We start from the raw sequence: 461,373 nt of genomic DNA on the forward strand, positions 1-461,373 counted from the left end.
GGGAGGAATACGCCCGCCGGCTATGAGCGGTTTCTAACCTCCCGACATCCCGTCGCCGGCTGGCGACGGTGCCTGTTGTTGGAAGGAGGCGTTGTCATGGCAGATGTATCGATAGTGCAGATGGGTGAGCGTCCTCGCTCCATGGTGCTGGCGGAGGTGAGGCGATGAGCAGGGCGCAGCCAACGACCGCCAAGCGGACCAAACCAAACGCCAAACGCACCGTTACCGCGAAGCGGGCGACCACACAGGTAATAAAAGACACGCAGCCTATGCGGCTGGTGCCTTCGCCCACGTTCGATGTGGACAATCTCGACTTCGACCGTCACACCAGACCTCGCGCGGACGATTTACCGCAGCGCCCACCGCGCAAGGCGCGCACGCCCACGCGCTGCACGGTGGGTTATGCGTTCTACGATGCAGAGCCCGGCCGGCCGCACAGCCAGCGCATTCCCAGCGTGCGCTTGCGCGGGCTGTGGCTGGAGCAGTTGGGGTTTGCCGTTGGCTGCAAGCTGCAGATCACTGCGCGCGAGGGTGAGTTGGTGGTGACGGTAGTAGACGATTTTAGCCAGCTAGGCAGTGAAGCGGATCCATTGTGCGGTTGAAACTGCGCTGGGGCTTCGCCTCCGTACCCTCACCCCAACCCCTCTCCCGGAGGGAGAGAGGCTTTATGCTGGCATGCCTGAGAGTTTGGATGCTCTTGTTGCATTCGCGCTTACGCTCACGCTTTGCAGTCTGCTGTTTGGCCTGCCACCCAATGAAGAGCGCATTACTGATGCTTACATCAATAATGCGCGCGATAGGGTTTTCACGCTCACGCCGACTCCAACACCCAGCACCCGAACGCGGGCCCTGCCGAGTAGCCGGTTTCCGGTTCGATGCGGATCTGTAGGGTGGCGCGGCCTGCCACTGCTGCAGGCAAGGCGTAATCCACGTCGACGAAGTCCAGGCCGCGATTGCCATCCAGGCGTTCGTTGGCAATGAGTTCGCCGTCGGCGAGTATGCGGAAGCGGCGGCGGGTTTCGTCGCCCCAGTAGCGTAGGCGCAGAATGCGGGCCTGGGCGGTGTTGCGCAGGGTGAAGGCGATGAAGCCGCCGGTGCGGGCGTCGCGGCCGGCGCGGCGGCGGTAGCTGAGGGCGTAGGAGCTGTCGCTGGTGAGCGCGTGTGCCTGTTCCGATGCCTCGTCGCCTAGGGCGACACGATCCAGTGCGCGCGCGTCGAGTGCGCGTTGCGTTGCGTCCGCTGCCGTCTGCTCGGCCAGGCGTTGTTGCCAGGCAGCGGTATCGCGATGTTCCAGGTAGACGGCGCTGCGGCGATCGAACTGGGCGTAGAACGGGGAAAAACGCCATTGCTGGGCGCCATCGGCATAGGCGTAGTGGCCATGGGCCGGCAGCGGCTGCAGACGTTGCAGGACGTCATCGCCACCGGCCAGCGCCGGCGTTCTGTTGTTCCATGGTGTTGCGGCATCGCCAAGGTCGGCGGCCAACACCAGCGGGCCGCGCATGACGGCCACCCATGCCGGGTCGTCGGGTGTGGGTTCCAGGCGTAGCGGCGTCTCCAGCTGCAGGGACACGCTGTCGCCGGCCTTCCACAGCCGTTCGATGCGTAGGTAGCCCTCCACTGGCTGCACTGTTTGCAGCTGGCCGTTGACCTGCAGCGTGTGCGCGCCGGCCCAACCGGGCACGCGCAAAGCGAGCATGCGTGCATCTGCCGGCGCGACGTCGATGCGCAGCGTCACCTGGCCTTGCTCGGGAAGCGTGCTGCGCAAGCTCAGTGCGAAGCCCGCTGCGTCGCGCACGCTGGAGGGCACGTACAGATTGACATACACGCCCTGCCCATCTTCCCAGTAAACCGAATCGCCAAACTGCGCGTGCGCCTCCATGCCGCTGCCGACGCAACACCAGAAATCGTCGAACGGTTTGGACCAACCACGCGCTTCGCCAGCCAGCAGCGGTGTCATGTAGGTGAACATGCCGGTGCGCGGGTGTTGCTGCGCCATCACGTGGTTGAGCAGCGTGCGCTCGTAGTAATCGAAATACGCCGCCTGCGGCCCCCATTGATACAGATGCCGGGTGAGCTTGAGCATGTTGTAGCTGGCGCAGTGCTCGCAGGTCTGCTCGGTGAGGAACTTGGAGATGCTATCCGGCTGCTGGAAGTATTCGCGGTCGCCGTTGCCACCGATGACGTAGGTGTGGTGGTCGGTGACCGTGTGCCAGAAGAAACGCGCCGCCGCGCCGGAGGCAGCGTCGCCGGTGACCTCGTACTCGCGGGCAAGGCCAATCAGCTTGGGGATATTGGTATTGGAATGCTGGTGGACCAGTTCATCGCGTTGGGCGACCAGCGGGTCGAGCACGGCGTGATGATGCAGCCGCTGCGCAAGTGCCAGCCACTGCGCATCGCCGGTTTGCACATGCAACTCGACGAACGATTCGTTGAGGCCGCCGAATTCGCAAGACAACACTTTCTGCAGCTGCGCATCGTCCAATGCCGCGAAAATACCTTGCAGATAACCACCCAGCCCCACCGCCACCTGCAGCGCCTGCGCATTGCCGCAATGCGCATGCACATCGAGCAGGCCGGCGAACAGCTTGTGCCAGGTGTACAGCGGTGCCCAGCTGCCGTTGAGATAAAACGGTGCAGGGTCGATCTTGCCGCGCTTGAGCTCATCGAAGACTGCGCGCCCGCTTTCGATCTTTCCTGCCGCGTTCTTGCGGGTGAAGCCGGCCACGTAGCCATCGCCTGCATGCGCCTGGCAACGTGCCAGTTCGCTCACCAGATACGCGGCGCGTGTGGCGCATTGCGCATCGCCGGTTTGCGCATGCATCAACGCCAACGCGCTGAGATAGTGGCCGAGCGTATGGCCTGCAATGGTGTCCGCTTCCCAACCGCCGTAGGCTGGCGCCTTGGGGTCGAGGCCTGCATACAGCACGAAGTTGTGCAATAGCCGATCCGGCTGCAGCCGCATCAGATAGCGTCGATTGGTGTTGAGCGCATCCAGAAACAGCGAGGGCGTCAGGCGGACCTGAGCAAGCGGCACTGCGCGCATGCTTCCCGGCTGCGCGGCGCTGGCGTCGGCAGGGAAGCGCAGGAAGCCCGCAGCCACTGCCAGGCTGCTCCAGGCCAGAAAACGCCGCCGCGACAGGGTCAACGCATGCTCGGTGGTGCGCTCGGTGTTGGATGGCTCGGTCATGAGGTCAGCTTAGCTCCTGCCGCTACTTGCAGACTGCGCGCGCCGTTACAGGCCAGGCCGGCAATCGCGATGTAGAGCATATGGGCAACATGGTCTACCACTGCCCGATCGGATCGGGCAGTGGCACTGCGATCAGACAGCGCAGTCGATAGGGCCGCACTCAAAATTTCACCGTCGCGCGCGCCCAGTAGAACCTGCCAAGCAGGTCGTAGGTGGCCACATCGGTATTGGCGTTGCCGACATTGTTGGAGTAATACAGCGGCGGCTGCTTGTTGGCGATATTGTCCACGCCCACTTCGAAGCGCGTATGCCAGGGCTGCACGTTATAGCCGAGCTGCAGGTTGTTGTAGACGTAGGCGCCGATGTTGCGCACCACTGTCGGCTGGCTGGAATCGGCCGACAGGCTCTGGTCCGGATCGGAATTGCCGATGGCAGTGTTGCCGACATAGCGGATGCGCCAGGTAGCGCTCCAGTCGTCCAACGCCCAACTCACGGTGCCCAGCGCGCGCCAGCGTGGGAAATTGCCGTATGCCTGGGTGTAGCGGCCCACATTATGGATGGTGACCGAGCTGGGGTCGGTGGTATCGGGCAGCACGTCGTAGCGGGTGAGATAGGTGCCGTTGAGGCCGGCGGTGAGGTTGCCCCACGGCGTGGATGGCAGCCGATAGGTCAGATTGAAGTCCATGCCCTTGGCCCACAGCTTGCCCAGGTTGACGGTGGGCTCGGCGATGTAATTGATGGTGCCGTTGCCGTTGCGATGAATCAACGCGCAGAACGCGCTTGCCGAGTTGGCGTAGCACTGGTTGAGCACCGTTTGCGCGGAGACGGTGGTGATGGTGTCTTCCAGATCGATACGCCACCAGTCTGCGCTGATGGACAGGCCATCGATCCACTGCGGGTCGTAGACCAGGCCCACATCGTACGACTTGCCGGTTTCCGGCTTGAGTTGATAGCCGGCCACTGCCGCGCCGGACACCTTGCCCGACACCTGCCCGTCCGATTGCTGGTAGCTGCCGTCGGTGGGCACATTGGCGCAAGCCACGCTATTGCCGCCGGTGTAGCCGTTGCAGGGGTCGTTGACGGTGGCCGCATCGCCTGCCACGCCGGCATACAGCTCGTTGATGTTTGGCGCGCGAAACACCTGCGAGACGGTGCCGCGCACCAGCAGATTCTCGATCGGGCGATACTCCAGCGATACCTTGCTATTGGTCTTGCTACCCACCGAGCTGTAATCGGAAAAACGCGTGCCCAGGGTGATATTGAGCGCGTTGATGCCGGGCAGGTCCTTGAGTAGCGGGAACAACGCTTCGGCATAGGCTTCCTTGACGTCGAAGCTGCCGCTCAATGTGGACGAACAGTATTCGATCACCCCGCACAACCCGTTTTCGTCGCCGGTCCACAGCGCATCGGATGCTGTCGTGGAGCGCTCCTTCCGATACGAAAGCCCGGCCGCCAGGCTGGCCGCGCCGGCCGGTAGGTCGAACAGCGTACCGTTGGCATTGGCTTCGAATTGTTTGACCGTGTAGACGCTGGTCACGATCGGGTTGACCACCATGCCCTGCAAGGTGGCCAGGTTGGAGCTGTCGTTGAGGTTGAAGAAATTCAGCGGCGTGCAGCCAGCGATCGCTGCGCCTGCGCTGCCGCATTTGACTGCGCCGTCGCTGTCCAGAAACGACGGCCCGATGGCTTGATTGAACGCGGTATAGTCCAGAAAGCCATTGTTGATCGACTTCTGCTTGACCTTGCCGTAGTTGAAGTTTGCATCCCACTGCCAGGAACTGTCGCCGAAGCGGCCACGCAAGCCGGGACTGATCTGGAAGTTGTAGGTGTTGTATTGATAACTGCGGTTGCCCAGCACCGTGGCGCGCGTATTGAGGTCGTTGTACGAGGTACCGGTGGTGCGATCGGTACCGAAGTTGACGCCGAACGGGTTGTAGTAACTCTGCGACGACACCAGGATGTTGTCGCCGTTGGAGAAGATCGGAATCGGCGCGATGATCGAGGCCGATTCAGTTTTACTGAACCAGGTGTTGACGTACCCCTCGACGCTGTCGCTGAAGCGAAATGTGCCAAGCAGGAAGGCATTGGTGCGCTTTTGCGGGGTCTGCAACAAATTGAACGGCTGATAGTTGTAGGAATCGGCGCTGGGGTTATAGCAGTGAAAATCGCCTGGACCGGCGCGACCGCTGACGCCGCCATTGAGCGTGACCCGCGCGCAGCCATTGGCCTGCCGAAGCTGATTGGACTGATCCGAGCCATCGTTGAAGTTGACCGTGCCGGTGGGTGTGGCAGAAGACCCCTGCTTCACCGGCACACCATCGGTCAGTGCCAGCGCGTCCTTGGAGTAGTCGCGCGCACCGGCAGAGACAGGGTCGATGTTGTGATACGACAGCCCGCCGATCAGGCTGCCGCGCTCCCAGGTCTTGCCGGCGGTGAGTGCGAAGTTGCGCCGGTTGCCATCGCGCTCGCTGCTGGTACCGAAGTCGCTGCTGAACTGCACGCCGTCGAAGTGCGTGCGCAGGATGAAGTTGACCACACCACCGATGGCGTCGGACCCGTACACCGCAGAAGCACCATCGCTGAGCACCTCGATGCGCTCGATCATGCTGGTCGGAATGGCGTTGACGTCGTTGTACGCAAGCCGGATACCGTTGACCAACACCAAGGTGCGCTTGTCGCCCAGGCCGCGTAGCGAAATCGCCGAGGCACCGGTGCCGCCGCCGTTATTGGTGTACGGGTTGGTGGCGTTGCCGGCGATCGATGGCAGTTCCTGCAGCAGGTCGCCCACTGTGGCCTTGCCGGTTGCGGCAATCTGTTCCTGGCTCACCGTGACTACCGGGTTTGCGGTTTCGGTGTCCACACGGCGTAGCCGCGACCCGGTGACGACCACGCTGTCCAGCGTCTGCGTCGCGTCGCCGTTGCCGGCCTGTTGCGCATGTGCAGGAACCGCCGTGCCTGCGGCAAGCGCCAGCACCAACGCGGTGGCGAGCATGCTGGGCAGCGGGCGCGGCCTGGTCACGGTGCGACGAGGAATGGGCAGCGACGACATCGACATGCAAGGCTCCTGAGTTGAAAAAGTGGCTAAACGACGGGCAATACACGCCCGTACCGGTATGCGCCAGTGCGGGTCAGAACAGATGGAAGACAGGCACCGCGACGAAATCCTTCGCCATGGCCGTACCGCAGACGCAGACATCCATCAACGCGCGCGATCAGGTTCGATCGCGCAACCACGCGTGGTATCCGATGGAGGTTGGTTCGTTCATGGAGTCGCCCATGCGCTCCAGTTTCATCAGCTGGTCACAATGTGCCTGTGCGCAGGCGCTACGTCTTGTCGCATTTGTCGACCGTGCATGCGGAAAACAGCATGGTTGCCATGCGCACCGGTGTGCGTGCAGGCAGCGCTGTGCCAGGTCGGCGTGCTGGTGTCGCCTGCCCCACATCGAGAGCAACCACCGCAACGCCTGGGTCCGCCAGACCAGCGCGACGATGCGCAGTGCTGCATAGCGCGCGTCCAGGGCGGCTTCGCAGCGCCGCCCGCACCCAGCTGACGCGCGATCGCGATAGTTGCTGTGTTGGCATACGCCGACCGCAGATCCAGAGCGTGGACCTGCGGTCGGGGACGCTTATCGCTGCAACATCAGCGCCTCATCTGCATGCCGTCTCATCAATACGATGGCCGTTGGTGTTCCAGTTCTGATCCAGCCCATCGGTCCCTGTATAGGCCGAGCAGGTGCTGGCCGAACCCGACAGCGGCTTGGCCCCGGCGATGCTGACTTCGTACGGAAACTGCACCGGCTTCTTGCCTGCCAACTGTTCGACGATGGTCGGCACGATGCTGTAGCGATACGGCGTGGCCGTGACGACCAGATAGGTCTGTTTGGCGTCCGCCGGCAGCGCCAAGCTCACTGTGCTGCTTGCCGTCGCCTCCACTGCCGCCAGTGCTGCATAGGTCGGGCGGGACTGCGCATCCACACTGACCAGGGTAAAACGCCACGCCGCCTGGTCGGCAGCGGTCTTTCCCTGCAAGCTCACGCTGATTGTTTTTGCTCCGGTCTGCGGTGTCAGCGGAATGACATGGGTGCCGTAGATGTTCAACGGCCGCTCCGGTGAGGAGGCATACCGGCCGCGCGCGGCCAATGCCCTTAACGGCACATAGCGTTTGGCGGCGGCGCGGTCCTTGCTGATGTCGAGCAAGGCCTTCTGGCTGAGGAAGTCGAATGCGGCAAGCCGCGCACCGTAGCGCCCCATGAAATCGGCAAACGAACGAAAACCCTGCGGAAACACGCCCTGTTGCTGACCAAGGCGGACTACGGTCTGCATCGGCAGTTCCACGGTATCGCCAGCGGCATTGCGCTGATTTTTCAGCCACATGTCCCAGACCAGCGAACGGGTTGCATCGGCTTCGGCCAGAAACATCAACAACGGATGCGCGCCGTAGCGGCTCTCCGGAAACAGCGGCCCGTTCTCAAGATTCGACTGGTAGTACGCCACTGCAGAATCGTCCATCCGCCCGGTCTGGAACGCGCTCCAGTTGGCGTGGGTTTCCCAGAACCAACCAGCGGCCTGCAGATCGCGGTAACCGCCGCTGTAGTACTGCAAGGTGTGCACGAACTCATGCGCTACCGAGTGCGAGCCGTATCCAAGCGCCCACGACGAGATCCCGATCGCCTGCCCGGCACTGGCGCCGCATTCGGTGAGATCGCCGCCCTGCGCATAGGGCAGCCCGGTGCCGCACAGGTAGACATTGATGCGTTTGGGCGCCGTTACTCCGGCATAGGGCATCGGTGCGCCCAGCAGATCGGCATTCATTTGCCAGACCTTTTCGAACCAGGCGGCGCTCTGGTTGACGAAGGTCGTCCACGCGATGCCGCGCTTGGCCACATCGCGATAACTCTCCCCAGCCGTCTTCACCCCGTACCAGAAGGCGAAGTGTTGGGTTTCGTATTTTTTCGCAGATCCATTCGCCAGCATCGCAGCGGTGATCGTGTCCGGCTCGGCGGCGGTGACATAGGTGCGCCGATCCACGCGCACCGGATGCGCCTTGGCAACGGTGGCGACGTACTGCCGGTCCGACGCTGCGAAGGACGGCAGCTGATAACGCCGTCGGCAACCATCGGGATATTCCAGTACCACCGATCGCACCGATACCGCCGAATCCTCGCCGAACGCAGTGACCAACCTGGCCTGGAACGGCGGCCCCTCGGCAGCGCCGACCGCGTTCAATGCGGCCGAACCGCCGCTCGGCGTCCATGTGCGTAACGGCTGGGCGGCGCCCCACGGCGCATCGCTGGAACGCGATTGACACCCCACTGTTTCCGCCGCTGCGGCGATGCCAGGTAGCGTTGCCGATAAGGCGGTTGCCAGGATCGCGTTGGCGATGACGCGTGTTCGATGTTGCATGACATTCTCCAACAAGCCGCGCCGGAATGGCGGGCTTTGAGGTAATAGGCGTGCTCGACGCATGCACACGATCCCGCAGACCGCGGCATGCACGTGCGATCACGCGGGTGGCGGCGCGACGGCTGTGTCGGGCGATGTGCGATTCCACTCAGGCGTTGGTGCCTGCTGCATCCAGCGCACGAAAAAATCCAGCAACCGACGGCGGCCGTAACTGCCACCGGCGCCATGGTCGCCGCCCGGCACCACCAGCAGGTCGAAATCCTTGCCCGCCTTGATCAGGCGGTCGGCCACCTGGAAGGTGCTGGCGGGATCGACATTCATATCCATGTCGCCGGTGACCAGCAGCAGATGCCCTTGCAGGCGCGCGGCGTTTTCCACGTTGGACGATTCGGCATACCACGGCCCCACCGGCCAGCCCATCCATTGCTCGTTCCACCAGATCTTGTCCATGCGGTTGTCGTGGCAGCCGGAATTGGCCACGCCCGCCACATAGAACTCGGGATGGAACAACAACGCGCCCAACGCGTTCTGACCACCGGCCGAGGTGCCGTACACGCCGACGCCGCCGCGGATGTCGTACCACGGGTACTGCGCGGCCGCGGCGGTGTGCCAGGCGATGCGATCCGGCAGACCGGCGTCCTTGAGATTGCGCCAGGCCACGTCGTGGAAGGCGCGCGCGCGATTATTGGTGCCCATCCCATCGATCTGCGCCACCGCAAACCCCAGCGCGGTCAGCGGCGGCACCCGGGTGGTGAAGCTTTTCGGCACGAAGGAGCCTTGCGGGCCCGCATAGATGTCTTCGACCACGCGGTAACGCTGCTGCGGATCCAGCTGTTGCGGGCGATGGATCACGCCCCAGATTTCGGTCTTGCCATCGCGCCCGGTGGTATGGAACGGCAACGGCGCCTGCCAGCCGGCCGCCTGCAGACGGCTCAGATCGGTGCGCTCGATGGTACGTGCCACGCTACCGTCGGTGCTGCGCCGCAGCTCCAGCACCGGGCCCAGATCCACGCGCGAGTAAAGATCCAGCAACCACGTTCCATCCGGCGAATACTGCACGGCATGGTCGGCCTGCTGCGGCGTCAACGCGGTCAGCCCGCTGCCATCGATGCCGATACGATAAGCGTGGCGGTAATACGGATCTTCGCCGGGTTGCATGCCGGAGGCGCTGAAATACAGCTGCCCCGCTGCCTCGTCGATGCGATCGAGCTTGCGCACCACCCACTCACCGTGGGTGAGCTGACGGATCACCGCGCCGGTGCGGCCATCGTAGAGATACAGATGCTCCCAGCCATCGCGCTCGGAGGCCCACACGATCTGCGCGCCATCGGCCAGATTGCGGCGCGCATGCTTGCCGCCGTCTTCGTGCTCGCCGCTGAGCTCGGAGTATTCGATGAAGGTGGGCGAGGTTTCTTCGATCAGCGTGCGCGCGGCGGCACTGCGTGCATCCACCTCGATGACGCGATACAGCTGATGCCCGCGTGCGTTGTACTCGAAGGTGAAACCGCGGCTGTCCTTCCACCACACCATCTCGCTCAAGGTGAAGGCGTTGGGCAGCAGCGTCATCGCCACCGGATGCGCCGCGCGCGTGGCGATGTCGAAGAGCACCGGCTGCATCACCGGCAACACATCGCCCGGCTTGGGATAGATCTGCTGGTGCAGTTTGGGCTGCACGCGGTCGGCGGGCGCCGATTCGATGTAATAGACGATGCGCGGCGGCGGCGCTTTGACCCGATACGCCGCCAGATGCTGCGAATCCGGCGACCACACCAGGCTGTCCAGCGCGTAGTAATCGTCGGCACTGCCATCGCGACTAAGCACGCTGCGCTCACCGCCGCTCGCAGGCGCGATCACCACATTGGCCTGTTCGATCCAGGCGCGCCAGCGGCCATCCGGCGACAGCTTGACGTTGCGTTCGCCCTGCACGAGCGGAAGCCGCATGTCCATCGATTCCGGAGGCGCATCGCGGTCGTGCAGATGCACGCAGGCATAGCGCGACAGCGTGCATTGCCAGCCGACGCCAGCGAGCTGGAAGGCCAGACGGTCCTGCTGCAACGTGGGCGCCTGCAGCGTCAGCGCCGCTGCGTCCACAGCGACCGCGCCGGCCTTGGTCAATGCCGCCGCCAGGCGTGCATGGTCGAAGGCCAGCGTGTTGCGGCCGCTGGCGGCATCCACCATGCGGTATTCGATGGCCGGCCGTTGGTTGGCACGCGCGACCCCGCGCCGGTACAGGAATCTCCCGTCATCGATCCAGATCGGTTCGGTGGGTTGATGGTCGACCAGCGCGGCGTAGCGTTCGGCCAGGCCGAGCGCATGCGTGTACTGCGCAGGCGTGGGTGCGATCGATGCAGCCGTTGCGCTTGGCTGCGTCGACCAGAGAAGCATGCCCAGGCAAAGCGCGGCGATGCTGCGTAAACGGACGTGCAATAGGGAATGCAACGGTGGCCTCATCGGTGTGCACTGATCATGCGTGGTGGTGCTCATTGCGTATCGCACTGGCTGCTATCGGCATCGCCGGCGACCGGCAGACGTTGCGGCTGCGGTGCCAGCACTTCCCACTCCTGCACGGCAAGCGCGGCATAACTGTCCGGGCCGCCGGAGGCATCCATCACCAGACGCACGCAGCGCGTGGTGACCGCTGCAAACGACACCGCCTCGTAGCGATCGGTGCGGGTGCCGTAACGATCGCGCGGCTGCACCGGATGCCATTGCGCGTCCTGGCGGTATTCCAGGTGCCAGTGCGCTGGCGGCGCCACACCGATCTGCGCGGCGGGCGGCTGATCGGCCCAGAACACCACGCGGGTACGGTCCAGGGTGACCGGCTGCGCCCAGCTGTATTGAATCCATTGCTGCGGCGGATTGTCTGGCGTCCAGCTGCCCCATAGTTGAGGCGGCAATGGATTGGTTTTGACCACACCATCGTTGAGCGCGGCCATCCAGTACTGCAACGGAATCTGCGGCCCATTGGACGCAGTGGCCACGGCGGACGGCGCCTGATTGCGCTGTGGCGGCAGCGCCGGCTGCGGGCGCCGGGTGGGGACGACGGTGCGGATGCTCGCAGGCTGGGTGCTGTCGTCCCACTGCAGCCGATCGATCGCCACGCTGCGACGGAAATGCCCGCCGCCCTGCGCATCGGCGGTGTGATAGATCAGATACCACTGTCCCTTGAAGGCGACGATGCCCGGATGCGAGGTGGTCGAGGAGACCGGCGGCAGCACGATGCCGCGATAGGTCCACGGCCCCAGCGGCGTCGGCGCGCTCGCATAGGCGATGCACGCGTGATACAGCGTGGGCGTACATGCCGAATCGCGGCCGGCGTTGTTGGCCGCATACGCCAGGTAATAGGTGCCATTGCGCTTGAACAGCCACGGCGCTTCGAAGTAACCGTCGAGCGTCTCCACCGCCACAGGCGTGCCCTTGAAGGTCACCATGTCGCGCTCCAGCTCCACCCCGAACAGCGCGCCGAACGTGCCCCAGTACAGATACACGCGGCCATCGTCGTCGACCAGCACGGTGGGGTCGATGTTCTGGATGGCGTTGCGGTTGGGCACCGACTGCGACACCACCGGCCCTTGTGGATGGGCATCGCTCCACGGACCAAGCGGACTGTCGGCAACCGCCACGCCGATCGCGAACGGATCCGGATTGGGCGCGTTGCGTTGGTGTACCGGCGCATACAGGTAGTAACGGCCATCGGGCCCCTGCACGATCTGCGCGGCGTAGGCATAGCGCTTGTCGGCCCAGGCGAACACCTGTTGCGGACGTAGCAGGTCGCGGTAATGCGTCCACTGCCCGCTGGCCGGGTCGCTGCTGACGAACATCTGCCAACCAGGCATGACGAATTCGTTGCGGTTGGGTGGCGCGGTGTCGCGCCCGGCCAGGATGTACAGCTTGCCGTCGGCCACCAGCGGTGCCGGGTCGGCCGAATAGGTACTGCCGTCGGCGAGGATCGGGTTGCCCGGTGCATGCAGCTGCACGCCCTGCGGTGGCACGGCGGCGCAGGCGGCAACGGCAGCCAGCGACAACGCGCCGGCCAATGCCACGATTCGAGCGAGGCTGCCGGTCATGGGGTCGATCCCTGGCGCTGGGCCGGCGTGCTGGCCGCCTTGATCTGCACGCTGAGCGGAACCGACACCACCCCAGTGGGCGCACGCCCTTGCGCGGTGCCGGTCAGGCCGATCTGCCCTGGTTGCGCGTAATGCGCGGGCGCCAGCGCCGGCCATTTCACCGGCAAGCGCTCGCGCGAGCCGTCGTTGTATTGCACGCTCACAACGCTCGGCAGCGTGGGCGTCTGGCCGACCACGGCGCTCACCTCGGGCAAGGCCTGCACGGTGTTGATCTGCGCTGGCGGCGTGGTGCGTACCCAGACCGTGGCCTTGATCGGAAGCACGCCCTCCACCAGCCCCTGCAACTCCACCGCACCTTCACTATCCAGCCGCTGCAGCGACAGATCCGGCCACTGCACCGCCACCGGCAGCACGCTGCCATCGGCGAAGAAGGCGTCGACCTGCTGCGGCAACACCGGCAGCTGGCCCGGCGCGGTGCGCAGATCGATCGCCTCCACCCGCGTGGGCAACTCTGCGTGCACCTGCCATTCGTCCACGCCGATGGGCATGCGCCCGTCGGCGCCGGGCTGAGTGCTAAGCACCGCACGCACGGCGGTGGTGATGACCGGCGCAAAGCGGGCCGTGCTGGCGGCGCCAATCGCAGCGGTGGCAATCGGGTAGCCGCCATCGGCGACGATGTCGTGCCAGCGGCCGTTTTGCAGTGCCTGCAATGTCCAGCTGGCAGGTGCGGCCACCCCACCACGGGGCTGGTCGTTCCAGAAGTAGAGCGTGCTGGATGACAGACGCACCGGCAGCGGCCACTGGTATTGCAGCCAGAGCGTGGTTGGCTGCTCGCTGCCGTAACTGCCCCAGCGCCGGCTGCCCTTCGGCCTGCTGCCCACTGCGGGAATGACACCGTCGTTGAGCGCCTGTACGCGGTACTGCCCGCCGGTGAGCTGCGCGCTGACCGTGGCCAGTTCGTGCAATGGCACGCGCTGCAGCACCGGCGCGGCGGCCGCGAGCAGCTGCACATCCGCATGACCGTCCAACGCACCGTCGTTGGCCGCCAACCGCACCGTGTAAGCACCCGGGCGCGTAAAGCGCACCGCGGTCTGCAACGCGGCAGGATCGGCGAATACCGCATCGCCACCCTCCGGGCCTTGCAGCATCTGCCAGCGCACCTGCAACGCTGCGTTGGGCAAGCCGTCATCGCCGACCCGGCCGCTCACCATCGCCGCGCCGTCGGCACCCGCACCGGCATCGTCCAGCTGCCACGCTTGCACCTGCGGCGGCGCGTTGCCGGCAAACGCAGGCGCGGCAAGGCCGCTGTCGAACACCTGCAGTTCCTTGATGCCGGTGCGTGCGCCGCCGGCATGGGTCACCAGCACGCGCAGCGCCTGCGTACGCAGCGCCGGAAAGCGCACCCGGTTGCGGTTGCCTACGGCGATTGCCGCATCGCGCACCTGCCCCGGAACGGTCTTCCAGTTGCCGGCACCATCCTGGTACTGCACGACGTAGATCCACGGCGCGGCATAGCCGGGATAGGTGCCGGACGCAAAGCCATGCTGCTGGCCGCCAGGCGAGGAGCTGCGATAGAAATACAGCACCACCTGATCCACTTGCCGGGGCCGGCCCAGGTCCAGGGCGATCCAGTCACTGGCAGACGGCGAGCCGGCAGTGCCCCAGAACGGCGTACTCGCGGTGCTGCCGTCCACCGCCGCAGCGGCGGCAAAGCCTGGCGCAGCAAAACTGGCAGTGACCTGTGCGCCTTGTGCAAGGTTGTGGTTGGCAGTGGCCGGCAGCGTCACATCCACGCCGGCCTTGCTCAGCAGTTCGGCGATGCGCGAATCCGCAGCGATCGGCACCTGCGCCATCGACGCCAGCTGCGCCGGATGCGCCTCCAGCACCTGCACCGCGCCGTTGCGATTAACCGCATCGGGCGCCGCACTGACCTGCCCGCTGGCCGGGTCGTAGATCACATGCGCAAGCCGGTCCACGCGAAACGCCAGCGTGCCATCCAGATAGACGCTGTAGCCCTGCGGTGCCCTGCCCGCGTAATGGCGCCCATCGCGGTCCCAGACGATGCTCAGATTGCGATCGCGGTAGCGCAGGTTGTCGGCGGCAAAATGGTCCCAACCGATGTCGATGGGATACAGCTCGATCTTGTCGTCGTTGCGCGGACGCAGGCCCATCGCATCTTCGATCATGGTGAAATTGGTCGCACCCAGCTGGGTGTGGTGAATCCACGAGCGGTACGCGATCTTGCCGCCATTGCTGGCACTGCCCTTGGCCCAGAATTCGTTCTGATCCGGATAGCGGTTGTCGCCGTCGATGTAGGACGCCCATGCGTTCCAGTACAGCAGCGTGCGGTAGCTCTGCGCGCTCAGAAACGGGCTGGGGTAATCGCGTAGCGCCTCGCCGAGCAGACGGAATGCAACCGTCGCGTTGATGGTGGAAAAATTATTGCTGCCCGCATCGGCGCCACTGCTGCGCGCCTGCAGATCGACCTGATTGGCGGTGTAGAACGGAAACAGCGGGTATTGCGCTGCATCGGCAAACAAGCGCAAGGCACGCGCATATTTGGGGTCGTGATCGGCATCGCCCTGCTTGGGCATCAGTCCCACGCTGAAAGGGTAGTAGTTGTTGGTTTCCTTCCAGTCCACCGGCAGGCGCGGTCCCTTGGCCTGGCGATGTTTGAGCAGCTCTCCGTGCAGGCCCACCGAATCGGCGCTGTCGCTGTGGTCCTGCCACAACACCTCCAGCACCGCTTTGCGAATGCGTTGCGCGGTAGCCTGCATGCGTTGCGCGGTTGCGCTGTCGCCGGCCAGTTGCGCCGCCTGCGCCGCTGCCTGCGCGTTGGCATAGACGTAAGCGCTCTCGGTGCGATCCATGCGGATTTCGCCGTGCTTGGCCGCCCAGTCGAACGACACCGCATCGGCATCGTTACCGGTCATCGCCGCCCAGTCGTATTCGATCAGGCCGTTGTGGTTGAGATCGTAGGCAGCCAGTACGCCGTCCACATCGCCGCTGCCGGAGCGGGCCAGCTTTGCGGCCAGTGCCGGCGGGCCGCCATGCAGCTGCATCGAGCGCCATGCGGCGGCGGTGATGTATTGCGCATACGAGTTGGACCAGTTTTCCGGCGAGCCGGGATTGTCGGTGTACTTGCCGCCGCCCGCGGTCTCGCCTGCGCTGAGCCAGCTGCCGTACGCGTAGCTCGGGTCGCGCAGATATTTCAGATCGTCCAGAAACATGCCGGTGGTCAGCACGATGGCGTTGTTGTAGCCCAGCACGCCCTCAATGGCGACCGGAAACTGGTAATCGTTGCCCGGCACGTTGGCGTCGAGAAAATTGAAGCGCAGCGTCCACCAGCGATAGAAAAGGCTCTTGGTGATGTTCTCATCCGGCGTGTCCAGATACGGCACGTTATCCACCCACCAGCGGTTGTAGCCGGCAACGTGCTCCTGGTAAGCCTGTTGCGGCGACTGCACGGCGATACGGGTGTATTCGGCTTGCGCCTGCGGCAGCTCGTGCGTGAGCAGGCCCAGTTGCAGTTTCAGCGCTGGTGTCTCGCCGCTGGCCGGCACCGCCACTTCGCGCACCAGCTGGTTGCCGTCCACCCGAAAGCCATCGCCGGACAAGCGTGGAAACACTGTCGTGATCGCGTTGTAGGCTTCGAAGGCGCCGGTCAACGCATCGCCATCGGCATGCTGCGCCAACGGCGACAGCGCCTGCAACGACAACGTATGCGCTGCACCGTCCAGGCTAGACATTACGATGCTGGCCACCGCTACATTCTGCTCGGTGATGTACTTGACCAGGCGCATCCGCACGCCCGCGTTGGCATCCTCGAACACGGTACTGAAATAGCTGGGCGTCTGGCGACGCTGTTGCGAGCGCTCGCTCCACTGCACCGCGCGCTCGCCTTGCGTGGACAGGATGCGCAACAGCGCGTCGTAATCGATGGTATGCCAGTACGCCACCTGGCCGACGAAGCCGGGAATTTCGGGGTGATGCGTGGCCATAAACGCCGCACGCCCACGCGTGAACAGCCAGTCGTTCTCGTCATCGAAGCCACCACCGGTGCCTTCGCGCACCAGCATGCGATCGATCCAGAAATCGTTGCCCGCAACCTGCCCTGCCCCGCGCGCGCGATCAGCCGCGTAGATCCGCGCCAGCTGCCCACCAGGTGCGAAGGCCACGCCGCTGTCGGGCAGCGGATGCTCCAGCCCATGAAAACGCGGATCGCCAATCGCCGCGTTGGCCAGTGCCACCGGCGCCTCCTGCATGTCTTTGGCGATGCCCACGGGTATGCAAACGACTGCACCCGCGCAAAACGCGGCGGCTGCACCGGACCGCAGCGCGGCGCGCAACCAGCGTCTATGCCGGCACACGAATGTCATCAAAAAGGAACGACGCATGGAGCGGCTCTCTGCAAGGTGCGGGGCATTGAAATGGTCTGTCTGCGAGCAGCGGCACGCACCACACCGCTGCTGCGACCACCATGCGCTGAAAGAAGAGCGACCAACCCACCGACTGCGCTCACCGCCAGGCAAGCGCGCACGATGCTCGGTGCAGATGAAGCACTTGAACATGCAGGTTCCTCCGCACCGTGCACGCTCCGCTGAAGACCGCTCGCCACATCTCGTTCACCGCTGCACGCCTCGGCAGTGCCTCCACTGCGCGGCTGCTCTCTCGACGCGCCGGCAGCCGGTCAGCATAGGCGCTTACGACAGAGCACGTTGCAAGAATGCGAAGCGTGCCGCGGACATACGAACCTCGCGTGATTAGTGCAGGCGTGCTTAGTGCAGGCGTGCTGCACGGCGCCCGCCTTCGGCGGCGGGAATGCTCCACCGCGATACCGGCGCCGCGTGTCGCGCTCAAAATTCCACACGCAACCGGCTCCAGAAGAAGCGACCCAAGGTGTCGTAGGTGGTCGCGTCGGTATTGGCTGCGTTGGAGTAGCTGTAAAACTGCGGTGGTGTGCGATTGCCCAGATTGTCCACGCCCAAGGCGAGCGTGCTGTGCAAGGACGCCAGCTTGCGGCTCAGCGAAACGTTGTGATAGACCACCGAGCCGATCGGGAAATAGCGGCAGCTGCCATCGGCATTGGTGTCGGCGCAGAAGTTGTCGTACTGGCTGCCGTTGACGGTGCGGCCCAGGTAACGGGTGTTCCAGCTCGCATGCCATGGGCCCTTGTCCCAGGCCAGATTGGCCACGGCGCGCCAGCGCGGCATATTGCCCCAGCTGGAATTTTCGCCGACGTAGTTGTGCGTTTCGCCAGCGAAGCGAAAATCGGAAAAGAAGGTCGCATCCAGACCGGCAGAAAAATTACCCCACGCGGTATCGGCCAGCGTGTAGTGGATGCCCGCATCGTAGCCACGGATATCCACCTTGCCGCTGTTGTAGGCGAACGGTACGGACACGCGCGTCAGCTGCCCGGCTGCGTCGCGCTGGATCAGCGGGCAGAACGCTGCTTCGCTTCCATCGAAGCAATCGTTGACCACTTGCTGCTCGCCAACGCCAGACAGCATGTCATCCAGCACCACGCGCCAGCTGTCCACGTTGAGCGACAGGCCGCGCACCTGGTCGGGGTCGTACACCACGCCGATGTTGTAGGAGCGGCCACGCTCCGGCTTGAGCTGGAAACCGAGATTGTTGGCGCCGGAGGTCACCACGTTGAACTGCGCGGTATTGGTGAAGCTGCCATCGTTGGGTACGTTGGCGCAGGCTGGATTGGGCGCGCCGCCGGCATAGCCATTGCATGGGTCCTCGAAATCGCCGGTGGTGTCGATTACCGCGTTATAGGGCGAGCCATACAGATCGCCCAGCGCAGGCGCGCGGAACACCTGCGAGCCGGTGGCACGCACCAGCAAATTGGCGATCGGCCGCCATTCGATGGCGACCTTGCTGTTGGTCGTGTTGCCCCAGGCATCGTATTTGGAATAGCGCGAACCCAGATTGAGATTCAGGCTGCTGGCAAACGGTACGTCCTTGAGCAACGGCACCAGCAACTCGGCATAGGCCTCGCGCACCGATTCGTCGCGGCCCTGCCGGAGGATGCAGCCGTCGTTGTAATCGCAATTGCCGTCGGCATCGGCGGCGGCCACCTCGCTGGTGGTGCCCTGTGCGAATTTGTTGGTGCGATAGACCAGACCCACCGCTGCCTGCACCGCACCGGCGGGGAGTTTGAACAGATCGCCGTTGGCGCTGATGTCGACAAAACGCATCTGGCTCTCGTCGATCAGATCCACCGGTCGCTGGGTGCCGCGTAGCGCCGCGATGGTCGCCGGATCGCTGGGGTTGAAGATATTGATCGGCGTACAGCCGGCGATCACCGCACCGGGCGCGCCGCACTTGACCACCCCGTCGCTGTCCAGGAACGAGGCACCGGTGGCGTTGTTCAGCGCCGAGGTGATGGAGAAGCCCGTGCGTACCAACGTGTCCTTGTAGCGTGCGTAGCCTGCGGCCGCATCCCATTGCCAACTGGTGCCTTCCACGCGCCCGCGCAGGCCGGCCACGATATTGGTCTGGAACATCGTCGCGGTATAGACGCGCGTATTGGCCTGGGTGGAGCGCAGCAGATAACGGTCCAGCTGATCGCCGAACGGGTTGTAGTAATTGTCGGCCGCATCCTGCATCTCCATGCCGAACGCATCCAGCCGCGAGGTGGTCTTGCTGCGCGTCCAGAACACGTCCATATACCCCTGCACGTTCGGAGTGAATTCAAAACTGCCGTGCAGCGATGCGTTGGTGCGTTCTATCGGGGTGATCAGGTATTGCGCGTCGTAAACGTTGTAGCTGTCTGTCGCAGGCTGGTAAGGACGAAATGCAGTTGCGTCGACCGGTCCGGGCGGCACGCCGTCGGCTGGAGTCAGCCTGCGTCCATCGCTCAGGAATGCGCGCGTGTTGCCGCCACGGATCTCACTGACCTGCCCGTCGAGAAACTCCACCGCCCTGGCGGCATAGCTGCGATCGCGGTTGAACACCGGATTCATCGAATTGCGGCTGAGCCCAAGGATCACCCCACCGCGGTCCCAGGTCTTGCCCCACTCCAGGCCCAGCGTGCGGCTATTGGCATCGCCATGCGTGCTCTGGGCGTAATCGACCGTGGCGGCAAAGCCGTCGTACTTGTCCTTGAGGATGATGTTGACCACCCCGCCGATCGCATCGGAGCCATACACCGACGAGGCACCGTCGGTAAGCACTTCCACCCGCTCCACCATCGAGGCCGGAATGGCGTTGACATCCACGCCCGGTGCCGATGCCACACTACTGGCCGGTCCGGCCATGCGGTGGCCGTTGACCAGCACCAGCGTGCGCTCGGGTCCCAGATTACGCAGCGACACCAGCGCACGGCCATGACTGAAACCAGAGTTGAGCGCAGGGCCCGGCATGAAGCCGGACATGGCCGGGAGTTGTTGCAGCAACTGGCCGAGCGTGCTCTTGCCGCTATCTTCGATGCGCTGCCGGTCGACCACAATGACCGGGCTGGCAGTCTCGGCATCCACGCGGCGCAGATGGGTGCCGGTGACGTTGATCTGATCCAGGGTCTGGGTGACATCGTCGTCGGCGCTGCGCTGCTGTGCGAGCGCCGGCACGGCGACGATGGACAAGCCCAGGACGATCGCCTTGACCAACGGGTGAGGTCTGGAAACGAGGCACTGCGACAGCATGGCGGAGCAGCTGGGCGACATCGGAATTCCTTGTGCTTTCATGGGGACAACGGCCAACCTGCGCGCACGGCCAAGCCGCACTGCAACAGCGCAAGATGAGAGATCGATCACGACAAAGACGACACCAGCGAACTGCCGTACGAAACGGCAACTGGCCAGACAGGACGGCGACGTTGCTGCTCTCCCCCTGAGAGCACGCGACCAAGAATTGCAGGCCACGCAAAAAAAGCTTGCGACAATGCCGCGCTGGCGTCTTGACGAATTTATCCGGCACTCGTGCGGAAATTCACATGCTTTTGCCATAATTTCGACACAAAGCACGGTGACACATGGCAAGCGGTTATCGCGCACACCTGATACATGCCGGATCGCATGCACGCGCCTGATGGCTACGCGGTCGCGGGATTGCTCGCTTCACGCCCAGCGTGATGGCAAGACCACTGCACACGCCCTCAAAAGTAACCTTGTTGCCGCTAGCGTTGTAGACGGCGATCGGTGCCGATCGCCGCGCTCAGATCGCGCCGCGTGTGGATGACGGCATTGCAGCGACGTGCGTCACACGTACCAGGCCTGTACCTGCACCGCTGCGACGCCGTGCGACAGCGCCACCCGATCTGCATGCGGGCCTTGCAGACGCGCCGGTTGTCCATCGACCAGTACGCGTTGCAATCGCGTGCCGGTTGGCGCACGCAGCGTGAGCCAGGTGCGCTTGGGAGCGCGCTCGGGCAGTTGCACCTGTGCATCGATACGGCGTGCAGCGGTGTCGGTCCGCAAGGTCAATGTGACCGTGCCCCAACGTGTCGGCGCCGCAGTAACAGCGACCGCCTCGCCGCTAGCCAGCCATGCACGCGGCACTGCACGCGCAAGAAACAACTGCTCGCCCGCGCTGTCGTCGCTGACCAGCATCCAGCGCAACAACAACGGAATGGTCATTTGCGCCGGCATGCAGAACAACGGCATGCCGCCGGTGATGCCACTGACTTCGCCCGCCGTCCAGCTGCCACGCGTGTGCACCTGATAGCGGTGCGCGTAGACGAACAACAGATACTCTTCAATGCGATCCAGCCGCAGCAGCTGTTGCGCATACCCGTAGGAAATAAACCCCAGCAGATCGCGGCTACCCGGCTCCGGTGCCGCGATATTGGCCACCACGCCGATGCTGGTGCCGCCGTGGCCGCGCAGGCAGTCGATCACCAGATGGGCGAGGTCGTCCGGCAACACATCGGCCTGCAGCAACTCGGCGTAGACGCGATGCGGCCACTGCTGCTCGCTGGGTTTTTCCTGCAGCAACGATTGCCGAAAGGTCAGCGTGGTGCCCGGCAGCGGGCCGACATACGGCGGCGACAGATCGCGGCGCACATTGGCACGCAGGCTGGCTTCCAGCCGTGTGCGCAACTGCTTCGCGCGGCGCTGCCATTGGGCCGCCTGTGCCGCATCGCCACCGAGCGTGCTCCAGACCTGCGCAATGTCCTCCCACCCACGAATGGTCAGCGCGCTGTTGGCGTAATACGGCTTCCACCACAGCGATGGATCGGGAAACAGGCACGCATCCGATTCGTTCCAGCCATGCAGCAGGCCGTGCCCGGACGCATTGCGCGGCAATGCCAATGCCTGATCGTGCAACGCGCACAACACCTGCGCGGTGGCCGCAATCTTGGGCAGCAATCGGCGCAAGCGCAGCGCATCGCCGGTATAGCGCAGATAGCGCGCCAGCAACGACAAGGTCAGACCGAACTGCCCCACCTCCGGTCCGCGCATGTTCGGCAGGCCATCGTCCTGCACGAACGCATCGAAATAGTTGTCGAGTACCGCAGCAGCCTGAGCAAAGCGGCCCCATTCCAGATTGGCATAGAGCGAACTGGTAAAGGTGTCTTGAAAGCCGTCGTACTCGTTACCGTAGTAGTCGCGCTCCACCGCGCCGTACTTCGGATAGTCGCCCCCCGGGCGCACCACCAGCTCGCGTGCGAACGCGAACTGCGCCATGTCATTCCAACTGGCATCGGGCAGTTGCGCCTGCACCGTGCCGTCCAATGCCTGTTGCCAGTACGCCGCGAAATCGATCAGCGCCGCATAAAACTGCTCGGCGGTGGCCGGCGTGCGCAGCGTGCCGAATGCGGGATAGCTGTGCGTGTAGTGCACCGCCACGATCTTCCCGCCGCGGACCTGCATGGTGCGGTGCCAGGTCTGCACCACAAAGCGGTCGGGCGCGCGCACATCTGCGAATACCAGCACGTCGTACCAGGCGTCGGCCTCGCCCTCGCGGCGCATCACCTTGCGCACCGCCGGCATCCAGCCACCGAGCATGCCTTCTTCGCGCCGTTTGATCAGCGCCTCCTCGCCAAGTTCGGTGAAGGCATGTTCCGGCCGCGAGGTGCGGCTGCGGCCGTTGGGCAAGATCGGCATGGTGTCCAATGCTTCGCGCGTGCCAACAAACGTGGTCCACGGCCAGCGCCCACCGTTGTCCTTGGGGTCCAGCAACGACGCCGGCGGTGGCGCGACATCGCGCACCTGCGCCTCGTCCGGGTCGCCCTCACGCAGCAAGCGGTCGGCAAGCAGGTCGGCATCGGCCATGGCGACCTGCGCCAGCGGCATGCCGAAGTACGGCGCCCCTGCCGCCGGGTAGGCAGCTTCGGTGCGTTTGTCCAGGCGCAGCATGCCGCTGTCGGTCCACAGCGTGAGCTGGCCCTGCGAGTCGTCGAGCTGTTCGTAGACAGTCCACTGTTGCTGCAGGTGCTCAAAACTGCACAGCTTGCTGCCCACCTGCGCGACTGAAGGCAGTGCCTCAAGGCGCGGCCGTAATGCTGCAGGCAGCGCCGCCGCGCTGGCCGACACCGCGTGACCCGCCAGCGCAGCGCCGGCCCCCACGGCCGCGGTCGCTGCCATGCCTTGCCGCAGAAAGGTTCTCCGGTCCATCGTCGTGCCCTTGGTGGTCGTAACCGCATCCTGCGCGCATGCACCCGCCACGTCTTGTGGCAGTGATCCGACGCGGGTGCGGAAATCTGCATACAGACCGATTCGCTGGCATGTGCGCGGTGGTGCCTGCTGCGGCCTTACGGCATGCGCGCAACACTGGGCCCTTGCAAGATCTGAGGCATGCAGTGGCGCCGGCGGACTGGCTGCGTTGCTTGGCTCGCTGGCATCTTGCATGCCGCATAGCCGATGCGTTCCGGCTGCGTTACATCGCAATCGATCATGTATGGCGACGATGGATAAACCACATTGATCACCGCAAACTGCCGGTGTTGCGGTGCGGTTCTTGCGCAGGCGATGTGCACGAAGCGCTAGCAGTCGACACGCAGCTTAGGGCAGCTAACAAAACGACGGTGCTCACCGCCAGGCGGGCGCGACCGGTGCTCGGTGCGGCATGTACCACTCCGTACCTTCCGGTTCTGAGCGCGCCGTCCACACCCACCTGACGACTGCTCGCGACGTTTTGGTAGCCACTCTCAGCGCATGTCGTCAAGACTTGCCAGACGTGACCATCGAGTTTTGCAGCGGGCGTTTGAAGCGACCTGCGATCGATGCTCCAGCATCGAGCAAGCATGACGCAGTGCATGCCCGCAGGACCCCCTGCCATTTGGCGGCGTGACTTTCCGGCCGGGTTGGATGCCTGCGGTATCGGCCACACTCGCGGCACGTCCACTGCCGCAGGGTGCGCTTGCGGCAGCGCGGATGCGGTTATGTACAAGGACCGTCATGCAGCCACCAGTACCTTGCACCTCGAACGGCGTCGACGCAGTAGCGTCGCGTTCCGTCGCAGCACCCGTCTTGACCGCCCTGCTGCGCCCCCGCCGGCTGTGCCTCGCGTTGCTGACGCTCATCGCACCGGGCATCGCGCAGGCACAAGTAGACCTGTCGCAACTGGATGCGGACATGGCCGCGCCACGCACCCAGGTACTGGTGCTTGGCAGCGTGCACCTGTCGCAGTTGCCGGAAGGCAGCGACATCAGTGCAGCGCGGCTGCAACCATTGCTGGACCGATTGGCAGCCTATAAGCCGACCATCATCACGACGGAGGATCTGTCGGGCGAAACCTGCGATCTGATGCGGCGGCATCCCACGGTGTATCTGCCGGAAGACAGTGCGGCCTATTGTCCCAAGGTCGACGACGCAGCACGTGCGACCGGCCTGGATGTGGCGGCCGCCATCGGCAAGGTGCGTGCAACGCTCAAGAGCTGGCCCAGCGCGCCGACGCCGGCGCAGCGACGGCAGCTGGCTGCAGTGTTTCTGGCCTCGGGTGACCCGTCGTCTGCCTTGGTGCAGTGGTTGCAACTTGCGCAGGCAGAGCAACGCGCTGGCGATGGGTTGGATACAGCGCTCGTCGCGCGGCTGCGCGCTGCGGAACAGCGCCAGGACGAGAGTAGCCTGATCTCCGTGCCGCTGGCGGTACGGCTGGGACTGCAGCGCGTCTACCCGGTCGACGATCACACCGGCGACAACGTGCAGGTGGACGACCCGGCAGCTTATGGCACTGCCGTCCAGGGGGCCTGGGAAAAAGCCGCACCGCGCGCCAGCACCATGCTCGCGCAGAAAAAACAGCTGGCGCAGCAAGGCAAGCTGTTGGAGCTGTACCGCGCGATCAACCTGCCGGCCAACCAGCAGTTGTCGATCGATGTGGACTTCCGCGCGGCGTTGAGCGAGAAGTCGCCGCAACACTACGGCTATCGCTACGTGTCCGGTTGGGAAATCCGCAACCTGCGCATGGTGTCCAATGTGCGCGCCAGCTTTGCCGACCAACCAGGTGCACGTGTGCTGGCGGTGGTGGGCGCCACGCACAAGCCCTGGTTCGATAATTTCCTGGGACAGCTACAGGGCGTGGAGATCGTCGATGCAGCGCAGGTGTTAGGCAGTGAGTAAAACGACTTCAGCATGAAGCTTCACGTCAGGAGCCTAGTCAGTCGAGGGCGCGTTGCCCTCACCGCTCGCGGGACACGCCGCAAGTACGTCCCTGTAGGCTCGGTGGCCGCATCCATGCCGCCACACGGTCCCGCAATCGGTGAGAACACCGCACCAGAGAGTGAATCGGTTGCTTTCTTGCAAGCAGAGTTAACAGGTTACTTTCTTACAAACGTGGCCGTTGATCTACTTGCGTTGGAAGGATGACAAAACGCGCCGTTATCCGAACGCGGACGTCATGCCTTGCTTGCACCATGCACACCGACACTCTTGATTGGTCCTTGCCCACCCACCGTCGCGGGACCTTACGCGGCATGGATACAGGGACGTACTTGCGGCGTGTCCCGTGATGGTGGGCGGACAAGGGCCCTGCAGCGAAGTGGCCGTTGATCTGCTTGGGTTGGAAGGATGACAAAACGCGCCATTATCCGAACGCGGACGTCATGCCTTGCTTGCACCATGCACACCGACACTCTTGATTGGTCCTTGCCCGCCCACCGTCGCGGGACCTTACGCGGCATGGATGCCGCGTAAGAGCCTACAGGGACGTACTTGCGGCGTGTCCTGCGATGGTGGGTGGGTAAGGGCCCTGCAGCGAAGTGGCAGACAAGTCTCGCCAAGCACGGCATCAAACGGACAGCCGTGCATTAGATCGACAACGGCCGTCGTCCACTCCGAGCTCTCAGCTCAATACGTCCAACAAGCTACCCAGCATCTCGTCGGAGCGACGTAGCGCAGCGGCATTGGCCTGGAAGTCGTTGCGTGCCGATAGCCCGTCGACCAGATCAGTGACCGGAGCCGACGGATCGGACGACGCATCGACCACGCTGGCCGACACTCCACCATTGGCTTGCGTGCTGGCCGCGACAGCCTGACGCGGGCTGCCCTCCACCGGCTGGCGGGCCACATTGCTGGCGGCCACCTGCTGACGCAGCGCGGCGACCTGCATTCCGGAACTGGCGATGCTGCTGATGCTCATGGTGGCTCCGGTGTGGCGGTGAGTGGATGCAAACAAGGCCCCACGCGTTGCAGACAGCATGCGAAGGGCGGCAACGACACGATCAGCAAGACTCAGTAAGAACCGACGCGCACCCGCAGCACGACCGGTTCCTGGCTGGCCGGACCCCCGCGGCCGAAGTTGAGCCCGTAGTCGGTCTGGTCGCCGTTGAGCTGCTTTTCCACCTGCCAGCGCCCGTCGACATACCGCCCCTGCTCCACCCGCAACAGTTGTCCATGACGGTTATCGGCCGCCTCGCGGAAAAATTCAATGCGCGCAGCCATGCCGGTAACCAAGAACTCTTCCGGCCCCAGCTGCGCCACCAGCAGCCGCCCGCCGTGATCGTCGTTGCCCGGCAGGATCGCCGGCGCATCGCCCCACAACGGCGCACCGAACGACACCTTGGCCTGCCAATCGCCAAAGCGCAGGGTACGTTGCGGCATGCCGGGCTGCTCGGCAATGCCTTGCAGCCGTCCGTCGAAGGCGGCCTGCGCCAGCACGCGTTGCAGCGGCGCCAACAGCTTGAAATTGGCCGCATGCGCAGCGATTGCAGCGCGATTGGCGTCGCTATCCGGGTTGCCGTCCATACCGAACACCGAAAACCCGATCCCGCCCTGCCCCAGCACATGGAACAGGTACGGCGCCGTCGCCGCTTCGAAGCCGGTCTCCGACACCCAGGCCGGGTTGTCCGACCGCGCGTACTGGCCGATGACCTTGGTGTATTCGTTGTAATCGCTGGTGTAGATGTCGGTACCGATGAAGTCGATCGACGGCGTGGCCGCGCGCCACAGTGCGAACACATTCACCGTTGCGCCGCCGGACGGGTAATCCATGCCTGGGTAGCGCTTGCCCTTGTAGCGCAACCAGGTGTTGACGTAGAGCGGCAGCGGATATGCACGCTTGCCGGCAGCGGCCACTTGCTCGATGTACGCGGCGGTGGCATGCGCATTGAAGGCTTCCGCTGCATCGGCACCAAACAGTTGTTGCCAGCTGCCTTGCGGCTTGCCCAACGCCTGTGCGATTGCTACAGGCACCGGCTGCGCAAACGCCGCCTCGCCGGCCGGGCCGTGGTCGCGCACCGTGCCGATGGCACCGGGTTCGTTTTCCACCTGCACCAGAATCACCGTGTGGCGGTCGCCATCGACCTTGCGCAGATGCTGCATCAACGCAGTGAACGCACGCGCATCGGCCTGCACGTTGGCAGCCACGTGCGGCGACAACACATCCACCGGCTCGCCATTGGCATCGCGCATGCGCGGATACGTGGTCTCGTCGCGTTTGATCCACTCCGGCACGTAATGCATCTGGCCGTTCTTCCAGCTGCCGAACCACAGCAATGCCACGCGCAGGCCGCGCTTGCGTGCGCCGGCGATCAATGCATCCACATTGGTGGTGTCGAAACGGCCCGGCGCCGGCTCGAACTGCTCCCAATACACCGGCGCTTCCACGGTGTTGGCGTGCAGCGCGACCACGTCGTCCAGTGCCTGCGGCAACACCGCCGGCCACGCGCTGGAATTGTGCAATTGCGCAGCCAACATCGTATACGGCGCACCATCGACAAAGACCGCATGGCGGCCGTTCTGGCTGACAAAGCGTGGCATTTCTTCAGCGCACGCTGCCGGTGTCATCGCACCTGCCAGCAACGACAGCACACACAGGCAGACAACCGCGCGGCCACGCCGGCGCATGGCGGATAGACGGGCAAACAGCATCAGCGAGCCTCCGGGGTGGATGAATTCCAGTGCGGCGTGGGCTGCCCGAGCAGGTGGCGCACGAAGAAGTCGTACTGGCGGCGCTGCACATAATCGATCGGCCCGCTCGAGCGGCCCACCGAATGCTCGCCGCCCGGCATGTTGAGCAGGTCGAAGTCCTTGCCGGCCTTGATCAAGGCATCAGCCACCTGTGCGGTGGAGGCAGGATCTACATTGCTGTCCTGCTCGCCCACGATCAGCAGCAGGTCGCCCTGCAACTTGGCCGCATTGGCCACGCCGGAGGCAGCGGTATAGCTGGCATCCACCGGCCACCCCATCCACTGCTCGTTCCAGCTGATCTTGTCCATGCGGTTGTCGTAGCAACCGGCGAACGCCACGCCCACCTTGTAGAAGTCCGGATGGCGTTCGAGCGCGCCCAAGGTGCTTTGCCCACCGGCAGAAGCGCCGTAAATACCGACGCGACTGATGTCGTAAGAAGGATCTTTGGCCGCCAGTGCACGATGCCAGGCGATGCGATCTGGGAATCCGGAATCGCCCAGATTCTTCCACGCCACATCATGAAATGCCTTGGAGCGGTTGGCGGTGCCCATGCCGTCGATCATCACCACGATGAAGCCCAGATCCGCCTGCGCCTGCATGCCGATCTGCTTGTCGCCGCCGGAGTGATAGCCGAACGGCCAGAACGTCTTGGGCACGAAAGAGTCGTGCGGGCCGGCGTAGATGTTTTCGATCACCGGATACTTTTTGTGCGGGTCGTAATCGCGCGGCCGCACCACCATGCCCCAGATGTCGGTGCGACCGTCGCGGCCCTTGGCGACGAAGGTTTCCGGCGCACGCCAGCCTGCGGCAAGCAACTTTTCGATGTTGCCGTGTTCCACTTGCTGCAACAGCCGGCCATCGATGGCATGCAGCTCCATCACTGGCGGCAGATCCGGGCGCGAGTAGACATCGACGTAGTGCCGGCCATCGTCTGCAATTGCCACGTCGTGATCGGCATCGGCGGTGGTCAATCGCGTCAGGTTGCGCCCATCGAAATCCACGCTGTAGAGCTGGCGGTCATACGGGTCCTTGCCGGCATCCATACCGCTGGCAGTGAACCAGAGACGCCGCTGCGTATCGTCGACCTTCAGTACATCGCGCACCACCCAGGGCCCCTGGGTGACCTGCTCGATGATGGTGCTGTTGTGGCCGTCGTACAGATACAGATGTCGCCAACCGTCGCGCTCGGAGATCCACAGAATCTGGTCGCCATGCGCATCCACGTCATGGCGAAAGCTGCGGTCGGCATAGACGAACGTGCGTGCGTCCTCGCCCACTGCCACATGCGCCTGCCCTGTGGCGGCATCGATCGCAATCACGCGCATACGCTGAAACCCGCGCTGCACGTACTCAAAGCTCACACTGCGCCCATCCGCCCGCCACTGCAGCGGCGACAACGAATACGGTGTGGGGAACAACGCGTTGTCCACCACGCGCCGTGTGCCATCCACCGCCAGCAGCACCGGCCGTTCCACATCCACCGCATCGCCCGGCTTGGGATATAGCTGGGTGTGCACCACCGGCTCAAGACGTCCGGCCGGCGCGGCTTCCACACGGGTGACCCGGCGCGCAGTACCCGGCCGCACCCGATACACCGCCAGCTGCTGCGAATCGGGCGACCAGGCAATGCTTTCCGGATCGAAGTAATCCTCGGCGCGACCATCGTCGGTACGCTGCACGAGGTGACCATCGGCCACCCGACGCACGACCAGATTCCAGCCATCGGCCAGCGCCTCCCACTGCCCGTCGGGCGAGCGGCGCGGCGTGGTATCGGCCGCTACGTCCGGGTCGCGCACCACGCCAAAGCCGCGCGGCCGCTGCTGCAACTGCGGCTGCCGGCCGGGGGCGTCGGGCGCGCACTGATACGTGGTCAAGGTGCAGCGCCACGCAGCGTCCTCAATGGCGAACACGATCGCGCCGTCTGCACGCGTGCCTTCCTGCGAGTACACAAACTGCTCAAACGGCAGCGCCAACGCTGCGTAGGCGTTGCCAGTGGCGGCCTGCAGCGCCTGCGCAACGCGCGCCTGGTCGAAGGCCGGCTGCTTGTGCACCGTGGCAACGTCCACGCGGATGAAAGCGAACCCGCCAGGCACGGTCTTACGGTAATAGAACGTGCCGTCGTCCTGCCACTGCGCTGGCCAGGCGACGTTCTCGGTCAACGTGCTCCAGCGCGCGCGCAAGCCGAGCGAGCGTTGGTAATCGGCCACACTGGGCGCCGCCTGCGCAGTGGCCGCAAGCAACAGCATGCAGGCGGCGATGACGCGCGCCGCCTGCGTTCTCCATGCATGACGCCAGGCGTCATTCGCCATCGTCTTCTTCCAATGCCAGTTCGTCGCTGCGCAGGCCGCTGCGTGCGCCCCAGTGATAGATGAAGAACGCAATCACCGCCACGCTCAGCGTATCGAACGGATGCGCGATCCAGCCGTGGCCGCCAAACGTGCCGGCCCACGACACCGCCATCACCAGCACGAAAAACACGATCAACCACAGCGACGCGCGCACCTGACGCAGCAAGCGCGCCCTGCCCTCGCGCGATGGCAACCGGTACAGCACGTACAGGACAAAGGCGAGCACTTGCAGGCCAAGCAGCCACGACAAGGTGGGCCAGGTGGACCAGTACACGATCAACGCCGCCACCATGAACGACACTGGCCCCAACACCGTCAAACCGCGCACATAGAACGGCCGCGGCAAGTCCGGCGCGCTGCGCCGCAAGGCGGCCACCGTCACCGGCGCCACCGCATAGCTCAGCACCAAGGCCGCCGACACCACGCCGATCAGCGTCTCCCATGACGGAAACGGCAGCGTCCAGAAGATCGACAGGCCCAGGCTCAACCACAACGCCGGACGCGGAATCCCCGAGGCCGGGTCGACCCGCGTCAGCACCGGCAGAAATCCACCGCTACGTGCCCAGCCATACACCACGCGCGGCGTGGCATTCATGTAGATATTGCCGGTACCGCTGGGCGAGACCATCGCATCGCAGATCACCAGCGCCGCCAGCCACGCCATGCCCAAGGCCAGCGCGATGTCGTGATACGGCAACGAAAATGCCTTGTCGATGCCGCTCCAGCCCTGCGCCAGTTGTGCCGCCGGAATACTGCCCAGAAAGGCGAGTTGCAGCAGCACATAGATCACCGTGGACAGCGCCACTGACAGGATCAAGGCAATGGGAATATTGCGCTGCGGGTCGCGCACTTCGCTGGCCACCGACACGATGGGGGTGAGCCCTAGATACGCAAAGATGATGCCGCCGGCCGAGATCGCCGCCTCCACCCCGGCCATGCCCGACGGGGCGAATCCATGCACGCTCAGGTTGTCTGCGTTGAAGCGCTTCATCAGCAGCACGATCACCAGGATCGGCACCAGAAACTTGAAGATGCTGACGATGTTGTTGGCCAGCGCAAAGGTCTTGACGCTGAAGTAGTTGAGCACGAAGAACAGCAGCAGCAAGGCCAGCTGCACCAACCAGCCCCACACGCTGGGATGGCTGCTGCCTGGCTGACTCAGCCAGGGAAACCACGCTGCCGCATATTGCCGCGCGGCCTCCACCTCGATCGCAATCAGGCTGGAAAATGCGATCAAGGTGATGAAGCCGGTCAACGAGCCCAGCAAGGCACCGTGCGAATACTCCGGGTAACGCACCACCCCGCCGGCGCGCGGCAGTGCGGCGCCGAGTTCGCAATACACCAGCCCCAACAGCAACACCGCAATGCCGCCGAGAATCCATGACAGGATGCCGGCCGGCCCGGCGATCGAAGACACATGGCTTGCGGAAAACAACCACCCCGAGCCGAAGATGGAACCCAGGCCGATAAAGGTCAGGTCGGTCAGGCTCAGTCGCTTGTGGAACTTGCCTTGCGTGGTCGCACCGTGTGTTGTCATACGTCGCCCCGAAGAGTGGAAAGCGCAGTTACTGCGGCAATGCCGCACGCGTGGTGGTCATGCATTAATTATCGGCTGCCGCCGAAGCATCGCTTGCCGAGGCCTCGGCTGCGCTGTCGTCCGGATACGGCGACACGCCACCGTCGGCAATGAAACGCGCGATGCGCGCTTCCAGTACCGGCAGCGGCACCGAGCCGGTCTGCAGCACCGCATCATGGAAATGGCGCAGGTCGAATTTTTCGCCCAGTGCGGCTTCGGCCTTGCGGCGCAGCTCCAGGATCTTCAGCTCGCCCAGGTAATACGACAGCGCCTGCCCGGGCCATGCAATGTAGCGATCCACTTCGGTGGTGACTTCGTGCTCGCTCAGCGCGGTGTTGTCGCGCAGGTAGGCCTGCGCCTGTTGCCGCGTCCAGCCCTTGTGGTGGATCCCGGTGTCGATCACCAGCCGGCAAGCGCGCCACATCTGGTAGGTGAGATAGCCGAAGCGGTCATAGGGCGTGTCGTACATGCCCATTTCCTGGCCCATGTACTCCGAATACAGTGCCCAGCCTTCGCCATACGCCGAGATATAGCTATAGCGGCGAAACGCCGGCAGCCCCTGCGCTTCTGCGGCCAGCGGCATTTGCAGCGCGTGGCCGGGCGAGGATTCGTGCAGCGTCAATGCGGTCAGGTTGTACAACGGCCGCGATGGCAGGTTATAGGTATTAACCAGATAAATGCCGGGACCGCCGCGGCCACCGGTGTAGAACGGTGCCAGTTCCGGCGGTACCGGTTCGATCGCGAAGCGGCGGCGCGGCAGCCGGCCGACGTAATCGCCCACTTTGGCATCCACCCGCTTGGCGATCCATGCCGCCTGCTTGAGCAGTTCTTCCGGCGTCTTGGCATAAAACTGCGGGTCGGTGCGCAGAAAGTGCAGAAACGCCGGGAACACCGCCTGCCCTGCCGGTGGCTTGAAGCCGCTCTCGGCAATGGTGGCGTCCATCTGCTTGCGCAGCTTGGCGACTTCCTGCAAACCGATCTGATGGATCTGGTCCGGGCTTAGCTCCAGCGTGGTGAATTCGCGGATCTGCGCGCGGTAGTAGGCTTGGCCATCGGGCAAGGCTTCCCCGGCCAGCGTCGTGCGCGCACGCGGCTGGTACTCGGTGCGGATGAAATCCAGCAACGCTGCATACGCCGGCACCACCTGTGCGTTGATGGTTGCCACTGCCTGCGCACGCAGTTGCGCCTGCACGTCTGCCGACAGCGTGGCCGGCATCGTTTTGAACGGTGCGTAGAACGGATTGGCCTCGCTCCTGGCCTGCACCACATCGGCGATGGACTGGTCGCGCCCGGTCAAGGTGACCTTCGGTTGGCTGAAGCCGCGCGCCAGGCCGGCGCGCATATTGTCGGTGTGCTCGGCGAAATAGCGCGGGATATCGGCCAGCATCTTCAGATAGCGCTGATAGTCATCGCGCGTGCGTAGCGTGGCCTGCGCGCTGAAGCCCAGGTCGCTCCAGAACGCCGAGTCGCTGTTGAATGGCATTTCCCAGGCACGAAACCGTTGCTGGTCCAGCAGCACCTGCAGCTGCTGCCGATACACCTGGTAGCTCACCTGATCTTCAGCCGACAGCTGCGCCTGCGGAATCGCATCCAGCTCTTTCAACGCCTGTTGCCAGTACGCCGTGCGCAGGTTTTGCGTGGTCACATCGACCTTGGGCAGATGATCGGACTGCTTGTCTTGCGTGGCCTGGTTATCTTCATCCACCGCGCCGGACAGCTGCGCCTGGCGCCAGCGCCATTCGCGCGTGTACAGCGCTTTGAAGCGCGCTGCTGCGCTGTCTTGCGTGGTTGATGCGGGTGCTGCCGGTGCTGCGGCCTGCGCCTGCAATGCGGTGCCACCCACACTGGCTGCAATCAAGACACTCAATGCGCTGGCGCGCCACACGTTGCTGGTCGTCATCGGCGTGCCTCCGGCGCTGCCTTGGCCTGCGCAATCCACTGCCGCACGCGTTGCTGCAACATCGCCAACGGCATTGCGCCGCCACCGAGCACCGCATCGTGGAAGGCGCGCACATCGAAGCGGTCGCCGAGTGTTTTCTCCGCTTCGGCACGCAGCGCCAGGATCTGCAGCTGCCCGAGTTTGTAACCCAGCGCCTGCCCCGGCCACACGATGTAGCGGTCGGTTTCAGACTGGATGCTGGGCTCGTCGTCGGACGGATGGGCATGGAAAAAATCCACCATCTGCTGGCGATTCCAGCGCTTGTAATGCACCCCGGTATCCAGCACCAGGCGGTTGGCGCGCAGCAACTCGCCGGACAGGCGGCCGTAGTCGTTGTACGGGTCCTTGAAGAAACCGATCTCCTTGCCCAGGCGCTCGGCATACAGCGCCCAGCCTTCGATATAGGCGTTGTAGCCGGCCTGCTGGCGGAACGGCGGTAATGGCAGTGTCTGCGCAAGCGAAATCTGCAGGTGATGGCCAGGCACGCCTTCGTGATAGGCGGTGGTTTCGATGTTGATCAAGGTGCGGCTGGCGAAGTCGCTGGTGTTGACCTTCACGATGGCCGGCTTGGTGCCTTCCGGATTGCTTTGCCAATATTCGGCGCCCGGCGCAGCGCGGCGGAAGGCTGGCATCGCCTGCACCTCCAGCGCGGTCTTGGGCAGGTGTCCGAACAACTTGGGCAGCTCCGGCTCCATCGCGGCGATGTACTGGCGGTACTGCTGCAGGATCTGCTCGCCGGAGGTGGCGAAGTGCCGCTTGTCGGTCTCCACCGCCTTGCGGAAGCTGGCCAGATCGGCAAAACCCTGCGCCTTGGCGATCACCGCCATGTCGCCTTCGATGCGCGCCACTTCCTTCAACCCGATCTGATGGATCTCCTCCGGCGCCATGTCGGTGGTGGTCTGGGTATGGATGGCGTAGCGATAACGGCGCTCGCCATCGGGCAGCGACCAGATGCCTTCGGAGCTGCGGCCCTGTGCGGCGTATTCGTCGCGCACGAATGCTGCCAGCTTGCCGTAGGCCGGACGCACCTGTTGATCGATCGCCGCAAGCAGTTGCGTGCGCAGCGCAGCGCGTTGATCGGCCGGCACCGCAGCATCGAGCTTTTTCAGCGGCGAGGCGAACGGGCTCTGCTCGCCGGTCAGCGCCGCGATCTTGTCGATCTGCTCGGGCAGGCGCTCCAGCAGATATTTCGGCTGCACCAGGCCCTCTTTGGCGCCCTGCCGCGATACCGCGATGACCTGATCGATCACGGTCGGGATCGCCTGCAGCCGCGTGATGTAATCCTGGTAATCCTTGGCGTTTTCGAACGAAAACGCATCGCCATAGCCGGCCAGCGCCAGCTGGATGCCGCCGATCGGCTCCAGCGGCATCGCATAGGTCTTCAGGTCGATGCCTTCGAGCTTGTCGCGCAACTGGCCGAGCATCATCTGCAGGCTGAGCTGACGTTGCTCATCCAGCGCCTTGGCATCCACCGCTTCGAATTGCGTGAGCAGCGCGGCGGTGGCGCTGCGGTCGGCCTGTACGGCCTCCAGCGAGTAGTCGCTCCAGCGGTCGTTATAGCGTTTGTCGCCGATGATGCTGGCGAACTCGGGGCTGTGCTGCAGCTGGTATTGCCACTGCGTGTCCAGCAGCGCATCGAAGGCCTTGGCTGCCTGTTCGCCAGGTACGGCTGCCGCAGTGGCGGCCGGACGATCCGGCGTGGAAGGCGCCGGTTTGCAGGCGGTAAACAACGCGGCTGCAAGCAGGCCGATGGCGACAGGACGCAGGTGCTTCATGCAGTGACTCCAGAATGCAAAGACGGCGGTAGGAGCGCACCCGGGCGCGACCGGCTCTCTCGGGAATACCCATCGCGCCCGGGTGCGCTCCTACGGTTCGTTTGCTTGTGCGGGCTCAGGCAAACGGTTGATCGATGGCGATCGAGGGCGGCGTAAACCACTGCGCGCCGGCATCGGTGACGTAGAAATGGTCTTCCAGCCGCACGCCGAATTGGCCAGGCACCACAATCATCGGTTCGTTGCTGGCGCACATGCTCGGCTGTAGCGGCAGCGCGTTGCCGCGCACCAGATACGGCGCCTCGTGAATGGCCAGACCGCAGCCATGGCCGGTGCGATGCGGCAACCCCGGCAGCCGGTAATCCGGTCCCAGCCCGGCCGCTTCCAACACGGTGCGCGCAGCCTGATCCACCGCCTCGCAGGCAACGCCCGGGCGGATCGCCGCAAATGCCGCCGCCTGCGCGGCCTGCTCCAGATCCCAGATGCGCCGTTGCGCATCGCCGGGCGTGCCGTAACTCCAGGTGCGGGTGATATCCGAGTGGTAGCCCTGCACGGTGCAACCGGTATCGATCAGCGCCAGTTCGCCTTCGCGTAAGTGCTGCACGCCGGGAATGCCGTGCGGAAACGCCGTGGCATGCCCGAACTGCACGATGCAAAAGGTCGAGCCGTTGTCCGCGCCCAGCGCGCGATGCGCCTCGTCGATGAAGCGCACCAGCTGATCGGTACCGATGCCCTCGTGCGCGATGCCGGCGGCCAGCCGCTGCACCAGCAGCGTCATGTCGCAGGCCTGCTGCATCAGCGCCAGCTCGGCGGGCGACTTGCACATGCGGCAGCCGTCGATGATGGCGCCGGCATCGCGGATGGCCGTGCCCAGATGCGCACGCAAGCCGGTGTGCACGGCGAAGGCGATGCCCGGGTCCAACGCCAGTGCGTGCGCATGGCGGTCGTCCATCGCCTGCACCGCCAGCGCGTACGGATCTTCGTGTTCTTCCCACAGATATTTGGCGACCGGAACCTGCAGCACCGCGTCCAGCGAGCCCTCTTCGAACGCCGGACAGAGCAGCACCGGGTCGCCGTCCAGGGTCAGCAACGCGGCGACCAGCCGCTCGCTGGCGCCCCACGGCACGCCGGTGAAATAGCGCAAGGACGTGCCGGCACCGATCAACAAGGCGTCCACGCCGTGCGCGCGCATCAGCCCGCGTGCGCGTTCGATGCGCTGCGCGTACTCGTCTGCGGCGATCGGCGCGGCGCGCTGCGCCCAGGGCGCCAGTTGTGCGCGCGCCTGTTCCAGGGATAGACCGCCGATCTGCGTGCTCATGTGCCCGCTCCCAGATCGGCGGTGCTCCACTGCCCATCGACCAGCCGCGCGACACCGCCCGGATTGTGCTGGCGCAGTTCCGGCGGCAGCAAGGCATCGGGCACGGCGTCGTAACTATGCAGGGCGGCAAAGCGGCGAATCGCGCCCGGCATGCCCACCGCGGTGAAGCCCGGATGTCCGGTACTCGGGAACGGGCCGCCGTGGTTTTGCGCGGCGCTGACCGCCACGCCGGTTGGCATCTTGCTGTTGATCAACCGGCCAACCCGCGCACGCAGCACCGGTGCGATGGCCTGCCATGCCGCATCGTCGCTGCCATCGACAGCGCGATACAGCGTGCCGGTCAGGTTGCCTTCGAATGCGGCGGCCAGCTGCGCCATTTGCGCACTGTCCTGCGCACGCACCAGCAGACTCACCGGGCCGAATGCCTCCGTCTGCAGCGCATGCGGGTTGGCGAGAAATGCCGATGCCTCCACGCTCAGCAAGGTCGGCGCATAGCGATAGCCGTCCTCACCGGTGTGGCCGCCCGCCAGCACCGCGGCACCGGTAGCGCGCAAGCTCGCTACCCCACGTTGCACGCCATCCACCCCTGCGGCAGAGAACAGCACCATCGGCATGGCCGCGTCGAAATGCGCCTTGGTGGCCGCAACGAATGCATCGCCCGCCGCGCCGTGCGGCACCACCACCACACCGGGATTGGTGCAGAACTGGCCGCTGCCCAAGGTGCACGAGGCAAAAAATTCCTGCGCCAGCGCATCGCCGCGCTCGGCCAGCGCGCCCGGCAACAGAAACACCGGGTTGACGCTGGACAGCTCGGCATAGAACGGCACGCCGGCCGCATCGGCCGCGGCCTTCAACGCCAGCCCGCCCGCGCGGCTACCGGTAAACCCGATCGCGCCCAGGCGCGTATCGCCGGCCAACCGCACACCGACGGTGTTGTCGAAGTGATACAGCAACTGCACCGCTGCCGCCGGCAGACCAGCACCTACCAGTGCCTGATGCGCGAGTTGCGCCATGCGCTGGCTGGTGGCCGGATGCAGCGGGTGCGCCTTGGCGATCACCGGGTTGCGCGCAGCAATGGCGGAGGCGAAATCGCTGCCGGCAATCGCATTGAACGCGAACGGGAAATTGTTGGGGCCAAATACCAGCACCGGCTTGCCCAGGGGCGCCAGATGCGAGCGCAGATCGGCGGCGGTGTCGATGATGGGGTTGGTCCAGCTGTAGCTGCGCACCGCGTTTGCAGCCTGGCGCAACTGGCCGCTGGTGCGCGGCAGCTCATTGCCACGTAAACGCGTGGGCGCCGGCAAGGCGGTTTCTGCATGCGCGAGTGCGACCAGGGTGTCGGCGTCGGCATCCAGCGCAGCGGCGTATGCGTCCAGAAATGCGGCAATCCGCTCGGCCGGCGCGGCGGCCAGCTCGGCGGCGACTGCGTGCGCGGCGCTCAGCGCGGTTTCGATATCGTCGGCACTGCTGACCGGAAACAGCGGCCCGATCGCCTCGCCCGTAGCGGGGTTGGCGGCGCGGAAACTGCCCGTCGCCGCGTGACTGGGCTGCCATTGGCCGGCCAGCAGGATGGGTTGGATCGTCTCGTTCATTGCGGCACCTTCAATTGCATGGAATCGACCTGTGCGCACCGTGCGGCATCGGCCGACCAAGGGGCCGATGCGGATGCCGTATCAAACGCGACATCCGCATCGATCAGCGCACGTCGCTGCGCACACGGCGACGTGATTGCGCAACACGCTGACAGATCGGCGTGTTGCGCAGCGTCACGGTGCCCGCGTCATCAGGACAGCTTAGGTGCGGTGGCAATCGCATGATCGATCACCTTCAACGCCGCTTCGCGCTCGGCGCCGGCTACGACCAGCCGTGGCGCACGCACATGCTCGCTGCCCAGTCCGACCTTTGCCTGCACCAGTTTGATCAGCTGCACGAAGGTGGGCACGGTATCCAGGCGCAGCAGCGGCAGGAACCAGTTGTACAACTCCTTGGCAGCCGGATAACCGCCATCGCGCGCCAGTTCGAACAGGCGCACCGACTCCTTCGGATAGGCATTGACCAGGCCGGCGATCCAGCCCTTGGCGCCCATGCTCAAGCCTTCGACGATGGCATCGTCCATGCCCACGAGCAGCGCCAAGCGATCGCCCAGCAATTCCTGCAGCGCGGCGAAGCGGCGCACATCGCCGGAAGATTCCTTCACTGCCTGCAGGTTGGGGAATTCGGCGGCCAGCTCGGCGATCTGCGCCGGGCCGAAATCGGTCTTGTAGGCCACCGGATTGTTGTACAGGATCACCGGCAGATCGGTCGCGCCAATCACCGCACGCACATGCGCGCCCATCTCGCGCCAGTCAGTGGAATAGACATACGGCGGCAGCACCATCAGGCCGCCACATCCGATCTCCTTGGCAGCCTTGGCCAGCGCCACCGCTTCGCCGGTCGCCAGGCTGGCGATGCCCGGCACCACCGGCACGCGGCCGTTCAAGGCAGTGACCAGGGTGCGCAGAACCGCCAGTTTGTCGTCCACGCTCAAGGTGGCCGCTTCGCCCAACGAGCCCAGCGGCACGATCGCGGTGCAGCCGGCATCCACCAGCTGATTGGCGTGCTTGCCGAGGAAGTCGTGGTCGATCTCACCGGAGGCGGTGAACGGGGTGGTGATGGCCGGCAACACGCCGTGCCAGAACGCAGCAATGCTCATGGATGATTCCCTTGCGAGTCGGAAGTGAACGAGTCGGCCAGCGCCGCGAGGCGGACCGGGAACAACGGCGGCCGGCGGCCGGCGTCGGTGGAAAGATCGGGCGGGCAACGGCCCAGTTCGGCCAGTGCGCTGCCGCAGATGCGGCCCTGGCAGGCGCCCATGCCGCAGCGCGAGGCCAGCTTGGCGTCGCGTGCATCGTCGAAGTCGTCCAGCGCGCCCAGCGGCACGTCTTCGCAGCGGCAGATCAACGTGTCTGGTTGCGCCAGCGTGCGGATGCGCGGATGTAGTGCGAATTGCTGTTGCAACAGCTGCGCAAACGCGCGTGCGGCCCGCCGACGCGGCTGCAGCTGCAGTGCGTGATCGGGTGCGCCGGCGGCCATATGCCCGGCCATCGCACCTTCGACCAACGCACAATCGCGTCCGCCGATGCCGCAGGCTTCGCCGGCCGCGAAGATCTGCACGACGCTGGTGCGCAGCAAGGCATCGACCTGGATCTGTCGATGCGCGCCACAGGGTTCCAGCTGGCAACCCAGCAGCTGCGCCAGTTCGGTATTGGGCACCAGGCCGTAGCCCACGGCGAGTTGGTCGCAAGCCACGCGGGTGCGGCCACGCGGGCCATCGAGCTCCACTTCGCGCAACTGCGTATCGCCATACGCGGCCACGACGACGCTGCCGGCGCGATAGGCGACGCGATGCAATTGCAGCCGCAGCGCCACCGCCTGAGCGGCCTTGCCCGGCCAGCGCCATAACTGCGCGGCGAAGGTGCGCAACGCTGCAGCACTGGTTTGTTCGTGGATGCCGAGAACCTGCGCGCCATGGCGCTGCAAGGTGGCCGCACTGGCCAGCAGCAACGGCCCGCTGCCGGCCACCAGTACGCGCTTGCCGCGCACCGGCCAGCCTTGTTTGGCCAGCGCCTGCGCCGCGCCTGCGCCGGTGACGCCGGGCAAGGTCCAGCCCGGAAACGGCAACAGCAATTCGCGCGCGCCAGTGGCCAGTACCAGCGCGGCGTAATGCAGTTGCAGCGTGCCGTCCGGACCATCGGCCAACAACCAGCCCGGCTGGGCCAGCAAGATCTGCGTGCGCGTCAGCAGGCTGATTGCGGCATTGCCCTGCACCTGCCGCAACAGCGCGCGCGCATCGGCCGGCGCACCGTGGTGCACGTCGCTGCGCCACACTTGCCCGCCCGCACGCGGCTGCATGTCCACCACGCCCACGCGTGCGCCATGGCCAGCGGCCGCCTGCGCGGCAGCCAATCCGGCCGGGCCGGCACCGATCACCAGCACATCGAAATGCAGCACGCGCTCAGCCATCGGTGCGCACCTGCATGCCTTCTTGCGCATCCACCAGGCATGCGCGTTGCTGCGCAATGCCGTCGATGCGCACGCGGCATTCGAAACACACGCCCATGCCGCATAACGGTGCCCGCGGCTGGCCACTGCTGGACTGGCGAAACTGCAGCGTGGCCTGCGCCACCGCTGCCGCCACGCTGGCGCCGGCCGGCACGTCCACCGGTTGCGCATCCACGTACAGGCGGACCGTGGCGCTCATGCGGCGGCGCCCTGCACTGCGCGCGCTGGTGCGTACGGCGCCGGGTCGATGGCCGGCGTGCGCCCGAGCAGGCTGTCCACGATCACCCGTGCGCTCCCCAGCGCCGTGGTGACCCCCAGCCCTTCATGCCCCGCTGCCACCCACACATCGGCTCGGCCGGGCACCGCCCCAAGATACGGGCGCCCGTCCGGGGTGGCCGGACGCAAGCCGGTCCATACCCGGATCGCCTGCAGCTCGCGCAACACCGGCAGATACGCAAACGCCCGCTGCAACATCCGCTGCAGCACCGGCATCGACAGCGCGCGGTCGTTTTCGCCGAACTGCCGCGACGAGCCGATCAGAATCTGCCCGGTCGGCCGCGGCTGCACATTGAAGGCCACGCTGATGTCGTCGGTGCCATGCGCCGAATCGGCATAACCCAACTCCAGCAGTTGATGCCGAATCAAACCAGGGTGTCGGTCGGTGATGACCAGATGGCCCTTGCGCGGGCGCAGCGCCAGCTCGGGCAGCAACCGCGGCAGGGCGACACCACTGGCGACCAGCACCGGCCCGGACAGCAGCTGGCCATCGTCCAGACGCACGCCCTGCGTTTGCAGTTGGGTTACCTGACGGCCGGCAAACAGCTGCGCACCGGCCTTGCAGGCCAGGCTCACCAGGTGCCGCGCCACCCGCGGCGGATACACCACCGCTTCATTAGGCACCCGCATGCCGCCGGCCAGCCCGGGCACCAGTTGCGGTTCCAGGGCATACAGCTGCTGCGCATCGATGGCTTCTGCGTGCAGATCAGCCGCCGCCAGCCGCGCGATCTTGGCCGGCACCGCTGCCAGTTCGCGCGCATCGCGTGCCACCCACAGCGTGCCGCAGCGACTGAACTCGGCATCGCTCAATTGCGCAAAGCGTTCCCACAAGCGCAGCGAATACGCCGATAACGCCAGCTCGGCCGGGTCGTCGTCCATCGCCACCAGGTGCCCCATCGCCGCCGCGGTCGAACCACCGCCGATCGGCCCCGGCTCGATGATCGCCACCCGCAAGCCCTCGGCTGCCGCAGCTTCCGCACAGGCGGCACCGACGATGCCGGCGCCGATCACGATCAGGTCGTAGCTGCGCCGCGTGGAGGCCGCAGATGGGCTGACATCCCCATTGGCATCGCCATGCAGTAACGCTGCAGCCGAACCGCTCGACGGCGCAGCCAACGCAGCATCCGGCGCGGGCGGCGACACCTGCATCAGGCCACGATGCCCCAGGCGAACGGGTCGGCCGGATCGATGATCAACTGCGACCGCGCGGTGATGAACGCCTGCCCGCTGATGCGCGGCGCAATGCCGCGCCCGCTCAGGCGATAACTGCCCTCGAACGCGCTGCCCAGAATGCCTTGCTGCACCCAGCGCTCGCCTTCGCCCAGCTTGCCGTCTGCGGCCAGGCAGGCCAGCTTGGCGCTGGTGCCGGTGCCACAAGGCGAGCGGTCATAGGCAAGCCCGGGGCACAGCACGAAGTTGCGCGCCACGCCGCTGCCGTCGGGGGCGGCGCCATTGACTTCGATATGGTCGATGTCACCACCCGCCTCACCCGTAATCCCGGCCGCTTCCAGCGCCAGCCGGATCGCCTCGGTGTAGGCGGTGAGCTCGCGCTGGTGCGCCAGATCGAGCGCGCACGGCGCCTGCTCGGTGATGAAAAACCAGTTACCGCCCCAGGCCACATCGCCACGCACCCGGCCATGGCCCGGCACGTCCACTTCCACACCGGCGGCGGCGCGATAACTCTCGACGTTGTCCACCGACACCGTGCCGTCTTCGGCCAGTTCCACGCCAACGGTGCCCACCGGGGTTTCGATGCGGTGCTGGCCAGGCGCAATGCGCCCCAGCTCGGCCAGCGTGCGTACCACCCCGATGGTGCCGTGGCCGCACATGCCCAGATAGCCGACGTTGTTGAAGAAGATCACCCCGGTGCAGGCGGCAGGGTCGCGCGCCGGCAACAGCAGCGCGCCCACCATGGTGTCCGAACCGCGCGGCTCGCAAGCGATCGCGCTGCGCCAGTGGTCGAAGTCATGGCGGAAGCGCTCGCGGCACTGCGCCAGGTCGCCATCGCCCAGATCGGGGAAGCCGGCCAGGACCACGCGGGTGGGTTCGCCGGCTGTATGGGAGTCGATGACGTCGATGGTGTGCATGGCTCATGCTCCCATTGCCGGCCTGCGGACGACTAGCGTTCAATGCGAAGTGAAAATGCGGAAATCTGCACAATCGCCAACCTGATTCACAGCCATGCGTTTACGCTAGGATCAAGCCTGGGTTGCACCACCGTGCAGCCGTCAAATCGTGACCGCTATCATGACCCTGATGGACCTCAACCTTCCCGCGCTGGAAATGCAGACGCTGTTCGATGCACTGCCGGACGTGGTGTTCTTCATCAAGGACAGCGAGGGCCGCTACACCCATTGCAACCTCACCCTGGTGCGCCGGCTCGGGCGCAAGCTGCGCAGCGAGATCATCGGCCGTTCGCCGCTGGAAGTGTTTCCGTTGCCGCTGGGCGGCAGTTACATGATGCAGGACCGCCGCGTGCTGCTGGGCGAGCTGATCGACAACCAGCTCGAAGTGCATCTGTATCCCAACCGCTTGCCTGGCTGGTGCCTGACCTTCAAACGCCCGCTGTGCGAGGCGAACGAAGTGATTGGCGTGGTGGGGATTTCGCGCGATCTGGGCCAGCCCGATAGCCGGCATTCGGCCTACGAGCGCCTGAGCCAGGTGATGGAACACATGCAGGCCAACTTCGGCGACAACCTGCGCGTGCAGGCGCTGGCCGATCTGGCCGGGCTCTCGGTGGCGCAGCTGGAGCGGCACTTCCGTCGCGTGTTCCAGGTCACCCCGCAGCAGCTGCTGACCAAGCTGCGCATCGAATCGGCCATGCGCCTGCTGTACGGCGACGACAGCATCGCCAGCATCGGCCAACGCTGCGGATTTGCCGACCAGAGCGCATTCGCCCGCCAGTTCAAGGCAACCGTCGGCATGACCCCGCGCGATTACCGCGCGCTAAAAGGCCAGTTGTAAGAGGGCCTGTTGCGCGCTGCAATCGGGTGCTGACACATAGCTGGCACAAATGCAGAATTCGGCAGGATTGAGCGCCCCGCCGCAGCGCATTTTGGCTCCCTTGAAACAGGGCGGCGCTGAAGGGCGCGTCAAGGTGAGCCGGGACCCGGATGATAGAATTCCGGGTTTCCCCTACTGCGTTGCCAATGGCCAGCTTTTTCCGCCGCAACAAGCCCACCACGCCCGACAGCTCGCGGACCTCGCGCTATAGCCTGGAAGAACTGGCAGCCGCATTCCCCACTGCGCCATCTGCCGCCACGCCCGCATCGCCGGTCGAGGCCATGCCGCCTGCGCAGTCCGGCACAGTGCCTGCCGCCGCGGCGCCTGTCGCGCCTGCACCGATCGCCGAAACCACCACGCCAGCGACACCGACTGAGGCGCTTGCACGCGATATCGCCGCCCGCACCGGCCAGGCGCAGAGCATTGCCGCTGTGCCGAGCGCGCCCGCCGCGCCTACGCCTCCTGCGCCGTCTGCCCTGCGGGCGTTGCCGGACCCGGCACCGGCTGCGGCGCCCGCTGCGCCGATCCCGGTGGTGGTGGTGCCTGTCGTTGTGCCACCGCAGTCTGCACCAACGCCGCCTGTTGCTGCCCCGGCGCAACCTGCTGCGCTGTCGCCGAGTTCCACTCCCTCAGTCTCAGCACCGGTTGTTGCGGCTCCTGTTGTTGCGACACCCGCTGCCGCCCCGCCTGTCGCGGCGCCGCCCGTGGTGGTGCCGCCTGCCGCAACACCCACCGCGTCCACGCCGCCTGCCGCAGCTCCTGCTGCAAGCGCCACACCGCTGGTGACTGCACCGGTCATCGTCAGCAGCCCGGCGCCAGCGACGCAGGACAACGACAGCATCGTCGGCCAGCACGACGCGCTGCCTGCCGCACCGGCTGGCAAGCCGGGTTGGCGCGAGCGGCTGCGCAACAGCACCTTCGCACGCAGCTTCGGCGGCCTGTTTTCGCGCAACCCCAAGCTCGATGACGATCTGCTCGACGAGATCGAAACCGCGCTGATCACCGCCGATGTCGGCATCGGCGCCACCACCGCCTTGATCGAAGGCCTGCGCAAGCGCATGAAGTCGCGCGAATTCGCCGATGCACAGGCCATGTTCAAGGCCCTGCGCGCCGACCTCATCGCGTTGCTGCAGCCGGTTTCCAAACCGCTGGTGATCGACCGTTCGGTCAAACCGTTCGTGGTGCTCACCGTCGGCGTCAACGGCGTTGGCAAGACCACCACCATCGGCAAGCTGGCCAAGCGCTTCAAGGACGAAGGCAACAGCCTGATGCTGGCCGCCGGCGACACCTTTCGCGCTGCCGCCGTGGCGCAGTTGCAGGCCTGGGGCGATCGCAATGGCGTGGCCGTGATTGCGCAGGGGCAAAACGCCGATGCCGCGTCGGTGGCGTTCGACGCCCTGCAGGCCGCCAAGGCACGCGGCACCGATGTCTTGATCGCCGACACTGCCGGCCGCCTGCACACGCAGACCGGCCTGATGAACGAGCTGGGCAAGATCCGCCGCGTCCTCGGCAAGATCGACACCGCCGCGCCGCACGAAGTGCTGATGGTGATCGACGGCACTACCGGCCAGAACGCCATCTCGCAGCTGCGTCAGTTCCACGCGGCAGTCGGCGTCACCGGCCTGGTCGTGACCAAGCTCGATGGCACCGCCAAGGGCGGCGTGGTGTTCGCGCTGGCCCGCGAGTTCAATATTCCGATCCGTTTTGCCGGCATCGGCGAACGCCCGGAAGATCTGCGCGTGTTCGACCCGGTCGCCTTCGTCGACGCCTTACTGCCGGAAGCGCTGGGCAGCTGAGTTGGAAGACCCCTGCCCGCATCTGCAAACACTGTGCGCACAGGCACTGCAGGCAGGTTGCACGGTGCAGCAGGTATCGCACGGCTGGTCGCGCGCCAAACAGGTGCTGGAATTCGCCCAGCCCTTACCTGCGACGTTACGCGCACAGGGCCACGTCGATGCACCGGTGGTTGCTTACCATGCACCAGCAGAATCGCACTGGCCTGGCGATGAAGGCTTCTTCTGCGAGCAATGCCTGGTCGGACTTGCGTTTCCGCTGCAGTGATCGGGCCCCACCACAGCGTACGGTCGTCCCGGTGTCCGTCCTGACACCATTGCCGTTCATCGCCTCCCTTTGCCAGCAGACCTCATGCCCGCAGACCTCGCCGCTTCATCCGCTGACGCTTTCGTCGCCCCGTTGCTGCACTGGTTCGACGGCCACGGGCGCCACGATCTGCCCTGGCAACATCCACGCGCGCCGTATCGCGTGTGGCTGTCGGAAATCATGCTGCAGCAAACCCAGGTTGCGGTGGTCATTCCGTACTTCCAGAAGTTCGTTGCACGTTTCCCGGCACTTGCCGATCTGGCAGCAGCCGACAACGACACGGTCATGGCGCACTGGGCCGGGCTGGGCTACTACGCACGGGCGCGCAATCTGCATGCCGCCGCCAAACAGTGCGTCGCCTTGCACGCTGGCGAGCTGCCGCGCGACTTCGATGCATTGCTCGCGCTGCCCGGCATCGGCCGCAGCACCGCCGGTGCGATCCTGAGTCAGGCGTGGAACGACCGTTTTCCCATCATGGATGGCAACGTCAAACGCGTCATGACGCGCTTCCATGGCATTGCCGGCTACCCCGGCCTGCCGGCGGTCGAAAAGCAGCTATGGCAGCTGGCGACAACGCATGTTGCGCAGGTCCCCGACGGCCGCCTGGCCGACTACACCCAGGCGCAGATGGATTTCGGCGCCACGCTTTGCACGCGTGCCAAACCAGCCTGCGTGTTGTGCCCGTTGCAGGATGCCTGCGTTGCCCGCCGCGAGGGTCTGGTGGAGGCGCTGCCCACGCCCAAACCGGGCAAGGTGCTGCCCGAGCGCGAAGCGACCGCCCTGCTGCTGGAAAACGCGCAGGGCGAGATCCTGCTGCAGCGTCGCCCGCCCACCGGCATCTGGGCCTCGCTGTGGACGCTGCCGCAGGCCGAGACCGACAGCGGCATGCGCGCCTGGTTCGCCACGCATCTGGATGGCGACTACGAACGCGCCGACGAGATGGCGCCAATCGTGCACACCTTCAGCCATTACCGCCTGCATCTGCAGCCATTGCGCTTGCGCAAGGTCGCACTGCGCGCGGCGGTGCGCGACAATGACGATCTGCGTTGGGTCGCCCGCACCGATCTCGGCTCGCTGGGCTTGCCGGCGCCGATCCGCAAGTTGCTCGACACGCTTTAAGCACGCCTCAAAGGAATTCGCATGTCCCGCACCGTGTTCTGCCAGTACCAGCAATGCGACACCGACGGCCTGGATTTTGTGCCGTATCCCGGCGAACTCGGCCAGCGCATCTTCGCGCAGATCGGCAAGACCGCGTGGCAGGCATGGCTGGCGCACCAGACCATGCTGATCAACGAAAACCGGCTCTCGCCGCGCGACCCAAAGCATCGCGCCTTTCTCGAAACCGAGTTGCAGAAGTTCCTGTTCGAGCGCAATGCCGACAAGCCCGAAGGGTATGTGGCGCCGCTTGGCGAGGAATAGTTGGTTCCGAGATTGGGAATTTGGGATTGGAGATTGGCACTGATGTCGGGAGTCGATCGCCGGAATGCGTGATCACGCATCCTGCGGCGATGCTCCGGACATCTACAGCGGTGATTCGCGATGACACGCACTGGCCCATCCAGCATTGAGCTGCACGCAATCGATGCATTTGTCACCGACGCTGTCGACACGCAGTGGCAAAAGGTCGCGATGATCATTGCCAGAGCGCTCACTGACCCGCAGTTGAAGTTGGCCGACGTCGAGAACGCGGCCGACCACGTTGCGCAGCGCATTGCCTACCTTGTTCGCAGCGGTCGGCTTGAGGCTGCGGGCGATATCACCGACTGGCGACAGAGCGAGGTGCGCCTTGCTGCGCATTCGCCGCACGCACGCTGAGGCGTCCGCGTTAGGCAATGCGTCGTGCAGCGCGCTGTTTCAGGTATCCAAAAGTAGCTAGCAGCACGCCTGCGCTCACCGCCAAGCGGGCGCACCCAGTGCGCGATGCGGCATGTCCCACGCGTCCACCGCAGCTCTTGCGCGTCGTCCACACCCACCTGACGACTGCCCGCGACGTTTTGTGAGCCGCTCCAAGTCCCCAAGACGAGGTGCCGCAAAGGTCGTTCGCCCGTTGCGCCGCGCGCGTGCCAACTGGCGGTGTAGGCGCGGCCTGCGTGCATTGCCGACCTCTGCTGGTCCGGTACCACTGGGTTTCGGGACTCTGGAACGCGGCCTGCGACGCAGTTAGACCCTCACACTCTATTGCCAGACATTCTATTTTTACGTAGATTGTTAGACATGCCGACCCACGCCACGCCTGCACTACCACGCTTCCGCGCCGATCCAGACAGCATGCAGCGCCTGCGCGCGTCGGCCGGGCGCGCCTGCACCTTGCTCAAGGCCATGGCCAACGAAGATCGCCTGCTGTTGCTCTGCCAACTGGCCCAGGGCGAACGCAATGTCGGCGAGCTGCACGCGGCCACTGCCATCGTGCAGCCCACGCTTTCGCAGCAATTGGGCGTGTTGCGCGATGAAGGCCTGGTCAGTACCCGTCGCGCCGGCAAATACATCTACTACCACCTCGCCAGCACCGACGTGCTGGCGGTCATGCAGGCCCTGTATGCCAGCGTCTGCGGCGCCGCGGAGCCAAACTGACATGGTCGTCGATTGGAGCAACTTCACCCCGTTGAGCGCATTGGCCGGCGGCGGCTTGATCGGCCTGGCTGCTGCGTGGCTGATGCTATTCGAAGGACGCATCGCCGGGGTCAGCGGCATCGTCGGCGGCCTGCTGCAACGCCAGAACCGCGGCGAACGCAGCTGGCGAGGCGCCTTCGTGGTCGGGTTGCTGAGTGCCGTGCCGCTGTGGGCCATCGTGCGGCCGCTGCCTTCGATGCAGCCGCAGGCGGCATGGTGGCTGTTGCTCGGCGCAGGCCTGCTGGTGGGGTTCGGTGCACGTCTTGGTGGCGGCTGTACCAGCGGGCACGGGGTGTGCGGCATCGCACGTGGCGCCCGCCGCTCGCTGGTCGCCACCGCCGTGTTCATGGGCGTGGCGATCGCCACGCATGCCTTGCTCGCCACGTTGCGGGGCGTTTGGTGAATCGGGTTGTCAGCAGCGCGATCGCCGGGCTGATCTTCGGGATCGGTCTGTTGCTCTCAGGCATGGCCAATCCGGACAAGGTGCTGGGTTTTCTCGATGTCGCCGGTCGTTGGGACCCATCGCTTGCGCTGGTGATGCTCGGCGCCATCGGTGTCGCGGCACCTGCGTTCTGGTGGGCGCGTCGGCGTGGTCGAACACTGCGCGGGGCGTCGCTGCAGTTGCCCGCCCAGCGGCAGATCGACGGCCCACTACTGTGGGGCAGCGCACTGTTTGGCATCGGCTGGGGGCTGGTCGGGCTCTGCCCGGCGCCCGCACTGCTCGGCGCGGCTGCATTACAGCCGTCCAGCCTGGTATTCGTGCTGGCGATGCTGATCGGCATGCGCCTGCACCTGCTCTATCGACGGCACGCCGAGCCTGATCTGCATCGCTGATCGCACCGCTCGCCGCTGCGGCTGTATCGCCGGCCATTCGCGGCGCAAACCACTGCCCACGCTTGCGTGCATTCGCGCCCGCGATCCAAGGCACGCTTAGAGCAGCTAACAAAACTACTGTGCAGCCGCCAGGCGGGCGCGGCCGGTGCTCGGAATCCTCATGTACCACCCGTACACTCCGGTTCCTCCGCGCCGTCCACACCCACCTGACGACTGCTCGCTACGTTTTGTTAGCCGCTCTTATTGACGTCCGCGCAGTTTTCACGGTGGCGCTGCCAGAGCATCGCGGCCTTCAAGCAGCAGCCAGTCGGCAATCCCAATCGCGCATCGGTGACGCCACCGCAGAACGGCAGCGCCACCCGATACGACAACGCGCTCAGCCCACGCCGGTTGGTCCATCCAGCAACATGCGGATGCGCTTGAGCAATTCCTTCTGGGTGTAAGGCTTGTTGACCACGTCGAATTCTGCGCCGCCGACATCGGTGCGCTGAATGCTGGCATCGGCATAGCCGGTGGTGAGCAGCACCTTGATCTTGGGCAACATGCGGCGCGCTTCGCGTGCGAGCACCACACCGTTCATGCCACCGGGCATGATCAGGTCGGTAAACAGCGCATCCACATCCGGGTGCTGTTCCAGCAACTCGATCGCCTCGCGCCCGCTCGAGGCGGACAGAATGCGATAACCGGCATTTTCCAGGAACATTCTGGCCACCACCGCCACGTCCTGCTTGTCTTCCACCACCAGGATGGTCTCGTTGCCGCCTTTGTCGATGGCACGGCTCTTGACTGACTGCAGGTCGTTCTCGAACTCGCTGGATGCCGGGAAATACAGCCGCACCGTGGTGCCTTCGCCGACTTCGCTGTAGATGCGCACCGTGCCGCCGGACTGTTTGACGAAGCCGTACACCGTCGACAACCCCAGCCCCGTGCCCTGCCCCTCTTCCTTGGTGGTGAAAAATGGCTCCATGACGCGACTGGCCACGTCAGGCGGCATGCCCGCACCGGTGTCGCTGACGGCGATGCTCACATAGCGGCCCGGCGCCAACTGGTGATGCATGGCCAGATCGTAGCTGGTGACCTCCACGTTCTGGGTCTGCACGGTCACTTCTTTGCGCTCGGACTGCGCCATCGCATCGCGCGCATTGATCAGCACGTTCAACAACGCCACTTCGGCCTGCGTGGTGTCGATCTGGCAATTCCACAGCCCGTCTTCGAGCGACTGCCGCAGGCTGATGCCGCCACCCAGCGCGCGCTCGGCCATGTTGTTCATGCCCGACACCAGCCCATTGAGATTGACCACCCGGCCGCGCAGTTTCTGCTTGCGCGAAAACGCCAGCAATTGCTGGGTCAACGTGGCTGCCTTGGACGCTGCGGTCGCGGCATGTTCGGCACTGAAGGCGATGCGCTCGGCGTTGGCGCCCGCTTTGGATGCCATCATCTGGATCACTTCCAGATGCCCGGACATCACCTGCAGCAGGTTGTTGAAATCGTGCGCGATGCCGCCGGTCAACTGCCCCAGCGCTTCCATCTTCTGCGCCTGGCGCAAGGCGTCCTCGGCGTCGCGGCGACGGCTCACGTCCAGCTGCGAGCCGAAGAAATACACCAGGTTGCCCTTGTCGTCGAACACCGGCGAGACGAACAACGCGTTCCAGAACGACGAACCATCCTTGCGGTAATTCAGCACCTCGGTGGCGAATTCGCGGCGGTGCTGGATGGATTCGCGCACGTCCTGCACGCTGGCCGGATCGGTCTCCGGGCCCTGCAGAAAACGGCAGTTGCTGCCAATGATCTCCTCGGCCGAATACCCGGTCATTTCCAGGAACGCCCGGTTGGCGAACACGATCGGATTGTCAGGCAAATGCGGGTCGGTGACCGTCATCGGCATCCGCGTGGTTTCCACGGCGGCAAAAAAGATATCCGAGCGATGCTTCTCTACAGGCAGGCTGCGAGATTCGCTGATATGAGGCGCCCGTAGCTCTCCGTGACGGGTATCGTTCAAGTGATGGTCTCCGCGGGGCCATTCCCGGCGCACAGTTTAGTTGGGCGCAGTGAGCTAATCCCTCACATCGATGAGCCTTTCCGGTACGGCTGCGCTCGTCGATGCAACCAAATGCAGTGGCCCTGCGTAGGCGGGCATCACGGGCAACGCAGCCGCTTAACGCAGCACGCCGGTGTCGGCCAGGACGGGCACGCGCCCGCGCTGTTTTGCCGTAGCATGCCCTGGCAGTTTGCAGCTCTTGCGCCGTCGTCCCGCCGTGTCGGTTGCGTCGCGCGCGCCTACTCCCACGCCGGTGCGCACGCCTGGCGATCATGCGACGCCACCATGCCGGGCTATCAGACCCAGATTCACGAGTTGACCTTCGGGCAGCAGACATACGTCATCCGCGCATTGGCGGACAAGCAACAATTTGCCGACCCCGACGACGCTGCCGCCGACGCCGGCATTTCTTCGGCGCAGTGGAGCCTGTTCGGCCAGGTGTGGCCAGCAGGACAGTTGCTGGCCGAAGCGATGGCCACGCGCCCGGTGGAAGGCAAGCGCATTCTGGAACTCGGCTGCGGCCTGGGCCTGGCGAGCCTGGTGTTGCGCAAACGCGGCGCAGACGTGGTGGCCAGCGATCACCACCCACTGGCAGAAGTATTTCTGGCGTACAACGCAGCGCTCAACGCGCTGGAATCGGTGCCCTATCGCCGGCTAGATTGGGACGCGGGCGCAGCGAACATGGGCCAATTCGACATGATCATCGCCAGCGACGTGCTCTACGAAACCCGCCACGCCACCATGCTGGCCAAATTGATCCCGGGGCTGGCCAAGCCGTCCTGCGAGATCGTGATCAGCGACCCTGGCCGCGGCAATGCCAACGCGCTCTCGCGCATGCTGGCAGATATCGGGTTCTCGCTGATCGCCGGCGAACGCCAAGCGTCGGCGCAGGTAGCCAAGGCGCCGCGTCTGTTCGTCTATCGCCGCAATATGGACAACTGGTGGCCGGCAGACGCGTGAGGGCAGCGCACCGTCACGGCGCAGGTGTGTAGTCGGACAACAGCACCGGCTTGCGCGGATCGGCTTTGATCTCCTTGTGCTCGCTCAGGCGCAGCGCATCGGCGTCGGGCGCGTCGTCGGTATTCAATTCCCAGGCTTCGATCACGCGCTTGTGAAACAGAAATGCACGGCGTGTGCGGTCGTAGCGGAAGGTGATGTAGTCGGTCCAATGCTGCCCGCACGACACGCCGTTCTGCACGGTGAAAAATCTGCCGGTCGCCACCAACCCATCTTCCGCATCCAGGAAGGGATCGCACTGCCCGCCCTCGTCGGCCTTGAAAATCACACGCGTGTTGCGCCCGGCCTCCACAAAGCCGCTAGCGGTCGCCACCAGCACCAGCAACGTGCGCGACGGCGCGGCGCGATCGCCAGAGCGCGTTGCATCTTCGGTCGCGGCGCGTAAGGCAACCACGTAGTCCTGTTGCCCATCGCCAGTCAGATCCGCACTGGCCACAGCAATGACCACCTGCCCGGCAGGCACCAATTTGGCAGCACCTGCGGGCAGCGTGGCGGCGCCAGCTGGCATCGCTATTGTCATTGCCATTGCCGCCATCCACCACCAGCATCGGGTTGTCATGGCCGTTCCCTCCTCTGGTCTGCATCGAGCGCGCAAGCATAGCCGGCAATCCTTGCAGCCGCGCGATGGCATACGGTGCGAGCACACGCTCAATGACGATGCCGACCTCGATACCGCGCAGGACCGACAGTCACGCCGACCTACCACGCCACCGAGAGCCACAACTCCCGCACGACAGCGCTCAGCCGCATTATTGCAAGGCTTTGCTGCGTGGATGCCTCCGACATCGCGCGTCAGACGTCACAGTGCCGGACAGCACCCCTCCACCACGCATCAGCGCCTTATCATCGACGCAGGCGAAGCCGGGCTGCAGGCGTGCAAAGCGGGTTTCACCTCCACCGGCAGCAGCCGTGCACCGCACTTCAGGAACTCCATGAAACGACTCATCGCCTGTCTCGCACTCTCGACCTGCTTGCTTTGCGCCGCAGCGTCGGCCGAAGAACTCGATGCGTATCTGCGTGCCCACTACCCGTCGTTGAAGTACGTCGAGCGCTACCGCGCCACGTATCCCGAAGATGTGCAGGGCAGCGCTGACGCATGGGCGGCAAGCGCCAGACTTGCGCCGGAAACGACAGCCAGCGATGTTTCGCGACGGCTTGTCGGCCTCGCGGATCAGCACGTCGCGCTCACCGGGGCGAAGGCCGGTAAGACAGAGACCTTGGGCGTTCTGTTCAGAACCTCAAGCGATGGTCAAATGATCGTGTGGCGCATCCTGGATGCGCGCATCACCGGCCTTGCGCAAGGCGACAAGGTGCTGCAAATCGACGGAACACCCACGTCGGCATGGCTGAAAAACGCAGCAGAGCTGACGTTCGGCGGCAACGCGCGCGCGCGACAAGCGGAAGCTGCGCTGTCGCTCGCACTCGGCACACCGGCGGCGCATCAGGTGGCCGGTGCCGGCAAGACAGTTACCCTGCGCGTGCAGAGGTCCGCGCAGGCGCCGCGCCAGGTCGCACTGCCCTATCAGCCCATGACCCAGGAGCTGGCGCGCACGCTGGCATCCGCAGTCGATGCGCCTGATCTGCCCGAGGTTGCGCAGGTCGGAAGCACCCGGGTGGGAAGCATTCGTCTGGGTGCGTTTGCGCCGCAGTACAACGCTACGTTCACTGCGGCGGCAGAAGCCAGGGAGGCTGCAACTGCAGAGACAAACGACCCGGACGCGCCCATGTTGGCGGGGTTTTGTGCGGTGACCCGGGAGTTGATCGGTCGCTACGATGCCATTGCAGCGCGCTCGGATGTCATGCTCATCGACTTGCGCGGCAACATGGGCGGATTCGCACGCGAAGTGCGCGGATTCGCCTGGGCACTCACCGGACGCAAGCCAGTGAAGACCTACGAGATGAGCGCGTCGGGAACGCCGGAAATCGTGCGTCTTGAAGCGCTGCAGGACGATGCCAGCTGCGGCAGCGTCGCGTCGCACAAGCCGCTCCTTGTACTGGTGGATGCAGGCACCCGATCGGCCGGCGAATTGCTGGCCACATACATGTGGGCCAGCGGCGCCAGGATCATGGGCGAGCGCACCATCGGCGCCGGCGGTGGCCGGGATTCGCAGAGTGAGGGTGTTGCGTTGGGCGATTCCGGATATCGCGCGCTTGTCAGCGAAAATTTCTACATCTTCGATCCGACGGAAACCCTGCGCGCTGGCGAGATGGACGAAGCGACGCTTGTCGATCGCGTGGCGGCAGACGGTTTTCACCCAAGCCGAACACATCCCTTCGCAACCCAGTCCATCGGCGTGGTGCCAGATGTGCCGCTTGTAATCGATGCGGCGGACTTGAGCGATGGCGGCCATGGTCTATTGCGGCGTGGCCTGGTGGCCGCCGGAGTCACCAAGTGATTTCCCGCCTCTTCCATACACGCCGGTAAGCACATAACCGCTGATGGCGATGATGCGGCGTTGAATCGATCGCGGGAGGCAGCCAGTGAAGTGGCTCCAGCAACGCAAACCCTGATGCTCCACCGGCGGCTACGATGCCCAACGACTGCCAACGCTTCCCTGCCTGCGTTCTTGACGACGTCCTGGCGACACTGGGATCGCGTACAAGCAAGCGGGTGTGTTGCAAGGGAGACAGGCATAAGCGCACGCACCCATCAATCGGCGGCCACATAACTTGAAGCCGAATGCATGCCGTCGCCATCACGAAGAACGTCAGCGCGCGGCACTTCAGTATCTCGAACAGGCGGCGTGGCCACTCCCGAGACGGTTGTACTGAAGCAACACGCCGCGCACCTGACCCAGTTTCATCTACTGCGGCAGTGGCATTACCCGGGCAGCACCGCCTAACTGGAGGCCGCACGAACCTGTAAGGCGGCGCCCGGCGAATTCGACCACGATCGCTACCTGGTTCTGCGCAAAGGGCTGAAAACGCATCTTCGTTGCGTTGCGTGGCGCTGCTCTAGCTGGCAGCCACACGACGGGGCACTACAGGTATTGGGCAGGATCAACCCGCGCCGGTTGACGGCGCGTTGGTGAGCTCCACTTCGCAGGCGCGGTACTCCTTCGGATCGAGAAAATCCGCCAGACAGGACCCCACCCGCAACGCCTGCTCGCGCGCATCGCCGCGATAGTCGCCCTCGCCCGCCGCTTCGATGGTGGCGATCGGTGCCGCACGGTCGCGGTGATAGACGAATGCAGTCGACCGCCACAGCGTCTCACCGGGCGCCTGACTTTCCATCGTCTCCACGCGGAATTCACCGCAATACCCATGGATCAAGGTGCGTCGAAGTGTCTTGTGCGTCATGCGCGAAGTATCGCCACACCGAGTTGAAGATGACGTGGAAAAGATCCGCCGACAGCCGGTAAGAGGCCAACGCAACACCGCTGCACTAAGCGCAGAAAGAGGTCAGCAACGCATGCCAATACTCGCTCGCAAAGCGCCGGAGCAGTTGGCGACCGACACAGCAACACGGCAGGCCATTGGCGCGCGGTGCACACTGGATAACATCGAAGAGAAGGCGTTTGAGCCGCCAGCAGCGCGAAGGAACAACCCACTTGCGCTGCGAGACTGAAGAAATGGTGGCCGAGGACGGAATCGAACCGCCGACACGGGGATTTTCAATCCCCTGCTCTACCAACTGAGCTACTCGGCCACTAACCCAACACTGCTGCCAGCGTTGCGAGGACGCGCATCATAGCGAGCAGCCGCAGTTTGGGCAAGCGTTGTGACGAACTTTGTTGCAGCGCTGCGTGGGGCGCTACGTTTCTTGCGCCGGTTCACGCCGCGCGGCGGGGGCGATGGCCTAGCCTGCGCGCGTCAACCGGAGATCGTCATGCGCCTGCCCCGCCTGCTGTTGTCGTTGCTCGTCCTGCTGCCACTGACTGCGGTTGCGCAGCAACCGGTGCGTGCAGTGGCGCAGCTGGATATCTCGCGCTATGCCGGGCAATGGCATGAAATCGCACACCTGCCGGTGTCGTTCCAGAAGAAGTGCCGCAGCGACATCACCGCCAGCTACACCTTGCGCGACGACGGCCTGATCGGCGTGCGCAATGGCTGCCGCACCGCCGATGGCAGCCTGACCCAGGCCGACGGCGTAGCCAAGCCGGTCGACGGCCACGCCGGACAATTGCAGGTGCGCTTTGCGCCCGAATGGCTGAGCTGGTTGCCGCTGGTATGGGCGGACTATTGGGTGATCGCGCTCGACCCGGACTATCAATGGGCGGTGGTCGGCGAGCCGGATCGCAAATACCTGTGGATCCTGTCGCGCTCGCCACAGATGCCGCGCGCGCAGTTCGAGCAGCTCAAGGTGCAGGCCACGCAGATGGGCTACGACCTGTCGCAACTGATCGTTGCCGCGCCATTGCTGTGAGCTGGCTTGCTGTGAGCTGGCGCGCCGGCTGACCAGCAGCGCAGCGTCCACGCCGGCCGCAAGGCAGCGTCCGTACTGCGTAGTATTCTTGGCGCCGCCTTACACCCGCCAAGGACCCACTTACATGCGTGCCTATCGCCTTCTGATCGTGTCGCTGGCCTGCGGCCTGCTACTGAGCGCCTGCGGTGGCGCGGTCCGCCGCGTGTCCGAGCCGGCGGCCAGCATCCAGCAGCTGACCGTGCGTGCCGACGGCTCCTGGTCGGTGGATCTGCGCCTGCAGAACTACAGCAGCATCCCGATGCAGTTCGAGCGCGTGGCACTGGAAATTTCCGCCGGTGACCAGGTCGCCGGCAAGCTCGACCAAGCCGTGGGGATCTCGATCGGTCCGGAGACCGCCGACGTGGTGACCGTCACCCTGCAGCCAACGTCATTGGGCCGCATCACCGTGGCCGATGTGCTCGCCGGCGGCCGCTCGCTGCCGTACTCGCTCAAGGGCACGGTGTGGGCCACCCCGCAGGACAAGAAACAACGCGAGTTCGCGGTCGAATCGCGCAACACGCTCAGCCCGGCCCCCGGCCTCAACGGCGTGCTGCGCTGACGCGCACGCCTCCCGCATCCGCTTCGAAGGATCCCGCATGAGCAGCTATAACGCCCCACTGACCGATTTCCGCTTCGCCCTGCACGACGTGCTAGGTGCGGAAGCCTTGTTCGCCCGGCTCGGCTATGGCGACGCCAGCGCCGACATCATCGACGCAGTGCTCGAAGAAGCCGGCCGCTTCACCACCCAGGTGCTGGCGCCGCTCAACAGCGTCGGCGATGAAATCGGCTGCGCGTTCGACAAGAGCACCCACGCGGTCACCACCCCGCCCGGCTTTCGCGCGGCCTACGACCAGTTCGTGGCAGGCGGCTGGAACGGCCTGACTGCCGAGCCGGAGTTCGGTGGCCAGGGCATGCCGCACACCCTGGGCGTGCCGCTGAGCGAAATGATCAACGCTGCCAACCTGGCCTGGGGCAACTTCCCGCTGCTCTCGCACGGCGCCACCGAGGCGCTGCGCCAGCATGGCGAAGCGTGGCAGCAGGAGGTGTTCCTCAAGCCGCTGATCGATGGCCGCTGGACCGGCACCATGTGCCTGACCGAGCCGCATTGCGGCACCGACCTGGGCCTGCTCAAGACCCGCGCCGAGCCCAATGCCGACGGCAGCTACGCCATCACCGGCACCAAGATCTTCATCACCGCCGGCGAGCACGACCTCACCGACAACATCGTGCACTTGGTGCTGGCCAAACTGCCCGACGCCCCGCCCGGTGCCAAGGGCATCTCGCTGTTCGTCACCCCCAAGTTCAAGGTAGACCGCGACGGCACCGTGGGCGAGCGTAATGCGCTGCATTGCGGCTCGATCGAACACAAGATGGGCATCAAGGGGTCGGTGACCTGCGTGATGAACTTCGAAGGCGCGCAGGGCTATCTGGTCGGCCAGCCGCACAAAGGCCTGCAGGCCATGTTTACGATGATGAACACCGCGCGCCTGAGCGTGGGCCTGCAGGGCATCGGCCTGTCCGAGCGCGCCTATCAGAACGCCCTGCGCTACACCCGCGAGCGCCTGCAGTCGCGCGCGCTCAGTGGCGCCAAATTCCCCGACAAGCCGGCCGACCCGATCATCGTGCACCCGGACGTGCGGCGCATGCTGCTGACCATCAAGTCGCTGACCGAAGGCAGCCGCCTGCTGGCGCTGCATGCGGCCAGCCTGGTCGATGTGTCGCACCGCGGCGGCAGCGAACAGGAACGCGCCGATGCCGAGACCCTGGTGAGCTTCCTCACCCCGATCTCCAAGGCCTGCCAGACCGAATGGTCGATCGAAAATACTTACCACGCGCTGCAGTGCTTCGGCGGCCACGGCTATATCCGCGAATACGGCATGGAACAGCTGGCCCGCGACGCCCGCATCACCACCATCTACGAAGGCACCACCGGCATCCAGGCGCTGGATCTGATCGGCCGCAAGACCGCCGCCAGCCAGGCCGCCGGGCTCAAGCTGTTCCTGGCCGATGTGGAAACCTTCGCCAATGCGCAGGAAGGCAATGCCGCACTGGCCGAGTTCATCAAGCCCTTGCGCGACAAATGCAGCGAATGGGCCATGCTGACCCGCGATGTGCTGGACCGCGCCGCGCGTGATCCGGACGAACTGGGCGCCGCCAGCTACGACTATCTGTTCTATTCCGGCTACGTGGTGCTGGCGTACTGGTGGGCCCGCAGCGTTGCGGCGGCCGATGCATCCGCACACAGCGACGCTTTCAAGCGTGCCAAGCGCGAGACTGCGCGGTTCTACTTCGCCCGCATCCTGCCGCGCACATTGACCCACGCCGCCACCATTCGCAGCGGTGCCGCCCCGCTGATGACGCTGGAAGCGGAGCTGTTCGGCGAAGCCTGAGCCACGCCACATCGCGGGCTGCAGCCGTCGTAGGAGCGGCCCTGGCCGCGACGAGGCGGTACCGATCGACAAGACGTCGCGCCCAGGCGCGCTCCTACGGGCAACCATCGCAAGATTCTGCCGCTGTCGTAGGAGCGGACCTGGCCGCGATGAGGCGATACCGATCGACAAGACGTCGCGCCCAGGTGCGCTCCTACGGGCAAACATCGCGGGATTCTGCCGCTGTCGTAGGAGCGGACCTGGCCGCGATGAGGCGGTACCGATCGGCAAGACGTCGCGCCCAGGTGCGCTCCTACGGGTAACCATCGCGAGATTCCGTCGCTGTCGTAGGAGCGGACCTGGCCGCGACGAGGCGATACCGACCGACAAGGCCTCGCGCCCAGGTGCGTTCCTACAGGTAAACATCGCAGGATTCTGCCGCTGTCGTAGGAGCGGACCTGGCCGCGATGAGGTGGTACCGATCGGCAAGACGTCGCGCCCGGGTGCGCTCCTACGGGTAAACAGCGCAGGATTCCGTCGCTGTCGTAGGAGCGGACCTGGCCGCGATGAGGTAGTACCGATTGATTTCAGGTCGGCTCCGCCGCGAGAGAGCGTTGCAGACACGCCGGCACACCCTGAGTCATTCGTTGCAAGACACGCGCCAAGGCCGTTCGCTGCGATACACAAACTGTCAACGATCGGGTATAAGCTGTTTTCCCGATGGAGACAGACACGCACGTTCGTGATGTGATCGTCCCCGGAGGCATCCTTGCCCCGGTCGCGGGCAGCGCTGTCGCTGCGATCCAGCAACTTCCCACCTTGCGCCTGCTTTCCCTCGATGCACACGGCCGCGTGCTGGACTGGATCAACTGGCAAGATGCGGCCTGCCTGTATGCCCGCCGGGCGGTGTCCTGGACGCTGGGCGAGCCCTGCATGCAGATCCACGGTGGTATTTCGCGGCTGACCGGCGAGCGCAGCACGCTGGAGCTGCACCCGATCATCGCTGCGCGCGGCCACGCCCGTTCGCGCGCGCTGGACCCCACCCCGACCTTGAGCAACACCGCGTTGTTCGCACGCGATTCGCAGCTGTGCATGTACTGCGGCCAGCACTTCAGCCGCCCGCATCTGACTCGCGATCACGTCATGCCGGTTTCCAAGGGCGGGCGCGACAGCTGGGAGAACGTGGTCACCGCCTGCTTCCAGTGCAACTCGCGCAAGGCCAACCGCACGCCACAGCAGGCGCACATGCCGCTGCTGGCAGTGCCGTATCGGCCGAGTTGGATCGAGCATCTGATCCTGTCCAACCGCAACATCCTGTCCGATCAGATGGCCTTCCTGCGCGCGCAATTGCCCAAGCGTTCGAAGCTGTCGCTTTAGGGCTGCTGGGTGCGAGCACCCGCGACGACGCGCTGAACGACGCCCGCAATGCCAGCCACTGCAGCTGATGGCTGCGTGATCGGGAAAGCGGCTTGCGTGCCGGTAACGACGGTGGTCCTCCAGCAAAGGCTCGCCTGACCCTGCTTGCTTTTCACTCCACGCTGCGTTGCCTTCGCGGATTACGGCACACGGCTGGAGCCGCAACTCCGACCGACAGCATGCGCCCGCAACTGCCCACCCAAACTGCGCGCGACACACCAACAGCGACACCCACAAAGGCCGCGGTGCGCCGCCTGTAGTGATTGGTGCGAGGTGCGGTAAACACCACGACGCCCCGCCTCCCGGGTGCGGCAGATTGCCGCAGGCGCAAGCAAGGACCGCACACACCAGCAGCGACGGCGCGCCGGACCATCACCACCCGCTGACAGCTGAACCGGTTTGCTTGCCGGGCCTTCGCATGGGGAGGACAATATGGCTTCAGAACATTGACACGACGATGATCGATTCAACCCGCTATCCGCGCCTGTCGCGCATCCAGACCCCCGACGATCTGCGTAGCTTCGACGAGACCGAGCTCACGGCGATCGCGGAAGAACTGCGTTCCTACCTCATCGAGTCGGTGGGCAAGAGCGGCGGGCACTTCGCGGCCGGCCTGGGCGTGATCGAACTCACCGTCGCCCTGCACTACCTGTATCAGACCCCGGTCGATCAGCTGGTGTGGGACGTGGGGCATCAGACCTACCCGCACAAGATCCTCACCGGCCGTCGCGACCAGATCCATACGGTCAAGCAGAAGGACGGCGTGGCGCCGTTTCCCAAGCGCGAAGAAAGCATCTACGACACCTTCGGTGTGGGCCATTCGTCCACCTCGATCTCGGCCGCGCTCGGCATGGCGATCGCGGCGCAGCGCAATGGCGACGACCGCAAAGTCGTGGCGGTGATCGGCGATGGCGCGATGACGGCCGGCATGGTCTACGAGGCGCTCAACCACGCCGGTGGCATGAACCCGGAACCAAACCTGCTGGTGATCCTCAACGACAACCGCATGTCGATCTCCGAAGCGGTGGGCGGGTTGACCAAGATGCTGGGCCGCGCCAGCGGCAGCCGCACGCTCAACGCCATCCGCGAAGGCGGCAAGAAGATCCTCGGCGACAAGAAGAACAACCCGACTGCGCGCTTCGTGCGGCGCTGGGAAGAACACTGGAAAGGCATGTTCGTGCCGTCCACGCTGTTCGAGGAAATGGGCTTCCACTACACCGGCCCGATCGATGGCCACGACCTGCCCAGCCTGGTCGGCGCGCTGAAGACCCTGAAGACACTCAAGGGCCCGCAGCTGCTGCATGTCATCACCACCAAGGGCAAGGGCTACGAGCTGGCCGAAGGCGACCAGATCGGCTATCACGCGGTCGGCCCATTCGATCCGAGCAAGGGGCTGGTGGCCAAGACCGGCGCCAAGAAGCCCACCTACACCGATGTCTTCAGCGACTGGGTCTGCGACATGGCCGCCGCCGAGCCCAAGCTGCTGGTGATCACCCCGGCGATGCGCGAAGGCTCGGGCCTGGTGCGTTTCAGCAAGGAATATCCGCAGCGCTACTTCGATGTCGCGATTGCCGAGCAGCACGCGGTGACGCTGGCCGCCGGCATGGCGACTCAGGGCGCCAAGCCCGTGGTGGCGATCTACTCCACCTTCCTGCAGCGCGGTTACGACCAATTGGTGCACGACGTGGCGGTCCAGCAGCTGGATGTGCTGTTCGCAATCGACCGCGGCGGCGTGGTAGGCCCCGATGGCGCCACGCATGCCGGAAACCTGGATCTGAGTTTCCTGCGCTGCGTGCCGTACATGGTGGTGATGGCACCGGCCGACGAAGCCGAGTGCCGCCAGATGCTGAGTACCGGTGTGCGTTACGAAGGCCCGGCGGCGGTGCGCTACCCGCGCGGCACCGGCCCGGGCGTGGCATTGGACGCATCGCTGGCTACGTTGCCGATCGGCAAGGCGCAGTTGCGACACAGCGGCACGCGCATCGCGCTGCTGGGCTTCGGCGTGACCGTGGAAGCAGCAGAAGCAGTCGGCCGCGAACTGGGGCTGACCGTGGTCAACATGCGCTTCGTCAAACCGCTCGACAAGGCCATGCTGCTGGAGCTGGCCAAGACCCACGACGGCTTCGTCACCATCGAAGACAACGTCGTTGCCGGTGGCGCCGGCTCGGGCGTGGCCGAACTGCTCAATGCCGAAGCCATCACCATGCCCATGCTGCACCTGGGCCTGCCGGACAGCTTCCAGCACCACGCCAGCCGCGAAGACCTGCTGGCCGAAGCCTGCATCGACCAGACCGGCATCCGCGCCGCGGTGCTCAAGCGTTGGCCGCAGCTGATGGCCAGCAGCACACCACCGCGAAACGCCGCGGCGGGTTAAGCGCTGCGCTGCGCTATCCACACGACTGGGCTCGCCGGTCGTGTGGACACGTTGATAGGTGCGATTTCAGGTGACCCGTTTGTGCGCGACTTGCTCGCGTTGATTTTGGTCGAACGACGATTGCTCGCATCAGTGTGTTAGCCACGCCAAGGCGCGCGATGCGTTCTGCGTGTGACGTTTCCTGCGTGCCATGGATGATCTCGATGCGACGCCTGCGCGGCGACGGATACATCGCACCGGTTCGCTATGCAGGCGCAAGGCCGCTTGCAGACCCTGCGCGACTCGGTCACCGGCATCCGCAGCGACAGCGCTGAGGCTTACGCACTAAAGAAAGCATCACTTTCATCAGCAGCTGCACCACTGCGCATTGCACCTGCAAGATCAACGCACGCGATGCATCACGCCTGGGCTGCAATGCCGTCGATTCCGTCGTCGCTCGGCACAGTTCCCGTCTGCGCGAAGGCCTCCACCAGCCGCACGATGCGCGCTTGCGCCGCGATCTGCTGCAACTCCGTCTGCAAACGCAGCACGCCCGAGCGTGGACCAGCAGCCGCCAGCGCCGCGCCCAGCACCTGCGGCAATGCACTCAGCTCGCGCAGCCACGTTGCGGCACCTGCCACCTGCAGACGCGCAGCGTGATCGAACTGGTCGTAGTCCAGCGGATACACGATCGACGGCAATCCCGCGGCCAGGCAGGCATACAGAATGCCGGCACCGCCGTGGTGGATGACCAGATCGTAGCGATGCAGATGCTGCGCGTAATCCACATACGGCAGGCGCCGATAATTGCCCTGCCCATGCTGGTACGGCGCGGTCGTATCGCCATCGCTGAAGTGAAAGATCACCTCGGGAAACTGCGGCGCCAGCGCGCGCAGCACGCCATCCATGCGCTGCTTGACCCATTGCAGATGCGTGCCCAACGTAATCAGCACATGGCGATGACCAGGGACGAATTCGGGAGCCGCCACGGTCGATGGCGGCGTGCACAACTGCGGCCCGACAAAGCGCAGCGCCGCCGGCCAGCGCTGTGCGAATTCGAACGACGGCAGCCCCAACGCCAGAATGCACTGCGGCGAATACACCGCCTCGCTGCGATCGCTGCGGTAGAGCGCCGGCAAGCCGCAGGCACGCATCTGGTGCCGATAGCAGGCATGCAAGCTGCGTTTGAATCCGCGCGTAAGCCGCCTTGCCACCCCATGCCAGACACGCTGACGCATGCTGGTTGCAGGCAGCAACCCACCGAAATAGGCGGGCGGGCCGTCATGGGTTTCGATCACGCAGGGCGACGGCATGCTGGTCCACCACGCAATCCCCATGGCCTGCGCTGTCAGCCCGGCGCTGGGCAGGGTGAAATCGACGATGACCAGATCCGGCCGTCGCTCGCTCCAGCGCTGCTGCAATGCAGTGCCCACACGTGCCATCAGGCCGAGCGCATCGTGAAGCTGTCGGCGTAGACGCAACGGGTGATGGCCCACGGCGTGTGGCGGGTTGGCGATCTGCATCAAGATTCGATCGGCCTGCGCGTCCAGCACGCTTGCCGCGTACACCCCGCAGGCAGCGATACGCGCCTGCGCCGCCGGCGTGCTGATGACGTGGACGTCATGCCGGGCCGCGAGCTGGCGCGCAATGGCCAGAATCGGATGCAGATGGCCGCTGTACGGCGGCGCGATCAGATCAATCCGCATCTGCACCGCTCTGCACATGCTGCTCGACCTCCGCAACAAAGGCCTGGCAGCTGGCAAGCACCGCTGCATCGCGCAAATACTCCATATGACCGCAGGCCGGCGTCAGCTCAACCGCACCATCGAACAGCGCACGCGAGATCCGATCGCCCTGCCCTTGCACTACGCGCACGTGACCGAATGCAGCAGGCGTCCGACAGACCGGGCCGTACGCAAACACGGCCAGCCGCGCGCGTAGTGCCTGCGGCAACTGCAGTGCGGTCAGCAACTGCAGTCCGCAACTTCCGGCCAGCAGCACCGTCATCGGCGTCTGCTGCAGCAGTGCACTGACCCGCGCGCGATCAGCCTCTGCAACGCGACCGGCACGCGCCTGCAGATAGTGACGCGCATTGGACAGACTCGCGCGCCATAGCGGCATGCGCCGATGTGGAGCACTGTCCGGCCAGTACGGGTAATTGCACGCGATCAGTCGTCGGCGCGCGCCTTGCAGCGCGTGCAGAAATTCGTGTTGTTCTGCACTCAAGGCGCAACGTGCCGGGTCGCTTTGCCCGGTCAGGAAGGCGATCTGCAACAACGCGGCGTCACTGCGCACGGAAGCACCCGTTCGACAACACGCGGTAACGGCGGGTGCGCCAGCGAATGGTGCGCACCAACGCGGCATGCAGCAGATGCAGCGGTTGCAGACACTCGGCGCAGAGCGATAACAGCGGGCGATGGCGCACCGCACCGGTTGCACGCCATTGCACAGCGCAGAGCAGCACTGCGCGCAGCAATAACGTGACGACCACGCCTGCCCCCACCGGCCACGAAGGCCACACGCAGGCGCCGATCAACATGGCAACCAGCAACAACGGCGGCAAGCCCTGCAAGATGCCGATGGCGCTACGCGTGCGCAGACGTTGCTGCCGAAGCAGGATCAAGGCGAACAACATCCAGCGATGCATCTGCCGCGCGTAGCTGTGCAGATCCGGCATCGCGGTGCGCATCGCCACCGGCGCAGTGGATTGCCACAGCCGCCCACCGCGTGCGCGGACCAGCGTGGCAACCGCCAGATCGTCGGTCAGTTGCTCCAGCAACGTGGCAAAACCGCCCCAGGCACGCAGTTGCGCCGTGCGCGCGGCGTAGCACATGCCGTTGATGGTCAACGGCGCCGCGAACGGCAGCCAGCCCAGATAGGTGAGCGCGGCATTGTTGTTGACGAACTGCGACAGCAGGCGGCCTGCCAAGGTGTCGCTGTCGCAGTAATACGGCAACGCAGTCACCACGTCGGCGTCGCTTAGATCCTGCAATAGCTGCGACAGCGCGGCTTCGCTCAGCTGCGCATCGTCGTCCAGGATCAGGCAGATCGGCGTCTGCACCTGGGCAAGCACATATTCGAGCTTCCACGCCTTGGGATTGATGCTGGCCGGCGCCGCGGGCACCAGCATCCGGGTAATGCGCACCTGCGGGTACTGCATGATCAGCGCATCTGCGACCGTGTTTCCGGCCGCATCGTCCGCGTCCATCAGCCAAAAAAAATGCGCGGCTGGCAGCGCCTGCAGATTGGCCGCCAGCACACTCTGCAAATGCGCGTCACCGCCCAGAATCGGCTGCAGGATCGCCACCTCTGCCTGGGTACCGGCAAGACCGCGTGCTGGCCGTGCGCGCGCGTCACGCATGACCCACAGCGCCGCGCCCGTCTTCACCACCAGCAGGCTCAGATACAGCGCGGCCAATGCGAGCACGGCTACACCCACTGCGCCGCCTGCCAACGCACGAACGCCTCGATGCCCTCTTCCACGCCCACGCTGGGCGCCCCCAGATCGGCAAGCGTGCGTTGCGGATTGAAGGTCTTGGAGTAGGCAAACGCACCGACGCCAAACCGCGTGATCGGCGGCTCGCCGCGCAACCGCAGCACGCGATAAAGACCTTCCACCACGCTGGCCATGCGCAGCGCGGTGCCGATGCGCACTTCGCGGTGCGGCAACGGCAGTTGCAGGCGCGCCAGCACATCCAGCACCGTTTGCTGCAGATCCACCGGCTGTGCGTTGGTAAGGTTGTAGGCGCTCTGCAGCTGCGGTGCCGTGGCCGCGCGGTAGAGGTAGTCGCAGAGCGTATCGATATAGATCAGATCGCCGATCACCGGTTGGGTCTGGCCGACAAAGCGCGGCAACGCACCTTTGCGCGCAGCGGCGATCACACGCGGGAACAACACCGTGTCGCCCGGTCCGAATACCGCGCGCGGGCGCAACACCGATGCCTGCCCCGGATAGCGCTCCAGCAAGGTTTCGCCGAGGTATTTGGTGTGGGCGTACGTGTTGACGAAGTGCGGGCCGATGGGGCTGTTTTCATCCAGATCGTATTGATGCGCCTCGCGGTAAAACACCGAGCTGGAGGACACGTACAGCAAGCGTGGACAGCCGTTGCGCATGCAGAAATCGATGACATTGGCGGTGGCCTGCACGTTGTGCAGTTGGAACTGCGCGCGAGTCCCCCACGGGGATGCCAGTGCCGCGGCGTGGATCACCACGTCCGGCTGCCAGTCCAGCGAGAACGGTTGGCTCAGATCGATGCGGTGATAGTTGGGTAATTCGCTGGCACGACGCCCGATGCCGTGAATCTCCACACCGGGTTGTCCCTGGAAACGGCGCATGAAGGAGCCGCCGACAAAACCGGATGCGCCGGTCACGAGAATACGCAGGCTCATCGCCACTCCGGTTGGTAACGGTCAAGACTGGGTTGGCAATGCGAGGGCAGGATCGCCAACTCCGGATGCGCCTGCGACAACCCATGCAACTGCTGTACGGTGCGCTGGAAAGCGCTCCAGTCGTGCATCAGCAAACGGGTGGGCCACGCCGGCCACTGCAATGTTGCCCAGGTGGCCGACGACCACACCGCATCTGCGCAGAGCAGCACCTCGCGATCATGCTGGTCTCGTAGCCACAGGCCCATTTGTCCGGGTACGTGGCCGGGCAGCGGCACGGCAAGCACGCTACCGTCTTCGAACAGATCGTATGCGGTGCCCAGGCCCTTCCAGGCGCCGCTCAGCTCGCGCTGCGGCGCCTGCTCGGCAAACTGCAAGCGTTGATCGAAATCCGACGGCAGTAGCTGCGGCAGCAAGGCACGGCGCAATCCCCCCAGGCGCGAGCAACTGCGCAGCTGCTGGTAGTCCGCACGCAGACAGAGGAAGCGTGCGTTCGGCAGATCGCGCAAACCGCCTACGTGGTCGGCATGAAAATGCGAAATCAGGCACCAGGCAATGTCGTCCAGCTGCACGTCGCGCCGTGCCAGCTGCGCGCGCAGGGTTTCGTGCGTGGGCAGGGTCACCGGGGTGGTCCAGCGATACAGGCGCTCCGGCCAGGGATCGGTGGCCTGGAAAAAATGCGTGGCGTAGCCGGTGTCGTAGAGCAGCGCCCCACGCTGCGGGTGCCGGATCAACACACTCAACGCGGGAAATTCCACCGCATGCCAATGGCCGTCTGCACGCACCATGCGCTCGCAATGCCGGCAGTGGCCGACGCGCAAGAGTTCGAGAGAAACGCGCACGCGCATCAGTAGCGCAACACCATGCCGCCGATCGCCAGACCGGCGCCGGTGCCGAGCAGCGCAAACACGTCGCCGCGCTGCAGTTGCCCATCGACGCAGGCGTGATGCAAGGCATGCGGGAGCGAAGCGGCCACCTGGTTGCCGGTGGCGTGCAGGATGCGCACGACCTGATCGCTGCGTAGCCCCAGCGCGCGCACCACGTGATCCAGGCCGCCACCGGAGGCCTGATGCGGCACCAGGTAGCGCAGTTGCGCCGCGGTGATGCCGGCATCGTGCAGCAACTGTTCCCAGAATGCCGGCAGATGGCGCGCAGCAAAGCGGTAGGCACTACGACCATCCATCCAGAATGCGCGCGACGTATCCGGCGCGCTGTCCTGCTCATGCGCTGCGCGGGTACCGCCACCGCGAATGCGGCACACATCTGCGCCGCTGCCATAACTGGACAGGCGACTGGACAGCAAGGCCGAGCCGTCATCGGTGCTGCTACGCCCGACCACCACGGCCGCAGCGCCATCGCCGAACAGACCGGCGGTGGCGGGTATTGCCTCATCCAGACCGGCCGATGCCACTTCGCTGGAGACGATCAGCACGCGTTGGTAACGGCCTAGCGCCAGCGCATTGGCGGCCATGTCCAGCGCAACCACAAAGCTCAGGCAGGTTGCATTGACGTCGAAGGCAGGAATGCCGGAATCGCCCAGCCCCAATGCGCGCTGGATCAACACCGCCTGGCAGGGGATGGGCTGCTCCATCACGCTGCAGGCAGAGATCAGGCAATCGATCTGGCTGCTGTCGATGCCCGCGTTGGCCAATGCCTGCTGCGCGGCGGCGGCCCCCATCGACGATGCGGTCTCGCCCTCGCCGACGTAATGGCGCGTGGCAACTCCCAGGCGCGCAAAGGTGGTACCGGCCGGCAACTGCCAGCGCGCGTCCAGCGCGTGCGAAGTGACTTCCCTGGCCGGGAGGTGGCGCCCGGTACCGAGGATGCGCAGCGGCAGTGCGTTCAACGCGGAGCTCTCAGTGAACAAGGCGCGCAGCATACCGTGGCTGGCTAGGCTGGCCTAACCCGAGGTGACAGCGACAACGTGGCGGTGCGCACGAACGAACGATGACCGAAACAGCGGCCACTCAACTGCCGCCCGGCTGCAGCTGACGAGCCGGTGCACTGCGACCAGCGCCGCACGTCGCGATCCTGATTGCCCCCTCGCCCCGCCGGCAGCTCTACGACGAGCTCATGCGCGAGGGCGATCGCTCAAGGCGCTTCTACCTCGTACCCCAGCGCCTGCAAGCGCGCCAGATAGCCATCCGGCGTGGTCATGCGGCTGATCGGCAGTACCGCGAAGGTGCTGCGATTGCGTTGCAGCGCGGTGGTGGCGATGCCTAGCCAATGTTCGCGCATGCGCCGCTCCAGATCGTCGATGCCGCGTTTTCTGGCGGCGCCGGAGCTGGCCATCGCGCTCATACACGCCGCTTGCGGATCTTCGCGCGGCAATTGACGCAAGGCCTCGATATCGCCCACCGACCAGGCGTTGGCGCGCTCGACCATGGTCGGCAGATCGCGCTCCACCGTCACCAGGATGCTGCGAAAGCAGGCGGTGTCGTCCATGCCGCCGGCACGGAACTCCTTGAGCGCCTGACGCGGGTCCTTGATCTTGTAGTCCAGCGCGGTTGGCGTGGGCTTGATGCCTGCGCGCTTGGCCGCACGTTCCACCACCGACCAGATCACCGGCGAACGGGCCAGGCCGGAGCGCTTGATCGCCGCCTGATACAACTCGCCGGCCGCCAGCATCGGGCGTTTGCGCTCCACGCCACGATCGCTGCCGATGTAGCGCGCCTTGGCCACAGTCCACCGCGCATATAGATCGGCAGGCAACACATCGCGCAGTTCGCGGTCGTCTTCGTTCTTCATCGCCTTCATCGCCGATGGCAGCAAGGTCAGCTTGCCGAAGAAGCCCATGTCTGCATCGACCTGCACGGTTGGCGCCATCAGTACCTGCTGGGACTGGCCGATGATGGTTTCCACCTCGGCCGACTGCCATTGCAGCCGTTTCGGCAATGGCGACAAGGTGCCCAGGATCCACAACACGTGATCGCCCTTGCTGACCTTCCACAAGCCCGGGCCGGGCTGCACGCCGCGCACCACCATCGCCTCCAGGTCGACCACCGGCGGTGGCGCGGCCGCTGTTTGCGCCGCGGTCTCGCTGGCCGTCGCCAGCATCGATGCCAGCATCACGCCGGCGCCCCATAACGTTGCCCTGTATCGCATCACATGTCGCCCCTGTTTGAGGCGGACAGTACGCCAAGCCCGAGCGCGCCGCGTTAGGGAAGCGTTCGGCCGCACGCGGCACCGTGATCGATCAGCGTGGGGTGAGTGTGGCCAGGTGGGTGGCCAATGGCGAAGTGGCGTCGAGCAGCGCAAATCCCTCCCACACGAATCCCGGCGACACCGTGCAACCCACCAGGGTGAAGTCGCCCAGCGAACGTGCCGCCTGCCACTGCCCTGCGGGAACCACCTGCATCGGTTCGCCACGGTCGGCGGCGTCCAGAATCAAGCGCTGCAGCTGCCCGCTGGCTTCGTCGTAAATCAGCAATTCCAGCGCATCGCCTTGTTGCCAATGCCAGCTTTCCTCAGCATCTACACGGTGCCAGGCGCTGCATTCGCCGGCAGCGAGCAAAAAACGGATCGCGGTCAGCGCGGGGCGGAGCCGGCCGTTGTCGCTGACCTGACGCTCGGACGCATACACACGGCGAAAGTGCCCGCCTTCCGGATGCGGCGACAGGTCGAGCGAGCGGATCAGGGCGGCGGCAGTCGGATGCATGCGTGCATGCTAAGCCCAGACGCAGCCGCCATGCATCAGGGCAGGTGCTTGCCCGCGCGCAGACAGGTGCGGAAGAACACCAGCAGGTCCCAGCTATAGCGCTTGAGCAGACGGCGCGGCTCGTGGAGCAACCGGTACATCCATTCCAGATGCAGACGCTGCACCCAGTCCGGCGCGCGCTTGGCGGTGCCGGATAAAAAGTCGAGTAGCGCACCGACGCCGAACACCAGCGGCACATGCAGCGCCTGGCTGTGATCGAGAATCCAGCGCTCCTGCAGCGGATTTCCGAACGCCACCAGCAGCACATCGGCACCGGAACGGTTGATGCGCTCGGCCAGACCTTCGCCCGCCGCGGCAAATTCGCCGTAGCCATCGCACATGCCGACCACCTGCTGACCCAACCTATCGGTCAAGGTCGCCGCCGCAGTCTTGCCCACGCCAGGGCGTCCACCCAACAGGAAAAACTTGAGCGGTTGCGCAGCCTCGCGGCACAGATACGGAATCAGATCGGTGCCATTGAGGTTGCCGGCAAAGCGGCGGCCATGAATCAGCCGCGCCGCCAGATCCATCCCGATGCCGTCGTTGACGATCCGCACGCTGGGCTCACGCATGCGCATCCGTAGCGCCTGGCACTGCACCACAAAATTGGTGTTGGCGAAGAACACACGGCGTGGCTGTTGCGCGGCCACTGCATGGAACAGATCCAGCGCGAATGCCTCCTGCGTGGTGGACAACACCGGAAACCCGCCCAGCGGAATCACCACGCCTGGCGGCGTGGTGACGGCCGCAACAGTCGTTGTGTCACTGTCCACACGCTGGCCCTGCATCATCGAATCACCAAAGGTCGTAGGGGAATGCAGCCAGCAAACCGGCCTGCAGTTTTTCCAGATCGAACGCGCCGTTGCCGCCCAGTTTCAGACACTCTTCGACGTTGTTGCCCGAGTGCCACTGCGTGCGTCCGGTGCCGTAGTAGTAATCGTCGTACTTGAAGCGGTCTTCGCCATTGCCCCAGTCCAGATACACCGCCGGAATGCCATAGGCTTCAGCAAGAATCAGTCCGTGCAGCGAACTGCTGACCACCAGTTCGGCACCCAGCAGCTGGCTCATGAACGTTGCCGGCTTGACGTTGGGGAACACCAGGTGGTCTGCGTACGCGCTGTACTTTTCGACCGGCTCGTTGAAATGCGGAACGATCGCAAACGGACGCTTTTCCACCGCGCCCAATGCCTCGGCCGGGAAGAACATCGGGGTCAGCAAACCCGGGTCGCCATAAACTTCCGGCACCGCGATGCCACGGTCCAGCAGAAATTGACGGGTCTTGGGCCCGCGCACCGCACGCACGTCGAGCGTGCTGAAGGTATTGCGCTCGGCCGGAATCTTGCCGTTGATGCCGCTGCCCCAGACGGTGTCGCCGTCTTTGGCAAAATGCAGCACCGACCCGATCGCGATGAGCTTCTTGCTGAGATCGCGCTTCTCGATCAGGGTCTTGTCCTGCAAGGAGAGCGCGCAGGACACGATCACCTTGGACAGGTGATCCCCCATGTTGACGCCAGCGTTTTTCGGCTGCCACCAGAACAATGCGCGACGTTCTGCGTGTTCTATCCACTTCTGCAGCAAAGCGTTGGCCATAAAGAGAGGTCTCCTGTCTCAAACGGTTGAGGTGCGCTGCATCAATGCGAGAGCGCGGCCTCCGAGGAAGCACGCGCGGCGGCGCCGGTGTGCTGCGGATACAAACGGGTTTCCGGATACGCGGCTGGATCCAGCACGCGGTCGGTGGTGTCGGACCAGTTCAAACATTGGCGATAACGCACATGCGGCGCTTCCAGCGCCTGCCCGATTGCAGCGACGATCGATTCGGCGTTGCCGGGCGTGTAACCAAAGCGCGACTGCTGGTACGGCCCGACCACCGCATTCGGACACACCGCAGGCAAGCCGAAAAAGTCGTACTGCAACAGCTTCATCGAACTATCGGCCAGATACACCGGCACCTGCTCCGACGCATACGGCGCGATGCCGAACCGCGCGTGCTTGATGTAGCCGATCGTCTCGACGTGCTTCATTTCACCATAAACGACGACGTTATCGCCATAGCCTGGGTGGCGGCCCATGCCCGACCCGATCACATGAAACGTGACTTGCGGAAACGCCTTGCTGGCAACGACGAAGAATTCCGGGTCGAACAACATCGACCCTACCGCCACCGCATGGATACCTTCGCCGTACGGCGATGGGTCGCCCAGCTGATCCAGGTTGTGATCCACACCATGCCCGACGTGATAGACGTTATCGCGGCTTGCAACTTCTTCGGCCATGGCCGGCGACACCAGCGCGATGACGTCCAGGGTGGGCGCAACCCGGTCGAACTCGCGCTCGATATAGGAGGCGACGTTGATGGTGCTCAATCCATCGGAGGCGCGATACACCAGCTTGGCGGTCGGATTGATGCGCTTGGCGAGCTCGATAAAGGCCACGGCAATGCCGCTTTCGAACACGATGACATCTGCCTCGCGCATCCAGTCCAGCAACTGTTTCGGCGGATGTGCGGCATACCAGCGGAACATCGCATCTTCCACAGACTGCAGCCATGCCCGGCGCGTATTGAACGGATGCACCGTGGTGCGCCAGAGATAGCACTCCACACCCTTGTGCGACACCACGGTATTGGCAGTGTCGTCCAGCGGCAGCCGCATATCGCCCTTCATCCGCGACAGCCGGCTGTAACGCAGCGAGAAAAATCGCGTCGTCCCGCGTAGCGCAAGCTGATCGGTGATGAAGTGGATGTTGGCGCGGCGCGGTGTGCGGTAATCGTGTGCGGACAAGACCAGATAGCAAGGCCGGCGAATGCCGGAAGCGGCGGCGGCGGGTGTGTCGCTCATGGGCCGTGTCCTATGAATGAGTGGGAGAAAGCATGCCCGAATGCAGGCGAAGACGATGTCGATCTCATCGACGCGCCTTGGCCTGACTCAGCAACTTGCGGATGTTGACGATGGAGATCACATCGCGACGGAACGACGGCCAGATGCCCAGCATCAGCAGGCACACTGCAGCCATCGCCGCTGCGCCTGCGGCCAATTGCTGCCACAGCGGGCCGCCGACGGTGATCGAGGCGTAATACGCGCAGCCGCCGGCAACGCCATACGCCACCATCGCGCGTACCGCGTTGGTGAACAGCACGCCCACCGGCGTATCGGAAATCTTGCCGACCCAGATCAGCGACATCGGCCAGGTCACCAGCAGTCCGAACGAGTAGCCGACCGCGACCCCCATTGCGCCCCAACGCGAACCGACGAAGATGCAGGCAATCAGTACAACGCGACTGACCAGCGAGAACAGCAACTGCTCGCGCATCAAACCGCGCGCCAGGAACACCCAATATGTGGCGTAGGACGCGGTCTGGAAAATACCGCCTAGTGCGAGCACCTGGAACAACGGCACTGCCTCGCGCCATTGTTCGCCAAGCACCAGCACGATCAACGGCATCGCCACCGCACAGGCGAACGAGAACAGCGCCACGATCAGGTGCACCATCACCGTCTGCCCACGCAGCAGAAACGCGCTGAAACGCTCGCGGTCGTCCTGCAACTGCGACAGCACCGGCAACGCCACGCTGGTCGCCGGTGCATTGATCTGGTTCAACGGCATCATCAACAGCTGGAACGCGCGGTTGTACAGACCCAACGCATCGGGCCCGGTGCGCCAGCCGATGATCACCTGCCCCACATTGCGGCTGGCGTAGCCCAGCAACTGCGCGGCCATCAGGTTCCAGCCGAAATTCATGAAATCGCGCATCGGCGCGTCGCGCCGATAGCCACCGGGCAGCCAACGTGCGCAGCTGCCCGCGATCACCAGGTTGACCACCGCCTGCACCACCTGCTGTACCACCAATGCCCAATAGCCCCAGCCCAGCAGCGCAGCGGCAACGGCCGCGCCCAACCCCAGCACTTGCGAGCCCACATCGCTCAGCGCCACCTGCCCGAAGCGCAACCCACGGCTCAGATGCGCGCGGTATTGCGTGGTCATGCCGTTGATCAGGAACGTCACCGCAAGCGCTTGCGAGATCGTGACCAGCGCCGGCTCTTTGTAGAAGTTGGCGATCACATGCGCCGAGGCGAACACCACCACCGACAGCACCAGACCGATACCGCTATTGATCCAGAACAGGTTGTCGCGTTGTTCGCGGCTGACGTGTTTGGCCTGCACTGCGGCCGCCGACAAGCCGAAATCGCGCAGGATCTCGGCTGCACCGACAATCGCGGTGACCATCGCCATCAACCCATAGTCGTAGGGTGTCAGCAACCGCGCCAGCAGGATGATGCCGCCGAACTGCACGACCATCTTGGCCGACTGGCCCAGCATTGTCACCGCTGCTCCGCCGGCAGCGCGCGAACCCAGGCTGCGTTGCGGCGGTGGTGTGGGAGAAGACGTCGTGGGGGTTTCTGCGGTCACAGCGCGGCGTCTCCATCCTTGCCCAGCGCTTCAAGGTAGGTGCGGTAATGCAGCTGCCCGATGCGCGGCCAATCGCGTTGCGATAGATCCGGTGCCGGCCCGCGCGGTGCAGCGCGCACCGTGTCGAGCATGCCGGTCAACAGCGCCGCGTCGAACTCGCCTTCGTACAGAAACACCCAGCCCGGCCCCACTTCTTCGGCAATCGCCGCATTGGATTCGCTCCACGGCGCCAGCACCGGGCGCGCCAACGACAATGCGAGCAGCAACGTGCCGGAGTTATGCATCTGTCGGTACGGCAACACCACCAGCTCGGCCTCGCTGACCTCGCGTGCCAGCACCGGCTCTTCGACATAGGCGAGCAATGCGCTGATGCGCGGATCCTGCGCACTGGCCTCTTCCACCAGCGTGCGCATCTGCGGCGTGGCCGGGTTACCGACGATGCGTAGATTCACGCGTGGGTCGCTGACCTCGCGCATGACCTCCAGCAGCGTTTCCACGCCCTTGTACGGACGAATCAGACCGAAGTGCAGCAACCGCCCTGGCACCGTGGTGCCTTGCGGCATCGTCGCAAACCAGTCGCGGTAGTGGCCATGCAGGATGGTGTCGGTAAACGGCGGGCGCACCGGCGTGGTGGCATTGATGCGGATCCAGCGGCGCGTCAGACGATCGGTCCAGCGCAACAAGCTACGTTCGCGCCAACCGCGATCTTCGTGCGGGGCGAGGTTGTGCAAGGTGCGCACCACCGGCGTACCGGTGACCTGCAACTTCAGCAGCAACAGCGCCGCGCAAAGCTGCTTGGCCAACGTACCCACGGCGCTGGGATGGCGCAGCAGGTATTCGGGCCAATGCAGATGCAGCACGTCGTAGTGCGACAGCAGGGCATCGCGCATCGAAAAGAAGCGCGGCTGCACTGCATCGGGCAACGCGTCGTAGAGCTGGGTCAGATACGGGTTGGTGCTGGCATTGGGTTTTTCGGTGGAGAACAGCACCGTGACCTGCGGCTTGGCCGCCGCACGTGTCATTGATGCAGATGCAAGCGCGCTCATCGCGGTGTCTCCTGCGGGCGCGGCGTGCCCAGCGCACTGTGGTACTCGTCGATGTAGCGCCCCACCACATGCTTCCAGTCGTAGCGGCTGACATAGGCCATCGATGCCGCACGACGCGTTGCGAAGTCGCCATCGGCCGTCAGTGCGAGCGCCTGCACCTGGTCGGCCGCCGCTTCGATCCTGTCGCGGTTGACGATCACGCCCTGCCCCGACTCGCTGGCCAGCCGCACAAACGGCGGAATATCGCTGAGGATGGGAATCAGGCCCGCGCTCATCGCTTCCACCGCGGCAATGCCAAACCCTTCGTGGCGCGACAGGCAGACGAAGAACTGCGCCTGCTGCATCAATGCGCGCAGCTGTTCCTGCGACGGCGACATGCTCAGCTGCACCTTATCCTGCAACCCGCGCTCGGCAATCGCCTTGCGCAAGTCGGCTTCATTCAGATCGTATTCGCGGCCGGCGATGATCAGCTGCCAGTGCGGATCGCGCGCAAGCATCGCCTTCAGCAGCTCCAGCGTTTCGATCAGCCCCTTGTTGACCGACCAGCGCCCGAAATACAGCATCGTCCGACCCGGAGTGGCCGCACCCTGCCCCGCATATTTCTCCACGTCCACGCCGTTTTCGATCACCCGCAAGCGTGCCGGCGACACCACCTTGGCAAATAGATCGCCATCGTTTTCGCTGGTTGCGATCACCCGCGAATACGCCAACGCCGAGGTGCGCGTGAGTGTCTGGAACCACAGCTGCTTCATCCGCGACGCATACGCGGTATGGAAGAACCCACCGTGTGTGGACACCACCATCGGCTTGCCGTGCAGCAGTTTGGTCACTGCCAGATAGTCGTAGAAAAAATCGATTCCGTGCAGATGCACCACATCGGCGGACCCAATCGCACCAAGTACCGATGGCGCCAACGGATAGCGCGACGAACCACGATAGCCAATCCGGCGGATCGGCAAACCTTGATAGGTTTCCTGTGGCGCAAGCTGCGCACCTGGGTCGGTGAACACGCGATCCAGTGTCACTACTTCCACCGTGTCGGCGCTGTTGGCCTGATGCTGGCGGGCAACATTGAGAACGACTTCTTCCATGCCCCCGATCGAGGGGTGGAATTGGCGGACGACATGCACCACTTTCATTACGCCAATCTCCTGTGCCAGTGACGCGCACGCATGTGCCGCGACAACTGATGATTCTTGAAATTCGTCATTGACTCTTCAACCCCAACATCCATGGCGCAGCACGCACCAGCACCGCGCGCATCGGCACCGCGCACGCGATCGCAAATGCGCTGAGCCCCATCGCCCACGTCGGCGTACCAATGAGGCCGCGATCGATGATCCCGGTGCGCGCAACCACACTGGTGACCACCAGGAACACCAGCGTATGCGTGCACAGAATCAGCAAGGTGTTGGTGCCGATCCACTGCACCCACTGCCAGTGCCGGACGAAATACGCGACGCATAGCGTCATCGCGGTCCCCAACAGACTCACCAGCAGGAACAGCGCAGCCGATTGCCCGAACAGCAGGTTGTTCACGTCCACCTGCCCGTTCGCTCCGGCCAGCAGCCACCATGCCGTTGCGACGACCGGCAGCGCCAACGCCCACACCCATGCCGGAAGCGCGCGCAGCACATCGGCAAAACGCGATAGCCACCCACCCACAGCGATGAAGAACAAGGCGATCGGCAACACGTCCAACGCGAGTGGCAAGCGCAGCTGCAACGAGGGAAACCATCCCGCCCATGCCAGTGCAATCGGCAAGCTGAGCGCCGCTACCACCGTCGTGCTCAAACGTGCACGCAATGCAATGTAGGTCAGCGTTGTGACAAACAACGCCGGCAAAAACCACAACGCCGGCAGCACGTAGAGGCGCGTGCCGTTGGCCCAGAACACGCCAAGGAAAGGGTCCCACCACGCCCGTGCGCCCGGCTGCTGGAACGCATGATTGAGCACGCCCGTCAGCAACCACAAGCCGTATGCCACCAGGAAGAACGCCAGGTACGGGATCAACAACGTCCGCGCCAGCTTTTTCACCGTCGACACATTCAACCCGCGACGTCCGAAGCGCTCGCCGACCCAGCCGGAAAGCACAAAAAACAACGGCACATGGAAGCTGTAGGCGAACAGTTTGTAGGCATGCGGCATGCCGCTCGCGTGCCCCAGCACCACCAGCAAGATGGCTAGCGCCTTTGCCGCATCGATCTGCCAATCGCGGGCCAGCGCCGGCGCGCGACCGGGCATTGGCACGGTTTTGTCGTGTGCGGCTTGCGGGGAATACGGAGCAGTCGTCATGCCGCGGCGCCGGTCATGCCGCCACCGTGCGCGCACCCAAAGCCCAGGGAGCAAAACGCATCAACAGCCAGCGCATGGGTACGCACGCGACCAGCGCAAACACCGTCACGAAGACCGCCCAACCCAGGCCCGGCCGCCCTGCACCGAATCCACCCGCCACCGCAGCAGCGCCGGACAGCACGAAGAACACCAGCATATGCGTGCACAGGATCAGCAAGGTATTGCGGCCGATCCACTGTACCCAGCCCCAGCTCTGCACCAGCCGCGCCGCGCAGATCACCATCAACGACCCCAGCACCGCACTGAGCAGAAACACGGCGTGGTCGCGGCCGAAGCCGAGCATGTTGACGTCGATACGCCCATTACGTTGCGCCAACCACGCCACCACAACCGCCAATGCAACGGTCACCAGCGCACTGACCGGCAACGAGGTCGGCAGACGCGGCGACACGTAAATCAACAGCGCGCCCAGCGCGTAGAAGCACAACGACACCGGTAGCACATCGAGCCCGAAAAAAAGCCGCACTCCCTGCACAGGGAACCAGTTCATCCAGAACCACGCCAGCACCAATCCCGCCGCCGCAATCGCCAGCGGCGGCAGTACGCGCCGCAGCAAAACATAGCTCACCACGGTCACCAGCATCACCGGCAAAAACCACAGCGGCGGCTGCACATACAGGTCCGGACCGATCCCGGTAAACAGCGACACGATCGGCTCCCACCACGGGTGACTTCCCCAGCGCGCTGCCTTCTCGCCGATATTGCGGGTCAGCAGCCAGTACGCGTAGCCCAACAGATAGAAGGTGACATACGGCAGCAGCAGACTGCGCGCCTGCTTGGTGATCGTCTGCGCCATGCTGGTGGTACGCGACGCATAACCAGCGGCCAACCAGCCAGACACCAAAAAGAACAGAGGCACGTGGAAGCTGTAGGCAAACAAGGTCATGTCATTCGGCACGCCCTTGGCATGGCAGAACACCACCAGCAAGATCGCGATGGCCTTGGCCGCATCGATCCTCGGATCGCGCGCCTTCCCGCCGGCCGCAATCCGCACGCCGGAATCAGACGCGACCGACGACGACGCTGCCGCCGCCGAGCTCATCGCCCCGCTCCCGCAGGCAATGGCAACTGCGCGCCATCAACCGTTGGATCATCCTTGATCGAAGCAGCGGAGACCGCCGACGCAGACCAGGTCGGACGCATATGCCACAGGCAGCCGCACACGAACCACCACAGCGCCGAGGTCTTGATCGAAAAGTAGCCGTTGGACACCAGCAGACTCAGCGCAAACGCGAAGATGGCCAGGTTCTTGAACAGCTGGCCTTCCTTGCTCGGCATCAGCAGCAGGAACGAATACGACAACAGGAATGCCAGCACCCCGACGATCGACTGCGACGCGATGAAGTACGAAATGCCGCTGTCGAAGTAACGGTAGGCCTGTGCAAAATCCAGCCCCAGCCAGGACTCGAACGACAGGTTGTCCATCGAGTAAACGGTGAAAAATATCCGGCCCATGGTGGTGTCCTGGTAGGCCGTGATCCCGGTGATCCACACCAGCAGCCACGCACTCATGATCACCAACAAGAACACCAGAAACGCCAATCGCTGATCCAGGCGTTTCAATAGCGGCGTCAGCAACACCATCAGCACGCAGGTGCCCGCCGCCAATCGTCCATCCGAGGCAACGATCATGAAACCGATCAACCCCACCGACAAGACCAGCGCCGCCGGCCGCATCCAACGCCAGAACACCAGCACGATGGCGGTAAAGAAGCAGATGTAATTGCCCATCGTCACCGGCTCGATAAACATCGAGGAGGCGCGCGGAAGATTGGAACCTGGCAGGAAGTTGCGTTCGCCCGGCCGCGTGGCGCTGACGAACAGGTTGCTGTCTTCGTTCCAGAACCCTTCGGCGCTCATGCCACGCGCGTTGACGAAGAAGCTCTTCGGGTTAACCAGGTCGCCGTAGGCGCTCGGCATTGCCAGCTCGAACGCAGCAACCAGCGAGACGATGATGGTCATGCGGATGAACAACTTGGGCACCGAGCCGGTATAGGCAGACCCCAGCACCACAAACGCGAACACCACCAGGGCATCGCGAAAGAATTTCGGATCGATCTGCCAGTTCACCAGGAACCGCACGAACATCAGCAGGACGATCAATCCAAGCCCGCTAATGATCAGCGCAATGCGTTTACGGCTCAGCGAGCCCAGGCCCAGCAGGAAGCAGGCCGCGTAGACGATGAATTCGACGGCGTAGGTGATCACCGGACGCACGGTGAACACGTTTGCGTTGATCAGCGCCAGCACCAGGTTGTAGCCCACGCCGACCAGCAGCGTCAGTTCGATCAGCAGGTTATGCCAGCGAACGCGGGTTTCCTCGCTCATTCGGATCAGCATGCACACGCCTGCTTGAGAGGGGCGGCTGCACTGCAGCCGCCCGCGACGCCTGACGCGCCAGGTCGCACGCTCCCCGCCATCATCAGTACGCGGTCTTCTGTCCGAACACGCGCACTGCAGTCAGCACGATGATGCGGATATCCAGCCACAGCGACCAACGACGGATGTAGTCCAGGTCGTACTGGATACGCTTCTTCATCGTCCGCAGCTCCGGGGTTTCGCCACGGAAGCCATTGACCTGCGCCCAACCGGTGATGCCCGGCTTGACGTAGTGGCGCTGCATGTAATGGTTGATCAGCTTTTCGTAGTGCGTGTTGTGCTGCGCGGCGTGCGGGCGCGGGCCCACGATCGACATGCTGCCACCCAGCACATTGAAGATCTGCGGCAACTCATCCAGGCTGCTGCGCCGCAGGAACGCACCGAAACGGGTGATGCGGGTGTCGTTCTTGGTCGCCTGCTGAATGGTGGTGCCATGATCGTCATGCACGCGCATCGAGCGGAACTTGAACATGTAGAACTCGCGACCGCCCAGGCCGTGACGACGCTGGCGGAAGAACACCGGACCCGGCGAGCTCATCTTGACGCCGACCGCAATCGCAGCCATCAGCGGCCACAGGCCCATCAGCGCGATCACAGCCAGGATCTTGTCCTGCAGCGCCTTGGCAACCACGAAGTAATTGTCGCGATCCACACCACCCTGGCGCAGGTTGATCACCGGCGTGTTGCCGATCTGCTCACCGGACTGGTTCAACAGACCGAAGTCGAACAGATCGGGCACCAGCTTCACGTTGATCGGATAACGGTCCAGACGCTGCAGCAGCTGCTTGATATGGTCGCGCTCGCCCAGCGGCAGCGAAATCCACACCTGCTCGACCTGATTTTCCTTCAGGTAATCGATCAGCGCATCCGGTTCGCCCAGGCACGGCAGCGACTGGCGCTGTTCGGTCACGGCGATGTCGTACGGCGTACGGAAGTAACCGACCAGGTTCATCCCGACCCACGGATTGCGGCTCAGGTAATGATTGATCTTCATCACCGGATGGCGCAGACCGACGACCACCACGCGCTGGACGTCAACGCCCTGCGCACGCAGGTGGTTCAGGAAGCCGCGCAACAAGGTACGTGCCGCCACCAGCGACGCCAGGCCGCCAACGAACCACAGACCGATCCAGCCGCGCGAGACCTGCTCTCCAACCTGCACGATCAGCGCATGCACCGCAAACAGCGCAAACACGCCGCCGAAGGCACCGCCCAGCACCATCAGCTCGCTCAACAATCCGCGACCGCGCCAGCTGCGATACAGCGGAAACAGCGCAAAGCAGATCACCGAATACAACAGCGTGGTGGCGATTGCGACCCGATACGGCGCTGCCGGGACCCAGGAGCCGAACACGATGCGGTATGCGATCAGGCCCGACACGACCACCATGGTCAGGTCGAACACGCGCAGCACCAGATCGGCTGCCGCCGAGTACTTGGATAACAATCGCGGCGAGGATGTCGTGTACGTCGCGCTACTCAAGTCTGCCAAAAGCATGGGGATGTCCTCCAAACTCGATACGGCGCATGCGGGGGAACATACGAATCGCACGCGAGCTTTCAATCATCTCCGTCGAGCGATCACCGCGGTAATACCTACCGACCCCAGATCACTCGACAGCCCTTTGTTTCAACAGAGACAAACTTTCAAAACGAGGGAGCCCGAAACATACGGGATCCGACTTTTTCTACGCTGAATCGGTTGTCACTTTAATTAACCACTGTTTTGCAACATCACGATGTCAGTTCAATCGTGTTTCCGGCCCGGTGCCCCGCAGGAAGTAACGCACAAGCGCCACAGCCAACCCAAGGAATACGCCAAAGATGAAGCCTAACGCGAGGTTCAATTTGAGTTTCGGCGAAGTCTTCGACGTAGGCACATCTGCAGTGTCGACGATGGTCACGTTGTTGGCGCCGACATTGCTCGCCACACCGATTTCCTTGTAGCGCTGCAGGAGCGCATCGTAGAGCTGACGGTTGGTATCGACGTCGCGCTTGAGCATGTTGTAGCGGATGCTGCGGCTCTGCAGGTCGAGTTCGTTGGTGCGCAGACCGGCAATGCGTTCGTTGAACAATTGCTCCTGATGCACGGACGCGTCATAGTTCGCCTTGAGCGACTGGCGAACGTTGATGACCTCACCATTGATCTGACGGCGCGACTCTTCGATCTGCGCTTTGAGGCGCTGCATTTCCGGGTAATCCGGCTTGAAGGTCGACAGCTTCTGCTGATACTCGCTGGTCAAGCGCACCTGCTCGCCGCGCAAGGTCTGGATCAGCGGGCTGCTCAACACCTGCGGCAACGACATCGCATCGCCGGTGGCGGCCTGACGCCAGGCGGCCTCGGCCTTGATGCGCGCATCCTGCGCCGACGCCAGCAGCGCATTGAGGTCGGTCAGGTTCTGCGCCGGCAACGACGGCTTGTCGTCGCCTACGGAGACAATCTGCTCATCGGTCGAGTACGCAACCAGCGTTTTTTCCGAGTCTTCCACCTTGTCGCGCAACTGCTCCAGACGCTCGGCAAGAAACTTGGTCGCAAACGAAGACGCCTTCATGCGGCGCTCCTGCGTGCTCACGATGAACACTTTCGGATAGGTGTTGGCAATCTTCGCCGCAAGCACCGGGTCCGGCGAATCGTAATTGACGTAGACCAGGCGCGAATTGAGGATCGGCTCGACAACCAGACCTGCCAGCAAGGTGTCGGTGAGGCTGCGCTCGATGATCGCCTGACGCGAGTCCACCGACTTGCCCGCTTCCGGATTCTTGGCGGCTGCCTTTTCCAACGCATCTTCGACTTGCTGCTTGAACGCCGGCTCCTGATCGAGCTTGGCTTCGCGAATCACCGCACGTGCGAGCGAACGGCTCTGCAGCAGCTGGTACTGGGTCTGGTAGAAGTCGCGATCCTGCGGCGACTCGACCGGCATCAGGTTGTCGACGTTCACCACGTTGAGCGAATCGCGCTCGATCTGCAGCGTGCTGGTGGCGCGATACTTTTCCGGCATCAGGAAGGTGATCACCAGCGCCAGCAGCACGGCGGCGATCGTGATCAGGATGATCAGCCAGCGCTGCGACACCAGGGCACGCCAGTAGTCGAGCAAGCTGACGTCGGCGAGTTCGAGATGCCCATGACGCTGCGACGGCGAGGAACGATTGTCGGAATTCATACTCATCGGTAAGCGCGCCACACCATCACTAAGGGGGTCAGTTCCAGCATGGTGCGCAACCAGACGCGCGCATCCGAGCGATACACCACGACGATGTCGCCACCGTAGATTTCAGGGTCCGGATTGGCACCCTTCTCGATCTCGGTCAGGTCGAAGCGCGCGATCATTTTCTGCCCGTTGACCATGCGGAACACGATGACATTGCCGCGGCTTGCCACAGTGCTGACGCCCTTGGCCTGCGCCACGGCCTGTTGCAGCGTCAGATTGGCACCGATCACCGGGTAGATGCCGGGCTCGGTGACGGCGCCGGTCACGGTCACGCGACGGCCATTGGATTCCTGCACGAACACCGACACCTGCGGATTCTGCAGATAGCCGCCGCGGTAGCGATCGGCAACCAGCTTTTCCAGCTCGCCGACACCCATGCCCGCGGCGTTGACGTCGCCGATCAGCGGCAGCGAGATGTGGCCGTTCTGATCGATGCGGACCTGCCGTTCCAGATCGTCGACCTGAAACACCTTGACCAGCAACAGGTCGCCTGGGGAGAGTCGATACTCGGGCTGCACCGCGGACATTGCCAACGGATCGGGAAGCGGCAATGACGACGCCATGTTCTTCCCGGTGCTGCAAGCACCCAGGGCCATCGAGCAGATCAACGCCAGGCTGAGGCCTTGGCAGAATCGTCCGATCAGTTTCTTCATGCGTATGGCTGGCTGCCTCGGTTGGGTGGGACAGGAGCTCGCGCAGCATTCAACCGGCCAACGCGCCAGCACGAACGTACGACAGAGAAATTCATCCCAGAAACATCGGGATCACGAAAAGGTACAGCGTGTTGCACTGCACTATGGCACAGAACGATCGCATCGCAAGGCATGACACGCCATTTTTTTGACGGCGTTGGCCTATTGATTCAAGTTCGTCGTTGTCGCGTTAAAAAACCGTGATCCACGTTCTAATCTCAAGCTAATGATTTGGAACGTTTCCGGACACTTAGCATCGTTCCGTGACCCAAGTCCATAGCGAACTGGACCGAAATAAACGGGCACTCGTGCACGGTTCATGCTGCACTGCGATATGCCGATCTACATAGTGAGCGACCGCTGCAGGGACACAAAAATGCAATGTTGCGACGCAACAAAAAAGCCCATATCGGAAGGACATGGGCTCGATGTTTGGTCGGGGTAGCCGGATTTGAACCGACGACCACTAGTCCCCCAGACTAGTGCGCTACCAGGCTGCGCTATACCCCGAAGATGCTGCATCCCGTCGCGAGGACGGCCTGCGATTATAGCGGCTTTGCGACACGTTTTCCTAGCGGCGAAGCAGCTGCAGGACTTCTTCCAATTCCATGCGCACCTGCTTGATGATCTGGTTGCTCAGCGCCGACTCGCTTTTGGCGCCATCGCCTTCCAGCCGCAGACGCGCGCCGCCGATGGTGTAGCCCTGCTCGTAGAGCAGGCCGCGGATCTGCCGGACCATCAGCACATCGTGGCGCTGGTAGTAACGGCGGTTGCCGCGTCGCTTGACCGGCTCCAGGCTCGGAAACTCCGTTTCCCAATACCGCAACACATGCGGCTTGACGTCGCACAGCTCGCTGACCTCACCAATGGTGAAATAGCGCTTGGCCGGAATCGGCGGTAGCTCGCGATTACTGCCCGGATCCAGCATAAGCCTCCACCCGTTCCTTGAGCTTTTGGCCAGGGCGGAAGGTCACCACCGTCCGGGCCGAGATCGGAATTTCCTCACCGGTCTTTGGATTGCGACCGGGCCGTTGATTCTTGCGCCGCAAATCGAAGTTGCCGAACCCCGACAGCTTCACCTGACGACCCTGCTCCAGCGCATCGCGTAGCACGTCGAAAAACGCGTCGACAAATTCCTTCGCCTCGCGCTTGTTCAGACCAACCTCGTCGAACAGACGTTCGGCCATCTCCGCTTTCGTCAATGCCATGCCAATCCCCTGGTTACCGCCTCAACTCCGGATCCGGGCGCGGTGCTCGCGCTCGATCACGGCCACCACATCGGTAACGACCGCATCCACGTCCCGGTCGGTGAGAGTGCGCGAGTTATCCTGCAAAATCAAGCCCATAGCCAGACTCTTGAAACCTGGCTCGACCCCCTGCCCGACGTACCGGTCGAACAGCTGCACCTCGCGCAGCAACGGGCCGACCGTGGTCTGCACGCTGGCCGACAACGCCGCCCAACTCACCTCGTCCGGCACCAGGAAGGCCAGATCGCGGCGCACCGACGGGAACCTCGACAGCTCGCCGGCGCGCGGCAGGGCGCGCTGCACCAGCGGCGCCAGCTGCAGTTCGAACGCGATCACATCGACGTCGATTTCCAGCGCCTTGGTCAGGCGCGGATGCACCTGGCCGATCCAGCCGATGCACACGCCATCGCGATAGATATCGGCCGACCGACCCGGATGCCCGAACGGCTGGGCGGAGGGCTGAAACTCCAGCACCGCACCGCTGGCCGCCGCCAGAGCGATCAGGTCGCCCTTCACATCGTGAAAATCCACCTTGCGTGCGGGCTCGCCCCATTGCAACGCAAGCGCATCGCCACACACCGCGGCGGCGACATGCTGGGATTCCTGCGGGGCAGCGCCCGCCTGCGCGGAAGCCGCAAACACCTTACCCAGCTCGAACAGCCGCACCCGCCCGGCCTGACGGGCAGCATTGCGGCCCAGTGTCGCGACCAGGCCCGGCAGCAAGCGCGGACGCATGATGGCCAGCTCTGCACTGAGCGGATTGGCCAGCGGCACCAGGCCGTCGGTCAACTGCCAACGCTGCAGCAACGCCGCATCGACGAACGCGTAATTGATGGTCTCCTGCAGCTCGCGCGCCACCAGCTGGCGGCGCACCGTCAGCTCGTCCAGCTGGGTTTCGCTGGGCATCGCGATCCGGCTCGCACCGCCCGGCAGCGTGGTCGGCACGCGATCGTAGCCGTGGATGCGCGCCAGCTCTTCGATCAGGTCTTCTTCGATGGAGATATCGAACCGACGGCTCGGCGCAACGACCTGCCAGCCTTCGGAAACCGCATCGAGCTGCATGCCGAGCGCACTCAGAATGCGCACGACATCGGCGTCGTCGATGTGGATGCCGAGCACCCGCGCGATGCGTGCGCGACGCAGCAGAATGCGCGCGGGTTGCGGCAGATGCTCCGGCAGTTGCGCGTGCACCACCGGGCCCGGCGTACCGCCGGCCAGTTCCAGCACCAGACGCGTGGCCACCTCGATCGCCTGCGGCGGCAACGCCGGATCCACGCCGCGCTCGAAGCGATGGCCCGCATCGGTATGCAGGCCGAACTTGCGGCCACGGCCCATGATCGCGGCCGGATCGAAATACGCCGACTCCAGGAATACGTTGTGCGTTTTGTCGGTGACGCGCGTGTCCAGCCCGCCCATCAACCCGGCCAGCGCCACCGGGCGGCCGGCATCGGTGATGGTCAGGAAGCTGTCGTCCAACGTGACCTCACGCCCATCCAGCAGCGCCAGCTGTTCGCCACTGCGCGAGCGACGCACCCCGATCGGCCCCTGCAAGGTATCCAGATCGAAGGCATGCATCGGCTGACCGAGCTCCAGCATCACGTACTGGGTGATATCCACCAGCAGCGAGACCGGACGCACGCCGCTGCGACGCAGACGCTCGGCCAGCCACACCGGCGTCTTCGCCAGCGGGTCGATGCCTTCGATCACCCGCCCGCAATAGCGCGGCGCCTCCTTGCCGGCCTCCAGCTCGACCGCCAGAGTCCGCGTGGACACCGGCGCAACCGCACCGGCGTCGAAGGCCACCACTTCGCTGGCGCATGCTGCAGCCACGTCGAACGCAATGCCACGCACGCTGAAACAGTCGGCGCGATTGGGGGTGAGCTTGATTTCGATGCTGGCATCCGGCAAGCCCAGATACTCCGCAAGCGCTTGACCCACCGGCGCGTCGTCCGGCAACTCGAACAGGCCGGACGCATCGCTATCCAGGCCCAGCTCTTTGGCCGAGCACAACATGCCGTTGGACGGTACGCCGCGCAGCTTGGCGGCCTTGATGGTCAGCTCGCCGATCTGCGCGCCGACCAGCGCCAACGGCGCCACCAGACCCACACGCGCATTGGGCGCACCACACACGATTTGCAGCAACTCGCCCTGCCCCGCATCGACACTGCACACCTGCAGGCGATCGGCTTCCGGATGACGCACAGCCTCGACGATGCGCGCCACCACCACCTGGCCAAGCGCCTCACCCAACGGCGTGACGTCTTCGACTTCCAGACCGATCGCCGTCAGCGTGGCGGCCAATTCCTCGCGTGAGGCCTGGATCGGAACGTGGCTACGCAGCCAATTTTCAGAGAATTTCATGGAGAGCCGGGAATGGAGAATAGGGAATCGGGAATCGCAACAGCGGGAGGTCTTCGGAGATTTGGAAGGTGGGCTAGGAGCGCGCTTGGCTGCTCCGATTCTCCACTCCCGATTCCCGATTCCCCGCCGTCAAGCAAACTGCCTGAGAAAGCGCACATCGTTTTCGAAGAACGCGCGCAGGTCGTTGACGCCGTAGCGCAGCATCGCAAAACGCTCCACGCCCAGACCGAACGCAAAGCCGGTGTAGCGCTCCGGGTCGATGCCGACGCTGCGCAACACATTCGGGTGCACCATGCCGCAGCCCAGTACTTCCAGCCAACGCGTGCTGCCGTCGGGCTGCTGCCAGGCGATATCCACTTCGGCACCCGGCTCCACGAACGGGAAATAGCTGGGGCGAAAACGCATTTCGAAATCGCGCTCGAAGAACGCACGCACGAACTCGGACAACGTGCCCTTGAGATCGGCGAAATTCGAATGCTCGTCCACCAGCAGGCCTTCGACCTGATGGAACATCGGCGAGTGGGTCTGATCCGAATCGGAGCGATACACCTTGCCGGCCGCAATCATGCGCAGCGGCGGTTTGTGTGCATCCATGTAGCGCACCTGCACACCGGAGGTATGCGTGCGCAGCAGGCGACCGTCGCCGAAATAGAACGTGTCGTGCATCGCGCGCGCTGGATGGTGCGGCGGAAAATTCAGTGCTTCGAAGTTGTGCCAGTCGTCCTCGATTTCCGGACCATCTGACAACTCATAACCCAGCCGCGCAAAAATCTCGACAATGCGCTCGAGCGTGCGCGTCACCGGATGCAGGCCGCCGCGCTCGCCACGGCGGCCCGGCAAAGTGACATCGATGCGCTCGCCGGCAAGACGTGCGTCCAGTGCAGCGGTTTCCAGGGTCGTTTTGCGCTCCGACAACGCTGCGCTCAGCGTATCTCGGGTCTGGTTGATCGCCTCGCCCGCGGCCTTGCGTTGCTCGGCCGGCAGCGTGCCGAGCTGCTTGAGCTGGGCGGTGATGCTGCCACTCTTGCCCAACAAGGCAACCCGCAAGGCTTCCAGTTGGTCCGGTGTCTGCGCGGCGGCGACATCGGCCAGCGCGCGCTCGGTCAGGGATTGAATCTCACTCATTGCACTCGCGCCTCAACTGCTCAGCCGAACGGTGTTTCCGGATGCACCGGAATGCATGACCACTCACTTGCTGCCAGCCCTTGCATCACTCCAAGCCGGCAGCCCAAAACGCAAAAGGGGAAGGACTCGCGCCCTTCCCCCTGCATATCTGCGTTCCCTCGTCGACATCTGCACACGCATGTGCCGATGTCGCGATGACCTACCCCTTCAAAAGTCCGCACATGGATGTGCGGGCTCTTGCGAGGGACTCGCACCTACGCTGTGCGGGCTCTCGCGAGGGACTCGCACTTATGCCGCCAGCGCGCCCTTTGCCTTCTCGGCCAGCGCGGCAAAGCCGGCGGCGTCGTGCACGGCGATATCAGCCAGCACCTTGCGGTCCAGAGTGATGCCAGCCTTGAGCATGCCATTCATGAAACGGCTGTAGCTCAGACCATTGATGCGGGCAGCCGCATTGATGCGGGTGATCCAAAGCGCACGGAACACGCGCTTCTTCTGCTTACGGCCAATGTAGGCGTACTGCTGTGCCTTGATGACCGCCTGCTTTGCAACGCGGAAAACCTTACGACGGGCGTTGTAGTAGCCCTTCGCCAGATTCAGAATTTTCTTGTGGCGGCGGCGCGCCTGCACACCACGCTTTACTCGTGCCATGGTTCAGTCCTCAGAGATAGGGAAGCATACGATCGAGACGGCCTGCGTCCTCGGGACGGACGTGGTTCGTCTGCCGCAAGTTGCGCTTCCGCTTGGTCGCTTTCTTCGTGAGGATGTGGCTACGGTTTGCGTGGCCGCACTTGTACTTGCCGGAGGCGGTCTTGCGGAAACGCTTGGCCGCCGCCCGGTTGGTCTTGATCTTGGGCATTGCAATGTCCTTGATGGTGTTTTGTCACCGACACGGGCGGCAGTCTTGCGACCACGCTTTCCATCCTTGCCCTTGCCTGCTTGTAAGTCCTTGATCGAACACGATCGGGACAGGTCCTGTGCCGCTTGCGCGGCTCCCGGCAAAACCGGGCCGCGCAGTCTACCCGTTGCCGGGAATTCTTGCAAATCGACGGATTCGCCACCCTGACGGACCCGCTCGGGGGCCGCCATGGTGCGGAATCAGATTTTCTTCTTAGGCGCGATCATCATGACCATCTGACGCCCTTCCAGGCGCGGACGGGACTCGATGACGATGTCTTCGCCAAGGTCGGCCTCGATCCGTGCCGCCATCTCGCGACCCAGTTCCTGGTGGCTCATTTCGCGGCCACGGAAACGGATGTTGACCTTGACCTTGTCACCCTCTTCCAGGAAGCGACGCATGTTGCGCAGCTTGATCTGGTAGTCGCCCTCGTCCGTGACCGGACGGAACTTGAGTTCCTTGATCTCGACCTGCTTGGTCTTCTTCTTGGCCTCGTTGGCCTTTTTCTGCTGCTCGAACTTGAACTTGCCGAAATCCATGATCTTGCAGACCGGCGGATCGGCCTGCGGCTGGATTTCGACCAGATCCAGGCCTTCTTCCTCGGCCTTGGCGAGCGCTTCGTCGCGCGACAACACGCCGACCATCTCACCGTCACTGCCGATCACGCGGACGCGCGGCACACGGATTTCTTGGTTCTTGCGGTTCTGTTTGTTGTCAGGGGTACTGATATTGCAATCTCCCAGGGGAATCGAACCGGCGCATCCGGATCATCCAGACCGGCCGGGGTTGGCTCACGCTGCCTGCTCTGCCTGCAGGCGTTCGATGAAGGCAGAGACCGTCATGGTCCCGAGGTCCTCCCCCGAACGCGTCCGCACGGCGACTGCGCCATTTTCCTTCTCGCGGTCACCGACGACGAGCAGGTACGGCACGCGTTGCAGCGTATGCTCGCGAATCTTATAACCGATCTTCTCATTGCGCAAATCGGCGTTGACACGGAAGCCTTGATTTGCAAGGGTTTTCCGAACCGAGTCCACATATTCGGCCTGAGCATCGGTGATATTGGCGACAACGACCTGGACCGGGGCGAGCCAGGAGGGGAACGCGCCGGCGTGATGCTCGATCAAAATGCCGATAAAACGCTCCATCGAACCGACGATGGCCCGGTGCAGCATCACCGGATGCTTTTTCTGGCTGTGCTCGTCCACGTACTCGGCGCCGAGGCGGCCCGGCATCATGAAGTCGACCTGCATCGTGCCCAGCTGCCAGGTGCGGCCGATGGCGTCCTTGAGGTGGTATTCGATCTTGGGGCCGTAGAAGGCGCCCTCGCCCGGCAGTTCCTGCCACTCCACTCCGCACACGCCCAGCGCGCTGCGTAGCGCGGCTTCGGCCTTGTCCCAGGTGATGTCGTCGCCCAGGCGCTTTTCCGGGCGCAATGCGATTTTGATCTCGATGTCGTCGAAGCCGAACGCGGTGTAGACCGCCAGTGCCTGCTGGTGGAAGGCGGTGACTTCGGCTTCGATCTGCGATTCCAGGCAGAACACGTGGCCGTCGTCCTGGGTGAAACCGCGCACGCGCAGGATGCCGTGCAGCGCGCCGGAGGGCTCGTTGCGGTGGCAGGCGCCGAATTCGCCGTAACGGATCGGCAGGTCGCGGTAGCTGTGCAGGCCCTGGTTGAACACCTGCACGTGGCCGGGACAGTTCATCGGCTTGACCGCGTAGGTGCGCTTCTCCGACTCGGTGAAGAACATCGCGTCCTGGTAGTTGTCCCAGTGGCCGGACTTCTGCCATAGCGATACGTCCAGGATCTGCGGGCAGCGCACTTCGCCGTAGCCGCTGTCGCGGTAGACCTTGCGCATGTATTGCTCGACCACCTGCCACAGCGACCAGCCCTTGGGGTGCCAGAACACCAGGCCGGGGGCCTCTTCCTGCAGATGGAACAGATCCTGCGCCTTGCCGATGCGGCGATGGTCGCGCTTATCGGCTTCTTCCATGCGCAGGATGTAGGCATCGAGCTGCTTCTTGTCGGCCCAGGCGGTGCCGTAGATGCGCTGCAACTGCTCGTTCTTGGCATCGCCGCGCCAGTAGGCGCCGGAAATGCGGGTCAGCTTGAAGGCCTTGAGAAAGCGCGTATTGGGCACATGCGGGCCGCGGCACATGTCCACGTATTCCTGGTGGTAGTACAGACCCATCGCGGTGATGTCGTCGGACATGTCCTCGATCAAGCGCAGCTTGTACTCCTCGCCGCGCTGGACGAACACCTCGATCACTTCCGCGCGCGGGGTGACCTTCTTGATCACCTCGTAATCCTGCGCGATCAGTTCCTGCATACGCTGCTCGATCGCCGCCATGTCGTCCGGCGTGAACGGGCGCTCGCTGTAGATGTCGTAGTAGAAGCCTTCGGCGATGACCGGGCCGATCACCATCTTGACGTCCGGGTACAGCTGCTTGACCGCATGCCCCACCAGATGCGCGCACGAGTGGCGGATGATCTCCACGCCTTCGGCATCCTTGGCGGTGATGATGCGCAGGCTGGCGTCATGGTCGATGACGTCGCTGGCATCGACCAGCTGGCCGTCCACCTGACCGGCGATGGTGGCCTTGGCCAGCCCGGCGCCGATCGACTGGGCGACCTGCATCACCGAGACGGGGGATTCGAATTCGCGGCGGCTGCCGTCGGGGAGCGTGATGTTGATCATGGGCAAGAATGAGGTCTGGGCTGGCTGCAGCGGTGAGCTGCCATGAGAGATCTGCCCACTGCTGGACAGGCTCGGAAAGAACGTACGAAAAGTGCTGCGCGGGACAACGGCACGCGGGCGCTGGCTGCGCTGGGGCCGGTCCGGATCAACGGTGGGCGGTGATAGTGCTCATGTCGCACGCTGGGCCGGCGCGGAGCGCGGGCCACCTTCTCGCAAGGGGTCTTGGACGTGAATGGTAAACCAATCAGGCGGCCACTGGGCAGTGCGGCACGCCGCCGCCGGGCGCGTGGCATGATGCCGGCCACTTGTCCTGTCCGTTGCCGACCATGACCATCAAGGGTAAAGCCACCTCGCTGGATATCGCCTACCTGGCCGGTGTGTCGCAGCCGACCGTCTCGCGCGCGTTGCGCGGCAGCCCGATGGTCAACGAGGAAACGCGCAAGCGGATTCTGCGTATCGCGCATGAGCTGAACTACAAGGTCGACAAGAACGCTTCCTCGCTACGGCTGCGCAACGCCGGCACGCTGGCGCTGCTGTTTTTCGAAGACCCCACCGCCGACGATTCGCTGATCAACCCGTTCTTCCACTCGATGCTGGGCTCGATCACGCGCGCCTGCGCGCTGCAGGGCTACGACCTGCTGGTGTCGTTCCAGCAGCTGTCCAAGGACTGGCAGGCCGATTACGAAGACAGCAACAAGGCCGACGGCATTATTTTGCTGGGCTATGGCGATTATCAGGAATCGCGCCAGCGGCTGCAGTTGCTGGTGGAGCAAGGCACGCACTTCGTGCGCTGGGGCGCGGCATTGCCGGGCCAGCCGGGCATTTCCATCGGCAGCGACAATTATCAGGGCGGGCTGGACATCACCGAGCACCTGTTGGCGCAGGGGTGCCGACGCATTGCGTTTCTTGGCCACGCGTCCAATCACTACCCCGAATTCGAAGAGCGCTACCGGGGCCACGTGGCGGCGCTGGCGCAGCAGGATCTGGTCGCCGATGCCGCGCTGCAGTTCGATGCGATCACCACCGAATCGTCCGGGCATGCGGCATGCCTGGCGCTGCTGGAGAGCGGCAAGGCCTTCGATGCGGTGTGTGCGGCCAGCGACCTGATTGCGATCGGTGCGATGCGCGCGTTGCGCGAACGCGGCCTGCGCGTGCCGCAGGACGTGGCGATCAGCGGCTTTGACGATATTGCGTTGGCCGCATCGGTTGCGCCGGCTCTGTCTACCGTGCAACAGGACACCAAGCAGGCCGGCGCGTTGTTGGTGGAAAGCCTGGTCGCGCTGATCCGTGGCGAAGCGGCGCAGAGCCGCACGATCCCGGTGCGGCTGGCATTACGCGATTCCTCGCGCAGCAGCGGGTTGCAGCCACCGCTGGGCTGGTCGCCGGCCGCGGCAGCGGAAACCGGCGATGGCGGGCGTGGGCGAGCCGCTGATGTGCCTGGGACGCGTTGAGGATTCGGGAATCGGGAATCGGGAATCGGGAATCGGGAATCGGGAATCGGGAATCGTTAGAGCATGCACGACGGGCTGCAATAGTGGCTGCAGACCATTGATGCCTCGTAGGAGCGCACCCGGGCGCGACGAGGCGTTACCGATCAGGTCCCATCGCGCCCGCGTGCGCTCCTATCTGTTGCGGGCGTCGCGGACGGCTTGATCGGCCATCTGGGCGTCGAGTTGCTTGCGTAGTGCAGGGTCGGTGATCGGCGCATCCGACAGCAAGACGCGCACACCATGCGCTGGCACCTGCATCGCCAACTGACCTTGCACCTCTAGCGTTTCAGCACTCATCGCATCACGCCACGTGCCCGGTTGCAGAAAGCGCGTCACTTCGATGTTTGCAGCCGCATCGCCCTTGTTGAGCAACACCAGGGCAGTCTGGCTGGTTCCTGCATGCTGATAGACGCGAAAGAATGCCGCCTGGTTGCCGCGCAACATTACGTCGACCTGCACGCCGCGCTGCAGCGCGGGCGTCTCACGGCGCACGCGGGCGATCTGTTTCAGCGGGCCGAAGATCGGGCTTTGCGGTGCGGCCTTGATGCGCTCGACGCCGAAGTAATTGCGATTGCCCGCATGCTCCGCCCGCCCACGCATGAAGCCGATTTCCGAGCCGTAATAGATCACCGGGATGCCGCGCGCGGTGAACAGCCAGTTGTGCGCATCGATAAAGCCGGTGTCGCTGGCATCCAGACGCGCCATGTCGTGGTTGTCGTAAAAGCTCATCAGCTCGTACGGGTTCGCATACGGCCCCTGACGCAGAAACAACGGTTTGGCGAGCTGTTCGAAACCCTCTTGCGCGTGGCCGAAGACTGCCGAAAGCTGCTGCTTCAATGGGAAATCCAGCACGCTCACACCGGCGTTGCGTGCCCAGGTGTGGCCGGCAATCTTGTCGGCGTTGTAATCGAACGCCTCGCCAAACATGAAAAATCCCGGCCGTTTTTCGCGGATGCGCGCAACGAAGGCATGCCAGAAGCGGTCCGGCATCCAGCCGATGGTGTCGATACGGAATGCATCGGCACCCTGCTCCATCCACTGCAGATACGCATCCGTCAGGTAATCGAGTACCGCCGGGTTGTTCTCGTTGAGGTCGGACAATTCCGCCAGACCGCCACCGGTGTTGTAGAAGGCGTGCAATGGGTTGTGCTGCGGATCCAGCTGCGCCGGCGGCAGATTCTGGTGATCGGCAACCAAGCGACCACTGGCATCGTAGAGCTTGCCGAACCCGGGCTGCGCCACCGGCATGGTGTAGGCCGGCGAGCCGTGATTGCCCACGATATCCAGCACCACCTTCAGCTTGTTGGCGTGCATGGCGCGGGTGAAGCCGGCAAAGTCCAGTCCCGGGCTGGGGAGATGCTCGTCCAGCCTGTAGAAGTTGACGCCCCAGTAACCGTGATAGCCGGTCTTGCCGTGGTCGCTGAGCGTGCTGCCGCAGGTGATCGGCTTGCCGCCGGTAAATGCCTGGTCCGGGTTGTCGACGATCGGCGTGATCCATACCGCGCCGAAACCCAGGTCGCGAATGTAGTCGGCCTGTTCGACGATGCCTTTGAAATCGCCGCCGAGGTAGCCGATGTTGTCGTCGCTGCCATCGGCGCACGGGGTGGGCACATCGAAGGTGCGCTGCGCACCGCCCTGCTCGCGCTGATCGTTGCCAGTATCGCCGTTGACGAAGCGGTCGGTGACCACGAAATACACCGCATCGGCGGCCAACGGCTCCAGGGTGCCGTAATACTCCTTGGAAGCAGGCGCGGCGAGCGCCACGCCCGCATACATCGTCAACGCCAGATAGATCGCACTACGCATCACTGCCCTCCCGAGGCGACGGGGACCCGCACCACGCATACGCCTGCAATCAACAGGCTGAGCCCGCCAATGGCCAATGCATAGATGGGCTGGCCACCCAGCCAGACGCGGAGCACAAAGCCCAGCGCGCTGGCAGCGACCAACTGCGGAATCACGATAAAGAAATTGAAGATGCCCATGTACACGCCCATCTTGGCGGCGGGCACGCTGTCGGACAGCAAGGCGTACGGCAGCGAGAGAATCGATGCCCAGGCAAAACCGACGCCCAGCATGGACAGCAGCAACCATTGCGGGTCACGAATCACCAACATCGACAGCAAGCCCGCAGCACCCAACCACAGGTTGCACAGGTGGCTCCAGCGCAGGCCAATCGCACGCACCAGCAAAGGAATGATCAACGCTGCCAGCGCTGCAAATCCATTGTAGGCGCCGAACAGCACACCCACCCAGTTCGCACCATCGTTATAGGCTGCCGAGACCGTATCGGTTGCGCCGAAGTGCACCTGCGTCACCGCTGCGGTGGTGTAGATCCACATCGCAAACAGCGCAAACCAGGAGAAAAACTGCACCCAGGCCAGGCGTCGCATGGTCATCGGCATGCTGCGCAAGTCCTGCACAATGACGACCAGCATGCTGGTGCCCGGCAGTACACGCGTCAACGCGAGCAACGCGCCATAGGCGATGCACAGGCCGGCCAGCACATACAGCATGCGATCACCGTGCTGCCAGGCGATGGCCGCAGCAAGCACGACGCCAGCAACGCACCACGCTGCGCTTGATGCCTGCGACGGCAGCGCACCGCTGCCCATTTGCGTTGCAGCGGGCGGGTGCGCATCGTCGAAGCTCGCCAGCTGCGCGGGACTGTATTCGCGGGTGCGTAGCACGGTCCATGCGATCGACAGGAACAACACCGCCGCACCCAGGTAGAACGCGTAGCGCACGCTGTCGGGCAATTGCCCTGGCGGTGCGGTATTGGCAACGCCCCAGCGCGTGAGCAGCCACGGCAGAAAGCTCGCCACGATCGCACCAACACCGATGAAGAAGCTTTGCATCGCATAGCCGGTGGGCCGCTGGGAGGGTGGCAGCTGGTCGCCCACCAGTGCGCGGAATGGCTCCATCGAAATATTGATCGATGCATCCAGCACCCACAGCGTGCCGGCAGCAATCCACAGCACTGGCGCGTTCGGCATCACCAGCAGCGCCAGCGTGGTAAACACCGCGCCGACCATGAAATACGGGCGCCGACGGCCCCAGGGCGTCCAGGTGCGATCGGACAGATAGCCGATGATGGGCTGCACGATCAGCCCGGTGAGCGGTGCAGCGATCCACAACCCCGGTACATCGTCGACCTGCGCGCCCAGGGTCTGGAAGATGCGGCTGGCATTGGCGTTCTGCAGCGCGAACCCGAACTGGATGCCGAGAAAGCCGAAGCACATGTTCCAGATCTGCCAGAAGCTCAGGCGTGGTTTGGCGGTCATTGCGCTGTCTCCATGATGGCTGCCGGCCCGACGATCAACGCGCTGATCTGCGCCGTATTGACCACTCCATCGCGACCACCACGGCCGCCGTTGTACTGCGCAAAGTGCGTCAACGCGCTCATATTGAGACCATCGTCCAGCCGAAACGCACAGGCCTGACCCGCTACCACATCGAAGCTCGCCTGCGTGGAGACCTGCTCGCCCACGCTATGCGTCATCACGATGACATGCGATTGCGCGCCTTTTCCTGGGCATTCCAGCACCAGCTGCTTCACTGCGGCAGTGACGCCGGTGTTGATCGGGCCATTGTCGTTGCGATAGCGCAGCGACACGCGATGCGGGCCGCTGAGCGACGGCTGCCATGCCCAGGCTTGGCTGCCGCGTAGTTCCTGCGCCGGACCAAGCGTCAACGAAGGACTGTGCAGCGATTCGAGACCCTCCACACGCCGGGTCAGGCTGAGCACATGCAACACCCCGTCATCGGCAAGATCCCAATGTTCACTGGCGTCCAACGCACGGCCATCCATGTACAGCGTCGCGCCAGCGGGAATGGCGATGCGGTGAGCGCTGCCCCGCCGTTGCGCGACCGGCATCGCTGGCGTTTGCGGTGCAAACACCTGCACCGGCTGCGGCGGCGCGGCCAGATCGGCCTTGCGACCGACCAACTGCACCTGCGTGGTCTGGCCCTGCTGGGTGACACGGCCGGCCACCAGCAAGTCGCCTTCTTCGTTTGTCGGGCGAAGCAACTCGTACCGACGTGTGCCCTGCTCCAGCACGATCCGCTCGCGGTCGCCGAACAGCAGCGGCAGCAGGCTGCGCGGTAATTTCGGGGCAACGCTGCCATCGGCAGACACGCCGAAGACGCCGTCCAGCACCGCCGAAAGATAGCCGGCAACCGACCACAGCTGACGCGGCGAATTCACCACCGGGCCACTGCGCACGCCATCTTCCACATGCACGGCCAGGCTCTGCATCTCGTAGTTTTCCATGTTGGAGCCGGCCAGCGCGCTACCGCGCATCAGCGATTGCAGCTCCAATGCAATGCGCGGCGCATCGTCCAGCGCACGTGCAGCGCGCAAGGCATAGGCACTGACGAATGGCCAGATAGCGCGATTGTGATAAATCGGCTGCGCCGCTTCCTGCGGCCACACCACCGGGCTGCCTCCGGCAACCACCGGATAGTTTCGCAGCGCGATGCGTGCGCGCCCTGCGGGGAACACATCGGCCAGCACGCCCAACGACAAGCCCAGCAGATCGACCTTGGCATAGCGCACCGGATGCGCCGCCGTGCCGAGATAACTCACATACTGGCTACTGCCCGCATCCCAGAAGCGTGCATCGATGGTCTGGCGCAATACATCGGCCCACTGTGCGTAGTCGGCAGCGCGTGCGTCGCCATGCTGGCGTGCCAGCTGCTCGGCCAGGCGTAGCGCCTGGTAATGCAACACGTTGGTCGATAGCGCGAACGACTCGGCGATGAAGGCAACGTTCTCCCGCGTCCAGTCCGGATAGGTTTGCTCGCGCCAATCCAGAAACGAGGTTTCGCCACGGTAGAGGCCGATCTGCGCATCGAATACCGCATCGCGATCCTGCGCGATCGTCGCCTGCAGCGCCTGCCAGACGTCTTCAGCAAACTGTGTGTCGTCCAGCAATCCACGTGCGGCCAGAAACCACACCACCCGGTCGCTGCTGATCGGCCAGCTGCCACCGGAGCCGGTGTCCTGCGCCACAAACACACCAGGGGTCTTCTCGTCGCGTGCGGCCGACAGCTTGAAGCGCAAGGCATTGCGGGTGCGCTGCGGTTCCAGTCGCGCCAACGCCAGATCGGCGGCAAAACTGACATCGCGCGTCCACACGTACGGCCAGCGTTCGCCGGTCTCGAAGCAGTTGCACGGCACCGGCTTACCGGCGTTGAAGGCCGGATCGCGGATCGCATCGACACGGTCGTCGGCCATCTCCTGCTGCGCTAACGCAAACAAGGCGTCGAACATCGGGCTGGCGGTGTGCGTGCGCATCGGCTGTGCGGCAATGCGGCGCTCGCCCTGCGGCCAGCGCAACACAAAGCTTCCATCGTCCAGCGCCTGCGCGTGTGCACGGCGCCCCTGAAATTCCAACTCGTCGGCCAATACCGGCGAGCTTGCCGCAACGCCGAGCGTTGCAGCCATGCAGATCATCTTCAGCATCGAAGCGGCGAGACGGCTGGTGCCGTCGGCCTTCCTCCCTCGTTGCACGCGTTGTGGTGCGCGGCACAGGCGTGCCACGGTCGCGGACCCTCCCAGGTGCCGTACGCCATGGTAGACGCGCACCCTGCCCTGACGCATCACTGCATACGTATTCATGGCGGCAACGAGCGCACAGCACGGCGCTTGCACGGTGTGCCGCTGCATAGTCGCCGCTTCTGCAACGGTCGCCTTGGGAGGGGATATGCCGCTGTCTTTACGTCGAGCACGCTCGACATTCGGCGCCGCCTGGATCGCGCGGCTGCTGATTCTGACCTGCTTCGGCAGCCTTGCCTCGCTAGCGCACGCCGAGGTCACCACCATCGACGTGGCGTCGCCCGGCAAGGTCTTGCAAGTGAGTCTGGACCTGGACGGCGGCACGCCTTACTACCGTGTGCAGCGACTGGGCCAGCCGGTCGTACAGCGCTCACGGCTGGGCTTTACCTTGCGCGATGGCCGTCTGGACCGCGGATTGGTGGTGCGTTCGCAATCACGCCAGAGCCATGACGACACCTGGGAGCAACCCTGGGGCGAAACACGCCTGGTGCGCAATCACTACAACGAACTGCGCGTCAGCCTGGGCGAACGCGATGGTATGCAGCGCAGCTTCGAGGTGATCTTTCGCGTCTACGACGACGGCGTGGGATTTCGCTATCACTTCCCGCAGCAAGCCGGATTGCGTGAAGCGATCATCGACGAGGAAGTCACTGAGTTCGCCATCGCACAACCGGCTGAAGCATGGTGGATTCCCGCAGGCGAGCCGATCCACTACGAGTATCTGTATCGGCGCACGCCGTTGAATCAGGTCGCACTGGCACACACGCCACTGACGCTGCGTACCGACAGCGGGCTGCACATTGCGCTGCACGAAGCGGCGTTGGTGGACTATGCCGGCATGTGGCTACGTCGCACCGACGACCAGCGTCTGCGCGCGCAGTTGTCGCCGGCCGCCGAAGGCTGGAAAGTGCGCCGCAGCCTGCCGTTCGATACGCCGTGGCGCACGCTGCAGATCGCCGATCAGGCCACCGGCCTGGTGGAATCCAACCTGATCCTCAACCTCAACGAACCCAATGCGCTGGGCGCGGTGGACTGGGTCAAGCCGTCCAAATATGTCGGTGTGTGGTGGTCGATGCATCTCAACCAACAGACCTGGGCCACCGGACCCAAACATGCGGCCACCACCGCCACGACCAAGCGCTATATCGACTTCGCCGCCGCACATGGATTTCGCGGCGTGCTGGTCGAAGGCTGGAACCCGGGCTGGGACGGCGAATGGTTCGGCAACGGCGGTAGCTTCGATTTCACAAAATCCACGCCGGATTTCGACCTACCCGCACTGAGCACGTACGCCGCAGCCAAAGGCGTGCATTTGATCGGCCATCATGAAACGGGATGCGCAGTGGACCATTACGAAGACCAGATCGCCGAGGCGATGGACCTGTACGCACGCTTCGGCGTGGACTCGGTGAAGACCGGCTATGTCTGCGACGACGGCCAGGTGGAGCGACGCAACCCTGCGGGCGGCGCACCGTTGCGCGAGTGGCACGATGGCCAATGGATGGCGCGCCATCATCTGCGTGTGGTGCGCGAGGCGGCCGAGCGGCATATCGCAGTCAATGCGCACGAGCCGATCAAGGACACCGGGCTGCGCCGCACCTATCCCAACTGGATCTCGCGCGAAGGCGCGCGCGGCATGGAATACAACGCCTGGGGCCAGCCACCCAATCCGCCGGAACACGAGGTCAACCTGGTGTTTACGCGCCTGCTCGCCGGGCCGATGGACTACACGCCGGGCATCGTCAGCCTGAAGGGTCGCAACGGCCAGGCCATTCCCAGCACGTTGGCGCGGCAGCTCGCGCTGTATGTGACGCTGTATAGCCCGATCCAGATGGCCGCCGATCTGCCTGAGCATTATCTGCAACATCGCGACGCGTTCCGCTTCATCGAAGACGTGGCGGTGGACTGGGACCAGACCCGCGCATTGAATGGCGAAGTGGGCGATTACGTGACCATCGCGCGCAAGGATCGGCACAGCCGCGAATGGTTCCTGGGCAGCATCACCGACGAGCACGGCCGCCTGCTGCAGGTGCCGCTGAGTTTTCTCGAACCCAACGTGCGCTACACCGCGCAGATCTATCGCGATGGCGACGGCGCCGATTACCTGAGCAACCCGTTCGCCTTTGTGCGCGAAGAGCGCCAGGTCGGCAGCAGCGACACCCTCGAACTGCGCCTGGCACCCGGTGGCGGGCAGGCGATTCGCTTCGTCCCGCTGGATGGCAAGCGTTGAGTGATGCATCGCAGCACGCTGCGGTGCCGCCGACGCCAGTGAGTGCATCTCACCACCGCGCCCCATCGCCACAGATCGTGCATCGCGCCCATGCGCGATCTGCAGCAGCAGCTTCGTGCGCTGGATGCCTTGCGTGGAATCGATTTCATTGCGGTTGTGCGGGTTGAATACGTATGCAGCACCCGTTTGCATGCGGGTGCGGTGTCTACCATACGTTGCAGTCGTGACGTCCGTCCGGGCGTGCGACGCATGACATCCAGGCGTCTGCCGGATCAAAAAATCAAAGAACAACATGTACCTGGGAGGGGAAAATGTTGAAGCACAAGCGCTCTGCGCTGAGTATCGCCCTGGCCGTTGCCATGGCACCGACGCTGGCTGCCGCGCAGTCGGCAACGCCTGCACAAGCCACCGCCACCGAACAAACCGCATCCAATCAACAGAACGGCGCAGTCACCGAGTTGGACAAGGTCCAGGTCACCGGCCTGCGGCGCGCGATCGAAGGTGCCATCTCGGTCAAACGCGACTCCACCTCGATCGTGGAAGCCATTTCGGCCGAAGACATCGGCCGTCTGCCCGACGTCAGCATCGCCGAATCGCTCGCGCGCCTGCCTGGCCTGGCCGCGCAGCGTGTGGCCGGTCGCGCGCAAGTCATCAGCGTACGCGGCCTGTCGCCGGACTTCTCCACCACCCTGCTCAATGGCCGCGAAGTGGTCAGCACCGGCGATAACCGCAGCGTGGAATTCGACCAGTATCCGTCCGAGCTGGTCAGCGGCGTCACCGTCTACAAGACCCCTGACGCAGGTTTGGTTGGCCAGGGCCTGTCGGGCACCGTCGACATGCAGACCGCGCGTCCGCTGAGCTACAACGAGCGGGTGATTGCCATCGGTGGCCGCTATCAGCGCAACTCGCTGGGCAAGGCTGCCAACGTCGACCCTTACGGCAACCGCTTCAACGTCAGCTACATCGATCAGTTCGCCGATCGCACCATCGGCCTGACCATCGGCTACGCCCACACCGACATGCCGATCCAGGAAAACCAGGTGGGCTTGTACGAGCCGTGGCAGCAGGTCGACGCACAGCGTCAACGCCCTGGCGTGGCCGACGGCGTGTATTTCTCCGACGGCATCAAGGCACTGCGCCGCACCGGCAACCAAAAGCGCGATGGCGTCATGGCCACGCTGCAATATCGCCCGTCCAACGCCTGGACCAGCACGCTCGACGCCTTCCACACCAAAGCCGAGCAGATCGACACGGCCAACCAGTTCGAGCTCAACCTGAGCAACTACAACGGCGGCTACACGCCGGGCCTGAACATCACCGACGTGCGCGTCAACGACAACAACAGCTTCATCGGCGGCACCGCCAGCGGCGTCTACCCGCTGGTGCGCGGCATGTACAACAAGCGCGAAGACAAGATCGAAGCGTTCGGCTGGAACAACGAAATCACCGCCGGCGCGGTCAAGATCATCGCCGACCTGAACTACTCCAAGGCCACTCGCGACGAATTGAACCTGGAGAACAATCTCCAGCGTGCCCCCATGCCACAGTTGGACACCGTTGGCGTGTCGGTCGTCGGCAACGGCTTCTCGCAGCTGGCGCCCGGTATGAATTATTCCGATCCAGGTGAGCTGTTCCTCACCAACACCATTTACGGCTCCGGTTACGGCAAGGTGCCGCGTGTGGAAGACGTGCTAAAGGGCGCACGCCTGCAGGCCAGCTTCCCGATGCCCGAAGCGCTGAGCTGGTTCTCGGATCTGGATGTCGGCGTCAACTACGCCAACCGCGAAAAGCAGAAGACCCAGCCAGAAGGCAACATCACGCTGGGCGCGCAGGGCGAGGCCACGGTGGCCGCGGATCTCCAATACGCACCGGTCAACCTCGGCTTTGCCGGTCTCGGCTCCCTGCCCGCGTGGAATGTGCCGGCCGCGGTCTCGCGCTACATGCTGTTCAACCCCAGCGACGATGCCTCGTTCCTGGTGTCCAAGGCCTGGACGGTCGAAGAGAAGATCACCACCGCCTGGCTGCGCGCCAACATCGATACCGAATGGGGCGAGGTCGGTGTGCGCGGCAATATCGGCGTGCAGTTGCAGAGCGCCGATCAATCCTCGCAGGCCAATTACTGGGATGCCTCGCAGCCGCCTGGCAGCGAAGTGCGGCCCATCGACGATGGCAAGAAGTATCGCGACTGGCTGCCCAGCTTGAACCTGGCTTTCCAGTTCCCGTACGAGCAGACACTGCGCTTTGCGATGGCCAAGCAGGTCGCGCGCCCACGCGTGGACCAACTGCGTGCTTCGCTGGAGTTTGGCGTGGACACATCGACCGGCCGGCCCGGCGCTAGCGGCGGCAACCCGATGCTCGACCCATGGCGCGCCAACGCCATCGACCTCTCGTACGAAAAATATTTCGCCGAGCGCGCGTATGTCGCGGCTGCCTTCTTCTACAAGGACCTGAAGAGCTACATCTACACCCAGAGCCGCGACAACTACGATTTCTCAGCACTGGTCGCCGGTTACGTGCCGCCACCGGGCTCGGCCCCGGTGCTCACCACAGGTACCTTCAGTGCACCGTTCAACGGCAAGGGCGGCACGCTGCGCGGCGTCGAGCTCACTGCATCGCTGCCGCTGGATCTGCTGTTCGCCCCGCTGGAGGGCTTCGGCATCCAGGCCAGCGCCACCTTCAACGACAGCGACGTCAAGATCCGCGACCCGGAAAGCGCCTCCAGCGTCGGTGATGGTGAAATCAGCCTGCCCGGCTTGTCCGAGCGCGTCTACAACCTCACCGCGTATTACGAGCACAAGGGCTTCGAAGCACGCGTCAGCCAGCGTCGCCGCTCCGACTTCATCGGTGAGATCGGCAACTTCAACGGCAACCGCACCCTGCGCTACGTCGTCGGCGAAAACATCACCGACGCGCAGATCAGCTACAACTTCGCCGAAGGCAGCACCCTCGATGGCCTCACCCTGCTACTGCAAGCCAGCAACCTCAGCAACTCCCCGTACCGCACCTATGCAGAAACCAAGGACCGCCCGCTCGAATACATCGAATGGGGCCGCACCTTTGTGCTGGGCGTGAACTACAAGTTCTGAGTGGCTGGTATCACCACGTTCTGGAGACAAGACGCCTGAGTCGCTTACGAAACGTTGGGGAGCGTCATATCCCAAGTTCGCCTTCCACATCGGAAGGCGAACGAGACGCTCGATACCACAGCGACCAAGCGTTGCAGGAAGATAAGCCCCTCTCCCACCGGGAGAGGGGTTGGGGTGAGGGTACGGCTCCCTCCCTTCCCTAAAGCCCAGGCATCAATGCTACAAAATTGATATTATTTCCGACAAAGTAAGCTCCGATCAAAGCAAGAAGCGCATAGCGTCAAACGACATTTCCGTTGCGCCTCAGCATAAAAAAAGACCCGCCGATATCAAGCCGGCGGGTCTTTATTTTTGAGATCTTCACCACGAAGTCCAACCTAACGAGATCGCGCAAGACAACTTGCAGCACATCCTTTCCTGCCACAGGCCACAGGCCACAGGCCACAGGCCACAGGCCACAGGTCCTAAGTTACGCGGTATAAGACCGACTTTCGAGCTGCACGCCTCGCATATGCACTCAGCGACGCACTCGCAAAGGCAGCAAGCGGTTTAAAGAAGCCTTGCAGCGAGTCACCGCTAGCTATAACACCGCATGCTAGCCAAGCCAGCTAACAGATCGGAAGACGCATCAAAATTTATGCGCTCCTGATGACACGCTGCCACTCACTAGTCAGAAAGCCTGCAATGCTAGGGCTTATCAACGCTCTAGTACGCGAGACGATCAGCCGGCTAAAAAGAACGGAGCGACATCGCAAAGAATGCCGCACCGTCTTTCAAAGCCATCTCAAGCTCACGCGTGGAAGTTGCAGCTAGTCGTACTCAGCCACGACCTACCGCAGCAACAACCGCATGCCCGGCCAACCTGATGTGTCCGCCCTCGATCGCCCCACGTTCAACACCAGGTACATCGATCTGCTCCCACTCGCCGGCAGGTAATGCGATGTCAGCAGGATCGGCGGACAGATTGAATGCCAACAGCATGACCTGACCCGCACGCTCGCGCCGAAACATCAGCACAGGCTCGGCCGTGTCGTAAAAAGCGATAGATCCCTCACGCAACGCCGGTATTTCCTTGCGCCAAGCAAGAAACGCACGTACTGCGCTCAATACAGAATGCGCATCGTCCTGCTGCACACTCACCGCAGCGGTACGATGCGGCTCCGCCAGCGGCAACCACGGCTTGCCACTGGTGAATCCAGCAGATGGCGCGTCGGTCCATGGCATCGGCGTACGGCAGCCATCGCGGCCCTTGAAGGTCGGCCAGAACGTAATGCCATACGGGTCCTGCAGGTCCTCGAATGCCACGTCCGCTTCGCCCAGGCCTAGCTCCTCGCCCTGATACAGGCAGATCGACCCACGCAGCGAACACAGCAGCGCCACCACCATCCGCGCAAACGCCGGTGACGCATGCTCGCCGCCCCAACGCGTTACCGCACGCACCACATCGTGGTTGGAAATCGCCCAGCACGGCCACCCCTCCAACATGGTGGCCTCGAGCCGGCTCACCGTCTCGCGGATATACGCGGCGCTATAGTCCTGCACCAAGAGCTCGAAGCTGTAGCCCATATGTAAGCGGCCCTGGGCGGTGTACTCGGCGGTGGTCGCCAGCGAATCCTCCGACGAAATCTCGCCCAGGCTCACCGCGTTCGGATAACGGTCCAACAGCCCACGCAAGCGCTCCAGGAAAGGCAGGTTCTCCGGCTGCGTATTGTTGAAGTAGTGGTACTGATACGCGTACGGATTGTCCGCACTGAATCCCCGCCCCACCCGCTTGTCCGCCGGCTTGGCAGGATTGTCGCGCAGCTGCGCATCATGGAAACAGAAGTTGATCGCATCCAGCCGGAAGCCATCCACGCCCCGATCCAGCCAGAAACGGACGTTGTCCAAGGTCGCCTGCTGCACCTCCGCACTGTGGAAATTCAGGTCGGGCTGGTCCACCAGGAAGTTGTGCAAGTAGTACTGCTCGCGCCGTGGCTCCCACTGCCACGCCACGCCACCGAACAACGACAACCAGTTATTCGGCGGCGTTCCATCCTCGCGCGGGTCGGCCCACACGTACCAATCGGCCTTCGGATTGGTCCTGTCCTGACGGCTCTCCTGGAACCACGCATGCGCGATCGACGTATGGCTCAGCACCTGGTCGATCATCACCTTCAAGCCAAGCCCATGTGCCTTGTCGAGCAAGCGATCAAAATCGTCCAGCGTCCCGAACAAGGGATCCACCGCGCGATAGTCCGCGATGTCGTAACCAAAATCGGCCATCGGCGACTTGAAGAACGGCGAGATCCAGATCGCATCCACCCCCAACCCGGCGATGTAGTCCAGCTTGGCGATGATGCCGGGCAAATCACCGACCCCATCGCCATTGGAATCGAGAAAACTGCGCGGATAGATCTGATAGATGACGGCCCCGCGCCACCATGGTGTCTGCGACATGTACGCCCCTCCCGGGCCAATGCGAGCGCCAGAATGAGCGCCCAGCTAAGGCTGGTAGCGTAGCCGCGTAACACCTTGTGGACGTGCAGGTGCATACGTATTCATCTCATGTCGAGCTGAAAGTTCCTAAACCAACTCTACGGATTCTTAGTTGGTCGATACATCAGGCACGAACAGCATCGGGAGGTAAATCAAATAATCACTACTGGAAATTCTCGGAAAAGACAATTAAATCTATCGAAGTTCGCATAGAACCTTGTGTAGGAAGCGATACTCTTACGCAATAACCCCGTGCCCATACCACTGCACCCACACACCGAGACCGCCAAACAACCGCTCGTTCAATCCTGCCTAGAGCTCAAAGGAATGACTCAGGCAACTAATAAGCCTTCAGCGAACCAAGGACTAATATCAGCGCGCACACTGGATGAGTAATAAAAATCCATTTCCATAGTGACTGATTGAGTCGAAATCATGCATCTTCAATCTCCGACTTCGCAGACTTACGCTTTCCAGAGCCTTTTCGATTGGCATAGAAATCCTCCAACCATTGCTCCGGGGTAAGCTGATCGACAGTAACTCCCAGTTGCCCAGCCTTGCGTGACAAAATCTGATGCATGATTTCAATATTGTCGGTCGACGATGAGATCACCGACAACGCGTCATCCATGCCACGCAGGTTGAGTTGGCACACTGCCGAGGCATGACCCTGCTTGACAAGGAAGCAGCGCGAACGCTCATCCAGTGAAACCACAACCTGGTACTCGGCGTCTGTGAGCTTGAGTCCTTCCATGTAGTCGTCGCGGCTGGCACTTGGATTAGGAAGCAGGATCATGGTAGCGGTCTGCTCGATCAGCGCTGCAGCAATGTCGCTGGCCAGAGCATCTTCAGGGCTTTGCGTGGCGAAGATACCCAGACCATTCTGCTTACGGATGGTCTTCTGTTTATTCTTGGCAAATTCCTTCAGCCCCCCTTTTCCGTCCAGTATCTTCCAGAACTCATCCATCACGTAGATCAACGGACGTCCGTCGATCAGCGCTTCCAACCGGTGCAATAAATAGTTGATCACCGGAACGCGCACTTCGGCATTGTCGATCACGTCTGTATAGTCGAAACCGATAATTGAGGCGCGCGTCAGATCGATGGTGTCCACCGGGTTGTCGAACACCCACCCCAGCGAGTTGCCGGCCGTCCAGCGACGCAGACGAGCATAGAGCCCGTCGTCGCCCATGTTAGGCAAGCTCTTACGGAAGTTGCTCATACTACGCAGATGTATCGGAGTATCCAGCATGCCTTCAACGGCGCGATAGATATCCTCTTCTTCGCGTGAGCTGTATTCGGCCTTTCCGCCCAGAACCTTGATCAATTCAGCCAGAAACTGCGTATTCGCCTCATTGCGCTCGCACTGGAAGGGGTTGAAACCGGTCGGCGCACCGTTTTCTAATGCCAGATAGTTGCCGCCGCAAGCGCGCACAAAGATTTCAGCCCCACGATCTTTGTCGAAAAAGAAGATTGTCGGAATCGGATCGAACTTTTGCACCTGGCTCAACAGAAAGTTAATCAGCGCTGTCTTACCGGTACCGGACTTACCGATTACCATCGTATTGGCGATCGCCTTCTCTCCCAACGAATTCTCGGCCGGGTGAGTGGCATGGAAATTGAAGTAATACGGCTGCCCGTTGGTGGTCTGCAGCGTGGTGACACAGTCGCCCCAGGGATTGTTGTGCTGTTTGCCTTGGGCGAAGTTGTGCAGCGGAGACAGGCCCAAAAAATTGAGCGAGCTCAGATTCGCGATACGGGTACGGAAGCGCCAGTTGCCGGGGAGCTGTGCATAAAAGGACGAAGCAATTGCCAGGTCCTCCTTGGCAGAAACGAATCCTGCGTTGGAAAGCTCCGCACGGGTCGTCGCGATCTGCCGAGCTAGTTTTTCCTGACTGTCAGCGTAGACAGCCATGGTGAAATGATACTCACCCAACACGAAGTTGCCCGACGCTACATCGTCCATGGCGACATCCAGATCGCGAATCTGGCTAGAAGACTTGTCGCCTGATGACACCATCATGCCCTTGGTCCGCTCCAGCACCTTCAACGCGTCATGACGACCGACCGGACTGAATGAGTGGGTAACAACATACTCGAAATCCAGATACTTCAATCCATTAAGGATGCCCGGATAGGTTCCGTCCGCGTACTCCTTAATATTAAGGATAGCACCGAAGTGATTAATACCGTCCGGTGTACGAATGATAAAGTCACCAGTTTTATTGGCAAACATGTGTTTGCTAACCGGAAGGTAAGCGTGTGCCGGCGCCTGCAGAACCGGCACCGGCTCATCGATCCGATTGAGTAGATAACCCAAGAATTCAAGCGTTTCCGAGAAGATAATGCCATTTTTGGCTTCGTACATCCCCAGCCTATAAGGCGAGTAATCTTTCAACACAGCTTCGACATTCGTAGCGAGCTCGATCACCTTTGCGACCGACTGTTCTTCTTCGGCACGAATCTTATCTGGGTCGGAAGACTTCTCTACCAAACGTCGCCCTGTGACAACCGGGCGATATAGCATGGAGAAGTACAACTCGTTTTGCATGATCTTCTGCGCCGACAGCGCGGCATAATAATCGTCAGACAGACCTTGATTAAATGCCTGTTTGAAACGAGTGTCCGTCCGGATCTTGCGACGACGCCGGACGTCGTGGACCCAAAAAGCGACATTGGCAAAGTCTGGCGCACGCAAGGTCTGCAGTAGACGATTGAAGGTGTTGTGGCGTTGGGAAAGTTCGAACTCGTCCCGGCCAACAAACGGCAACCCAGCCAGATGCCAGATCAACAGGTAATCGCCCCCCGTGGTCTTGAGAACCGACGGAGCCACATGGCTCGAAACGGAAACGAACTCGCTAATCGGCGTATCTGGGTTAAACATGGTCTTACCAAGGTAGAAGGGCTGTGCCCCGGTGATCGTAATAAGCACCTACCCCATGCACGGGTGCATGGGGTAGGCGTGGAGTATCGCTACACACTATTAACGCTTACCCGGAGGAGATTTCCGATACTCGTTTGGCGTAAACACCCACATCCCGGCATAGCGCTGAAGATTACGAGCACGCATCCTGAACATCCAGCGCAAGCCCAATAACCTGAAAATCATCTCGTCCCGCTTCGCCATCTGCTGCATGCCGAAAATGATGACGGGAATGCTGAGCAGGTACCAAAGGTCGAAGTACATTCCCATCAATAGCCCACTACCGGCACCGATGAAAAAGGGAATATAAGGCACACCCAGAAACATCGCTGGCCTGGTACACCCACGGAAGAGCACGTCTTTATGCATAGTGCTGAAGCATCTGAACCAACGCCATCGCTGTGTCGCCATCGCATTTCTGGTTACGGTCGCCAATGACCATGTTCGCGATCTGTCCGGCAGCGCCGATCAATACGCCACCAATAAGAATCGGCGAAACTTCAGAAATGCGCTTGTGCGCAAATGCGATCTGGTAGCCCGCGACGATGACCGCAATCGTGACGACAGCGACAGAGCCCATCGTAAGCAGTGAATTCACGTTTCCGAGAAAACCGCAGACTTTGGTATCTGTATCGGCCAAACCACCCGGAGTTGCGCCGGCGCCGCTCGCAACCAGCAACAGCGAGGTGAAGACCAATGCTTTCAATGCTTGAGTGCCGACCATCTTGGCATTAGCAGCCAACTGCTTATTGTTCATTTCAAATTTCATTTTGTATCTCCTTTTGGAACAGGGGGGGTCTTGTAGCAATCCGATTGCAGAACAACATCCTTGCTAGAACACGAAAGCGCTGTCCACTGGCCGACTTGGCGGCTGCGTGGCAACTGAGGGAGAACTTTGACCAGTAGGCGCTGCAGTAGCTGGTTGAGCCCCTACTGGCAATGCCACACCGCGTCCTTGGCCGGTCGCTTGAATGACATACAGATCGCTGGACGCCGGAGCCGATTTAGCCTGCACACTTGGTTGGGCAACTGGAGCCGGCGATATAGCAGACGTGTTCGCTTGGCCTGACATTTCGTCCGGAGATGCACGCATCAGACCTTGTACCCGACGCGCGACAATCGCGTCCGCCAACACTGCAGCGGCCTGACTGGCCGTACTTTCGGTGCGTATCCTGATCTGCCGGTTGTTGGAGACCACGGGGATTGGCTGAACGCCGGAAGCAGCAACCGACTGACGGATGGATGCGTAGATCTTCTGGACATATCCGTGCTTAAAGCCAGTTTCGAAGTTACCAGAGTAGTAGCAGCTGAAAGACTTGCCCCAGTTGGCCCCGGAACGTGAATGACATTCAGCTAGAATCTTTGAGGCTGCCACCAGATTGGGGCACTTGGCGAATGCCATCTCGTAACTGGTCAATCCATACTTTTCAAGGTTGTAGCGATTAACCTGGCCTAGGCCTAGAGAAAAGTTGTAGCCCTTCTGCTCCAGCATCTTTGCGGTCGCCACTGCTTCCTCTAGGCCACGTGGCTCACGGACCAAACGTCCGCCGACGACGCCTATGGCGTATGGATTACGCGACGACTCCACGCGCACGACATGCTGCATCACCTCGCCTGGGACGGCAAGTCCAGAACAGCCCATCAATTCCATACCAGGCAACATGTCGAAGTCTCCTAGAACTCGATCGCAAACCTTGTTGACAGCATTTCAGCCGCCACGCAAGGTTCGCGCAGGATCAAAATCGATCCCGGTGATAAAGCGTTGGCCAGCATGCGCCTTAATGTGCACGACGATGTCGATGGTCATGCGCAACAGACGCTTGATGACCTCGAATTCTAAACCAGACCCCTCGTTGGAGGCCTTCACCATCAGTGCCAGCTGGTCCCAGGTTTGCTCGACGCTGCCAGCGTGGCAGCTGGTGATCGAACCCGGATGGCCGGATGCACAGTTACGAATGAAATAAAACGATTCATCACCGCGAAGCTCGGCCAGAATGATGCGATCCGGCTTCATACGCAGGCATGCCTCCATGCAACTCTTGGCAGTCACGTTACTTGCGCTCTGCCCGCCTTTTGAGTAAAGCAGGTGCACTGAATTTGGCTGACTGATGAATAGCTCACGCGCATCTTCGATCGTGACAAGCCGCTCTTCATTGGGTATATGGTTCACAAGTGCTTTCATGAACGTTGTCTTTCCACTACCGGTAGCACCAGCGACAACGACATTTTTTTTATAAAGCACACACTTCTTGAAAAATTCCGAGTATTCCTTGTTACGACGCAGTTCCAGTAATTCACGGTCCTGATCGCTGACATCGGACGCCTGCTCGAGCACCTGATCGAAGAAGCCATCGTGCTTGTACTGCTCAAGGGTCTTGGTGTGCTTGGAAGGTAGACGTATCGTAATCGACACCTTGCCGGCATCACAGGCAGGAGGGATCACAAACTGAGCACGCTGACCCGTTGGAAACGTCAGCGATACGACCGGATCTGCATCGGTGATGCGCTGACCGGTATTACTTTCGTTGACAACTGCAGTGCAGAACTGGCGAGCACGATCAAAGGTAAGCGATGGAACCTCCATCCGCTGCCACCCGTGTATCGTTTCAAGATACAGCTCGCCCGGCCGATTGATACAGATCTCCGTGACATCCGGGGAGTTCAGATAATCGAGGATCCCCAACACCGAATACTGATAATCCAAAAAATCATTGGAAATCCGAGCAGTCGGAGAGTCCTCGATCGTCACGGCACCCGTCGCGCTCATTTCGGCAACACCGCCGTGAAATCGACGTCCTTCGCCACATAGACGAATACGACAGTCCCTTGATTGATGGTCACGGTTGCCGGACGACGCCCAGACTTCTGAATAGCTTGACGAGCGACCTGTTGAATACTGTCGGCTGTATTGCTCTCAAACGGCTGGTCGGTGATCGTACCGCTACCCAAACCGACCGTGGTCGTCCGCGGACCATACTCCGCGGCTGCATACTTGAACGCATCGCTCAGCATGCTTATAAAAAGAGCCGATGCGATTTTATTGCCCCAATGCGCATCGTACTGACCCGGATGCCCTGCGCTACCAAGGTTATCGATACCAGGACCGGCTAACGTCACATCGATGCCGGTCGGCGTGGTGACACGATCCCATACGACCTCCATCCGAGCAGAGCTTGGCTCGTCGGCTTTGTACTGCCCCAAGACCTTGGAACCCTTAGGCAACAGCAACTTGTGACCGTTGATCGAATATACCGGCTCAGTGATGATGCACGATGCGAAGCCGTCAAAATCCGAGATAATCCGCGTCTCAAGCACACAGCGAATGTAGGTACCACGCACCAGCAGCCCATCAGGATTACTGATTGGCTTGGCCATCATGATTTGGTCGTCCTTGGTCAGCGGGGACTGCTGCATTCCAAGCGGATCATTCGCATCTGATTGATTTTGGGCTCCCTGAGCGGCACCTTGCTCTGCAAGAATACGACGCTCTAGCAAGGTGGGACCACGCTCACGCTGGATCGGAATGTTAACTTCTTCTTCATCGTTGGACACAGGCGGCATCGGCGGCAGGCTCAATTGCTGCTGGGCCAGCGGAACGGGGGCCGTATCAACAGGGGCCGTCATGTTTTGAGGCAATGCTGGTGCTACCACTGTTTCGGTGCGAGGTTTCTTTACCTCGTCCTTATCAGAACCTCGCGATACCAGCCAAAAAATAGCCACAATTAGCAGCGCGGCGATACCTGCCAAGAACAGCAACGCTTTACGATTAAGGCGCTTAATGTCATTTGATCGGAGAACCGGTTCATTTGCGTCCAGATCCGGCGCGCCCTCAACGTTTTGACGCGCAAAATACGGATTGCTGCTGTGCTCATCTTGAGCAGCATGCGACTGTTCGTCGCGATTGCCGCTTGCCCGCTCGTCGGAGTTATTTGGCGTGTTCGGATTCACTTTTGCTTATTCCTTCGCAGACCTATGACATTATCGCCATGGCGCACCACCAGGAATGGATAGGTGCCATGGACAATCAACGTATTCCCCTCAACGGTCGTATTAACCAGAAAATCTTCGCTATGTTCTTTTTCGCGAGCAAAGACTGCTGGGAAATTTCCGGTGGGAAAGCGCGTTAAATCCATATTTATATAGGTGAATTTACCGTCATCATAAACACGACTGGGAATCAACCAGGATTTTTTCGTTCGTGTAGAATAATCGTAATCATAATAATAGCGGCGATCCTTGAGGATTTTCGCATTAAGCTGGGGCCCGTCTTTTGCGACAGCGGCATCTACTGGACCATTGAAGCTGGTATCTGTCGGATAGGTAAAAAGAATCTTGTATTGTACGCCCGCTTGCTTGGCCTGCTCTAAGCGCTGCCAATCGGTCGCCACAACCTTAAGTTCCAAAATGTAAGAATGCGTGGCTGTACGAATCATCATATTCGTATCGACATCGACGTTTTTTGGCTTCAAGTAGAAGACATTTTCGCGACGCGTCAGCTCCCATCCACCCGTGAAGCCAGTGCTGTAATCCAAAATCTTCTCATTTGGACTAAGCTCAATCTGGGTAGTAATTCCTAAGCCTGTGCGAACTTGATAAATACTGTCAGGCGCATATTCATACTCCTGAACTACCTGAGCAGCAGCTGGGAATGCACATAAAGCGAGTGGCAGCGCTAAAGCCAATGCCGCCCTGTAGGGGTTAAAGGGTTTCATCGACCACTTGCTCCATTGACATTGTTCGGCATCCCTTGAGGTTGCGTGGGCTGAACTTGAGGCTGGCTCGCAGGCTGTGCCTGCACAGGATATCCGGACTGCTGTACTGGCACGCCACCCGGAGCCGACGGCATGACCTGCTGCATCGGAACACCTGTTTGTGGAACGACGCCAGCGGCATTTTGATCAACCGCGCCTGGATTCACTTGCTGCTGATATGCAGCCTGGGGGACGGCTTGCGCCTGCGTACTGATAGCTGACGGCGCTGCGGGCAAGGCAGAATAATCATTATCCACGCGATAATCGGTGACACGAAAACCAAGAGGATTTTCCACTCGAAGAGCATCACTCATCTGAAGATTGTCCTGATAAACAAATCCCATGGTGGCAATTTTATTATCCAGTAACGTTGTCATCGTAGAAGCCTTGTCGTAGACATTTCGCTGAAACCGCACTGTCGCACCAGTGTATGGCCGCCCCTTGCCGCCGATCAGGGTAATACTGAGGATATTGATGCGAATTGCACGCAGCCTTCCATAAGTATTGAAAGGCCTCTGCGGATTATTTCCAGCGTGCAGCGAGCGATATTCGCCGAGCACATTCGTAGCAGCCATCGCAGCTACTGTATTCCAATCACGATCACCGATGGTTGATGCATCGAATGACTCGCGCGCGAGGATGAATCGCGCGATATTGCTGCGCGCAAGCGCTTCACTGGTGCTGATCGTGCGACCACCGTAGTTAGCCTCGAGCTTGGCGATAGTGCTGGTGCCCGAATAAGCATCCGCCATTACTAGATAAGGAACCTTTTCCTTCAGCGGCAGCATGTAGTAGTAACCGCCCGCTGTCATCACCGTCACCACCATCGACAAGGTCGCCACAATCCATGCACGCTTTTCACTGCGGCGGGCGAGATCAGCGATGCTCACCTCGTAATTGACCGCCTTCTGGACGGCCGCGCCTACCTGGGCAGATCCGTCCTTTTCATTAACCTTCTTACGCAACATGTCTAGATCCGTCACCGTGGGGCCTTGTCAGGCCTGAAACTGTTGCCGCGATGGGTTGCGGGCACTTTGGAAGCATGGACGTTCCTGCAAATGCAATGCCACATGTGCATCACATCGGTCGACGCACCCTCAGAGTTTGGAACCCGCTGACACCGGCACAGGCTGCACGAGCAGCTTGTTGGCTGAGACTGACACCGAGACACCTTGCGCGGCATACACCGCGCTGAGCTCAGTTGCGGCCTGCTGCACGCTGGTGGTGCTGATATTAGAAACCGGTGCGATAAGCGTGTAGTCCGACGGCAAGTTGTAAGACAACTGCATATTGGAGTCCGCCGCCCAACGTTCCAGCATCGTCTTCAGCGTGCCGTCCATCGGCGTCGCCTGATACGTGTAGGAGGTGTAAAGAGGAATTTCGGTCGGAGCCTCGTCAAAGTGATTGACGTGCTTCCAGCGCCCACCAAAGTCAGGAGCAGGCTTGGTCGCGCAAGCGCCAGCCAACATGGCGGCCGCCAACACCAATGACAGCTTGGACACATACATCGGATTCACTCTGACTTCTCCAACTCAGGAAATTTCGGGCTTAACGAAGGACAGCACTGCGGCCCCGCACACCTAGAGGTGGCGAAGCGATGACGAACCTGTAGAAATGTTTGGACACACGAGGCGCACCTGGCCGCCCAGACAGCAGGGGCAGCGCAGCGCATACGCGCGAACGAGGAAGATGAACACAACGAAGAACCATCCATAGCCTTACTCCTATACGACCCCGTCCGGCGCCGCCCCCTTAACAAAAAATCAACAATGCAAGAATTCTGGGTAACTTTGCCCTTAACGAGCACATGAGTCAAGAATTACCAGCACGTGCACACCGTTAATTTGCGACAACCATCACACTCTGATGGAAAGCGTTTTCACATCTGTTTTGGGCAACAGCCGCGCCGTGAAGTACCGATCTTCGTAGTAGCGGATCTTGTCGCACTTCACAGGATGCGGGATGCCCTCGTACAGGAACACTTCCTTCTCGTTGCCCATCGCCTTGAGTTCCTGGGGAAGCATCAATGCCCGCCGCTCTTCCGACACGCTGCGGGTCGTCTCCCTGCCCCGGGTGATGTTTTTCTTCTTGATCGTCGTGTAGCCCAACATCTCCGAGTAGTCATTCGCGTCCTGCTGTTCGCGCGGCGCGTACAGAATCTGCAAGGCGTGGTTGGTGATGATGGTGCGCGACAGGTCCTTGCCATAGGTCGCATCCAGCTGCGCCATGCTCTGGATGATGGGCAACAGACGGATGTTGTAGCCGGCCATATAGGCGACCGCCGTCGCGATGATGTCGACTTTGCCGATCGAGGTGAATTCGTCCATGAGCAGCAAGCACTGGTACTTGAGTTCTGGGTTGGACTTCGGCAACTCGCGGGTGTTGAGGTTGATAATCTGACTGAACAGCAGATTGATGATCAGACGGCTTTCGGCCAGCTTGTTGGGCTGGATGCCGATGTAGATCGTCATCTTCTTCTTGCGTAGATCCGTGAGCAGGAAGTCGTCGGCACTGGTGGCCGCATCCAGCACAGGGTTGATCCATGCGTTGAGCGGTTCTTTCAGGGTGCCCATGATGGACGCGAAGGTCTCATCCGCCTGGGACAGCATATTGGAAAAGGCCGACTTGGCATTGCTGCTGAGGAACCGTCGCTCTGACAATGACTTCAAGTACTTCTTGAGGTCGCTACCGTCGCCCGACGACAGGCGGTAGATTCCACCCAGCGTGGGAGCGCCTGCCCCGCCCGGAAAGCCGAGAGCAAGCTCTTCGTCCTGATTCTCGAACAAGTACAGGGCAAAGGCCAAGAACGCGTTGCGCGCCTGGCTGACCCAGAATTTTTGGTCGTCCGATCCATCCGGGTACAGCATGGCAGCAATGCTCATCAGGTCCGAGACGCGAAACGCGGGATCGTTCGACACGTACGTCAGCGGATTCCAGCGATGCGTGCGCCGGTCTTCGGCAAACGGGTTAAACAGAAAGACCTCTTGCCCCTGGCTGGCACGCCAGCCGCTGGTCAGATCGAAGTTTTCCTGCTTGATGTCCAGCACAACGATCGATTCCTGGTACTCAAGCAGGTTCGGGATGACCACACCCACACCCTTGCCCGAGCGCGTTGGCGCGGCGAGGATCACGAATTGCTGCCCGCTCAGACGCACCAGCTTGCCGTTGAATTTGCCGACGACGATGCCGTTCCCACTCGGCTTGAAGAGCCCGTGCTTGGCAAGATCGGCAGCCCCGGCGAAGCGCGCATCGCCGTGCAGCGCGGGCGTCTTGGGCTTGAGAATCAGGGCAATGCCGATGATCCAAACGAGCGCCGGAAAACCGAAGCCGATGACACCAGACATCTTGATCTTGGTGGCATAGGCAGCAACTTGCGGCAACCCCAACGCGCTGTAGTAGCGGTAATAGGTGTCCCAGCTGTACAGGCTTGTATCGAGCCGCAGCAGTAGCAGGGTCACATAGCCGGACAGCAGATATCCGGCGAGCACTGCCACCGCAGTGGCAATCGCGATTATGTTGACTTTGGACATGCGCCCTTCTCCCTAGGCTTGTATCTGGACGGCGTTCTAGCGACGGACGACAGGCTTGTGGTCGATCAGGTCCGTCTTGCGGCCCCCGCTCTCACTTTCGACGAGCGAGTCGATCCATACATTGGCTTGATCCAAAGAAAGATCCGGCGTTATTCGCGTTCCCGAATCGGTCACGACCGCATACGCCACCACCGCATCGGGTGCATACACCTCGTCGCGCGTAATCGCCACGATACGGTAACCACCCCTGGTCAGCACGGTGTGCTGATACTCGTCCATCGCCAGCCTTCCTTTCCGTCAGCGCGGAGGCGATGCTAAAGCAAGACGTGTGACGGAGAAAGCGGTTTCGGCGACACGCGTGACCGCACAAGCCAACCTGCCTCGCTTCAGGACCTGAGCTGTCGAACCTGGCTCGACCTCTCTGCCGGTTTGGCCGAAGCCAAACAAGCATCGGCCGGCCGTTTCAGCGCTATCAGCAGTGGACGCCCACCTCATGCGCGACACGCGATCGAGCTAGATCGCGAGCTGGCAGGTTGCACGGCGGCAATCGAATGGGGGCGCTCGGCGAAGATTACGCCGCACTGGCAACGGCATGGTTCATACCAGATGCTTTCCGCCCCACCATCGCGATACGGTTGCGCCATGCGGTGCACCTGCGCGGGAAATGTCGGACTTGCCAAGTCGTCGCGCAGCTGGCAACACCCACAGTTACACGCGTTCGATTCGACGTAATTGAACGAGGCGAAGAATGGAGTCGGATGAGTGTCGAGGACTTGGCAAAAGGCCTGCCTAAGCTGTACCAGCCTCTGAGTCGCTCACGCCCAGGTCAATGGCAGCTGCTGCTACCAGTCTCTTACCCACTCAAGCCCTTGCTTTCTGGACTTGAAGTGGTGGGCGGTACAGGGTTCGAACCTGTGACCCCTACCATGTCAAGGTAGTGCTCTACCGCTGAGCTAACCGCCCGAATCCTGCGTCAGCATTGCGCTGTGCAGGGCGCGCATTCTAGCGCAGGGTTTTGCCGACCACAAGCCCTCCCTGCGCTTCGTGTGCCACTCCGCCCTACCCCAGGCTTGCCGCCTTCAATTTCTGGATCTGGTCGCGAATCTGCGCCGCTGCCTCGAACTCCAGATCCTTGGCGTGCTGATACATCTTTTGCTCCAGGCTCTTGAGCTTGCCGGCAATTTCCGCAGGCTTCATCGCACGATAGTCGGGCGTCTCTTCGGCAACCTGGCGCGACTTCGACCGCCCCTTGCCGGCACGTTTTTCGGCCGCATCCTCGCGCGCGCCCTCCATGATGTCGGAGATCGGGCGCGCCACCGACTTCGGCGTGATGCCGTGTTCGAGGTTGTACTCCACTTGTTTCTCGCGGCGACGGTCGGTCTCGTCGATCGCGGCCTTCATCGAGCGCGTCATCTTGTCGGCATACAAAATCGCCTTGCCGCGCAGATTACGTGCGGCACGACCGATGGTCTGGATCAACGAGCCGGTCGACCGCAGGAAGCCTTCCTTGTCCGCATCCAGAATCGCCACCAATGACACTTCCGGCATATCCAGACCTTCGCGCAGAAGATTGATGCCGACCAGCACATCGAACTTGCCCAGACGCAGATCGCGAATGATCTCCACGCGCTCGACCGTATCGATGTCCGAGTGCAGATAGCGCACGCGAATGCCGTGCTCACTCAGGTACTCGGTCAGGTTCTCAGCCATGCGCTTGGTCAGCGTTGTGACCAACACGCGATCGCCAAGCTTGATGCGCTCGTGCACTTCGGACATCAAGTCGTCGACCTGCGTGCCGACCGGGCGTATCTCCACGATCGGATCGATCAACCCCGTGGGACGCACCACCAGCTCGGTGATTTCACCGGCAGACTCGCGCAACTCGTACGGACCAGGCGTCGCGGACACATAGATGCTGCGCGGCGAACGCGCCTCCCACTCTTCGAAGCGCAGCGGCCGGTTGTCGAGCGCCGACGGCAGGCGGAAGCCGAACTCCACCAACGTTCCCTTACGCGAACGGTCGCCCTTGTACATCGCACCGATCTGCGGAATGGTCACGTGCGACTCATCGATCACCAGTAGCGCATCCGGTGGCAGGTAGTCGAATAGCGTCGGCGGCGGCTCGCCTGGCGCCTTGCCGGTGAGATGCCGCGAGTAGTTCTCGATGCCGTTGCAGAAGCCCACTTCGGCCATCATTTCCAGATCGAACTGGGTGCGTTGCGCCAGACGCTGCGCTTCGACCAATTTGTTCTGCGAATACAACTGCTCCAGCCGCTCCTTCAGTTCGTCCTTGATCGTGTCGACCGCACTGAGCGTGCGCTCACGCGTGGTGGCGTAATGCGTTTTGGGATACACGGTGTAACGCTGCAGCTTGCGCAGGGTTTCGCCGGTCAAGGGGTCGAACAAGGCCAGCTGCTCGATGTCGCCGTCGAACAATTCGATGCGCAAGGCTTCGGTGTCCGACTCCGCAGGGAACACATCCAGCACCTCGCCACGCACACGGAACGCGCCGCGTGTGAGCTCGAATTCGTTGCGGGTGTACTGCAGATCGGTGAGATGGCGGATCAACTGACGCTGATCGATATGCTCGCCCACCGACAGGATCAGACGCAGCGACAAATAGTCCTCTGGCGCGCCCAGGCCGTAGATCGCCGATACCGTGGCAACCACCAGCGAATCGCGCCGCGACAGCAAGGTCTTCGTCGCCGATAGACGCATCTGCTCGATGTGCTCGTTGATCGAACTGTCCTTCTCGATGAAGGTATCCGAGGACGGCACGTAGGCTTCGGGCTGGTAGTAGTCGTAATAGCTGACGAAGTATTCGACGGCATTGTTCGGGAAGAACGACTTGAACTCGCCATACAGCTGCGCCGCCAACGTCTTGTTCGGCGCCATCACCAAGGTGGGCTTTTGCACCTGCTGCACGACATTGGCGATGGTGTAGGTCTTGCCCGAACCGGTCACCCCCAGCAGGGTCTGCTTGGCCAGGCCAGCCTCAAAGTTGGCCACCAGCTTGTCGATGGCCGCCGGCTGGTCGCCGGCTGGGGAGTACGGGGATACGAGCTCAAAACGGTCGGTCATGGAGCGAATCTCGGGGGAAGGCTGCACGAAATATCGGAGGTCAGTGTCAGGAAAAGTCTGACGCCTGCATGAGTGAAGCAGGCGTTACCTGGCCGCCGGTCAACGTTGAGACTGCTCGCTCGACCCTAAGGAGAGGCGCGATGCGGGCAGTGACTCATTCGAGCGCGAGAGGGTACACCGCAGTCCAGTTGCTGATCGTGATGGCGGTCATCGGCATTCTGGCGACCATCGGCTTGCCTAGCTTTCAGCATGTTTTAGAGTGGCAGCAGGCAACAACACGCGTTCACCTACTGACATCACACCTTGCCATGGCTAGAAGCATGGCAGTGACACAGCGGGCGCCTGTAAGTGTGTGCCCATCTGCGGAAGGAGCAACTTGCCGGAGTGATCGCATTTGGAGCCAAGGCTGGATCCTGTTCAAGGACCCGAATCGCCAAGGACAACCAGCAGATACAGCTTCAATTCTGAGGGCCACTCATTACCAGGAGAACAGTGGCATCGACGTCACTGCGTCACTCGGCCGCCCTATTGTGCGCTTCCTACCAAGCGGCAGGAGCAGCGGCAGCAACATCACTCTTAGCGTCTGCAGAAACGCCACCAAACTAGTCGACGTCATCGTGAACAACGCGGGAAGAACGCGCGCCGTACGCTACACGACACCTGCCCCCTGCCGGCCGCGCTGAGAATCAAAAACGAGAAGGCCGCGACAAGTCGCGGCCTTCTCAACATCTTGGCGCCCGAAGTTGGACTCGAACCAACGACCCCCTGATTAACAGTCAAGTGCTCTAACCGGCTGAGCTATTCGGGCGGGGTCGGCATTGTAGCAAGATCCGACCGCAATGCAACACCCCCCAAGCGAAAAAATCTTCATCCCTACCAGCAGTCGGACTTGTTGCCTTTTGAATTCGTCTTGCGACTTGCCTGGTCGATGCTCAAGGTACCGCACTTGTCGGCAGATTGGACAGCACTCGGCGTTGCAGTGATGATGTAGCCAGACTGCGTCTGTTGAGACAGGTTAAGCGCGTATGCCGCCGTTCCTCCTTCTCGTGGTGAAACCGCTGTTGGTAGGCTGAAACCAACGTACGTGTTTTGCACCGTGTGAAATCGCTCTGCCAACTGCCCGTATTCAACGAGATCGACCTTGGCTTGAGCGCGTCTTGACTTTCGAACATGCTCGGAGTAGCTGGGATATGCAATCGCTGACAGGATCGCAACCACAGCAACAACAATCATCAGCTCGATAAGCGTAAAACCATGCTCTTGCCTCGAAGAATACTTCAACATTTGGACACGAGAGCGCTTGTGTAGTCCGATCACTGAATTTGCCTCCACGATTGCCTTCCGCATGGATAAGGAACGTACATCGGCTGCGCGCCCGCCACGTTGATCACCATCCAACATGAGCTACCACCAGGAGCCGTATCAGCTGGCGTCAAGCGAGGGATCGCTGAGACACCCACGTCTTTTACAGGCGTTGTTCCCTGAGTAGTCAAGGAAGTTGCAGCCGTCCCAGAAGCAAATGCGGCACCAGTAGGAGAGCCGTTTCGAGCAACATCCAAGGCTGCACCGCCTGTCCGGGTATCCAATCCAAAGAGCCAATTACTACCCTGCGCAGCACAGCCAACGCTGTTGGGATTGGGAACGTACGTCGGTATAAAAACGATACCAGACGCAACATTAGGATTGCCGACCATGCGCTCCCCGGCAGGCAGATCCACATACCAACCTTGCCCGCCTGTCACATTAGAGCCCATCACAAGACTACGGGAAGTACCAGATGTCGCGACTGAGTTCGCCTGCAAGTTAGAGCGCGTGAGTGTAGTTGTAATAACCCCAGCACTAACATCGTTGATGCCGTAAAGCGACTGAACCGCCGTGTCAAACGGATCATTCTGGAACGAGAAACTACCCGTACCAAAGAACAATGTTACGCCTCCATTTTCACCCGCAGTCGCTACTAAGCCCCCAGTAATAGGCTGACGATATGTCGCTCCGTTCTCCACTGATGTACGACCAGTGAATAGAGGCACAGTAAGCGCAGTTGTTGTATTACGCAAATCAAATTTCCAAACAGCACCTTTTTGATCTGCAGCGTAGACCGTATCGGCGTAGCCGTCACGTAACCTATCCAGTTGGTTGGCACCACCCCACCGGTCGACAACAACAATGTTCCCCAAGCCATTACTGCCGGAAATGCTGTTGCCCGGCTCAGCAGCTTCGATCATGGTGATCGTCGGCGCCCCAGTCTTTATGTCGACAAGAAAAAGTACGGCTTTCCCACTGGCGCTATTGTAGCCATTTCCGAAAATGGCCTTCCAGGTTACGGCACCAGCCGAATTCAGGATCGGAACGATAACAGGCTTACCCAGAACGAAACCGATGTTATTGCGAACCGTCGCGGCCAAAGAGTTATCAAGATCGCTAATTTCCCAAAGGCGACTAGTTGCAGTAACACTCGTGGGCGTCGTCACGTCAAATGCGAACACACCGCGCCCGCCCGCACCAGAGGTGCCAACCAAGCTTGTCTTCCAAGCCCCCCCATAATAAGTGTCCGATACAGCCAGTGGCCCATCAACGTAATAACGGTGACTAAACTTCTGGTCATTTTGATTTGCTGGGTCGTAGGGCAACAGTAAGTTACCCATGTGTCCAAGTGCCGTCGATGGTATATAAGCGAAACGCTCAACCCCACCGTTCGAGGCCATGACCCCCTCGCCATTCATGCCGCCGTCAAAACCATGCAGCATTCCATCATTGGCCCCGACGTAGACCATGTAATTCCGACCCGCTTTCTTGGCATTTAGATAAGCCTGGTAAGTACTTCCCGGAGCGCCAGGTAAACTGCGATAGCCATAATCATCTAACGGAGAGCTTATGACCGGGGCGGAATTAACAATATCTCCCAGGACAGTAGTGCGATCGCGCAAGCGACCACCGCTACGCACTTCGCCAGACCCATCGCCACGCAAGTAAGCGCTCGCTGTCGCAGCAGTAGCCCCAAGGTTAGAAAGGTCTGAACCGGTGCAAAGAGACATGCCCGGATAGAGTGCTGTCGATTTAGTGCAGAGATCGGCAAGCGAAACGTTAGCGTCATTAAACGCTGAGACCACGCCGGCCTTGCTAACTAACACATTACGAGCCGTAGCTGATGGCATGCGTGCGCTAGCCTCCCAAGCGGCGGTACTGACTGCCTCACGTGTTTGCTGGTTGACCGTCACTGTGTACCCTGTTAGCCGACCAAACCAGTCTGTCCCTTCATTGGCAATCTCATAACTGGGGGCGACCGAGAAAGATCCAGTGCCAATACGCGCCCCACTCTGGGCCAGAGTCCCGGACGGGGATGAACCTGATGTCACAGAAGAAAGCACTCGCCGCATGGCTTGAGTGATCTCAGCTGGAGTCCGGGCGTTAATATATTGACCACGAGTATTGGTTGCTGCGTGCCAAATATCGTCAACAGTGCTTCGCTCGTCATTCTCGCGAAATGGCCAGTTTTGATAGACCGCTGGTGTGGTATACGCATCCTGCACTACATTTGGATTGAAAAGATTGCCGCGCGCCCCTAACGTAATGCCGTAGAAATTGACGTGCAGATTCTTTTGACAATCCAGACGCACGCTCGCATTTGCGGTATTGCATGAGCTCGGGACTGGAACTAGCCCAGCAGGTAGATCTGCTCGAATAGGAGATCCACCATTAATATTCTTGTAATACCTGGCAGCGATATCGCCCATAGTGTTGTCGTACCCATCACTAAACGGGATTCCCATATCACCATCACCGCTTGCATTACTAATAGATGGACCATCCTGGTTACTATATCCATCCGTAAACAGCATGACCGCATTCTTCTGGCACGCCAATTGAACTGGTGCTGCGCTATCAGTACGCCGAAACTGGATCCCCGCCGCATTAACTGCTTGCCGATTTGGCGTGCCGCCACTCGCAGGCAGCGCAAGAATTGAATTATAGAGTGCCACCTTCTCGCTGGGGGTACCCATGTTGCGCATAGGCAACAGCTCACTTACAGCATCGTAACTGGCATTTTGATTGATTCTAAAGAAACCTACCCGCATATTATTGACATCCGCCAATGATCGCGTCATGCCAGCGATAATTGCTCGATTTCGATTTCCATAAAATGAAAACCAATTAGCAAAGTTTTGGAGAGCGTCTGCGTCACTAGCACGGATAGTATACTTCCAGAGATCACAGCCGGCGCCACACGCATCGCGCACACGCTCACGCAACGCAGAGTCGTATGCACCGACACTGCCCTGTAGCACTGGTCGTGCATCGTTTGCTCCAGTATAAGGAACAAAAAAAGTAGCAGGCCAAAAACGGATTAGAAGCGTCTGCGCTCCTGCGTTCCAAGTCACATCAGAAGTGGTGATTTGCTCCGCACCGAAGAAGAGAGCGTTATTGTTGTCGCGGAAACGCTGCCTATAACCAGTCCCTCTAGGAAGCACCATTCCATTCTGTATACGAAAACTGCCACTAAAATCTTCGCCCATATAGTTCGACGAGAGTGCAACCGTAGCAGTCTGTAACGGATTGATACGCGTATTGACTACATTAGCCTGAGGAAAAATATTGCGGTCGCTATTCACCCATGGATCGTACTTCACAGCAGGATCATAATAAGTTGGGTTGTAAGTCGCCGAACGCGCAAAGCCCAAACCATCCAACGGAGGAACACCTAGGCGATTCTCATCAATGCGGACACCCGGCAGAACATGGTTGTAACCGCAGACTACGCTTGGAGAGTCTTCCGTATTTAGGACTCCAGCGCTGCTGAAGAAGCTTTGCCTAGTCGTACTCCAGCAGCCTTGTCCATCTTGCCCGGGGAATTGGGTTTGAAATGTCATGGAGCCGGAGTCATCAACCGCCATCACGAATGCTGGGGGGGTCTGCACCTCATCATTCATAGGTGCTTGGGCCAGTACTCCTTGCCCTTGTGCTGCCACCAAAGCGTAGATGAAGAAACCCAATCCAATGGCACCGGATACCGTAGAAGCAAGAATGACTTTCGTTCTGCGAGATGTCATATACGTTTCTTCAAAGTTTGAAGACGGTGTCGATCGCCGCCTCAGAGGTGGGATTATTAGCGTCATCGGCGGCAACACCGGTGATCTGGAATACCGGAGATGCTGGATCTACAGGCTGCCCCATGCCGATATTTGCCTCACCTTGAATGCACTGGTCTATTTGACGGACATTGACGGCACGATTGGAGGTTTGCGACTGTGCCCATTGCATTGGATCGAATCCATCATCACAAACACGCTTAATGTCACCAGAACCCACCAAACTAGTTACGTCGCTAGATGACGTGGTCCGGTTAGAAATCTTCTCCACCGAATTCTCTGCATTTCTCACCGTACCTTCGGCCTCTTCGAATGCGCGGTTTACGGCACGATAATTCGATGCCATTTTTTCCTGCATGCCAGATACTTGGATGCCAGCAATACCGATCAGCGCCAGAAGCACTAGGATGATAAGCGCCACGTATAAGACGGCGCCTCGCTGCCGATTGCCGCCAACCAAATCCAACTTGCGATCTTCATTGAAACCTGTCGTTGGCATAATCAGTTCCCGAACAAGCGGTTGCGCAGCGCTACTGAAAGTTCGTAGCTAGCGCGATAGCGTCCATCACTAACACTAGGCGGAACTACCGTGACTCCGATTACGCCTTGGCGGCTGTTTTGGACCGGCGCAGCTGCTGACGCAGCGGTCGGACTTCGCGCGAGAACACCTACCTGAACCTGACCAACCCTACGCCACTGATTGGACGCTACTGCGTCGGTCGCGACAGCGACACCGCTTGCCACGCGCTGGGCGGTGATATTTCCTGCGGGCGGAGTCTGTGTAGAAATAGTTTCAGTGCTATCCAATCCATAAAGGAATTGCAGACTTTCGATTCCCTCCACCAATTCTTCACTGGTGTACTGACCATTGCTTCCAGCCCGGGCGCGCCGCAAAGCTGGCTCACCCGTGTCGGGATTGTTGGCGACGTAGTAAACCAATGACTCAGCTCGGTAAACCATCGTCTGTCCCGTAGGTTGCACGACATAGCGACCGGACAGATTGACGCCTGATGCAACCACGGTTCCCGCCGTAGTTGTACCGGCAAAAACATCCGCATGTGCGCAATCGGCGATTCCAAACAACGTCGGTGCCGCGACGCCATCATCGGTAAGGCGTGCCCAACGGCTCGCATCCATCGTCAGCGTTGTGTTGGAACCCGCTGCCGCAATACCGGTCGCTGGGACCCCCTCTGCCGATAGAAACCGTAAGACAATGATGTCGCTACCAGCTCGTGGAGCCGGGCTGAGATTTTGAATGGCTGCTGGCAGTCCACTGATGGCGCCCGCACTGGCTCCGATCGTTAGAGCATCGCCAGGCGCTGTTCCTGGTGCCTCGTACCCCTGGATCGACACGGAAAAATCCAGCGGACTTCCGCTTCCAGTAGCGGCAGAAAGATTCACTCGCGGATCTCCCTGTGCCCTCACAAACTGAGCTTGGTCATTGACGCAACCGAAATGTCCGGCCATGCGGATATCCCGCGCCAAGTAGTCCAATGCGAATCGTCCATTTTCCTGCACACGCGACGCACCTTCAGAAAGCTGGGCAGCCGTGCGCGAAGCTGAAAAGATCTGGATGATGCCCAACAACAGCACCAGCCCGATTACCATCGCAATCATCAGCTCGATTAGAGAAAGACCGGCACTTCGTCTGTAAAGACTCATTTTGGTCAAATCTCCGTGCGCAACGCAAAGCTGGTTAACGTATCGGGGTTGTCCTTGTCCCAACGCTGGTCGCCCCAGCTAATCGATACAGTTGCAACTCCATTTGTGTATGTAACCGTAGCAGCTGCCTTATCTCCCAGCGCCTTCGCAACTTGGCACTGCCAACGGGCAATATTTTGTGCAACGGCTACCGTCGCACCAGTCGGATAACCACAGGCGCCACCAATTGTCACAGACCCTGCGGCAAAGGTAGCAGCAGTGTATTGGGTAACCAGGTACCTGTTCGATCGCATCTGATCGATGAGGTCGTACGCCAGGTTTGTTGCCTGAGTGCGGTAGTTCGCACTCTGGACGAAGCGGACATTCATAGTCTGCAGAAGTGCAAATCCAAGCAGCCCGAAAGCCAGCACCAAAATGGCAATCAATACTTCGATAAGAGTGAAACCACTCCGTGCGCGCGCGCCAGCACATCCATTACGTCTCATGAGCAAGCTTCCTTTTTGCTACGGATCTGGCCGGACGCATTGACGGTCAGTGATCTTTTGAGAGCCTGACCCCCGCATTGATCAGGTCGAAGTCCGAGTTGCTGGTCGGCGACCGCCCGGCGGCGGCCGCGCGCATCGAACCCTATCACCGTCCCAGTGGTAGGCCCTTGGACGATGAGACGGGGATTTCCAGTAGAAAAACGTAGGACAGCCTCGCCTGCGTCAAAGCCACCGTTCCCATTAGTATCGCCCCAGGCCATGACCCCAGCGCTCCAACTACCGTCGCATGCGGTGCCGTTGGAACTGCCGCATACTCCCCCACCCTGACCGTTACGGATGGCTTCGCTTCGGGCCAAATTCAAAAGAGCCATCAACTCATTATTTGCTGCAGCGACGCGGTTAGAACGCAATACACCTTGAAAACTCGGATAAGCGATGGCAGACATGATCGCAAGCACGGCCACGGTTACCATAAGCTCAATCAAGGTGAATCCGCGCGGACGGATAACAGACATTCAGACGCTCCCCTGCGTTGACCCCCACAGCATTGGCAACAACGCCGCCGAAAGCAATCAGGCGCAGATAAGCGGCGTATTGGCCCGATGAACGCCTGAATCGGCCCCTGAAATCCTCAACAGATTTAAGTCACCACCCGATAACAAGGCCGGTAGTCTCCCGAGATCTTCATCCGGCGCTGCTCGACGAAACCGCGCAGCAGTTCGTCCAGGGCCTGCATGATGTCCGGGTCGCCGTGGATCTCGAAGGGGCCGAACTCTTCGATGCGGCGCATGCCGTCTTCCTTGACGTTGCCGGCGACGATGCCGGAGAAGGCGCGGCGCAGGTCGGCAGCCAGTTCGGGTGCCGGGCGGCCGTGATGCAGGTCAAGGGCGGCCATGGCTTCGTGGCTGGGGACGAAGGGCTGCTGGTACTCGAGCGGAATGTGCACCGACCAGCTGAAGTAGTACGAGTCCTTCTGGTCCTTGCGATGCGCGCGCACCTCGTGGATGCCTTCGGCCATGCGGCGCGCAACGGCGACCGGGTCGCCGACGATGATCTCGTAGCGTGACGCTGCCGCGTCGCCGAGGGTGAGGCGGATGAAGCGGTCGATCTGTTCGAAATACGGCGCGGCGATGGTCGGCCCGGTCAGGATCAGCGGGAACGGTAGGTCCGCGTTTTCTTCGCGCAGCAGAATGCCGAGCAGATACAGGATCTCTTCGGCAGTGCCGACGCCGCCCGGAAACACCAGAATGCCGTGACCGATACGGACGAAGGCCTCGAGGCGCTTCTCGATGTCCGGCATGATCACCAGGTGGTTGACGATCGGGTTCGGCGATTCGGCCGCGATGATGCCTGGCTCGGTCACGCCGATGTAGCGCGTGTGGTGCTTGCGCTGTTTGGCATGTGCGATGGTGGCACCCTTCATCGGGCCCTTCATTGCGCCCGGGCCGCAGCCGGTGCAGATGTCCAGCCCGCGTAGGCCTAACTCGTAGCCCACCTGCTTGGTATACAGATATTCGTCGCGCGAGATGGAATGCCCGCCCCAGCAAACGACCAGATTCGGGTCGGACGGCTGCAGGATGCGCGCGTTGCGCAACTGGCCGAACACTGCGTTGGTGATGCCCTCGCTGGTGTCCAGATCGGCGCGCTGCGCTTCCAGCTCGATGGCCATGTAGGCCAGATCGCGTACGACGGCAAACAGCAGCTCGGCGACGCCGCGGATGATCTCGCCATCGACGAACGCCATTGCCGGCGCATTATTCAGGTCGATGCGGATACCGCGATCCTGCTGGTTCACCTGGATGTCGAAATCCGGGTACAGATCGCGCGCGGCGCGCGGGTCGTCGGAAGCGCTGCCGCTGGTCAGCACCGCCAGCGCGCAACGGCGCAGCAATTCGTGCATGCCGCCGCTGGATGCATCGCGCAACCGGGCCACTTCCGCCTTGGACAACACGTCCAGGCCACCACGCGGGTAGATCCGCGCATCCACCACCGGCAGCGCCCGTGCCGCCGTACTGCTGAGTTCCATAGCTTGCTCCTGTCGTCTCTCAAGGACTTTAACGTACTCACCCGCCCAAAAGAAAACGGCCGGGAAGACCCGGCCGTTTTCGCAACACATGACACGCTAAACGCGATCAGAACTGGTAGCGGAAGCCCAGCTGCAGTGCCCAGCGGGAGATGCCGCGGTCGTCGTACACGGTGGACTGGTCCGGCGTATTGAAGCGATATACGTACTTGCCGCTGGCCGCATCGATACCGCCGTATTCCACGACACCACGCATACCCGGGAAGCCATATTCCTCGACACGGCCCCACTTCTTGTTGAGCAGGTTGCCCACGTTCATGACGTCAAGCCAGAGGGAGGCCTTGTTGTCCTTGAAGAAGCCCGGAATCTCCTGCTCGATGTGCAGGTCGAACTGGTTGATCCAGGAGTTACGTGCGCCATTACGTTCGGCGACCTGACCACGACGGGCGGCCAGATACTCGTTGCCTTCGATGTAGTTCCAGAACGCCTGTTCTTCTCGCGCGGTACCGAACAGCACGTCGCCACGGCCGGCCGGGATATACAACAGGTCGTTCAAGCGACCATCGCCATTGGCGTCGTTGTCGAACGCATAGCTATACGGGCGACCATTGCGGCCTTGGTAGATCAGGCCCAACTTGGTCTCGTAATCGCCGAAGAACGCATGCTTCCAGTTCAACGTACCGAGGATGCTGTTCTTCACTTCGTACGCGGCGGTCGAAGCGACGTTTTCGTTGGCCTGGAATACCGCGTTATTGCCCAGCTGCGAACCCGAGGTCGAACTGGTCAGACCACTGACTTCATCTGCATCTGTGTAGGTGTAGTACAGACCCCAGGACCAGTCGCCGCCGTTGAAGGGCTTGTTCAGACCGACGGTAAAGCTCTCGCTGCCGCCCTTGTCGGTTGGACGCGCGATCAGCGCATCGTTGTATCGGCGATCACGATTGCCGCGTGCATCTACTGAAACACCAGTTGGCTGCAGGCCGTTGACGTTCCAACTGGAAGGACGAAGACCGTTCGCGTTCCAGTAAATGTTGCGGCCATCCTGACCCACTGCACTCGCCGCACCCAGGTTCAGCTGCTGATAGTAGATGGCTTCGTTGACCTTCGTAACTACCGCTTCAGCAGATGCAACGATTCCGTTCCACGGCAATTCCGTATCGAAGGCGAGGTTCGCCTTCCACACTGAGGGCTGCCCCAGCTTGCCATCGACGAAATCGACAGATTGCGTGCTTCCGGCGACAGTCGTGCCCCGCGGCTGATTGTTGATATCCGGAGTGAAGCGGATGCCATTGTCACGTACCAGTGCCGGGCTAGAGAAGTTGTAATCCGTATAAGCCAGGCCGGTGTTGGAGTATGGGTTCGACAACCAAACCGTTGCCGCTGCGCCCTGGAAGAGGCCTACGCCACCACGCACCTGAGTCGGGCGATCACTGTCAAACGTATAATTGAAACCAAAACGCGGCTCGAACAGGCCATTCCCGTCGATGGTCTGGTCGTTGCGGAAACCGAACACCGAGGATGCCGTCGCATTGTAGGCAGGACTGTTTTTCACCATCGGCTCGTCGTAACGCAGACCGAAGGTTAGCGTCAGGTTGTTATTGACTGCCCAAGTGTCCTGCACAAATACGCCCACGTTGCGCATTCCCCACTTCGCAGCGATATCGTCGATATTTCCGCTGTTGGACTGCGAGTAACGATAGTTCTGGGCAATATTGTTGCGGTAGTCCGAAATCGAGTTGAACGTGTAAGAACCAAAGACGCGCTGCCCAAACAGATTGAAAAGATCGTTGTCTTCGTAGTCAAAGCCGAACTTGACGGTGTGGTCGTTCAAGAACAACGTACCCGCGAAAAAGACGTTCCACGTTTCGGTACGCAGCTCGTTAGCCTGGGTGCTCTGCTCGGTGCCCAGGTTGACGGTGTTGTTGCCGATACGCACAGCTACGGCCGGCAATTGCGAAGCAGCCGTACGCGCGGCCGAGTAATCGCGATAGGAAACCTTGGCTTCGGTCGAAAAGGTATCGGTCCAATCGCTGAACAACTGAGCGGTATAGGTTTTGAGACTGAAATCGCGAACGTAGTGATACGAATTTAGCGAAAGCGCCTGATTGCCAAACCCGTTAAGGTTCGCGGTGCTCTGCTCGGTCTCGCCGTAGCGGAAGGAAGCGCGGTGCTTGTCGGAAATATTCCAGTCAAGCTTAAAGCCCTTTTCTTCCGAATCCGAATCCAGTGCCGGTAATGCCAGAGTACCCGGATCGAATCCGTAGACATTGCGCGAAATGTCGATAATTTCATCGACCTGCGCCTGCGAGATCGGAACGATATTGCTCTCGCCCGAGCCAGTCGGACCGTAGCCAGAGGCTCCGGTGAACACGCCTTTGCCCTTGTACTTTTCGTAGTTGGCGAAGAAGAACAGCTTGTCCTTGATGATCGGGCCGCCCAGGGTCAGGCCGTAGGTGGTCTCGTTATCGAACAGCTGCGGGCGGATATCGTTCTGGTTCTTGCCCGACCAATCGTTCTCGCGATAGGTGCCGTAGACCGAACCGTGAAATTCGTTGGTACCGGATTTGGTGACCGCATTGATCACGCCGCCCGTGGCGCCGGTGATGGTGACGTCGTAGTTCGCAACGTCTACCGAGATTTCGTCGATGACATCCATCGAGAAAGGCTGGCGGGGAGTCGGCAGGCCATTGGACTCGAGACCGAACGCGTCGTTGGTGCTGATACCGTCAACGCGGATCAGATTGAAGCGCGGATTCTGGCCGCCCACCGAGATCTCGTTGCGCGCCTTGTCGGTCTGCGCCACGCGCGGGTCGAGGCGCACATAGTCCTGCAGGTTGCGGTTGATCGACGGCAGCGATTCGATCTGCTCACGGGTCACGTTGGTGCCGGTGCCCATCTTGTTGGCACTGAACAGAGCGGAGCCGTAGTCGCCACCAATGGCCTGCACAGCACCCAGCGTGGTGACGTCACCGCCCAGAGAAGCGTCGACGCTATTGACCTGGTTGAGGTTGAGGTACACGCCCTCTTCGGTCTTGGTGCCTTCACCCGACTTGGTGATGGTGATCGTGTACGGCCCACCCACACGCAGGCCGCGCGCGTTGTAGCGTCCGCTGGCATCGGTGGTGGCGCGGCTGACGGTACCCGATTCGACGTGGGTGATCGTGACTTCGGCATTCGGCACCGGCTGACCGCCGCTGCTGGTGACCAGGCCAGCGACGCCGGCGGAGGTGCTCTGGGCAAATACGGGCGCAGCGGCGAGTGCGGCAACGAGACCAAGGGTGAGCTTGGACATGCGGAGACAACGGGGGTGGGTCATTTCGGTAGCCTCGATACAGGTTGGGCAGTGACAAAAAGGCGCAGTCAGCCCAACCGTTCCCGGGGGTGGGCTGCCGATGATCTGGGGGTCCCTTGCCGCGCGGCTGGTTGCTGCCGCAACGGTTAACAACAGATTAACACGCTAAGGCCTGATTGTGACGGCGGCGTGACAAAGTTCGCGCACTGCAACATGAACTTCGCATGTGACGGCGCAACCGCCAGACTGCGCAAGGTCGCAGCGGGAGCGAGACGTGCGTCTCGACAGGGAGTTTCTTACGCGCGGAAAGCCGGCGGGAATGCCGTTCGCCCACTCTGCGCAACCGCGCGCGCAAGACGCGGCGCGCGGCCCGGGTCGTTCCCGAATATGACAATCGCCTTAGATGGACACCGGCAGCTTGAAGTACGTCCCCAACCCGTCCAGGAACATCTGCACCGAAATCGCGACCAGCAGCATGCCCATTAGCCGCTCGATTGCGGTCAGTGCACGGTGGCCGAGCAATTTGTACAGCAATGGTGCCGATGCCAGGATCGTGGAAGCGCCGATCCAGGCGATCATCAGCGCCAGGCTCCAGTCCCAAAGACGCGTGGGTTCGTTGCTACCCATCAGCATCACCGCGGCCATACCGGACGGGCCGGCCACCAGCGGGATGGCCAACGGCACAATGAAGGGCTCGCCATCGGGGATCTCGCCCATCAGGCCTTCCGGGCGCGGGAAGATCATGCGGATGCCGATCAAAAACAGCACGATGCCGCCGGCGATCGCTACCGATTCCTGACGTAGATGCATCAGTTCCAGCGCGTATTTGCCGCCCCACAAGAACGCCATCAGGACACACAGCGCGATCAGCAGCTCGCGTGCGAGCACGAAGCGCTGACGCTTCGGCGGCAACGGCTTGAGCACGCTGAGAAAGACCGGGATGTTGCCCAGCGGGTCCAGGATCAGGAACAGCAGCAACGCTGCCGACAGAATGGTCATGTGGAAGGGCTCCAGATCGCACCGCGGTGCGGGACACCTGCCATGGACAACAGGGTGACGCAGGCGGACGCGTAACGGGCAGGATCGGCCGCCTCGCTGTCTTCCTGATGGGTAAAGGCGCGCGCGCGCAACGCGGTACGCATCGGGCCAGGTTGCAAGCCGTGGACACGCACCGGACCGGCTGCAGTTTCATGATGCAGGCTGGCGATCACGCCGAGCTGTGCGTGCTGGGCGGCGCCGTATGCGCCCCAGTACGCCTGACCGACGCGTACGGCATCGTCGACGACGAAGACCACGGCCGCGTCGTCCTGCTGCCGCATCAATGGCAGGCAGGCCTGAGTCAACCAGGCGCGTGCGGTGAGGTTGACGTGGATGCTGCGTGCGAAGTCCGCAGGTGCCGCAAGTTCGGCGGGCGTCAGCCCAACGAACTCTGCCGCGCAATGCAGCAAGCCGTGGACGCCACCCAATTCGGACTGCAGCCGCTGCGCCAATGCTGCGTAATCCTCCGCGGTCGCCCCGGCCAGGTCGAGCGGATACAGCAACGGCTCCGGCCCTAGCGCGGCGACGGCATCGTAGACGCGCTCCAGCGGGCGCAGCTTGCGGCCCAGCAGCACCACGGTCGCCCCTGCGGATGCGCATGCCTGTGCAGCAGCGGTGCCCAGCCCGCCGGCCGCGCCGGTGATCAGCACGACCCGCCCGGTCAGTGATGGCGAGAGCGGCTGGCCCTGCACTGCAGTCACGGCTGGTACGCTTCGGTGACGATGCGCTTGAGCTCGCCGGCTTCAAACAGTTCCAGCGTGATGTCGCACCCGCCGATCAACTCGCCATGAATGAACAACTGCGGGAAGGTCGGCCAGTTGGAATAGCGCGGCAGATTGGCGCGCACTTCGGGTTCTTCCAGCACGTTGACCGTGCGCACCTGGTCTGCGCCAGCGGCGATCAACGCCTGCACTGCGCGACTGGAAAACCCGCACATCGGAAACTGCGGGGTGCCTTTCATGAACAACACGATCGGGTGTTGTTCGACTTCGGCCTGGATCCGTTCCATCACCGGCATTGGACTCTCCTGACTGGGAGCGGCAGGCCCGACCGCCGGGTCGGATAGACTTCCGCAAAGGCGCGCATTGTAAGCCTTCAGCGCGACCTGTCGCCGCACTCCCTTCGCTGCCATTGCCATCATGCCGATCGAACACGTTGCACTGCCCTACTCCCGCGCCGCTCTGGAGCCGCATCTCTCGTCCGCGACCCTGGAGGCGCACCACGGCGTCTGTCATCGCGGCGAGGTCGAACGGCTCAATACGCGCATCGAAGGCAGCGAGTTTGCCGAGCTGACGCTGGAAGAGATCATCGCGCAGGCGCAGGGCACGCTGTTTCATCTGGCCGCGCAGGTGTGGAACCACAATTTCTATTGGCAATGCCTGCGGCCACGCGGCGGCGGCGAACCGCTCGGTAAGCTGGCCGACAGCATCGGCACATCCTTCGGCGATTTCGTGCACTTCAAGCAGGAATTCAATCGCGTCGCCTTGAGCAGCTTCGGCTCGGGCTGGGTATGGCTGGTGCAGCGTCCAGACGGCGCATTGGCCGTTGTCGCAACGCCCAATGCATCCACCCCGCAGACCGGGCCGGATACGCCGCTGCTGGCGTGCGATCTTTGGGAACACGCGTACTACCTGGATTACCAGCAAGACCGTGCGCAGTACCTGGAGGCATTCTGGAAGCTGATCAACTGGGATTTTGTCGCCAGCCGGTTGGGCTAGCAGGCGCGTCTCGTTAGCAACGGATCGCTCGCCGATGCACCCACCTGCGCGCACTCAATCGAAGCGCACGCAGTCGCACCACAACCCGCGCGACGCCGCACTGCTGCGTCGCGATCTCTCGGGATTGACACTCAGCCTTTGCGCAGGCGCGCAATCACCGGTTCAACGTGCGCATTGCGCTGCAACGCTATGCCGACCTCGACGAGCGCCTGTGCCAGCATCTGCGGGGTATCGGCACGCAGCGTTGCGTGGCCCACCTTGCGACCATCGCGCGCCTGCTTGCCGTAGTCGTGCCAATGCCCGCCGGGTACAGCCAGAAATGCCACAGCGTCGGGCATCGCACCCAACCAATTAAGCATGCAGGCATGGCCGCGCATCGCGGTGCTGCCCAACGGCAACCCGAGCACAGCGCGCAGGTGATTTTCGAACTGCGAGGTTTCCGCGCCTTCGATGGTCCAGTGGCCGGAATTGTGCACGCGCGGGGCGATTTCGTTGGCGAGCAGTGCGCCATCGCGCACGAATAGTTCGAGGGCAAACACGCCCACGTAGTCCAGCGTGTCGGCAATGGCGCGCGCGTGTGCTTCGGCGACCTCCTGCAACGTTGCGTCCACATTGGCAGGCGCGAGACTGGCCGACAGCACGCCATCGACATGCCAGTTTTCGGTCAGCGGCCACGCACGGAATTCACCATCGCGGCCCCGCACCGCCACCACGCTGACTTCGCGTTGAAATGGCACGAATGCCTCAAGAATCAACCCGACCTTGGCCGCCTGTGCACCCAGCGCAGTCCATGCCGCATCGGCATCGGCAAGCGTCTTGATGCGGAACTGGCCCTTGCCGTCATAACCGAAGCGGCGCGTCTTGAGGACGCACGGCGTGCCGATACGCGCCAATGCAGCGTCAAGCCCGGCGCGGTCGTCGATGGCAGCAAACTCCGGCACCGGAATACCGAGTTCGCGGAACAAGGTTTTTTCGCTCAGCCGGTCCTGCGCCACCGCCAAGGCATCCGGGCGCGGAAACACCGGCACCTGCGCGGCAAGTTGCTGCGCGCTGGCCGCGGGCACGTTCTCGAAATCGAAGGTGATCACATCCACCTGCGCGGCGAACGCAGCGAGCGCGACAGCATCGTCGAACGCGCCCACCTGCAGCGGCGCCACCTGCCCTGCGCAGGCATCGGCTGCCGGGTCGAACACTGCAAACCGCAGCCCAAGCGGCGAGCCGGCCAGCACCAGCATGCGCGCCAACTGGCCGCCTCCCAGAATTCCAACTGTGGTCATTGGCGCGGGTCGTCGCTGGCCATCACATCATCGGTCTGCTTGGCACGGAACTGCGCCAGTGCCTGGCCGATCTGCGGCTGCTCCGGCGCCAACATCGCAGCGGCGAACAATGCCGCATTGGCAGCGCCGGCATTGCCGATCGCAAACGTAGCCACCGGGATACCCGCCGGCATCTGCACGATCGACAGCAGTGAATCCATGCCGTTGAGCGCCTTGGACTGCACTGGCACGCCCAGGACCGGCACCGCCGTCTTGGCCGCCAGCATGCCCGGCAGGTGCGCCGCACCGCCGGCACCGGCAATGATGGCGCGCAACCCACGCGCGCTCGCCTGCTCGGCGTAGGTGAACAGCACATCGGGCGTGCGGTGCGCCGACACTACCTTGACTTCGTACGGCACGCCCAGCGCATCGAGCTTCTGAGCTGCGTGTTGCATGGTCTCCCAATCCGAACGGGAGCCCATCACGATGCCGACCAGCGGCGCGGAGTGGTTGGAGGTCATGGCCCTGCCCTGCGGTAAAGACGTATTCTAGCCAATCTCCACGCAAGACAAGACTTCGATGGATCGCAAACTGCTCGACCTGCTGTGCTCGCCCGACACCCGCCAGCCACTCTCGCTGCTGGACGGCAAAGGCCTGGAAGCACTCAACACCGCCATCGCCGCCGGAAACCTGCAGCGCGCCGACGGTACCGCGCAAAGCCAGCCGCTGCGCGAGGCCCTGATCACCCGCGACCGCAAGCAGATCTTCCGCGTCGACGACGGCATTCCGGTACTGCTGGCCGAAGAAGCCATCGGCACCGCCCAGATCACCGACTTTCCCGACAAGTGAATTCGTCCGTGCGCACCGTGCCGGAGGCGCCGCCCGCCGCGTTGGTCGACGCCGATGTGGCGCGCGCGCTGGCCGAAGACATCGGTACTGGCGATGTAACTGCGGCATTGCTTCCCGATCAAGCCGACAGTGCGTATCTGTTGTGCAAGCAGGATGCGGTGATTGCCGGCCGGCCCTGGTTCGATGCCACGCATCGCGCGCTCGACCCGCAGGTACGCATCGACTGGCACGTGCACGAAGGCCAGCACGTCAGCGCCGGCACGGTGCTGGCCACCCTGCAAGGTCGCAGCCGCAGCCTGGTCAGTGCCGAACGTACCTCGCTCAACTTTCTGCAGACGCTTTCGGCCACGGCTACCACCACCGCGGCGTATGTGGCCGCAGTCGCCGGCACCGGAGCCCGCATCCTGGACACGCGCAAGACGCTGCCGGGCCTGCGCATGGCGCAGAAATACGCAGTGCGCTGCGGCGGCGGCGACAATCACCGCATCGGCCTGTTCGACACGGTGATGCTCAAGGAAAATCACATCCGCGCCGCCGGCTCGTTGAGCGCAGCCGTGCAGGCCGCACGTGCCCAGCAACCGCAGCTACCGCTGGTGGTCGAGGTGGAAACGCTGGCGCAGTTGCGCGAGGCATTGCAGGTGGGCTGCACGCGTATCCTCATCGACGACTTCGATCCGGCGATGCGTCGCGATGCCGTGCGTATCGTCGCCGCGTTGCCGGTGGATCAGCGTATCCCGCTGGAAGTCTCCGGCAGCGTCGACCTGGCCGGCATCCGCGCAGTTGCGCAGGACGGCGTGGATTGCATTTCCATCGGCGGGCTGACCAAACATGTGCAGGCGGTGGATCTGTCGCTCAAACTCGGCCCGGCCCCGCGCTGATTTCACGCGTGCGCGCAGGCTGCTCTGTCAGCCTGCTGCGATTGATTTCGTGCAGGATGTTCGATGACCGTAAGACCCTGGCCGTGGATGTGCCTGCTGCTTGCAGGATTGGGTGGCAGCGCTGCGGCTGCGGAAGTGTGCGATATGCCACCGCGCTTCGGCACCAGCCCTGCAGCCATCGCCATCGTGCGCACGGCCTGCAATGAGCATCGCCTATGGCAGCACCCGTTTATCGACGCCAAAGGCCGCCTTGCCAGCCTGGGCGTGACCGAGGCCGAATCCGGCTATCTCGCCGACCATGGCGTCGTGGCCTGGCAACGCGTCGCAGGCTATTGGCGCGATAGCGGCACGCTTGCCTCGATGGGCGGACGTCCCGGCGCATCGAGCTGCGCCGCACTGGATGGCACCCGCTACACCGCCAGCGACTGTCGCGCGTTCCTGATCGACAACCCGTGGTCGGCCGCCTTCATTTCATGGGTGATGACGCAAGCGAGACTGAGCGGATTCCATCGCTCCGCACGCCATCTGGATTACATCCGCAGCGCGTACAACGACGGCGCCACCGGCCCGTACCAGTTCACCGACCCTGCGGTGGAAAAACCCGCACCCGGCGATCTGCTATGCCTGCTGCGTGGGCGCAACGTTGCACTCGGCTACGCGGGTTTGAAGGCCGCGCTGGGCGGTAGCGCACCGATGCCATGGCAATCGCATTGCGATGTGGTGGTGGCCGCTAACGTCGGTGGCGATCGCACGCTGTATCTGATTGGCGGCAACGTGTTCAACACCGTCATGATGCGCAAGATGCCGCTGGACCGCGCAGGCCGCGTGGTATTGCCGACGCCGCAGTCCGACAGCGCGCAGGATCAGAATGAAGACAGCCTTGGCGTCGCCAGCGAATGCACGCCGGCACACGAAGAATTGTGCGACTTCAACCGACGCGACTGGGCGGCGCTACTGAAGCTGCGTCCTGACGCGGCAATGCTGGCGCCGCCACCAACCGAGCCACTGCCTGCGCCCACCGCACCACCTGCCGAGCAGACGATGCCTCCAGGTTTCCCACGCGTGGTGCCGCCGCGCCCGGAAACGCAGCCGGCGCCGACGCAGCAGCCTGGGTGAGGAAAGATTTAAAGCCCCTCTCCCGGCAGGCTGGTTGAGGTGAGGATGTGGGGCGAAGCCCTAGTGCCGCCTCAACTGCACCGGGCTGCGCACGTACCCTCATCCGCCCCTTCGGGGCACCTTCTCCCGAGGGGAGAATTATCTGACGCATGGCGCCACGCTCTAGCCCCTCTCCCTGCGGGAGAGAGGTTGGCGTGAGGGTACGGGGCGAAGCCATGGCGCCGCCTCAACCGTACCGGGCTGCGCACGTACCCTCATCCGTCCCTTCGGGGCACCTTCTCCCAAGGGGAGAAGTATCAGACGCATGGCGCCACGCTCTAGCCCCTCTCCCTGCGGGAGAGAGGTTGGCGTGAGAGTACGAAGCGAAGCCATGGTGCTGTCTCAACTACACCGGGCTTCGCACGCTCCCTCATCCGCCCCTTCGGGGCACTTTCTCCCGTTAGGAAAAGGAACAAGGCACGGCCTATTCCGAACCGACAACGAAAAAGCGGGCCGAAGCCCGCTTTTCGTGACGCATCAACCAGCGGCGATTACTCGGCCGACGGCGGAACGCCCTCGCCCTCTTCCACTGCCTTGATCGACAGACGGATACGGCCCTGCTTGTCCACTTCCAGCACCTTGACGCGGACCAGATCGCCTTCCTTCAGCTTGTCGCCGACCTTCTCCACGCGCTCGCTGGAAATCTGCGAGACGTGCACCAGGCCGTCCTTGCCCGGCAGGATGGTGACGAACGCACCGAAGTCCATGATCTTGGCGACCTTGCCTTCGTAGATGCGGCCCGGCTCCACGTCCGAGGTGATCTGCTCGATGCGCGACTTCGCAGCTTGCGCGGCGATGGCGTTGACCGAGGCAATGATGATCGTGCCATCGTCCTGGATGTCGATCTGCGTACCGGTTTCCTTGGTGATCGCCTGGATGGTCGAGCCGCCCTTGCCGATCACTTCGCGGATCTTGTCCGGGTGGATCTTGATGGTCAGCAGACGCGGCGCGTAGTCGCTCAGTTCCAGACGCGGGGTGGTCAGTGCATGCGCCATCTCGCCGAGGATGTGCAGACGGCCAGCCTTGGCCTGCTGCAATGCCTGCTTCATGATTTCTTCGGTGATGCCTTCGATCTTGATGTCCATCTGCAGCGCGGACACGCCTTCGGCAGTACCGGCCACCTTGAAGTCCATGTCGCCCAGGTGATCTTCGTCACCCAGGATGTCCGACAGCACTACGAAGCGGTCGTTTTCCTTGACCAGGCCCATGGCGATACCTGCGACCGGCGCCTTGATCGGCACACCGGCGTCCATCAGCGCCAGCGAGCTGCCGCAGACCGATGCCATCGACGAGGAACCATTGGACTCGGTGATTTCCGAGACCACGCGGATGGTGTACGGGAATTCTTCCAGGCTCGGCATCACGGCGAGCACGCCGCGCTTGGCCAGACGGCCGTGACCGATTTCGCGACGCTTCGGCGCACCGAAACGACCGCACTCGCCCACCGAATACGGAGGGAAGTTGTAATGGAACAGGAAGTTTTCCTTGTACTCGCCGCTGACCGCGTCGATCACCTGGCCATCGCGGGCAGTGCCCAGCGTGGTGACCACGATCGCCTGCGTCTCGCCGCGGGTGAACAGCGCCGAGCCGTGGGTACGCGGCAACACGCCGGCCTGCACAGCGATCGGACGCACGGTATCCAGCGCACGACCATCGATACGCACCTTGGTGTCGAGCACCGAGTCGCGCATGGTGTGGTATTCCAGCTCGCCGAATTCCTTCGACAGTTCGGCGGTGTTCCAGCCCTCGGAGGTGACGCGACCGGCCAGCGATTCCATCACGTCTTTCTTGATCGCCGAGATGGCGTCGCGACGCTGCAACTTGTCGCGCACCTGGAAGGCGCTCGCCAGCTGCGTGCCGACGGCTTCCTTCAGCGCGTTGATCAGCGCGGTGTTCTTGGCAGGCGCAACCCAGGTGCTGGGCTTGGTGCCGGCTTCGACGGTCAGCTCGTTGATCGCGTTGATGACTTTCTGCAGTTCGCGATGACCGAAGGTCACTGCGCCCAGCATCACTTCTTCGGACAGCAGCTCCGCTTCCGACTCGACCATCAGCACCGCATTGGCGGTACCGGCAACCACCAGCTCCAGCTGCGAATCCTTCAGCTCGGCGATGGTCGGGTTGAGGATGTACTCACCGTTCTTGTAGCCCACCTTGGCGGCGCCGATCGGGCCGTTGAAGGGGGTACCGGCCAGCGACAGTGCAGCCGATGCGCCGATCAGCGCGGCGATGTCGCCGTCGATGTCCGGGTTCATCGACATCACGGTCGCGATGATCTGTACTTCGTTCTTGTAGTCCTCCGGGAACAGCGGACGGATCGGACGGTCGATCAGGCGCGAGATCAACGTTTCCTTCTCGGTCGCACGTCCTTCGCGCTTGAAGAAGCCGCCCGGGATGCGGCCGCCGGCATAGAACTTCTCCTGATAATCGACCGTCAGGGGGAAGAAGTCCTGCCCTTCGCGCGCGGTTTTTGCGGCGACGGCGGTGACCAGCAGTACGGTGTCGTCCATCTTGACGATGACGGCACCGCTCGCCTGGCGAGCGACTTCGCCCGTCTCCAGGGTGACGGTGTGCTTGCCGTACTGGAAGGTTTTGGTGATTTTTGCCACGGAGGTTTTTTCCTTAGGTGTAACTGTCTTCGTTGGACCGTCGTCGACCCATGCCGAGAACGGGCGGCCGGGAGGCTCCGGCCCATAAACTTGATGGTGCGATGACGCGTTTGCGAACGACCAAAACAAAACCGCGGCGCATCGCTGCACCGCGGTGGTAGGACTCGATTAGCGGCGCAGGCCGAGCTTCTCGATCAACGACTTATAACGCTCGTTGTCCTTCTTCTTCAGGTAGTCGAGCAGGCTGCGGCGACGGTTGACCATCTGCAGCAGACCGCGACGGCTGTGGTGATCCTTCTTGTGGGTCTTGAAGTGACCGCTCAGCAGCTCGATGCGTGCGGTCAGCAGAGCGACCTGCACTTCCGGCGAACCGGTGTCCTGGGCGCTGCGCTTGTTGTCTTCAATAACTTTCTGGGTGTCAACAGACATGATGTTTTCTCGATAGATGCGTGGTCGACAGAAACGTGCATGACGCACCGTCGGACTCGCCGTTTGCTAGGGATAAGCGCGCTTGGCGCTGAGGTGCCCCGATCGGGGCCGCGAAATTGTACCGTTGCACGGCGCCGGGAACAAGTTGACTAAACCTTAACAACCCGGACTTCCGTTCAGTCCATTGAACAGGCGCTGCGGCGACAGCCTGCCGTCAGCGTCAACAACACCAAGGCCTGACGGGCTTCCATCCGGGTCAAATACCGCGACCTGGCCGGTCGGAAATGCAGGATCGCGCAGCCGCTGCCCCATCCGGAAGCGGGTCGCATGGGCCTGGTCGAGGGTGATCTGCGCAAAATCGGCCAACCCGGCCTGGATCGGCAGCAGCAGATCTTCGGCCTGCGTGCCCGATTCCAATGCCGCACTCAACGCCTCCAGCGTCATCATCTGTGGCGACCGGAACGGCTCGACCCAGAGCCGGCGCAGCGAGGCGATATGCGCCCCGCAACCGAGCGCTTCGCCCAGATCGCGGGCCAGGCTGCGGATGTAAGTGCCGGAGCCACAGGTCACGCGCAACTGCAGACGCGGCGCGTGGTAACTGATCAGTTCAATCGCATGCACCTCGACCTCGCGCACCGGCGCCTCGATCACGTCGCCCCGGCGTGCCTTGGCATACAGCGGCTCGCCGCCCTGCTTCAGCGCGGAATAGATCGGAGCCTGCTGCTGGATGCGGCCAATCAACGGCGCCAAGGCTGCGCGTAACGCGTCTTCGGTCAGCGCAGGCACCGCACGCTCGCGCAGCGGTTCACCGTCGGCATCGTCGGTATCGGTGGTGATGCCCAGCACCACCTCGGCGTCGTACGCCTTGGCCGAGCCGAGCAGCAAGCCGGCGATCTTGGTCGCCTCGCCCAGGCACAACGGCAGCAAGCCGGTGGCCAGGGGATCCAGGCTGCCGGTGTGGCCACCTTTTTCGGCCCGCAACAGACGGCGCGCAGCCTGCAGTGCGTTGTTGGAACTGAGCCCGGCCGGTTTATCCAGCAACAGGATGCCGTGCAGCGGGCGATAGACGATGCGGGGTTTCAAAAGATCGGTGCTCGAATCGGGCGCTGTGCGCGTCCGCGGGAATTCAGGGGGGCGGCAATCTTGCCCCGCCGACACAGCGCTTAGCGCTGCTCAGCGTCTTCATCGCTGGACGTGGCCTGCGGACCGACATCGTCCAGGTCACGCAGCAGGTTATCGATACGTTCGCCACGGTCGACCGAGTCGTCGTAGTGAAAGTGCAGCTCGGGCACGTGACGCAGCTTCATCGCGCGCGCCAGCTGCGTGCGCAGCTGCCCGGCGATTTCCTTGAGTCCCTTGACCGCTTCAGCCGAACGCTCCTGCTGCAACGCGGTGACGAATACCTTGGCGTGCGCCAGATCGCGGCTGATTTCGACATCGGAAACGCTGACCGACGGCAAGCCGTGGTCGCGCACGGCCGCGTGCACGATCGTGCCGAGGTCGCGACGCACCTGCGCAGAAACGCGATCGGTGCGATGGAATGATTTGGTTGGCATGGTCGTGGACCTGGTTGATTCGGAGGGCCAGATGGCACCGAAGCCAAAAACGAACGCGGGCGGCCATGCCGCCCTCGCCTTGCAGAACTTGCGTACACCATCGCCTGTGTGGAAGACCGGGGCTCGCAGGCCCCGGCAGCCATTACAGCGTGCGGGCAACCTCGATACGCTCGAAGCACTCGATCTGATCGCCAGGCTTGACGTCGTTGTAAGCCTTCACGCCGATACCGCACTCGGTACCGTTGCGCACTTCGTCGACGTTTTCCTTGAAGCGACGCAGCGATTCCAGCTCGCCCTCGAACACCACGACGCTGTCGCGGAGCACGCGGATCGGCTTGCTGCGCTTCACCACGCCTTCGATGATCATGCAGCCTGCAACCGCACCGAACTTCGAGCTGCGGAACACGTCGCGCACCTGCGCAATACCGATGATCTCTTCGCGGATTTCCACGCCGAGCAGACCGGACGCCACCTGCTTCACCTGATCGATCACGTCATAGATGATCGAGAAGTAACGCAGATCGATGCCATTGGACTCGACGATCTTGCGTGCCGATGCATCCGCACGCACGTTGAAGCCGATCATCGTGGCCTTGGACGCCGCTGCCGAATTCGCATCCGACTCGGTGATGCCGCCCACGCCGGAATGGATCACATTGATGCGGATGTCGTCGTTGGACAACGCCACCAGCGACTGCTTGAGCGCTTCCACCGAACCCTGCACGTCGGCCTTGATCACCAGGTTCAACACCTGCTGGCCTTCGCCCTTGCCCATCTGTGCCAGGATGTCTTCCATGCGGTTGGTTGCCGAGGCGACCAGACGCGATTCGCGGCGCTTGGTTTCGCGCTGCTGTGCCACGTCCTTGGCCAGACGCTCGTCGTCGACGACCACGAAGTCATCGCCAGCTTCCGGCACGCCGGACAGGCCGAGCACCTGCACCGGAATCGACGGGCCTGCCGACGCTGGCTGATGGCCAGTTTCGTCGAACAGCGCACGCACGCGGCCGTACTGAATACCGCACACCAGGTAGTCGCCACGCTTCAGCGCGCCCTGCTGCACCAGCACCGTTGCGACCGGGCCACGACCCTTGTCCAGCGAGGATTCGATCACGGTACCGCTGGCGCGGCCATCGGCCACTGCCTTGAGTTCCAGCACTTCGGCCTGCAGCGAAATCGCATCCAGCAGCGTATCCACACCGGTACCGACCTTGGCCGACACTTCGATGAACTGGGTGTCGCCGCCGAAATCTTCGGCAACCACGTTTTCGGCCAGCAATTCGTTCTTGACCCGCAGCGGATCCGCGCCGGCCTTGTCGATCTTGTTGACCGCCACGATCAACGGAACGCCTGCCGCCCTGGCATGCGCAACCGCTTCCTTGGTCTGCGGCATGACGCCGTCGTCGGCCGCAACCACCAGCACCACGATGTCGGTGATCTTGGCGCCGCGCGCACGCATCGAGGTAAACGCGGCATGGCCGGGCGTATCCAGGAAGCTGATGACGCCACGACCGGTTTCGACGTGGTACGCACCGATGTGCTGAGTGATGCCGCCAGCTTCGCCGGAAGCGATCTTGGTGCGACGGATGTAGTCCAGCAGCGAGGTCTTGCCGTGATCGACGTGACCCATGATGGTCACGACCGGCGGACGCGAGGTGGTTTCGCCCTGCGCGTCTTCGGAATGCGCCAGCAGCGCATCTTCGAAGTCGGCATTGTCCGCACGCACCGCCTTGTGGCCGAGTTCTTCGGTCACCAGTGCAGCGGTGTCGTGATCGATGCTCTGGGTAATGGTCGCCATGACGCCCATCTTGAACAGCGCCTTGACCACGTCGCCGCCCTTGAGCGCGAGCTTCTGTGCCAGATCGGCCACGGTGATGGTCTCGCCGATCGCCACTTCACGCACCACCGGTGCAGTCGGACGCTCGAACCCGTGCGGGCCGCTGTTGCTCTGGTTGCTGCCACGACCGCCATCATTGCCGCGACGCGACGACGACGAACCCGGACGACCGGTCGGCTTGCCACGCACATTGGAACGACGCGCGCGATCGGCGGCCGACAGATGCAGCTGACCAGCAAAGCGCTTGGTCGCATCATCGTCTTCGACGCCAGCCACCATGACGTGCGAACCGCGCGTCTTGTGCTTGGCTGCGTTATTGCGATCATCCGGACGTGCCGGCGTCGCCGGACGCGAAGCGGGCGACGCACCAGCCGGACGGGCCGGACGCGGTGCCGAAGACGGCGAAGATGGTGCACGCGCAGCAGGCGCCGAAGACGGCGTCGGCGCAGCGGCAACCGGGGCCGGCGCACTGGCAGCCGCAGCGGCTTCCTCGGCAGCCTTGCGCTCGGCTTCTACACGGTCTTTTGCGGCCTGCTCTTCGTCGCGCTTGCGCTGAATCGCTTCATCGCGCACACGGTCGCTTTCGGCCAGGGCCTGCTGCTCGTCGAGATTGCGCTGACGCGATGCAGCGAGCTTGGCCAGGATGTCGGCACGCTCTTCGTCCGGCGTCATCGGCACGGCACGGCCGCCGACTTCGTTCTCGGATTTGACGTACGTCCGCTTCTGGCGCACTTCCACGTTGACCGTGGTCTTGGTGCGGCCGGCGCTGACCGTGACTTCCTGCAGCTTGCGCCGATTCAGCGTGATCTTCTTGGCTGCTTCGCTTGCCGCTTCGGCAGGTGCATCGGACTTGCCATGCGTGCGACGCAGGAAGCCAAGCAGTTTCATCTTCTCGGTGCTGGTCACGACCTGGTCGGGACCGCTGAACTTCATTCCGGCCTCGGCCAGTTGAACCAGCAGTTTATCGACCGGCGTGTTGACCAGTTCGGCAAGCTTGCGGATGGTGGTTTGCTGCGACATTCGGATCCTATGATCTGGTTGGCGCCCCCTCGCCCAGAGCAAGGGAAACGCTGATTCTAAGCCCTGATGGGGTCAGGGCGCGGTTCATTGCCGGCTCATTCGCCGCGCTCCAAACGGGCGATCTCCTCGGCGCGGGCCGCCAGGATCAGCGCCGAGGCGCGCTCCTGGGTCATGCCCTCGATGCCGAAGTCGACGATCTCGTCCGCTGCCAGGTCGGACAAGTCCTCGCTGGTACGCACGCCGTGCTCGGCCAGAGCAAAGGCCGTTTCCTCGTCCATCCCCTCCAGCGCCAGCAGGTCCTCGGTGGGCTGAGTTCCTTCCAGGCCTTCTTCCTCGGCCAGCGCGGCGTTGAGCAGCGCATCGCGGGCACGGGCACGCAGTTCTTCGACGATGTCTTCGTCGAAGCCTTCCACCGCCAGCAGTTCGCCGACTGGCACGTAGGCGATTTCTTCGACCGTGTTGAAGCCTTCGGACACCAGGATCGCGGAGATTTCTTCGTCCACTTCCAGGCGATCCATGAACAGCTGGCGCGCCGATGCCTGTTCAGCTTCGGACTTTGCAGCCACCTGGTCGGCAGTCATCACGTTGAGCTGCCAACCGGTCAGGCGGCTGGCCAGACGCACGTTCTGGCCGCCCTTGCCGATTGCCTGCGCCAGGCGGTCTTCCGCCACGGCCAGGTCCATCGAGTGCTTGTCTTCATCGACGATGATCGACTGCACTTCAGCAGGCGCCATCGCGTTGATCACGAAGTTGGCCGGGTTCTCGTTCCACAACACGATGTCCACGCGCTCGCCATTGAGCTCGTTGGACACTGCCTGCACGCGCGAGCCGCGCATACCGATACAAGCACCGATCGGATCGGTACGCGTGTCGTGCGCAATCACCGCAATCTTGGCGCGGTCGCCAGGATCACGTGCGCAGGCCTTGATCTCGACCAGACCCTGACCGACTTCCGGCACTTCGAGCTTGAACAGCTCAATCATGAATTCCGGCGCAGCGCGGCTGATGAACAGCTGCGGGCCACGCGGTTCGGAACGCACTTCGGCCAGATAGCCGCGTACGCGGTCGCCCGGGCGCAGCACGTCGCGCGGAATGCCCTTGTCCTTCGGAATGAAGGCCTCAGCATTGCCGCCCAGATCGACAAAGATATTGCCGCGCTCGGCACGCTTGACCACACCGGTGATCAACTCGCCGACGCGATCCTTCCATGCGTCCACAACCTGCTGACGCTCGGCTTCGCGCACACGCTGCACGATTACCTGCTTGGCAGCCTGCGCGGCGATGCGGCCGAAATCCGGGTTTTCGATCTGTTCTTCGATGTAGTCGCCCACATCCACGCCGTCGGCTTCGTCGATGGCATCCATCAGACGCACCTGGCGATCCGGCGACTCCATCACCACATCGTCGGCGACCACTTCCCAACGACGGTAGGTTTCGTAGTTACCGTCCTTGTGGTCGATGGTCACGCGTGCCAGCACGTCCTGGTCGGGATAGCGCTTCTTCGCTGCGGAAGCCAACGCGGCCTCGATCGCATCGAAGATCACTTCGCGCGGCACGCCCTTTTCGTTGGCCACCGCATCCACTACCAGCAAAAGTTCCTTGCTCATTTAGTCACTCCGCGCGCGGCTTGCCAGCCGCCGACTCGTTGGATGGTTTCTTCTTGTCGTGCCCGGGTTTTTTCGGGCCGGGCTTATTCGGTTTTTGCGGCGCCAGGCCCAAGGCAACCCAATCCGGCAGGATGCGCGCCTTGTCGATGTTGTCGAAGCCGATCTGGACGTCCTTGCCATCGACCGAAAACACTACGGCCTCGGACTCAGACTCGGTACGCAGGATCTGACCCTGAAAACGGCGCCGACCATCCTGCGCAAGCTTCAATACGATCTTTGCGGACTCGCCGGCATGGCGCGCGAACTGTTCGAGGGTGAACAAGGGACGGTCCACACCCGGCGATGACACTTCCAGGGTGTAGTTGCCACTGATCGGGTCTTCGACGTCGAGCTGGGCCGACACTTCACGGCTCACGCGCTCGCAGTCGTCGACGTTGATCACACGCTCGGGCTGTTCGGCCGACGGCACATCGATGTAAAGGCGCAACGTGGCGCCACCTGGCGCGGGGAGATACTCCACGCCCAGCAGTTCCAAGCCCAGGGACTCAACCGTTGGACTCAGCAGATTCGCGATTTCGGTCGCTTTTTCGCTCACAGACTGCCCTGATCAAATGATTGCCAGTAGAACCCCGGCAACCGGCAGCAAACTTTCCGGTTCCGGAAAAAACAAGGGGCCCGATGGGCCCCTTGCGTGAAAAAAACCCGACCTCTCAGGGTCGGCGCAAAGACGGGAACATGCGTCTTTGCGATCCAAGAACATGAACTGCTGCCCTAAGGCAAACTGCATTAAAGCAGCAATTCAAACTTGGTAGCGGGGGCAGGATTTGAACCTGCGACCTTCGGGTTATGAGCCCGACGAGCTGCCAGACTGCTCCACCCCGCAGCAGAAGCGGAATTATGAAGAACTTGAGCGGCAATTGCAAGCCCTAAGTTTTTCATCTGTTGAACACTTTGGCGAGTGTCCAACGTCGCGGCGAATGATAACCGCAATGCAACAAAAACGAAACACCAATCACAACTTTATTTCAGATCCGCGCCATACACCTGCGGCAAACGCCGCTGCGTCAGCATCGCGCGCATCTGCCCGCTTACGCGAGACCGGCAAACGCGCGCTGGCACCACACCATGATCGGGCTCCAGGCCAGACCCAGCGCAAGCAACGCGAGTGCATTGACGCCCAGCACCGTGCCCAGGACGCGATCGTTGTTGGCGGGCAACGGCTCACCGACCGGTTCGTCGAAGTACATGACCTTGATGACACGCAGGTAGTAGTAAGCACCGATCACCGCGCACAGCACACCTACCAGCGCCAGCCACAGCATGTCGCCCTTCACCGCCGCGCCCAGCACGGCGAGCTTGGTCCAGAAGCCGAGGAACGGCGGAATGCCCGCGAGCGAAGCCATGATGCACAGCACCAGACCGGCCATCCACGGGTTACGCGCATTGAGCCCCTTGAAGTCGTCGATGTTCTCCGCTTCAAAGCCATTGCGCGACAACGCGATGATCGCGCCGAACGAAGCGGTCGACATGATGGTGTAGCTCACTGCGTAGAACATCGCAGCCGCATACCCTTCTTCCCCGCCACCGGCCACGCCCATCAGCAGGAAGCCGATGTGCGACACCGTCGAATACGCAAGCATGCGCTTGAGATTGGTCTGCGCGATGGCCATCAGGTTGCCGATGACCAACGACAGTGCCGACAGCCCTCCAATCAGCAGATGCCACTGCGGCGACAACGGACCCATACCCACTTCCAGCAGGCGGTAGGCCATGCCGAATGCAGCCAGCTTCGGTGCCGAGCTGATAAACAACGCGATCGGTGCCGGTGCGCCCTGATAGACGTCGGGCAGCCACATATGGAACGGCGCGGCGCCCAGCTTGAATGCAACGCCGGCGATCATGAAGATGGTGCCGGTCAGCAGCAGTGTGCGTTCGCCCGAGCCGTCGATCGCGTCATGGATGCCCGCCAGGCTCAGTGTGCCGGTAGCGCCATAGACCAGCGACATGCCGTACAGCAGCAGACCCGACGCCAACGAACCCAGCACGAAATACTTCATCGCCGCTTCGGTGGCCAGGCCGTTGTCGCGATTGGATGCGACCAGCGCGTACGAACATAGCGCCAGCAGTTCCAGTCCCAGATAGACCATCAGCAGACTGCCGGCCGAGGCCAGCAGCATCATGCCGGCGGTGGCGAACAACACCAACACCGGGATTTCGCCCTGATAGAGATTGCGCTCGCGCAGGTAGGTCCAGCCATACACCAGGCTCAACCCGCTGACGAGCACGATCACCGTCTTCATGACATCCGCAGCGGTATCACGCACGAACATGCCATTGAAAATGTCGCCCTGCCCGCCCGTGCCGGTTGCCAACAACGCAAACACCACGGCCAGAACAGCGATAGAGAACAAGTGGGTCCAGACCTTGTTCCGCTGGCTCATGAACAGGTCGAGCATCAGCAGTGCGAAGGCGCCGCCGATCAGCACCAGCTCCGGAACAAGCGGAGCCAGGTCAGCGGTGGTCAACGGCGCGAGCGTTGGCGTGGTCATCATCAAATCCTGAAAATCGGTACGTACGGCAAGCAGTTACAGCTTGGTCGCGGCAATCTGGGTAGCCAGCTTGGCGATCGATGGTTCCATCAGATCGGTCAGCGGCTTCGGATACAGGCCCAGGGCCAGCACGCCAGCAGCGAACACCCCCAGCACGAAGGCCTCGCGGCCATTGATGTCCTTCAGCTCGGCCACGTGCGCGTTGGCCACTTCGCCGAAGAACACGCGCTTGTAGAGCCACAGCGTGTAGGCCGCAGTGATCACCAGCGTGGTGGCGGCAGCGAAGGCAACCAACGGATGCTTCTGGAAGCTGGCCAGGATCACCATGAACTCGCCGACGAAACCGCTGGTACCCGGCAGACCGGCATTGGCCATGAAGAACAACATCGCAAAGGTGGCGAACCACGGCATCACATTGACCACGCCGCCGTAATCGGCGATGCGACGCGTGTGCATGCGGTCGTACAACACCCCGATGCAGGAGAACATGGCGCCGGACACGAAGCCGTGCGAAATCATCTGCACCATCGCGCCTTGCAAGCCGAGACGCGCAGCGTCGGTGCTGCCGTACTCACGCACCAGCGTGAAGGCAATGAAGGTACCCAGGGTGACGAAGCCCATATGCGCGATGGACGAGTACGCCACCAGCTTCTTCATGTCTTCCTGCACCAATGCCACCAGACCGACGTAGACCACCGCGATCAGCGACAACGCAATGACCAACCAGGCGAACTCGTGACTGGCGTCAGGCACGATCGGCAGGTTGAAGCGCAGGAAACCGTAGCCGCCGATCTTCAGGGCGATCGCTGCCAGGATCACCGAACCGGCGGTCGGCGCTTCGACGTGTGCATCCGGCAGCCAGGTGTGCACCGGGAACATCGGCACCTTGACCGCAAAGGCGATCAAGAACGCGAAGAAGATCCAGGTCTGTTCCTTGGCGGTCAGCTGCAGCGCGTACAGGTCGGCGAGTTGGAAACTGCCGCCCTTCAGATACAGGTAGACCAGACCCACCAGCATCAGCACCGAGCCGAGGAAGGTGTAGAGGAAGAACTTCATCGCCGCATAGATACGCCGCGGACCACCCCAGACACCGATGATCAGGAACATCGGGATCAGCATGGCTTCGAAGAAGACATAGAACAGCATCGCGTCGGTGGCAGCGAAGATACCGACGGTGACGCCTTCCAGAATCAGGAACGCGGCGACGTACTGATTGACGCGCTTGTCGATCGAGCGCCAGGCGCCGATCAGCGCCAGCACCGTTACCAATGTGGTGAGCACGATCAACGCGACCGCGATGCCATCCACGCCCAGGTTGTAGCCGATGTTGTAAGCCGGAATCCAGGCATGCAGTTCGATGAACTGCATCGCGTCATTGGCGGTGTCATAGCCCAACAGCGGCAGACTCAGCACAAAGGTCGCCACAGCCACCGCCAAGGACGCCCAGCGGGCAGTCTCGGCGTTGCGCAACGCAAGGATCAGGGCGCCACCGATAATCGGCAGCCAGATCAAGATAGACAGTAAAGGCCAGTTCGACACGTTTTCTTATTCCGTACAGGTCAACGCCAGAAATGCATCAGTACCGCCAACAAGGCGATCAAACCGATGATCATTGCGAAGGCGTAGTGATAGAGGAAACCGGATTGCGTGCGACGCAGCAAATTTGCAGCCAGGTCGATCAGTCGGGCAGAACCATTGACGACCACACCGTCGACCACATGGGTGTCGATTGCGCGTGACGCCTTGCCAAGGACAACACCGCCACCGGCGAAGCCATTGATCCACAGCTTGTCGAAGCCGTATTTATTTTCCAGCAGCCACACGATCGGCGCGAACGCCTTGCGCGACTTGGTCGCCAGGTCGGGCTTCCACAGATAGAACAGCGCGGCCAGCAACAGACCGGCGACCGTCAGGAAGAACGGCGCCGCCATCATGCCGTGCAACGCGAACGCGACCGGGCCATGGAATTCTTCTGCGAGCGCACCAACGGTGTCGCGCGCCGGATCGTAGAAGTCCACGATGCCGGTGAAGAACGACACGGCCTGCCCCTTGAGCGCGTGCGCCGCGTGGTGGCCCTGCCAATCGGTACCGAACAACATCGGGCCGATGGTGAAGAAACCGATCGCCACCGACGGAATCGCCAGCAGGATCAGCGGCAACGTCACCACCCACTTGGACTCGTGCGGCTCGTGAACACCGTGGTGACCATGGCCGTGATCGTCGTGGCCATGACTGTCATGCGCATGTGCATCATGCGCGTGGCTGTCGTGGGCATGCACCTGTGCTTCTGCATCGGTGCGCGCACTGTCGTGATGTGCATGCGCATCATGCGCATGAGCATCGCGAAAACGCTCCTTGCCGTGGAAGGTCAGGAACAGCAGCCGGAAGCTGTAGAAGCTGGTGACCAGCACGCCGCCGAGCACGGACCAGTAGCCGTAAGTCGCGATCCAGCTATGCGATTCGTGCGCGTGGTGCGCAGCGGCTTCGATGATGGTGTCCTTCGAGTAGAAGCCCGAGAAGAACGGCGTACCGACCAGTGCCAGCGTACCGATCACGCTGGTCCAGTAGGTCACCTTCATGTACTTGCGCAGGCCGCCCATCTTGCGCATGTCCTGCTCGTGGTGCATGCCGATGATGACCGAGCCCGCCGCCAGGAACAGCAGCGCCTTGAAGAAGGCATGCGTCATCAGGTGGAAAACGGCGGCCGAATAGGCCGACACGCCCAGCGCCACGGTCATATAGCCGAGCTGGGACAGCGTCGAGTAAGCGACCACGCGCTTGATGTCGTTCTGCACGATGCCGATCAGGCCGGTGAAGAAGGCCGTGGTCGCACCGATGAACAGGATGAAGTTGAGCGCGGTTTCCGACAGCTCGAACAGTGGCGACATGCGTGCCACCATGAAGATGCCAGCGGTGACCATGGTCGCAGCATGGATCAGTGCCGAGATCGGGGTCGGGCCTTCCATCGAGTCAGGCAGCCACACATGCAGCGGCACCTGCGCCGACTTGCCCATCGCGCCGATGAAAAGGCAGATGCAGATCAGCGTCATCACACTCCATTCGTGGCCCGCGAACAACTGCACCTTGGCGTTGGCCATGGTGGTCGCGTTGGCAAACACGGTGGAGTAATCCAACGAGCCGAACCACAACAGCACGCCGGCGATTCCGAGAATGAAGCCGAAGTCGCCCACGCGGTTGACCAGGAACGCCTTCATGTTGGCGAACACGGCAGTCGGGCGCTTGAACCAGAAACCGATCAGCAGGTACGACACCAGACCCACCGCTTCCCAGCCGAAGAACAGCTGCAGGAAGTTATTGCTCATCACCAGCGTCAGCATGGAGAAGGTGAACAACGAGATGTAGCTGAAGAAGCGCTGGTAGCCGGGATCTTCTTCCATGTAGCCGATGGTGTAGATGTGCACCAGCAGCGACACGAAGGTCACCACAACCATCATCATCGCGGTCAGGCGGTCGACCATGAAGCCGACATGCGCGGAGTAATTACCGACGTCGAAGAAGGTGTACAGGTTTTGGTTGAACGGGCTGGCGCCCTGCTCCACCAATTGGTACAGCGTCAGGCACGACAGCACGCAGCTGACAGCCACACCGAGGATGGTGACGTATTGCGCGCCCTTGCGCCCTACCTGGCGACCGAACAGGCCGGCGATGATGCTGCCGATCAGCGGTGCAAGCACCACCGCAATCAACAGACTCTTGGAGAGAGTGATTTCCATCTACAGGTCAGCCCTTCAACGTATCGACTTCGGCCACATTGATCGTGCGGCGCGTGCGGAACAGAGTCACCAGGATCGCAAGGCCGATGGCGGCCTCCGCGGCGGCAACGGTCAGGATGAAGAACACGAACAACTGACCGGCGGGGTCGCCCAGCTCGCGCGAAAATGCAATGAAGTTGACGTTGACCGACAGCAGCATCAACTCGATCGACATCAGCAACACGATGACGTTCTTGCGGTTGAGGAAGATGCCGGCCAGGGAGATGCAGAACAGCACCGCGCCCAGTCCAAGCAGGTGGCCCAAGGTAATCAAGACTTCGCCTCCTGTCCGTCGGCCGCATCGACGCGCGGCGCAACCTGTGCTGGCTTTTCGACTGCCATCTTGACGATGCGCAGACGGTCGCCCGCCTTCACGCGGGATTGCTCGCTGGCGTTCTGGAGCTTGATGCCGGTGCGCTTACGCAAGGTCAGCATCACTGCAGCCACCACGGCCACGGTCAGAATCACGGCGGCAAATTCGAACGGCAGCAGGAACTCGGTGTACAGGCTCTTGGCCAGCCAGGTCAGGTTAGAACTGTCGGCGGCTTGCGCTGCCGCGTTGTCGGCCGGGAACGGCGTGGCAGTGCGGGCCTTGACCCCGATCAAGGTGACCATCTGCGCCAGCATCGCCACCGCAACGATCACGCCAAGCGGCATGTATTTGACCCAGCCCTCGCGCAACCGGCTGGTGTCGATGTCCAGCATCATCACCACGAACAGGAACAGCACCATCACTGCGCCGACGTAGACCAGCACCAGCGTGACGCCGAGGAACTCAGCACCGACCAGCAACCAGATACACGCCATCGAGAAGAAGGTGAGGATCAGGCACAACACGGCATACACCGGGTTACGCACGCTGATCACCGCACCGGCGGACACCACCGCGACTGCGGAGAAGGCGTAAAAAGCAATAGAGACCCAGTCCATCATGACCTCAACGGAAGGCGGCATCGGCAGCGCGACGCTCGGCGATCTCGGCTTCTAGCCGGTCTCCGATCGCCAGCAACTGCGGCTTGTTGACAATATTCTCGCCACGCTTCTCGAAGTGGTACTCGAGGATGTGCGTCTCGACGATCGAGTCCACCGGGCAGCTTTCTTCACAGAAGCCGCAGAAGATGCACTTGAACAAGTCGATGTCGTAACGCGTGGTACGGCGCGAGCCGTCCTCGCGCTTGGCCGAGTCGATGGTGATCGCCAGCGCCGGGCACACCGCTTCGCACAGCTTGCAGGCGATGCAGCGTTCTTCGCCATTGGGATAGCGACGCAGCGCGTGCAGGCCACGGAAACGCGGCGACTGCGGAAACTTCTCCATCGGATACAGCACGGTGTACTTGGGCTTGAACGTGTACTTAAACGTCAGCCACAAGCCTGCGAGCAGTTCGAGCAGCAGCAGGCTCTTGAAGTAATGGGTGATCTTGTTCATCGGTTACACGCCCTTCTGGATCACGCCGTAAAACACCATCAACGCCGTCACTGCGATCCACACGATCGTGAGCGGAATGAACACCTTCCAACCCAGACGCATGATCTGGTCGTAGCGGTAGCGCGGGAAGCTGGCACGGAACCAGATGTAAGCGCTGGCGAAGAAGAACACCTTCATCAGCAGCCACGGCCAACCGCCCTTCCACACCCAGTCGATCCACGGCGAGATATCCGCAGTGACCCAACCCTGGATCGGGCTCAGCCAGCCGCCGAGGAAGAAGATCGAGATCAAGAAGCTGACCAGGATCATGTTGGCGTATTCGGCCAGGAAGAACAGTGCGAACGCACCGCCCGAGTATTCCACCATGTGGCCGGCGACGATTTCCGATTCGCCTTCCACCACGTCGAACGGCGCGCGGTTGGTTTCGGCAACGCCGGAGACCCAGTACACGATGAACAACGGGAACAGCGGAATCAGGAACCAGTCGAAGAAACCCGAATTACCGCCCTGCGCCAACACGATCTGGCTCAAATTGACGCTGCCCGAAGCGATCATGACGCCGACCAGGGCAAAACCCATCGCGATTTCGTAGCTGACCACCTGCGCCGCCGAGCGCATTGCACCCAGAAACGCGTACTTGGAGTTGGAAGCCCAGCCCGCGAGGATGATGCCGTACACGCCCAGCGAGGTCATCGCCAGCAAATACAGCAAACCGACATTGGCGTTGGACAGCACCAGCTGCGCATCGAACGGCACCACCGACCACGCCGCGAATGCAGGCGCCAGCGTCAGCAGCGGCGCGATGATGAACATCGCCTTGTGCGAGCTGCTGGGCTGCAGGATCTCCTTGAACAGGAGTTTGAACACGTCGGCGAAGGCCTGGAAGATGCCCATACCCACGTACATCGGCCCGTGACGCACGTGCATCCAGCCGATCAGCTTGCGCTCCCACACCACGTAGAAGGCCACCGAGACGATCACCGGCACGGCGATCAACAGGATCTTCAACACGGTCCACAGCAGGATGCCGCCATCGCCCAGTCCGAGAAACCACTGGTGCAGAGGGTCGACCACGTTCAACAGCAATTCGTTCATGCAGCCACCACCGTTACGCGACCGGCACCAAGCGGCGCGGTTGCGCCATGGCCGGATTCGATCCACACCGTGCCAGGTGCAACACGCTTGTCCAGCACCACCGGCAACGTCGCCTTACCCGCGTCGGTGCCGACCTTGACCATCTGCCCATCGGCGATCTGCAGCTGCGCAGCCTGCTCGGGGTGCATCGCCACGCACGGTGCAATATTGAGCGGATGCGATTGCAGCGCAGCGGCGCGACGCACTACCGCATCGGTGCGGTAGATCGCAGCAGTCGCCGCGACTTCCAGCCCGTCGCTTGCCACCTGCGGCTGTGCCGAGGCCACCGGACGCACGCTGCGGTTCTGCATCTCTGCACGCAAGCCGACCAGATCGATGAACTCGAAACCAGCCAGACCCAGCTCACCACCCAGCGCACGCAGCACACGCCAGCCTTCGCGCGCTTCGACCGGCAAGCGGCCTGCGGCACGCGCCGTCTGCACGCGACCGTCGAGATTGGTCAACGAGGCATCGATTTCCGGCAATGCACCGATCGGCAGGATCACGTCAGCCACATCGCGCGTTGAAGCGCAGGCGAACTGACTGAAAGCAACGACCTTGGCACCGGCCAGCGCGCTGCGTGCAGCAGCGGCGTCGGCAAAATCCAGACCGGGCTCGATGCCGTAAAGCACGTACGCCTGACGCGGCTGCGCCAGCATGCCGGCCACATCACGTGCGGTGGGCAACACACCTTGCGACACTAAACCCACCGCGTTCGCGCCCTGCGGGATACGGCACAACGATGCGCCCGTTGCGGCAGCAAAGTCGCGTGCAGCAGCACGCAGTGCCGCAGCCTGCGGATGATTTTCAGCCAGTGCACCGACCACGATCACGGCGCGCGTTGCGCCCTTGACCGCATCGCGTAGCGCGGCGTCGTCAAGTGCGCTTGCCAGCTGCGACGGCGCGACCACGGCGCGGCTCGCCTGCGTGAATGCGAAATCGAAATCGACCGGGTTGACCGAATGGATCTGCGTGCGGTTCTGGATGTGCGCCTTGCGCAGACGTGCATGCAGCAACGGCAGCTCGTGACGCACGTTGGTGCCGAACAGCACCACCACATCGGCCTGCTCGATCTCGGCCAACGGCGTTGCAAAGGCTTCGGCAACCGCAGCGTCTGAGAAATCCCGATTGAGCAGACGGTGATCCAGATTGCCGCTGCCGAGGCCTTCGGCCAGACGTGCCAGCAGCGCACCTTCCTCGTTCGAGGTGGACGGATGCACCAGCACGCCAAGCTGATCGCCGGCGTTGTCACGCAGGATCTGGGTCGCAGCGGCCAGACCTTCGGTCCAGCTCACTTCGGTCCACTCGCCGTTGACCTTCTTCAGCGGCTTGCCCGCGCGGTCTTCGGCGTACAGGCCCTGATGCGAATAACGGTCGCGATCGGACAGCCAGCATTCGTTGACTGCTTCGTTCTCGCGCGGCACGGTGCGCAGCACTTCGCCACGACGCACATGCAGGAACAGGTTCGAGCCCATCGCATCGTGGTAACCCAGCGATTCGCGCGCCATCAATTCCCACGGACGTGCGCGGAACTGGAACACCTTGTTGGTCAGCGCGCCCACCGGGCAGACGTCGATGACGTTGCCGGAAATCTCGGTGGTCAGCGGCTTGCCATCGTAGGTGCCGATCTGCAGGTTTTCACCGCGGTACATGCCACCCAGCTCGTAGGTGCCGGCGATGTCTGCAGTGAAGCGCACGCAGCGGGTGCACTGGATGCAGCGGGTCATTTCGGTGGCGACCAGCGGACCGATATCCTCGTCCGGCACCACGCGCTTGCGCTCGTTGAAGCGGCTCACCGACCGGCCGTAGCCGAGCGAGACGTCCTGCAACTCGCACTCGCCGCCCTGATCGCAGATCGGGCAGTCCAGCGGGTGATTGATCAGCAAAAATTCCATCACGCTGCGCTGGTACTTCAGCGCCTTTTCGCTACGCGTGGCGATCTTCATGCCATCCATCACCGGCGTGGCGCAGGCAGGCGACGGCTTAGGCGACTTTTCGACATCCACCAGACACATGCGGCAGTTGGCGGCGATCGGCAACTTCTCGTGATAGCAGAAGCGCGGGATCGGAATGCCGGCCTTGTCGGCGGCCTGGATGATCATCGAGCCCTTCGGCACGACCAGACTCTGCCCGTCGATTTCGACGGTGACATGATCCGGCGGCACGTTCGGGTTCACTGGTTGGGCGCTCATGCGGCCACTCCGACGTGCGTGTCGACGATCGAACGACCGTTGACGATGTAGTACTCGAACTCGTCCCAGAACTGGCGCAGGAAGCCTTGAATCGGCCACGCTGCCGCTTCACCGAACGCGCAGATGGTGTGTCCTTCGATCTGACCGGCCACGGTACGCAGCTGGTGCAGGTCTTCCATAGTGGCCTTGCCGGCGACGATGCGCTCCAGCACGCGGTGCATCCAGCCGGTGCCTTCACGGCACGGGGTGCACTGGCCACACGATTCCTTGTGGAAGAACTGCGAGATGCGGCAGGCAAAACGCACGCAGCACACGCTGTCGTCCAGCACCACGATGGCGCCCGATCCCAGACCGGTGCCCAGCGCACGCAAGGTGTCGTAATCCATCTGCAGACCGGCAACCTGATCGGCCTTCAGCACCGGCATCGACACGCCGCCAGGCACCACGCCCTTGAGGGTGCGGCCCGGACGCAGGCCACCGGCCATTTCCAGTAGTTCGTCGAAGGTGGTGCCGAGCGGCACTTCAAAGTTGCCGCCCTTCTGCACGCAGCCGGACACCGAGAAAATCTTCGGGCCGCCGTTCTTGGTCTTGCTCAACCCGAGGAACCACTCCGGGCCGTTGCGAATGATCGCCGGCACCGACGCATAGGTCTCGGTGTTGTTGATGGTGGTCGGCTTGCCGTACAGGCCGAAGTTCGCCGGGAACGGCGGCTTGTAACGCGGCTGGCCCTTCTTGCCTTCCAGCGATTCCATCAATGCGGTCTCTTCGCCGCAGATGTACGCGCCAGCACCCAGCGCACCGTAGATATCGATATCCACGCCGCTGCCGAGAATGTTCTTGCCCAGCCAGCCGTTCGCATACGCATCGGCCAGCGCCAGTTCGAAGTTTTCGAACGGCTCGTGGTGGAACTCGCCACGCAGGTAGTTGTAGCCCACCGTCGAGCCGGTGGCGTAGCAGGCGATCGCCATGCCCTCCACCACCGAATGCGGGTTGTAACGCAGGATGTCGCGGTCTTTGCAGGTTCCCGGCTCGGATTCGTCCGAGTTGCACAGGATGTACTTCTGCATCGTGCCCTTGGGCATGAACGACCACTTCAGACCGGTCGGGAAACCGGCGCCGCCGCGGCCACGCAGATTGGACGCCTTGACCATTTCGATGACGTCGGCCGGCGCGATCTTTTCTTCCAGGATCTTGCGCAACGCTGCGTAGCCACCGGTCTTGAGGTAGCTCTCGTACGACCACGGAGTGTCGTAATGCAGGGTCGTGTAAACGACCTGATGCGGCAACGGCGCCGGACCGACCGGACCTGTAGGTGCGTGATGATGTGCCATGTCTTATTCCAGCCCGTCCAGCAGCGCGTCGACCTTCTCTTTCGTCAGGTGCTCATGGTAGTGGCCGTTGATGACCATCATCGGCGCTGCCGAGCAGGCCGCCAGGCACTCTTCTTCGCGCTTGAGGTAGACGCGGCCATCTGCCGTCGACTGCCCCAGCTTGCAACCCAGTTTCTTCTCGGCGTGCGCCAGCAGATCTTCGGCGCCGTTGAGCCAGCAGCTGATATTGGTGCAGAACGCCACGTTGTGGCGGCCGACCTTCTCGGTCTCGAACATCGAGTAGAAGCTGGCGACCTCATAGGCCCACACCGGCGGCAATTCCAGATACTTGGCCACGCCAACGATCAATTCGTCGGTCAACCAGCCCTGGTTCTGCTCCTGCGCCGCGTGCAAGCCCTGCAGCACCGCCGAACGCTTGCGATCGGGCGGAAACTTGGCCAGCCAATGATCGATGTGCGCGCGCGTTTTATCGCTCAGCACAACCTGCGGATCGACGTCGCGCGCCGCTTCGAAATTACCCGTCGCCTTCATCGGTCAACCTCACCGAAAACCAAATCGTAAGTACCGATCATCGCCACGACGTCGGCCAGCAAATAACCACGCACTACCGCATCCATCGACGACAAATGCGCAAAGCCCGGCGCGCGCAGATGCAGGCGGAACGGCTTGTTGGCGCCATCGGACATCAGGTAGCAACCGAACTCGCCCTTGGGCGCTTCGACCGCGCAATAGGTCTCGCCGGCCGGCACGCAATAGCCTTCACTGAACAGCTTGAAGTGATGGATCAGCGCTTCCATGTCGTCTTTCATGCCTTCGCGGCTTGGCGGAGCGACCTTGAAGTTGGTGACCATGACCGGGCCGGGATTGGCCTTCAGCCACTTCACGCACTGCTTGATGATGCGGTTGGATTCGCGCATCTCGGCGACACGGACCAGATAGCGGTCGTAGCAGTCGCCGTTGGTGCCCACCGGGATATCGAAATCCACCGCGTCGTACTTGGCATACGGCTGCTTCTTGCGCAGATCCCACTCGATCCCCGAGCCACGCAGCATCGGACCGGTCATGCCCCAGGCACGCGCCAGATCCGGGCTGATGATGCCGACATCGACAGTACGCTGCTTCCAGATGCGGTTATCGGTCAGCAGCGTTTCGTATTCGTCCACGCGCGACGGGAAGGTGTTGGTGAAATCCTCGAGGAAATCCAGCATCGTGCCTTCGCGAGCAGCGTTGCGCTTCTTCAGCGCCCCACCCTTGTGCCAGCGCGATTCCTTGTACTTGGGCATGAAATCGGGCAGATCGCGGTACACGCCACCCGGGCGGTAGTAGGCCGCGTGCATGCGCGCGCCGCTGACCGCCTCGTACACGTCCATCAATTCTTCGCGCTCGCGGAACGCATACAACATCACCGCCATCGCACCCAGATCGAGTGCGTTGGAGCCGACCCACATCAAGTGGTTCTTGATGCGGGTGATCTCGTCGAACATGGTGCGGATGTACTGCGCACGCTCCGGCGCTTCGATTCCCATCAGGGACTCGATCGCGCGCACGTAGGCGTGCTCGTTGCACATCATCGACACATAATCCAGGCGATCCATGTACGGAACCGACTGGTTGAACGGCTTGGACTCGGCCAGCTTCTCGGTGCCACGGTGCAGCAGGCCGATATGCGGATCGGCACGCACCACGGTCTCGCCGTCCATTTCCAGGATCAGACGCAGCACGCCGTGCGCCGCAGGATGCTGCGGGCCGAAGTTCATCGTGTAATTGCGGATTTCCTGCTTGCTTTCGACAGGATTGCTCGCGAAGGCATCGGTTGCCTGGCGGAACTCACTCACTTGGCGGTCTCCGACTTGCCCACTTCACCGGCGGCAGTCTCATAACGGGCATCGTCGCGAATCACGCGCGGCACACCAACGCGCGGCTCGACCGAGGTAACCGGTTCGTACACCACGCGCTTGCGCTCTTCGTCGTAACGCACTTCGACGTTACCGATCAGCGGGAAATCCTTGCGGAACGGATGGCCGACGAATCCATAGTCGGTCAGGATGCGGCGCAGGTCCGGGTGACCATCGAACACGATGCCGAACAGGTCGAATGCTTCGCGCTCGAACCAGTTCACGCCCGGCCAGATATCGGTCACCGACGCCACCACCGGCACCTGCTCGTCGGGCGCGTAGCAACGCACGCGCAAACGCTGGTTGTGCTGGTAGGAAATCAGCTGGGCAACGACCGCAAAACGCTGCTTGGGCATGTGCTGCGCATGCGCACCGGTGGAGCCTTCCTGGCTGGGAAACTCACCCCAACCGAAACGCCCGATGCCCTTGCCTTCGACACCACGACTGAAGCCCTGCGAGGACACGTCAGCGGTATCCCACTCGTCGCTGCCATAACCCAGGTAGTCGACGCCGCACAGGTCGCTGAGCTGCTCGAAAGCGAGCTCGTCGCGCAGCGCCAGACAGGTAGCGTGCCAATCGGCCGCGGCGACTTCCAGCGTGACTTCGCCGCGCGGCAATGCCACGGTGATCTGCGCACCGGCGAAACGTACCGCAAGTCGGTCAGTGAAGGAGGATGCTTGCTCTGCCATGGGGGCTTGGCTGCTCTCGGTAGGAGAAGACGGGTATCAGCGCGCGATCGTCTGGGTACGCCAGATCTTCTTCTGCAGCTGCAAGATGCCGTAGACCAGCGCCTCGGCGGTCGGCGGGCAGCCCGGGACATAGATGTCCACCGGCACGATGCGATCGCAACCGCGCACCACCGAATACGAATAGTGATAGTAGCCGCCGCCGTTGGCGCAGCTACCCATCGAGATGACCCACTTCGGGTCCGGCATCTGGTCGTAGACCTTGCGCAGCGCCGGGGCCATCTTGTTGACCAAAGTACCGGCGACGATCATCACGTCGGACTGGCGCGGCGACGGGCGGAACACCACGCCGTACCGATCCAGGTCCAGACGCGAGGCGCCAGCGTGCATCATTTCGACCGCACAGCAAGCCAGGCCGAAGGTCATCGGCCACATCGAGCCGGTCCGCGCCCAGTTCAACAGCGCGTCGACGCTGGTGGTCACGTAGCCCTTCTCGAGCAGCGGGTTTTCGCCGTCCGGGCGCAGGATGTCTTCCACCCGGCCTTCCGGCATCGGGTTGGTCATCAGACGATCCAGGGTCTGAATCACTCCCATTCCAGCGCTCCCTTCTTCCACACGTAGATAAAGCCGAGGAACAACATGCCGACGAACAGCCCCATGGTGACCAGCGAACGTGCGCCGATCTCCATGAACACCTGCGTCCACGGCACGATGAAGATGATTTCCAGGTCAAACACGATGAACTGGATCGCGATGAGGTAGTAGCGCACATCGAACTTCATGCGCGCGTCTTCGAATGCCTCGAAGCCACACTCGTACGGCGAAAGCTTGCGCGCGTCCGGGCTGCGCGGAGCGAGGAACCGACCAATCAGCATCAGCACGATGCCGATGCCAGTGGCGACGATCAGAAACAGCAGACTCGGCAAATATTCGGCCAGCACAGCGATTCTCTCTTGCCTCTGCCCGCACGCGCCGCGTGCCGGCATGGGGTATAGGCAGACCCTGCGCGCGACGTGTCGCAATGCACAGGAACTGCAGCCAAACAATGGTGCCCAAGAGGGGACTCGAACCCCTACGACCTAAGTCGCTACCACCTCAAGGTAGTGCGTCTACCAATTCCGCCACCTGGGCATACGTTGCGCCGCTGGGCATCCCAGTGCGCAGCGTATTGTAACCGGCTTCAGCGTTTTTGTGCTGGTTCTGAAGCGTTTTCTTCGCTGGCCGCTGGCGCCGACGGCGCAGGTGCGGACTGCACTGGCGCAGCAGCGGGTGCGGCGGCAGGAGCAGGCTGCGACGGAGCGGTCGGTACCGCACCGGCGGCAGGCACCTGCGGCAACGGCTGGGTCAACTCACCGGCTGCAGCCGGTGCCGCGGTGGCGGACTGCGACATCACACCCAGGTTCTGATCAGTCGGACGGGCACCGTGGGTGGCGTACCACGCCATGAACAGACTGATGCTGAAAAACACCACAGCCAGCCACTTGGTCGACTTGGACAGGAAGTTCGACGCACCCTGCGAACCGAACACCGTGCCCGAGGCACCGGCACCGAAGCCGGAACCGGCTGCCGCACCCGCACCACGCTGCATCAGGATCAGCGCAATCATCGCCAGCGCGACCAGCACGTAGACCACATTGAGGATCAACATCAGCATTTCGAAATCCGTCCCCGGACAAAACTTAATGGGTTAACAAGCGGCCGCCGCACGCGCAATGGCCAGGAAATCTTCGGCCACCAAGGAGGCGCCTCCGACAAGCCCACCATCGACATCGGGCTGCGCGAACAGCTCGCCGGCGTTGTCGGGCTTGACACTGCCCCCGTACAGGATGGGCAGAGAGTCGGCAATTCTAGCATCCGCCTTCGCGACTTCGCCACGCAGGAAGGCGTGCACGGCCTGCGCCTGCTCCGGGCTGGCAGTCCGTCCGGTCCCAATGGCCCAGATCGGTTCATAGGCCAGCACCGCGCGGGCAAAGCCCTCGCTGCCGACCAATGCCAGTACCGGCTCGAGCTGGGCACGTAGGATTTCCTCAGTCTGACCGGCTTCACGCTGTTCCAGCGACTCGCCCACGCACAGCACCGGGATCAAGCCGGCGTGGATGGCGGCGGCAAACTTATGCGCCACCAGCTCACTACTCTCCTGGTGGTACTGGCGGCGCTCGGAGTGACCGACCAGTCCGTAGCCGGCCCCGACATCCACCAGCATCGTGGCCGAGACCTCGCCGGTGTAGGCGCCCTTCTCGTTACTACTGACGTCCTGGGCTCCAAAGGACAGGTGATGCGCCTCGAAATCCTCGATCAGGTCGCCGAGGTAAGGCAGTGGCGGCAGGATGACGACATCGACACCCTCCAGGGGCATGTGCGCAGCGACCTGGGCCACCAATTCGGTGGCGAAGGCGCGGCTGCCATGCAGCTTCCAATTTCCGGCAACGATCTTTCGACGCATCAGGCGCAGGTTCCTGAGTGGAAGACAGGCGACAGAATAGCCCATGCCCTGTCGGCAACCGGCACACTTCTGTCCGCCGCATGTCCCACCCCTCGTTCAACAGGAACCTGCCATGTCCGTTTCACCTGTCTTTGCGCTGGTCACCGGCGCCTCCAGCGGGATCGGCCGCGAGATTGCGCGGGCGTACGCCAAACGGGGCGTGCCGTTGATCCTGACCGCACGCCGGGTGGACCGACTACAGGCGCTGGCCGCCGAACTGGGCACGCAGGTACGTGTAGAGGTATTGCCGGCCGACCTGGCCGACCCTGCGGCGGCCGAGGCGCTGGTGACGCAGATCCAGCGCAATGGCTGGACGGTAGGCACGCTGGTCAACAATGCCGGCTACGGCGTGCCGGGCCGCTACCTGCACAACGACTGGGCCACGCATGCGCGCTTTCTGCAGGTGATGATCGGCGCGGTGTGCGAGCTGACCTGGCGGCTGTTGCCGATGATCCGCGCCAGTGGCCAGGGCCGCATTCTTAACGTCGCATCGTTTGCCGCACTCACGCCCAGTGCCGATGGGCAGACGCTGTATGCGGCCAGCAAGAGCTTCATGTTGCGCTTCAGCGAGTCGCTGGCGCTGGAAAACGCCGATTGCGCGGTCAAGGTGTGTGCGCTGTGCCCGGGCTTTGCGTGGTCGGAATTCCACGATGTCACCGGCACCCGCGAGGCGATGTCCACCCTGCCCGGCTGGGCCTGGCTGCAGGCCGATGCAGTTGCCGAGTACGGCATCGCCGCCTTGGAGCGTGGCCAGGTGCTGGCAGTGCCGGGCTGGCGCTATCGGCTGGTCAATGCCGCACTGCGCCTGCTGCCGCATTCGGTTGCGCTGCGCCTGATGGCGCGCGGCTCGCATCGGGTAAGACCGCTAGACTGAGAACAGGCAAGTCTTCAACTAACAGACACTAAAATGCATTGGGGTCGGCACACGTCACGACCATCAAGGATGCGGACAAGATAATGACCAAGCTGGAAACAAGACCCGTGCTTACACCACCGGCGCTCAACGACGATGCAAGGCTGCTTCCATTTCTTGCTGCTGTCGCTATCTTCCTCACAATCCAACTGGTCATCAATGCCAAGGACTTTACAGGTGACGCTGGCGCTTACTGGGCAATAAGCTCAGCCATTCTTGAGGGCACCTTCCCGCAAACAATCCGGGGTTATGCGTATCCACTTCTATTGACTCCCTTCAGGCTTGTCTTTGACCACTCACAGACTGCCGGGCTTTTTTTTCTAAAAGTAGGGCAATCCATCGGATACGGCTACGCATTCTCCATTCTGATTCCAAACCTTTACCGATCGATGTTCGGCGGAAAATTAACGACAGTCAGACGAATCATCCCGTCGCTTTTGACGGCAGTCGTTTTTCCAGGCCTTGTTTCTTACCCCCTGAGTGATGCGCCATCCCTCGGCTTGATGGCACTTTCTTTACACTTGGCGATCAGTTCAATCAGATCGAAATCGTTCGCAGGACTCCTGCTTACCGGAACAATCTGCTACTTCACATATAATGTGAGAACCATCTACCTATTTTCATTCATCAGCCTAGCCATCGTTATTGCATGTTTTTTTGCCAAAGATATTCAACGCAAGGCTCTTGCACTAACCTTCTTTCTGCTGGGCTCGCTAATCGGCGCGCTGCCACAGATGGCGATCAACTACAAACACCATGCAATCGCATCGCCATTGGTGGTAACCGATGTCCGTGGCGCATCGCTTTTTGCCAGGCAGCTGACATGGGGCATGGTCGTCGATAGATACGAAACGTTCATTGACCCTGACACACAACAAGCAATACCAACCTTCTACGCAAACGATCGCGGCGCCGCAGTACTCGAGAAAAACGGCGGGTTCGCTGAAAATCAATCTTTCACGAAAATCTTCGCGATGATGACGGATAACCCCATCACTTTCGCTGAAATCTATTTGCGCCACACAGCATCAGCACTGGATGCAAGAGATGGCGAGATTTATACAAGACAACCTTCTTCCGAAAAAAATGTTAAGTCACTCATTTTTCTAGTTATCGTCACCTTCGGAATTACTCAACTGGGAAAGGCTATCCTCTCCACATCCCAGGAGCCCAGACGTACCAAAGCCTTATACGCACTGACTTTGATAGCACCATGCATCGCCATCGTCCCCGGCGCAATTGAAACGCGATTCTTTCTGCCCTTGTATTGCATGTCTTATTGCGCACTAGCATTTCAAAGAATCAACAGCAAAACGCTCGCCCTCCAAATGGTCTTGACTGCGACACTGACGGCAGGCATCTATTGCTTTGTTGCCGATTCAGTAGAAAATCCGATTCACGCCCGACCGGAGTCATACATCCCAGCCACACCAAATTAGATTCCTTAAAGTCAATGCCCGCCGCAGCATTCAGTCGCGAGTTCAACAAGCGAGGCTTAGTGATTGACTATCTCGCCGTGCATGGCGGCCAGCCGTGCCAGCAGGCGATTCTGGGTGCGGCGCGGGATCTTTTGTTGATCCATTGCCCAGTTGAGATCTTCGACCAAGGCGTTGAAATCGCCCTCGCGAATGGCCAGATGCGCATGCGCCTGTTGCATCGATTTGGCGGTATCCGGGCACGGGCCATCGGCGACATGGCAGAACTTCTGCACCAGGCGCGCGTTGAGCATGACGATATTGACCCGCGCGAATTTGTCGACGATGCGTTGATCGTCAGCAATGCGCGACAACATGGTTTCCACCAGCGCCTCGATGCCGGCCTGGCCACCAAGTTCGTCGTACAGCGTTTGAGGCGGCTGCGTGGTGGCGCAGGCACTCAGGCTCAGCACACATAGCAGGGACCACCGCAGCCATCGATTCATCAGAACGCTACCTGCAAGGAGAGATACGGGCCGCGCTGGTTGGTCAGCGTGGCGATGTCGCCAAGATCGGCCCAGGCTGCGGTCAACGACACATGCTTGCTGGGGAACCAGGCAACAAAACCGTCGGCCCAGGCCTGTTCGCGCGCAAAGCCCAGATTGTCCGGTTTGCCGCGATATTCCACACCAACCACCCACGACGGCGACAGCACGACCGCAGCACTGGCCTCAGCGACCAGTCGATAGCTGTTGCGACGATCGCCACCGAAGCCGAGCAAACCGGTCTGATTGGCGCGGGTCGCGCGCAGCGTACCGTTGAGCAGTAATTGATAGCCGCCAGCGCCCTGCAACAGCAGCCTGCTGGCGCTGACATAGACATCGGTGCCGTGGTCGTCACGTGCACCGATAGCCAATGGCAGCGTGCCGTCGCGCAGACGCTTGTACTGCACGCCGACGCTGACTTGCGGGGCGCGCCCGTAGACCAGATCGCCGTACACGCGCAGCTTGGCGCCGAAGACATCCTGGCCGAGCGCGTTCCACGGCAGCGCCAGGCGATCCTGCAAGGTGCCCAGGTCCAGGCGCTGGCGCGCAAGCGACAGTTCCAGGCGGTTGCCGACCGTCAGCGCGGCGCCTTGTACATCGAGTCGATAATCGCCGCTGTCCACATGCGTGGCGAACAGCACGGTACCGAGCTCGTCGCGCGTGCCATACCCCGACAACGTGGCCCATGGCACGATGCCGCCACCGCTACTGCCTTCGATCATCGACACGCCACCGGTAGCGAGCAGGCGCCCGTCGCCGGCGACCGCAAACGCTGGCATGAGCGCAACACCGCACACTGCAGAGGCGAGCGCAGCGCGGAGACGATGCTTCATCGTTGCGCTCCCATCTGCGAGGGCGAGGTCATTCCAAGTTGGCGCATGCACCACGCCACGAAGGGGGCTTGCTCCAGCGGCGGTGCGTAGAGATAGCCCTGCACCATGTCGCAGCCATAGCCGCGCAACAGACCGAGCGCAGTGGCGTTTTCGACACCTTCGGCGATCACGCTCAGGCCCAGGTTATGCCCCAGATCGATCGTGCTGCGCACGATGAACGCATCGTCGGTGCCTTCGGCCAGCTGCATGACGAAGCTCTTGTCGATCTTCAATTCATTCACCGGCATGCGCTTGAGTTGGGCCAACGAGGAATAGCCGGTGCCGAAGTCGTCGATGGACAGACGTACGCCGACGCTACGCAGTTGATGCAGCATGTGCAGCGCGGATTCGACATCGCGCATCAAGGCGCTTTCGGTCAGTTCCAGCGTGACCGACTGCGCCGGCACCGCATGCTGTTCCAGCCGCGCACGCACGTAATCGGGCAACCCCGGATCGGAGAGATCCAGTGCCGACAGATTGATCGCCATGCCCAGCTCCAGCCCTTGCGTGCGCCAGTGCGCCTGGCAGCGCAGCGCCTCGTCCAACACGAAGCGGGTCAATGGATGGATGACACCCGAATGCTCGGCCAGCGGAATGAACTCGTCGGGCCCGATCGGACCCAGCGTCGGGTGATGCCAACGCACCAGCACTTCGACCTGTTCGACGCGATCGCTGCGCAGGCAAATCTTGGGTTGGAAGCGCAAGGTCAACTCGTTACCGCCGATAGCCTGGCGCAGATCGCCGGTGAGGCGCAGCCGCCGCAGATGCTGTTCGTCCTGCCCCATGCGATAGACGCTGGCACCGATGGTGGCGGCATCGTCCACCTGCCGACGCGCGATGTCGGCACGGCGTAACAAGGTGTCCGGGTCTGCGCCATGCTCGGGAATCAGGGCGATGCCGATGCTGGCTTCGAGCTGGATGCGTGCCTGCGGCAACACCAATGGGCGACGCAGTTGCAGCAGCAGGCGTTGTGCGTCCTGCTGCACGGTGGTCGCATCGGCGTGCGCCACGATCACCATGAACTCATCGCTGCCCAACCGCCCGACCAGGTTCGGTTCCTGCACCACCTCTGCAAGCCTGCGGCCGGCCTCGACCAGCACTTGGTCGGCGAAATCATGACCAAGGCTGTCGTTGAGTTCTTTGAAACGCTCCAGATCCAGAATCAGCACCGCCGCCGTTCCGCCGGAGGCGACTGTCTGCGCGGTCACGTCTTTCAGGCGTTCGAGCAACCAAACCCGATTGGGCAGCCCGGTCAATGCGTCGTGCCGCGCCTGATGCAGAATGTGTTGCTCGCGGCTGGCGATCTGATGTTGCATGCGCCCAAAACTATCGGCCAGTTCGGCGAGCTCGCGACCCGGCGGAACCTCCACCGCCGTCTGATAATCGCCGCGCTGGATGCGTCGCGCTGCCTGCACCAGTTGCGCGACCGGTTTGCTGACGCTGCGTGCCAGAAAGATCGCCACGCACAGGGCTGCAGCGGTTGCCAAACCTGCCAGCAGCAGGATGCGCAACTTGAGCGTGCGATAGGGCGCGACCGCGCGATCGAGCGAGGCCTGCAAGGCCACCCGCACGTGGCTGTCGCCCTGAAGCGATTGCAGTTTGACCAGGTAGCGTGATTCGCCCAGGTTGAGCGGAATCGCTTCCGCCTGCGTGTGCTCGGCGGCAGGTAACTGTTGCGCAAACTCGCGACGCGCTGCCGGCTCCAGGGTGGATGCCAGCACGCGCACCGGTGGGCCATCGGTAAAGAACGTGGCATCCAGTCCAGTCGTGCTGCGGAAGTCCTGCGCCAGGCCGTCGCCGGATTCGTTGCCGATCGCGATCCAGCCAACGCGACTGGGCGCCAGCACCTGCACCACGGCCAGGCGCACGATATGTTGATCCAGGGCAACCACGCCGACTGCGCGTCCATCGCGCTGCGCCTGCTGCAACAACGCCTGCACCGCACGCAATTGTTCGGCCTGCGGAAGGTCGGCCAACCCGGTCAAAAATTCGCCATCCGGCGAAAGCAGCACTGCGGTCTGCGCAGACATGCGCGCGGCATGGTTGCGCAGCGCCGATTGCATGGTGGGCACATCGCCGCTGGCCACCGCGGCACGAAAACCGAAGTCGTCTGCCAGCACCGACGCCGATTGCAGCAATTGCTCATCACGGCGCAGATTGATGCGCTGCCACACGCGTTCGCCGATCTGCAGTTCTTCGCCCAATTGCGCCTTGACGCTGCGCTCGGTGGCCAGCTGCACGGCGATGAAGGTCAACGCCTGCGTGGCCAGCACGACCAGCACCAGCAGAGCCGCGATGCGCGTGTGCAGGCGCATCGCCCTCATGGGTGCGGCTTCTTGGGATCGGCGCTGCGGAACTTGTCCTGCAGCGCACGCACGCGCTCGTCCGGTGGCGCCACCGCCGGAGCGGCGCCAGTGGTCTGCAAGGTGACCTTGCGTTGCAAGGCATCACGCGCAATCACCAGCGGCTCGCCCACCGCAGCGCCCTTGATGCGTGGATGCCACACGCGCAGCGTGTACGTTCCTGCCGGGGCATCGAGTTGTACGCGACCATCGCTCCCGGTCTTGCCGAAATACGGCGTCTCCAGCACCACGATATAGCCCAGCATCCAGTCATGGATGTTGCAGCCCACCGTGACCAGACCGGCCTGATCGAACCGCACCGGTGCAGCGGTAGTGCCCTGAAACAGCGGCAATTCGAAGCGTTTGGCGGGCGAGAACGAATACACCTGGTGACGGATCTGATCGTTGTTCGGAAACCGTACCGAGGTGCCGGTGCGCACCGCCAAGACCGCCGGCACGAATTGCGAATTGACCTGATCCATCTCCAGCATCTTGCCCGCGCTGGCTGCAGCGGGCCGCGGCAGTTCCAGACTGACCACCGCATCGACCAGGACACCGTTGGCATCGGTCACGGTGACGCTCACCGGCGTTGCTGCAGCCGGTGTCATCGCGCCAGACAGCGCAAGCAACGACATCGCACCTAATTGTTTAAACCACGGCATCCGCATGCGCCCCTACCTCGTGCAATCGGCAGCGGGCGCCAGGCGAATCCGACGTCGCGCTAGCGATCAGACTGAGTTATCGGCGCGGGTGAACGCAAGCTTTAACCAGACACGAGCGGAATTTTATGAATAGAAGTGTGGCACCTGTCATGCCGCATGTTGCGGACGCGGCCATGCGCTGTTTGAGCGATCGGCCACGCATTGCGCACCTGGCGCCGAAAAAACCAACAGCGCCAACAGTCGACCTCTCTGTCGAGTTACTTCAGCTTGATCTCGCGCAGGCGCTCTTCCAGAAACCCGTGTGCGGTGATCGGCTCGAGGTAGCGGCTCGGGTTGTCGGCACTGATGCATGAGGGCAGCACGTCGATCAAAAAGTCCGGATTTGGATGCAGGAAGAACGGCACCGAGTAGCGCGGCTTGCGCGCCGCTTCGCCCGGCGGGTTCACCACGCGGTGAATCGTGGACGGATAAACATGGTTGGTCAGACGCTGCAGCATGTCGCCGATATTGACCACGATGGTGTCGGCGTCAGCGGTGAACGGCACCCACTCGCCGTCGTTGGAACGCACTTCCAGACCGGCCGCGCTCGCACCGACCAGCAAGGTGATGAAGTTGATGTCGCCATGCGCCCCGGCGCGCACATTGGGAATGTCGTCGCTGGTGATCGGCGGATAATGGATCGGGCGCAGGATCGAATTGCCGTTGTTGGTCTTGTCGACAAAATAGTCCTGCGGCAGGCCGATGTGCAGCGCCAGTGCTGCGAGCACGCGCGAGCCCAGCTGGTCGAGCTGCTGATACAGCTGGTAGCCGCGCTCACGGAATCCGGGCACTTCTTCCGGCCACAGGTTCGGCGCCATCACCTCGCGGTACGGCGAATCGTCCGGAATCTCGCGGCCGATGTGCCAGAACTCCTTCAGATCGAAATGCTTGGAGTCCTTGGCGGTTTCCACACCAAAGGCGGTATAGCCACGTGCGCCGCCACTGCCCGGCACGTGGTAGCGGCGCTTGACCTCTTCCGGCAACGCGAAGAATGCCTTGAACACGTCGTAGGCCGCGTCGATCTCGGTCTGCGCGATGCCGTGATTGCGGATGCCGGCAAAGCCCCATTGGCGATAGGCCGCACCGAGCTCGGCGACGAAAGCGTCGCGATCGGTATCGAAACGGGTGATGTCCAGGGTGGGGATGCGCGCGCTCATACGGATATCTGCAGTCGAAGTCGAAAAGTCGGGAGGACGCCTGCCGCTCAGGACAGCAGGCGATACAACACATAGAACGTTGCGGCCTTGGCGAGGACCACGCAAACGCCAATGATCAGCGACTCACGCCGCGTCACGCACCGCTCCGGAGAGCCGGTCGAGCGTGTCCTGCATCAGGCCGGCGTCGTCGGCTTCCACGGTCACGCGCACCACAGGCTCGGTGCCGGACGGACGCAGGAACGCACGTCCGCGGCCTTGCACGGCGGCTTGCGCCTGCTGCAGCGCCTGCTGCACGCCGGGCGCTTCGACGATGGCCTTGGCCGCGCCGCCCTCCAGACGCACATTCACGGTCTTTTGCGGCACCTTGGCCAGGCCGCTCAGCGCTTCGCGAAGGCTGTGCCCATCGCGGCCCAGCGCTTCGAGCACCTGCAGTGCGCTGACGATGCCGTCGCCGGTGCTGGCGCGGTCCAGACACAGCAAATGGCCGGAGGTCTCTCCACCCAGCGTGCCGCCGCCTTCGACCAGCGCCTGATGCACGTAGCGGTCGCCCACCTTTGCGCGCTGGAACGGAATCCGCAGCGCGGCCAGTGCCGGCTCCAGGCCGTAATTGGTCATCAAGGTGCCGACCACGGTGCCGGTGAGCCGGCCGCTGGCCTGCCACGAGCGGGCCAGGAGATACAGCAGATCGTCGCCATCGACCGGGTTGCCCTGGTCGTCGGCCATCAGCACGCGATCGCCATCGCCATCGAAGGCGATGCCCAGATGCGCGCCGCTCTCGCGCACCTTGGCGGCAAGGTTGTCGATATGCGTCGAGCCAACGCCATCGTTGATGTTAAGCCCGTCCGGCGCCGCACCGATCACCACCACATCGGCACCCAGCTCACGGAACAGCATCGGCGCGATGTGATACGTGGCGCCGTGCGCGCAATCCAGCACCATTTTCAGGCCGTGCAGGGTGAAGCCGCGTGCCACGCTGGCCTTGCAGAATTCGATGTAACGGCCGATCGCATCGCGGGTGCGGATCGCCTTGCCCAGGCGCTCGGATTCCACGGTATGGAACGGCTCGTCCAACGCGGCTTCGATCGCCGCTTCGGTGGCGTCATCGAGCTTTTCGCCCTCGGCGGAGAAGAACTTGATGCCGTTGTCGTAATGCGGGTTGTGCGAGGCGCTGATGACCACGCCGGCATCGGCGCGCAAGGTGCTGGTCAAGAACGCGATGGCGGGCGTCGGCATCGGGCCAATCATCTGCACATCGGCGCCTGCAGCGACCAGGCCGGCTTCCAACGCGGCTTCGAACATGTAGCCGGAAATACGGGTGTCCTTGCCGATCAACACCAGCGGACGCTTGCTGCGCCCTTGCGTGAGCACGCGGCCGAGCGCATTGCCCAGGCGCAGTACGAAGTCGGCAGAAATGACGCCCTGCCCGACCCGACCGCGGATGCCGTCGGTGCCGAAGTATTTACGGGCGCTCACAGGGTCTGGACCTTGAGGACCGAGACCAGGGACCGTGGCCCTGAGACCTGGCAAGAACCGTTGCAATCGCAAAATGCCATGCGAGCGAGCACAGCGTTTTCGAGTCCCCGGCCCTGGGTCCCGGGCCCGGTGTTCATCAGTGCCATCCTCACGCCACCGCCTCCTGCGGACGCGCCTGACGCATCATCATCGCGGTCAGGTCGGCAATGCGGTCGCGCATCTCGCGACGGTCGCAGATCTGGTCGATGGCGCCGTGATCGAGCAGGAATTCCGAACGCTGAAAGCCTTCCGGCAAGGTTTCGCGCACAGTCTGTTCGATCACACGCGGGCCGGCGAAGCCGATCAATGCGTGCGGTTCTGCGATGTTGATATCGCCGAGCATCGCGAACGACGCCGACACGCCACCGGTGGTGGGATGGGTCAGCACCGAGATGTACGGCAAGCCGGCTTCGCGCAGGCGACCGAGCGCTGCGGAGGTCTTGGCCATCTGCATCAGCGAAAACAGACCTTCCTGCATGCGCGCCCCGCCACTGGCGGAGAAGCACACGAACGGGCAGCCCACTTCCAGCGCTACTTCGGCCGCACGCGCAAAGCGCTCGCCGACCACCGAGCCCATCGAGCCGCCCATGAAGGGAAAATCGAAGGCGGCTGCGACCAGCGGGTTGCCCTTGAGCGTGCCGCGCATGGCGATGAGCGCGTCGTACTCGCCGCTGGCCTTTTGACTGGCCTTGATGCGTTCGCCGTAGCGCTTCTGGTCCTTGAACTTGAGCACGTCGACCGGACTCAGCTGGGCGGCGATTTCGGTAGTCGCGGTTTCCGGGTCGAACAGCGAGTTCAGGCGCGCGCGGGCGCGAATGGCCATGTGGTGGTCACACTTCGGACACACCTCCAGGTTCTCCTCAAGCTCCGGGCCGTACAGCGCGCTGCCGCAGTTGCTGCACTTTTCCCACAGACCCTCGGGGACGCTGCGCTTCTTGGCTGGGGTGTTCTCGGTGCGGATGCCGGAGGGCATCAATTTGCTGAGCCAACTCATGCGTTTATGACAATCCATGCAGGGCGGCGATGCGGGCCGCAGAGGGGCGACAGTCTAACGCAGCGCCCCAGGCTGGTGCAGCGCGTGGGGCAGCGGCGGATGGCCGGGGTTCTGGCGGGGCTTGCTTGAGATGGCTGTTTGGCGCTGCGGGCTGGTATTTGACGCAACGTCCGCTAACGGCCTTGCGCAGCCTCGCACCGCTTGACGTCCCCCCTCCCCTTGCCGCAAGAGAGGGACTAACGCCGCGCCGCCTTTCCCACGCAGCGAGCGCTAACCGGGCCTGCTGCGCAGATGTCTCACTGCGTCTGATCCAGCGCCTGCCGCAGCGGGGCCAGGAAGGCTTCAGCGCATTCGCGGGCGCTGCGCACATCTTCGGCTTCGGCCAGGGCCGCGACCAGGGCGCTGCCGACCACGACACCGTCTGCATCGACCGCCATCGCGGCGGCACTGGCAGCATCCTTGATGCCGAATCCTGCCACCACCGGTGCGCCGGCGCGCTGGCGCAACTGGCGCAAGCGATCACTGGCGGCATGGGTATCGAGCAGGTTGGAGGCGCCGGTCACGCCAGCAAAGCTGACGTAGTACAGATAGCCCTGCGCGGTGCTGCACAGCATGTCCAGGCGCTGCTCGCTGGTGGTCGGCGAGGCCAGCGCGATCAGCGCCAGCCCGACCTCGGTGAAGATTTCGCGGGTTTCTGCTGCTTCTTCGGGAGGCAGATCGACCAGCAGCACGCCGTCCACACCTGCAGCGACGGCGGCTTCGGCGAAGCGGCGCGTGCCGTGGATTTCGATCGGGTTGAGGTAGCCCATCAGCACCACCGGGGTGGTGGCGTCTTCGCGGCGGAATTCGTGCACCGCTTCCAGCACGTAGGCCAGGCCAGCGCCACGCCCCAGCGCGCGCTCGGAACTGCGCTGGATGGTGGGGCCGTCGGCCATCGGATCGGAGAACGGAACGCCCAATTCGATCACGTCGGCACCGGCGCGCACCAGCGCATGCATCACCGGCACGGTGGCTTCCAGCGATGGGTCGCCGGCGGTAATGAAGGGAATCAGTGCCTTGCGGCCGGCCTGACGCAGGGCGTCAAAACGCGCAGCGATACGGTCTGGCGCACGGCTCATGCGCAGCCCTCCACCAGTTGCACGGCGTCCCAGCTTCCCCAATACATCGATGTCACAGTGCCTTCTCCGGTTTCATAGCGAACGGCGAACTCGCCTTGCGGGTCGCGCCACGTCAAATAAAGAGCGTTGCCGCCATCGCGGCCATATTTATGCGGTTGGACGCTGTAGCCCGATGGCAGGCGCGCACGCGCCTCCGCCTCGCTGTCGCCAACGCGGATACCGAACGGGCCCACCGGGCCGGAGTCGGTAACGTCGAAACGGACGATGCGATCGGCTTCGACCATCATCGCCACGCCGCTGGGTAACAACCCGGCTTCCACATAGCCGCAATGTCCCAGCGGCCCCGCGTTGAGCGGTGCCCAGCGCGCACGTGGCTCCAGCTCACTGAAGCGCTGGCCAACACGTACCTCACCGCTGCGGTCCAGCACGGGGGCAGTTGCCGCAGCACAGGCCAGCGCAGACATGCACAGCAGCGACACACCACCGCCCAGCGTGCGCATCTGCGCTGCGATCACAGCACCATGCCTTCGCGCGCGGCGATGGTGTGCACGTCCTTGTCGCCACGCCCGGACAGGTTGCACAGGATCAGCGCGTCCTTGGGCATCTCGCGCGCCAGCTTGATCGACTGCGCCACTGCGTGGCTGGATTCCAGCGCGGCAAGAATGCCCTCGGTGTGCGCCAGCAGATGGAAGGCCGCCATCGCCTCGTCGTCGGTGATGCCCTGATACACGGCGCGACCACTGTCGGACAGGAATGCGTGCTCGGGCCCGACGCCGGGGTAATCAAGGCCCGCGGAGATCGAATGGGTTTCAGTGATCTGGCCGTCGTCGTCGCAGATCACGTAGGTGCGGTTGCCGTGCAGCACGCCGGGGCGTCCAGCAGCGATGGACGCGGCATGGCGGCCGGTGGCGATGCCGTCGCCGGCGGCTTCGGCGCCGTAGATCTTGACGCCCGGATCGTTGAGAAAGGCGTGGAACAGGCCGATGGCATTGCTGCCGCCACCGACGCAGGCGCTGATCGCATCCGGCAGGCGGCCGTAGTCCTGCAGCATCTGCTCACGTGCTTCGCGGCCCACGATTGCGTTGAAGTCACGCACCATGCGCGGATACGGGTCCGGGCCGGCCACCGTGCCGATGATGTAGAAGGTGTCGCGCACATTGGTGACCCAGTCGCGCATCGCTTCGTTGAGCGCATCCTTGAGCGTGGCCGAGCCGGAGGTCACCGGAACCACCTTCGCGCCCAGCAGCTGCATCCGGTAGACGTTGATCTTCTGCCGTTCGATGTCGGTGGCGCCCATGTAGACCACGCACTCCAGGCCCAGCCGTGCCGCCACCGTGGCACTGGCCACGCCATGCTGGCCGGCGCCGGTCTCGGCGATGATCCGGGTCTTGCCCATGCGGCTGGCCAACAGGGCCTGGCCGATGGTGTTGTTGATCTTGTGCGCGCCGGTATGGTTCAGGTCTTCGCGCTTGAGCAGGATTTGCGCCCCGCCCACTTCGCGACTGAGCCGCTCGGCGTGATAGATCGGGCTGGGCCGGCCGACGTAGTGCTTGAGGTCCTTGTCGTATTCGGCGATGAACGCCGGGTCCTGACGCGCCTGATCGTAGGCGGCAGACAGTTCCTGCAGCGGGCCGATCAAGGTTTCGGCGACAAACCGGCCACCGAACTTGCCGAAGTGGCCGGCAGCGTCGGGATAGGCGTAAAAGTCACTGATGGGCTGGGCCGACATGGAGATCCTCTGCAGCGATGCGGTCATACGCGAAGCCGTCACCTTACCGCAGCCAGGCAATGCGATAAATCGATAAGATTGCCGCAACCTGTGATCTGGACTCACACATGAGCACCGTGCTTCCACCGCTGGCGGCGTTGCGCGCCTTCGAGGCCGCCGCACGCCTGCAAAGCGTCAGCCGCGCCGCGCAGGAACTGCACGTCACCCATGGCGCAATCAGCCGCCACGTCCGTTCGCTGGAACAGGCGCTGGGCGCGGCGTTGTTCGCCCGCCAGGGCCGCGGCCTGGTGCTGACGGCTGCCGGCGCCCGCCTGCGCGATGCCACCGGCGAAGGCTTCGCGCTGATCGCCGATACCTGGGCCGCATTGCAACGCCCGGCGAGCGAGGCACCGCTGGTGCTGGGCTGCTCCGGCAGCCTGCTGGCGCGCTGGGTGATTCCGCGGCTCGGCCTGCTGCAGCGCGACCTGCCCGACCTGCGCCTGCACCTGTCGGCCAACGAACAACCGCCCGGCCCGGATCTGGACGGCCTGGACGCCGCCTTGCTGCTGGACACCCCGCCGTGGCCCGGCGAATGGCAGGTGCACGAGCTGGGCGTGGAATGGATCGGCCCAGTGCTGAGTCCCCAGCTGGCAAGTGCGTTGCAGATCGACGGAAAACGCCCAGACGCCCTGCGCGACCACCGCCTGCTTCATACACGCTCGCGGCCGCAAGCCTGGCCGGAATGGGCACAGGCGCATGGCGTGGCGCCCGACGCGCTGCGCTTCGGCACCGAGTTCGAGCATCTGGTGTATCTACTGGAAGCTGCCGCCGCCGGCCTGGGCATCGCCATCGCCCCGCACCCGCTGGTTGCCGCAGATCTGGCGGCCGGGCGCCTGTTGGCACCGTGGGGATTCACCGCCACGCGCGGGCGCTGGGTGCTGTGCGCCGCCAGGCGCAATCCGGACCCACGCATCGAACGCCTTGCCGGCTGGTTAGGCGAGGCATTGGCCAAGGATCAGTTCACGCCAACGACGCCGAGTACGGGAGCAGCCTGAGCTTCCATCGCGAAATCGCCTCGCCAAGCAATGCGCAAGCGCGGCTAACGAACCGTAACGAGTAGTCGTGGGAATGGGTGTGGACGGCACGCTTGGAACCGTAGGGCATGCGTACTCGATGCCACAACGAGCAGCGGCCGCGCCCGCCGACGGTGAGCGCAGCAGCTTTGTCAGCAGCACTGAAGTCGACTGCGCGCGTTACAAGACAAGCGCAGCGGCTCAAGGAATTTGCAGGGATCAAAGAGTCTGAGCAGACGGCCAGATGGCGAATGAACGAATGACTGGGTGCGACCGCTAGCCATTAACAAAACACGAGCCACCAGCAGCCGTCCACAACCAATCACGCCACCGCAGCGAACCCGCTCTTACCAATCCCCAATCCCAACTCACCAATCCCGAAACCTACGACATCTCGTGGCAATCGGCCCGCCGCACTTCTTCCACGAACTTGCGCATCTTGTGGCCGTCCTTGATGCCGGGCGCCAGCTCCACGCCGCTGGACACATCCACGCCCCACGGCAACGTCGCAACGATCGCGTCGAACACATTGTCGGCCGTGATGCCGCCGGCGAGCAGAAACGGGCGATGCAGCCCGGTGGGTAGGCGCGACCAGTCGAAGGTCTTGCCGGTACCGCCGCCTGCGCCAGGCGCATGGCTGTCGAACAGGAAACCGGCCGAATTGGGAAAGGCCAACTGCAAGGTACGCGCGTTGGCGTCTTCGCCGTTCACCCCGGCGCTGCCCATCGGCACGGCCTTGAGGTACGGCAGATTGAAGCTGCGGCAGAACGCGTCGTCTTCCTCGCCGTGGAACTGCAGCAGGGTCGGCCGCACGGTGCGCACCACTTCGCGCACTTCTTCCTTGGAGTTGTTGCGGAACAGGGCCACCACATCGACCATCGGCGCGGTGGCCTGGCGCATCGCGCGCGCCTCGGCCGGCGCCACGCGGCGCGGGCTGCCGTGCGCGAAGATGAAACCCACCGCGTCCACACCCAGCTCCCCGGCCAGTCGGATGTCTCCGGCGCGGGTCATGCCACAGAACTTGATACGGGTGCGGTACAGCGATCGATTCATTGGGTCACCTCGGCAGGCAGATGCCACTCTGCAGGATACAGAGGCCCGATAAACACCAGGCCTTGTGGCGGCGCTGTTGGCCCGGCAACCGTGCGGTCGCGCCCGGCGAGCAACGTCGCGATCCAGTCGGTCGGTTGCTCGCCGGTTCCGATCAAAATCAGCGAGCCAACAATATTCCGCACCATGTGATGAAGGAATGCATTGGCCTGGACCTGCACCTCCACCACCTCGCCGATGCGCTGCACGGTAATGGCCTGCAGGTTGCGGCGCGCATGCAGGGCCTGACATTGCACGCTGCGGAACGCGCTGAAGTCGTTTTCGCCCAACAGCGCCTGCGCGGCGGCATGCATGGCATCGGCATCAAGCGGCCGACGCTCCCAGCTCAGCGTCTGTCGATACAGCGCCGGACGGATCTGACGGTTCAGCAGGCGGTAGCGATAACGGCGCGCACGCGCGGAAAAACGCGCATGAAAATCGTCGGCGGCCGGCACGCACCAGCGCACCGCGATCGACGGCGGCAGCCGCGCGGTGGTGCCCAGCATCCAGCCACGCAGTTCGCGCCGCGCGTCGCTGTCGAAATGCACCACCTGGCATTCGCCATGGACGCCGGCATCGGTGCGACCCGCGCACACCACCTGGATCGGCGCGTCGGCGACCGACGACAACGCCGCCTGCACGCTGGCCTGCACACTCGGCCCACCGTGCTCGCCCAACTGCTGCCAGCCCTGGAACTCGCTGCCGTCGTACTCCACGCCCAGCGCGTAACGCATCGGTACCTGCCTATTGATTGAATCGGTGAGGCGTCTGCATCACATGTTGGGAACCGCTAAGCGCGCAGTCGAGCAGTGACGCCGACAGCGCGCGACGGATGCCGCCGGTGCATGGTACAGCCGGCCACTCGCCAACAGCGTTTGCCGGCGACCCGCCGTCATCGACGGCTTGCGTCAAGCTGCGGCGCGCTCGGACCACACCGCCAGCGTGCTGCCGCCGGGCTCGCGGAAATGAAACCGGCTGCCACCGGGAAAGCCGAACACCGGCTTGACGATCTCGCCGCCTGCCGCGCGCACGCGCTCCAGCATCGGTGCCAGGTCGTCGGCATACAGCACCACCAACGGGCCACCTTCTGCCGGGGCGGGCACCGTGGTGCGATAAAAGCCCCCGTCCAGACGGCCGTCGTTGAAGGCCAGGTAGTCCGGGCCATAGGCCTGAAACTGCCAGCCGAACACGGTCTCGAAGAAGGCCCGGCTGGCGTCGGGATCGATGGAAGCGAACTCCACGTAATCGATCCGCCGCTCGCGCACCGTGACGCTATCCATGGCCGGACTCACGTCAGCCGCTCCAGCAACTGGGCCGCTTCGGCGCGGGTGGCGTCGTCGCCGGTGGCGGCGACTTCGAGCAACAGACCGCGTGCAGTGTCCTTGTCGCCCAGGTCCATGTAGGCCACCGCCAATTCCAGGCGATCGCGCCCGGCCGAGGCGAATTCCCTGTTGCTCACCGCATTGGGCGCCCCCACCGGGACGGCCGGGGTCTGCTCGACATCGTCGGGATGTTGCAGCATGTGATTGAAGTCGAAGCCATCCTGGACAGAGGCAGCCGCTGGCGCCGGTGGGCGCTCGCCAAGGGCGTACTCCGGTTCGATCTGTGGCGACGACACATCAGAGTCCTGAGCAACCTCAGGTTCCTGATAGGTCGCTTCGGGCTCCGCCACCGGCGCCGGCGGGGATGCGCGCAGCGCACGCCATTCGTCGCTGTTGATCACTGGAGCCACAGCCACCGGTTCGGTCAGCAGCGGTTCGCGACGCAACACGTCCGACAGCGGCGTTTGCGTGTCATGGACGCGCTCGTCCTCGCGCAGGTTGGCCTGTTCGAATTCGGTTTCATGCAGCACATCGTGCTCGCTGGGCTCGGTGGCCTGCGGGTCGTCCTGCTGCTCGTTGGTCTCCACTGGAGCCAGGGGCGGTGCGAAGTCGAACTGGCGGCGCGGCAACGGCGGCAGCGGCGAGGGTTTGCGGCGACGCGCCGCCAGCCATGCGACCACGGCCGCCACGATCAACACCAGAGATCCGATCAACCACAGCGGAAAGCCGCCGCCTTGCGGGGTGGCCTGCGGCGCATCGGCCAGACGCTTCTGCGCGGCCGCCAGGTCGGTGTCCTTCATGGCGATCAAGGCTTGCTGTTGCTGCTTGAGCTTTTCCAGATCGGCCACGCGCGAGCGCAGGTCCTGCAATTCCGCATCGCGGGTAGCGATGTCTTCCTTGGCCTGTTGCAACTGTTGGTTGGCCGCCATCTCGCCCTCGCCTTCGGCACTGGTGCCGGACGTGGCGCCGGCGGTGTTGGTCTGACTCGCCACTGCCGGGGCGATTTCGAGCCGCGCGCCGGCACCGGCCGCGGTGGATGCCGCCGGTGCGGCGGGGGCAGGCGTCGCTGCAGCAGCGGCACCGGCATCGGCCGGTTGCGGAATGGCCGAGCGCGCCTGCCGCCACTGGGCGGCCTGCTCGCGCACCATCACCGCCGCTTCGGCCGCACCGACCTGCGCCAGCGCGTCTTCTTGCGGCGTGCGCAACACGGCGCCCTGTTTCAAGCGATTGATGTTGCCGTTGACGAAAGCGTCCGGATTGGTCCGCAGCAACGCCAGCATGGTCTGATCCAGCGAATGTCCGCTGGAGCGTGCCAGGCCCGCTGCAATTTCCGACAAGGTCTGGCCCGAGCGCACAGCCGGCAATGCATCGCCGGTCTGCGTGGCGGCGGGAGCGGTTGCGGCTGCGCGCGCTGGCGCAGCTGCAGCGCCAGCGTCCCGGTCAGTGCGCTCCACCGCCGGAGCCGCCGCCGGCTCGCGTGCAATCGTGTTGCTGGCGCCGGCACGCGGCGCGTCGATGGCCGGTTCGGCAATCGCGGCAGCGGTGTTGGGCGCATCGACCAACGCGGCATATTCGCGCACCAGACGGCCCTGGCTCCACTCCACTTCGATCAAAAAATTGATCACTGGCTGGTCCACCGGCTGACTGCTGGTCACGCGGATCACCGCACGCCCGCGCGCGTCCTGCGCGAATTGGAACTGCAGGCTGCTGACCAGACCCTGCGGCCGCTCCAGACCGACGCGCGCAAAGGTGGTTGCCGATGCCAGCGCCACACGTGCGTTGTCGAGCTCGCCCGGCTCGTTGGAAATGACCGGAATCTCGGCCACCAACGGTTGCCCGGGTTTGGACAGCACCCGGATATCGCCCAAGCCCAACGCCATGGCGGCGCCGCTGCATGCCATCAGCAACAACGCACCTATCCCTTGTATCGGACGCATCGCGCCCCTGCCCCTATGTTTCATGGGCATCAATATAGCCGCTGAATGAGCGAAAAAGTCGTTCGTGCCTCGCGCATGCGCCGCACTTGCGATGCCGCAATGCGACATCGGTGCAGATGCGCAGCTGCCGATCGTGAATCGGTAGGCCGATCAACCCATCACATAAGAAGGTAGAAGACCTGCTGCGGCTGCTGCGGGGGGTGCGTAGAGCGCAGCAGCTTCTACTGCTGCCTTGATCGATATCTGCTTGTGCAGAGATCGATCGGGGCAGGACCTTCACGAGTTGGACCAACCTCGGGCTCGTTCGAAGGCGCAGTGCAGTGCAGTGCAGTGCGATCAGTCTTCGCCGCCAATGCATGTCACATGCGAGCGCCTTCTTACGACAGGCACTGTCTTACCCTGACACCAGGTCGTCAAAAGCCTCAACCCACCAGCTCGTGTAGGAGCGTACCTGGGCGCGATGAACCGTCACAGGGACAGCCCTCGCGCCCAGGTGCGCTCCTACAAGGCAGGTGGATCGGTTTTCCTGTGTGACCAGACCGGTCAAGTGCATTGTTTCGAAGGTAGCTGCAAGGAATGCATGCCCCATACAAGTGCCCCTGTACGCAGGACACTTCGTTACCAACCCACTAGATCATTGACGGCCAAAACCCACCGGCTCGTGTAGGAGCGCACCTGGGCGCGATGAGCCGTCACCGGGACAGCCCTCGCGCTCAGGCGCGCTCCTACACGGCAGGTGGATCGGCTTTTCTGTGTGACCAGACCGGTCAAGTGCTTTGCTTCGAAGGTAGCTGCAGGGAATGCATGCCCCATACAAGTGCCCCTCTACGCAGGACACTTCGTTACCGCCGCGCTAGATCATTGACGGCCAAAACCACCCAGCTCGTGTAGGAGCGCACCTGGGCGCGATGACCCGTCACGGGGACAGCCCTCGCGCTCAGGCGCGCTCCTACATGGCAATGGATCAACCTTCCTGTGCGACCAGTTCGGCCAGCTGCACGGCGTTGAGTGCGGCGCCCTTGCGGATATTGTCGGAGACGATCCACAGATTGAGACCACGCGGGTGCGATAAGTCCTCACGAATACGGCCGACGAACACTGCATCCTTGCCCGAGGCATGGGTCACCGGCGTCGGGTAGCCGCCCGCCTTGTGCTCGTCCACGACTTCCACGCCTGGCGAGGCTTCCAGCAGCGCGCGCGCGGCTTCGACGGTGATTTTCTCGCGGGTTTCGATGGCGACCGCTTCGGAGTGGCCGAAGAACACCGGCACGCGCACCGCGGTGGGATTCACCTGGATGCTCTCGTCGCCCAGGATCTTGCGGGTCTCCCAGACCAGCTTCATCTCTTCCTTGGTGTAACCGTTGTCCTGGAAGTCGTCGATGTGCGGGATCAGATTAAAAGCGATCTGCACCGGGAAGCGCTGCGGGTCGATTTGCTGGAAGCTCAACAGCTCGCTGGTCTGCTTGCCCAGTTCTTCCATCGCCGAGCGGCCGCCGCCGGACACCGACTGGTAGGTCGCCACGTTGATGCGCTCGATGCCGTACTTGCGGTGAATCGGGCCCAGCGCCACCAGCATCTGCATGGTCGAGCAATTGGGATTGGCGATGATGCCGCGCGGGCGCTGCTTGAGCGCTTCGGGATTGACTTCCGACACCACCAGCGGCACGTCGTCGTCGTAGCGGAACGCGGAGGAATTATCGATCACCACCGCGCCGGCAGCGGCGAACTTGGGGCCGTATTCCTTGGACACGCTACCGCCTGCGGAGAACAGCGCGATGTCCACGCCGGTCGGGTCGAAGTCGGCCAGATCCAGCACGTCGACCTTGCCGCCATTGAACTCGACCTGCCCACCGGCCGAGCGCGCCGAGGCCAGCGCGTACAAGTTGGCGACCGGAAAGTTGCGCTCGGCCAGGATGCTCAGCATGGTTTCGCCGACAGCGCCGGTGGCGCCCACGACCGCGACATTGAAACGACGGTTTTCGTTGCTCATGAGAATGTCTTTATCGAAAGAGTGAAGAGGGGAACGCGCTGCGCGTGGGTTCGGGGAACCTCCAACGCTGGCTGTGGAGGTTCCCTATCGTTTGGTCGCGCCGGTTTTGCTGGCGTCCACGATCGTACCGCCGCGTTTGGCGGCTGCGATCGCATCAGCATTGAGCGCGCTCGGCGGATGCCCGGCGTTGGGGCCATGGCCAAGCGCGGCAATCAGGTTGTCCACCGCCAGCTGCACCATGGCACGGCGCGTGGCCAGGCTGGCGCTGCCGATATGCGGGGTGAGCACCACGTTGTGGAGCGCCAGCAGTTCCGGGCGCACCGCCGGCTCGCCTTCGTAGACATCCAGGCCGGCACCGGCAAGACGCCCATTGGCCAACGCATCGGCCAGCGCGAGCTCATCGACGATACCGCCGCGCGCGATGTTCACCAGCGTGGCGGTGGGCCGCATCTTGGCCAGCGCGGCAGCGTCGATGATGTGGTGCGACTGTTTGCCGTAGGGCAGCACCAGCACCAGGTGATCGGACTGCGCCAGCAAGCTGTCGAGATCGACGTACTGCGCGCTGAGCTCCTGCTCGGTCTGCGCCGGCAACCGGCTGCGGTTGTGATACAGCACGCGCATGCCGAAGCCGTGCGCGCCGCGGCGTGCAATGCCCTGCCCGATCCGGCCCATGCCCAGGATACCGAGCGTGCTGCCGTGGATATCGGCGCCGAGCATGGTCTTGAACGACCACTGCCCCCACTGCCCGTCGCGCAACCAGCGCTCGGCCTCGGTGATACGGCGCGCGGTGGCCATCAACAACGCAAAGCCCAGGTCGGCGGTGGTTTCGGTCAACACGTCGGGCGTATTGCTGGCCAGGATGCCGGCCGCGCTCAGCGCGTCGATATCCAGATTGTTGTAGCCCACACCGACATTGGCGATGGCGCGCAGCTGCGGGGCCGATGCGATTTCGGCCGCGCCCACGCGCTCGTTGAGCGTGATCAGTGCGCCATCGACGCCGGCCAGGTGCGCGGCCAGCTGCTGCGACGAATACGCGGTGACGCCCGCAGTGGTGGTCAGCGCAAAATGCGCGCTCAGTTGTTCGACAACGTCGTCGAACAGCGGCTGGCTGACCCAGACCTTGGGGCGCGTCGTTTCAGACATCGATCTGACCGGGGATGCGCGGCGAGATCTCGCCGACATCACCGCATTGCGCGCGATGACGCAGCGCCTGATCCATCAGCACCAAGGCCATCATCGCTTCGGCGATCGGAGTGGCGCGGATGCCCACGCATGGGTCGTGCCGACCGGTGGTGATCACATCCACGACCGTGCCGTCTGCGTCCACGGTCGCACCGGGCAGGCGCAGGCTGGACGTCGGCTTGAGCACCATCGACGCGGTCACCGCCTGGCCGGTGGAAATGCCGCCCAGAATGCCGCCGGCGTGATTGCTGAGAAAGCCTTCCGGGGTGATCAGGTCGCGGTGTTCGGTGCCCTTTTGCGCGGCACTGGCAAACCCGTCGCCGATCTCCACGCCCTTGACTGCATTGATGCTCATCATCGCGGCAGCCAGCTCGGCATCGAGCTTGCCGTAGATCGGCTCGCCCCAGCCTGGAGGCACGCCGCCGGCCACCACGTCCACGCGCGCACCGACCGAATCGCCGGACTTGCGCAACGCATCCATATAGGTTTCCAGCTCTGGCACCTGCTCGGCGTGTGGCCAGAAGAACGGGTTGTCTTCGACCGCATTCCAGTCGAAACCGGTCGGACGGATCTCGCCCAGCTGCGACAGATACCCGCGCACCAGCACGCCGTAACGCTGCTTGAGCCACTTCTTGGCGATGACGCCCGCAGCCACGCGCATGGTGGTTTCGCGCGCAGACGAGCGCCCGCCGCCGCGTGGGTCGCGGATGCCGTATTTCTGCCAGTAGCTGTAGTCCGCATGGCCGGGACGGAACTGCTGGGCGATGTTGCTGTAGTCCTTGCTGCGCTGATCGGTGTTGCGGATCAGCAGCCCGATCGGCGTGCCGGTGGTGCGGCCTTCGTACACGCCGGACAGGATCTCGATCTCGTCGGCTTCGCGGCGTGCCGAGGTATGCCGGCTCTTGCCGCTGGCACGGCGTTGCAGGTCCAGGGTGAACTCTTCCGGCGCGAGTTCCAAGCCCGGAGGGCAGCCATCGACAACGCAGCCGATCGCCGGCCCATGCGATTCGCCGAAGGTAGTGACCGTCAACAGGCGGCCGAAACTGTTACTGCCCATAACGGCATCCTCTCAACATTGCAGCAGGTGGCAGCGCGCGCACGATGCGCGGCAGGTGCCGTGCCGCCACCAGCATCGGTGCCACGGCCAACACACTGCCGACCACCACCAGAAACAGGTCCAGCGCGAACCGCTCACTGAGCAGCCACTCGGCGAGCAGATACAGCGCCGTGCCGACCCCACCCAGCAAACCAAGCGCCACGCCCACGCTGCGGCGCCTATGCGCACGCAATGCCGCATCCGAGCTGGCCGCCACGATCCAGGCCGATACCAGGCCGAAGAACGCGATCGACCCGAAGCCGATCTGCGCTGCGACGCTCCACCAGCCCTGCGCGGTCGGACCACCGTACATCGGGTCAAACAGCTGCAATACCACGTCGACCAAAGCGAACGGAATGGCCGCCCCGAAGACGGACACCGGCACCAGCAGCACGATATCGATCAGCTGCGGACGGGATACGGGCGCCTTAGCGCGCACCGGCCAACTCGGTGATGCGCGCGCTGTGCGCAATCAACTCGCGGCATTCCACCGCAAAGATGCCCATCTGCCCAACCTTGAACTCGACCCAGGCCAGGTCCACTTCCGGCAGCAGCTTGATCAGGTGCTGCTCGGACTCGCCCACTTCGCAGATCAACAGGCCGTCTTCGCTCAGGTGCTGCGGCGCATCGCGCAGGATCTTCAGCACCAGGTCCAGGCCATCGTCGCCGGCACGCAAACCCAGCTCCGGCTCGTAGGAATACTCCTGCGGCAGCGCGTCGGTCTCGTCGTTGGTGACGTACGGCGGATTGGTGACGATCAGATCGTACTGACGGCCCGCCAGCCCGGTGAACAGGTCGGACGTGAGCAAGCTGACGTTGTCGGCATGCAGGCGCGCCTTGTTTTCGGCAGCCAGCGCCAGCGCGTCGTCGCTGATGTCCACGCCATCCACCTCCCAATGCGGGTTGTAGTGGCCCATGGCGATGGCGATGCAGCCCGAGCCGGTGCACAGGTCCAGCGCGCGGGTGACTTCGCGGCCGCCCAGCCAGGGCTCGAAGCCGGCTTCGATCAATTCGGCGATCGGCGAGCGTGGCACCAGGGCGCGTGCGTCGCTCTTGAAACTCAGGCCGGCAAACCAGGCTTCACCGGTCAGATAGGCCGCCGGCACGCGTTCAGTGATGCGGCGCTCGAACAGGCCCAGCACGCGTTCTTTTTCGTCGCGCAGCAGGCGCGCCTGGCCATACGCCGGGCCCAGGTCGTGCGGCAGATGCAGGCTGTGCAGTACCAGTTGGGTGGCTTCGTCCAGCGCGTTGTCGTAGCTGTGACCGAAGGTGAGACCGGCTTCGTTGAAACGGCTGGTGCCGTAGCGGATCAGGTCGATGATGGTGTGCAGTTCGTCGGCCGCGGCGGCAGTCATGGCAACAACTAAAAAGGAATCGGCCCACGATTATAGAGGTCGGATCGGTATCATGAGCGTCCGTTGCACTGGAAACCGCCATGTTCAATCGCAATACCGGCATCGTGCTACTGGTGGCGCTGGCCTCCGGTCTTGGGTTGTTGCTGGGCCAGAAGTTCTTCGGCGGGACGCCCCGCTCGCCCTGGCCGCCCACCCAGACCATCACGTTTTACCCGCAGCCGCGCCCCTTGCCGCAGTTCAGCCTGCGCCAGTCCGATGGCACCCAGCTGGTGTCTGGCGAACTGAAAGGGCATTGGACGCTGGTGTTCTTGGGTTTCACCTTCTGCCCGGATGTCTGCCCGACCACACTGACCGATCTGGCGGTGGCGCAGCAGCAGTGGGAAAGCATCCCCGACGGGCTGCGCCCGCGCGTGTTGTTCGTGTCGGTGGATCCGCAGCGCGACCCGCCTGCGCGGCTGGGTGAGTACGCCCACGCCTTCCACAAGGACACGCTTGCGGCCACCGCAGACGTGCCGGCGCTGGAACGCTTTGCCACCGCGCTGGGCTTGGTATTCCAGAAGGTGCCGGGCAAGAACTTCGATCAGAACCCCAACGACTACAGCATGGATCACTCGGCCGGCATCGCCGTGCTCGACCCGCAAGGCCGCCTGACCGGCCTGATCCGTCCGCCGCTCGACCCCAAGGCGATTGCCGCCGACCTCCAACAGCTGACCAAGGTAACCGCTCCGTGAGTTTCGTCACTTCCCTGACCTACGTGCTGCCGCATCGGTTGCTGTCCTCCATGGCGCGCGCGCTGGCGTACTCGGACACGCCTTCGACCAAGCAATGGTTGATCGACACGGTGACGCGCAAGTTCGGGGTGGACCTGAGCGAAGCGCAGGAGCCTGACCCGCGCGCGTACCCCACCTTCAATGCGTTCTTTACCCGCGCATTGAAGCCGGGCGCACGTGTGCCCGATGCCGACCCGGCAACCGTATTGATGCCGGCCGATGGCCGTATCAGCCAGCTCGGCCCGATCGAGAATGGGCGTATTTTCCAGGCCAAGGGCCAGTCGTTCACCGCCGCCGAATTGCTCGGCGACGCGGCAGCGGCCGCGCCGTTCAACGACGGCCTGTTCGCGACAGTGTATCTGTCGCCCAAGGACTACCATCGCGTCCACATGCCGTGGACCGGCACGCTGCGCGAAACCGTGCATGTGCCCGGCCGCCTGTTCAGCGTGGGCCCGGATGCGGTGCGCAATGTGCCGCGGTTGTTTGCCCGCAACGAGCGCCTGGTGTGCCACTTCGACACCGAGTTCGGCCCGATGGCCTCGGTGATGGTGGGTGCGCTGCTGGTGTCCGGCGTGGAAACGGTCTGGAGCGGCGTGGAGATCCCACGCTACGGCGATCGCATCACGCGCAAGGATTACCGTGGCAAGGGAATCGTCTTGGAGCGCTTTGCTGAGATGGCGCGCTTCAATTACGGCTCGACGGTGATCGTGCTGCTGCCACCGGGCGTGGCCAAGCTCGATGGCTCACTTGCCGCAGAGACGGCGGTGCGTCTTGGGCAGGCCCTGGCACGTCGCCAGGTGGGCTGACGTGGGGCGAAGCGGCCAGTATTCGGATGCTGCATTTGATTGAGGCGCGGCTCGACGCTGATCGTGTTGCTGCCCCTTGGTGTGGCTACGCTTGCCGGTGGATTGGCTGTAGAAACGTCGGTGCGGCTGGGGGCAGGCGCTAGTGGCCTGGGCCGCAGCGACGCGGCCGGTCGCGTTGTTGTTGGTTGTCGTTACTCGTCACCGCATTCTTTACAAAGCACGTTGCATCGCTGGAAACAGCCAACGCACGCTGCACCCGCTCCTTCACCTGCACTTCCAGCCGCCGGATATCGGCGGTTTTCAGGATCTTCGATGACAACACGGATGTTGCGCTGGCCGCTGGCGATTGTGCTGCTTACGGCAGTGACCGGCTGCGGCCACAAGAGCGAGCAACAACAGTTGGACGATCTGCGCGGTAGCCTGCAATACCGTGGCTACCGGCACTTCAGCGAACAGGGCTTACCGATCGCATTTGCGGCGTATCAACGCGGCGGTGCCCTGCTGGAGACCCCACCCGCCCCGTTGACCGCCGACGACATCTGCATGCTGCACGCGATGCTGTCCTACACGGCGCTATCGGCGAACAAATTGCTGCCGGCAATCGCCGAGGCCGACCTGCTGGAGCGCGATTGCGCCCCCCAGGGGCGAATAATCGCCACCGCATTGCGCTCGGTGGCCTACGAACGTAAGCAATGGCCACAACTGGCGCAGCAGTCCAGCGACAGCCTGTGGAAAAACAGCACCGATCCGGAAGGCGACTTCGCCACGTTGGTGATGCTGCACGTGGTGATGGCCTATGCCGCGATGCAGGACAAGCGCTGGGAAAACGTGGTGCTGCATGTCGATGCGATTGCGCTGGCGGTGCGTGCACCGTGGCTGGGCGAACTGGCACGCGCCGGGCTGGACCTGGCCGAGCACCGTTATCTGGCTGGCTTACGCCGTCTGAAACGGCTCAGCGAAAATCCCGGCGTACCGCCGGAGGTGCGCGCCGAACTGCAGACCTTGATCCTGCATGTGGAAGCAGAGAGCGGCGACCTGGATTCCAATCTGGTCATCGCCCGCATCCTCAGCCGTTTCATGTGGCAGGCGATCAAGCAGAACGGCTCGCCGGTGATGCAGCAGGCGATGCAGTTTGCAGAGCAGCAGGCGCAGCGTTTTGGTCCCGAGGCGTTGCGCCAGAGCTGGCGTGCGCGGTGGACGCAATGGTGGGACGGCCTCAAGGCACGCTGGAGCGAGGACAGCGACTCGCCGCCCTCCTCGCAGGCAGGTACGGCACCAGCTGCGCCGCCGGCTTAAACGCCGCTGACAAACGACTGCGCTCGCTGCTAGGCGGGCGCAGCCGATGCTCGGTGCGGCATGGACCACGCGTACACGTCGTTCCTAAGCGCCCCGTCGACACCCAACTGACGACTGCTCACTACATTTTTTCAACCGCTCCAAGTGAGGTGCTGCAATCTGCGATCGCAGCACCTCACACTCAGCGGTCGCAGCCCGCCAGCTTGATGCTCTGCCCCGGCTTGAGTGCGTAGCTCGGTGCCTTCAGGCCATTGGCCTTGGCCAGTTCCTTGATCTCGCACTGGTACTTCTGCGCCACGCGGCCGAGCGTGTCGCCCTTGGCGATGGTGTAGCTGCGCGCCTGCTTTGCCTTCGGTTTGGTGACTGCCGGCTGGCCGGTGGCCACGGTGGTCGGCACGCCAGCCATCGGGCTGACATCGCCCACCGCCACGGTCGGCGTGTACTCGGTTGCGCTGCTGCGCACGATGGCGCTGTTGAGATCGGCCGTGATCAAGGTGCGCGCCAGGTCCGCACGCGGACCGTTCACGCAGTAACGCGTGTACAGGCTGGCGATGCGGTTGGTGGCGTTGATGACGGTGCCGGCCGGAATCCAGCCATCGGGTTCATAGCGCGGGTTGAGGTTGCGCAGTGCGCGCATATAGCCCTCGCGGGCGCCCATGCCGCCCAGGCAGATGGTCAGCTCATAGATTGTGGTGGACTTGGCGAGCTTGAGCGTGGCCGGCTGCGCGTCGAGCTTGGGGAAATCGACGCCGTACTGGCGCGGGTGCAGGAAGATCCACGCCGCCGCGATCACCATCGGCACGTAGTCCTTGGTTTCGGCCGGGAACTGGTTGTAGACGTCCTGCTCCCAGAATCCGCGCCCGCCGGTCTGCGAAAACACCCGTGCAGCACGCCCTTCGCCACCGTTATAGGCGGCCAGCGCCAGCTCGATACTGCGGTTGAGGCCGGCCATGCGCTCGTTGAGATAGGCGGCGCTGGCTTCGGCGGCGCTGCGTGCATCGAAGCGCGTGTCGAAGCCGCTGCCGTCCGGGCCCAGCCCGAAACGCCGCCCGGTGGCCGGCATGAACTGCATCAGCCCGGCCGCACCCGCGCGCGAATTGGCGTGCACCTTGCCGTTGGATTCCTTGGCCATGATGCCGAACAGCAGCGCCTCGGGCAGGCCGCGTTTCTGCCATTCCGGCCACATCACGCCGCGCAGGTTGCTGTAGTTGTCGTAGCTGGTCATCAACGCCGGGCGCATATCGGTCAGCCAGCGACGGATGCCGGCCTGCACGGCCGGGTTGTACTGCACCATCTTGTCGAACTCGTGGCGCTGGTCGTTGAGCAGGGTGGCCGCACGCGCCGCCTCGGGCACGCCATTGGCGGCCGGGCCGAGATGATCCGGGTCGGCCTGCAGCAAGGTGTCGTCGTCTTCCGGGTCTTCGGCAGCCGGCGCTTCGGCATCAGCACGCGCCTTGAGCAGACGCTTGTAGGTAGCCAGCTGATTGGCAACCAGACAGCCGCGTTGCTTGATGCAGGCGTCGATGACGTCCTCCATGTCCTCCAGTGCGGCGTCGCCTTCGGCGGTGCCCTTCGGGTCGGAGTTGTTCACCAGCACCAGCGCATCGCGGTAGCGCTTTTCGGCCGCAGCCATGCGTGTATCGAGCACGGCAGCCTTCTCCGTGTCGCGCTTGGAGATGGCGTGGGCGGCGGGGACAACAGACATCAGCGCCACCACAGCCAGGACAGGCCATGGGCGCAAACCAAAATGAGCGAGCGGCATCGGAGACAGTGCAGCGGAAAGGCAGGCAGGGTAGCCGCCGGGACGACACCGGGGCAAGGCGATGCCGCCGGCAGGTCAGTGGCGCGTTAGCTTGGCGCGCCTGCCCGATCCATTGAAAACTGGCGGAGCCGGTTGTCTGGCAGCGGCGAGCACGGTGTCGACCTTGCTGGAGACAGGCGCCGGCTCGCCGCACAGCCTGACTGTCAGAACCCATACGTCGCCCGCCGATTTGTGCGGCAACGTTGCCCGCTAGAATCCGGTCTTTCCTCACCGGATCTGCCCAATGGCCTCGTTCCTGCTCGGCAAAGGCGTCACCGACGATATCCCGGTCGTGCTCGAAGGCCGCTTCGGCAACCGCCATGGTCTGGTGGCCGGCGCCACCGGGACCGGCAAGACCGTGACCCTGATGACCCTGGCCGAAGGCTTCTCGCGCTTGGGGGTACCGGTGTTCCTGGCCGATGTGAAAGGCGACGTGGCCGGCCTGGCCGTGGCCGGCGACGGCGCGCCCGGCGTGCTGCAGCGCGCCACGGATGTAGGCATCGCCGATTACGAGCCGGCCGCCAGCCCGGTGGTGTTCTGGGACCTGTACGGGCAGCTCGGCCACCCGGTGCGCACCACGGTGAGCGAAATGGGCCCCACCCTGCTCGCCCGCATCCTGGAACTCAACGACACCCAATCCGGCGTGCTGGACATCGTGTTCAAGCTGGCCGACGACCGCGGCCTGTTGCTGCTGGATCTGGACGATCTGCGTGCCCTGCTCGCGCTGGTGGTGGAAGAACGCAAGGAGCTATCCACCAGTTACGGGTTGGTATCCAGCCAGTCGGTGGCCGCGATCCAGCGCGCGCTGCTGCGGCTGTCGCAGGACGGCGGCGAGCAGTTCTTTGGCGAACCGGCGCTTGAGCTGGCCGAGCTGATGCGCGTTTCGCCAGACGGACGCGGCGTGATCGGCATCCTGGCGGCCAACCAGTTGGTGCTCAAGCCGCGGCTGTATTCGACCTTCCTGCTATGGCTGCTGTCGGAATTGTTCGAAGGCCTGCCGGAAGTGGGCGATCTGGACCAGCCCAAGCTGGTGTTCGTCTTCGACGAGGCGCATTTGCTGTTCGAGGACGCGCCTGCGGCGCTGGTGCAGCGCATCGAGCAGGTGGTGCGATTGATCCGCTCCAAGGGCGTGGGCATCTATTTCTGCTCGCAGTTTCCCGATGATATTCCAGACAACATTCTTGGCCAGCTCGGCAACCGTGTGCAGCATGCGCTGCGTGCCTACACGCCACGCGACCAGAAAGCGGTCAAGACCGCGGCGCAGACCTTCGTGGCAAATCCCAAGCTCGACGTGGCCACCGCCATCTCCAGCCTGGGCACCGGCGAGGCGCTGGTGTCGCCACTGCAGGGCAAGGGCGTGCCCGCGCCGGTGCAGCAAACCCTGATCGCCCCGCCGCGCTGCCGCATGGGCGCCATCAGCGCACCCGAACGCGCGCAGGTACGCGCGGCCAGCCCGGTGGGCACGCGCTACGACACCGCGATCAACCGCGAATCGGCAGCCGAGCTGTTGGCACGCCGCGTGGAACAGGTTGCCGCGCAGACCGCCGCCCCGCCCGCCCGCACCCGCGAGCAAGAGGAAACCCAGGACAGCGGTTTCGGAAAAGCGGTCAAGGACGCGGTGTTCGGCACCGGTCGCCGCCAGGGCATGCTGGAAACGATGGCCAAACAAACATCGCGCACCATCGGCAGCAAGATCGGGCAGCAGATCGTGCGCGGGATTTTCGGCAGTATTTTTGGTGGGAAGCGTTGAGGGCTTTCGAACATGACAAGGACGTAAATCATGCGACGCATCTACCGGTATCGTCTGGGATTTGGCCTATTGCTGCTCATCGCAGCAACCTGCTCTGCACAGCAGTTACACAATCCCGATTACGACGACACGCCTGGCTACTATGGCTCGATCGAATGGCCATTACGCAGACAGCATCTGCTGGCCGGACATTACAACGGAAAAATCCAGGTAGCGGTAGATCGAACAGACTGCGCTGCAGCCACTGCAGATTTGCGCCTTGACGCGATCAAAGGACGCCCAGAGAGTCGTCACTACACATTGAGTTACACATGTTTATCGGGACAGGATCCGGACTACCGCAAACGAACCGTGACGTTGCGTAGCACCTGGTGGATAGATGAGATCGCAGGTAGCTGCCTGATACTCGAACGGGAGCCAGACGCAGCGCGAAACCCTCCCCTCGCCTATCCGTTATATGGCTTCCGTATCAGCGAAAACATACATCCCAAAGCCGTCACGGGCATCCTGCTCTCGCAGGATGGCTCGGACTGCCAGAGTGGCGGCGCGTCCGAATACGTCGACAAAACACTCACACGTGTGCGCTGAGCTCAGCGCCACTATTGACTGGCTCCGGCAACCCGCAAGTTGCCGGACGATACGGTTGACCGAACTCTGATTACTCCAGCACGCCATGCAATTTGGCGTACTGCAGCAACATGATGGTCTTGGCGTCGGCGATCTCGCCGGACGCGATCATCGACAGCGCAGCGTCGAGCGACAGTTCCAGCACCTCGATCTCTTCGCCGTCTTCTTCGACCCCGCCACCGTCGCTCACCTTGTCGCCATCGAAGTATTCGCCGACGAAGAAGTACAGGCGTTCGGTGACCGAGCCCGGGCTCATGAAGGCCTCGAATACCTTGCGCACGTTGTCGATGCGGTAGCCGGTTTCTTCTTCGGTTTCTTTGCGGATGCAGGTCAGCGCATCGTCATGGTCGAGCAAGCCGGCGCAGGCTTCGATCAGCATGCCATCCGGGTTGCCATTGAGCAGCGTCGGCAGGCGGAATTGCCGGGTCAGCATCACCGTCTGCCTGGCGCGGCTGTAGAGCAAGATGGTGGCGCCATTGCCACGGTCATACGCCTCGCGCGACACCGTCTGCCAGCGGCCGTCCTTGCGCTGGAAGTCGAAGGTGACCTTGCGCAGCACATACCAGTTGTCGGACAACACATCGATGCTGCGAATGCGAACCTGCGGGGTGTCGGCGACAGATGGATTCAAGCAGAACTCCTTGCGATAGGGGGAATGACTGCGCCACCGCGATTACACGTCAGCGCGTGCCGCCTGCAGCAACGTCGCCACATGGCCGGCAGCCGACCGGTAGCGAACCATAGGTTCTACGCAGAAGTCCATTGCGCGGCCGATGGTTCCTGATGTTCGATGGCTCGCCCGTCGCAATGCGTTCAATCGTTGTAAGCCAGCTACGTGCCGGCGGCACCATCGGCGCTTTTTTGCAGCTGACCATGCAGGACCCACCTACGCTGCCTGCCCACGCCACGATATCCACGGCGCTAGGCAGTGCAGCCGCAGGATTGCATGCGGCAGGCAGCGGATCCCACATAGCTTGACGTCACCGGGCAGTCGCGCTATCCCAATTGCACCCAGCCGCGCATCGCCGCACAATCCCGGCACATCACACGCTTGGGGAGCGTCATGGAAGACCGTTTTCGCGCGCACAGGGTTGCCGCGCAGGCTGCACCTGCACCGTTCTGGACCCGCATCCCGGCGATCGCCACTTATCCGCTGCGCGGCTCGGCGCTGTATGCGTTGATCGCACTGACGCTGTGCAGCGCGCTGCTGGTCCTGCCGGGCATCCTTAAACTGTTGGTCATGGGCGTGCTGGGCATGGCGACCTACACCTATGCCTTCGATATCCTGCGCCACACCGCAGATGGCCAGCCCGATGCGCCGAAGCTCGGCTACAACAGCTTCGACAGTGCGGTACTGCGTCTGATCCTGCTGGCCTTTGCACTGGGCATCGTGATCGGCGTCGCCGCCGCGCTTGCCGGTAAATTCGGGCTGACCATCGCCTATCTGGGCACCATGCTGTTGTTGCCCGGCATGCTGATCTCGCTCGCCATCGATGGCAGCCTGCGCCGCGCGCTCAACCCGGCGGTGTCGATCGACATGGCGCTGCGGATCGGCTGGCCGTATCTGGCCGCCTACGGCCTGCTTTATGTGATCCAGGGCAGCGGTACGGCAGCGGTCTTCGTCGCACTGAAATATCTGCCGCCGCTGGTACGCGAGGCGACGGTGATGATGACCTCGATCTGGACTCTGTTCGCCAGTTTTCATCTGCTGGGGTATCTGGTGTACCAGTACCACGAAGCGCTGGGCTACGTCCCCAGCGGCGGGGATGTGCACGAACGCGCCGACCCGGATCAGCGCCTGCTCGACGAGGCCGAACAGTACGTGCGCGACGGGCATTCCGACGAGGCGTTCCAAGCCTTGCGTGGCGCCGTACGCTCGCGCGCAGTGAGCCTGGCAGTGCACGAGCTGTATCAACGCCTGCTGCGTCAGCACCATCGCAACGACGAGCTGCGCGAGCACACCCGGCAGTACATCAACCGCTTGCTGCAGGAGAAGCAGGAGCGCCGCGCGCTTGCGTTGCAGCGCGAAGCCCTGGACAGCGACGCCGCGTTTACCCCGCTGCTCCCGGAACAGGCCACGTTGCTGGCCGAGCGCGCCAAGATGGCCGGGCAGTTTCAGCTTGCGACCGATGGGCTGCTGGCCGCCATCGCAGGCTGGCCACGCGATCCGATGCTGCCGAGCTGGTCGCTGGATGCCGGGCTGATGCTGGCCGAGCGTTTCGGCCGCGACGAGCAGGCGCGCGTCATCCTGCAAAGCGCCTTGGAGCATTGCGACGATGCCGCACAACGCGCAAAGCTGGACGCAGCGTTACGGGCAGTTGCGATCCAACCGGCGTAGCGCATCTAACAAAACGGCTGCGCTCACCGCCAGGCGCGCGCGGCCAATGCGCGGTGCGGCATGGACCACTCGTACGCTCTGTCCGCGCCGTCCACACCCACCTGACGACTACTGGATACGTTCTGTTAGCCGCTCTTGGCAGTCCAACACACATCGCCGCAGCCGGACGGTGGCGGCCCGCCCTCAAAACCGGTTTGACGCACCTCATAAGCGGCTGCATAGCCGCAAGTGCGCGCGCTCGGCTCTCAGAACGGCATGTAGTGAGTACTAAGCGCACCATCCAATCGCACCGACGACCGCTCGCTGGGCTCGGCTAGCCGCTGCTGATACGACTTTAAAACGCCTGCCGCCGATACCTCCGAAATCCACTCGAACACGCAGCTGCGTCAACCGTTCTCAAGCAGAAAACGCGCCTTGACCGCCTGCCCCTGCTCCGGAAATTGATCGCGCACCAGCTGCAATACCCGTGTGCGCTGTTCGCCGGCCTGCAGTTCGCCGTGCCGCAACGCCAGCACAAACCACTGCTGGGCCAGTTCGGCGCGTGGCGCCTCGATGTCGCACTCCTTCAACAAACGCTCGGCATCGGCCAGCAACCCGGTACGCAGGCACGCGCCGACCAGGGCCATGCGTGCCGGTAGCGCAAGGGCGATCGTGTCCTTGCTCAGTTCTGCTGCCACGCCTAGCTGGACGCGCGTCTGCTGTGCGTTATGGCTGGGCAGGTGCAACAGCGTCTGTGCATGGCGCACGGCGTCCTGCGTGCGGCCGGCGTTGCGGGCCACGCGGTAACGGGCCAGCGCAACGTCCGGGCTGTGTGGCGTCTCGCTGGCAAGCTCGGCGAGCAGCCGCTCGGCTTCAAGGTTCTCCATGCGGCCCAGATGGCGCTGCGCACGCTCCCAGCGGTCGTCCACCTGTGCGGCGGCGTCCTCGTCCATGAAGGCCGGGCGGGTTTGCCGCACCGCCACCAGCAACGCACCGAGCAGCGCACCGCTGACCAAGCCGCCGGCATGTGCCTCGAAGGCGACACCGCCGTTATCGCTGCCCAGCAGGCTGTACAACTCCCAGCCCAGCCACAGTGGCAGCAGCAGAATCGCCGGCCCACGCACGTAGTTGAAGACCACAAAAAACCAGTAGAAAAACCGCACCCGACGGCGGCCCCACACCACGCAGAACGCCCCCATCAATGCGGCGATCGCACCGGACGCGCCCAGCCCGCCGCCAGGCTCGCCCCAGCGCCACCACAGGCTGGCCGCGCTGGCGCCAAACCCGCCCAGCAGATACAGCAGCAGAAACCAGCCGCTGCCGATCGCCCCTTCCAGCAAGGTGCCCAGCGCCAGTAGAAACACCATGTTGCCGAGCAAATGATCGAAGTCGCCATGCAGGAACGTGGCGGTGAGCATGCGCGCCGGCGACCACTCCGAACTGCGTTGCAGATGACGCAGCGTGAACACCCTGGACAGGCGGGCATCGTAAGGCGCACGTAGACCGCGCCATTCGCGCATCTGCTCCTCGTCCTTAAATAACGCGCCGCCGCGCAACGCCTGCGCAAAGGCGACATCGTGCAGTGTCAAATGCGCCAGATATGCGAGGCGCTGCGGCGCCGGCACGCTGTCCAGTTTGCCCTGCCGCGCGGTGCGCAGTTTGGCGTCGGTGGTCTGCGCCAGGTAGCGTGCGTGGGCCTGCGCTTCCAGTGTGCCCAGCCCGGACGCGACGTAGTAATGCACGGCGTTTTCGACCAGCGCATCGTCCTTGCGCTGATAGCCTACATAGACAACGACATTGATCAGCACCAGCAGCAGCGTCACCCACGGAATGTTCTGGCGCGACCAGGGTTTGTGCAGCGGCATGAGCAACATGACAACGTCCGTGTCCGAGAATGGCGCAAAGCTTCGCCGGGCGGCGGCAGATGCGCAAGCCGTCCATGCGCGCTAGCATCGCGCCCCCGCTGTCCGACACCCCAAGCCCGACATGAGCCGCTGGCGCCCGCCCGCAGAAAAGAGCACTGCGTTGATCACGCCCGAAGGTCACACCCGTCTGAAGGTCGAACTGGAAGATCTGTGGCGGGTGCGGCGTCCCGAGGTGGTGCGCGCACTGGCCGCGGCTGCCGCCGAGGGCGATCGATCGGAAAATGCCGAGTACACCTATCGCAAGAAGCAACTGGGCGAGATCGACCGCCGTGTGCGCTATCTCAGCAAGCGCCTGGAAGCGTTGCGCGTGGTGGATACCGCGCCCACCGACCCGCACGCGGTGTTTTTTGGCGCGCAGGTGGAGCTGGAAGATGCCGATAGCGGCGAGCTGTTGCGCTATCGCATCGTCGGTCCGGACGAAACCGATGCCGGCCTGGGCTGGATCAGCATCGATTCGCCGCTGGCGCGCGCATTGCTGAAAAAACGCGTGGACGATGAGTTCGAAGCGCAGCTGCCGGCCGGAAAGCACACCTTTGTGGTGGTGTCAGTGGATTACGGCAGTCAGTGAGCAGGTGACGCAGGCGGCTGAGCTGTAGAGGCGCCTTTGCGCGATAGTGTTATCGGCAAGAAGCAGCGCGCGCTGACATGAGCGACACCCTGTTGGGCGATGCGCTCGGCGCGGAGCAACGCGCAGGCAACTGAAGCGATCGGCTGCGCTATAGGGGCGCAGCGTGCGCGGTTGGCTTGATCGGGAACAGCCCTGTCGCGCTCTGGCGCCCCCCTACGATAGGCCTGTGGCGGCTTGGTGTCGCACGTTGCTGTTGCGCAACGTGCGCCGGCTTGCGGCCGGTTACACCATCTGCAGGTTCAGCGCGCGCCCCTGCTGGGCAGCGCCGGTAGGCGGCAATGCGTCGCCGAACAAATCGTGTTCATCGCTGTCGGTGATTTCCACATCGATCAGGTCGCCGACCTTCAGCCCAAGCTCGCCGCCGTTCTGGATATGCACCAGGCCGTCGATCTCGGGCGCGTCCGCGCGCGAACGGGCCACGGCGATGTCGTCTTCGATCAGATCGACCAGGCATTGCTGCACGCTGCCGATCTTGGCTCCCAGCCGCATGGCGGAAATCTCCGCCTGCTTGGCCATGAAGCGCGCCAGCCGCTCCTGCTTCACTTCTTCCGGCACCGGGTCGGGCAGTGCATTGGCACTGGCGCCGTCCACCGGCGAGTAGGCGAATGCACCGACACGGTCCAGCTGCGCCTGATCCAGAAACTCCAGCAGCGATTCGAACTCGGCCTCGGTCTCGCCGGGGAAGCCGACGATGAAGGTCGAGCGTACCGTGATCTCCGGGCACATCGCCTTCCAGCGCTGCACGCGCTCGAGGGTTTTTTCCACCGCACCGGGCCGCTTCATCAGCTTGAGGATGCGCGGGCTGGCGTGCTGGAACGGGATGTCCAGATACGGCAGCAGCTTGCCTTCGGCCATCAGCGGAATCACATCGTCCACGTGCGGATACGGATACACGTAATGCAGGCGCGTCCACACGCCAAGCTCCGACAAGCCTTCGCATAGCGCCTTCATGCGGGTCTGGTACATGCGGTCGCGCCACGGGCGCTCGGCGTATTTCAGGTCCACGCCATAGGCCGAGGTGTCCTGCGACACCACCAGCAACTCTTTGACCCCGCCACGCACCAGCCGCTCGGCTTCGCGCAGCACCTCGTCCACCGGACGCGAGGCCAGATCGCCACGCATCGAAGGAATGATGCAGAAGCTGCAACGGTGGTTGCAGCCTTCGGAAATTTTCAAGTACGCGTAATGGCGCGGGGTCAGCTTGATGCCGTAGTCCGGCACCAGATCCACAAACGGGTCGTGGCGCGGCGGCAAGGCCGCATGCACCGCTTCCATTACGCTTTGGTAGTCCTGCGGGCCGGACACCGCCAGCACCTGCGGGTAGGCCGCACGGATCTGCTCGGGGCGCTTGCCTAGGCAGCCGGTGACGATCACCTTGCCATTGGCATTCATCGCCTCACCGATCGCATCCAGCGATTCGGTCACCGCCGAATCGATGAAGCCGCAGGTGTTGACCACCACCACGTCGGCCGCGTCGTAGCTGGGCACGATGTCGTAGCCCTCCACGCGCAGCTGGGTGAGGATGCGTTCGGAATCGACGAGCGCCTTCGGGCAGCCAAGGCTGACGAAGCCGACTTTAGGGTTCAGCTGGGACATGGAAGCAGGAGCCTGGGAAGTGGAGCGGCCTGGGGCCTGGGCAAGGCCAATTATAGCGGCGTGCGGGCAACGCTCTGAACCGCAAAGACGCGCCAGCCCGGCCGGCTTTGCGAAACCCTCACTTTTCACCATGCCGGTCCGGTCGATAATGCGCGCCTCCCTCGCTGCACATCAGGAATTCCCATGGGTCACTGGACCACGCTCGACACCCCCGACGGCCAGGTTGCCGCCTGGCACGCCACCCCCGCCTCCAGCCCGCGCGGCGGCCTGGTGGTGATCCAGGAAATCTTCGGCGTCAACGAACATATCCGCGCGGTCGCCGACGACTACGCCGCACGCGGCTACGAAGTGCTGGCGCCGGCCTTCTTCGATCTGGAAGAAAAGGACGTGCAACTGCCGTACGACCAGCCCAGCGTGCAACGCGGCCTGGCCCTGGCCAACGCGGTGGGCCTGGAACGCGCAGTGGAGGTGGTCAAATCCGCCGCCACCTTGCTGACCCGCGCCGGCAAGGTGGGCACGGTGGGGTATTGCTGGGGCGGCTCGGTGGCGCTGCTGTCGGCCATCCGCCTGGGCCTGCCGTCGGTGAGCTATTACGGCGGCCGCAACACCCAGCTGCTGGACGAAACGCCCAAGGCGCCGGTGATGTTCCACTTCGGCGAACAGGACGCCAGCATCCCGCCGGAAGCGATCCAGGCGCACCGCGAAAAACTGCCGCAGATGGAAACCTTCGTGTATCCCACCGGCCACGCCTTCAACCGCAGCATCGACCCCAACCACTACGACGCCGACAGCGCCGAGCGTGCGCTCGAACGCACCCTGGGCTTCTTCGAGGCGCATCTGAGATGAGCGCACCGGCATCGAGCGCCCCTGCGGCAAGCGACTTCCAGCTGGATGCGCGGCTGGCGGACGACAGCGTGTTCGTCGCCGACGGGCCGCTGTCGCAGGTGCGCTTGATGGACGACACCCGCTTCCCCTGGCTGGTGCTGGTGCCGCGGGTGGCCGATGTCAGCGAGTGGATCGATCTGGATGGCGGCCAGCAGCGCCTGTTGCTGGCCGAGATCAACCAGCTCTCGCAGTTGCTGCGCGTGGAGCCTGCCGTGACCAAGCTCAACATCGGGGCGCTGGGCAATATCGTGCGGCAGCTGCACGTGCACCTGGTCGGCCGTCATCCCGGCGATGCGGCCTGGCCGGGGCCGGTCTGGGGCAGCGGCCAGACACAGCGGTTTGCCGCCGACGCCTTACAGGAGCGTGTCGCGGCATGGGCGCAGCGGCTACGATAGGCGCCCGTTCGCCAAGCTGCCCTCTCGCATGAAATCCAATGTCGTCGCCGCGCTGATCCTGATCCTTGTGGGCCTGCTGTTTCTGGCCAACAACCTGGGCTGGACCAATCTCAGTCTGGGCAAGCTGATCGCTACCTGGTGGCCGGCCGCGCTGGTGGCCTGCGGCATCGGCATGTTGTTCGGGCGTGGCAAGTAGGTGGGGCTGGGATTGGGGCGTCGGGATTGGGGAGTCGTCACAGCGGTGTCTCGGCGCCGCTAGCTCGCGTAGCAGTTCAGCCGCAATACCTCCTTCTCCCCTCGGGAGAAGGTGCCCCGAAGGGGCGGATGAGGGTACGCGCGAAGCCTAGTGCATTCGATGAAGCGTTCTGATCCAGCACCATTTTCTGATCCAACACCATTTCCGATGTTGCAGCGACCATGACCATCGCGCCCGTCGTCGTTACCGCGTGCGCCCTGATGACAACTCACGATCAATGCGCACCCGGCAGCAGCGCGACATGACGACTGTCACCCGCAACTGTTGACTTCCGGCACCTGATTGGCGGGGCCATCGCGCGCAGCATGGCCTCACACCCAACGAGGACGCCGCCATGCATTACCGACTGACTTCCGGCCTGTTTTTGATCGTCATGGGCGGGATGTTCCTGCTCAACAATCTTGGCCTGAGCCGCATCGACCTGGGCGACGTGATTGCGGCGTGGTGGCCCTTGATGATTATCTGGGCCGGCGTCCACCAGCTGATGCGTCGCCGCAAACCGGTGCTGGCAACCGACTGAGCTGCGGGCCAGAAGCGCTGGCGATAGCGACCTCGCATGCTGTGTGCCATGCAGGCACGCGACGCATCCCGTGCACCGCACACCCTTGACATGGCCTCAGCGCGTCACGGCCCTGCTGCCGCCGGCTGCCGACGCGCTTGCGTCGACACCCATGCAGTGCATCACGTACGCGGCAAGGTCACGCCGGTCTGGCCCTGGTACTTGCCACCGCGGTCCTTGTACGAGGTTTCGCATACTTCGTCGGACTGGAAAAACAGCATCTGCGCCACACCTTCGTTGGCATAGATGCGCGCCGGCAGCGGCGTGGTGTTGCTGAATTCCAGCGTCACGTGGCCTTCCCACTCCGGCTCCAGCGGGGTGACGTTGACGATGATGCCGCAGCGCGCGTAGGTGCTCTTGCCCAGGCACACCACCAACGTATCGCGCGGGATGCGGAAATATTCCACCGTGCGTGCCAGCGCAAAACTGTTCGGCGGGATGATGCAGACATCCGATTCGACATCGACAAAGCTGCCTGGGTCGAAATGCTTGGGGTCGACAATGGTCGAGTTGATGTTGGTAAAAATCTTGAACTCGCGCGAGCAACGCACGTCGTAGCCGTAGCTGGAAGTGCCGAAGCTGACGATGCGCTGGCCTGCGGCGTCGTGCTTGATCTGGCCGGGCTCGAACGGCTCGATCATCGCGTGCTGCTCGGCCATGCGCTTGATCCAGCGGTCGCTCTTGATGCTCATGCGGTGTTCCTTGAAGACGGTAGGCGGCAGGCCGGTCGGCCCGCGCGAAAGACGGCAAAGTCTAGCAGCGGCCGGCACCAGAGGCCGGCCGGCGGATTACAGCAGCGAGGCGGAAATCGGAATACTGGCGCGCGGACGCTTGCCCAACTCTTCCGACAGCCGCCTGGCTGCCGCCAGGTAGGCCTGCGCGGCAGCAGAGTCCGGCGCGGCGATCACGATTGGCTGGCCGGCATCGCCCTGCTCGCGGATCGCAATCGCCAACGGCAACGACCCCAGCAACGGCACGCCGTACTGCGCCGCCATGCGCTCGCCGCCGCCTTCGCCGAACAGATGCTCGCGATGGCCGCAGTTGCTGCAGGTATGCACCGCCATGTTCTCGATGATGCCCAACACCGGCACCTCGACCTTTTCGAACATCTTCAGCGCCTTGCGCGCATCCAGCGTGGCGATGTCCTGCGGCGTGGTCACGATCACCGCGCCGGCCACCGGAATCTTCTGCGACAGGGTCAGCTGGATATCGCCGGTGCCGGGCGGCAGATCGATCAGCAAATAGTCCAGGTCGTCCCACAGCGTGTCGTTGAACAGCTGGGTGAGGGCCGAGGTAGCCATCGGCCCGCGCCAGATCATCGGCGTGTCCTGATCGACCAACAGGCCGATCGACATCGCTTCGATCCCGAACGCGCGCAATGGCTCGATCGACTTGTTGTCCGGGCTGTCGGGCTTGCCGCTCAATCCCAGCATCGCCGGCACGCTCGGCCCATAGATATCCGCGTCCAGCACGCCGACGCGCGCGCCCTGCTGCCGCAGTGCCAACGCCAGATTCACTGCAGTGGTGGACTTGCCCACCCCGCCCTTGCCCGACCCCACCGCAATGACATTGCGGATGCGTGGATGCGGAGCAAGCGCGCCCTGCACCGCGTGCGCGGCGATCCTGCGTTCGCCGCTCATGCCTGGCTGCCTGCTGCGTCGCCGGTCACTGCGCGCGCATTGTTGTCCAACATCGTTGCCATTACCTGTCCCGTTTCGTCGTGTGCGGTCGCGAGGACCAACGCCCAGCGCGCGCCGCGAATGGCGCTCAGTTTACCGGCTCGTGCCGGTTGCCCCCGATATCGCCCTCTCTCCGAGGCACACGACGGCGCCGGGGGCGCGCGTGCCAATCCTCGACATATTTCACAATTGTGGACACATGGTGAAGGACTTGTTACGTTCGGGGATCAATTCAGCCCGCGCTCAGTCAGCACAGCTGTTGGACTCATCCCAGCAAGGAATCCGCACGTTCATGTCGAGTCGTCTCCCCCAATCTACCCGCCGTCATCGCTTGAGCGCCGCCCTGTTGGTCGCGCTGGTCGCCCCCGCCGGCCACGTCGCCGCACAATCCGAAAATGGTGTAGCTCCCGGCACCACCGATCTGGACAAGGTGACCGTCACCGGCTCGCGCATTGCGCGTACCGGCTTTGTCACGCCGTCGCCGGTCACCGCGATCACCGCCGAAGAGATCCGCGCCACCGGCGCGACCACCATCAGCGACCTGATGGCGCGCATGCCAGCCCTGGCACCGAGCTACACGCTGGGCAACTCCACCCGCTTCATCGGCACCGCCGGCCTGGGTCTGCTCGACCTGCGCGGGATGGGCACCGACCGCACCCTGGTGCTGGTCAACGGTCGCCGCCATGTGGGCTCCAGCCCCGGCTCGACCGCGGTGGACGTCAACACGATTCCGGTGGAATGGGTCGAACGCGTGGAGGTCATCACCGGCGGCGCGTCGGCGGTGTATGGCGCCGATGCGGTGGCCGGCGTGGTCAACTTCATCCTCAAGAAGAACTTCACTGGCTTCGAGACCCGGGCGCAAACCGGCCTGGCCGATGAGGGCAACTACAACCGCTCGTTCGCCAGCTTTTCTGCCGGCACCGACTTTGCCGAAGGCCGCGGCAACATTGCGATCTCGGGCGAGTACAGCAAGCAGGATCGCTTCGGTCGCGGCAACCGCGCCATTGGCCGCGAATATCTGGTCAGCGTGCAGAACCCCAGCTTCGATCCGACCCGCCCACCGAGCGAAAGCAACCCGCAAACCGTGCTCAGCGGCCCAGGCGGCAACCACAGCACCTCTTACGGCGGCACCTTCAACCTGGGCACGTTCGATTTCCGCAACCCGGCCACCTACGGCAACCGCTATCTGTTCGGTGAAGATGGCAGCTTCCGCCGCAACCGCTACAACGGCACGGTGGTCAGCAATACCTCATGCGTGGATTGCGATTTTGTCGATCTCAATGCGGTCGCCGACCTGCAGCCGGGCTTCGATCGCAAGAGCATCAACACGATGGTGAACTTCGAACTGAGCGAAAACCATCGCCTGTTCTTCGAAGGCAAGTACAGCGAGACCGATTCGGAATTCTTCGGCCAGCCCGCATTCGATAGCTCGCTGCGCGTGCGCCGGCAGAACCCGTATGTCAGCCCGCAGCTCGGCGCGCTGATGGACTCGCGCGGCGCCACCCAGATCCTGATGAACCGTTTCAACGTCGATGCCGGCCGTCGCGGCGAAAACATCGAGCGCAAAACCTACCGCGCCGTGCTCGGTGCCGAAGGCAACTTCACCGACAACTGGACCTACGACGTGTCTGCCAACTATGGCAAGACCACGGTGGACCGCCTCAACCTCAACAACCGCATCAACGAGCGCTGGCAGGCCGGCATCGACGCTGCGCGCGATGCCAGCGGCAATATCGTCTGCCGCACCACGCTGGACCCGAACGCGATCAACCCCAACACCAATCGTGTGTATTCGGCACTGGCGCGCGAAGGCTGCGTGCCTTTCAGCGTCTTCGGCAATGGCGCGGTCACGCCGGAAGCTGCCGCCTGGTTCAACACCACCGCGCGCGCGCAGGCCAAGATCCAGCAGACCGTGTTCAGTGCGTCGGTGGCCAACAGCAACCTGCTGTCGCTGCCGGCCGGCGACATCGGCATTGCCGGCGGCGTGGAATACCGCAAGGAACAAAGCGAGGAAATCACCGATCCGTTGGCAGCCTCGGGCGTGACCTTCCTCAACGCCATCCCCAACAGTGGCGGCGAGTACACCGTCAAGGAAATCTTCGTCGAAAGCACCATTCCGTTGCTCGCCGGCCTGCCCGGTGTAGATCGGTTGGCGCTGGATGTGGCCGGGCGCTATTCGGACTACGACAGCATCGGCTCGACCAAGACCTGGAACATCGGTCTGGACTGGACCATCATCCCGTCGCTGCGGTTGCGCGGCACGCTGGCGCAGGCGGTACGCGCGCCCAGCATCGGCGAGCTGTACGACTCGCAGAGCGAGAACTTCGCCACCATCAACGACCCCTGCAACTACCTGCCGACCAATTCCAATCGCCCCGGCACCGCAGGCGATGTGGGATTGCGCCAGTCCAACTGCAGCGCGTTGGGCGTGCCGGTCGGCTGGATCGACACCTTTACCTCGACCCGTCCCGGCGTGAGCGGCGGCAATCCGGAGTTGAAGCCGGAGCGCGCGCGCAGCCTGTCGTACGGACTGGTGTGGCAGCCGGAGTTCTTCGAAGGCTTCGGCATGTCGATCGACTACTGGCGCATCGATCTGCGCGATGCCATCGGTACGGTGACCGCCGAGACCAATGCCACGCGCTGCGTGGACAACCCGGGCGGCGTCAACAACAGCTTTTGCGGCTTCGTACAGCGCGCCCCGCTGGGCGGCTTTACCGACCCACAGGGCCGCATCTACCCCGAGCACAGCATCATCGGTTGGCAGGCTTTGAACGAAAACCTGGCACGCTCGCGCCGCGTCGGCGTGGATCTGGAAATGGATTACCGCTTCCAGATCGGCGAAGGCAACACGGTGCTGCGTCTGGTCGGTACCCGGCTGATCCAGTCGCGCGAATGGGTCTTTCAGGATTTCCCGCAGGAATACGACGAATACGTGACCTACGTGACCGACCCGCGCTGGCGCGCGCAGTTCCAGACCAAGTACAACTGGAACGAATGGCGCGCCTCGTGGGACATGAACTATGTGGACGGCAACCTGCGTGTGACCCCGGAGAGCTACAACAGCAACCCGGGTTCGGCCAGCCCGATCAAGAACGGCTCGTACACGTATCACAACTTCCAGTTCGGCTATCAATTCCCCGGCTCGAAGATCGACGTCTACCTCGGCATCGACAATGCCTTCGACAAGGATCCGCCGCGCAACTACTTCGGCTCGGATTTCAACTCGGCGCTGTATGACAACGTCGGCCGGTTCTTCTACCTGGGGACGACGGTGCGGTTTTGACAGGAAGTGACATGTAGGAAAAAGCCCCGCTTGTCGGGGCTTTTTTTTGGCGGCGACGTGGCGAGCTGGAGCGCGACGTGTCTCCCAAGGGACCGATTCCCACGCTGTGGTCGCGCTTGCTTCGCGCCACCCAGCTTGTCTGTATCGAATGTAACTACCGAATCCCGCTTGTTGTTGAGGTTGTTTCTTTGCATGTGTCGCACGGCTTGAATATGTGCCGAATTCCTCACTTCGGATGCGGATCCCACCTATTTCATTAATAAATCGTTTCAACTGCTTGCGCTGCAAAGCAGACATTCATTACGTTCGGGTTAAGGCCATCTGACTCCCCGATGACCGTCACCTTATCCGTACTCCAGTTGAAAGGTCAGGAATGAGCAATCAGTTTCGTCGCCAAGTCCTCAAGCGCACCGCTCTCGCCGTCGTGCTCGGTGCTTGCCTAACCAACGGCGCGGTCTACGCGCAGAGCACCACCGGCAGCATCTACGGCAGCGCCCCCTCCGAAGCCGGCAGCACGATCGTCGTGCAGAGCGACACCGGCCTGAGCCGCACCATCACCATCGACGCAAACGGCCGCTACAACCTCGGCTCGCTGCCGGTTGGCGCCTACACCGTCACCCTGAAGCGCGGCGACCAGGTCGTCGATACCCGCAAGAATGTGCAGCTGCGCGTCGGCTCGGGCACCGAAGTGTCGTTTGCAGGCGCCAGCGCCGCGAGCAACGCCGATGCGACCACGCTTGGCGCGATCACGGTCACTGCCGCCAACGCACCGAAGATCGATGTGAGTTCGACCAGTTCGCGTTCGGTGATCACCTCCGAGCAGCTGGCCACTCTGCCGCTGGGACGCAGTGCAGAAGCGATTGCGTTGTTGGCGCCGGGTGCAGTGTCCGGCGCTGGTGCATTCAATAACGGCTCGCGTTCTGTCGTGTCGTTCGGCGGCTCCGGCGTCACCGAAAATGCGTACTACATCAACGGCTTCAATGTCAGCAATCCACTCAGCAACTTGGGTGGCGTCAGCCTTCCCTATGGCGCCATCGACCAGCAGGAAACCTACACCGGCGGCTACAGCGCAAAGTACGGTCGCTCGACTGGCGGTGTGATCAATCAGTTGGGCAAGCGCGGTACCAACGAGTGGCACTTCGGCGCTCAGGCGGTGTGGGAGCCCGACTCACTGGCAAGTTCGACTGGTGACGTTTGGTTTCCGAACAAGACATTGCCGGCGGGCTATGGCTACACCAACCGCACCCAGCCTGGCACGCTCTACCGCAGCGGCAAGGACAACAATCAGACGCGTACTGTTTATAGCGCCTACGCGGGTGGCCCTCTGATTGAAGACAAGCTCTTCATCTTCGTTGCTGGCGAGACCGACAAGACCGACGGCGTCACAACCAACGCACGTACAAACTCCATCCAGGGGCAGAACAATTATGGGTACAGCTCGCCCAAGTTTTACGGAAAGCTGGACTGGAACATCAATGATTCCAATATCTTGGAATACACGCGCATTCAGAACACCGACCGACGTGGCGGCTACTACACGGCATTCGATTACAACGATCTGAGCACCGGGGGCGCCACTGGCACCTTCCCGGACACTTTCAAGATCACCGATAAGTACGACATTTTCAAATACACCGGTTATCTCACCGATGATTTGACTTTGAATGCCACCTGGGGCCGCAGCACCCAACACAACCGTCAATTCAACCCAAATATTTCGGCTTTGCCGTTTCTCGATGGTGTCACCGAGCAAGACCCAGCGATTGTGGGCAACACGCCCATTCGCAATGGTCAAGCAACCAATCGAGCAAAGGCCGATGACCCGATCAGCAAGTCGCGCAGCCTGCGTCTGGAGTTGGAATACCGCCTCGGCGATCACGACCTGACCGCAGGCGTGGACAACATGTACTTCAATGCGTACAACGAGGGCGTTCGCACTACCGGTCCCGGCTATCAGTGGATTTATGGCCGCCAGGACAATCCCATCGAAGGCATTAACCCCGAACTTGGCGTTGGTGCACCTGGCGGTCAGGGCTATTACGCGCAACGGCGGATTTTCACCACAACAACAAGCATGGCGGTCGAACAGAAAGCCTATTACTTGGAAGACCGCTGGCAGGTCAGCGATAACTGGCTGCTGACGCTTGGCATTCGCAACGATAAGTTCACCAACTACAATAGCGACCACGTTGCCTATGTCGACAGCGGTGACCAGTGGGCGCCGCGCATAGGCGCAAGTTGGGATGTGTTCGGCGATTCGTCACTGAAGGTATTTGCCAACCTTGGACGCTACTACCTGGCATTACCCAATAGCGTCGCCATTCGCGGCGCATCGGCCTCGACCTATACCGACGAATACTTTACATACAGCGGCATTGATGCGAATGGCGAGCCCACCGGTCTTGGGGCGATTGGTCCTGGCCCGGTATCGAGTAATGGCGAGTACGGCCAGGCCCCGGACCCCAATGCGTTCGCGCCAAGTGATCTGAAGTCACAATACCAGGACGAAATCATCCTCGGCTTTGAGAAAACCCTTGGAGAAAGCTGGAACTCCGGCGCAAAGGTGACTTATCGCAAGTTGCAAAGCGCGATCGACGACGTCTGCGATCCTGGCAAGATGTCTGCGAAATTGGCTGCAACGGGTGGAGATGTCAGCAGCGTGAGTATCCCAGGATGCGTCATGTTCAATCCTGGACAGACCAACACCTACAACCTCGCCAACGTCGATGGCTCCGGCTATACGCAACTGCGTATGAGCCAGTCGGATTGGGGCTTTACCGACAAGGCCCGTCGCAACTACGTCGCCGTGGACTTATTCCTGGAACATCCGTTCAACGAGAAGTGGTACGGCCGTGTGGATTACACCTGGTCGCACAGCTACGGAAATACGGAAGGTCAGGTGAAGTCGGACATTGGTCAGTCCGATGTTTCCAAGACGCAGGACTGGGATGCGGCTGAGCTGATGTATTACGCAGGCGGCAGTTTGGCAAATGACCGCAGGCATCAGCTCAAGGCATTCGGTGCGTACCAGATCGCGCCGGAATGGATGGCGTCGGCAACGGTACGTGTAATGTCGGGCACGCCGATTTCCTGCCTTGGCTACTTCGGATCGAATGAAGGCAACCCGATCGGATATGGCTCTGCGTATCACTACTGCGGTGGCCAGGCTTCACCTCCGGGCGATGCTGGACGTACCCCCTGGATCAAGAACCTCGATCTTGGCATCACTTATCGGCCGTCCTTCGCCGACCATAAGTTGGCGCTGGGACTCCAGGTCTTCAATGTCCTGAACGACCGTTCGGTAAATCGTGTCGAAAGTCGCTACAACACGGCGCCATTCACTGTTCGCAATACCTATGGTGTTGGAACAGAGCCGTATAACTACAACACGCCGCGATATGTCCGTCTAACCGCAGCCTACGATTTCTGATCGGAGGAACCGGAGTGCCGTCAAGGCACTTCCGGAGCAGCAAGCACCTGAAAAGGCCCTGGTTTCCAGGGCCTTTTTTATCTATCGCAGAAGAATCAGGGCAAGCACCCTGCGCGCTGATCACCCCGCCAAAATCACCCGCGCCGCATTATGTCCAGGTGCCCCTGTTACCCCGCCACCAGGGTGTGTTCCCGCGCCGCAGAGATATAAACCCGGAACCGCACCGCGATAGGCACCCTGCCCCAGCATCGGGCGTGCGCTGAACAGTTGGTTGAGGCTGAGTGCGCCGTGGAAGATGTCGCCGCCGACCAGGCCAAAGATACGTTCCAGGTCCAGTGGACTCAGTACCTGGCGGCCCAGGACCGATGCAGTGAATCCCGGTGCGTAGCGCTCCACGGTGGCGATCATCAGATCGGCGACTTCGTCACGATGGTCGTCCCAGTGGCGGCCATCTGGCAATGTGGGTGCAACGTGCTGACAGAACAGGCTGGCCACATGCTGGCCAGGCGGCGCCAGTGAGTCGTCCAGCGTGCTGGGTATCAGCAATTCGACCACCGGTTCGCGCGACCATCCCAAGGCGCGTGCATCCTGCCAGGCGCGGTCCATGTAATCGAGATTCGGCGCCAGGATGATGCCCGCAGTGAGATGATCGCCGGCACCGGGCAATGCGGTGAAATCGGGAAGACGCGACAGTGCAACATTCATGCGGAACGTGCCGGATCCGCAGCGATAATGGACGATGCGTTCGCGTGTGGCTTCCGGCACGTCCTCGGCTCGCATCAAACGCTGATAGAGCAACTTCGGGTTGACGTTCGCAACCACGGCACGCGCGCGGAGCATTTCGCCATCGGCCGTCACCACGCCCACCGCATGCCCCTGCTCCACCAACACCCGATTCACCGCACAGCCGGTGCGAATTTGCGCGCCGTATTCGCGCGCACTGGCGGCCATCGCCTGGGTGATGGCGCCCATGCCGCCGATCGCGTGGCCCCAGGCGCCTTTGACGCCATTGCTTTGCCCGAACACGTGATGCAACAACACGTAGGCCGTGCCCGGTGTGTACGGGCTGGCGTAATTGCCGACAATGCCGTCGAAGCCGAATAACGCCTTGATCGGTGCGCTTTCGAACCAGCGATCCAGATACTCGGCGGCCGAAATGGTAAATAGATCAAGCAGGTCTTGTCGCAACGCAAGCGTTAAGTCCTGCAGCTGTAGCCCCACTTTGCCCGCGCGCCACAGCTGCGGCAACGCCTGCAACCATCCGCCCTCGGTCACATTCGGCGGCGCCTGCAATGCCAATGCCCGCAACACGTCGGCCAATCGTTCCAGGTGCGCTTCGTACGCTGGCAATGCAGCTGCATCGCGCACAGAGAACTTGGCGATTTCTTCAGCGGTACGCCCCGCGCCAGCCAGCAGATACTCGCCATTGGGCTGCGGCAAAAAATTATTGATGCGGCGCGCAACCACGCGCAACCCATGCCGTTCCAACGCGAGATCGGCAATGACCTTGGGCTGCAACAACGACACGGTGTAGGACGCGACCGAGTTGCGGAACCCAGGGTGGAACTCTTCGGTAACAGCTGCGCCGCCAACGACATCGCGCGCTTCAAGTACCAGCACCCGTTTGCCGGCCCGGGCCAGATACGCGGCGCATACCAGGCCATTATGGCCGGCGCCGATGATCAAAGTGTCCAACGGTTGGGAAGCGGTAGGCATGCAGCCGTATATAGCACCGCTTGCGCAGCCGGACCATTCGAGCAATAGCAGCCGCCTCGATCGCGATGCGCTGTCCGACGCGATGCGCTGCCCGCTCACCTACCTAGACATCGACGACCAGGCCAAGCGACCACGAGTGTGGTCCGGAGCCGCGGCGCGTGGAACGCGCCAGCACCGGACTGCCGCTAGGTGCAGTCCCATGCGCGCGCAGCGGCACGCAAGCGCACCCCGAACCCGCGTTTCTACACACCCCGCATCCATGACCTTCGACACCATGCCTGTCGGCTGGCGAGGCGTAGAGTGCCGGCCACGGCCCCGTGACGGGGCTTCCCAATCGACTGTCGCTCCTGGAGCCTTTGTGATTCGAACACCTCATCTATTGACGCTGACCCTGGCCGTAGCGGCCGCGCTGAGCGGTTGCAAGAAGTCCGACGACGCCGCGCCTGCGGCCCCGGCTGGCGATACTGCAGCGGCCGCGCCCGCCGCGCCCAAGACGCTGACCCTGGACCAGAGCAAGCTGCCGGCGGTGAACCAATTCACCGCGGCCGATCTGGATGCCAATGGCAACGCCTGTACCGATCTGAACGCCTACGCAAACGCCAAGTTCCTGGCCGCCAACCCGGTGCCGAGCGACCGCACCAGCTGGGGCGCGTTCGAAATGCTTGACGAGCGCTCCAATGCAATCCAGCAGCAGCTGGCCGAACAGGCCGCAGCCGACACCGGCGCCACCGGTGTGGAAAAGATCGTCGGCGACCTGTGGTCGACCGGTATGGACGAAGCCAAGATCAACGCCCAGGGCATCGAGCCACTGAAGCCGCAGCTAGGCGCCATCGACGCCATCAGTGACCAGGCCAAGCTGGTCGACTATCTGCGCAGCAGCGCCGCGAAGGGCGACAACGCGCTCTTCAGCTTCGGCGCCGAAGCCGATTTCAAGAAGTCCAGCCAGAACATCGCCTACGCCATGCAGGGCGGCCTGGGCCTGCCGGACCCGGAGTACTACACCAGCGCCGGCAACAAGGCCAAGCTAGAGGCATACCAGGCGCACATCGCCAAGGTGCTGGAGCTGTCTGGCGTCGCGGCAGCCGACGCCACCGCGCAGGCCAAACAGGTGGTCGCGTTCGAAACCCGCCTGGCCAAGGTCTCCAAGACCAGCACGCAGATGTCGCGCGACGCCTCGCTGGCCTATAACCCGATCTCCCCGGCCGATGCCGACAAGCTGACCCCGAACTGGTCGTGGACCGAGTTCTTCAAGTCGCAGGGCGTGGCCACGCCGGAGATGTTCTCGCTGGCGATCCCGGCCTTCCATCAGGAAGTGAGCAAGATGATCGCCGACACCGACCCGGCGATCTGGCGCGCTTACTTGCGCTTCCACACCGTCGATGGCGCCTCGCCGTTCCTGAGCCAGCCGTTCGTCGATGAGAACTTCGCGTTCTACAACAAGACCCTGCGCGGCCAAAAGGAAATCAAGCCACGCTGGAAGCGCGTACTGGCCACCATCAACGGCCAGGCCGGCGAAACGCTGGGCCAGATGTACGTCAAGGTCGCCTTCCCGGCCGATTCCAAGGCCAAGATGGAAACCCTGGTGACCAACCTGCGCACCGCATTGAAGGCGCGCATCGAGAAGCTGGACTGGATGAGTCCGGAGACCAAGGCCAAGGCGATCGCCAAGTGGGAAAGCTTCACGCCCAAGATCGGCTTTCCGGACAAGTGGCGCGAGTGGAACGGCCTTGCTACCAGTCGCGATAGCTACCTGGGCAACGTGCTGGCCGCGCAGGAATTCAACTACAAGTGGAACCTGTCCAAGGTCGGCAAGCCGGTGGACAAGACCGAATGGGGCATGAGCCCGCAGACGGTCAACGCTTATTACAACCCGCTGCAGAACGAGATCGTGTTCCCGGCCGCCATCCTGCAGCCGCCGTTCTTCGACCCGAATGCGCCGGAGGAAATGAACTACGGTGGTATCGGCGCGGTGATCGGGCATGAAATGACGCACGGTTACGACGACCAGGGCAGCCGCTTCGGTGCCGATGGCAACTTCATCCCCGATCCGGGTTGGTGGACGCAAAAGGATCTGGATGCGTTCAAGGGCCGCACCGGCAAGCTCGTCGCGCAGTTCGACGGCTACCGCACGCCGGCTGGCGACAAGGTCAAGGGCGACCTGACCCTGGGCGAAAACATCGCCGACCTGGGCGGCCTCAACACCGCTTACGACGCCATGAAGACCGCCACCGCCGACAAGGACGACCCCAAGACCGACGGCATCACCCGCGACCAGCGCTTCTTCCTCAACTGGGCCACGGTGTGGCGTCGCAACTTCACCCCGGAAGAACTGGTGGTGCGGTTGAAGACCGACCCGCACGCGCCGGCCAACTTCCGCGCCATCGGTGCACCGTCGAACATGCCGGCATTTGCCGCCGCGTTCTCGTGTAAGGCCGGCGATGCGATGGTGCGTCAGGGCGATCAGCAGGTCGTGATCTGGTAATTGCGCACGCGTAGTAAATCAGGCGGGCGGCGATCGAAAGATCGTCGCCCGTTTTTTTTGATTTTGTCGCTTTTTCTTTTGCCTGGTAGGTGAATCACGCCGGCCAGCCACATGCATTGCGACCGACAACAATTCAACCAACCGCTTCAAGCATCCGACCGCCGCCCTCGCGGCACACTGCACGCGGTTGGACCTGCATCCATTACGGTATCGGCGCATAAGCCTCAACAAAGCTCAACGTGTACGCAGGCAGGGCCGCGCCCGCTTATGCTCGGCGTTCCTCGTTCCTTACACGGCTGACGTTTATGCCACTGTTCAAGACTTCCACGCTCGCCGTTGCACTGGTTGTGGCCCTGGCAGGCTGCAAGCGCAACGCCGAAGACATCGGCACGCCGGCAAACACCGCACCCCAGACATCTGCGACTGCCCCTGCTACCCCGGCAACGCCTGCGTTCGACATCAGCGAACTCGGCCCAGCAGCCAGCGCCTGTCAGAACCTTGACGAATTCGTCAACGGCAGCTGGGCAAGCACCAATCCGATTCCGCCCGATCACACCAGCTGGGGCGTGGACGAAATCCTGTCCGAAAAAAGCAAAGCCATTCAGCGCAACATTGTTGAAACTGCCGCCGCCCAGCCGGGCGAACATCCGACGTCGCTGGAGCAGAAAATCGGCACGCTCTATGCCGCCGGCATGGACGAAGCCGCCATCGAAGCAGCTGGCGCCCAGCCGATCCAGCCACAACTGGACGCCATTGCCGCATTGACGTCCGGCAAGGATGTCGCCGCTTACATCATCAGCCGTCATGGCGAAGGCGATGCGCAGGTGTTCGCATTCGCTGCGGGTGCGGACTTCCACAACGCCGCGATCCAAATCGCCTTTACGCAGGAAGGCGGTCTTGGCCTGCCGACCAAGGACTATTACACCGACGCAGAACACGCGCCCATCCGCGCAGCCTATCTTGCCTATATCGCTAAGTCGTTCGAGCTCACCGGCAGCACCGCCGATGCCGCCAGGACGCAGGCAAAGGATGTCTTGGCACTTGAAACGCGCCTGGCCGCCGCATCGCTGGCACCGGTGGACGCACGCGAACCCAAGAACCAGTACCACCTGCTCAGCATCGCCGAGGCTGACAAGCTCACACCGCATTTTTCCTGGAAGGATTTCTTCGCCGCCCAGGGTGTGGACGCCGGTAGCGGATTCTCGCTGGCACAGCCACGCTTTTTTGCGGCGTTCGACCACGAGCTGGCCAGCGCACCCGTTGCGCAGTGGCAAGCCTACCTGCGCTTCCACGCCATCGATGGCGCCTCTTCGCGACTCAGCAAGGTTTTTGTCGACAACCAGTTTGCCTTCTACGACGAGACCCTGTCCGGGCAGCCGGAACAGCCGCCGCGCTGGAAGCAAGTCCTGCACGCGGTCAATGGCGCAATGGGCGAAGGCGTGGGTCAGCTCTACGTCGCCAAGGTGTTTACGCCCGAGGCCAAACAGCGCGCCGGCGAGCTGGTGGACAACGTCCGCGCCGCGCTCAAGACGCGCATCGAGAACGTCGACTGGATGAGCGCGGAGACCAAGGCCAAGGCCATCGCCAAGTGGAACACCTTCCTGCCCAAGATCGGCTATCCGGATACCTGGCGTGATTGGTCCGGGTTGGAGATCGTCCCCGGCGCGTATTACCGCAATCTGCAGGCAGCGGCCAAGTTCAACTATCGCTACGACATCGCGCAGATCGGTAAACCGACTGACCGCACACGTTGGCAGATGACCCCGCAGACGGTCAACGCGTACTACGACCCTGGCACCAATTCGATCAATTTCCCTGCGGGAATCCTGCAGCCACCGTATTTCGACGCCGCCGCAGACGATGCATTGAACTATGGCGGCATTGGCGCGGTGATCGGTCACGAGGCCAGCCATGGGTTCGACGACGAGGGCAGCCAGTTCGATGGTGCAGGCAACAACGTCAACTGGTGGACGGCCGAGGATCGACGCAAGTTCGAGCAGCGCAGCGCGCAGTTGGTCAAACAGTTCGATGCCTATACCCCACTGCCGAAACACCCGACGCTGCACGTCAACGGCAAGCTCACCCTTGGCGAAAACATCGCCGACCTGGGCGGCACCAACGTGGCCTACGACGCGCTGCAGACCGCCCTGCATCAGCATCCCGAGCGGGCAAAGGCGATCGACGGCTACAGTCCCGAGCAACGTTTCTTTCTGGCTTTTGCGCGCAGCTGGCGTCAACGCGTGCGCGAGCAACAGCAGATGGTCGCCCTGGCCTCGGATCCGCACGCGCCAAGCATGCTGCGCGCCATCGCCTCTCCCGCCAACATGCCGCAATTCGCCACTGCCTTCGCCTGCAAGCCGGGCGATGCGATGGTGCGGCCCGACAAGGACCGCGTGGTGATCTGGTAAGCGCGGCTGCAAGCGCTCCGTTGCTGGACCCACTGCATAGGCCCGCTCACGCGGGCCTATCGCATTCGTTGCAAACGGCCGGTACCGATGACAGACGACAGCGCGTACGTGTCTGTGCAGCAAGCTGCCTTGATCACCCGGCACCTTGGGTTGGCCACTCTTGTTCTCGATGCCGCCATCGGCACGCTGACCTTCGCTCCTCGTTGGGTCGCCGTTTTCTTGCGGGTATCGGCCATTGCCGCCAGGTACCGCCAGCCCTGCACTCCTCCCACCAGGTACGCTGCAGCCGCTGCGTGAACCGCGGCTGCCAGCAAAGCCTCAACAAAGCTCACCGCATGCGCTCGCAAGGCCGTGCCCGCTTACGCTGGGTGCTCTTTCACCCGACTGAGCTTCCATGTCACCGATCAAGACCTCTACGCTCGCTCTGGCACTGGTTGTGGCCTTGGCGGGCTGCAAGCGCGAAGCCGACGACAGCAGCAAGCCGGCGCAACCGGCTGCGCCGACGCGCGCATCGGCAACCGCCGCCACAACGAAACCCTCGTTCGACATCAACGAGCTGGACACGGCAACAAGCGCTTGCCAGAACCTGGATACGTTCGTCAACGCCAAATGGGCCAAAGCCAATCCGATTCCAGCCGACCGCACCAGTTGGGGCATGTTCGACGCACTAACGGAAAAGAGCCTGGTCACGCAGCGAGAGATCGTTGAAAGCGCCGCGAAGCAGGCAGAAACGCAAACCGACCCGCTTGCACGCAAACTTGGTCTGCTTTACGCCACGGGGATGGACGAAGCCGCCATCGAGGCGGCGGGAGACCTGCCGATCCGTCCGCAGCTGAAAGCCATTGAAGCACTGAAATCCGCCAAGGATGTCGCCACCTACATCACCAGCCGCTATGCGGAGGGCGATGGCAATGTCTTCGAGTTCGGCGCGAGCGCGGACTTCCACAAGGCAGACCAGCAAATCGCCTTTGCCAGCGAAGGTGGCCTGGGCCTGCCGACCAAGGACTACTACACCTCCGCCGAATACGCTCCCATCCGTGCGGCCTATCTGGCCTACATCGCCAAGTCGTTCGAACTCACCGGCAGCGATGCCGACGCGGCCAAGGCGCAAGCCAAGGACGTGATGGCACTGGAATCGCGACTGGCTGCCGCCTCGCTTACCCCAACCGATGCACGCCAACCCAAGAACCAATACAACTTCGTCAGCGTTGCCGAGGCGAACAAGCTCACCCCGCACTTTTCATGGAAAGACTTCTTCGCCGCGCAAGGCGTGGATGTCGGTGCAGGCTTCTCGCTATCGCAACCGCGCTTCTTCGCGACGTTCGACCAGCAATTGGCCAGTGCGCCGATCGCACAGTGGCAGGCCTACCTGCGCTTCCATACCATCGACGCGGCATCCAGACAGCTCAGCAAGGCATTCGTCGACAACAACTTCGCCTTCTATGGCAAGGCCCTGTCCGGACAACTGGAGCAACGCCCACGTTGGAAACGCGTGCTGCGCGCAGTCGACGGAGCCATGGGCGAAGGCCTTGGCCAACTCTACGTCGCCAAAGTCTTCACGCCCGAAGCCAAGCAACGCGCAACCGAATTGGTCGACAACGTGCGTGCAGCGCTCAAGACGCGCATCGAAAACGTCGACTGGATGAGCAACGAAACCAAAACAAAGGCGCTTGCAAAGTGGGAGGCCTTCCTGCCCAAGATCGGCTATCCGGACACCTGGCGTGACTGGTCGGGGCTGGAGTTCGTTCCCGGTGCCTACTACCGCAATCTTCAAGCCGCTGCCAAGTTCAATTATCACTACGATATCGCCCAGATCGGCAAACCCACCGATCGCAAGCGTTGGTCGATGCCTCCGCAGACGGTCAATGCGTACTACAGCCCAAGTACCAACACCATCAATTTCCCGGCCGGCATCCTGCAACCGCCGTTCTTCGATGCCAACGCCGACGACGCCCTGAACTATGGCGCCATCGGCGCGATCATCGGACACGAAGCCACGCATGGCTTCGACGATCAAGGCAGCCAGTTCGATGGCGCCGGCAACAACGTCAATTGGTGGACTGCGCAGGATCGCAAGGCATTTGAGCAACGTGCAGACGGCTTGGTGAAGCAGTTCGATGCCTATGTTCCCTTGCCCAGCCACCCCAACATGCATGTCAACGGCAGACTCACCCTGGGCGAAAATATCGCCGACCTGGGCGGTATCAACATTGCCTACGACGCGCTGCAGACCGCACTGCGTCAGCACCCCGAGGGCGTTGCGACTATTGACGGGTACAGCCCCGAGCAGCGGTTTTTCCTGGGCTTTGCGCGTAACTGGCGTGGACTCACACGCGAGCAGCAACAGCTGGTCTACCTCGCGAGCGACCCCCACTCACCCGACAATCTGCGGGCCATCGCCGCACCTTCGAACATGCCGCAGTTCGCCGCCGCGTTTGCGTGCAAACCTGGCGACGCGATGGTGCGGGCTGAGAAAGACCGCGTGGTGATCTGGTAGGCGCTGCGCCAGGCACTACCTGCAAACGCTTCCAACACGATAGCTACACGCACAGGCCCGCACTCGCGGGCCTGTCGCATTCATGCAAACGGCCGGTACCGATGACGAACGGCGGCGGGCGCCCGCCTGTGCGAGGCGCAGCCTTGCTAAACTTCGCCGACTTTACTCTGGCCACCCTTCTTCTCGATGCCCACCATTCGCCCGCTTGCCCTCGCTCTTGGCTTCAGCCTGATCACGCTGCTGTCCGCCCCCGACGCCGACGCCGCTCGCAAGAAGAAGGCAGCTCCCAAGGCCCCGGCCGTGTCTGCGGCCTGCACCAATTTCTACGACTACGCCAACGCCAGCTGGCTCAAGGCCAACCCGGTGCCGCAGGCCGGCGCCGTGACCGCGCTGGGCCAGCTGTCCGAGCGTGCCCTGCAGCAGCAGCGCGAGCTGCTGGACGCGTCGATGAAGACGCCGCAGGGCAACGTGCAGAAGCTGCTGGGCGACTTCTGGGCCAGTGGCCTGGATGAGGCGGCGGTGGAGAAGGATGGCTCCAATCCGATCGCTCCCTTGCTGTCGCGCATCGACGCAATCAAGAAGGCCAAGGATGTGCCCGCTTCGATCGCCGCACTGCATCAGGTCGGCATCCCGGTCGGCTTCAACTTCGGTCCGGACGTGGACCTGAAGGCGCTCGACCGCCACATCGGCTACTTCATGCAAGGCGGCATGGGCCTGCCGGACCCGGCGTTCTACACCCGCACCGATGCCGATACCCAGGCGCTGATGGGCCGCTACCGCGCCTACGTCAAGCAGATCCTGGCGCTGACCGGTACCCCGGCCGACAAGCTCGACGCCGATGCCGCCTCCGTGCTGCAGATCGAAACCGCGCTGGCGCGTAGCGCGCAGTCGGTACAGGGCATCAACAACCCGTTCAACAACTATGCGCCGATCGCCACCAAGGAACTGACCAAGCAGTACAAGAACCTGCGCCTGGCCGACTTCCTGGAAGCGCAGGGCGTCAAGGACGACCTGGTGTCGATGGCCGACCCGGCGATGTTCAAGCAGCTCGACAGCATGATCGTCAGCATCAAGCCGGAGCAGTGGAAGGCCTACCTGCGCTGGCGCGTGGGCGATGCGATGGCGCCGTACCTGTCCAAGAGCTTCCACGATGCCGAATACCAGTTCCGCGGCCGTCTGCTGCGCGGTGATGCGATGCCGCCGCAGCGCTGGCAGCAGGTGCTGGACGCCATCAACGTGGCCGCCGGCCCGATGCTGGGTCGCGAATACGTCGCGCGCTACCTGAGCAGCGACACCCGCCGCCAGGCCGAGGCCATTGCCGACCAGGTGCGCGATGCGCAGCTGGCCGCGCTGGAGCGTACCGGCTGGGGCAATGGCGAAGCCGTCGCCGAAGCCAAAGCCAAGCTGGCCGCGATGAAGATCGAAGTCGGCGCACCGCGACGCGATCTGGACTACACCGTGCAACCGATGGGCCGCGGCAGCTTCGGCGGCAACATGCTGATCGCCTCGACCTGGCGTCACCGCGAGGAAATGAAGCGCATCGGCAAGGGCAACGCAGACCGTCGCTGGGACGTGCTGCCGCAGCAGCCGGCAGTGGCCTACGACATCGCGCAAAACCGCCTGATCGTCACCGCTGCGGTGTTGCAGGCACCGGTGCTGACCACCGGCGGCACACCGGCGGCCCAGTACGGCGCTTACGGTGCGCTGGTCGCGCACGAACTCACCCGTGCGATCGATGCCAAGGGCTCGCTGGTCGACGCCAAGGGCGAGCTGCGTAGCTGGTGGACACCTGCCGAAAAGAGCAGCTGGACCGAGCTGACCGGCAAGGTGGCCAACCAGTTCGCCGCCTACCCGTACCCGGGCGTGCCCAACGTCAAGGTCAATGGCGCGCAGACCGCCGAAGAGAACCTGGCCGATCTGGCCGGCGTCGAACTGGCCTGGCAGGCCTTCAGCAAGGCGCAACCGGCAGCCACCGAAGCCGACAAGCAGGCGTTCTTCACTGCCTGGGCCGGCCTGTGGGCACAGCAGTTGTCGCCGAACGAAGCGGTGCAGCGCGCAAGCGCCGACATCCGCGCACCGGGCCAGTGGCGCACCAACGGCCCGCTGTCCAACCTGCCGGAGTTCGGTGCAGCCTTCACCTGTAAGGCAGGCCAGCCGATGCAGCGCGTGGACGCAGAGCAGATCAAGATCTGGCGCTGAGTCCCGATACGATCGGCAATACAGATCGGCAATAAAAAAGAGCGCGGATTCCGCGCTCTTTTTTTGTCCCAGATATCCGTGACGGAAAATGCTTGCTCTGCTTTTCCTGCTTGCTCTGCTTTTCCTGCTTGCTCTGTTTTTCCTGCTTGCTCTGCTTTTCCGCTTGCTCTGCTTTTCCGCTTGATCCGTTTTGGGTTGATTTGCGTTTTGCTCAAACCGTCGTTGCTTGATCTGCCTTTCGCCTGATCTGCCTTTCGCCTGATCCGCTTTTAGCTCGATTCGCCTTCTGCTAGACCCGCTTTCTACCTAGCCAAGCCTCTCTCCGGACCTGCATTTCAGCCAACTCGTTGCCTAATCCGCTGGTCGCTAGATCCACGATTGCCTTATCTGCTGCGGCCGCGACAAGCCGTCCGCCACCCTGCTCTCGTAGGAGCGGCCCTGGCCGCGATGCGGCCTTACCGGCCACCTTTAATCGGGCCTAGGGTCACTCCTACAACTCATGCCGACCCGGCAAACCGTCGCCCGACTCAGCGCACCACGCGCAGCGGCGGCTTGCGTCCCTTTCCGCCGCCACCCTTACGACCACCACTACCACCAAACGGCGACTGACCGCGCCAGTAGCGGATCATCAACCAGCCGAACAGCATGCCGCCCAGGTGCGCAAAGTGCGCCACGCCCGGCTGCCAGCCGGTGGCGCCGAGAAACAGTTCGATCGCGCCGAACACGATCACGAACGTGCGCGCCTTCATCGGGATCGGCGGAAATAGCAGCATCACGCGCTGCGTCGGGAACAGCATGCCGTAAGCCAACAAAAGTCCGAACACGCCACCGGAAGCGCCCACCACCGGTGCACCACTCTGGGTAAACCACGCCATCAGCAGCTGACAGAGACCAGCGCCAGCCACGCACACCAGGTAGTAGGTCAGAAAACGTTTCTGCCCCCAGGTCTGTTCCAGCGGCGCGCCGAACATGAAAAGCGCCAGCATGTTGAAGAACAGATGGTTGAAACCACCGTGCAGAAACGCGTAAGTCAGCAACTGCCACGGCATGAAGCTGGCGCCGGGCGAGAACGCATCGAACCCGTTCGAAATTGGCCACAGCATGAGCCACGACAAGGTGGAGTCGGATGGCAACACCCCCGCCCCCAGATCGCCCAAGGCCCACTGCAGCAAGAACAAACCGATATTGGCGATCAACAGTGCTTTGGTGACAGGCGGCAATTGAGGCATGGCGGCATTCCTTCTGAATGCTGTCGATGATAACGGCAGCGTTATGAAGGACCCCACACGGCCGCATCCAGCCGCTGCGCGGCCGTGGCGCGGCGTACCCGCCCCTGCACCACCGGCACCCCCTCGGAACGCAGCCGCTGGCACTGCTCGTCGTAACCGGGCGATCCCGGCGGCAAGGCAATCCGGCCATCGCTACGAAGCACGCGATGCCAGGGTAGATCCGGGTCGTCATTGCCACTGAGCACACGCGCCACCATGCGCGCACGCCCAGGCAACCCGGCACGCGTAGCGACCTCACCGTAGCCGGCAACCTGACCGGCAGGAATGGCGCGAATGACGTCAAGAATGCGCAGCCGTGCCTGCTCGCCTGAGAGCGCTACTGGCTTTTGAGAGGCAGGCGCTGCGAAGTTGGCAGATGCAAATGGACGCAACGCGGGCTGGCGAGGTTTGGACATCCGGCAAGAATGCCAGCTGACGTGACTAAGGACAGCTAACAGCACGACTGTGCTCACCGCCAGGCGGGCGCGGCCGGTGCTCAGTGCGGCATGTGCCACTCCGTACACTCCGGTTCTAAACGCGCCGTCCGCACCCACCTGACGACGGCTCGCGACGTTCTTTGAGCCGCCCTAAATGACAGCAGGGCCACGGGGCTTCTGCGACCAAGCGCGTTGCCCGATGCTTTCACGACGTAAGAATTCAAAAGCCCCTCTCCCGCTGGGAGACCGGTTGGAGTGAGGGTACGGGCGACGCCACGCAGAGCCGAGCAAACAAGGCATCAAGCAATGCGCAACATTGAAAGCTGCGGCATAACAACCCATCTCTTCGGAAAAAACTCAAAAGTGCCTCTTCCGCTGCGAGAGCGGTTGGAGTGAGGGTCGGTGCGAAGCCCTGGACATCCAAACAGCAAAACGCCCCAAACCCGGCGCTACGTCGCATGAGCACATGGTCGGTATCGCCAAGCGCAGCGTCAGCGTTGCCTAAGCACACTTACTGACCAACCGTGCCCCCCAATCGCACTTCCCGCCGGAGGGGGCCTAATTGCGTTTCACGCTTCGCCTTCCGCTTCCACGTAGCGCTCCGCCTGACTTCCCTGCGCCGCTTCCATCCCTTCCCGCACGCCACTGCAGACGCTGTCGTTCATTGCGCAACACACGCCCACACATCAATGCATCAACACGATCTCTTCCGACGACGTGGGATGGATCGCCACCGTCTCGTCGAAGTCGCGCTTGGTCGCGCCCATCTTCACTGCCACGGCAAAGCCCTGCAGTATTTCGTCGGCGCTTTCGCCCAGCAGGTGCACGCCGACCACGCGCTCTTCCTCGCCCACGCAGATCAGCTTGAACAGGCTGCGTTGCGGCGCGTCGGCCAGGGCATGCAACATCGGCCGGAAGTTGCTGCGATACACGCGTACCGTGCCGTCGTAACGCGCGCGTGCCTGCTCTTCAGTGAGTCCGACATGGCCGAGCGGCGGATGCGAGAACACCACGCTCGGCACGCTGTCGTAGTCCATGCGCGCATCCGGTTGATTGCCGAATAGCCGATCCATCAATTTACGTCCGGCGGCAATCGCCACCGGCGTCAGCCCGACCTTGCCGCCAACATCGCCGATTGCATGGATGTTCGGCACACTGGTGGTCTGAGCATCGTCCACCACTACTTCGCCCTTCTCGCCCAGCGCCACACCCACCGTATCCAGACCCAGGCCTGCGGTATTGGCGCGTCGGCCAATGGCGAAGAACACCTTGTCGAACACGTCGTTGCCCTGCTCGCGCGGGTGCGCCGGATGGCCATGCACGCGCAGCCCGCCCTGCGCATCGCGTTCCAGGCCGGTGGTGGTGAAACCGAAATGCAGGCGCACTCCCAAATGGCGCAGGTTGTCGGCCAATTGCAGCGTCAGTTCCGCATCGAAACGTTCCAGCAACCGGTCGCCCTGCACATAGAGATGCACGCGACTACCCAGTGCCTGCAGCAGGCCAGCGATTTCCACCGCGATATAGCCACCGCCGATAATCGCCACGTGCGCAGGTGCATGACAGAGATTGAAAAAGTCGTCCGAGACTTCGCCGTGTTCGGCGCCTTCCACGTTCGGGCGTAGCGGATGCGCACCGGTTGCGATCACGATGTGCTCGGCCGTCACCGGCACCCCATCCTCCCCCATGAGCGTATGGCGGTCCTGCAACACGCCACGTTGCGGAATCAGCACCACGCCGTCTTCATCGAGTCGACGCCGATAACTGGCGTGGATGTTGGCGATATAGCCCTGCCGATGGGTGACCAGTTCCTGCCATGCCAGCGTCGGTCGCGGCACATCGAAACCGAGCGCACTGGCGAGCTCGATCTTGCCAGCCAGATCGGCCGCCAACCACATCGCTTTTTTCGGCACACAACCAAGATTGACGCAGGTACCGCCCAATTCATTAGGTTCCATGATCGCCACGCGTGCGCCGTACTTTGCCGCGCGAAATCCGGCCGCCAGGCCGCCGGAACCGCCACCCAGAATCACCACGTCGTAGTCGTAGCGCGCACTCATGCAAGACGCTCCGAGTGGCAAAGGTGGAGCTCGCGCGCAGGCAGGCGGCGCGTCATCGGGTTAGTCATTGGTTGTTTGCTTTCAGTCCTGACACACAATCAGCTTAGCGTGAGGCAGCGGATCATTCGGTGAATATGCTGCCGAACTCCTCTTCGATCTTGTCTGGATCTCCGCCAATCTTCCGGAATGGGTCCTTGCTCCGGTAGGTGTTGACGACAGTGTTCTCGATGTTTGGGAAATTTTTTTCGAGGAATTCGCACGGCAGATGCGTCGCCCAGAAATTCCGCAGCGTTTCGCTCCTGAGGCCGTCCCAACCTTCCAGCTTGTTTTTGCCTTCGAAGCGCACCGAACGTAGCGTTGCGAGCTGCGAAAGTGATGAAACGTCGCCCGCAATACGACAGGAGACGAACTGCAAGACTTCAAGTGACTTGTAACGTGCAATCTCAGCGATATTCTTGATCGTTGACGCGATCAGGAAAAGCTTTCGGATAGGCCGGTCGTCGAACACGTGAAGCGACCCACTCAACCCGTGGATGGACAGACGCGAAAGCCTGGCCCAACTGCCGTTGAGCGAATGAAGCGTATTGCTTTTCCACGCAAGGTTTTCCCATGCTTCCAGCTTGGGAAAAAGCATTGGCAGCACAGGTCCAAACGATACCCCATGCGTCGTCAGCGCCTTGACATTCTTAAAGGTTTTGAACACGTCATAATCGAAGTCGTCGGCAAAGGCGCCTTCGCCCTGTATGCCGATCTCGACAATCGCGTCGCGTTTTTTCACCTTGCCAAAATCCGGGGAAAAATGCGCTTTCAGCTCGCCCTGCACGACGTCCTCAGGCGCGATCGAAAATCCGTCGCACGCATACGTATCGATGAGTTGGCTGTATTTTTCGAAGCCGCTCTTGTTGAACAACGCAATCCTGCGCGACGGTCCGTAGGATTTTTCCTGGATGATGACCCAAGGGCCCTCCATCAGGTTCTCCATCGTGCGCTCATCGGCCTCGAATAGAATTTCCACCATCCAGCTTTCTCCTTTCATCGAACCCAGCATGCGCACAACATACGCGCATCAGCGTGTGCGCTATTGCGCGCGCGTGTCGCCGCGCCACATCGGCGGCACCCGCAGATAGGTCACGCTACGCCACAGCCATTCAATCGGCCCGAAGCGGAACCAGCGCAGCCACAGCTGGCTCATCACCACTTGCAAGGCGAACAGCCCTACCGCGAATGGCAGTTGCCACACCCGCGGCAGCTGCTCGAAATATCCCAGCCCGTAGCCGTAAAACATCCAGGTACACAGCAACGACTGCAGCAGGTAGTTGCTCAACGCCATGCGACCGGCCGGCGCAAGCCAGGCCAGACGCGCAGCAAAGCGGACCACCCATGCGGCGTAGCCCAGGCTCATCAGCGGACCGGCCACCAACGCCAGCGCAAACGCGCCGGACAGGCGCATGCTCAACCGCGCCGGGTCCATCCAGGGTTCCATGGCATAGCTCAGCAACATCACGCCCAACCCAAGCGGCAAGGCGCCGTAACGCAGCACACGGAACAGCCGCGGGAAGCGTTCGGGCGCGGCAATCGCGCCGCTGCGCACGAACCAGCTGCCCAGCAAAAACATGCCGAGCATGGCCGGGCCGTTGATGCTCAGCCCGCTCATCGCTTCGCGCAGGTCATGCCAGCGCTGCGTGGTGGCCTGCAGATAGGTGCCGTGCCCAAGTGCGGCGCGCTGCGCCTGCACGTTGGCCACAGCCTGCTGCGCAACATCGGCCATGGCCGTTTTCCACTCCACTGCCGAAGCCGGGTCGGCCTGCATCAGCGCACCCGCAGCGCCGTACAACAGCACCAGGGCCGGCGCGCACAGGTAGACCAACGTGGCAAGCCACGGCAGCGTCACCGTCGGCGCATTGCGGGCGCCCAGCAGCAACACTGCCAGCATTGCGTACGTCACCAGAATGTCGCCGGACCACAGCAGCAGCGCGTGCGCCAGACCGATGACCAGCAAGCCGGCCGTGCGGCGCAGATACATGCCAAAAAACCCGCGTCCGGTGCGTTCGGCGCGTTGGGCCATCACCGCAAACCCCATGCCGAACAGCATCGAAAATAGCGTGTAGAACTTGCCCTGCACAAAGATGTAGACCAGCGCATCGGCAACGCGATCGGCGCCGTGCCAATGCGGCTCCACGCCGCTGAGCGCCAGATCCAGCGGGCCGACGAAGGCCTCGATGTTCATCAGCAAGATGCCGAGCAACGCAAAGCCGCGCAGGACGTCCAGCACGACGATGCGCTCGCTCGCGGCAGTGGGAAACAGCAGATCGCGGTGTGTCATCGCAGCTCAGGCAACCGGATGCGGCGTGGCGCGCCGCAGAAAGCAGACGGCCCGCCGAAGGGGCGGGCCGTCAGGAAGACAGACATCACTGGCTGCGGCCAACACCAGGTTACGCATCATCGCCAACCCGCTGTGGGTGGCATGCCGCCCTCAGCGTGCACGCGCGGTGTGCGCTGGTTGCCACGGCTGGGCGTACCCGGCCAGTGGCCACGCAGCGGTGCTGATCGTCGCGCTTAGTGGTGATGACCGCCGTCGCCGTGCACGTGCCCGTGATCGCGCTCTTCCTGCGAGGCTTCGCGCACTTCGATGATTTCCACATCGAAATGCAGGTCCTTGCCGGCCATCGGGTGATTGAGGTCGACGTCGACCACGCTCATGCCGACCTTCTGCACGGTGACCGCGCGCGGGCCGAAGTTGGTCTGCAGCACCACCTGGGTACCCGGAATCAGCTTGGTCGCGCCGAAGTGCTTCTTGGGCACGCGCTGACTCAGGCCTTCGCGGTATTCGCCGTAGGCCTCGGTGGCCTTGACGTCCACGCCGAAGCTCTCGCCGGCTTCCTTGTCCATCATGGCCGCTTCCAGGCCCGGAATGATGTTGCCGTGGCCGATCATGATCGCCAACGGGTCACGCTCCTTGGAGCTCTCGATCGGCTCCTGGCCAATCTCCGAAACGGTGTAGTGGAAGCGGACGACGCTGTCTTTTTCGATCTTCATGCCTGACTCTGAATGGGCTGCCCGGTGGCAGACGGTGGAAGACGGCTTGTCGGCCGCCGGGTGCGCCGCCATCATGGCGACCTTTCGAACCGCCCATTATCCCGGCTCCATGCATATCACGCCAGTTTTCGCCGCCCGCGCACATCGCGCCGCGGCCTGTTTGTTGCTGGGCCTGCTCCTGCTGGGCGGTTGCGCGCAGGCACCGGTTAAACGTCCGGCCGCTTCGCCGCCGTCGTCACGCGTGTGGCCGCAGGTACCGCCTGCAGATCCGGCTGCTGCCAACAACATCCTGATGCGCGCCCTGGGCCTGGTCGGCACGCCGTACCGGTTCGGCGGCAACACGCCGGAAACCGGTTTCGACTGCAGCGGCCTGGTCACTTATGTCTACAAGGATGTGCTGGCGCTGTCGTTGCCGCGCACCTCGCGCGACCTGGCCGCAATTCAGGGCCCGCGGATCGCGCCCGAGAAGCTGGCGACCGGGGATCTGGTGTTCTTTGGCGCCGGCGGGAGCGTGAGCCACGTCGGTATTTATGTCGGTGAAGGCCGCTTTGTGCATGCCCCGACCACCGGCGGTACGGTCCGCTTGGATTTCCTCGATGGCGCGTACTGGCGTGACCATTATTCAGGTTCAAAGCGGGTTTTACACTAAAATGTGACGTGCATCACAAGTAATAAAACGGAAATTTAACTTTTTTTGAACGTAACGATTCGTTCACCAAGGCATCATCCCGCATCGACAGCAGAATTGTGATTCCCGCGTGACGAACGACGAACAGATCAAAACTGGCGCCGCACCGCTTCCGCTCCGGAAACCGCTCCGCCTGCTATGCGCTACCGCTCTCTGGATTGCCGCACTGCCCGCTCTGGCGCAGACCGCCAATACCCCCCCATCCGCTGCACAGACGACCACGCCAGACAGCGCCGTCGCCGCCGAGAAAGCCGCAACCCGCAGCCGTGCTGACGCCGCTGCCACCGCTACGCTGGCCGCCCTGCTTCCGCATCTGGCCGCCAATGATGCCATTCCGCTGATGGACCGCTCGGCGATGTTCGCCGGAGACCTCAGCCGCCTGCTCGCCAATTACGATGTCTCGCAGAGCGCGGCCAATGCTGCGCAGAACGCAGTTGCCGACAGCCGCGTGCAGGTGATCCTGCAGCGTGCCATGGCCCTGCTCGGCACCCCGTACGTCTGGGGCGGCGAGTCCACCGAGGGCTTCGATTGCAGCGGCCTGGTCGGCTACGTCTTCAAGACCGCACTCGGCATCGACCTGCCGCGCGTCTCGCGCGACATCGCCCGTGACGAATCGGCCGAACTGATCAAGGACCCGAACGCGTTGAAGGCCGGCGATCTGGTGTTCTTCGGCAAGCGTGGCCGCATCGATCATGTCGGCCTGGTGGTCGGCGACGGCAAGTTCCTGCACGCGCCCAGCCGCGGCAAGGACGTGCGCGTGGATTCGCTGGCCAGTGGTTACTGGAGCGAGAAGTTCATCCAGGCGCGCCGGGTGCTGTAAGCCTGAGTGCCTCAAACGATTAAAAGAAAGCCGCGGCGAACCCGCGGCTTTCTTTGTACGTCGTCATCGAAACGGTCATGTGACTGCCCTGTGGCAGCCGCTACTGCCAACGCTTCGGCAACTGGGCCTGATAAGCGCTCGCATGACAGCGCGCGCTGTCCGCGGCACTGCGCGAATGGGTCCGGACACCCGCCTGCGCTTAGCCCGACGTATCGGCCCTGTAGTGCGCCATGGTGTCCTCGATGCCCTTGCTCAGCTCCATCACCTTGAGTGCGTACTCGGCCAGGCGCTGATCTTCGGGCGTGTCCGGCCGCCAGGAGGGGACTTCCACCGGCGTGACGCCGTCCGGATCCATCGCCACGAACACGATGATGCAATGGGTACACAGGCGCGAATCGCCGCCCATCGGGCTGCGCGCACGCACATCGATGGCGAAATGCATGCTGCTGCGCCCGGTGTAGACCAGCTTGGCCGACACCGCAACCAGATCGCCGATCCGTACCGGCGCCACAAAGCGGATGCCGCCTACCGCCACCGTCACGCAGTAATGCCCGCTCCAGCCACTGGCCGCAGCAAAACCGACCTGGTCGATCCACTTCATCACCACGCCGCCATGCACCTTGCCACCGAAGTTGACGTCGCTGGGCTCGGCCAGAAAACGAAATGTCAGATCACGCTGTTGGCCAATCACTGCACGCTCTCACCAGGGGATAGGCTGAAAGTGTGCCATGCGCGCGCGTTGAAGGGATTGGCCCCGCGCACGCGGATGCGCTGACGGAAAGCGCGGCCCTGCGGCTGCCTTGCAGGTCTCACACCCGCCGCACGTGATGACGAGACTCATACACACCGTAGGCGCGTCCCCCCAGGACTTCGCGCGTGCTCGCTTACGCGCTCCGGAGCGGCCAGATCCTGGCCGACCACCGGTGCCTGGACAAATCGCACATCTGCAGCAAAGCGCGTGCAAGCCTGATCGAAAGTCACTTACTCTCGGCATCCGGGCAAGGCTGCCCGCAGCAGGAGGCAACGCGTCATGTCGGACCGAAGACGATTCACCATCGAGCATGCAAGGCAGCATCTGGAACGCGACGGTTGGCCGCGCTTGCAGATGAGCGCCATCGTGTTGACCACGGCAACAGGCGGGCTGCTGGCCTCGTTCCTGCTGCGCAATGCCGGCGTCGATGCGATGGTGGTGCGTTACCCGATGGCGACGCTGGTCGCCTATGGCCTGTTTCTGCTGCTGATGTGGGCATGGCTACGCTGGCGCAACGACCTAGACGATGAATTGGCGGGCGACTGCGTCGACCTCGCCAGCAGCGAGACGCAGGACGCCTCGGGATGGGCCGGCCACGGCGGCAGCTCCAGCGGCGCGGGTAGGTCCGGCACATGGAGCACGCCATCCCGATCCAACTCGAATGTTTCGGGGGACGGCGCACTGCCGGACTTCGTCGATGGCGAAGCCGGACTGCCGATCTTGGCGATAGTGGCTGTGCTGGCCGCCGCCGCAGTCGCAATCGTTGCTGCCGCCTGGGTGGTGTGGTCGGCGCCGGTGTTGATGGCTGAGCTTCTGGTGGACGCGGCGCTCGCAGGTGGGCTGTATCGACGCATGCGCGGCGTGCAGGCGCAAGGCTGGTGGTGGTTATGCGTTCGCCACACGCTGTGGCCGCTGATCGGCGTGCTGACGTTTTTTATCGTGGTCGGCGCGGTCGCGCAGCACAAGGCGCCGCAAGCGACGACGTTGATGGAGGCCCTACAAGGGCGATGACGCCAGCGAGCTACCGCCCCTGGTTGTCCTGCTTGCGAAGACACAACCACGGAAAATGCGGTTGCCGCAGTTTGAGCAGGCGGCGCACACGCGCACGCAGATGGCGCGGATCGAACAGCCATTGCACTGCGAACGTGTCGAAGGCGGCATAGGTGTGCTGGTGGTATTGCTCGGCCAATGCAGGAACACCAAGGCCGGTGAAATAACGCAGGCTGCGTGCAGCGCTTTGGTCGGCACGCTGCCGATCTGGATACAGGGGGCTGTCGAGGATGTGCAACTCGCCGCCGTCGCGCAGTTGCGCAAGCAGGTGACGCACCAAGGCCGCAGGATCGGCAAAATACTGGATGCATGCCGGCACCACGATGACATCGAAGACATCGTGTGGCAGCGCCAGGGTCTGGATATCGGCAGCGACAAAACTCAGCCGTTGGTCGTGGCCGAACACGCGCGCGGCCTGCATGAGCTCGGTGCGATTGACGTCGATACCGCACACGTCACGCTGTAGGGACTGCGCCAACAGTTGGGATAACCAGCCATTGCCACACCCCAGTTCGAGAATGGCACCCTCGCCTGCACCCTCGCTTGCGCGTGCTTGCAGATGCTGCACCAGCAACCTGCTGGACAGCGCGCGCACCTGCCATTCGAGGCTGGCACCAAGCTTGCCGCTGGGGCGCGGCAGGCTGCGGACCTGCGCATCGGTATATAGCCGGCCTTCCTTGCGCCGCACCTCCAGATAGCGATCCTCGAACGGATCCTCGGCAAGCGTGCGTTGAACGAACACGCCGGCCACGCTGTCCAGCGCGGGCAGTTGCGCCAGGCGCTCACGCAACACGGGAAATGCAACCGTCATGCGTGCAGCTCAGCGCAGCGGCTTGGCGCTGTCGGCGGGCGGATCTTCCAGCCCCACGTTGGTGGATGCCGACTCATAGACCGTTTTATCCAACAAACCGGTTTCCTTGGCTACCAGCACCGGCACCAGCATCTGCCCGGTAACGTTGGTCATCGTGCGCATCATGTCGAGGATGCGGTCGATGGCATACAGATACCCGATCACTTCCAGCGGCAGGTTGGCCGCGCTGAGCACCACGGTGGCCATGATCACTGCGGTGCCCGGCACACCGGCGGTGCCGAAGCTGCCCAGCACCGAGGCGATCAGCACCACGAAGTATTGATTGGCCGTCAACGGCACGCCGGTGTATTGGGCGATAAACACCGCACACAGCGCCGGATAGATCGCGCCGCAGCCGTCCATCTTGATGCTGGCGCCCAGCGGCACCGCAAACGCGGCGTAGTCCTTGCTGACGCCCAGGTTGTGGGTGATCGAACGCATCGCCACCGGCATCGCGGCAAAGCTCGACGAACTGACGAAGGCCACCTGCATACCAGGCGCTGCACCACGGAAGAACTTCCACGGGTTGAGCCCGTGCACCAGCAACAGGCTGCTGTAGACCACCAGGATATGGATGGCGCAGGCCACATACAGCGCGAGCACGAAACTGCCGAACGGCAGCAACTTTGCGAAGCCATAGCTGCCGACCAGGCCGGCAATCAGGCCGAAGGTGCCGAGCGGAGTCATCTCCAGCACGAAGCGCGTCACCTGGATCATGATGTCGCTCAGTTGCCCGGTGAGCTTGCGCGCCTCGGCCACCCGCTCGCCAAGCTTGACCATCGCAAAGCCGAGCAACGCGGCAAAGAAGATCACCGGCAGGATCGACCCGCGCCCGGCCGCCAGCACGGTTTCGCCGGCCGCGTTGGTCTTGGTTCCGATGCCGGTCAGTGCGTAGAACGGGTTGGACGGCACCACGTCCAGCAACACCTGGATCGGGCTGGGCACATCGCGCGGCTTCCACGCCGAGTCCACACTCAGGCTGAAATGCCCGGCGCCCGGCTGCATGAGCGTGCCCACCGCAAGGCCGACGCCGACCGCCAGCGCGGCGGTGATCACGAACCACAGGAAGGTGCGCCCGCCGAGCGCAGCCACCGACTTTTGCCCGTGCAACGACGAGATCGCATTGATCACCGCGAAGAACACCAGCGGGATCGCAATCATCTTGATCAGGGTGACGTACAGATCGCCGAGCGGGCCAAACCACACCTCGGCCGCCGGGCCCATCGCCGCACCGGCAATCGCGCCGAGAACGAAGCCGGCCACCACGCGCTGCCAGAACGGAATGCGCAACCAGGCCGCAACCAGTCTCATGTCGTCGAATCATCCGGGGGGAGAGTGCATGCACCTTAGCGCAGGCCTGGCTTGCCCGCGAGGCCACGACTGGAACAGCAGCGTGTCATCTGTGCGACGGACACAGGCCGGCATAATGGGCGCTGATTCAGTCACGAGTTCGAACCCGATGCGTTACCGCCTGCCTGCTCTCGCCGCCCTGACCACACTGTGCGTGGCCGCCTGCGCCTCCACTGCCGGAACCACCGCGTCCGCACCCGCCGCCATCCGCGTGGACGTGCCGCCGGTGACGCACCCGGCCGGCGAGACCCCGCAGTGGTGGTACCGCTCCGGCGCCGCACGTGCGGCCGGCAACGGCGCCATGGCCGGCAAGGCACGCAACGTGATCCTGTTCCTGGGCGACGGCATGAGCCTGACCACGGTGGCAGCCGCGCGCATCCTGGACGGCCAGCGCAAGGGCGGGCCGGGCGAAGAGAACCTGCTGTCGTGGGAGCAGTTCCCGGCCACCGCCTTCAGCAAGACCTACAACACCGATTCGCAGACGCCGGATTCGGCCGGCACCATGACCGCGATCACCACCGGCGTGAAGTCGCACATGGGTGCGATCGGCGTCAGCAGCGGCAACCGCAGCGACTGCGCCGACAGTTTGAACAAGGGGCTGTTGAGCTGGTTGCAGTTGGCCGACAGCGCCGGCATGGCGACCGGTGTGGTCACCACCACCCGTCTCACCCATGCCACCCCGGCAGCGACCTACGCGCATTCGCCGGACCGCAACTGGGAAAACGATACCGACCTGCCCGAGGCGGCGCGCGCGGCCGGCTGCCAGGACATCGCCCAGCAGCTGTTGTCCACCGCACGCTACGGGCGCGGCCCGCAGGTGGTGCTCGGCGGCGGCCGCAGCCAGTTCCAGACCGTGCAGGAGCGCGACCCGGAATACGACGACAAGGTCGGCCTGCGCCTGGACGGCCGCGACCTGGTCGCCGAATGGAAGCAGGCGCATCCGCAAGGTGCGTACGTCTGGAACGAGCAACAGCTGCAGGCCGCTGCCGGCGCCCCCGCGCTGTTGGGCCTGTTCGAGCCGGACCACATGCAGTTCGACCACGACCGCAATCGCGGCCCGCAGGGCGAGCCCAGCCTGACCGAGATGACCCGCACCGCGATCCAGTCGCTGTCGCGCGACCCGAATGGTTTCGTGCTGATGGTCGAAGGCGGCCGCATCGACCACGCCAACCACGCCGGCAATGCCTACCGCGCGCTCGACGAAACCGTCTCGCTATCCGACGCGGTGCGCGCCGCCGTGCAGACCGCACCGGCCGACACCCTGATTATCGTCACCGCCGACCATTCGCACACGCTCAACTTCGTCGGCTACCCGGTGCGCGGCAACCCGATCCTGGGCAAGGTGCGCGGCACCGGCGGCGAAGAAGGCGACCGCAGCCAGTTGGCCACCGACCTGGCCGGCCAGCCCTACACCACCCTCAGCTACGCCAACGGCCCCGGCCACACCGGCGCGACCAACGCACAGCCGGCCGGCCCGAAGAAGTACCCGCACGAGCCCAGCAGCAGCGAGCCGGCCCACGGCCGCCCCGACCTCACCCATGTCGATACCGAAGCGCCCAGCTACATGCAGGAATCGCTGGTACCGACCAAGTCCGAAAGCCATGGCGGCGAAGACGTCGGCATCTGGGCCACCGGCCCGGGCAGCGCGGCATTCCGCGGCACGCTGGAAGAGAACGTGATCTACCACGTCATCGTGCAGGCCACCCCGCGTCTGCGCGAGCGCCTGTGCAAGGCCGGCACCTGCGACAACGCCGGCGTCCCGGTGCAGTTGCCCACGCCGACCACGTTCGAGGCGGCGGCGAAGCGTTGATGTGCAGATGGCGGCGCAGTGGCGGCTGGGGGGCATGCGATCAGCGCCACCGTGCCGGACACGTCTGCCGCATGGGCGGACCGCGTCTCGCATGACGTACGGCGATGTGATCTTTTCGCGGCATCGGCACGTGGTTGCCAATGCGCCACGTGCTGCGATGAGCATGACATGGACATGGACATGGACGTGGATGTGGACGTGGATGTGGACGTGGATGTGGACGTGGATGGAGCGTCGATGTTCCCAAGCCGCGCGGTGCGGTCCACGGTTCGCAACTGTTCGCGTACATCGGTGGTTTGCCCATCCAGCACTGTTCCGCATCGATTGAGCACCCGGTGACCGACACACCGCCCCTGCTGCCCGCTATCCCACCCGGCCCGGTGCTGATCGCCTACAGCGGTGGCATGGATTCGGGCGTGTTGCTGCACGCGCTGGCGGCCACGCCGGCGTACCGCGATCGCGGCGTGCATGCGCTGCACGTGCATCACGGCCTGCATGCCGATGCCGATGCCTGGGCCGCACATTGCCAGCGCACCTGCGAGGCGCTACAGGTGCCGCTGCACATCGTGCAGGTGCAGGTCGCGCGCGATAGCGGTCTGGGGCTGGAAGCAGCCGCACGCCAGGCGCGCCACGCCGCCTTTGCCGACCTGCTCGCACCCGGCGAGTGGCTGGCGCTGGCCCACCATCGCGACGATCAGGCCGAAACGTTTTTGCTGCGCGCACTGCGTGCATCAGGCCCGGACGGCTTGGCGGCCATGCGTGCGCAGCGCCCGTTTGCCGCCGGCACGTTATGGCGCCCATTGCTGGCCCATCCGCGCGCCGACCTGCACGCCTATGCACGCCTGCATGGCTTGCACTGGATCGACGATCCCAGCAACGCCGATGCCCGCTACGACCGTAATTTCTTGCGCACGCAGGTGCTGCCGTTGCTGCAGCAACGCTGGCCGCAGGCTGCCGCTGCGCTGGCACGCAGCGCGCAGCTGAGCGTCGACGCCAGCGATCTGCTGCAGCATGACGATCAGGCCATGCTGCCCGGTCTGATGACCGCAAGCGGCGCACTGGACCTGCACCTGCTGCGTGCACAGCCGGTCACACGCCGGCCGCGCTTGCTGCGTGCGTGGTCCACCGCGGCCGGTGCACCGCCGCTGCCCGCGCAGGGCGTGGTTGCGCTGGAACGGGAAATCGACATCCACGCACCGGATCGCCAAGCCTGCTTTGCCTGGCAGCAGGTCGAAGTGCGGCGCTGGCGGCATTGCCTGTACCTGCTTCGTCCAACACCGGCATGGCCGGCGCAGTGGTCCGCGCAGTGGGATGGCGCGCAGCCCTTGCTGTTGCCCGATGGCGCACAGCTGTACTTGCATGGCCGCTCAGGGCTGCGCTTCGCGCACCCGCTGCTGGTGCGTGCCCGACACGGTGGGGAGCGCATCGCGCTACCGCAACGCACGCATTCGCATCGGCTCAAGCATGTGCTGCAAACGGTCGATCTGCCGCCGTGGCACCGCGATCGCCTGCCGATTCTGTGGGCCGACGACCAGGTGCTCGCCGCCGGCGATCGCATCGTCTCCGCTGCATTGACGGACTGGCTGCTGGCCAATGGCGCACGTCTGCAGTGGCGCGTCGACGCCGACGCGAATTGACCCGCCTGCGCGCGCGCCGCACACTTTAGCGATGGCCAAGAAGTCCTTGAACGAAACATCCCCGGTTGCCCGCTTCGAACAGTCGCTGGAAGAACTCGAGCAACTGGTGCAGAAAATGGAAGTCGGCGACCTGAGCCTTGAACAATCGCTCAGCGCCTACGAACGCGGCATCGGCCTGTACCGCGATTGCCAGCAGGCGCTGGAACAGGCCGAACTGCGCGTCCGTCTGCTGACCGACCCGGCCCGTCCCGAGCTTGCCGAAGCCTTCGAGCCGCCGTCGCTGGACGGCGGCTGAGGTGAGTCCCGCGCTGTTCGAACACTGGATCGCTCGCACCGAACGCAGCCTCGACGCAGGCTTGCCAAGCGCCACGCTGGCACCGCAGCGTCTGCACGCAGCGATGCGGCACGCGGTGCTGGGCGGTGGCAAACGCATGCGGCCGCTGCTGGTGTATGCCACCGGTGCGCTGTTTGGCGCCGGTGAAGACACGCTGGACACCCCCGCCGTAGCGGTCGAACTGATCCACGCCTATTCGCTGGTGCACGACGATCTGCCGGCGATGGACGACGACGCGCTGCGACGCGGCCAGCCCACCGTGCACATCGCCTTCGACGAGGCCACCGCCATCCTGGCCGGCGATGCACTGCAGACCCGCGCCTTCGAACTGCTGGCCACCGCGCCAGTCAGCGCCGAGCTGCGCGTGGGCTGGTTGCAGAGCCTGGCCACTGCGGCCGGTGCGGCGGGCATGTGCGGCGGCCAGGCCCTGGATATCGATGCCACCGGTCAGTTGCAACCGCTGGATGCGCTGCAACGCATGCATGCGCTCAAGACCGGCGCACTGATTCGCGCCGCAGTGCGCATGGGCGCGTTGACCGGCAGCGCCGCGCCGGCCGACCAGCAGCGCGTGGACGACTTTGCCGATGCGCTGGGCCTGGCCTTCCAGGTGCGCGACGACATCCTGGATGTGGAATCGAGCTCGGCGCAGCTGGGCAAGACCGCCGGCAAGGACGCCGCGCAATCCAAATCCACCTACCCGGCCTTGCTCGGCATGGACGGCGCCAAAGCCAAGCTGGCCGAGCTGGCGACCCGCATGCACGACGTGCTGCAGCCTTATGGCCCACCGGGTGAAACCCTGGCGACCCTGGGCCGGTTTGCGGTGGACCGCGCCCACTAGGCGTGGCTAACCACGCTTAGCGAGCCGCCGCCGCCAGGGTGCGATCGGCGCGCGGGCAGTGGAGAACGCACAACGCCGTGCCAGATCACGGCACTGCAAGACGGCAACGCATTCAGAGCGGATGCCGCACGCACCAACCCCACCCTCAACTTCGCCTCGCGCAACAGGTTTGCGCATTCCGTGCGCCACCGCACGGTCGAGTGCCTGGGTCCATTCAGGCAACAGGGGAGCCTGATCACAGAACGACACATTGGTCAGTAGCGTTTGTGTCAGTCGGCGACACACAACTAGCGTCGTTTTATAACCAACCACACACTTTATTGCTGAATTATCTACACCAGTGATGTATTTGGATGAATAACAGATGCGCGACATCCAGAAATATCGCTAATTGAACAACTTGTCGCGCCCGCTCGCTCTACCTAGGTTTGGGCTGCCCGCGCTTGCGGGCATCCCCCGACCAAGGAGAGTCACTGGTGAAGAATGTTTTTCTCGCATCGTTTGCAGCAGGTACGCTCGCCGTCGTCGGCGTGCTCGGTTCGGCGCAGGCGCAGTCTGTACGCGGCCCGGTTCCGTTGACCATCGAACTGGCGCCAGTGGCCGACCAGGCCGGGCGACATCAAGGCAAGATCGCCGTGACGGTCACCAATAACGGCAGCCAGGTTGCCCGCGTACCCACCTATCAGCTTCCGCTCAAGTCGCTGGACAACGGCATCCTGGCCGTGAGCCGCGATGGCAAGCCGGTGGATTACACCGGGCGCCTGGTCAAGCGCGGCCTGCCCAAGGCAGCCGACTTCACCATTCTGCAGCCGGGTCAGAGCGTCAAGGGCGAGGTGGATCTGGCCGGTGCCTATGACCTGTCCACCAGCGGCAACTACACCATCCAGGTGCGCTCGTCGCTGCAATACGCGTCGTTGTCCGACGGCAGCCTGATGAAGGCCGCCAACGGCTTGCCTGCAGTCGCCACCAGCACCCCGCTCACCGTCTGGCTGGACGGCGCCAACCGCGGCGTGCAGCGGCAGCTGACCATTGGCCCGACCGCCGTGGTCAACGGCATCAACTATCTCAACTGCAGCACCACGCGCACCAACCAAGCCGCCAGTGGCGTCACTGCCGCGCGTAATTACTCGCAGAACGCGCGCAACTACCTCAACGCCGGCAGCACCGGTGCGCGCTACACCACCTGGTTTGGCGCCTACAACGCCTCGCGCTACAGCCGGGTCAGCTCGAACTTCGTCAACATCGACAACGCGCTGGACCAGAACAACGGCCAGCTCACCATCAACTGCAGCTGCGAAGCGGATCTGGCCGACGCATTCGCCTACGTCTATCCGAACCAGCCGTACGAGATCCATGTCTGCAATGCGTTCTGGAGTGCGTCGACAACCGGCACCGACTCCAAGGCCGGCACGCTGGTGCACGAAACCAGCCACTTCACCGTGGTGGCGGGCACCGACGATGTGGTCTACGGCCAGAGCGGAGCACGCAGCCTGGCACGCAGCAACCCGGCGCAGGCCATCACCAACGCCGACAGCCACGAGTACTTTGCCGAGAACACCCCGGCGCAGAACTGATCGCGTCAACGTCTGAAACGACAAAGGCCCGGCAGCGATGCCGGGCCTTTGCGTTACGCGGGCCGGATTACTTGATCAGGCGCAGCGTGAACGGGTAGCGGTAATGCTCGCCGTTATTGGCCTTGACCGCGGCCAGGATGCAGAACACTAGGTTGGCGACCCACACCAGCGTCGGCACGAAGAACAGGATGCCGAACGACACCACGGTCAGGATCACGGCCAGCACATAGGCAATGATCACGGTGATCTGGAAGTTCAGCGCTTCCTTTGACTGATCGGTGGCAAACGGCTTGGACGGACTGGCGTCCTTGCTGATCAGCCAGATCACCAACGCGCCGATGAAGGACGTCAGGATGCCCAGCAGATGTGCGGCGAGCGCGAGGGTGCGCTCCTCCGACGGCGTGCTGGTGCCGACCGGCGGCGGTGGCGGCGCGGCGTGTGTCTCGAATTCGCTCATAGATCTCCCCGAACATGATTGTGGTGCGGCGGACTATAACAACGATTCAGTCAGCCACCAGTGCGGGAAGACATGGTCTGGTTTGCCTCACCCACTAGAGGCGATGGCGCACACCCTTCGTCGAGGCGATGACGCTAGTGATCGCGCTGCAGAATGCCGCAGCGGCGTTGGGGTCGACTCTTTGTTTCTAAGTACCGGATAGGCCCACACCATGCACCTATGGCAGGGAGCCCGGACAGCACGCGCGCATGGCCGGCCGGAGGCAAAACGCTGCATGGTCGGCGCGGACCAGTCCGCCGACCATGCCCGTCAGGCATGGCCAGACCTCAGCCCAAGCGACGGCTCAGCTATCGCCCGCCACGGTCATCCGATTGACCAGCACCGAGCCGATCTTGACGTGCGAGCGCGGGTCGACGTCGCTACCGACCGCTTCGATGCCGGCAAACATGTCGCGCAGATTGCCGGCGATGGTCAGGCCATCCACCGGATAAGCAATCGCGCCGTTCTCGATCCAGAAGCCGCCGGCACCGCGCGAGTAATCGCCGGTCACCGGGTTGACGCCGTTGCCCATCAGTTCGGTGACAAGCAGGCCGCGCGACATGCCGCCGATCATTGCGGCCAGGTCGCCCGCGTTGGCGGTGACCTGCAGGTTGTGCACGCCGCCGGCATTGGCGGTGGTCTGCAGGCCGAGCTTGCGTGCCGAGTAGCTGCCCAGCACATAGCGCTGCAGCACGCCGTCGGTGATCAGCGCCGACTGCCGGGTAGCGACACCTTCGCCATCGAAGGCGGCCGAGCGCAGCCCGCGGCGCAGATGCGGCAGCTCTTCGATGTTGAACCAGTCCGGGAACAGCTTGGTGCCGACGCTGTCGAGCAGGAAGCTGGCGCGGCGATACAGCGCGCCACCGGAGACTGCGCCCAGCAGATGGCCGACCAGCGAGCGTGCCACCTCCGGCGCGAACAGCACCGGCAGCTGGCCGGTGGGCAACGAACGTGGCGCCAGGCGCGCCAGGGTGCGCTCGGCGGCATGCCGGCCGATGGCATCCGGCGCTTCCAGGTCTTCGCGCGCCAGGGCGCTGCTGTACCAGCCATCGCGCTGCATGCCGTCGCCCTGCCCGGCGATCAGCGCGCAGCTGATCGAATGGTGGGTGCCGCGCTCGCGCCCGATGAATCCGTGCGAATTGGCATACACCGACAGGCTGAGCCCGGTGCTGGCCGAGGCACCATCGGAATTACTGATGCGTGCGTCCGCATCGCGGCCGGCGGCCTCGCAGGCCAGCGCCAGGTCCACCGCAGTGTCGGCATCCAGCGCCCACGGGTGCCAGCTGTCCAGGTCGGGGAAATCGTGCGCCATCAGCGCCGGGTCGGCCAGGCCGGACGCCGGGTCGTCTTCGGTGTAACGCGCAATCGCGCAGGCCTGGGCCACGGTGGACTCCAGGCTGGCATCCTGCAGGTCGGCGGTGCTGGCACTGCCCTTGCGCTTGCCGAAGTAGACCGTCACCGCAATGCCGCGATCGCGGGTGGATTCGACCGTTTCCACATCGCCCAGGCGCACGTTGACGTCCAGGCCGCGCTCTTCGCTGCAGCTCACTTCGGCCTGGGTGGCGCCGGCCGCACGGGCGCGCTCGAGCAGGCGTTGCGAGATATCGGTCAGTGCGTCCAGACGCTGCAGGCTGTCGTCAGCGACACGGGTTTCGGAGGAGAGTGCGTTCAATGCTTTATCCTTTGGATGCGGATCCGTCCGCGAAAGCCCGGCCATCATGGCCGGACTGTCTGAATGTGGATGCGGATCCGTCCGCAGAAAGCTCGGCTATCCATGGCCGCAGTGTCTGAATGTGGTGCGGAGTCTTCCGCCGGAGTCCGGCCGTTCGTGGCCGGAAATTTAACTAACCAAGTTTCGGGATGTAGTGGCAATGCGCGGACGCGATGAAGATACCGGTGAATTTCGTGGCACCAGCCGCAGCCAGCAACGGCGCGAGGCGCTGGAAATTTTCGACCTGGGCGAAAAGCTGGTGGCGCTCACCCCGGCGCAGCTGGCCAAGTTGCCGGTGCCCGAGTCGCTGATCCCGCATATCGAAGAGAGCAAGCGCATCACCTCGCATATCGCGCACAAGCGGCAGCTGGCGTTTCTGGCCAAGCACATGCGCCGCGAGGACGACGAGACGCTGGCCGCCATCCGCGATGCGCTGGATGCCAACAGCGACACCGCGCGCCGTGAAGTGGCGGCGATCCATCGCGTCGAGCGCTGGCGCGAGCGCCTGCTGGCCGAGAACGACGTGGCGCTGGCCGAGCTGCTGGAAGCCTACCCGGCTGCCGATCGCCAACAGCTGCGCCAACTGGTGCGCAACGCGATCCACGAACGCGCCAAGAACAAGCCCCCGCGCGCCTACCGCGAACTGTTCCAGGTGCTGCGCGACCTGTCGCAGGAGCAGGGAATCGAGAGCGAGGAGCCGGACCTGGAAGACGATCTGGATCCGGAAGACGACACCTAGGCATCGACCGGCGCAAAGGCGGAGCCGCGCAGCACGCGCCTCCGCCCAGCCCGACGCACGGCTCTCAACAGCCTGCGTCCGAACCGAAGACCCGCAAACACCCGACACGCGACGCCGCGCACCCGCCGTCGCAACGGTCCAACCTCGCTTACCGAATCGCCTCCCAAGAACCGACGAATCGCAACCGCCAGACGCACTGCTTAGCGCCCCCGCCGTTGCGAATCCCCCATCCCGACGCACCAATCCACGCCACCTCCGAACCGGAGCTCCGCAAACGCCAGACCCGCGGACAGCCGCTCCTGCCGTTGCGATTCCCGATTCCCGATTCCCGATTCCCAGCATCTCAGGCCTGCGTTCCGCCGACCGTAATGCCGTCGATCAACAGCGATGGCTGGCCGACGCCGACCGGCACGCTCTGCCCGTCCTTGCCGCACACGCCCACGCCTTCGTCCAGGGCCAGATCGTTGCCGATCATGCGCACCTTCTGCATGGTTTCCGGGCCGTTGCCGATCAGCGTGGCGCCCTTCACCGGCGCGGTGACCTTGCCGTCTTCGATCAGGTAGGCCTCGGTGGCCGAGAACACGTATTTGCCGCTGGTGATGTCGACCTGGCCGCCGCCGAAGTTCACCGCGTAAATGCCCTTCTTGACCGAGCGGATCATTTCTTCCGGGTCGTGCTGCCCCGCGCGCATGTAGGTGTTGGTCATGCGCGGCATGGTCAAGTGCGCGAACGATTCGCGGCGGCCGTTGCCGGTGGGCGCCACGCCCATCAGGCGCGCGTTGTGGGTGTCCTGCATGTAGCCCACCAGCACACCGTCTTCGATCAGCGTGGTGCACTGCGTCGGCGTGCCCTCGTCGTCGATATTGAGCGAGCCACGGCGCCCGTCCAAGGTGCCGTCATCGACGATGGTCACGCCCGGCGAGGCAACGCGCTCGCCCATGCGCCCGGCGTAGACGCTGGTGCCCTTGCGATTGAAGTCGCCTTCCAGCCCGTGGCCAACCGCCTCGTGCAGCAGCACGCCCGGCCAGCCGGGGCCGAGCACCACCGGCATCACGCCGGCCGGCGCGGGGATGGCATCCAGATTGACCAGCGCCTGGCGCAGCGCTTCGCGCGCAAAGCCTTCCGGGCGGCCATCGGCAAACAGTTCGGCGTAGCCATAACGACCGCCACCGCCGGAATAGCCGGACTCGCGACGCCCGCCGTGTTCGACAATCACCTGCACGTTCAACCGCACCAGCGGGCGCACGTCGGCCGCCAGCACGCCATCGCTGCGGGCGATCAGCACCGTGTCCACACCACCGGACAGGCTCACCATCACCTGTTTGACGCGCGGATCGGCGGCGCGCACGTACTGGTCGATGCGGCGCAGCAGGTCCACCTTGGTGGCACTGTCCATGTCGTCGATCGGGTCGGTGGCCGGATATAACGCGCGGCCATTGCCACGCACCAGTGCGCGGGTGGATTGCGCGCCGCCGTCGCGCGAGATCGCACGTGCCGACTGCGCCGCTTCCAGCAAGGTCTCGCGCTGGATGTCGTCGGAATACGCAAAGCCGGTTTTTTCGCCGGCAATTGCGCGCACGCCCACGCCTTGTTCGATGGAGTGCGCGCCGTCCTTGACGATGCCGTCTTCCACGCTCCAGCTCTCGCGTCGCGAATGCTGGAAGTACAGATCGCCGAAGTCGATGCCCGGGCCCAGCAGGGCGCCGAAGGTGCGGTCCAGATGGCCGGCATCCAGGCCGGAAGGAAGCAGCAGCCGGGTTTCGGCCAGAGTGAGAGCGTTATCGGTCATGCAGTCAGGATGGGGCCCGCGCGCCGGGGAGACAAGTCGTCCGGCTGAACATGTGGCGCGGCTATCATCGCCGGCTCGCCCTGCAACCATCGCCTGCGCATGAAGCTCATCGCCCACGTTCTGGATGGCCACACCCTGGACATCCGCCCTGCCCCGCATGCGCGCGACTGGATGGACGCCACCGATCAACGCTATGCGTACCGCTGCCTGCCGCTGGCGATTGCGAACGCGCATGGTTGGGAGCTGTTGTGCCAGTCCGGCTTCCAGGCCAGTTGGGATGGCCGCGACGGGCTGGACGCGATCCGGATCGTGACCGATGCCGGCAACGCAGCGCCGGCGATCAGCCACTTCGGCTACGGCGTGCTGACCTTCCATGTGCCCTGCCTGTTTCGCACCGACGAAGGCGTCGACCTGTTCGTCACCGGCCCGTTGAACCGGCCCAAGGACGGCATCGGCGCGTTGAGCGGCCTGGTGGAAACCGACTGGAGCCCGTACACCTTCACCATGAACTGGCGCTTCACCCGGCCCGGCCAGGTGCGCTTCGAGGCAGGTGAGCCGTTCTGCCATCTGTTCCCGCTGCAGCGGCAGGTGATCGAACAGGTGCAGCCGCAGTGGATGCCGCTTTCCGAAGCACCGGAACTGGCGCAGCAACATGCCGACTGGACGCACAGCCGCACGCGCTTTCTCGATGAATTACCCGATACGCAATCGGCCGCGGCGCGCGAGAAGTGGCAGCGCGGGTATTTCCGCGGCGTCGCGGGGCCGGAGCAGCCGGTGGTGCCGGGCCACCGCGCGCGACTGCGCCTGCCGATGTTCACGCGTGCCGGCAGCGACGATGACGCTGCCGCCGACTGAGTGCGTCAGCGCGGCGGTGCGGCGGGCTTGCTGGCGGGCGCAGGTTTGCTCGGTGCACGCTCGCGCGTTTCGCGCTCGACCACGTCCACCTGCGGGTCTTTCCACGGCCCGGTGACGTGGTAGGTCTTGGCGCCGATCGCGCCCAGCGGCTTGCCGAGCACCGCGTTGGCGGCCGCGCCCACTGCAGCGCCCACCGGCCCGCCGGCCACCGCACCGACCACGGTCAGCAGGTTGCCGGCCTTGGGATTGACGTCCACGGTCTGGTCGAAGGTCTGCGCACGCAGATCGGTCTGGCCGCGGATGGCGATCTCGGCAGCGGGGCCTGCGATGCGGATGGCGTCGGTGCGCGCGAAGCCGTCGCCGAAGCGCACCTCGCCGTCCAACGTGTTGAAGGCTAGACCCTTGGAGAAGAAATCGCGGAAGTCGAACATCAACCGGCGCGGCAACTGCGCCACGCTGAGCAGGCCCAGCACGCGGCCGGCGCCCGGATCCACTTCCAATAGCTGGCCATTGCGGACATCCACCTTCAGGTTGCCGTCCAGCGAGCCAAGCGCAAAACCGGTCGGCGAGCCCTGCCAGCCAGCGTTGAGTTCCAGTTGGCCTTCGCCGCCGCGCAGCTGGCCGCCCAGGGTGAGGTTCTGCAACAGGTTGCCGAGGTTGCGGCTGTCCACCCGCGCCGACAGCCGCGTGCTGGCGGCATCGCCCTTGCCGCGCCAAGCGCCGGTCAGGCCGATGCTCTGGTCGTCCGAGCGCAGTTGCAGCTGATCCACCTGCATGCCGTCGGTGAGCCGGCTGCTACGCAGGATGGCCGCGCCCAGGGTCATCTTGCCCACGCGCAGGTCGTCGATATCCAGCGCCAGCGGCGGGATGGAGACCGGGTCGAACTCGGCGACCGCGCGGCGTGCCGGTTCCGGCAGGGCACCGGCCAGCGGGTCGCCGGGCTCCGGGGCCGCAGGCTCGGGCGCGTCGGCCACCGGCTGCCAGCGCACAGTGTTGAGCTTGCCCTGCACGATGCCGCCGTCGGCGTTGGGCACGGTGAGTTGGCCGGCCAGCGAAGGGCCATCCAGGGTCACCGCCACCGCATCGCGGGTCGGCCGCAGCCGCAGCCGCGTCTGCGGAAACACCCCGCCGATCATCAGCAGTTTGTCCGCCTGCACGTCCACCTGTTGCAGCGGCACGGCATCTTTCTTGGGCGTTGCCGGCTGGCCAGGCAGTGGTGGCATGTCCTGATCGCTGCTGCCGCGCGCCAGGCTGATCCAGTCGATCGCATCCAGCGAGGCGGTTCGTCCGGTTACCACCAGCCCATTGGCGGGCGGGCGCTCGGTCACCGTGTCGGTGCCCATGACCACGCGCACGCCGGTCTGCTCGCCATGGCTGCTGGCCTTGAGCGCCACCAGCTTGCCGAAGGCGACGTCGATATCGCCATCGCCAACCGGCAGGGCCACCTTGACCTGCGTGTCCAGCGCCTGGGTGGCCGGTTTATCCAGCGGCGCGGGCAGGTCCAACGTGGTGCCCACCAAGTCCGAGCGCAGCGTCAGCAGCGCCTGCGCATCCGCTTGACCCGGCGTCGGCAGCGGCACATTCACCCCCACCTGCCACGGCGCGCTGCCATGCACATACGGGCGCAACCATTCCATCTGCGGGGCGCGGTCGAACAATTCCCTGGCATCCAGGGTGGCGTCAAGGCGCGCTTCGAAGGCCTGCCTGGGGTCCTGCACAAAGCCACCGGCGCGCAGTGCCAGCTCGCCGCTGCGGCCCTGGTGCTGCACGCTCAGATGCTCGGCCGCAAACCCGGTATCGCGATACTCGGCCTGTCCGCTGACCTGGTCGAAGGCCAGATTCCAGCGCGCGTCCGCCAACTTGGCGCCCTGCAAGGCCACCGTGCCCTGCAGATGCCCGCCCACGCCCTTGGTGCGCAACGGGCGCAGCAGGTCGAAGTTCACCGCCGCCGGGCCGGACACGGTGAGGTTACGCAAGGTATCGCCGTAGCGGCGCTCCAGCGGACTCTTGCGCAGCATGCCCAGCAGCTGCGCCGCGTCGGCCTGGGTGGAGGCGCGCACGTAGAGCTCGGACGTCTTGAAGCTGGGGATGCCCGCGTCCAGTTGCGCGATCGGGGTACCGGCAAGATCGCCACTGCCCTGCAACGAAAACCCATTGCCGATGAAGCGCAGATCGGCCTGCACCTGCTCCATCGCCGGCCACTCCGGATTGAAGCGAATTACGCCGTCGCGGATCTGCCCGAACGCTTCGAAGCGCCCGTCGTTGTCGTCGAACGGCCATTGGTCCAGATCGCCACTGACCAGGCCGGTGCCACCGGTGATCACGCCGCCGGCCACGGCCATGTCCAGCCAGTCGATGGCAGCCTTGCTCATCTTCGAGCGGATCCAGAACTTGCGTGCCACCGGCAGCGCCACATCGTCCAGTTGCGCGGCAAGTTGCAGGCGCGGGCGGGTGCCGTCGTTCTGGAACCACAGCCCGCCGCGCACATTGGCGCCGTAGTCCTTGGCCTGCACACGCAGCGCCGGGGTGGCGACCTGCCAACCCGCTCCTTCGCGCCAGCCGACGATCTTGCCGGCCAGTTGAATCTCATGCACCACGCCAAAGCCGGTGGGCCAGTCGAAGCGCACCGTGGCGTCCGGCGCGGTTTCCAACTCGCCGCCCTGTGCGTCGCCGTCGACGCGGCCGCGCAAACCGCTGATCCCCGGCGAGTTGCCCACCGGCAGGAAACCAAGGTCTTCGATCTGCCCCTGCGCACGCACGGCGCCGCCCTGCTCGCCGGCGATCTGCAGATCGGCCACACGCAGCTGCGGTTTGGACAGGATCAGCCAACGGCGCAGCGCAGGCGACAGCTGATCGCTCAATGCGGCGGCTGCGATCAGGCCGGAGACATCGCCCTGTCTGGCGACCACCGCATAGCGACGCCCGCCGGCAATGCGCAGCCCGTCCAGATGCTGCAACGTGGCCGCCTGCCCCAGCCGCAGCAACGGCGCGTCCAGCCGCCAACCGCCATCGATGGTCTGCCAGCGCGCACGTGCCTGCAGACGCTCCCAGCGCAGCGTGCGGCGGGCGGTCTCGTCCACCAGCGGCGCTCCGGACAAGGCGACCTGGGTGAGGTCGGCATCGACGGTGACGCCGGTAATGCGGCGTGCATGCAGCTGCGCCCAGGCCTGCAAACGCCCACCGCCGCCTTCCACACGCATGCCGCCGACCTGCAGCAGCGATGCCCACGCCGCCAGATCGACCGGCTCGGCCTGCACATACGCGCTGCCGTCGCCGCTGTCACGGTCGAACTCCAGCACCGCGGTCAGCGGCGCACGCGTGAGATCGATCCAGCTACGGCTGCCCACCCTGACCGTCGAACCGCTCACGCGCAGGCGCAGGTCGATCCGCGGTAAGGCGGTGTCCAGGCCGATCGATGGCGCGTTCACCTTCAGGCGTGCCTCGGCCAACTGGATCTCGCCAAGCCGACGCAGTGCATCCAGCGGGTCGGCGCCCTTCCCGCTCGGCAGGCCCTGCACCGACCACACGCCGTCGTCGCTGCGTTGCAAAGTCAGCGCCAACCCACGCAGGCGTACTTCGGTCAACGAGTGCCCCGGCAACAACCCGGCGTACATCGCCAGCAGGATCTCCGCCTGGCCCACGCGCACCTCGCCCTGCGGGCCGATCCGCAGGCCATCCAGCCGCAGCAGCGGGCCGCGCCGGGTCCACTCGGTCTCCAGATGATCGAACGCGATCTGCTGCCCCGCGCGCTGGCTCAACCAGTCGGCGATCTGCTGCGGATGCTCCTCGGCCAACGGCAACGCCTGGCTGGCCGCGCCCACCAGCAACGCGACCGCCACCAGCGCAAGCGCGCAGGCAGTGATCGCATAGCGGCGGAAAAGACGCAGACGGCGGCGCAGCGGGGTGGGCATTAGACGCGGGGAGTGGGGAATCGGGAATCGGGAATCGTAAGAGCGCGCATCGCGCCGAGCGCACGATCATCTGTTCGCGCGCGGCACCATTCTAAAAAAGATGTCAGTCGCGTCCCGAACAGTGGCTTTCGCTCCACATCCATTCCCGATTCCCGACTCTCCATTCCCCGCCTCACAGCAACACCACGTCGAACTGCTCCTGCAGATACTGGTCGTCTGACTGGAAGCGGATGCTCTTGCCCAGGAATTCTTCCAACTCGGCCACCGCTGCGGATTCCTCGTCGGTGATGCGCGCGACCACCTTCGAGGAGGCGATCACCAGCAGCCGCGCGGCATCGAACTGGCGCACCGCACGGGTGATCTCGCGGAAGATCTCGTAAGTCACCGTTTCGGCGGTCTTGATGGTGCCGCGCCCGCCGCACTGGCCGCAGGTTTCCGACAACTGCCGCTCCAGGCTTTCGACGGTGCGCTTGCGGGTCATTTCCACCAGACCCAGCGGCGAGAACTCGTACACCGTGGTCTTGGCGTGGTCGCGGGCCAACGCCTTTTCCAGCGTACGCAGCACCTGGCGACGGTGCTCGGGATCGTCCATATCGATGAAGTCGATGATGATGATGCCGCCCAGGTTGCGCAGCCGCAGCTGCCGCGCCACCGCCTGCGCCGCCTCCAGATTGGTGCGGAACACGGTTTCTTCGAGATTGCGCTGCCCTACGAACGAACCGGTGTTCACGTCGATGGTAGTCATCGCTTCGGTCTGGTCGATCACCAGATAGCCACCGGATTTGAGCGGCACCTGCTTGTTCAACGCGCGCCCGATCTCGTCCTCGACCCCGTACAGATCGAAGATCGGCCGGTCACCGGTATACAGCTCCAGCCGCTCGGCCAGCACCGGCATGTACTTGGCCACGAACGCCTGCAATTGCACGAAGGTCTCGTTGGAATCGACCTTGACCTTTTCCACATCCTTGCGGATCAGGTCGCGCACCGCACGCAGCGGCAGACTCAGGTCTTCATAGATGATGCTGCACGGCGGCGCTTCGCGGCCGCGCCGCTCGACCACGTTCCAGACCCGCGACAGGTAGGCGATGTCCTCGGCCAGGGCTTCGGCCGGCTGGCCTTCGGCATTGGTGCGGATGATGTAGCCAAAGCCACCGTGCTGGGCCGAGACCTCGCTGACGATGGTCTTCAGACGCAGGCGCTCGGCCTCGTCCTCGATCCGCGCCGACACCCCGACGATCTTGGACTGCGGCAGCAGCACCAGGTAGCGCGAGGGAATGCTGATCTGTGTGGTCAGCCGGGCGCCCTTGGTGCCGATCGGGTCCTTGACCACCTGCACCACGATGTCCTGACCGTCGCGCAGCAGCTCGACAATCGGAACGGACGCTGCCGGCGGTGGCGGGATCGGGGTTTCTTCGGTATCGACCACGCTGGCCGGAGCCGGTGCCGGGCGCACCACGTCGTTGGCGTGCAGAAACGCCGCGCGCTCCAGCCCGACTTCGACGAACGCCGCCTGCATGCCGGGCATCACCCGCTGCACCTTGCCCTTGTAGATGTTGCCGACCACGCCCCGGCGCCAACCGCGCTCGATATGCAGCTCCTGCAGCATGCCGTTCTCGATCACCGCCACGCGGGTTTCGCGCGGAGTGACGTTGACCAAAATCTCTTCCGACATCAATGTGCTCCGAAGGCTGTGAGCAACTGCGAGGTGTGATGCAGCGGCAATCCCATCACGCCGGAATAGCTACCGGACAAATGGCTGATAAAACGTTCTGCGCGCCCCTGGATCGCATAGGCACCGGCCTTGCCCATGGGCTCGCCACAGGCGGCATAGGCAGCGATCTGCGCGTCATCGAGCGTGTCGAAGGTCACCTCCGACACCACCAATGCCTGCGCCGGAGCGCGCTGTGCACAGACTAGAACCACCGCCGTGAGTACCTGGTGGGTGCGACCGGACAACACACGCAGCATCGCGATCGCATCGTCGACATCGACCGGTTTGCCGAATACGCGCTCGCCCAGCACCACTTCGGTATCCGAGCCCAGCACGATCGCATCGGGGTCGCGTGCCTGCACCTGCACAAGGCCGGCGCGCGCCTTGTCCAGCGCAACCCGCTGCACATACTGTTCGGGGGATTCGGCGCGCGCGCGCAGCTCGGGCACGTCCAGTTCCAGGGTCTGGAACGGCACATCCAGGCGTTGCAGCAGTTCTTGTCGGCGTGGCGAACGGGAGGCGAGATAGAGCATCCGCCCAGCATACCTGCTGGCCGTGCTCGCCCGCTGACTTCGCACCCGCGCGGCGGTTGCGCGGCGGCGTTCGACTCACAACATATTCATCGACCTCCCAACACGCTCGCACCACAGACAAGGAGATCTCATGCGTACCACCCTCAAGCCGTTGTTGCTGGCCCTGTCCATCGCTGCCGGAACCGCCATGACCGCACACGCTCAATCCGCGTCGAACTACACCATCCCCAACGACGGCACCCTGCTCAACGTGTCGGCCGAAGCGGAAGCCAAGCGCGTGCCGGATATCGCCACCCTGTCTGCAGGCGTGGTCACCCAGGCTGCTGACAGCAACGCCGCCATGCGCCAGAACGCCGAACAAATGAGCAAGGTCATGGCTGCCGTGAAAGCCGCCGGCATCGCCGACAAGGACGTGCAGACCAGCGGCATCAACCTGAGCCCGCAATACGCCTACAAGGAAAACGAAGCGCCGAAGATCATCGGCTATCAGGCCAGCAACACCGTCAGCCTGAAGGTGCGCGACATCTCCAAGCTCGGCAAGGTGCTTGACACGCTGGTCGCCCAGGGTGCCAACGACATCAACGGCCCCAGCTTCTCCGTCGACCAGCCCGAAGCGGCCTACGACGAAGCCCGCGTGGCCGCACTCAAAAAAGCCCAAGCCCGCGCAGAGACCTACGCAAAATCGCTGGGACTGAAGGTGCGCCGCATCGTCAGCATCTCCGAAGGCCGCAGCGGCGGCGGCGTGGTGCGTCCGATGATGATGGCCGCCTCGATGCGTTCGGCCAAGGCCGAGATGGATACCCAGGTGGCGCCCGGCGAAAGCACGCTGTCGATCACGCTGGAGGCGACATTCGAATTGGGGCGCTGAAGAAGCGTCGCATGCTGAATTGCGCTTTTAGTTTCACCAAAGAATCGGCGACCTAACTGGTCGCCGATTCCACGCAAATACCAGCGTCAAATCAATTGACTCGCTGAACAGCGAAGTCCTAGTTATCCATCAGGACGAGATCGTCAAAACCACATGCACCAGAGATTGTGCAAGCATCTTGCAGGGTCGCTCCAGGATGGCTTCCTCCAAGAGACGAACTAAGGCTGTAATTATTGCTGTAGCGACACACTACCGCAGCGCTACCGTCGCTGCAGGTAGTCAGGATGTTTCCATACCCGCCGCGAACCATGAGTTGATACTGCCCCGATTGGCTGTCTCCACGCCAATGAATATTGGTGCAGGTGTAAACGTTCTGACCAACCACGTTATTTTGCAAATCGCAATAAATGGTATTGAGGGAAGCACTGCGTGCAGCAACTGTTCCCACAGAAAAGCCAAGGTATATAGCCGCTAAAATCTAATGACGGAATTTTTCAAAAAATATCATATACACCCTCCTGCCGGACGAAAATAGCGGCAGAAGCAACACCCTCGACAAACGTTATAATAAATACGAACCCATTAAAAATAACAAAATATATTGCAAATATTATTTTAATTTTTAAAAAATAAACCATCAATTGTTCGGACTTGAATACGGAGAGACTAGGCTTCCAAATTCTAAAGCTCTCCTGATACAAACTGAAGCTCGCTAAGTCTTGTACTCCTGCGGTAGCTGCGGTAAACCTACGCTACCGGATGGTGTAGTGCGTCCGGGCCGCGCAGGTCCTTTCCGCAGTTCCGTTTTGGAGGTGGATGATGGTTCGCACGCAATCGCAAGTTTCTTCCCGTCCCCTTGGCATCGACACCTCGCGCGTCCTGGCGATGAGCACCGCCGTGGCGCTGCATCTGCTGGCCGGTGGCTTGTTGCTGATCCCGCTGTCGCATCGGGCGGTTCCGCAAGCGCCCCCCGAGCCGCGTTGGGTCATGCCGATCACGATACCGACCGCCCCACCACCGCCGCTGGTAATCCCGGTCACTGTGAATTTCACACCGAAGACGCATACACCACCCAAGACCGTGCCAGTCCCGGTGCAGGTGCCGACTCCTCTCATCGACCAGACATCCGTGGTCGACACCGCGTCAGTTACCCTCCCGGCGACCGGCACCGCGATGGACAGCGCGCCCACCATCGCTGCACCGAGCGGGCCGATCGAGGCGGGGCAGTTGCAGTATCTGAGTTCGCCCGCACCGAGTTACCCGGTGGCTGCATTGCGTGCGGGGCAGCAAGGCACAGTGCTGCTGCGCGTGCTGGTGGGTACCGATGGACGCCCGGCCGAAGTGAGTGTGCAAACCAGCAGCGGTCATCGCGCGCTCGATCTGGCCGCGCGTAGCCAGGTGCTGCGCAGCTGGCGCTTCCAGCCGGCGATGCAAAACGGTCAGGCCGTGCAGGCCTACGGATTGGTGCCGGTGAGTTTTTCGTTGAATTGAAGCTTCGTTGAATTGAAGCGTGGACCGACGCGGCGGCCCGCAACTGCGGCCGCCGCACCACTGCGAACCTCCACGCACCCGCTGGCGCCAACTATCCCGCTACGAATGCACGCGCCAGACAGCAAGCGTAGCGGCCACGCCGCAGTGTCCTTCGCCTGCCGCATGACCACTGGGAGCGCCAGTGACCACCCGACGCATCAATGAGCTGGGGGCGGCCAACAGAAGGAAGCGAGCGAGCGGCACGACAGATCCCGCCGACGCGATCAAAACCGGCAACAGCGCGTGACACAGCTCGGCCATCGCTTCGGACCGCATTCGTCCGGAAGCTGAGCAGATGTTGCGCAGTCGCGCTATCGAGCAAGCCGTTGCGTGCTGACGCAGATGCCGACCAACGCGCTGAATCGAGTGATTGGCCAGCATCGCCGCAGTGCGATGCAACTGCTCGGCGACACTCAAATGCACCGGCATGTGCGGCAACGTGAGCGGGCCGATCTCGGGGGTTTGGGTGATCAGCCGCTCCGATGACGCCAGCTGCACCCCGCGCGGCATCACGTCACGACGCCATTACGCCCGGTGATACGGATGATTGGCCAGCATCGCCGCAGCGCGGTACAGCTGCTCGGCCACGATCAGGCGCACCAGCATGTGCGGCAAGGTGAGCGGGCCGATCGACCAGCTTTCGTTGGCATTTTTCAGTACGTCGGCCGCGTGACCTTCCGGGCCGCCGATCAGGAAGGCCAGGTCGCGCCCCTGTCCGCGCCAGTGTTCCATGCGCTGGGCGAGTTGCTCCGAACTCAGCGGGCGACCGGGCACATCCAGCGCCACGACATGCGCGTTCTTGGGCAGCGCGGCGATGACGCGACGACCTTCGTCGTCGATGGCGCGTTGCCCATCGCGTCCCTTGCCACGCAGACCGGGTTCGATCTCGACCAGCTCCAGCGGCATCCAGTGCGACAGACGTTTTTGATATTCGGCAAAACCTTGCGCCACCCAGGCCGGTGCGCGTTCGCCGGTGGCGATGAGTCGGCATTTCATCCGTACATGATATCCGCGTCACAGCCTGGGCAGTCCGTGGCGATTTGTCGTTGCGTGTCATGGCGTGGTTACAGCCGGCAATTAGTGTCGCCCGACCACCCAGCCACGCAGGAGTCGTTCGATGCCGATTTTCGATCCCGCCCGCCGCCAGGTTCTCAAGGGCAGCGCCGCCGTCATGGCCGCCGGTGCCCTTGGCAGCTTGGGCGCATTGCAATCGCGCCAGGCCCAGGCCGCCACGTCCCCGTCGGTGCGGCTCGCACCGGTCCCCAGCCGTTACGGCCCGCTCGCCCCGGTCGCCGACCAGAGCACCGGCCTGCCGCTGCTGCAGCTGCCGCGCAGTTTCAGCTACCGCTCGTTCGGCTGGAGCGGCGACCGCATGGACGATGGCCAGCCCTGCCCCGACCGCCACGACGGCATGGCCGTGGTCGGCCTGCGCCGGCCGGATTGGCGCCCGGGCAGCGACCCGCTGCGCGGCCTGGAATACGTGTTGATCCGCAACCACGAACGCGGCGCCGGCAGCCCGTTCCGCGCACCGGCCATGTACGACACCGGCATCGTCAGCGGCACCCAACAGGCCGGCGGCGGCACCACCACGCTGAGTTACGGCCGCCGTGGCTGGGGCAGCCTGGAGCCGAGCCTGGGCGGCACCCTGGTCAACTGCGCCGGCGGGCCGACCCCGTGGGGCACCTGGCTGAGCTGCGAAGAGATCAAGACCAACGCGGTCTCCAGCACCGGCCGCAAGCACGGCTATGTGTTCGAAGTGGACCCGGACAGCCACCGCACCACCGGCCGCCCACTGGTAGGGCTGGGCCGTTTCAGCCATGAGGCGGTGGCGATCGACCCGCGCACCGGCACCGTCTATCTCACTGAGGACGACCGCAACAAGGCCGGCCTGTACCGCTTCATTCCCAATGACCGCCGCGGCCGCAATGGCTCGCTGGAAAACGGCGGCCGGCTGCAGGCCGCGCGCGTGCGCGGACGTCGCAATGCCGACCTCACCGTGGCCAGCATCGGCCAGCAGTTCCAGCTGGAGTGGGTGGATATCAGCGAGCCCGATCTGGACAGCATCGCCGCACCGGCGGGCTTTGCCGACATCGGCGCCAACGACACCTTGAGCGGGCCATTTGCACAAGCCTGGGCCGACGGCGCGCTACGCATGAGCCGCGGCGAAGGTATCTGGTACAGCTACGGCAAGATGTTCATCGTCGACACCAGTACCGGTGTGGATGCGCAGGGCCGGCGCGGTTACGGCAATGGCGCGGTGTGGGTGCTGGACCTGTTCACCCAGCGCCTGAGCGCGCTGTTTGTCAGCGGCAATCAGCTGGCGGCGCATAACCCGGACAACGTCACCGTCAGTGCGCGCGGCGGCGTGGTGCTGTGCGAAGACGGCGGCGAAAGCCCGGACGAATACGGCCCCGGCGCGCGCTTGCTGGGCCTGACCCGCAACGGCGAATCGTTCTATCTGGCCAAGAACAACGTGCAGCTCACCTCGCAGCAGATCGCCGATGCCGGCAAGACCATTGCAGAAGGCGACTACCGCGACACCGAGTTCTGCGGCGCCTGTTGGGACCCGTTGGCACGCACCTTGTTCGTCAACATCCAGACACCGGGGATTACCCTGGCCATCACCGGGCCATGGGAACGCGGGCCGTTGTAAGCCTGTTCTCTGCACGACGCGACACATGCCGGAGGGCGTATCACCGCTCATCCGGCAGGTTTCAAGCGTGCCGAAAGACCCGCAACAGCAAGACCGTGGCGCATGCAGGCGCACAGTCGATGCACCAACTCCGAATGTCGCACGTGGCGGCAGGCTGGTCGCACGGTCAGTGTGGTCGGTCGCTGCAGCTAAGAGCGGCTGACAACGCGTAGCGAGTAGTCGTCAGGCGGGTGTGGACGGCGCGTAGGAACCGGAGTGTCCGAGTGGTACATGCCGCACCGAGCACCGGCCGCGCCCGCCTGGCGGATGCGCAGTCGCTGTGCTGGCCGCTCTAAAGCCTCGCCGCCGGCGCCCGGTTGGCATCACCTGTTGGCATCACCGGCTGTTGGGAACCGCGCATGGGCAGACACGTTCGGTCGCGCAGCGCAGCCCCTCGCGTCGTTGCCGCGCGTGGTCAGAACCAGGGCGCTTCGGGCACGCTCGACATGACGCGCTGCATCTTCAACCAGCGCTTGAACGATTGCGGATCGCCCAGTTCGCGCAGGCCCTGGCGTGCCTCCATCAACTCGTCTTCGACCTCACGCTTGAGTTGCGCCATCAACCTGCCCAGCCGCTCCGGCTTCGGACGCGACGGCAGGTCCAATCCATACTCGGCGCAGAAGTCACCCGCTTGCTGCTGCACCTGCTGCTGCAGGTCCTTGCACTGGCGATCCAGTTCGCGGTTGTACTCCTGCAACCGCGTCGGGTTCATCGCGTCCACGCCTTGCGCGTCCATCAGGCCGATCTCGGCCTGCAGTTCGAGCAAACCCAGCAGATCGCCGGCCTTGTAGGCGGCATTGAGCCGCTGCATCAGGATGGTGCGCGAGGCATGGTCATCGTCGTTCTTGGCGCGGTCCGGATGCAGATTGCCGGCCAGCTTGCGATACAGCTCGCGCAACGGCGGGGGTTCGGCAGTGGCTGCAGTGGCCTTCTGCTCGGCGCGTTTGCGGCGCTGCGTCTGGCGTTGCTGCTGCTGGGCGTGCTCTTGCTCCAGGCGCTCGCTCACGCGCTCGAAGAGTTCTTCTGGCGAGTCGATCGCATCCAGTTCGTCGGCATCCAGTCCGTAGGCCTGGCCGAGAATCTGCTTCATCAGCGCATCGGATTCGGAGACGTCCTGGTCATAGCCGACGACACTGTGGCGATCGTAGATCGGCCGCAGCGCCTCGTGGCCGGCTTCGATCAGCGGACCGGCGATGGTGCACAGCAGATCCGACAAAAATTCTCGATCGGCCTTTCCCAGCTTGTAGGAAGCGTGTGCGCGATCGAGTTCCTCGACCAGGGCGATATCGGCATCGCGGCGACGGTCGAGCAAGGGCTGCAGCTCGCTGTTGTAGCGCTCGCGCCATTGCGCAAGCGCCACTTGCCAGGCCTGCAATTGGGCGCGATGCAGTTCCAGGTCGCGCAGCAGCCGGTCAAAGCGCTTACGGGCCGGCGACGCCGCCACATCGGACGCCTGCGCAGCGCCACTGTGCAACCGCTGCAGCGCGTGCGACGCAGCGGCATCCGGGGTGGCTTGCAGTTTTCTCGCCATGCCGGGGCCAGTTACTCCTCGGAATCGGCAACCACATCGTCCGGACGCTGGTCGCCCACTGTCCACAAACGCTCCAGCGCGTAGAACTCGCGGACGCGCGGCAGCATCACGTGCACCACGACATCGCCCAGGTCGACCAGCACCCACTCGGCTTCGCGCTCGCCTTCCACACCCAACGGCATCACGTCCAGGCGCTTGGCGAACTTGACCACTTCTTCGGCGATCGATTTGACGTGGCGGGTCGAGGTGCCCGAGGCAACCACCATGTAATCGCAGACGCTGGACTTGCCGCGCACGTCGATCTCGACCACGTCCTTGGCTTTCAGCTCCTCCACGGCCTCGCGCACGGTGGCCAGCAGGGCCGGCACGGACGGCGGCGGATTCGGGATGGAGGTCTTGATGACTTGGGCTTGACTGGTCAAAGCGGGCAACTCGATGGAATTAGCGTGAATTATAGGCCGGTCCGGGCGGATGCGTGTTCAGCTAGCCGCGCGGGGGCAGCCGTACAGGCCTTCCCGGGCGATAAAGCCGGCCACCGCAGCCGGCACCAGCGCCTGCCAGGGCACGCCGGCAGCGATCTGCGCGCGCACCGCGCTGGCCGATTCGCCGCGCAACGGGTGGTGCAATTGCCACAACCGGCCGGCCGGCGCAGCGAGCAGTGCATCGGTGCCGGCGGCCCAACGCCCCTGCACCGCGGCGGCCAGGTGCGGCGCATCGCTCAGGTCCAGGGATGTGCCGGGCCGCGCGGCGATGACGAAGTGCGCCAGCTCAAACAGCGCCTCCCAGTGGTGCCAGCGGTGCAGTCCAACGAAGGCGTCGGCACCCAATAACCAGGCAATGGGCGTGGTCGGCCCGAGTGCCTCGCGCAGCTCGCGCAAGGTCTCCACGGTGTAGGACGGCGCCAGCTGTTGGCTGGCACGCTGCAGCTCGCGGCTGTCCAGCTGCAGCCCGGGCTGGTCGGCAAGCGCCAGTTCCAGCATCTGCGCGCGCTGCGCGGCCGTGGCACCGGGTGCGGCGCGATGCGGCGGATCGGCGGCCGGCACCAGGTGCACGAGCGCACCCAGTTCGTCGCGTGCCGCGCAGGCGATGGCCAGGTGACCCAGGTGGATCGGGTCGAAGGTGCCACCGTAGTAGAGGTGGAGCCGTGAATCGGGAATCGGGAATCGGGAATCGGAAGGGCCAGGAGCCGGTGCGGCCGGCTGGGGGCCGGAAACTGACGCGCTGGTCGCAGTGCTGGTGGGAGCGACAACCTGCGCGCCTTGGCTCGGCGGTGCAGTGGTTCGGGTTTCGGACCCCGTGTCCGGGATCGCGGACGCGCGGTTTCCAGGCCCGGCCTGCCCCGCTGTCACGCCAGCAATCTCACCGCACGCGCTTCGGCCACCGCAACCAGGAGGCGTTCCAGGCCAACCCAGGCATCGCCGTCGGCGCGGCCCTTGGCCATGCGGTCGACCAGGCCGGCCTCGGCGACGAAGCGCTCCCAGCGGCGCGCCTCGGGATGACGCTGCAGCGCGCGCTTGAACGGGGCCTGGCGGGATTCCCAGATGCCCTGCGATTTCATTTCCGCGGCCAGGTTGCCGCCGTTGGCCTGCACCTTTGCCAGTGCAGCGGTGCGCAGCAGTTCCTTGATCAGGATCGGCATCAGCGCGGCGACGGCTTCGCCTTCGGCGCGCAGCCCGGCGAGCATGCGGATCACCGCGGCGGGCTGGCCGGAGAAGGTGGTTTCGGCCAGGCGAAACACGTCGTAACGCGCGGCATCGGCCACCAGCGATTCCATCGCTTCCAGATCCAGCGTCTTGCCGTCGGCCAGCAAGGCCAGCTTGTCGATCTCCTGCGCGGCGGCCAGCAGGTTGCCTTCCACCCGCTCGGCCAGGCGCTGCACCGCGGCTGCGTCGGCGCGCAGGCCCTGGGCGCGCAGGCGGCGCTCGATCCAGTCGGACAATTCATGCGGCTTGATCGCCCAGGCCACGGCAATGGTGCCGATGCGGCCGATCGCCTCGGCCCACTTGCCCTGGTGCGCCTTACTCCAGTCGTTGGCGGTGATCAGCAGCACCACGTCCGGCGGCGGGTTGGCACAGAAGCGAGTGATGACTTCGGCGCCGTCCTTGCCCGGCTTGCCGCTGGGCAGGCGCACTTCCACCAGCCGGCGCGGGCTGAACAGGCTGGGCGCGTTGAAGCTGGCGTCGAGCTGGTTCCAGTCGAACTCGCGGCCGTCGGCATCGAACACCTCGCGCTCGCCGATGCCTTCAGCGCGCGCACGTGCGCGCACCGCATCGGCTGCTTCGAGCACGCGCAAGGTTTCCGGACCGGCGATCAGATAGGCCGGCTGCAACGGCTGATTGGACTGACCGGCCAGCTGCTCTGGGCGAAGTTCCATGACTACAACCGCGCGCCAGGTCGCAGGCTGACCGACACGCCGTCACGCGCCGCCGGCAGGCGAGCGCCGACGGGATGCTGGTCACGCCCAGCACGCGCCGCGCCTGTCAGTTCCGGACAGCCGCTGCGCCCGCCTGACACAGAAGCGGGAGATGCCATCGCCACGCTCAGTTGTTCGACGACGGCTGCGGCGCTGGCGGTAGCGAGGCCGGCACGCTGGATTCGGGCGTCGACGGCTGCACCGGCGGCGTGGTGGCCTGCGGCAGCGGCGCGGTCGGCGTGCTTTCCAGGCTCTCGCCACGCTGCACGCGGGCGCGCACCACGCTGTCGATACGGCGCAGGATCGAGGCCGACATGTCCTTGCGCAACTCGTCGGCCAGGATCTCGCGCTCGGTGGCGGTACCGGTGGCGTCCACTGGCGGCGACACGTAGTCGCGCGACAGCTCGATCACCTGCTGCGGCACCAGCACCGCACCGTTGGCGGTGGTGACGGTAAAGATGGCGGCATAGCGCAGGCTGTATTCCTGTGCACGGCCCTGACTGTCGATGGCGATCGGCAAATCGCCCCAGCGCTCGGACAACACCTGCACCTGCGCAAAGCCGGTCTTGGCGTCTTCGTCCGCCAGCGTGGCGCCGGCAGCCTTGAGGCCACGCCGCAACAATTTGGCCAGTTCGCTGTACTGCACTGCGGACTGCACCTTCACGGCCGGGGTATCGGGCGGCAACGCAAGCGAATTGCGCAGGTGGAAGCCGCAGGCGGTGAGGCTGGAGACCAGCACGAGGGACGCAGCGAAAGCAGTAGGAAATCGAATCATGGGCACAGTCTGGATGAGCGCCCCGGCGGCGGCAACAGGCGGCTAGCCTGACGCAGCCCGCGTGAACGGGGCTTGATAGGGCGCCGCGGAACAACGCGGCGCCCAGGAATGACAAACGCGTCGCCACGCGCCGGTGAAACGAATGACCAGAAGCCACCCCAACAATCTCACCTGCACGTCGCCGAGCGCGACTGAAATGACGTACCTGAAACCATCGCGGTAACTTTAACCATGCGTCGCGACGCACCAGCGCAGTTAATCGCAGACAACCACTGCAGCGCGCGGACCTGCGCAGCACCACGCGCCAGCGCAATACATTGCCGACACCGCCGCAGCAACCTGGCACCGCGTCGCCACGCCGCTCCGGGGAACTACCCGGATCGGCAATGGCAACCGGACCGATCAGCCGCCATCACCCCGCCACGATGTTCACGATCTTGCCCGGCACGATGATGATCTTGCGGATCGTCAGCCCATCCAGGAATTTCGCGGCATTGGGTTCGGCCTGGGCCAGCGCTTCGATGTGTTCGCGCGCGGCGTCCGCCGTCACCTCGATGGTGCCGCGCAGCTTGCCGTTGATCTGCACCGCCAGGGTCAACGCATCGCGCACCAAGGCGCTGGCATCGACCTGCGGAAACGCCACGTCTTCCAGCAGCGTTTCGCCACGGCCCAGCACCTGCCACAACGCGTGGCTGGCATGCGGGGTGATCGGGTTGAGCAGCAGCACCATCGCTTCCAGTGCTTCCTGCCGCACCGCCCTGCCCTGGTCGCTGGCGTCGTCGAACTTGGCCAGCGCGTTGGACAACTCCATCACCGCGGCAATGGCGGTATTGAAGCTGTGGCGGCGGCCGTAGTCGTCGCTGACCTTGCCGATGGTTTCGTGAATCTTGCGGCGGATCGCCTTCTGCTCGGCACTCAGGCTGGCGGCGTCGAGCGCAGCGGCCGCGCCTTCGCCCACATGCTTGTGCACCTGCACCCACAACCGGCGCATGAAACGCGCCATGCCGTCGACGCCGGCTTCGTTCCACTCCAGCGATTGCTCCGGCGGCGCGGCAAACATCGAGAACAACCGCACGGTGTCGGCGCCGTACTTGGCCACCATCGACTGCGGGTCCACGCCGTTGTTCTTGGACTTGGACATCTTCTCGGTGCCGCCGATATGCACCGGCTGACCGTCGGCGACCAGCACTGCGCCGGTGACGCGGCCGCGCTCATCGCGCTGGACCTCGACATCGGCCGGGTTGATCCAGTCCTTGCCGCCGTTGTCGGCGTCGCGATAGAACGTGTCGGCAATAACCATGCCCTGGGTAAGCAGGTTGGTCACCGGCTCGTCGCTGTCCACCAGCCGCGCGTCGCGCATGAGCTTGTGATAGAAGCGGAAGTACATCAGGTGCAGGATCGCGTGCTCGATGCCGCCCACGTACAGATCGGCCGGCATCCAGTAATTGGCGCGGCGGTCGACCATGTCGCGTGCGTTGGGGCTGGTGTAGCGCGCCACATACCAGCTCGATTCCATGAAGGTATCGAAGGTGTCGGTCTCGCGCTCTGCCGGGCCACCACAGTCCGGGCAGGTGGTCTGGCGCCAGGTCGGATCGGTCTTGATCGGCGAACCGGTGCCGGCAAATTCCACGTTTTCCGGCAACACCACTGGCAACTGGTCTTCCGGCACCGGCACCGCGCCGCACTTGGCGCAGTAGATCACCGGAATCGGGCAGCCCCAGTAACGCTGACGGCTGACGCCCCAGTCGCGCAGGCGGTAGTTGATGCGGCGCTGGCCCTGGCCCTTGCGCTCGAAACGCTCGGCCAAGGCTTCGAAGGCGCCGCCGAAATCCAGGCCATCGAACTCGGCCGAATTGATCAGCTCCAGCTCGCGGCTTTTTTCGGTGTACCAGTCGCGCCACTGGGTGGCGTCCCAGGTCTGTTCGTCTTCATTGCGCGGCTCGCGCAGCTTGACCACCTGCACGATCGGCAGGGCGTACTTGTTGGCGAACTCAAAATCGCGCTGGTCGTGGCCAGGCACCGCCATCACCGCACCGGTGCCGTAGCCCATCAGCACGAAGTTGGCCACCCACACCGGCACCTGCTCGCCGCTGATCGGATGCACTGCGGTCAGGCCGGTGGCCATGCCGCGTTTTTCCTGGGTTTCCAGCTCGGCTTCGGAGACACCGCCGTGCTTGAGCGTTTCCAGCAGCGCGGCCAGTTCCGGATTGGATTTGGCCGCATGCAGCGCCAGCGGGTGCTCGGCGGCGATCGACACGAAGGTCACGCCCATCAGCGTGTCCGGGCGGGTGGTGAACACGCGTAACGGGTCCAGCGGCGCGCCATCGGTGTCGCGCACGTCGAACTGGATTTCCAGCCCTTCCGAGCGGCCGATCCAGTTGCGCTGCATGGTCTTGACCGAGTCCGGCCAGCCGTCCAGCTGGTCCAGGCCGTCGAGCAGTTCCTGTGCGTAATCGGTGATGCGCAGGAACCACTGCGGAATTTCACGTTTTTCGACCAAGGCACCGGAGCGCCAGCCGCGGCCGTCGATCACCTGCTCGTTGGCCAGCACGGTCTGATCGATCGGGTCCCAGTTCACCACCGCGTTGCGGCGGTATGCCAGACCTTTGCGCATCAGCCGGGTGAACATGCGCTGCTCGTGCACGTAATAGTCCGGCGTGCAGGTGGCGAACTCGCGCGACCAGTCGATCGCATAGCCCAGCGATTTAAGCTGGCCGCGCATGTGCTCGATGTTGGCGTAAGTCCACTTGGCCGGCGCGGTCTTGTTCTTGATCGCGGCGTTTTCCGCCGGCAACCCGAACGCATCCCAGCCCATCGGCTGCATCACGTTGTGGCCGGTCATGCGCTTGTAGCGGCTGACCACATCGGAGATGGTGTAGTTGCGCACATGGCCCATATGCAGCGCACCGGACGGGTACGGCAGCATCGACAGGCAATAGAACTTGGGTTTATCCGAGTTCTCGTCGACCTGGAAGGCGCGGGTGGCGTCCCAGAACTGCTGGGCGGAGGATTCGACCTGCTGCGGGTCGTAGGCGTTGGGTTCGACGGTGGACATTGGGAGCGGATGCTCGGGCGGTGCAAAGCGGGACAGGGTACCGCAGTGCAGCAGGTGCTCCAAACCGCTCGCTCAGATCGCAGGCTTTGCCGGCCAGATCCAGGCGGCCACAGCCAGCCAGCCGACCCAAGCCAGAAACGCCAGGCGTTGTGCGATGGCCTGCCGCAGCAGGCCAGGCGGGCCAAATGCCAACACCGCCACCAGTAGCCCGGCCGCCAGGCTGAGCCAGGCCAACGCGCGGGTCTCGGGGGCATTGAGCAGCGCTGCGGCAATCAACAGCATGCCCGGCACAAACGCCACCGCCCACAGCAACCAGGCCGTGGCATGCGCCTGACTGGCGCGGCCGTCCAGATCGGTGGGATCCAGCGGCAGCATGCCCATGCCGACAAAGGCCAGCCCGGCCAGCACGATGAGCTGCCCGCCCACACGCAGGCTCCAGCCGGCCTTGGGCGGCATGCGCGCCAGCAAGCTGACGCCGGTGATCATGCCGAGCGCACCGACCAGCACGAACGCCAGCAGATTGAAGCCCAGCGCATGTGGCACACCCTGCGCGCCCAGCAACGCGACCGGGTGGCTGGCCTGCAGATAGCCCGGCAGCGTGGCCCCGAACCCGGCCAGCGCCAGCACGAACACGGTTGCCGCGATCAGGCCCAGGTAGCGCTGCGCGCTGTCGGTACTTCCCATTGTGGTGCTCCGCTGCGGGGCGCGTTGGCGCCACCAGGACGCGGCATTGTCGTGCCGGGCGCGCATTGCGTGAACCCCCCTTCGGCGTCCCGGACTGGCCTTGTGTCGGCCGGGTTTGCCACCATTACCAGCCATTGTTGCCGTCACCTCATACAGGAAGCCCATGTCCGACAAGCCGCATGTATTCGATGCCACCACCGACACCTTCGAGACCGATGTCCTGCAGAAATCGTTGACGACACCGGTACTGGTGGATTTCTGGGCCACCTGGTGCGGGCCGTGCAAGTCGCTTACGCCGATCCTGGAAAAGCTGGCAGGCGAGTACAACGGCGCATTTGAGCTGGGCAAGGTCGATGTGGACAAAGAACAGCAGATCGCTGCGGCGTTCCAGATCCGCTCGGTGCCGACGGTGTTCCTGGTCAAAGGTGGCGAGATCGTCGACGGCTTCCCCGGCGCGATGCCGGAAGGCCAGGTGCGCGAATTTCTGACCCAGCACGGCGTGCTGCCGGCCGAGCCGCAGATCGCCGAAGAGCTGCTGCCCGAGGCGCCGCTGGACCCGCAGGCACAGGCCGCCGCGTTGCGCGAGGCGATCGCTGTCGAACCGGACAAGGACGAGCTCAAGCTGGATCTGGCGCTGGCGCTGCTCAAAACCGGCGACACCGCCGAGGCCGAGCAGTTGATCGACGCCCTGCCCGCCAACCTGGCCACCGACGACCGCGCAGTGCGTGCCAAGGCGCGCCTGAGTTTTGCCAACGTGCTCAAGGACGCCCCGGACGCCAGCGCGCTGCAGGCCACCGTGGACACCAATGGCGCCGACTTGCGCGCGCGTCACCTGCTCGGCGTGCGCCATCTGCTCGACGGCAACGACGAAGCGGCGCTGGAACAGTTCCTGGAAATGCTGCGGCAGGATCGCGCCTTCGACGAGAACCTGCCGCGCCGCAGCCTGATCGATGCGTTCCGCGTGATCGAAGACGAAGACCTGGTCGGCCGCTACCGCCGCAAGATGTCGGCGCTGGTGTTCTGATAGCGACGGGCACTGTGGCGCGAGCCTGTGGCGTGAGCCGCGGCTTCGCACGCCTGAGAGCAGTTGCATGCGCTGAGATCGGTTGCATGCAGCGTGTCGATTGCACGCATTGCACGCGGCGTGTCGGTCACAGGGTCCGGCACGCCGCGGTGCGATGCGGTGCGAGGCCTGCATCCTGCCGCTACCAAGGCGCGCAGACCTGCCTATCCAAACAGGTCCCCCGCCCACAGTTCCGGCATCCTGAAGACCGACCCGACGAAGACGGCCGACCCCATGAACGCGTAGGAGCGGACCTGGCCGCGATGAAGCATTCCCGCGGTCGCGATGAATCGTTCCTCCGATAACGGTGACGCACCGTCGCGGCCAGGTCCCCTCCTACGAGAGAATGCGGGTGGTCGAGCCTTCTGCGCGAGGCGGCGCGACTTGCGCGGCCGGAGATGACGCAATGCCTGGACAGACTCACATGACGGGCAAAGCAGCTTCCCTGGACGGCCATCGCCAACCATACGCATGCGAATGTTATGCTGCAGGCCCGACCCGCCATGGAACCCGGCCCGCATGCGCGCTTCACTGTTCAAGCTCGGCATCAACCTGTGGCCGCCGTATCTGTTTTCAGGCATCCACGTCACCGTGTTGTCGGCCGACTATCGCTTCGCGCGTGTGGAACTGCGGCAGCGCCCATGGAATCGCAATTACGTCGGCACCCATTTCGGCGGCAGCCTGTTCGCGATGACCGATCCGTTCTGGATGCTGCTGGTGATGCAGAACCTGGGCCGCGACTACTACGTGTGGGACAAGGCCGGCAGCATCGACTTCGTCAAACCCGGGCGCGGCACGGTGAGCGCGGACTTTGTGATCGACAACGCCATGCTCGCCGAACTGCGCGACGCCACCGCCAGCGGAGAGAAGCATCTGCGCTGGTTCGAAAACACGATACACAACCGCGATGGCGAGGTCGTTGCGCACGTGCGCAAGCAACTCTACGTCAAGCGCAAACCGGCACGGTAACTGCAGCACTGTCGCTCTGCCGCAAAGCAGGAGAGCGATAAATCCATGCGCCAATCGGACAAGACGCGCCCGCTCGATGCGGGCACGTCATGTCCGCGCCAGGTGTGAAGCAATGGCATGCAATCATCATTGCCACGACGCTGGCGTAGCGCGTCGGCGCCGTGGCGTGCGCATCACCGCTTTGCGTCCTTGCGCGCATTGGTCAAGAATCAACCACCTTTCCTTCGCTGGTTGCCTTCATGCTGCTGCGCACTGTTGTTTCTGCCTGCCTGCTCGCGCTGGTATTGCCCGCTGCCGCGCATGCGGCCTACCGCAGCCCGCAACAGATCCTGGACAGCTCGCCGGCCAACGCCTGGCGCGTGCTCGATCCCGATCGCACGCTGTACCTGGAACTGGATACCGGCCGGGTGATCATCGAGTTGGCGCCGCAATTTGCGCCCGAGCACGTGGGCAACATCCGCACGCTCGCCCACGAGCGCTTCTGGGATGGGCTCAGCATCTATCGCTCGCAGGATAATTTCGTGGTGCAGTTCGGCGACCCCGATGGCGAGACGCCGGACAAGGCCAAATCACTGGGCTCGGCCAAGACCCATCTGCCTGCCGAGTTCGAACGCGCCGCGCAAGGTCTGGATTTTCAGCGTCTGCCCGATAGCGATGGCTGGGCGCCACAGGTCGGCTTTGTCGACGGCTTCCCGGCGGGCCGCGACAGCGCCACCGGCAAAGCCTGGCTGGCGCATTGCTACGGCACGCTGGGCGCAGGGCGCAACAATGACGAAGACAGCAGCATCGGCGCCGAATTGTATGTGGTCACCGGGCAGTCGCCACGGCAGTTAGACCGCAACATCACCGTGGTCGGCCGCGTGGTCAAGGGCATGGAGTTGCTAAGCGTGATCCCCCGTGGGCCGGACCCGATGGGCTTCTACGAAGACACCACGCAACGCTCTCCGATCCGCGCGATACGCCTGGCCAGCGAAGTGCCGGTGCCGGAGCGCACGCCGTTGCAACTGTTGCGCACCGACAGCCAGAGCTTCCGCGATGTGGCCGAAGCACGCCGCAATCGCAAGGACGACTTCTACAAGCGTCCGGCCGGACATATCGATCTGTGCAACGTGCCGCTGCCGGTGCGGACCCCGCCCGCGGGCTGAGTCGGGAATCGGGAATCGGGAATCGCAAAAGCGGGGCGCGCGTGCTTAACGCGCGCGCTGGCTGAAAGCGACGCTGCCCAGAATCAGCACCGCGGCCAGCAACATGGTCCAGGTCAGCGGTTCGCCCAGCAGCGACCACGCCAGCAGCGCACCGAATACCGGCACCAGGTAGGTCACGGTGGATGCACGCGCCGGGCCGATGCGCTGGATCAACCGGTAATACATCAAGAATGCCAACCCGGTGCAGACCACGCCCAATGCGGTCGCACACGCCCAGGCCACTGCCGGCACCGGCGTGGTCGGCCATTGCAGCCAGGCCAACGGTGCCAGCAGCAACGCACTGCACCCCAGCGTGGACGCCGCCGATGCAGCCGGTGGCAGGTCGCCCATATGGCGCTTCACCAGGTTGTAGCCGATGCCGTACAGCAACGAAGCGGTGGCGCCGGCCAATGCCGCCGGGCCCACGCTCAACCCGGCCGACTTGCCGGTCGCCAGCACCAGCACGCCGATGAATCCGACCAGCAAGGCCAGCGCGCGCCGCGTCCCGATACGCTCGCCAAAGAACAAGAACGCGATCAACGCAGTGAACAACACCGTCATCGCATTGCAGATCGCACCGACGGCGGCCGGCGCATGTTGCGCGCCCCAGGCAAACAACAGAAACGGCAACGCGGAGTTCAACACGCCGATCGCCGCCAGCATCGGCCAACGGTGCAAGGGGAACCGATCGCGCGCCAACCACAGAAACGGCAGCAGGACCGCTGCACCCAGCGCCAGGCGAATTTCCACCAACGCCACCGTGCCGAACTTGGGCGCCGCCACGCGCATGAACAGGAACGAGCACCCCCACACGATGCCGAGAAACCCCAGCTCGAGCGGGGTCCGCCATTCGCGCGTTGCAACGACCGGCTGCGTCGACGAGTGCGCGCTCATGGCTGTGCTCCCGCGGCATGCCGTGCGGCGCTGAGACGGCAGAAGACAAGCTCGGGCGGACAGCTGGACATGGCACGATCATCGCGACGGGATGACGCAGCATCGGCTGCTGCCGCAGGCCCGACAAGCGCGTAATATCGCGGTCAGCCACAAATCTGACTCATGTCTCGATGAATCTGCGCCCGACCCTGCTGCCCGCATTGGGCGTGTTCGCCGCCGCCGCGCGCCATCAAAATTTCGCGCATGCGGCCGAAGAACTGCATCTCACCGCCAGCGCGGTCAGCCACCATGTGCGCAAGCTCGAAGCGCTGCTCGGGGTCACTTTGTTCCAGCGGCTGCCGCGCGGGGTCAAGCTCACCGCCGAAGGCCGTCAGCTGGCCGATGCCGCCACCGCCGCACTGGCCGAGATCGCCGCGGTGGCCGGCAACCTGCATCCGCGCGAAGACGCCATCCCGCTGCGGGTGACCACGCTGCGCTCGCTGTCGTACTGCTGGCTATTACCGCGCCTGCCGCGCTTTTGCCGCGCCCATCCGCATGTCCGCCTGGACCTGCAATCGGACCCGGCGTTCTCGCGTTTCGAAGAAGGCGGCCCGGAACTGGGCATCCGTTATGGGCAAGGCGCATGGCCGGGACTGACCTCGCACCATTTGATGGACGATGAGCTGTTCCCGGTGGCCTCGCCCTCGTTGCCGGAAGTGGCGGCACTGCGCACACCGGCGCAGATTGCCCAGTTGCCGCTGCTGAGCGATATGTCGCCACAAGGCTGGCGCGACTGGTTTCGTGCCGCCCAGGTGCGCGGCACCACGCTGCCGCCGATGCATACCTTCAACGACAGCACCGATGCGATGCGCGCGGCGGTGTACGGCCTGGGCGCGGTGCTGGCACGCAAGCACATCGCCCAGCCCTATCTGCAACGCTACGAACTGGTGCGGCTACCCGGGCCCACGCTCAAAGCCCGCTACGCGTATTACATCGTGCACCCCAGCCACCGCGAGCCCAGCCCGGCGGCGGCGCTGTTCATCGACTGGCTCAAACGCGAGGCGCTGGACGAACGCACCCCGATGCCCGCGTTGCCGGCAGAACTGTTGGCACTGCCGGCGGCGTGAGAGTGGCCGCTTGAACCGCTGCGGTCTCGCCGGCCAGGTGTCGCGTCATTGGATCACCTGAGCGTGACGTTCTCGAAACGCGCGCGGTTGTTCCTGGACTGAGGTGGCCCGCCAGTCGTGCAGGCCACTGACGACAAACGCACTCATCGCCAATCGGCCGCACCCTGCGCCACAGCGTCGGTAGATCCCGTGCGCTCCCGCCGTGAGCCGCCGCGGCATCGTCCATCGCAGCAATGCTTGCGGCATTCGCCAGATGCACCCGGCCGTGGCCCGGGAGCACCACCCCAAAAAAACGCTTGACATCGGCCGCCATAAAATCAATTAATTAGCTAATTCGTTAATTACTTAAACCCTTATGTCCATCGACCGCGTCTTCGAAGCTCTCGCTTCCCAACCCCGCCGCAAGATGCTGGCGTGCCTGGCAGACCAGGAACTCACCGCCGGGCAGATCGGGCAGCTGTTCGAAATGAGTGCGCCGGCGATCTCGCGGCATCTATCGGTGCTGGAAACCGCCGGGCTGGTGTCCAGCGAGCGTCGCGGCCAGTTCGTGATTTACCGGCTCACCCCGGACAACCTGGTCAACACCCTCAGCAGCTTTGCCTTCGAAGTCTGCCCGGCCTCGGCACCGATCAAACGCAAAGCGCGTGCCTTGACCAAGAAGACCTCCTGACCCACCTCCGGCCGCAAAGGACTCATGCCGATGTTCAGCACACCCCAGCACCGCCCTGCCGACGCACACGCAGGTTTTCCGTCCGTCCGTCTGGAGTCCTACAGCGGCGGCCTGCCGGTGGAGGTCACGCTGATCGCACAGCTGGGCGTGGGCGCCGGCAACCCGTTGATCGACCAGGCATGCCGCCGCCAGCGCGCGCATCCCAGCTTTCACGATGCGCTGGACGAGCCATCGGCACGCCTGGCGGCCACCGATTTTGCGCACGGCGAATCGACCGCGTTGTTCTCGTTTGCAGTGGGCGCCAACGGCCACCCGTTCCATCGCCACGCCGGGCATCGCATGTTCACCGCCATCACCGGCAGCAGTGGCGCGCAACTGCGCTTTTGCACCGCCTCGATGGAGCAGATTGAACAGGACCCGCAGCACTTTCTGGCGGCGCTGCGGCATATCGATCTTCCGGCCGATTGCCTGTTTACCGTGCGCTTTGGCGGCGGCACCTGGCATCAGTTCGCACCGCTGAAAGCGCAGGCCGCACACCCGGCGTTTTTTGCACTGTCCTGCCACAGCGATGAGGCCGGCGGCGAGTTGAGCGATGCGGTACGCGCACGCGTGCTGGCCGGTACCGCCGATATCGCAACGCTCACCGAAACGCTGCCCGAGGCGGTGATTGCACTGCTGGCCTCGGCGCAGGCGCGTGCGCTGCAGATTCCCACCGTGGGTCTGTCGCTGGCCGCATCGCCGGGCAGCAGCCGGTTTGCCTGGTGCGGCCGGCTGCGCTCCTTCAGCGGCAGGCTGCGCCAGGCAGTGAGCCGGCTGCGGCGGCCGATGGGGTTCGTTGCGCTGGCACCGCAGCGGGCGCAGGTCAGCGTGCATGCCGAGCCCAAGCCCGGCTCGCTGCTGACCAGGCATCTGCAACGCTTCGATCATCAGGACAGCGTGCGTCTGCGCCTGCAGGCGCATCAGTTGCGTCAGCACGGTGCGCACACCTTGATGGCGTTGCTGCTGGAAGGATTCACCGAGCGCGCGCCGCCGGGCGTGACCTGGCTGATGCGGCTGCGCAATGCGCTGGTGGCACCGTTGCAGTTGCGGACCTCGCCGCTGGGCTGCCCGGTGTCTTCGTTGCTGTCGGCGCAGCGCGACTGTCTGTTCGCGGGCCGGTTCCCGGTGCTTGCGCAAGACACCGCGCCACTGGGCCGACGCGTGCAGGTTTTGCTGGGCGCCGACGACCGCCACCTGGTCTTCCGCAGCAGCGTGGGCGTGGAGGTACTGGAGGATGGCAGCGTGGAGCTGAGCCTGGAGACGCGGGTGGCCTGCCGTAATACGTTTGGCCGCGTCTACATGGCCTTGGTAGACGGCGTGCACCATCGCTACATCGCGCCGGCACTGCTGCGCACTGCCGCGCAGGCGCTGCTGGTGCCGGTGCTGGATACCGCCCCGGTACAGGCGACAGCCAAGCGCGCGTGAGCAGCCGGCGCACGCAGCCATCACCCGATCTTGCCTGACCGCTGCCTAGGCTTTGGGTCCCCAATCCAAGGAAGCTTTCCCATGCCGACTCTTCGCATGCGTATCACCGGCACCGACGACGACGCACGTGCCATCGCCAACCTGCTGCAGAGCATCGAAGGTATCGAGCACGTCGAAGAAGTGGACGACCTGATGCCGCATCTGGACGACGACGATTCCAGCTCGGCCGGCCTGTCCGACGACGAAGGTCCGGGCAGCCACGAATTCGAAGTGGAAGCCGGCAACGAAGCCACCGCGCAGAAGGTGCGCGACGCGGTGCAGGAACTGGCCTTGCAGCTGGACGTGTTTGTCGAATACGAAGTCGACGAAGGCTGAGCCCGCGTTGGGCGCGACTGCAGCATCGGTGGATGTCTGCAGTCGGCCTGCCTTTTCCCCGACGAAGCCTACGGCCCGCTGGCGCCTTGTTTCAGCGAGCGGTGCTCGCACCGGAGGCTTACAGCACGCTGGAAGCGACCTGGTCGAACAGCCCTGTTAACACGCGGCCATGTCGATGCACATACCAGATTGCATGCGCTTTGCAATTGCATGCGCTGTGCACCTGTGCCCTGCACTACTTCCCCAGCGCGGCTTTCAACATCGTACGACGGCGCCAATCACGCGCGGCTGGTGCGGCAGTGCCGCCCAGCCGCGCGCAGGTCAGGACATCCGGCGACGCCGCGCGCGCCAGCGCCACGCCTGCAACAGCAGCCAGCCGACGATCGCCGCCACCAGTGCCACTGGCAGCAATGCCGCAACCGCACGGATCACGAACGCCACGCTGGACGAAAACACCTGCCCGAACTCGGCAGCTGCCTGCGCAATCTCGCTTCTGCCCTGCTCCCCGCCGGTACTGCGGAAGTTGAGCGTCAGTAACTGGGTGCGGATACGGCGTTGCTGCTGCGCCGCTTCTTGCTGGGTTTGCTGCGCTTCGGCCTCGATCTCGGCCAGGCGCTTGGACAATGCAAGCAGATCGCTCACCGCCAGATCGCGACGTTGCTGCAATTCCAGCAGACGCGCGTGTTCTTTCTGCAGCCGCGCCTGTGCCAGACCGGTATCGGCAATCTGCTGGGCCAGATCCTCGGCGTGCGTGCTGCGTGCCGCCACATCGCCATGCTGGCCGGCCAGTTGCACCAGTGGCTCGATGCCCTCGGGCACCGTGCGTACGCGAACGCTGCCGCTGGGCTCGCGCCCACCATCCTGTTCCACCGCCAACAGCGCGCAGGTGCCGAACTGTGCGCTCTGGCAGGCTGCACGGACCGCCGCGATGCGCTCGCCGATCTGATCGGCCGGCAACTCGATCCGCACATCGTGTTCGTAAGCCAGCGCATTGCCCTGCGCAGCTGGCGGCGCCGGCGCCGGCGCACCGCCGTCTGCGGCCATCTCTCCCTGAGGCCGCGCGCATCCGCACAGGGCCCAGCCGACCAGCAGCGCGATGCCGGGCCAGCGCACGCCGCGCCTCATCGGCTGGCTCCATCGACCTGTTGCACGCGCAAGGTAGTCAGATCCAGCGCGGGCAGGCAGCGCACGTTGACCACGACGCTGGCTTCGCCGGTCTTGGGGTTGGCCCCCTCGCTGAAGGGCGCGATGCCGCACTGCGGGCAATGATGATGCTCGATATGGTGGTGATTGAAGCGGTAGGTGCCAACCGCCTCCGCGGCCGCCTGCAGGCGCAGCTGGGTGCGTGTGCCGAACCAGAGCAGACCACCGCGGCGACGGCAAAGCGAGCAATTGCAGTCGTAGACCTCGGTGATCGGCGCATCGGTCTCCAGTTCGAACGCGATGCTTCCGCAATGACAACTACCGGCATACAGCATGGGTCTTCCTCCTTGGAAAGCGCCACCTGACTGTGGCGTACAACGGGCAAACGGTGGGACGCGACAGCGGACATGGCAGCGGCGAGGGTTCACTCGCTACCGGCCGATGCCGGACAACGGCTGCGGCCGCCTTGGTGGGCGGCGCGTCGATTCGATCGCCACTCTAAACCAATGGTGGATGCGGACAACCGCACAGTTGCCTATGCTGGCGGATTGATTCCATCAGGACCCACCATGCGTCAACGCCTGCTTGTCCTCGCCCTGATCGCCGGCCTGAGTGCCTGCCAACAGCAGCCCGCATCGCCGAGCGCCGGCACCACGCCGCCCGCCGGCGCGCACGACGCGCACGACGCGCAGACCGCGGATGCGCGCTTTGCCGCGCTCTCCAAGCAGGCCCTGGACACCTGGATGCAGCTGTCGCCGGTCACCGCCACCCAGACCGGCGATCACCGCTTCGATACGCAGATCGACGATCTCAGCACCGCCGGGCGCCAGCGCAGCCTGGATGCCGGCAAGAAGCTGCTGACCGAGCTGGAGGCGATCGACATCGCCAAGCTGTCGCGCGAAAACCAGGTCGATGCAGCGATCTTGCGTAATCAGCTGCAATCGGAAATCTGGAATACCGAGGTCCTGCAGAGCTGGGCCTGGGACCCGCAGGTCTACAACGGCCTGGCCGGTAGCGCGTTGTACGGCCTGATGGCGCGCGAGTTCGCACCGCTGCCCGAGCGCCTGGCGTCGGCCACGCAGCGCATGGAAAAAATCCCGAGCATCTTTGCGCAGGCGCGCGAGAACCTGGACCCGGCGCGCGTGCCCAAGATCCACGCCGAGACGGTGGCCAAGCAGAACAAGGGCATCTTGAGCATTGTCGATACCTTGATCGCGCCCAACATCGGCCAGCTTGGCCCGATCGAAGCGGCGCGTGCGCAGGCGGCCATCGACAACCTGCGCAAGGCCGTGACCGAGCAGCAGACCTGGCTGGACACCGTGCTGGTGCCCAATGCCAAGGGGGACTTCCGTGTCGGTGCGGAAAAGTACGATCAAAAGCTGAAATTCGCGCTGCTGTCTTCGCTGTCGCGCGCCGATATCAAACAACGTGCGGAGTCCGAACTCAAGCGCGTGCGCAGCGAGATGTACGGCATTGCGCGCACCGTGCTCAAGGACAAACCGGGCGCACCGAAGCTGCCCGCCTCGCCGACCGACGATCAGCAACAGGCTGCAATCGAAGCCGCGCTGGAACTGGCGTATGCCGACAAGCCCGCGCGCGACAAGGTGGTGGACGAAGCCAAGGCAGCGCTGACGCAGTCCACCAACTTCGTGCGTCAGAAAGATTTGATGACGCTGCCGGATTCGCCGGTGGACATCATCCTGATGCCGGAATTCCAGCGTGGCGTGGCGGTGGCGTATTGCGATTCGCCCGGTCCGCTCGACAAGAATCTCAAGACCTTCTACGCGGTGTCGCCGATTCCCGATGACTGGAACGACAAGCAGGTCGATTCGTTCCTGCGCGAATACAACACCCGCATGATCCATCTGCTCAGCATCCACGAGGGCACGCCAGGCCATTACCTGGAAGGCTGGCACTCGGCCAAGTTCCCCTCCACGCTGCGCGCGGTGCTGCGCTCGGGCATGTTCGCCGAAGGCTGGGCGGTGTACACCGAGCGCATGATGCAGGAACAGGGCTACCTGGATAACGACCCGCTGTTCCACCTGGTGCAGCTCAAGTTCTACCTGCGCACCATTGCCAACGCCATCCTCGACCAGGGAGTGCATGTGGACGGCTGGGATCGCGACAAGGCGATGCACCTGATGACGCACGATACCTTCCAGCAGGAAAGCGAAGCCTCGGGCAAATGGGTGCGTGCGCAGCTGTCGTCGGCGCAACTGCCAACCTACTTCGTCGGCGTGCAGGAACATCTGGACACGCGCAAGGCGGTGCAAGAGAAGCTGGGCAAAGACTTCAACCTGAAGGCGTACCACGACAAGCTGCTGTCCTACGGCGCCCCGCCGGTGCGCTTTGCACGCGAGCTGATGCTGGATCAGCCGATTAAGTAAGCACTTCCTTCTCCTCGCGGGAGAGAGGCTTGCTCCAACAGACGGCTGAAGCGCTGACTCTCTCCCTTCTCCCGCATGCGGGAGAAGGTGCCCCGCAGGGGCGGATGAGGGTACGGGCGAAGCCTGGTGTGGCCGAACTAGCGAGTGGCTCCGCCCCGCACCCTCATCCCAACCCCTCTCCCGCTGGCAGAGCGGCTTACTCCAACAGACGGATGAGTCGCTGACTATCTCTCTTCTCCCGCACGCGGGAGAAGGTGCCCCGCAGGGGCGGATGAGGGCGCGAGCGAAGCCTGGTGTCGCCGAACTACCGAGTGGCTCCGCCCCGTACCCTCACCCCAACCCCTCTCCCGCTGGGAGAGGGGCTTGCTCCAACAAACGGGTGAAGCGCTGACTATCTCCCTTCTCCCGCATGCGGGAGAAGGTGCCCCGCAGGGGCGGATGAGGGCGCGAGCGAAGCCTGGTGTCGCCGAACTAGCGAGTGGCTCCGCCCCGTACCCTCACCCCACCCCCTCTCCCGCGGGGAGAGCGGCTTGCTCCAGCAGACGGATGAAGTGCTGACTCTCTCCCTTCTCCCGCACGCGGGAGAAGGTGCCCTGCAGGGGCGGATGAGGGCGCGAGCGAAGCCTGGTGTCGCCGAACTACCGAGTGGCTCCGCCCCGTACCCTCACCCCAACCCCTCTCCCGCTGGGAGAGGGGCTTGCTCCAACAGACGGACGAAGCGCTGACTCTCTCCCTTCTCCCGCACGCGGGAGAAGGTGCCCCGCAGGGGCGGATGAGGGCGCGAGCGAAGCCTGGTGTCGCCGAACTAGCGAGTGGCTCCGCCCCGTACCCTCACCCCAACCCCTCTCCCGCTGGGAGAGGGGCTAGATCTCGACGTTACGACTCCGGCGTGCGACCTCACTTCTCTCGCATCGAGCAATTGAGCACTTGAGCACTTGAGCACTTGAGCACTTGAGCACTCAAGCATCGTTCCCCTCACCCATCCGCCGCAACAAACCCGCCGGTCTGCCGCGCCCACAGGCGTGCATACAGCCCGCCCTGCGCGATCAGCTGCGCATGTGTGCCGGTTTCGACGATGCGGCCGGCGTCCATCACCACCAGGCGGTCCATGCGCGCAATGGTGGACAGCCGGTGCGCGATCGCGATGACGGTCTTGTTGCCCATCAATGCGTCGAGGCTGTCCTGGATCGCCGCTTCCACTTCCGAATCCAGCGCCGAAGTGGCTTCGTCCAGAATCAGGATCGGCGCATCTTTCAACAGCACGCGCGCAATGGCGATGCGCTGGCGCTGACCGCCGGAGAGTTTGACGCCACGCTCGCCCACATGCGCATCGAAACCCTGACGTCCTTCGCCATCGACCAAGGCATCGATGAAGCTCTCCGCGCGCGCCTTGCGCACGGCTTCGAGAATCTGCGCGTCGCTGGCCTGCGGCCGGCCATACAGCAGGTTGTCGCGGATCGAACGATGCAGCAGCGAGGTGTCCTGGGTGACCAGACCGATCTGCCCGCGCAGGCTTTCCTGCGTGACCTGCGCGATGTCCTGCCCGTCGATCAAAATACGCCCCTGCTCCAGGTCGTACAGCCGCAGCAGCACGTTGACCAACGTCGATTTACCCGCGCCGGAAGGGCCTACCAGGCCGATCTTTTCGCCTGCGCGCACCTGCAGATCCAGCCCGGCGATCACGCCGCCGCGCTTGCCGTAGTGGAAATGGACCTGGTCGAAGTGCACCTGACCCTGGGTGACCCGCAGCGGCACCGCATCCGGCGCGTCCTGCACGGTCAGCGGCTGCGCGATGGTCTGCATGCCGTCCTGCACGCTGCCGATGTCTTCGAAGATGCCGTTGACCGTCCACATGATCCAACCGGACATGTTGTGGATGCGAATCACCAGTCCAGTCGCCAGCGTGATCGCACCGACGCTGATCTGCCCACGGTTCCACAGCCACAGCGACAATGCGCAGGTGCCCACGATCAGGAACCCGTTGGCCACCGCGATGGCCGTATCCATGGCGGTGGTCACCCGTGTCTGCCGGCGATGCTTGACCGCAAGCTCATCGAGCGCGTCGTGCACATAGGCTTCTTCGCGGCCTGCATGGGCGAATAACTTGAGCGTGGAAATATTGGTATAGCCATCGACGATGCGCCCGGTGGCCTTGGAACGCGCGTCAGATGCCACCCAGGCACGCGCCTTCATGCGCGGCACGAAGAACGCCATCAACCCGACATACACCACCAGCCAGATCAGCAGCGGCGCCATCAGCCACGGGTCGGCCTGCGCAAACAACCACAGGGCACTGCCGGTATAGACCACGATGTACCAGAGCGCATCGACCATCTGCACCGCCGATTCGCGCAACGAGGTGCCCGTCTGCATCACCCGGTTGGCGATGCGGCCGGCAAAATCGTTGTTGAAAAAGCCCAGGCTCTGGCGCACCACGTAGTTGTGCATCAACCAGCGCGAGCGGTTGCTCAGGCCCGGGACGATCGCCTGATTGACCAGCAGATTGTGCAGGCCGGTGAACAAGGGCCGCGCCACCAGCGTGATCGCTGCCATCCATAGCAACTCGCCCGCATGACGACGGAAGAAGTCCGGTCCCGGTCGCTCGGCCAGCATGTCCACGATGCGAGCGAGGAAGTCGAACATCGCCACTTCCACCAGCGCCAGCAGCAGCCCTGCGACCAGCGTGGCCAACAGAATCGGCCACAACGGACGCAAGTAATGCAGATAAAACCGCCACACGCTGCGGGGCGGCATCTCCCGCTCGATGGGCGGAAAGATATCGATCAGGGACTCGAACCAGCGGAACATTGCACGCACTTCGCTAACACCGGGCGGTCAGGCTAGCCGATTGGGCGTCAAACCGCAGGCAAGTTCCGCCCGGGAGGTCGCGCTGCGGGTGCCCAGTGCTGCTGTGGATGCCGCGGCGCCGGCACTCCATGGCGCAGCCGTATCAGCATCCGCCTTTAGAGCGGCCAACACAGCTAGCGAGCAATCGTCAGGTGGGTGCGGGCGGCGCGCACAAAATCGGAGTGGACACGTGGTCCATGCCGCACCGAGCACCGAGCACCGAGCACCAGCCGCGCCCTCCTGACGGTGAGCACAGTCGGTCTGTTCGCTGCTCTTAGTCGCGAACGCGCGCGAGCAGCCGGTTGATCTCGACCAGATCGAAGTGACCCGGATCGAAACGCCCACCGAGCGTGGCAAGTTCCTGCACATGCTGCGGGTGATCCGGGTTGGCGATGATCTGCAGAAATTCCTGGTAGTCATCGATCCCGCCGCGGCTTTCCGGCGGGCAGGCATTGGCCCCGTCGATGCAGCGTGCCACGCGCAGCGCTGCATCCGGCGGCAAGACGGCCTGCACCTGCACCGTATGCTGCCAGCCGGCGCCGGCCCCATAGAAATAGCCAAATGCATTGAGCTCGCCCAGCGCGCTTTCCAACGTGACCCGCGCGGCATGCTTGAGCCGGGAGCGATCCGGCACATCCAGCCCGGACTCGCCATAGCGCCCGCCGCCAACGTCGAATTCGTACGGGTGCGCACCGCTCCAGCCCATCACCGGCTGCAGCACGCGATGCAAGGTCGCCAGCCGCACTGCACCGGACACCAGCACACTGCGCCACACCAGCGGTGCACTGCCCGCCAATGCGATCTGCAACTGATAGATCGGCACAGGAACCTGCACCGCCTGCTGGGCGGCCTTCTTTTTTGCCTTGGTCATGACGACTCGATGACTGATATCTGACGCCAGTATGGCGGCGGTGGCATGCTCGCCTCAATGCGCATGCACTGCGACCGCGACAGCAACCAAGCCGACATCGCTCCATCCTGGTCAAGCAGGTGCGTTCATTCCGAGCACGCAGCGCACAGCGCGGTGCGCTCGCGCGCGCTGTGCAGCAGACAATGCACAGCCTTCAAACGTCAGGCTTGCCCGCACGGCCAAGCAACCGACAAGCGATGCCTCTCACCAGCGACGCAGCTGCCGCGCCATCGCAAGCAGCTGCCGGCGCTCAGCGCTGTTGCAGGCTCGGCACCGCGTCGGTCACGTTGGCGTGGCGACGCATGATCCAGTTGAACAGCGGCGTGGCCATCAGCGTGGACAGGATCGCCATCAACACCAGCACCGAGAACAGGCCCTGCTCGATCACCCCGGCCTGCAAACCGATATTGATGATGATCAGCTCCATCAGGCCGCGTGCATTCATCAGCGAGCCGATCGCCATTGCATCGCGGTTATTTTCGCCGGTGGCGCGCGCCGCAGCCCAGCAGGCCACGCCCTTGCCGATGAACGATGCCGCCAGGATGGCGACACCGGCCAGCATGATCTGCGGCTGCAGCAACACGCTGAGCTGGGTTTTCAGGCCCGAATAGGTGAAGAACAACGGCAGCAGCAACACCACCACAAACGGCTGCATCATCTCGCGCAGCTTCTCGGTCAATGCGCCCTTGGGCAGGCAGACGCCCAGCAGGAAGCCACCGAACACGGCATGGATACCGATCGCATCCATCGCCCAGGCGCTGAGGCAGAACAGCATCAGCACGATCGCCAGCATGCTGTTGCTGAGCGGCTGATCCGGCACGACATGATCGGCCAGGCGACGCAGCAGATGCCGGCCGACAAACAGCATGAACAGCGCATAGGCAACGCCGCCACCGATGGCCAGGTAGGCACTACCCCAGCTGCCGCCAAAGCTGGCCAGCACCACCGCCAGAATGCACCACGCCGCCGCATCGTCGAACGCGCCGGCGGTCAGCGCCAACGTGCCCAACGGGCTATTGGTCAGGCCACGCTCGTGGATGATGCGCGCCAGCATCGGGAATGCGGTGATCGCAATGGCCGCGCCCAGGAACAGCGAGGCTTCCATGAGCTTGGCCTTTTCCGAGAACAGGCCTTCCACATTGAGCAACCACGGGCACATCGCAAATGCCAGCGCAAACGGCACTGCGATACCGGCCAGCGACACGCTCATCGCGCTGCGATAGCGCGCACGGAAGTGATCGCCGCGGAAGTCGGTACCGACCAGAAACATGTACAAGCCCACGCCAAACTGCGCGAACACGTACAGCACATCCATGGTCTGCTTGGGGAACAACGCTGCCTGCGCACCCGGTGCCAACAGGCCGAACAACGATGGCCCCAGCATCACGCCGGCGATCATCTCGCCCACCACCTGAGGCTGCCCGAGGCGCTTGGCCAGCATGCCGACCAACCGGCATACCAGCAGGATCGCTGCAGCCTGCAGAAAAAAATACACCGACATCTGCGGAGTGGTCATGCGTATGGGGACATCCCTGAGAAGTGCGCGGATCATAGCGAGCCGCGCCGGTGGACGGTAGCCGTATGGCCACCGAGCGCGGTATTTCCGCGCCAGCAGGCCAATTCAGCTGTTCTGGATGGACACGGCACCCCTCCGCTTGGCGGTGAGCGCACCGCACAGCAGATGCGCTGGCGCCGCACTCAGACGCGTATCACTGCGATGAGGGCGATGCCGCCGGCACCGGGGTCAGCACCAGATCCTGAAAATCGAAACTGAAATCGGTCAACGGCGAGATCGCCTCCATGCGCATTTCGCGCACTGCGCCGTCCGCAGTGAGTGCGAAGTTGACGAAGGCATCGGCGTTCAAGGAACGGTCGTCCCAGCGCACGATAAAGCTGTCGTGCTGCCAGTGCTCCAGCGTGCCGATCAGCTGCGCCGTCTTGGCAAACTGCAGCCGCAACCGCTTGCCGTCCTTGCGGATCACCACGTCGCCATACCACGGGTCGCGATAGGTGGCCGCATAACCGCGCAGCGGCAACGACGGCGTCGAGCGTGCGGTGCGTGCATCCTGATGCTTCTTCCAGCTGGTGTCGGCATCGCTGTCGGCCTTGGCCACGGCCTTGGCGTACGCGTCGGTCCAGTCGGTGGACGGCACCTGCAAGAACGCATCCAGCACCTGCAGCGTCACCGCGTTGAACGCCGCACCCACTTCCTGATTGGTCAGCACCACTACACCCAATTTCTGGTCGGGTACCAGGGTCAGGCGCGACACCATGCCGGGCCAGCCGCCGGTGTGCCACACCAGCCGATGGCCACGATAGTCGCTCAGGCTCCAGCCTTCGCCGTAACCGGCAAAGTTGGGGCGTGCCGCCGCCAGCTCCGGCACCGCCGGGTCGGCGATCGCGATCGGTGTGATCATCGACCACATCTCCTGCTGCCGTTTGGCGCTGAACAACGCTTTCCCATCGGGCAATACCCCACCGGCCAATTGCACGTTCATCCACAACGCCATGTCGTGCGCACTGGAATAGATGCCGCCGGCACCGGAATTGTTCGACCAGGTCAGCGGTGCGGCCGTGCGCAGCTCGGTGAAGTCGTACTTGGCATGGCCTACCGCCGCGGTGTCGCCGGGCTGCAAATGGTCGGCATTGAAGCGCGTCCCACGCATGCCCACCGGAGCGAAGATCCGCTGCTGCAAAAACGCGGCATAGGACTGCCCGGAGACCTGTTCGATCACCTTCTGCGCGACGGCGTACAAGATATTGTCGTACGCGTAGCGGTCACGAAACCCGCCTTTCAACGGCACCTTGGCCAGGCGCTGCACGACCTCTTCGGTGCTGTAGCTGGTGGTCGGCCAGAACAACAGATCGCCGGCACCCAGGCTCAGCCCGCTGCGGTGCGCAAGCAGGTCGCGCACGCGCATTTCACCGCTGACATAAGGGTCGGACATCCGAAACCACGGCAGGTGGTCGATGACCTTGTCGTCTAGCGACAGCTTGCCCTCGTCGGCCAGAATCGACAGCGACGCGGCAGTAAACGCCTTGGTGTTGGAGGCGATCGCAAACAATGTGTCTGCATGCACTGGCTCGGGTTTGCCGATCTCGCGCACGCCGTAGCCGCGCTCCAGCACTACCTGACCATCCTTGACGATGGCCACCGCAATGCCGGGCACATCGAACTGCTTGCGCACCCGTTCCATCTGCGTATCGAACTGCTGCATGCCGGCCGGTAGCTCGGCCGCGTGCGTTGTTGTCACCAGGGTTGCCAGCATCAGCACGCCTCCCGTCAGCCATCCGTTCAAGGTCATTCTCACGCTCTCTTAGTGTCGATCAGATTGCGACGCTGGCACTGTCCAACAACAGCGGCAGCGGCGTTACCAGCACGCCGTTGGCATCGGCGTACAACCAATGACCGGGCACGAACGGGACACCGGCAAAGTTCACCGGCACATCCACATCGCCCAGATCGCGTCGCTCGGTGCGCCGTGGGCAGGCAGCCAGTGCCAGCACGCCCAGCGGCAGCGTGGCCAGGATCTCGACATCGCGCACACAGCCATGGACCAACACGCCGGCCCAGCCATTGGCCACCGCCTGCGCCGCGATCTGGTCGCCCAGCAGCGCGTGCTTCAACGAGCCCTGGCCGTCCACCACCAGTACCCGCCCATCGCCCGGCGTGGCGGCCAGCTCGCGCACGCGTGAGTTGTCTTCGAAACAGCGCACCGTCGCGATCGGCCCGGAGAACACGCTGCGCCCGCCAAAGTGGCGGAACAACGGCTCGGCAACGGTCACCTCGGGAAAGCGGTCACACAGATCGGGCGTGGTCCAGGTCATCGGTGCGGTCTCAAGCGGCTGAGCAGGCATGGTAGCCGGCTGCGGTGGGGTCCGGGTGTCGGTTGATGTCGTCTCGGCGCTGACTGCTCGGCAGCCTCCTGCTGCGCTGGCATCGCGTAGAACGACCGACAGACGACTGCGGCCACCGGTAGGCGCGCGTGGATCGGGCTTGATCGGGATATCGGGCTTTGCGGTAAAGATTCGCTGGCGCTACCGTCCTCGCTTGGTGCCGCGCCAACGGTGCAATGCCGGTCGCACGTCATCGCGACCTGCGTCATGGGAACGCTAGCGAAGATGCCGCTTGGCTGTGCGTCGTCGCGCAGACTGGCACGGCGAGCGCTGCCGTTGGCCGCATCGCCAGCCGGCGGCTTCGCTGTCACACGTCATCCAATCCGGCTACGCCACGCGATAGGCTGTGACTGCCACTCCGCGCCGCACCACTGCGCCACCTCATCGTGCACACCTTTGCCAGCGAGTTTCTCTGCGATGTCTGATCTGTTCGCTTCCGCACCGCCCGTCCTGGACGGCATCCATGTCGGTATCGGCGGCTGGGTGTATGCGCCATGGCGCGCAGGAATGTTCTATCCCGAAGGCCTGGTGCAGCGGCGCGAGCTGGAATACGCCAGCCGCCAGGTCACTGCCATCGAAATCAACGGCACCTACTACGGCGCGCAGAAACCGGCAACCTATGCGAAATGGCGCGATGACGTGCCGCCCGGCTTCGTGTTTTCTGCCAAGGCGCCGCGGCACATTACCCAGTCACGCACACTGGCGGGCACCAAGGCGCAGGTGGACGACTTCGTCGGCGGCATTGTCGAGCTCGGCGATACCCTGGGGCCGCTGGTGTGGCAATTCGAGCAAGGACATCGGCTGCAGGCCGACGACCTGGAAGCCTTTCTGGCGTTGCTGCCTCAACGCGCAGGCGGTCGCACGCTGCGGCATGTGCTCGAAATTCGCGACCCTGCGGCGGTGAATGCGTCACTACTTGCGCAGGTGCGCCGCCACGGCGTGGCCACCGTATTCACCGATTCGGACGAACATCCCTCCTTCGCCGATCTCTCCACCGATTTCGTTTACGCGCGTCTGATGCGTAGCCAGGCACGTCTGCATGCCGGTTATCCGGCGCCGGCATTGAAGCGCTGGGCCGAGCGGATCCAGGCCTGGCGACGCGGCGACGACCCGGCCGACCTGCCGCATATCGACTCCACGCCACAGGCCACAAATACGCCGCGCGAAGTGTTCGTGTTCTTCATCAGTGCGGCGAAGGAGCGCAATCCGGCTGCGGCGATGGCGCTATTGAAAGAACTGTCTGCTGGATGACGTGTTGCTGGCAGCGATATCCCCTGGCCGGCTGGCGTGTGTGGCGAACACGTTTTTGAGCAGCCAACAAAACGACTGCGCTCACCACCAGGCGGGCGCGGCCGGTGTGGCATGGACCAGGCGTACACGCGGTTCTGAGAACGCCGTCCGCACCCACCTGACGACTGCACGCTGCGTTTCGTTCGCTGCTTGTGGTCAGGCCACGAGTGATTGCGCGGATGCTTGGTCGACTGATGTTCGGCAGCGCATGATCCAGCGGCTATCTGCATGGTCTTGAGCAATGTGGTCGTTGGGCGCCAACGTCGTGAAAACATTACAACGTGCGTTCGGTGGGACGCGGCCTTCTTTGAGTTGCCAAGCGGCCTGCGCACGATTGAGTCAATCGCAGGAGTAGACCGTACCCTCACCCCTACCCCTCTCCCGCAGGAGAGGGGCTTAGAGCAGCTGAGCAAGATGACTTTGCAGCCGCTCGACGACCACGGTTGATGCTTGGTGCGGCATGTACCACGCATACACTCCGGGTCTGACCGCGCCGTCCCTACCCACCTGACGACTACTCGCCAGGTGTTGTCAGCCGCTCCAATAAGGCTCATTGCACGGCGCCGATCTGCGGCTTTTCGGCGACAATGGCGCATGCCCACGACCGACCTGCGCAAGGCGCAACTGCAAATTCATTTCTGCGTGCTGCTTTGGGGCATCACCGCGATCCTGGGCAAGTTGATCACGCTGCAGGCATTGCCGCTGGTGTGGTGGCGCATGTTGATCGTGGTGGTGGCCTTGGCCTTGTGGCCGCGGGTGTGGCGCGGCTTGCGCGGCTTGTCTGGCCGTGTGGTGCTGGGCTATTGCGGCATCGGCGCGTTGGTGGCGCTGCACTGGCTGACCTTCTATGGCGCGATCAAGCTGGCTAACGCTTCGGTGGCGGCCACCTGCATCGCCTTGGCGCCGGTGTTCACTGCCGTGATCGAGCCCTGGGTGACGCAGCGGCCGTTCCGCCCGCGCGAGTTGCTGTTCGGCCTTGCGGTGTTGCCGGGAGTGGCGCTGGTGGTCGGCGGCGTGCCCGATGGTATGCGTGCAGGGGTGATGGTCGGCGCGATTTCGGCCGTGTTCGTCGGGCTGTTCGGCTCTCTCAACAAGCGCATGGTCGCGCATGCAGACCCGCTCACCGTCACTGCATTGGAGCTGGGCGCCGGCACGCTGACCCTGACCGTGCTGGCACCGGCCATGCCGCTGCTGCTGCCATCGCTGCATGGCGATCTGTTGATGCTTCCCAGCCTGCACGATGGCGTGTTGCTGCTCGTCCTGTCGCTGGCCTGCACCCTGCTGCCGTTTGCGCTGGCGCTGGTCGCGTTGCGCCATCTCAGCGCGTATTCGGTGCAGCTGGTGACCAATCTTGAACCGGTCTACGCCATCGTGCTGGCCATCGCCCTGCTGGGCGAACAGCGCGAGCTGACCCTGCAGTTCTATCTTGGCGTGGCGATCATTCTGGGCGCGGTGTTTCTGCATCCGGTGCTGGAACGCCGGCGCAAGGTGGTGCACCCGGAGTTACTGGGCACCGCAGAAGCCAAGAACATCGTCGACTGAGCGAATGACACCACATCCCGCGACACTACTTTGGCCGACAGCGACCGCAGTGTCGCGTAACACCCGAGACCGACGCGTCGCAGCGAACGCCTGAGCGCTTCAGCGACCGGCGCTTACCGACGATGACGATGACCAAGCCGGCGCCCACAAGGTGCCAAGCGCAGCGTCTGGTCCGCTATTCGCACCCGGCGGGCCGCACGCGAACGCCCATACCGACTGCAGCGGAAGCACCCGATGGCGACCACTGCGCCTGCCATCCGGCAGCGCATCCGGCCGGCCGATTTACCAGTCGGTGCGCTGCGGCAGCAGACCGCGCAGTTCTGCATCACTCAGGTTGCGCCATTGCCCAGGCTTGAGCGCGGCAAGCTTGATGTTGTCGATGCGCACCCGCCGCAGTTGGGTGACCCGGTAGCCGAATTCGGACGCCATCAGGCGGATCTGCCGGTTCAACCCCTGCTCCAGCACGATGCGGAAGCCGAACTTGGCGATACGCGCGGTGCGGCACGGCAACGTGGTTTCGTTATGGATGCGCACGCCGCGTGCCATACCACGCAAGAATTCGTCGGTGACCGCCTTGTTGACCGCCACCAGATACTCTTTTTGGTGGCGGTTTTCCGCACGCAGGATCTCGTTGACGATGTTGCCGTTGCTGGTCATCAAAATCAGCCCTTCGGACTCCTTGTCCAACCGGCCGATCGGGAAGATGCGCTGCTCGTGGCCGACGAATTCGACGATATTGCCCTTGACCGAACTCTCGGTGGTGCAGGTGATGCCCACCGGCTTGTTGAGCACGATATAGACGTGCTTGCGGCCGCCGGGCTTTTTGGCCTCGCGCGCGCGCAGCGGTTGGCCATCCACCAGCACGGTGTCTTCGTCGCCCACCACCGCGCCGGTGCCGGCCACCACACCGTTGACGGTGACACGGCGTTCGCCAATCAGGCGGTCGGCCTCGCGGCGCGAGCAGAAGCCGGTGTCGGCGATATGTTTGTTGAGTCGGATTGTCATCGTTCGATTATCGGCGATTTACAGCCGGCAACGCACTTTTGTGCAGTCACAGCGTGGCGCGCGGCTCTGCCGACTGGCCCTATCCGGTCACGGCCAGCAACGGCTGTGGTGCGATCAGGTCTTCCAGCGGGCACGGACGGTGCAGGCTGAAGCCCTGCACCTGGCCCACGCCGGCATCGCGCAGGCCGGGGATATCCGCCTCCGACTCCACCCCTTCGGCCACCACTTCGATGCCCAGTGCCAGGCCGACCTGGGCAATGGAATGCACCGCGGCGCGGTCCACCGCGTCATGCGCGTAATTGCGCACGAAGCCGCAATCGATCTTCAGCACATCCACCGTGAATTGCTTGAGGTAGCCGAACGAGGCCAGGCCGCTGCCGAAATCGTCCAGCGCCACGTGGCAGCCCCGCGCACGCACGCTCTGCACGAAGCGCTGCGCATGTTCCAGATCGCCGATGACCGCAGTTTCGGTGATCTCCATGCACAGCTTGGGCACCAGCGTGGGATAGCGCTCGAACAAGGCGCAGACAAAATCGAGAAAGTCCGGCTGCGCGATCGATTGCGCAGACAGATTGACATGGCACAGATCCAGCGTCGCCACATGCATCGGGTTGTCGGCCAGTTGCGCGCACAAGGTTTCCAGCACATAGGCATCGACCATGCGCCCAAGCCCGTAACGCTCCACCGCAGGCAGAAATTCGCCAGGGCTCAGCACACGCCCATCGCGCGCGCGCATGCGCACCAACACTTCGTACTGCAGACGACCGGGGTCGCTCAGCACCTGGATTTTCTGTGCGTACAGCAGCAGCCGCTGTTCGGCGATGGCCTGCTGCACGGCGCTGATCCAGCCACCGTCATGCCGACGACGCGCCAATGCCAGATCGTTCTCGCCAAAACACCGAATCCGGTTGCGCCCTTCTTCCTTGGCCGCGTGACAGGCCAGATCGGCCGCAGTCATCAAGGCATTGACGTCGCTGGCGCCCTTGCGGATTTCCACCACACCAAAGCTGCAACTCGGCGTCAGCGGCCGGCCGCCCTGATGACTCCATGGCTGCCCGAGCACGCCATGCATGCGTTCCAGCAGGGTTTGCGCCTGCACCAGATCGGTATTGGCCAGCAGAATCGCGAACTCGTCGCCACCCAGCCGCCCCAGCCAGTCACCCGGACGCAGCTGCATGGTGATCACGTCGGCGAAGTGGCACAGGAACTTGTCGCCGACCGCATGTCCGAAGGTGTCGTTGACCAGCTTGAAATGGTCCAGATCCACGAAGCACAACGCATGGCACAGCTGCGGCGATTGCGGCGGCTCGATCAGACGCAGCAGTCGGCGCTCGATCTCGCGCCGGTTGATCAGGCCGGTCAAGGCATCGTGACGCGCGTGGAAGGCGACCTCGTCGGCCAGCTCGTGCGCGTGCGAGACATCTTCGATCACCGCCAGCACCAGCGTGGGTTCCTCCGGACCCGGCTCCACCAGCGAGGCGCTCCAGCGGCCCCACATCACTTCGCCATCGGCACGCAGGAAGCGCAGCTCGCCGGACTGCATCAGCCGTGGCCAGTCGATCATGCCGCGACTGTCCAGCACGATGTCGTCCGGATGCACCACCTCGGCCAGCGTGCGGGCCTGCAGTTCCTCCGGGCGGTAGCGCAGGATATTGGCCATCGAGGCGTTGGCATCCAGCACGTGGCCACGCAGATCGAACTTGACCATGCCCAGTGCGGCTTGTTGAAACGCCGTGCGAAAACGGCCCTCGTGCGACAGCAGATAGTCGCGGATACGGCGCATCGCCAGCACGCAGGTGGTCAGCACCAACAACAAGGTGGCAAGGCTGCAGGCCGCCATCACGTCGTGCAGCAGCCGCGCGCAGCGGATCAGCAGCGCCTGGAATTGCGCCGCATCGCCGCGCATGCGGCCATCGAGCAGATGCAGATCATCGCGCAAGGCCTGCAGCGCGCGCGGATCCGGCGTACTGGCGGCCTGCACGGAGGCGGCACGGTCGGCCAATGCACTCAGCTTCAACAGGTCGGCGTCGGTGTGCTTCCACATCGCGATGGCGTCGCTCAGATACGGAAAGACATGGCCGTAGCGGTACAGACGCACCATTTGCGGCATGTCCTCAGGGGCATTGCGGCCGGCCGCCAGTCCGGCATAGACCGCCGTCCAGGCGATCACCGGCTGTTCGACCGCCTCGCGTGCCGCGCGGTCGCCCAGCGGCACTTCCAGCGCGCGGCAGGCGGCCTGCAGATCAGCCGGATCGCCGCTCACCAGATAGCGTTCCAGCCAGTACACCGACTCCTGCTGGGCGTTGGACCAGTGGCTCTGGCCGACGATCCAGGCGGTGGCACCGGACTGGATTTCGATCGCCAGTGCCGAGAGCACGGCCATGCCGACAGCCACGGCAATCAGCAGTGCCAGAGGGAGCGTCAGCCAACCGCGCACCATGTGCATGGTCCGGTCACTGCGTGTGCTGCGTGCTGCCTGCGCCATTGCCCGTCCTCGTCCACCGCCGCCCGATGCGATTCAGGCGCCCAGTGGGCGCCTGAAGGCAGTAGCGGCCGTCATGGCCGAGTCTGTATGGCGGCGTCCGTTTGCCGGACGGCCGGCGGAAAAGGTCAGCCTGGCTGACCATCCGCCCTCTGCGGTCCCTGTCGGGACACGCTTGCTTACATTGCTAGGCTATGCCTGGAAAGGAATAGCGGCATTGACACCGGCTACGTGCGCGCTTCGCCGCGCAGCCGATTGTCAGCGGGGCTTACTCGCCGCGCGGCTTGGGCGGACCCTTACGGTGTGGCGCGCCGGCGCGATCCATCGGACGCCCCGGGCCGTTCGGACGACCGGACGGCTTGCCACCACGCGGGAAGCGCGGCTTGGACGGCGACGACGCCGCCTCGCCTTCTTCCAGCTTGCGCATGTTGAGCTGCTGGCCGGAGACCCAAACCTTCTTCAGGTGCGTCAGCAACTCGCGCGGCATGTCGGCCGGCAGATCCAGGATGGAGTAATCGTCCTGGATATCGATGCGGCCGATGTAGCGACTTTCAAGACCGGCTTCGTTGGCGATGGCGCCGACGATGTTGGCCGGCTTCACGCCGTGGGTGTGACCCACTTCGATGCGATAGCTCTCCATGCCGAACTCCGGCTCGCCACGCGGGGCCGGGTCACGACGCGGACGCTCGCTGCCGGCATCCTCGCTACGCGGCGGACGCGGTGCGCGCTCGCCGTCGTTGGCACGCGGGCCACGCTCGAACTTCGGCTCGAAACGCGGACGCTCGCCGCGGTCGCTGCGATCCCCACGGTCGGCACGCTCGGTGCGCTGCGGGGTGAACTCTTCGCGCGCGCCACGCACCGGCGGGGTCAGCAGGAACGGCGCATCGCCCTGCAGCAACTTGGCCATCGCCGCGGCGATCTCGATCGCCGGCACGTTGTTTTCGGCCTCGTAGCGCTGCAGCAGATCGCGGTACATATCGATCTGGCCACTGGCCAGCGTCTCGGTGATGCGGGTCATGAAGCGCGCCACGCGGGTGTCGTTGACGGCATCCACGCTCGGCAGCTGCATTTCTTCGATCGGCTGGCGGGTCGCGCGTTCGATCGAGCGCAGCATGCCCTTCTCGCGCGGGGTGACGAACAGAATGGCGTCGCCATTGCGGCCGGCACGACCGGTACGGCCGATGCGGTGCACATAGCTTTCGGTGTCGTACGGGATGTCGTAATTGAGCACGTGGCTGACGCGCTCCACGTCCAGGCCGCGAGCGGCCACGTCGGTGGCGACCAGGATGTCCAGCTTGCCGTCCTTGAGCTGGGCAATGGTCTTTTCACGCGCAGCCTGCTGCATGTCGCCGTTGATGGCAGCCGCGGCCAGGCCACGGGCCTGCAGCTTCTGCGCCAGCTCTTCGGTACCGGCCTTGGTGCGCGCGAAGATGATCATGCCGTCGAACGGCTCGACCTCGAGGATGCGGGTCAGCGCGTCCAGCTTGTGCAGCCCGCTCACCCACCAATAACGCTGGCGGATGTTGGCCGAAGTGGTGGTCTTGGCCGCGATGGTGACTTCGGCCGGGTCTTTCAGATAGGTCTGCGCGATGCGGCGGATAGCCGGCGGCATGGTGGCCGAGAACAACGCCACCTGGCGCTTTTCCGGCAGCTTCTTCAGCACCGCTTCGACGTCGTCGATAAAGCCCATGCGCAGCATTTCGTCGGCTTCGTCCAGCACCAGCGTCTTGAGCTGGGACAGATCCAGGGTGCCGCGATCCAGGTGATCGATCACCCGGCCCGGGGTACCCACCACCACATGCACGCCGCGCTTGAGCGCGCTCAGCTGCTGGGCATACGGCTGGCCACCGTACACGGGCAGCACGCGGAAACCGGGAATGGCTTCGGCATACTTCTGGAAGGCTTCGGCAACCTGGATGGCCAGTTCGCGGGTCGGGGCCAACACCAACGCCTGCGGCTTGAGTTGGTTCAGATCGGCGTTGGACAGCACCGGCAGCGCGAACGCGGCGGTCTTGCCGGTACCGGTCTGCGCCTGGCCGAGGACGTCGCGGCCGGCAAGCAGCGCGGGAATGGTGGCAGCCTGGATCGGCGACGGCGACTCGTAGCCAACGTTGGCAACGGCTTTCATCACAGCGTCCGAGAGGCCGAGGTCTGCAAACAGCAGCGGCGCGGAAGATTCTTGGGTCATGGGTAACTCCGGAGGCGCCGCACGGAGCCGGCAGGCGCAAAGCAGGGTATTGTGCGCCCTTACCCCCCTTCGTGTCGAAGGGTCGTGACGTTTTGTTCAGGTTGTGAGGATTCGCCCGCCCCGGCGAAGCATCCTGGCGCGCACTTCCCCGCCTTGCCCGGCACCTGAGCCAAGCCCGTGGATACAGACCTGCAAACCGACGACGCCCAGGCCGGCCGCAGCATGACCGGGGCCGCGAGCTTGCTGGAGGAGATTGCGCGGTTTCGCCGCCAATAGGCGGCCACTCGGCCGACGCGGGCATCGCCCGCAAGGTGGCAGCGCGCTACGGCTGCCTGCGCCCAACCATGTGTCTGGTGCGGGCTTGCGCATGGTGGTGCCGGTGGCGGCTCCGGGCGGATAATCGGTTTCTTTTTCGACCGAGCGCAGCATGCAATTCCTGGAATTCGACCTGGATGGCGAGTACATCGAACTCAACCAGTTGCTCAAGCTGGCCGGCATTGCCGATAGCGGCGGCCAGGGCAAGGCCATCGTCGCCAGCGGCGCGGTCAGCGTCGATGGCGTGCAGGAGCTGCGCAAGACCGCGAAGATCCGCCCCGGTCAACTCGTGCAACTGGATGACGTGGAAATTCGCGTCATGGCCATGGACCCCGAGTCCGAGTCCGAGTCCGAGTCCGGCGAATGAGGGTGATCGAGATCGGCCAGCGCAATATCGCGCCGTCGGCCGAAGATCCGAAGCACGACGTCTACGTCTTTTCGATCGAACTCGGCGCGGCGCGCCCGTTCTGGCTGGAGCAATCCATCCATGGCGGCCATGCCGACCGTGGCGGCTGCATCATGCTGGCGTTGCATGAGCTGGACGGCTGGCGAGGCGACTGGCGCGTGCATCTGACGCATGCAGGGTGCGCCTGGACGATCCCGCTGCTGGAAGAGGCCATGCGCAGCGGCGATACGCAGGCGGCGATCGATGCGATCGTGGCGCGGGTGCCGAGCTGATGCAATCCAGTACGGCGGAATGCTCGTAGCGCCTGCCTGCTTGCACGCCCATGCCCGTCTAAAAACGGCGGATAACGCTATCCACCGATTGCATGCTGCGTACTGGCTACCGCCGATGCACCCAGTCTGGAGCCAACGCGCGACGCGGCGCTTGATCGGGGTCAAGCGCGATGCACGGCAAGCGTGCACGCGCCAGAACCGTAATGCCTTACCAACCCAGCAGCGCGCGTACCAGCTTGACGATGCCCCAGAACGACACCACCCAGATTGCGCTGCGCAGATAGGGGATACCGGCCGCATAAACCGGCACGTACGCCACTCGCGCCCACAGATACAGCTGCACGCCCAAGGCAGTTTCCGCATTGGTGCGACCGGCTACGGTCACCGCCAGCACCGCTGCGGCAAAGATCGGAAAGGTTTCCAGATAGTTGCGAAACGCGCGATCCAGCCGTGCGGCGACGCCGGTCAACGGCTTGGCATCGCCATCGCGCGGACTGGCATTCCATTTGGTGCCGCGCTGCGCGGTCATGCTGACCGATGCAGCCAGCAGCTGCACCAGCCCGAGCACCATGGCCCAGCCCAGCATCTGCAGTTCGATGGTCAGTTGCATGTCGGTCTCCTGGCGGGCTGCCGCATCACTTGGCCGCCGTGCGCAGGCTGTAGCCCGCAACGCGCCAGGTCTTGTCTTCGTCCAGACGGAAGGACACCAGCTCGCGCACCGGTTGCGGCGCGTTGGCAAACCGGGTCGGGAAGCTGACGTTGACGTACAACCCTTCGGGCACCTGCGCGCCGGGGCCGTACTTCACCCGCGTCACCGAGCCCTGACCACGCCCGACCATCGCACCCAGACGCGCACGCTCGCCGGCGAGCTGGGCGACGAAGGCATCGCGCTTGACTGCAGTCTTGGCCACGCTGGACGCACCGTCCCACAGTGAGGCGGCCTTGTTGGCATCGACCATCTGCGCCACGCGCAAGGCGGCCTGGGTCATCTCCACGTCCTGCTTGGCGACCTGCGCCTGCTGGGCCGCGCTGGGCGCTGCTGCAGGCTGCCCCGCCGCCGGTTTTTGTGCCGCGGGCGCCGGCTGGGCAGTGGCCGCGCGGGAAGGCTGCGGTTGTTGAGCAAACGCCAGCGCTGGAGCCAACACCAACGCGACAAGCAAACGAGGACGGAGCATGGGACAGCACCTTGAACGGGTTGGAAAGCGATGGACCGCACACATTGCGGTGGGTAGCGCAGTCTATGGCCGGACCTGCGCAACACAAGCGGCGCGCGATCCGGGTGGGAGCGGCTGACTGCATGATCGGCAGGGCACCGTCGCGTTGGCGTGTAACAAGCCGCCTGATCCGCCGGTAGAGCGCAGGCGGCAGGCCGGATCTGCGCAGCCAGTGCGAACCGCGCGTTCAACGCAGCCCTAACCCAGACCAGGTTCGTTCGGCCTGGATCGAATCGCTACAGCTCTCCGCCTGGAGCAGGCGGCACGGCAGCCACGCCGCGCGGGCGCCACAGGCGCCAGCTGACCCAGAACGCGCGTGCGACGGCCGCAACCAGCGCCGCCAGGCTCAGCCACATCCCCAGCGTGGCCGGCCATTGCGCATGCAGTGCGGTGGCGGCAACGCGCAGCAGTTCGGCCACGCCGAAACCCACCAGCACCAGCAACGCCGATGGCAGATACGCCAGTACAACGCCCTTGGTCTTGCCTCGCATAGTGCCCCCCGGCCCGGTTGTGATGGGGCGACGATAGGCAGCGCGCAGTGCGATACGCGTGAAACTTGCCGCCGCCCTCAGCCCTCGGCGTGCGCGGGCGTCGAAGGCTCCGTCTCTGCGGCATCCGGCGCCGCGGCGGCGCTCGGTTCTGCCTTTGGTCGCTCATCCGCTGCGGAACCGGTCTGCGTCTCGGCCGCCGGGGTTGCCGGCAAGGCGGCGGCATCGGTCTCGGCCAGCGGGCTTTCCTCCGGGCAGGCCGCATCCGGAAAACCGAAGCGCTGCTTCAGGGCCAGCCCACAGGCGTTGACCGCATCTAGATCTGCGCCCTCGCCTTTGCACTTTTGATCGAACGCCACCAGAAACGCATCTTTGCGGCGCACAAACGCATCGCCGCATTTGCGCATCTGCCGGATGCGCTCCAGGTCGTCCTGCACGGCATTGGTGCCGTCCAAACCGTACTCCCGCAGTTCTTCCATCGTCAGCAGCCGCAGGCTGCGGTTAGGCACAGTCATCATCAGATCGGCAACCGCCACTGCCACACCGTTGCGCTCCAGATAATCCTTGACGTTGCCGTAGACCTCGCGCAATTCGCGATTGAGCTCTGCGCGCGACGTCGCCTTGGAGCTGATCCGCATCATCCGGTGGATACCGACCTTGCCGGCCACCAGGCGGTTATCGCCGGCCGCCAGCACGAACACGCAGGCGCTGTGGCAGACCGACCCTTCGCGCACCCAGATGGTCCAGTTGGATTCGCCGATGGTGTCGCCGGCGCGGATCGCCGCCTCCACCTGACCGCCGCTGGAATCCAGATCCACGATGCGATGCGGCAACCGTAGTTGCTCGGCCACCGCCGCCAGGCGCCAGACCAGCGCAGCGAAGCCGGCATTGATCTTGCCCGCATACCGCACCCGCACCAGCCCGGTCTCGCGGCACGGCGCCAGCGCCGCTTCCACGCTGGCCCGATCCAGCGCCGGCAGCAGCGTGCCGTCGCCGGCCTCCTTGCTGTAATCGGTCGCGCAACTGATCCACGCCTGGCCCGATTCCAGCTGTGCCTGCGGCCAACCTACCTCGCCCGCCTGCGCGCGCGGACGTGGCGGCGGCGCCACCGGCTCGGGCGTATCCACCGACACCATGTGGTCGCCATCGCCCGCCTGCCCGGCATTGTTTTGTTGCGCCGCCCCGGCATCGGCAGACGTCGCGCTGCGTTCGCACGCCACCAGCAAGAGCAGACACGCAACGGACAGGCAAAGCGATTTGAGCATGATGGGGATTGTGAGCGCGACGGATTCACCTTCAGTCTATGGCTGAATGGGCCACAGGTTTGACCCGGCCGTGAACACGCCGCGCTGCGGCAACCCTGTCCGAAAACGGCCAGCCTCGGCGGAAGCCAGGGCATAGACTGGCGCCATGCAGACGTTGACGCCCGATCGAATCCAATGCGACCGCGCCCGGTTGGCGCGCGATGCGCGCTTCGACGGGCTGTTTTTCACTGCAGTGCGCAGCACCGGCATTTACTGCCGGCCAGTGTGTCCGGCGCCGGCGCCCAGGCCAGGCAATGTCAGTTATTACCCGAGCGCGGCGGCGGCCAGTGCGGCCGGCTACCGGCCGTGTCTGCGCTGTCGTCCGGAGCTGTCGCCGCAGGCGCAGCAGCATCTGGGCGAAGAAAGCGTGCAGCGTGCGCTGGCGATGATTGCCGAAGGCGTCCTGCAGGAGCAGCCGGTGCAGACGCTGGCCGATGCGGTGGGGGTGAGTGCGCGGCAGCTGCAACGGCAGTTCGTGCAGCGGCTTGGCGCCACCCCGATCCAGGTGCACGGCACGCGCCGGTTACTGCTGGCCAAGCAGTTGCTCACCGAAACCGCCTTACCGGTTACCGAGGTCGCACTCGCTGCCGGCTTCAACAGCCTGCGGCGTTTCAACGCGGCCTTTCTGCAGGGCTGCGGCATGCCGCCGTCGGCGCTACGCAAGCAGCGCACCGAAGTGCCAGGCGGCCAATTGCGTCTGCGTTTGGGGTATCGCCCGCCGCTGGATTGGGCTGCGATGCTGGGCTTTTTGCAGCGCCGCGCGATTCCGGGGATCGAGCAGGTCGATGCCAGCGGCTACCGGCGCGTGATCGGCACGCCTGGAAACGCCAGCTTGATCGAGGTCGTCGCCGCGCCGCAGCGGGCGGAACTGCTGCTGCGCATCGATGCCACCGACCCGCGCCAGATTCCGCAGATCGTGCGTCGCGTGCGTCGGCTGTTCGATCTGGATGCGGACCTGCAGGCCGTCCATGCCACGCTTGAATCCGAGCCGCTGTTGGCCGAGGCGATCGCGCGCCGGCCCGGCCTGCGCGTACCGGGGGGATGGGATGGTTTTGAAGTGGCGGTGCGCGCGGTGTTGGGCCAGCAGATCAGTGTGGCCGGCGCCGCAACGCTGGCGGCGCGGCTGGTCGACCGCCACGGCGGCCATCATGCCGACATGCCGCCTGGGCTGGACCGCAGTTTTCCCACGCCCGAACAACTGGCCGATGCGCCACTGGAACAGCTCGGGTTGCCACGCGCACGCGCGGCCACGTTGCGCGCACTGGCATTGGCCTGCGCACAAGGCCGGCTGCATTTCGGCGCCGGGCAGCGCCTGTCCGACTTCGTTGCCGCCTGCACCGCGCTGCCCGGGATCGGCCCGTGGACCGCGCATTACATCGCGATGCGCGCGCTCTCGCATCCGGATGCGTTTCCGGCCGGCGACCTGATCCTGCAGCAGGTTCTCGGCGCGCCGGAACGTTTAAGCGAACGGGCCACCGAGGCACGTTCGCAGGCATGGCGCCCATGGCGCGCCTATGCCGTGTTGCACCTGTGGCATCTCGCCGTCGATCGCAAGGACACCCGCCCATGACCACGCTGTACTACGACACCTTTCCCTCGCCGATCGGCGCGCTCACCGTGGCCGCCGATTCCACCGCCGTGCACCATATCCTGTTCGCGCAGAACCGCTACGACGCGCCCGGACGTGCGCGCTGGACGCATGCCCCCGATACCGCACTGGTGCGCGAAGCGCGCGAGCAGCTGCTGGATTATCTGCATGGCGGGCGACGCAGTTTCGACCTGCCGCTGGCACCGGCCGGCACGCCCTTTCAGCTGCAGGTCTGGCACACGTTGGCGCAGATTCCGTTCGGCCAGACCTGGAGTTACGCGCAGCTCGCGCAGGCGGTAGGCCGCCCCGCCGCCAGCCGCGCGGTGGGTGCCGCCAACGGCCGCAATCCGTTACCGATCGTGCTGCCCTGCCACCGTGTGATCGGCGCCAATGGCACCCTGACCGGCTTCGGCGGCGGCTTGCCGACCAAGCAGGCGTTGTTGCAATTGGAAGGCTGGTCGCCGCGCCAGATCGCGCGTGCTGACGATCTGTTCGGCGATCAGCGCGCACCCCAGGCACCCTGACTTCGCGAGGTCATCGCTGCGCCGTAAACTGGCGACATGATCGACCGACGTCTTGTAGTTGCCACGATAGCCACCGCGTTGCTGGCGGCCTGCTCCACCCAGCCCGGTATGCGCAGCGCCTCGACGCCGCCCACCGCATCGCCGCCAGCATCGGCCGCCGCAATATCCGACGACACGCCGCACACCTTGCTGCTGATCTCCATCGATGGCCTGCGCGCAGACATGCTCGATCGCGACATCACGCCGACGCTGTCCCAACTTGCGCGCGATGGCGTGCGTGCGCGCTGGATGACGCCGTCGTATCCGTCGCTGACCTTTCCCAACCACTACACCTTGGTCACCGGTCTGCGCCCGGACCACCACGGCATCGTGCACAACAGCATGCGCGACCCCGCGTTGGGCAGCTTCTGGCTGAGCAAGCAGGACGCGGTGGGCGACGCGCGTTGGTGGGGTGGCCAGCCGCTGTGGGTGGGCGCAGAACAGGCCGGCCTGCATGCGGCAACCTGGTCGTGGCCGGGCAGCGAGGCGGCCATCCAGGGCGTGCGCCCCACGCAATGGCGTCACTACGAAGAAGGTGTCGGCCTGGACGCCCGTGTGGACGAAACGCTGGGCTGGCTCGCGCGCTCCGGTGCGCAGCGCAATCGTCTGGTTACGCTGTACTTCGAACACGTGGATGAAGCCGGCCACGATCACGGCCCTGAATCGCGCGAATACGCCGACAGCGTGCGCGCGGTAGATACCGCCATCGGCCGACTGCTGGCCGGCATGCAGCGCGACGGCACCCGTGCGCGCACCAACATCGTCGTGGTGTCCGACCACGGCATGGCCGAAGTGGCGCCGGGGCATGCGATCAGCGTGGAAGCGATCGCACCGCCCGCGATTGCCACCGCGGTCACCGATGGTCAGGTGATCGGTTTCGATCCGCAGCCCGGGCAACAGGCCAGCGCCGAGGCCATGCTGCTCGGCACGCATGCGCAGTACGACTGCTGGCGTAAAACCGAACTACTGGCGCGCTGGCATTACGGCACGCATCCGCGCATTCCGCCGATCGTGTGCCAGATGCACGAAGGCTGGGATGCACTGTTCCCCGACAAGTTGGCCAAGCGCGCGCAACAAGGCATGCGCGGCTCGCACGGGTTCGATCCTGCACTGCCCTCGATGCGTGCGGTGTTCGTGGCGCAAGGCCCGGATCTGGCGCAGGGCAAGACTTTGCCGGGGTTCGACAACGTCGATGTGTATACCTTGATGACGCGCCTGCTCGGCATCACCGCAGCGCCCAACGACGGTAACCCGGCCACCCTGCTGCCGGCCTTGCGCGTGCCGCCGGACGCTGCGCACTGAGCACTGCGCACATCCGCGGCGGCGAGCGGATGCGACAATAGGGCGATGTCTGCTTCTGATCCCTCGCCGCGCCGCTTGCGGCCGCTGTTATCCAGCGAAGGCTGGCGTCGTCGCGCTGCACTCTGGGGTGGCGCCATTGCGGTAGCCCTGGTGTCCATCGTGTTCGCCAAGGCCAGCGATGCCGCCTTCCAGTTGTTTCAACGCATCACCGCGCATTCGATCTGGTGGGCGCTGCTGCTGACGCCGGGCATCTTCGCCCTGCTCGCCTGGCTCACCTCCGGGGCGATGCGCCCCACCCGCGGCAGCGGCATTCCGCAGGTCATCGCCGCGCTGGAGCATCCGGACCCAGCATTTCGCGATACCAATCTGTCGCTGCGTGTGTCGCTGGGCAAACTTGCGTTGACCACGCTGTCGCTGCTCGGCGGCGCATCGGTCGGACGCGAAGGCCCCACTGTGCATGTCGGCGCCAGCCTGATGCACGTGTTCGGGCGCTGGTTCGGCTTTCACGATCCGCGCGAGCTCTCGCATTTTCTGCTTGCCGGCGGCGCGGCCGGTATTGCCGCAGCCTTCAATACGCCGCTCGCCGGCGTGGTCTTTGCGATCGAAGAATTGAGCGGGCGCTTCGAGCACCGCTTCTCCGGCACCTTGCTCACTGCGGTGATCGTCGGCGGCGTGGTGTCGCTGGGGTTGCTGGGCAACTACACCTACTTCGGCAAGGTGGCGGTGGCCTTGCCGCTGGGCCAGGCATGGCTGGCGATCGCGCTGTGCGGCAGCGTGGCCGGGCTGCTCGGCGGGATCTTCGCGCGGCTGGTGCTGGCCAGCGTCAGCGGCAAACCGCGCTGGCTGGGCGCGCTGCGCCAGCGGCACCCGGTGCTGCTGGCCGCGTTATGCGGCGTGGCGCTGGTCGGGCTGGCACTGGTGTTCGGGCAAGGCGCCTTCGGCACCGGTTACGAGCAGGCCCGCAGCCTGGTGCAGGGGCATGCCGTGGTCGGCCATGAGTTCGGCTTGATGAAGCTCATCGCCAACCTGGTCTCATACCTGGCCGGCATCCCGGGCGGCCTGTTCTCACCCGCCCTCGCCGTCGGTGCCGGCATCGGCCACAACCTGTCGGTGCTGATGCCGAGCGTGGACCCGCGTACTTTCGTGCTGCTGGGCATGTGCGCCTACCTGACCGGCGTCACGCAGGCACCGCTGACCTCGGCAGTGATTTCGCTGGAGCTCACCGACACCAGCCAGATGCTGCTGCCAATCCTGGCTACCGTGTTGATTGCACGCGCGGTGTCCGGGCTGGTGTGCAAGACGCCGATCTATCGCGGCCTGGCCGAGCAGTTGCTGACGCCAGCGGCGAAGAACCCAGCACCGGCTGCGGACACAGCGCATTAGCGACGCGGCGTTATCGATGCGCGCAGCGCTTTATCGGACTGCATCAAGAACGGCGCCGATTGATGACATGGCGCGAGCCACTGCTCGGATGCGTTGCGCGTCATCGCAACGGATGCCGACGCTGGTGAAGCGCTACCGCAGCCACCGCTCAGGCCCGCATCAGCACGGGCACGTTGGCAAGCATTCGATCAGCGTTTTGCGCTGACATCGGACATAAAAAAACGCGGCGCAAGCGCCGCGTTTTCAGATCGCAAAGCGGGCTGGGGTCAGCTGGCCTTGGCGACGGTCTTCTTGGCAACAGCCTTCTTGGCCGGCGCCTTGACCACGCCCTTCTTGGCAACCGGGGAAGCTGCACCCACGACAACCTTGCTCACCGCGTGCGAACGCGAATTGCCGTAGCTGGCGTTGTAGCGCTTGCCCTTGGCGGTCTTACGGTCACCCTTACCCATTTCGTCGACTCCTGAATGTGAATACAAATTCCCGTGCTGGCACGGGTTTGGCGAGGTTTGCACCGGCGGTGCCCTCGCGCAAGGCCGATAAGCCTATCACGTCGGCCCGGGGCCGCGCAGCCCGGACGGCCTGCAGGCCTGTGAGCCAGCCGGTCGTGAAGCGGATACACCATCGGCAGGCGCCTGGCTGTCACCTCCCGGCAGCGGCCTGGCAACAGCGTCAAAACGATCGTCCTCACCACCGACTGCAACCATCGCGCAGTCGCGAGTCAGCGCATATCAGTGCGCACAGCTCGCATCATGGACATGCGCATGACCGTGATTCAGCCGCAGATTGACCAGATGGGCAATGCCGACCAAGGCGCCGCCCAGCGTCATCACCACTGCGTGTGGCACCACCGAATGGTGCAGCGGGTCGTACAACAGACCCACCCAAAGCAGCGCCAGGCCAGGCAGCAGCAGCGCCAGCGCATGCAGCGCCTTGTGGCGGCGATACCCCAGGACCAGGCTGAAAAGACCCAGCAAGGTCACGAACATCACGATCGCCAGTTCGACGCCGTCGCCCAGCCAGAACGACAACCCGAGCGACGGCGCCAGGGCCAGCACCAGCGGCAGCACCGCGCAGTGCACGGCGCACAGCAGCGACCCGGTCGCACCGAAGCGGTCTAGCAGATGGCGAAGTGTGGGCAGAGGCATGACTTCCAGCAGGTGCTCGCGGCGACGTGGAATAATATAACATCTTCCTTGTTCCAGGCCCGCACCACTGCATCGCGCAGAGCAGGTCTTGCCGTCGGCGCAGCAGGCAAACTGCGCCATCCTATTGATATATAGTAACAATTAGAGAGTCCGATCCACATGGCCCCCACGCTCATCCCTTCGCTGCGCCGCTCCGCTCTATCACTTGCACTGACCAGTCTGTTGACTCCTGCCCTGGCCATGGCCGAAGACGCACCGGACGTTGCCGACCCGCAGACGCCGCCGACATCGGACACCCGACATGACGCCACCCATTCCAGCGGCCGGCACATCAAGGACCTGGACAAGGTGGTTGTCACCGCCAGCCCGCTGCGCGATGCGGCCGGCGAGCTGAGCCGCCCGGTCGAGGTGCTGGCCGGCGAGCGCCTGGATGAGGTGCGCAGTTCGAGCCTGGGCGAGACCGTGGCCAGCCTGCCGGGCGTGCAGAGCTCCAACTTCGGTCCCGGCGTCGGCCGGCCGATCATTCGCGGCCTGGACGGCCCGCGCGTGGCGGTGCTGCGCGATGGCCTGTCCACCCAGGACGTGTCCACCGTCAGCCAGGACCATTCGCCGGCCATCGAGCCGTTTCTGGCCAACCAGATCGAAGTGTTGAAGGGACCGTCCACGCTGCTGTATGGCTCCGGCGCGATCGGCGGCGTGGTCAACGTGGTCGATGGCCGCATTGCCGAAACCCCGGTGGACGGCTTCAGCGGCCGCGCCGAAGTGCGCTTCGATGGCGGCGACAAGGACGGCAACACCGACATGTTCCGTGTCGATGCCGGCAACGGCAGCGGCCTGTCGATCCACGCCGATGGCGTGTACCGCAACCAGAACGATTACGACACCCCGCAAGGCCGCCAGCGCAATAGCTGGATCGACTCCAAGGTGGGCTCGATCGGCGCCTCGCTCTCCGGCGATTGGGGCTTTGTCGGCCTGTCGGCCTCGCGCTTCCGCGACAACTATGGCAACCCCGGTGAGCCGGGCGACCCGTCCCTCGGCGAGCGTGGCGTGTCGTTGAAGCTGCAGCAGGACCGCTACGACCTCAAGGGCGGGTTGACCGATCCGTGGGGCGAAGGCAGCGCGCTGCGTTACAGCTTCGGCCATACCGACTACGCACACACCGAGTTCGAAGGCACCGAAGTCGGCACCGTGTTCACCAAGCGCGCCAACGAAGGACGCGTGGAAGCCTCGTTCACCTTTGGTGGCGGCTGGCAGACCGCGTTCGGCCTGCAAGGCAGCGATACCACCTTCCAGGCGGTGGGCGAAGAATCCTTCGTCCCCAAGACCGATACCCGTTCGCTCGGCGCATTCGCCGTGGCGCGCAATAGCTGGGAGCGTGTCACCGCTGAAGTCGGTGCGCGCGTGGACAAGGTCAAGTACCAGACCGACATCGGCGTGGACCGCGATTTCACCCCAAGCAGCTTCTCGGCCAGCGGCGGTTTCCGCTTCAACGAGCAGTGGCGCCTGACCGCCAACCTGGATCACGCCGAGCGCGCACCGGCCGAAGAAGAACTGTTCGCCAACGGCCCGCATATCGCCACGCTCGCTTTCGAGATCGGCGATGCGAATCTGAAGACCGAAAAGGCCAACCAGGCCGAGCTGGGGCTCAACTTCCAGAACGAATGGGTGGATGCCAAGGTGGCGGCGTACTACAACCGCTACAACGACTTCGTCTACATCGTCGACACCGGCAATCAGTGGTTCAATGCAGAAGACAACGACTTCCTGCCGATCCGCCAGTGGACGCAAGCCGATGCGATCTTCCACGGCTTCGAAGGCGAAGCGACGTTCCACCTGGCCAACAACGACACCGGCGCGTGGGACCTGCGCGTGTTCGGCGATACCGTGCGTGCACGCCTGAAGGACGGCGACAATCTGCCGCGCATCGCGCCGGGCCGCTTCGGTGCGCAGATGCGCTGGAATGCCGACGCATGGCGCGCCTCGATTGGCGCCACCCGCACCATGAAGCAGGACAAGGTGGCGGTGAACGAAACCCCGACCGATGGCTACACCTTCGTGGATGCGCATCTGGCGTATCACGTGGACCGCGGCAGCAATGCGTGGGAAGTGTTTCTGGACGGCAACAACCTGACCAATCAGGACGCACGCGTGCACACCTCCTTCCTCAAGGACGATGTGATGTTGCCTGGCCGCAGCGCCTCGTTCGGCGTGCGGATGTTCTTCTGACAGCGGTCTCTCTCCCCCGCTGAGTAGAAGCGAGGCCGCCTTCGGGCGGCCTTTTTTGTTTGGGGTTTTCGATGAGTCGCCGATCGGATTGCCGCGCTTGGGATGTAGTGCTTGTCGCAACCCGAATCGCACGGACGGACCGGCACAGGGACAACGCGGACGCGTTGTGCAGCCTTCATTGCACAGCGGTAGTCCCTGTGTAACAGCGCTGGCTGTTTCGCAACACCGGTGAATCTCGCCCGCGGGCTTCATGCGGCAGGTCACGCTCTACTGCGCGATAACCCATGCGTGGTCGCGCCCGGGTGCGCTCCTACGTGGTTGGTTGGTTGGGGGACTACGGCATTTATGAAAAGGCGCGGTTGCTTGGGAAGCTGCAGCACGGCTGGCCACTTGTAGATAAGTGCATATACACGCAATATGCGCGCATCCTGCGGAGCGCGCTCATGTCCAGCACTTCCAACTGCACCTGCTTTCATTTGCGCCGGGCGGCGCGTCGGATGTCGCAGCTGTACGACCATGCGCTGGCACCGGTAGGGCTGAGCCTCAACGCGTATTCGATACTGCGCCGGCTCAATACGGCGCAGTCGCTGGGCACACTGGCACAGGCCTTGGGCATGGACCGCACCACCCTCACCCGCAATCTCAAGCCCTTGCTTGCTGCTGGATGGATCACCACTCAGCGCGGCGAGGATGCCCGGCAAACGTGGCTGATCCTGAGCCGCAGCGGCCGTGGATTGCTGCGGCGCGCACAACCGCACTGGCTTGCCGCACAGCAGCGCATCGAGACGCTGTTCGGTGCAGCGCCCACCGCGCAGCTGCATGCCACGCTGGACCGCCTGGACGCCGTGCTGGATACCGCCGCATGAGCGCGCCGGCGACAGCGCGCGCCAGTGCGCAATGGGGCCTGCTGCTCACCGCCTCGGCGATGCTGATGCTGACCATGGGCGCGCGCCAGACCACCGGGCTGTTCGTCGAGCCGATCCATCGGCAGACCGGCATCGGTATCGCCTCGATCAGCTTCGCACTGGCGATCGGGCAATTGGTCTGGGGCGCGGTGCAGCCGGTGTTCGGTGCAATCGCCGATCAGCGCGGCCCGCTGCCGGTGCTGCTATTCGGCGGCGTGTTGCTGTCGTTGGGATTGGCGCTGACGCCGTGGCTGGCCAGCGAATGGGGCTTGATCGTGTCGCTGGGTGTGCTGGCGGCAGCCGGTGCCGGCGCCGGCAGTTTTTCAGTATTGATCGGCGCCACCGCGAGTCGCATCGCGCCGGAACGGCGTTCGTTTGCGGCCGGATTGATCAATGCCGGCGGCTCGCTGGGCCAGTTCGTCTTCGCCCCGTTGGTGCAGGTGATGATCGGCGCGGCCGGCTGGGCCAAGGCGATGCTCGGCTTGGCACTGGTGTCGCTGCTGACCTTGCCGCTGGCCTGGCCGCTACGCCGCGTGCCATCCGCAGCGGGCAGCGCATCTGTGCGTGCCGCCGATGACATCGGCCTGCGCGCGCAACTGCGGCTGGCGGCACGCGACCGCAGTTATTGGTGCCTGCATCTGGGCTTTTTCACCTGCGGGGTGCATATCGCCTTCCTGGTCACGCATCTGCCCGGCGAGGTAGCGCTGTGCGGGTTGCCGGCCAGCGTGTCGGCAGTGTCGATCGCGCTGATCGGCCTGTTCAATGTGGCCGGCAGTCTGGTCGCCGGCAAGCTGGGCGAACGCGTGCGCATGAAGTGGTTGCTATGCGCGATGTATGCCAGCCGCGCGGTGCTGATCGGCGTGTACCTGCTCGCACCGCCCACACCGCTGACGTTCTACCTGTTCGCTGCGGCGCTAGGCTTCACCTGGCTGGCCACGGTGCCACCGACTGCGGGATTAATCGGCAAGCTGTTCGGCCCGCGCTATATGGGCACACTGTTCGGCCTGACCTTGCTCTCGCACCAGCTCGGCGGTTTCTTCGGCGCCTGGCTGGGCGGAGTGGTGCTGGAACACAGCGGCGACTACAGCTGGATGTGGTACGGCGACATGGTGCTTGCGGTTGCCGCCGCGCTGATCAACCTGCCGATTCGCGAAGCGGCGCCGCTGCGCACTGTTGCCGCGACATAAGACGCGCGTAGAACAACGCAATCATCTTCGCCACGCTGCGCGCAGCAGCGATCGCACGTGGTTGCCACTGCATGCGTTCGAGTCAACATGCGCGCCAAGAACCGCTACCAAAACGTAGCGAGCCGTCGTCAGTTTGGTGCGGCGACGCGGAGGAATCAGGATGTATGCGTGGCACACGCCGCAGCGAGCATCAGCTGCGTCCGCCTGGCAGCTGCACACCCGTTTCCCGAGCTGCCCTACAGCCGCTCAATCCATGCGTACGCTCGCGCATCACGCACACGTCGATCGCTGCATGCGTTGACGCGGCGCACAACAGCTTTTATGCGCGACTCCGTTAGAACAGCAACACGCGCTGTGCAGGCTTGTTGCACCATCGATGCATTCCTGTGCGGCAAGTCACTTTTTCAGGCAGCACGCCGTCCACTGCGACGGGATCTACCGGTTGCTGCGACAGAAGGAAATCATCATGACTTCATCCATGCCCAGCTACGCGTTATCGCTGACCATCGCCACCTTGCTTGCGCCGATGGCGCACGCGCAGACCGCACCGCAAGAGACAACCAAGCAGGACGCCACCACGCTGGATGCGGTGATCGTCAGCGGTACCGCGCGCTTCAAGGGATTGGCCAAGCGCGATGCCAGCTTTTCGATCACCACCGCCAGCCCCGAACAGATCCAGCAAGCGGTGCCGCAGAGCACTGCCGACCTGTTGAAGATCGTGCCGGGCGTGTGGGCCGAGCCCAGCGGCGGCGGCACCGGTGCCAACATCTTCGTGCGTGGCATGCCCTCCGAAGGCGACGCGCCGTTTGTGACCATGCAGTTGGATGGCTCACCGCTGTTTCCACCGCCGACGCTGTCGTTTCTGGAGAACTCCACGCTGTTCCGCGTCGACGACACCGTCGAGCGCATGGAAGTGCTGCGTGGCGGCTCCAGCCCGATCTTTTCCAACGGCCAGCCCGGGCTGACGGTCAATTTCATCCAGAAAAAAGGCCAGGACGAGCCGGAGGGCAGCGTGCGCCTGACCGGCGGCAACAATGATTTGCGCCGCATCGATGTGTTCAACAGCGGGCCGATGGGCAACGGCTGGTACTACAGCGTGGGCGGCTTCTTTCGCGAAACCGATGGCGTGCGCGACCCGCAGTTTTCTGCAGACAAGGGTGGCCAGTTCAGCGCCACCTTGAGCAAGCGCTGGGACAGCGGCGAGCTGTCGTTCTATGCGCGGCATACCGACGACAACAATGCCTTCTATACCGCCATTCCGCTGCTCTCGCGCAATAACGGCAACGACCTGTCCAGCTTCCCCGGCTTGAATGCGCAGACCGGCACCTTGCTCGGTCGCGATTTCCGCAACGTGGATCTGCTGGTCGGGCCGAACGGTGAGACCGTGCAACGCGACCTGGCCGATGGGCGCGGCGTCAACATCGATGTATTCGGCGGCGAACTGAACTGGGAAATCGGCGACTGGACCATTGCCGACCGCTTCAACGTGATGAGCGGCAGCGCGCCGACCTATGCATTGTTCACCGGCGATGCGCCGCTGCGGTTGAGCGATTTCATTGCCGGCTATGGCAGCAGCGGTAGCGCGACCTATACCAATGGCGGCGGCGCAGTGGACCCGAATCAACAGGTGCTCGAAGCCGGCTGGTGGTCGGTGGACAAGCGCCTGAATTCCTTTACCAACGATCTGCGCTTGAGCCGCGAGCTGTTTACCGGCAATACCTTGACCGTGGGCGCGTACTACGCCAAGTATTCCTCGGCCGATACCTGGTACCTGGGCAACACCATGTTGCTCACCGCACAGAACAACGCACGTCGCATCGACGTGGCATTGGACGATGGACGCCAGGCCACGCGTCAGGGCTTCACCAGCACCGCGTTCTTGAATCTGCGCGCCAACTACGACGGCGAAAACATCGCCGCCTTCGTGGCCGACGAGTGGGAACTCAACGACCGGCTGCGATTGGACCTGGGCGCACGCTACGAGCGCCAGAGCGTGACCGGCAATGTGCACGACACCAGCACGGTGGACCTGGATGGCAACCCCGCCACCTTGTACGACAACGCCACCTCGCTGGCCTTGGCGACCACACGCCGCATCGATCAGGACGACGAGGCGTTCTCGTGGACGGCCGGCTTGAACTTCAAACTCAATGACAGCAACAGCCTGTTCGCACGCGTCAACTCGGGTGTGAAGTTTCCCGGCTTCGATAACCTGCGCGATGGTCAGAACCGCGTCCAGGAAGTGGACCAGTACGAGCTTGGCCTCAAGTCCGGTACCAGCGCCTACGACCTGTATCTCACCGGGTTCTACAACACGTTCAAGAATTCGCCGTTCCAGGCATTCCTGGCCAATGGCGATAACTTCACCGCCGTTGGCGATTCGCGCGCGCGCGGCCTGGAGGTGGAAGGCGCGATCCGCCCGTTCGGCGGCTTTGAGCTGGCCGGCACCGGGGTATGGCTGGATGCGAAATACCGCAACTATCGCGAGTTCACCGGCAACCAGGTAATGCGCCAACCCAAGCGGCAGTTCCGGCTCACGCCGAGTTATTACTGGATGCTGCCGTTCGGCGATCTGAAGGTATTTGCCACGTACTCCTACATCGGCGATCGCTTTGCCGACCTGGCCAACAGCCAACGCCTGCCCTCCTACGACATGGTCGATATCGGCGCCAATCTGCATGTGGGCGAGCATTGGGAAGTGACCGCCAGCGGCAGCAACGTTACCGATACGCTGGGGCTCACCGAAGGCAACGTGCGCGTGCCGGGTGCGGCGACCGGCGGTGTGTTCATGGGCCGGCCGATTGCCGGGCGGCAGTACCAGATGTCGGTGGCGTATCGCTGGTAGCTGACAGGTTCAAGACATCGCGGCATCAAGGCGTCGATCCCGGGCCACGCGCGGGATCGACGCCTTTTCTATTGCGACAGCCCATGCTGTCACCGGGCCGGCACGTCCCTACGCTGCATTGAACGATGCGGGTGACATGGATGTCGGCCCAGGCGCCGTTGGCCGCGCGCCCTCATAAAGCATCTCAGTCCTGAATCGTATGGCATCGCATCACTGCGACAGATGCGCATGAACGTCGCAATCTGCGCAGTGCGCCGACCCGGATGCGAAGCGGACCCACGCATCGCGATGCGTTGTGCCTATGGGCACGCAATACATTTCACACTATTGCGGCCAATTCCGCGGCCGAAAACTTCGCTTTGCGCGCGTGAATACGCATGCCTGGCATAAATTGCGCAACCAGTCACGCGACTGTCTTCTGGCGCTCAGCTTGCGAGCGCGGGATGGGCCCTCTTTAATCGAATCGCTGCCACTGCATTCGCATTGCCAGCGTCGGCTGCGCGGACGCGCTCAGGGGAGCCGACTGATGACCCGGTCGCATCCATCCAGCGTTTCGGATCGATGCGTTTCACTGGCTCTTTCGGGATACATGGACATGGACTCTGTTGCTGCTTCTTCGCGTTGTTCTCCTGCACGTCTCATCCGATCCCACCTGACCCTGACTGCGTGCTGGCAATGCCAGGCGCATCTGTTCGGCGCTGCCTGATCGGTTTTGCTCGCCGCGGCCGCTGCCGCGTGGATTCACTTAGACGTCCCCTGATGCTTCTGATTCGGGCTCGATAGGCACCGCCCGAATCTGTTGAAGCCGTTGCACTGGCCGATTGTCTGATCGGCCGGAGGGGAATTGTGTCGCGTCGATCGTGCCTACCCTTGACTGGACTAAAACGGAATGAACTCTTATCGCAGGCGCCCTCTCGCGCTGTTGATCGGTGCCTTACTGATCACAGGCGCGTCACTCCCCGCACTGGCCGATACGCCAGTGACCGCGGCCACCATCACTGCCAGCTCCACTGCCACCACCACTGCCAGCTCCAAGGGCAACGATCCACTGCTGCGCTACCAATGGCACATTTCCAATCAGGGACAGGCCGTGATCGCCGACAGCCGCCCGGTGCCCGGCGTCGATATGGATGTGGACATCCTGCATTCGCTGAACATCCGCGGCCGTGGCGTACGCGTCGGTGTGGTGGATGACGGACTGGAATTGGCGCATGAAGACATGTCCGAAAACATTCTGCCCAACGGGTCCTACAACTTTGGCGACGGCTCGCACGACCCCACGCCGATCGATCCGGGTAGCGGCCACGGTACCTCCGTGGCCGGCATCATCGGCGCGGTCGGCTGGAACGGCCGCGGCGGGCGCGGGGTGGCGCCGGACGTGCTGCTGGCAGGATTCGACTTCCTGGCACGCGATTCGTCCAGAAACTACGCAGCCGTCCTTTACGCATGGGGTGAGGGACCGGAGGGGCGCAATATCGATGTATTCAACAACAGCTGGGGAACGAATGCATCGTTCTACCTCGATTTTACTCGGGCAGAGCAACGCTCCTGGGAAACATTGATGCGCTCGACCCGCAGCGGTCTTGGCGGCATCTACGTCAAGTCGTCAGGCAACAACTTCCAAGATTTCCTGATCGACGATGCGGAAGGCAATACCATCGATCTGTGCCCTGACACGACACGCGCATTGAATGTCGGTTGTACGCTGAACAACATCGAGGCGATCAACAGTCTGGTTGGCACCATCGTGGTCGGCAGCGTTAACGCGAAGGGAGTGCGTTCGTCGTACTCCACGCCCGGCTCAGCGCTCTGGATCTCCGGAATTGGCGGCGAATACGGATATCAGCGCAAGTTCGCTCCAGACATCGACCTTCGGACTATTTACGACCCGGCGATTGTCACCACCGACCTGAGCGGTTGCTCTGCAGGTTCCAACTTCGACGGCCTCACACCCATCAATGCCTTGGACACCAGTGCCTCCAAGATCGAGGGATCGTGCAACTACAACGCCATCATGAACGGTACTTCCGCAGCGGCTCCTACCGTTTCCGGCGTCGCGGCGCTGATATTGAGTGCCAACCCCAGACTGAGCGCACGCGATGTCAAGTACATCCTGGCCACCACTGCACGCCAGATCGACCCCTGGCAGCCGCGTGCGGTCTACCAGGGCAGCGTGATCGACCCGGGCTGGATCACCAATGCCGCCGGACACCGCTTCAGCAATTGGTACGGGTTCGGCTTGGCCGATGGCGCGGCAGCCGTCTACAAGGCGAGCTACTTCACGCCACTGCCACCCATGCGCGATACGCAATGGGTCGCGTCCACCAATCCGCCCAGCCAAATCGGCGGGCCGGCACGGCCGGGCACGCTGCGCATCCGCATCACCCAGGCGATGAAGATCGAAGCAGTGCAGTTGTCGTTGCGGTCTGCGCATCTGACGCCGAGCAATCTGCGCGTGGTGCTCATCTCGCCCAGCGGCACCCGCAGCGTGGTGGCCACGCCGTTCTCGGTCCTGGACCCTGCGGCCTATGCCAAGACCGGCTTCTACATCGACCTCACCTCCAGCAATGCGTTTCTGGACGAGTCCTCGCTCGGCACCTGGACACTGGAAGTCACCGACATGAGCGAACCCACCAAGACCGCCGCGCTCAAGTCCTTCAACCTTCGCATCGTGGGGCACTGACATGAAGATCGCGCTTATTGTTTCCTTGTTGATGGGCTGCAGCGTTGCAAGCGGCGTTGCGCATGCAGCGCAATCGACCGATCCACAGGCCCTGCTGGCGGCGGCTACCGGTACACGCTTCCGCTCCGGAACCGACACGTTCCGCATGTTGACTGCCACGGTCATCGAGCAGAAGACATCCGCTGTCGGTGCCAAGCGGAGAGTGGGGCCTGGCAGCGTTGCGCCTGCGGGATCTGCCGCGCCGCCGCCGGGCAGCAAGGTGATCGCACGCATCGGCAGCTTCCTGGTGGTGCTTGATCCACCTGCCGGCGCGGCGCGCAATCAACCCGGCTCGTCCACGCACACGCTCGCCGCCGCAGTGAACGAGCGGACCGACCGGGTGGTGCTGGTCAGGCCGCAGGTGAAGCTGACCGGCACCACACCTGCCACAGCGACCACGGCGGCCAGAGGGACCGGCGGCAACATCGTCTACGCCTCCCAGGTGAATGGTGATGCGGTGATCGCCTATGCCTCGATCGAGCAGGCACAACGCGCAGCGACCCAGCTGCAGGCCAGTCGCGGTATTGCGCAGGCATCGCTGGTAGTGACGCAGGCGATCATGCAACCGATGTGAGTTTCCAGGGCGCAGGCAGACACCTGCGCCCCTTCTCACAGGCGTGCTGTCACCGGCGCCATCTCCGCAGTTCCCCTTTACTGATGAGACGTCATGATGATTCTTTCTTCGCGGCGCTGTGCGCTGCCGTCTGCGCTGCTGCTGGCACTGTGCCTGTGCAGCGGTGCTGCCACTGCAGATGAGGTCGTCGCGCAGAACGCCGCACAGGCAGCGGCCAGGCCGAAAATGCAAGGCGACGACCCGCTGTTCCGCTACCAATGGCATCTACTCAATCAAGGCCAGCCGGTGTTCGGCGATGGACGCCCGCTGCCCGGCGTGGACCTGGACGTGGAGATCCTGCACGCGCAGGGCATCCGCGGTGCGGGCGTCAACGTGGCGGTGATCGATAACGGCCTGGAGATTGCGCACCCGGACCTGGTCGACAACATCCTGCCCAACGGTTCGCACAATTTCTTGAACGGTTCCAACGACCCTACGCCGCGTGCGGATGACATCGATGGCGATCACGGCACCGCAGTGGCAGGCATCATCGCTGCGCGGGGTTGGAACGGCATCGGCGGGCGCGGCGTTGCTCCGGAAGCCAAGCTGGCCGGCTTCAACGCCGGTGACACCACTGATGGCAGTACCCAGTACGTCAACAACCGCTACTCCTGGGGCGACGGGCCCGAAGCGCAGGTCATGGATGTCTTCAACAACAGCTTCGGGGTCTCGGCCGCGGTCTATCAATACAGCGACCTAGACGAACAACGCTCCCTGGAGAAGCTGATGCGGGCCCAGCGCGGCGGCAAAGGCGGCATCTACGTCAAATCGTCGGGCAACTCGTTCAATACGCTGATCGATACGGATGCACAGGGCAAACTGTTCGATCGTTGCAGCGACCAGACCCGGCAGCTTGGCGTTGCCTGCAGCATTGCCAACATCGACAACATCAACAGCCTGACGACCATGATCGTGGTCGGTGCAGTCAATGCCAACGGCGTGCGTGCCAGTTACTCCTCTCCCGGGTCTGCATTGTGGGTGTCCGGGCTCTCTGGCGAGTATGGCTTTCAGCGTCGCTTCGACCCGCATCCGGAGACCTTCAAGGAGCTCTATGGCATCGTCAATGCGCAGGGTCCGCAGCCATTCTTCTCGCCTGCGATCGTCACTACCGATTTGAGCGGCTGCAGCGCCGGCAACAATCGCGACCGCACACGCGCGATGCAGAATGCCTTGGATACCAGCAAGTCCAAGATCGATGCATCGTGCAATTACACCGCACGCATGAACGGCACCTCGGCCTCCGCACCCACCGTCGCAGGCGTTGCCGCCTTGATGCTGAGCGCCAACCCGCAACTGACGCTGCGCGACGTCAAGTACCTCCTGGCGACCACCGCAGTGCAGGTCGATCCACAACAACCCAAGGTGCTCTACAACGGCAGTGTGATCGAGCCTGGCTGGATCACCAATGCGGCCGGCCACCGTTTCAGCAACTGGTATGGATTCGGCCTGGTGGATGCGGCCGCGGCAGTGGAACGCGCCGTGCATTTCACCTCGCTGCCGGCGATGAAAGACACCGAGTGGATGGCCTACGACGGCAAAAGCAGCACCATCGGCGGTGCCGGCTCACCTGCAAAACTGGCGATCGACATCAGTCAATCCTTCAAGGTGGAAGGCGTGCAGCTGTACTTCCTGGGCACGCATAAGGACCCGCGCAACCTGCGCGTGGTGCTGGTGTCGCCCAGCGGCACCCGCAGCACCGTGATGACGCCATTTTCCACGCTCGACAAGAGCGACGAAGGCGTGGTGGTGTTCCTGACCTCAAGCAATGCCTTCCTGGACGAGCCCTCTGCCGGGCGCTGGACCCTGGAGGTGGCCGACATGCTCGCCGACAACGGCAAGCAACAATTGAAGGAATTCGAAATGCGCGTGGTGGGCCACTGACATGAAGACAGCTCTGATTGCCCTACTCGGTCTTGTTGCAGCCAGCATTTGCGCGCCCGCGTCGGCACAAGTGAACGAGCGTGCACGCCTGCGCGCTGCGGCGACCGGGCAAACCATTGTGGTGGGCCATGCCAGTTTTCGCTTGATTCCTGGCGCGGTGGTGCGGGTTGCCGACGCGGCGCGCGCCACTGCAAGCACGCAGCCGCTGCAGAGCGCGCAAACCAGCGCGGATGCGCCAGTTGCACGCTTCGATCGCTACGCGATCTATCTCGACAGCACGGGTCACGCACGCACCGCAGATGCACAACAACCGGCAACCATCGCAGCAGCGCTGGAAACGCGGAGCGGCCAGCTGGCATTGCTGGGCGCTTCGATCAAGTTGTTCGACACCACGCCTGCCATCGCGCGTGCCTTGGCAACGCGCACGGGCGGCAAGGTGATCTATGCCTCGGCCATCGATGGCAGCGCGATGATCGGCTACGACTCGGTAGCAGCTGCATTGGACAACTGCGCACAATTGCAGGGCAGCAAGGGCGTGGGCGCGATCAAGCCTGAGGTGATTCCGCGCGCGGCACGGCCGTTGTGATGCGGCCACGGTAATGCACGCCACGCTGTCGCCAGCGGGCGGCAGCGTCGCGCGATGGCGCAGCCCGCGTTACACCTGCAGCGGGTTGCGTTCGGCAAAGTGGCCACGCCAGTACGGGTAATACGGATACGGCGGCTCCACCGCACTCACCGCATCCAGGCGCGTGCGCTGCTCGGGCGTGAGTTGCCAACCCACCGCTCCCAGGTTCTGCCGCAGCTGTGCTTCGTCGCGCGCACCGATCAGCACCGTGCTCACGGTGGGCCGTTGCAGCAGCCAGTTGATGGCGATCTGCGGCACGCTGCGGCCGGTGTCTGCGGCAATGCCGTCGAGCACATCGACGATATCGAACAGCCGTGCATCGTCGATCGCCGGGCCGGCGGTGGCGGTGACATGCAGGCGGCTGTTGTCCGGCAGCGGTTGGCCGCGACGCAGCTTGCCGGTCAGCCGGCCCCAGCCAAGCGGGCTCCACACCACTGCGCCGATGCCCTGGTCGATGCCGAGCGGCATCAACTCCCATTCGTAGTCGCGCCCGGCCAGCGAGTAATAGGTCTGGTTGGCAACGAAGCGGCTCCAGCCCTGAGCGTCGGCCACGGCCAACGATTTCATCAGCTGCCAACCGGCGTAATTGGAGGCGCCCAGATAACGCACCTTGCCTACGCGCACCAACTCATCGAGCGTGGAGAGGGTTTCTTCCACCGGCGTCATCGCATCGAATGCATGCAGTTGCAGCAGGTCGATGTAGTCGGTGCGCAAACGGCGCAGCGACGCATCCACCGCACGCAGCAAACGGAAGCGCGATGCACCGGCATCGTTGGGCCCATCGCCCAGGCGCAAACCAGTCTTGGTCGAGACAATCACCTGATCGCGGCGGCCCTGCAGCGCCTGGCCAAGAATCTCTTCAGAGGCGCCGTCGGAATACACATCAGCGGTGTCGAACAGGTTCAGGCCCGCCTCAAGGCACAGATCGATCATGCGCCGCGCCTGTGCCACATCGGTATCGCCCCACGCAGAAAACAGCGGCCCCTTGCCGCCGAAGGTACCGGTGCCCAGACCGAGCACCGGCACCTTGAAGCCGGAACGGCCGAGAAAACGTGTGTCCATTGCAATGCTCCTTGGAACCGAAAGAAAACCCGCGCGCAGGGCCGGTCGATCCGACACCACGCGGTGCCAGGCACGACGCTCTGCTCACCGATCACACGCACCTATCGCGCACGTCTGCGGTTACGCGGTCTGCGCGCTACGCCTGAAGAATCGAATCAACCCACCTGCGCGCATGCGTCCGGCGCAGCGGTGCGACGGCGTTGCAGCTGCACGCTCCACAACGCGATGACCAGGCCAACGGCGCTCAACAGCGCGGCGACCCACGGGGTAGCGACCAGGCCGGCGTGCGTAGCGATCGCCACACCGCCCAGCCAGGCGCCCAGGGCATTGCCCAGGTTGAATGCGGCGATATTGAGACTGGAGGCCAGGTTCTGGCCGGCACCGCGTGCATGTTCGAGCACACGCAATTGCAGCGGCGCCACGGTGGCGAAGGCGGCCACGCCCAGCAGCCCGACAACCACCACCATCGCGGTCTTGTTGTGCAGGGCCAGACCCATCGTAGCGAGCACCGCCACCAGCGTGGCCAATGTGCCCAGCAACGCGGCAGTGGCGCGCCGGTCGGCAAGGCGCCCGCCCAGCAGATTGCCCACGATCATGCCGACACCGAAGACCAGCAAGACCGGCGACACCGCCGCCTGCGCGAACCCGGTCACCTGCACCAGCAGCGGCTGGATGTAGGTGAACACCGCGAACACGCCGGCATAGCCCAGCACCGTCATCGCCAGCGCCAGCAACACCTGCCCGCGCCGCAACACCGCCACTTCCTGTCGCCATGACACCGGCGCGGCCGCACCTGCGGCGGCCGGCACCCACAGCGCCACCGCAGCCGTGGCCAGCACCCCGATCACCGTCACCGCCCAGAAGGTGGCCCGCCAGCCCAGTTGCAGGCCCAGCCATGCACCGGCCGGCACGCCCAGCAGGGTGGCCACGGTGAGGCCGGCAAACATCAACGAGATGGCCGAGGCACGCCGCTCGGGCGGCACCAGAGAGGTGGCCACCACCGCGCCGACGCCGAAGAACGTGCCATGCGCCAGCGAGGTCAGCACCCGCGCGACCATCAGGCTGGCGTAATCCGGCGCCAGGGCACAGGCGAGATTGCCGAGGGTGAAGACGACCATCAGGCTCACCAGCACGGCCTTGCGCGGCCAGCGAGCGCTGAGCAACGTGAGCACCGGCGCGCCGATGCTCACGCCCAGCGCATAGCCGCTGATCAACAGGCCGGCCGCGGTGAGCGAAACGTCCAGGTCGGTGGCGACCTGCTGCAACAGGCCCATGATGACGAATTCGGTTGTTCCGATGCCAAAGGCACCGATGGTCAACGCCAGCAGGGCTGGCGGTAGACGGGACGCAACAGCAGAAGACATGACAGAAACCCTGGAGAACTGCGCACAGCCTGCGCCGCGCGATCCTCTTCAAGAAGCCTTGTTATGCTGATTCACTTTCAATGCCACGTTGACAATGCATGGACCGTCTCGGTGATATCGCGCTGTTCCTGCGCGTGCTGGACCTGGGCTCGATCACCGCCGCCGCCAACACCCTGGACCTGTCGGTGGCGGTCGCCAGCCAGCGCCTGAAGCGGCTGGAACGCGACCTCGGCGTGCGCCTGCTGCACCGGACCACCCGCCGCCTGCATCCCACACCGGAAGGGCAGCAACTGGCGGCGCGCGGCCGGGTGCTGGTGGACGACCTGGAAGCGCTGGCCGACGACCTGCGCGAGAGCGCCCACGATGTCGGCGGTACCTTGCGGGTCACGCTGTCGGCCTCGTTCGGGCGTCAGTACATCTCCCCGCTGCTGCCCGCCTTCCAGGCCCGCCACCCGCGCCTGCGCATCAGCGCGCATCTGAGCGACGATTTGGTGGACCTGATCCAGCAGGGCTTCGACCTGGCCATTCGCATCGGCGCGCTGGACGACTCCGGCCTGGTGGCCAGGCGCATCGCCGACAACCGCCGCACGCTCGCCGCCTCGCCCGCGTATCTGCAGCGGCACGGCACACCGCGCACTCCCGAAGAATTGATGCAGCATCCAGGCGTACTGCTGATGGGCCGCACTGGCCGCCAGGACCTGTGGACCCTGCAGACACCGGAAGGCGGCGAGGTACGGGTGCGCATGCAGAGCCGCTTCGAGAGCAACTTCGGCGAACTGGTGCGCGATGCGGTGCTCGCCGGGCAAGGCATCGGGATCTATTCCTACTGGCATATCGCCGACGACCTGCGCGCCGGCCGCCTGGTCGAAGTGATGACCGACTATCCGCCTCCCACCTCGCAGATCAGCGCCGTGATGCCCGCACGCCAGCTGCAGCCGCCGCGGGTGCGTGCGTTTGTGGAGTTCTTGCTCGAACACTTCGGCCAGACGCCGCCGTGGGAATCATCGTCGGGAGAATGAGAGCCGGCATGACGGCCCGCTAAAGATCGTGTGCGTCGTCGTTCAGCGCGGCGATGATCGCCGAGGTCTGGTCCAGCGCCCCGCCGCAGCGCGGCCTCTGCCCCTTGGCCGCGACGCCGCGCAGCGGCGTGGCGTTGGGGCGCTACGGAGTGTTACGCGCATGCCGCACGCTACGTTTTCCGTCTGCAGACTCAGGCCAACTGTGTGCGCAACGCGGCCAGGGTGCCGGCGGTGCGAACGCCTTATTTCCCGCTGCGCTGCAGGCGTTTGCCAAGCGCGCGGCGCTGGGCGTCGCTGAGTAGATGTCCGTGCGTGCGCAAGAGGCCGATGATCTGCTGGTGCGCCAGCTGCGTGCGCCTGGCAAGCTCGGCGGTCGCCGCCTGCTCGATCGCCTTCCAGTCGGCAGGGGTGGAGGGAGCAGCTAGGGATCGGGGTTTTGCAGGCATGACGATCGGGGCACCGGAGACAGGTCGCAAGAATACGGAATGTGCGTGAGTGATCGATCAGCGGCAGCGGCTTGATGGCTGCGGCCTCACCGCCACGCGCAAGGATCCGCGGCATTGTCGAGTCTGCCATTGATGGGCGCACCACGGCGTCCCTTGTAGGATCGCGCTACCGCGGCTGTGCCGCACAGCGCCAGCGCACGAGCGTTCCGCATGCCATCCGCCACCGCCGACCTGACCGACATCCTGCTGCGCCACGCGCCGGCCGACGGCATGCACGCCACGCCGATCGCCGGGCTGCATGTGATGCGCAGCGCCGTCGCCACCGACGCCATCCCCACCGTCTACACGCCGATGCTTTGCCTGGTGGCGCAGGGCCGCAAGCGCGCGATGCTGGGCGCGCAGGCCTATCACTATCATCCGCAGATGTACCTGGTGGCGTCGGTCGATCTGCCCATCGTCGGTTCGGTGATCGAGGCCAGCGCCACGCATCCGTACCTGTGCTTCTGCCTGGACCTGGACACTGCCGTGCTCAGCGAGCTGGCGATCCACCATGCGGAACTCGCCGAGCCGCAACGCGATACCGCAAGCGCAGGTCTATTGCTCAACCGCAGCACACCACAGCTGTACGACACCGCGGTGCGGCTGGCAGGCCTGCTCGACCGACCGCAAGAGATCGCCGCGCTGGCACCGCTGGTGACACGCGAACTGCTGTATCGCCTGATGGCAGACCCCGCCAATGCGGTAGTGCGCCAGATGGCCATTGCCGATAGCCGCCTCAACCAGATTTCCAAGGCCATCGTGTGGTTGCGCGAGCACTACGCACAGCGTTTCAGCATCGAACAGATCGCCGATCTGTCGGCGATGAGTCGCTCCACCTTCCATGCACACTTCAAGACGGTGACCTCGATGACACCGCTGGAGTACCGCTCGCATCTGCGCGTGCACGAGGCGCGCCGGCTGATGGTGGCCGACGCGCTCACCGCTGCCGACGCGGGGTTTCGGGTCGGCTATGAAAGCGCATCGCAATTCAGCCGCGACTACGCACGCATTCTCGGCGAGCCGCCCGCGCGCGATGCACAACGCTTACGCGCAAGCACGCCCGACGCGACCGAAGCGGCGTGAGACTGCTGGACTGACCTCGCTGCAGCCTTCTGCACGCAGACATCGCGCTGTGCGCGACATCTGCGCCGCCCACGCAGCGATGCTGACGCAATAGATAGGTGCCGTCGAAAACGGTAGACCCAGCACAGCAGCGTGATTACTTACTCAATCGGCCTTGTACTGCGCCTCTGTCACCTGCTCGAGCCAGGTCACTGGCGAACCATCCACCGATTCTGCGATGGCAATGTGCGACATCGCCACCGTCGCGTTTGCGCCGTGCCAATGCTTGACGCCCGGCGGAATCCACACGATGTCGCCGGGGCGGATCTCCTGCGCCGGCTTGCCCCATTCCTGCACCCGCCCCGCACCGGCGGTGACGATGAGCGTCTGACCCAGCGGATGGGTATGCCACGCAGTGCGCGCGCCCGGCTCGAAGGTCACCGTGGCGCCGCCCACGCGTGCCGGCGCATCGGCCTGAAACGGCGCATCGATACGCACCTTGCCGGTGAAGTAATCGGCCGGGCCCACGGCCGACGCCGCGCCGCCGGCACGGCTTACCTTGATCGGTGCCTGCGTCTGCCCCGCATGCTCCTCGCCACCCTGCCCCTCACCACCCGGAGCGGTGGTAGCGGCCATCATCGACAACGACATTGCAGTTGCGAACAGATTCATTGCAGTACTCCTTGAACATAGTGAAACAACGTAGCGGTCGCTTGCCAGTCGACGCGCAGGACACGTCTCGGGTCGAAGCGAACCAGCTGCTGCGCGATCGAGCAGCAACCGCATCGGTAGGGCAGTCGGCAGCAGAGCATCGCCCTGCCCCGCATCCGGTTGCCTGCACTGTAGCGCGCATGCGCGCCTGCACTCCCCCTGCAAATCTGCATGCAGCTAGAAACGCAGCGCATCAATGCGCCTGCGCTGCGGGCCGCCACGACATTGAGGCCATCACACACCATCGCGCATGATGCTGGCCGCATGAATCGCATGCCTGGAGCGGGCACTGGCAGCAATGGCTCGGGAAAACCTCAACGACCTGCAGGTCTTCGTCACCGTCGCGCGCGAAGGCAGCTTCACCCGCGCTGCCGCGCAACTGGGCGTCTCGCAATCGGCGTTGAGCCATACCGTGCGTGCCCTGGAAACGCGCTTGGGCATCCGCTTGCTGACCCGCACCACGCGTAGCGTCTCAATGACCGAAGCCGGTGCGCGCCTGTTCGAAACGGTGGCGCCGCGGCTGCAGGAGATCGACGATGAGCTGTCTGCGCTGACCGACTTCCGCGACAAGCCGGCCGGCACCATCCGCATCACCAGCGCCGGCCACGCCGCCGATGCCTACGTGTGGCCGGCACTTTCCAAAGTGTTGCCCGACTACCCGGACCTCAAGATCGAAGTCACCGTGGATTACGGTCTGGCCGATATCGTGGCCGAGCGCTACGACATCGGTATCCGCTTGGGCGACCAGGTGGCCAAGGACATGATTGCAGTGCCGATCAGCCCGCCGCAGCGCATGGCGGTGGTCGCGGTGCCGGGCTACTTCGTGCATCACACCATCCCGGCCGTTCCGGCCGATCTAGCGCAGCACAACTGCATCGGCCTACGCCTGCCCACACACGGTGGGTTGCTGGCCTGGGAGTTCGACAACGCCGGGCGCGAGGTCAAAGTGCGCGTGGACGGGCAATGGACCTTCAACAGCAGCAGTGCGATGTTGCGCGCCGCGCTGGCCGGCGCGGGTATCGCGTATCTGCCGGAATCCATGGTGCTGGACCACATCGCCGCCGGCCAGCTGCGCCGCGTGCTGGAGGACTGGTGCGAGCCATTCGAGGGCTATTACGCCTACTACCCCAGCCGCCGCCAATCCTCCGCCGCACTGCGCGTGGTGATCGATGCGCTACGGCAAGGTCTGACGCGCGAATAAGCACGTTTCGTAGGGGCATGCGTGCGCGCGACGAAGCCTTCCCGCAACCGCCCATCGCGCCCAGGCATGCTGCTACGCGGGATCGCCGCTAAAACCCGCTGGGCGTCTCGCGTTTATGTGCCACCACCGGGTGTGCCGCCAGCGGACGATAGGCACGCAAGAACAGCGCCACCGCGCCGCTGACATAGGCCGCCTGCTGTAAGGCGGGGTCATGCGATGCCGTCTCGCGTGCCGCCGCATTGGCCGGCAGCCCTGTCATCAGCCCGAAGAAATGCACCGATGCATCCGGCAGGTTGTCGATCGCCAACGCAGCTTTGTCCACCTCACGCGCCAACAGCGAGCGCATCATGCGGTCGTAGCGCTCGAAGCACAGCATCCACATCTCCTCGCGCATCTGGCTGGGCACTAGCGGCGGTCGCACCAGCCCGTAGGCGGTATCGTCCGGCGCACTGCGGCTTGCAACGTTTAGCAGCGCATTGGCAACGGCAATCAGGCGCTGATCCAATGGACCACGCGCCTGCAGCAGCACGTCCCAATGACTGCGCGGGGCATGCGCCAATGCTTCGAGCGTTGTGCGGAACAACACCTCCTTGAAAGCGAAATACGCGTACACCGTGGCCTTGGACACCAGCGCATGGCGGGCAATGCTGTCCATGCTGGTGCGGTCGAAGCCGTCTTGTTGAAACAGCGCACGCGCCGCCGCCAGGATCGCGCCACGTTTGCCGGATGGCGAACGTGCACGTGGCGGCGTATCACTGGCCAAGCTTTCGTCACCCACGGGGCTGCGCTGTCGCGACGCTGGCCATCTCCGGTTCTGCGGTCTGCAACCAGCCGCCGCCCATCGCCTTGTAGAACGTCACCAGATTGGTGAAACGCGACAACTGCGTGCCGATCAAGGTCTGCTGTGCGCTGTACAGCGAGCGCTGCGCATCCAGCGCCTGCAGATAACTATCGATACCGCGCTCGAAACGCGCCTGCGACAACCGATAGCTATCGGCAGTTGCATCGACCAATGCCTGCTGGGCCTGCAATTGCCGGCCCAGCGTGTCGCGTTGCGCAAGCGCGTCGGACACTTCGCGGAACGCGCTCTGGATGGATTTTTCGTAGCGGGCCACTTCGATATCGCGATTGGCCTTGGCCATGTCCAGATTGGCGCGATTGCGCCCGGCGTTGAAGATCGGCAAGGTCAGCGACGGCACGAAGCTCCAGGCGCGGGTGCCCGAATCGAACAGGTTCGACAGGCTGCTGCTGGATGAGCCCAACGAGCCGGTCAGGCTGATGCTGGGGAAGAACGCCGCACGCGCTGCACCGATGTTGGCATTGGCCGCACGCAGGTTGCGCTCGGCCTCCAGGATGTCCGGGCGACGTTGCAACAACTGCGAGGACACCCCTGCCGGCACGCTGGCCAGCACGTTGCCGTCCACACTGGCACCATCGGGTAACGCGCGCGGCAACAAGGCGTCCGGTAACTGCGTGCCGACCAGCAGCACCAGGGCATTGCGATCCTGCGCCACCTGCGCGGTATAGCGCTCCACATCCACGCGTGCGGTTTCCACCGTGGTTTGCGCCTGGCGCAAGGTGAGCTGCGAGGCCACACCCAGCTCAAAACTGCGTTGCTGCAGGCGATAGCTATCGCTTTGGCTGCTCAAGGTGGACTGCGCCAGCTGCAGCGATGCCTGATCGGCGGCCAGGGTCAGATAGGCGGTGGCGACTTCGGCGACCAGGCTGATATGCGTGCTGCGGCGCGCTTCGGCGGTGGACAGAAATTGTTGCAGCGCCTGCTCCTTGAGGCTGCGCACGCGCCCGAACAGATCCAGTTCGTAGGCGCTGATGCCAACGTTACCGCTGTAGGTGCGGAACACCGCCGGCTGCCCGGGGATGGCCAGCTCCGCCGGCGTGCGCGCATTGTTGGAGGTGCCGGTGCCATCGATGGCCGGTACCAATGCAGCGCGCTGCACCCGGTATTGCGCACGCGCCACTTCGATATTGAGTGCGGCCACACGCAGGTCGCGGTTGTTTTGCAACGCCAGCGCGATCACCTGCTGTAACGCGGGGTCGGTGAAGACCTCGCGCCAGCCGATATCGGCCACGTTGCGCGCCTGTTCGGTTTCGGCGGCATCGGGCGTTGTGGTGGAACCGGTGCCGGCACCGGCGAAGTGGTCCGGCACCGGCGCGTCTGGGCGGGTGTAGCGCGGCATCATCGTGCAGCCAGACAGCACGCTGGCCACCGCGATCGCGGCAAGTGTCATGCGAATCGGTGTCATGTCAGTGTCCTGTCGGTTGCGGAGTAGCGGGTGAAGCAGGTTGCGCGCGGCGCTTAAATAACCCGCTGACCAGTACGAAGAATAGCGGTACGAAAAAGATCGCCAGCACCGTGCCGGACAACATGCCGCCGATCACCGCCGTGCCCAGCGCATGCTGCGCACCGGCACCGGCACCGCTGCCGAGCACCAACGGCACCACGCCCAGGATGAAGGCCAGCGATGTCATCAGGATCGGCCGCAAACGCATGCGCGCCGCTTCCAGTGCCGACTCGATCAGGCTCTTGCCGCTCTCGTGCAGCTCCTTGGCAAACTCCACGATCAGGATCGCGTTTTTCGATGCCAGGCCAATGGTGGTCAACAACCCCACCTGGAAGTACACGTCATTCATTTTCCAGGTCAGTATCGCGCCCAGCAGCGTGCCGAACACGCCCAGCGGCACCACCAGAATCACCGAGAACGGAATCGCCCAGCTTTCGTACAACGCGGCCAGACACAGGAACACGATCAGGATCGACAGGCCGTACAACAGGCCGGTCTGGCCGGTGGAGGATTTTTCCTGCCGCGACAAGCCGGTCCACTCGAAGCCGATGCCCGGCGGCAATTTGGCCGCCGCAGCTTCCACGATCTGCATCGCTTCGCCACTGGATGCCGCGCCGGGCAGCGCCATGCCCAGGATCTCCACCGACGGCACGCTGTTGTAACGCTCCAGCCGCGGCGAACCCGATTGCCAGCTGGCAGTCGCGAAGGCATTGAACGGCACCATGGTGCCGGCGCTGTTGCGCACGAACCAGCGGTCGACGTCCTGCGGGTTCATGCGGTAAGGCGCGTCGGCCTGCAGCATCACCTTCTTGACCCGTCCCTTGTCGATGAAATCGTTGACGTACACGCTGCCCCACGCACTGGCGAAGGTGTTGTTGATGTCGGCGATCGACACGCCCATCGCCTGCGCACGGTGCGGGTCGATCTCCAGCTTGAACTCGGGCGTGTCTTCCTGCCCGTTCGGGCGCACCGCCACCAGGCGCTTGTCCTGCGACAGCTCGGCCAGCAACTGATTGCGCGCCTGCATCAAGGCGTCATGGCCCAGATTTGCGCGGTCCTGCAACATCAGATCGAAGCCGGTGGCATTGCCCAACTCCGATACCGCCGGCGGCGCAAACGTAAACACCCTGGCATCGCGGATGCTGGCGAAAAAAGCGCCAGCCTTGCCGGCCACGTCGGTGACGCTCTGGCCCTTGCCGGTACGCTCGTCCCATGGACGCAGTTTGACGAAGGCAAACCCCACGTTCTGCCCGGTGCCGGCAAAGCTGAAACCGGACACCGCAAACACGCCTGACACCGAATCCTTCTGATCGACCAGGAAGTGATGCTCCACCTGTTTGAGCACCTCGTTGGTTCGCGTATCGGTAGCACCGGGCGGCAACTGCACCAGCACGAACAACGTGCCCTGGTCCTCGTCCGGCAAAAAGCCCACCGGCAACTTCATGAAACCGAACACCACCAGCGCCAGCAACACCGCATAGGCCAGCATGTAACGCCAGCCCTTGCCAAGCATGTGCCGCACCACGCCTTGATAGCGGTGATTGCCGCGATCGAATACGCGGTTGAACCAGCCGAAAAAGCCGGTAGTGGCCATGCCATGGCCTTTGTGCACCGGCTTGAGCAAGGTGGCGCACAAGGCCGGGGTCAGGATCATCGCCACCAGCACCGACAAGGTCATCGCCGAGACAATCGTGATCGAGAACTGGCGGTAGATCACACCTGTGGAGCCGCCGAAGAACGCCATCGGCACGAACACCGCCGCCAGCACCAGCGCAACGCCAACCAGCGCACCGGAAATCTGGTCCATCGATTTGCGTGTGGCGTCCTTGGGCGACAACTGCTCCTCACCCATCACGCGCTCGACGTTTTCCACCACCACGATGGCATCGTCCACCAGCAGGCCGATCGCCAGCACCATCGCGAACATGGTCAGCGTATTGATGGTGAAACCGAAGACGGCGAGCACGCCGAAGGTGCCCAGCAACACCACCGGCACCGCAATGGTCGGAATCAAGGTGGCACGGAAATTCTGCAAGAACAGATACATCACCAGGAACACCAGCACTACCGCTTCGATCAAGGTGCGCACCACCTGCTCGATGGAGATGCGCACGAACGGCGTGGTGTCGTACGGCTTTTGCACCTTCATGCCCGGCGGGAAGAATTTCTCCTGTTCTTCCAGGCTTTTGTCGATGGCGCGCACCGTATCCAGCGCATTAGCACCGGTGGCCAGCTTGATCGCCAGACCTGCGGCCGGCTTGCCGTTATAACGACCTACCGTGTTGTAGCTTTCGCTACCCAGTTCGATACGTGCCACATCGCGCAGTCGCACCTGCGCGCCATCGGCCTGCGTGCGCAGCAGGATGTTTTCGAATTGCTCGGCGGTCTTGAGCCGGGTCTGCGCGGTGATGGTGGCATTGAGTTGCTGGTTGGCCACCGCCGGCAACGCGCCGAGCTGGCCGGCCGACACCTGCGCGTTCTGCGCCTGGATGGCGGTGCGCACATCCACCGGGGTGAGATTGAAATTGCTCAGCTTGTCCGGGTCCAGCCAGACGCGCATGGCGTATTGCGAACCGAACAACGTAGTGTCGCCCACGCCTTCGACGCGGCTGATGGTTTCCTGCACGTTGGCCGCTACGTAGTCGGACAGGTCCGAGTCGCTCATGCTGCCGTCTTCGGAGGTGAAGGCCAGCACGTTGAGGAAATTGGTGGCCGACTTGGTCACCGTCACACCCTGCTGCTGCACTTCCTGCGGCAGCAATGGCGTGGCCAGCGACAACTTGTTTTGCACCTGCACCTGCGCAGTATCCGGGTCGGTGCCGTTGTCGAAGGTCAGCGTAATGGTCACCGCACCGCTGGATTCGCTGGTGGAGGCCATGTAGCTGAGATGGTCCAGCCCCTTCATCTTCTGCTCGATGACCTGGGTGACGGTGTCTTCCAGCGTCTGCGCCGAGGCGCCCGGATAATTGGCGGTAATGGCGACGGCGGGCGGCGCGATGCTGGGGTATTGCGCGATCGGCAAGGTGGCGATGGACAGGATGCCGGCCAGCATCACGATGATGGCCAACACCCACGCGAAAATCGGACGGTCGATGAAAAAGCGTGCCATGTCGTGTGATCCGCCTTAATTTGCCGCACGCGGCGTGCTGGGCGCAGATGGCGCGGCCGCAGCGTCGCTGCGCTTTGGTTGCCATGGCACGGTCTTGACCTGAATGCCGTCGCGCGCACGCGAAGCGCCTTCGACCACCACCTGTTCGCCGGGCTTCAGGCCGCTGCGCACCAGCCACTGGTCGCCGACTTCGCGGTCGGTGTCCAGCACGCGTAACTGCAGTTTTTGGTCGGCGCCGACCACGAAGACGGTCGGCTTGCCGGCACCATTGCGCGACACCGCCTGCTGCGGCACCAGCACGCCCTGTTGCTTGACGCCTTCCTGCAGCACTGCGCGCACGTACATGCCCGGCAGCAGATCTGCGTTGGGGTTGGGGAACACCGCGCGCAGGGTGATCGAGCCGGTGTTCTGGTCCACGGTGACATCGGAGAACGCCAGCTGGCCCTGCAAGGGATAGCGGCTGCCGTCTTCCAGTAGCAGCGACACTTTGGCCGCGCCCTCGCCGGCCTTTTCCAGGTCGCCGCGCGCCATCGCCTGCTTCAGCCGCAACACCGCCACGCTGGGCTGGGTGACGTCGATATAGATCGGGTCCAGCTGCTGGATGGTGGTCAGCGCGGTGGCCTGGTTGGCGGTCACCAACGCGCCCGGCGTGACGCTGGAGCGGCCGATGCGGCCGGAGATCGGGGCGTCCAGACGGGCGAACGCCAGGTTGATACGCGCGGTCTCCACGCTGGCCTTGCCCGCGGCCACGTCGGCCTCGGCCTGGCCCAGCGCCGCGTCGGTGTCGTCGCCTTCCTGCTGGCTGATCGCCTTGATCTGCGCCAGCTCGGTGTAGCGCTCGGCCTTGAGCCTGGCGGTGCGCAGATTGGCCTGCGCCCTGGCCAGGGTGGCCTGGGCGCTGGCGTAACTGGCGCGGTAGGTCGCCGGATCGATCTGGTACAGCGTCTGCCCGGCCTTGACGTCGCCGCCTTCGGTGAACTGGCGCGACTGCACGATGCCGCCTACCTGCGGCCGGATTTCGGCGATCAGGTACGGCACGGTGCGCCCCGGCAGCGCGGTGGTCAGCGGTACCGGCTGCTGCTTGACGGTCAGCACCGCCATCTCGGGAGTGCCCTCTTCTGGCGGTGGTCCGCCCGGCGGGCTGCCGCAGGCGCTGAGCAGGACGGTGGCGGCAACAGCAAACAACGGCAGGCGGTAAGAGGCTTGAGAACGCACGAGAAGGTCTCCGAAGACGCGCGATTAAAAATATAAACGGTACGGTTCGGTATCCTAATAAGCTCAACCGTGGGCGTCAAGCATTTCTGCCCAGTTGGTATACTTATGAATTAGCAGGAGGACAGAATGCGGGTCAGAACCGAAGCAAAACGCGACGCCATCATTCAGGCTGCCAGCGAGGTATTCCTCGAACTGGGCTTCGAAGGAGCGTCGATGTCGCAGATCGCGGCCCGGGTCGGCGGCTCCAAGCGCACGCTGTACGGCTATTTCCCGTCCAAGGAAGAGCTGTTCGTTGCGTTTGCCAAAGACATGTCCGACAGCTACATCGACCCCTTGCTGGATGCGCTGTCGCAGAGCAGCGGCCCCATTGCCGTGGCCTTGCAGCGTTTTGGCGAGGACATCCTCACCTTCCTGTGCGCCCCCTCCTCGATCACCATCTGGCAGACCATCATCGGCGTCTCCGGCCGCTCGGAAGTCGGCGCACTGTTCTTCAATGCCGGTCCGGAAGAAGGCATGCAGCGCGTCGCCGACTTTCTGCAACTGCAAATCGACCGTGGCCTGATGCGGCGTACCGACGCGTCGTTGGCCGCACGCCAACTGGGCGCCCTGTTTGAAGCGGAAACGCTGATGCCCTGCCTGTTCGGCGCGCTGAAAGATCCGTCGCCCGAGTATCTGCGCAACGCCACGCAACGCGCGGTGGAGATGTTTCTGGCGGCGTATGGCTGCGAGGCGGGCAAGACGGCCTAAAGCGCTGCGTCCGCGCCGTTGCGGTTTGTGCTGCGCGTACCATCACCTGCGCAGGCGGGCGCACCACGCGTGCATCGGCTTGCGTGGTGGTTGAACGGTGAAATGACCGCGCCGTCAGCGCGATCAGGCATGGAACCGGCGCAACGAACGCGCTGTTTCAACCCGGCCTGGAGGCGCCGCGTGAACTCCATGCGCCATAGCGGGATTGAAATGTCGGTGACGTTGCGTGCAGGTCGGGCATAGGGAAAGCGAGCGCTCGCTGACCGATGACCCGTTGGCTTGAACGCGGCGGGCCGTCAGCGCGTTGCTGTACCACGCAACGACACCCATGGTGCCGCCACTTGGCGGCATCGGAACCGGTGATCTGCCGCATTCAACCGGCTGCGCGCTACCGCCGCCTCACTGCACCACTACGCACACTACTGCCCTGGCATCGCGCCGCGGGCGTGCCGAAGCCGCGCGTTGCGCGACCTGGCGGGAGGCTTACTCCGCCACTGCGCACTTGGCGCACAGGCCATGCACTTCCAGCGTCTGCGCCTGCGGCTGGAATCCCAGCGCCTTGGCGCGGGCTTCCAGTTGCGCCACCACCTCGCGGTCTTCCAGTTCCACGGCGCTATGGCAGCGGTCGCAGATCAGGAACGGCACCGAATGCTGGGCGCTGTTGGGGTGATGGCAGGCGACGAAGGCGTTGACCGATTCGAGCTTGTGCACAAAGCCATTGGCCATCAAGAAATCCAGCGCGCGGTACACCGTGGGCGGGGCATCGGCGCCCACGCCCTTGCCTTCGCGCACCCAGTCCAGCAGTTCGTACGCCTTGACCGGTTTGCCGGCATCGGCGATCAGCCGCAGGACGTTGGCGCGGATCGGCGTCAGCCGCAGGCCGCGCTCGCTGCAGGCGCGCTCCACCGCGCGCACGAAGCTGTTGGCATCGTCCACGTGATGATGCGGGGCCGTGCAGGCATGGTCCTGGTCGTGCGGTTGGGTGTGCGTGTGCTTGGTCATACAGGCTCCGGCGTCAGGCCGCTCCAATCTTGATGAGTGCCGCATCGATGCGTTTCAAGGCACCCTCGCGGCCGGCCAGGTACACCGTCTGCGAAATGTCCGGGCTGACCTGGGTGCCAGTGATGGCCACCCGCAGCGGCTGGGCGACCTTGCCCATGCCCAGTTCCAGCGCCGCGGCGGCCTCGTGCAGCGCCGCCGACACGCTCTCCACGCTCCACTCGCTCAGCGCCGCCAGCATCGCGCGCGCCTTGCCCAGCGGCACTTCGGCGCCGAGCTTCAGGTGCTTGATCACCGCTGCTTCGTCGTAGGTTTCCAGCGGCTGGTACCAGACCACGGCCTTTTCGGCCATTTCCTTCAGCGTCTGCACGCGCTCGCGCAGCGCCACCACCACATCGGCAGCGGCCGGGCCGGCGGCGATGTCCAGACCAAGCTTGGCGAGCTGATACTCCAGCTGCGGCGCGATGCTGGCCGGGTCGTCGGTCTTCAGATAATGCTGGTTGACCCAACCGAGCTTGGCCATGTCCAGGCGCGCAGCCTTGGAATTGACGTCCTTGACGTCGAACAGGTCCAGCAGTTCCTGCTGGCTGAACAACTCCTGGTCGCCATGCGACCAGCCCAGACGGGCCAGGTAATTGATCAGCGCATGCGGCAGGTAGCCGGCGTCCTTGTACTGCATGACATCGGCCGCGCCGGTGCGCTTGGACAACTTGGCGCCCTGCTCGTCCAGGATCATCGGCATGTGCGCGAACTTGGGCACCGGCGCGCCCAGTGCTTCATAAATGTTGATCTGGCGCGGGGTGTTGTTGATGTGGTCGTCGCCGCGGATCACCTCGGTGATGCCCATGTCCCAATCGTCCACCACCACCGCAAAGTTGTAGGTGGGGAAGCCGTCCGGGCGGAAGATCACCATGTCGTCGAGCTCGCTGTTGGCGATCTCGATACGGCCCTTGATCAGGTCGTCGAACACCACCGTGCCGCCGACCGGGTTCTTGAAGCGGATCACCCGGTTGGGGTCGTCGCGGTACGGCAGCTGCTGCTCGCGCGCGGCGCCGTTGTAGCGCGGTTTTTCCTGCTTGGCCATCGCGGCCTCGCGCATGGCGTCGAGCTCTTCGCGGCTTTCGTAGGCGTAATAGGCCTTGCCCTGCGCCAGCAGCTGCTCGGCCACCTCTTGATAGCGGGCGATGCGCTGGGTCTGGTAGATCGGGCCTTCGTCGTAACCCAGGCCCAACCAGTCCATCGCCTCCAGGATGGCGTCGATGGCCGCCTGGGTGCTGCGTTCGCGGTCGGTGTCTTCGATGCGCAGCACGAACTCGCCGCCGCGGTGGCGCGCCTCCAACCAGCAATACAGGGCGGTGCGGGCGCCGCCGATGTGCAGGTAACCGGTGGGGCTGGGAGCAAAGCGGGTGCGGCAGGTCATGGAACGCTCGGCGAAACGGGAGTGCGCCGATTTTACCTTGCGCAGCGTGGCCCTGCCCGGCTAGGTGCTGCGGCGGTGATGTCGGGGGCCGCAGCGGCGCCGCGTCGCGTATCAACGGCGGTGCCGGCACGCCCGTGCCCTTGCCGCGCAACGCCTTCAGCCGCTCGCATCTGCGCCGCGATCAGAACCTTGAAGCTCGACCGCCGGCTGCGCACTGCACGCTGCGGCCGGGGTCGGGCCTGGCTCAGCGATTGCGCAACAAGTCGCCGTACACCACGCATTCGCCATCGCTGCGCGCCGGGCCCGGCGCGTCGTACAGCACCAGCCAGCTGGGAACCTTGCCGGCCAGCTGCGGCGGCAGGTCGCAGATGGCTTCGGCGCGGTCGCTGTCCTTGCCATGCGGCAGCACCGCCGATTCCATCAAGGCATGCTGAAAGCGCACCGGCTCGCGGTTGGCGGCCAGCACGGCGCGTGCGTCCGGCCATTTGAACAGGCGGATCTCGCCGTTCAACACCATCGTGGGGCCGGCCAGCAGATACAGATCGTCGCCGGAATAATGCAGATCGCGGATGCCCAGCCCGCCCAGTTGCAAGAAGTGCTTGCGCAGCAGCGTGCCGTCGTCGTCCAGCGGCGCCAGGCGCAGATGGTCGCCATGCGCTTCCACCTGGATTTCCAGCAGCGCCGACCAGCCGCGCAGCACCGGCCCGCGCAGCCCAAGCAGCAGGCGCTTGCCGTCGGCCACAATGCCTTCGATATCGAAGCCATTGTCCTTGCCGGGAATCTTCAAAAACGGGCCAAAATGCGCGTCGTCGGCCAGCAGCTCGGTGAGCTGGTTGTGCTTGGCGTCGCCCTTGAGCCGCAGCGCGCGGCGGCCATCGGCAGCCTCGCGCACCAGCCGTGGCGTGCCATCGGCATCGGACTCGATCGGCAGACAGGCCAGCAGGCGGCGGTTGGCGTCGAGCTTGAGTTTGGTCAGGCGCTTGGCGTTGTCGGCATCGTCGCGGCCGGGCTTGGCGTTCTTGCGCTTCAAGCCATGCGAGCCGATCACCCAGAGATAGCCGTCCGACAGGCCCATGCCTTCCAGGTCGGCTTCTTCTGCGTCCTCCCCCGGAAGATCCAGCAGCTCGGCCAGTGGGAAACTCTGGCCTTCGCCGAAGCGCAGCGTCTCGCGCTGGGTGGGCTGCAGCTTGCGCAGGCGATCCACCGCGCAGGCTTCGTCGCCGGCCACCCAAAGCCAGTCGTCGGTAAACGCCGCGCCGGACAGATTGCTGTGCACCAGCGCGCCGGGTGCGAACTCCAGCCGGACGCTGTGCGGAATCAGGGTTTTCTTGGCCATGGGAACCTGGTGGGTGGTGTTACGAAGTTGGGCGATTGAAGGCCTGCGCACGTAGCTGCGCAGTCGCTGCATGCGGCTGCAGGTGCTGAGCGCACCTGCCGCGTTTGCAACCTCCGCGCCTGCGCACGATGCGAGCAGGGGATCAATCGTTCTTGGTCAATCGAACGCGGCCAGCTTGGCACGCGCCACTTCCGGCGCCAACTGCCCCGACCAATCGCGGTCGTTGGCCACCTGCGCGTGGGCGCGGCTGGCTTCGAACGCATCGAAGTCCAGCGCGGCATACGCCCAGACGGTGTCTGCATCGGTTTGCGCCAGCACGCCGTCGGCGGGAAAGCCCACATCCATCGGTGCAAACACCGCCGCCTCGCCGGTATTGATGTCCAGCGCGGGGCTCCAGGGCGCCTCGCCGGCGGTGACCGATTGCGCGACGAACATGCGGTTTTCCAGTGCGCGCGCCAGACAACCGACCCGCACGCGGGTGGCGCCGGCGGCAGTGTCGGTACAACTGGGCACGATCAACAGGCGCGCGCCGGCTTCGTACTGCGCGCGCACCGGCAACGGGAACTCGCTGTCGTAGCAGATCGCAATCGCCGCACGCACGCCGTCCAGCTCAAACACCTTCAATGCATCGCCAGGCTCGATCAGCCCGGTGGCTTTTTCAAACCCGGTCAGTTGCAGCTTGTCCTGCCAACCATGGCCGCCGTCGGGCGTGAACCAGTCGCTGCGATTGCGATAGCGGCCATGGTCCAGATCCAGCAGAAAACTCCCGGCAATCAGATGCAACCGGTGCTGCCGCGCCAGGCCGGCAAACAGCTCCAGCCACGACGTTCGCAGCGCCTGGATGGCCGCCAACGATTCGGGCAGGCCGGCCGACACCTGCGTGCCGAACGTGGCAGCCAGCTCCAACGACAGATATTCCGGCAGCACCGCCACCCGCGCGCCGGCAGCCGCAGCCTCGCCGATCAGTGCCGACATGCGCGCGGCGAAGGCAGCGAAATCCACGGGTTTGCCGATCGGATATTTGGCAACGGCAATGGTGAGCGGAGCATTCATCGGCAAGCTTCCTTTAACGGCTCTATAGCGACGTAAAACGTGCGCAGCAACGCAATCGACTTCACCACGCTCAAGGTTTCAGCGCGCGCGTCCACACACTCAAGCTGTGGTCGATCTGCCCATGTTGCAACTCCGCCCACTCCAGCCGCACCTGCATGCCCGGCTGCGGCGCGTAACCGCGCTTGCGCCAAAACACATCGTTGGGGCGATAGTCGGCAGGTTTGCGCGGGTCGTCCGCTGCACGTTCCACCGAGCAGAACGCGGCGAGCGTAAAGCGCCCCAATGCGCGGGCATGCGCCTCGCGCCTGTCGAAGAAGGCATGGCCGATGCCCTGCCCGCGATACGCCGGCAACAACACCGATTCGCCGAAATAAAACACGCTGGCGGGGTCGATGCCGGCGGCGCTGAATGGCGCGTGGAAAGCGGCGCTGTCGTCGAGTAACGGCAAACCGGTAGACGCGCCGATGACCGCATCGCCATCGCGCGCCAGGACGAACACGCTATCGGACGAGGCAGCATAGGCGGCCAGATAGTCGCGTTCGTAGCCGGCATCGCCGTCGTACAGATACGGCCATGCGCGGAACACTGCGATGCGCAACTGCGCTACCGCATCCAGATACGGCAACACCGCGTTGCCGTGGACTGTTTCAACGATCAGGGAGGTGCCGGTCATGCGGCCATGGTAAGCGAGCCTGGCCGCGTTGCGCTGCTGCACTGCCCCGTCTCAACGCAGCCAACCGTCATGGCGTTGGGCCGCGTTGCCGGGCTGTTGCCACATCAACCACACCGCCGCTTCTTCCTGGGCCACCAGCACCCCAAGCAGCGCATCGGTACTGCGCGCCCAGTAACTGCCGTTACTCAAGCGCTGCCACGGCCCGTAGCCGCGCACACGTGCGTCCGGTGCCGGCGCCTGCTGCTGCCGCGACGCCTGCAAGAAACTGCATCCATCCACACGCAAGGCCTGTGCCGTGCGCGCATGCAGGCGCAGACCGATCACCCCACGGCGGCCCTCGCGCGCCAGCGGCAATGCCGATAGCGGCGAGCCTTCCCATTGCGACAGTGGCGCTGCGGGAAGCAGCGCCACCGTGTCGATTCCGGCGGGCAGCAAACGCTGCGCCCGCCGGTACACCTGTGCATGCACGCGCATGTCGACCTCAGCGCAAGCTGTTGCCAAGCTCGTACCAATCGACCTTACGCGTCACCCACATGATGCTGGCCAGGATGCCGAACAGCAGCAGCGACCCCATCAGCAGCGAATTGTCTTCCGAGACCAGCAGGCTATAGAGCACGCCATACAACGCCGTCAGCATCACCGAGAACCCGGCAGCGCGTACCCAGCTCCGCAACACCCCGGACAGATAGAAGAACTGCAGGCCGATACACGCCGCCGCCGACACCAGATACGCCTGCCAGAACGCGATGTGCTCGGAAAGGCTCAGCAGCAACAGGAAGAAGATCGCCAGCGCCAGGCCGACCAGCAGGTATTGCAACGGATGGATCGGCAAGCGCTTGATCAGCTCGAACAACACGAACGCCACAAAGGTCAGCACCACGAACAGGATGCCGTATTTGCTGGCGCGATCGGCCTGGGTGTACACATCCACCGGGTCGACCAGACGCACTTCCAGCGTATCCAGCGACGACTGCGACGACTGCAACTGCGTCTGCGCACCGGTTGCCAGCGACGACAGCGACCAGCTCGCATCGAAGCCACGCTCGCTGATGGTCGGCGCATTCGGCAGAAAGCGCCCACCGAACAACGGATGCGGCCAGGCCGAACGCAGCGCGATGTCGTTATTGTCGGCAATCGGCGCGATGGTCAGACTGCGCGTGCCATCCAGCACGAATGCCATGTCCACTGCATTGCCGTCGACCAGCTTGCCGGCCAGCGGATCGCCCAAGGGCTGCAGATCGGCGTGAATGCCGGCCGAGCGCGATGCCAGGCCGCCAGCGCCGCTTTCCAGCGTCAGGGTGCGGCCGTCTACCCGCAGCGTTGGCGTGCCGACCAAGCCGCGCACGTCCGAAATGCCCACAGCCAGATGCGGCTGGCCATAGCTGCGCCCGGCCACAGCCGGATACTCGAGCGGGTCGAATTCGGCCTTGAGCTTGGCCTTCCACGAATACACCTGCACGCGGAACAGGCCGATCTTGCGCTCGGAGGGCATCAACTCGCCGCTCAGGTTGAGCGTGCGCGGGGTCTGCAGCAGCTGCCCATCGCGCTTGCGCCAGACCTTGTGCGACTTGCCCTCCTCGTCCGGCTCGGTGACCTGCACATCTTCGGTGTATGGCAACACCCGCACCGGTGCGATGAACTGCTGCTCGCCGGCCTTGCTCTGCGCCACCCGCTCCACCGCCTGGTCGCGGTACTGCGCACGGTCCTGCACGGTGCCGCGAATCAGCAACAAGGGAATCAGCAACAACAGGATCAGTCCGCCGATGGTGGCGAACCGCAACAACAGTTTCAGGGATTTCATCGACCATCCTCATTCTGGGAGGTGGTCAGGGTGCAAGGCGACGGTGTCCAGGGTTTGAGGTGAATTTGAAGCGAATGTGAAGTGCCGCCTCTGCACGCGCGGCGGCCGGCACTGTGACCCAGTCAGGAAATCGCGTTTTCACGCTTTAAAAGTGCAACGCAGGCCCAGTGCACGCTTCCGTTTCAGTGATGACACTTCGCATCACCGCCGCGCTCTTTCGCGCCAGGCGCAAGGATGAGCACGCAGCTACGCACTTCAGGGCCATCCCTTCTTTTCCTGAGTTATTCCGCTTACGGCTTTCTGGTTTTGTCGGTCTTCGGCGTCTCTTTCTTTTTTTGCCCGCACCGCATCGGTGTCGTCTCACCCGTGTGTCCGCTTGCTGGCTGTGGTTCCAACAGTGCGCACGACTGCATCCCTCTACTCCCTGGAGTCTGCCTTCCATGAACAAGCAATGTTCACTTGCGCTTTGCGTGCTCGCCGCCCTGAGCCTGTCCTCCGCCGCAGCGCAGGCGGCAACGCACGGAATGGGTTTGAAGCCATCGTCGTTGATGCAGCCGGTCACCCCGCTATTCGGAACCGCGAGCGCGGCCAAATCCCTTCCCGCCTCGGTGGACCTGACCGCCTGGGCGATCACGCCGGGCGATCAGGGCCAGGTGGGATCGTGTGCGTCGTGGGCCACCGCGCACACCTTGACCGGCTGGTACGCCAATGCCAGCAAACAGGCGCAAACCCGCTTTGCCCCGATGTATCTCTATAGCCAGGTCAACGGTGGCGTCGATGACGGCTCCACGCTGGAAGCCCCGCTGGAAGTTGCGCTAGCGCAAGGCATCGCTACCGAGCAGCAGTATTCGTGGGGCAACTACAACTGGAAGAACCCACCCACCGCCGCCGACCGCGCCAACGCCGCCAAAAACCCCACGCCCTACCGGAAGTACACCGTGCTGTATGCGGGCAACGGCGATGGCGGGCGCGCCCTGATCGAGCAGATCAAACTGGCGCTGGCCTCGTCCACGCCGGTCGCCATCGGCTTCTATGTGCGGCAGGGTTTTGAGGACCTCACGCCCAAGAATCAGGTCGACTACGACATCAAGACCCCGATTCTGGGCGGGCATGCGGTGATCGCGCTGGGTTACGACAGCGAAGGGCTGATCGTCGAAAACAGCTGGGGCACCGAGTGGGGTAACAAAGGCTTTGGCAAGCTGTCCTGGTCGGTGGTGGCCAAGGACGTCACCGCCGCCGACGTGGTGCACTAGCGCACCGCGGATGCGCACTGTGATGTGCGGCTGATACGGATACGGCATGTGCGCTGGTGCATGCCGTATTCCGTGTTCCGTATTCCGCATTTCGTGCAGCGATGGTGCGTTCTCGGCGTCCTACTGCTGCACAAGCTCTACTTAACACCAAGAGCGGCCAACAACATGCCGGCGTCATCGCCAGGCGGGCGTGGCCGATGCGACATGGCCCTCTCTCCGGATCTGAGCGCGCCGTCCACACTCATCTGACGACTGCTCGCGACGTTGTGTAAGCCGCGCTTAGCCGATCGGCAGCCGCAAGGTCGCAATCGCACCGCCACCGTCGCGATTACCCAGCGCCACGTCGCCACCGTGCAGGCGTGCCACCTCGCGCACGAACGGCAAGCCAAGGCCGGAGCTGCGTTGCCCGGTCTGCGGCCGCGCCAACGAGTAAAAGCGCTCGAAAACGCGTTCGATGGCGTAGTCCGGCACCCCACTGCCCCGGTCTTCGACCGACAGCTGCCAGTGCCCTGCATGTACGTGCGCACGCAACTGCACACTGCTGCCCTGCGGCGAAAACGCAATCGCATTTTCCAGCAGATTGATCAGCGCCTGACGCAACAGAAATCCATCGCCAGACACGTGCTGCTCGCCGCTCGAATCGGGCGGCGCGGCACTCTCCAGCTGCACACCCGCCGCAGCGGCACGCGGCGCAACCGCCTCCAACGCCGCTTGCAGCACGCTGCTCACAGCGATGCGCGCGCGCGTCTGCAGCCGACCGTGTTGTTCCACCTCAGCCAGCGCGAGCAGCTTGTCGATGGTTTCGGTGAGCCGTTGTTCCTGCGCGCGGATGCTGGCGACAAAATGCTGGCGATCGGCTTCCGGCAACGGCTCGGTCAACAACTCCGACGCGCCACGGATCGCCGCCAACGGGCTTTTCATTTCATGCGTCAGCGACTGTACGTAATGCTCGACGTAGGCCTTGCCTTCCAGCTTGCGGCGCATGGTTTCCAGCGCCTGGCCGAGGTCGCCGATTTCATCGCCGCGCGGTTTGGGTGGCGGCACCGGGATGCCGGCGCTCACAGCCTGCGCATAGCGGTTGAGCCGGCCGATGCCGCGCATCAGCCACCAGGTCATCAGGATGCCGATCAACGCGGAAATACCGATCAACCAGGCCCCGCGCTGCAGGATGTTGCGTTGGCTGGCTTCGATAAACGGGTCGATGCTGCGATTGGGCTGGGCCAGGGTGAGCACGCCGATCAACTTGCCGGGTTGGTCGGGCGCGTAGATCGGTGCGGCCACATGCATGACGGTGGCTTTAGGGTCGCCATCGAGTTCCGGGCTGGAACGCGCGCCGTATTCGCCACGCAAGGTGCGGTAGACATCGTTCCAACGCGAGTTGTCGCGGCCCACGTCGCGGCCCAGCGAATCGAACACCACCACCCCGCGCGCATCGGTCACGGTGACGCGGTAATCCACATTGTTCTTGCGGAAGCGCCACACCCAGGCCTTGGGGTCGCGCTGCTGCGCCTGCGCCAGGTTGTGCGCAAAGCGGCCGTCGACGATGTGCCCGGCGGCCAGGTCGCTGCTGGCCATTTCTGCCAGCACGTTGGCCGCATCCACCAGCGTGGATTCCATCGCTTGACGCACGCCGGGTTTGACCTCGTTGACGAACACCCGCATCACGAAGAACGCGGCCAGGCCCACGATCAGGAAGAAGCCCAGAAACAGCTTGAGACCAAGCCGCATGTCAGCACCCCACTCGGTTCAACGCACCACACACACGCCCATCCATCGGCTACAGCTCCAGGGCGTAGCCAAGGCCACGATGGGTGCGAATCGGGTCGGCCGGCACGCCGGCCAGGCGCAGCTTGCCGCGTAGCGTCTTGATATGGGTGTCGACGGTGCGATCGGCGCTGTCGGCGCTGGCATCCCAGCCGCGATCCATCAACTGCGCACGGCTCAGGATCGCACCCGGGCGTTGCAGCAACGCAGCCAGCAACGCGTATTCGTAACGGGTCAGCGGCAACAAGGCATCGCCGTAGCGGATGCGGCTGCCGTCGCGGTCGATCGCGAACGCGCCATGCGGCTGCCAACCCGGTTCGGCCACTGCTGCCACGCTGCGGCGGCGCAGACGTGCGCGCACCCGCGCCACCAGCTCGCGCGGGGAGAACGGCTTGGCCATGTAATCGTCGGCGCCCAGCTCCAGGCCGAGCACGCGGTCGATCTCGTCGTTGCGCGCGGTCAGGAAGATCACCGGCACCTCGCTGAAACTGCGCAGGCTGCGGCACACCTCGAAGCCGTTGATGTCCGGCAGGCCCACGTCCAGCACCACCACATCGGCCGGGTCGGCACGCAGCCGCGCCAGCGCGTCGCGGCCCAGCAGGCAATGTTCCGCCGCATAGCCTTCGCTACGCAGCGCGTAGAGCACGGTATCGGCGATGGCGGCTTCGTCTTCGACGACGAGCACGCGGGCGGGAGAGTCGGACATGGCGCGCAGCATAGCCGCATGCCGGCGCGGCCCATAGCGCGCACGCTGCCAGGCCGTGGCACGCAGGCAAGCGTCGGCAAAAGACGTTGGCAACAGATGGCCGGGGTAGCTGCGCGCTCCCGGCGCCACGCCCTCAGGTCCACGCCGCTGGTGCATCCCGCCACGCCGCGCACCCGCGCGCAGCGCAAAGGGCCGCGCACGCTCTACACTTCCCCGATGAACTATCGCCACGCCTTCCATGCCGGCAACCATGCCGACGTGCTCAAGCACATCGCCTTGCTGGCGCTGATCGACACCCTCAAGCGCAAGGACACCCCGTTCTTCGTGCTCGACACCCACGCCGGGCGCGGCCGCTACCAGCTCGGTGGCGAAGAAAGCCGCAAGACCAACGAAGCCGATGCCGGCGTGATGCGGCTGATGGCCGAGTCCACTTTGCCGGAGGTGGTCGAGCGCTATCTGCGTGCGGTGCAGGCCGACAACCAGACCGTCGCCCGCCCCGCCGTACCTGGGCAAAAGCCGGCCCGCCCCACCGCCGGCATCCAGCTCAACCATTACCCCGGCTCGCCGCTGCTGGCCGCCCAGGCCCTGCGCGAGCAGGACCGCATGGCGTTCTGCGAATTGCAGCCGGACGAGGCGGAGGCGCTCAAGACCCTGTTCGCCAAGGACAGCCGCGTGCGCGTGCATGCCGGCGACGGCTATGCGGCCATCCGCGCATTTTTGCCGCCGCGCGCCGGCGACACCAAGATCGGCCGCGGGCTGGTGCTGATCGACCCGCCGTACGAGTCGCAGGACGCCGAATACCAGCAGATCATCCACAGCGTGCGCGAGACGTTGGCGCGCTGGCCGCAGGCGATCTGCATGGTGTGGTACCCGATCAAGCTGCGTCGCAGCCTGCAGCCGTTCATGCGCAAAGCGGCCACGTTGCCGGCCAAGTCGGTGCTGGTGGCCGAGCTGCAGGTGCGCCCGGACGACTCGCCGCTGCGCCTGACCGGCAGCGGGCTGTTGATCGTCAACGCGCCCTGGCAATTCGACAAGGTGCTGGCACCGGCATTGCCGGTGCTCAAGAAGCATCTTGGCGAACTTGGCGCTTCCACGCGGCTGGAATGGCTGCGCCAGGACGCCTGATACACCCGTAATCCGTGCAGCATTCGCCTGGCCGCTGTGCGGCGATTGCACACCTCGCACGGTGTGCCTTGCAGCGGCGTCAGTGCGCATCGGCTGCTGGCTGGCTGACGGCCGCAGCAGCCTGGTATTGGCATTGGCATGAGGCAGGGCCTTGGCGCGACCGCCGGGCCTGGTCTCAAACAGTCGCGATCGATCCAGCAGGCCGCCATCCAGCCCCGCCAACAGGCGGCAACGGCGGGGGTGATCGCGTGCGGGCAAGCTCACGACCGGCTCACGGCTCCGCTCGTTACAGTTGTCTGGGAAGCACTGCCACCCCTTGATGGCCCTCAGCGGCGCACCGGATTCATTCATGGTTGCGCGCCGGGCTGGTGCCAGAATCTTCCGATCTTTAAGGAACACCGGTCATGGCCATTCGCAATCGCATGCCTCCCTGGCATGAAAACTTCAGCCTGCCCAATGGCCGCACCCTGTTGCTCCGCCCGATCCGTCCCGAGGACGGCCCGCCGCTGCAAGGGGCATTCAGCCTGCTGGGACCGGAGGAAATCCGCGCGCGCTTCGTACGCTCCTCCGCCGAAATCACCCCGGAGATGGTGCAGCGCCTGACCCATCCCAACCCCAAGACCGAGATCGTGCTGGTCGCCGCCGAGCAGTTGCCCCCGGGCGAAGCCCTGGTCGGCGCGGTGGCGCGCGCAGCATTGGTGCCGGGCACCCGCCAGGCCGAATACACCATCCTGGTCAGCAGCTTCGTCGCCGGCCAGGGCCTGGGCCGGCAATTGATGCGCAAGCTGGTGAAGTGGGCGCGCCGCAAGTATCTGGATTGCCTGTTCGGCGACGTGCTGCAGAGCAACGTCCCGATGCTGCAGCTGGCCGAATCGCTGGGCTTCAAGCCGCAGGCGCATCCGGATTCGCCGGAGCTGGTGCGGATGGTGCTGGAGCTGGATGCCTGAGGGGCTGGGATTGGGAAGTCGGGATTGAGGATTCGCTAAAGGCCGTTGTGGTGTTTGCTGGTTGCAGGGTCCTTGCCCGCCTACCAGCGCGGGACACGCCGTGAATCCGTCCCTGGAGGCTCTTACGCGGCATCCATGCCGCGTAAGGTCCCGCGCCGGCAGGCGGGCAAGGACCAGTCGAGATCGTCGGTGTGCATGGTTCAAGCCAGGCGCGGTGAGTGGTCCTATTGGCGGCATACCGAACCAATACAGGGCCCAAAAAAGCCGGCTGCGGTCTGATGACCATCCTAAGACGACCGACCAACGTGCTGGCGCGGTGTCCTCACCGATTGCGGGACCGTGTGGCGGCATGGATGCCGCCACCGAGCCTCCATGGACGGATTCACGGCGTGTCCCGCAAACGATGAGGGCACCGTGCCTTCGACCCGCTCAGCGGTTGCTCCTGCAGTAGGCCGGTCACCAGAACGGCAACGACAGCGACAGCGACAGCGACAAGCCCAGCAGAACTTGGCGAGTTCGTCGCGCACGAGCCAACACCAGCTTTCACGCCAGATGGACCGGGCACTGCGGGCGCTCTGATAAAATCGCGGACTGATGCCGCAGCCTACCTATCCCTCGCCGCCGCTGCCCAAGTCTGGCCAGCTCCGCGCCTACTGGCGCTCTCCGTCTTCCCCGACTGCACTGGCCTGGTCGATCGCCCGCGCCGCCGAAGCGCATGCCGGCCCGCTGCTGGTGATCGCCCGCGACAACCAGAGCGCGCACCAGATCGAGGCCGACCTGCACGCCTTGCTCGGTGAGCACGCGACGCTGCCGGTGGTGCCGTTTCCCGATTGGGAAACCCTGCCCTACGACCAGTTCAGCCCGCACCCGGAAATCATCAGCCAGCGCCTGGCTGCCCTGCATCGCCTGCCCGGCCTGAGCAAGGGCGTGGTGATCGTGCCGGTGCAGACCCTGATGCAGCAGCTGGCACCGCTGAGCTACATCGTCGGCGGCAGTTTCGATCTCAAGGTCGGCCAGCGGTTGGATCTGGATGCGGAAAAACGCCGCCTGGAAAGCGCTGGTTACCGCAACGTGCCGCAGGTGATGGACCCAGGCGATTTTGCGGTGCGCGGCGGGTTGCTCGACGTGTTTCCGATGGGCGAAACCACGCCGCTGCGCGTGGAGTTGCTGGATGAGGACATCGACTCGATCCGCGTGTTCGACCCGGAATCGCAGCGTTCGCTGGACAAGGTGGACGCGGTCAAGATGTTGCCCGGCCGCGAAGTCCCGATGGACGATGCCAGCGTCGAACGCGTGCTGGCCTGCCTGCGCGAACGCTTCGATGTGGATACCCGGCGCAGCGCCTTGTACCAGGATCTCAAATCGGGTCTGGCGCCGTCAGGGGTCGAGTACTACCTGCCGATGTTCTTCGCCAAGACCGCCACGCTGTTCGATTATCTGGACAAGCGCGCGCTACCGTTGATCGCCACTGGCGTGTCCAACGCCGCCGATACGTTCTGGGCGCAGGCGCAGAATCGCTACGAACAGCGCCGCCACGATGTGGAACGCCCGCTGCTGCCGCCGGAGGAGTTGTATCAATCGCCGGATGCGCTGCGCGAGCGGCTCAACAAGCTGGCGCGTATCGAGGTGTGGGCCAGCGACCATGCGCGCATCGACGAGGCCGCCGCGCTCGGCGACCAACCGCTGCCGCCGTTGCCGGTTGCCGCAAAAGACGCGCCGGCTGGCCAGGCACTGGCTTCGTTTCTGAGCAACTACCCGGGCCGTGTGCTGGTCGCCGCCGATTCGGCCGGCCGCCGCGAAGCCTTGATGGAAGTGCTGGCCGCCGCCCAGCTCAAGCCGGATGTCGTTGCCGATGTGCCGGCCTTCCTGGCGGCGAGCAAGCTGCGTTTCGGCATCACGGTGGCAGCGCTGGAAGACGGGTTTGCGCTGGATGAGCCGCAGATTGCGTTGCTGACCGAGCGTCAGCTGTTTCCCGAGCGGGCCAACCAGCCGCGCCGCACGCGCCGGGTCGGGCGTGAGCCGGAAGCGATCATTCGCGACCTGGGCGAGCTGTCCGAAGGCGCCCCGATCGTGCACGAGGATCACGGTGTGGGCCGCTACCGCGGGCTGATCGTGCTCGATGCCGGCGGCATGCCCGGCGAGTTCCTGGAAATCGAGTACGCCAAGGGCGACCGGCTGTATGTGCCGGTGGCCCAGTTGCATCTGATCAGCCGTTACTCCGGTGCATCGGCCGAGACCGCGCCGCTGCATTCGCTGGGCGGCGAGCAATGGACCAAGGCCAAGCGCAGAGCCGCCGAGAAGGTGCGCGACGTGGCTGCCGAACTGCTGGAAATCCAGGCCCGCCGCCGCGCGCGCGCCGGCCTGGCGCTGCAGGTGGACCGTGCGATGTACGAGCCGTTTGCAGCCGGGTTCCCGTTCGAAGAAACCACCGACCAGCTCGCCGCCATCGACGCCACGCTGCGCGATCTGGGCAGCAGCCAGCCGATGGACCGCGTGGTCTGCGGCGATGTCGGTTTCGGCAAGACCGAGGTCGCGGTGCGCGCGGCATTTGCTGCGGCCAGTGCCGGCAAACAGGTCGCCGTGCTGGTGCCGACCACCCTGTTGGCCGAACAGCATTACCGCAATTTCCGCGACCGCTTCGCCGATTACCCGATGAAGGTGGAAGTGCTGTCGCGCTTCAAGAGCACCAAGGAAATCAAGGCCGAGCTGGAGAAGGTCGCCAGTGGCGATATCGACGTCATCATCGGCACGCACCGCTTGTTGCAGCCGGATGTGAAGTTCAAGGATCTGGGCCTGGTCGTGGTCGACGAGGAACAACGGTTCGGCGTGCGGCAAAAAGAAGCGCTCAAGGCGATGCGCGCCAATGTGCATCTGCTCACGCTCACCGCCACGCCGATCCCGCGCACGCTCAATATGGCCATGGCCGGGTTGCGCGATCTATCCATCATCGCCACCCCGCCGCCCAACCGGCTGGCGGTGCAGACCTTCATCACCGCCTGGGACAACACGCTGCTGCGCGAAGCATTCCAGCGCGAGCTCAGCCGTGGTGGCCAGCTGTACTTCCTGCACAACGATGTGGAAAGCATCGTGCGCATGCAACGCGATCTGTCCGAGCTGGTGCCGGAAGCGCGTATCGGCATCGCGCACGGGCAAATGCCCGAGCGCGAGCTGGAACGGGTGATGCTGGATTTCCAGAAGCAGCGCTTCAACGTGCTGTTGTCGACCACGATCATCGAATCGGGCATCGACATTCCCAACGCCAACACCATCATCATCAACCGCGCCGATCGCTTCGGTCTTGCGCAGTTGCATCAGCTGCGCGGCCGCGTGGGCCGTTCGCATCACCGCGCTTACGCGTATCTGGTGGTGCCGGACCGGCGCTCGATGACCTCCGATGCAGAAAAGCGCCTGGAAGCCATCGCCTCGATGGACGAGCTGGGTGCAGGCTTTACGCTGGCCACGCACGATCTTGAGATTCGCGGCGCCGGCGAATTGCTCGGCGAAGACCAGAGCGGCCAGATGGCCGAGGTCGGTTTCAGCCTGTACACCGAGCTGCTGGAACGCGCGGTGCGCAGTATTCGCCAAGGCAAACTGCCCGATCTGGATGCCGGCGAAGAAGCGCGCGGCGCCGAAGTGGAGTTGCACGTGGCCTCGCTGATTCCCGAGGATTACCTGCCCGATGTGCATACGCGCCTGACGCTGTACAAGCGCATTTCCAGTGCACGCGACACCGATGCCTTGCGCGAATTGCAGGTGGAGATGATCGACCGCTTCGGCTTGCTGCCGGATCCGGTCAAGCACCTGTTCGCGATTGCCGAGCTCAAGCTGCAGGCCAATGCGTTGGGGATCCGCAAGCTGGATCTGGGCGAAAACGGCGGGCGTCTGGTGTTCGAAGCCAAGCCGTCGATCGACCCGATGACCGTCATCCAGATGATCCAGAAGCAGCCGAAGATCTACACCATGGATGGCCCGGACAAACTGCGCATCAAGTTGCCGATGCCCGAAGGCGCAGACCGCTTCAACGCCGCACGCGGTTTGCTGGCCGCACTGACACCGGGCTGAAGCGCAACGCCGCGTTTGACGGCGTCGCAACAGACTCGACAGCACCACACGCCATGCACGCAGGTGAGCACCACCTGTGTGCATGGCGTGCGCGCGAGACATCTTCGATATCGCGCCAATCTGCGTCACACGCAACGGGCTCGCAGCCCTTGCCCTTGCTCGATGCGCACTGCTCCGCCGTGTTTGAAACACGCGCACGTTGTCCCGGGACTGTCCAGGACAAACGCCTTATGAGCCTGCTTGCGACAAACCTGAGCAGTTAATTTCAGAACTGCTAGAAGATTTCACATTTACGTCATTCGACTGAATTTGGCCTAAATATTCCAGCTAGGCGCCGATACCTGCATAGACCGGCATGACCCTGTGTGCAGAGCACGCCACGCAGATCCATGTCACCGCGACCTTCTCCCCGCGTCATCGCACCCAACGTGCGCCATCGCTTGAGGCACCCATGAACACTCCATCTCCCGATCTGCCCGCGCCGTTGACGCTTGCCCTTGAGGGCGAGATGACGATTCGTCGCGCCGCCGAACTCAAGCCGCTGTTGCAGCCGGCGTTGGCGCATCCGGGTGGAGTGCATCTGGATCTGGCGGCAGTGAGCGAAATCGACACTACCGGCCTGCAATTGCTGCTGGCCACCAAGCAGGCGATCCAGGCCGATGGACGGCCGTTTTCGCTGACCGATTCCAGCCGTGCGGTGGTCGATGTGATCGAACTGCTCGGCCTGCTCGAAGCGCTGTACCCGCACGCGGTTGCCGGCCTCGGCGAACAGATTCACTAACGGACGGGTGAAGCGCGCATGGACATGAACCAGCTGATGCAGACCTTCCTGGCCGAGAGCCGGGACCTGCTCGAAGACATGGAACGGCATCTACTCGAAGCCGAGCGTGGCGAGTCGTCGCCGGATGCGGTCAATGCGATCTTCCGTGCCGCGCATACCATCAAGGGCTCGGGCGGATTATTCGATCTGCCGCAGCTGGTCGGCTTCACCCATGTGGTGGAAAGCGTGCTCGATCTGGTGCGCGATGAAGCGCTGACGTTGAGCTCGGAACTGATCGGGCTGCTGCTGGTGTGTTGCGATCATATCCATGCATTGGTGGAGACTGCCGCCGACCCCAGTCATGCCGATGCGGATGCGCTGGCTGCCGAAGCCGAACCGTTATTGGCGCAGCTGCAGACCTATCTGCAAAGCAGCGCCTGCGGCGTCACCGCCGCCGCCATCCAGTACAGCACGCCTGAAAAACAGAGCGGTTACTGGCGTATTTCGCTCAAACTCTTCGCCGACGCACTGCGCTTCGGCAACTCGCCGCTCAAGCTGATCCGCAATCTGCGCGGCCTGGGTTCGGTGGAATCGATCGGCACCGACTACAGCCAATTGCCAAAGTTCGAAGACCTCGACCCGGAAGCCAATTACCTCGGCTTCCAGATCCTGCTACGCAGCGATGCCGACCGCGCCGCGATCGAAGAAGTGTTCGAATTCGTCCGCGACGATTGCGATCTGGATATCGCCGCAGTACCTGCGCCAGCCGATACAGCCACGCTGCTGATCAGCGAGCCGGTGGTTGTCGCGCTGCCGGTCAGCGTACTTGCCGACGTGCCAAATGGCGCAAACGCCGCATCGGCGCCGGCCCGCACCGCGCCCGACGCCGGCGGACGCAACAACGATGCGCGTTCGATCCGCGTGGATGCCGACAAGCTCGATCGCATGATCGATCTGGTCGGCGAACTCATCATTGCGGTCAGCAGCACCAATGCCAATGCGCAGCGCACCGGCGATGCGCAACTGCTGGAATCGGTCTCTATTCTGGCCGGCCTGGTGGAAGACGTGCGCGAAAGCGCTCTGCAGCTGCGCATGGTCAAGATCGGCGGCACCTTCAGCCGCTTCCAGCGCGTGGTGCACGATGTGGCGCGCGAGCTGGGCAAGGACATTGCGCTGGTGGTGGCAGGCGAAGACACCGAACTGGACAAGTCGGTGGTGGAAAAGATCGGCGACCCACTGACGCATCTGGTGCGCAACGCGATGGACCACGGCATCGAGCCGGCGGACGTGCGCGTGGCACACGGCAAACCCGCACGCGGCACCGTGGGCCTCAACGCGTATCACGACTCCGGCAGCATCGTCATCCAGATCACCGACGACGGCGGCGGCTTGAACCGCGACCGCATCCTGGCCAAGGCGCTCGAGCGCGGCCTGATCGAACCCGGCCGCCAGCTCAGCGACCGCGAAGTATTCGCGATGATCTTCGAACCGGGCTTTTCCACCGCAGAAAAGGTCACCAACCTGTCCGGCCGCGGCGTCGGCATGGATGTGGTCAAACGCAACATCACCGCCCTGCGCGGCACGGTCGAAATCGACAGCGCTGCCGGGCTGGGCACCACCATCTCGGTGCGCCTGCCGCTGACGCTGGCCATCATCAACGGCTTCCAGGTGGGCGTGGGCAAATCCGTGTTCGTGGTGCCGCTGGATGTGGTGGAGGAATGCGTGGAGTTCACGCCCGACTACGCCAGCGACTACATCGACCTGCGCGGCAGCGTGCTGCCGTATGTGCGCCTGCGTGAACTGTTCGCCCTCGGCGGCAGAACGCCGGCACGCGAAAGCATCGTGGTGATCCGCCAGGGCGCACAACGCTTCGGCCTGGTCGTGGACACCTTGCTGGGCGAATGGCAGACCGTGATCAAGCCGTTGTCCAAGGTGTTCGCACAGGTCAAAGGCATCAGTGGCTCCAGCATCCTGGGCAGCGGCGATGTCGCGCTGATTCTGGATGTGCCCAGCCTGATTCAGCAGTTGCATCCCAACCAGGACGCGCTGGCGGCCTGAGCATTCGCAGTTTCGCTCCTTACAACCCGCCTCGTTCGTTGTTACCTGACCCCAGGAACTCTCGCCATGTCACACCGTCTTCCGATCGCCACCCAGTTATGGTTCACCGCCGCTCTTGCGGTGGCCCTGCCCGTCCTCGTGATCGTCGCCGGCTTTGCGCTGACGCTGTCGCATGCAGCCCTGCTCGGCGCCAGCATCGTTGCAGCACTCATCAGCGGTGCACTGCTGATGTGGGCGATCCGCATCGCCAGTGGCGCGCTGGACCTGGCCACCACCACGCTGGACGCCTTCTCGCGTGGCAACTTCGATGTCGCCCTGCCGCAGACACGCGACGAGCATGCCGGCGATGTGCTGCGCGGCTTGCGTAAAGTGCAAAGCGGCATCCGCCACGTCAACGACGAGATCAATCGCGTCTCGCGCGAACACGATGCCGGCGAAATCGACGCACGCATCGATGTGGCACGCTTCGACGGCGACTTCCGCACCATGGGCGATGGCATCAACCGCATGGTTGCCAGCCATATCACGGTGAAAAAGCAGGCGATGGCCTGCGTGGCCGAATTCGGCCGCGGCAATTTCGCCGCCGAGCTGGAACGCCTGCCAGGCAAGAAAGCCTTCATCAACGAGGTGGTGGACCAGATCCGCGGCAACCTCACCGGCATGGTCGCCGAGGTCAACCGCATGTCGGTGGAACACGATGCCGGCGATATCGACGTGGTGATCGACACGCAGCGCTTCACCGGCGACTTCCGTCGCATGGCCGAAGGCATCAATGCGATGGTGGCTGGCCACATCGCCGTCAAGAAGCAGGCCATCGCCTGCGTCGGCGAGTTCGGCCGCGGCAACTTCACCGCACAACTGCCGTTGCTGCCGGGCAAGAAGCGCTTCATCAACGACACCATCGATCAGGTGCGCGGCAACCTGACCGGACTGATCGCCGAGATCAACCACATGTCAGCCGAACACGAAGCCGGCGATATCGACGTGGTCATCGACAGCACCCGCTTCGATGGCGATTTCCGCAGCATGGCCACCGGCATCAACGAGATGGTTGGCGCACATATCGCGGTCAAGAAGTTGGCGATGGGAGTGGTGGCCGAATTCGGCCGCGGCAACTTCGATGCGCCGCTGGCGCAACTGCCGGGCAAGAAGGCCTTCATCAACGACACCGTGGAGCGCGCACGCAGCAATCTGCGCAGCATTTCCGAAGTCATCCAGGTCATGGGCGCGATGGCCGACGGCGACCTCACCCACACCGTGGAAGGTCGCTACGAAGGCGCATTCGCCGACATGCAGCGCTACGTCAACACCACCATGACCCGCTTGACCGAGATCGTCGATGAGGTCAACCGCAACGCCGAAAATCTGGCCAGCGCGTCCGAACAGGTGAGCGCCACCGCGCAAGCGCTTGCACAGGCCGCCAGCGAACAGGCCGCAGGTGTGGAAGAGACCAGCGCCTCGCTGGAGCAGATGACCGCTTCAATCGCGCAGAACACCGAAAACGCCCGTGTCACCGACAGCATGGCCGCCAAGGCCGCCAGCGAAGCGGCCGACGGTGGCGACACCGTGCGCGCCACCGTGGTAGCGATGAAGGACATCGCCAAGAAGATCGGCATCATCGACGACATCGCCTATCAAACCAATCTGCTCGCGCTCAACGCGGCCATCGAAGCGGCGCGTGCCGGCGAGCATGGCAAGGGCTTTGCGGTGGTGGCTGCGGAAGTGCGCAAGCTGGCTGAGCGTAGCCAGATCGCCGCGCACGAGATCGGCGAAGTGGCCGGCTCCAGCGTGGAACTGGCCGAAAGCGCCGGCCGCGTGCTGGGTGAGATGGTGCCCTCGATCCGCCGCACCTCCGACTTGGTGCAGGAAATCGCTGCAGCCTCCGAAGAACAGACCGCCGGCGTCAGCCAGATCAACACCGCGGTGGGTCAGTTGAATCAGACCACACAGTCGGCCGCCGCCAATGCCGAAGAACTGGCCGCCACCTCCGAGGAAATGAGCGCGCAGGCCGAGCAGCTGCAGCAGCTGATGGGCTTCTTCCGGCTGGGCACGGGTGGCCGCAGCGCTGGCTCAGGCAGCAAGAGCGGCCCGCGCCGCGTGGTGCAGGCCAGCCACTCCACGGCGCTCAGCGCACCGGCACGACGGACCAACGTGCGTCAGATCGGCATGGTGGCGGCAACTGCCGATGCCATCGACGAGTCGCAGTTCGCCAGCTTCTGAGGTGTACACCATGCAAGCGCACAACACCGCCAGCAGCACCGCACCGTCGCCGACGGCACCGCAGCAATACCTGACCTTTTTATTGGGCGGGGACATGTTCGGCCTGGGCATCCTCGGGATCAAGGAGATCATCGAATACCGCACGCCCACCGACGTACCGATGATGCCGCCGGCGCTGCGCGGGGTGATCAATCTGCGCGGCGCAGTCGTGCCGGTGGTGGATCTGCAGCAGCGCTTCGGCCGCGACGCCAGTGCGATCACCAAACGCAGCTGCATCGTGATCGTGGAGATTGCGCAGGGCGATGCGCATCTGGTGCTCGGGTTGCTGGTGGATGCGGTCAGCGAAGTGTTGGAGATCGCACCGGGCGATATCGTCGAGCCGCCCAGTTTCGGTGCCGGCATCGCACGCGATTTCATCCAGGCCATGGGCAAGATCGGTGAGCGTTTCGTGATCCTGCTCGATGCCGATGCCGTGCTGGGCCGCGATGCGCTCGCCCAGCTCCCCGCCGCCCCGCTGGCGGCCTGACTTCCGCATGCACGCAAGGATTCCCATGCGCCCCGCCCTTCTCTCCTGCAACTGCACGCTCACCGGCCCGGTGCTGGTGGTCGACGACAGCGTGGTGCAACGCGAACACGCCATGGCCTTGTGCCGCCAGCTCGGCGCCAGCACGGTCGATGGTGCCGTCGATGGCCACGCTGCGTTGGCCTGGCTAGTCCACGCCAACGCGCCCTCGCTGTTGTTGATCGACCTGGAAATGCCGGGCATGGACGGTGTGCAACTGCTCGATGCGCTGGCGCGCGGCCAGCACAACGTGCCGGTGGTGGTGGTATCGCAACGCGGCGGTGCCCTGATCGATGCGGTGATGCAGCTCAGCCGTAGCGCCGGCGTGCGTGTGTTGGGCGGCATCGAAAAACCGATGAACCTGCAGGACCTGGCCACCGTGCTGGAATGCGAACCCGAATCCAGCGCCAGTGTGCCGACCTTCGTGCAAGCGGCAGTTTCGCCGTTGATGTCCAGCGGCGGCGCGGCGGCCTCGCGGCTGGATCGCGCGATGCGGCGCGGCGAAATCCGCGTGGCGTATCAACCCAAACTCGATCTGAAAGACGGCCGCTTGCGCGGGGTCGAAGCACTGGCGCGCTGGCGTCGCCCGCAAGGCGACATGATTGGGCCGGACCGCTTCATTCCACTGGCAGAGCGCGAAGGCTTGATCCACGCCCTGACCCAACAGGTGATCGACAAGGCGATTGCGCAGCTGGTGGATTGGCGCAGCGAAGGCTTTCAGTTGACCCTGGCATTGAACCTGTCGCCCCGGCTTCTCGGCGAAAAGGATTTTCTCGAACAACTGTGCGCCAAGCTGAGCGACAACGGCTTGCGTCCGGCGGACCTGGTGCTGGAACTCACCGAAAGCGCCATCGTGGAACCGGCCAATGCGTTGAGCATGCTCGCGCGTCTGCGCCTGCATGGCTTCGGGTTGTCCATCGACGATTACGGCACCGGCTTCTCGTCGCTGCAACGTCTGGCCAGCATCCCGTTCACCGAACTCAAACTGGACCGCAGCTTTGTGCAGGCCGCGCATCGTAGCCGCAGCCAGCGCACCGTGCTCGAATCCACGCTGGAACTGGCCCACCGCCTGGACCTGACCGCCGTGGCCGAAGGCGTGGAAACGCCGGACGACTGGCGCCTGCTGCGCGAGCTGGGCTGCGACCTGGCGCAAGGCTATCTGATGGGGTCGCCGATGCCTGGGCCGATGCTGTCGGACTGGTGGCGCGAACATGCCGTGCGCATCGCCCGATTGAGCGACAACATGCTCCCCAGCGATGCGGATGTGGCCTGAGCCGATGAATACCGCCACCGCCATCACCGAACAAGAGTTCGGGCGCTTCCAGCGTTTCATCTTCGAAGCCGCCGGCATCAGCATCTCGTCGGGCAAAAAAGCCATGTTGTGCGGCCGCCTGGGCAAGCGTCTGCGCGAACATCAGTTCAGTAACTACACGCAGTATCTGCAGTTGCTGGAAAGCCGCCAGGACCGCGAGGAAATCCAGACCGCGATCGATCTGCTGACCACCAACGAAACCTATTTCTTCCGCGAGCCCAAGCACTTCGATCTGCTGCACAAACTGGCCGGCGAGCATCGCGGCGGGCTGCCGTTCCGCTGCTGGAGCGCGGCCAGCTCAAGCGGCGAAGAGGCCTACAGCATGGCGATGGTGCTGGACGATACGCTGCAAGGCCGCCCGTTCGAAGTGGTCGGCACCGACATCAGCACGCGCGTGCTGGCCAAGGCGCGCACCGGGCATTACGCATTGCAACGCATCGACGGCATTCCGCAGTCGTATCTCAAGCGCTACTGCCTGCGCGGCCAGGGCGAGTATGCCGGCACCCTGCTGGTAGAACGCCGCCTGCGCGACCGCGTGCAGTTCGTGCATGCCAACCTCAACACTGCACTGCCGGCATTGGGGAGCTTCGATGCGATCTTCCTGCGCAATGTCATGATCTATTTCAATGGGCAAACCAAGCGCGAAGTCATCTTGCGCGTACTTGCCACCCTCAAATCGGGCGGGCATTTCTGCATTGGGCATTCCGAAAGCCTGAGCGAACTGGACATCGATCTGGTCCAGGTGGCACCTTCGATTTTCCGCAAGGCATGAACCAAGGATCCACCGTGTCCACAGCGTTCAATCGCCCCGTCACCAATCCCAACACCATCAAGGCCATGGTGGTCGACGATTCGGCGGTGGTGCGCCAGGTCCTGGTGGGCGTGCTCAACGACGCCCCCGGCATCGAGGTGATCGCCACTGCCGCAGACCCGTTGCTGGCCATCGAAAAGATGCGCCAGCAATGGCCCGACGTGATCGTGCTGGACGTGGAAATGCCACGCATGGACGGCATCACCTTCCTGCGCAAGATCATGAGCGAGCGCCCCACTCCGGTGGTGATCTGCTCCACGCTCACCGAAAAAGGCGCGCGCGTGACCATGGATGCGCTGGCCGCCGGCGCGGTGGCGGTGGTGACCAAACCGCGCCTGGGCTTGAAGCAATTCCTCACCGATTCGGCCGACGAGCTGGTCGCCACCGTGCGCAGCGCCGCACGCGCCAACGTCAAGCGCCTGGCCGCACGCGTCACTGCCGTCCCGCTGGAAGCAGAGGTCAAACACACCGCCGACGTGATCCTGCCGGCGCAAAGCGGGCGCGCGCTATCGCAAACCACCGAGCGCATCGTCGCCATCGGCACCTCCACCGGCGGCACCCAGGCGCTGGAAGAAGTGCTCACGGCCCTGCCGCGCGTGTGCCCGGGCATCGTGATCGTGCAGCACATGCCGGAGAAATTCACCGCCGCCTTCGCCGCACGCCTCAACGGTCTGTGCCAGATCGCAGTGAAAGAGGCCGCCAACAACGATCGCGTGATGCCGGGGCGCGCGTTGATCGCACCGGGCGGCAAACATCTGCTATTGCGCCGCAGTGGCGCGCAATATTTCGTCGAAGTACTGGAAGGCCCGCCAGTCAACCGGCACCGCCCGTCGGTGGATGTGCTGTTCCGCTCCGCCGCGCGTGCGGCCGGCAGCAATGCGCTCGGCATCATCATGACCGGCATGGGTGACGACGGCGCCGCCGGCTTGCTGGAAATGCGCCAGGCCGGCGCGCGCACGGTGGCGCAGGACGAACACACCAGCATCGTGTTCGGCATGCCCAAGGAAGCGATCAAGCGCGGCGGTGCGGACCGCATCCTGCCGCTGGGCGCGATGGCGCGGGAGATCGTGACGCAGCTACAGTAGGCGCGACCCCGCAAGAGTACCGGCACCGCCGGCAGCCCGCGGGCATCGACGTGGCAGACGAACGTGCGCAAGCGCCACCCCACAGCGCACGGAGACTGCGGCAAGCGCGGTATCCCGGCGCCCGCCACGCAGGCCGTGTCTTCCAACCACAGGCCACACCGCCGCTGTATTGGCATGCAGGGCAACCTAAAGATCCGCCGTCGCTGCCGCTAACCTGATTGAAGACCCAGCATTGCGCGGGTCACCCGAGGCAGCGGTATCGCCGTCCCGGGACCGGAGGTGCAACATGACGACGCGCGATCTCAACGACGGTCTGTTTATCGATCCGGTCAGTGTGGACTCGGTCATTGTCGACCCCGTGATCGAAGCAGGCGCCAACATCCGCTGTGCTGGATTGGTAGCACCCGCTGCCTATGGCATCGACGACGCGCGCTGCGACCAGCCACATCTGCAACAAGTGCCGGCCATGCACTGCCCACAAGCAGAGCTTCGCCCCGACTGGGCACAGGCGCGTGCAGCCTTGCTCGCGCCGCCCGATGCGCATCGCGCCGCTGGCGATGCGCAGGCGAGTGTGGAATACAACGCTCTCCGTCACCGCCTGCACTAACAGCGGCAACACCACGTAGCGAGCCATCGTCAGCTGCGTGTGGAAAGCGCGCTCATGACCTGCATGTACGCGTGGTACATGCCGCAGCGAGCGCCGGACGCGCCTGTCTGGCGGTGAGCGGAATCGTTTGTCAGCCGCAACACATCACCGTAAGCGTTCGACATGCGCTACTCGCGCATGCGCCGGCAAGTCTTACAGCTGCGAATCCAATGGCAGCCACCCAAGCATCTTCGCCGCACTCCGGCGCCAGACACTGGCCTCCGGCTCGCGTGTCCAGATGCGCGGCGGCTGCGCGGCATCGTCGTGCCAGCGCAGCGCGCCCTGCTCCAGGGTGACCCGGTAACTCACCGGCGCACTGACCTTGTGGTTGTACAGGCGCTCGAGCTCGGCGGTGACGGTGCGATCTTCGAACAGCAAGCCCATCTCGGTATTGAGATTCATCGAGCGCGGGTCGAGGTTGAACGAGCCGATGAAACCGCTGGTGTCGTCCACTACAAACGCCTTGGTGTGCAGGCTGGCGCCGCTGGACCCGAACAGACTCCCGTCCGGCTTGCCCATCGGCTTGAGCTCATGCAGGCGCACGCCCTGCTGCAGCAGCGGTACGCGGTAATCGGCATAGCCGCTGTGCACGGCCACCACATCGTTTGCCGCCAGCGAATTGGTCAGGATGTTCACGCGTACCTGGTGCCGACGCAGATCGCCGATCCAACGCATGCCCTCATCGCCCGGCACGAAGTACGGCGAGATCACCTTCAACTCGCGCTGCGCATGCGCCATCTCACCGATCAATATCGGCGTCATCCAGTCCGCTTGCGGCTGGGCGCCATCGGCTTTTTCCGGAGGATCGGACACGATGCGCGCATGGGCGAGCCAATGCACCGGGCGGTCGCCCTGCATCAAGGCCTGCACGCTGGGCGACCGGCGCAGGCGCTCCACATACGGATGCGCGCGTGCCGAGGCCATGCCGGCATCCAGGCTGCCGCGCAGCGCTTCCAGCGCCTGTGGCGTTGCGTTCACCAGCGCGGCCAGCGGCAAGGCGTTCGGGCTGTTCCAATAGGCATCGAAGTTACGTTCGGCCTGCTGCACCGTCGGCCCCATCACGGCCGCGTCCATGTCCATGAAATTGGTATCGCGCGCGGCATCGAAATATTCGTCGCCCACATTGCGCCCACCCACCACCGCAATGCGTCCATCGGCAATCCAGGCCTTGTTGTGCATGCGTCGGTTGATGCTGAACATGCGCAGCACCATCTCTACGCCGCGCATCAGCGTGCCTTCGCGCGCGCGGGTGGGATTGAACAGGCGGATCTCGATCATCGGGTGGCTGTCGAGCGCCGCCAATACCGAATCGCTGCCGTGGATATTCATGTCGTCCAGCAGCAACCGCACGCGCACACCGCGGTCGGCCGCGCGCAGCAACTCGTTGTGCAACAGGTTGCCGGTGAAATCGGCATGCCAGATGTAGTACTGCAGGTCCAGGCTGCGCCCGGCCGCACGCGCGGTGAGCGCACGCACCGCAAACGCATCGATATTGTCGGACAGGATCACCATGCCGGTCTGTTTGGCATGCGCCTGCTGCAATGGCGCAACCACCCGGTCGATCGGTGTCGCCACGGCAGTCGCCGGTAACGCGTGACTCACCGGGCCGCGTTGGCGATCGGCAAAACGGCCGTAGCCATACAACGACAGCGCGCTGGCCAGTACAAACACCAGCATGCCGATGCCGGTCCATTTGAAGACGTTACGCTTGGTCACTGCCGGGCCCGGGATTGCCAGCGCGGCAGTGTAGATGCTGCACAGCGAGCTGCGTGTGCAGAGGCTGCCACGCAAGCGAACTCAACAACCCTGCAAAACAAGCGGTTTTGCGTTGGGGGCCATCGCTGCGACTGCTGCCAGGCCACCTCTGCGCCGACTAGCAAGCACCGATTCCGCCGACATATTCTGTGGCCCACCTTGACGGTTGATGTCGGCACGGCAAACAAGCGGCCGCTTGACCACTGCCGCGATCAGGAAACGCTTGCGCCCACACAGGCGGGCGCAATCGTTCAAACACCTGCGCTTACCAGATCGCCACGCGATCCTTGTCCGCACGCACCATCGCATCGCCGGGCCTGCACTTGAACGCCTGCGCAAACGCCGGCATGTTCGACGGCGCGCCATTGGCACGGAAATTCGCCGGCGCATGCGGGTCGGTGTTCAAGCGCACACGCAGTTCGCCATCGGTGAAGTTGCGACGCCACACCGTTGCCCAGTTCATGAAAAAGCGCTGATCCTGGGTATGGCCATCGACGTCCTTGTTGGCTTCCGGCTGCGCCTTCAGCGCCATCTGCAAGGCATCGTAGGCGACGGTCAGGCCGCCCAGGTCGCCGATGTTTTCACCAAGCGTCAGCTTGCCTTTGACGTGCTCACCGGGAATCGCTTCATAGCCATCGAACTGCGCCACCAACTGATCGGTGCGCTGGGTAAACAGCTTGCGGTCCGCGTCGGTCCACCAGGTGTCGAAGTTGCCTTTGGCATCGAACTGGCTACCGGAGTCGTCGTAGCCGTGCATCATCTCGTGGCCGATCACCGCGCCGATGCCGCCGTAATTGAGCGCCGGGTCGGCCTTGGGATCGAAGAATGGCGGCTGCAGGATCGCCGCCGGGAACACGATCTCGTTGCGGGTGGCGTTGTAGTACGCGTTGACCGTCTGCGGAGTCATATGCCACTCGCGCTTGTCGACCGGCTTGCCGATCTTGTCCAGCATGTAGCGATAGTTGAATGCCTGCGCAGCCTGCATGTTGGCCAGGAATCCATCGCCGCGGGTCTCCAGGCCCGACCAGTCGCGCCATTGATCCGGATAGCCGATCTTGGGCGTGAAGCTGGCCCATTTTTCCAGCGCGCGTTGCTTGGTGTCCGCGCTCATCCAGTCGAGCTTTTCCAGCCGTGCCTTCAAGGCGGCCGACAGGTTTTGCACCAGCTGCTGCATCTGCTCCTTCGATTCGGCGGGGAATGCGGACTGCACATACAGCTGGCCCAGCGCCTCGCCCATCGCGTCGTTGACCGCATTCAAGGTGCGCTTCCAGCGCGGCAGCATGTCCTGCTGGCCACGCAGCGTTTTCGAATAGAAATCGAAGTTGGCCTGCTCGAACGGCTTGGCCAGATACGGCGCCGCCTCGTCGATGCTGTGGAAACGCAGGTACGCCTTCCAGGTCTCTACCGGTGTGTCTGCAAACATCGCATCGAGCTCGGCGAAGTAGCCCGGCTGGCTCAGCGAGAAGGTGCCGGCCGGCACCTTGAGCGCCTTGAAGAACGCCTGCCAGTCGAAGTGCGGCGTCACTGCGTTGGCGCCAGCCACGTCGACCGGGTTGTAGCGCTTGGCCGGGTCGCGCAACTCGATGCGCGACAGCGATGCAGCGGCCAGCCGGGTCTCGAATGCCATCACCGCCTTGGCCTGCGTGGCCGCCTGCGCGGCGGGAATGCCGGACAACTCCAGCACGCGCGCGATGTAGGCCACGTACTGCTCGCGGATCTTGGCCTGCGCCGGATCGGTGTAATAGCCCTTCTCGGGCAGGCCCAGACCTCCCTGGCCTGCATAAGCGATCATCTGTTCGGAATTCTTGTAGTCGGCATTGGCACCGAACGAGAACATGAAGCCCTGGCCCTGCGCGTAGCTGTCGCGCAGCCACGCCGCGATGGCAGGCGCATCGGTCAACGCATCGATAGCCTTCAATTGCGGCTGCAACGGCGTGATGCCGGCCTTATCGATGGCCGCCTCGTCCGAGCCGGTCCGCCACAGGTCGGCGATCTTGGCATCCACCGAGCCAGCCGACAGATTGCCGCGCGCCAACTGCTCCACCAGCGCGTGCTGGATGGTCAACGATCGCTCGGCGAGCACTTCGAAGCTGCCCCAGCTGCTGCGATCGGACGGCACCGGATTAGCCTTGAGCCACTTCGCGTTAACGAACCCGTTGAGGTCCTGGCATGCGTTGATAGCCGGATCCAGATCGTTGATGCCGAACGCCACGATCGGCGCGTCGAGTTTGGAGACATCCACACGCGCCGGCGCGGTCCGGTTGGTCTCGGGCGCTGCCTTGGCGGTGTCCTCGGAGGCACCACAGGCCGACAGCGTGACCGCAATGGTCACCGCAAGCGACAGCGGTGCGAACTTGCTCAACTTCATTCAATTCTCCAAGGCATGACCGCGCATGCGCGGTCGAAAAAAGTCGGCAGCCCGCCAGGAATCGCTGGCGAAAGGCGGCGCATCAAACAGCGCTCGCATCATCGTCAGTGACTCCGTAACCGGCCGCACCAGATCACTGCAGCGGCACCGCAACGCCCTAACGTCCGCTGCCGCGCTTTATCGAAAGTCATTGCAACCACACACTGCGTGCGCGTCCGTCACCGACGCCGCAACACGCTGCTTCGAGCACCAAGCACCATCGCATGCAGTCAACGCCGCGCGTAGAACGGCGCCATCAACAGGTACACCGGATACGCCAACAGCATGAGTACGAGCGCTACCTCATGCCCGGATGCCGCATCGGCCCACGCCTCCATCTGCGGCGATGGCCCGAACAACCCGAACGCCAGCAACACCACACCAATCACACAGATCAGCAGCGCCACCAGCAAGGCGTTGCTGGAGACGCTACCAGCGGCCAACGTCCCGAATGCAGCGCTGGCGCCTGCCAGCAATATCCCCACCGTGACCAGATAGGCGCGGCAGTAAGTGGCGCTCATTTGCTGGTGCTTACGTCTGGCGGACATCCTGTCGTCCCTGCATACGTGATACGCCGGGCGCTGATCCACGCAGCACCCGGCGTACCGGATCGAATCACCGCAGCGCGCTAGCCGCGCTGTGGACACTCCACGCCGCGCATGCATGCACGCGCGGCATTAGCGACAGGCCTACTTCGCCTTGCCCTGATTGGCCACCGCTTCGGCAGCGCGCTTGGCTGCTTCCGGGTCGCCCAGGTAACGGAAACTCTGCACCTGCAGCTCGTCGTCCAGCTCGAACAGCAACGGAATGCCGGTGGGGATGTTGAGCTCCAGGATCTGCTCGTTGGAGACAGCGTTGAGGTATTTGTACAGCGCGCGCAGCGAGTTGCCGTGCGCGGTCACCAGCACGGTCTGCCCGGCCTTCAACTGCGGCGCGATCGCGTCGTGCCAGTACGGCAACACGCGCACCAGCGTGGTCGCCAGCGACTCGGTACCCGGCAATGCATTGCGATCCAGCGTGGCATAGCGACGGTCGTGGCACGGGTGCCCCGGATCGTTGACGTCCATCGCCGGCGGCGGGATGTCATACGAGCGGCGCCAGATCTTGACCTGCTCTTCGCCGTGCTTGGCCGCGGTTTCGGCCTTGTCCAGCCCCTGCAGGCCGCCGTAATGGCGCTCGTTGAGGCGCCAGCTCTTGGACACCGGCAGCCAGTCCTGATCGAGCTCCTTCAACGCGCCCTGCAGCGTGTGGATGGCGCGCTTGAGCACCGAGGTGTGGGCGACATCGAACTGCAGCCCTTCGTCCTTCATCAGCTTGCCGGCCGTCGTGGCTTCCTGGCGGCCCTGCTCGGTGAGTTCCACATCCACCCAGCCGGTGAAACGGTTGTCCAGGTTCCATTGGCTCTGGCCATGGCGCAGCAGTACGAGTTTGCGGGTCACTACGGTTCTCCGATTGGGGCCGATCAACCTGCGATTGTAGCGGCAGCCAGCGCATCGCTGGCGTGCACGACCCGCCTACGTGCGGCGCGCGATGCTGCGGCCATGTCGAACATCGCTCCCGTATTCGCCGATTGGGACGGCAGCGCCGCACAGGCGCGACAGTTGCAGCAGCAACTGGCACACCGCGTGGTGTTGCAGGACGAGGTCGTCGCAACACCGCAGCTGCTGGCCGGCTTTGACGTCGGCTTTGAAGACGACGGGCAGACCACGCGTGCCGCCGCCGTGCTGCTGGATGCGCAGACTCTGCTTCCGTTGGAAACGCATGTAGCGCGCGTGCCCACCTCGATGCCGTATGTGCCTGGCCTGCTCAGCTTCCGCGAATTGCCGGCATTGCTGCAGGCGCTGGCACTGCTGTCGCGCATGCCGGATCTGGTGTTCGTCGATGGCCAGGGCATCGCGCATCCGCGCAAGCTCGGCATTGCCGCGCACTTCGGCGTGGTGACCGGCTTGCCGAGCATCGGCGTGGCCAAGCAGCGGCTGGCCGGCAGCTCTGTCGACCCCGGCCCGGAGCGCGGCGAACATAGCCGCATCCTGCTCGGCGGCCTGCAGATCGGCTGGGCATTGCGCAGCAAGCCACGCTGCAATCCGTTGATCGTCTCGCCCGGGCATCGCGTCTCGATGCAGGGCGCGCTCGACTGGACCCTGCGCACGCTGCGCGGCTATCGCCTGCCCGAACCCACGCGTCTGGCCGATCGGCTGGCATCGCGGCGTGGCGAGATCGATCTGCCTGTACAGGCGAGCCTGCTGTAACAACGATCCAGCGCGTCAGCACCGTGCGGTCGACCTCGCCACCGCTGCACTATCGCGGCGGCGCATGCAGAACATTCCGTCTTGATCGACGGCACTGCGACGCCGTCGCGTGCATGCGAAGCTTTGGCTCCCATTCGTCACGAGCCACCGCCATGACCACTCTGATCGCCCCACGCGTCCACGACATCGGCGGGCTGCAAGTGCGTCGCGCCGTGCCTACCTTGCAGGCGCGCAGCGTGGGCCCGTTCGTGTTCGTCGACCATATGGGCCCGGCGGTGCTGGAGCCGGACCATGGCATCGACGTGCGCCCGCATCCGCATATCGGCCTGGCCACCGTGACCTTCCTGTGGGCGGGCGAGATCGGCCACCGCGACACGCTCGGCTCGGATCAGGTGATCCGCCCCGGCGACGTCAACTGGATGACCGCCGGCCGCGGTATCGCCCACTCCGAACGCACGCCCGGCCCCGAGCGCGCGCGCGAACACGCGCTGCATGGCATGCAGACCTGGATCGCTCTGCCGCGCTCGGCCGAAGAAACTGCACCGGCCTTCCACCACCATGCCGCCGCCAGCCTGCCGCAGCAGCGCCGCGATGGCGTGTGGCTACGAGTGATCGCCGGCCGCGCCTATGGCGAAGAATCGCCGGTGCAGGTGTTCAGCGGCACCCTCAATGTGGCGCTGGATCTGGCCCCGGATGCCGAAATCGACCTGGACACCGGCCACGCCGAACGCGCGTTGTACATCCTGGAAGGCGAGGCGCAGCTGGATGGTGCCGACGTACCGGCGCGCCACCTGATCGTGCCCTCGCCCGGCGCGCGTGGGCGCCTGCGCGCCAAGACCCCGCTCAAGGCCATGCTGCTCGGCGGCGAGCCGCTGGATGGCCCGCGTCATCTGTGGTGGAACTTCGTGTCCAGCTCCAAGGAGCGCATCGAACAGGCCAAGGACGACTGGCAGGCCGGGCGCTTCGGCAGCATTCCCGGCGACGACAAGGAATTCATTCCGCTGCCCGAAACGCCGGCACCCAACCCGGTCAATTACCCCTGAAACCATGCGCGGATTCGGCGTGGCGAACACAACCGCACCAGGTCTCGCATCGGAGGTGCCCCGCTACACAAGCGATGCCAGCCAGGGATGCGACCCATCTTGAGAACGCCCACAAAACTGTGATAGTGATATCTCCGTAGTCGGAGCACGTCGCGTGGACGGCACGCTCGAGCGGGGAGCTTGAGACGGTGCAGCGGCACGAAAAGACGACGTCGCCCCGCATTGTCATCCATCGCCGGGGAACACTTGAATGAAGTTCGCATCCTGCCTGTTCGGCCTGTCATTGCTGTTGGCCGCTGCAACCGCCCACGCCCAAACCTCGCCGGTCTGCCCGCCCTTGCCGCCCGCGTCGGGACTGCAGTGGAACGAGCTGGCCGGTGCCGACTATTTGGTCTGCAAGGCGGTCACCGCCGACGGCCGCCAGGTGGTTGGCGTGATGCTCACCACCCGCGACCCCGCAATGACCCTGGCCCGCGACCGCCGTGCCGAAAAAGGCCAGCTCCAGCAGGAAGACTTCTACTGGTACAAGCTCGATCTGGGCGGCCGCGAGATTCCGGGCATGGAATCGCGCCGCGTCACCGTGGTGGAGCTGGGCAAGAAGCGCTACGCGCAACTCTGGATCGACGGCGCCAGCAGCGAAGAACTCGCCTCGATGCAATCGCTGGTGCAGGCGATGGACCTGCAGCCGGCCAGTCTTGCGTTGCAGCGCTGAGGCAACGCGGGTCGCTGCGTGGCGTGATGCCGCGCGTGCATCGCGCAGTAGCTGCGCGGCAGTTTAGCGCCTGCCGTGCTGATGGCCTGACTAATGGCCGCGAGTCACCGCATCCAGACGAGATGCGGTGACGCTCGACACACTCAGGCCGCGGGGTTGCCGGCAGCTTCCGCCGCCTGCAAGCGACTGGAAATACGCACCTCGCCAGTCAAGAGCCGATGGATCGGGCATTTATCGGCCACTTCCATCAAGCGCGCGCGTTGCGCGTCATCCAGTGCGCCTTCGAGCACGATCTCACGGCTGATGTCGGTGCCTGCTGCACCACGTTGGGTGTAATGCAGATGCACGTGCACCGCCGTCAACGGCCACTGTTTGCGTGCCGCCACCATCGACACCGTGATGGCGGTGCACGCACCCAACGCCCCGAGCACTTGCGACTCCGGATCCGGCCCGGCATCGGCACCGCCGTTTGCCGGCTGGGTATCGCCGACCCAACGGTGCTGCCCATCGTGGATGGTGACGGTGTACGGCACCGCTTCGGTACTGACATGGACGGGGCGGTCACTCATGACGCTCTCCTGCGCTGTATGAGGTGGACACGGTTAGAACCGCCCTTCCTGGAAATCGACGAATGCCTGCATCAGTTCCTGCTTGGTGTTCATCACGAACGGGCCATGCCGCATCACCGGCTCGTTGAGCGGGCGGCCCGCCACCAGGATCAGCTGTGCGCCCTGCGCACCTGCACGCAGCGTTAGCCGCTCGCCACCGCCCAGCACTGCCAGTTCCTGCGCAGGCAGCGTGCGCGAAGCATCGCCTTCGCCCACTGCAACCTCGCCTTCAAACGCATACGCAAACGCGTTGTGACCGCCGGGCAGCAGGTAATGCCACACCGCATCCGGTGCCAGGGCGATATCCAGATACACCGGGCTGGTCGCAGGTTGCACGATCGGGCCGATCACCTCGCCCACCGTGCCGGCAATCACCTTGACCGTCACGCCTGGCGCCGGCTGCGCCACCGGGATGTGGTCGGGCGCGTATTCCTGGTACTTGGGCTCGATCATCTTGTCGCGCGCAGGCAGGTTCACCCATAGCTGAAAGCCGCGCATACGCCCGGATTCCTGCTCCGGCATTTCCGAATGGATCAGCCCGCGACCAGCGGTCATCCACTGCACGCTGCCCGGTGTCAGCAGGCCTTCGTTGCCGTGGTTGTCCTTGTGCCGCATGCGCCCGTCGAGCATGTAGGTCACCGTCTCGAAGCCGCGATGCGGATGGCTTGGAAAACCGCCGATATAGTCCTCGGCCTTTTCGGTGCCGAACTCGTCGAGCATCAGAAAGGGGTCCAGATCCGGCAGCTGCTGGGTGCCGATGACGCGGGTCAGCTTGACGCCGGCGCCGTCGGAGGTCGGCATACCGCGGATGGTGCGCAGCACATGCGCCGCGGTCGTGGTGGTGGTGCTCATTGCGTTATCCCTGTGCAGTGTGTCGGTGCGCCAATGATGGGTGCGCGTGCTGCAGCGCCCAACCACGACGGTTGCAACCGATCGTTCCAAACATCGGCCCCGTGCGGCGGGCGCTAGCGCACCGTGTGCCCGGACACTCTACGACCAAAGTTTTACCCCGCTACAGAACGCTGCCATTGACCGCAGCCGGGCACGGGGGGACCCTTGGGCGAATCGTTGCTGAAGGGGCATGCATGAAAGGGTTCTCGAAGCTGGCCTGGGGCGCGCTCGCGCTGCTGGCCGCGTTCTGTCTGGGTACCGTGGCGCTGCGGCGTGGCGAGCACATCAATGCGCTATGGATCGTGGTGGCGGCGGTGTCGATCTATCTGATCGCCTACCGGTTCTATAGCTTGTTCATCGCCGACAAGGTGATGCAGCTGGACATCACCCGCGCCACCCCGGCGGTGAGCAACAACGACGGCCTGGACTACGTGCCCACCAACAAGCATGTGCTGTTCGGCCACCACTTTGCCGCGATTGCCGGTGCCGGGCCACTGGTCGGCCCGGTGCTCGCCGCGCAGATGGGCTACCTGCCCGGCCTGCTGTGGCTGGTGGTCGGCGTGGTGTTTGCCGGCGCGGTGCAGGACTTTGTGGTGCTGTTTCTGTCCAGTCGCCGCAACGGCCGCTCGCTGGGCGATCTGGTGCGCGAAGAGATGGGCCAGGTACCCGGCACCATCGCCCTGTTCGGCGCCTTCCTGATCATGATCATCATCCTGGCGGTGCTGGCGATGGTGGTGGTCAAGGCGCTGGCGGAAAGCCCGTGGGGCATGTTCACGGTGATCGCCACCATGCCGATCGCGCTGATGATGGGCGTGTACATGCGCTACATCCGCGTCGGCAAGATCGGCGAGATTTCGGTGGTCGGGCTGATCCTGTTGCTGGGCGCAATCTGGCTGGGCGGCAAGGTCGCCGCCGACCCGACCTGGGGGCCGGCCTTCACCTTCACCGCCAAGCAGATCACCTGGATGCTGATCGGCTACGGTTTCGTCGCCTCGGTGCTGCCGGTGTGGCTGCTGCTGGCACCGCGCGATTACCTGTCCACCTTCCTCAAGATCGGCACGATTCTGGCGCTGGCCATCGGCATCCTGGTGGTCATGCCCGATCTCAAGATGCCGGCCCTGACCCAGTTCGCCTCCACCGGCGACGGCCCGGTCTGGAAAGGCGGCATCTTCCCGTTCCTGTTCATCACCATCGCCTGCGGTGCGGTGTCCGGCTTCCATGCGTTGATCGCCTCCGGCACCACGCCCAAGCTGCTCGCCAACGAAGGCCACATGCGCTACATCGGCTACGGCGGCATGCTGATGGAATCGTTCGTGGCAGTGATGGCGCTGGTGGCGGCCTCAATCATCGAGCCCGGCATCTACTTCGCCATGAACAGCCCCGCTTCGCTGGTCGGTACCGACACCATTGCGGTTGCGGCCAAGGTCTCCGAATGGGGCTTTGCGATCACCCCGGAGGTGCTGGAAGCCACCGCCAGGGACATCGGCGAGCACAGCATCCTGGCCCGCGCCGGCGGTGCGCCCACGTTGGCGGTGGGCATCGCGCAGATCCTGCACCAGCTATTGCCGGGCGAAGACACCATGGCGTTCTGGTACCACTTCGCCATCCTGTTCGAAGCCTTGTTCATCCTGACCGCGGTGGATGCCGGCACGCGCGCGGGCCGCTTCATGCTGCAGGACCTGCTGGGCAACTTCATCCCGGCGCTGAAGAAGACCGAATCGTGGACCGCCAACATCATCGCCACCGCTGGCTGCGTGGCGCTGTGGGGCTATCTGCTCTACACCGGCGTGATCGATCCGTTCGGCGGCATCCAGACGCTGTGGCCGTTGTTCGGCATCTCCAACCAGATGCTGGCGGGAATCGCGTTGATGCTCGGCACGGTGGTGCTGTTCAAGATGAAACGCGACCGCTATGCATGGGTCACCATCGTGCCGGCGCTGTGGCTGTTGCTGTGCACGACCTACGCCGGGCTGATCAAGATCTTCGACAGCAACCCGGCGCAGGGTTTCCTGGCACAGGCGCACAAGTACCAGGCCGCCATCGCCAGCAACACCATCACCGCACCGGCCAAGACCGTGCCGCAGATGCAGCAGATCGTCACCAATGCCTACGTCAACACCGGGCTGACCGTGCTGTTTCTGTTCGTGGTGGGCTCGATCCTGATCTATGCGGTCAAGACGATCGTGATTGCGCGCCGCAACCCGCAGCGCAGCGACCGCGAAACTCCGTACGTGGCATTACAGCCACATCAGATGGCGGATCTGTAATGGGCACCCAACTCGTTCTGGCCAGCCAATATCAGGTGCATCGCCGCATCTGGCGGCGGCTCATCCAAACCGCGCGCCTGTGCTGCGGCATTCCCGACTACGACAACTACGTGCGGCACATGCTGGAAAAACACCCCGACAAACCGGTGATGGATTACCCCGCGTTCTTCCGCGAGCGGCAGGACGCACGCTACGGCGGCAAGAGCGGGTTTCGCTGCTGCTGATCGGTTGATCGGTTGATCGGTTGATCGACCGATGCAAATGCAACAGGGCGCGATGCGAATCGCGCCCTGTTGCGTTGATGGCTTGAGTTTTCGGTCGGCGGATCTGCGGCTTGGCTGCAGGGTCCCTGCCCGCCCATCGTCGCGGGACACGCCACAAAGTAGAGCGTCTGAGTAGAGCGGCTGATCTGCGGCTTGGCTGCAAGGCCCCTTGCCCGCTCACCATCGCGGGACACGCTGCAAGTACGTCCTTGTAAGCTCTTACGCGGCATCCATGCCGCATAAGGTCCCGCGACGGTGAGCGGGCAAGGACCAGTCGAGATGCTCGGTGTGCAAGATGCAAGCAATGCATGAGGTGCTTCTGATTCGCTAACTCTCAATGGAGTTGCGACCCGCAGCAGCAAGCCAATGCAACTAGCGAGATGGCCCGCTTTTCACCTAGCGACCGACCAACTCTCTGGTGCGGTGTCCTCACCGGTTGCGGGACCGTGTGGCGGCATGGATGCCGCCACCGAGCCCCCAAGGACGGGTTCACGGCGTGTCCCGCAAGCGATGAGGGCATCGCACGCTCGGCCAACTAGGCGTTCGATCCAAGCATTTGACCGCAGCCGAACGATGCTGCGACTCGACATCCTCAACCAGCGCGCTTTTGCGCGAGCCGCGCGAACAACGCGGGCAAATCGCGCATATCGTCGAACACCTCCAGCACGCCGATCCGACGCAAGGTGTCGCCGTGCCCCTGCGGAATATGGCTGGCACCGGTAAAACCCAGCACCTGCATGCCTGCCGCCAGCGCAGCGGTCGCGCCGGTGGGGCTGTCTTCGATCACCAGGCACCGCTCCGGCGCCACACCGGCCGTGCGGGCGGCCAGCAGATACACGTCCGGTGCCGGCTTGGGTCGCTCCACCATGTCGGCACTGAAGACTCGCCCTGCTGCACGCGCTGTGAGCCCGGCCCGCTCCACCGATGCGATCACGTTGTGGCGGCGGCTGTTGGAGGCCACTGCCAGCGGCAGCGGAATCTGCTCCAGCGCCTCGCGCACGCCGGGAATCGGCTGCACTTCGGCGCTGATCAAGGCCTCGCTGCGTGCCTGGATCTGCGCCAGCAAGGTCTCGGGCAACTGCAGCGCAAAGTGCTCTTCCACCCGCCGCAACACCTCACGCGTGGTCTGCCCGAAGGTGGTTTCCAGTAGATGTTCCAACGGTTCGGCCGGCACGAACGCCGCCAGCGCCTCGCGCATCACCCGGTCGGCCAGTATCTCGCTGTCGACAAGAACCCCATCGCAGTCACTGATCAGTAGCTCGTACGCCATTGCACCCATCTGCTCGCAAAGCACCATTATGCCGGCCATGTCGTGACCGTCGGCTGTGGCGCACTGCACCTGCAGGTGACGAATACGCCCGTACGTTCGCACCACACCGGCCGTCATCAAGCAGACCCGACAGCCCAACCATCCTCCGCGCCATGTCACGAAATCTTACCGCTTGCGATTTTTACAGCTGGTAGGATCGGCCCCGCCGCGGCCGGACTTGCCGCAGCGCCATCAGGAATGCGATCAGGAGAAGGAGATTTCGATGCAGACGCGATTCCCCACCCTGCTCGTTCTTGCGACCTCGTTTTTCGCGGTCTCATGCACCGCCTCGCCGGGTGCCAAGGAGCAAACCACCATGTCAGCTACGCTGCAGGACCACACCGTCGCTTTCCGCGACCCCGGTCTGACCGACATCGCCAACGCCATCGCGCACGGCGACGTTGCACGGATCAAAACACTCGCCCCCACCGTCGATCTGGCCGCACATGGCGATCAGAACGTGACCTTGCTGGAATGGGCGATCTGGAACGAACAACCACGCGCATTGGACGCCCTGCTCGACGCAGGCGCGGACCCATCGTTGCCGGGCATGGACCAGGAAACGGTCGTGCACATGGCCGCAATGGCGCAGGACCCGGAGTATCTGAAGATTCTGCTGCAGCACAAGGCGCCGATCGATGTGGTCAGCACGCGTGCCGGCTGGACTCCGCTGTTTCGCGCCGTACAGAGCAAGCGCGATGCGCAGATCGGCCTGTTGCTCGACGCGGGTGCCGACGTAAAGCGTGTCGACCACACCGGTAACAGCCTGCTGCATCTGGCAGCACAGAGCGGCGCCGCTAGCCCTGCAGTGCTGCAATTGCTCAAGGCCGGCGTAGACCCCACGGTGCGCAATGCACAGCAGAAAACCTTCCAGGCGTATTTCTTCACCACGCCGGATCGGCTGCTCAATGCCACCGGACAACAGGTCAGATCGGATGTGCGCGCGTGGTTGAGCGCCCACAACATTCCCGTGGAAAGCAGCCGCTAAGCGCGCTTTCCATACGACGCACGCAAGGAGCCGCGCATGCCCCCGTCAGAGTCCACATCATCCACTGCCGCATCCACTCCGTTCGCAGAGTCGATGCGCGGACAACAACCGCAACCGCAGGACCGGCAGTTTCCGGAGCTGCTGCAAGATCTCTACGCCACTGCCAATCAACGCCGCGAAGGTGGCGCTGAAACCTTTGCGCCGCTGGCCAACGGCTGGTCGCGCATGGACGACAGCGCGCTGCAGCAGGCCGGTATCAATCCGGCACTGCTGCACGACGCCAAAAGCGGCTTCGATGCCGCGTTTTATCGCAACGATCAAGGCCAGGTGGTGCTCGGTTTTTGCGGCACCGACGAAGGCAAGGACTGGAAGCACAACATCGGCCAGGGCTTGGGCTTCGACGATGCGCAATATGCATCGGCCATCCAGCTCGGCAGCCAGGCCAAGCAGGCGTTCGGCGACCAAGTGGTGATTTCCGGCCATTCATTGGGCGGTGGTCTGGCGTCGGCGTCGGCCATGATCAACGACATTCCCGCAGTGACGTACAACGCCGCCGGCGTCAACGACCGCACCCTTGAACGCCAGGGCCTGGATGCGTCGGCAGCCAAGCAGTACGCCAGCGAGGAGCTGATTCGCGGCTACCACGTCAAGAACGAGATCCTCACCCACTTGCAGGAAGACAGCATTCCGCTGAAGTGGACCATGCCCAACGCGGCCGGTCATCAGATCGAATTGCCAGAGCCGGACCCGCTGTCGTTCGGGCAACGCCTGGTGCCCGGCATGATGCTGAAGCATCGTCTGGACCTGCACGGAATGGACTCGGTGATCAAGGCGCAGGACATGCAATCGCCCGATCAGGCACGCGGCGCGTCGCTACAGCCGGGCAGCCAGTTGTTCAACGACGCCGTGGTGCAACTGGACAGCCAACGCGAGCGGCTGGGGTTGCACGATGACACCGCGTTTATCAACACCGCCGCCAGCGTGGCCGCGCGTGCAGGCAACGACGGCCTGCAGCGGATCAATCATCTGGTGCCCAACCGCGATGGCGACAGCCTGATTGCGGTGCAAGGCCGCATGGACGACCCGGCGCATCTGCGCAGCCATGTGCAGACCGCGTCCGCTGCCAATGAGCCAGCGCAAGGCAATGTCAGTCAGCTGCAGCAGCAGAACCAGCAGCACACCCATCAGCCTGCCCAGCAGCAGGAAGAGCAGCGCCGCGTGATCCAGCAATAACGCACGCGGCAAACCGTGCCGCACGCCGTCTTCGTCAGGTAGACGCGTGCGGTGCGGGAGGGTCGCGCAAGTGACAATCTCGTTGTTGCAGTAAACCGACCGGAGCGGTCATGGAGCTGTTCCAAGCAGCAGCTCCATGACGCCGGCCAGCATGGCGCAACGCGTCACTAGCCTGCGCCGGCCATCGCCCGCAAGGTGATGCCGACCAGATACGCCAGATAGGTGCCGGTGGCGTAGCCCATCGTGCCCAGCAACACGCCCACCGGGGCCAACGCCGGGTGGAACGCCGCAGCGACGACCGGCGCGGACGCCGGGCCGCCGATGTTGGACTGCGAGCCGATCGCAAAGTAAAAGAACGGCACCCGCAACCAGCGGCCCAGCGCCCACAGCAAGCCGATGTGCACGGCGATCCAGATCAGCCCGAGCAGGAATAGCCACGGCCGGTCCAGCAGCGCCAGCAGGTCCATCTGCATGCCAATGCAGGCGATCAGGAAATACAGCAGCAGCGAGCCGATCTTGGATGCGCCCGCGCCTTCCAGGGTCCGTGCACGGGTGAAGCTCAGCAGCAAGCCCAGGCTGGTCGCCAGCACCACCACCCACACGAACGGCGCATCCAGACTGAACTGGCCGGCCCAGTGCAGGTGCGCCTTGCACCAGGCCGCCAACGGGCTGGCGAGCGCATGGGCAAGGCCGACGCCGCCGAATGCCACTGCCACGATCACCATCAGGTCGGCCAGGCTGGGGATGCGCGCATGTTCGGCCTGGAAACGCGCCATGCGTTCCTGCAAGGCGTCCAGCGCACGGGTGTCTGCACCGCTGCGCTCATCGATCTTGCGCGCGCGTCCGGCCAGGAAGATCAGCGCCGCCATCCACACGTAGCCGACGCCCACATCGACCACCGCAAACTGCCCGAACGTGGTCGCATCGACATTGAACACTTCGCGCATCGCCAGCATGTTGGCGCCGCCGCCGATCCAGCTGCCGGCCAATGCCGCCATGCCTGCCCAGGTGTCGCCCGCGACGGTGGCCGGGTGCAGCCATCGCATGACCCAGAAGGCGACCACCGCGCCCAGCATGATGCTCACCGATGCGCCCAGATACATGGCGACCAGCTTGGGTCCCAGCCCAAGGATCGCGCGCAGATCGATACTCAGGGTGAGCAGGATCAATGCGGCCGGCAACAGCACGTCGCGCGCGATAGGGTTGTACAGCCGCGTGTTGGCGCCGTCGATCAGCCCGACGGTGTTGTAGATGCCGGGCAGCAGATAGCACAGCAACAAGACCGGTACCACGGCATAGAAGCGCCGCCACGGGCCTTGCTCGCGCGATGAAGTCCAGAACACCGCACCCAGCGTGGCGGCGATCAGGCCGAAGACGACGATATCGTTTTGAATCAGTGCAGACGCAGGTGCATTCACCGCAGGCGGTCATCCGGACAGAGGGCCGCCAACGCGGATCGAACCAGGAGCGGCCGATGACAGCGAATCTAGCCGACCGCGTCGGTGGCGCAAACCCCACCGACGCATCCGACAACGGCCTTGGTAGGCGATCGAGACCGGTCCATGCGCAACCGCGCTGCCTGGCTAGGCCAGGGCGACATGGGGATGTTGCACGCTCGTTCGAGCACGACGCTCGTCACGATGCTCCGGCTTCAGGCCGCAAAGCGGCAGCCGCTTGAACTCAGCACAGCGTCGTCAGCATGCGGCTCCATCCACACCGATCAGGCAGCCCCTGCCGGCCTGGTCCTGACAATCGATGCTGGACGCAAGACCAACCCTCAGCCGTAGCGCCGCACCACGCGCTCGCCGTCGGCGGTATCCAGCACCACACCGCTGGGCTGACCGGTGGTCAGGCAGTGCAGTTTGGCCATGAGTTCGGCATTTTCCAGGGCGCCCTGCTCGCGCAGGTAGCGCAGCGGCGACCATTCCGGACGGGTCACCCACCAGCCACCTTGTTCGGGATGAATGCGTACGACGTAGCGGGACTGGTCCATGTGGCCTCCGGCCGGTGGGTACAGCGGTCAAGCACAGGTGCGAGCGCGCCGAACAGGCGCATCACGCGAGGGATTGGGGCAAGCCATGCCGATTCGTAAGCCAACAGACCCTTACTCAAGGGGCCGCGGGAGAGTGGCCGGTGGCCCCGCGTTTGGCATAGCCAGCATGCGGTTTTACGCATTTCCCGACTGTCGGGCGGACCCTGGCATCCGGGTAAGAAAATTCTTACGTGACACAGTTCACGTCGAGCGCTACATTCGGCTGCAAGGGTGAAGAAATCTTCACAAGCGGCCGTCACAAGAGCGCAGACGGCTTGCAGGGGATCACGGCGCGCTCGGACGAGACCTTGGGGAGGGTTGGCATGTATCTGCTCAGAAAGTTCCAGTTTCCGGTCAAGACCGCGATGGTGGTGGGCTACGTTCTGGTCGTCAGGGAAGCCTTGGTGCTCTGGTCCTGATCGGCGTCGGCGGTTTGCCTAATAGGCTGTCCGGGATCGCTGGCCGATACCCGTCATCGCGTCTCAATCTTGGTCCACCCACCCACGTTGTTGCGCTGCCGCCAGATCGGCAGGCGTGTCCACATCCAGCGCCAGCGCCGGTGCGCTGACGCAGCCCAGCGTTTGGACATCCAGGCTGGCAAAGAGCGCGCGCAAGCCGTTATCGCCCTGCAGCGCAACGTCTGCCCAGGCAGTGTGCGTCACCACCGCGGGGATACCGCGCACGCCGGCGTAGCCGCTGGTGGCGCACCCCGACGCGGCACGGTCGGCTTCGTCCAGCAAGCCACGCAAGTGCGGCGCCTCCAGTGCCGGTTGGTCGCACCCCAGAATCAGGCTACGTCGCAACGTCGCATCGTCCTGCACATGCCGGCGCAGCGCTGCCAGGCTGGAGCCCATCCCGGCAGACCAGTCGGCGTGCCGCAGCACTTCCACGTCCAGCCCCTGCAGCACATCGGCCAGCCTGTCGGCATCGGCGCCGAGTACGACGACGCAGCGGCGTGGTGCGGTTTGCAGTGCGATACGTGCAGCGCGACGCAGCAACGGTTCGCCGTCGCGCATCAGCAATTGCTTGGAGCGGCCGAGCCGGCTCCCCGTACCTGCGGCCAACACCAGTGCGGCGTGGTCGCTGCTCATATGCAAGGCCTGGTCAGCGCGTGACAACTGCCGCATGTACCACCGTGACTGCGCGTGGGATGCAACCTGCGTGCGTCGCTAAGCATTGCGTGCGGAAAGCCACAAATACATGGCGATTCGACAATGGGCATGTCGCAAAACACGGCGTCATCAGAGAAGAAATCAGGATACATAGCGACGTCGTGCGTAATGGAGACCGCCTCAGCGTAGAGGCCGCGCTGTGCGTGCGGAGTGACTGCGCGACGCATCGACTGCGTGAAGCGCACGCGCCATGCGTTCATGCGTCGCAAGCAGCAACGCGCGACAGATGCATCACCGGGATTTTATCGACGTTGTCGAAATGACCGATGCGCTATGCGTAGTGCAGATTCCTATGAATCGCGCGCACGCGCATGGCTTTTTCCAGAAGCATCGCTTGCACGAAGCACAACTGCTGGCGAAAACCAAAGGCGCACAAAGCGCGACGCAACAAACCAGACAGCAGACCCACAACGGCCTAAGAGCGGCTAAAAAAACAGAGCGAGCAGTCGTCAGGTGGGTGCGGACGGCGCGAAGAAACCGGAGTGTACAAGTGGTACATGCGGATTCCGAGCACCGGCGGCGCCCGCTAGCGGCTGCACAGTGGTTTTGTAAGCTGCTCTAAGCCGTAGCCGCAACGATCTGCAGATCCGCTACAGCCTGCGTCGCTTCGGCGATGATGCCCAGTGCGATGGTGTGCGGCGATGAGCGACCCATCCGCCAACCCGCAGGCAAACGCAGACGCGCAAGCGCGGCATCGTCATGCCCCAGCGCGCGCAATGCCTGCAGACGGGTGTCGCGCTTGTTCCGGCTGCCAAGGATGCCAATGCATGCCGCATCGGATGCCAGGCCGCGACACGCGACCTGCAGATCGATCTCGCTGTCGTGCGCCAGGCTGTACAAGGCAGTGCCGGCATCCAGCTGCACATCGTGCAACGCATCGCGTAAAGCACGGCGATCGTAGTGTTCCGGCGCAAGACCGGGCGGCGGCTCGCTGGGGCCGTGTGGACGCAGCACGCGCGTTTCGATGCCCATTTGATTGGCCAACGCCAGCAGCACCAGCAATGCCGGGTCCGCGCCGACCAGGACCAGCTGCAGTGGCGGGCGATGGACGCGCAGAAATTCGCCTGGACGTGCGTCGTGCACAGTCGATAGGTAGCGCACGCTTCCGGTACTGCGATCCAGCGCCACATGAAACGCGCGGCGGTGCTGGCGCGCATTGCGCCAGCGCGCCAGGTATTCGGACAGATCCGGCACCGGCCAGACCAGCACACCGATGCGACCGCCGCAGCTGAGCTGGATGTCCAGCACCTCGCTGCCTTCACCGTAGTCCAGCCACCGCGGCTGCCCGTCGCGCAACGTGGCCATGGCTTCATGCGCCACGGCCGCTTCGACGCAGCCGCCGGACACATAACCGGCAACCCGGCCATCTGCCCCGATCGCCATTTCGCTGCCCAGCGGGCGCGGCGAGGAGCCCTGCACCTCCATCAATGTCGCAATCGCAACCCGCTGACCGGCGCGGTGCCACGCCGTCAGCACCGGCAGCAGATCGTCATGCAATGCGTAGCTCGGCCATGCCGGCCACGCCGGCTCGGCCGGCGCTGCATGCGTGGCCGGAGCGACGACCGCGCTCACGCGCGCAACTGCTCGGGCAGATGCGGCAGCAGTTTTTCCAATGTCACCGGGTAATCGCGCACGCGCACACCGGTGGCGTTGTAGACCGCGTTGGCAATCGCCGCCGCCACGCCGCAAATCCCCAATTCGCCCACGCCCTTGGCCTTCATCGGCGAGGACATCGGGTCGCTTTCTTCCAGGAATATCACTTCCTGGTGCGGGATATCCGCATGCACCGGCACTTCGTAACCGGCCAAGTCGTGATTGACGAAGAAGCCGAAGCGCTTGTCCACCGCCAGTTCTTCCATCAACGCTGCGCCCGCGCCCATGGTCATGCCGCCGATCACCTGGCTGCGTGCCGATTTGGGATTGAGGATGCGTCCGGCCGCGCAGACCGCGAGCATGCGGCGGATGCGCACCTCGGCCGTGGTGATATCCACGCCGACTTCGACAAAGTGCGCGCCGAAGGTCGACAGCTGATGGGTCTTGGACAGGTCACCGAATTCGATCTTGTCCTCCACCACCAAGGCGCCGTTCGCTGCGGCATCGCCGAGTGGGATGCGCTTGCCGCCGGCACGCACGTGGCCGTCGGCAAACTCGGCCTTGGCCGGGTCCAGCCCCAGTCGACCGGCGATCGCTTCGCGCAGCTTGACCGATGCCGCGTACACGCCGGCGGTGGAACTGTTGGCGCCCCACTGTCCACCGGAACCGGACGATGCGGGGAAGCTCGAATCGCCCAGCCGCACGTCTACCCAGTTCAGCGGAACACCGAGCATCTCGGCAGCGGTCTGCGCAATGATGGTGTAAGAGCCGGTACCGATGTCGGTCATGTCGGTTTCCACCACCACGCGGCCGCCCTGCTCCAGGCGCATGCGCGCCCCGGAAGTCATGGCGATGGCGTTGCGGAATGCAGCGGCCACGCCCATGCCGACCAGCCAACGTCCATCGCGGGTACTGCCAGGCGTGCGCTTGCGCTTGGACCAACCAAACTGCTTTGCCCCATCTTCCAGACACTTGACCAGCTGCCGCTGCGAAAACGGCCGCTGCGGATTTTCCGGGTCCACCTGGGTGTCGTTGACGATGCGGAATTTGACCGGGTCCATCTCCAGCTTCTCGGCCATTTCGTCCATCGCCACTTCCAGCGCCATCAACCCCGGCGCCTCGCCGGGCGCACGCATGGCGTTGCCCTCGGGAAGATCCATTACCGCCAAACGCGTTGCGATCAGGCGGTTGGCTCCGGCATACAACAATTGGGTTTGCGAAGCAGCGATTTCCGGCGCACCGCCGGCGAGATCGCCCGACCAGCTTTCGTGTGCGATCGCGGTGATCTTGCCATCGCGCTCGGCACCGATGCGGATGCGCTGCACGGTGGCCGGACGATGAGTGGTGTTGTTGGCGATCAGCGGGCGCGGCAGCATCACCTTGACCGGCCGTTTGACTTCGCGCGCAGCCAGCGCGGCCAGCACCGCATCGGCACGCAAAAACAGCTTGCTGCCAAAACCGCCACCGACATATGGCGACATGATCCGCACGTTTTCGCGCGGAATGCCCAACGTCACCGCCAGGTCGCGCGCGCCCCAGTTGATCATCTGGTTGGATGTCCACACGCTGAGCTTGTCGCCGTCCCACATCGCAGTGGACGCGTGCGGCTCCATCATGGCGTGCGAGTGATCGGGTGTGGTGTATTCGGCATCCAGCTGCACCGGCGCTGCGGCGAAGGCGCCATCGAAGTCGCCGACGGCGCTATTGGGTGCGCCGCCTTCCTTGGTGACCTTGGCGCCATCGCGCGCTTTTTTCAGATCGTATACGCCGACCTGGCGGCCGTAATCGACCTTGATCAACTGGCCCGCTGCGCGTGCCTGCTCGAAGGTCTCTGCAACCACCACCGCAATCGCCTGGTGGTAGTGCTGGATCTCCGGGCCGCCCAGCAATTTGGCGGTATTGAGCTTGCCCTTGTGCAGCTTGCCGGCATTCTGCGCAGAGACGATACCGAGCACGCCGGGCGCATTGCGCGCCGCGCTCAGGTCGATGCTGCGGATCGTGCCCTTGGCGATCCCCGCACCCACGACGTGGCCGTAGGCAGCGCGGCCTGGCAGATCGTGATGTTCGTAGGCATACGGCGCTTGGCCGGTGGTCTTGAGCGGCCCGTCGATGCGATCGACGGGCTTGCCGACGACCTTGCGTTGATCGATGGGATTGGTACCGGCAGGAGTGTCGAATTTCATATCAGGCCCTCACGTCGGCCAGGATCGCGGTCAACGTGCGTTCCACCAGCGGCACTTTGAATGCGTTGTGTTCGGTGGGCTGTGCCCCGTCCAGCAGCACAGAAGCGATGGCGCGTGCACCCTGGCGCGACTGCGCTTCGGCAGCTTCGCTGCGCCACGGCTTGTGCGCCACGCCACCGACGCCGATGCGCGCGGTGCCGTCACGCTGCACAACAGCGGCAACCGAAACCAAGGCAAACGCGTAAGACGCACGGTCGCGCACCTTGCGGTAGACATGCGTTCCGCCAAGCGGCTTGGGCAAGGTGACGGCAGTGATCAGCTCACCACGTTCCAGCGCGGTCTCCAGATGCGGGGTCGTACCTGGCGCGCGATAGAAGTCGGCCAGCGGCAGCGCGCGCGTCTGTCCATCCGGCCGCACCGTTTCCACCGTGGCATCGAGCACACGCATGGCGATAGCCATATCGCTGGGATGGGTGGCGATGCAGGCTTCGCTGGTGCCAATGATGGCCAGCTGACGGTTGAAGCCGCCGATCGCCGCGCAGCCACTACCAGGCAGGCGCTTGTTGCACGGTTGATTGGTGTCGTAAAAATACGGGCAACGCGTGCGCTGCAGCAGATTGCCCGCCGTGGTCGCGCGATTGCGCAGCTGGCCAGACGCACCTGCCAGCAGCGCGCGCGACAGCACCGCGTAATCGCGACGAACACGAGCGTCTGCCGCAAGGTCGGTATTGCGCACCAGCGCGCCGATGCGCAAACCGCCGTCCGGCGTTGCGTCGATGGTGTCCAGGCTTAAACCATTGACGTCGATCAGATGCGATGGCGTTTCGATCTGCAACTTCATCAGATCGAGCAGATTGGTGCCGCCGGCGATGAACTTGGCGCCCGGCTGGCGCGCGGCTTTGGCCGCGGCATCTGCCGCCGAGGTGGCGCGCTCGTAACTGAAAGCCTTCATGCGCGCTCTCCGGCAACTTCGTTGATCGCTTCGACGATGTTGGAATACGCACCGCAGCGGCAGATATTGCCGCTCATGCGCTCCTGCAGTTCCGGCGTGGTGAGCCGGGTCTTGGCAGTCAGGTCCTCGGTCACATGGCTGGGAATGCCGCGTTTGACTTCATCCAGCACGGCCACTGCCGAACAGATCTGCCCCGGCGTGCAATAGCCGCACTGATAGCCATCGTGTTTGACGAAGGCCGCCTGCATCGGATGCAGTTTGTCCGGTGTGCCCAGGCCCTCGATGGTGGTGACCTTTGCGCCCTGATGCATCACCGCCAGCGACAGGCAGGAATTCATGCGCTGCCCGTCGACGATGACCGTACACGCGCCGCACTGGCCGTGATCGCAACCCTTTTTGGTGCCGGTCAACTGCAGGTGCTCGCGCAATGCGTCCAGCAAGGTAGTGCGGTTATCCAGTGTCAGCGTCACCGGCTTGCCATTGACTTCAAAGGCAACCTGGCTGGACGCGTTGGCAGGCTCCACTGCCTGACGTTGCGACACGGCAGTGGCAGCCATCGATTGGGTTGCGGCAACACCGGCTGCCGATGCCGTGCCAGCGATCAGTACTTCGCGACGGGTCATCTTGATGTTTCTCATGGCTGGCATCTCCAACAATGCTGGCTAATACAGTTCTTTATCAATGTGCAGGGCCGTCGGTCACAAGCGCGTGAGTGCGGCACTTGGGAGCGATGCAATCGGTCGTTGCCCGATTCTAGTTGTCGCCTGCCCGTGCATTGGCGTTGGAGCTGGCATGCGTCTATGAAACGTGCTCATCACTGTGCGGCGTGATTGAAGAGCGCCGCAGCGATACAACGGATTTCTGCATCATCCGCTGCGCGCGTGATCACATGCCGACCGCGACGCGCACCACCACCCCACCGTTATGAAACCGTGTCCGCCATCAGCAGATGCGTTGCGGGTGCTGATGCTGCAACGCATGAAAACATGCTTGCCTGGGCGCGCTGGCGTCGGCGTTGCAGCCAGCGCTCAGGAATCCACTCTCAAAACTCCAGCACGATCTTGCCCAGATGCCCGCCGGCCTTCTGCAAGGCAAACGCCTCGCCGATCTCGGTCAGCGCATAGCTGCGGTCGATGACCGGGCGCAGCGGCAGCCCATCCAATGCGCGCACCAGCGCTTGCTGATGCCGGCGACTGCCGACCACCAACCCTTGCAGACGCTGCTGACGCCCCATCATCTCGGCGGTCGGCACCGGGCCAGCCGCACCGGTCAACACGCCGATCAAGGCGATGTGCCCGCCCACCCGCGCGGAACGGATCGATTGCGCCAGCGTGCCGGGTCCACCGACCTCGACCACATGATCCACACCGCGTCCGTCGGTGATCTCCAGCACCTGCCGCGACCACTCGGCGTGCTGCCGATAGTTGATGACGTGATCGGCACCGAGCGTGCGGACCTTTTCCAGCTTCTCGTCGGACGAGGACGTGGCGATCACGCTCGCGCCCATCGCCTTGGCGAACTGCAGCGCAAAGATTGACACGCCGCCGGTGCCCAGCACCAGCACGGTATCGCCCGCTTTCAGGCCGCCGTTGACAACCAGCGCCCGCCAGGCGGTAACGCCAGCGGTGGTCAAGGTGGCCGCCTCTGCGTGGCTGTAACCGACCGGCGCATGGGTAAATGCCTGCGCAGCGGCCACAACCGCCGTGCGTGCATACCCATCGACGCCATCGCCTGGCGTGGTCGCAAAACCGGCGTGTAGCGGCTCGCCATCCAGCCACTGCGGGAAAAAGGTGGACACCACGTGGTCGCCGACGGCGAACTCGTCGACCTCCGGGCCAATCGCTTCGATCACGCCGGCGCCGTCGGACATCGGGATGCGTCCATCGGCCGTCGGCATCTGACCTAGCACAACGCCCAGATCATGGAAATTGAGCGAGCTCGCATGCAGACGCACACGGATCTGCCCGCGTGCAGGCTGGCCCGGATCGGGCAATTCAACCGACTTTAGTGCGTTCAGACCGGCGGGATGCGAGAGACGAATGGCGCGCATGGGGGATCTCCTCAGATGATGATTCGAACCCAGGGATAGCACGCGTACCGTGATGCGAATGCAGTCGAGCTGGCTTGAAAAGGCTGCAGCATGTTGCCTGTCGGTGACTCGCTGCCGATGGCGCGATATCAGAACCGGCAACGGGATCTGCGTGCTGCACCGCGTTGCAGCGTACCGGCTTGCCGCGCTCCAATGCGCTGCAAATCACAAAATCGCATTGCGCAACCGTGTTTGCACGCGGTAGCGACCGCAGCGACGCGTAGGCTGGCACACCGGTTGCATCGCCCAGGTGTCTGGACAGGTAGCCACAGTGACATCACCCACCAAGCGGCGTCGGCAACGTGCACAACGCATTGCGTTGCACTTCGTGCTGACCATGGCGTGCATGCTACTGCTCGGTTCGGAGTACTGGTCCATCCATGAAGAACGTGCATCCGCGCTGCGCGGTGCCGAAGCGCAGTCGTTGAACCTGGCTAACTCGCTGGCGCAGCATGCCAGCGACACCATGTCGATCGCCGACGCAGTGCTGTCCGGCCTGGTCGCGCGCGTCGAGCACGACCAGGGAAATACCAGCGCGCGCGCAGCAATGCACGAATTTCTGGTGCGCGAGGCAAGGCGTTCGGACCGCCTGCATGGCATCTTTATCTACGCGGCAGATGGCAGCTGGGTCAGCTCGTCGCTGGATAGCACACCCAAGACGCATAACAACGCCGACCGCGCCTACTTCAAGTATCACCGCGACCATCGCGATGCGTTGTCGCTGGTCGGCGCACCGGTCAAAAGCCGCTCCGATGGCAGCTGGGTGCTGACACTGAGCCGCCGGCTCAACGGCCCGGACGGCGACTTTGCCGGGGTGGTGCTGGTGACGCTGCAGCTGAAGTATTTCCAGCAGCACTACAGCACCTTCGACGTCGGCCCGCACGGCACCATCGGCATGATCAACGACGATGGCATCGTGCTGTTACGCCGGCCCGACAAGCAGGGCGTGATCGGCAGCTCGATTGCCGGCACCTCGATCTACGTCACCATGCGCGCGCGCCGACATGGCACGGCGACCTATCGCTCGCCGATCGATGGCGTAGAGCGCATCTCCAGCTTCGCCCCGGCACGGCCGTATCCGCTGAGCGTGCTGACCGGCGTGTCGGTGGACGATGCGCTGGCCAATTGGCGGCATGCCGCGGGCCAGCGCATCGTGATCGCCACGCTTGGCTGCGCCCTGCTGCTGGGCGTGGGCATCTGGCTGGACCTGCAGCTGCGCCGCATGCATCGCAACGAAGCCAAACTCAGTTCCGAGGCCTGGGTGGATGCATTGACCGGCGTCGCCAACCGACGTGCGTTCGACTATCGGTTGTCGCAGGCCTTGCAGGATGCAGTACGCCTGCAATCGCCGTTATCGGTGCTGATGATCGATGTCGATCACTTCAAGCTCTACAACGACACCTATGGCCATGTGAATGGCGACGCCTGCCTGCGCCTGATTGCCGGCGCCATCGCCGGCTGCTCGCGGCGCAGCAGCGACGTGGCGGCGCGGTATGGCGGCGAAGAGTTCGGCATGATCCTGCCGCATACCGATGCCGCCGGTGCGCTGCGCCAGGCCGATGCCGTGCGCAGCGCGGTGGCCGAACTCGGCCTGATGCATCTGCCGAGCCCAACCAGCGCGCACGTCACAGTTAGCGTCGGCGCCGCCACCTTCGAACCCGGCGAAGCACCGTTGACCCCCGACGCCATCGTGCACGACGCCGATTCGGCGCTGTACCGCGCCAAGCAGAGCGGGCGGGATCGTACGTCGGCCTGATCCAGATTCCGGCTCTGCTGCGTTGCCCGGCCTCACTCCACTGACTGACCCTGCCGTCACCTCGCCCTCGGCGCACCCGTGGATCCGCGCAGCATCAAGCTGAAATCCAGCGTCTGCTGCAGCGGCACGTCCACCCTTTCGATGATGGCGAGCAGCAGGTTGACCGCGCGGACACCGATCTCTCGCATGGGTTGGCGGATGGTCGTCAATGGCGGCGTGAGGTAACTCGACGACGCCAGGTCGTCGAAGCCGACAATGGACAGGTCGTCCGGCACGCGGATACCCAGGTCCCGGCAGGCGGCCAGGGCGCCCAGCGCCATTTGATCGCTGAAGCAGAAGATCGCGGTCGGCGCGGGCACACGGGCCAGTAGCGCCATCGCAGCCGCATGGCCGGATTCTACCGAGAAGTCGCCCGGCACGACGGTCAGTTTGCGCAGACGGCCGCGTGCCTTGCCGGAGGCCCGGGCCCCTTCCAGGCGTTGCTGGTGCAGCGGATTGTCGGGCGGGCCGCCCACCACGGCGACCCGCTCGTGCCCCAGTCCATACAGGTGTTCCATCATGGCGCGCGCGGCGGCCGCGTTGTCGATGTGGACGCTGGGGATGCCAAGCGCCGGGTCGAACTCGCATCCGTTGACCACCGGCGCGGCGGCGCCTAGCTGCTTGACGATCTCACGCGCCGTCGGCGGGAGGCCGTGCCCCAGCACGATCAGGCCGTCTGCCTCGTTACGGAGAAGCATCTGCGCGTAGCGCTCCTCGCGATCGGGCTGGTGCTGGGTATCACCCAGCAGGACGGCGTAGCCGACGGCCTGCGCCGCGTCCTCCGCACCCTGCAGGATCTGGGCGAAGAATGGATTGGCGATGTCCGGGACGGTAACCAGGAGCTTGCCGCTGCGCTGGGTCTTGAGCGTCCTGGCCACTGTGTTGGGGACATAGCCCAGCGCCGCGGCGGCCTGCTCGATGCGCGTGCGCGTGGCGGGCAGGACTTTTTCCGGCCGGGAAAGCGCCCGCGACACCGTGCCGGCGGTGACACCAACGTGCTTTGCGATGTCGTAGATGGTTGTAGCCATGACCTTGATTCTTCTTTCTGCTGTGCAGTGCACAACGGGTCTTGCGGAAAGCCCATGCTAGGATGATTCAATCGATTGCATGAGGGCGAATTACGTTGAAGACGCTCAAGGGTCCGGCGCTATTCCTGGCACAGTTCATCGCCGACACACCTCCCTTCAATCGCTTGGACACACTGGCCGGTTGGGCTGCGGGCCTGGGGTATTCTGGCGTACAAGTGCCGACCAGCGCGCCGCACCTGTTCGATCTGGCCCAGGCCGCGCAGAGCCAGGCGTACTGCGACGACATCGCCGGCATGCTGGCCGGGCACGGGCTGCAAGTCACCGAGTTGTCGACCCACTTGCAGGGGCAGCTGGTCGCCGTACACCCAGCCTACGATCAGCTGTTCGACGGATTCGCACCGTCAGACAAGCGCGGTAACCCCGCCGCCCGCCAGGCCTGGGCGGTTGAACAATTGCTGTTGGCGGCCAAGGCCAGCCAGCGCCTGGGGCTGACAGCGCATGCCACGTTCTCCGGCGCGCTGGCCTGGCCTTACTTCTACCCCTGGCCGCAGCGGCCGCCCGGGCTGGTGGAAGAAGCCTTCGCCGAACTCGGCCGCCGCTGGCGCCCCATTCTGGATGCCTTCGACGCCTGCGGCGTGGACCTGTGCTTCGAGATCCACCCGGGCGAGGACCTGCACGACGGGGCGACCTTCGAGCGCTTCCTTGATGTCGTAGACCATCACCCACGCGCCAAGATCCTGTACGACCCCAGCCACTTGCTGCTGCAGCAGATGGACTACCTGGGCTTCATCGACCGGTATCACGCGCGCATCGGCATCTTCCATGTCAAGGACGCGGAGTATCGCGCCAGTGCGCACAGCGGCGTCTACGGCGGCTACCAGGACTGGATCGATCGTCCGGGGCGGTTCCGTTCGCTCGGTGACGGCCAGATCGACTTCAAGGCGATCTTCTCGAAATTCGCGCAATACGATTTCCCGGGCTGGGCGGTGCTGGAGTGGGAGTGTTGCCTGAAGCATCCGGAAGACGGCGCACGCGAGGGTGCGGCGTTTATTCGGGACCACATCATCCGCGTGACCGAACGCGCGTTCGACGACTTTGCCGACAGCGGCGCCGATCCGGAATCGCTGCGCCGCATGCTGGGGACATAGAGCGTGTTATGCGTCTCGACGCGCCGCAGGACGCTTCGCACTCACTTCAAAGTACATCACACGCTCTAAGCCAATACCGCCTGGGAGGGCAAGCCATGAGGCACACCATGTCGCGCTTGGGCGCGATGATGTTTCTGCAGTTCTTCATCTGGGGAGCGTGGTTCGTGACCCTGGGCACGTACCTGGTGCAGGGCCCCCTCAAGGCCAGCGCGAGCCAGGTGGCGACCGCATTCCTCAGCCAGTCCATCGGCGCCATCTTGGCGCCCTTCCTGGTCGGCTTGGTCGCAGATCGCTACTTCGCGGCGCAGCGCATCCTCGCGGTGCTGCACCTGGCAGGTGCGGCGCTCATGTGGCTGGCATCCACGGCGACGAGCTTCGGCATGTTCTCCGCCTGCGTCATGGGGTACATGCTGCTGTTCATGCCGACGCTGGCACTGGCCAACAGCGTGGCGATGCGGCACATGCAATCGCCTGAAAAACAGTTTCCGCCGGTGCGCGTCGCTGGCAGCGTCGGCTGGATCGTGGCGGGCGTGATGATCGGCTGGCTGGGCTGGGAACAGGCGCACCGGCTCGAACTGACGTTCCGGATGGCGGCGATGGCATCGCTGGCCCTGGGCCTGTATGCCTTCACCCTGCCGCACACGCCGCCGCTGGCGCAACAGCGCGACGCCGGACTGGGACAGATGCTGGGACTGGACTCGCTGCGGCTTCTGAAGTCGCGCTCCTATTTGGTGTTCTTCCTGGCATCCATCGCCATCTGCATCCCGCTGGCGTTCTACTACAACTTCACCAACCCGTATCTCAACGATCTGGGCGTGCGTGGCGCAGCCGGCCTGCAATCGCTGGGGCAGGTGTCCGAAGTGCTGTTGATGCTGGCCATGCCGTTCCTGTTCGTGCGGTTGGGGGTCAAGACGATGCTGGCGCTGGGCATGGCAGCGTGGGTGCTGCGCTACGTGATGTTCGCCTTTGGCGATGCGGGTAGCGGTTTCTCCTTGCTGGTGATCGGCATCCTGCTGCACGGCATCTGCTACGACTTCTTCTTCGTCACCGGCCAGATCTACACCGATGCGCATGCCGGCCCCGCCGCGCGCAGCAGCGCGCAGGGGTTCATCACCCTGGCCACGTACGGCGTGGGCATGTTGATCGGCACGTTCCTGTCCGGCGCGGTCGTGGAGCACTACACCACGGCGGCGGGCCCGGACTGGCAGCAGATCTGGCTGTTCCCGGCAGGCGTGGCGTTGGTCGTGTTGATCGCCTTCCTGTTGCTCTTCCGCGACCGGCCTGTCGTCGCGGCCACGCCCTCCACGCCCTGAGAACCCACCCGATGAGCAAGCTTGGAATCGCCATCGTCGGCACCGGCATGATCGGCGCCGTGCATCGTCGCGCGGCGCTGCTGGCCGGTGCCGAGGTCCGCGGCATCGCCGCCTCTTCCCCGCAACGCGCACGCGACGTGGCGCAGTCATGGGGTGTGCCGCGCGCCTATCGCGACATCGAGGAGGTGGTCGCCGATCCGCAGGTGCAGGTGGTGCACGTCTGCACACCCAACCATCTGCACCGCGCCATGGCGCAGGCGGCGCTGCAAGCCGGCAAGCACGTGATCTGCGAAAAACCCCTGGCCACCACGTTGCAAGACGCCCAAGCATTGGTGGCACTGGCCGCCTCGACCGGGCTGGTTGCCACGGTCCCCTTCGTCTACCGCTATCACCCGGTGATCCGCGAGGCGCGCGCGCGCATCGCGCAGGGCGAGCTGGGGCCGCTGCGCCTGATCCACGGCAGCTATCTGCAGGACTGGCTATTGGACCCTGCCAGCAACAACTGGCGCGTGGACCCGGCGCTGGGCGGCGCATCGCGCGTGTTCGCCGACATCGGCTCGCACTGGTGCGACCTGGTGGAATGGGTCGGCGGCGAGCGTTTTGTCGAGGTCAGCGCTGCCTTCGCGACCGTGATCGCCGAGCGCGGCGCCCTCACCGGTCAGAGCTTCAGCACGCCGACGGCGGGCGGCGCGGTGCAGGCGGTCGCGAGCGAGGACGTGGCCGCAGCGATGTTCAGAACCGGCGCGGGCACGCTGGCGTCATTGACGGTCAGCCAGGTCTCGGCGGGACGCCGCAATCGTCTCTGGTTCGAGATCGATGGCGCCAGGGCCAGCGTGGCGTTCGACCAGGAAGACGCCGAACGGCTGTGGATCGGCCTGCCCGACCAGCGCGAGGAAATCTTCGTACGCGGGCCGGGTGCCGGCAGTGCCGAACAACGCCGGCTGTCGACGTTGCCGGCCGGGCATGCGCAAGGCTATGGCAATTGTTTCGAGGCGTTTGTCGCCGACACCTATCGCGCCATCGAAGGGGAGCGGCCGGAAGGCCTGCCTACCTTCGAAGACGGAGTGCGCTCGGCGTTGATCGTCGATCGCGTCATCAAATCGGCCAGGACGCGCGCCTGGACGGCCATCGATTGAATCCCGGGAGGACTTCTTCATGCGTACAGCCCTATGCAGGACCGCAACCCTCGCACTGCTGCTCCTCGTCGCCCTGCCCGCCTTCGCGCGCGACGCCGCCGGCCCGCAAAAACCCATCGCGGTGCAGATGTACACGCTGCGCAACGCCGGCTCGCTCGACCAACAGCTGAAGATCGTCCATGACGCGGGCGTGGGCGCGGTGGAAACGGTCGGCATGCACAACGTCAGCGCTGCGCAACTCAAGCAGCTGCTCGACAAGTATTCGATCAAGGCGATCTCGTCGCACGTGCAACTGGCCGAACTGCGCAAGAACCTGGACGCCGTGGTGGCCTTCAACCGGTCGATCGGCAACACGACACTGGTAGTGCCTTACCTGGAAGAGAAGGATCGGCCGACCGATGCCGCAGGCTGGACCGCATTGGGCCAGGAACTGGGCCAAATCGCGAAGCGGCTACGTGCCAAGGGCATGCAACTGGCCTACCACAACCACGACTTCGAACTGGTCGACTTCAATGGCAAGACCGGTCTGGAACTGCTGTTCGCAGCGGCGGGCCCCGATCTCAAGACCGAGTTGGACCTGGCCTGGGTTGCGCGCGCAGGCTACGACCCGGCGGTGATGCTGGGCAAGTTCAAGGGCCGCATGTTCGCAGTACATGCCAAGGACAATGCCCCGAAAGGCCAAGCCGAGGACGAGGGCGGCTTCGCCTCCGTCGGCCAGGGCGTGCTGGACTGGAATGCGATCCTGCCTGCCGCAGCGGGTGCCGGCGTGCGCTGGTACATCATCGAGCACGACCGTCCGCGCGATCCGGCCACGGTTATCCAGACCGGTGCTGACTACCTGCGTGAACAACTGCCCGCCGGCGCGCATCGCTAGCGCGCTAAGGAGCCTCGCTTGAAAACGATCCTGACAATCGCCGTGGCTTTGCTGGGGGGGACGTTTGCGACCACGGCGTGGTGCAAGGACGACCCGACGGCCGGCGCGCAGCTCTACGCAACGCACTGCACGGCCTGCCATGGTGCCAATCGCGCGGGCGTCCCACCTACGTTCCCCGCGCTTACCGACGTGGGCAAGCGGCTGCCGCCCGCGCAGATCAAGGAAAAAATCAGCAAGGGCGGCGGGTTGATGCCGCCCTTTTCGCAGCTGTCGCAACAGGAAGTCGACGATATCGCCAGCTTCCTGGCGCAATAAGAGCAACTCACAAAACGACTGCGCAGCCGCCAGGCGGGCACGGCCGGTGCGCGGTACGGCATGTACCACTCGTACGCTGCGGTTGCTGCGCGCCGCCCACGCCCACCTGACGACTGCTCGCTACGTGTTGTTAGCCGCTCTCAGCGACCGGCGCCAACTGCGCGCCGGCGTTCCGGCGTTACAGCTCGCGCACCCAGATATTGCGGTAGCTGACCTTGGAATCGTGCTCCTGCAGGAAGATCGGCGCGCACGCGTGTGGCGAGTACGACGGGGCGCCGATGTACTCGGTCTTGCCCGACAGGACGGTGTCGTTCTGCGCCAGCACGCCGTTATGGAGGACGGTGATGCGGGCCGGTGAGGCGAGCCCACCCCCCGGCGAAAAGCGGGGCGCCTTCCAGATGATGTCGTAGGCCTGCCACTCGCCCGGCGCACGCGATGCGTTTACCAGCGGAATGGCCTGCTTGTAGATCGCGCCGGCCTGGCCGTTGGCATAGGTCGGGTTGTTGTCGCTGTCGAGCACCTGCAGCTCATACAGTTCCTGCAGGAAGATGCCGCTGTTCCCCCGCTGCTGGCCTTCGAAACCTCGGGTCGCGGTGGGCGTGCGCCACTCGACATGCAGCTGGATGTCGCAGAAGCGCTGCTTGGTCCGGATGCCCTTGCTCCCCGGGACCACAGTCAGCGCGCCGTCGGCAACGCTCCACGGTGCACGACCGCCCTGCTCCGACTCCCAGGCGGAGAGATCTTTGCCATCGAACAGCACGATCGCATCGGAGGGCGCGCCGCCAGCGCGCGTGGCCACGATCGCGGGTACGGGCGTCCACACCTCGGTCTTGGCCGGATCGCGCGACGGGTCGCCGCTGGTCTGCGCTAACGCAGGCGCTGCGGCCAGCAGGCACGCCACCATCAGCAGGGGCCTGGTCATCGTGTTCCCGGGGAAGTGGCGCATCGGCAAATCCTTGCGGTCCATCAGTTGATCGCCCAAGCGGGCGTACCGGGGGTGTAGGCCATGTCGCCGTCGTAGCGACCCGGCACGGCGACGTAGCGCAGCACTTCGGTCGCCGCGACCTTCGAGGTGAAGAAGCTGAAGATGGCTAGCTGCTTGATCATGGTGAAGTAATGCGGGATCGCTCCCGCCATTTCGGCGGTGCCGGTATCGGTCGTTTCGACGACATGTTTCCTGGCTTCTGCATCCAGAGCGCGCAGCAGCTCGGTGCGCGCCTGCGGCGCCAGCGACACGAATCTGCCGCCGGCGCGTTTATCGATCTCGATCAACCCGGCGCGGAATGTCGCCTGCTCCCGGGCGGCATAGCAGTCGGTAACGAATTGCGCCATGAACGGGCCAGCGCCGGCGTCCTTCGCCCCCGGCGTTGCGGTCCGCGGCAGGATGGTCTCTGCGATCTCGTCCAGCATGCCGACCTCGGCGGCGGAGAAGAGCGTCTTCGCCCCCGCGGCCGGCGCCTGTCCATGCACGAGCGCAGGCAGGCCGACCATGGCTGCGCCCGTGGCGGCGACGATCATCTTCAGCAGTTCGCGACGTTCCATCACAGGTTCCCCGCTTTCAGCTCGCGCACGGCGTGATCGGCCGCCCGCGCCGTCAGCGCCATGTAGGTCAGCGAGGGATTCACGCAGGCGCTGGACGTCATGCAGGCGCCGTCGGTCACGTAGACGTTCGGCGCGTCCCAGACCTGGTTGTGCTGGTTCAGCACCGAGTTGCTGCGGTCGCGGCCCATGCGGGCAGTGCCCATCTCATGGATGCCCTTGCCCGGGGCGTAGTCGTCATCGTGCATCTGCACGTCCTTGACCCCGGCGGCCTCCAGCATCTCCGCGGCATCCGCGGCCATGTCCTTGCGCATGGCCTTTTCGTTCGCGCGCAGGGACACATCCATCGCCAGCACCGGCAATCCCCATTTGTCCTTGCGCTGCGGGTCCAGGCGAATCGCATTGTCGTGGTGAGGCAGCATTTCGCCGAATCCGGTCATGCCGATGCGCCATTTGCCCGGCAGGGTCAGCGCGTCCTTCAGGTCAGCGCCGATGTTCAATTCGGCGATCTCGCGCGACCACCCGGTGCGGCTAGCGCTGCCCTGATAGCCGAACCCGCGCAGGTAGCCGCGTCTGTCCGCGGCGACGTTACGGAACCGCGGAATGTAGAAACCGCAGGGACGACGGCCGAAGTAGTACTTGTCCTCAAAGCCCTCGATCCGGCCGGAGGCGCCCGCGCCGAAATGATGGTCCATCACGTTGTGCCCTAGCTCGCCGGACGAAGAACCCAGTCCGCCTTCCCAGACATCGGTGGCCGAGTTCATCAGCAGCCAGCTCGAGTTGAAGGAGGACGCGTTAAGGAAAATGACCTTGGCCGTGTACTGATAGGTCTGTCCGCTCTCGGCATCGATGATCTCCACGCCCCGCGCACGCTTGCGGTCCTTGTCGTAAAGCACTTCCTTGACGATCGAGAAGGGCCGCAACGTCAGGTTGCCGGTCTTCATGGCCGCCGGCAGCGTCGCCGACTGGGTCGAGAAGTAGGCGCCGAAGGGACAGCCCAGGATGCACTTGTTGCGATACTGACAGTTGACGCGGCCCTGCTCGACCATGGGCTGGGTGATGTTCGCGGTGCGCGAGTGAATCAGGTGCCTGGTCCCACCGAAGGCCTTCTTGATCCGCGCGGCCACGTCCTTTTCGACGATGTTCAACGGGATCGGCGGCAGGAACTCACCATCGGGCAACACGTCCAGGCCCTCGCGCGTGCCGGCGATGCCGGCGAACTTCTCCACGTAGTCGTACCAGGGCGCGAGGTCGGCGTAGCGGATCGGCCAATCGGTGGCGATGCCGTCCTTGAGATTGGCCTGGAAATCCAGGTCCGACAGGCGATAGCTCTGCCGTCCCCACAGCAGCGAGCGACCACCCACGTGATAGGCGCGGTACCAGTCGAATCGCTTGAGTTCGGTGTAGGGCGATTCCTGTTCGTTCGCCCACATGCCCTGCAGGTTCTCGACCAAGCCGTAGTCGCGCTTCAACACCGGATAGTCGGCCTTCATCGCCTGGGTCGGCCGGTTGTAGTGCGGGAAATCCCACACTTCCTTCATCGCGTTTACATAGTCCTTGACGTGCTCGATGTTGCGTCCGCGTTCCAGCATCAGGACCTTGAGGCCTTTCTCGGTCAGCTCCTTCGCCGCCCAACCGCCACTGATTCCCGAGCCAACGACGATGGCGTCGTAGTGATTGTCTGCCATGGGTTCTACTTCACCTGGGTGGATAGCGTTTCAGACGTCGCAGAGGCGGATTGCCTCGCGCAGCGAGCCGACAGGATCCGGCGCCGTAGGAATGAATTCCTGCGCCAGATAGCCGTCGAAACCGGTATCGCGGATCGCGCGACAGATGGCGGGATAGTGGAGTTCCTGATCGTCTCCGATCTCGTGCCGGCCAGGCACGCCCGCGGTGTGATAATGCTTGAAGAAAGCGTGATGCTTGCCGATGGTGGCGATAATGTCGCCCTCCATGATTTGCATGTGGTAGATGTCGTACAGAAGGCCGAAATGATCCGAGCCGATGCGCCGGCACAGCTCGACGCCCCATGCCGAGGTGTCGCACAGGTAGTCGGGATGATCGACCTTGGAGTTCAGCAGTTCCATCACCAGCACGACGCCGCGCTTCTCGGCATGTCCGAGAATGCGCTTGAGTCCGGCTTCGGCGTGGACCATGCCTTCCTTGGGGTCCCTACCGTTGCGGTTGCCGGAAAAACAGATGAGGTTGCGATAGCCGGCATCGGCCACCAGATCGATGTGCCGCGTGTAGCGCTCGACCAGCTGGTCGTGGAACTGGCTGCCGGCGAAGCCCTTGTCCAGGCCCATCTCCGCGCCGTTGCACATCGAGCTATACACGCCATTGGCCTTCAGCGCAGGCCAATCCGCCGGGCCGACCAGATCGATGGCGGCGAACCCAATGCCCTTCACCGTCTGGCAAAGCTGGGCGATCGACTGCTGCGGAAACGTCCAGCGGGCCACGGAATGCTTCAGGTTGCTCTTGCGCGGCTCTGCAGTGGCAGCGGCAAACGCAGGCAACATGCCCGCAACGCCGAGGCCAACGCTCCCGGCGACAGCAACGCGCAGCGCATCCCGTCGCGTGAACCCCGGGGCCGGCGCCGGCCCGCTCGATTGGATAGACATCCGTTTTCCGGCCTCCCAACCGGTATCAAATGCTAAGGATTCACCGTGATTCAATCGATTGCACCATAAAGTAGGGAATCGCTTTTTTGCAAGACGCAGTGCACGAAACCCATGCTGCAGAGCAAAACGCCTGTCGCGCCAGCGCTGCATGACGGTGATGGAATGCCGTGCGTCGCAGGAGGTGGACTACTAGACGATCCCAGTCCATCCAGTCGATGCCGACCGGAGTTTTTGTGTCTACAACGCCGCGCGCAAGCGGGCAACTTGTTAACGCCTAGCATCGCTTTAGCGCCGCGTTTCGCCTTCGGTCATCCCGCCTATCTCAGCGGACCCTGCCTCGCCCACGAAGCGAAAATTGAGCCGACCTGCTGGAGTTTTCGGTGCGATTCCCCAAGAGACGCCCGGGCCGCCATGAGGATCAGCGACTACTACCCAGCGGACTACCACAGCGGTGACGAGGTCAGCTGCACCTGGAACAGTTCGGGCGGCGCATGGAACCTCCGAATCAGCCATTTTCCGTGGCCATGAGCTGTCTAGAAAATTCTGTGCGTATCAAACACGAGTCGTCGGACCTTGTTGGAGATCGTTAACAACAAAAAAGGCCCTTGGCAAATGCGCAAAGGGCCCCTTTTTACATTTTTAAAAAGATATTCCTTAGAACGGAATATCGTCATCCGCAAAATCGTCCATCGGCGGCGCGGACTGCTTCTGGGCCGGCTGCTGACGACGCGGGGCATAGTCCTGCCCGCCGCCGCCATCGCCACCACCGTAGCCGCCGCCTTGTCCACCGCCACCACCGCCCTGCTGCTGGCGCGGGGCCTGTGCGCGCTGCGGGCGATCGCCGCCCATGCCACCGCCGCCACCACCGCCTTCACCACGGCCGCCAAGCATCTGCATCTCGTTGGCGACGATGTCGGTGCTGTACTTTTCAACGCCGTCCTGACCGGTGTACTTGTCGTAGCGCAGTTCGCCTTCGACATACACCTGCGAGCCCTTGCGCAGGTACTCACCGGCAATTTCGCCCAGCTTTCCGAAGAACACCACGCGATGCCACTCGGTGCGCTCCTGGTTATTGCCTTCGCGATCCTTGCGCATGCTGGTGGTCGCCAGGCTCACGCGGGTGATCGCCATGCCGGCCTGGGTGTACTTGGTGTCGGGATCGTTGCCGAGGTTGCCGACGAGGATGACTTTGTTGATGCCGCGGGCCATAGGTGCTTCCGAGATGATGCGCTGGCGCCGGGGGCGCGCAGCGATGAATGTCTGTGCGGCAATGTTACCGCACCTGCCCGTCAGCGGTCCTGGCGGGTTGCCGCGCACGGCTGCCGGGCAAGCGCCCTGCCCGGGGTCGGAAATCCAGCCCGCGCGGGCCTTTGTGGCCCCAATCCCGGCCGCACGCTACCGCCAATGTGAAGGCGCCGGTTGCGCCCGGCGGGACGGATCCGGCCCGGGCACCTATAATCGGCGCACATCACGAACGCCTGCGCATGACCATCGCCGAAGACCTCCCCACCGTCCTGGGCCTGCCCCAGATCCAGTCCCTCGCCGCGCCCGACATGGCCGCGGTGGATGCGCTGATCCGCCGCCGCCTGGCCTCGGACGTCGTGCTGATCAATCAGATCGCCGATCACATCATCTCCGCCGGCGGCAAACGCCTGCGCCCGATGCTGGTGATGCTGGCCGGTCATGCCGCCGGCGGCTCCGGTCCGGAGCACCACCAGCTGGCGGCGATCATCGAATTCATCCACACCTCCACCTTGCTGCACGACGATGTGGTGGACGAGTCGGATCTGCGCCGCGGTCGCAGCACCGCCAACGCGTTGTGGGGCAATGCACCCAGCGTGCTGGTGGGCGACTTCCTGTATTCGCGCAGCTTCCAGTTGATGGTCGAGCTGGACCGCATGGAAGTCATGCAGATCCTGGCCGACACCACCAACCGCATCGCCGAAGGCGAAGTGCTGCAGCTGTTGCACGTGCATAACCCCGACACCGACGAGGCCGCCTACCTGCGCGTGATCGAGCGCAAGACCGCGGTGCTGTTCGCCGCCGGCACCCGCTTGGGTGCGTTAGCCTCGGGCGCAAATGCCGATGTGCAGCAGCGCCTGTACGACTACGGCATGCAGCTGGGTTTTGCGTTTCAGATTGCCGACGACGTGCTCGATTACGCCGCAGACGCCAGCGACCTGGGCAAGAACCTGGGCGACGACCTGGCCGAAGGCAAGGCCACGCTGCCGTTGATCCATGCGATGGCGCACTCGGACGCGGCCACGCAGCAGCGTCTGCGGCAGATCGTCGAACAAGGCGATGCCGCTGCAATGCCGGAAGTGTTGGCCGCCATCCACGCCACCGGCGGACTGGACTACAGCCGTCAGCGCGCCGCCGAATACGCCACCGCTGCCGAACAGGCGCTGGACACCCTGCCCGCCAGCCCGGCGGTGGCCGCATTGCGCGGCCTGGCCCGTTACGCGGTCGAACGCACGCACTGATCCGAAGCGCTGGGCGCTCCGGACGGGACTGGGCAGTTGGGGTTGGGGATGCGCAAAAACAGCGTTGCTCGCGCTTTTACCCATCCCGGCATGCGGTCGCCCAACGATTGAGCGGCGGACATCACTGAGCACAGACGTCAGTGGATTGATTCGTTGAAGGACGGGACCGCGCTTTGCAAATCCCGAATCCCCAATCCCCAATTCCGGCTATCGCGCAAACCGCTCATCGAAGAAGTCGCCCAGCATGCGATACGCACGCTTGGCCGCGCGCGGGTTGTACAGGCAACCGGGCGGGCTGTTGGCATCGGCTTCGGCAAAGCAATGCACCGCGCCACTGAAGTTGACGAACTGCCAGTCGGCGCCAGCAGCATTCATCTCGGTTTCGAACGCGGCGATGTCCGCCTTGGTCACGCTCTTGTCGTCGGCGCCGTTGAGCACTAGCAGCGGGGTTTTGGCCGAGCCGGCAGCGGCCGGGCTAGGCGTGGCGATGCCGCCGTGCAGGCTGACCACGCCGGCCAGCTGCGCACCGGCACGCACCAGTTCCAGCACCGTCGTCCCGCCGAAGCAAAAACCCACCGCACCGATACGCGTGGCATCCAGCGGTGCCTTTCCGGCCTGCGCCTTGAGCACGTCGACTGCTTTCAGCGCGCGTGCGCGCAACGTCGGCGGGTCCTTCTTCAACGCCCCGGCGAACTGCCCGGCCTCGCTGTCGTTGGCCGGACGCTTGCCCTTGCCGTACACATCGGCCACCAGCACCACGTAATCGTCGCCGGCCAATTGCTTGGCCTTGGCCACCGCCGAGTCGTTGACGCCGCGCCAGTTCGGCACCATCACCAGGCCGGGGCGCTTGGCATCGCCGGCATCGTCGTAGACAAGCACGCCGCTATAGTTGTCCTTGCCGACCTTCCATTCCAGCGGCTTGGCCTGCATCGCAGCCATCGCCGGAAATGCCAACGACGCCAACACGCCGACCAGACCCACACCGCTCCACGACCATTGCTTGTGCATGCGCTTGCTCCCGGGATTTGCGCGAGTGTAGGCCTAGCCGGCGTGCAGGAGTGGTCGCGGCGCACGGAAGACAGCCACCAACGGATGGGTAGCCCACCGATGTCGATTCTGTCCGCCGCAGAGGCGATAGCGTGTCCGCACGCTCTCGTGGCCCTGCTCCTCTGCGTTGAGCCGATCGCGCGCGCGATGGCGTGACAGTCAGAGGCCTTACTGCACGCCCAGCCCGGGGATGGCACTGATCGCCGCCGGGTCGAATCCGGCCAATTGCGCGAAATGCCGGCCGCGTGCAACGTAATCGCGGTATGCACCGAAGCTGGGCGAGCCCGGCGACAGCAGCACCACACCGCCCTGCGCACCCAGCGCATCGCGTGCCAGTTGCATGGCGTGTTCCAGATCGGTGGCGGCGTGCAGCCCGAAGCGGCCGTTGGCGGCCAGTGGTTCCAGCAGCGCATGGATACGCGGGCCGTTGGCGCCCATGGTGACGATTTCCAGCGGCGCCTGCTGCGCCATCTGCGCGGCAAACTCCTGCCAATCCAGCCCGCGGTCATGCCCGCCGACCAGCAAGGCGACGCGCCGCTGCGCAAAACAGGCCAACGCGGCCAACGAGGCATGCGGCGTCGTGCTGATCGAATCGTTGACGTAGCTGATGCCGTCCACGCTGCCGAGTAGCTGCAGGCGATTGGGCAACGGACGAAAGCTTAGCGCTGCCGGTGCCAGCGCTGCGGCATCCAGGCCCAACGCTTCGATTGCAGCCAGCACCGCGCACAGATTGCGACGATTGTGCTCGCCAGGCAGCGGCACGTTGGCGGTATCGAAGATGGCCTGCTCGCCGCGATACACCACCTCGCCGCGCAGATGCCAGCCATCGGCATGATTGAACCAGCGCACCTCGCTGTCTGGCAGCTGCAACCCGCGCAATAGCGGATCGGCAGCGTTGAGCAAGGCGATCCGCGGCCGCCCTTCGGTCACCAGCGAGAGCTTGTCGCGCACATAGCGCGCCTCGTCGCCATGCCAGTCCAGATGTTCGGGAAACAGGTTCAAGACCACGGCCAGTTGCGGTCGCGCGCCGCTGCGCCCGACCTCGCCGGTCTGGTAGCTGGACAACTCGATCGCCCAGTACGCCGGCGGCGGTTGCGGTGCCAGCACTTCCAGCAACGGTTGGCCGATATTGCCGACCAGGGCGGTGCGATGCCCGGCACTGCGCAACAGGTGCGCCAGCAATGCGGTGGTGGTGCTCTTGCCCTTGGTGCCGGTCACGCAGATGGTGCCGGACACATCGCCGTCGGCCTGCGCGTGTTCGGCAAACCACAACGCGGTGCCGCCGATGAACTGCGTGCCGTGCGCAGCAGCGGCAGTGAGTGCTTCGGCGCGATACGGACTGATGCCCGGCGACTTCACCACAACCTCGAAGCGGCCCAGCGCCTGCGCGCTGGCGTCGGTTTCCACCTGCAACGCCGCATCGGCCAATGCATCCAGCTCACGCGCTTCTTCGGCGTTGCAAAAGACGGTCAGCGGTTGCGTGGGCAATGCACTGCGCAGCGCGCGATAGGCAGCGCGCCCCTCGCGCCCCCACCCCCACAATGCAACCGCCCTGCCCTCAAGCTGAGAAATTCGCACGCACGCGCTCCCACAGCGCCGAAGGAATACGGTGCTCGCCATCGATGGCCATCAGCGCTTCCAGCTGCAGGTCCTGCGCATCCAGCTGCGGCTGGATCTCGCGGATGAAACGCTTCACCAACGCGTCTTCCTTCCACTCCGCGCGCGTTGCCAGCAGCGCCATCGCCGCACGCGATTCGCGGCCTTCGCCCACGCATTCGAATGGCTTGTGGTCCTGAAATTCCAGCAGCGCATCGTAGCCGCCGGCCTGGCTGGCATCGTCGAGCAGATTGCGCCCGAAGATCCTGACCAGACGCGTCTTGGGCATGAACGGCGCCAGCGCCAGAAACACGAAATGGCATTTGGGGCACACGCCGCACCAGCGGTGCACCGGGCGCTCGCCCATGATGTGAAAGTTACGATTGCAGCTGGAAAAATGCGCGTCGTAGTGATCGGTCTTGGCAAATTGCCGCGCCACCGCCAGCTCAGACAGCGGCCGCAGCAGCGAGTAGTAACGCAGATCGGCCGCCACGTGACGCTGCACATACGCGCCAAACGCCTGCTCGAATGCCCAGCCCTTGGACCACTGGTGATTGACCTCGCCGGTGCCGGGAATCTGGCTGCCGTAGCTGGCCGAGCGTTCGTTGGAGAACACCACTTGGTCCACGCCGGTCAGCAGCGCCGACAACACCAGGATGGCCGAGTTCACAGCCGTCACCGGGATATGCCCGTTCCACGCACCCTGGCGGTTGAGCTCGAACAACTCCGGTGCCAGCACGCGGCCGACGTTGAGCACCGGCAGGCCGGTGCGCTCGGCACAGGCGCGGATCAGTTGCGAGCCGCCGATCCAGCTGACGGTCTGCGCGATACCGGCATGCCGTAATGCTTCGATGCTGACCAGCGAATCCTTGCCGCCACCGATGGCCACCAATGCATGCTCGCGCAGGCCCAACGCAGGCGCTTGCGCAGTTGCCGGCGCAGCCACCGGAAAGGTGATCTTGCCGTGCAGGTTCAAGCCATTGCGGTAGGCGAATTCGCCCAAGCCGTGCAGATACACGCTTTCCACCAGCGCGACGGTGTCGGCATCGATGCTGTAGCTGTCGATGACGATGGTCGGCGGCACCGCGGCCTTGTAGTAACTCACGCCCGCAATGAGATGTAGCAGCTGCAAGGCCTGTTGCACGGCAGCGGCACGCGCGCCATCCAGCACAAACGGCGCGCCGGGCACGGCAACGGTTTCCACCAGTTCCGGGCCCTGGTCGAAGGCATACACCAGCGTCGCCACGCCGGTCTGCACGTCGAGTGCGCAGCGCACGAAACGGAAGGTGGAGATCTGGTGTTTGTCGAAAGCGCTCATGGACTACCTGCAAGAACCCGTTGCCGACGCAGATAGCGTCGGCACAGGGCATATTCAATCATGGAAAACGGCACCGCAGCCCACAGCAGCGGCAGGCAGCCGATGACGAACAACAGCAGCAGCACTTGCGAGCCAATCACCCGCGCATCGCCAGTGACCGCCAATGCCACCAGCAGATACAGCAGCAGCGCCGGCAGATAGCTGAGCGCGCTCAACACCACCGTGCGCAATGCCATGCCACCGGCATGCTGCGCGGACGCGGTCGCTCGCCTGTCGCGGCGACGCTGCCAGAACGCCGCGCTCCATGCGCCAACGCCCGCCGCGACCAGCGCCGGCAGCACCCACTTCAGGCTATCGGTCCACTGCACCCGCTGGCCGGCCATGTCGATGGCGGTGGAAAACACCATCGCCACGCCACCGGCCACGGTGCTGAGCAAGACGAACTCAGCCAGCGGGCGCATCGATCACCTCTTCGCGCGGCAGTTCGCGCTGGTTGTAGGTGCTGGCCATCGAATAGCCGTACGCACCGGCATCGGCCACCAGCACTACATCGCCGGACGCGGTGGCAGACGGCAGACGGCGGCGCTTGCCGAACACGTCCGACGACTCGCAGATCGGGCCGACGATATCGAAACCGCCATCGGCCACGGCATCGAGCCGGCTGAGGTTTTCGATGTCGTGCCAGGCGTCGTAGAGCGCCGGGCGGATCAAGGTGTTCATGCCCGCATCCAGCCCTACGCGCTGCACGCCATCCTTTTCGATCACCTGGGTGACGCTGGCCAGCAACACGCCGGCTTCGGCCACCAGATAACGGCCCGGCTCGATCGCCAGGCGGTAGCCCGGATGCACCGCCTTGACCTCGGCCAGCCCCTTGGCCCATACGTCCAGATCGAACGGCTCGTCTTCGGCGCTGTACGGAATCGGCAGACCGCCGCCGATATCGATGGTTTCCACCGTGCCGATGCGGCGCGCGAAGCCGGCCAGTTCGTCGTACATCATGCGCCAGTGCTCGCCGGTCTCCACGCCACTGCCCAGGTGCGCATGCACACCGGTGATGGTGACTTCCAGCGTGCGCGCGACTTCAACGAACTCGTCCACACGCGTGGACGACAGGCCGAACTTGGACGCCTTGCCGCCGGTGTTGACCTTCTCGTGATGGCCATCGCCATGCCCCAGGTCGATCCGCAGCCAGACATTGCGGCCGCGAAATACCTCCGGCCAATTGCGCAACGCTTCGACGTTGTCCACGGTGACGGTCACGCCCAATGCAAATGCGGCCTCGTATTCGGCTTTGGGCGCAAAGCTCGGGGTGAACAGCACGCGGCGCGGCGACAGCTCCGGCAGGGTCTGGAACACACGGCGCAATTCGCCATGCGACACGCATTCCAGCCCGAAACCGGCCTGCTCCAACGCGATCAAAATGGCCGGATGCGCATTGGCCTTGATTGCGTAATAGCGTTGATCCACCGCCGCGATCTGCGCCAGCGCATGCGCACGCGCACGCACGGTGGGCAGGTGGTACGCATAGCGCGGCGTGCCGGCCTTGGACAGCGCCAACAGATGCGTACGCTCGGCATGCCACCACGGCGTGGCACGCGGACGCACCGAGCCGATGATCTCGCGCCAGCGCGGGCCGAACACCTCGCCTTCGCTCACCGGCATTGCGCCGCTGTCGATCAACTCGGCATGCAAAATCGGCAACAGGCCGTCGGCGTCGGCTTCGTCGATGACGAAGGTCAGGTTCAAGTCGTTGGACGACTGCGAAATCATGTGCACACGTTCCTGCCCGAACGTGGCCCACACGTCCGACAGTTTGTGCAGCAGCGAGCGCATGCCACGGCCGACCAGGGTGATCGCCGCGCAAGGAACAATAATCTTGACCTTGCAGATCTGCGACAAGTCCGCCGACAACGCCGCCAGCACATCGGTGTTGACCAGATTCTCGGACGGGTCCAGCGACACGGTGACGTTGGTTTCGGCCGAGCCGATCAAGTCCACCGACAACCCATGCTTCTTGAACAAGGTAAACACGTCGGCCAAGAAGCCCACCTGCTGCCACATGCCGATGCCTTCCATCGACACCAGCACGATGCCGTTGCGGCGGCTGATCGCCTTGACGCCCAGCACCGGCTCGGCATTGCCGTCGATGCTGGTGCCGGGCAACTCCGGGCGCTCGGTATCCAGGATCGCCATCGGCACGCCGGAATCGCGGCACGGCTTGATCGAGCGTGGATGCAGCACCTTGGCGCCGGTGGTGGCAATTTCCTGCGCTTCGTAATAGTCCAAACGGGTCAGCAGGCGCGCGTCCGGCACTTCCTTCGGGTTGGCGCTGAACATGCCGGGCACATCGGTCCAGATTTCCACGCGGCTGGCACCGAGCAGCGCACCGAAGTACGCCGCCGATGTATCCGAGCCGCCGCGGCCCAGAATGGCAGTACCGCCATCGGCGTGCCGCGAAATGAACCCTTGGGTGATCAGCAAGCGCGTGGGCTGCGCATCGAAGCGCGTGCGCCAGTCCGCATCGGACTGCCACTGGCACGACACCGACAAGCGCTTGGACCATTCGCTCTGATTGGGCTGCGGCGGCAATGCCGACAACCACTGCCGTGCGTCCAGCCAGCCCATATCCAGGCCGCTGGCATGCAGATACGCCGCACCGATGGTGGAAGACAGCAATTCGCCCTGCCCCAGCACCTCAGCCTGCCAATCGAGCGTGCGCGTTGCAGCGCGCGCATCGGCAACCAGGGCATGCAAGGCGGCCAGCCGCTCGCCGAGGACCGCATCGGCATCGAGCTCAAGCTCGGTCAGAAACTCGCGGTGGCGATGTTCCAGCGCGGCCACGCGCTGTGCGCTGTCGGCAGCACCATCGGCGATGGCGGTGAGTTCGTTGGTCACGCCCGAGAGCGCGGACACCACCACCAGCACGCGGCCGCCGGTTTCGTTCGCCCGTTTGCTCGCCAGTTTTCCAATCGTGTCCCAGCGATGACGACGCGACACCGAGGTGCCGCCGAACTTGAGGACGATCCAACGATCGGTAGAGTGGGGAGCTGACATGGAGTAGGCGTTTATGATGGGGGAAAGAAGCCGGGATGCCGGGCGGAACCTCCGATTCTACTGCCAATGGCGCGCCTCTGACCCCGCGTGCGGTCGCACTCCGCAGCGCCGCTCTTCATCGCGACAACGGTTTGCGCTGCAACCATCTGCAATGTTCCTACCACCGAGATCGCACCGCGCATGAGCAAGCACCGCTACCTACAACTGGATGTCTTCGCCAGCCGCACCGGCTCCGGCAACCCGCTGGGCGTGGTGTTCGACGCGGGCGCGCTGTCCACTGAGCAGATGCAGCAGATCGCCGCATGGCTGAACCTGTCGGAGACGATCTTTTTTGTGCCGGTCAGCGTGCCGGATGCCGACTATCACATCCGCATTTTCACCCCGCGCGCGGAACTGCCGTTTGCCGGCCACCCCAGCGTCGGCGCGGCGTGGGCCGCCGCAACGCACGGGCTGACCGCATACAAGGCCGATGGCCGGCTGCACCAGCAATGCGCGGCCGGCGTGCTGCCGGTGGACGTGTTCGACCGCCACGGCACCTTGCAGGTGCGGCTGCGCGCGCCACGCGCGCACATCATCGCAACCGGGGACACCCACGCGGCGGCAGTGCAGGCAGCTAGCGCCGGATTGCAGGTGGCACAGCATCCTGCAGAACTCTGGAACAACGGCCCGAACTGGTGGCTGCTGGAGCTGGCCGACGCCGCGGCGGTACGCCAGGCCGCGCCGGATCTTGCCGCAATTGCCCGCCTGACCCAGGCCAGCGCGGCCACCGGGCTGGCGATTTATGCAGCTGTGCAGGACGGCGACGCAGATCTGGTGGTGCGCGCGTTCTGCCCCGGCGACGGCATCCCCGAAGATCCGGTCACCGGTAGCGCCAATGCCTGCATTGCCGCACGCCTGCATGGCGAGAACCGCCTGCCCGGCGAGGCGTCGCGTTATGTCGCCAGCCAGGGCCGCGAGGTGGGCCGCGATGGCCGCATCCAGATGGAAGTGGATGATGCAGGCGAAGTCTGGATTGGCGGAACGACGCTGCAGGTGATCGACGGCCGCATCGATTGGTAAGCTGCCGCGCCCTGTTCGCGGATCCGCCACCATGACCACCCGCCGTTTCCTGCAACTGGATGTGTTCTCCGCCCGCCCCGGCAGCGGCAATCCGCTGGCAGTGGTGCTGGATGCGCAGGGTCTGGACGATGCGGCGATGCAGGCGATCGCCCGCTGGACCAAGTTGCCGGAAACCACCTTTGTGTTTCCCGCAGCCGATGCGCACAGCAGCTACCGGCTACGGATGTTTTCGCCGCAAAAAGAGGTTCCCTTCGCCGGCCACCCCAGCGTGGGCACGGCGCATGCGGTGCTCGACGCCGGGCTGGCCGCGCCAGACGAAGGCCTGCTGGTGCAGGACGGCATTGCCGGCCAGTTGCCGCTGCGCGTGGAGCAGATCGATGGTCACCGCAGCATCGCCATCCGCACGCCGCGCGCCCGCGTCACCGAACAGGTGGACGCGGACGACCCGCGTCTGCGCGATGCACTGCACGGCTGGTCGCTCGGCGCCCTGCCGCCCGCGTTGATGGATGGCGGCCGCACCTGGTGGGTCGTGGAGCTGGCCAGCGAAGCGGCATTGCGCAGCCTGCAGCCAAGCTGGGACGCGATCGCCGCATTGGCCGAATCCACCGGCAGCATGGGCGTATTCGCCTACGCGCGTGCCGCTCAGGCCGGCAGCTACGATCTGGCGGTGCGCGCCTTTGTGGGCAATGGCCGGCGTTTTGAAGACGCCGCGTCCGGTGCGGCCAATGCCGTGCTCGCGGCCTGGCTGGACAGCCGCCACGCACTGCCCGGCAAGGAGCGGCGCTACGTGGTCAGTCAGGGCCGCGAAATCGGCTTCGATGCCTTGCTGGAACTGCGCATCGACAACAACGGCGACGTGTGGTCCGGCGGCCAGGTGCAGACGGTGATTCGCGGGACCTTGGACTGGGGCTGAGCGCGGCCGCCATGTTGGTGTTCGCCAAGCTTGATGCGTGCGGTTCACAGGCAAAGAACCCATAAAAATTTTCCGCGCTGCGAACTCGGCCCGATCACCATCCAACGCACGGCGCACCTGCGTTCGGCGATCAAACTCAGAAACAGTTGCAGTCTGCCCGATGCGACGTGCCATCGAGCACTAGCAGCAAACGCTCACCTGCCGCAGCTCTCGCAAGATAAAAAAACGCTGCGGTTTCCCGCAGCGTTTTTTTTACGAACAACCCACACGTAATCAATCAGTCAGGGCGGACATCCACGCGCACCCGGATCCGGTCGCCTGGGTTGTAATCGCTGCGCGTGTGGTAAGTGCGGCCCGCATATTCGTACGTCACGTCGTAGCCATCCACACGCTCGCGCGAGGTGCGGTACGACACAGGTTCGCAAACGCTGACGTTGCCTTGATAGGTGCGGTGATTGGCCTCGTAGATCGAGCGGCCCGCCGCGACGCCGGCCATGGTGCCGACGGCAGTGCCGACCAGACGTCCGTTACCGCCACCGACCTGACTGCCGAGCACCGCACCGGCGATACCGCCGATGACGCTGGCAACGCCACGGTTGGAGGCATTGGGCGAGCCGTAGCTGCCGCCATCGCGGGAGTAGCCATCATTGCTGGTGTAGTAGCCATCGGACGGACGGTTGTAGCAGCGCTCGCTGCTGCGTTCGTTGTAGGAGTCGGACACGATGATCGGGTCCACGCGTACGACGCGTGCGTATTCGTAACGACCGTCCTCGTAGCTGCCACGACCATTGTCGCGGTAGCCGCTGTCGTAGCGCTGCGCCGTTGCATTGCCCGCTACGGCCAGACCCATTACCAGAGCACCAAGCACAAGAGTTTTCATTGCGGCAGCTTCACAGGGAGGACACGTTGCCGATGCTCGGCTTGTTGCGGTGAAACCGCCCTGAACCGAACAGGCCTTACAAAGGCCTATTCAGGTTGCCGCCAGCTGCGCGCGCCGGCATGGTCCGCCGACGCTCCGCAGCCTTGACACGCATCAGTTGGAAAATTCGCTGTCCAGACTGATCGGCACGGCGCTCAGTGCCTTGGATACCGGGCAATTCTTCTTGGCGGTATCGGCCAGCTCGCGGAACTTGGCTTCGTCGATCCCCGGCACCACCGCCTTGAGCTTCAGACGGATCTGCGACAGCTGCGGGCCGCCTTCCATCGACAGATCGACGTCTGCACGGGTGTCCAGCGAGGTCGGCGGAAAGCCGGCTTCGGTCAGCTGCGCCGACAGCGCCATGGTGAAGCAGCCCGCGTGCGCGGCAGCGATGAGTTCTTCTGGATTGGTGCCCTTCTCGTCGCCGAAACGGCTACTGAAGGCGTAGCGGGTGTTGTCCATCAAGCCGCTCTGCGGCGTGCTGAGCTGACCCTTGCCGGTCTTGAGGTCGCCTTCCCAGTGAGCGGTGGCGTGACGCGAAATACCCATTGCGATCTCCTGCGATTGAAAAGACCGCCACCTTAGGCGAGCGGGTGTTAGCGCTTGGTGCTTGTTGCGGGAATCGGGAATCGGGAATGGGGAATCGCAAGAGCTTGCACTGCCACACGCATTTGTGTCGCGCGGCTAACGTCAGGTTGGCGGCGACTCAAGACAAGCGACGAGCAGCGGCAACGATATGCATCGCGAAGGAGGCGCTGCATGGTTACGGTGGAGTTCGATTCGGATGATCGGCCATGCGCGGCTGGTGACTGCGTAGCGTTGCTGACAGGCGCACATGTTCGAAGACAGGACGGTGCCGGGATGCATGCCTGCGTGCAGGAAAAAAGCGGGCGCTGCGACGGCTGTCGCTGCGCCCGGTGTTCAGTGTTCGGTGGATCTTTCGCAGGCACTGCGCTCGCGCGGTGCCTGCGAGCGAACGTGCGGGCAATCAGCCCAGCAGGGTTTCCAGCACCGCCATGCGCACGGCGACACCGTTGGCGACCTGACGCAACACGCACGATTGCGCGCCGTCGGCGACCTCGTCGGTGATTTCCACGCCGCGGTTGATCGGGCCCGGATGCAGCACCGCGGCATCGCGACCGGCGCGCGCCAGACGCTCGCGGGTCAGCCCGTAGTCGCTGTGATATTGCTCCAGCGACGGCACCAGGCCTTCTTCCATGCGCTCGCGTTGCAAGCGCAGCATCATCAGGGCGTCCGCACCTTCCAGCATGGCGTCGAAATCCTGGCCGACCACGCAGCCGTCCAGCATGTCGTCATCGGGCAGCAGGCTGGCCGGGCCGCACACGCGGATCTCGCCTGCGCCCAGCGTACGCAGTGCATGCAGGTCCGAGCGCGCCACACGCGAGTGCTTCACGTCGCCGACGATCACGACCTTGAGCTTGGAAAAATCGGTGCCCTTGGCCTGGCGCAGGGTCAGCATGTCGAGCAAGCCCTGGGTGGGATGCGAACTGCGGCCATCGCCAGCGTTGATCAATGCGGTGCCCTCGCCTGCGGCAGCGGCCAGCGCTTCCACCGCACCGTCATCCGGGTGGCGCACGACAAACCCACGCACGCCCATCGCTTCGAGATTCTTCAAGGTGTCGCGCGCGGTCTCGCCCTTGCGGGTGGAGGAGGTGGACGCGTCGAAATTGAGCACGTCCGCACCCAAGCGCTGCGCGGCGAGATGGAATGAACTGCGCGTGCGCGTGGACGGTTCAAAAAACAGCGTGCACACCGCAGTGCCGGCCAGCACGCTGCGCTTGCCGACCCGGCCGACCGCGGCATCGCGGATCTGGCCGGCACGGTCGAGCAGTTGCAGCAACGTGGTGCGCGGCAGTCCTTCCAGGGTGAGCAGGTGACGCAGGCGTCCGTCCGAATCGAGTTGCATGGTGGTCATCGCAGGTCGGGAATCAAGGGAGAAGAGTGGCTTGATCGGGCGCAGCCAGCCAGCGTTCGACGATCACGGCCGCCGCCATGGCGTCCAGTGCGTCGGCATCGCGGCGGCGCTTGCGCCCATCGGCGCGTTCGCGCGCAAACCGCTGCGCGGCTTCGACCGAACTGGAGCGTTCGTCGATCAGCACGACCGGCAGCGCATAGCGTTCGCGCAATTGCCGGGCGAAGGCATGCGCGCGTTTGCGGGCAGGTTGGTCTTTGTCGTCCAGGGTGAGCGGGTCGCCGACCACCAAGCCATTTGGTCGCCATTCCTTGTGCACGCGATCCAGCGCTACCCAGTCCGGGCCGTTGGCATGCACATTGATGACCGCGACCGCACGCGCACCGGCACCCAGCGCGGCACCGACCGCCACACCGATCCGGCGCGACCCTACGTCGAAGCCCAGCACCGTGCCATCGGGGCGGAGTGCGCCCGCCTCAGGCATGCCCGGAATAATCCGTGAGCCGAAACAGGTCCACACCGATGCGCCCGGCAGCGGTCTGCCAGCGATCTTCCAGCGCGGTGTCGAACAACACATTGGCGTCCGACGGTGCGGTCAGCCAGCTGTTCTCGCCCAATTCGAACTCCAGTTGGCCCGCGCCCCAGCCGGCGCAGCCCAGTGCCACCAGCGCATTGCGCGGGCCTTTGCCGGCGGCCATGGCTTCGAGGATGTCGCGCGAGGTGGTCAGAAATACGCCCTGCCCCACTTCCAGGCTGGAATCCCATTCGCGCGCATCGTCATGAATGACGAAGCCGCGCTCCGGGTGCACCGGCCCGCCACTGAGCACGATCTGCTCGCGCAGCTGCGCATCGTCGGTGTCGATGCCCATTTGCGACAGCACTTCGCCCAATGTGTACTCGGACGGCCGGTTGACCAGCACGCCCATCGCGCCGTTTTCGTCGTGCTGACAAATCAGCGCGACGCTGCGCGAAAAGGTGGGATCGGACAGCGCCGGGAGCGCGATCAGCAGTTGGTTGGCCAGAGGCGTGGGCAAAACAGACATGGCCGCATTCTAGCCGTTCGTTCCGCCGCGCGCAGAGCCACTGCCATACTTGCCGCCTATTGCATGCCAAGGACCGACGATGCTGCCTATACCTGGAACCGTACCCGCGCGCTCCGACGCGCCACTGCCCCGCCAGACCCGCGTCTTGATCGTACTGGTGGCGCTCTTGCAGGGCTGCCTGCTGTACCTGGCCGCAGCGGGACAACAACATGGCGTGTGGCCCTTCACCGAACTGGGCGCCCGAATCTGCTGGTACACCGTTGTGGCGATCGTGCCCAGCCTGGTACTGCTGAGCGTGCAGGATCTTCGCGACTGGCGCCTGTGGCAGCACGTGGCGGCAAGCACGCTGGTATTGGCCGCCCTGGGCAGCTGGGCGGCGTGGAGCAGCACTGGCGCGCCGGCCCTGCAGGTCGCGCGGGTCCTTGGTCCGTTCGGCTTCACCATCACGGTCGGCTGGTTCGTCGCGCTGCCCTGGATGCAACATCGGCAGCTGCACGGCCATTGGCGGGCCGGCTACCGCAACCTGTTCGAACACGCCTGGCAGAACGGCCTGACCCTGGCACTGGCGCTGCTGTTCGTGGGCGTGTGCTGGATGGTGCTGGGGCTATGGGCCAGCCTGTTCGCGCTGGTCAAGATCAGGTTTTTTGCCGAACTGTTCCACGAACAGGCGTTCGCCTACCTGGCGACCGGCGCCATCACCGGGCTGGGCATCCTGATCGGGCGCACCCAGCACCGCGCGGTGCAGGTGATGCGGCAGATCCTGTTCGCCCTCTGCACCGGGCTGCTCCCGCTGCTGGCCGGCATCGCGCTGCTGTTCCTGCTGGTGCTGCCGTTTACCGGGCTGCAGGCGCTCTGGCAGACCCGTTCGGCGGCGTCGATCCTGCTGAGCCTGGTGTTCGGGCTGGTGCTGTTTACCAACGCGGTGTATCAGGATGGCAGCGGGCTGCCGCCGTATCCGCGCTGGTTGCGCCGGATGATCGAGGCCGGGTTGCTCAGCCTGCCGCTGCACGCGGCGCTGGCCGCCTACGCGGTGGGCCTGCGCATTGCGCAACACGGCTGGACCAGCGAACGCGTCTGCGCGGCCTTGCTGGCTGCGCTGGCGCTGGCATATGCCATGGCCTACGCGTTCGCGGTGCTGCGGCCGCGCGCCGATCGTTGGCTACCGCAGCTGGCCGGCGGCAACATGGCGCTGTCGTGGGTGGTGATCGGGCTGGCGGTGCTGGTCAATACACCGCTGCTCGACCCGTATCGCATCACCGTGCAGAGCCAGATACAGCGCCTTGCCAACGACACGCCCGAGACTCTGCGACAGAATCTGGAATTTCTGCGTTTCGACAATGGCCGCCGCGGCTATCTGGCCGTGCAATCGCTGCGCGCGACGCCCCCCTTTGCCGGCAGCCCGGAGCGCAAGCAGAAGCTGGAGCAGTTACTGGCACGCACCAGCCGCTGGGCAGGCAGTGAGACAGTAGAAGACCAGAAGGACAACCAGCTGACCGACCTGACCCAAATCCGCAAGCACGTGACCGTAGCTGCCGGCCAGGCAGAGCCGCCAGCGGACTGGTGGCACTACCTGGTGCGGTCCAAGATGCTCTGGGGCGCCTGCACGCAGGGCAACAGCAACTGCGTTGTCAGCAGCAGCGACCTCGATGGCGACGGCGAGCTCGATGTGCTGTTGTGCAATCTCGGCGCCGACTATGTGGTTGCCTGCGAGCTGCAGACCCGCAACGGCGGTGGATGGTATCAAGCCGGTACGGCAAAGCTCTATTCCCTGGACGGCGCGGCCATGAGCGAAGTGAGCCAGGCGCTGCGCAATGGTCAGCTACAGACGCGGCCCAATCGCTGGCCGGACCTGGCGCTGCCGGGAGGACGACGCATCCACATCACCCCCAACGAAGTAGGCATCCGGCCGGAACCTCAGCCATGAGCGGCTACTGCAGCATCGCGCCCGGCCACCCGGTGCACGGGCATTACCACGACCACGAATATGGGTTCCCGCAGCGCGAAGAACGCGAACTGTTCGAGCGCCTGGTGCTGGAAATCAATCAGGCCGGCCTGAGTTGGGAAACCATCCTGCGCAAACGCGGCAATTTTCAGCAGGCGTATGACCGATTCGATGTGGATACGGTCGCGGCGTATGGCGACGCCGAGATTGCGCGCTTGATGAGCGACGCCGGCATCATCCGCAACCGTCTGAAAATCCTGGCGGCCATCCACAACGCGCAGGTCATCCAGACCTTGCGCCGTTCGCATGGCAGTTTTGCGCAATGGCTGGATGCGCAGCATCCACTCGATAAGCCGGCCTGGGTCAAATTGTTCAAGAAGACGTTCCGCTTCACCGGCGGCGAAATCACCGGCGAATTCCTGATGAGTCTGGGCTACCTGCCCGGCGCACATCACGCGCAATGCCCGGCGTTCAAACGCATCGCCAAACTCAAACCGGCCTGGATGCAGGCAGCATGAGCGCGCGGATGTTCAGGCACGGAGGCAGGCACGCTTTCGGCATGCTGCCATCGCCTGTGTCAGCAAGGAAACGCAACGGCTGCCTGCTCGTGCTCGTCGCCCATGCCGGGCTGGTTTTCCAGGCACATGCGGCCTCGCCAACCACCGCGACGGTCTCGCAGGTGCTGGAACAATTGCGTCGCGAAATCGTCGCCGAGCCAATCGGCAACCCCACCCCGATCGATACCGTGCTGCAGCGCCATGCCGACACCACCGGGCTCAGCTTCGATCTCGGCAGGCCGGACGACAGCGACGATGCCGAAGCCCACCCAGCCGTGCAGCCAGTGGGTGTGACAGATGCGGAGTGGCTGGCAGTGCAGGCTTACCGCGCCACCAGTGCCAGTGCAGAGAACGACATCGCTGAAAACGGCAACCACCACTACACATTGGCCGACCTGGACGAAGACGGTCAGCGCGATCTGATAGACGATGCGTATGTCGGCGGCACCGGGCTCTTCAACGACATCTCCGTGCTGCGCTACGACCGCGCGCAGGGCTTCCGCCCGGCAGTCGCCACTGCAGTTGACGCAGATGGCACGCCGGGCAGCTTCAGCATCAACGGCCGCGGCAGCGATCAAGCTTTGTACTGGCTGCGCATCGATGGCAAAAGCTACGCGGCCTACCGCGATGGCGATTATTTTCAGGACACGTTGACCGTATCGCGCCCGTTGTCCTTGCCCGGCGAACGCGTGGAGACGCAGGTACTGCAGGTGCGCTATCGCTACCGGCACACACTGGCGACACCATCGCGCCAAGCAGCCAGTGCCACCGCCGAAGAACAACAGGCATCGCACTGGCTGGCGCAACACCAGCACCTGCAGGCAGCCGTCAACGCGCAGCTGCAGCAGCTTGCATTCGCACCGGACGGCACGCAGCGTGCACCGGACCCTGCTGCACGCTGCCCGGCGCAGACCAGCGGCGATCCCGACGAAGCCGATCAATGGCCCTGGCACGATGCGGGCCACTACACCTTCGACTATGTCGCCGACTTTCGTGTGCGGCGCGGCCAGGCGTGTTACAGCGCCAGCATTGTGGCCTTTCGCAGCAGCTATCTGACCTCCCCCGAAGGGTGTTGTACGCTGTGGCTGTACGACGCTCCCGGCACTCAGGTCGCGACCCTGCCGCTGGATTCAAGACGCGAGCGAGCCAGCGTGGCGGTGGTAACCGCGACTGCGCAGCCGGAATAACCGCCGAGCGTGGCCATCGAGACTGCGAGCTTTGCTTGATGCTGTCCAGGCCAGCTGCCACGCGATAGCGATACGCCCAGTGTCAGCGCTGTCTTCGTTTCTCCAGGCCTGCATGGCGATGCGCAACGCTACGCCAGCAGTGATAGCGACGCTGCGCTGGGTCGCGAGGCAACCTGCATCGAGGCCTGGCAGGCACATGGCGAGGAACCGGACGATCCGGCCCGCATGGACGCACGCGCACTCAAACGCGCAGTGCGCAGTGCTACTTCGATAACGAGATGACGTGCATGCGCTCTTCGGCGCACGCGGGCTGATGCAACGCTTGAACTTGCAAACCGATTGCTGGTGGAACCCGGGCACCACGGGTTATCGGTAAAGCTTGATCGCGCCCAGGTGCGCTCCTACGTGGGGAGCGACGAGATCGCCTGACGGATCACACGCCCATGTAGCGGTGCGGGCGATGATTGAACATCAGCACCAGGCTCAGCATCAGCGCACCCAGTGCCGAATACAGCACCTTGTCGGGCGTGAGGATGGCGAACGCCACCAGCATCAGCATGGCATCGAAGCTCATCTGCACCTTGCCTGCGCTCCAGCCGCGTTCGCGCTGCAGATACACCGCCAGAATGCCGATTCCGCCCAGGCTTCCGCGGTGGCGGATGAAGAACAGGATACCCAGCCCGGCCAGCGCCCCCCCGGCAATGGCGGCGAACGCCGTGCTGATGTGCGCGTACTCAGCCCAGCGCGGCAGCAGATCGGTCAAGGCGCCGCAGGCACCGACCGCAGCGAAGGTCTTCAAGGTGAATTCCCAGCCCATGCGGCGCACGCTCAGCCAGTAAAACGGCAGATTGACCAGCACGAACACCAGACCAAAATTCCAATGCAACGCGTAGTGCAGCAGGAAGGCGACACCGGCCATGCCGCCGATCATCAGCCCGCCCTTGGCGAAGATCGCCAGGCCGAGCGAGGCCACCAGCGTGGCCAGCACCATGCCCTGCACGTCCTCGGCCACCGAATGGTGGTACGCGTGGTCGTCGGCCGTGGTTCCCGCCGAATCCGGCGGTGGCGTCAACGGCCCGGAGGTGACCACGGTGCCGTCGTCGGGCAACGGTTCTTGCTCCGGACGGAGATCGGAATCGGGAAGGCTCACGGGTTTGGGCACTGCAGTGGGGTGCGATATTAGACACTATCGGCCACCCTGGTTACATCTGAAACAGCAGCGATGCCGCCTCTCCAGTGCGAGACGCGTGCATTACCACAGGGCAATCGCGTCTACAAAAAAGGCGCCCGATGCGGGGCGCCATTTTGATCCACCACTACAAACCACCGCACCAGGCACTGGCCGCAGCCAGCGCAAGCTCTGCGGCAACAGACAACCAATTACCGAACTTCGGCAATCTCCACGCCATCCATCCCCTGCGACAAGGTCTTGGCATCGCCGCCCTGCGAGAGCTTGATGCGCAGGCGCACTTCGTTCTGCGAGTCGGCGTGGCGCAGCGCGTCTTCGTAGCTGATTTCACCGGCCTGGTACAGCTCGAACAGGCTCTGGTCGAAGGTGCGCATGCCCAGGTTGGTGGACTCCTTCATGATCTCCTTGAGCTTGTGGATCTCGCCGTCGCGGATGTAGTCCTGCACCAGTGGCGTGCCGAGCATGATCTCCATCGCCACACGGCGGCTGCGCCCATCCGGAGTCGGAATCAGTTGCTGCGCCACCACACCCTTGAGGTTTAGCGACAGATCCATCAGCAGCTGATTGCGGCGGTCTTCCGGGAAGAAGTTGATGATGCGGTCCATCGCCTGGTTGGCATTGTTGGCATGCAGCGTGCACAGCACCAGGTGGCCGGTTTCGGCAAAGGCGATCGCATGGTCCATGCCCTCGCGGGTACGCACCTCGCCGATCATGATCACGTCCGGCGCCTGGCGCAGGGTGTTTTTCAGCGCATTTTCCCAGCTATCGGTATCGATGCCGACTTCGCGCTGGGTGATGATGCAGCCTTCGTGCTTGTGCACGAATTCGATCGGGTCTTCGATGGTGATGATGTGCCCGGTGGAATTCTGGTTGCGGTAACCGATCATCGCCGCCAGCGAGGTCGACTTACCGGTACCGGTGGCGCCCACGAAAATGATGATGCCGCGCTTGGTCATCGCCAGCGTCTTGATCACCGGCGGCAGGCTCAGCTCTTCGACGGTGGGAATGCGCGTCTCGATCCGACGCAGCACCATGCCCACCTGATTGCGCTGATAGAAGCAGCTCACACGGAAGCGCCCGACCCCGGACACGCCGATGGCGAAGTTGCACTCGTGGGTCTTCTCGAACTCTTCGCGCTGCGACGGCGTCATTACGTTCAACACCAGATCGCGGCTCTGCTGCGCGGTCAACGGCGTCTGCGTGATCGGGCTGATCTTGCCGTGCACCTTGATCGCCGGCGGCATGCCGGAGGTGATGAACAGATCCGACGCCTTCTGATGCGCCATCAGCTTGAGGAAGGAGGTGAAGTCGATGGTGCTCATGGCGTGCTCCCTTGGAGCCGGGAATTGGGAATCGAGAATCGGAAATTGGAAAATCTGCAAGCCAGGAGCCGGAACCAGTCAGGGGCGCGCTCGTGCGATTCCCCATTCCCGATTCCCGATTCCCGAATCACTCGAATATCCGCTTGTCCTTGGCGTATTCGCGGGCCTGGTTGCGCGTGATCAGGCTGCGCTTGACCAGGTCCTGCAGATGCTGATCCAGCGTCTGCATGCCGTACTGCTGGCCGGTCTGGATCGACGAATACATCTGCGCCACCTTGTCCTCGCGGATCAGGTTACGGATCGCCGGGGTGCCGACCATGATTTCCCAAGCTGCGGTACGCCCGCCGCCCACTTTCTTGAGCAATGCCTGCGAAATCACCGCGCGCAAGGACTCGGACAGCATCGAGCGCACCATCGGCTTTTCGCCGGCCGGGAACACGTCGACGATGCGGTCGATGGTCTTGGCCGCCGAGCTGGTGTGCAGGGTGCCGAACACCAAGTGGCCGGTTTCCGCGGCAGTGAGCGCCAGGCGAATGGTTTCCAGGTCGCGCAACTCGCCGACCAGGATGATGTCCGGGTCTTCGCGCAATGCCGAGCGCAGCGCTTCGTTGAAGCCGTGCGTATCGCGGTGCACTTCGCGCTGATTGATCAGGCACTTCTGCGAGGTGTGCACGAATTCGATCGGATCCTCGACGGTGAGGATGTGGCCGTATTCGTTCTTGTTGATGTAGTCGATCATGCCGGCCAGCGTTGTCGACTTGCCCGAACCGGTCGGGCCGGTGACCAGGATCAGGCCCTGCGGCTGGTCGATCAGCTGGCGGAAGATCGGCGGGCAGCCCAGGTCTTCCAGCGTCAGCACTTCGGACGGAATGGTGCGGAACACCGCGCCGGCGCCACGATTCTGGTTGAACGCGTTGACGCGGAAGCGCGCCAGCGAGGGAATCTCGAACGAGAAGTCGACCTCGAGGAATTCTTCGTAATCGCGCCGCTGCTTGTCCGACATGATGTCGTACACCAGCGCGTGCACCTGCTTATGGTCCAACGCCGGAATATTGATGCGACGGACATCGCCATCGACACGGATCATCGGCGGCAGCCCTGCAGACAGGTGCAGGTCCGATGCCTTGTTCTTGACAGAAAACGCCAATAGTTCAGCGATATCCATGCGCTGCTTTTCCCCTAGGCTGCGATTGGAAGGTACTCCCCGGCTGCCAGTATAGCGTTCTGGCTGCTGGCGGGAAGCGGCCTGGCGCCGGTTCAGGTCGGCAGCGTCGCATGCGGCTGAAGGCGTTGTTTTTCGGGCGTGCCCAGGCACGGCGCTTGCCTGTGTCCGGCCCAGCCAGGCTGGATTGGGCACCCAGCGGCTGCGCCCGCAGCCCGCAGCCCGCAGCGACGCCGATGCCGGTACGCGCTTGCCACCGTCAACCCAGCAAAGGCGCGCGGCGTGCTGGAAGGAAGCCAGCGGCGGCGGCACACTAGCGCTCCCGCTTGTTCTGGATTGCCACGTGCCGGCTTCGTCGCTGCAGCAGATTCTCGATGCCATCCATGCCGCAGCAGTCACGCATGCGCGTGCCGACGTCCGGTTGCTGGCGGTGTCCAAGACCAAACCGGCCGATGCCGTCGCCGCATTGGCCGCCCAGGGCCAGCGCGCATTCGGCGAAAACTATGTGCAGGAAGCGCAAGCCAAGATCGCCGCGCTGCGCGAGCTGGGGCTGGGGCTGGGGCTGGAATGGCATCTGATCGGCCACCTGCAGTCCAACAAGGCCGACGTCGCCAGCCAATGTTTCGACTGGGTGCAGACTGTGGACCGCGCCAAGTTGATTCCGCTGCTGGCGCGATACCGCCCGGACGACCGCATGCCGTTGAATGTGCTGATCCAGGTCAATATCGACGATGAGGACAGCAAATACGGATGCGCCCCGGACGCCATCGACGGCCTGGCCGACGCCATCGCACTACAACCGCGACTGCAACTGCGCGGCTTGATGGCGATCCCGGCGCCGTTCCCGGACCAGGCACGTCGCGCTGCGGCGTTCGCGCGCATGCAGGACTTGTTCGCGCACCTGCAGCAGCGCCATCGGCAGGTGGACACCTTGTCGATGGGCATGAGCGCAGACTTCGCCGAAGCGATCGCGGCCGGTGCCACCATGGTCCGCGTGGGCACGGCGCTGTTCGGCGCGCGCGCGCCCTCGCCCGCCGCCTCCGTCTGATCTGCCTCGCGCATCGCGCCATCCATTCCTATTACTAAAGGTACCGCAATGACTCTGCCCACGCCGCCTGCGCCGTTATCCACCACTGCCGCGCGCATCGCGTTTATCGGCGGCGGCAACATGGCGCGCAGCTTGATCGCCGGGCTGATCCGGCAAGGCGTGCCGGCTGCAAGCCTGCGCGTCGCCGAGCCGGTAGAAGAGTTGCGCACCGGGTTGTCGCGCGACTTTGGCGTACAGGCCGTCGCAGACGCGCGCGACGCGGCCGATGGTGCGGCCACCTGGGTGCTGGCGGTCAAACCGCAGGTCATGCCAAGCGTGTGCGCGCAGCTGGCCGCGCTTGCACAAGCGCAACAGCCGCTGCTGCTGTCGATTGCAGCCGGCATCACCGCAACGCAGTTGCAGCGTTGGTGCGGCGGCGATACGGCGGTGGTCCGCGCGATGCCCAACACCCCCGCACTGCTCGGCGCCGGCGTGACCGGGCTGTATGCCACCGCACGCGTCTCCGATGCGCAGCGCATGCAGGCAACCCAATTGCTGGAAAGCGCCGGGGTGACGGTGTGGATCGACGACGAAGCGCAGATGGATGCGGTGACTGCCGTTTCCGGTAGCGGGCCGGCGTATGTGTTTTTACTGGCCGAAGCGATGGAAGCGGCAGCACAGGCGCAAGGACTGCCGGCCGATACCGCGCGCACGCTGGTCCTGCAAACCCTGTTGGGCGCATCGCGCATGCTCACCGAATCGGGCGAAGCACCGCAGGTCCTGCGCGGTCGCGTGACCTCGCCCAACGGCACCACGCAAGCGGCCATCGAAACATTCCAGGCGGGCGGATTCGAAGCGCTGACAGCACGGGCAATCGCTGCTGCGACCGAACGCGGCCGCAGCTTGTCGGCTGCCAACGACTAGCGCGCCGCGGCTTGCCCCAACGCGTTGCTGGCTGCATGGGGCAATCAGCGACGCGTCGCTGTGATCGCTCTCCGCACGCAGCCTGCATCGCAACACGTCGCTACGCGATTTACCAATACCCAGCGCCAGGCATCAAGCGACCTTCCACGCAACGTCGCGCGCTTTGCAATCGATGCCAATACGCGCCAATCAGGCGATCGCACGCGACTCCTTCGCTATCTCGCGGCGATGCATCCGTCGCTGGCAGCAGAGCGGATGGCGCAATGCAGAGTCTTTTGGCATACGCATTACGACCGCAGCCTTGCGCAACGACCTGCTGCTCTGCGTCAGATACGGCACATGCCTGCGCGCTGCACGCGTTCCGCACTGGTTTTTACGCGCATTTTGCGCCGCTGGTGAACGAATCCCCGTCGAAAGACGCTTTTTTGTGTTGTTTCATCGTTTGCCTATTGGCGGCGCGCAGCAGTTGCCCTACATTTCGCGTTGCCGACTGGGTCGGCAGACCCAACACCACCAACGAATACGGAACGAATACCTCATGGCAAAAACCGCCGCTAAGAAGGCTGCCCCCAAGAAGGCAGTGAAAAAGGTCGCCGCTACCAAGACCGCAAAGCCGGCCAAGGCCGCGACCAAGACCGCCACACCGAAGCCGATCAAGGAAGCCCTGAGCAAGACCGGCCTGGTCGCGCACATCGCCGAATCCACCCAGCTGGCTCCGAAGGACGTCCGCGCCGTGCTGGCATCGCTGGAAGCCACCGCACACTCCTCGCTCAACAAGAAGGGCGCTGGCTCGTTCACTCTTCCGGGCATGTTGAAGCTGACCGCCGTGCACGTGCCGGCCAAGCCGAAGCGTAAAGGGATCAACCCTTTCACCAAGGAAGAGCAGACCTTCCCCGCCAAGCCCGCCAGCCTCAAGGTCAAGGCACGCTTGCTGAAGAAGCTGAAGGACGCCGCGCTCTAATCGAGCACGCATCCGGTGTCATCGAGACGGCCTGCGGGCCGTCTTTTTTTTGCGCTTTTCCCGCGTCTTGTTGGCGATGCGTGTCGACACACCACATCGCAGTCATGGCAGCCCGTCTACCCTGTTGGTGAGTTCGCAACAGAGAGTGTCCATGACCGCGCCATCAACCCGCAGCCCCGCCCGACGTGTGCGTCGCCTGCTGGTTTCGATTGCCCTGCTGTGCGCGTTGGGCGTGGCCGCGCGCTGGGCCTGGCAGTCGCCGATGGGCGAACGCCTGCGCACCACCTGGGAGCTGTCACGGATGCCGCCGCCGCAGGCCCTGCAGATTCCAGTGGAAAACGTCCGTGCCCGCCAGATCGCCGACACCTTCGGTGCACCACGCGGACGCGACCGCAGCCATGCCGGCGTGGATATTTTCGCGCCACGCGGCACCCCTGTGGTCGCCGCCACCCGCGGCGTGGTCAGTGCCATTCGCGACGCCGGGCTGGGTGGAAAACAGGTCTGGGTGCTCGGGCCGGCGATGGAGCGGCACTACTATGCGCACCTGGACGACTGGACACCTGGACTGGCCGTTGGCGATGTCGTCGAGCCCGGTACCGCACTGGGCATGGTCGGTACCACCGGCAACGCGCGCGGCACGCCGCCACACCTGCACTATGGTGTCTATGGGCGCAACGGTGCGTACGATCCGCTGCCGCTGCTGCGTAAAACCACGCCACCGCCTGCCGACTGAGCATGCTGGAACACTGCGTCATGGCCTGCGCTATCGAGCGCGCGGCAGCCTACCCCTATGGTGGAGGCAGCCCAGGAGTGACGCGACCACCATGCCCCGAAAACGCTATCGCATTACGGTCACGCCCATCGAGAACGACGGGCGACCGTGCGACGACCGCTGCACCATCGAGTTCGAACAGCGCTCCCGCGCCGACTGGATGCGCCTGCTCGAAGAGTTGCACCTGCGCCGCGATCTGAGCAGCGACGAATGCGCCGCACTGACCGTCGGCTCGCAATTGCTGGAAGACCTGGCCGCCCGTCCACGCGCGCAACCCAGCGATGCGCTGGATGCATTACGGCCCAAGCTGCAACTACTGCTCGATCGCCTGCAACGCGTCCAACCCGGCGCCTGAGCGCTGCTCCGCACCGCATACGCCCGCTACACTGCGCGCCTCGGGGATGGAGAGCCGCCATGCGTTGGATCGTCATTGCTTTATCGGTAGCCGCACTCGCAGGCTGCAGCTGTCATCGCAGCACAGATCAGCAAGCTGTTGCGACCACAAGCTCGCCTAAAGCCACTGCGGCGACAGACTCCGCTGCGGTGACTACCCAAGGCGTACCCATGTCGCCTGCGTCCGAAGCCCCCGACGATGCGCAAACGCGCGCCGACCTGGCCGAAGCAAGCGCCACCGTGCAGCGTTATCTGGGTGCGTTGCCCGGTGCCGCGCGCGCCGATGCCGATGCGCTGTGGACCGGCGGACGTCCATCGCCGGTGCCGGACGACGCGGCGCTGCGCGGCATCGGCGATATTCGCTCGATGCGCATCAACAACGACCCGCCGGTGCCGCTGGATCAGGAACATCCGCCGCGGCGCATCGAAGTGCCGGTGCGCATCGTCGTACGCACGGGTGCGGGCACGCAGCAGCTGGTCGGCGCCTATCGCTTGCAACCGCGCGCCGGCAGCGACAGCTGGGAAATCTACTCCGCCACGCTGCAACCGGTACTGCGCTAACCCGTGGTTCACCAGTGCTGACTAAGGTTGTGTCACCTATTGCCGGAGTCACCCGATGAAACTGCGTTCGCTTGCCGGATCCGTGCTTGCCCTCGCCTTGGCGCTCCCCGTTGGCAGCGCCTGGGCGGCGCCGCAGATCCAGGGACATCAGATCAGCGTGCAGGCCAGCGACCTGCAGCAGTATCTGGGCGGCCGCTTCCCGCAAACGCACGACACGCTCGGCGGATTGATCGCAATGACGGTCAGCAACCCCGCGCTGTCGCTGCCGCCGGGCGACCGGCTCAAGATGGCGTTCGATCTGGCCGTGGCCACTGCCGGCGGTGCGCCGGCTCCGGTGGGCAATATAACCCTGACCAGCGCGCTGCGTTACGACGTCGCCAAACAAGGCTTCTATCTCGACCAGCCCAGCATCGACGATTTCCGCCCGGCCAATTCCGGCGCAAAGCTCGACCACAGCACCCGTCAGCTGCTCAACACCTGGCTGGCCGATTACGCGCGCAAGGAACCCATCTATCGCATCGACCCGTCGATTGCCGCAGTGATGGGCGCCGTGCAGGTGGAGTCGGTGGGCATCCAGAACGGTCGCGTGGCGGTCAACTTCAATCAGAACATCGAGCAGATGGTGCCGGCGGCGGCGCTGTCGGGGAAGTAAGTCCGCACCGTTATCTTCACCCTGAGCGAAAACAGCCCGCATTAGGTGGGGACGACGCGCACAACGGCCATCACGCAACGGCCCGACGCAGCAGCGCCGGGCCGTGTTCACTGAAGCAAGTGACAAATAGCGGCTAACGCGCCTTACGCAGACAGGGCCGTGGCCACCGCAGCACTGAATGCCGGAATGTCGTCGGGCTTGCGGCTGGTGATCAACGGACCATCGACCACCACTTCGGCATCCTGCCAGCGCGCGCCGGCGTTGGTCAGATCGGTTTTGACCGACGGCCACGAGGTGACGTTGCGGTCGCGCACCAGATCGCTTTCCAGCAACAACCACGGCCCATGGCAGATGGCCGCCACCGGCTTGTGCGCCGTTGCGAATCCACGAATGAAGGCAATCGCCTGCTGATCCGTGCGCAGTGTGTCGGGATTGAGCACGCCACCGGGCAGCACCAGTGCGTCGTAGGTTTCAGGCGTTGCTTGCTCAAGAGACCGGTCGACCGCAACCGAATCGCCCCAATCGGTGTGCTTCCAGGCGCGGATCGTTGCGCCATCGCCAGGTGCGATCACATCGACTTTGGCGCCCCACGATTCCAGCAGGCGCTTGGGTTCTGTCAGTTCGGATTGCTCGAAGCCATCGGTGGCCAGGACCGCAATGGTCTTGCCGGAGAGCGAATACGCCATGTGGGAGCTCCTCGATAAAAGAAGCCCGCACCGTAGGCAGCGCGCTGTTGCGCACCCGTGAACCGATGTATGCGTCGCGTCAGCGCGCAGTGCGCTTCGCCAGACTCAGCGCTTGGGCTGCAGCATCGTGCCCGTGCAGTTCTTGGAGCCGCACCGGCATTCCCAGATCTTCTTCAGACGCGGCGTGTGGCGCTCGCTGAGGGTGATGCCGTAGTTGTAGGTCAGCTCGGCGCCGGCCTTGATGGCGCGCTTGGCCTCGATGAAGATCTTGTCCTTGCTGCGGTCGTCGCCTTCGGCTTCTTCGATCACCGCTTCGCAATTGGGATTGCAGCTGTGGTTGATCCAGCGCGCGACATTGCCTTCGTAGTTGGCATCCAGCACGTAATCGTCGCTGAGCGTAAACAGGAAGGTGTGGCCGCTTTCCACGTCGCCGGTGTCGTCGGCATCCACTTCGGCGTGCGTGCGCAGGCGCCCTTTGTACTGAATGATGCGCTCGCCCTTGCGGAGCGGGGCGAGGGCGAACATGCCATTGCCGTGGATACGTGACTTGCGGGCGGCAACTTTGCGCGACATGTAAGGGTCCAGTGATGGGGCCGCTCATTGTGACCGCAGCGCGTCCGTGCGCCAAGCACAAGCGCACCACCGCCCGCAACGCCCTGCGCTTGCCGGCGGCTGAACCGGGCGGTTGGCCCCGCCCTGCCGGAAAGAGTACAATTTCGGTCCGCTTTAAGGTTTTCTGCTCGCCCATGTTGCGCGTCACCAAACTCACCGATTACGCCACCGTCGTACTGACCGTGCTTGCCGCGCGCAGCGGTGAAGTGCTCAGCGCCAGCGAACTGGCCGAACAGGCGGGCCTGGAAGCGCCGACCGTGAGCAAGATCCTCAAGCCGTTGTCGCAAGCCGGGCTGGTGGAAGGCCTGCGCGGTGTGCACGGCGGTTACCGGCTTGCGCGCGATGCCAGCCAGATCACCCTGGTGGAGATCGTCGAGGCAATGGAAGGCCCGTTGGCGATCACCGAATGCAGCCAGGACCACAGCCAGTGCGGCATCGCGCAGACATGCGGCGTGCGCTCCAACTGGCGCCTGATCAATGACGTGGTCGGCGACGCATTGCGTCGGGTCACGCTTGCGCAGATGTTGCAGCCCCTCTCTCTCCCTGGCGACAGCCGTCGGCGTTCCATCGCCGCACGCGTCGCGACCACCTGACCTGTAGGCAGCCCGATGGCCACCGAACTTGCTCCCCCGCAGAATGCGCAGATCCTCGAACGGCTGGGCCGACGCTACGACGCCGGCTTCATCACCGAGATCGAATCCGATTCGCTCCCGCCCGGTCTGGACGAAGACACCATCCGTGCGTTGTCGGCCAAGAAAGACGAGCCGCAATGGATGACCGACTGGCGTCTTGAGGCCTACCGCCATTGGCTGAAAATGCCGATGCCCGAATGGGCCAAGCTCAAGATCGCGCCGATCGATTTCCAGGCATTGAGCTACTACTCCGCGCCCAAGGGCCCGAAGTACGCCTCGCTGGACGATGTGCCCAAGGAACTGCTGGACACCTATGACAAGCTCGGCGTGCCGTTGCACGAGCGCGCGCGGCTGGCCGGCGTTGCGGTGGATGCGGTGTTCGATTCGGTCTCGGTCGGCACTACCTTCCGCAAGGAACTGGCCGAAAAGGGCGTGATCTTCTGCTCGATGTCCGAGGCGATCAAAGAGCATCCGGAGATCGTCAAGCAATACCTGGGCAGCGTGGTGCCGGTGGGCGACAACTACTTCGCCGCGCTCAACTCGGCGGTGTTCTCCGACGGCAGCTTCGTGTTCATTCCCAAGGGCGTGCGTTGCCCGATGGAACTGAGCACCTATTTCCGCATCAATGCCGGCCATACCGGCCAGTTCGAGCGCACCTTGATCGTGTGCGAAGACAAGGCCTATGTGTCGTATTTGGAAGGCTGCACCGCGCCGATGCGCGATGAAAACCAGCTGCATGCCGCGGTGGTGGAACTGGTGACCCTGGAAGACGCCGAGATCAAGTACTCGACGGTGCAAAACTGGTACCCGGGCGATGAAAACGGCGTTGGCGGCATCTACAACTTCGTCACCAAGCGTGCCGAATGCCGTGGCGACCGCAGCAAGGTGACCTGGACCCAGGTCGAAACCGGCTCGGCGATCACCTGGAAGTATCCGTCGTGCGTGCTGCTCGGCGACGATTCGGTGGGCGAGTTCCATTCGGTGGCACTCACCCATCATCGTCAGCAGGCCGACACCGGCACCAAGATGATCCACATCGGCAAGCGCACCAAGAGCAAGATCGTCAGCAAGGGCATCAGTGCCGGGCGCGGGCAGAACACCTATCGCGGCCTGGTCAAGGTGGATCGCAATGCCGATGGCGCGCGTAACTACACCCAGTGCGATTCGCTGTTGATCGGCAAGCAGTGCGGCGCGCACACCTTCCCCTATATCGAGGTGAAGAATCCCGGCGCCACCGTCGAGCACGAGGCAACCACCTCCAAGATCAGCGACGACCAGCTGTTCTATTGCCGCGCGCGTGGCATCAGCCAGGAAGATGCGGTGTCGCTGATCGTCGATGGTTTCTGCAAGCAGGTGTTCCGCGAGCTGCCGATGGAGTTCGCCGTGGAAGCCAAGAAGCTGCTGGAAGTCTCGCTGGAAGGCAGCGTCGGCTGACACCTTTTTCCTTCTCCCTTCGGGAGAAGGTGGCGCGCAGCGCCGGATGAGGATACGGGCGAAACCTCGCGCCCCCAAATCCAGGAGACGCTTCGCGCCGACCCTCACCCCAACCCCTCTCCCGGCGGGAGAGGGGCTACATAAGAATTATGACGGACCATCAGCATGCTCAACATTAAAAACCTCCACGCCAGCATCGCCGGCAAAGACATTCTCAAAGGCCTGTCGCTGGATATCCAGCCCGGCCAGGTGCACGCCCTGATGGGGCCCAATGGCGCGGGCAAGTCCACGCTGGGCAACGTGCTGGCCGGCCGTGATGGCTACGAAGTCAACGAAGGCAGCGTGCAGTTCGAAGGCAAGAACCTGCTCGACCTGCCGCCGGAAGAACGCGCCGCCGCCGGCCTGTTCCTGGCGTTCCAGTACCCGGTGGAAATCCCCGGCGTCAACAACACCTATTTCCTGCGCGCCGCGCTCAATGCACAGCGCAAGGCGCGTGGCGAAGAGGAGCTGGATTCGATGCAGTTCCTCAAGCTGGTGCGGCAGAAGCTGGCGGTGCTGCATTTGAAGGACGAGCTGCTGCATCGTGGCGTCAACGAGGGCTTTTCCGGCGGCGAGAAGAAGCGCAACGAGATCTTCCAGCTGGCCGTGCTCGAACCCAAGCTCGCCATCCTGGATGAAACCGACTCCGGCCTGGATATCGATGCGCTCAAGAGCGTGGCCGACGGCGTCAACGCGCTGCGTTCGCCGGAGCGTTCGTTCCTGGTGATCACCCATTACCAGCGCCTGCTCGACTACATCAAGCCGGACGTGGTGCATGTGCTGTTCGAAGGACGCATCGTGCAGAGTGGCGGCCCGGAACTGGCGCTGGAGCTGGAAAAACACGGTTACCACTTCCTGAAGGATCGTGTGGTGCCAGAGGTTGCTGCCTGATGAGCGCCCTGCTCGACTCCCTGGCCCGCGGCTTCAGTGGCGACGATGCGCGCCGCGCCGAGCTCGACGCAGCGCTGCAGACCGGCCTGCCCGGTCCGCGCGCCGAAGCGTGGAAATACACCTCGTTGCGTCAGCTGGAACGGCGCAGTTTTCAGCCGGCACCGCTGGTGCCAACGTTGCTCGATGCCGCCGTACTGGACGACATCCCCGCGCCGCGGCTGGTGTTCGTCAACGGGCGTCCTTCCGCAGCGCTGAGCGATGTCTCGACGTTGCCGGACGGCGTGCAGCTGGACACCTTGTCTGCCGCACTGGCCGCAGGCGATGACGCAAAGCACTTGCTCGGCCGCCGGTTCGAAGGCAGCGACGAGATCTTTGCGCGCCTTAATGCCGCGCTGGCCGACGAAGGCGTGCTGGTGCGCGTGCAAGACGGCGCGCAGATCGAACTGCCACTGCATATCGTCTTTGTCAGCGTGGCCAGCGAGCACGATCTGTCCTGGCATTACCGGCATCTGATCGAAGTCCGTGCCGGCGCAGCGCTCAATGTGGTCGAGCATCATCTGCATGTCGGCGATGCGGCGCATCTGGACAACAGCGTGATGCATGTCCATCTGGGCCAGGACGCGGTGTTGTCGCATGCCCGGGTGCAGGCCGATAGCGCGCACGCCACCGCACTGCTGCGCACCGATGCCGTGCTGGCACGCAATGCGCGCTACCAGCGCGTGGATCTGGAACTGGGCGCCGGCCTGTCGCGGCACGAACTCAACGTGCGTCTGGAAGGCAGCAACGCCCAGCTCACCGCCAATGGCGTGCTGTTGGGCAATGGTCGCCGCCATGTCGATACGCGCCTGGGCATCGAACACATTGCCCGCGACACCGCCTGCGAGCTGGTCTGGCGCGGCGTCGGTGCGGACCGCAGCCGTGTGGTGTTCCATGGCGGCATCCATATCCGCCAGGGCGCCGATGGCACCGACGCACGGCTGTCCAACAAGAATCTGCTGCTCTCTTCCAATGCCGAAATCGATACCCAGCCGGTGCTGGTGATCGACGCCGACGAAGTGCAGGCAGCGCATGGCGCCACTGTCGGTCAGCTCGATGATAACGCCTTGTTCTATCTGCGCTCGCGCGGCCTGCCGCAAGCGGAGGCGCAGCGTCTGTTGAGCGCGGCGTTCTGCCACGAGCCGTTGCGGGTCCTGCCAGCTGCGTTGAGCGCCGTGCTGGCCCTGCAGCTGGACCGCGCCCTGAATTCGGCGGGCGTGGCATGAATGCACCTGCCGTCACTCAGGGCAGCGCCCCGGATTGGGAGCGCGTCCGTTCGGATTTCCCGCTGCTGATGCGGCAGGTGCATGGCAAGCCGCTGATCTATTTCGACAACGCCAACACCGGACAAAAGCCGCTGCAGGTGATCGCCGCGACCGACGAGTTCTATCGGCGCCAGAACGCCAACGTCAGCCGCGCAGTGCATGCGCTGGGCAGCGAAGCCACGGATGCCTTCGAAGGCGCACGCAGCAAACTCGCGCGCTTTCTCAATGTGCGCGCCGACGAGCTGGTGCTGTGCAGCGGCACCACCTTTGCGATCAATCTGGTGGCGTATTCGTGGGCATTGCCGCGTCTGGGGCCAGGCGATGTCATCCTGATCACGCGCATGGAGCACCACGCCAACATTGTGCCGTGGCAGCTGGTGGCCCAGCGCACCGGTGCCAGCATCCGCGTAGCCGAGATCACCCCCGAGGGCGCGCTGGATCTGGATGCCTTGCGCAAGGCGATGACGCCGGACGTCAAACTGCTGGCGATCACCCATGTGTCCAACGTGCTGGGCACGGTCAACCCGGTGCGCGAGATCTGCCGCGACGCGCGCAAGCGCGGCATCGTCACCATGGTGGACGGCTCGCAGGCCGCACCGCATCGGCGCATCGACGTGGCCGCGATCGGCTGCGATTTCTACGCCATCACCGGCCACAAGATGTGCGGGCCCACCGGCACCGGCGCGCTGTGGGCGCGCCGCGAACATCTGCAGTCCATGCCGCCGTTTCTGGGCGGTGGCGAAATGATCAAGGAAGTCAGCTTCGAAGGCACCGTGTACAACGATGCCCCGCACAAGTTCGAAGCCGGCACGCCCAACATCGCCGGCTTCATCGGCCTGGGCGCGGCGGTGGATTATCTGGAGTCGATCGGCCTGGAGCACGTGGAAGCGCGCGAAGCCGAGCTGCTGGTGCACTTCACCGAAGAGCTGCAGCGGATCGATGGCCTGCGCATCTTCGGCACCACGCCCGACAAAGCCGCGGTGGTGTCGTTCCTGATCGACGGTGCGCATTCGCACGACCTTGCCACCCTGCTCGATCTGGAAGGCGTGGCAGTGCGCTCCGGCCAGCACTGCGCGCACCCGCTGCTGCAGTTCTACGGCGTTGCCGCAACCTGTCGCGCATCGCTGGCGTTCTACAACACGCATGACGAGATTGAGCGTTTTGTCGCCGCGCTGGTGAAGGTGCGTCGCCTACTGGGCTGATTGGAACGGGAATCGGGAATCGGGAATCGGGAATCGCAAAAGCATGTCATCGAGTGACGGCGGACTTCCATCGCTCTCCTGTTCACGACTATTCACGTAAGAATTTAAAAACGCCAGACTTCGCTTCGCTGTTACGAATCCCCAATCCCCACTCCCAAATCCCCGCCCTCATGCAGACCACCACATTCCGCACTGCCACCGTCGATGACATCGACGCCCTTGTCCAGTTGGTGACTTCGGCCTATCGCGGTGACAGCAGTCGCGTGGGGTGGACGACCGAGGCAGACATTCTCGACGGTGCCCGCATCGACCCGGCCGTGCTGCGTCAGGACATCCTGCGCGAGCGCAGCCTGGTATTGCTGGTCGAACAGGATGGGCGCCTGCTGGCGTGCGCGCATATCGCCGACGACGACGGCGCAGGGTATTTCGGTATGTTTGCGGTGGACCCGTCGCTGCAAGGCAGCGGCATCGGCAAGACGCTGCTGGCCGAAGCCGAACGCATCGTGGACGCCGAGTGGAAGCTGCCGGTGATGCGCATGACCGTGATCGATGTGCGCAACGAACTCATCGCCTTCTACGAACGGCGCGGCTATCGCCGCACTGGCCTCCTCAAGCCATTCCCGTATGGCGACGAACGCTTCGGCGTGCCACTGCGGCAGGATCTACGCTTCGAAGTGCTGGAAAAATCGCTGAACGGCGCCGCGCCGTGAGCGAGACCTGGACCTTCGTCTGCGCAAGCGACGCGCTGCTACCCGGCGAACTGCAGACAGCGTGGGATACCGTCACCGACGCGCCGATCGTGGTGTTCAATCTCGACGGCGAGTTGTACGCGTTGGAAGACCGCTGCAGCCACGAAGATTACGAGCTGTCGCCCGGCAGCTTCGACCCGGTCGCCGGCACCATCGAATGCCTGTTGCACAGCGCCCGCTTCGATATCCGCGATGGCCGCCCGTTGTGCGCCCCCGCCTACACCGCCGTGCCCAAGTTCCCGGTCAAGCGCGAGCACGACGGCATCTGGACCCGCGACGACCGCTAGCGCGGCAGCTACCAACGCATATTTTTCACGCTGGAGGCCGCCGCGTGTTTGCCGACGTGCGCCTCCGGTCGGCAAAGATTGCAAAGAAGAATGATTTGCATTTAAGATCGCAGCCCTTCAGGTCTTCTTAACATCTGACCTGCCCAGCGATCCCATGCGCCCTGCACTGTCCGACACCTCCGATCTGCGTTTTGCTCGCCTGCGCTTTCCAGCGCGGTGCGGCGGCGCGTGCGGTGGACGCCAGCCGGGCGCCACGGGCTAGCGACCCACGCACACCCTTCCGCATCCGCCGAGCCATCGCCAGGCCGGAGCACCGCTTTCCTTTTCGAGACGTCACATGACTCCCAGGATTTCCCCGCTCACTTCGGCCGTGCTGTTGACCCTGTCCGCTCCCGCGTTCGCCCAGCCTGGCGATGCGCCGGCGCCTCCGGGTGCGGTGGATCTGGATGCCATCCGGGTGCAGCAGGAACGTGCGCAAAAGCCGTCCTCGCCCAAGTACACCGAAGCGCTGCGCGACACCCCGCAGACCATCACGGTTGTCACCAAGCAGACCATGGACCAGCAGAATCTGCTGTCGCTGCGCGATGTGCTGAGCACGCTGCCCGGCATCACCTTTGGCGCGGGCGAAGGCGGCGGCGGGTATGGCGACAGCATCAACCTGCGCGGCTTCACTGCCAGCAGCGACATCACCACCGATGGCGTGCGCGACAGCGCGCAGTACAGCCGCAGCGACACCTTCAACCTCGAGTCCGTGGAGCTGATCAACGGCGCCAACTCGGCGATGTCCGGCGCCGGTTCGGTCGGCGGCAACATCAACCTGGTGACCAAGGCCGCAGGTCAAGGCGACTTCACCAATGTGCTGATCGGCGGCGGCAGCGACCGTTATGGCCGCCTCACGGTCGACAGCAACTACGACTTCGAAAACGGCACCGCCGTGCGCTTGAACGCCATGGGTCACACCCAGGATGTGCCGGGCCGCGATGAAGAATTCCGCCATCGCTGGGGCTTTGCGCCGTCGATCGCCTTCGGCCTGGGTTCGGATACGCGCTTCACGCTGAGCTACCTGCACCAGCACGACAACAACCTGCCGCAGTACGGCGTGCCGTTCGCGCTCAGCCCGTTCAACGATGGCCCGCTGCCGGGCGTGGACCGCGAAACCTATTACGGCTATCGCAATGTGTCGCGTCAGGAGATCGACGTGGACATGCTGACCGGCGTGCTGGAAATGGACTTCGACGACAACGTCAAGCTGCGCAGCCTGGCGCGTCTGCAGCGCGTGGATCAGACCACCTCGGCCACCGCGCCGGAAGGCACCTGGTGCCTGCCCAACAACACCAACGCCTACACCGGCCGCGCCTGCGTCGGCCAGCCGCCGTCCACCTGGAGTCCCAACAGCGGCCCGCGCGGGCTGGTGCGCGACACCGAAAACTTCATCGCGCATAGCCAGACCGACCTGACCGCCACACTGCACACCGGCGCCATCGAGCACCGCGTGGTCGCCGGCGTGGCCTTCAGCAAGGAAGACTTCGAACTCGATAGCGGCAGCATCTTTCGCAATGCCGACGGCTCCACCACCGGCATCACCTACCCGCTGCAGACCTTCGACAACCCGTACAACATCTGGACCGGCCCGCAGAACTATTTCCGCACCGGCCGTAGCAAGGGCAGCCTGACCAATCAGGCGGTGTACCTGTTCGACACGCTGCAGTTCAACGAGCAATGGATGCTCAACCTGGGCGGCCGTTACGAACACAACGAAGGCGACACCACCACCTACACCGTCAATGCCACCGGCGGCGTCACCGGCGTGACCCCGGGCTTCCCGGCGGGCAGCAAGGACGACTTGTTCTCCTACCGCGCCGGCCTGGTATTCAAGCCGGTCGACAACGCCAGCCTGTATCTGTCCTACGCCAACAGCAAGACCCCGTCCAAGGCGTCGGTCAACGGCTCGTGCACGCCGATCGCCACCGCCACCGCCGGCGCCAACTGCAATGTTGAGCCGGAAAGTGCGGTCAACATCGAGCTGGGCGGCAAGTGGGACGTGTTGAACGAGCGCCTGGCGCTGACCGCTGCGGTGTTCCGCAACGAGCGCGAAAACTACAAGGTCAACAGCGGCGACCCGCTGATTCCCGAGCAGGTGCTCGACGGCAAGGCGCGCGTGGACGGCATCGCGTTGGGCGCGGCCGGCTACCTGACCGAGCGCTGGTCGGTCTTCGCCAACTACACTTTCCTGGACAGCGAAGTGCTGCAGAGCGTGTCCAACCGTACCGCCAGCCTCACTGGCGACCCGATTGCCGGGCGCGAACTGGTGCAGACCCCGCGCAATGCCGGCAATCTGTGGACCACCTACGCGCTCAACCAGTGGACCTTCGGCTACGGCGTCAATTACCAGGGCAGCTTCTACCCGAACAACACCTCGACCGCGGTCTACCGCAAGACCGACGCGTACTGGGTGCACCGTGCGATGGTCGGCCTGCGCGTCAACGACTGGCTCAGCCTGCAGTTGAACGTCAACAACCTGTTCGACAAGGAGTACTACACCAGCATCCGCAACAACCTCACCGTCAACGCCGCGGGTACCGTCACCGCCGGCAGTGGTTGGGCGTTGCCGGGCGATGGCCGCTCGGCGGTGTTGAACGCTACCTTCAGTTTCTAACCTTCCGGAACGCCGCCCGCACCCTGCGGACGGCGTGGAGAGCGCCGCATGCTGCTGCCCATTCCCGATGTCTTGACGCCCGTGCAGCTCAGCGAGTTGCGCGCGCGGCTGGACGCGGCCGACTGGGCAGACGGCCGCATTACCGCTGGCCATCAATCGGCGCAGGCCAAGGACAACGCGCAGTTGCCCGAGGACAGCGCCGCAGCGCGCGAGGCTAGCGCACTGGTGCTGGAGGCGCTCTCCCGCAGCAGCACGTTCTTTTCGGCGGTGCTGCCGCGTCGGATCTATACGCCGTTGTTCAATCGCTACAGCGGCGGACAGTCGTTCGGGTATCACGTCGACAACGCGGTGCGTTACGACCGCAGCCGCGGCGGTGCCGAGCCGATCCGCACCGATGTCTCTTGCACGCTGTTCCTCAGCGACCCGGACAGTTACGACGGTGGCGAGCTGGTGATCGAAGATACCTTCGGCACGCAGTCGGTGAAGCTACCGGCCGGGCACCTGGTGATCTACCCCGGCACCAGCCTGCATAAAGTAATGCCGGTAACGCGCGGCACGCGTGTCGCCTCGTTCTTCTGGATCCAAAGCATGCTGCGCGACGATGCGCAGCGCCGCCTGTTGTTCGAACTGGATGTGTCGATCCGTCGTTTGACCCAGGACACACCCGGGCATCCGTCGTTGATCCAGCTCACCGGCGTGTATCACAACCTGCTGCGGCAGTGGGCCGATGTCTGAGCCTGCGATTGACCCAGCCCTGCTGATTGCACTGCTGCAGACGCAGCCTAGCCAGGCAGTCGCGTTGCTGCGCAAGGCCGCCGCCGGTCAGGATGTGACTGCACAACTGCTGCTCGCACAGCTGTATGCCGAAGGCCGCGGCATTGCCGCCGATCCGGCCATGGCGATGCTGTGGTACGAAGTGGCCGCCAATGCCGGGCATCCGGAAGCGATGAATCAACTGGGCCGCTGCCACGAACTGGGCTTTGGCACTGCCATCAACGAGGTGCTGGCTGCGTTGTGGTATCGCCGCGCCGCCGAGCACGGCCTGGAATGGGGCATGTACAACCTAGCGCATCTGTACGCCTCCGGGCGCGGCGTGGCGCAGGACCAGGCACACGCCTTGACGCTGTATCGCACCGCGGCCGAACGTGGTCACGCCAAGTCGATGAATTTTGTGGCGCGCTATCTCGACCAGGGCCTGGCCTGCACGGCGAATCCGCTTGCTGCACGCGAGTGGTATCGCCGCGCCGCAGAGGCGGGTGATTTTCGCGGCCAGGCCAGCTATGCAACGTTGCTTGCCGATGAAGGCGCGCTCGATCAGGCCGAATACTGGATGCGCCGCGCCATCGGCGGCGGGCACGCCGGGTTCCTGCGTCAGCTCACGCCCGTGCTGGCCAACGCACCGCAGCCACGCCTGCGCGCCTTGCTCAGCGATGTGGCCGCGCGGCAATCGCAACTGCAGCCGCCCGTTCCCGCAGACGTGGCATAAATCGGCATGCCCGCTTCCAACGACACCATCGCCACTGCACAGCAACGCCGCGGATTCTGGCTGCGCATGCTGCATCAATGGCACTGGATCAGTTCGGCACTGTGTCTGATCGGCATGCTGCTGTTTACGGTTACCGGGCTCACCCTCAATCACGCCGCGCGCATCGAAGCCAGCCCGTCCACCGAGCAACGCACGCTCACCCTGCCGCCAGCGCTGTTGAAGACCTTGGGCGCGCGCCAGGACGGCGATGCACCGCTGCCGCCGCGCGTGGCGCAGTGGCTGGGTCGCGAACTGGAGATCAGCGTCGGCAACCGCAACGCAGAGTGGTCGCCAGACGAGGTGTATGTCGCCCTGCCCCGCCCCGGTGGCGATGCCTGGCTAAGCCTGGACCGCAGCACCGGCGCAATCGAATACGAACGCACCACGCGTGGCTGGATCGCCTATCTCAACGATCTGCACAAAGGCCGCAACGCCGGGCCGGCCTGGGGCTGGTTCATCGACGTGTTCGCCATCGCCTGCCTGGTGTTCTGCATCACCGGCCTGTTCCTGCTGCACCTGCATGCGCGTCAGCGCAGCATGACCTGGCCGCTGGTCGGCCTGGGCCTGCTGATTCCGCTGCTGCTTGCCTTGCTGTTGATCCACTGACCTTACTCACCGGAGACGATCATGCGCGCCACCCTGACCATCGCTCTGAGCGGCCTGCTCGCCATGCCGGCGTATGCGGCCACGCTCGACATCAACGTCGAAATCCCCAAGCTCAATGTCGCCGAATACCACCGCCCGTACGTGGCGATCTGGCTGGAAGGCGCAGACCAGAAGGTCGCCGCCAATCTGGCGGTCTGGTACCAATCCAAGGACACCGCCGAAGGCCACGGCACCAAATGGCTGCCGGATCTGCGCCAGTGGTGGCGCAAGAGCGGCCGCACGCTGGAGGTGCCGGTCGATGGCGTGACCGGCCCCACCCGGCCTGCCGGCGCGCATGCGCTGTCGTTCACCGACACCAAGGGCGCGCTGAAGTCGCTGCCGGCCGGCCAGTACACCCTGGTGGTGGAAGCTGCGCGCGAAGTCGGTGGCCGCGAGTTGGTCAAGGTGCCTTTCACCTGGCCGGCCTCCTCGGCGCAGTCTGCCAAGGCCAGCGGCAGCAGCGAACTCGGCGCGGTGAGCCTGACCGCCAAGCCCTGATGCAGATGGGCGCGGATGCGGTGCCGCCGTGCATGCATCCGTCTCCATGACGCGCGCGCTACGTGGCGCAGACGCCTATCGACCTTCGTTACCCACGCATCCACGCAGCGCCGCAGTGCGCTGATCAGACACGTGACCCACCCGCCTTATCGCTCTTCAAGGAGTTGTCATGAAACGTTCGCATGTCCTGATCGCCCTGCTGGCCGCACTTCCCGTCAGCGCGTTCGCCCACAAGGCCTGGCTGCTGCCATCGCAAACCGTCCTGGCCGGCGAAGCGCCGTGGATCACCGTCGATGCGGCGGTGTCCAACGACTTGTTCTACTTCAATCACGTGCCGCTGCGCCTGGATAACCTGAGCATCACTGCGCCCGATGGCAGCGCGCTCAAGCCGGAAAACCCGGCCACCGGCAAGTACCGCAGCGTGTTCGATCTGCAGCTCACTCAGCCCGGCACCTACAAGCTCAGCATCGTCAACGCCGGCCTGTTCGCCAGCTGGAAGGAAGACGGCAAGCCCAAGCGCTGGCGCGGCAACGAGGCAAGCTTTGCCACCGAAGTGCCGAAAGACGCGAAGGAGCTGCAGGTGTCGCAATCGCTCAACCGCGTGGAAACCTTTGTGACCCGCGGCGCACCGACCACCACCGCGTTCAAACCCAGCGGCAAGGGCATCGAGCTGGTGCCGGTGACCCACCCCAACGACCTGGTCGCCGGTGAAGCGGCGCAGTTCACCCTGCAGCTCGATGGCAAGCCGGCAGCAGGGCTGGAGATCGAGATCGTGCGTGGCGGCACGCGCTATCGCGATGCGCAGAACGAGATCAAGCTCAAGACCGACGCCAAGGGCGGCTTCAGCGTGACCTGGCCGGAAGCGGGCATGTACTGGCTGGAAACCACCAGCGAAGACAGCAAGACCTCGCTGCCGCAGGCCAAACAACGGCGCCTGGGCTACGTGGCAACGCTGGAAGTGTTGCCGCAGTAATCGCCGCATGCCCGCCACTGCGTTGACCTTGCGACTAACGCAGTGGCGATGCAGCGCCGATGTGGAAGCGGCACATGCCGTTCGGCGTGTACCGCCTGCCGCCTGTGCGGTATGTGCGGTATTTGCGGTGTTTGCGATATGTGCTGCAGCGTCGAATCGGCGCATCCCTCACTGTTTCAAACATCACACCGCGTGATGCAAACCGCACGCTCGCGCGTCACCATGGCTGCCTCAGGCAGCACCTGCTCGACCGGTCCACGCATGCACCCAGTTTCTTCCGCAGATGACGCCGTTGCCTCCCTGGGCGGGCGCAGCATGGGCACCACCTGGAGCGTCAAGCTGGTGGCGCCGCGTGCGCGCGACCTGCATCCCCTGCATGCGCGTATCCAGGCAGCGCTCGATCGCGTGGTCGCGCAAATGAGCACCTGGGAAGCGGACTCGGATATCAGCCGCTACAACCGTGCCGCGGCCGGTCAGTGGCAGGCATTGCCCGATGACTTTTTCACCGTGCTGCGCACCGCGCTGCAGATCGCGCAGGCCAGCGACGGCGCGTTCGACCCCACGGTCGGGCCGATGGTCGAACTGTGGGGCTTTGGCGCCTCCGGCGGCCGACGCCGTGTGCCCTCGCCCGAACAGATCGCGCTGGCCAGCCTGCGCTGTGGCTGGCAATGCCTGGCTCTGGATGGCCAGCGGGTGCTGCAACCCGGCGCCGTCGCACTGGATCTATCCGGCATCGCAAAAGGCTTCGGGGTGGACTGCGTGCAGCACGCATTGCGACAGGCCGACATCGCCAGCGCCTTGATCGACGTTGGCGGCGAATTGTTCGGCTATGGATGCAAACCCGATGGCAGCGCGTGGCGTGTGCTGGTCGAATCCGCACCCGACGAAGACGCCGGCGCCACATTGCCGGCACGTGTGCTCACGCTGGATGGCTTGGCAGTCGCCACATCGGGCGATCGCTGGCACCGCTTCGATGCCGACGGCATGCGCTACGCGCACACCTTCGATCCACGCACTGGAGCGCCGATTCCGCATGCGCCTGCCGCCGTCACCGTGCTCGCGCGCGATGCCATGCAGGCCGATGCCTGGGCCACCGCGATGACCGTGCTCGGGACCGATGCAGGGCTTGCCTATGCCGCCAAGACCGATCTGGCAGTGCGCTTTCTGACGCGACACGATGGCAGCTTGCATGAAGCGATGAGCCCGGCCTTCGCGAAGCATCTGGCGGCGTCATGAGCGCCGCAAGCCCACGCGTGTGGATGGGTAACGGGGCACTGCTGCTCGCCCTGGCGACGCTTATCGGATGGCTTGCCAGCCTGCATGACGGTGCCTGGTGGAGCGCACCGACACCACATCGCTTGCAATGGGCGGCCGTCGGGATGGCCGCTTACGCTGTGCTGTGCGCGGCGGTCTTGCTGCGCCGCCGCGCACGTGCCAACACGTTGCACGGCAACAGCAGCGGCATGCTGATCGTGTGGGCAAGCCAGACCGGATTCGCACGCGAACTGGCCGAGCGCAGCGCTGCAGCCTTGCAAGCGGCAGGGATCGGTGCCTACGCACTCCCGCTGGAGGCAGTGGTTGCTGAGCAGCTCGCGCGCGTGCCGCGTTTGCTATGCATCGTCAGCACCACCGGCGAAGGCGATGCACCGGATCACGCACAGGCTGCGGAGCGTCACTGGCTCGCCGACAGCGGACAGGATCTGGCCGCCGTGCAGTACGCGGTGCTGGCGCTCGGCGATCGTCGGTACACGCAATTTTGCGCGTTCGGCCGCCATCTCGATGACCATCTGCACGCGCGCGGCGGCACCCGCCTGTTCGAGCGCATCGAGGTCGACAATGCCGACCCGCGCGCATTGCAGCAATGGCAGCAACGTCTGTCGGCATTGGCACCTGCACTTGCCGAGCAGCCAGACTGGAGCGTGCCGACCTACACGGCCTGGCAGATGCGCGAGCGCGTCCACGTCAATCCAGGCAGTGCCGGCGCACCGATCCATCGGCTCCGCCTCACGCCCATCGATGGCCCGCTGCCGCCATGGCGTGCTGGCGACATCGCCGAGGTCGCGCCGCAGAACGCACCGGAGAGTGTCGACGCCTGGTTGCAGCGTCATCGACGCGATGGCTCGGACATCATCGACGGTCGTACGCTGCGCGACTGGCTTGGCCGCTCGCACCTGCCGACCGATGCAGAGATAGACGTCTTGGCGTCATCGGATGCGACCGCCTTGGCGTATAGCCTGATCGCGCTGCCACATCGCGAATACTCGCTCGCATCGATCAGCGAAGAAGGCCACGCCGAACTGCTGATCCGCGAACACCAGCATGCCGACGGGCATCTTGGGATCGGCAGCGGCTGGCTGTGCGTGCATGCTCCCATCGGCGCGCAAATTGCCTTGCGCCTGCGCAGCAATCCAGGGTTCCACCCACCCGCACCCGCGCAGCCCATGCTGCTGATCGGCAATGGCACCGGCATCGCCGGCTTGCGCGCCCATCTCCGCGCACGCATCGCGGCCGGTGCGCTCGACAACTGGCTGATCTTTGGCGAACGCAATGCCGCGCACGACGCGCTGTATGCCGACGAACTGCAGCAGTGGCAACAAGAGGGCTGGATCGCGCATCTGGACCTGGTGTACTCGCGCGACCACAACACCTCGGTGCGCTACGTACAACATGCATTGGCCGCTGCGAGCGATCGCCTGCGGCAGTGGATCGACCGCGGCGCCTGCATCTACCTCTGCGGCAGCCTGCGCGGCATGGCACCCGAAGTGGACCGCACGCTCGACACCCTGCTGGGCACTGAGGTCAGGCAAGAACTACTCCACAGCGGCCGCTACCGTCGCGACGTGTATTGAACAGCAAGCGCGCAAGCTGACGATCGCAGCTTGGCAGCGGGGAGCGCTGCCATCACGTGGCGATCGTGGGCAGGCAGACATGGCATCCAAATCCTGTATGCAGCAACGCTTGTTTGTCGGCAACCTTGCTCTGCATCGACACGCTTCGGCACGTTGCTGCAGTTCTGCGAGTTCGCTAAGAGCAGCTTACAAAACGACTGTGCAGCTGCCAGACGGCCGCAGCCGTTGCTCGGCATCGGTGTGTGCCACTCACACTCCAGTCCCTGCGCGCCGTTCACACCCACCAGACGAGTGTTCGCTACTTGTTGTCAGCCTCTTTAATTCCTCGACGCAGACAGTGCACGTGACACGTATCAATCCGAATTGCTAACTACCCGGTTCACTGGCTGCGCTTTTACTTGCACTTGCACTTGCATCTCTACCGTTCAATGCACGAAAGAACACTGTTGGCTGTCCGGATCAGCTAATCGTGGATCCCAGCAAGCGGACTCACCCGGATCGCCAACAACTCGCCGCCGCCATCGAGCACGTAACGGGTCCGCGTCGATGCACTCAGCCATGCGGTGTCGCCCGCAGCCAGGGGCGGTAGGCCACTGTCGCGCCCAAAGCTGGCCTGGCCCGCCAACAGGTGGATGACCCAGGCGCTGCCCGGATCCGCAAAGAACAGCATGGTGCCGACCAAAGGGCGATGCAGCAGCTCGGTATGCAGCAGATCGCGGCGCCACATCAGATTGAAGTCCTGCGTCGGCCCATCGAGCAAGCTCGCACCGACCGTCTCTTCGCCAGCGAATCGGACACGCTGGTAGGGCGGCAGCAATTCGACGACACGGGCGGCGCCAGCGAAGCGTGCGCCAGTATCACCGTCATCAGTAGGTGTATCTGTGATCAGGCCATCAGCACGCGCAGCACCATCGCCGGGATCAAGCTCACCGTCGCCAAACTGCAGACGCATGCCGTTTCCATGCAGCAGCACCAATTCGCGGTCGATCCCCGGGAATGCGGAAAACGCGGCGTCCTGTTCGATCTCGGCAATCGACAGCCGCAATGCCCAGGCCTCGGATTCCCCGAGCCGCAGAATCTCGCGTGTCCAACCCAATTGATTGCGCCACCGCTCGCGGCGGTACTCGGTGGCCGGAATCACCCGGCTGCTCAGGTCTGTCAGCTGCATCTGCGCATTGTGCCCGAAGCCCGCCGCCCAAGCCCTGCTGCACCCGTGCGGTATCCGCAGACGTACGCAAACCAGGCATCTCGAGCCGCCCTTGCGTTTCGAGCCCCCGGCACATCGAGCACTTAGAGAATAACGGTCTGCATCGACCTCGCTGCATCACGCGACGCTCAACGGGATGTCGGGATGTCGGGATGTCGGGATGTCGGGATGTCGGGATGTCGGGATCTCAGGATCTCAGGATCTCAGGATCTCAGGATCTCAGGATCTCAGGATCTCAGGATCTCAGGATCTCAGGACATTGCGATGTCCGTGCGTCAATGCATCAACTTGCCGAAGCATGCGGGTGCGGGCCGTTGTCAGCGCAAAGCAAGGCGTTGCCCATCAGGAACAGCGCTGCGATGAGATCGAATCAACGCGTCCTGAAACGAAAAACGCCCGGCTGCACATCCAAGTGCAACACCGGGCGATTCCACGTCCTTGTCGGCTTCCAGCCATCCCCCGGACATCCTGTCCAGTTAGGTTGCGGCCACGCATCCTCGCGTCGAACCGTATCTCGGATCCCTTCCCCTTAACGCCGTCCCACCGGTTTCACCGCCGCCCCCTTGGCAGGAGCCATCGTGGCTCCTACTTCGATCAGGTCACGATTCCGTTCGACCGTCTTGAGTCCGATGCCCTTGACCAGTGCCAGTTCCTCGGCACTTTTGAAGGGACCGTTTGCCTGACGGTGCTCAACGATTGCCTCGGCTTTTGATCGCCCGACATTCGTCAGCACCTTGTCCAATTCCTCAGCAGACGCGGTGTTGATATCGACCTTCTCAAGCGCGTACGCATTCGAGGACAACAACAACGCCAGTAGCAGGGACTTCAGGACTACGGTAAATGACTTCATTGCAACGCTCCTTGTGGCTTGGGTGATGGTCCTAGCCAGCATTCCTGCCGGCGGAGCCAGTGTCCCGCGCCACATGCAGCAATCCTATCGCCAACGAACTTTTCACACAGCAGGTGAACTGCGCGCCGCCTTGTAGGGAAATACCTACCCCTGGCCCCGGGCGTAGAATGTGTCATTACGTCACGCATTCGGAGCCTTCATGGACAGCGCCAAGATCGACCAATTCATCAGCGAAACCTGGGACCGCGAAATCGTCCCGCAGCTGGTCGATTACATCCGTATTCCCAACAAGTCGCCGATGTTCGACGCCGATTGGGTGGCCCACGGCTATATGGAGCAGGCTGTCACGTTGATGGAAACCTGGGCGCGCGCCCAAGCCATCGATGGCATGCAGGTCGAGGTGGTGCGCCTGGACGGCCGCACGCCGCTGATCTTCATCGAGATCCCGGCCACCGGCCCGGAGTCCGGCGACGACACCGTGTTGTTGTACGGCCATCTGGACAAGCAGCCGGAGATGACAGGTTGGGATGCCGACCTGGGCCCCTGGGAGCCGGTGCTACGCGACGACAAGCTGTATGGGCGGGGCGGCGCCGACGACGGTTACGCGATCTTCGGCTCGCTGGCGGCGATTCTGGCGCTGCGCACCCAGGGCCTGTCGCATGCGCGGTGCGTGGTGCTGATCGAAGCCTGCGAAGAGTCCGGCAGCTACGATCTGCCCGCTTATGTGGACCATCTGGCCGAGCGTATCGGCAAGCCGTCGCTGGTGGTATGTCTGGATTCGGGCTGCGGCAATTACGAGCAGTTGTGGTGCACCACTTCGCTGCGCGGCCTGACCGGTGGCAACCTCAGCGTGAAGGTGCTGGAAGAAGGCGTGCATTCCGGCGATGCGTCCGGCGTGGTGCCGTCCAGCTTCCGGCTGCTGCGGCAGTTGCTGTCGCGCATCGAAGACGAGGCCACGGGCCGCATCCTGCTGGAGGGTTTGCATGTGGAGGTGCCGGCCGAGCGCCTGACCCAGGCCAGGGCTGCAGCGGCGACGCTGGATACCGCCATCTTCGACAAATTCCCGATGGTCGATGGCCTGGTGCCGATGCATGACGACCTCACCGAGCTGGTCTTGAACCGGACCTGGCGCCCGGCGCTGTCGATCACCGGCGTGGATGGCACGCCGCCGCTGGCCTCGGCCGGCAATGTGTTGCGTCCGCAGACCGCGGTGAAGCTGTCGCTGCGTCTGCCGCCAACCGCAGACGGCAAGGCCTGCGGCAAGCTGCTCAAGCAGGCATTACTGCGCGATCCGCCCAATGGCGCGCAGGTCACGCTGGAGCTGGAAAAGGCATCGTCCGGTTGGAATGCCCCGGCCATGGCGCCGTGGCTGGAGAAGGCCATCGACGATGCCAGCCAGGCCTTCTTCGACAAGCCGGCGATGTACATGGGCGAAGGCGGCTCGATCCCGTTCATGGGCATGCTGGGCGAAAAGTTCCCCGGCGCGCAGTTCATGATCACCGGCGTGCTGGGGCCGCATTCCAATGCGCATGGCCCGAACGAGTTTTTGCACATCCCGATGGGCAAGCGCGTCACCGCCTGCGTGTCGAAGGTGATCGCCGAGCATCACGCGGCCTGCCTGCGCGGCGAAACCAGCGGCTCGCCGGTGGCGGCCGATAGCGGCACCCGTCATGGTGGACACGGTTGCTGTTGAGCCGACGAGAGACGACTGCGGGTTGAGGGCGTGTCCTGACGTGAAGCATTGCGTTGCATTTGGCGCAAAGGACGCGGCATCGGCAATCTGGTCAGCGTCTTCTCACCCAGCTCCTCTCCCGCAGGGACGGGGGCTGGGTGTTCGATCATGCGATTGAAGGCGGCGGCTGTCTGGGCAGTCGCTCCATGACAGGGTTTCTGCGGCAATGCCCAACGCAAGGATTTGCTGAAGGCACCCCATCATCACCACTCGCGCTGCGTGTGCAGCGCGAGCCGCCGACATGCGAGATGCTAGTCTGCCGATCCCGTTCGCCTTCGGTGCTGCAATGAACACTTTGTTTGGTAGCGACAGCTGGCTCTACATTTTGCTGGTGGGATTTGTGGTCGGGCTGCTGGCGCGTTTCATCACGCCCGGCACGCAGCGCCTGGGTTGCCTGCTGACCATCGTGCTGGGCATCGCCGGGGCGGTGGTAGCCAGCTGGTTTGGCCGCTACATGGGCTGGTACCACGCAGGCGAGCCTGCCGGTTTCCTCGGCGCGTTGCTCGGTGCCATCGCCATCCTTGCACTGCTGCGCTTGCTCAGCGGCAGCAAACGCTGACCGCTGCATTGCACGCTTCGTCCTCACTTCACTACGCAACCACGACACATGACGGTATCGCCTTCTGACCCTGCGCGCGACGCGCTGCGCCTGCAATGGGCGCGACACGCACTGGATGACCCATCTGCGGTATTGCAACGTGCGTCGGTCGACGCCGGCTTTCGCAGTTACTGGCGCACGCAGGGACGCGGCACCGATCGTATCCTGATGGATGCGCCGCCGCAGCTTGAAAACGTTGCGCCGTGGTTGCGCATGCACGCCGTATTGGGTGCGCATGGAGTGCGCCTGCCGCAGGTGCTGGCACAGGACCTGGAGATCGGCTTCCTGCTGCTGGAGGATCTGGGCGTACCGACGCTGGCGCAGGTCCTGACCGACGCCAATGCCGACACCCTGCTGGATGGCGCCATCGCGCAATTGCTGTTGCTGCAACAGATCCCGCCACCTGCCGACAGCGGCGTGTTCGGTGAGGCGCTGCTGCAACGCGATGCCGGCTTGTTCGAGGAATGGTTTCTGGGTCGCCATCTTGGCGTGCAGCTGGACTGCGGCCAGGCCGAGCAGTTGCAGCTGGTGCAACGGCGCTTGATGGACAACGCGCTGGCGCAACCACGCGTGTTCACCCATCGCGACTTCATGCCGCGCAATCTGATGCCGGTGCCCGATGGCCCGGCAGTATTGGACTTTCAGGATTGCGTGATCGGGCCGATCGCCTACGACCCGATCAGTCTGTTCAAGGACACCTCGGTGAGTTGGCCGATCGCACGCGTCGACGGCTGGCTGGCGCGTTATCACGCCCGTGCGCAGGCCGCCGGATTGCCGGTGCCGCCACTGCAGCAGTTTCTGCGCGATGCGGACTGGATGGGCGTGCAGCGGCATCTGAAAAACCTGGGCATTTTTTCGCGCCTGAGCCATCGCGATGGCAAGCATTGGTATCTGGACAACGTGCCGCGCTTCATCGCCTATCTGGACGAAGTACTGCCGCGCTACGCCGAGCTGGCGCCGCTGATCATGCTGCTGGACGAGGTGGTCAAACCCGCATTGGCAACACGCGCACTGCAGGCGGACGTATGAAGGCGTTGATTTTTGCAGCAGGCTTTGGCGAGCGGATGCGGCCGTTGACCGAGCACACGCCCAAACCCTTGCTGTCGGTCGGCGGCACGCCGTTGATCGTCTGGCATTTACGCAAACTGGCGGCGTTGGGCGTGGACGAGGTAGTGATCAATACCTCGTGGCTGGCCGAGCACTTTCCGCAAACGCTGGGAGACGGCGGTGCGTTCGGGCTGCGTCTGACGTATTCCTATGAAGGCGCAACGCCGCTGGAAACCGGCGGCGGCATGTTGCACGCACTGCCGCTATTGGGCGATGCACCGTTCCTGCTGGTCAATGGCGATATCTGGACCGATTTCGACTTTGCCCGGCTGTCGCATGCACCGGAAGGACTGGCGCAACTGGTGTTGGTGGATCGCCCCGCTTATGCAGAGCGCGCTGATTTTGCGCTGGATGCGGAGGGCAAGGTGCACGCAGATCTGCCCGCAACGCTTACCTATTCCGGCATCGGCATGTATCGACCGTCGCTGCTGCACGATTGGCAATCGGTGATTGGTCAGTTGCCAGAGCAGACCGGCGCGGCGCCGCGGTTTGCGTTGGCGCCGATCCTGCGCGCGCAGATGGCGGCAGGCCTGATCGACGGCATCCACCATGCCGGGCGCTGGACCGATGTCGGCACGCCGCAGCGTCTGGCAGAGCTGGATGCACAGTTACTGCGCAACGACGGCTGACCGCAACTCGTTGCTGCAACGCTCGTCATCAAGCGCATCAACAGAAACCTTCGAGCGCTGGCTCGCTGGTTGCAACGTGTTTGCCACATGCGCCTTCGCCGACGGGTGAGGCGATGTCCGGACTGGCAATGACATCGCTCGGACGGAATGAGCTGATCAGGCCACACGTTAGCGGCCGCCCGCACCGCGTGCACCGCTCGCAACCACGCACCGACCACCTCGGCTGGCCCTTTCCCACCCACCGTTGCCGGACCTTACGCGGCATGGATGCCGCGTAAGGTCTTAGATGGACGTACTTGCAGCATGTCCCGCGATGGTGGGCGGGCAAGACTCCAGCAGCAAACTCGCAGTGTCGAGTGCGCGGTGCCCTCGCCGCTCGCGGGACACGCCGTGAACCCGTCCCTGGGGGCTCGTTGGCGGCATCCATGCCGCCAACGGTCCCGCAAGCGGCGAGGACACCGCACCAGACAGTTGGCTGCTTTTTTGAAGAACGAGGACACCGTGCTAGAGCGTTGCTGGTTGCTTGCTGAAAACTCGACGCACCGACTGCCTCGGCTGATCCTTATCCGCCCATCCTCGCGAGAACTTACGCGGCATGGATACCGCGTAAGAACTTAGATGGGCGTACTTGCAGCGTGTCCCGCGATGGTTGGCAGGCAAGCGCCCTGCAAGACAGCCGCAAACCCACTGCCTTACGCCCCGCGATCCTCAAGCACGCGACGCAGGAATGGCACCGTGATGCGGCGTTTGGCCGCCAACGACTCGCGATCCAGCCGATCCAGCAAGGCTACCAACGTGGCAAGTTCACGTTCGCTGTGCGTCAGCAGCCAGTCGATCGCCGCGTCGTCCAGCCCCAGCCCACGCCGCTGCGCACGATCGCGCAGCACTGCGGCGCGCGCCGCATCGTCGGGCACCGGCAATCCGATCCGGATGCATTGCGACAGCCGCGAACGCAGATCCGGCAGCACCAACGCCAGGCCATCGGGCACCTGCCGTGCGGTGTAGAGCAGGCTGATGCCGGCAGCGCGTGCACGATTGTGGAAATCGAATAGCGCCACCTCGTCGTCGCGCTGCCCGGCAATGCTATCCACGCCGTCCAGTGCAACCAGGCTGCGCCCTTCCAATGCTTCGAGCGCATCGCGCAGGCGGCCAGCTGCTGCGTGTAGCGGCAGATACGCGGTTGCGCGCCCGGCCTGCTCGGCCGCTGCGCACACCGCCAGCGCCAGATGCGTCTTGCCGGTGCCGGCGGGACCGGCAAGATAGAGCCAATCGCTCACCTGCCCGGCCGCCAGGGCCTGCAACTGCGCAAGCAGGCCCTCGGGCGCGGCAATATAACTATCGAAACGCTGATCGGATGGCGCGCGCAACGCCAATGGCAACTGCGGCACGCTCACGACCGATCTGCGTCCTTGGTCGGGTCGATGATGACGCTGCGCTCGGCCGTGGTGGACTGCAGCACGATGCCCGCACGCTCGCCGGCATACAGGTCGCTGCGGGTGTACTGCTCATGCGCATACCGCAGCAGCACGTTGGCCACCGCTGCCACCGGCAACGCCAGCAGCATGCCGAGGAAGCCGAACAACTGGCCGCCCGCCATCACCGCAAAGATCACCGCCACCGGATGCAGGCCGATCTTGTCGCCGACGATGCGCGGAGTGAGCAAATAACTTTCCAGCAACTGACCGACCGTGAACACCACGCCCACGCCGATCAGCAGCTTCAGATCCAGCCCCTGCGCCTGCACGATGGCCGCCAGCAGCGCGAGCACGATGCCGGTGGTCGCGCCCAGATACGGAATGAAGCTGATGAAGCCGGCAATGATGCCGATCAACAATCCCAGGTTGAGTCCGATGATGGACAGCCCGGTGGCGTAGATCGCGCCCAGCGCCAGCATCACCAGGAACTGGCCGCGGATGAAGCCACCCAGCACGTCGTTGGATTCCAGCGCCAGCCGGCTCGCGGTGCCGATGTAGGCACGCGGGATGACCGCCGCCACACGCTCGACCAAGCGGTCCCAGTCGCGCAGGAAGTAGAACGCCAGGATCGGCAGCAACGCCAGGTTGATCACCCAGGTCACCATCGCAAAGCCCGAGCGCGATACGTAACCGAAGAAGGTCTTGGCGGCACCGCCGGCCTGCTCCCAGTGGCTGCGGATCCAGTCGATCAAACGCTCCGGATCCAGCCAGCCCATCAGCTCCACGCCGGTCTTGGCTTCCAGCCACGGAATGGCCGTACTGATTGCCCAGGTGCGCATCTGCGGCAAGGCATCGATCAGGGTCATGATCTGACGTTCGATCATCGGCACCAGAATCATCAGCGCCAGCACGAACAGCAGCAGCGCCAAGACGAATACCAACGCCACCGCCATGTTGCGCGAACGGCCGGCACGTTCGATGCGGTCCACCAATGGGTCGCCCAGCCAGGCCAGCAGCAATGCCAGCACGAACGGCGTCAGGATCGGGGACAGCAGCGAGACCACCCACAGCACGCCGACAATGACCGCCACCCATTTGAGGCGACGCAGGAATAAGGCGATTTCGGCTTCGGGAGTCAACGTCATTTGAGGCGGTACTCGGCGTGCTCGTTGTCGAGAATGATCGGGCCTTCAGTCGGTACCGAGACCGACACAAGGGGGCTGTTGTCGCCGAGCATACGGTTGAGCCCAGAAATACCCGTGAGCAGTTCCAGATCTACTTCCATGCGATCGCCGTTGGCGCTGACCGGGCGAATGCTGCGTACCACCGACACGCTCTGCAGTGCGGCGGCGACCCGCAGGTAATCGTCGGCGCTGTGGATGCCGGTGATCACTGCGCGGTACACGCCCGGCACCCCCGAATCCACGCGCTTGGCGTAGCGCTTGACCAAGGCATCGGCGGCACCATCGGCACCGGCTGCCATCGCGCGGCGCGCATCGCCGTCGCTGCTGGTCCAGCTCGACAGCACGTTGCCGTTGTCCACGAACACCCAGTCGGCGGTCCAGCCGGCATCATTGCGGTAGAGCTTGCCGATCAGCTGCATCGGCGGGCTGTATTTGGCCGACGCGCGCGACACCGCGGCGGTGTCCTTGCGCCAGATCGCACCGGCCAGCGCCTGCTCGGCGGCCGCTCCGCCCGGCAGGCCGAGCCGGTAGCCGCGCTCAATCGCACGGTCGAGCACGCTGCGTGCGGCATTGGCCTGGGAAACGCCCACCAGGCGCGGGCCGCTGCCGTCATCGATGGCCAGCCACAGCACCGGCTTGGGACGTGGCAGCGGCCACACCGGCAGGCCGAGCGCGGCGATCAAGCTATCCACGTCGGACTGGCGAAAACGCGCGACCAGGGTGGTGCGGAAGGTCGGCGCACCCGTGCGCGAGGTGCCCTGATCCTGGCGGTAGTCGTAGTGTTCGACGTAGTTGGGCGCATTGCGCAGCGCCTGCGGGACGCCGGGGCGGCTCATTACCGAGCGATCGCCGGAGACTTTGCCGAGCACGGCGCCCAGCGCGCGCGCCAGGGCACCGGGGCGATCGGATTCGCCCTGGCTGTTGACCGGCACTTCGGCGTCGTAGGCACTTTGCGCCTTGGCGACGTCGCCTTCGGTGCGCAGATCGGCCTGCGCAAAGGCCGGAACCACAGGCATGGCGACCACGAGGGCAAGAAAGAAAGCGAGACTGCGGCGCATCGACGGTTCCATGGTGTAAGCGTATCCGGGTGAATTGTTGCCCGAATGGGGCGCTAGCGCCAACGTGGCTGTTAAAATCGCCGCCTTTACTGCCGAGCCACCCACGCCCGTGACCAGCCCAACGCCTTCCACTCCCTCGCCCATGACCTACCGCGACGCGGGTGTCGACATCGATGCCGGCAATGCCCTGGTCGAACGCATCAAGCCACTGGTCAAGCGCAGCTTCCGGCCGGAGGTGATGGGTGGCCTGGGCGGCTTTGGCGCGCTGTTCGACCTGTCGGGCAAGTACAAGGAGCCGGTGCTGGTCTCCGGCACCGACGGCGTGGGCACCAAGCTCAAACTGGCACAGCAACTGGGCCGCCACGACACCATCGGCATCGACCTGGTCGGCATGTGCGTCAACGACGTACTGGTGCAGGGCGCCGAGCCGCTGTTCTTCCTGGACTACTTCGCCACCGGCAAGCTCGACGTGGACACCGCCGCGGCGGTGGTCGGCGGCATTGCGCGCGGCTGCGAGCTATCCGGTTGCGCCTTGATCGGTGGCGAAACCGCCGAAATGCCCGACATGTACCCGCCCGGCGAATACGACCTGGCCGGCTTCACCGTGGGTGCGGTGGAAAAGTCGCAGCTGCTGGACGGCGCGCAGGTGCGCGAGGGCGATGTGCTGATCGGCATTGCGTCCTCCGGCCCGCATTCCAACGGGTATTCGTTGATCCGCAAGATCTACGAACGTGCCGGCGCGCCGGCAGAGCATGTACTGGACGACGGCACCAAACTGATCGACGCACTGATGGCGCCGACCGCGCTGTACGTCAAGCCGGTGCTGGCGTTGCTCAAGTCGCACGGCGAAACGATCCACGCCATGGCGCACATCACCGGCGGCGGGCTCACCGAAAACATCATCCGCGTGATTCCCGACGGCCTGGGCCTGGACATCGATGCCAAGGCATGGACCTTACCGCCGGTGTTCGCCTGGCTGCAGCGCGAAGGCGCGGTGGCCGATGCCGAAATGTGGCGCACCTTCAACTGCGGCATCGGCTTTGTGCTGATCGCCTCGCCCGAGCAGGCCGCCACGCTGGAACAGGGGCTGGACGCGCAATCGCTGGCGCATTGGCGCATTGGCCACGTGGTCGCTGCGCAAGGCGACGAACGCGTGCGGATTGGCTGAGCCAAGGAGACCTGCATGGACGCTTTCACACCTGCCCTGCCGACGCCGGCCAGCGCCGATGACCTGCAGCACCTCAAGCTGCTGTCGATCTTTCATTACGTGCTGGCCGGCATCACCGGGCTGTTTTCGCTGTTTCCGCTGATCCATCTGTTCATGGGGCTGGCCATCGTCACCGGGCACTTGCCGATGAACGGCAACAACGGCGAAACGGCACCGGACGAGATGCGGATGTTCGGCTGGATCTTCGTGGTGTTTGCGGCCGCGATCATCATCTGCGGCCTGACCCTGGCCGGCTTCATGGCCTATGCCGGCCGTTGTATCGCCCAGCGCCGGCGGCATCTGCTGTGCCTGGTCGTGGCGGGCATTTCGTGCTCCTTCATGCCGTTCGGCACCGTGCTTGGCGTCTTTACGCTGGTCACCTTGTTGCGCCCTCAGGTCAAGGCACTGTTCGGCCCTGCCGCAACCGCCGCCTGAGAGCCACGTGATCACCCGGACCCTGCGCCGCGCCAAACCGGCTGCATTGACCGTCACCATCGCGGTGTTCCTGGCGAGCTGGATCGCACCGCTGTGGCCGGTCGAACAGGCCTTGCATAGTTCGCTGACCGTGATCGGGTTGATCGCACTGGTGTGGGCCGACCGTCGCTGGCCGCTGGAGAACGCCGCCTTCGTGGCGATCTGCGTGTTTATCGGATTGCACTGCATCGGCGCGCGCTGGCTGTATTCCAACGTGCCCTACGAGCAATGGAGCATGCAGTTAGTGCACTGGTCGCCCAGCGCCACGTTCGGCTGGACGCGCAATCATTTCGACCGCTTGATCCACCTGCTGTTCGGGCTGTGTTTCACGCCAGCCATTGCGCAATTGGCGTTGCGGCTGTGGCCACGGCTGACGCTGCGGCAGGCCTTTGCGCTGACGGTGATGAGCATCATGTGCGTCAGCCTGGTCTACGAGTGGTTCGAGTGGGGCATTGCGCTGCTGCTGTCGCCACAGGCCGCCGAGGCCTACAACGGCCAGCAGGGCGACCTCTGGGACGCGCACACCGACATGCTGCTGGCAACCCTCGGCAGCCTGGCGGCCTACCCCGCGGTGAGGACACTGTTCAATGCTCGCAACTGATCCCCGCCTGCGCCTGGCCGTGCTGGCCTCCGGCCGCGGCAGCAATCTGCAGGCCATCCTTGACGCGATCGCCAGCGGGCGTTTGCACGCAGAAGTGGTCGGGGTATTTTCCGACCGTCCGCAGGCGCCGGCGCTTCAAAAAATGGAAGCGGCATGTCGCTGGAGCGCCAGCCCGCGCGACTTCGCCGACCGCAACGCCTTCGACGCCGCGCTGGGCGATGCCATCGCCGTCGTACAGCCGGACTGGGTCATCTGCGCCGGCTACATGCGCATTCTGGGCGAGCCATTGGTGCGGCGCTTTGCCGGGCGCATGCTCAATATCCACCCGTCCCTGCTGCCCAAGTACCGTGGCTTGCACACCCATGCCCGCGCGCTGGAGGCCGGCGATACCGAGCACGGCGCCAGCGTGCATCTGGTGGTACCCGAACTGGATGCCGGCAGCGTGATCGCACAGGCTCGCGTACCGGTGCTCCCCGGCGATAGCGCCGAGCAATTGGCCGCGCGCGTTCTGGCCCGCGAACACCCGCTGCTGCTCGCCACACTGGACCTGCTGGCCAGCGGACGCCTGCAGGTGGACGGCGATGCGGTGCATGTCGACGGTCAGTGCCTGTTTACGCCACTACGACTAGAGTCCGCTGACGCCGCGCTCGCCTGAATGCGGATACGCCCCCCTCATCCCGTCTCGGACATCCTCGTGGCCCCGTGCCTCAGCTCCCGCGCATGAAAGCCATCCCGATCGCCGCCGCGCTGTTGACCACGGCCCTGCTTTGCCAGGCCGGCGCAGGCCGTGCGCAACAGGCAGCGGCCCCGCCGGCAGCTGCCGCACAAACACCTGCCACGCCTGTTCCGCCGGTTGCCCCCGCGGCTGCAGCCGCGCTGCCGGCAAGCACCTGGACGCCGCCGCCGCTGGAGCCTTTCGTGGCGACCTACCAGGCGTTCTACCGCGGCAAGGAGGCCGGCGATGCCACCATGCAGGTCAGCCACGGCGAAGGCAGCCAGTGGCGCATCGACATGTCGGTCCGCGGCCGCAAGGGCTTCGCCAGCATCCTGGGCTTGAACCTGGAACAGAGCACGGTGTTTCGCGTCGATGGCGACACCTATGTGCCGTTGAGCCAGAGCACCGTGCGCAAGGCGATGTTCTTCGGCAAAAAAGTCACCGGCGTCTACAACTGGCAAGCCGGCACCGCGCAATGGGACGGCGACCTGAAGAAAGAGCGTCAGCAACCCATTCCACTGCAGCACGGCGATCAAAGCGCACTGTCGTTGAATTTGTCGCTGATGCGCGATGCGCAGCCCGGCCGCAGCCTGAGCTACCGCTATGTCGATGTGGGCCGGGTGCGCAAATACGATTACCGCGCCGCCGACACCACCGAGGTGGTGCAGGTCGGCGACCTGAGCTACGACGCGTTGCGCGTGTACCGCGTCAACAGCGGCGACAACGAAACCATCCTCTGGATCGCCAACGGGGTTCCGACTCCGGTGCGCATCCTGCAACGTGACAAAGGTGAGGATCAGGTCGATCTCCGCCTGGTCGAATACCAAGGAGTCTGACCATGAAAACCTTCTCTCGCACCAGCGCCTTGATCGCCGCCGCCGCACTGGCCGTAGCCAGCCTGCCGGCATTCGCGATGCAGCCATTCCAGGCCGATTACTCTGCCAATTACATGGGCATGCAGGCCAACGGCACGATGACGCTGGCCGCGGCCGGCGCCAACCAGTGGCGCTACACGCTGACCATCCAGAACCAGCTGGCCAATCTGACCCAGAGCACGGTGTTCGAAGAGACCAGTGGCCAGCTGCGCCCGGTCAGCAGCAACGACACCTCGTCGATGATGGTCAAGCGCCGCAACGTCACCGCCAATTACGACTGGAAAACCAGCCAGGCGACGTGGGCCGGCGATATCAAGCCGGACCGCCGCGGCCCGGTCAAACTGCAGCCTGGCGATATGGACGCGTTACTGATCAACCTGGCGATCACCCGCGATGTGGCCGCCGGCAAGCCGCTCAACTACCGCATGGTGGACGAGGGCCGCATCAAGCCGATGAGCTACAAGGTGATCGGCAAGGAAACCATCACCGTCAACGGCAAGCAGGAACAGGCCACCAAGGTTTCGCGCGTGGATGGCGACAAGGAATTGATCGCCTGGGTGGTCAAGGACCTGCCGGTGCCGGCGCGTCTGTTGCAGAAGGAAAAAGGCCAGGACGCGCTCGACCTGACCATCAAGTCGCTGCGCTGAGCGCGTCAAACCGTCGACCAAAGGACTGATTGCCACCATAGTCCCGGTCGTAAAGTCATTTAGTGCAGTCGTAAAGTCGTTTTAGTGCAGTCAAACGCCCACTGAGTCGAGGGCGCGGCGCCCTCACCGCTCGCAGGACACGCCGTGAACCCGTCCCTGGGGGCTCGGTGGCGGCATCCATGCCGCCACACGGTCCCGCGATCGGTGAGGACACCGCGCCAGAGAGTTATTCGGTTGTTTTGTTGAAAACATGCACACCGATCATCTCGACGGGCCATTGTCCGCTCACCGCCGAGCGACCTTACGCGTCATCAATGCAATGCCGCATAAGAGCTTGCAAGGACGTACTTGCAGCGTGTCCTGCGATGGTGAGCGGGTAAGGGCTCTGCAGCAAACTCGCGGCGTCGAGGGCGCGATGCCCTCACCGCTCGCGGGACACGCCGTAAATCCTTCCTTGGAGGCTCGGTGGCGGCATCCATGCCGCCACACGGTCCCGCAAGCGGTGAGGACACCGCACCAGGAAGTTGGTCGGTAGCCAAGTAAAAGGTTGCCATCTCGCGGGTTGCATTGGCTTGCGAGTACGGCTGCAACTACATGAGATTCAGCGCATCAGAAGCACGTCATGCACTGCTTGCACCATGCACACCGACCATCATGACTGGTTCTTGCCCGCCCACCGTCGCGGGACCTTACGCGGCATGGATGCCGCGTAAGAGCTTACAAGGACGTACTTGCAGCGTGTCCCGCGACGGTGGGCGGGCAAGGACCCTGCAACGAAGCCGCAGATCAGCCGCTCCACAAGTGATCTGTCCGCGCTGACCTATCACTTGCTCCAAAGGTGATCCATCCGCACGCAACTATCCCTTCTCAGGGCTTGGCAGCAGCCTTGTCATCGCCGGTACTGAACACCGTGCGGCAATCCAC

Annotated in this window: 380 protein-coding genes, 6 tRNA genes, 16 other RNA genes and 1 pseudogene (1 of these 403 only partly in view); 162 read left to right on the forward strand and 241 right to left on the reverse strand. The window is 64.0% G+C overall.

Annotated elements, in window-relative coordinates; genetic code table 11:
* The first annotated feature begins 164 nt into the window (after positions 1 to 164).
* Positions 165 to 602, forward strand: coding sequence for a SymE family type I addiction module toxin (locus tag ABQU90_RS05645; protein ID WP_323523452.1), 438 nt, complete (start codon positions 165 to 167; stop codon positions 600 to 602).
* A gap of 209 nt (positions 603 to 811) precedes the next feature.
* Here the strand turns inward: ABQU90_RS05645 and ABQU90_RS05650 are convergent, their stop codons facing one another.
* The 8 genes from ABQU90_RS05650 to ABQU90_RS05685 all read right to left on the reverse strand — a co-directional run bounded on the left by ABQU90_RS05650 (position 812) and on the right by ABQU90_RS05685 (position 23,222).
* The gene (locus ABQU90_RS05650) at positions 812 to 3,187 is read right to left on the reverse strand and encodes a beta-L-arabinofuranosidase domain-containing protein (protein ID WP_323523453.1); all 2,376 of its coding nucleotides are present in this window, start codon (positions 3,185 to 3,187) and stop codon (positions 812 to 814) included.
* Positions 3,188 to 3,347: 160 nt separating this feature from the next.
* Entirely contained in the window at positions 3,348 to 6,242 is a 2,895-nt protein-coding gene (locus ABQU90_RS05655; protein WP_407078757.1) for a TonB-dependent receptor domain-containing protein, read from the reverse strand.
* A 593-nt stretch (positions 6,243 to 6,835) separates the two neighbouring features.
* Complete coding sequence (locus tag ABQU90_RS05660) at positions 6,836 to 8,590, reverse strand: DUF6055 domain-containing protein (RefSeq protein WP_323523454.1); 1,755 nt, start codon at positions 8,588 to 8,590, stop codon at positions 6,836 to 6,838.
* A gap of 99 nt (positions 8,591 to 8,689) precedes the next feature.
* Positions 8,690 to 10,975 carry a S9 family peptidase gene (locus tag ABQU90_RS05665; protein ID WP_407078758.1) on the reverse strand — a complete coding sequence of 762 codons (2,286 nt, stop codon included), beginning with the start codon at positions 10,973 to 10,975 and terminating at the stop codon, positions 8,690 to 8,692.
* A gap of 95 nt (positions 10,976 to 11,070) precedes the next feature.
* Complete coding sequence (locus ABQU90_RS05670) at positions 11,071 to 12,657, reverse strand: family 43 glycosylhydrolase (RefSeq protein ID WP_323523456.1); 1,587 nt, start codon at positions 12,655 to 12,657, stop codon at positions 11,071 to 11,073.
* The gene (locus ABQU90_RS05675; RefSeq protein WP_323523457.1) at positions 12,654 to 17,054 is read right to left on the reverse strand and encodes an Ig-like domain-containing protein; all 4,401 of its coding nucleotides are present in this window, start codon (positions 17,052 to 17,054) and stop codon (positions 12,654 to 12,656) included. Before ABQU90_RS05675 ends, ABQU90_RS05670 begins: the two co-directional genes overlap by 4 nt.
* Positions 17,055 to 17,513: 459 nt before the next feature.
* On the reverse strand, positions 17,514 to 20,330 hold the full coding sequence (locus tag ABQU90_RS05680) for a TonB-dependent receptor plug domain-containing protein (RefSeq protein ID WP_323523481.1): 2,817 nt from the start codon (positions 20,328 to 20,330) through the stop codon (positions 17,514 to 17,516).
* A gap of 534 nt (positions 20,331 to 20,864) precedes the next feature.
* Positions 20,865 to 23,222 (reverse strand): glucosidase family protein, encoded by a 2,358-nt coding sequence (locus ABQU90_RS05685; RefSeq protein WP_323523458.1) that lies wholly within the window; start codon positions 23,220 to 23,222, stop codon positions 20,865 to 20,867.
* A gap of 451 nt (positions 23,223 to 23,673) precedes the next feature.
* Here ABQU90_RS05685 and ABQU90_RS05690 point away from each other — a divergent pair.
* Positions 23,674 to 23,751, forward strand: a non-coding RNA gene (locus ABQU90_RS05690) — sX9 sRNA.
* 254 nt (positions 23,752 to 24,005) lie between these two features.
* Positions 24,006 to 25,166 (forward strand): DUF5694 domain-containing protein, encoded by a 1,161-nt coding sequence (locus tag ABQU90_RS05695; RefSeq protein ID WP_407078759.1) that lies wholly within the window; start codon positions 24,006 to 24,008, stop codon positions 25,164 to 25,166.
* Between the two features lie 721 nt (positions 25,167 to 25,887).
* On the opposite strand, the gene ABQU90_RS05700 is transcribed toward ABQU90_RS05695, so the two are convergent.
* The 13 genes from ABQU90_RS05700 to ABQU90_RS05760 all read right to left on the reverse strand — a co-directional run bounded on the left by ABQU90_RS05700 (position 25,888) and on the right by ABQU90_RS05760 (position 43,310).
* Complete coding sequence (locus ABQU90_RS05700) at positions 25,888 to 26,184, reverse strand: flagellar basal body rod protein FlgC (RefSeq protein ID WP_115513263.1); 297 nt, start codon at positions 26,182 to 26,184, stop codon at positions 25,888 to 25,890.
* Between the two features lie 92 nt (positions 26,185 to 26,276).
* Positions 26,277 to 27,914 carry a DUF5597 domain-containing protein gene (locus ABQU90_RS05705; protein ID WP_323523460.1) on the reverse strand — a complete coding sequence of 546 codons (1,638 nt, stop codon included), beginning with the start codon at positions 27,912 to 27,914 and terminating at the stop codon, positions 26,277 to 26,279.
* Complete coding sequence (locus ABQU90_RS05710) at positions 27,914 to 30,262, reverse strand: S9 family peptidase (RefSeq protein WP_323523461.1); 2,349 nt, start codon at positions 30,260 to 30,262, stop codon at positions 27,914 to 27,916. Before ABQU90_RS05710 ends, ABQU90_RS05705 begins: the two co-directional genes overlap by 1 nt.
* Complete coding sequence (locus ABQU90_RS05715) at positions 30,252 to 31,838, reverse strand: APC family permease (RefSeq protein WP_323523462.1); 1,587 nt, start codon at positions 31,836 to 31,838, stop codon at positions 30,252 to 30,254. The genes ABQU90_RS05710 and ABQU90_RS05715 overlap by 11 nt, the downstream gene beginning before the upstream one ends.
* Positions 31,839 to 31,902: 64 nt before the next feature.
* The gene (locus tag ABQU90_RS05720) at positions 31,903 to 33,777 is read right to left on the reverse strand and encodes a DUF885 domain-containing protein (RefSeq protein WP_323523463.1); all 1,875 of its coding nucleotides are present in this window, start codon (positions 33,775 to 33,777) and stop codon (positions 31,903 to 31,905) included.
* Positions 33,774 to 35,591, reverse strand: a complete 1,818-nt coding sequence (locus ABQU90_RS05725; protein WP_323523464.1) for a DUF885 domain-containing protein — start codon at positions 35,589 to 35,591, stop codon at positions 33,774 to 33,776. Before ABQU90_RS05725 ends, ABQU90_RS05720 begins: the two co-directional genes overlap by 4 nt.
* A 115-nt stretch (positions 35,592 to 35,706) precedes the next feature.
* The gene (locus ABQU90_RS05730; RefSeq protein WP_323523465.1) at positions 35,707 to 36,906 is read right to left on the reverse strand and encodes a M24 family metallopeptidase; all 1,200 of its coding nucleotides are present in this window, start codon (positions 36,904 to 36,906) and stop codon (positions 35,707 to 35,709) included.
* The gene (locus tag ABQU90_RS05735) at positions 36,903 to 38,498 is read right to left on the reverse strand and encodes an aldehyde dehydrogenase family protein (RefSeq protein ID WP_323523466.1); all 1,596 of its coding nucleotides are present in this window, start codon (positions 38,496 to 38,498) and stop codon (positions 36,903 to 36,905) included. Before ABQU90_RS05735 ends, ABQU90_RS05730 begins: the two co-directional genes overlap by 4 nt.
* Positions 38,499 to 38,689: 191 nt before the next feature.
* Positions 38,690 to 39,598: a dihydrodipicolinate synthase family protein gene (locus tag ABQU90_RS05740; protein ID WP_055851614.1), complete on the reverse strand. Its 909-nt coding sequence runs from the start codon at positions 39,596 to 39,598 to the stop codon at positions 38,690 to 38,692.
* Complete coding sequence (locus ABQU90_RS05745) at positions 39,595 to 40,908, reverse strand: FAD-dependent oxidoreductase (protein WP_323523467.1); 1,314 nt, start codon at positions 40,906 to 40,908, stop codon at positions 39,595 to 39,597. Before ABQU90_RS05745 ends, ABQU90_RS05740 begins: the two co-directional genes overlap by 4 nt.
* On the reverse strand, positions 40,901 to 41,146 hold the full coding sequence (locus ABQU90_RS05750; protein ID WP_055851609.1) for a 2Fe-2S iron-sulfur cluster-binding protein: 246 nt from the start codon (positions 41,144 to 41,146) through the stop codon (positions 40,901 to 40,903). The genes ABQU90_RS05745 and ABQU90_RS05750 overlap by 8 nt, the downstream gene beginning before the upstream one ends.
* Positions 41,143 to 42,372, reverse strand: coding sequence for an NAD(P)/FAD-dependent oxidoreductase (locus ABQU90_RS05755; protein ID WP_323523468.1), 1,230 nt, complete (start codon positions 42,370 to 42,372; stop codon positions 41,143 to 41,145). Before ABQU90_RS05755 ends, ABQU90_RS05750 begins: the two co-directional genes overlap by 4 nt.
* A complete protein-coding gene (locus ABQU90_RS05760) occupies positions 42,372 to 43,310 on the reverse strand; it encodes a proline racemase family protein (RefSeq protein ID WP_055851604.1) in 939 nt (312 codons plus the stop codon). The genes ABQU90_RS05755 and ABQU90_RS05760 overlap by 1 nt, the downstream gene beginning before the upstream one ends.
* A 160-nt stretch (positions 43,311 to 43,470) precedes the next feature.
* Here ABQU90_RS05760 and ABQU90_RS05765 point away from each other — a divergent pair, with 160 nt between their 5' ends.
* The 11 genes from ABQU90_RS05765 (at position 43,471) to ABQU90_RS05815 (ending at position 50,006) form a co-directional block, all read left to right on the forward strand.
* The gene (locus ABQU90_RS05765) at positions 43,471 to 44,187 is read left to right on the forward strand and encodes an AraC family transcriptional regulator (protein ID WP_082473564.1); all 717 of its coding nucleotides are present in this window, start codon (positions 43,471 to 43,473) and stop codon (positions 44,185 to 44,187) included.
* A 185-nt stretch (positions 44,188 to 44,372) separates the two neighbouring features.
* Positions 44,373 to 46,022 carry a signal recognition particle-docking protein FtsY gene (gene ftsY / locus ABQU90_RS05770; protein WP_323523469.1) on the forward strand — a complete coding sequence of 550 codons (1,650 nt, stop codon included), beginning with the start codon at positions 44,373 to 44,375 and terminating at the stop codon, positions 46,020 to 46,022.
* A 64-nt stretch (positions 46,023 to 46,086) separates the two neighbouring features.
* Positions 46,087 to 46,287: a hypothetical protein gene (locus ABQU90_RS05775; RefSeq protein ID WP_323523470.1), complete on the forward strand. Its 201-nt coding sequence runs from the start codon at positions 46,087 to 46,089 to the stop codon at positions 46,285 to 46,287.
* 84 nt (positions 46,288 to 46,371) lie between these two features.
* The gene (gene mutY, locus ABQU90_RS05780; protein WP_323523471.1) at positions 46,372 to 47,445 is read left to right on the forward strand and encodes an A/G-specific adenine glycosylase; all 1,074 of its coding nucleotides are present in this window, start codon (positions 46,372 to 46,374) and stop codon (positions 47,443 to 47,445) included.
* A gap of 21 nt (positions 47,446 to 47,466) precedes the next feature.
* Positions 47,467 to 47,745, forward strand: coding sequence for an oxidative damage protection protein (locus tag ABQU90_RS05785; protein ID WP_055851591.1), 279 nt, complete (start codon positions 47,467 to 47,469; stop codon positions 47,743 to 47,745).
* Between the two features lie 120 nt (positions 47,746 to 47,865).
* Positions 47,866 to 48,141, forward strand: coding sequence for a DUF3658 domain-containing protein (locus ABQU90_RS05790; RefSeq protein WP_323523472.1), 276 nt, complete (start codon positions 47,866 to 47,868; stop codon positions 48,139 to 48,141).
* A 112-nt stretch (positions 48,142 to 48,253) separates the two neighbouring features.
* A non-coding RNA gene (locus ABQU90_RS05795) (sX9 sRNA) lies at positions 48,254 to 48,329 on the forward strand.
* 211 nt (positions 48,330 to 48,540) lie between these two features.
* A complete protein-coding gene (locus tag ABQU90_RS05800) occupies positions 48,541 to 48,897 on the forward strand; it encodes an ArsR/SmtB family transcription factor (protein ID WP_193589300.1) in 357 nt (118 codons plus the stop codon).
* Between the two features lies 1 nt (position 48,898).
* A complete protein-coding gene (locus ABQU90_RS05805; protein ID WP_323523473.1) occupies positions 48,899 to 49,339 on the forward strand; it encodes a YeeE/YedE family protein in 441 nt (146 codons plus the stop codon).
* Positions 49,336 to 49,770, forward strand: coding sequence for a DUF6691 family protein (locus ABQU90_RS05810; RefSeq protein ID WP_323523474.1), 435 nt, complete (start codon positions 49,336 to 49,338; stop codon positions 49,768 to 49,770). Before ABQU90_RS05805 ends, ABQU90_RS05810 begins: the two co-directional genes overlap by 4 nt.
* A 160-nt stretch (positions 49,771 to 49,930) precedes the next feature.
* Positions 49,931 to 50,006: non-coding RNA, sX9 sRNA (locus ABQU90_RS05815), on the forward strand.
* A 140-nt stretch (positions 50,007 to 50,146) separates the two neighbouring features.
* Here the strand turns inward: ABQU90_RS05815 and ABQU90_RS05820 are convergent.
* The gene (locus ABQU90_RS05820) at positions 50,147 to 51,769 is read right to left on the reverse strand and encodes a hybrid sensor histidine kinase/response regulator (RefSeq protein ID WP_323523475.1); all 1,623 of its coding nucleotides are present in this window, start codon (positions 51,767 to 51,769) and stop codon (positions 50,147 to 50,149) included.
* 324 nt (positions 51,770 to 52,093) lie between these two features.
* Here ABQU90_RS05820 and ABQU90_RS05825 point away from each other — a divergent pair, with 324 nt between their 5' ends.
* Positions 52,094 to 52,768 carry a class I SAM-dependent methyltransferase gene (locus ABQU90_RS05825; RefSeq protein ID WP_055851577.1) on the forward strand — a complete coding sequence of 225 codons (675 nt, stop codon included), beginning with the start codon at positions 52,094 to 52,096 and terminating at the stop codon, positions 52,766 to 52,768.
* A gap of 13 nt (positions 52,769 to 52,781) precedes the next feature.
* On the opposite strand, the gene ABQU90_RS05830 is transcribed toward ABQU90_RS05825, so the two are convergent.
* The gene (locus ABQU90_RS05830) at positions 52,782 to 53,351 is read right to left on the reverse strand and encodes a hypothetical protein (protein WP_055851575.1); all 570 of its coding nucleotides are present in this window, start codon (positions 53,349 to 53,351) and stop codon (positions 52,782 to 52,784) included.
* Positions 53,352 to 53,382: 31 nt separating this feature from the next.
* Here ABQU90_RS05830 and ABQU90_RS05835 point away from each other — a divergent pair, with 31 nt between their 5' ends.
* Positions 53,383 to 55,221, forward strand: coding sequence for a S41 family peptidase (locus ABQU90_RS05835; RefSeq protein ID WP_323523476.1), 1,839 nt, complete (start codon positions 53,383 to 53,385; stop codon positions 55,219 to 55,221).
* A 604-nt stretch (positions 55,222 to 55,825) separates the two neighbouring features.
* Here the strand turns inward: ABQU90_RS05835 and ABQU90_RS05840 are convergent.
* Both ABQU90_RS05840 and ABQU90_RS05845 read right to left on the reverse strand, forming a co-directional pair.
* Positions 55,826 to 56,125: a hypothetical protein gene (locus ABQU90_RS05840; protein ID WP_115554035.1), complete on the reverse strand. Its 300-nt coding sequence runs from the start codon at positions 56,123 to 56,125 to the stop codon at positions 55,826 to 55,828.
* A gap of 273 nt (positions 56,126 to 56,398) precedes the next feature.
* Positions 56,399 to 56,474, reverse strand: a tRNA-Phe gene (locus tag ABQU90_RS05845).
* 180 nt (positions 56,475 to 56,654) lie between these two features.
* Here ABQU90_RS05845 and ABQU90_RS05850 point away from each other — a divergent pair.
* From ABQU90_RS05850 to dxs, 5 genes are all read left to right on the forward strand, one after another.
* The gene (locus tag ABQU90_RS05850) at positions 56,655 to 57,191 is read left to right on the forward strand and encodes a lipocalin family protein (protein ID WP_323523477.1); all 537 of its coding nucleotides are present in this window, start codon (positions 56,655 to 56,657) and stop codon (positions 57,189 to 57,191) included.
* A 124-nt stretch (positions 57,192 to 57,315) separates the two neighbouring features.
* Positions 57,316 to 57,789 carry an LEA/WHy family protein gene (locus tag ABQU90_RS05855; protein WP_323523478.1) on the forward strand — a complete coding sequence of 158 codons (474 nt, stop codon included), beginning with the start codon at positions 57,316 to 57,318 and terminating at the stop codon, positions 57,787 to 57,789.
* Positions 57,790 to 57,826: 37 nt separating this feature from the next.
* Positions 57,827 to 59,620, forward strand: a complete 1,794-nt coding sequence (locus ABQU90_RS05860) for an acyl-CoA dehydrogenase C-terminal domain-containing protein (RefSeq protein WP_323523479.1) — start codon at positions 57,827 to 57,829, stop codon at positions 59,618 to 59,620.
* 699 nt (positions 59,621 to 60,319) lie between these two features.
* Positions 60,320 to 60,976 carry an HNH endonuclease gene (locus ABQU90_RS05865; protein WP_115554037.1) on the forward strand — a complete coding sequence of 219 codons (657 nt, stop codon included), beginning with the start codon at positions 60,320 to 60,322 and terminating at the stop codon, positions 60,974 to 60,976.
* A 496-nt stretch (positions 60,977 to 61,472) separates the two neighbouring features.
* Positions 61,473 to 63,389, forward strand: a complete 1,917-nt coding sequence (gene dxs, locus ABQU90_RS05870) for a 1-deoxy-D-xylulose-5-phosphate synthase (protein ID WP_115528095.1) — start codon at positions 61,473 to 61,475, stop codon at positions 63,387 to 63,389.
* Positions 63,390 to 63,787: 398 nt separating this feature from the next.
* On the opposite strand, the gene ABQU90_RS05875 is transcribed toward dxs, so the two are convergent.
* From ABQU90_RS05875 to thrS, 29 genes are all read right to left on the reverse strand, one after another.
* A complete protein-coding gene (locus tag ABQU90_RS05875; RefSeq protein ID WP_323521149.1) occupies positions 63,788 to 65,074 on the reverse strand; it encodes a glycosyltransferase in 1,287 nt (428 codons plus the stop codon).
* A complete protein-coding gene (locus ABQU90_RS05880; protein WP_323521150.1) occupies positions 65,064 to 65,732 on the reverse strand; it encodes a hypothetical protein in 669 nt (222 codons plus the stop codon). The genes ABQU90_RS05875 and ABQU90_RS05880 overlap by 11 nt, the downstream gene beginning before the upstream one ends.
* The gene (locus tag ABQU90_RS05885; protein WP_323521151.1) at positions 65,653 to 66,807 is read right to left on the reverse strand and encodes a glycosyltransferase; all 1,155 of its coding nucleotides are present in this window, start codon (positions 66,805 to 66,807) and stop codon (positions 65,653 to 65,655) included. The genes ABQU90_RS05880 and ABQU90_RS05885 overlap by 80 nt, the downstream gene beginning before the upstream one ends.
* Positions 66,798 to 67,757, reverse strand: a complete 960-nt coding sequence (locus ABQU90_RS05890; RefSeq protein ID WP_323521152.1) for an NAD-dependent epimerase/dehydratase family protein — start codon at positions 67,755 to 67,757, stop codon at positions 66,798 to 66,800. The genes ABQU90_RS05885 and ABQU90_RS05890 overlap by 10 nt, the downstream gene beginning before the upstream one ends.
* Positions 67,754 to 68,602, reverse strand: a complete 849-nt coding sequence (locus tag ABQU90_RS05895; protein ID WP_323521153.1) for an MBL fold metallo-hydrolase — start codon at positions 68,600 to 68,602, stop codon at positions 67,754 to 67,756. Before ABQU90_RS05895 ends, ABQU90_RS05890 begins: the two co-directional genes overlap by 4 nt.
* On the reverse strand, positions 68,602 to 69,633 hold the full coding sequence (locus ABQU90_RS05900; protein WP_323521154.1) for a 3-oxoacyl-[acyl-carrier-protein] synthase III C-terminal domain-containing protein: 1,032 nt from the start codon (positions 69,631 to 69,633) through the stop codon (positions 68,602 to 68,604). The genes ABQU90_RS05895 and ABQU90_RS05900 overlap by 1 nt, the downstream gene beginning before the upstream one ends.
* A gap of 212 nt (positions 69,634 to 69,845) precedes the next feature.
* A complete protein-coding gene (locus ABQU90_RS05905) occupies positions 69,846 to 70,859 on the reverse strand; it encodes a TraB/GumN family protein (RefSeq protein ID WP_055851538.1) in 1,014 nt (337 codons plus the stop codon).
* A 91-nt stretch (positions 70,860 to 70,950) separates the two neighbouring features.
* Positions 70,951 to 71,412: a cupin domain-containing protein gene (locus ABQU90_RS05910; RefSeq protein WP_115513289.1), complete on the reverse strand. Its 462-nt coding sequence runs from the start codon at positions 71,410 to 71,412 to the stop codon at positions 70,951 to 70,953.
* 35 nt (positions 71,413 to 71,447) lie between these two features.
* Entirely contained in the window at positions 71,448 to 72,242 is a 795-nt protein-coding gene (locus ABQU90_RS05915) for a WecB/TagA/CpsF family glycosyltransferase (RefSeq protein ID WP_161963906.1), read from the reverse strand.
* Positions 72,243 to 72,246: 4 nt separating this feature from the next.
* Positions 72,247 to 73,041: a polysaccharide pyruvyl transferase family protein gene (locus tag ABQU90_RS05920; protein ID WP_055851527.1), complete on the reverse strand. Its 795-nt coding sequence runs from the start codon at positions 73,039 to 73,041 to the stop codon at positions 72,247 to 72,249.
* Between the two features lie 41 nt (positions 73,042 to 73,082).
* Positions 73,083 to 74,288: a GumK N-terminal domain-containing glycosyltransferase gene (locus ABQU90_RS05925; RefSeq protein WP_323521155.1), complete on the reverse strand. Its 1,206-nt coding sequence runs from the start codon at positions 74,286 to 74,288 to the stop codon at positions 73,083 to 73,085.
* Positions 74,289 to 74,352: 64 nt separating this feature from the next.
* Entirely contained in the window at positions 74,353 to 75,858 is a 1,506-nt protein-coding gene (locus tag ABQU90_RS05930) for a lipopolysaccharide biosynthesis protein (RefSeq protein WP_115528104.1), read from the reverse strand.
* Positions 75,855 to 76,904 carry a glycosyltransferase gene (locus ABQU90_RS05935; protein WP_055851519.1) on the reverse strand — a complete coding sequence of 350 codons (1,050 nt, stop codon included), beginning with the start codon at positions 76,902 to 76,904 and terminating at the stop codon, positions 75,855 to 75,857. The genes ABQU90_RS05930 and ABQU90_RS05935 overlap by 4 nt, the downstream gene beginning before the upstream one ends.
* The gene (locus ABQU90_RS05940; RefSeq protein WP_055851516.1) at positions 76,901 to 78,043 is read right to left on the reverse strand and encodes a glycosyltransferase family 4 protein; all 1,143 of its coding nucleotides are present in this window, start codon (positions 78,041 to 78,043) and stop codon (positions 76,901 to 76,903) included. The genes ABQU90_RS05935 and ABQU90_RS05940 overlap by 4 nt, the downstream gene beginning before the upstream one ends.
* A 67-nt stretch (positions 78,044 to 78,110) precedes the next feature.
* Positions 78,111 to 79,148, reverse strand: coding sequence for an acyltransferase family protein (locus tag ABQU90_RS05945; protein WP_323521418.1), 1,038 nt, complete (start codon positions 79,146 to 79,148; stop codon positions 78,111 to 78,113).
* Positions 79,149 to 79,212: 64 nt separating this feature from the next.
* Positions 79,213 to 80,301, reverse strand: coding sequence for an acyltransferase family protein (locus ABQU90_RS05950; protein WP_323521156.1), 1,089 nt, complete (start codon positions 80,299 to 80,301; stop codon positions 79,213 to 79,215).
* Positions 80,298 to 81,587, reverse strand: a complete 1,290-nt coding sequence (locus tag ABQU90_RS05955; protein WP_323521419.1) for a polysaccharide biosynthesis protein GumE — start codon at positions 81,585 to 81,587, stop codon at positions 80,298 to 80,300. The genes ABQU90_RS05950 and ABQU90_RS05955 overlap by 4 nt, the downstream gene beginning before the upstream one ends.
* 94 nt (positions 81,588 to 81,681) lie before the next feature.
* A complete protein-coding gene (locus ABQU90_RS05960) occupies positions 81,682 to 83,136 on the reverse strand; it encodes an undecaprenyl-phosphate glucose phosphotransferase (protein ID WP_055851505.1) in 1,455 nt (484 codons plus the stop codon).
* 244 nt (positions 83,137 to 83,380) lie between these two features.
* On the reverse strand, positions 83,381 to 84,820 hold the full coding sequence (locus tag ABQU90_RS05965) for a GumC family protein (RefSeq protein WP_323521157.1): 1,440 nt from the start codon (positions 84,818 to 84,820) through the stop codon (positions 83,381 to 83,383).
* The gene (locus ABQU90_RS05970) at positions 84,802 to 85,500 is read right to left on the reverse strand and encodes a polysaccharide biosynthesis/export family protein (RefSeq protein ID WP_055851503.1); all 699 of its coding nucleotides are present in this window, start codon (positions 85,498 to 85,500) and stop codon (positions 84,802 to 84,804) included. The genes ABQU90_RS05965 and ABQU90_RS05970 overlap by 19 nt, the downstream gene beginning before the upstream one ends.
* A 472-nt stretch (positions 85,501 to 85,972) precedes the next feature.
* Positions 85,973 to 86,049: transfer RNA gene (locus tag ABQU90_RS05975), tRNA-Pro, on the reverse strand.
* 61 nt (positions 86,050 to 86,110) lie between these two features.
* On the reverse strand, positions 86,111 to 86,467 hold the full coding sequence (locus ABQU90_RS05980) for a MerR family transcriptional regulator (protein ID WP_005995911.1): 357 nt from the start codon (positions 86,465 to 86,467) through the stop codon (positions 86,111 to 86,113).
* Positions 86,448 to 86,747 (reverse strand): integration host factor subunit alpha, encoded by a 300-nt coding sequence (locus tag ABQU90_RS05985; protein ID WP_002811076.1) that lies wholly within the window; start codon positions 86,745 to 86,747, stop codon positions 86,448 to 86,450. Before ABQU90_RS05985 ends, ABQU90_RS05980 begins: the two co-directional genes overlap by 20 nt.
* A 21-nt stretch (positions 86,748 to 86,768) precedes the next feature.
* The gene (gene pheT / locus ABQU90_RS05990) at positions 86,769 to 89,147 is read right to left on the reverse strand and encodes a phenylalanine--tRNA ligase subunit beta (RefSeq protein ID WP_323521158.1); all 2,379 of its coding nucleotides are present in this window, start codon (positions 89,145 to 89,147) and stop codon (positions 86,769 to 86,771) included.
* A gap of 129 nt (positions 89,148 to 89,276) precedes the next feature.
* Positions 89,277 to 90,272 carry a phenylalanine--tRNA ligase subunit alpha gene (gene pheS, locus ABQU90_RS05995; protein WP_055851500.1) on the reverse strand — a complete coding sequence of 332 codons (996 nt, stop codon included), beginning with the start codon at positions 90,270 to 90,272 and terminating at the stop codon, positions 89,277 to 89,279.
* Between the two features lie 288 nt (positions 90,273 to 90,560).
* Positions 90,561 to 90,920 (reverse strand): 50S ribosomal protein L20, encoded by a 360-nt coding sequence (rplT, locus tag ABQU90_RS06000; protein ID WP_006449140.1) that lies wholly within the window; start codon positions 90,918 to 90,920, stop codon positions 90,561 to 90,563.
* Positions 90,921 to 90,930: 10 nt separating this feature from the next.
* The gene (gene rpmI / locus ABQU90_RS06005) at positions 90,931 to 91,128 is read right to left on the reverse strand and encodes a 50S ribosomal protein L35 (protein ID WP_006449141.1); all 198 of its coding nucleotides are present in this window, start codon (positions 91,126 to 91,128) and stop codon (positions 90,931 to 90,933) included.
* A gap of 239 nt (positions 91,129 to 91,367) precedes the next feature.
* Positions 91,368 to 91,910, reverse strand: coding sequence for a translation initiation factor IF-3 (gene infC, locus ABQU90_RS06010; protein ID WP_070690874.1), 543 nt, complete (start codon positions 91,908 to 91,910; stop codon positions 91,368 to 91,370).
* 48 nt (positions 91,911 to 91,958) lie between these two features.
* A complete protein-coding gene (thrS, locus tag ABQU90_RS06015; protein ID WP_323521159.1) occupies positions 91,959 to 93,863 on the reverse strand; it encodes a threonine--tRNA ligase in 1,905 nt (634 codons plus the stop codon).
* 326 nt (positions 93,864 to 94,189) lie between these two features.
* Here thrS and ABQU90_RS06020 point away from each other — a divergent pair, with 326 nt between their 5' ends.
* Positions 94,190 to 95,314: a LacI family DNA-binding transcriptional regulator gene (locus ABQU90_RS06020; RefSeq protein WP_055851496.1), complete on the forward strand. Its 1,125-nt coding sequence runs from the start codon at positions 94,190 to 94,192 to the stop codon at positions 95,312 to 95,314.
* Between the two features lie 171 nt (positions 95,315 to 95,485).
* On the opposite strand, the gene ABQU90_RS06025 is transcribed toward ABQU90_RS06020, so the two are convergent.
* The 3 genes from ABQU90_RS06025 to ABQU90_RS06035 are packed head-to-tail and all read right to left on the reverse strand — an operon-like array spanning position 95,486 to position 100,820.
* The gene (locus tag ABQU90_RS06025; protein ID WP_323521160.1) at positions 95,486 to 97,159 is read right to left on the reverse strand and encodes an alpha-amylase family glycosyl hydrolase; all 1,674 of its coding nucleotides are present in this window, start codon (positions 97,157 to 97,159) and stop codon (positions 95,486 to 95,488) included.
* Positions 97,159 to 98,637, reverse strand: a complete 1,479-nt coding sequence (locus tag ABQU90_RS06030; RefSeq protein WP_323521161.1) for an MFS transporter — start codon at positions 98,635 to 98,637, stop codon at positions 97,159 to 97,161. The genes ABQU90_RS06025 and ABQU90_RS06030 overlap by 1 nt, the downstream gene beginning before the upstream one ends.
* Positions 98,634 to 100,820, reverse strand: coding sequence for a glucosidase family protein (locus ABQU90_RS06035; RefSeq protein ID WP_323521162.1), 2,187 nt, complete (start codon positions 100,818 to 100,820; stop codon positions 98,634 to 98,636). Before ABQU90_RS06035 ends, ABQU90_RS06030 begins: the two co-directional genes overlap by 4 nt.
* A 241-nt stretch (positions 100,821 to 101,061) precedes the next feature.
* Between ABQU90_RS06035 and ABQU90_RS06040 the strand changes: the two genes are divergently transcribed.
* Positions 101,062 to 103,143, forward strand: coding sequence for a glycoside hydrolase family 97 protein (locus ABQU90_RS06040; RefSeq protein ID WP_323521163.1), 2,082 nt, complete (start codon positions 101,062 to 101,064; stop codon positions 103,141 to 103,143).
* Positions 103,144 to 103,454: 311 nt separating this feature from the next.
* Positions 103,455 to 106,229 (forward strand): TonB-dependent receptor, encoded by a 2,775-nt coding sequence (locus tag ABQU90_RS06045; protein ID WP_323521164.1) that lies wholly within the window; start codon positions 103,455 to 103,457, stop codon positions 106,227 to 106,229.
* Between the two features lie 819 nt (positions 106,230 to 107,048).
* Here ABQU90_RS06045 and ABQU90_RS06050 read toward each other — a convergent pair.
* From ABQU90_RS06050 to uvrB, 14 genes are all read right to left on the reverse strand, one after another.
* Complete coding sequence (locus ABQU90_RS06050) at positions 107,049 to 108,665, reverse strand: alpha-glucosidase (protein WP_323521165.1); 1,617 nt, start codon at positions 108,663 to 108,665, stop codon at positions 107,049 to 107,051.
* 472 nt (positions 108,666 to 109,137) lie between these two features.
* Positions 109,138 to 111,588 carry a VirB4 family type IV secretion/conjugal transfer ATPase gene (locus tag ABQU90_RS06055; protein ID WP_115514558.1) on the reverse strand — a complete coding sequence of 817 codons (2,451 nt, stop codon included), beginning with the start codon at positions 111,586 to 111,588 and terminating at the stop codon, positions 109,138 to 109,140.
* A gap of 99 nt (positions 111,589 to 111,687) precedes the next feature.
* On the reverse strand, positions 111,688 to 111,996 hold the full coding sequence (locus ABQU90_RS06060; protein WP_115513304.1) for a VirB3 family type IV secretion system protein: 309 nt from the start codon (positions 111,994 to 111,996) through the stop codon (positions 111,688 to 111,690).
* On the reverse strand, positions 111,989 to 112,396 hold the full coding sequence (locus ABQU90_RS06065) for a TrbC/VirB2 family protein (protein ID WP_323514909.1): 408 nt from the start codon (positions 112,394 to 112,396) through the stop codon (positions 111,989 to 111,991). The genes ABQU90_RS06060 and ABQU90_RS06065 overlap by 8 nt, the downstream gene beginning before the upstream one ends.
* A gap of 63 nt (positions 112,397 to 112,459) precedes the next feature.
* Positions 112,460 to 113,278: a lytic transglycosylase domain-containing protein gene (locus tag ABQU90_RS06070; protein ID WP_323521420.1), complete on the reverse strand. Its 819-nt coding sequence runs from the start codon at positions 113,276 to 113,278 to the stop codon at positions 112,460 to 112,462.
* A 57-nt stretch (positions 113,279 to 113,335) separates the two neighbouring features.
* Positions 113,336 to 114,394, reverse strand: coding sequence for a P-type DNA transfer ATPase VirB11 (gene virB11 / locus ABQU90_RS06075; RefSeq protein WP_115559036.1), 1,059 nt, complete (start codon positions 114,392 to 114,394; stop codon positions 113,336 to 113,338).
* Positions 114,391 to 115,575 (reverse strand): TraB/TrbI/VirB10 family type IV secretion system protein, encoded by a 1,185-nt coding sequence (locus tag ABQU90_RS06080; protein WP_323521166.1) that lies wholly within the window; start codon positions 115,573 to 115,575, stop codon positions 114,391 to 114,393. Before ABQU90_RS06080 ends, virB11 begins: the two co-directional genes overlap by 4 nt.
* A complete protein-coding gene (locus ABQU90_RS06085; RefSeq protein ID WP_115513308.1) occupies positions 115,572 to 116,339 on the reverse strand; it encodes a TrbG/VirB9 family P-type conjugative transfer protein in 768 nt (255 codons plus the stop codon). Before ABQU90_RS06085 ends, ABQU90_RS06080 begins: the two co-directional genes overlap by 4 nt.
* A complete protein-coding gene (locus ABQU90_RS06090; RefSeq protein ID WP_161961647.1) occupies positions 116,336 to 117,346 on the reverse strand; it encodes a VirB8 family type IV secretion system protein in 1,011 nt (336 codons plus the stop codon). Before ABQU90_RS06090 ends, ABQU90_RS06085 begins: the two co-directional genes overlap by 4 nt.
* 129 nt (positions 117,347 to 117,475) lie before the next feature.
* A complete protein-coding gene (locus ABQU90_RS06095) occupies positions 117,476 to 117,886 on the reverse strand; it encodes a TcpQ domain-containing protein (RefSeq protein ID WP_323514985.1) in 411 nt (136 codons plus the stop codon).
* A gap of 348 nt (positions 117,887 to 118,234) precedes the next feature.
* Positions 118,235 to 119,908, reverse strand: a complete 1,674-nt coding sequence (locus ABQU90_RS06100) for a type IV secretory system conjugative DNA transfer family protein (protein ID WP_323514912.1) — start codon at positions 119,906 to 119,908, stop codon at positions 118,235 to 118,237.
* A gap of 36 nt (positions 119,909 to 119,944) precedes the next feature.
* The gene (locus ABQU90_RS06105) at positions 119,945 to 120,187 is read right to left on the reverse strand and encodes a hypothetical protein (protein ID WP_115513312.1); all 243 of its coding nucleotides are present in this window, start codon (positions 120,185 to 120,187) and stop codon (positions 119,945 to 119,947) included.
* Between the two features lie 609 nt (positions 120,188 to 120,796).
* Positions 120,797 to 120,871: transfer RNA gene (locus ABQU90_RS06110), tRNA-Val, on the reverse strand.
* Positions 120,872 to 120,967: 96 nt separating this feature from the next.
* Positions 120,968 to 122,989: an excinuclease ABC subunit UvrB gene (gene uvrB, locus ABQU90_RS06115; RefSeq protein WP_323521167.1), complete on the reverse strand. Its 2,022-nt coding sequence runs from the start codon at positions 122,987 to 122,989 to the stop codon at positions 120,968 to 120,970.
* 200 nt (positions 122,990 to 123,189) lie between these two features.
* Between uvrB and ABQU90_RS06120 the strand changes: the two genes are divergently transcribed.
* A complete protein-coding gene (locus tag ABQU90_RS06120; protein ID WP_275126887.1) occupies positions 123,190 to 123,672 on the forward strand; it encodes a GspH/FimT family pseudopilin in 483 nt (160 codons plus the stop codon).
* A gap of 48 nt (positions 123,673 to 123,720) precedes the next feature.
* Here ABQU90_RS06120 and ABQU90_RS06125 read toward each other — a convergent pair.
* The 12 genes from ABQU90_RS06125 to grxD form a co-directional block, all read right to left on the reverse strand.
* Positions 123,721 to 123,797: transfer RNA gene (locus tag ABQU90_RS06125), tRNA-Asn, on the reverse strand.
* A 65-nt stretch (positions 123,798 to 123,862) separates the two neighbouring features.
* On the reverse strand, positions 123,863 to 124,273 hold the full coding sequence (locus ABQU90_RS06130; protein ID WP_115554106.1) for a type IV pilin protein: 411 nt from the start codon (positions 124,271 to 124,273) through the stop codon (positions 123,863 to 123,865).
* Positions 124,274 to 124,302: 29 nt separating this feature from the next.
* Complete coding sequence (locus ABQU90_RS06135) at positions 124,303 to 128,037, reverse strand: pilus assembly protein (RefSeq protein ID WP_323521168.1); 3,735 nt, start codon at positions 128,035 to 128,037, stop codon at positions 124,303 to 124,305.
* A gap of 10 nt (positions 128,038 to 128,047) precedes the next feature.
* Entirely contained in the window at positions 128,048 to 128,575 is a 528-nt protein-coding gene (locus ABQU90_RS06140) for a pilus assembly PilX family protein (protein WP_115554107.1), read from the reverse strand.
* Positions 128,576 to 128,577: 2 nt separating this feature from the next.
* On the reverse strand, positions 128,578 to 129,738 hold the full coding sequence (locus tag ABQU90_RS06145) for a PilW family protein (RefSeq protein ID WP_115554108.1): 1,161 nt from the start codon (positions 129,736 to 129,738) through the stop codon (positions 128,578 to 128,580).
* A gap of 5 nt (positions 129,739 to 129,743) precedes the next feature.
* Positions 129,744 to 130,223: a type IV pilus modification protein PilV gene (gene pilV / locus ABQU90_RS06150; protein ID WP_115554109.1), complete on the reverse strand. Its 480-nt coding sequence runs from the start codon at positions 130,221 to 130,223 to the stop codon at positions 129,744 to 129,746.
* The gene (locus ABQU90_RS06155; RefSeq protein WP_115554110.1) at positions 130,220 to 130,738 is read right to left on the reverse strand and encodes a GspH/FimT family pseudopilin; all 519 of its coding nucleotides are present in this window, start codon (positions 130,736 to 130,738) and stop codon (positions 130,220 to 130,222) included. The genes pilV and ABQU90_RS06155 overlap by 4 nt, the downstream gene beginning before the upstream one ends.
* A gap of 125 nt (positions 130,739 to 130,863) precedes the next feature.
* On the reverse strand, positions 130,864 to 132,249 hold the full coding sequence (ppnN, locus tag ABQU90_RS06160; protein ID WP_115513319.1) for a nucleotide 5'-monophosphate nucleosidase PpnN: 1,386 nt from the start codon (positions 132,247 to 132,249) through the stop codon (positions 130,864 to 130,866).
* Positions 132,250 to 132,355: 106 nt separating this feature from the next.
* The gene (locus ABQU90_RS06165; protein WP_323521169.1) at positions 132,356 to 135,562 is read right to left on the reverse strand and encodes a TonB-dependent receptor; all 3,207 of its coding nucleotides are present in this window, start codon (positions 135,560 to 135,562) and stop codon (positions 132,356 to 132,358) included.
* A 375-nt stretch (positions 135,563 to 135,937) separates the two neighbouring features.
* The gene (locus ABQU90_RS06170) at positions 135,938 to 136,537 is read right to left on the reverse strand and encodes a YhgN family NAAT transporter (protein ID WP_005996031.1); all 600 of its coding nucleotides are present in this window, start codon (positions 136,535 to 136,537) and stop codon (positions 135,938 to 135,940) included.
* On the reverse strand, positions 136,534 to 137,277 hold the full coding sequence (locus ABQU90_RS06175; protein WP_323521170.1) for an SDR family NAD(P)-dependent oxidoreductase: 744 nt from the start codon (positions 137,275 to 137,277) through the stop codon (positions 136,534 to 136,536). The genes ABQU90_RS06170 and ABQU90_RS06175 overlap by 4 nt, the downstream gene beginning before the upstream one ends.
* Positions 137,274 to 137,594, reverse strand: coding sequence for a Grx4 family monothiol glutaredoxin (gene grxD / locus ABQU90_RS06180; protein ID WP_055850119.1), 321 nt, complete (start codon positions 137,592 to 137,594; stop codon positions 137,274 to 137,276). The genes ABQU90_RS06175 and grxD overlap by 4 nt, the downstream gene beginning before the upstream one ends.
* Before the next feature lie 121 nt (positions 137,595 to 137,715).
* Between grxD and ABQU90_RS06185 the strand changes: the two genes are divergently transcribed.
* Positions 137,716 to 138,294: a superoxide dismutase gene (locus tag ABQU90_RS06185; RefSeq protein ID WP_323514920.1), complete on the forward strand. Its 579-nt coding sequence runs from the start codon at positions 137,716 to 137,718 to the stop codon at positions 138,292 to 138,294.
* Between the two features lie 131 nt (positions 138,295 to 138,425).
* Here the strand turns inward: ABQU90_RS06185 and ABQU90_RS06190 are convergent, their stop codons facing one another.
* Both ABQU90_RS06190 and purE read right to left on the reverse strand, forming a co-directional pair.
* Entirely contained in the window at positions 138,426 to 139,571 is a 1,146-nt protein-coding gene (locus tag ABQU90_RS06190) for a 5-(carboxyamino)imidazole ribonucleotide synthase (RefSeq protein ID WP_323521171.1), read from the reverse strand.
* Positions 139,568 to 140,071 carry a 5-(carboxyamino)imidazole ribonucleotide mutase gene (gene purE / locus ABQU90_RS06195; RefSeq protein ID WP_115562410.1) on the reverse strand — a complete coding sequence of 168 codons (504 nt, stop codon included), beginning with the start codon at positions 140,069 to 140,071 and terminating at the stop codon, positions 139,568 to 139,570. The genes ABQU90_RS06190 and purE overlap by 4 nt, the downstream gene beginning before the upstream one ends.
* Positions 140,072 to 140,129: 58 nt before the next feature.
* On the opposite strand from purE, the gene ABQU90_RS06200 reads away from it, so the two are divergent.
* From ABQU90_RS06200 to ABQU90_RS06210, 3 genes are all read left to right on the forward strand, one after another.
* Positions 140,130 to 140,399, forward strand: a complete 270-nt coding sequence (locus tag ABQU90_RS06200) for a Trm112 family protein (protein ID WP_055850108.1) — start codon at positions 140,130 to 140,132, stop codon at positions 140,397 to 140,399.
* Positions 140,396 to 141,277 (forward strand): carboxylating nicotinate-nucleotide diphosphorylase, encoded by an 882-nt coding sequence (gene nadC / locus ABQU90_RS06205; RefSeq protein WP_323521172.1) that lies wholly within the window; start codon positions 140,396 to 140,398, stop codon positions 141,275 to 141,277. The genes ABQU90_RS06200 and nadC overlap by 4 nt, the downstream gene beginning before the upstream one ends.
* Before the next feature lie 63 nt (positions 141,278 to 141,340).
* Complete coding sequence (locus ABQU90_RS06210; protein WP_115554116.1) at positions 141,341 to 142,393, forward strand: DUF2272 domain-containing protein; 1,053 nt, start codon at positions 141,341 to 141,343, stop codon at positions 142,391 to 142,393.
* 530 nt (positions 142,394 to 142,923) lie between these two features.
* Here ABQU90_RS06210 and pnp read toward each other — a convergent pair.
* From pnp to tpiA, 25 genes are all read right to left on the reverse strand, one after another.
* Entirely contained in the window at positions 142,924 to 145,038 is a 2,115-nt protein-coding gene (gene pnp, locus ABQU90_RS06215) for a polyribonucleotide nucleotidyltransferase (protein ID WP_323521173.1), read from the reverse strand.
* 168 nt (positions 145,039 to 145,206) lie between these two features.
* Positions 145,207 to 145,467 (reverse strand): 30S ribosomal protein S15, encoded by a 261-nt coding sequence (gene rpsO / locus ABQU90_RS06220; RefSeq protein ID WP_055850100.1) that lies wholly within the window; start codon positions 145,465 to 145,467, stop codon positions 145,207 to 145,209.
* Positions 145,468 to 145,623: 156 nt separating this feature from the next.
* Positions 145,624 to 146,550: a tRNA pseudouridine(55) synthase TruB gene (truB, locus tag ABQU90_RS06225; protein WP_323521174.1), complete on the reverse strand. Its 927-nt coding sequence runs from the start codon at positions 146,548 to 146,550 to the stop codon at positions 145,624 to 145,626.
* Positions 146,551 to 146,630: 80 nt separating this feature from the next.
* The gene (rbfA, locus tag ABQU90_RS06230) at positions 146,631 to 147,023 is read right to left on the reverse strand and encodes a 30S ribosome-binding factor RbfA (RefSeq protein WP_005991395.1); all 393 of its coding nucleotides are present in this window, start codon (positions 147,021 to 147,023) and stop codon (positions 146,631 to 146,633) included.
* A gap of 142 nt (positions 147,024 to 147,165) precedes the next feature.
* Complete coding sequence (infB, locus tag ABQU90_RS06235) at positions 147,166 to 149,877, reverse strand: translation initiation factor IF-2 (protein ID WP_055850096.1); 2,712 nt, start codon at positions 149,875 to 149,877, stop codon at positions 147,166 to 147,168.
* A gap of 95 nt (positions 149,878 to 149,972) precedes the next feature.
* The gene (nusA, locus tag ABQU90_RS06240) at positions 149,973 to 151,484 is read right to left on the reverse strand and encodes a transcription termination factor NusA (protein WP_055850094.1); all 1,512 of its coding nucleotides are present in this window, start codon (positions 151,482 to 151,484) and stop codon (positions 149,973 to 149,975) included.
* 4 nt (positions 151,485 to 151,488) lie between these two features.
* Entirely contained in the window at positions 151,489 to 152,079 is a 591-nt protein-coding gene (rimP, locus tag ABQU90_RS06245) for a ribosome maturation factor RimP (RefSeq protein ID WP_323514925.1), read from the reverse strand.
* A 211-nt stretch (positions 152,080 to 152,290) separates the two neighbouring features.
* Positions 152,291 to 152,367 (reverse strand) — tRNA-Met (locus ABQU90_RS06250).
* Between the two features lie 205 nt (positions 152,368 to 152,572).
* Positions 152,573 to 154,033: an NADH-quinone oxidoreductase subunit NuoN gene (gene nuoN, locus ABQU90_RS06255; protein WP_115514561.1), complete on the reverse strand. Its 1,461-nt coding sequence runs from the start codon at positions 154,031 to 154,033 to the stop codon at positions 152,573 to 152,575.
* 36 nt (positions 154,034 to 154,069) lie between these two features.
* Complete coding sequence (locus tag ABQU90_RS06260) at positions 154,070 to 155,572, reverse strand: NADH-quinone oxidoreductase subunit M (protein WP_055850090.1); 1,503 nt, start codon at positions 155,570 to 155,572, stop codon at positions 154,070 to 154,072.
* 20 nt (positions 155,573 to 155,592) lie between these two features.
* Positions 155,593 to 157,767, reverse strand: coding sequence for an NADH-quinone oxidoreductase subunit L (gene nuoL, locus ABQU90_RS06265; RefSeq protein WP_323521175.1), 2,175 nt, complete (start codon positions 157,765 to 157,767; stop codon positions 155,593 to 155,595).
* A 7-nt stretch (positions 157,768 to 157,774) separates the two neighbouring features.
* The gene (gene nuoK / locus ABQU90_RS06270; RefSeq protein ID WP_006450557.1) at positions 157,775 to 158,080 is read right to left on the reverse strand and encodes an NADH-quinone oxidoreductase subunit NuoK; all 306 of its coding nucleotides are present in this window, start codon (positions 158,078 to 158,080) and stop codon (positions 157,775 to 157,777) included.
* Positions 158,077 to 158,739: an NADH-quinone oxidoreductase subunit J gene (locus ABQU90_RS06275; RefSeq protein ID WP_193552493.1), complete on the reverse strand. Its 663-nt coding sequence runs from the start codon at positions 158,737 to 158,739 to the stop codon at positions 158,077 to 158,079. Before ABQU90_RS06275 ends, nuoK begins: the two co-directional genes overlap by 4 nt.
* A 4-nt stretch (positions 158,740 to 158,743) precedes the next feature.
* Positions 158,744 to 159,232, reverse strand: coding sequence for an NADH-quinone oxidoreductase subunit NuoI (nuoI, locus tag ABQU90_RS06280; protein WP_055850086.1), 489 nt, complete (start codon positions 159,230 to 159,232; stop codon positions 158,744 to 158,746).
* A 3-nt stretch (positions 159,233 to 159,235) separates the two neighbouring features.
* Complete coding sequence (gene nuoH / locus ABQU90_RS06285) at positions 159,236 to 160,327, reverse strand: NADH-quinone oxidoreductase subunit NuoH (protein ID WP_055850084.1); 1,092 nt, start codon at positions 160,325 to 160,327, stop codon at positions 159,236 to 159,238.
* Positions 160,324 to 162,558, reverse strand: coding sequence for an NADH-quinone oxidoreductase subunit NuoG (gene nuoG / locus ABQU90_RS06290; RefSeq protein ID WP_115528403.1), 2,235 nt, complete (start codon positions 162,556 to 162,558; stop codon positions 160,324 to 160,326). Before nuoG ends, nuoH begins: the two co-directional genes overlap by 4 nt.
* Entirely contained in the window at positions 162,555 to 163,889 is a 1,335-nt protein-coding gene (nuoF, locus tag ABQU90_RS06295; protein WP_055850080.1) for an NADH-quinone oxidoreductase subunit NuoF, read from the reverse strand. Before nuoF ends, nuoG begins: the two co-directional genes overlap by 4 nt.
* 3 nt (positions 163,890 to 163,892) lie before the next feature.
* A complete protein-coding gene (gene nuoE / locus ABQU90_RS06300; protein ID WP_005991372.1) occupies positions 163,893 to 164,420 on the reverse strand; it encodes an NADH-quinone oxidoreductase subunit NuoE in 528 nt (175 codons plus the stop codon).
* Positions 164,417 to 165,724: an NADH-quinone oxidoreductase subunit D gene (locus ABQU90_RS06305; protein ID WP_115528404.1), complete on the reverse strand. Its 1,308-nt coding sequence runs from the start codon at positions 165,722 to 165,724 to the stop codon at positions 164,417 to 164,419. The genes nuoE and ABQU90_RS06305 overlap by 4 nt, the downstream gene beginning before the upstream one ends.
* Positions 165,721 to 166,473: an NADH-quinone oxidoreductase subunit C gene (locus ABQU90_RS06310; RefSeq protein WP_323521176.1), complete on the reverse strand. Its 753-nt coding sequence runs from the start codon at positions 166,471 to 166,473 to the stop codon at positions 165,721 to 165,723. The genes ABQU90_RS06305 and ABQU90_RS06310 overlap by 4 nt, the downstream gene beginning before the upstream one ends.
* A gap of 36 nt (positions 166,474 to 166,509) precedes the next feature.
* The gene (locus ABQU90_RS06315; protein WP_039420570.1) at positions 166,510 to 167,064 is read right to left on the reverse strand and encodes a NuoB/complex I 20 kDa subunit family protein; all 555 of its coding nucleotides are present in this window, start codon (positions 167,062 to 167,064) and stop codon (positions 166,510 to 166,512) included.
* Positions 167,055 to 167,411 carry an NADH-quinone oxidoreductase subunit A gene (locus ABQU90_RS06320; protein ID WP_005991364.1) on the reverse strand — a complete coding sequence of 119 codons (357 nt, stop codon included), beginning with the start codon at positions 167,409 to 167,411 and terminating at the stop codon, positions 167,055 to 167,057. The genes ABQU90_RS06315 and ABQU90_RS06320 overlap by 10 nt, the downstream gene beginning before the upstream one ends.
* A 105-nt stretch (positions 167,412 to 167,516) precedes the next feature.
* A tRNA-Leu gene (locus tag ABQU90_RS06325) sits at positions 167,517 to 167,601 on the reverse strand.
* 49 nt (positions 167,602 to 167,650) lie between these two features.
* Positions 167,651 to 168,124, reverse strand: coding sequence for a preprotein translocase subunit SecG (secG, locus tag ABQU90_RS06330; RefSeq protein ID WP_323521177.1), 474 nt, complete (start codon positions 168,122 to 168,124; stop codon positions 167,651 to 167,653).
* A gap of 33 nt (positions 168,125 to 168,157) precedes the next feature.
* On the reverse strand, positions 168,158 to 168,913 hold the full coding sequence (tpiA, locus tag ABQU90_RS06335; RefSeq protein WP_323521178.1) for a triose-phosphate isomerase: 756 nt from the start codon (positions 168,911 to 168,913) through the stop codon (positions 168,158 to 168,160).
* 112 nt (positions 168,914 to 169,025) lie between these two features.
* Here tpiA and ABQU90_RS06340 point away from each other — a divergent pair, with 112 nt between their 5' ends.
* Both ABQU90_RS06340 and ABQU90_RS06345 read left to right on the forward strand, forming a co-directional pair.
* On the forward strand, positions 169,026 to 169,826 hold the full coding sequence (locus tag ABQU90_RS06340) for an SDR family NAD(P)-dependent oxidoreductase (protein WP_115554124.1): 801 nt from the start codon (positions 169,026 to 169,028) through the stop codon (positions 169,824 to 169,826).
* Between the two features lie 83 nt (positions 169,827 to 169,909).
* On the forward strand, positions 169,910 to 171,304 hold the full coding sequence (locus ABQU90_RS06345; protein ID WP_323521179.1) for a hypothetical protein: 1,395 nt from the start codon (positions 169,910 to 169,912) through the stop codon (positions 171,302 to 171,304).
* A gap of 56 nt (positions 171,305 to 171,360) precedes the next feature.
* Here ABQU90_RS06345 and ABQU90_RS06350 read toward each other — a convergent pair whose 3' ends face one another.
* The 10 genes from ABQU90_RS06350 to trpB form a co-directional block, all read right to left on the reverse strand.
* Positions 171,361 to 171,786 carry a group I truncated hemoglobin gene (locus ABQU90_RS06350; protein WP_115513335.1) on the reverse strand — a complete coding sequence of 142 codons (426 nt, stop codon included), beginning with the start codon at positions 171,784 to 171,786 and terminating at the stop codon, positions 171,361 to 171,363.
* On the reverse strand, positions 171,786 to 172,658 hold the full coding sequence (locus tag ABQU90_RS06355; RefSeq protein WP_115554125.1) for a DUF3034 family protein: 873 nt from the start codon (positions 172,656 to 172,658) through the stop codon (positions 171,786 to 171,788). The genes ABQU90_RS06350 and ABQU90_RS06355 overlap by 1 nt, the downstream gene beginning before the upstream one ends.
* Entirely contained in the window at positions 172,655 to 175,021 is a 2,367-nt protein-coding gene (locus tag ABQU90_RS06360) for a putative bifunctional diguanylate cyclase/phosphodiesterase (RefSeq protein WP_323521180.1), read from the reverse strand. Before ABQU90_RS06360 ends, ABQU90_RS06355 begins: the two co-directional genes overlap by 4 nt.
* Entirely contained in the window at positions 175,018 to 175,701 is a 684-nt protein-coding gene (locus ABQU90_RS06365; protein WP_323521181.1) for a methylamine utilization protein, read from the reverse strand. Before ABQU90_RS06365 ends, ABQU90_RS06360 begins: the two co-directional genes overlap by 4 nt.
* 257 nt (positions 175,702 to 175,958) lie before the next feature.
* On the reverse strand, positions 175,959 to 176,897 hold the full coding sequence (locus tag ABQU90_RS06370) for an isopenicillin N synthase family dioxygenase (RefSeq protein WP_055850060.1): 939 nt from the start codon (positions 176,895 to 176,897) through the stop codon (positions 175,959 to 175,961).
* 123 nt (positions 176,898 to 177,020) lie between these two features.
* A complete protein-coding gene (gene glmM / locus ABQU90_RS06375) occupies positions 177,021 to 178,370 on the reverse strand; it encodes a phosphoglucosamine mutase (protein ID WP_323521182.1) in 1,350 nt (449 codons plus the stop codon).
* A gap of 148 nt (positions 178,371 to 178,518) precedes the next feature.
* Complete coding sequence (gene accD, locus ABQU90_RS06380; protein WP_104615893.1) at positions 178,519 to 179,403, reverse strand: acetyl-CoA carboxylase, carboxyltransferase subunit beta; 885 nt, start codon at positions 179,401 to 179,403, stop codon at positions 178,519 to 178,521.
* Positions 179,404 to 179,699: 296 nt separating this feature from the next.
* Positions 179,700 to 180,521 carry a tryptophan synthase subunit alpha gene (gene trpA, locus ABQU90_RS06385; RefSeq protein ID WP_323521183.1) on the reverse strand — a complete coding sequence of 274 codons (822 nt, stop codon included), beginning with the start codon at positions 180,519 to 180,521 and terminating at the stop codon, positions 179,700 to 179,702.
* Complete coding sequence (locus tag ABQU90_RS06390) at positions 180,518 to 181,036, reverse strand: hypothetical protein (protein ID WP_323521184.1); 519 nt, start codon at positions 181,034 to 181,036, stop codon at positions 180,518 to 180,520. Before ABQU90_RS06390 ends, trpA begins: the two co-directional genes overlap by 4 nt.
* Positions 181,033 to 182,250: a tryptophan synthase subunit beta gene (trpB, locus tag ABQU90_RS06395; RefSeq protein ID WP_055850419.1), complete on the reverse strand. Its 1,218-nt coding sequence runs from the start codon at positions 182,248 to 182,250 to the stop codon at positions 181,033 to 181,035. Before trpB ends, ABQU90_RS06390 begins: the two co-directional genes overlap by 4 nt.
* Positions 182,251 to 182,357: 107 nt before the next feature.
* On the opposite strand from trpB, the gene ABQU90_RS06400 reads away from it, so the two are divergent.
* Positions 182,358 to 183,284 (forward strand): LysR family transcriptional regulator, encoded by a 927-nt coding sequence (locus ABQU90_RS06400; protein WP_323521185.1) that lies wholly within the window; start codon positions 182,358 to 182,360, stop codon positions 183,282 to 183,284.
* 402 nt (positions 183,285 to 183,686) lie between these two features.
* Here the strand turns inward: ABQU90_RS06400 and ABQU90_RS06405 are convergent, their stop codons facing one another.
* The 9 genes from ABQU90_RS06405 to prmB all read right to left on the reverse strand — a co-directional run bounded on the left by ABQU90_RS06405 (position 183,687) and on the right by prmB (position 193,273).
* On the reverse strand, positions 183,687 to 184,355 hold the full coding sequence (locus ABQU90_RS06405) for a phosphoribosylanthranilate isomerase (protein WP_055850047.1): 669 nt from the start codon (positions 184,353 to 184,355) through the stop codon (positions 183,687 to 183,689).
* Positions 184,352 to 185,125 carry a tRNA pseudouridine(38-40) synthase TruA gene (gene truA / locus ABQU90_RS06410; protein ID WP_055850044.1) on the reverse strand — a complete coding sequence of 258 codons (774 nt, stop codon included), beginning with the start codon at positions 185,123 to 185,125 and terminating at the stop codon, positions 184,352 to 184,354. Before truA ends, ABQU90_RS06405 begins: the two co-directional genes overlap by 4 nt.
* A 174-nt stretch (positions 185,126 to 185,299) precedes the next feature.
* Positions 185,300 to 185,671, reverse strand: coding sequence for a VOC family protein (locus ABQU90_RS06415; RefSeq protein WP_193552494.1), 372 nt, complete (start codon positions 185,669 to 185,671; stop codon positions 185,300 to 185,302).
* Positions 185,672 to 185,679: 8 nt separating this feature from the next.
* Positions 185,680 to 187,650, reverse strand: coding sequence for a type IV pilus assembly protein FimV (locus ABQU90_RS06420; protein WP_323521186.1), 1,971 nt, complete (start codon positions 187,648 to 187,650; stop codon positions 185,680 to 185,682).
* Between the two features lie 964 nt (positions 187,651 to 188,614).
* Positions 188,615 to 189,640: an aspartate-semialdehyde dehydrogenase gene (locus ABQU90_RS06425; RefSeq protein ID WP_115513345.1), complete on the reverse strand. Its 1,026-nt coding sequence runs from the start codon at positions 189,638 to 189,640 to the stop codon at positions 188,615 to 188,617.
* 84 nt (positions 189,641 to 189,724) lie between these two features.
* Positions 189,725 to 190,783, reverse strand: coding sequence for a 2-hydroxyacid dehydrogenase (locus ABQU90_RS06430; RefSeq protein ID WP_323521187.1), 1,059 nt, complete (start codon positions 190,781 to 190,783; stop codon positions 189,725 to 189,727).
* Positions 190,776 to 191,879 (reverse strand): chorismate synthase, encoded by a 1,104-nt coding sequence (gene aroC / locus ABQU90_RS06435; protein WP_055850032.1) that lies wholly within the window; start codon positions 191,877 to 191,879, stop codon positions 190,776 to 190,778. Before aroC ends, ABQU90_RS06430 begins: the two co-directional genes overlap by 8 nt.
* Positions 191,869 to 192,357 carry a hypothetical protein gene (locus tag ABQU90_RS06440; RefSeq protein WP_115528418.1) on the reverse strand — a complete coding sequence of 163 codons (489 nt, stop codon included), beginning with the start codon at positions 192,355 to 192,357 and terminating at the stop codon, positions 191,869 to 191,871. The genes aroC and ABQU90_RS06440 overlap by 11 nt, the downstream gene beginning before the upstream one ends.
* A complete protein-coding gene (prmB, locus tag ABQU90_RS06445; RefSeq protein ID WP_115513348.1) occupies positions 192,347 to 193,273 on the reverse strand; it encodes a 50S ribosomal protein L3 N(5)-glutamine methyltransferase in 927 nt (308 codons plus the stop codon). Before prmB ends, ABQU90_RS06440 begins: the two co-directional genes overlap by 11 nt.
* Before the next feature lie 80 nt (positions 193,274 to 193,353).
* On the opposite strand from prmB, the gene ABQU90_RS06450 reads away from it, so the two are divergent.
* The 4 genes from ABQU90_RS06450 (at position 193,354) to ABQU90_RS06465 (ending at position 196,282) form a co-directional block, all read left to right on the forward strand.
* A complete protein-coding gene (locus ABQU90_RS06450) occupies positions 193,354 to 194,004 on the forward strand; it encodes an SCO family protein (RefSeq protein ID WP_323521188.1) in 651 nt (216 codons plus the stop codon).
* On the forward strand, positions 194,001 to 194,849 hold the full coding sequence (asd, locus tag ABQU90_RS06455) for an archaetidylserine decarboxylase (protein WP_323521189.1): 849 nt from the start codon (positions 194,001 to 194,003) through the stop codon (positions 194,847 to 194,849). The genes ABQU90_RS06450 and asd overlap by 4 nt, the downstream gene beginning before the upstream one ends.
* Positions 194,850 to 195,161: 312 nt before the next feature.
* Positions 195,162 to 196,145, forward strand: coding sequence for a hypothetical protein (locus tag ABQU90_RS06460; RefSeq protein WP_323521190.1), 984 nt, complete (start codon positions 195,162 to 195,164; stop codon positions 196,143 to 196,145).
* A gap of 60 nt (positions 196,146 to 196,205) precedes the next feature.
* A non-coding RNA gene (locus ABQU90_RS06465) (sX9 sRNA) lies at positions 196,206 to 196,282 on the forward strand.
* 44 nt (positions 196,283 to 196,326) lie between these two features.
* Here the strand turns inward: ABQU90_RS06465 and ABQU90_RS06470 are convergent.
* The gene (locus ABQU90_RS06470; protein WP_323521191.1) at positions 196,327 to 197,907 is read right to left on the reverse strand and encodes a transglycosylase SLT domain-containing protein; all 1,581 of its coding nucleotides are present in this window, start codon (positions 197,905 to 197,907) and stop codon (positions 196,327 to 196,329) included.
* Between the two features lie 283 nt (positions 197,908 to 198,190).
* On the opposite strand from ABQU90_RS06470, the gene ABQU90_RS06475 reads away from it, so the two are divergent.
* Both ABQU90_RS06475 and ABQU90_RS06480 read left to right on the forward strand, forming a co-directional pair.
* The gene (locus ABQU90_RS06475; protein ID WP_323521192.1) at positions 198,191 to 199,696 is read left to right on the forward strand and encodes a helicase HerA-like domain-containing protein; all 1,506 of its coding nucleotides are present in this window, start codon (positions 198,191 to 198,193) and stop codon (positions 199,694 to 199,696) included.
* A 30-nt stretch (positions 199,697 to 199,726) separates the two neighbouring features.
* Positions 199,727 to 200,284, forward strand: coding sequence for a hypothetical protein (locus ABQU90_RS06480; RefSeq protein WP_323521193.1), 558 nt, complete (start codon positions 199,727 to 199,729; stop codon positions 200,282 to 200,284).
* A gap of 70 nt (positions 200,285 to 200,354) precedes the next feature.
* Here ABQU90_RS06480 and nudK read toward each other — a convergent pair whose 3' ends face one another.
* Entirely contained in the window at positions 200,355 to 200,954 is a 600-nt protein-coding gene (gene nudK / locus ABQU90_RS06485) for a GDP-mannose pyrophosphatase NudK (protein WP_323521194.1), read from the reverse strand.
* Between the two features lie 432 nt (positions 200,955 to 201,386).
* On the opposite strand from nudK, the gene ABQU90_RS06490 reads away from it, so the two are divergent.
* Together ABQU90_RS06490 and ABQU90_RS06495 are read left to right on the forward strand one after the other, a co-directional pair.
* Complete coding sequence (locus ABQU90_RS06490; RefSeq protein ID WP_323521195.1) at positions 201,387 to 202,661, forward strand: hypothetical protein; 1,275 nt, start codon at positions 201,387 to 201,389, stop codon at positions 202,659 to 202,661.
* 60 nt (positions 202,662 to 202,721) lie between these two features.
* Positions 202,722 to 202,792, forward strand: a non-coding RNA gene (locus ABQU90_RS06495) — sX9 sRNA.
* A gap of 255 nt (positions 202,793 to 203,047) precedes the next feature.
* Here ABQU90_RS06495 and ABQU90_RS06500 read toward each other — a convergent pair.
* The gene (locus tag ABQU90_RS06500; RefSeq protein WP_323521196.1) at positions 203,048 to 204,514 is read right to left on the reverse strand and encodes a rhomboid family intramembrane serine protease; all 1,467 of its coding nucleotides are present in this window, start codon (positions 204,512 to 204,514) and stop codon (positions 203,048 to 203,050) included.
* A 112-nt stretch (positions 204,515 to 204,626) separates the two neighbouring features.
* Here ABQU90_RS06500 and greB point away from each other — a divergent pair, with 112 nt between their 5' ends.
* Complete coding sequence (gene greB, locus ABQU90_RS06505; protein WP_055850016.1) at positions 204,627 to 205,133, forward strand: transcription elongation factor GreB; 507 nt, start codon at positions 204,627 to 204,629, stop codon at positions 205,131 to 205,133.
* A 282-nt stretch (positions 205,134 to 205,415) separates the two neighbouring features.
* Here greB and rimO read toward each other — a convergent pair whose 3' ends face one another.
* The gene (gene rimO / locus ABQU90_RS06510; protein ID WP_323521197.1) at positions 205,416 to 206,789 is read right to left on the reverse strand and encodes a 30S ribosomal protein S12 methylthiotransferase RimO; all 1,374 of its coding nucleotides are present in this window, start codon (positions 206,787 to 206,789) and stop codon (positions 205,416 to 205,418) included.
* A gap of 183 nt (positions 206,790 to 206,972) precedes the next feature.
* Between rimO and ABQU90_RS06515 the strand changes: the two genes are divergently transcribed.
* The 4 genes from ABQU90_RS06515 to ABQU90_RS06530 all read left to right on the forward strand — a co-directional run bounded on the left by ABQU90_RS06515 (position 206,973) and on the right by ABQU90_RS06530 (position 208,845).
* On the forward strand, positions 206,973 to 207,635 hold the full coding sequence (locus ABQU90_RS06515) for a dienelactone hydrolase family protein (protein ID WP_323521198.1): 663 nt from the start codon (positions 206,973 to 206,975) through the stop codon (positions 207,633 to 207,635).
* On the forward strand, positions 207,632 to 208,069 hold the full coding sequence (locus tag ABQU90_RS06520; RefSeq protein WP_323521199.1) for an HIT domain-containing protein: 438 nt from the start codon (positions 207,632 to 207,634) through the stop codon (positions 208,067 to 208,069). The genes ABQU90_RS06515 and ABQU90_RS06520 overlap by 4 nt, the downstream gene beginning before the upstream one ends.
* 28 nt (positions 208,070 to 208,097) lie before the next feature.
* Complete coding sequence (locus ABQU90_RS06525) at positions 208,098 to 208,265, forward strand: LiaI-LiaF-like domain-containing protein (protein WP_005994260.1); 168 nt, start codon at positions 208,098 to 208,100, stop codon at positions 208,263 to 208,265.
* A 394-nt stretch (positions 208,266 to 208,659) separates the two neighbouring features.
* On the forward strand, positions 208,660 to 208,845 hold the full coding sequence (locus ABQU90_RS06530; RefSeq protein ID WP_055850008.1) for a LiaF transmembrane domain-containing protein: 186 nt from the start codon (positions 208,660 to 208,662) through the stop codon (positions 208,843 to 208,845).
* Between the two features lie 161 nt (positions 208,846 to 209,006).
* On the opposite strand, the gene dcd is transcribed toward ABQU90_RS06530, so the two are convergent.
* Together dcd and apbC are read right to left on the reverse strand one after the other, a co-directional pair.
* On the reverse strand, positions 209,007 to 209,576 hold the full coding sequence (gene dcd, locus ABQU90_RS06535; protein ID WP_055850006.1) for a dCTP deaminase: 570 nt from the start codon (positions 209,574 to 209,576) through the stop codon (positions 209,007 to 209,009).
* Between the two features lie 96 nt (positions 209,577 to 209,672).
* Complete coding sequence (apbC, locus tag ABQU90_RS06540) at positions 209,673 to 210,524, reverse strand: iron-sulfur cluster carrier protein ApbC (RefSeq protein WP_055850004.1); 852 nt, start codon at positions 210,522 to 210,524, stop codon at positions 209,673 to 209,675.
* A 331-nt stretch (positions 210,525 to 210,855) separates the two neighbouring features.
* Here apbC and ABQU90_RS06545 point away from each other — a divergent pair, with 331 nt between their 5' ends.
* Positions 210,856 to 213,846 carry a TonB-dependent receptor plug domain-containing protein gene (locus tag ABQU90_RS06545; protein ID WP_323521200.1) on the forward strand — a complete coding sequence of 997 codons (2,991 nt, stop codon included), beginning with the start codon at positions 210,856 to 210,858 and terminating at the stop codon, positions 213,844 to 213,846.
* Positions 213,847 to 214,219: 373 nt separating this feature from the next.
* Entirely contained in the window at positions 214,220 to 217,276 is a 3,057-nt protein-coding gene (locus ABQU90_RS06550; protein WP_323521201.1) for a TonB-dependent receptor, read from the forward strand.
* Positions 217,277 to 217,396: 120 nt separating this feature from the next.
* Here ABQU90_RS06550 and ABQU90_RS06555 read toward each other — a convergent pair whose 3' ends face one another.
* A complete protein-coding gene (locus ABQU90_RS06555) occupies positions 217,397 to 218,992 on the reverse strand; it encodes a phytoene desaturase family protein (protein WP_323521202.1) in 1,596 nt (531 codons plus the stop codon).
* A gap of 379 nt (positions 218,993 to 219,371) precedes the next feature.
* On the opposite strand from ABQU90_RS06555, the gene ABQU90_RS06560 reads away from it, so the two are divergent.
* From ABQU90_RS06560 to ABQU90_RS06575, 4 genes are all read left to right on the forward strand, one after another.
* Positions 219,372 to 221,474: a M13 family metallopeptidase gene (locus ABQU90_RS06560; protein ID WP_323521421.1), complete on the forward strand. Its 2,103-nt coding sequence runs from the start codon at positions 219,372 to 219,374 to the stop codon at positions 221,472 to 221,474.
* 305 nt (positions 221,475 to 221,779) lie between these two features.
* Positions 221,780 to 223,882 carry a M13 family metallopeptidase gene (locus tag ABQU90_RS06565; protein ID WP_323521203.1) on the forward strand — a complete coding sequence of 701 codons (2,103 nt, stop codon included), beginning with the start codon at positions 221,780 to 221,782 and terminating at the stop codon, positions 223,880 to 223,882.
* A 394-nt stretch (positions 223,883 to 224,276) separates the two neighbouring features.
* Positions 224,277 to 226,379, forward strand: coding sequence for a M13 family metallopeptidase (locus tag ABQU90_RS06570; protein ID WP_323521204.1), 2,103 nt, complete (start codon positions 224,277 to 224,279; stop codon positions 226,377 to 226,379).
* Between the two features lie 186 nt (positions 226,380 to 226,565).
* On the forward strand, positions 226,566 to 228,578 hold the full coding sequence (locus ABQU90_RS06575) for a M13 family metallopeptidase (RefSeq protein ID WP_115528434.1): 2,013 nt from the start codon (positions 226,566 to 226,568) through the stop codon (positions 228,576 to 228,578).
* Positions 228,579 to 229,105: 527 nt separating this feature from the next.
* On the opposite strand, the gene ABQU90_RS06580 is transcribed toward ABQU90_RS06575, so the two are convergent.
* Together ABQU90_RS06580 and ABQU90_RS06585 are read right to left on the reverse strand one after the other, a co-directional pair.
* Positions 229,106 to 229,807 (reverse strand): rhomboid family intramembrane serine protease, encoded by a 702-nt coding sequence (locus ABQU90_RS06580; protein ID WP_055849991.1) that lies wholly within the window; start codon positions 229,805 to 229,807, stop codon positions 229,106 to 229,108.
* A gap of 41 nt (positions 229,808 to 229,848) precedes the next feature.
* Positions 229,849 to 230,262: an MGMT family protein gene (locus ABQU90_RS06585; RefSeq protein ID WP_323521205.1), complete on the reverse strand. Its 414-nt coding sequence runs from the start codon at positions 230,260 to 230,262 to the stop codon at positions 229,849 to 229,851.
* Between the two features lie 90 nt (positions 230,263 to 230,352).
* Here ABQU90_RS06585 and ABQU90_RS06590 point away from each other — a divergent pair.
* Positions 230,353 to 230,430, forward strand: a non-coding RNA gene (locus ABQU90_RS06590) — sX9 sRNA.
* Positions 230,431 to 230,969: 539 nt separating this feature from the next.
* On the opposite strand, the gene gorA is transcribed toward ABQU90_RS06590, so the two are convergent.
* The 4 genes from gorA to ABQU90_RS06610 all read right to left on the reverse strand — a co-directional run bounded on the left by gorA (position 230,970) and on the right by ABQU90_RS06610 (position 235,376).
* Positions 230,970 to 232,340 carry a glutathione-disulfide reductase gene (gorA, locus tag ABQU90_RS06595; protein WP_323521206.1) on the reverse strand — a complete coding sequence of 457 codons (1,371 nt, stop codon included), beginning with the start codon at positions 232,338 to 232,340 and terminating at the stop codon, positions 230,970 to 230,972.
* A 121-nt stretch (positions 232,341 to 232,461) separates the two neighbouring features.
* On the reverse strand, positions 232,462 to 233,376 hold the full coding sequence (locus ABQU90_RS06600; protein ID WP_323521207.1) for a hypothetical protein: 915 nt from the start codon (positions 233,374 to 233,376) through the stop codon (positions 232,462 to 232,464).
* 42 nt (positions 233,377 to 233,418) lie between these two features.
* Entirely contained in the window at positions 233,419 to 234,663 is a 1,245-nt protein-coding gene (locus tag ABQU90_RS06605) for a DUF418 domain-containing protein (protein ID WP_323521208.1), read from the reverse strand.
* Between the two features lie 233 nt (positions 234,664 to 234,896).
* Complete coding sequence (locus ABQU90_RS06610; RefSeq protein WP_055849982.1) at positions 234,897 to 235,376, reverse strand: FKBP-type peptidyl-prolyl cis-trans isomerase; 480 nt, start codon at positions 235,374 to 235,376, stop codon at positions 234,897 to 234,899.
* Between ABQU90_RS06610 and ABQU90_RS06615 the strand changes: the two genes are divergently transcribed.
* Positions 235,375 to 236,025 (forward strand): C40 family peptidase, encoded by a 651-nt coding sequence (locus ABQU90_RS06615; protein WP_323521209.1) that lies wholly within the window; start codon positions 235,375 to 235,377, stop codon positions 236,023 to 236,025. The genes ABQU90_RS06610 and ABQU90_RS06615 overlap by 2 nt on opposite strands.
* 109 nt (positions 236,026 to 236,134) lie before the next feature.
* Positions 236,135 to 236,884: a C40 family peptidase gene (locus ABQU90_RS06620; protein ID WP_055849980.1), complete on the forward strand. Its 750-nt coding sequence runs from the start codon at positions 236,135 to 236,137 to the stop codon at positions 236,882 to 236,884.
* A 199-nt stretch (positions 236,885 to 237,083) separates the two neighbouring features.
* Here the strand turns inward: ABQU90_RS06620 and ABQU90_RS06625 are convergent, their stop codons facing one another.
* Positions 237,084 to 237,575 carry an acyl-CoA thioesterase gene (locus ABQU90_RS06625; RefSeq protein WP_055849978.1) on the reverse strand — a complete coding sequence of 164 codons (492 nt, stop codon included), beginning with the start codon at positions 237,573 to 237,575 and terminating at the stop codon, positions 237,084 to 237,086.
* Positions 237,576 to 237,914: 339 nt separating this feature from the next.
* Between ABQU90_RS06625 and ABQU90_RS06630 the strand changes: the two genes are divergently transcribed.
* Positions 237,915 to 238,646, forward strand: a complete 732-nt coding sequence (locus tag ABQU90_RS06630; RefSeq protein ID WP_323521210.1) for a hypothetical protein — start codon at positions 237,915 to 237,917, stop codon at positions 238,644 to 238,646.
* Between the two features lie 10 nt (positions 238,647 to 238,656).
* Here ABQU90_RS06630 and ABQU90_RS06635 read toward each other — a convergent pair whose 3' ends face one another.
* Both ABQU90_RS06635 and ABQU90_RS06640 read right to left on the reverse strand, forming a co-directional pair.
* Positions 238,657 to 239,496: a class I SAM-dependent methyltransferase gene (locus ABQU90_RS06635; RefSeq protein ID WP_323521211.1), complete on the reverse strand. Its 840-nt coding sequence runs from the start codon at positions 239,494 to 239,496 to the stop codon at positions 238,657 to 238,659.
* 9 nt (positions 239,497 to 239,505) lie between these two features.
* Entirely contained in the window at positions 239,506 to 240,846 is a 1,341-nt protein-coding gene (locus tag ABQU90_RS06640) for a dicarboxylate/amino acid:cation symporter (RefSeq protein ID WP_115513372.1), read from the reverse strand.
* A gap of 115 nt (positions 240,847 to 240,961) precedes the next feature.
* Between ABQU90_RS06640 and ABQU90_RS06645 the strand changes: the two genes are divergently transcribed.
* From ABQU90_RS06645 to ABQU90_RS06665, 5 genes are all read left to right on the forward strand, one after another.
* Positions 240,962 to 242,695, forward strand: a complete 1,734-nt coding sequence (locus tag ABQU90_RS06645) for an alkaline phosphatase (RefSeq protein ID WP_323521212.1) — start codon at positions 240,962 to 240,964, stop codon at positions 242,693 to 242,695.
* 335 nt (positions 242,696 to 243,030) lie between these two features.
* The gene (tilS, locus tag ABQU90_RS06650; protein WP_323521213.1) at positions 243,031 to 244,332 is read left to right on the forward strand and encodes a tRNA lysidine(34) synthetase TilS; all 1,302 of its coding nucleotides are present in this window, start codon (positions 243,031 to 243,033) and stop codon (positions 244,330 to 244,332) included.
* A gap of 31 nt (positions 244,333 to 244,363) precedes the next feature.
* Positions 244,364 to 244,627: an exodeoxyribonuclease VII small subunit gene (locus ABQU90_RS06655; RefSeq protein WP_005995187.1), complete on the forward strand. Its 264-nt coding sequence runs from the start codon at positions 244,364 to 244,366 to the stop codon at positions 244,625 to 244,627.
* 1 nt (position 244,628) lies between these two features.
* Positions 244,629 to 245,504: a polyprenyl synthetase family protein gene (locus ABQU90_RS06660; RefSeq protein WP_115528444.1), complete on the forward strand. Its 876-nt coding sequence runs from the start codon at positions 244,629 to 244,631 to the stop codon at positions 245,502 to 245,504.
* 476 nt (positions 245,505 to 245,980) lie between these two features.
* Positions 245,981 to 247,078: a M35 family metalloendopeptidase gene (locus ABQU90_RS06665; protein WP_055849962.1), complete on the forward strand. Its 1,098-nt coding sequence runs from the start codon at positions 245,981 to 245,983 to the stop codon at positions 247,076 to 247,078.
* A gap of 67 nt (positions 247,079 to 247,145) precedes the next feature.
* Here the strand turns inward: ABQU90_RS06665 and ABQU90_RS06670 are convergent, their stop codons facing one another.
* Both ABQU90_RS06670 and pmbA read right to left on the reverse strand, forming a co-directional pair.
* Positions 247,146 to 247,535, reverse strand: coding sequence for a DUF4870 domain-containing protein (locus tag ABQU90_RS06670; RefSeq protein WP_055849960.1), 390 nt, complete (start codon positions 247,533 to 247,535; stop codon positions 247,146 to 247,148).
* 343 nt (positions 247,536 to 247,878) lie between these two features.
* Positions 247,879 to 249,246, reverse strand: a complete 1,368-nt coding sequence (pmbA, locus tag ABQU90_RS06675) for a metalloprotease PmbA (protein WP_323521214.1) — start codon at positions 249,244 to 249,246, stop codon at positions 247,879 to 247,881.
* 199 nt (positions 249,247 to 249,445) lie between these two features.
* Here pmbA and yjgA point away from each other — a divergent pair, with 199 nt between their 5' ends.
* Positions 249,446 to 250,024, forward strand: coding sequence for a ribosome biogenesis factor YjgA (gene yjgA, locus ABQU90_RS06680; protein WP_055849956.1), 579 nt, complete (start codon positions 249,446 to 249,448; stop codon positions 250,022 to 250,024).
* Between the two features lie 343 nt (positions 250,025 to 250,367).
* On the opposite strand, the gene tldD is transcribed toward yjgA, so the two are convergent.
* On the reverse strand, positions 250,368 to 251,813 hold the full coding sequence (gene tldD / locus ABQU90_RS06685; protein ID WP_115513378.1) for a metalloprotease TldD: 1,446 nt from the start codon (positions 251,811 to 251,813) through the stop codon (positions 250,368 to 250,370).
* Between the two features lie 99 nt (positions 251,814 to 251,912).
* On the opposite strand from tldD, the gene ABQU90_RS06690 reads away from it, so the two are divergent.
* Positions 251,913 to 252,668, forward strand: coding sequence for a DUF6065 family protein (locus ABQU90_RS06690; protein ID WP_323521215.1), 756 nt, complete (start codon positions 251,913 to 251,915; stop codon positions 252,666 to 252,668).
* 5 nt (positions 252,669 to 252,673) lie between these two features.
* Here ABQU90_RS06690 and ABQU90_RS06695 read toward each other — a convergent pair whose 3' ends face one another.
* From ABQU90_RS06695 to ABQU90_RS06705, 3 genes are all read right to left on the reverse strand, one after another.
* Positions 252,674 to 256,579 carry a YhdP family protein gene (locus tag ABQU90_RS06695; protein WP_323521216.1) on the reverse strand — a complete coding sequence of 1,302 codons (3,906 nt, stop codon included), beginning with the start codon at positions 256,577 to 256,579 and terminating at the stop codon, positions 252,674 to 252,676.
* Between the two features lie 172 nt (positions 256,580 to 256,751).
* Positions 256,752 to 258,251: a ribonuclease G gene (rng, locus tag ABQU90_RS06700; RefSeq protein WP_055849948.1), complete on the reverse strand. Its 1,500-nt coding sequence runs from the start codon at positions 258,249 to 258,251 to the stop codon at positions 256,752 to 256,754.
* Entirely contained in the window at positions 258,251 to 258,823 is a 573-nt protein-coding gene (locus ABQU90_RS06705) for a Maf-like protein (RefSeq protein ID WP_323521217.1), read from the reverse strand. The genes rng and ABQU90_RS06705 overlap by 1 nt, the downstream gene beginning before the upstream one ends.
* A 130-nt stretch (positions 258,824 to 258,953) precedes the next feature.
* Between ABQU90_RS06705 and ABQU90_RS06710 the strand changes: the two genes are divergently transcribed.
* Positions 258,954 to 259,691: an SIMPL domain-containing protein gene (locus ABQU90_RS06710; protein ID WP_055849945.1), complete on the forward strand. Its 738-nt coding sequence runs from the start codon at positions 258,954 to 258,956 to the stop codon at positions 259,689 to 259,691.
* A gap of 816 nt (positions 259,692 to 260,507) precedes the next feature.
* On the forward strand, positions 260,508 to 261,182 hold the full coding sequence (locus ABQU90_RS06715; protein WP_115562460.1) for an energy transducer TonB: 675 nt from the start codon (positions 260,508 to 260,510) through the stop codon (positions 261,180 to 261,182).
* Between the two features lie 393 nt (positions 261,183 to 261,575).
* Here ABQU90_RS06715 and ABQU90_RS06720 read toward each other — a convergent pair.
* Both ABQU90_RS06720 and rlmH read right to left on the reverse strand, forming a co-directional pair.
* Positions 261,576 to 261,674 (reverse strand): annotated as a pseudogene (locus tag ABQU90_RS06720) (23S rRNA (pseudouridine(1915)-N(3))-methyltransferase RlmH); the annotation flags it as partial.
* 72 nt (positions 261,675 to 261,746) lie between these two features.
* Positions 261,747 to 262,217: a 23S rRNA (pseudouridine(1915)-N(3))-methyltransferase RlmH gene (rlmH, locus tag ABQU90_RS06725; protein WP_311238315.1), complete on the reverse strand. Its 471-nt coding sequence runs from the start codon at positions 262,215 to 262,217 to the stop codon at positions 261,747 to 261,749.
* 121 nt (positions 262,218 to 262,338) lie between these two features.
* Between rlmH and ABQU90_RS06730 the strand changes: the two genes are divergently transcribed.
* Positions 262,339 to 263,874, forward strand: a complete 1,536-nt coding sequence (locus tag ABQU90_RS06730; RefSeq protein ID WP_323521218.1) for an alkaline phosphatase PhoX — start codon at positions 262,339 to 262,341, stop codon at positions 263,872 to 263,874.
* 196 nt (positions 263,875 to 264,070) lie between these two features.
* On the opposite strand, the gene ABQU90_RS06735 is transcribed toward ABQU90_RS06730, so the two are convergent.
* The 8 genes from ABQU90_RS06735 to ABQU90_RS06770 all read right to left on the reverse strand — a co-directional run bounded on the left by ABQU90_RS06735 (position 264,071) and on the right by ABQU90_RS06770 (position 272,371).
* A non-coding RNA gene (locus tag ABQU90_RS06735) (sX9 sRNA) lies at positions 264,071 to 264,146 on the reverse strand.
* Positions 264,147 to 264,328: 182 nt separating this feature from the next.
* On the reverse strand, positions 264,329 to 265,444 hold the full coding sequence (locus ABQU90_RS06740; protein ID WP_323521219.1) for a J domain-containing protein: 1,116 nt from the start codon (positions 265,442 to 265,444) through the stop codon (positions 264,329 to 264,331).
* 11 nt (positions 265,445 to 265,455) lie between these two features.
* A complete protein-coding gene (gene rsfS / locus ABQU90_RS06745; RefSeq protein ID WP_055849932.1) occupies positions 265,456 to 265,866 on the reverse strand; it encodes a ribosome silencing factor in 411 nt (136 codons plus the stop codon).
* Positions 265,867 to 265,923: 57 nt separating this feature from the next.
* Positions 265,924 to 266,793 (reverse strand): nicotinate-nucleotide adenylyltransferase, encoded by an 870-nt coding sequence (gene nadD / locus ABQU90_RS06750; RefSeq protein ID WP_407078760.1) that lies wholly within the window; start codon positions 266,791 to 266,793, stop codon positions 265,924 to 265,926.
* On the reverse strand, positions 266,790 to 267,818 hold the full coding sequence (holA, locus tag ABQU90_RS06755) for a DNA polymerase III subunit delta (protein ID WP_055849929.1): 1,029 nt from the start codon (positions 267,816 to 267,818) through the stop codon (positions 266,790 to 266,792). The genes nadD and holA overlap by 4 nt, the downstream gene beginning before the upstream one ends.
* Positions 267,819 to 267,984: 166 nt before the next feature.
* Entirely contained in the window at positions 267,985 to 268,632 is a 648-nt protein-coding gene (locus ABQU90_RS06760) for an LPS-assembly lipoprotein LptE (protein WP_055849928.1), read from the reverse strand.
* Between the two features lie 412 nt (positions 268,633 to 269,044).
* The gene (gene leuS / locus ABQU90_RS06765) at positions 269,045 to 271,687 is read right to left on the reverse strand and encodes a leucine--tRNA ligase (RefSeq protein WP_323521220.1); all 2,643 of its coding nucleotides are present in this window, start codon (positions 271,685 to 271,687) and stop codon (positions 269,045 to 269,047) included.
* 72 nt (positions 271,688 to 271,759) lie between these two features.
* Positions 271,760 to 272,371, reverse strand: coding sequence for a DUF998 domain-containing protein (locus ABQU90_RS06770; RefSeq protein ID WP_311238310.1), 612 nt, complete (start codon positions 272,369 to 272,371; stop codon positions 271,760 to 271,762).
* A 163-nt stretch (positions 272,372 to 272,534) separates the two neighbouring features.
* On the opposite strand from ABQU90_RS06770, the gene trxA reads away from it, so the two are divergent.
* The 3 genes from trxA to ABQU90_RS06785 all read left to right on the forward strand — a co-directional run bounded on the left by trxA (position 272,535) and on the right by ABQU90_RS06785 (position 275,548).
* On the forward strand, positions 272,535 to 273,395 hold the full coding sequence (trxA, locus tag ABQU90_RS06775) for a thioredoxin (RefSeq protein ID WP_323521221.1): 861 nt from the start codon (positions 272,535 to 272,537) through the stop codon (positions 273,393 to 273,395).
* Positions 273,396 to 273,953: 558 nt separating this feature from the next.
* Positions 273,954 to 274,403 carry a DUF4442 domain-containing protein gene (locus tag ABQU90_RS06780; protein WP_323521222.1) on the forward strand — a complete coding sequence of 150 codons (450 nt, stop codon included), beginning with the start codon at positions 273,954 to 273,956 and terminating at the stop codon, positions 274,401 to 274,403.
* A 239-nt stretch (positions 274,404 to 274,642) separates the two neighbouring features.
* On the forward strand, positions 274,643 to 275,548 hold the full coding sequence (locus tag ABQU90_RS06785) for a peptidylprolyl isomerase (protein ID WP_407078761.1): 906 nt from the start codon (positions 274,643 to 274,645) through the stop codon (positions 275,546 to 275,548).
* A gap of 45 nt (positions 275,549 to 275,593) precedes the next feature.
* Here ABQU90_RS06785 and ABQU90_RS06790 read toward each other — a convergent pair whose 3' ends face one another.
* Positions 275,594 to 276,481 (reverse strand): DMT family transporter, encoded by an 888-nt coding sequence (locus ABQU90_RS06790; protein ID WP_055849914.1) that lies wholly within the window; start codon positions 276,479 to 276,481, stop codon positions 275,594 to 275,596.
* A gap of 170 nt (positions 276,482 to 276,651) precedes the next feature.
* Here ABQU90_RS06790 and ABQU90_RS06795 point away from each other — a divergent pair, with 170 nt between their 5' ends.
* From ABQU90_RS06795 to ABQU90_RS06810, 4 genes are all read left to right on the forward strand, one after another.
* On the forward strand, positions 276,652 to 277,587 hold the full coding sequence (locus ABQU90_RS06795; RefSeq protein WP_323521223.1) for a LysR substrate-binding domain-containing protein: 936 nt from the start codon (positions 276,652 to 276,654) through the stop codon (positions 277,585 to 277,587).
* 355 nt (positions 277,588 to 277,942) lie between these two features.
* Positions 277,943 to 278,257, forward strand: coding sequence for a metalloregulator ArsR/SmtB family transcription factor (locus ABQU90_RS06800; protein WP_055849910.1), 315 nt, complete (start codon positions 277,943 to 277,945; stop codon positions 278,255 to 278,257).
* A gap of 30 nt (positions 278,258 to 278,287) precedes the next feature.
* A complete protein-coding gene (locus ABQU90_RS06805; protein ID WP_323521224.1) occupies positions 278,288 to 279,721 on the forward strand; it encodes a DUF2867 domain-containing protein in 1,434 nt (477 codons plus the stop codon).
* Positions 279,722 to 279,802: 81 nt separating this feature from the next.
* Positions 279,803 to 280,096 (forward strand): hypothetical protein, encoded by a 294-nt coding sequence (locus ABQU90_RS06810; protein ID WP_023903350.1) that lies wholly within the window; start codon positions 279,803 to 279,805, stop codon positions 280,094 to 280,096.
* Positions 280,097 to 280,417: 321 nt separating this feature from the next.
* Here ABQU90_RS06810 and ABQU90_RS06815 read toward each other — a convergent pair whose 3' ends face one another.
* The gene (locus tag ABQU90_RS06815) at positions 280,418 to 281,221 is read right to left on the reverse strand and encodes a DUF4349 domain-containing protein (protein ID WP_323521225.1); all 804 of its coding nucleotides are present in this window, start codon (positions 281,219 to 281,221) and stop codon (positions 280,418 to 280,420) included.
* Positions 281,218 to 281,574, reverse strand: a complete 357-nt coding sequence (locus ABQU90_RS06820) for a GFA family protein (protein ID WP_311240134.1) — start codon at positions 281,572 to 281,574, stop codon at positions 281,218 to 281,220. The genes ABQU90_RS06815 and ABQU90_RS06820 overlap by 4 nt, the downstream gene beginning before the upstream one ends.
* Before the next feature lie 234 nt (positions 281,575 to 281,808).
* On the opposite strand from ABQU90_RS06820, the gene ABQU90_RS06825 reads away from it, so the two are divergent.
* The gene (locus ABQU90_RS06825) at positions 281,809 to 283,626 is read left to right on the forward strand and encodes a DUF885 domain-containing protein (RefSeq protein WP_323521226.1); all 1,818 of its coding nucleotides are present in this window, start codon (positions 281,809 to 281,811) and stop codon (positions 283,624 to 283,626) included.
* Between the two features lie 975 nt (positions 283,627 to 284,601).
* Here ABQU90_RS06825 and ABQU90_RS06830 read toward each other — a convergent pair.
* The 6 genes from ABQU90_RS06830 to rraA form a co-directional block, all read right to left on the reverse strand.
* A complete protein-coding gene (locus ABQU90_RS06830) occupies positions 284,602 to 286,434 on the reverse strand; it encodes an ABC transporter ATP-binding protein (protein ID WP_323521227.1) in 1,833 nt (610 codons plus the stop codon).
* Between the two features lie 162 nt (positions 286,435 to 286,596).
* A non-coding RNA gene (locus ABQU90_RS06835) (sX9 sRNA) lies at positions 286,597 to 286,672 on the reverse strand.
* A 75-nt stretch (positions 286,673 to 286,747) separates the two neighbouring features.
* A complete protein-coding gene (locus tag ABQU90_RS06840) occupies positions 286,748 to 287,344 on the reverse strand; it encodes a plasmid pRiA4b ORF-3 family protein (RefSeq protein ID WP_323521228.1) in 597 nt (198 codons plus the stop codon).
* Between the two features lie 289 nt (positions 287,345 to 287,633).
* The gene (locus ABQU90_RS06845) at positions 287,634 to 288,899 is read right to left on the reverse strand and encodes a cation:proton antiporter (protein WP_323518485.1); all 1,266 of its coding nucleotides are present in this window, start codon (positions 288,897 to 288,899) and stop codon (positions 287,634 to 287,636) included.
* Positions 288,900 to 289,092: 193 nt separating this feature from the next.
* Entirely contained in the window at positions 289,093 to 290,688 is a 1,596-nt protein-coding gene (locus ABQU90_RS06850) for a serine hydrolase (RefSeq protein ID WP_323521229.1), read from the reverse strand.
* 22 nt (positions 290,689 to 290,710) lie between these two features.
* Positions 290,711 to 291,211 carry a ribonuclease E activity regulator RraA gene (gene rraA / locus ABQU90_RS06855; protein ID WP_323521230.1) on the reverse strand — a complete coding sequence of 167 codons (501 nt, stop codon included), beginning with the start codon at positions 291,209 to 291,211 and terminating at the stop codon, positions 290,711 to 290,713.
* A gap of 486 nt (positions 291,212 to 291,697) precedes the next feature.
* Here rraA and ABQU90_RS06860 point away from each other — a divergent pair, with 486 nt between their 5' ends.
* The 4 genes from ABQU90_RS06860 to ABQU90_RS06875 all read left to right on the forward strand — a co-directional run bounded on the left by ABQU90_RS06860 (position 291,698) and on the right by ABQU90_RS06875 (position 294,112).
* The gene (locus tag ABQU90_RS06860) at positions 291,698 to 292,531 is read left to right on the forward strand and encodes a DUF72 domain-containing protein (RefSeq protein WP_323521231.1); all 834 of its coding nucleotides are present in this window, start codon (positions 291,698 to 291,700) and stop codon (positions 292,529 to 292,531) included.
* Positions 292,532 to 292,642: 111 nt separating this feature from the next.
* Positions 292,643 to 292,718: non-coding RNA, sX9 sRNA (locus ABQU90_RS06865), on the forward strand.
* Between the two features lie 312 nt (positions 292,719 to 293,030).
* A non-coding RNA gene (locus ABQU90_RS06870) (sX9 sRNA) lies at positions 293,031 to 293,107 on the forward strand.
* A gap of 57 nt (positions 293,108 to 293,164) precedes the next feature.
* Positions 293,165 to 294,112, forward strand: coding sequence for a DMT family transporter (locus ABQU90_RS06875; RefSeq protein WP_323521232.1), 948 nt, complete (start codon positions 293,165 to 293,167; stop codon positions 294,110 to 294,112).
* Between the two features lie 282 nt (positions 294,113 to 294,394).
* Here the strand turns inward: ABQU90_RS06875 and ABQU90_RS06880 are convergent, their stop codons facing one another.
* The 3 genes from ABQU90_RS06880 to ABQU90_RS06890 all read right to left on the reverse strand — a co-directional run bounded on the left by ABQU90_RS06880 (position 294,395) and on the right by ABQU90_RS06890 (position 299,787).
* Positions 294,395 to 295,117 carry a pseudouridine synthase gene (locus ABQU90_RS06880; protein WP_323521233.1) on the reverse strand — a complete coding sequence of 241 codons (723 nt, stop codon included), beginning with the start codon at positions 295,115 to 295,117 and terminating at the stop codon, positions 294,395 to 294,397.
* A 79-nt stretch (positions 295,118 to 295,196) separates the two neighbouring features.
* A complete protein-coding gene (locus ABQU90_RS06885) occupies positions 295,197 to 297,602 on the reverse strand; it encodes a putative bifunctional diguanylate cyclase/phosphodiesterase (protein WP_323521234.1) in 2,406 nt (801 codons plus the stop codon).
* Positions 297,603 to 297,867: 265 nt separating this feature from the next.
* Positions 297,868 to 299,787, reverse strand: a complete 1,920-nt coding sequence (locus tag ABQU90_RS06890; protein WP_323521235.1) for a DEAD/DEAH box helicase — start codon at positions 299,785 to 299,787, stop codon at positions 297,868 to 297,870.
* A 427-nt stretch (positions 299,788 to 300,214) separates the two neighbouring features.
* Between ABQU90_RS06890 and ABQU90_RS06895 the strand changes: the two genes are divergently transcribed.
* Together ABQU90_RS06895 and ABQU90_RS06900 are read left to right on the forward strand one after the other, a co-directional pair.
* Positions 300,215 to 300,469 (forward strand): RNA-binding S4 domain-containing protein, encoded by a 255-nt coding sequence (locus ABQU90_RS06895; protein WP_104617131.1) that lies wholly within the window; start codon positions 300,215 to 300,217, stop codon positions 300,467 to 300,469.
* Positions 300,466 to 300,780, forward strand: a complete 315-nt coding sequence (locus ABQU90_RS06900) for a hypothetical protein (RefSeq protein ID WP_115513410.1) — start codon at positions 300,466 to 300,468, stop codon at positions 300,778 to 300,780. Before ABQU90_RS06895 ends, ABQU90_RS06900 begins: the two co-directional genes overlap by 4 nt.
* A 208-nt stretch (positions 300,781 to 300,988) precedes the next feature.
* On the opposite strand, the gene ABQU90_RS06905 is transcribed toward ABQU90_RS06900, so the two are convergent.
* The 4 genes from ABQU90_RS06905 to ABQU90_RS06920 all read right to left on the reverse strand — a co-directional run bounded on the left by ABQU90_RS06905 (position 300,989) and on the right by ABQU90_RS06920 (position 303,747).
* Positions 300,989 to 301,390, reverse strand: a complete 402-nt coding sequence (locus ABQU90_RS06905) for an MAPEG family protein (RefSeq protein WP_055849874.1) — start codon at positions 301,388 to 301,390, stop codon at positions 300,989 to 300,991.
* Between the two features lie 25 nt (positions 301,391 to 301,415).
* Positions 301,416 to 301,955, reverse strand: a complete 540-nt coding sequence (locus ABQU90_RS06910; protein ID WP_323521236.1) for a DUF4019 domain-containing protein — start codon at positions 301,953 to 301,955, stop codon at positions 301,416 to 301,418.
* Positions 301,956 to 302,230: 275 nt separating this feature from the next.
* Positions 302,231 to 302,485: a hypothetical protein gene (locus ABQU90_RS06915; protein WP_323521237.1), complete on the reverse strand. Its 255-nt coding sequence runs from the start codon at positions 302,483 to 302,485 to the stop codon at positions 302,231 to 302,233.
* 77 nt (positions 302,486 to 302,562) lie between these two features.
* Positions 302,563 to 303,747: a COG3904 family protein gene (locus tag ABQU90_RS06920; RefSeq protein ID WP_323521238.1), complete on the reverse strand. Its 1,185-nt coding sequence runs from the start codon at positions 303,745 to 303,747 to the stop codon at positions 302,563 to 302,565.
* Between the two features lie 145 nt (positions 303,748 to 303,892).
* Here ABQU90_RS06920 and ABQU90_RS06925 point away from each other — a divergent pair, with 145 nt between their 5' ends.
* Genes ABQU90_RS06925 through ABQU90_RS06940 form a run of 4 tightly spaced genes read left to right on the forward strand, consistent with a single transcriptional unit; the run spans position 303,893 to position 308,622 of the window.
* The gene (locus tag ABQU90_RS06925; RefSeq protein ID WP_323521239.1) at positions 303,893 to 305,356 is read left to right on the forward strand and encodes an AlkA N-terminal domain-containing protein; all 1,464 of its coding nucleotides are present in this window, start codon (positions 303,893 to 303,895) and stop codon (positions 305,354 to 305,356) included.
* Positions 305,353 to 305,898 (forward strand): methylated-DNA--[protein]-cysteine S-methyltransferase, encoded by a 546-nt coding sequence (locus ABQU90_RS06930; protein ID WP_323521240.1) that lies wholly within the window; start codon positions 305,353 to 305,355, stop codon positions 305,896 to 305,898. The genes ABQU90_RS06925 and ABQU90_RS06930 overlap by 4 nt, the downstream gene beginning before the upstream one ends.
* Before the next feature lie 36 nt (positions 305,899 to 305,934).
* Complete coding sequence (locus tag ABQU90_RS06935; RefSeq protein WP_323521241.1) at positions 305,935 to 307,239, forward strand: alkaline phosphatase family protein; 1,305 nt, start codon at positions 305,935 to 305,937, stop codon at positions 307,237 to 307,239.
* A gap of 45 nt (positions 307,240 to 307,284) precedes the next feature.
* Entirely contained in the window at positions 307,285 to 308,622 is a 1,338-nt protein-coding gene (locus ABQU90_RS06940; protein WP_115554194.1) for a chloride channel protein, read from the forward strand.
* A gap of 266 nt (positions 308,623 to 308,888) precedes the next feature.
* Here the strand turns inward: ABQU90_RS06940 and ABQU90_RS06945 are convergent, their stop codons facing one another.
* The gene (locus ABQU90_RS06945) at positions 308,889 to 309,071 is read right to left on the reverse strand and encodes a 30S ribosomal protein THX (protein WP_055849858.1); all 183 of its coding nucleotides are present in this window, start codon (positions 309,069 to 309,071) and stop codon (positions 308,889 to 308,891) included.
* A gap of 279 nt (positions 309,072 to 309,350) precedes the next feature.
* Entirely contained in the window at positions 309,351 to 309,767 is a 417-nt protein-coding gene (locus ABQU90_RS06950) for a MerC domain-containing protein (protein WP_115529109.1), read from the reverse strand.
* A 159-nt stretch (positions 309,768 to 309,926) separates the two neighbouring features.
* Between ABQU90_RS06950 and ABQU90_RS06955 the strand changes: the two genes are divergently transcribed.
* The 3 genes from ABQU90_RS06955 (at position 309,927) to ABQU90_RS06965 (ending at position 314,085) form a co-directional block, all read left to right on the forward strand.
* Positions 309,927 to 311,993 (forward strand): TonB-dependent receptor, encoded by a 2,067-nt coding sequence (locus ABQU90_RS06955; RefSeq protein ID WP_323521242.1) that lies wholly within the window; start codon positions 309,927 to 309,929, stop codon positions 311,991 to 311,993.
* 443 nt (positions 311,994 to 312,436) lie between these two features.
* Positions 312,437 to 312,859, forward strand: a complete 423-nt coding sequence (locus ABQU90_RS06960; RefSeq protein ID WP_311240151.1) for a MarR family winged helix-turn-helix transcriptional regulator — start codon at positions 312,437 to 312,439, stop codon at positions 312,857 to 312,859.
* Positions 312,856 to 314,085, forward strand: a complete 1,230-nt coding sequence (locus tag ABQU90_RS06965; protein WP_323521243.1) for an MFS transporter — start codon at positions 312,856 to 312,858, stop codon at positions 314,083 to 314,085. Before ABQU90_RS06960 ends, ABQU90_RS06965 begins: the two co-directional genes overlap by 4 nt.
* Positions 314,086 to 314,187: 102 nt before the next feature.
* Here ABQU90_RS06965 and ABQU90_RS06970 read toward each other — a convergent pair.
* Positions 314,188 to 314,262: non-coding RNA, sX9 sRNA (locus tag ABQU90_RS06970), on the reverse strand.
* Positions 314,263 to 314,551: 289 nt separating this feature from the next.
* Here ABQU90_RS06970 and ABQU90_RS06975 point away from each other — a divergent pair.
* The 5 genes from ABQU90_RS06975 to ABQU90_RS06995 all read left to right on the forward strand — a co-directional run bounded on the left by ABQU90_RS06975 (position 314,552) and on the right by ABQU90_RS06995 (position 322,732).
* On the forward strand, positions 314,552 to 316,930 hold the full coding sequence (locus tag ABQU90_RS06975; RefSeq protein ID WP_323521244.1) for a TonB-dependent receptor: 2,379 nt from the start codon (positions 314,552 to 314,554) through the stop codon (positions 316,928 to 316,930).
* 922 nt (positions 316,931 to 317,852) lie between these two features.
* The gene (locus ABQU90_RS06980; RefSeq protein ID WP_407078767.1) at positions 317,853 to 319,613 is read left to right on the forward strand and encodes a S8 family serine peptidase; all 1,761 of its coding nucleotides are present in this window, start codon (positions 317,853 to 317,855) and stop codon (positions 319,611 to 319,613) included.
* 1 nt (position 319,614) lies between these two features.
* A complete protein-coding gene (locus ABQU90_RS06985) occupies positions 319,615 to 320,226 on the forward strand; it encodes a hypothetical protein (protein ID WP_323521246.1) in 612 nt (203 codons plus the stop codon).
* A 96-nt stretch (positions 320,227 to 320,322) separates the two neighbouring features.
* Positions 320,323 to 322,146: a S8 family serine peptidase gene (locus tag ABQU90_RS06990; protein ID WP_407078768.1), complete on the forward strand. Its 1,824-nt coding sequence runs from the start codon at positions 320,323 to 320,325 to the stop codon at positions 322,144 to 322,146.
* Position 322,147: 1 nt separating this feature from the next.
* Positions 322,148 to 322,732 carry a hypothetical protein gene (locus ABQU90_RS06995; RefSeq protein WP_323521247.1) on the forward strand — a complete coding sequence of 195 codons (585 nt, stop codon included), beginning with the start codon at positions 322,148 to 322,150 and terminating at the stop codon, positions 322,730 to 322,732.
* 69 nt (positions 322,733 to 322,801) lie between these two features.
* On the opposite strand, the gene ABQU90_RS07000 is transcribed toward ABQU90_RS06995, so the two are convergent.
* Both ABQU90_RS07000 and ABQU90_RS07005 read right to left on the reverse strand, forming a co-directional pair.
* Positions 322,802 to 323,833 carry an aldo/keto reductase gene (locus ABQU90_RS07000; protein ID WP_323521248.1) on the reverse strand — a complete coding sequence of 344 codons (1,032 nt, stop codon included), beginning with the start codon at positions 323,831 to 323,833 and terminating at the stop codon, positions 322,802 to 322,804.
* 155 nt (positions 323,834 to 323,988) lie between these two features.
* Positions 323,989 to 325,197: an MFS transporter gene (locus ABQU90_RS07005; RefSeq protein ID WP_323521249.1), complete on the reverse strand. Its 1,209-nt coding sequence runs from the start codon at positions 325,195 to 325,197 to the stop codon at positions 323,989 to 323,991.
* 98 nt (positions 325,198 to 325,295) lie between these two features.
* On the opposite strand from ABQU90_RS07005, the gene ABQU90_RS07010 reads away from it, so the two are divergent.
* Positions 325,296 to 326,216 (forward strand): LysR family transcriptional regulator, encoded by a 921-nt coding sequence (locus ABQU90_RS07010; protein WP_323521250.1) that lies wholly within the window; start codon positions 325,296 to 325,298, stop codon positions 326,214 to 326,216.
* A 242-nt stretch (positions 326,217 to 326,458) separates the two neighbouring features.
* On the opposite strand, the gene ABQU90_RS07015 is transcribed toward ABQU90_RS07010, so the two are convergent.
* On the reverse strand, positions 326,459 to 326,662 hold the full coding sequence (locus ABQU90_RS07015; protein WP_323515712.1) for a hypothetical protein: 204 nt from the start codon (positions 326,660 to 326,662) through the stop codon (positions 326,459 to 326,461).
* Between the two features lie 210 nt (positions 326,663 to 326,872).
* Between ABQU90_RS07015 and ABQU90_RS07020 the strand changes: the two genes are divergently transcribed.
* Positions 326,873 to 327,784: an AraC family transcriptional regulator gene (locus ABQU90_RS07020; RefSeq protein ID WP_323521251.1), complete on the forward strand. Its 912-nt coding sequence runs from the start codon at positions 326,873 to 326,875 to the stop codon at positions 327,782 to 327,784.
* Between the two features lie 144 nt (positions 327,785 to 327,928).
* On the opposite strand, the gene ABQU90_RS07025 is transcribed toward ABQU90_RS07020, so the two are convergent.
* Entirely contained in the window at positions 327,929 to 328,435 is a 507-nt protein-coding gene (locus ABQU90_RS07025) for a (R)-mandelonitrile lyase (RefSeq protein WP_161961654.1), read from the reverse strand.
* A gap of 337 nt (positions 328,436 to 328,772) precedes the next feature.
* Between ABQU90_RS07025 and ABQU90_RS07030 the strand changes: the two genes are divergently transcribed.
* Complete coding sequence (locus tag ABQU90_RS07030) at positions 328,773 to 329,675, forward strand: LysR family transcriptional regulator (RefSeq protein ID WP_323521252.1); 903 nt, start codon at positions 328,773 to 328,775, stop codon at positions 329,673 to 329,675.
* Positions 329,676 to 329,763: 88 nt separating this feature from the next.
* Here the strand turns inward: ABQU90_RS07030 and ABQU90_RS07035 are convergent, their stop codons facing one another.
* Genes ABQU90_RS07035 through ABQU90_RS07050 form a run of 4 tightly spaced genes read right to left on the reverse strand, consistent with a single transcriptional unit; the run spans position 329,764 to position 336,302 of the window.
* Positions 329,764 to 330,438: a TetR/AcrR family transcriptional regulator gene (locus ABQU90_RS07035; protein WP_323521425.1), complete on the reverse strand. Its 675-nt coding sequence runs from the start codon at positions 330,436 to 330,438 to the stop codon at positions 329,764 to 329,766.
* A 7-nt stretch (positions 330,439 to 330,445) separates the two neighbouring features.
* Positions 330,446 to 331,939, reverse strand: coding sequence for an efflux transporter outer membrane subunit (locus ABQU90_RS07040; RefSeq protein WP_323521253.1), 1,494 nt, complete (start codon positions 331,937 to 331,939; stop codon positions 330,446 to 330,448).
* A 1-nt stretch (position 331,940) separates the two neighbouring features.
* On the reverse strand, positions 331,941 to 335,087 hold the full coding sequence (locus ABQU90_RS07045; RefSeq protein WP_323521254.1) for an efflux RND transporter permease subunit: 3,147 nt from the start codon (positions 335,085 to 335,087) through the stop codon (positions 331,941 to 331,943).
* A gap of 15 nt (positions 335,088 to 335,102) precedes the next feature.
* Complete coding sequence (locus tag ABQU90_RS07050) at positions 335,103 to 336,302, reverse strand: efflux RND transporter periplasmic adaptor subunit (protein ID WP_323521255.1); 1,200 nt, start codon at positions 336,300 to 336,302, stop codon at positions 335,103 to 335,105.
* Between the two features lie 126 nt (positions 336,303 to 336,428).
* Here ABQU90_RS07050 and ABQU90_RS07055 point away from each other — a divergent pair, with 126 nt between their 5' ends.
* The gene (locus tag ABQU90_RS07055) at positions 336,429 to 337,049 is read left to right on the forward strand and encodes a TetR/AcrR family transcriptional regulator (RefSeq protein ID WP_323521256.1); all 621 of its coding nucleotides are present in this window, start codon (positions 336,429 to 336,431) and stop codon (positions 337,047 to 337,049) included.
* 483 nt (positions 337,050 to 337,532) lie between these two features.
* Here the strand turns inward: ABQU90_RS07055 and ABQU90_RS07060 are convergent, their stop codons facing one another.
* From ABQU90_RS07060 to creD, 7 genes are all read right to left on the reverse strand, one after another.
* A complete protein-coding gene (locus ABQU90_RS07060) occupies positions 337,533 to 338,051 on the reverse strand; it encodes a transcriptional repressor (RefSeq protein ID WP_104616814.1) in 519 nt (172 codons plus the stop codon).
* Positions 338,052 to 338,064: 13 nt separating this feature from the next.
* A complete protein-coding gene (gene gltX, locus ABQU90_RS07065; protein WP_323521257.1) occupies positions 338,065 to 339,468 on the reverse strand; it encodes a glutamate--tRNA ligase in 1,404 nt (467 codons plus the stop codon).
* Between the two features lie 244 nt (positions 339,469 to 339,712).
* Positions 339,713 to 340,804, reverse strand: coding sequence for a DUF3616 domain-containing protein (locus ABQU90_RS07070; RefSeq protein WP_323521258.1), 1,092 nt, complete (start codon positions 340,802 to 340,804; stop codon positions 339,713 to 339,715).
* A gap of 156 nt (positions 340,805 to 340,960) precedes the next feature.
* Positions 340,961 to 341,857 carry a carbon-nitrogen hydrolase family protein gene (locus ABQU90_RS07075; protein ID WP_323521259.1) on the reverse strand — a complete coding sequence of 299 codons (897 nt, stop codon included), beginning with the start codon at positions 341,855 to 341,857 and terminating at the stop codon, positions 340,961 to 340,963.
* Between the two features lie 70 nt (positions 341,858 to 341,927).
* Positions 341,928 to 342,530 (reverse strand): GNAT family N-acetyltransferase, encoded by a 603-nt coding sequence (locus ABQU90_RS07080; protein WP_323521260.1) that lies wholly within the window; start codon positions 342,528 to 342,530, stop codon positions 341,928 to 341,930.
* A 51-nt stretch (positions 342,531 to 342,581) separates the two neighbouring features.
* Entirely contained in the window at positions 342,582 to 343,004 is a 423-nt protein-coding gene (locus ABQU90_RS07085; RefSeq protein WP_323521261.1) for a hypothetical protein, read from the reverse strand.
* 7 nt (positions 343,005 to 343,011) lie between these two features.
* Positions 343,012 to 344,331 (reverse strand): cell envelope integrity protein CreD, encoded by a 1,320-nt coding sequence (creD, locus tag ABQU90_RS07090; protein WP_311240666.1) that lies wholly within the window; start codon positions 344,329 to 344,331, stop codon positions 343,012 to 343,014.
* A gap of 440 nt (positions 344,332 to 344,771) precedes the next feature.
* Between creD and ABQU90_RS07095 the strand changes: the two genes are divergently transcribed.
* Both ABQU90_RS07095 and ABQU90_RS07100 read left to right on the forward strand, forming a co-directional pair.
* Positions 344,772 to 345,584, forward strand: coding sequence for a C1 family peptidase (locus tag ABQU90_RS07095; RefSeq protein ID WP_323521262.1), 813 nt, complete (start codon positions 344,772 to 344,774; stop codon positions 345,582 to 345,584).
* Positions 345,585 to 345,788: 204 nt separating this feature from the next.
* Positions 345,789 to 345,859: non-coding RNA, sX9 sRNA (locus ABQU90_RS07100), on the forward strand.
* A 4-nt stretch (positions 345,860 to 345,863) separates the two neighbouring features.
* On the opposite strand, the gene creC is transcribed toward ABQU90_RS07100, so the two are convergent.
* Complete coding sequence (gene creC, locus ABQU90_RS07105) at positions 345,864 to 347,312, reverse strand: two-component system sensor histidine kinase CreC (RefSeq protein ID WP_323521263.1); 1,449 nt, start codon at positions 347,310 to 347,312, stop codon at positions 345,864 to 345,866.
* Positions 347,313 to 347,361: 49 nt separating this feature from the next.
* Positions 347,362 to 348,066 (reverse strand): two-component system response regulator CreB, encoded by a 705-nt coding sequence (gene creB, locus ABQU90_RS07110; RefSeq protein WP_193552624.1) that lies wholly within the window; start codon positions 348,064 to 348,066, stop codon positions 347,362 to 347,364.
* A gap of 204 nt (positions 348,067 to 348,270) precedes the next feature.
* Between creB and ABQU90_RS07115 the strand changes: the two genes are divergently transcribed.
* The 11 genes from ABQU90_RS07115 to ABQU90_RS07165 all read left to right on the forward strand — a co-directional run bounded on the left by ABQU90_RS07115 (position 348,271) and on the right by ABQU90_RS07165 (position 363,603).
* On the forward strand, positions 348,271 to 349,179 hold the full coding sequence (locus ABQU90_RS07115; RefSeq protein ID WP_055849804.1) for a 23S rRNA (adenine(2030)-N(6))-methyltransferase RlmJ: 909 nt from the start codon (positions 348,271 to 348,273) through the stop codon (positions 349,177 to 349,179).
* A 404-nt stretch (positions 349,180 to 349,583) separates the two neighbouring features.
* Positions 349,584 to 350,126, forward strand: coding sequence for a GNAT family N-acetyltransferase (locus tag ABQU90_RS07120; protein WP_055849802.1), 543 nt, complete (start codon positions 349,584 to 349,586; stop codon positions 350,124 to 350,126).
* A 594-nt stretch (positions 350,127 to 350,720) separates the two neighbouring features.
* Complete coding sequence (mfd, locus tag ABQU90_RS07125; protein WP_323521264.1) at positions 350,721 to 354,188, forward strand: transcription-repair coupling factor; 3,468 nt, start codon at positions 350,721 to 350,723, stop codon at positions 354,186 to 354,188.
* 451 nt (positions 354,189 to 354,639) lie between these two features.
* Positions 354,640 to 354,969 (forward strand): STAS domain-containing protein, encoded by a 330-nt coding sequence (locus ABQU90_RS07130; RefSeq protein ID WP_115513439.1) that lies wholly within the window; start codon positions 354,640 to 354,642, stop codon positions 354,967 to 354,969.
* Between the two features lie 18 nt (positions 354,970 to 354,987).
* The gene (locus ABQU90_RS07135; RefSeq protein WP_323521265.1) at positions 354,988 to 357,006 is read left to right on the forward strand and encodes a chemotaxis protein CheA; all 2,019 of its coding nucleotides are present in this window, start codon (positions 354,988 to 354,990) and stop codon (positions 357,004 to 357,006) included.
* A 66-nt stretch (positions 357,007 to 357,072) separates the two neighbouring features.
* On the forward strand, positions 357,073 to 359,226 hold the full coding sequence (locus tag ABQU90_RS07140; protein ID WP_115528507.1) for a methyl-accepting chemotaxis protein: 2,154 nt from the start codon (positions 357,073 to 357,075) through the stop codon (positions 359,224 to 359,226).
* Between the two features lie 10 nt (positions 359,227 to 359,236).
* A complete protein-coding gene (locus tag ABQU90_RS07145; RefSeq protein WP_323521266.1) occupies positions 359,237 to 359,752 on the forward strand; it encodes a chemotaxis protein CheW in 516 nt (171 codons plus the stop codon).
* 25 nt (positions 359,753 to 359,777) lie between these two features.
* On the forward strand, positions 359,778 to 361,061 hold the full coding sequence (locus ABQU90_RS07150; protein WP_323521267.1) for an EAL domain-containing response regulator: 1,284 nt from the start codon (positions 359,778 to 359,780) through the stop codon (positions 361,059 to 361,061).
* 4 nt (positions 361,062 to 361,065) lie between these two features.
* Positions 361,066 to 361,872 (forward strand): CheR family methyltransferase, encoded by an 807-nt coding sequence (locus tag ABQU90_RS07155; RefSeq protein ID WP_323521268.1) that lies wholly within the window; start codon positions 361,066 to 361,068, stop codon positions 361,870 to 361,872.
* Positions 361,869 to 362,996, forward strand: coding sequence for a protein-glutamate methylesterase/protein-glutamine glutaminase (locus tag ABQU90_RS07160; RefSeq protein ID WP_055849789.1), 1,128 nt, complete (start codon positions 361,869 to 361,871; stop codon positions 362,994 to 362,996). Before ABQU90_RS07155 ends, ABQU90_RS07160 begins: the two co-directional genes overlap by 4 nt.
* Positions 362,997 to 363,282: 286 nt before the next feature.
* Positions 363,283 to 363,603 (forward strand): hypothetical protein, encoded by a 321-nt coding sequence (locus tag ABQU90_RS07165; protein WP_323521269.1) that lies wholly within the window; start codon positions 363,283 to 363,285, stop codon positions 363,601 to 363,603.
* 4 nt (positions 363,604 to 363,607) lie between these two features.
* Here the strand turns inward: ABQU90_RS07165 and ABQU90_RS07170 are convergent.
* The 5 genes from ABQU90_RS07170 to gpmA form a co-directional block, all read right to left on the reverse strand.
* Positions 363,608 to 363,683: non-coding RNA, sX9 sRNA (locus ABQU90_RS07170), on the reverse strand.
* A gap of 112 nt (positions 363,684 to 363,795) precedes the next feature.
* Entirely contained in the window at positions 363,796 to 365,358 is a 1,563-nt protein-coding gene (locus ABQU90_RS07175; RefSeq protein WP_323521270.1) for a phospholipase D family protein, read from the reverse strand.
* A gap of 304 nt (positions 365,359 to 365,662) precedes the next feature.
* A complete protein-coding gene (locus tag ABQU90_RS07180) occupies positions 365,663 to 367,765 on the reverse strand; it encodes a M13 family metallopeptidase (protein ID WP_323521271.1) in 2,103 nt (700 codons plus the stop codon).
* Between the two features lie 269 nt (positions 367,766 to 368,034).
* A complete protein-coding gene (locus ABQU90_RS07185; protein ID WP_055849784.1) occupies positions 368,035 to 368,352 on the reverse strand; it encodes a hypothetical protein in 318 nt (105 codons plus the stop codon).
* Positions 368,353 to 368,493: 141 nt separating this feature from the next.
* Positions 368,494 to 369,243: a 2,3-diphosphoglycerate-dependent phosphoglycerate mutase gene (gene gpmA, locus ABQU90_RS07190; protein WP_055849782.1), complete on the reverse strand. Its 750-nt coding sequence runs from the start codon at positions 369,241 to 369,243 to the stop codon at positions 368,494 to 368,496.
* Between gpmA and nfi the strand changes: the two genes are divergently transcribed.
* The 3 genes from nfi (at position 369,214) to ABQU90_RS07205 (ending at position 371,808) form a co-directional block, all read left to right on the forward strand.
* Positions 369,214 to 370,053: a deoxyribonuclease V gene (nfi, locus tag ABQU90_RS07195; protein WP_323521272.1), complete on the forward strand. Its 840-nt coding sequence runs from the start codon at positions 369,214 to 369,216 to the stop codon at positions 370,051 to 370,053. The two genes, gpmA and nfi, sit on opposite strands and share 30 nt — an antisense overlap.
* 152 nt (positions 370,054 to 370,205) lie before the next feature.
* On the forward strand, positions 370,206 to 371,096 hold the full coding sequence (locus ABQU90_RS07200; RefSeq protein WP_323518526.1) for a pirin family protein: 891 nt from the start codon (positions 370,206 to 370,208) through the stop codon (positions 371,094 to 371,096).
* A 250-nt stretch (positions 371,097 to 371,346) separates the two neighbouring features.
* On the forward strand, positions 371,347 to 371,808 hold the full coding sequence (locus ABQU90_RS07205) for a hypothetical protein (protein WP_323521273.1): 462 nt from the start codon (positions 371,347 to 371,349) through the stop codon (positions 371,806 to 371,808).
* Positions 371,809 to 371,951: 143 nt separating this feature from the next.
* Here ABQU90_RS07205 and ABQU90_RS07210 read toward each other — a convergent pair whose 3' ends face one another.
* Together ABQU90_RS07210 and ABQU90_RS07215 are read right to left on the reverse strand one after the other, a co-directional pair.
* Positions 371,952 to 372,377, reverse strand: a complete 426-nt coding sequence (locus ABQU90_RS07210; RefSeq protein ID WP_323518527.1) for an OsmC family protein — start codon at positions 372,375 to 372,377, stop codon at positions 371,952 to 371,954.
* A gap of 33 nt (positions 372,378 to 372,410) precedes the next feature.
* Complete coding sequence (locus ABQU90_RS07215) at positions 372,411 to 373,268, reverse strand: pirin family protein (protein WP_323521274.1); 858 nt, start codon at positions 373,266 to 373,268, stop codon at positions 372,411 to 372,413.
* 233 nt (positions 373,269 to 373,501) lie between these two features.
* Here ABQU90_RS07215 and ABQU90_RS07220 point away from each other — a divergent pair, with 233 nt between their 5' ends.
* Together ABQU90_RS07220 and ABQU90_RS07225 are read left to right on the forward strand one after the other, a co-directional pair.
* A complete protein-coding gene (locus ABQU90_RS07220; RefSeq protein WP_055849774.1) occupies positions 373,502 to 375,574 on the forward strand; it encodes a carbon starvation CstA family protein in 2,073 nt (690 codons plus the stop codon).
* Positions 375,574 to 375,798: a YbdD/YjiX family protein gene (locus ABQU90_RS07225; protein ID WP_005926176.1), complete on the forward strand. Its 225-nt coding sequence runs from the start codon at positions 375,574 to 375,576 to the stop codon at positions 375,796 to 375,798. The genes ABQU90_RS07220 and ABQU90_RS07225 overlap by 1 nt, the downstream gene beginning before the upstream one ends.
* Positions 375,799 to 376,429: 631 nt before the next feature.
* Here ABQU90_RS07225 and ABQU90_RS07230 read toward each other — a convergent pair.
* Positions 376,430 to 377,134 (reverse strand): HAD family hydrolase, encoded by a 705-nt coding sequence (locus ABQU90_RS07230; protein ID WP_323521426.1) that lies wholly within the window; start codon positions 377,132 to 377,134, stop codon positions 376,430 to 376,432.
* Between the two features lie 190 nt (positions 377,135 to 377,324).
* On the opposite strand from ABQU90_RS07230, the gene ABQU90_RS07235 reads away from it, so the two are divergent.
* Both ABQU90_RS07235 and ABQU90_RS07240 read left to right on the forward strand, forming a co-directional pair.
* A complete protein-coding gene (locus tag ABQU90_RS07235) occupies positions 377,325 to 378,134 on the forward strand; it encodes an ankyrin repeat domain-containing protein (protein WP_323521275.1) in 810 nt (269 codons plus the stop codon).
* A gap of 36 nt (positions 378,135 to 378,170) precedes the next feature.
* Positions 378,171 to 379,367: a Tle-like phospholipase domain-containing protein gene (locus ABQU90_RS07240; protein ID WP_323521276.1), complete on the forward strand. Its 1,197-nt coding sequence runs from the start codon at positions 378,171 to 378,173 to the stop codon at positions 379,365 to 379,367.
* Between the two features lie 167 nt (positions 379,368 to 379,534).
* Here the strand turns inward: ABQU90_RS07240 and ABQU90_RS07245 are convergent, their stop codons facing one another.
* Positions 379,535 to 380,785 (reverse strand): DUF819 family protein, encoded by a 1,251-nt coding sequence (locus ABQU90_RS07245; protein WP_323521277.1) that lies wholly within the window; start codon positions 380,783 to 380,785, stop codon positions 379,535 to 379,537.
* A 359-nt stretch (positions 380,786 to 381,144) separates the two neighbouring features.
* Positions 381,145 to 381,360: a hypothetical protein gene (locus ABQU90_RS07250; RefSeq protein WP_055849765.1), complete on the reverse strand. Its 216-nt coding sequence runs from the start codon at positions 381,358 to 381,360 to the stop codon at positions 381,145 to 381,147.
* Positions 381,361 to 381,590: 230 nt separating this feature from the next.
* Here ABQU90_RS07250 and ABQU90_RS07255 point away from each other — a divergent pair, with 230 nt between their 5' ends.
* Positions 381,591 to 381,818, forward strand: a complete 228-nt coding sequence (locus ABQU90_RS07255) for a hypothetical protein (RefSeq protein WP_055849762.1) — start codon at positions 381,591 to 381,593, stop codon at positions 381,816 to 381,818.
* A gap of 63 nt (positions 381,819 to 381,881) precedes the next feature.
* Here the strand turns inward: ABQU90_RS07255 and ABQU90_RS07260 are convergent, their stop codons facing one another.
* The 7 genes from ABQU90_RS07260 to ABQU90_RS07290 all read right to left on the reverse strand — a co-directional run bounded on the left by ABQU90_RS07260 (position 381,882) and on the right by ABQU90_RS07290 (position 389,349).
* Positions 381,882 to 382,490: a nucleotidyltransferase family protein gene (locus ABQU90_RS07260; RefSeq protein ID WP_323521278.1), complete on the reverse strand. Its 609-nt coding sequence runs from the start codon at positions 382,488 to 382,490 to the stop codon at positions 381,882 to 381,884.
* Positions 382,491 to 382,994: 504 nt separating this feature from the next.
* Positions 382,995 to 383,070, reverse strand: a non-coding RNA gene (locus tag ABQU90_RS07265) — sX9 sRNA.
* Between the two features lie 59 nt (positions 383,071 to 383,129).
* On the reverse strand, positions 383,130 to 384,143 hold the full coding sequence (locus tag ABQU90_RS07270) for an XdhC family protein (RefSeq protein ID WP_323521279.1): 1,014 nt from the start codon (positions 384,141 to 384,143) through the stop codon (positions 383,130 to 383,132).
* A complete protein-coding gene (paoC, locus tag ABQU90_RS07275) occupies positions 384,140 to 386,347 on the reverse strand; it encodes an aldehyde oxidoreductase molybdenum-binding subunit PaoC (protein WP_323521280.1) in 2,208 nt (735 codons plus the stop codon). Before paoC ends, ABQU90_RS07270 begins: the two co-directional genes overlap by 4 nt.
* A 1-nt stretch (position 386,348) precedes the next feature.
* Complete coding sequence (locus ABQU90_RS07280) at positions 386,349 to 387,299, reverse strand: FAD binding domain-containing protein (RefSeq protein WP_323518535.1); 951 nt, start codon at positions 387,297 to 387,299, stop codon at positions 386,349 to 386,351.
* Entirely contained in the window at positions 387,296 to 387,937 is a 642-nt protein-coding gene (paoA, locus tag ABQU90_RS07285) for an aldehyde dehydrogenase iron-sulfur subunit PaoA (protein WP_055849752.1), read from the reverse strand. The genes ABQU90_RS07280 and paoA overlap by 4 nt, the downstream gene beginning before the upstream one ends.
* 404 nt (positions 387,938 to 388,341) lie before the next feature.
* Positions 388,342 to 389,349, reverse strand: coding sequence for a zinc-dependent alcohol dehydrogenase family protein (locus ABQU90_RS07290; protein WP_323521281.1), 1,008 nt, complete (start codon positions 389,347 to 389,349; stop codon positions 388,342 to 388,344).
* Positions 389,350 to 389,659: 310 nt separating this feature from the next.
* Here ABQU90_RS07290 and ABQU90_RS07295 point away from each other — a divergent pair, with 310 nt between their 5' ends.
* Positions 389,660 to 391,144 (forward strand): GGDEF domain-containing protein, encoded by a 1,485-nt coding sequence (locus ABQU90_RS07295; protein ID WP_323521282.1) that lies wholly within the window; start codon positions 389,660 to 389,662, stop codon positions 391,142 to 391,144.
* Positions 391,145 to 391,200: 56 nt separating this feature from the next.
* Here the strand turns inward: ABQU90_RS07295 and ABQU90_RS07300 are convergent, their stop codons facing one another.
* Positions 391,201 to 392,211 carry a LacI family DNA-binding transcriptional regulator gene (locus ABQU90_RS07300; protein ID WP_323521283.1) on the reverse strand — a complete coding sequence of 337 codons (1,011 nt, stop codon included), beginning with the start codon at positions 392,209 to 392,211 and terminating at the stop codon, positions 391,201 to 391,203.
* A gap of 95 nt (positions 392,212 to 392,306) precedes the next feature.
* Between ABQU90_RS07300 and ABQU90_RS07305 the strand changes: the two genes are divergently transcribed.
* From ABQU90_RS07305 to ABQU90_RS07330, 6 genes are all read left to right on the forward strand, one after another.
* Positions 392,307 to 393,359, forward strand: coding sequence for a sugar phosphate isomerase/epimerase family protein (locus ABQU90_RS07305; protein ID WP_323521284.1), 1,053 nt, complete (start codon positions 392,307 to 392,309; stop codon positions 393,357 to 393,359).
* Between the two features lie 95 nt (positions 393,360 to 393,454).
* On the forward strand, positions 393,455 to 394,672 hold the full coding sequence (locus ABQU90_RS07310; protein WP_323521285.1) for a nucleoside permease: 1,218 nt from the start codon (positions 393,455 to 393,457) through the stop codon (positions 394,670 to 394,672).
* Positions 394,673 to 394,683: 11 nt separating this feature from the next.
* Complete coding sequence (locus ABQU90_RS07315) at positions 394,684 to 395,808, forward strand: Gfo/Idh/MocA family protein (protein WP_323521286.1); 1,125 nt, start codon at positions 394,684 to 394,686, stop codon at positions 395,806 to 395,808.
* A gap of 19 nt (positions 395,809 to 395,827) precedes the next feature.
* Positions 395,828 to 396,682 carry a sugar phosphate isomerase/epimerase family protein gene (locus tag ABQU90_RS07320; protein ID WP_323521287.1) on the forward strand — a complete coding sequence of 285 codons (855 nt, stop codon included), beginning with the start codon at positions 395,828 to 395,830 and terminating at the stop codon, positions 396,680 to 396,682.
* An 18-nt stretch (positions 396,683 to 396,700) separates the two neighbouring features.
* Complete coding sequence (locus tag ABQU90_RS07325) at positions 396,701 to 396,997, forward strand: c-type cytochrome (protein WP_323521288.1); 297 nt, start codon at positions 396,701 to 396,703, stop codon at positions 396,995 to 396,997.
* Between the two features lie 60 nt (positions 396,998 to 397,057).
* Positions 397,058 to 397,133: non-coding RNA, sX9 sRNA (locus ABQU90_RS07330), on the forward strand.
* A 42-nt stretch (positions 397,134 to 397,175) separates the two neighbouring features.
* On the opposite strand, the gene ABQU90_RS07335 is transcribed toward ABQU90_RS07330, so the two are convergent.
* From ABQU90_RS07335 to ABQU90_RS07355, 5 genes are all read right to left on the reverse strand, one after another.
* A complete protein-coding gene (locus ABQU90_RS07335) occupies positions 397,176 to 397,919 on the reverse strand; it encodes a 3-keto-disaccharide hydrolase (RefSeq protein WP_323521427.1) in 744 nt (247 codons plus the stop codon).
* Positions 397,920 to 397,963: 44 nt separating this feature from the next.
* Positions 397,964 to 398,539 (reverse strand): gluconate 2-dehydrogenase subunit 3 family protein, encoded by a 576-nt coding sequence (locus ABQU90_RS07340; RefSeq protein ID WP_323521289.1) that lies wholly within the window; start codon positions 398,537 to 398,539, stop codon positions 397,964 to 397,966.
* Entirely contained in the window at positions 398,539 to 400,224 is a 1,686-nt protein-coding gene (locus ABQU90_RS07345) for a GMC oxidoreductase (protein WP_323521290.1), read from the reverse strand. The genes ABQU90_RS07340 and ABQU90_RS07345 overlap by 1 nt, the downstream gene beginning before the upstream one ends.
* 30 nt (positions 400,225 to 400,254) lie before the next feature.
* On the reverse strand, positions 400,255 to 401,157 hold the full coding sequence (locus tag ABQU90_RS07350; RefSeq protein ID WP_323521291.1) for a hydroxypyruvate isomerase family protein: 903 nt from the start codon (positions 401,155 to 401,157) through the stop codon (positions 400,255 to 400,257).
* A 654-nt stretch (positions 401,158 to 401,811) separates the two neighbouring features.
* Positions 401,812 to 402,366 carry a single-stranded DNA-binding protein gene (locus ABQU90_RS07355; RefSeq protein ID WP_115513467.1) on the reverse strand — a complete coding sequence of 185 codons (555 nt, stop codon included), beginning with the start codon at positions 402,364 to 402,366 and terminating at the stop codon, positions 401,812 to 401,814.
* A gap of 275 nt (positions 402,367 to 402,641) precedes the next feature.
* Here ABQU90_RS07355 and ABQU90_RS07360 point away from each other — a divergent pair, with 275 nt between their 5' ends.
* Positions 402,642 to 403,640, forward strand: coding sequence for a polyprenyl synthetase family protein (locus ABQU90_RS07360; protein ID WP_115513468.1), 999 nt, complete (start codon positions 402,642 to 402,644; stop codon positions 403,638 to 403,640).
* Positions 403,641 to 403,847: 207 nt separating this feature from the next.
* On the opposite strand, the gene ABQU90_RS07365 is transcribed toward ABQU90_RS07360, so the two are convergent.
* The 5 genes from ABQU90_RS07365 to ABQU90_RS07385 all read right to left on the reverse strand — a co-directional run bounded on the left by ABQU90_RS07365 (position 403,848) and on the right by ABQU90_RS07385 (position 410,655).
* A complete protein-coding gene (locus ABQU90_RS07365; protein WP_323521292.1) occupies positions 403,848 to 404,648 on the reverse strand; it encodes a dienelactone hydrolase family protein in 801 nt (266 codons plus the stop codon).
* Between the two features lie 207 nt (positions 404,649 to 404,855).
* Entirely contained in the window at positions 404,856 to 406,265 is a 1,410-nt protein-coding gene (gene murD, locus ABQU90_RS07370; protein ID WP_323521293.1) for a UDP-N-acetylmuramoyl-L-alanine--D-glutamate ligase, read from the reverse strand.
* Positions 406,246 to 407,601: a UDP-N-acetyl-alpha-D-muramoyl-L-alanyl-L-glutamate epimerase gene (murL, locus tag ABQU90_RS07375; RefSeq protein ID WP_323521294.1), complete on the reverse strand. Its 1,356-nt coding sequence runs from the start codon at positions 407,599 to 407,601 to the stop codon at positions 406,246 to 406,248. The genes murD and murL overlap by 20 nt, the downstream gene beginning before the upstream one ends.
* Positions 407,598 to 408,062 (reverse strand): hypothetical protein, encoded by a 465-nt coding sequence (locus tag ABQU90_RS07380; RefSeq protein ID WP_323521295.1) that lies wholly within the window; start codon positions 408,060 to 408,062, stop codon positions 407,598 to 407,600. Before ABQU90_RS07380 ends, murL begins: the two co-directional genes overlap by 4 nt.
* Positions 408,046 to 410,655, reverse strand: a complete 2,610-nt coding sequence (locus ABQU90_RS07385) for a bifunctional aspartate kinase/diaminopimelate decarboxylase (protein ID WP_323521296.1) — start codon at positions 410,653 to 410,655, stop codon at positions 408,046 to 408,048. Before ABQU90_RS07385 ends, ABQU90_RS07380 begins: the two co-directional genes overlap by 17 nt.
* Before the next feature lie 180 nt (positions 410,656 to 410,835).
* Here ABQU90_RS07385 and ABQU90_RS07390 point away from each other — a divergent pair, with 180 nt between their 5' ends.
* Both ABQU90_RS07390 and ABQU90_RS07395 read left to right on the forward strand, forming a co-directional pair.
* On the forward strand, positions 410,836 to 411,714 hold the full coding sequence (locus ABQU90_RS07390; RefSeq protein WP_323521297.1) for a PhzF family phenazine biosynthesis protein: 879 nt from the start codon (positions 410,836 to 410,838) through the stop codon (positions 411,712 to 411,714).
* A 31-nt stretch (positions 411,715 to 411,745) separates the two neighbouring features.
* Positions 411,746 to 412,627 carry a PhzF family phenazine biosynthesis protein gene (locus ABQU90_RS07395; protein WP_115562533.1) on the forward strand — a complete coding sequence of 294 codons (882 nt, stop codon included), beginning with the start codon at positions 411,746 to 411,748 and terminating at the stop codon, positions 412,625 to 412,627.
* A gap of 277 nt (positions 412,628 to 412,904) precedes the next feature.
* Here ABQU90_RS07395 and ABQU90_RS07400 read toward each other — a convergent pair whose 3' ends face one another.
* From ABQU90_RS07400 to ABQU90_RS07420, 5 genes are all read right to left on the reverse strand, one after another.
* The gene (locus ABQU90_RS07400) at positions 412,905 to 413,507 is read right to left on the reverse strand and encodes a glycine zipper 2TM domain-containing protein (protein WP_323518566.1); all 603 of its coding nucleotides are present in this window, start codon (positions 413,505 to 413,507) and stop codon (positions 412,905 to 412,907) included.
* A 153-nt stretch (positions 413,508 to 413,660) separates the two neighbouring features.
* Entirely contained in the window at positions 413,661 to 414,095 is a 435-nt protein-coding gene (locus ABQU90_RS07405; RefSeq protein WP_323518567.1) for an OsmC family protein, read from the reverse strand.
* A 439-nt stretch (positions 414,096 to 414,534) separates the two neighbouring features.
* On the reverse strand, positions 414,535 to 415,482 hold the full coding sequence (locus ABQU90_RS07410) for an aspartate carbamoyltransferase catalytic subunit (protein WP_055849696.1): 948 nt from the start codon (positions 415,480 to 415,482) through the stop codon (positions 414,535 to 414,537).
* 13 nt (positions 415,483 to 415,495) lie between these two features.
* The gene (gene ruvX, locus ABQU90_RS07415; RefSeq protein WP_323521298.1) at positions 415,496 to 415,963 is read right to left on the reverse strand and encodes a Holliday junction resolvase RuvX; all 468 of its coding nucleotides are present in this window, start codon (positions 415,961 to 415,963) and stop codon (positions 415,496 to 415,498) included.
* Positions 415,956 to 416,522: a YqgE/AlgH family protein gene (locus ABQU90_RS07420; protein ID WP_055849691.1), complete on the reverse strand. Its 567-nt coding sequence runs from the start codon at positions 416,520 to 416,522 to the stop codon at positions 415,956 to 415,958. Before ABQU90_RS07420 ends, ruvX begins: the two co-directional genes overlap by 8 nt.
* Before the next feature lie 79 nt (positions 416,523 to 416,601).
* On the opposite strand from ABQU90_RS07420, the gene ABQU90_RS07425 reads away from it, so the two are divergent.
* The 3 genes from ABQU90_RS07425 (at position 416,602) to ABQU90_RS07435 (ending at position 420,208) form a co-directional block, all read left to right on the forward strand.
* A complete protein-coding gene (locus ABQU90_RS07425; RefSeq protein WP_323521299.1) occupies positions 416,602 to 418,446 on the forward strand; it encodes a DUF4153 domain-containing protein in 1,845 nt (614 codons plus the stop codon).
* The gene (locus tag ABQU90_RS07430; RefSeq protein ID WP_323521300.1) at positions 418,443 to 418,982 is read left to right on the forward strand and encodes a DNA-3-methyladenine glycosylase I; all 540 of its coding nucleotides are present in this window, start codon (positions 418,443 to 418,445) and stop codon (positions 418,980 to 418,982) included. Before ABQU90_RS07425 ends, ABQU90_RS07430 begins: the two co-directional genes overlap by 4 nt.
* An 89-nt stretch (positions 418,983 to 419,071) precedes the next feature.
* Positions 419,072 to 420,208: a hypothetical protein gene (locus tag ABQU90_RS07435; protein ID WP_323521301.1), complete on the forward strand. Its 1,137-nt coding sequence runs from the start codon at positions 419,072 to 419,074 to the stop codon at positions 420,206 to 420,208.
* A 433-nt stretch (positions 420,209 to 420,641) separates the two neighbouring features.
* Here the strand turns inward: ABQU90_RS07435 and ABQU90_RS07440 are convergent, their stop codons facing one another.
* The 3 genes from ABQU90_RS07440 to ABQU90_RS07450 all read right to left on the reverse strand — a co-directional run bounded on the left by ABQU90_RS07440 (position 420,642) and on the right by ABQU90_RS07450 (position 423,884).
* A complete protein-coding gene (locus ABQU90_RS07440; protein WP_055849681.1) occupies positions 420,642 to 421,316 on the reverse strand; it encodes a DUF6198 family protein in 675 nt (224 codons plus the stop codon).
* Between the two features lie 272 nt (positions 421,317 to 421,588).
* Positions 421,589 to 422,719, reverse strand: coding sequence for a PilT/PilU family type 4a pilus ATPase (locus ABQU90_RS07445; RefSeq protein ID WP_055849678.1), 1,131 nt, complete (start codon positions 422,717 to 422,719; stop codon positions 421,589 to 421,591).
* Between the two features lie 127 nt (positions 422,720 to 422,846).
* On the reverse strand, positions 422,847 to 423,884 hold the full coding sequence (locus ABQU90_RS07450) for a type IV pilus twitching motility protein PilT (RefSeq protein WP_006448885.1): 1,038 nt from the start codon (positions 423,882 to 423,884) through the stop codon (positions 422,847 to 422,849).
* A gap of 340 nt (positions 423,885 to 424,224) precedes the next feature.
* On the opposite strand from ABQU90_RS07450, the gene ABQU90_RS07455 reads away from it, so the two are divergent.
* The 7 genes from ABQU90_RS07455 (at position 424,225) to ABQU90_RS07485 (ending at position 429,171) form a co-directional block, all read left to right on the forward strand.
* Positions 424,225 to 424,929 carry a YggS family pyridoxal phosphate-dependent enzyme gene (locus ABQU90_RS07455; protein WP_323521302.1) on the forward strand — a complete coding sequence of 235 codons (705 nt, stop codon included), beginning with the start codon at positions 424,225 to 424,227 and terminating at the stop codon, positions 424,927 to 424,929.
* A 48-nt stretch (positions 424,930 to 424,977) separates the two neighbouring features.
* A complete protein-coding gene (proC, locus tag ABQU90_RS07460) occupies positions 424,978 to 425,832 on the forward strand; it encodes a pyrroline-5-carboxylate reductase (protein ID WP_323521303.1) in 855 nt (284 codons plus the stop codon).
* Positions 425,833 to 426,370: 538 nt separating this feature from the next.
* Positions 426,371 to 426,793 (forward strand): HU family DNA-binding protein, encoded by a 423-nt coding sequence (locus tag ABQU90_RS07465; protein ID WP_323521428.1) that lies wholly within the window; start codon positions 426,371 to 426,373, stop codon positions 426,791 to 426,793.
* 151 nt (positions 426,794 to 426,944) lie between these two features.
* Positions 426,945 to 427,526 (forward strand): M23 family metallopeptidase, encoded by a 582-nt coding sequence (locus ABQU90_RS07470; RefSeq protein ID WP_323521304.1) that lies wholly within the window; start codon positions 426,945 to 426,947, stop codon positions 427,524 to 427,526.
* A gap of 91 nt (positions 427,527 to 427,617) precedes the next feature.
* On the forward strand, positions 427,618 to 427,920 hold the full coding sequence (locus ABQU90_RS07475) for a DUF3861 family protein (protein ID WP_055849666.1): 303 nt from the start codon (positions 427,618 to 427,620) through the stop codon (positions 427,918 to 427,920).
* Between the two features lie 209 nt (positions 427,921 to 428,129).
* Positions 428,130 to 428,519, forward strand: a complete 390-nt coding sequence (locus ABQU90_RS07480; protein ID WP_323515246.1) for a hypothetical protein — start codon at positions 428,130 to 428,132, stop codon at positions 428,517 to 428,519.
* Between the two features lie 55 nt (positions 428,520 to 428,574).
* Positions 428,575 to 429,171, forward strand: coding sequence for a DUF1439 domain-containing protein (locus tag ABQU90_RS07485; protein ID WP_323521305.1), 597 nt, complete (start codon positions 428,575 to 428,577; stop codon positions 429,169 to 429,171).
* 143 nt (positions 429,172 to 429,314) lie between these two features.
* Here ABQU90_RS07485 and ABQU90_RS07490 read toward each other — a convergent pair whose 3' ends face one another.
* On the reverse strand, positions 429,315 to 429,857 hold the full coding sequence (locus tag ABQU90_RS07490) for a type 1 glutamine amidotransferase domain-containing protein (RefSeq protein ID WP_323521306.1): 543 nt from the start codon (positions 429,855 to 429,857) through the stop codon (positions 429,315 to 429,317).
* 105 nt (positions 429,858 to 429,962) lie between these two features.
* Positions 429,963 to 430,430 (reverse strand): SET domain-containing protein, encoded by a 468-nt coding sequence (locus ABQU90_RS07495; protein ID WP_055849656.1) that lies wholly within the window; start codon positions 430,428 to 430,430, stop codon positions 429,963 to 429,965.
* A 173-nt stretch (positions 430,431 to 430,603) separates the two neighbouring features.
* Between ABQU90_RS07495 and ABQU90_RS07500 the strand changes: the two genes are divergently transcribed.
* From ABQU90_RS07500 to ABQU90_RS07575, 16 genes are all read left to right on the forward strand, one after another.
* Positions 430,604 to 431,062, forward strand: coding sequence for an SUF system Fe-S cluster assembly regulator (locus ABQU90_RS07500; protein WP_115513484.1), 459 nt, complete (start codon positions 430,604 to 430,606; stop codon positions 431,060 to 431,062).
* Between the two features lie 15 nt (positions 431,063 to 431,077).
* A complete protein-coding gene (gene sufB, locus ABQU90_RS07505) occupies positions 431,078 to 432,535 on the forward strand; it encodes a Fe-S cluster assembly protein SufB (protein WP_055849652.1) in 1,458 nt (485 codons plus the stop codon).
* Positions 432,536 to 432,700: 165 nt separating this feature from the next.
* Positions 432,701 to 433,465 (forward strand): Fe-S cluster assembly ATPase SufC, encoded by a 765-nt coding sequence (gene sufC, locus ABQU90_RS07510; RefSeq protein WP_323521307.1) that lies wholly within the window; start codon positions 432,701 to 432,703, stop codon positions 433,463 to 433,465.
* On the forward strand, positions 433,465 to 434,727 hold the full coding sequence (gene sufD / locus ABQU90_RS07515) for a Fe-S cluster assembly protein SufD (protein ID WP_323521308.1): 1,263 nt from the start codon (positions 433,465 to 433,467) through the stop codon (positions 434,725 to 434,727). Before sufC ends, sufD begins: the two co-directional genes overlap by 1 nt.
* A complete protein-coding gene (locus tag ABQU90_RS07520) occupies positions 434,724 to 435,968 on the forward strand; it encodes a cysteine desulfurase (protein WP_323521309.1) in 1,245 nt (414 codons plus the stop codon). Before sufD ends, ABQU90_RS07520 begins: the two co-directional genes overlap by 4 nt.
* A gap of 170 nt (positions 435,969 to 436,138) precedes the next feature.
* Positions 436,139 to 436,678, forward strand: coding sequence for a GNAT family N-acetyltransferase (locus ABQU90_RS07525; protein WP_323521429.1), 540 nt, complete (start codon positions 436,139 to 436,141; stop codon positions 436,676 to 436,678).
* The gene (locus ABQU90_RS07530; protein ID WP_323521310.1) at positions 436,675 to 437,004 is read left to right on the forward strand and encodes a non-heme iron oxygenase ferredoxin subunit; all 330 of its coding nucleotides are present in this window, start codon (positions 436,675 to 436,677) and stop codon (positions 437,002 to 437,004) included. The genes ABQU90_RS07525 and ABQU90_RS07530 overlap by 4 nt, the downstream gene beginning before the upstream one ends.
* Positions 437,005 to 437,341: 337 nt before the next feature.
* Positions 437,342 to 439,660 (forward strand): TonB-dependent receptor, encoded by a 2,319-nt coding sequence (locus ABQU90_RS07535; RefSeq protein WP_323521311.1) that lies wholly within the window; start codon positions 437,342 to 437,344, stop codon positions 439,658 to 439,660.
* Positions 439,661 to 439,708: 48 nt separating this feature from the next.
* Entirely contained in the window at positions 439,709 to 440,395 is a 687-nt protein-coding gene (locus ABQU90_RS07540) for a Fe2+-dependent dioxygenase (protein WP_323521312.1), read from the forward strand.
* Positions 440,388 to 441,146, forward strand: a complete 759-nt coding sequence (locus tag ABQU90_RS07545; RefSeq protein ID WP_323521313.1) for a tetratricopeptide repeat protein — start codon at positions 440,388 to 440,390, stop codon at positions 441,144 to 441,146. Before ABQU90_RS07540 ends, ABQU90_RS07545 begins: the two co-directional genes overlap by 8 nt.
* Positions 441,147 to 441,152: 6 nt before the next feature.
* Positions 441,153 to 441,791, forward strand: coding sequence for a PepSY-associated TM helix domain-containing protein (locus tag ABQU90_RS07550; protein WP_323521314.1), 639 nt, complete (start codon positions 441,153 to 441,155; stop codon positions 441,789 to 441,791).
* Positions 441,792 to 441,812: 21 nt separating this feature from the next.
* On the forward strand, positions 441,813 to 442,328 hold the full coding sequence (locus ABQU90_RS07555) for a DUF2271 domain-containing protein (protein ID WP_323521315.1): 516 nt from the start codon (positions 441,813 to 441,815) through the stop codon (positions 442,326 to 442,328).
* 169 nt (positions 442,329 to 442,497) lie between these two features.
* Complete coding sequence (locus tag ABQU90_RS07560) at positions 442,498 to 443,301, forward strand: DUF4198 domain-containing protein (protein WP_115528554.1); 804 nt, start codon at positions 442,498 to 442,500, stop codon at positions 443,299 to 443,301.
* Positions 443,302 to 443,562: 261 nt separating this feature from the next.
* Positions 443,563 to 444,537, forward strand: a complete 975-nt coding sequence (locus ABQU90_RS07565) for an FAD:protein FMN transferase (protein WP_323521316.1) — start codon at positions 443,563 to 443,565, stop codon at positions 444,535 to 444,537.
* A complete protein-coding gene (locus ABQU90_RS07570) occupies positions 444,534 to 446,150 on the forward strand; it encodes a sulfite reductase subunit alpha (protein WP_323521317.1) in 1,617 nt (538 codons plus the stop codon). Before ABQU90_RS07565 ends, ABQU90_RS07570 begins: the two co-directional genes overlap by 4 nt.
* Before the next feature lie 240 nt (positions 446,151 to 446,390).
* A non-coding RNA gene (locus ABQU90_RS07575) (sX9 sRNA) lies at positions 446,391 to 446,464 on the forward strand.
* Positions 446,465 to 446,613: 149 nt separating this feature from the next.
* Here the strand turns inward: ABQU90_RS07575 and ABQU90_RS07580 are convergent.
* Positions 446,614 to 447,318, reverse strand: a complete 705-nt coding sequence (locus ABQU90_RS07580) for a HutD/Ves family protein (protein WP_323521318.1) — start codon at positions 447,316 to 447,318, stop codon at positions 446,614 to 446,616.
* 568 nt (positions 447,319 to 447,886) lie between these two features.
* The gene (locus ABQU90_RS07585; RefSeq protein WP_323521430.1) at positions 447,887 to 448,249 is read right to left on the reverse strand and encodes a ComEA family DNA-binding protein; all 363 of its coding nucleotides are present in this window, start codon (positions 448,247 to 448,249) and stop codon (positions 447,887 to 447,889) included.
* Positions 448,250 to 448,406: 157 nt separating this feature from the next.
* Between ABQU90_RS07585 and ABQU90_RS07590 the strand changes: the two genes are divergently transcribed.
* The 4 genes from ABQU90_RS07590 (at position 448,407) to murU (ending at position 452,273) form a co-directional block, all read left to right on the forward strand.
* Positions 448,407 to 449,900: a M20 family metallopeptidase gene (locus tag ABQU90_RS07590; RefSeq protein WP_323521319.1), complete on the forward strand. Its 1,494-nt coding sequence runs from the start codon at positions 448,407 to 448,409 to the stop codon at positions 449,898 to 449,900.
* Between the two features lie 325 nt (positions 449,901 to 450,225).
* The gene (locus ABQU90_RS07595; protein ID WP_323521320.1) at positions 450,226 to 450,498 is read left to right on the forward strand and encodes a GlsB/YeaQ/YmgE family stress response membrane protein; all 273 of its coding nucleotides are present in this window, start codon (positions 450,226 to 450,228) and stop codon (positions 450,496 to 450,498) included.
* A gap of 48 nt (positions 450,499 to 450,546) precedes the next feature.
* The gene (locus ABQU90_RS07600) at positions 450,547 to 451,566 is read left to right on the forward strand and encodes an aminoglycoside phosphotransferase family protein (protein WP_323521321.1); all 1,020 of its coding nucleotides are present in this window, start codon (positions 450,547 to 450,549) and stop codon (positions 451,564 to 451,566) included.
* Positions 451,563 to 452,273, forward strand: a complete 711-nt coding sequence (gene murU, locus ABQU90_RS07605) for an N-acetylmuramate alpha-1-phosphate uridylyltransferase MurU (protein ID WP_323515261.1) — start codon at positions 451,563 to 451,565, stop codon at positions 452,271 to 452,273. The genes ABQU90_RS07600 and murU overlap by 4 nt, the downstream gene beginning before the upstream one ends.
* 692 nt (positions 452,274 to 452,965) lie before the next feature.
* Here murU and hda read toward each other — a convergent pair.
* From hda to ABQU90_RS07620, 3 genes are read right to left on the reverse strand one after another with little or no spacing between them, the layout of a single operon-like run.
* Positions 452,966 to 453,667 (reverse strand): DnaA regulatory inactivator Hda, encoded by a 702-nt coding sequence (gene hda, locus ABQU90_RS07610; RefSeq protein WP_323521322.1) that lies wholly within the window; start codon positions 453,665 to 453,667, stop codon positions 452,966 to 452,968.
* Complete coding sequence (locus ABQU90_RS07615) at positions 453,664 to 454,833, reverse strand: AI-2E family transporter (RefSeq protein ID WP_055849604.1); 1,170 nt, start codon at positions 454,831 to 454,833, stop codon at positions 453,664 to 453,666. The genes hda and ABQU90_RS07615 overlap by 4 nt, the downstream gene beginning before the upstream one ends.
* On the reverse strand, positions 454,830 to 455,942 hold the full coding sequence (locus ABQU90_RS07620) for a DUF2066 domain-containing protein (protein ID WP_323521323.1): 1,113 nt from the start codon (positions 455,940 to 455,942) through the stop codon (positions 454,830 to 454,832). Before ABQU90_RS07620 ends, ABQU90_RS07615 begins: the two co-directional genes overlap by 4 nt.
* Before the next feature lie 22 nt (positions 455,943 to 455,964).
* Between ABQU90_RS07620 and purM the strand changes: the two genes are divergently transcribed.
* From purM to ABQU90_RS07650, 6 genes are all read left to right on the forward strand, one after another.
* On the forward strand, positions 455,965 to 457,098 hold the full coding sequence (gene purM, locus ABQU90_RS07625) for a phosphoribosylformylglycinamidine cyclo-ligase (protein WP_323521324.1): 1,134 nt from the start codon (positions 455,965 to 455,967) through the stop codon (positions 457,096 to 457,098).
* A 15-nt stretch (positions 457,099 to 457,113) separates the two neighbouring features.
* A complete protein-coding gene (locus ABQU90_RS07630) occupies positions 457,114 to 457,572 on the forward strand; it encodes a hypothetical protein (protein WP_115528563.1) in 459 nt (152 codons plus the stop codon).
* 22 nt (positions 457,573 to 457,594) lie between these two features.
* A complete protein-coding gene (locus ABQU90_RS07635; RefSeq protein WP_323521431.1) occupies positions 457,595 to 458,212 on the forward strand; it encodes a DUF2238 domain-containing protein in 618 nt (205 codons plus the stop codon).
* Entirely contained in the window at positions 458,199 to 458,867 is a 669-nt protein-coding gene (gene purN, locus ABQU90_RS07640) for a phosphoribosylglycinamide formyltransferase (protein ID WP_323521325.1), read from the forward strand. Before ABQU90_RS07635 ends, purN begins: the two co-directional genes overlap by 14 nt.
* 65 nt (positions 458,868 to 458,932) lie before the next feature.
* Positions 458,933 to 459,763, forward strand: a complete 831-nt coding sequence (locus ABQU90_RS07645; RefSeq protein ID WP_323521326.1) for a DUF3108 domain-containing protein — start codon at positions 458,933 to 458,935, stop codon at positions 459,761 to 459,763.
* A 2-nt stretch (positions 459,764 to 459,765) separates the two neighbouring features.
* The gene (locus ABQU90_RS07650) at positions 459,766 to 460,449 is read left to right on the forward strand and encodes a DUF3108 domain-containing protein (protein WP_115554275.1); all 684 of its coding nucleotides are present in this window, start codon (positions 459,766 to 459,768) and stop codon (positions 460,447 to 460,449) included.
* 867 nt (positions 460,450 to 461,316) lie between these two features.
* Here the strand turns inward: ABQU90_RS07650 and ABQU90_RS07655 are convergent.
* Positions 461,317 to 461,373, reverse strand: partial view of a hypothetical protein gene (locus tag ABQU90_RS07655; RefSeq protein WP_055849585.1) — the 3' end only. It continues 267 nt past the right edge of the window; 57 of the gene's 324 nt are visible here — the last part of the coding sequence; its start codon lies beyond the right edge, outside the window; it ends in the stop codon at positions 461,317 to 461,319.

It is taken from the genome of Xanthomonas sp. WHRI 10207 (genome assembly GCF_040202975.1).
Taxonomy (GTDB): domain Bacteria; phylum Pseudomonadota; class Gammaproteobacteria; order Xanthomonadales; family Xanthomonadaceae; genus Xanthomonas.

Bases quoted from the DNA above. Each gene is read 5' to 3' on its own strand.
- ABQU90_RS05645 (WP_323523452.1), top strand. From the start codon at position 165: ATGAGCAGGGCGCAGCCAACGACCGCCAAGCGGACCAAACCAAACGCC.
- ABQU90_RS05650 (WP_323523453.1), bottom strand. From the start codon at position 3,187: ATGACCGAGCCATCCAACACCGAGCGCACCACCGAGCATGCGTTGACC.
- ABQU90_RS05655 (WP_407078757.1), bottom strand. From the start codon at position 6,242: ATGTCGATGTCGTCGCTGCCCATTCCTCGTCGCACCGTGACCAGGCCG.
- ABQU90_RS05660 (WP_323523454.1), bottom strand. From the start codon at position 8,590: ATGCAACATCGAACACGCGTCATCGCCAACGCGATCCTGGCAACCGCC.
- ABQU90_RS05665 (WP_407078758.1), bottom strand. From the start codon at position 10,975: ATGCTTCTCTGGTCGACGCAGCCAAGCGCAACGGCTGCATCGATCGCA.
- ABQU90_RS05670 (WP_323523456.1), bottom strand. From the start codon at position 12,657: ATGACCGGCAGCCTCGCTCGAATCGTGGCATTGGCCGGCGCGTTGTCG.
- ABQU90_RS05675 (WP_323523457.1), bottom strand. From the start codon at position 17,054: ATGCGTCGTTCCTTTTTGATGACATTCGTGTGCCGGCATAGACGCTGG.
- ABQU90_RS05680 (WP_323523481.1), bottom strand. From the start codon at position 20,330: ATGTCGCCCAGCTGCTCCGCCATGCTGTCGCAGTGCCTCGTTTCCAGA.
- ABQU90_RS05685 (WP_323523458.1), bottom strand. From the start codon at position 23,222: ATGGACCGGAGAACCTTTCTGCGGCAAGGCATGGCAGCGACCGCGGCC.
- ABQU90_RS05695 (WP_407078759.1), top strand. From the start codon at position 24,006: ATGCAGCCACCAGTACCTTGCACCTCGAACGGCGTCGACGCAGTAGCG.
- ABQU90_RS05700 (WP_115513263.1), bottom strand. From the start codon at position 26,184: ATGAGCATCAGCAGCATCGCCAGTTCCGGAATGCAGGTCGCCGCGCTG.
- ABQU90_RS05705 (WP_323523460.1), bottom strand. From the start codon at position 27,914: ATGCTGTTTGCCCGTCTATCCGCCATGCGCCGGCGTGGCCGCGCGGTT.
- ABQU90_RS05710 (WP_323523461.1), bottom strand. From the start codon at position 30,262: ATGGCGAATGACGCCTGGCGTCATGCATGGAGAACGCAGGCGGCGCGC.
- ABQU90_RS05715 (WP_323523462.1), bottom strand. From the start codon at position 31,838: ATGACAACACACGGTGCGACCACGCAAGGCAAGTTCCACAAGCGACTG.
- ABQU90_RS05720 (WP_323523463.1), bottom strand. From the start codon at position 33,777: ATGACGACCAGCAACGTGTGGCGCGCCAGCGCATTGAGTGTCTTGATT.
- ABQU90_RS05725 (WP_323523464.1), bottom strand. From the start codon at position 35,591: ATGAAGCACCTGCGTCCTGTCGCCATCGGCCTGCTTGCAGCCGCGTTG.
- ABQU90_RS05730 (WP_323523465.1), bottom strand. From the start codon at position 36,906: ATGAGCACGCAGATCGGCGGTCTATCCCTGGAACAGGCGCGCGCACAA.
- ABQU90_RS05735 (WP_323523466.1), bottom strand. From the start codon at position 38,498: ATGAACGAGACGATCCAACCCATCCTGCTGGCCGGCCAATGGCAGCCC.
- ABQU90_RS05740 (WP_055851614.1), bottom strand. From the start codon at position 39,598: ATGAGCATTGCTGCGTTCTGGCACGGCGTGTTGCCGGCCATCACCACC.
- ABQU90_RS05745 (WP_323523467.1), bottom strand. From the start codon at position 40,908: ATGGCTGAGCGCGTGCTGCATTTCGATGTGCTGGTGATCGGTGCCGGC.
- ABQU90_RS05750 (WP_055851609.1), bottom strand. From the start codon at position 41,146: ATGAGCGCCACGGTCCGCCTGTACGTGGATGCGCAACCGGTGGACGTG.
- ABQU90_RS05755 (WP_323523468.1), bottom strand. From the start codon at position 42,372: ATGCAGGTGTCGCCGCCCGCGCCGGATGCTGCGTTGGCTGCGCCGTCG.
- ABQU90_RS05760 (WP_055851604.1), bottom strand. From the start codon at position 43,310: ATGCACACCATCGACGTCATCGACTCCCATACAGCCGGCGAACCCACC.
- ABQU90_RS05765 (WP_082473564.1), top strand. From the start codon at position 43,471: ATGACCCTGATGGACCTCAACCTTCCCGCGCTGGAAATGCAGACGCTG.
- ftsY (WP_323523469.1), top strand. From the start codon at position 44,373: ATGGCCAGCTTTTTCCGCCGCAACAAGCCCACCACGCCCGACAGCTCG.
- mutY (WP_323523471.1), top strand. From the start codon at position 46,372: ATGCCCGCAGACCTCGCCGCTTCATCCGCTGACGCTTTCGTCGCCCCG.
- ABQU90_RS05785 (WP_055851591.1), top strand. From the start codon at position 47,467: ATGTCCCGCACCGTGTTCTGCCAGTACCAGCAATGCGACACCGACGGC.
- ABQU90_RS05790 (WP_323523472.1), top strand. From the start codon at position 47,866: ATGACACGCACTGGCCCATCCAGCATTGAGCTGCACGCAATCGATGCA.
- ABQU90_RS05800 (WP_193589300.1), top strand. From the start codon at position 48,541: ATGCCGACCCACGCCACGCCTGCACTACCACGCTTCCGCGCCGATCCA.
- ABQU90_RS05805 (WP_323523473.1), top strand. From the start codon at position 48,899: ATGGTCGTCGATTGGAGCAACTTCACCCCGTTGAGCGCATTGGCCGGC.
- ABQU90_RS05825 (WP_055851577.1), top strand. From the start codon at position 52,094: ATGCCGGGCTATCAGACCCAGATTCACGAGTTGACCTTCGGGCAGCAG.
- ABQU90_RS05830 (WP_055851575.1), bottom strand. From the start codon at position 53,351: ATGGCAATGACAATAGCGATGCCAGCTGGCGCCGCCACGCTGCCCGCA.
- ABQU90_RS05835 (WP_323523476.1), top strand. From the start codon at position 53,383: ATGGCCGTTCCCTCCTCTGGTCTGCATCGAGCGCGCAAGCATAGCCGG.
- ABQU90_RS05840 (WP_115554035.1), bottom strand. From the start codon at position 56,125: ATGACGCACAAGACACTTCGACGCACCTTGATCCATGGGTATTGCGGT.
- ABQU90_RS05850 (WP_323523477.1), top strand. From the start codon at position 56,655: ATGCGCCTGCCCCGCCTGCTGTTGTCGTTGCTCGTCCTGCTGCCACTG.
- ABQU90_RS05855 (WP_323523478.1), top strand. From the start codon at position 57,316: ATGCGTGCCTATCGCCTTCTGATCGTGTCGCTGGCCTGCGGCCTGCTA.
- ABQU90_RS05860 (WP_323523479.1), top strand. From the start codon at position 57,827: ATGAGCAGCTATAACGCCCCACTGACCGATTTCCGCTTCGCCCTGCAC.
- ABQU90_RS05865 (WP_115554037.1), top strand. From the start codon at position 60,320: ATGGAGACAGACACGCACGTTCGTGATGTGATCGTCCCCGGAGGCATC.
- dxs (WP_115528095.1), top strand. From the start codon at position 61,473: ATGATCGATTCAACCCGCTATCCGCGCCTGTCGCGCATCCAGACCCCC.
- ABQU90_RS05875 (WP_323521149.1), bottom strand. From the start codon at position 65,074: ATGCGGATTGATCTGATCGCGCCGCCGTACAGCGGCCATCTGCATCCG.
- ABQU90_RS05880 (WP_323521150.1), bottom strand. From the start codon at position 65,732: ATGCCGCGTTGGTGCGCACCATTCGCTGGCGCACCCGCCGTTACCGCG.
- ABQU90_RS05890 (WP_323521152.1), bottom strand. From the start codon at position 67,757: ATGAGCCTGCGTATTCTCGTGACCGGCGCATCCGGTTTTGTCGGCGGC.
- ABQU90_RS05895 (WP_323521153.1), bottom strand. From the start codon at position 68,602: ATGCGCGTGCGCGTTTCTCTCGAACTCTTGCGCGTCGGCCACTGCCGG.
- ABQU90_RS05900 (WP_323521154.1), bottom strand. From the start codon at position 69,633: ATGCTGCGCGCCTTGTTCACTGAGAGCTCCGCGTTGAACGCACTGCCG.
- ABQU90_RS05905 (WP_055851538.1), bottom strand. From the start codon at position 70,859: ATGCGATACAGGGCAACGTTATGGGGCGCCGGCGTGATGCTGGCATCG.
- ABQU90_RS05910 (WP_115513289.1), bottom strand. From the start codon at position 71,412: ATGCATCCGACTGCCGCCGCCCTGATCCGCTCGCTCGACCTGTCGCCG.
- ABQU90_RS05915 (WP_161963906.1), bottom strand. From the start codon at position 72,242: ATGATGCAGGGCCAGCGTGTGGACAGTGACACAACGACTGTTGCGGCC.
- ABQU90_RS05920 (WP_055851527.1), bottom strand. From the start codon at position 73,041: ATGGCCAACGCTTTGCTGCAGAAGTGGATAGAACACGCAGAACGTCGC.
- ABQU90_RS05925 (WP_323521155.1), bottom strand. From the start codon at position 74,288: ATGAGCGACACACCCGCCGCCGCCGCTTCCGGCATTCGCCGGCCTTGC.
- ABQU90_RS05935 (WP_055851519.1), bottom strand. From the start codon at position 76,904: ATGAGCGCGCTTGCATCTGCATCAATGACACGTGCGGCGGCCAAGCCG.
- ABQU90_RS05940 (WP_055851516.1), bottom strand. From the start codon at position 78,043: ATGAAAGTGGTGCATGTCGTCCGCCAATTCCACCCCTCGATCGGGGGC.
- ABQU90_RS05945 (WP_323521418.1), bottom strand. From the start codon at position 79,148: ATGCCCGGTCGCGCGCCGGCGCTGGCCCGCGATTGGCAGATCGATGCG.
- ABQU90_RS05950 (WP_323521156.1), bottom strand. From the start codon at position 80,301: ATGAGCTCGGCGGCGGCAGCGTCGTCGTCGGTCGCGTCTGATTCCGGC.
- ABQU90_RS05955 (WP_323521419.1), bottom strand. From the start codon at position 81,587: ATGAGCGAGGAAACCCGCGTTCGCTGGCATAACCTGCTGATCGAACTG.
- ABQU90_RS05960 (WP_055851505.1), bottom strand. From the start codon at position 83,136: ATGCTTTTGGCAGACTTGAGTAGCGCGACGTACACGACATCCTCGCCG.
- ABQU90_RS05970 (WP_055851503.1), bottom strand. From the start codon at position 85,500: ATGAAGAAACTGATCGGACGATTCTGCCAAGGCCTCAGCCTGGCGTTG.
- ABQU90_RS05980 (WP_005995911.1), bottom strand. From the start codon at position 86,467: ATGCTGGATCCGGGCAGTAATCGCGAGCTACCGCCGATTCCGGCCAAG.
- ABQU90_RS05985 (WP_002811076.1), bottom strand. From the start codon at position 86,747: ATGGCATTGACGAAAGCGGAGATGGCCGAACGTCTGTTCGACGAGGTT.
- pheT (WP_323521158.1), bottom strand. From the start codon at position 89,147: ATGAAATTCTCTGAAAATTGGCTGCGTAGCCACGTTCCGATCCAGGCC.
- pheS (WP_055851500.1), bottom strand. From the start codon at position 90,272: ATGAGTGAGATTCAATCCCTGACCGAGCGCGCGCTGGCCGATGTCGCC.
- rplT (WP_006449140.1), bottom strand. From the start codon at position 90,920: ATGGCACGAGTAAAGCGTGGTGTGCAGGCGCGCCGCCGCCACAAGAAA.
- rpmI (WP_006449141.1), bottom strand. From the start codon at position 91,128: ATGCCCAAGATCAAGACCAACCGGGCGGCGGCCAAGCGTTTCCGCAAG.
- thrS (WP_323521159.1), bottom strand. From the start codon at position 93,863: ATGATCAACATCACGCTCCCCGACGGCAGCCGCCGCGAATTCGAATCC.
- ABQU90_RS06020 (WP_055851496.1), top strand. From the start codon at position 94,190: ATGACCATCAAGGGTAAAGCCACCTCGCTGGATATCGCCTACCTGGCC.
- ABQU90_RS06025 (WP_323521160.1), bottom strand. From the start codon at position 97,159: ATGCGTAGTGCGATCTATCTGGCGTTGACGATGTATGCGGGCGTGGCG.
- ABQU90_RS06030 (WP_323521161.1), bottom strand. From the start codon at position 98,637: ATGACCGCCAAACCACGCCTGAGCTTCTGGCAGATCTGGAACATGTGC.
- ABQU90_RS06035 (WP_323521162.1), bottom strand. From the start codon at position 100,820: ATGCTGAAGATGATCTGCATGGCTGCAACGCTCGGCGTTGCGGCAAGC.
- ABQU90_RS06040 (WP_323521163.1), top strand. From the start codon at position 101,062: ATGCCGCTGTCTTTACGTCGAGCACGCTCGACATTCGGCGCCGCCTGG.
- ABQU90_RS06045 (WP_323521164.1), top strand. From the start codon at position 103,455: ATGTTGAAGCACAAGCGCTCTGCGCTGAGTATCGCCCTGGCCGTTGCC.
- ABQU90_RS06050 (WP_323521165.1), bottom strand. From the start codon at position 108,665: ATGTCGCAGACACCATGGTGGCGCGGGGCCGTCATCTATCAGATCTAT.
- ABQU90_RS06055 (WP_115514558.1), bottom strand. From the start codon at position 111,588: ATGTTTAACCCAGATACGCCGATTAGCGAGTTCGTTTCCGTTTCGAGC.
- ABQU90_RS06060 (WP_115513304.1), bottom strand. From the start codon at position 111,996: ATGCATAAAGACGTGCTCTTCCGTGGGTGTACCAGGCCAGCGATGTTT.
- ABQU90_RS06065 (WP_323514909.1), bottom strand. From the start codon at position 112,396: ATGAAATTTGAAATGAACAATAAGCAGTTGGCTGCTAATGCCAAGATG.
- ABQU90_RS06070 (WP_323521420.1), bottom strand. From the start codon at position 113,278: ATGGAATTGATGGGCTGTTCTGGACTTGCCGTCCCAGGCGAGGTGATG.
- virB11 (WP_115559036.1), bottom strand. From the start codon at position 114,394: ATGAGCGCGACGGGTGCCGTGACGATCGAGGACTCTCCGACTGCTCGG.
- ABQU90_RS06085 (WP_115513308.1), bottom strand. From the start codon at position 116,339: ATGAAACCCTTTAACCCCTACAGGGCGGCATTGGCTTTAGCGCTGCCA.
- ABQU90_RS06090 (WP_161961647.1), bottom strand. From the start codon at position 117,346: ATGTTGCGTAAGAAGGTTAATGAAAAGGACGGATCTGCCCAGGTAGGC.
- ABQU90_RS06095 (WP_323514985.1), bottom strand. From the start codon at position 117,886: ATGTATGTGTCCAAGCTGTCATTGGTGTTGGCGGCCGCCATGTTGGCT.
- ABQU90_RS06100 (WP_323514912.1), bottom strand. From the start codon at position 119,908: ATGTCCAAAGTCAACATAATCGCGATTGCCACTGCGGTGGCAGTGCTC.
- ABQU90_RS06105 (WP_115513312.1), bottom strand. From the start codon at position 120,187: ATGGACGAGTATCAGCACACCGTGCTGACCAGGGGTGGTTACCGTATC.
- uvrB (WP_323521167.1), bottom strand. From the start codon at position 122,989: ATGACCGACCGTTTTGAGCTCGTATCCCCGTACTCCCCAGCCGGCGAC.
- ABQU90_RS06120 (WP_275126887.1), top strand. From the start codon at position 123,190: ATGGCGGTCATCGGCATTCTGGCGACCATCGGCTTGCCTAGCTTTCAG.
- ABQU90_RS06130 (WP_115554106.1), bottom strand. From the start codon at position 124,273: ATGTTGAAGTATTCTTCGAGGCAAGAGCATGGTTTTACGCTTATCGAG.
- ABQU90_RS06135 (WP_323521168.1), bottom strand. From the start codon at position 128,037: ATGACATCTCGCAGAACGAAAGTCATTCTTGCTTCTACGGTATCCGGT.
- ABQU90_RS06140 (WP_115554107.1), bottom strand. From the start codon at position 128,575: ATGCCAACGACAGGTTTCAATGAAGATCGCAAGTTGGATTTGGTTGGC.
- ABQU90_RS06145 (WP_115554108.1), bottom strand. From the start codon at position 129,738: ATGAGTCTTTACAGACGAAGTGCCGGTCTTTCTCTAATCGAGCTGATG.
- pilV (WP_115554109.1), bottom strand. From the start codon at position 130,223: ATGAGACGTAATGGATGTGCTGGCGCGCGCGCACGGAGTGGTTTCACT.
- ABQU90_RS06155 (WP_115554110.1), bottom strand. From the start codon at position 130,738: ATGTCTGTTATCCGTCCGCGCGGATTCACCTTGATTGAGCTTATGGTA.
- ppnN (WP_115513319.1), bottom strand. From the start codon at position 132,249: ATGGAACTCAGCAGTACGGCGGCACGGGCGCTGCCGGTGGTGGATGCG.
- ABQU90_RS06165 (WP_323521169.1), bottom strand. From the start codon at position 135,562: ATGACCCACCCCCGTTGTCTCCGCATGTCCAAGCTCACCCTTGGTCTC.
- ABQU90_RS06170 (WP_005996031.1), bottom strand. From the start codon at position 136,537: ATGACCATTCTGTCGGCAGCGTTGCTGCTGTTCCTGATCCTGGACCCG.
- grxD (WP_055850119.1), bottom strand. From the start codon at position 137,594: ATGCCGGTGATGGAACGGATCCAGGCCGAAGTCGAACAACACCCGATC.
- ABQU90_RS06185 (WP_323514920.1), top strand. From the start codon at position 137,716: ATGCCGATCGAACACGTTGCACTGCCCTACTCCCGCGCCGCTCTGGAG.
- ABQU90_RS06190 (WP_323521171.1), bottom strand. From the start codon at position 139,571: ATGACCACAGTTGGAATTCTGGGAGGCGGCCAGTTGGCGCGCATGCTG.
- purE (WP_115562410.1), bottom strand. From the start codon at position 140,071: ATGACCTCCAACCACTCCGCGCCGCTGGTCGGCATCGTGATGGGCTCC.
- ABQU90_RS06200 (WP_055850108.1), top strand. From the start codon at position 140,130: ATGGATCGCAAACTGCTCGACCTGCTGTGCTCGCCCGACACCCGCCAG.
- ABQU90_RS06210 (WP_115554116.1), top strand. From the start codon at position 141,341: ATGACCGTAAGACCCTGGCCGTGGATGTGCCTGCTGCTTGCAGGATTG.
- rpsO (WP_055850100.1), bottom strand. From the start codon at position 145,467: ATGTCTGTTGACACCCAGAAAGTTATTGAAGACAACAAGCGCAGCGCC.
- rbfA (WP_005991395.1), bottom strand. From the start codon at position 147,023: ATGCCAACCAAATCATTCCATCGCACCGATCGCGTTTCTGCGCAGGTG.
- infB (WP_055850096.1), bottom strand. From the start codon at position 149,877: ATGTCGCAGCAAACCACCATCCGCAAGCTTGCCGAACTGGTCAACACG.
- nusA (WP_055850094.1), bottom strand. From the start codon at position 151,484: ATGAGCAAGGAACTTTTGCTGGTAGTGGATGCGGTGGCCAACGAAAAG.
- nuoN (WP_115514561.1), bottom strand. From the start codon at position 154,033: ATGACCACGCCAACGCTCGCGCCGTTGACCACCGCTGACCTGGCTCCG.
- nuoL (WP_323521175.1), bottom strand. From the start codon at position 157,767: ATGGAAATCACTCTCTCCAAGAGTCTGTTGATTGCGGTGGTGCTTGCA.
- ABQU90_RS06275 (WP_193552493.1), bottom strand. From the start codon at position 158,739: ATGATGGACTGGGTCTCTATTGCTTTTTACGCCTTCTCCGCAGTCGCG.
- nuoI (WP_055850086.1), bottom strand. From the start codon at position 159,232: ATGAACAAGATCACCCATTACTTCAAGAGCCTGCTGCTGCTCGAACTG.
- nuoH (WP_055850084.1), bottom strand. From the start codon at position 160,327: ATGAACGAATTGCTGTTGAACGTGGTCGACCCTCTGCACCAGTGGTTT.
- nuoG (WP_115528403.1), bottom strand. From the start codon at position 162,558: ATGAGCGCCCAACCAGTGAACCCGAACGTGCCGCCGGATCATGTCACC.
- nuoF (WP_055850080.1), bottom strand. From the start codon at position 163,889: ATGGCACATCATCACGCACCTACAGGTCCGGTCGGTCCGGCGCCGTTG.
- nuoE (WP_005991372.1), bottom strand. From the start codon at position 164,420: ATGAAGGCGACGGGTAATTTCGAAGCGGCGCGCGACGTCGATCCGCAG.
- ABQU90_RS06310 (WP_323521176.1), bottom strand. From the start codon at position 166,473: ATGGCAGAGCAAGCATCCTCCTTCACTGACCGACTTGCGGTACGTTTC.
- ABQU90_RS06315 (WP_039420570.1), bottom strand. From the start codon at position 167,064: ATGGGAGTGATTCAGACCCTGGATCGTCTGATGACCAACCCGATGCCG.
- secG (WP_323521177.1), bottom strand. From the start codon at position 168,124: ATGCTGATGTTGATCCTCAATGTGGTCTACGTGCTGGTCGCGCTGGCG.
- tpiA (WP_323521178.1), bottom strand. From the start codon at position 168,913: ATGCGTCGAAAGATCGTTGCCGGAAATTGGAAGCTGCATGGCAGCCGC.
- ABQU90_RS06340 (WP_115554124.1), top strand. From the start codon at position 169,026: ATGTCCGTTTCACCTGTCTTTGCGCTGGTCACCGGCGCCTCCAGCGGG.
- ABQU90_RS06345 (WP_323521179.1), top strand. From the start codon at position 169,910: ATGACCAAGCTGGAAACAAGACCCGTGCTTACACCACCGGCGCTCAAC.
- ABQU90_RS06350 (WP_115513335.1), bottom strand. From the start codon at position 171,786: ATGAATCGATGGCTGCGGTGGTCCCTGCTATGTGTGCTGAGCCTGAGT.
- ABQU90_RS06355 (WP_115554125.1), bottom strand. From the start codon at position 172,658: ATGAAGCATCGTCTCCGCGCTGCGCTCGCCTCTGCAGTGTGCGGTGTT.
- ABQU90_RS06360 (WP_323521180.1), bottom strand. From the start codon at position 175,021: ATGAGGGCGATGCGCCTGCACACGCGCATCGCGGCTCTGCTGGTGCTG.
- ABQU90_RS06365 (WP_323521181.1), bottom strand. From the start codon at position 175,701: ATGCCGTGGTTTAAACAATTAGGTGCGATGTCGTTGCTTGCGCTGTCT.
- ABQU90_RS06370 (WP_055850060.1), bottom strand. From the start codon at position 176,897: ATGAGCGCGCGCATCCCCACCCTGGACATCACCCGTTTCGATACCGAT.
- accD (WP_104615893.1), bottom strand. From the start codon at position 179,403: ATGAGTTGGCTCAGCAAATTGATGCCCTCCGGCATCCGCACCGAGAAC.
- trpA (WP_323521183.1), bottom strand. From the start codon at position 180,521: ATGAGCCGTGCGCCAGACCGTATCGCTGCGCGTTTTGACGCCCTGCGT.
- trpB (WP_055850419.1), bottom strand. From the start codon at position 182,250: ATGTCGGCCCAGCCCATCAGTGACTTTTACGCCTATCCCGACGCTGCC.
- ABQU90_RS06400 (WP_323521185.1), top strand. From the start codon at position 182,358: ATGAGCACCGTGCTTCCACCGCTGGCGGCGTTGCGCGCCTTCGAGGCC.
- ABQU90_RS06405 (WP_055850047.1), bottom strand. From the start codon at position 184,355: ATGAATCGATCGCTGTACCGCACCCGTATCAAGTTCTGTGGCATGACC.
- truA (WP_055850044.1), bottom strand. From the start codon at position 185,125: ATGCGTTACGCGCTGGGCGTGGAGTACGACGGCAGCGAGTTCCAGGGC.
- ABQU90_RS06415 (WP_193552494.1), bottom strand. From the start codon at position 185,671: ATGGATAGCGTCACGGTGCGCGAGCGGCGGATCGATTACGTGGAGTTC.
- ABQU90_RS06420 (WP_323521186.1), bottom strand. From the start codon at position 187,650: ATGCGTCCGATACAAGGGATAGGTGCGTTGTTGCTGATGGCATGCAGC.
- ABQU90_RS06425 (WP_115513345.1), bottom strand. From the start codon at position 189,640: ATGAGCAACGAAAACCGTCGTTTCAATGTCGCGGTCGTGGGCGCCACC.
- ABQU90_RS06430 (WP_323521187.1), bottom strand. From the start codon at position 190,783: ATGTCTGAAACGACGCGCCCCAAGGTCTGGGTCAGCCAGCCGCTGTTC.
- aroC (WP_055850032.1), bottom strand. From the start codon at position 191,879: ATGGGCAGTAACAGTTTCGGCCGCCTGTTGACGGTCACTACCTTCGGC.
- prmB (WP_115513348.1), bottom strand. From the start codon at position 193,273: ATGACTGCCGCCGCGGCCGACGAACTGCACACCATCATCGACCTGATC.
- ABQU90_RS06450 (WP_323521188.1), top strand. From the start codon at position 193,354: ATGTTCAATCGCAATACCGGCATCGTGCTACTGGTGGCGCTGGCCTCC.
- ABQU90_RS06460 (WP_323521190.1), top strand. From the start codon at position 195,162: ATGACAACACGGATGTTGCGCTGGCCGCTGGCGATTGTGCTGCTTACG.
- ABQU90_RS06470 (WP_323521191.1), bottom strand. From the start codon at position 197,907: ATGCCGCTCGCTCATTTTGGTTTGCGCCCATGGCCTGTCCTGGCTGTG.
- ABQU90_RS06475 (WP_323521192.1), top strand. From the start codon at position 198,191: ATGGCCTCGTTCCTGCTCGGCAAAGGCGTCACCGACGATATCCCGGTC.
- ABQU90_RS06480 (WP_323521193.1), top strand. From the start codon at position 199,727: ATGCGACGCATCTACCGGTATCGTCTGGGATTTGGCCTATTGCTGCTC.
- ABQU90_RS06490 (WP_323521195.1), top strand. From the start codon at position 201,387: ATGGAAGACCGTTTTCGCGCGCACAGGGTTGCCGCGCAGGCTGCACCT.
- ABQU90_RS06500 (WP_323521196.1), bottom strand. From the start codon at position 204,514: ATGTTGCTCATGCCGCTGCACAAACCCTGGTCGCGCCAGAACATTCCG.
- greB (WP_055850016.1), top strand. From the start codon at position 204,627: ATGAGCCGCTGGCGCCCGCCCGCAGAAAAGAGCACTGCGTTGATCACG.
- rimO (WP_323521197.1), bottom strand. From the start codon at position 206,789: ATGTCCCAGCTGAACCCTAAAGTCGGCTTCGTCAGCCTTGGCTGCCCG.
- ABQU90_RS06515 (WP_323521198.1), top strand. From the start codon at position 206,973: ATGGGTCACTGGACCACGCTCGACACCCCCGACGGCCAGGTTGCCGCC.
- ABQU90_RS06520 (WP_323521199.1), top strand. From the start codon at position 207,632: ATGAGCGCACCGGCATCGAGCGCCCCTGCGGCAAGCGACTTCCAGCTG.
- ABQU90_RS06525 (WP_005994260.1), top strand. From the start codon at position 208,098: ATGAAATCCAATGTCGTCGCCGCGCTGATCCTGATCCTTGTGGGCCTG.
- ABQU90_RS06530 (WP_055850008.1), top strand. From the start codon at position 208,660: ATGCATTACCGACTGACTTCCGGCCTGTTTTTGATCGTCATGGGCGGG.
- dcd (WP_055850006.1), bottom strand. From the start codon at position 209,576: ATGAGCATCAAGAGCGACCGCTGGATCAAGCGCATGGCCGAGCAGCAC.
- apbC (WP_055850004.1), bottom strand. From the start codon at position 210,524: ATGAGCGGCGAACGCAGGATCGCCGCGCACGCGGTGCAGGGCGCGCTT.
- ABQU90_RS06545 (WP_323521200.1), top strand. From the start codon at position 210,856: ATGTCGAGTCGTCTCCCCCAATCTACCCGCCGTCATCGCTTGAGCGCC.
- ABQU90_RS06550 (WP_323521201.1), top strand. From the start codon at position 214,220: ATGAGCAATCAGTTTCGTCGCCAAGTCCTCAAGCGCACCGCTCTCGCC.
- ABQU90_RS06555 (WP_323521202.1), bottom strand. From the start codon at position 218,992: ATGCCTACCGCTTCCCAACCGTTGGACACTTTGATCATCGGCGCCGGC.
- ABQU90_RS06565 (WP_323521203.1), top strand. From the start codon at position 221,780: ATGCCACTGTTCAAGACTTCCACGCTCGCCGTTGCACTGGTTGTGGCC.
- ABQU90_RS06570 (WP_323521204.1), top strand. From the start codon at position 224,277: ATGTCACCGATCAAGACCTCTACGCTCGCTCTGGCACTGGTTGTGGCC.
- ABQU90_RS06575 (WP_115528434.1), top strand. From the start codon at position 226,566: ATGCCCACCATTCGCCCGCTTGCCCTCGCTCTTGGCTTCAGCCTGATC.
- ABQU90_RS06580 (WP_055849991.1), bottom strand. From the start codon at position 229,807: ATGCCTCAATTGCCGCCTGTCACCAAAGCACTGTTGATCGCCAATATC.
- ABQU90_RS06585 (WP_323521205.1), bottom strand. From the start codon at position 230,262: ATGTCCAAACCTCGCCAGCCCGCGTTGCGTCCATTTGCATCTGCCAAC.
- gorA (WP_323521206.1), bottom strand. From the start codon at position 232,340: ATGAGTGCGCGCTACGACTACGACGTGGTGATTCTGGGTGGCGGTTCC.
- ABQU90_RS06600 (WP_323521207.1), bottom strand. From the start codon at position 233,376: ATGAAAGGAGAAAGCTGGATGGTGGAAATTCTATTCGAGGCCGATGAG.
- ABQU90_RS06605 (WP_323521208.1), bottom strand. From the start codon at position 234,663: ATGACACACCGCGATCTGCTGTTTCCCACTGCCGCGAGCGAGCGCATC.
- ABQU90_RS06615 (WP_323521209.1), top strand. From the start codon at position 235,375: ATGCCTGACTCTGAATGGGCTGCCCGGTGGCAGACGGTGGAAGACGGC.
- ABQU90_RS06610 (WP_055849982.1), bottom strand. From the start codon at position 235,376: ATGAAGATCGAAAAAGACAGCGTCGTCCGCTTCCACTACACCGTTTCG.
- ABQU90_RS06630 (WP_323521210.1), top strand. From the start codon at position 237,915: ATGTCGGACCGAAGACGATTCACCATCGAGCATGCAAGGCAGCATCTG.
- ABQU90_RS06635 (WP_323521211.1), bottom strand. From the start codon at position 239,496: ATGACGGTTGCATTTCCCGTGTTGCGTGAGCGCCTGGCGCAACTGCCC.
- ABQU90_RS06640 (WP_115513372.1), bottom strand. From the start codon at position 240,846: ATGAGACTGGTTGCGGCCTGGTTGCGCATTCCGTTCTGGCAGCGCGTG.
- ABQU90_RS06645 (WP_323521212.1), top strand. From the start codon at position 240,962: ATGGGCGCTGATTCAGTCACGAGTTCGAACCCGATGCGTTACCGCCTG.
- ABQU90_RS06655 (WP_005995187.1), top strand. From the start codon at position 244,364: ATGGCCAAGAAGTCCTTGAACGAAACATCCCCGGTTGCCCGCTTCGAA.
- ABQU90_RS06670 (WP_055849960.1), bottom strand. From the start codon at position 247,535: ATGAGCGAATTCGAGACACACGCCGCGCCGCCACCGCCGCCGGTCGGC.
- yjgA (WP_055849956.1), top strand. From the start codon at position 249,446: ATGCGCGGACGCGATGAAGATACCGGTGAATTTCGTGGCACCAGCCGC.
- tldD (WP_115513378.1), bottom strand. From the start codon at position 251,813: ATGACCGATAACGCTCTCACTCTGGCCGAAACCCGGCTGCTGCTTCCT.
- ABQU90_RS06690 (WP_323521215.1), top strand. From the start codon at position 251,913: ATGAAGCTCATCGCCCACGTTCTGGATGGCCACACCCTGGACATCCGC.
- ABQU90_RS06695 (WP_323521216.1), bottom strand. From the start codon at position 256,579: ATGCCCACCCCGCTGCGCCGCCGTCTGCGTCTTTTCCGCCGCTATGCG.
- rng (WP_055849948.1), bottom strand. From the start codon at position 258,251: ATGTCGGAAGAGATTTTGGTCAACGTCACTCCGCGCGAAACCCGCGTG.
- ABQU90_RS06705 (WP_323521217.1), bottom strand. From the start codon at position 258,823: ATGCTCTATCTCGCCTCCCGTTCGCCACGCCGACAAGAACTGCTGCAA.
- ABQU90_RS06710 (WP_055849945.1), top strand. From the start codon at position 258,954: ATGCGTACCACCCTCAAGCCGTTGTTGCTGGCCCTGTCCATCGCTGCC.
- ABQU90_RS06715 (WP_115562460.1), top strand. From the start codon at position 260,508: ATGATGGTTCGCACGCAATCGCAAGTTTCTTCCCGTCCCCTTGGCATC.
- rlmH (WP_311238315.1), bottom strand. From the start codon at position 262,217: ATGAAATGCCGACTCATCGCCACCGGCGAACGCGCACCGGCCTGGGTG.
- ABQU90_RS06730 (WP_323521218.1), top strand. From the start codon at position 262,339: ATGCCGATTTTCGATCCCGCCCGCCGCCAGGTTCTCAAGGGCAGCGCC.
- ABQU90_RS06740 (WP_323521219.1), bottom strand. From the start codon at position 265,444: ATGGCGAGAAAACTGCAAGCCACCCCGGATGCCGCTGCGTCGCACGCG.
- holA (WP_055849929.1), bottom strand. From the start codon at position 267,818: ATGGAACTTCGCCCAGAGCAGCTGGCCGGTCAGTCCAATCAGCCGTTG.
- ABQU90_RS06760 (WP_055849928.1), bottom strand. From the start codon at position 268,632: ATGATTCGATTTCCTACTGCTTTCGCTGCGTCCCTCGTGCTGGTCTCC.
- leuS (WP_323521220.1), bottom strand. From the start codon at position 271,687: ATGTCCACCGTCGAACCCAACGCCTACGACCCGCAGCAGGTCGAATCC.
- ABQU90_RS06770 (WP_311238310.1), bottom strand. From the start codon at position 272,371: ATGGGAAGTACCGACAGCGCGCAGCGCTACCTGGGCCTGATCGCGGCA.
- trxA (WP_323521221.1), top strand. From the start codon at position 272,535: ATGTCCGACAAGCCGCATGTATTCGATGCCACCACCGACACCTTCGAG.
- ABQU90_RS06780 (WP_323521222.1), top strand. From the start codon at position 273,954: ATGCGCGCTTCACTGTTCAAGCTCGGCATCAACCTGTGGCCGCCGTAT.
- ABQU90_RS06785 (WP_407078761.1), top strand. From the start codon at position 274,643: ATGCTGCTGCGCACTGTTGTTTCTGCCTGCCTGCTCGCGCTGGTATTG.
- ABQU90_RS06790 (WP_055849914.1), bottom strand. From the start codon at position 276,481: ATGAGCGCGCACTCGTCGACGCAGCCGGTCGTTGCAACGCGCGAATGG.
- ABQU90_RS06795 (WP_323521223.1), top strand. From the start codon at position 276,652: ATGAATCTGCGCCCGACCCTGCTGCCCGCATTGGGCGTGTTCGCCGCC.
- ABQU90_RS06800 (WP_055849910.1), top strand. From the start codon at position 277,943: ATGTCCATCGACCGCGTCTTCGAAGCTCTCGCTTCCCAACCCCGCCGC.
- ABQU90_RS06805 (WP_323521224.1), top strand. From the start codon at position 278,288: ATGTTCAGCACACCCCAGCACCGCCCTGCCGACGCACACGCAGGTTTT.
- ABQU90_RS06810 (WP_023903350.1), top strand. From the start codon at position 279,803: ATGCCGACTCTTCGCATGCGTATCACCGGCACCGACGACGACGCACGT.
- ABQU90_RS06815 (WP_323521225.1), bottom strand. From the start codon at position 281,221: ATGAGGCGCGGCGTGCGCTGGCCCGGCATCGCGCTGCTGGTCGGCTGG.
- ABQU90_RS06820 (WP_311240134.1), bottom strand. From the start codon at position 281,574: ATGCTGTATGCCGGTAGTTGTCATTGCGGAAGCATCGCGTTCGAACTG.
- ABQU90_RS06825 (WP_323521226.1), top strand. From the start codon at position 281,809: ATGCGTCAACGCCTGCTTGTCCTCGCCCTGATCGCCGGCCTGAGTGCC.
- ABQU90_RS06830 (WP_323521227.1), bottom strand. From the start codon at position 286,434: ATGTTCCGCTGGTTCGAGTCCCTGATCGATATCTTTCCGCCCATCGAG.
- ABQU90_RS06840 (WP_323521228.1), bottom strand. From the start codon at position 287,344: ATGACCAAGGCAAAAAAGAAGGCCGCCCAGCAGGCGGTGCAGGTTCCT.
- ABQU90_RS06845 (WP_323518485.1), bottom strand. From the start codon at position 288,899: ATGACCACTCCGCAGATGTCGGTGTATTTTTTTCTGCAGGCTGCAGCG.
- ABQU90_RS06850 (WP_323521229.1), bottom strand. From the start codon at position 290,688: ATGACCTTGAACGGATGGCTGACGGGAGGCGTGCTGATGCTGGCAACC.
- rraA (WP_323521230.1), bottom strand. From the start codon at position 291,211: ATGACCTGGACCACGCCCGATCTGTGTGACCGCTTTCCCGAGGTGACC.
- ABQU90_RS06860 (WP_323521231.1), top strand. From the start codon at position 291,698: ATGTCTGATCTGTTCGCTTCCGCACCGCCCGTCCTGGACGGCATCCAT.
- ABQU90_RS06875 (WP_323521232.1), top strand. From the start codon at position 293,165: ATGCCCACGACCGACCTGCGCAAGGCGCAACTGCAAATTCATTTCTGC.
- ABQU90_RS06880 (WP_323521233.1), bottom strand. From the start codon at position 295,117: ATGACAATCCGACTCAACAAACATATCGCCGACACCGGCTTCTGCTCG.
- ABQU90_RS06885 (WP_323521234.1), bottom strand. From the start codon at position 297,602: ATGGCGCAGGCAGCACGCAGCACACGCAGTGACCGGACCATGCACATG.
- ABQU90_RS06890 (WP_323521235.1), bottom strand. From the start codon at position 299,787: ATGACCCAAGAATCTTCCGCGCCGCTGCTGTTTGCAGACCTCGGCCTC.
- ABQU90_RS06895 (WP_104617131.1), top strand. From the start codon at position 300,215: ATGCAATTCCTGGAATTCGACCTGGATGGCGAGTACATCGAACTCAAC.
- ABQU90_RS06900 (WP_115513410.1), top strand. From the start codon at position 300,466: ATGAGGGTGATCGAGATCGGCCAGCGCAATATCGCGCCGTCGGCCGAA.
- ABQU90_RS06905 (WP_055849874.1), bottom strand. From the start codon at position 301,390: ATGCAACTGACCATCGAACTGCAGATGCTGGGCTGGGCCATGGTGCTC.
- ABQU90_RS06910 (WP_323521236.1), bottom strand. From the start codon at position 301,955: ATGCTCCGTCCTCGTTTGCTTGTCGCGTTGGTGTTGGCTCCAGCGCTG.
- ABQU90_RS06915 (WP_323521237.1), bottom strand. From the start codon at position 302,485: ATGCGAGGCAAGACCAAGGGCGTTGTACTGGCGTATCTGCCATCGGCG.
- ABQU90_RS06920 (WP_323521238.1), bottom strand. From the start codon at position 303,747: ATGCTCAAATCGCTTTGCCTGTCCGTTGCGTGTCTGCTCTTGCTGGTG.
- ABQU90_RS06925 (WP_323521239.1), top strand. From the start codon at position 303,893: ATGCAGACGTTGACGCCCGATCGAATCCAATGCGACCGCGCCCGGTTG.
- ABQU90_RS06930 (WP_323521240.1), top strand. From the start codon at position 305,353: ATGACCACGCTGTACTACGACACCTTTCCCTCGCCGATCGGCGCGCTC.
- ABQU90_RS06935 (WP_323521241.1), top strand. From the start codon at position 305,935: ATGATCGACCGACGTCTTGTAGTTGCCACGATAGCCACCGCGTTGCTG.
- ABQU90_RS06940 (WP_115554194.1), top strand. From the start codon at position 307,285: ATGTCTGCTTCTGATCCCTCGCCGCGCCGCTTGCGGCCGCTGTTATCC.
- ABQU90_RS06945 (WP_055849858.1), bottom strand. From the start codon at position 309,071: ATGGGTAAGGGTGACCGTAAGACCGCCAAGGGCAAGCGCTACAACGCC.
- ABQU90_RS06950 (WP_115529109.1), bottom strand. From the start codon at position 309,767: ATGCCTCTGCCCACACTTCGCCATCTGCTAGACCGCTTCGGTGCGACC.
- ABQU90_RS06955 (WP_323521242.1), top strand. From the start codon at position 309,927: ATGGCCCCCACGCTCATCCCTTCGCTGCGCCGCTCCGCTCTATCACTT.
- ABQU90_RS06960 (WP_311240151.1), top strand. From the start codon at position 312,437: ATGTCCAGCACTTCCAACTGCACCTGCTTTCATTTGCGCCGGGCGGCG.
- ABQU90_RS06965 (WP_323521243.1), top strand. From the start codon at position 312,856: ATGAGCGCGCCGGCGACAGCGCGCGCCAGTGCGCAATGGGGCCTGCTG.
- ABQU90_RS06975 (WP_323521244.1), top strand. From the start codon at position 314,552: ATGACTTCATCCATGCCCAGCTACGCGTTATCGCTGACCATCGCCACC.
- ABQU90_RS06985 (WP_323521246.1), top strand. From the start codon at position 319,615: ATGAAGATCGCGCTTATTGTTTCCTTGTTGATGGGCTGCAGCGTTGCA.
- ABQU90_RS06990 (WP_407078768.1), top strand. From the start codon at position 320,323: ATGATTCTTTCTTCGCGGCGCTGTGCGCTGCCGTCTGCGCTGCTGCTG.
- ABQU90_RS06995 (WP_323521247.1), top strand. From the start codon at position 322,148: ATGAAGACAGCTCTGATTGCCCTACTCGGTCTTGTTGCAGCCAGCATT.
- ABQU90_RS07000 (WP_323521248.1), bottom strand. From the start codon at position 323,833: ATGGACACACGTTTTCTCGGCCGTTCCGGCTTCAAGGTGCCGGTGCTC.
- ABQU90_RS07005 (WP_323521249.1), bottom strand. From the start codon at position 325,197: ATGTCTTCTGCTGTTGCGTCCCGTCTACCGCCAGCCCTGCTGGCGTTG.
- ABQU90_RS07010 (WP_323521250.1), top strand. From the start codon at position 325,296: ATGGACCGTCTCGGTGATATCGCGCTGTTCCTGCGCGTGCTGGACCTG.
- ABQU90_RS07015 (WP_323515712.1), bottom strand. From the start codon at position 326,662: ATGCCTGCAAAACCCCGATCCCTAGCTGCTCCCTCCACCCCTGCCGAC.
- ABQU90_RS07020 (WP_323521251.1), top strand. From the start codon at position 326,873: ATGCCATCCGCCACCGCCGACCTGACCGACATCCTGCTGCGCCACGCG.
- ABQU90_RS07025 (WP_161961654.1), bottom strand. From the start codon at position 328,435: ATGAATCTGTTCGCAACTGCAATGTCGTTGTCGATGATGGCCGCTACC.
- ABQU90_RS07030 (WP_323521252.1), top strand. From the start codon at position 328,773: ATGGCTCGGGAAAACCTCAACGACCTGCAGGTCTTCGTCACCGTCGCG.
- ABQU90_RS07040 (WP_323521253.1), bottom strand. From the start codon at position 331,939: ATGACACCGATTCGCATGACACTTGCCGCGATCGCGGTGGCCAGCGTG.
- ABQU90_RS07045 (WP_323521254.1), bottom strand. From the start codon at position 335,087: ATGGCACGCTTTTTCATCGACCGTCCGATTTTCGCGTGGGTGTTGGCC.
- ABQU90_RS07055 (WP_323521256.1), top strand. From the start codon at position 336,429: ATGCGGGTCAGAACCGAAGCAAAACGCGACGCCATCATTCAGGCTGCC.
- ABQU90_RS07060 (WP_104616814.1), bottom strand. From the start codon at position 338,051: ATGACCAAGCACACGCACACCCAACCGCACGACCAGGACCATGCCTGC.
- gltX (WP_323521257.1), bottom strand. From the start codon at position 339,468: ATGACCTGCCGCACCCGCTTTGCTCCCAGCCCCACCGGTTACCTGCAC.
- ABQU90_RS07070 (WP_323521258.1), bottom strand. From the start codon at position 340,804: ATGGCCAAGAAAACCCTGATTCCGCACAGCGTCCGGCTGGAGTTCGCA.
- ABQU90_RS07075 (WP_323521259.1), bottom strand. From the start codon at position 341,857: ATGAATGCTCCGCTCACCATTGCCGTTGCCAAATATCCGATCGGCAAA.
- ABQU90_RS07080 (WP_323521260.1), bottom strand. From the start codon at position 342,530: ATGACCGGCACCTCCCTGATCGTTGAAACAGTCCACGGCAACGCGGTG.
- ABQU90_RS07085 (WP_323521261.1), bottom strand. From the start codon at position 343,004: ATGCGCGTGCATGCACAGGTGTACCGGCGGGCGCAGCGTTTGCTGCCC.
- creD (WP_311240666.1), bottom strand. From the start codon at position 344,331: ATGAAATCCCTGAAACTGTTGTTGCGGTTCGCCACCATCGGCGGACTG.
- ABQU90_RS07095 (WP_323521262.1), top strand. From the start codon at position 344,772: ATGAACAAGCAATGTTCACTTGCGCTTTGCGTGCTCGCCGCCCTGAGC.
- creC (WP_323521263.1), bottom strand. From the start codon at position 347,312: ATGCGGCTTGGTCTCAAGCTGTTTCTGGGCTTCTTCCTGATCGTGGGC.
- creB (WP_193552624.1), bottom strand. From the start codon at position 348,066: ATGCTGCGCGCCATGTCCGACTCTCCCGCCCGCGTGCTCGTCGTCGAA.
- ABQU90_RS07115 (WP_055849804.1), top strand. From the start codon at position 348,271: ATGAACTATCGCCACGCCTTCCATGCCGGCAACCATGCCGACGTGCTC.
- ABQU90_RS07120 (WP_055849802.1), top strand. From the start codon at position 349,584: ATGGCCATTCGCAATCGCATGCCTCCCTGGCATGAAAACTTCAGCCTG.
- mfd (WP_323521264.1), top strand. From the start codon at position 350,721: ATGCCGCAGCCTACCTATCCCTCGCCGCCGCTGCCCAAGTCTGGCCAG.
- ABQU90_RS07130 (WP_115513439.1), top strand. From the start codon at position 354,640: ATGAACACTCCATCTCCCGATCTGCCCGCGCCGTTGACGCTTGCCCTT.
- ABQU90_RS07135 (WP_323521265.1), top strand. From the start codon at position 354,988: ATGGACATGAACCAGCTGATGCAGACCTTCCTGGCCGAGAGCCGGGAC.
- ABQU90_RS07140 (WP_115528507.1), top strand. From the start codon at position 357,073: ATGTCACACCGTCTTCCGATCGCCACCCAGTTATGGTTCACCGCCGCT.
- ABQU90_RS07145 (WP_323521266.1), top strand. From the start codon at position 359,237: ATGCAAGCGCACAACACCGCCAGCAGCACCGCACCGTCGCCGACGGCA.
- ABQU90_RS07150 (WP_323521267.1), top strand. From the start codon at position 359,778: ATGCGCCCCGCCCTTCTCTCCTGCAACTGCACGCTCACCGGCCCGGTG.
- ABQU90_RS07155 (WP_323521268.1), top strand. From the start codon at position 361,066: ATGAATACCGCCACCGCCATCACCGAACAAGAGTTCGGGCGCTTCCAG.
- ABQU90_RS07160 (WP_055849789.1), top strand. From the start codon at position 361,869: ATGAACCAAGGATCCACCGTGTCCACAGCGTTCAATCGCCCCGTCACC.
- ABQU90_RS07165 (WP_323521269.1), top strand. From the start codon at position 363,283: ATGACGACGCGCGATCTCAACGACGGTCTGTTTATCGATCCGGTCAGT.
- ABQU90_RS07180 (WP_323521271.1), bottom strand. From the start codon at position 367,765: ATGAAGTTGAGCAAGTTCGCACCGCTGTCGCTTGCGGTGACCATTGCG.
- ABQU90_RS07185 (WP_055849784.1), bottom strand. From the start codon at position 368,352: ATGTCCGCCAGACGTAAGCACCAGCAAATGAGCGCCACTTACTGCCGC.
- nfi (WP_323521272.1), top strand. From the start codon at position 369,214: ATGGCGCAGCAGTACGAGTTTGCGGGTCACTACGGTTCTCCGATTGGG.
- ABQU90_RS07200 (WP_323518526.1), top strand. From the start codon at position 370,206: ATGACCACTCTGATCGCCCCACGCGTCCACGACATCGGCGGGCTGCAA.
- ABQU90_RS07205 (WP_323521273.1), top strand. From the start codon at position 371,347: ATGAAGTTCGCATCCTGCCTGTTCGGCCTGTCATTGCTGTTGGCCGCT.
- ABQU90_RS07210 (WP_323518527.1), bottom strand. From the start codon at position 372,377: ATGAGTGACCGCCCCGTCCATGTCAGTACCGAAGCGGTGCCGTACACC.
- ABQU90_RS07215 (WP_323521274.1), bottom strand. From the start codon at position 373,268: ATGAGCACCACCACCACGACCGCGGCGCATGTGCTGCGCACCATCCGC.
- ABQU90_RS07220 (WP_055849774.1), top strand. From the start codon at position 373,502: ATGAAAGGGTTCTCGAAGCTGGCCTGGGGCGCGCTCGCGCTGCTGGCC.
- ABQU90_RS07225 (WP_005926176.1), top strand. From the start codon at position 375,574: ATGGGCACCCAACTCGTTCTGGCCAGCCAATATCAGGTGCATCGCCGC.
- ABQU90_RS07230 (WP_323521426.1), bottom strand. From the start codon at position 377,134: ATGGTGCTTTGCGAGCAGATGGGTGCAATGGCGTACGAGCTACTGATC.
- ABQU90_RS07240 (WP_323521276.1), top strand. From the start codon at position 378,171: ATGCCCCCGTCAGAGTCCACATCATCCACTGCCGCATCCACTCCGTTC.
- ABQU90_RS07250 (WP_055849765.1), bottom strand. From the start codon at position 381,360: ATGGACCAGTCCCGCTACGTCGTACGCATTCATCCCGAACAAGGTGGC.
- ABQU90_RS07260 (WP_323521278.1), bottom strand. From the start codon at position 382,490: ATGAGCAGCGACCACGCCGCACTGGTGTTGGCCGCAGGTACGGGGAGC.
- paoC (WP_323521280.1), bottom strand. From the start codon at position 386,347: ATGAAATTCGACACTCCTGCCGGTACCAATCCCATCGATCAACGCAAG.
- ABQU90_RS07280 (WP_323518535.1), bottom strand. From the start codon at position 387,299: ATGAAGGCTTTCAGTTACGAGCGCGCCACCTCGGCGGCAGATGCCGCG.
- paoA (WP_055849752.1), bottom strand. From the start codon at position 387,937: ATGAGAAACATCAAGATGACCCGTCGCGAAGTACTGATCGCTGGCACG.
- ABQU90_RS07290 (WP_323521281.1), bottom strand. From the start codon at position 389,349: ATGCGCGCCATTCGTCTCTCGCATCCCGCCGGTCTGAACGCACTAAAG.
- ABQU90_RS07300 (WP_323521283.1), bottom strand. From the start codon at position 392,211: ATGGCTACAACCATCTACGACATCGCAAAGCACGTTGGTGTCACCGCC.
- ABQU90_RS07310 (WP_323521285.1), top strand. From the start codon at position 393,455: ATGAGGCACACCATGTCGCGCTTGGGCGCGATGATGTTTCTGCAGTTC.
- ABQU90_RS07315 (WP_323521286.1), top strand. From the start codon at position 394,684: ATGAGCAAGCTTGGAATCGCCATCGTCGGCACCGGCATGATCGGCGCC.
- ABQU90_RS07320 (WP_323521287.1), top strand. From the start codon at position 395,828: ATGCGTACAGCCCTATGCAGGACCGCAACCCTCGCACTGCTGCTCCTC.
- ABQU90_RS07335 (WP_323521427.1), bottom strand. From the start codon at position 397,919: ATGACCAGGCCCCTGCTGATGGTGGCGTGCCTGCTGGCCGCAGCGCCT.
- ABQU90_RS07340 (WP_323521289.1), bottom strand. From the start codon at position 398,539: ATGGAACGTCGCGAACTGCTGAAGATGATCGTCGCCGCCACGGGCGCA.
- ABQU90_RS07345 (WP_323521290.1), bottom strand. From the start codon at position 400,224: ATGGCAGACAATCACTACGACGCCATCGTCGTTGGCTCGGGAATCAGT.
- ABQU90_RS07350 (WP_323521291.1), bottom strand. From the start codon at position 401,157: ATGTCTATCCAATCGAGCGGGCCGGCGCCGGCCCCGGGGTTCACGCGA.
- ABQU90_RS07355 (WP_115513467.1), bottom strand. From the start codon at position 402,366: ATGGCCCGCGGCATCAACAAAGTCATCCTCGTCGGCAACCTCGGCAAC.
- ABQU90_RS07360 (WP_115513468.1), top strand. From the start codon at position 402,642: ATGACCATCGCCGAAGACCTCCCCACCGTCCTGGGCCTGCCCCAGATC.
- ABQU90_RS07365 (WP_323521292.1), bottom strand. From the start codon at position 404,648: ATGCACAAGCAATGGTCGTGGAGCGGTGTGGGTCTGGTCGGCGTGTTG.
- murL (WP_323521294.1), bottom strand. From the start codon at position 407,601: ATGAGCGCTTTCGACAAACACCAGATCTCCACCTTCCGTTTCGTGCGC.
- ABQU90_RS07380 (WP_323521295.1), bottom strand. From the start codon at position 408,062: ATGCGCCCGCTGGCTGAGTTCGTCTTGCTCAGCACCGTGGCCGGTGGC.
- ABQU90_RS07385 (WP_323521296.1), bottom strand. From the start codon at position 410,655: ATGTCAGCTCCCCACTCTACCGATCGTTGGATCGTCCTCAAGTTCGGC.
- ABQU90_RS07390 (WP_323521297.1), top strand. From the start codon at position 410,836: ATGAGCAAGCACCGCTACCTACAACTGGATGTCTTCGCCAGCCGCACC.
- ABQU90_RS07395 (WP_115562533.1), top strand. From the start codon at position 411,746: ATGACCACCCGCCGTTTCCTGCAACTGGATGTGTTCTCCGCCCGCCCC.
- ABQU90_RS07400 (WP_323518566.1), bottom strand. From the start codon at position 413,507: ATGAAAACTCTTGTGCTTGGTGCTCTGGTAATGGGTCTGGCCGTAGCG.
- ABQU90_RS07405 (WP_323518567.1), bottom strand. From the start codon at position 414,095: ATGGGTATTTCGCGTCACGCCACCGCTCACTGGGAAGGCGACCTCAAG.
- ABQU90_RS07410 (WP_055849696.1), bottom strand. From the start codon at position 415,482: ATGACCACCATGCAACTCGATTCGGACGGACGCCTGCGTCACCTGCTC.
- ruvX (WP_323521298.1), bottom strand. From the start codon at position 415,963: ATGCCTGAGGCGGGCGCACTCCGCCCCGATGGCACGGTGCTGGGCTTC.
- ABQU90_RS07420 (WP_055849691.1), bottom strand. From the start codon at position 416,522: ATGTCTGTTTTGCCCACGCCTCTGGCCAACCAACTGCTGATCGCGCTC.
- ABQU90_RS07425 (WP_323521299.1), top strand. From the start codon at position 416,602: ATGCTGCCTATACCTGGAACCGTACCCGCGCGCTCCGACGCGCCACTG.
- ABQU90_RS07430 (WP_323521300.1), top strand. From the start codon at position 418,443: ATGAGCGGCTACTGCAGCATCGCGCCCGGCCACCCGGTGCACGGGCAT.
- ABQU90_RS07445 (WP_055849678.1), bottom strand. From the start codon at position 422,719: ATGAGCACCATCGACTTCACCTCCTTCCTCAAGCTGATGGCGCATCAG.
- ABQU90_RS07450 (WP_006448885.1), bottom strand. From the start codon at position 423,884: ATGGATATCGCTGAACTATTGGCGTTTTCTGTCAAGAACAAGGCATCG.
- proC (WP_323521303.1), top strand. From the start codon at position 424,978: ATGACTCTGCCCACGCCGCCTGCGCCGTTATCCACCACTGCCGCGCGC.
- ABQU90_RS07465 (WP_323521428.1), top strand. From the start codon at position 426,371: ATGGCAAAAACCGCCGCTAAGAAGGCTGCCCCCAAGAAGGCAGTGAAA.
- ABQU90_RS07470 (WP_323521304.1), top strand. From the start codon at position 426,945: ATGACCGCGCCATCAACCCGCAGCCCCGCCCGACGTGTGCGTCGCCTG.
- ABQU90_RS07475 (WP_055849666.1), top strand. From the start codon at position 427,618: ATGCCCCGAAAACGCTATCGCATTACGGTCACGCCCATCGAGAACGAC.
- ABQU90_RS07480 (WP_323515246.1), top strand. From the start codon at position 428,130: ATGTCGCCTGCGTCCGAAGCCCCCGACGATGCGCAAACGCGCGCCGAC.
- ABQU90_RS07485 (WP_323521305.1), top strand. From the start codon at position 428,575: ATGAAACTGCGTTCGCTTGCCGGATCCGTGCTTGCCCTCGCCTTGGCG.
- ABQU90_RS07490 (WP_323521306.1), bottom strand. From the start codon at position 429,857: ATGGCGTATTCGCTCTCCGGCAAGACCATTGCGGTCCTGGCCACCGAT.
- ABQU90_RS07495 (WP_055849656.1), bottom strand. From the start codon at position 430,430: ATGTCGCGCAAAGTTGCCGCCCGCAAGTCACGTATCCACGGCAATGGC.
- ABQU90_RS07500 (WP_115513484.1), top strand. From the start codon at position 430,604: ATGTTGCGCGTCACCAAACTCACCGATTACGCCACCGTCGTACTGACC.
- sufB (WP_055849652.1), top strand. From the start codon at position 431,078: ATGGCCACCGAACTTGCTCCCCCGCAGAATGCGCAGATCCTCGAACGG.
- sufC (WP_323521307.1), top strand. From the start codon at position 432,701: ATGCTCAACATTAAAAACCTCCACGCCAGCATCGCCGGCAAAGACATT.
- sufD (WP_323521308.1), top strand. From the start codon at position 433,465: ATGAGCGCCCTGCTCGACTCCCTGGCCCGCGGCTTCAGTGGCGACGAT.
- ABQU90_RS07520 (WP_323521309.1), top strand. From the start codon at position 434,724: ATGAATGCACCTGCCGTCACTCAGGGCAGCGCCCCGGATTGGGAGCGC.
- ABQU90_RS07525 (WP_323521429.1), top strand. From the start codon at position 436,139: ATGCAGACCACCACATTCCGCACTGCCACCGTCGATGACATCGACGCC.
- ABQU90_RS07535 (WP_323521311.1), top strand. From the start codon at position 437,342: ATGACTCCCAGGATTTCCCCGCTCACTTCGGCCGTGCTGTTGACCCTG.
- ABQU90_RS07540 (WP_323521312.1), top strand. From the start codon at position 439,709: ATGCTGCTGCCCATTCCCGATGTCTTGACGCCCGTGCAGCTCAGCGAG.
- ABQU90_RS07545 (WP_323521313.1), top strand. From the start codon at position 440,388: ATGTCTGAGCCTGCGATTGACCCAGCCCTGCTGATTGCACTGCTGCAG.
- ABQU90_RS07550 (WP_323521314.1), top strand. From the start codon at position 441,153: ATGCCCGCTTCCAACGACACCATCGCCACTGCACAGCAACGCCGCGGA.
- ABQU90_RS07555 (WP_323521315.1), top strand. From the start codon at position 441,813: ATGCGCGCCACCCTGACCATCGCTCTGAGCGGCCTGCTCGCCATGCCG.
- ABQU90_RS07560 (WP_115528554.1), top strand. From the start codon at position 442,498: ATGAAACGTTCGCATGTCCTGATCGCCCTGCTGGCCGCACTTCCCGTC.
- ABQU90_RS07565 (WP_323521316.1), top strand. From the start codon at position 443,563: ATGCACCCAGTTTCTTCCGCAGATGACGCCGTTGCCTCCCTGGGCGGG.
- ABQU90_RS07570 (WP_323521317.1), top strand. From the start codon at position 444,534: ATGAGCGCCGCAAGCCCACGCGTGTGGATGGGTAACGGGGCACTGCTG.
- ABQU90_RS07580 (WP_323521318.1), bottom strand. From the start codon at position 447,318: ATGCAGCTGACAGACCTGAGCAGCCGGGTGATTCCGGCCACCGAGTAC.
- ABQU90_RS07585 (WP_323521430.1), bottom strand. From the start codon at position 448,249: ATGCTGGCTAGGACCATCACCCAAGCCACAAGGAGCGTTGCAATGAAG.
- ABQU90_RS07590 (WP_323521319.1), top strand. From the start codon at position 448,407: ATGGACAGCGCCAAGATCGACCAATTCATCAGCGAAACCTGGGACCGC.
- ABQU90_RS07595 (WP_323521320.1), top strand. From the start codon at position 450,226: ATGAACACTTTGTTTGGTAGCGACAGCTGGCTCTACATTTTGCTGGTG.
- ABQU90_RS07600 (WP_323521321.1), top strand. From the start codon at position 450,547: ATGACGGTATCGCCTTCTGACCCTGCGCGCGACGCGCTGCGCCTGCAA.
- murU (WP_323515261.1), top strand. From the start codon at position 451,563: ATGAAGGCGTTGATTTTTGCAGCAGGCTTTGGCGAGCGGATGCGGCCG.
- ABQU90_RS07615 (WP_055849604.1), bottom strand. From the start codon at position 454,833: ATGACGTTGACTCCCGAAGCCGAAATCGCCTTATTCCTGCGTCGCCTC.
- ABQU90_RS07620 (WP_323521323.1), bottom strand. From the start codon at position 455,942: ATGGAACCGTCGATGCGCCGCAGTCTCGCTTTCTTTCTTGCCCTCGTG.
- ABQU90_RS07630 (WP_115528563.1), top strand. From the start codon at position 457,114: ATGGACGCTTTCACACCTGCCCTGCCGACGCCGGCCAGCGCCGATGAC.
- purN (WP_323521325.1), top strand. From the start codon at position 458,199: ATGCTCGCAACTGATCCCCGCCTGCGCCTGGCCGTGCTGGCCTCCGGC.
- ABQU90_RS07645 (WP_323521326.1), top strand. From the start codon at position 458,933: ATGAAAGCCATCCCGATCGCCGCCGCGCTGTTGACCACGGCCCTGCTT.
- ABQU90_RS07650 (WP_115554275.1), top strand. From the start codon at position 459,766: ATGAAAACCTTCTCTCGCACCAGCGCCTTGATCGCCGCCGCCGCACTG.